Source organism: Ensifer sp. YR511 (assembly GCF_900103045.1).
Classification (GTDB): domain Bacteria; phylum Pseudomonadota; class Alphaproteobacteria; order Rhizobiales; family Rhizobiaceae; genus Ensifer; species Ensifer adhaerens.
This window is the reverse complement of sequence record NZ_FNGR01000001.1, coordinates 55,738-501,001: the sequence shown is the minus strand read 5'-3', so window position 1 is coordinate 501,001 and position 445,264 is coordinate 55,738. Positions and strand designations below refer to the sequence as shown.

Annotated in this window: 442 protein-coding genes, 2 tRNA genes, 4 pseudogenes and 3 riboswitches (2 of these 451 running past the window's edge); of the genes and pseudogenes, 256 read left to right on the top strand and 192 right to left on the bottom strand. The window is 63.2% G+C overall.

The genetic code is table 11. The features are described from left to right. Window positions 1–1,276, top strand: partial view of a DUF1254 domain-containing protein gene (locus tag BLU15_RS02470; RefSeq protein ID WP_090294165.1) — the 3' portion only. Its footprint begins 164 nt before the window's first position; 1,276 of the gene's 1,440 nt are visible here — the last part of the coding sequence; the start codon falls outside the window, past its left edge; it ends in the stop codon at window positions 1,274–1,276. A gap of 63 nt (window positions 1,277–1,339) precedes the next feature. Here BLU15_RS02470 and BLU15_RS02465 read toward each other — a convergent pair whose 3' ends face one another. Continuing rightward, window positions 1,340–1,684, bottom strand: coding sequence for an antibiotic biosynthesis monooxygenase (locus tag BLU15_RS02465; RefSeq protein ID WP_034793159.1), 345 nt, complete (start codon window positions 1,682–1,684; stop codon window positions 1,340–1,342). Window positions 1,685–1,809: 125 nt separating this feature from the next. Here BLU15_RS02465 and BLU15_RS02460 point away from each other — a divergent pair, with 125 nt between their 5' ends. Both BLU15_RS02460 and BLU15_RS02455 read left to right on the top strand, forming a co-directional pair. Beyond that, window positions 1,810–2,697 carry a LysR family transcriptional regulator gene (locus tag BLU15_RS02460; RefSeq protein ID WP_060583237.1) on the top strand — a complete coding sequence of 296 codons (888 nt, stop codon included), beginning with the start codon at window positions 1,810–1,812 and terminating at the stop codon, window positions 2,695–2,697. 116 nt (window positions 2,698–2,813) lie between these two features. Then, window positions 2,814–3,581 (top strand): adenylate/guanylate cyclase domain-containing protein, encoded by a 768-nt coding sequence (locus BLU15_RS02455; protein WP_090294443.1) that lies wholly within the window; start codon window positions 2,814–2,816, stop codon window positions 3,579–3,581. A gap of 56 nt (window positions 3,582–3,637) precedes the next feature. Here the strand turns inward: BLU15_RS02455 and BLU15_RS02450 are convergent, their stop codons facing one another. The 6 genes from BLU15_RS02450 to BLU15_RS39950 form a co-directional block, all read right to left on the bottom strand. Beyond that, window positions 3,638–4,504, bottom strand: coding sequence for a protein NO VEIN domain-containing protein (locus tag BLU15_RS02450; protein ID WP_244546697.1), 867 nt, complete (start codon window positions 4,502–4,504; stop codon window positions 3,638–3,640). 90 nt (window positions 4,505–4,594) lie between these two features. Beyond that, entirely contained in the window at window positions 4,595–4,996 is a 402-nt protein-coding gene (locus BLU15_RS02445) for a GFA family protein (protein ID WP_090294160.1), read from the bottom strand. Between the two features lie 72 nt (window positions 4,997–5,068). Beyond that, on the bottom strand, window positions 5,069–5,578 hold the full coding sequence (locus BLU15_RS02440; protein ID WP_090294159.1) for a GrpB family protein: 510 nt from the start codon (window positions 5,576–5,578) through the stop codon (window positions 5,069–5,071). Window positions 5,579–5,690: 112 nt separating this feature from the next. Next, the gene (locus BLU15_RS02435; RefSeq protein WP_060516081.1) at window positions 5,691–6,131 is read right to left on the bottom strand and encodes a GNAT family N-acetyltransferase; all 441 of its coding nucleotides are present in this window, start codon (window positions 6,129–6,131) and stop codon (window positions 5,691–5,693) included. Window positions 6,132–6,562: 431 nt separating this feature from the next. Beyond that, on the bottom strand, window positions 6,563–7,258 hold the full coding sequence (locus BLU15_RS02430; RefSeq protein ID WP_090294156.1) for an RES family NAD+ phosphorylase: 696 nt from the start codon (window positions 7,256–7,258) through the stop codon (window positions 6,563–6,565). Then, window positions 7,255–7,647, bottom strand: coding sequence for an antitoxin Xre-like helix-turn-helix domain-containing protein (locus tag BLU15_RS39950; RefSeq protein ID WP_034793180.1), 393 nt, complete (start codon window positions 7,645–7,647; stop codon window positions 7,255–7,257). Before BLU15_RS39950 ends, BLU15_RS02430 begins: the two co-directional genes overlap by 4 nt. 509 nt (window positions 7,648–8,156) lie before the next feature. On the opposite strand from BLU15_RS39950, the gene BLU15_RS02420 reads away from it, so the two are divergent. Then, window positions 8,157–8,780 carry a hypothetical protein gene (locus BLU15_RS02420; protein WP_090294155.1) on the top strand — a complete coding sequence of 208 codons (624 nt, stop codon included), beginning with the start codon at window positions 8,157–8,159 and terminating at the stop codon, window positions 8,778–8,780. A 48-nt stretch (window positions 8,781–8,828) separates the two neighbouring features. Here the strand turns inward: BLU15_RS02420 and BLU15_RS02415 are convergent, their stop codons facing one another. Further along, window positions 8,829–9,131 (bottom strand): tetratricopeptide repeat protein, encoded by a 303-nt coding sequence (locus BLU15_RS02415; RefSeq protein ID WP_244546696.1) that lies wholly within the window; start codon window positions 9,129–9,131, stop codon window positions 8,829–8,831. A 200-nt stretch (window positions 9,132–9,331) separates the two neighbouring features. Beyond that, a complete protein-coding gene (locus tag BLU15_RS02410; RefSeq protein ID WP_090294152.1) occupies window positions 9,332–10,381 on the bottom strand; it encodes an aldo/keto reductase in 1,050 nt (349 codons plus the stop codon). 239 nt (window positions 10,382–10,620) lie between these two features. Here BLU15_RS02410 and BLU15_RS02405 point away from each other — a divergent pair, with 239 nt between their 5' ends. Both BLU15_RS02405 and BLU15_RS02400 read left to right on the top strand, forming a co-directional pair. After that, window positions 10,621–11,598 (top strand): SphA family protein, encoded by a 978-nt coding sequence (locus tag BLU15_RS02405; protein ID WP_090294150.1) that lies wholly within the window; start codon window positions 10,621–10,623, stop codon window positions 11,596–11,598. A gap of 475 nt (window positions 11,599–12,073) precedes the next feature. Further along, window positions 12,074–12,319, top strand: coding sequence for a hypothetical protein (locus tag BLU15_RS02400; RefSeq protein WP_034793196.1), 246 nt, complete (start codon window positions 12,074–12,076; stop codon window positions 12,317–12,319). Window positions 12,320–12,401: 82 nt separating this feature from the next. Here BLU15_RS02400 and BLU15_RS02395 read toward each other — a convergent pair whose 3' ends face one another. Then, the gene (locus BLU15_RS02395; RefSeq protein WP_090294149.1) at window positions 12,402–13,082 is read right to left on the bottom strand and encodes a glutathione S-transferase family protein; all 681 of its coding nucleotides are present in this window, start codon (window positions 13,080–13,082) and stop codon (window positions 12,402–12,404) included. A 353-nt stretch (window positions 13,083–13,435) separates the two neighbouring features. Between BLU15_RS02395 and BLU15_RS02390 the strand changes: the two genes are divergently transcribed. The 3 genes from BLU15_RS02390 (at window position 13,436) to BLU15_RS02380 (ending at window position 17,573) form a co-directional block, all read left to right on the top strand. After that, entirely contained in the window at window positions 13,436–15,394 is a 1,959-nt protein-coding gene (locus BLU15_RS02390) for an elongation factor G (protein WP_090294147.1), read from the top strand. 502 nt (window positions 15,395–15,896) lie between these two features. After that, entirely contained in the window at window positions 15,897–16,475 is a 579-nt protein-coding gene (locus tag BLU15_RS02385; protein ID WP_034793213.1) for a TetR/AcrR family transcriptional regulator, read from the top strand. 27 nt (window positions 16,476–16,502) lie between these two features. Continuing rightward, window positions 16,503–17,573, top strand: a complete 1,071-nt coding sequence (locus BLU15_RS02380; protein WP_090294145.1) for an NAD-dependent epimerase/dehydratase family protein — start codon at window positions 16,503–16,505, stop codon at window positions 17,571–17,573. On the opposite strand, the gene BLU15_RS02375 is transcribed toward BLU15_RS02380, so the two are convergent. Continuing rightward, a complete protein-coding gene (locus tag BLU15_RS02375) occupies window positions 17,521–17,916 on the bottom strand; it encodes a MerR family transcriptional regulator (protein ID WP_090294143.1) in 396 nt (131 codons plus the stop codon). The two genes, BLU15_RS02380 and BLU15_RS02375, sit on opposite strands and share 53 nt — an antisense overlap. A 71-nt stretch (window positions 17,917–17,987) precedes the next feature. On the opposite strand from BLU15_RS02375, the gene BLU15_RS02370 reads away from it, so the two are divergent. Continuing rightward, window positions 17,988–18,971, top strand: a complete 984-nt coding sequence (locus BLU15_RS02370; RefSeq protein WP_089043644.1) for an aldo/keto reductase — start codon at window positions 17,988–17,990, stop codon at window positions 18,969–18,971. Window positions 18,972–19,056: 85 nt separating this feature from the next. Here BLU15_RS02370 and BLU15_RS02365 read toward each other — a convergent pair whose 3' ends face one another. Then, the gene (locus BLU15_RS02365) at window positions 19,057–19,968 is read right to left on the bottom strand and encodes a LysR substrate-binding domain-containing protein (protein ID WP_051659269.1); all 912 of its coding nucleotides are present in this window, start codon (window positions 19,966–19,968) and stop codon (window positions 19,057–19,059) included. A gap of 243 nt (window positions 19,969–20,211) precedes the next feature. On the opposite strand from BLU15_RS02365, the gene BLU15_RS02360 reads away from it, so the two are divergent. From BLU15_RS02360 to BLU15_RS02345, 4 genes are all read left to right on the top strand, one after another. Continuing rightward, entirely contained in the window at window positions 20,212–21,000 is a 789-nt protein-coding gene (locus BLU15_RS02360; RefSeq protein ID WP_244546695.1) for a transporter substrate-binding domain-containing protein, read from the top strand. 291 nt (window positions 21,001–21,291) lie between these two features. Beyond that, window positions 21,292–22,794: a M81 family metallopeptidase gene (locus BLU15_RS02355; protein WP_034793222.1), complete on the top strand. Its 1,503-nt coding sequence runs from the start codon at window positions 21,292–21,294 to the stop codon at window positions 22,792–22,794. Window positions 22,795–22,932: 138 nt separating this feature from the next. Further along, on the top strand, window positions 22,933–23,220 hold the full coding sequence (locus BLU15_RS02350) for a DUF3302 domain-containing protein (RefSeq protein ID WP_090294142.1): 288 nt from the start codon (window positions 22,933–22,935) through the stop codon (window positions 23,218–23,220). Beyond that, the gene (locus BLU15_RS02345) at window positions 23,217–24,158 is read left to right on the top strand and encodes an HlyD family secretion protein (RefSeq protein WP_089043567.1); all 942 of its coding nucleotides are present in this window, start codon (window positions 23,217–23,219) and stop codon (window positions 24,156–24,158) included. Before BLU15_RS02350 ends, BLU15_RS02345 begins: the two co-directional genes overlap by 4 nt. Window positions 24,159–24,443: 285 nt before the next feature. Here the strand turns inward: BLU15_RS02345 and BLU15_RS02340 are convergent, their stop codons facing one another. Then, window positions 24,444–25,457 carry an aldo/keto reductase gene (locus tag BLU15_RS02340; RefSeq protein ID WP_090294139.1) on the bottom strand — a complete coding sequence of 338 codons (1,014 nt, stop codon included), beginning with the start codon at window positions 25,455–25,457 and terminating at the stop codon, window positions 24,444–24,446. 309 nt (window positions 25,458–25,766) lie between these two features. Between BLU15_RS02340 and BLU15_RS02335 the strand changes: the two genes are divergently transcribed. Next, window positions 25,767–28,202, top strand: a complete 2,436-nt coding sequence (locus tag BLU15_RS02335) for an arylsulfatase (protein WP_090294138.1) — start codon at window positions 25,767–25,769, stop codon at window positions 28,200–28,202. 92 nt (window positions 28,203–28,294) lie between these two features. After that, window positions 28,295–28,642, top strand: coding sequence for a hypothetical protein (locus tag BLU15_RS02330; protein ID WP_090294137.1), 348 nt, complete (start codon window positions 28,295–28,297; stop codon window positions 28,640–28,642). A gap of 33 nt (window positions 28,643–28,675) precedes the next feature. Here the strand turns inward: BLU15_RS02330 and BLU15_RS02325 are convergent, their stop codons facing one another. Next, complete coding sequence (locus BLU15_RS02325) at window positions 28,676–29,527, bottom strand: hypothetical protein (RefSeq protein WP_060539187.1); 852 nt, start codon at window positions 29,525–29,527, stop codon at window positions 28,676–28,678. 266 nt (window positions 29,528–29,793) lie between these two features. Between BLU15_RS02325 and BLU15_RS02320 the strand changes: the two genes are divergently transcribed. The 5 genes from BLU15_RS02320 to BLU15_RS02300 all read left to right on the top strand — a co-directional run bounded on the left by BLU15_RS02320 (window position 29,794) and on the right by BLU15_RS02300 (window position 35,665). Then, the gene (locus tag BLU15_RS02320) at window positions 29,794–30,432 is read left to right on the top strand and encodes a glutathione S-transferase family protein (protein ID WP_060516098.1); all 639 of its coding nucleotides are present in this window, start codon (window positions 29,794–29,796) and stop codon (window positions 30,430–30,432) included. 159 nt (window positions 30,433–30,591) lie between these two features. Next, entirely contained in the window at window positions 30,592–30,930 is a 339-nt protein-coding gene (locus BLU15_RS02315) for a hypothetical protein (RefSeq protein WP_060516099.1), read from the top strand. 387 nt (window positions 30,931–31,317) lie between these two features. Next, on the top strand, window positions 31,318–32,817 hold the full coding sequence (locus tag BLU15_RS02310) for a nucleobase:cation symporter-2 family protein (RefSeq protein ID WP_370689558.1): 1,500 nt from the start codon (window positions 31,318–31,320) through the stop codon (window positions 32,815–32,817). Between the two features lie 191 nt (window positions 32,818–33,008). After that, the gene (locus BLU15_RS02305) at window positions 33,009–33,614 is read left to right on the top strand and encodes a deaminase (protein ID WP_034793244.1); all 606 of its coding nucleotides are present in this window, start codon (window positions 33,009–33,011) and stop codon (window positions 33,612–33,614) included. 146 nt (window positions 33,615–33,760) lie between these two features. Next, entirely contained in the window at window positions 33,761–35,665 is a 1,905-nt protein-coding gene (locus BLU15_RS02300; protein ID WP_089043572.1) for an adenylate/guanylate cyclase domain-containing protein, read from the top strand. A gap of 38 nt (window positions 35,666–35,703) precedes the next feature. Here BLU15_RS02300 and BLU15_RS02295 read toward each other — a convergent pair whose 3' ends face one another. Continuing rightward, complete coding sequence (locus BLU15_RS02295; RefSeq protein ID WP_176960261.1) at window positions 35,704–36,300, bottom strand: TetR/AcrR family transcriptional regulator; 597 nt, start codon at window positions 36,298–36,300, stop codon at window positions 35,704–35,706. Between the two features lie 170 nt (window positions 36,301–36,470). Here BLU15_RS02295 and BLU15_RS02290 point away from each other — a divergent pair, with 170 nt between their 5' ends. Next, on the top strand, window positions 36,471–36,878 hold the full coding sequence (locus tag BLU15_RS02290; RefSeq protein WP_090294133.1) for a RidA family protein: 408 nt from the start codon (window positions 36,471–36,473) through the stop codon (window positions 36,876–36,878). 27 nt (window positions 36,879–36,905) lie between these two features. Here the strand turns inward: BLU15_RS02290 and BLU15_RS02285 are convergent, their stop codons facing one another. Both BLU15_RS02285 and BLU15_RS02280 read right to left on the bottom strand, forming a co-directional pair. Next, the gene (locus BLU15_RS02285; protein ID WP_060603541.1) at window positions 36,906–37,763 is read right to left on the bottom strand and encodes a sigma-70 family RNA polymerase sigma factor; all 858 of its coding nucleotides are present in this window, start codon (window positions 37,761–37,763) and stop codon (window positions 36,906–36,908) included. After that, window positions 37,763–38,233, bottom strand: coding sequence for a carboxymuconolactone decarboxylase family protein (locus tag BLU15_RS02280; protein WP_034793267.1), 471 nt, complete (start codon window positions 38,231–38,233; stop codon window positions 37,763–37,765). The genes BLU15_RS02285 and BLU15_RS02280 overlap by 1 nt, the downstream gene beginning before the upstream one ends. Window positions 38,234–38,466: 233 nt before the next feature. Between BLU15_RS02280 and BLU15_RS02275 the strand changes: the two genes are divergently transcribed. From BLU15_RS02275 to BLU15_RS02260, 4 genes are all read left to right on the top strand, one after another. Continuing rightward, complete coding sequence (locus BLU15_RS02275; RefSeq protein WP_090294132.1) at window positions 38,467–39,393, top strand: peptidoglycan-binding domain-containing protein; 927 nt, start codon at window positions 38,467–38,469, stop codon at window positions 39,391–39,393. A 157-nt stretch (window positions 39,394–39,550) separates the two neighbouring features. Next, complete coding sequence (locus tag BLU15_RS02270; RefSeq protein ID WP_090294130.1) at window positions 39,551–40,531, top strand: ABC transporter substrate-binding protein; 981 nt, start codon at window positions 39,551–39,553, stop codon at window positions 40,529–40,531. A 74-nt stretch (window positions 40,532–40,605) separates the two neighbouring features. Further along, window positions 40,606–42,312 carry an ABC transporter permease gene (locus BLU15_RS02265; protein ID WP_090294441.1) on the top strand — a complete coding sequence of 569 codons (1,707 nt, stop codon included), beginning with the start codon at window positions 40,606–40,608 and terminating at the stop codon, window positions 42,310–42,312. Beyond that, on the top strand, window positions 42,300–43,340 hold the full coding sequence (locus BLU15_RS02260; protein WP_090294129.1) for an ABC transporter ATP-binding protein: 1,041 nt from the start codon (window positions 42,300–42,302) through the stop codon (window positions 43,338–43,340). The genes BLU15_RS02265 and BLU15_RS02260 overlap by 13 nt, the downstream gene beginning before the upstream one ends. Before the next feature lie 12 nt (window positions 43,341–43,352). Here BLU15_RS02260 and BLU15_RS02255 read toward each other — a convergent pair whose 3' ends face one another. Next, window positions 43,353–43,649, bottom strand: a complete 297-nt coding sequence (locus tag BLU15_RS02255) for a hypothetical protein (RefSeq protein ID WP_090294439.1) — start codon at window positions 43,647–43,649, stop codon at window positions 43,353–43,355. A gap of 151 nt (window positions 43,650–43,800) precedes the next feature. Between BLU15_RS02255 and BLU15_RS02250 the strand changes: the two genes are divergently transcribed. The 4 genes from BLU15_RS02250 (at window position 43,801) to BLU15_RS02235 (ending at window position 47,758) form a co-directional block, all read left to right on the top strand. Further along, the gene (locus BLU15_RS02250; protein WP_090294127.1) at window positions 43,801–44,598 is read left to right on the top strand and encodes an aminoglycoside phosphotransferase family protein; all 798 of its coding nucleotides are present in this window, start codon (window positions 43,801–43,803) and stop codon (window positions 44,596–44,598) included. A 167-nt stretch (window positions 44,599–44,765) separates the two neighbouring features. Continuing rightward, the gene (locus tag BLU15_RS02245; protein ID WP_034793282.1) at window positions 44,766–45,374 is read left to right on the top strand and encodes a glutathione S-transferase family protein; all 609 of its coding nucleotides are present in this window, start codon (window positions 44,766–44,768) and stop codon (window positions 45,372–45,374) included. Window positions 45,375–45,834: 460 nt separating this feature from the next. Then, complete coding sequence (gene ftsZ, locus BLU15_RS02240) at window positions 45,835–46,875, top strand: cell division protein FtsZ (RefSeq protein WP_034793296.1); 1,041 nt, start codon at window positions 45,835–45,837, stop codon at window positions 46,873–46,875. 82 nt (window positions 46,876–46,957) lie between these two features. Beyond that, the gene (locus BLU15_RS02235; protein WP_309139225.1) at window positions 46,958–47,758 is read left to right on the top strand and encodes a nucleotidyltransferase domain-containing protein; all 801 of its coding nucleotides are present in this window, start codon (window positions 46,958–46,960) and stop codon (window positions 47,756–47,758) included. 175 nt (window positions 47,759–47,933) lie between these two features. Here BLU15_RS02235 and BLU15_RS02230 read toward each other — a convergent pair whose 3' ends face one another. From BLU15_RS02230 to BLU15_RS02220, 5 genes are all read right to left on the bottom strand, one after another. Beyond that, entirely contained in the window at window positions 47,934–48,326 is a 393-nt protein-coding gene (locus BLU15_RS02230) for a hypothetical protein (RefSeq protein ID WP_089043580.1), read from the bottom strand. A 482-nt stretch (window positions 48,327–48,808) separates the two neighbouring features. Further along, the gene (locus tag BLU15_RS40610) at window positions 48,809–48,931 is read right to left on the bottom strand and encodes a hypothetical protein (protein ID WP_255380501.1); all 123 of its coding nucleotides are present in this window, start codon (window positions 48,929–48,931) and stop codon (window positions 48,809–48,811) included. 416 nt (window positions 48,932–49,347) lie between these two features. Further along, window positions 49,348–49,479, bottom strand: a complete 132-nt coding sequence (locus tag BLU15_RS40605) for a hypothetical protein (RefSeq protein WP_255380500.1) — start codon at window positions 49,477–49,479, stop codon at window positions 49,348–49,350. Between the two features lie 240 nt (window positions 49,480–49,719). Beyond that, window positions 49,720–52,017: a mechanosensitive ion channel family protein gene (locus tag BLU15_RS02225; RefSeq protein WP_143034193.1), complete on the bottom strand. Its 2,298-nt coding sequence runs from the start codon at window positions 52,015–52,017 to the stop codon at window positions 49,720–49,722. Between the two features lie 227 nt (window positions 52,018–52,244). Further along, entirely contained in the window at window positions 52,245–53,018 is a 774-nt protein-coding gene (locus BLU15_RS02220) for an SDR family oxidoreductase (RefSeq protein ID WP_034793314.1), read from the bottom strand. A 300-nt stretch (window positions 53,019–53,318) separates the two neighbouring features. Between BLU15_RS02220 and BLU15_RS02215 the strand changes: the two genes are divergently transcribed. Further along, window positions 53,319–54,221 carry a LysR family transcriptional regulator gene (locus BLU15_RS02215; RefSeq protein WP_060601308.1) on the top strand — a complete coding sequence of 301 codons (903 nt, stop codon included), beginning with the start codon at window positions 53,319–53,321 and terminating at the stop codon, window positions 54,219–54,221. Window positions 54,222–54,259: 38 nt separating this feature from the next. Here BLU15_RS02215 and BLU15_RS02210 read toward each other — a convergent pair whose 3' ends face one another. From BLU15_RS02210 to BLU15_RS02200, 3 genes are all read right to left on the bottom strand, one after another. Continuing rightward, a complete protein-coding gene (locus BLU15_RS02210; protein WP_034793318.1) occupies window positions 54,260–54,676 on the bottom strand; it encodes a hypothetical protein in 417 nt (138 codons plus the stop codon). 246 nt (window positions 54,677–54,922) lie between these two features. Beyond that, entirely contained in the window at window positions 54,923–55,420 is a 498-nt protein-coding gene (locus BLU15_RS02205; protein ID WP_090294435.1) for a GNAT family N-acetyltransferase, read from the bottom strand. Window positions 55,421–55,713: 293 nt separating this feature from the next. Continuing rightward, window positions 55,714–55,857 (bottom strand): hypothetical protein, encoded by a 144-nt coding sequence (locus BLU15_RS02200; RefSeq protein WP_034793319.1) that lies wholly within the window; start codon window positions 55,855–55,857, stop codon window positions 55,714–55,716. Between the two features lie 327 nt (window positions 55,858–56,184). On the opposite strand from BLU15_RS02200, the gene BLU15_RS02195 reads away from it, so the two are divergent. Then, complete coding sequence (locus tag BLU15_RS02195; protein ID WP_060583296.1) at window positions 56,185–57,309, top strand: sensor histidine kinase; 1,125 nt, start codon at window positions 56,185–56,187, stop codon at window positions 57,307–57,309. Window positions 57,310–57,379: 70 nt separating this feature from the next. Here the strand turns inward: BLU15_RS02195 and BLU15_RS02190 are convergent, their stop codons facing one another. Continuing rightward, the gene (locus tag BLU15_RS02190; RefSeq protein WP_090294121.1) at window positions 57,380–58,084 is read right to left on the bottom strand and encodes an SDR family oxidoreductase; all 705 of its coding nucleotides are present in this window, start codon (window positions 58,082–58,084) and stop codon (window positions 57,380–57,382) included. A gap of 124 nt (window positions 58,085–58,208) precedes the next feature. Between BLU15_RS02190 and gcvA the strand changes: the two genes are divergently transcribed. Then, entirely contained in the window at window positions 58,209–59,153 is a 945-nt protein-coding gene (gene gcvA / locus BLU15_RS02185; protein ID WP_090294120.1) for a transcriptional regulator GcvA, read from the top strand. Window positions 59,154–59,160: 7 nt separating this feature from the next. On the opposite strand, the gene BLU15_RS02180 is transcribed toward gcvA, so the two are convergent. Continuing rightward, window positions 59,161–59,694 carry a putative immunity protein gene (locus BLU15_RS02180; RefSeq protein ID WP_090294118.1) on the bottom strand — a complete coding sequence of 178 codons (534 nt, stop codon included), beginning with the start codon at window positions 59,692–59,694 and terminating at the stop codon, window positions 59,161–59,163. A 156-nt stretch (window positions 59,695–59,850) separates the two neighbouring features. On the opposite strand from BLU15_RS02180, the pseudogene BLU15_RS02175 reads away from it, so the two are divergent. Further along, window positions 59,851–61,007: pseudogene (locus BLU15_RS02175) on the top strand (amidohydrolase). Window positions 61,008–61,077: 70 nt separating this feature from the next. Here BLU15_RS02175 and BLU15_RS02170 read toward each other — a convergent pair. Next, on the bottom strand, window positions 61,078–61,731 hold the full coding sequence (locus BLU15_RS02170) for a glutathione S-transferase family protein (RefSeq protein WP_090294117.1): 654 nt from the start codon (window positions 61,729–61,731) through the stop codon (window positions 61,078–61,080). Between the two features lie 323 nt (window positions 61,732–62,054). Here BLU15_RS02170 and BLU15_RS02165 point away from each other — a divergent pair, with 323 nt between their 5' ends. The 3 genes from BLU15_RS02165 (at window position 62,055) to BLU15_RS02155 (ending at window position 65,310) form a co-directional block, all read left to right on the top strand. Then, on the top strand, window positions 62,055–63,431 hold the full coding sequence (locus tag BLU15_RS02165) for a phenylacetate--CoA ligase family protein (RefSeq protein ID WP_244546694.1): 1,377 nt from the start codon (window positions 62,055–62,057) through the stop codon (window positions 63,429–63,431). Between the two features lie 167 nt (window positions 63,432–63,598). After that, complete coding sequence (gene greA, locus BLU15_RS02160; RefSeq protein ID WP_090294115.1) at window positions 63,599–64,081, top strand: transcription elongation factor GreA; 483 nt, start codon at window positions 63,599–63,601, stop codon at window positions 64,079–64,081. Window positions 64,082–64,278: 197 nt separating this feature from the next. Continuing rightward, complete coding sequence (locus BLU15_RS02155; RefSeq protein ID WP_090294113.1) at window positions 64,279–65,310, top strand: DUF3095 family protein; 1,032 nt, start codon at window positions 64,279–64,281, stop codon at window positions 65,308–65,310. Window positions 65,311–65,437: 127 nt separating this feature from the next. On the opposite strand, the gene BLU15_RS02150 is transcribed toward BLU15_RS02155, so the two are convergent. Beyond that, window positions 65,438–65,923, bottom strand: coding sequence for a MarR family winged helix-turn-helix transcriptional regulator (locus BLU15_RS02150; protein WP_090294111.1), 486 nt, complete (start codon window positions 65,921–65,923; stop codon window positions 65,438–65,440). 150 nt (window positions 65,924–66,073) lie between these two features. Here BLU15_RS02150 and BLU15_RS02145 point away from each other — a divergent pair, with 150 nt between their 5' ends. The 6 genes from BLU15_RS02145 to BLU15_RS02120 all read left to right on the top strand — a co-directional run bounded on the left by BLU15_RS02145 (window position 66,074) and on the right by BLU15_RS02120 (window position 73,268). Further along, the gene (locus BLU15_RS02145; RefSeq protein WP_034793353.1) at window positions 66,074–66,469 is read left to right on the top strand and encodes an Ohr family peroxiredoxin; all 396 of its coding nucleotides are present in this window, start codon (window positions 66,074–66,076) and stop codon (window positions 66,467–66,469) included. A gap of 240 nt (window positions 66,470–66,709) precedes the next feature. Further along, the gene (locus BLU15_RS02140; RefSeq protein WP_090294110.1) at window positions 66,710–67,165 is read left to right on the top strand and encodes a (2Fe-2S)-binding protein; all 456 of its coding nucleotides are present in this window, start codon (window positions 66,710–66,712) and stop codon (window positions 67,163–67,165) included. A gap of 4 nt (window positions 67,166–67,169) precedes the next feature. Next, window positions 67,170–69,323 (top strand): xanthine dehydrogenase family protein molybdopterin-binding subunit, encoded by a 2,154-nt coding sequence (locus BLU15_RS02135; RefSeq protein ID WP_090294108.1) that lies wholly within the window; start codon window positions 67,170–67,172, stop codon window positions 69,321–69,323. Window positions 69,324–69,325: 2 nt separating this feature from the next. Then, complete coding sequence (locus BLU15_RS02130) at window positions 69,326–69,967, top strand: hypothetical protein (RefSeq protein WP_060583317.1); 642 nt, start codon at window positions 69,326–69,328, stop codon at window positions 69,965–69,967. A gap of 463 nt (window positions 69,968–70,430) precedes the next feature. Next, window positions 70,431–71,384: a 4-hydroxy-tetrahydrodipicolinate synthase gene (gene dapA / locus BLU15_RS02125; RefSeq protein ID WP_090294106.1), complete on the top strand. Its 954-nt coding sequence runs from the start codon at window positions 70,431–70,433 to the stop codon at window positions 71,382–71,384. A gap of 336 nt (window positions 71,385–71,720) precedes the next feature. Next, window positions 71,721–73,268 carry a DUF1254 domain-containing protein gene (locus tag BLU15_RS02120; RefSeq protein ID WP_090294105.1) on the top strand — a complete coding sequence of 516 codons (1,548 nt, stop codon included), beginning with the start codon at window positions 71,721–71,723 and terminating at the stop codon, window positions 73,266–73,268. Window positions 73,269–73,316: 48 nt separating this feature from the next. On the opposite strand, the gene BLU15_RS02115 is transcribed toward BLU15_RS02120, so the two are convergent. Together BLU15_RS02115 and BLU15_RS39430 are read right to left on the bottom strand one after the other, a co-directional pair. After that, window positions 73,317–74,774 (bottom strand): CYTH and CHAD domain-containing protein, encoded by a 1,458-nt coding sequence (locus tag BLU15_RS02115; RefSeq protein WP_244546693.1) that lies wholly within the window; start codon window positions 74,772–74,774, stop codon window positions 73,317–73,319. 143 nt (window positions 74,775–74,917) lie between these two features. After that, complete coding sequence (locus BLU15_RS39430) at window positions 74,918–75,313, bottom strand: hypothetical protein (RefSeq protein ID WP_176960260.1); 396 nt, start codon at window positions 75,311–75,313, stop codon at window positions 74,918–74,920. On the opposite strand from BLU15_RS39430, the gene BLU15_RS02105 reads away from it, so the two are divergent. From BLU15_RS02105 to BLU15_RS02095, 3 genes are all read left to right on the top strand, one after another. Continuing rightward, on the top strand, window positions 75,285–76,391 hold the full coding sequence (locus BLU15_RS02105; RefSeq protein ID WP_034793373.1) for an endonuclease/exonuclease/phosphatase family protein: 1,107 nt from the start codon (window positions 75,285–75,287) through the stop codon (window positions 76,389–76,391). The genes BLU15_RS39430 and BLU15_RS02105 overlap by 29 nt on opposite strands. A 2-nt stretch (window positions 76,392–76,393) precedes the next feature. After that, on the top strand, window positions 76,394–77,134 hold the full coding sequence (locus tag BLU15_RS02100; protein WP_090294099.1) for an NUDIX hydrolase: 741 nt from the start codon (window positions 76,394–76,396) through the stop codon (window positions 77,132–77,134). Window positions 77,135–77,385: 251 nt separating this feature from the next. Then, window positions 77,386–78,303, top strand: coding sequence for a PhzF family phenazine biosynthesis protein (locus BLU15_RS02095; protein WP_090294097.1), 918 nt, complete (start codon window positions 77,386–77,388; stop codon window positions 78,301–78,303). A gap of 55 nt (window positions 78,304–78,358) precedes the next feature. Here the strand turns inward: BLU15_RS02095 and BLU15_RS02090 are convergent. Continuing rightward, window positions 78,359–78,434: transfer RNA gene (locus tag BLU15_RS02090), tRNA-Lys, on the bottom strand. Between the two features lie 134 nt (window positions 78,435–78,568). Then, a complete protein-coding gene (locus BLU15_RS39820; protein ID WP_210187426.1) occupies window positions 78,569–79,138 on the bottom strand; it encodes a hypothetical protein in 570 nt (189 codons plus the stop codon). Window positions 79,139–79,434: 296 nt separating this feature from the next. Between BLU15_RS39820 and BLU15_RS02080 the strand changes: the two genes are divergently transcribed. Continuing rightward, window positions 79,435–79,510, top strand: a tRNA-Lys gene (locus BLU15_RS02080). Window positions 79,511–79,794: 284 nt separating this feature from the next. Here the strand turns inward: BLU15_RS02080 and BLU15_RS02075 are convergent. Continuing rightward, window positions 79,795–80,226: a GFA family protein gene (locus tag BLU15_RS02075; protein ID WP_060516128.1), complete on the bottom strand. Its 432-nt coding sequence runs from the start codon at window positions 80,224–80,226 to the stop codon at window positions 79,795–79,797. 614 nt (window positions 80,227–80,840) lie between these two features. Here BLU15_RS02075 and BLU15_RS02070 point away from each other — a divergent pair. Beyond that, entirely contained in the window at window positions 80,841–81,107 is a 267-nt protein-coding gene (locus BLU15_RS02070; protein WP_090294096.1) for a DUF1127 domain-containing protein, read from the top strand. Between the two features lie 73 nt (window positions 81,108–81,180). Here BLU15_RS02070 and BLU15_RS02065 read toward each other — a convergent pair whose 3' ends face one another. Further along, window positions 81,181–81,381, bottom strand: coding sequence for a hypothetical protein (locus BLU15_RS02065; protein WP_060516129.1), 201 nt, complete (start codon window positions 81,379–81,381; stop codon window positions 81,181–81,183). Window positions 81,382–81,450: 69 nt separating this feature from the next. On the opposite strand from BLU15_RS02065, the gene BLU15_RS38835 reads away from it, so the two are divergent. From BLU15_RS38835 to BLU15_RS02040, 5 genes are all read left to right on the top strand, one after another. Beyond that, window positions 81,451–81,990 (top strand): hypothetical protein, encoded by a 540-nt coding sequence (locus BLU15_RS38835; RefSeq protein WP_143034192.1) that lies wholly within the window; start codon window positions 81,451–81,453, stop codon window positions 81,988–81,990. Window positions 81,991–81,996: 6 nt separating this feature from the next. After that, complete coding sequence (locus tag BLU15_RS02055) at window positions 81,997–82,365, top strand: Imm8 family immunity protein (RefSeq protein ID WP_090294094.1); 369 nt, start codon at window positions 81,997–81,999, stop codon at window positions 82,363–82,365. A 174-nt stretch (window positions 82,366–82,539) separates the two neighbouring features. Then, window positions 82,540–84,111, top strand: coding sequence for a GMC oxidoreductase (locus BLU15_RS02050; protein WP_162731828.1), 1,572 nt, complete (start codon window positions 82,540–82,542; stop codon window positions 84,109–84,111). Continuing rightward, window positions 84,108–84,839: a class I SAM-dependent methyltransferase gene (locus BLU15_RS02045; RefSeq protein ID WP_051659275.1), complete on the top strand. Its 732-nt coding sequence runs from the start codon at window positions 84,108–84,110 to the stop codon at window positions 84,837–84,839. Before BLU15_RS02050 ends, BLU15_RS02045 begins: the two co-directional genes overlap by 4 nt. A 5-nt stretch (window positions 84,840–84,844) precedes the next feature. Beyond that, window positions 84,845–85,648, top strand: a complete 804-nt coding sequence (locus tag BLU15_RS02040; RefSeq protein ID WP_090294091.1) for an FkbM family methyltransferase — start codon at window positions 84,845–84,847, stop codon at window positions 85,646–85,648. A 111-nt stretch (window positions 85,649–85,759) separates the two neighbouring features. On the opposite strand, the gene BLU15_RS02035 is transcribed toward BLU15_RS02040, so the two are convergent. Together BLU15_RS02035 and BLU15_RS02030 are read right to left on the bottom strand one after the other, a co-directional pair. After that, window positions 85,760–86,002 (bottom strand): hypothetical protein, encoded by a 243-nt coding sequence (locus BLU15_RS02035; protein WP_090294089.1) that lies wholly within the window; start codon window positions 86,000–86,002, stop codon window positions 85,760–85,762. Between the two features lie 223 nt (window positions 86,003–86,225). After that, entirely contained in the window at window positions 86,226–87,212 is a 987-nt protein-coding gene (locus BLU15_RS02030; RefSeq protein WP_162731833.1) for a glycosyltransferase family 2 protein, read from the bottom strand. Between the two features lie 202 nt (window positions 87,213–87,414). On the opposite strand from BLU15_RS02030, the gene BLU15_RS02025 reads away from it, so the two are divergent. The 3 genes from BLU15_RS02025 to BLU15_RS02015 all read left to right on the top strand — a co-directional run bounded on the left by BLU15_RS02025 (window position 87,415) and on the right by BLU15_RS02015 (window position 88,972). Beyond that, entirely contained in the window at window positions 87,415–87,945 is a 531-nt protein-coding gene (locus tag BLU15_RS02025; protein WP_244546692.1) for a hypothetical protein, read from the top strand. A 137-nt stretch (window positions 87,946–88,082) separates the two neighbouring features. Continuing rightward, window positions 88,083–88,496 carry a hypothetical protein gene (locus BLU15_RS02020; protein WP_090294087.1) on the top strand — a complete coding sequence of 138 codons (414 nt, stop codon included), beginning with the start codon at window positions 88,083–88,085 and terminating at the stop codon, window positions 88,494–88,496. 323 nt (window positions 88,497–88,819) lie between these two features. Further along, window positions 88,820–88,972: an entericidin gene (locus BLU15_RS02015; RefSeq protein WP_090294085.1), complete on the top strand. Its 153-nt coding sequence runs from the start codon at window positions 88,820–88,822 to the stop codon at window positions 88,970–88,972. Window positions 88,973–89,007: 35 nt separating this feature from the next. Here the strand turns inward: BLU15_RS02015 and BLU15_RS02010 are convergent, their stop codons facing one another. From BLU15_RS02010 to BLU15_RS02000, 3 genes are all read right to left on the bottom strand, one after another. After that, entirely contained in the window at window positions 89,008–89,412 is a 405-nt protein-coding gene (locus BLU15_RS02010) for a heme-copper oxidase family protein (RefSeq protein WP_060601179.1), read from the bottom strand. 101 nt (window positions 89,413–89,513) lie between these two features. Beyond that, window positions 89,514–89,705: a hypothetical protein gene (locus tag BLU15_RS02005; RefSeq protein WP_060516135.1), complete on the bottom strand. Its 192-nt coding sequence runs from the start codon at window positions 89,703–89,705 to the stop codon at window positions 89,514–89,516. Continuing rightward, window positions 89,702–90,133 (bottom strand): hypothetical protein, encoded by a 432-nt coding sequence (locus tag BLU15_RS02000; protein WP_060516136.1) that lies wholly within the window; start codon window positions 90,131–90,133, stop codon window positions 89,702–89,704. Before BLU15_RS02000 ends, BLU15_RS02005 begins: the two co-directional genes overlap by 4 nt. A gap of 241 nt (window positions 90,134–90,374) precedes the next feature. Here BLU15_RS02000 and BLU15_RS01995 point away from each other — a divergent pair, with 241 nt between their 5' ends. Together BLU15_RS01995 and BLU15_RS01990 are read left to right on the top strand one after the other, a co-directional pair. Next, window positions 90,375–90,623 (top strand): hypothetical protein, encoded by a 249-nt coding sequence (locus tag BLU15_RS01995; protein ID WP_034793442.1) that lies wholly within the window; start codon window positions 90,375–90,377, stop codon window positions 90,621–90,623. Window positions 90,624–90,774: 151 nt separating this feature from the next. Next, entirely contained in the window at window positions 90,775–91,152 is a 378-nt protein-coding gene (locus BLU15_RS01990; protein WP_162744913.1) for a hypothetical protein, read from the top strand. A 177-nt stretch (window positions 91,153–91,329) separates the two neighbouring features. Here the strand turns inward: BLU15_RS01990 and BLU15_RS01985 are convergent, their stop codons facing one another. Beyond that, window positions 91,330–92,016, bottom strand: coding sequence for a S24 family peptidase (locus BLU15_RS01985; protein ID WP_244546691.1), 687 nt, complete (start codon window positions 92,014–92,016; stop codon window positions 91,330–91,332). A 778-nt stretch (window positions 92,017–92,794) separates the two neighbouring features. Here BLU15_RS01985 and BLU15_RS01980 point away from each other — a divergent pair. From BLU15_RS01980 to BLU15_RS01950, 8 genes are all read left to right on the top strand, one after another. Then, on the top strand, window positions 92,795–93,529 hold the full coding sequence (locus tag BLU15_RS01980; protein ID WP_090294083.1) for a hypothetical protein: 735 nt from the start codon (window positions 92,795–92,797) through the stop codon (window positions 93,527–93,529). 44 nt (window positions 93,530–93,573) lie between these two features. Beyond that, entirely contained in the window at window positions 93,574–94,086 is a 513-nt protein-coding gene (locus tag BLU15_RS39425; protein ID WP_176960259.1) for a hypothetical protein, read from the top strand. Further along, the gene (locus tag BLU15_RS01975; protein WP_176960258.1) at window positions 94,076–94,669 is read left to right on the top strand and encodes a helix-turn-helix domain-containing protein; all 594 of its coding nucleotides are present in this window, start codon (window positions 94,076–94,078) and stop codon (window positions 94,667–94,669) included. Before BLU15_RS39425 ends, BLU15_RS01975 begins: the two co-directional genes overlap by 11 nt. Window positions 94,670–94,755: 86 nt before the next feature. Beyond that, entirely contained in the window at window positions 94,756–95,361 is a 606-nt protein-coding gene (locus tag BLU15_RS01970) for a hypothetical protein (protein ID WP_060583349.1), read from the top strand. Then, on the top strand, window positions 95,358–95,531 hold the full coding sequence (locus BLU15_RS39420; RefSeq protein WP_176960257.1) for a hypothetical protein: 174 nt from the start codon (window positions 95,358–95,360) through the stop codon (window positions 95,529–95,531). The genes BLU15_RS01970 and BLU15_RS39420 overlap by 4 nt, the downstream gene beginning before the upstream one ends. Before the next feature lie 554 nt (window positions 95,532–96,085). Further along, a complete protein-coding gene (locus tag BLU15_RS01965) occupies window positions 96,086–96,367 on the top strand; it encodes a hypothetical protein (protein WP_034793452.1) in 282 nt (93 codons plus the stop codon). A gap of 10 nt (window positions 96,368–96,377) precedes the next feature. Next, the gene (locus tag BLU15_RS01960; protein WP_090294081.1) at window positions 96,378–96,596 is read left to right on the top strand and encodes a hypothetical protein; all 219 of its coding nucleotides are present in this window, start codon (window positions 96,378–96,380) and stop codon (window positions 96,594–96,596) included. A gap of 499 nt (window positions 96,597–97,095) precedes the next feature. Continuing rightward, window positions 97,096–97,302, top strand: coding sequence for a hypothetical protein (locus tag BLU15_RS01950; protein ID WP_034793461.1), 207 nt, complete (start codon window positions 97,096–97,098; stop codon window positions 97,300–97,302). A gap of 34 nt (window positions 97,303–97,336) precedes the next feature. On the opposite strand, the gene BLU15_RS01945 is transcribed toward BLU15_RS01950, so the two are convergent. Continuing rightward, complete coding sequence (locus BLU15_RS01945; RefSeq protein ID WP_090294080.1) at window positions 97,337–98,293, bottom strand: hypothetical protein; 957 nt, start codon at window positions 98,291–98,293, stop codon at window positions 97,337–97,339. A 512-nt stretch (window positions 98,294–98,805) separates the two neighbouring features. On the opposite strand from BLU15_RS01945, the gene BLU15_RS01940 reads away from it, so the two are divergent. After that, complete coding sequence (locus BLU15_RS01940; protein WP_090294079.1) at window positions 98,806–100,458, top strand: arylsulfatase; 1,653 nt, start codon at window positions 98,806–98,808, stop codon at window positions 100,456–100,458. A gap of 71 nt (window positions 100,459–100,529) precedes the next feature. Here BLU15_RS01940 and BLU15_RS01935 read toward each other — a convergent pair whose 3' ends face one another. Next, window positions 100,530–101,111 carry a dienelactone hydrolase family protein gene (locus tag BLU15_RS01935; protein WP_090294077.1) on the bottom strand — a complete coding sequence of 194 codons (582 nt, stop codon included), beginning with the start codon at window positions 101,109–101,111 and terminating at the stop codon, window positions 100,530–100,532. 186 nt (window positions 101,112–101,297) lie between these two features. Between BLU15_RS01935 and BLU15_RS01930 the strand changes: the two genes are divergently transcribed. Both BLU15_RS01930 and BLU15_RS01925 read left to right on the top strand, forming a co-directional pair. Then, window positions 101,298–102,380 (top strand): D-alanine--D-alanine ligase family protein, encoded by a 1,083-nt coding sequence (locus BLU15_RS01930; protein WP_034793469.1) that lies wholly within the window; start codon window positions 101,298–101,300, stop codon window positions 102,378–102,380. 191 nt (window positions 102,381–102,571) lie between these two features. After that, window positions 102,572–103,120 (top strand): BA14K family protein, encoded by a 549-nt coding sequence (locus tag BLU15_RS01925; protein WP_090294075.1) that lies wholly within the window; start codon window positions 102,572–102,574, stop codon window positions 103,118–103,120. 113 nt (window positions 103,121–103,233) lie between these two features. On the opposite strand, the gene BLU15_RS01920 is transcribed toward BLU15_RS01925, so the two are convergent. The 4 genes from BLU15_RS01920 to BLU15_RS01915 form a co-directional block, all read right to left on the bottom strand. Beyond that, window positions 103,234–103,533, bottom strand: a complete 300-nt coding sequence (locus tag BLU15_RS01920; RefSeq protein WP_090294073.1) for a hypothetical protein — start codon at window positions 103,531–103,533, stop codon at window positions 103,234–103,236. Window positions 103,534–103,909: 376 nt separating this feature from the next. Further along, the gene (locus BLU15_RS40600; RefSeq protein ID WP_255380915.1) at window positions 103,910–104,041 is read right to left on the bottom strand and encodes a hypothetical protein; all 132 of its coding nucleotides are present in this window, start codon (window positions 104,039–104,041) and stop codon (window positions 103,910–103,912) included. Between the two features lie 233 nt (window positions 104,042–104,274). Then, window positions 104,275–104,445 carry a hypothetical protein gene (locus BLU15_RS39415; protein ID WP_156400691.1) on the bottom strand — a complete coding sequence of 57 codons (171 nt, stop codon included), beginning with the start codon at window positions 104,443–104,445 and terminating at the stop codon, window positions 104,275–104,277. 617 nt (window positions 104,446–105,062) lie between these two features. Beyond that, entirely contained in the window at window positions 105,063–105,431 is a 369-nt protein-coding gene (locus tag BLU15_RS01915; RefSeq protein ID WP_051659282.1) for a tetratricopeptide repeat protein, read from the bottom strand. A 549-nt stretch (window positions 105,432–105,980) separates the two neighbouring features. On the opposite strand from BLU15_RS01915, the gene BLU15_RS01905 reads away from it, so the two are divergent. The 7 genes and pseudogenes from BLU15_RS01905 to BLU15_RS01875 all read left to right on the top strand — a co-directional run bounded on the left by BLU15_RS01905 (window position 105,981) and on the right by BLU15_RS01875 (window position 111,056). Then, on the top strand, window positions 105,981–106,370 hold the full coding sequence (locus BLU15_RS01905) for a hypothetical protein (protein WP_110818629.1): 390 nt from the start codon (window positions 105,981–105,983) through the stop codon (window positions 106,368–106,370). After that, window positions 106,255–106,866: pseudogene (locus BLU15_RS40805) on the top strand (terminase large subunit domain-containing protein); the annotation flags it as partial. The gene BLU15_RS01905 and the pseudogene BLU15_RS40805, both read left to right, overlap by 116 nt. Window positions 106,867–109,147: 2,281 nt before the next feature. Beyond that, window positions 109,148–109,273, top strand: coding sequence for a hypothetical protein (locus BLU15_RS40590; RefSeq protein ID WP_255380904.1), 126 nt, complete (start codon window positions 109,148–109,150; stop codon window positions 109,271–109,273). Between the two features lie 39 nt (window positions 109,274–109,312). Next, window positions 109,313–109,852, top strand: coding sequence for a hypothetical protein (locus tag BLU15_RS01890; RefSeq protein WP_244546690.1), 540 nt, complete (start codon window positions 109,313–109,315; stop codon window positions 109,850–109,852). 323 nt (window positions 109,853–110,175) lie between these two features. Beyond that, the gene (locus BLU15_RS39405) at window positions 110,176–110,343 is read left to right on the top strand and encodes a hypothetical protein (protein ID WP_176960256.1); all 168 of its coding nucleotides are present in this window, start codon (window positions 110,176–110,178) and stop codon (window positions 110,341–110,343) included. A gap of 3 nt (window positions 110,344–110,346) precedes the next feature. After that, window positions 110,347–110,670, top strand: a complete 324-nt coding sequence (locus tag BLU15_RS01880) for a hypothetical protein (RefSeq protein ID WP_090294067.1) — start codon at window positions 110,347–110,349, stop codon at window positions 110,668–110,670. Further along, window positions 110,667–111,056 (top strand): phage adaptor protein, encoded by a 390-nt coding sequence (locus BLU15_RS01875; RefSeq protein ID WP_090294065.1) that lies wholly within the window; start codon window positions 110,667–110,669, stop codon window positions 111,054–111,056. The genes BLU15_RS01880 and BLU15_RS01875 overlap by 4 nt, the downstream gene beginning before the upstream one ends. 20 nt (window positions 111,057–111,076) lie before the next feature. On the opposite strand, the gene BLU15_RS01870 is transcribed toward BLU15_RS01875, so the two are convergent. Then, window positions 111,077–112,105 carry a GlxA family transcriptional regulator gene (locus tag BLU15_RS01870; RefSeq protein ID WP_234824412.1) on the bottom strand — a complete coding sequence of 343 codons (1,029 nt, stop codon included), beginning with the start codon at window positions 112,103–112,105 and terminating at the stop codon, window positions 111,077–111,079. Between the two features lie 119 nt (window positions 112,106–112,224). Here BLU15_RS01870 and BLU15_RS01865 point away from each other — a divergent pair, with 119 nt between their 5' ends. Together BLU15_RS01865 and BLU15_RS01860 are read left to right on the top strand one after the other, a co-directional pair. Further along, the gene (locus BLU15_RS01865; RefSeq protein ID WP_090294061.1) at window positions 112,225–113,241 is read left to right on the top strand and encodes an alpha/beta fold hydrolase; all 1,017 of its coding nucleotides are present in this window, start codon (window positions 112,225–112,227) and stop codon (window positions 113,239–113,241) included. 74 nt (window positions 113,242–113,315) lie between these two features. Beyond that, window positions 113,316–114,281, top strand: a complete 966-nt coding sequence (locus BLU15_RS01860; RefSeq protein ID WP_090294060.1) for an MBL fold metallo-hydrolase — start codon at window positions 113,316–113,318, stop codon at window positions 114,279–114,281. Between the two features lie 72 nt (window positions 114,282–114,353). Here the strand turns inward: BLU15_RS01860 and BLU15_RS01855 are convergent, their stop codons facing one another. Continuing rightward, window positions 114,354–115,466 (bottom strand): NADH:flavin oxidoreductase, encoded by a 1,113-nt coding sequence (locus tag BLU15_RS01855; RefSeq protein ID WP_090294058.1) that lies wholly within the window; start codon window positions 115,464–115,466, stop codon window positions 114,354–114,356. Window position 115,467: 1 nt separating this feature from the next. Beyond that, on the bottom strand, window positions 115,468–115,860 hold the full coding sequence (locus BLU15_RS01850) for a RidA family protein (protein WP_060584830.1): 393 nt from the start codon (window positions 115,858–115,860) through the stop codon (window positions 115,468–115,470). Between the two features lie 142 nt (window positions 115,861–116,002). Between BLU15_RS01850 and BLU15_RS01845 the strand changes: the two genes are divergently transcribed. Beyond that, the gene (locus BLU15_RS01845; RefSeq protein ID WP_034788068.1) at window positions 116,003–116,896 is read left to right on the top strand and encodes a LysR substrate-binding domain-containing protein; all 894 of its coding nucleotides are present in this window, start codon (window positions 116,003–116,005) and stop codon (window positions 116,894–116,896) included. Window positions 116,897–116,914: 18 nt separating this feature from the next. On the opposite strand, the gene BLU15_RS01840 is transcribed toward BLU15_RS01845, so the two are convergent. After that, window positions 116,915–117,214, bottom strand: coding sequence for a putative periplasmic lipoprotein (locus BLU15_RS01840; RefSeq protein ID WP_034788071.1), 300 nt, complete (start codon window positions 117,212–117,214; stop codon window positions 116,915–116,917). 858 nt (window positions 117,215–118,072) lie between these two features. On the opposite strand from BLU15_RS01840, the gene BLU15_RS39400 reads away from it, so the two are divergent. From BLU15_RS39400 to BLU15_RS01825, 3 genes are all read left to right on the top strand, one after another. After that, window positions 118,073–118,228 (top strand): hypothetical protein, encoded by a 156-nt coding sequence (locus BLU15_RS39400; protein WP_156400733.1) that lies wholly within the window; start codon window positions 118,073–118,075, stop codon window positions 118,226–118,228. A 208-nt stretch (window positions 118,229–118,436) separates the two neighbouring features. Then, on the top strand, window positions 118,437–120,212 hold the full coding sequence (locus tag BLU15_RS01830; RefSeq protein ID WP_090294054.1) for an SLC13 family permease: 1,776 nt from the start codon (window positions 118,437–118,439) through the stop codon (window positions 120,210–120,212). Window positions 120,213–120,332: 120 nt separating this feature from the next. After that, a complete protein-coding gene (locus BLU15_RS01825; RefSeq protein ID WP_060584836.1) occupies window positions 120,333–120,812 on the top strand; it encodes an SRPBCC family protein in 480 nt (159 codons plus the stop codon). 177 nt (window positions 120,813–120,989) lie between these two features. On the opposite strand, the gene BLU15_RS01820 is transcribed toward BLU15_RS01825, so the two are convergent. From BLU15_RS01820 to aspT, 3 genes are all read right to left on the bottom strand, one after another. After that, complete coding sequence (locus BLU15_RS01820) at window positions 120,990–122,669, bottom strand: aspartate:alanine exchanger family transporter (protein ID WP_090294053.1); 1,680 nt, start codon at window positions 122,667–122,669, stop codon at window positions 120,990–120,992. 179 nt (window positions 122,670–122,848) lie between these two features. Next, window positions 122,849–124,501, bottom strand: coding sequence for a bifunctional aspartate transaminase/aspartate 4-decarboxylase (locus tag BLU15_RS01815; protein ID WP_051659121.1), 1,653 nt, complete (start codon window positions 124,499–124,501; stop codon window positions 122,849–122,851). Window positions 124,502–124,559: 58 nt separating this feature from the next. Further along, window positions 124,560–126,248 carry an aspartate-alanine antiporter gene (gene aspT, locus BLU15_RS01810; protein WP_226020693.1) on the bottom strand — a complete coding sequence of 563 codons (1,689 nt, stop codon included), beginning with the start codon at window positions 126,246–126,248 and terminating at the stop codon, window positions 124,560–124,562. Window positions 126,249–126,729: 481 nt separating this feature from the next. Between aspT and BLU15_RS01805 the strand changes: the two genes are divergently transcribed. From BLU15_RS01805 to BLU15_RS01755, 11 genes are all read left to right on the top strand, one after another. Beyond that, a complete protein-coding gene (locus BLU15_RS01805) occupies window positions 126,730–127,206 on the top strand; it encodes a RidA family protein (protein ID WP_200949942.1) in 477 nt (158 codons plus the stop codon). Window positions 127,207–127,389: 183 nt separating this feature from the next. Beyond that, a riboswitch (cobalamin riboswitch) is annotated at window positions 127,390–127,606 on the top strand. Window positions 127,607–127,710: 104 nt separating this feature from the next. Then, a complete protein-coding gene (locus BLU15_RS01800; protein WP_034788085.1) occupies window positions 127,711–128,124 on the top strand; it encodes a DUF1636 family protein in 414 nt (137 codons plus the stop codon). A gap of 22 nt (window positions 128,125–128,146) precedes the next feature. Next, window positions 128,147–128,950, top strand: a complete 804-nt coding sequence (locus BLU15_RS01795) for an ABC transporter ATP-binding protein (protein WP_090294051.1) — start codon at window positions 128,147–128,149, stop codon at window positions 128,948–128,950. Then, window positions 128,947–129,900, top strand: a complete 954-nt coding sequence (locus BLU15_RS01790) for an ABC transporter substrate-binding protein (protein ID WP_034788092.1) — start codon at window positions 128,947–128,949, stop codon at window positions 129,898–129,900. The genes BLU15_RS01795 and BLU15_RS01790 overlap by 4 nt, the downstream gene beginning before the upstream one ends. 87 nt (window positions 129,901–129,987) lie before the next feature. Then, a complete protein-coding gene (locus BLU15_RS01785) occupies window positions 129,988–130,971 on the top strand; it encodes a FecCD family ABC transporter permease (RefSeq protein ID WP_060520775.1) in 984 nt (327 codons plus the stop codon). A 93-nt stretch (window positions 130,972–131,064) separates the two neighbouring features. Continuing rightward, complete coding sequence (locus BLU15_RS01780) at window positions 131,065–131,625, top strand: DUF924 family protein (RefSeq protein ID WP_060601111.1); 561 nt, start codon at window positions 131,065–131,067, stop codon at window positions 131,623–131,625. A 126-nt stretch (window positions 131,626–131,751) separates the two neighbouring features. Further along, window positions 131,752–134,559 carry a mechanosensitive ion channel family protein gene (locus BLU15_RS01775; protein ID WP_176960255.1) on the top strand — a complete coding sequence of 936 codons (2,808 nt, stop codon included), beginning with the start codon at window positions 131,752–131,754 and terminating at the stop codon, window positions 134,557–134,559. Between the two features lie 168 nt (window positions 134,560–134,727). Next, window positions 134,728–135,006 (top strand): hypothetical protein, encoded by a 279-nt coding sequence (locus tag BLU15_RS01770; protein ID WP_034788099.1) that lies wholly within the window; start codon window positions 134,728–134,730, stop codon window positions 135,004–135,006. Between the two features lie 314 nt (window positions 135,007–135,320). Beyond that, window positions 135,321–136,877: a caspase family protein gene (locus tag BLU15_RS01765; RefSeq protein ID WP_090294049.1), complete on the top strand. Its 1,557-nt coding sequence runs from the start codon at window positions 135,321–135,323 to the stop codon at window positions 136,875–136,877. A 156-nt stretch (window positions 136,878–137,033) separates the two neighbouring features. Then, the gene (locus BLU15_RS01760) at window positions 137,034–137,795 is read left to right on the top strand and encodes an MBL fold metallo-hydrolase (RefSeq protein ID WP_034788518.1); all 762 of its coding nucleotides are present in this window, start codon (window positions 137,034–137,036) and stop codon (window positions 137,793–137,795) included. A 172-nt stretch (window positions 137,796–137,967) separates the two neighbouring features. Beyond that, complete coding sequence (locus tag BLU15_RS01755; RefSeq protein WP_090294048.1) at window positions 137,968–139,725, top strand: adenylate/guanylate cyclase domain-containing protein; 1,758 nt, start codon at window positions 137,968–137,970, stop codon at window positions 139,723–139,725. Between the two features lie 41 nt (window positions 139,726–139,766). Here the strand turns inward: BLU15_RS01755 and BLU15_RS01750 are convergent, their stop codons facing one another. Both BLU15_RS01750 and BLU15_RS01745 read right to left on the bottom strand, forming a co-directional pair. Continuing rightward, window positions 139,767–141,176 (bottom strand): adenylate/guanylate cyclase domain-containing protein, encoded by a 1,410-nt coding sequence (locus BLU15_RS01750; protein WP_034788105.1) that lies wholly within the window; start codon window positions 141,174–141,176, stop codon window positions 139,767–139,769. Window positions 141,177–141,296: 120 nt separating this feature from the next. After that, the gene (locus BLU15_RS01745; protein ID WP_034788108.1) at window positions 141,297–141,713 is read right to left on the bottom strand and encodes a nuclear transport factor 2 family protein; all 417 of its coding nucleotides are present in this window, start codon (window positions 141,711–141,713) and stop codon (window positions 141,297–141,299) included. Between the two features lie 180 nt (window positions 141,714–141,893). Here BLU15_RS01745 and BLU15_RS01740 point away from each other — a divergent pair, with 180 nt between their 5' ends. The 6 genes from BLU15_RS01740 (at window position 141,894) to BLU15_RS01715 (ending at window position 147,350) form a co-directional block, all read left to right on the top strand. Then, window positions 141,894–142,304 carry a GFA family protein gene (locus BLU15_RS01740; protein ID WP_090294046.1) on the top strand — a complete coding sequence of 137 codons (411 nt, stop codon included), beginning with the start codon at window positions 141,894–141,896 and terminating at the stop codon, window positions 142,302–142,304. A 121-nt stretch (window positions 142,305–142,425) separates the two neighbouring features. Continuing rightward, the gene (locus BLU15_RS01735) at window positions 142,426–143,499 is read left to right on the top strand and encodes a cyclic nucleotide-gated ion channel (protein WP_034788119.1); all 1,074 of its coding nucleotides are present in this window, start codon (window positions 142,426–142,428) and stop codon (window positions 143,497–143,499) included. Window positions 143,500–143,684: 185 nt separating this feature from the next. Then, complete coding sequence (locus tag BLU15_RS01730) at window positions 143,685–144,518, top strand: response regulator (protein WP_034788121.1); 834 nt, start codon at window positions 143,685–143,687, stop codon at window positions 144,516–144,518. A gap of 292 nt (window positions 144,519–144,810) precedes the next feature. Beyond that, entirely contained in the window at window positions 144,811–146,103 is a 1,293-nt protein-coding gene (locus tag BLU15_RS01725) for a GGDEF domain-containing protein (RefSeq protein WP_226020692.1), read from the top strand. A gap of 123 nt (window positions 146,104–146,226) precedes the next feature. After that, entirely contained in the window at window positions 146,227–146,703 is a 477-nt protein-coding gene (locus BLU15_RS01720) for a VOC family protein (protein WP_034788525.1), read from the top strand. Between the two features lie 200 nt (window positions 146,704–146,903). Beyond that, window positions 146,904–147,350, top strand: coding sequence for a DUF805 domain-containing protein (locus tag BLU15_RS01715; protein ID WP_143034191.1), 447 nt, complete (start codon window positions 146,904–146,906; stop codon window positions 147,348–147,350). Between the two features lie 275 nt (window positions 147,351–147,625). Here BLU15_RS01715 and BLU15_RS01710 read toward each other — a convergent pair whose 3' ends face one another. From BLU15_RS01710 to BLU15_RS01690, 4 genes are all read right to left on the bottom strand, one after another. Next, the gene (locus BLU15_RS01710; protein ID WP_090294043.1) at window positions 147,626–148,225 is read right to left on the bottom strand and encodes a YdeI/OmpD-associated family protein; all 600 of its coding nucleotides are present in this window, start codon (window positions 148,223–148,225) and stop codon (window positions 147,626–147,628) included. Between the two features lie 150 nt (window positions 148,226–148,375). Then, on the bottom strand, window positions 148,376–149,380 hold the full coding sequence (locus BLU15_RS01705; RefSeq protein WP_034788530.1) for a GlxA family transcriptional regulator: 1,005 nt from the start codon (window positions 149,378–149,380) through the stop codon (window positions 148,376–148,378). A 793-nt stretch (window positions 149,381–150,173) separates the two neighbouring features. Then, window positions 150,174–150,377 (bottom strand): DUF1127 domain-containing protein, encoded by a 204-nt coding sequence (locus tag BLU15_RS01695; RefSeq protein ID WP_034788135.1) that lies wholly within the window; start codon window positions 150,375–150,377, stop codon window positions 150,174–150,176. A gap of 99 nt (window positions 150,378–150,476) precedes the next feature. Beyond that, complete coding sequence (locus BLU15_RS01690; protein ID WP_051659126.1) at window positions 150,477–150,755, bottom strand: hypothetical protein; 279 nt, start codon at window positions 150,753–150,755, stop codon at window positions 150,477–150,479. 112 nt (window positions 150,756–150,867) lie between these two features. Between BLU15_RS01690 and BLU15_RS01685 the strand changes: the two genes are divergently transcribed. Together BLU15_RS01685 and BLU15_RS01680 are read left to right on the top strand one after the other, a co-directional pair. After that, entirely contained in the window at window positions 150,868–151,758 is an 891-nt protein-coding gene (locus BLU15_RS01685; RefSeq protein ID WP_034788138.1) for a LysR substrate-binding domain-containing protein, read from the top strand. Between the two features lie 83 nt (window positions 151,759–151,841). Continuing rightward, window positions 151,842–152,486 carry a VIT1/CCC1 transporter family protein gene (locus tag BLU15_RS01680; protein WP_060520584.1) on the top strand — a complete coding sequence of 215 codons (645 nt, stop codon included), beginning with the start codon at window positions 151,842–151,844 and terminating at the stop codon, window positions 152,484–152,486. 28 nt (window positions 152,487–152,514) lie between these two features. On the opposite strand, the gene BLU15_RS01675 is transcribed toward BLU15_RS01680, so the two are convergent. Then, window positions 152,515–153,171, bottom strand: a complete 657-nt coding sequence (locus BLU15_RS01675) for a GntR family transcriptional regulator (protein WP_060520585.1) — start codon at window positions 153,169–153,171, stop codon at window positions 152,515–152,517. A gap of 293 nt (window positions 153,172–153,464) precedes the next feature. Between BLU15_RS01675 and BLU15_RS01670 the strand changes: the two genes are divergently transcribed. The 5 genes from BLU15_RS01670 to BLU15_RS01650 all read left to right on the top strand — a co-directional run bounded on the left by BLU15_RS01670 (window position 153,465) and on the right by BLU15_RS01650 (window position 158,065). Further along, window positions 153,465–154,889, top strand: coding sequence for a M20 family metallopeptidase (locus BLU15_RS01670; protein ID WP_089044218.1), 1,425 nt, complete (start codon window positions 153,465–153,467; stop codon window positions 154,887–154,889). Window positions 154,890–154,922: 33 nt separating this feature from the next. Further along, window positions 154,923–155,642, top strand: coding sequence for an ABC transporter permease (locus tag BLU15_RS01665; RefSeq protein ID WP_089044217.1), 720 nt, complete (start codon window positions 154,923–154,925; stop codon window positions 155,640–155,642). After that, window positions 155,642–156,364 (top strand): ABC transporter permease, encoded by a 723-nt coding sequence (locus tag BLU15_RS01660; protein ID WP_060528781.1) that lies wholly within the window; start codon window positions 155,642–155,644, stop codon window positions 156,362–156,364. The genes BLU15_RS01665 and BLU15_RS01660 overlap by 1 nt, the downstream gene beginning before the upstream one ends. A gap of 2 nt (window positions 156,365–156,366) precedes the next feature. After that, a complete protein-coding gene (locus BLU15_RS01655) occupies window positions 156,367–157,143 on the top strand; it encodes an ABC transporter ATP-binding protein (RefSeq protein WP_090294039.1) in 777 nt (258 codons plus the stop codon). 64 nt (window positions 157,144–157,207) lie between these two features. Continuing rightward, window positions 157,208–158,065, top strand: a complete 858-nt coding sequence (locus BLU15_RS01650) for a transporter substrate-binding domain-containing protein (RefSeq protein WP_034788156.1) — start codon at window positions 157,208–157,210, stop codon at window positions 158,063–158,065. Between the two features lie 336 nt (window positions 158,066–158,401). Here BLU15_RS01650 and BLU15_RS01645 read toward each other — a convergent pair whose 3' ends face one another. Further along, window positions 158,402–158,656, bottom strand: coding sequence for an acyl carrier protein (locus tag BLU15_RS01645; RefSeq protein WP_034788158.1), 255 nt, complete (start codon window positions 158,654–158,656; stop codon window positions 158,402–158,404). A 127-nt stretch (window positions 158,657–158,783) separates the two neighbouring features. Between BLU15_RS01645 and BLU15_RS01640 the strand changes: the two genes are divergently transcribed. Beyond that, window positions 158,784–159,230, top strand: a complete 447-nt coding sequence (locus BLU15_RS01640) for a helix-turn-helix domain-containing protein (RefSeq protein WP_210187425.1) — start codon at window positions 158,784–158,786, stop codon at window positions 159,228–159,230. Window positions 159,231–159,266: 36 nt separating this feature from the next. Then, complete coding sequence (locus BLU15_RS40585) at window positions 159,267–159,392, top strand: hypothetical protein (RefSeq protein WP_255380900.1); 126 nt, start codon at window positions 159,267–159,269, stop codon at window positions 159,390–159,392. A gap of 74 nt (window positions 159,393–159,466) precedes the next feature. Here BLU15_RS40585 and BLU15_RS01635 read toward each other — a convergent pair whose 3' ends face one another. The 14 genes from BLU15_RS01635 to BLU15_RS40580 form a co-directional block, all read right to left on the bottom strand. Beyond that, window positions 159,467–159,784 (bottom strand): hypothetical protein, encoded by a 318-nt coding sequence (locus tag BLU15_RS01635; RefSeq protein ID WP_034788160.1) that lies wholly within the window; start codon window positions 159,782–159,784, stop codon window positions 159,467–159,469. 199 nt (window positions 159,785–159,983) lie between these two features. After that, window positions 159,984–160,187 (bottom strand): hypothetical protein, encoded by a 204-nt coding sequence (locus tag BLU15_RS01630; protein WP_060601072.1) that lies wholly within the window; start codon window positions 160,185–160,187, stop codon window positions 159,984–159,986. A 136-nt stretch (window positions 160,188–160,323) separates the two neighbouring features. Next, complete coding sequence (locus BLU15_RS01625) at window positions 160,324–162,396, bottom strand: ASKHA domain-containing protein (protein ID WP_051659127.1); 2,073 nt, start codon at window positions 162,394–162,396, stop codon at window positions 160,324–160,326. 157 nt (window positions 162,397–162,553) lie between these two features. Next, complete coding sequence (locus BLU15_RS01620) at window positions 162,554–162,886, bottom strand: hypothetical protein (RefSeq protein ID WP_090294037.1); 333 nt, start codon at window positions 162,884–162,886, stop codon at window positions 162,554–162,556. A 47-nt stretch (window positions 162,887–162,933) separates the two neighbouring features. After that, complete coding sequence (locus BLU15_RS01615) at window positions 162,934–163,236, bottom strand: hypothetical protein (protein WP_034788169.1); 303 nt, start codon at window positions 163,234–163,236, stop codon at window positions 162,934–162,936. A gap of 39 nt (window positions 163,237–163,275) precedes the next feature. Beyond that, window positions 163,276–164,241 carry a methyltetrahydrofolate cobalamin methyltransferase gene (locus tag BLU15_RS01610; protein ID WP_034788171.1) on the bottom strand — a complete coding sequence of 322 codons (966 nt, stop codon included), beginning with the start codon at window positions 164,239–164,241 and terminating at the stop codon, window positions 163,276–163,278. A gap of 89 nt (window positions 164,242–164,330) precedes the next feature. Continuing rightward, the gene (locus BLU15_RS01605; RefSeq protein ID WP_090294036.1) at window positions 164,331–165,422 is read right to left on the bottom strand and encodes a methylenetetrahydrofolate reductase; all 1,092 of its coding nucleotides are present in this window, start codon (window positions 165,420–165,422) and stop codon (window positions 164,331–164,333) included. After that, window positions 165,419–166,021 (bottom strand): methylenetetrahydrofolate reductase C-terminal domain-containing protein, encoded by a 603-nt coding sequence (locus BLU15_RS01600; protein WP_034788176.1) that lies wholly within the window; start codon window positions 166,019–166,021, stop codon window positions 165,419–165,421. Before BLU15_RS01600 ends, BLU15_RS01605 begins: the two co-directional genes overlap by 4 nt. Further along, window positions 166,014–166,316 (bottom strand): virulence factor, encoded by a 303-nt coding sequence (locus tag BLU15_RS01595; protein ID WP_060520592.1) that lies wholly within the window; start codon window positions 166,314–166,316, stop codon window positions 166,014–166,016. The genes BLU15_RS01600 and BLU15_RS01595 overlap by 8 nt, the downstream gene beginning before the upstream one ends. Window positions 166,317–166,553: 237 nt before the next feature. Continuing rightward, window positions 166,554–167,357 carry a formyl transferase gene (locus BLU15_RS01590; protein WP_090294034.1) on the bottom strand — a complete coding sequence of 268 codons (804 nt, stop codon included), beginning with the start codon at window positions 167,355–167,357 and terminating at the stop codon, window positions 166,554–166,556. Window positions 167,358–167,402: 45 nt separating this feature from the next. Continuing rightward, window positions 167,403–167,582, bottom strand: a complete 180-nt coding sequence (locus BLU15_RS01585) for a hypothetical protein (RefSeq protein ID WP_089044213.1) — start codon at window positions 167,580–167,582, stop codon at window positions 167,403–167,405. Between the two features lie 379 nt (window positions 167,583–167,961). Continuing rightward, window positions 167,962–168,735, bottom strand: coding sequence for a pyrroline-5-carboxylate reductase (locus BLU15_RS01580; RefSeq protein WP_090294032.1), 774 nt, complete (start codon window positions 168,733–168,735; stop codon window positions 167,962–167,964). Window positions 168,736–169,009: 274 nt separating this feature from the next. Continuing rightward, a complete protein-coding gene (locus BLU15_RS01575; protein WP_034788542.1) occupies window positions 169,010–169,273 on the bottom strand; it encodes a DUF1488 family protein in 264 nt (87 codons plus the stop codon). A gap of 47 nt (window positions 169,274–169,320) precedes the next feature. Then, window positions 169,321–169,443, bottom strand: a complete 123-nt coding sequence (locus BLU15_RS40580; RefSeq protein WP_034788190.1) for a hypothetical protein — start codon at window positions 169,441–169,443, stop codon at window positions 169,321–169,323. A 36-nt stretch (window positions 169,444–169,479) separates the two neighbouring features. Between BLU15_RS40580 and BLU15_RS39395 the strand changes: the two genes are divergently transcribed. The 4 genes from BLU15_RS39395 to BLU15_RS01560 all read left to right on the top strand — a co-directional run bounded on the left by BLU15_RS39395 (window position 169,480) and on the right by BLU15_RS01560 (window position 170,797). Then, window positions 169,480–169,782: a hypothetical protein gene (locus tag BLU15_RS39395; protein WP_162728832.1), complete on the top strand. Its 303-nt coding sequence runs from the start codon at window positions 169,480–169,482 to the stop codon at window positions 169,780–169,782. A gap of 423 nt (window positions 169,783–170,205) precedes the next feature. Next, entirely contained in the window at window positions 170,206–170,379 is a 174-nt protein-coding gene (locus tag BLU15_RS39390; RefSeq protein WP_156552966.1) for a hypothetical protein, read from the top strand. A 44-nt stretch (window positions 170,380–170,423) separates the two neighbouring features. Continuing rightward, on the top strand, window positions 170,424–170,582 hold the full coding sequence (locus BLU15_RS39385) for a hypothetical protein (protein WP_156400735.1): 159 nt from the start codon (window positions 170,424–170,426) through the stop codon (window positions 170,580–170,582). Next, entirely contained in the window at window positions 170,582–170,797 is a 216-nt protein-coding gene (locus BLU15_RS01560) for a hypothetical protein (protein ID WP_034788194.1), read from the top strand. The genes BLU15_RS39385 and BLU15_RS01560 overlap by 1 nt, the downstream gene beginning before the upstream one ends. A 30-nt stretch (window positions 170,798–170,827) precedes the next feature. Here BLU15_RS01560 and BLU15_RS01555 read toward each other — a convergent pair whose 3' ends face one another. The 5 genes from BLU15_RS01555 to BLU15_RS01535 all read right to left on the bottom strand — a co-directional run bounded on the left by BLU15_RS01555 (window position 170,828) and on the right by BLU15_RS01535 (window position 173,878). Then, window positions 170,828–171,130, bottom strand: a complete 303-nt coding sequence (locus BLU15_RS01555) for a hypothetical protein (RefSeq protein WP_090294030.1) — start codon at window positions 171,128–171,130, stop codon at window positions 170,828–170,830. 116 nt (window positions 171,131–171,246) lie between these two features. Next, window positions 171,247–171,480 (bottom strand): hypothetical protein, encoded by a 234-nt coding sequence (locus BLU15_RS01550; RefSeq protein WP_090294029.1) that lies wholly within the window; start codon window positions 171,478–171,480, stop codon window positions 171,247–171,249. 385 nt (window positions 171,481–171,865) lie between these two features. Beyond that, entirely contained in the window at window positions 171,866–172,141 is a 276-nt protein-coding gene (locus BLU15_RS01545; protein WP_034788200.1) for a metal/formaldehyde-sensitive transcriptional repressor, read from the bottom strand. A 27-nt stretch (window positions 172,142–172,168) separates the two neighbouring features. Beyond that, window positions 172,169–173,158, bottom strand: a complete 990-nt coding sequence (gene dmeF, locus BLU15_RS01540; protein ID WP_090294027.1) for a CDF family Co(II)/Ni(II) efflux transporter DmeF — start codon at window positions 173,156–173,158, stop codon at window positions 172,169–172,171. Window positions 173,159–173,257: 99 nt separating this feature from the next. Continuing rightward, window positions 173,258–173,878, bottom strand: a complete 621-nt coding sequence (locus BLU15_RS01535) for a DUF1638 domain-containing protein (RefSeq protein ID WP_090294026.1) — start codon at window positions 173,876–173,878, stop codon at window positions 173,258–173,260. Between the two features lie 39 nt (window positions 173,879–173,917). On the opposite strand from BLU15_RS01535, the gene BLU15_RS01530 reads away from it, so the two are divergent. Beyond that, window positions 173,918–174,076: an entericidin domain-containing protein gene (locus BLU15_RS01530; RefSeq protein WP_034788206.1), complete on the top strand. Its 159-nt coding sequence runs from the start codon at window positions 173,918–173,920 to the stop codon at window positions 174,074–174,076. A gap of 96 nt (window positions 174,077–174,172) precedes the next feature. Here BLU15_RS01530 and BLU15_RS01525 read toward each other — a convergent pair whose 3' ends face one another. Then, window positions 174,173–174,868 carry a corrinoid protein gene (locus BLU15_RS01525; RefSeq protein WP_034788208.1) on the bottom strand — a complete coding sequence of 232 codons (696 nt, stop codon included), beginning with the start codon at window positions 174,866–174,868 and terminating at the stop codon, window positions 174,173–174,175. A gap of 334 nt (window positions 174,869–175,202) precedes the next feature. On the opposite strand from BLU15_RS01525, the gene BLU15_RS01520 reads away from it, so the two are divergent. From BLU15_RS01520 to BLU15_RS01495, 6 genes are all read left to right on the top strand, one after another. Further along, entirely contained in the window at window positions 175,203–176,777 is a 1,575-nt protein-coding gene (locus BLU15_RS01520) for a trimethylamine methyltransferase family protein (protein ID WP_034788211.1), read from the top strand. A gap of 107 nt (window positions 176,778–176,884) precedes the next feature. Further along, a complete protein-coding gene (locus tag BLU15_RS01515) occupies window positions 176,885–177,589 on the top strand; it encodes a 4Fe-4S dicluster domain-containing protein (RefSeq protein WP_090294024.1) in 705 nt (234 codons plus the stop codon). Between the two features lie 129 nt (window positions 177,590–177,718). After that, window positions 177,719–178,270 carry a hypothetical protein gene (locus BLU15_RS01510; protein ID WP_134886575.1) on the top strand — a complete coding sequence of 184 codons (552 nt, stop codon included), beginning with the start codon at window positions 177,719–177,721 and terminating at the stop codon, window positions 178,268–178,270. A gap of 90 nt (window positions 178,271–178,360) precedes the next feature. Next, window positions 178,361–179,110 (top strand): phosphodiester glycosidase family protein, encoded by a 750-nt coding sequence (locus BLU15_RS01505; RefSeq protein WP_090294023.1) that lies wholly within the window; start codon window positions 178,361–178,363, stop codon window positions 179,108–179,110. Window positions 179,111–179,244: 134 nt separating this feature from the next. Then, window positions 179,245–179,772 carry an RNA polymerase sigma factor gene (locus BLU15_RS01500; protein WP_090294020.1) on the top strand — a complete coding sequence of 176 codons (528 nt, stop codon included), beginning with the start codon at window positions 179,245–179,247 and terminating at the stop codon, window positions 179,770–179,772. Window positions 179,773–179,774: 2 nt separating this feature from the next. After that, window positions 179,775–181,817 carry a vWA domain-containing protein gene (locus tag BLU15_RS01495; RefSeq protein ID WP_246807034.1) on the top strand — a complete coding sequence of 681 codons (2,043 nt, stop codon included), beginning with the start codon at window positions 179,775–179,777 and terminating at the stop codon, window positions 181,815–181,817. 257 nt (window positions 181,818–182,074) lie between these two features. Here the strand turns inward: BLU15_RS01495 and BLU15_RS01490 are convergent, their stop codons facing one another. Next, window positions 182,075–182,422 carry a hypothetical protein gene (locus BLU15_RS01490; RefSeq protein WP_090294017.1) on the bottom strand — a complete coding sequence of 116 codons (348 nt, stop codon included), beginning with the start codon at window positions 182,420–182,422 and terminating at the stop codon, window positions 182,075–182,077. A 205-nt stretch (window positions 182,423–182,627) separates the two neighbouring features. Between BLU15_RS01490 and BLU15_RS01485 the strand changes: the two genes are divergently transcribed. The 3 genes from BLU15_RS01485 to BLU15_RS01475 all read left to right on the top strand — a co-directional run bounded on the left by BLU15_RS01485 (window position 182,628) and on the right by BLU15_RS01475 (window position 186,634). Then, window positions 182,628–183,263, top strand: coding sequence for a helix-turn-helix transcriptional regulator (locus tag BLU15_RS01485; RefSeq protein WP_090294015.1), 636 nt, complete (start codon window positions 182,628–182,630; stop codon window positions 183,261–183,263). Window positions 183,264–183,367: 104 nt separating this feature from the next. Continuing rightward, window positions 183,368–184,498 (top strand): aminotransferase class I/II-fold pyridoxal phosphate-dependent enzyme, encoded by a 1,131-nt coding sequence (locus BLU15_RS01480; RefSeq protein ID WP_090294014.1) that lies wholly within the window; start codon window positions 183,368–183,370, stop codon window positions 184,496–184,498. A 168-nt stretch (window positions 184,499–184,666) separates the two neighbouring features. After that, on the top strand, window positions 184,667–186,634 hold the full coding sequence (locus BLU15_RS01475) for an acyltransferase family protein (RefSeq protein ID WP_090294011.1): 1,968 nt from the start codon (window positions 184,667–184,669) through the stop codon (window positions 186,632–186,634). An 88-nt stretch (window positions 186,635–186,722) separates the two neighbouring features. On the opposite strand, the gene bmt is transcribed toward BLU15_RS01475, so the two are convergent. Both bmt and BLU15_RS01465 read right to left on the bottom strand, forming a co-directional pair. Further along, window positions 186,723–187,739, bottom strand: coding sequence for a betaine--homocysteine S-methyltransferase (gene bmt, locus BLU15_RS01470; protein ID WP_090294010.1), 1,017 nt, complete (start codon window positions 187,737–187,739; stop codon window positions 186,723–186,725). Between the two features lie 65 nt (window positions 187,740–187,804). Beyond that, on the bottom strand, window positions 187,805–189,163 hold the full coding sequence (locus tag BLU15_RS01465; RefSeq protein ID WP_090294008.1) for an O-antigen ligase family protein: 1,359 nt from the start codon (window positions 189,161–189,163) through the stop codon (window positions 187,805–187,807). A 365-nt stretch (window positions 189,164–189,528) separates the two neighbouring features. Between BLU15_RS01465 and BLU15_RS01460 the strand changes: the two genes are divergently transcribed. Beyond that, window positions 189,529–190,395, top strand: a complete 867-nt coding sequence (locus BLU15_RS01460; RefSeq protein WP_089044198.1) for a D-alanyl-D-alanine carboxypeptidase family protein — start codon at window positions 189,529–189,531, stop codon at window positions 190,393–190,395. Window positions 190,396–190,687: 292 nt separating this feature from the next. Here BLU15_RS01460 and BLU15_RS01455 read toward each other — a convergent pair whose 3' ends face one another. The 4 genes from BLU15_RS01455 to BLU15_RS01440 form a co-directional block, all read right to left on the bottom strand. Continuing rightward, a complete protein-coding gene (locus BLU15_RS01455) occupies window positions 190,688–191,734 on the bottom strand; it encodes a quaternary amine ABC transporter ATP-binding protein (RefSeq protein ID WP_060520608.1) in 1,047 nt (348 codons plus the stop codon). Then, window positions 191,727–192,638 carry an ABC transporter permease gene (locus BLU15_RS01450; protein ID WP_034788251.1) on the bottom strand — a complete coding sequence of 304 codons (912 nt, stop codon included), beginning with the start codon at window positions 192,636–192,638 and terminating at the stop codon, window positions 191,727–191,729. The genes BLU15_RS01455 and BLU15_RS01450 overlap by 8 nt, the downstream gene beginning before the upstream one ends. 292 nt (window positions 192,639–192,930) lie before the next feature. After that, window positions 192,931–193,929, bottom strand: a complete 999-nt coding sequence (locus BLU15_RS01445; protein ID WP_034788254.1) for an ABC transporter substrate-binding protein — start codon at window positions 193,927–193,929, stop codon at window positions 192,931–192,933. Window positions 193,930–194,712: 783 nt separating this feature from the next. After that, the gene (locus tag BLU15_RS01440; RefSeq protein ID WP_089044242.1) at window positions 194,713–194,856 is read right to left on the bottom strand and encodes a hypothetical protein; all 144 of its coding nucleotides are present in this window, start codon (window positions 194,854–194,856) and stop codon (window positions 194,713–194,715) included. A 250-nt stretch (window positions 194,857–195,106) separates the two neighbouring features. Between BLU15_RS01440 and BLU15_RS01435 the strand changes: the two genes are divergently transcribed. Beyond that, window positions 195,107–196,564, top strand: a complete 1,458-nt coding sequence (locus BLU15_RS01435; RefSeq protein ID WP_090294426.1) for a cobyric acid synthase — start codon at window positions 195,107–195,109, stop codon at window positions 196,562–196,564. Between the two features lie 38 nt (window positions 196,565–196,602). Here BLU15_RS01435 and BLU15_RS01430 read toward each other — a convergent pair whose 3' ends face one another. After that, window positions 196,603–197,184 carry a cation efflux transmembrane domain-containing protein gene (locus tag BLU15_RS01430; protein ID WP_090294006.1) on the bottom strand — a complete coding sequence of 194 codons (582 nt, stop codon included), beginning with the start codon at window positions 197,182–197,184 and terminating at the stop codon, window positions 196,603–196,605. Between the two features lie 202 nt (window positions 197,185–197,386). Next, a riboswitch (cobalamin riboswitch) is annotated at window positions 197,387–197,845 on the top strand. A 134-nt stretch (window positions 197,846–197,979) separates the two neighbouring features. Between BLU15_RS01430 and cobU the strand changes: the two genes are divergently transcribed. From cobU to BLU15_RS01405, 5 genes are all read left to right on the top strand, one after another. Further along, window positions 197,980–198,504 carry a bifunctional adenosylcobinamide kinase/adenosylcobinamide-phosphate guanylyltransferase gene (gene cobU, locus BLU15_RS01425; protein ID WP_034788264.1) on the top strand — a complete coding sequence of 175 codons (525 nt, stop codon included), beginning with the start codon at window positions 197,980–197,982 and terminating at the stop codon, window positions 198,502–198,504. 3 nt (window positions 198,505–198,507) lie between these two features. After that, a complete protein-coding gene (gene cobW, locus BLU15_RS01420; RefSeq protein WP_034788267.1) occupies window positions 198,508–199,572 on the top strand; it encodes a cobalamin biosynthesis protein CobW in 1,065 nt (354 codons plus the stop codon). Between the two features lie 103 nt (window positions 199,573–199,675). Then, on the top strand, window positions 199,676–203,506 hold the full coding sequence (gene cobN / locus BLU15_RS01415) for a cobaltochelatase subunit CobN (RefSeq protein WP_090294005.1): 3,831 nt from the start codon (window positions 199,676–199,678) through the stop codon (window positions 203,504–203,506). A gap of 146 nt (window positions 203,507–203,652) precedes the next feature. After that, on the top strand, window positions 203,653–204,297 hold the full coding sequence (gene cobO, locus BLU15_RS01410) for a cob(I)yrinic acid a,c-diamide adenosyltransferase (RefSeq protein WP_043617391.1): 645 nt from the start codon (window positions 203,653–203,655) through the stop codon (window positions 204,295–204,297). Continuing rightward, window positions 204,297–204,722 carry an EamA family transporter gene (locus tag BLU15_RS01405; RefSeq protein WP_090294004.1) on the top strand — a complete coding sequence of 142 codons (426 nt, stop codon included), beginning with the start codon at window positions 204,297–204,299 and terminating at the stop codon, window positions 204,720–204,722. Before cobO ends, BLU15_RS01405 begins: the two co-directional genes overlap by 1 nt. Before the next feature lie 198 nt (window positions 204,723–204,920). Here the strand turns inward: BLU15_RS01405 and BLU15_RS01400 are convergent, their stop codons facing one another. Next, entirely contained in the window at window positions 204,921–205,514 is a 594-nt protein-coding gene (locus BLU15_RS01400) for a methyltransferase family protein (protein WP_090294002.1), read from the bottom strand. Window positions 205,515–205,927: 413 nt separating this feature from the next. Between BLU15_RS01400 and BLU15_RS01395 the strand changes: the two genes are divergently transcribed. Continuing rightward, window positions 205,928–207,400, top strand: a complete 1,473-nt coding sequence (locus BLU15_RS01395) for a hypothetical protein (RefSeq protein WP_090294000.1) — start codon at window positions 205,928–205,930, stop codon at window positions 207,398–207,400. A gap of 800 nt (window positions 207,401–208,200) precedes the next feature. Here BLU15_RS01395 and BLU15_RS01385 read toward each other — a convergent pair. Next, window positions 208,201–208,554: a hypothetical protein gene (locus tag BLU15_RS01385; RefSeq protein ID WP_090293998.1), complete on the bottom strand. Its 354-nt coding sequence runs from the start codon at window positions 208,552–208,554 to the stop codon at window positions 208,201–208,203. 779 nt (window positions 208,555–209,333) lie between these two features. Then, on the bottom strand, window positions 209,334–210,119 hold the full coding sequence (locus BLU15_RS01375; RefSeq protein WP_090294424.1) for a TSUP family transporter: 786 nt from the start codon (window positions 210,117–210,119) through the stop codon (window positions 209,334–209,336). Between the two features lie 454 nt (window positions 210,120–210,573). On the opposite strand from BLU15_RS01375, the gene BLU15_RS01370 reads away from it, so the two are divergent. The 6 genes from BLU15_RS01370 (at window position 210,574) to BLU15_RS01345 (ending at window position 215,838) form a co-directional block, all read left to right on the top strand. Then, window positions 210,574–211,038 carry a cobalamin biosynthesis protein gene (locus BLU15_RS01370; RefSeq protein WP_090293995.1) on the top strand — a complete coding sequence of 155 codons (465 nt, stop codon included), beginning with the start codon at window positions 210,574–210,576 and terminating at the stop codon, window positions 211,036–211,038. Between the two features lie 130 nt (window positions 211,039–211,168). Next, complete coding sequence (cobA, locus tag BLU15_RS01365; protein WP_176960267.1) at window positions 211,169–212,008, top strand: uroporphyrinogen-III C-methyltransferase; 840 nt, start codon at window positions 211,169–211,171, stop codon at window positions 212,006–212,008. Beyond that, window positions 212,005–213,309 (top strand): cobyrinate a,c-diamide synthase, encoded by a 1,305-nt coding sequence (locus tag BLU15_RS01360; protein ID WP_090293993.1) that lies wholly within the window; start codon window positions 212,005–212,007, stop codon window positions 213,307–213,309. Before cobA ends, BLU15_RS01360 begins: the two co-directional genes overlap by 4 nt. Next, window positions 213,306–214,307: a threonine-phosphate decarboxylase CobD gene (cobD, locus tag BLU15_RS01355; protein ID WP_090293991.1), complete on the top strand. Its 1,002-nt coding sequence runs from the start codon at window positions 213,306–213,308 to the stop codon at window positions 214,305–214,307. The genes BLU15_RS01360 and cobD overlap by 4 nt, the downstream gene beginning before the upstream one ends. A 1-nt stretch (window position 214,308) precedes the next feature. Beyond that, window positions 214,309–215,280 carry an adenosylcobinamide-phosphate synthase CbiB gene (gene cbiB, locus BLU15_RS01350; RefSeq protein WP_090293989.1) on the top strand — a complete coding sequence of 324 codons (972 nt, stop codon included), beginning with the start codon at window positions 214,309–214,311 and terminating at the stop codon, window positions 215,278–215,280. A gap of 129 nt (window positions 215,281–215,409) precedes the next feature. Then, window positions 215,410–215,838, top strand: a complete 429-nt coding sequence (locus tag BLU15_RS01345; protein WP_034788308.1) for a L,D-transpeptidase — start codon at window positions 215,410–215,412, stop codon at window positions 215,836–215,838. A 232-nt stretch (window positions 215,839–216,070) separates the two neighbouring features. Here BLU15_RS01345 and BLU15_RS01340 read toward each other — a convergent pair whose 3' ends face one another. Then, window positions 216,071–216,808, bottom strand: a complete 738-nt coding sequence (locus BLU15_RS01340) for a Crp/Fnr family transcriptional regulator (protein WP_051659129.1) — start codon at window positions 216,806–216,808, stop codon at window positions 216,071–216,073. Window positions 216,809–217,024: 216 nt separating this feature from the next. On the opposite strand from BLU15_RS01340, the gene hemN reads away from it, so the two are divergent. From hemN to BLU15_RS01300, 8 genes are all read left to right on the top strand, one after another. Further along, complete coding sequence (gene hemN, locus BLU15_RS01335) at window positions 217,025–218,374, top strand: oxygen-independent coproporphyrinogen III oxidase (RefSeq protein WP_090293987.1); 1,350 nt, start codon at window positions 217,025–217,027, stop codon at window positions 218,372–218,374. 118 nt (window positions 218,375–218,492) lie between these two features. Continuing rightward, the gene (locus tag BLU15_RS01330; protein ID WP_089044188.1) at window positions 218,493–218,777 is read left to right on the top strand and encodes an acyl carrier protein; all 285 of its coding nucleotides are present in this window, start codon (window positions 218,493–218,495) and stop codon (window positions 218,775–218,777) included. A gap of 115 nt (window positions 218,778–218,892) precedes the next feature. Further along, window positions 218,893–219,378: a 3-hydroxyacyl-ACP dehydratase FabZ family protein gene (locus tag BLU15_RS01325; RefSeq protein ID WP_034788315.1), complete on the top strand. Its 486-nt coding sequence runs from the start codon at window positions 218,893–218,895 to the stop codon at window positions 219,376–219,378. A gap of 1 nt (window position 219,379) precedes the next feature. Beyond that, window positions 219,380–220,582 carry a beta-ketoacyl-ACP synthase gene (locus BLU15_RS01320; RefSeq protein ID WP_034788318.1) on the top strand — a complete coding sequence of 401 codons (1,203 nt, stop codon included), beginning with the start codon at window positions 219,380–219,382 and terminating at the stop codon, window positions 220,580–220,582. 12 nt (window positions 220,583–220,594) lie between these two features. Beyond that, complete coding sequence (locus BLU15_RS01315) at window positions 220,595–221,878, top strand: beta-ketoacyl-ACP synthase (RefSeq protein ID WP_060520623.1); 1,284 nt, start codon at window positions 220,595–220,597, stop codon at window positions 221,876–221,878. 275 nt (window positions 221,879–222,153) lie between these two features. Continuing rightward, window positions 222,154–223,182, top strand: coding sequence for a zinc-binding dehydrogenase (locus tag BLU15_RS01310; protein ID WP_034788322.1), 1,029 nt, complete (start codon window positions 222,154–222,156; stop codon window positions 223,180–223,182). 11 nt (window positions 223,183–223,193) lie between these two features. After that, on the top strand, window positions 223,194–224,123 hold the full coding sequence (locus BLU15_RS01305; RefSeq protein ID WP_034788563.1) for a lipid A biosynthesis lauroyl acyltransferase: 930 nt from the start codon (window positions 223,194–223,196) through the stop codon (window positions 224,121–224,123). A gap of 371 nt (window positions 224,124–224,494) precedes the next feature. After that, entirely contained in the window at window positions 224,495–225,205 is a 711-nt protein-coding gene (locus tag BLU15_RS01300; protein ID WP_034788334.1) for a PAS domain-containing protein, read from the top strand. Window positions 225,206–225,311: 106 nt separating this feature from the next. Here BLU15_RS01300 and BLU15_RS01295 read toward each other — a convergent pair whose 3' ends face one another. Then, window positions 225,312–225,812, bottom strand: a complete 501-nt coding sequence (locus BLU15_RS01295) for a hemerythrin domain-containing protein (protein WP_051659130.1) — start codon at window positions 225,810–225,812, stop codon at window positions 225,312–225,314. A gap of 187 nt (window positions 225,813–225,999) precedes the next feature. On the opposite strand from BLU15_RS01295, the gene ccoN reads away from it, so the two are divergent. From ccoN to ccoP, 4 genes are read left to right on the top strand one after another with little or no spacing between them, the layout of a single operon-like run. Beyond that, the gene (gene ccoN / locus BLU15_RS01290) at window positions 226,000–227,628 is read left to right on the top strand and encodes a cytochrome-c oxidase, cbb3-type subunit I (RefSeq protein ID WP_034788365.1); all 1,629 of its coding nucleotides are present in this window, start codon (window positions 226,000–226,002) and stop codon (window positions 227,626–227,628) included. A gap of 13 nt (window positions 227,629–227,641) precedes the next feature. Continuing rightward, a complete protein-coding gene (gene ccoO / locus BLU15_RS01285) occupies window positions 227,642–228,373 on the top strand; it encodes a cytochrome-c oxidase, cbb3-type subunit II (RefSeq protein WP_034788367.1) in 732 nt (243 codons plus the stop codon). A 12-nt stretch (window positions 228,374–228,385) separates the two neighbouring features. Then, entirely contained in the window at window positions 228,386–228,538 is a 153-nt protein-coding gene (locus tag BLU15_RS01280) for a CcoQ/FixQ family Cbb3-type cytochrome c oxidase assembly chaperone (protein WP_034788377.1), read from the top strand. A gap of 4 nt (window positions 228,539–228,542) precedes the next feature. Further along, on the top strand, window positions 228,543–229,406 hold the full coding sequence (gene ccoP / locus BLU15_RS01275; RefSeq protein ID WP_034788383.1) for a cytochrome-c oxidase, cbb3-type subunit III: 864 nt from the start codon (window positions 228,543–228,545) through the stop codon (window positions 229,404–229,406). A gap of 379 nt (window positions 229,407–229,785) precedes the next feature. On the opposite strand, the gene BLU15_RS39945 is transcribed toward ccoP, so the two are convergent. After that, window positions 229,786–230,298, bottom strand: a complete 513-nt coding sequence (locus BLU15_RS39945; RefSeq protein ID WP_244546689.1) for an MFS transporter — start codon at window positions 230,296–230,298, stop codon at window positions 229,786–229,788. Then, window positions 230,295–231,338 (bottom strand): MFS transporter, encoded by a 1,044-nt coding sequence (locus BLU15_RS01270; protein ID WP_244546688.1) that lies wholly within the window; start codon window positions 231,336–231,338, stop codon window positions 230,295–230,297. The genes BLU15_RS39945 and BLU15_RS01270 overlap by 4 nt, the downstream gene beginning before the upstream one ends. A 104-nt stretch (window positions 231,339–231,442) precedes the next feature. Here BLU15_RS01270 and BLU15_RS01265 point away from each other — a divergent pair, with 104 nt between their 5' ends. Beyond that, window positions 231,443–232,246, top strand: a complete 804-nt coding sequence (locus BLU15_RS01265; RefSeq protein WP_090293984.1) for a helix-turn-helix transcriptional regulator — start codon at window positions 231,443–231,445, stop codon at window positions 232,244–232,246. Window positions 232,247–232,280: 34 nt separating this feature from the next. Here the strand turns inward: BLU15_RS01265 and BLU15_RS01260 are convergent, their stop codons facing one another. From BLU15_RS01260 to BLU15_RS01240, 5 genes are all read right to left on the bottom strand, one after another. Beyond that, a complete protein-coding gene (locus BLU15_RS01260) occupies window positions 232,281–233,177 on the bottom strand; it encodes a hypothetical protein (RefSeq protein WP_176960253.1) in 897 nt (298 codons plus the stop codon). A 138-nt stretch (window positions 233,178–233,315) separates the two neighbouring features. Then, window positions 233,316–233,669 (bottom strand): VOC family protein, encoded by a 354-nt coding sequence (locus tag BLU15_RS01255; RefSeq protein ID WP_090293982.1) that lies wholly within the window; start codon window positions 233,667–233,669, stop codon window positions 233,316–233,318. Between the two features lie 4 nt (window positions 233,670–233,673). Next, window positions 233,674–234,084 (bottom strand): SRPBCC family protein, encoded by a 411-nt coding sequence (locus BLU15_RS01250; protein ID WP_090293980.1) that lies wholly within the window; start codon window positions 234,082–234,084, stop codon window positions 233,674–233,676. Window positions 234,085–234,148: 64 nt separating this feature from the next. Then, entirely contained in the window at window positions 234,149–234,979 is an 831-nt protein-coding gene (locus BLU15_RS01245; protein ID WP_244546687.1) for a helix-turn-helix domain-containing protein, read from the bottom strand. Beyond that, a complete protein-coding gene (locus BLU15_RS01240; RefSeq protein WP_089044184.1) occupies window positions 234,955–236,433 on the bottom strand; it encodes an alanine/glycine:cation symporter family protein in 1,479 nt (492 codons plus the stop codon). Before BLU15_RS01240 ends, BLU15_RS01245 begins: the two co-directional genes overlap by 25 nt. 227 nt (window positions 236,434–236,660) lie before the next feature. On the opposite strand from BLU15_RS01240, the gene ccoG reads away from it, so the two are divergent. The 5 genes from ccoG (at window position 236,661) to gndA (ending at window position 242,795) form a co-directional block, all read left to right on the top strand. Next, on the top strand, window positions 236,661–238,235 hold the full coding sequence (ccoG, locus tag BLU15_RS01235; protein ID WP_034788396.1) for a cytochrome c oxidase accessory protein CcoG: 1,575 nt from the start codon (window positions 236,661–236,663) through the stop codon (window positions 238,233–238,235). Continuing rightward, window positions 238,232–238,744, top strand: coding sequence for a FixH family protein (locus BLU15_RS01230; protein ID WP_034788399.1), 513 nt, complete (start codon window positions 238,232–238,234; stop codon window positions 238,742–238,744). Before ccoG ends, BLU15_RS01230 begins: the two co-directional genes overlap by 4 nt. Next, window positions 238,741–241,029: a cation-translocating P-type ATPase gene (locus BLU15_RS01225; protein ID WP_090293978.1), complete on the top strand. Its 2,289-nt coding sequence runs from the start codon at window positions 238,741–238,743 to the stop codon at window positions 241,027–241,029. Before BLU15_RS01230 ends, BLU15_RS01225 begins: the two co-directional genes overlap by 4 nt. Continuing rightward, on the top strand, window positions 241,026–241,184 hold the full coding sequence (gene ccoS / locus BLU15_RS01220; protein WP_043615060.1) for a cbb3-type cytochrome oxidase assembly protein CcoS: 159 nt from the start codon (window positions 241,026–241,028) through the stop codon (window positions 241,182–241,184). Before BLU15_RS01225 ends, ccoS begins: the two co-directional genes overlap by 4 nt. Before the next feature lie 180 nt (window positions 241,185–241,364). Further along, window positions 241,365–242,795, top strand: a complete 1,431-nt coding sequence (gene gndA, locus BLU15_RS01215; protein WP_090293976.1) for an NADP-dependent phosphogluconate dehydrogenase — start codon at window positions 241,365–241,367, stop codon at window positions 242,793–242,795. 82 nt (window positions 242,796–242,877) lie between these two features. Here gndA and BLU15_RS01210 read toward each other — a convergent pair whose 3' ends face one another. From BLU15_RS01210 to BLU15_RS01195, 4 genes are all read right to left on the bottom strand, one after another. Further along, window positions 242,878–243,066, bottom strand: coding sequence for a hypothetical protein (locus tag BLU15_RS01210; protein ID WP_113079769.1), 189 nt, complete (start codon window positions 243,064–243,066; stop codon window positions 242,878–242,880). Between the two features lie 179 nt (window positions 243,067–243,245). Then, window positions 243,246–243,701, bottom strand: a complete 456-nt coding sequence (locus BLU15_RS01205) for a hypothetical protein (RefSeq protein WP_143034190.1) — start codon at window positions 243,699–243,701, stop codon at window positions 243,246–243,248. Window positions 243,702–243,935: 234 nt separating this feature from the next. Then, complete coding sequence (locus BLU15_RS01200) at window positions 243,936–245,558, bottom strand: ABC-F family ATP-binding cassette domain-containing protein (RefSeq protein WP_090293970.1); 1,623 nt, start codon at window positions 245,556–245,558, stop codon at window positions 243,936–243,938. Window positions 245,559–245,670: 112 nt separating this feature from the next. Next, on the bottom strand, window positions 245,671–246,726 hold the full coding sequence (locus BLU15_RS01195; RefSeq protein ID WP_060520634.1) for a LacI family transcriptional regulator: 1,056 nt from the start codon (window positions 246,724–246,726) through the stop codon (window positions 245,671–245,673). A gap of 520 nt (window positions 246,727–247,246) precedes the next feature. On the opposite strand from BLU15_RS01195, the gene BLU15_RS01185 reads away from it, so the two are divergent. The 11 genes from BLU15_RS01185 (at window position 247,247) to BLU15_RS01135 (ending at window position 260,020) form a co-directional block, all read left to right on the top strand. Continuing rightward, complete coding sequence (locus tag BLU15_RS01185) at window positions 247,247–248,482, top strand: ABC transporter substrate-binding protein (RefSeq protein WP_090293966.1); 1,236 nt, start codon at window positions 247,247–247,249, stop codon at window positions 248,480–248,482. 200 nt (window positions 248,483–248,682) lie between these two features. Beyond that, the gene (locus BLU15_RS01180; RefSeq protein WP_034788417.1) at window positions 248,683–249,591 is read left to right on the top strand and encodes a carbohydrate ABC transporter permease; all 909 of its coding nucleotides are present in this window, start codon (window positions 248,683–248,685) and stop codon (window positions 249,589–249,591) included. Window positions 249,592–249,706: 115 nt separating this feature from the next. Further along, complete coding sequence (locus BLU15_RS01175; RefSeq protein WP_370689664.1) at window positions 249,707–250,534, top strand: carbohydrate ABC transporter permease; 828 nt, start codon at window positions 249,707–249,709, stop codon at window positions 250,532–250,534. A 4-nt stretch (window positions 250,535–250,538) separates the two neighbouring features. After that, a complete protein-coding gene (locus BLU15_RS01170) occupies window positions 250,539–251,633 on the top strand; it encodes an ABC transporter ATP-binding protein (RefSeq protein WP_034788421.1) in 1,095 nt (364 codons plus the stop codon). Window positions 251,634–251,722: 89 nt separating this feature from the next. Further along, on the top strand, window positions 251,723–254,197 hold the full coding sequence (locus BLU15_RS01165) for a beta-mannosidase (RefSeq protein ID WP_090293964.1): 2,475 nt from the start codon (window positions 251,723–251,725) through the stop codon (window positions 254,195–254,197). A 5-nt stretch (window positions 254,198–254,202) separates the two neighbouring features. Beyond that, window positions 254,203–254,892 carry a D-lyxose/D-mannose family sugar isomerase gene (locus tag BLU15_RS01160; protein ID WP_090293962.1) on the top strand — a complete coding sequence of 230 codons (690 nt, stop codon included), beginning with the start codon at window positions 254,203–254,205 and terminating at the stop codon, window positions 254,890–254,892. Between the two features lie 69 nt (window positions 254,893–254,961). Then, a complete protein-coding gene (locus BLU15_RS01155) occupies window positions 254,962–255,723 on the top strand; it encodes a sugar phosphate isomerase/epimerase family protein (protein ID WP_090293960.1) in 762 nt (253 codons plus the stop codon). A 15-nt stretch (window positions 255,724–255,738) separates the two neighbouring features. Further along, complete coding sequence (locus tag BLU15_RS01150; RefSeq protein WP_090293959.1) at window positions 255,739–256,917, top strand: Gfo/Idh/MocA family protein; 1,179 nt, start codon at window positions 255,739–255,741, stop codon at window positions 256,915–256,917. A 129-nt stretch (window positions 256,918–257,046) separates the two neighbouring features. Then, window positions 257,047–258,075: an L-glyceraldehyde 3-phosphate reductase gene (gene mgrA / locus BLU15_RS01145; RefSeq protein WP_034788432.1), complete on the top strand. Its 1,029-nt coding sequence runs from the start codon at window positions 257,047–257,049 to the stop codon at window positions 258,073–258,075. Window positions 258,076–258,350: 275 nt separating this feature from the next. After that, a complete protein-coding gene (locus BLU15_RS01140) occupies window positions 258,351–259,457 on the top strand; it encodes a TRAP transporter substrate-binding protein (RefSeq protein WP_034788435.1) in 1,107 nt (368 codons plus the stop codon). Between the two features lie 149 nt (window positions 259,458–259,606). Beyond that, window positions 259,607–260,020, top strand: a complete 414-nt coding sequence (locus BLU15_RS01135) for a cupin domain-containing protein (protein ID WP_090293957.1) — start codon at window positions 259,607–259,609, stop codon at window positions 260,018–260,020. An 82-nt stretch (window positions 260,021–260,102) separates the two neighbouring features. Here BLU15_RS01135 and BLU15_RS01130 read toward each other — a convergent pair whose 3' ends face one another. Both BLU15_RS01130 and BLU15_RS01125 read right to left on the bottom strand, forming a co-directional pair. Further along, window positions 260,103–261,923 (bottom strand): TRAP transporter large permease, encoded by a 1,821-nt coding sequence (locus tag BLU15_RS01130; RefSeq protein ID WP_034788443.1) that lies wholly within the window; start codon window positions 261,921–261,923, stop codon window positions 260,103–260,105. Continuing rightward, on the bottom strand, window positions 261,920–262,495 hold the full coding sequence (locus BLU15_RS01125; protein WP_034788445.1) for a TRAP transporter small permease subunit: 576 nt from the start codon (window positions 262,493–262,495) through the stop codon (window positions 261,920–261,922). The genes BLU15_RS01130 and BLU15_RS01125 overlap by 4 nt, the downstream gene beginning before the upstream one ends. Window positions 262,496–262,840: 345 nt before the next feature. On the opposite strand from BLU15_RS01125, the gene BLU15_RS01120 reads away from it, so the two are divergent. Continuing rightward, window positions 262,841–264,469 (top strand): glycoside hydrolase family 43 protein, encoded by a 1,629-nt coding sequence (locus BLU15_RS01120; protein ID WP_060600947.1) that lies wholly within the window; start codon window positions 262,841–262,843, stop codon window positions 264,467–264,469. Between the two features lie 124 nt (window positions 264,470–264,593). After that, window positions 264,594–264,995, top strand: a complete 402-nt coding sequence (locus BLU15_RS01115) for an RcnB family protein (RefSeq protein ID WP_089044173.1) — start codon at window positions 264,594–264,596, stop codon at window positions 264,993–264,995. A 35-nt stretch (window positions 264,996–265,030) separates the two neighbouring features. Here the strand turns inward: BLU15_RS01115 and BLU15_RS01110 are convergent, their stop codons facing one another. From BLU15_RS01110 to znuA, 3 genes are all read right to left on the bottom strand, one after another. Continuing rightward, window positions 265,031–265,243, bottom strand: a complete 213-nt coding sequence (locus tag BLU15_RS01110; RefSeq protein ID WP_060600944.1) for a hypothetical protein — start codon at window positions 265,241–265,243, stop codon at window positions 265,031–265,033. Beyond that, a complete protein-coding gene (locus BLU15_RS01105; RefSeq protein WP_034788454.1) occupies window positions 265,243–266,445 on the bottom strand; it encodes a GTP-binding protein in 1,203 nt (400 codons plus the stop codon). The genes BLU15_RS01110 and BLU15_RS01105 overlap by 1 nt, the downstream gene beginning before the upstream one ends. Before the next feature lie 320 nt (window positions 266,446–266,765). Continuing rightward, window positions 266,766–267,767 (bottom strand): zinc ABC transporter substrate-binding protein ZnuA, encoded by a 1,002-nt coding sequence (gene znuA, locus BLU15_RS01100; protein WP_090293954.1) that lies wholly within the window; start codon window positions 267,765–267,767, stop codon window positions 266,766–266,768. A gap of 183 nt (window positions 267,768–267,950) precedes the next feature. On the opposite strand from znuA, the gene BLU15_RS01095 reads away from it, so the two are divergent. Genes BLU15_RS01095 through BLU15_RS01085 form a run of 3 tightly spaced genes read left to right on the top strand, consistent with a single transcriptional unit; the run spans window position 267,951 to window position 270,074 of the window. Then, a complete protein-coding gene (locus BLU15_RS01095; RefSeq protein WP_060584952.1) occupies window positions 267,951–268,856 on the top strand; it encodes an ATP-binding cassette domain-containing protein in 906 nt (301 codons plus the stop codon). Continuing rightward, window positions 268,849–269,679 (top strand): zinc ABC transporter permease subunit ZnuB, encoded by an 831-nt coding sequence (gene znuB / locus BLU15_RS01090; protein WP_034788464.1) that lies wholly within the window; start codon window positions 268,849–268,851, stop codon window positions 269,677–269,679. Before BLU15_RS01095 ends, znuB begins: the two co-directional genes overlap by 8 nt. Continuing rightward, a complete protein-coding gene (locus BLU15_RS01085; RefSeq protein ID WP_034788467.1) occupies window positions 269,679–270,074 on the top strand; it encodes a Fur family transcriptional regulator in 396 nt (131 codons plus the stop codon). The genes znuB and BLU15_RS01085 overlap by 1 nt, the downstream gene beginning before the upstream one ends. 50 nt (window positions 270,075–270,124) lie before the next feature. Here the strand turns inward: BLU15_RS01085 and BLU15_RS01080 are convergent, their stop codons facing one another. The 7 genes from BLU15_RS01080 to BLU15_RS40575 all read right to left on the bottom strand — a co-directional run bounded on the left by BLU15_RS01080 (window position 270,125) and on the right by BLU15_RS40575 (window position 273,685). Beyond that, window positions 270,125–270,655 (bottom strand): gamma carbonic anhydrase family protein, encoded by a 531-nt coding sequence (locus BLU15_RS01080; protein WP_060520643.1) that lies wholly within the window; start codon window positions 270,653–270,655, stop codon window positions 270,125–270,127. Window positions 270,656–270,730: 75 nt separating this feature from the next. Next, window positions 270,731–271,417 (bottom strand): fumarylacetoacetate hydrolase family protein, encoded by a 687-nt coding sequence (locus BLU15_RS01075; protein ID WP_060520644.1) that lies wholly within the window; start codon window positions 271,415–271,417, stop codon window positions 270,731–270,733. Between the two features lie 254 nt (window positions 271,418–271,671). Further along, the gene (locus BLU15_RS01070) at window positions 271,672–271,878 is read right to left on the bottom strand and encodes a hypothetical protein (protein ID WP_034788476.1); all 207 of its coding nucleotides are present in this window, start codon (window positions 271,876–271,878) and stop codon (window positions 271,672–271,674) included. Between the two features lie 327 nt (window positions 271,879–272,205). Beyond that, window positions 272,206–272,442 carry a DUF982 domain-containing protein gene (locus tag BLU15_RS01065; protein ID WP_082566472.1) on the bottom strand — a complete coding sequence of 79 codons (237 nt, stop codon included), beginning with the start codon at window positions 272,440–272,442 and terminating at the stop codon, window positions 272,206–272,208. 193 nt (window positions 272,443–272,635) lie between these two features. Further along, window positions 272,636–272,872: a hypothetical protein gene (locus BLU15_RS01060; RefSeq protein WP_234798742.1), complete on the bottom strand. Its 237-nt coding sequence runs from the start codon at window positions 272,870–272,872 to the stop codon at window positions 272,636–272,638. A 110-nt stretch (window positions 272,873–272,982) separates the two neighbouring features. Beyond that, entirely contained in the window at window positions 272,983–273,375 is a 393-nt protein-coding gene (locus tag BLU15_RS01055) for a hypothetical protein (protein WP_060584956.1), read from the bottom strand. A 187-nt stretch (window positions 273,376–273,562) separates the two neighbouring features. Then, the gene (locus BLU15_RS40575; protein WP_256386558.1) at window positions 273,563–273,685 is read right to left on the bottom strand and encodes a hypothetical protein; all 123 of its coding nucleotides are present in this window, start codon (window positions 273,683–273,685) and stop codon (window positions 273,563–273,565) included. Between BLU15_RS40575 and BLU15_RS01050 the strand changes: the two genes are divergently transcribed. Both BLU15_RS01050 and dusA read left to right on the top strand, forming a co-directional pair. After that, window positions 273,684–274,886, top strand: a complete 1,203-nt coding sequence (locus tag BLU15_RS01050; protein WP_090293953.1) for a glycosyltransferase family 25 protein — start codon at window positions 273,684–273,686, stop codon at window positions 274,884–274,886. The two genes, BLU15_RS40575 and BLU15_RS01050, sit on opposite strands and share 2 nt — an antisense overlap. A gap of 175 nt (window positions 274,887–275,061) precedes the next feature. Further along, window positions 275,062–276,153: a tRNA dihydrouridine(20/20a) synthase DusA gene (dusA, locus tag BLU15_RS01045; protein ID WP_090293951.1), complete on the top strand. Its 1,092-nt coding sequence runs from the start codon at window positions 275,062–275,064 to the stop codon at window positions 276,151–276,153. 327 nt (window positions 276,154–276,480) lie between these two features. Here the strand turns inward: dusA and BLU15_RS01040 are convergent, their stop codons facing one another. Then, window positions 276,481–276,693, bottom strand: a complete 213-nt coding sequence (locus BLU15_RS01040) for a cold-shock protein (protein WP_034788487.1) — start codon at window positions 276,691–276,693, stop codon at window positions 276,481–276,483. 677 nt (window positions 276,694–277,370) lie between these two features. Here BLU15_RS01040 and BLU15_RS01035 point away from each other — a divergent pair. Both BLU15_RS01035 and BLU15_RS01030 read left to right on the top strand, forming a co-directional pair. Then, window positions 277,371–277,958, top strand: coding sequence for a J domain-containing protein (locus BLU15_RS01035; RefSeq protein WP_034788490.1), 588 nt, complete (start codon window positions 277,371–277,373; stop codon window positions 277,956–277,958). A gap of 218 nt (window positions 277,959–278,176) precedes the next feature. Next, entirely contained in the window at window positions 278,177–278,908 is a 732-nt protein-coding gene (locus BLU15_RS01030; protein WP_090293949.1) for an LssY C-terminal domain-containing protein, read from the top strand. 135 nt (window positions 278,909–279,043) lie between these two features. Here BLU15_RS01030 and BLU15_RS01025 read toward each other — a convergent pair whose 3' ends face one another. Then, a complete protein-coding gene (locus tag BLU15_RS01025; protein ID WP_060600926.1) occupies window positions 279,044–279,925 on the bottom strand; it encodes an NAD(P)-dependent oxidoreductase in 882 nt (293 codons plus the stop codon). A gap of 166 nt (window positions 279,926–280,091) precedes the next feature. On the opposite strand from BLU15_RS01025, the gene BLU15_RS01020 reads away from it, so the two are divergent. Beyond that, on the top strand, window positions 280,092–280,442 hold the full coding sequence (locus BLU15_RS01020) for a winged helix-turn-helix transcriptional regulator (protein WP_226020687.1): 351 nt from the start codon (window positions 280,092–280,094) through the stop codon (window positions 280,440–280,442). A gap of 589 nt (window positions 280,443–281,031) precedes the next feature. Here the strand turns inward: BLU15_RS01020 and tyrS are convergent. The 3 genes from tyrS to uvrB all read right to left on the bottom strand — a co-directional run bounded on the left by tyrS (window position 281,032) and on the right by uvrB (window position 287,346). Continuing rightward, entirely contained in the window at window positions 281,032–282,294 is a 1,263-nt protein-coding gene (tyrS, locus tag BLU15_RS01015; protein ID WP_090293947.1) for a tyrosine--tRNA ligase, read from the bottom strand. A gap of 377 nt (window positions 282,295–282,671) precedes the next feature. Then, window positions 282,672–284,216, bottom strand: a complete 1,545-nt coding sequence (locus tag BLU15_RS01010) for a P-loop ATPase, Sll1717 family (RefSeq protein ID WP_143034189.1) — start codon at window positions 284,214–284,216, stop codon at window positions 282,672–282,674. Window positions 284,217–284,319: 103 nt separating this feature from the next. Further along, the gene (gene uvrB, locus BLU15_RS01005; protein ID WP_090293943.1) at window positions 284,320–287,346 is read right to left on the bottom strand and encodes an excinuclease ABC subunit UvrB; all 3,027 of its coding nucleotides are present in this window, start codon (window positions 287,344–287,346) and stop codon (window positions 284,320–284,322) included. A gap of 251 nt (window positions 287,347–287,597) precedes the next feature. Here uvrB and BLU15_RS01000 point away from each other — a divergent pair, with 251 nt between their 5' ends. After that, the gene (locus tag BLU15_RS01000) at window positions 287,598–288,602 is read left to right on the top strand and encodes a FecR domain-containing protein (RefSeq protein ID WP_090293942.1); all 1,005 of its coding nucleotides are present in this window, start codon (window positions 287,598–287,600) and stop codon (window positions 288,600–288,602) included. A gap of 168 nt (window positions 288,603–288,770) precedes the next feature. Here the strand turns inward: BLU15_RS01000 and BLU15_RS00995 are convergent, their stop codons facing one another. Then, window positions 288,771–290,942 (bottom strand): CHASE2 domain-containing protein, encoded by a 2,172-nt coding sequence (locus tag BLU15_RS00995; RefSeq protein WP_060584971.1) that lies wholly within the window; start codon window positions 290,940–290,942, stop codon window positions 288,771–288,773. Window positions 290,943–290,948: 6 nt separating this feature from the next. Continuing rightward, window positions 290,949–292,703, bottom strand: coding sequence for an adenylate/guanylate cyclase domain-containing protein (locus BLU15_RS00990; protein ID WP_090293940.1), 1,755 nt, complete (start codon window positions 292,701–292,703; stop codon window positions 290,949–290,951). Window positions 292,704–292,812: 109 nt separating this feature from the next. Here BLU15_RS00990 and BLU15_RS00985 point away from each other — a divergent pair, with 109 nt between their 5' ends. Both BLU15_RS00985 and BLU15_RS00980 read left to right on the top strand, forming a co-directional pair. Continuing rightward, a complete protein-coding gene (locus tag BLU15_RS00985) occupies window positions 292,813–293,337 on the top strand; it encodes a GNAT family N-acetyltransferase (RefSeq protein WP_090293938.1) in 525 nt (174 codons plus the stop codon). 73 nt (window positions 293,338–293,410) lie between these two features. Beyond that, the gene (locus tag BLU15_RS00980) at window positions 293,411–293,926 is read left to right on the top strand and encodes a GNAT family N-acetyltransferase (protein ID WP_090293937.1); all 516 of its coding nucleotides are present in this window, start codon (window positions 293,411–293,413) and stop codon (window positions 293,924–293,926) included. Between the two features lie 67 nt (window positions 293,927–293,993). Here the strand turns inward: BLU15_RS00980 and BLU15_RS00975 are convergent, their stop codons facing one another. Then, window positions 293,994–294,437 carry a TIGR02594 family protein gene (locus tag BLU15_RS00975; protein WP_034795245.1) on the bottom strand — a complete coding sequence of 148 codons (444 nt, stop codon included), beginning with the start codon at window positions 294,435–294,437 and terminating at the stop codon, window positions 293,994–293,996. Between the two features lie 483 nt (window positions 294,438–294,920). Between BLU15_RS00975 and BLU15_RS00970 the strand changes: the two genes are divergently transcribed. Further along, window positions 294,921–295,274 (top strand): DMT family protein, encoded by a 354-nt coding sequence (locus BLU15_RS00970; RefSeq protein ID WP_090294423.1) that lies wholly within the window; start codon window positions 294,921–294,923, stop codon window positions 295,272–295,274. Window positions 295,275–295,360: 86 nt separating this feature from the next. Here the strand turns inward: BLU15_RS00970 and BLU15_RS00965 are convergent, their stop codons facing one another. The 3 genes from BLU15_RS00965 to BLU15_RS00955 form a co-directional block, all read right to left on the bottom strand. Beyond that, on the bottom strand, window positions 295,361–295,996 hold the full coding sequence (locus BLU15_RS00965) for a TerC family protein (RefSeq protein WP_034795244.1): 636 nt from the start codon (window positions 295,994–295,996) through the stop codon (window positions 295,361–295,363). Between the two features lie 120 nt (window positions 295,997–296,116). Further along, a complete protein-coding gene (locus tag BLU15_RS00960; protein ID WP_162731911.1) occupies window positions 296,117–296,707 on the bottom strand; it encodes a hypothetical protein in 591 nt (196 codons plus the stop codon). Between the two features lie 11 nt (window positions 296,708–296,718). Beyond that, a complete protein-coding gene (locus BLU15_RS00955; RefSeq protein ID WP_043626011.1) occupies window positions 296,719–297,108 on the bottom strand; it encodes an acyl-CoA thioesterase in 390 nt (129 codons plus the stop codon). Between the two features lie 273 nt (window positions 297,109–297,381). Here BLU15_RS00955 and BLU15_RS00950 point away from each other — a divergent pair, with 273 nt between their 5' ends. The 8 genes from BLU15_RS00950 (at window position 297,382) to BLU15_RS00915 (ending at window position 305,171) form a co-directional block, all read left to right on the top strand. Next, window positions 297,382–299,196: a methyl-accepting chemotaxis protein gene (locus BLU15_RS00950; RefSeq protein WP_090293935.1), complete on the top strand. Its 1,815-nt coding sequence runs from the start codon at window positions 297,382–297,384 to the stop codon at window positions 299,194–299,196. A gap of 238 nt (window positions 299,197–299,434) precedes the next feature. Then, on the top strand, window positions 299,435–299,986 hold the full coding sequence (locus BLU15_RS00945) for a Kazal-type serine protease inhibitor family protein (protein ID WP_034795236.1): 552 nt from the start codon (window positions 299,435–299,437) through the stop codon (window positions 299,984–299,986). A gap of 325 nt (window positions 299,987–300,311) precedes the next feature. Continuing rightward, complete coding sequence (locus tag BLU15_RS00940) at window positions 300,312–301,547, top strand: extensin-like domain-containing protein (protein ID WP_090293933.1); 1,236 nt, start codon at window positions 300,312–300,314, stop codon at window positions 301,545–301,547. A gap of 614 nt (window positions 301,548–302,161) precedes the next feature. Continuing rightward, window positions 302,162–302,494, top strand: a complete 333-nt coding sequence (locus tag BLU15_RS00935; RefSeq protein WP_034795232.1) for an ArsR/SmtB family transcription factor — start codon at window positions 302,162–302,164, stop codon at window positions 302,492–302,494. Further along, window positions 302,491–302,898, top strand: coding sequence for a YeeE/YedE family protein (locus tag BLU15_RS00930; protein ID WP_089044156.1), 408 nt, complete (start codon window positions 302,491–302,493; stop codon window positions 302,896–302,898). The genes BLU15_RS00935 and BLU15_RS00930 overlap by 4 nt, the downstream gene beginning before the upstream one ends. Continuing rightward, window positions 302,895–303,380 carry a YeeE/YedE family protein gene (locus BLU15_RS00925; RefSeq protein WP_090293932.1) on the top strand — a complete coding sequence of 162 codons (486 nt, stop codon included), beginning with the start codon at window positions 302,895–302,897 and terminating at the stop codon, window positions 303,378–303,380. Before BLU15_RS00930 ends, BLU15_RS00925 begins: the two co-directional genes overlap by 4 nt. Before the next feature lie 106 nt (window positions 303,381–303,486). Then, window positions 303,487–304,413, top strand: coding sequence for an ABC transporter ATP-binding protein (locus BLU15_RS00920; protein WP_034795212.1), 927 nt, complete (start codon window positions 303,487–303,489; stop codon window positions 304,411–304,413). After that, window positions 304,410–305,171, top strand: a complete 762-nt coding sequence (locus BLU15_RS00915) for an ABC transporter permease (protein WP_034795209.1) — start codon at window positions 304,410–304,412, stop codon at window positions 305,169–305,171. Before BLU15_RS00920 ends, BLU15_RS00915 begins: the two co-directional genes overlap by 4 nt. 13 nt (window positions 305,172–305,184) lie before the next feature. On the opposite strand, the gene BLU15_RS00910 is transcribed toward BLU15_RS00915, so the two are convergent. From BLU15_RS00910 to BLU15_RS00895, 4 genes are read right to left on the bottom strand one after another with little or no spacing between them, the layout of a single operon-like run. Further along, window positions 305,185–305,874, bottom strand: a complete 690-nt coding sequence (locus BLU15_RS00910; protein WP_060584982.1) for a hypothetical protein — start codon at window positions 305,872–305,874, stop codon at window positions 305,185–305,187. Window positions 305,875–305,930: 56 nt separating this feature from the next. Continuing rightward, window positions 305,931–306,632, bottom strand: coding sequence for a retropepsin-like aspartic protease family protein (locus BLU15_RS00905; RefSeq protein WP_060520665.1), 702 nt, complete (start codon window positions 306,630–306,632; stop codon window positions 305,931–305,933). Next, window positions 306,629–306,850 carry a DUF1289 domain-containing protein gene (locus BLU15_RS00900; RefSeq protein ID WP_089044154.1) on the bottom strand — a complete coding sequence of 74 codons (222 nt, stop codon included), beginning with the start codon at window positions 306,848–306,850 and terminating at the stop codon, window positions 306,629–306,631. Before BLU15_RS00900 ends, BLU15_RS00905 begins: the two co-directional genes overlap by 4 nt. A gap of 35 nt (window positions 306,851–306,885) precedes the next feature. After that, window positions 306,886–307,674: an adenosylcobinamide-GDP ribazoletransferase gene (locus tag BLU15_RS00895; RefSeq protein ID WP_060600886.1), complete on the bottom strand. Its 789-nt coding sequence runs from the start codon at window positions 307,672–307,674 to the stop codon at window positions 306,886–306,888. A 247-nt stretch (window positions 307,675–307,921) separates the two neighbouring features. Here BLU15_RS00895 and cobT point away from each other — a divergent pair, with 247 nt between their 5' ends. Both cobT and BLU15_RS00885 read left to right on the top strand, forming a co-directional pair. Continuing rightward, window positions 307,922–308,938: a nicotinate-nucleotide--dimethylbenzimidazole phosphoribosyltransferase gene (gene cobT / locus BLU15_RS00890; RefSeq protein WP_034795180.1), complete on the top strand. Its 1,017-nt coding sequence runs from the start codon at window positions 307,922–307,924 to the stop codon at window positions 308,936–308,938. A gap of 228 nt (window positions 308,939–309,166) precedes the next feature. Further along, complete coding sequence (locus tag BLU15_RS00885; protein ID WP_034795175.1) at window positions 309,167–309,580, top strand: diacylglycerol kinase; 414 nt, start codon at window positions 309,167–309,169, stop codon at window positions 309,578–309,580. Window positions 309,581–309,584: 4 nt separating this feature from the next. On the opposite strand, the gene BLU15_RS00880 is transcribed toward BLU15_RS00885, so the two are convergent. Both BLU15_RS00880 and BLU15_RS00875 read right to left on the bottom strand, forming a co-directional pair. Next, on the bottom strand, window positions 309,585–310,127 hold the full coding sequence (locus BLU15_RS00880; protein WP_090293930.1) for a GNAT family N-acetyltransferase: 543 nt from the start codon (window positions 310,125–310,127) through the stop codon (window positions 309,585–309,587). 3 nt (window positions 310,128–310,130) lie between these two features. Continuing rightward, entirely contained in the window at window positions 310,131–311,666 is a 1,536-nt protein-coding gene (locus BLU15_RS00875; RefSeq protein WP_090294420.1) for a sensor histidine kinase, read from the bottom strand. 305 nt (window positions 311,667–311,971) lie between these two features. On the opposite strand from BLU15_RS00875, the gene BLU15_RS00870 reads away from it, so the two are divergent. From BLU15_RS00870 to BLU15_RS00860, 3 genes are all read left to right on the top strand, one after another. After that, window positions 311,972–312,559 carry a thermonuclease family protein gene (locus BLU15_RS00870; protein ID WP_090293928.1) on the top strand — a complete coding sequence of 196 codons (588 nt, stop codon included), beginning with the start codon at window positions 311,972–311,974 and terminating at the stop codon, window positions 312,557–312,559. Beyond that, window positions 312,552–313,187: a uracil-DNA glycosylase family protein gene (locus BLU15_RS00865; RefSeq protein WP_090293927.1), complete on the top strand. Its 636-nt coding sequence runs from the start codon at window positions 312,552–312,554 to the stop codon at window positions 313,185–313,187. Before BLU15_RS00870 ends, BLU15_RS00865 begins: the two co-directional genes overlap by 8 nt. 65 nt (window positions 313,188–313,252) lie before the next feature. Then, window positions 313,253–313,741 carry an Lrp/AsnC family transcriptional regulator gene (locus BLU15_RS00860; protein ID WP_034795162.1) on the top strand — a complete coding sequence of 163 codons (489 nt, stop codon included), beginning with the start codon at window positions 313,253–313,255 and terminating at the stop codon, window positions 313,739–313,741. A 15-nt stretch (window positions 313,742–313,756) separates the two neighbouring features. Here the strand turns inward: BLU15_RS00860 and BLU15_RS00855 are convergent, their stop codons facing one another. The 3 genes from BLU15_RS00855 to BLU15_RS00845 form a co-directional block, all read right to left on the bottom strand. Continuing rightward, complete coding sequence (locus BLU15_RS00855; RefSeq protein ID WP_162765912.1) at window positions 313,757–314,452, bottom strand: DNA alkylation repair protein; 696 nt, start codon at window positions 314,450–314,452, stop codon at window positions 313,757–313,759. Beyond that, window positions 314,449–315,318: an NAD(P)-dependent oxidoreductase gene (locus BLU15_RS00850; protein WP_090293925.1), complete on the bottom strand. Its 870-nt coding sequence runs from the start codon at window positions 315,316–315,318 to the stop codon at window positions 314,449–314,451. Before BLU15_RS00850 ends, BLU15_RS00855 begins: the two co-directional genes overlap by 4 nt. Window positions 315,319–315,430: 112 nt before the next feature. Further along, on the bottom strand, window positions 315,431–316,258 hold the full coding sequence (locus BLU15_RS00845; RefSeq protein WP_034795154.1) for a class I SAM-dependent DNA methyltransferase: 828 nt from the start codon (window positions 316,256–316,258) through the stop codon (window positions 315,431–315,433). A 204-nt stretch (window positions 316,259–316,462) separates the two neighbouring features. On the opposite strand from BLU15_RS00845, the gene BLU15_RS00840 reads away from it, so the two are divergent. Then, on the top strand, window positions 316,463–317,188 hold the full coding sequence (locus tag BLU15_RS00840; protein WP_034795151.1) for a DUF2270 domain-containing protein: 726 nt from the start codon (window positions 316,463–316,465) through the stop codon (window positions 317,186–317,188). A 69-nt stretch (window positions 317,189–317,257) separates the two neighbouring features. On the opposite strand, the gene BLU15_RS00835 is transcribed toward BLU15_RS00840, so the two are convergent. The 4 genes from BLU15_RS00835 to BLU15_RS00820 all read right to left on the bottom strand — a co-directional run bounded on the left by BLU15_RS00835 (window position 317,258) and on the right by BLU15_RS00820 (window position 320,273). Continuing rightward, entirely contained in the window at window positions 317,258–317,524 is a 267-nt protein-coding gene (locus tag BLU15_RS00835) for an usg protein (RefSeq protein ID WP_034795148.1), read from the bottom strand. Window positions 317,525–317,690: 166 nt separating this feature from the next. Beyond that, window positions 317,691–318,521: an ABC transporter permease gene (locus BLU15_RS00830; protein WP_060520672.1), complete on the bottom strand. Its 831-nt coding sequence runs from the start codon at window positions 318,519–318,521 to the stop codon at window positions 317,691–317,693. Beyond that, the gene (locus tag BLU15_RS00825; protein ID WP_034795142.1) at window positions 318,518–319,321 is read right to left on the bottom strand and encodes an ABC transporter permease; all 804 of its coding nucleotides are present in this window, start codon (window positions 319,319–319,321) and stop codon (window positions 318,518–318,520) included. The genes BLU15_RS00830 and BLU15_RS00825 overlap by 4 nt, the downstream gene beginning before the upstream one ends. 169 nt (window positions 319,322–319,490) lie before the next feature. Next, window positions 319,491–320,273, bottom strand: a complete 783-nt coding sequence (locus tag BLU15_RS00820) for an ABC transporter substrate-binding protein (protein WP_034795139.1) — start codon at window positions 320,271–320,273, stop codon at window positions 319,491–319,493. A 418-nt stretch (window positions 320,274–320,691) separates the two neighbouring features. On the opposite strand from BLU15_RS00820, the gene BLU15_RS00815 reads away from it, so the two are divergent. The 3 genes from BLU15_RS00815 to BLU15_RS00805 all read left to right on the top strand — a co-directional run bounded on the left by BLU15_RS00815 (window position 320,692) and on the right by BLU15_RS00805 (window position 325,773). After that, window positions 320,692–323,040: an OmpA family protein gene (locus BLU15_RS00815; RefSeq protein WP_090293924.1), complete on the top strand. Its 2,349-nt coding sequence runs from the start codon at window positions 320,692–320,694 to the stop codon at window positions 323,038–323,040. A gap of 167 nt (window positions 323,041–323,207) precedes the next feature. After that, on the top strand, window positions 323,208–323,951 hold the full coding sequence (locus tag BLU15_RS00810) for a polysaccharide deacetylase family protein (protein ID WP_090293922.1): 744 nt from the start codon (window positions 323,208–323,210) through the stop codon (window positions 323,949–323,951). Between the two features lie 223 nt (window positions 323,952–324,174). After that, window positions 324,175–325,773 carry a tetratricopeptide repeat protein gene (locus tag BLU15_RS00805; protein WP_090293921.1) on the top strand — a complete coding sequence of 533 codons (1,599 nt, stop codon included), beginning with the start codon at window positions 324,175–324,177 and terminating at the stop codon, window positions 325,771–325,773. A gap of 22 nt (window positions 325,774–325,795) precedes the next feature. On the opposite strand, the gene mobB is transcribed toward BLU15_RS00805, so the two are convergent. From mobB to BLU15_RS00790, 3 genes are read right to left on the bottom strand one after another with little or no spacing between them, the layout of a single operon-like run. Continuing rightward, window positions 325,796–326,317 (bottom strand): molybdopterin-guanine dinucleotide biosynthesis protein B, encoded by a 522-nt coding sequence (gene mobB / locus BLU15_RS00800; RefSeq protein WP_090293920.1) that lies wholly within the window; start codon window positions 326,315–326,317, stop codon window positions 325,796–325,798. Further along, window positions 326,314–326,979: a molybdenum cofactor guanylyltransferase MobA gene (gene mobA, locus BLU15_RS00795; RefSeq protein ID WP_090293918.1), complete on the bottom strand. Its 666-nt coding sequence runs from the start codon at window positions 326,977–326,979 to the stop codon at window positions 326,314–326,316. The genes mobB and mobA overlap by 4 nt, the downstream gene beginning before the upstream one ends. Before the next feature lie 9 nt (window positions 326,980–326,988). After that, a complete protein-coding gene (locus tag BLU15_RS00790; RefSeq protein WP_060528791.1) occupies window positions 326,989–327,897 on the bottom strand; it encodes a DMT family transporter in 909 nt (302 codons plus the stop codon). Window positions 327,898–328,351: 454 nt separating this feature from the next. Between BLU15_RS00790 and BLU15_RS00785 the strand changes: the two genes are divergently transcribed. Next, on the top strand, window positions 328,352–330,895 hold the full coding sequence (locus tag BLU15_RS00785; protein ID WP_090293917.1) for a methyl-accepting chemotaxis protein: 2,544 nt from the start codon (window positions 328,352–328,354) through the stop codon (window positions 330,893–330,895). 239 nt (window positions 330,896–331,134) lie between these two features. On the opposite strand, the gene moaA is transcribed toward BLU15_RS00785, so the two are convergent. Beyond that, on the bottom strand, window positions 331,135–332,184 hold the full coding sequence (gene moaA, locus BLU15_RS00780; RefSeq protein ID WP_082572764.1) for a GTP 3',8-cyclase MoaA: 1,050 nt from the start codon (window positions 332,182–332,184) through the stop codon (window positions 331,135–331,137). A gap of 215 nt (window positions 332,185–332,399) precedes the next feature. Here moaA and BLU15_RS00775 point away from each other — a divergent pair, with 215 nt between their 5' ends. After that, window positions 332,400–332,774, top strand: coding sequence for a gamma-butyrobetaine hydroxylase family protein (locus BLU15_RS00775; protein WP_090293915.1), 375 nt, complete (start codon window positions 332,400–332,402; stop codon window positions 332,772–332,774). A gap of 57 nt (window positions 332,775–332,831) precedes the next feature. On the opposite strand, the gene BLU15_RS00770 is transcribed toward BLU15_RS00775, so the two are convergent. Beyond that, window positions 332,832–333,314 carry a MarR family winged helix-turn-helix transcriptional regulator gene (locus BLU15_RS00770; protein WP_162731914.1) on the bottom strand — a complete coding sequence of 161 codons (483 nt, stop codon included), beginning with the start codon at window positions 333,312–333,314 and terminating at the stop codon, window positions 332,832–332,834. A gap of 47 nt (window positions 333,315–333,361) precedes the next feature. Between BLU15_RS00770 and BLU15_RS00765 the strand changes: the two genes are divergently transcribed. The 3 genes from BLU15_RS00765 (at window position 333,362) to BLU15_RS00755 (ending at window position 335,846) form a co-directional block, all read left to right on the top strand. After that, complete coding sequence (locus BLU15_RS00765) at window positions 333,362–334,270, top strand: alpha/beta fold hydrolase (protein ID WP_090293912.1); 909 nt, start codon at window positions 333,362–333,364, stop codon at window positions 334,268–334,270. 127 nt (window positions 334,271–334,397) lie between these two features. After that, complete coding sequence (locus BLU15_RS00760; RefSeq protein ID WP_090293910.1) at window positions 334,398–335,006, top strand: pyridoxamine 5'-phosphate oxidase family protein; 609 nt, start codon at window positions 334,398–334,400, stop codon at window positions 335,004–335,006. A 54-nt stretch (window positions 335,007–335,060) separates the two neighbouring features. Beyond that, window positions 335,061–335,846 carry a M15 family metallopeptidase gene (locus BLU15_RS00755; RefSeq protein WP_244546686.1) on the top strand — a complete coding sequence of 262 codons (786 nt, stop codon included), beginning with the start codon at window positions 335,061–335,063 and terminating at the stop codon, window positions 335,844–335,846. A gap of 97 nt (window positions 335,847–335,943) precedes the next feature. Here the strand turns inward: BLU15_RS00755 and BLU15_RS00750 are convergent, their stop codons facing one another. Both BLU15_RS00750 and fumC read right to left on the bottom strand, forming a co-directional pair. Next, entirely contained in the window at window positions 335,944–337,014 is a 1,071-nt protein-coding gene (locus tag BLU15_RS00750; RefSeq protein WP_060520683.1) for a GGDEF domain-containing protein, read from the bottom strand. Window positions 337,015–337,206: 192 nt separating this feature from the next. After that, window positions 337,207–338,598, bottom strand: coding sequence for a class II fumarate hydratase (gene fumC / locus BLU15_RS00745; RefSeq protein ID WP_034795294.1), 1,392 nt, complete (start codon window positions 338,596–338,598; stop codon window positions 337,207–337,209). Between the two features lie 509 nt (window positions 338,599–339,107). Here fumC and BLU15_RS00740 point away from each other — a divergent pair. After that, complete coding sequence (locus BLU15_RS00740) at window positions 339,108–340,997, top strand: L,D-transpeptidase family protein (protein WP_090293907.1); 1,890 nt, start codon at window positions 339,108–339,110, stop codon at window positions 340,995–340,997. Between the two features lie 40 nt (window positions 340,998–341,037). Here BLU15_RS00740 and BLU15_RS00735 read toward each other — a convergent pair whose 3' ends face one another. Next, a complete protein-coding gene (locus tag BLU15_RS00735; protein WP_034795292.1) occupies window positions 341,038–341,712 on the bottom strand; it encodes an HAD family hydrolase in 675 nt (224 codons plus the stop codon). A gap of 12 nt (window positions 341,713–341,724) precedes the next feature. Here BLU15_RS00735 and BLU15_RS39380 point away from each other — a divergent pair, with 12 nt between their 5' ends. The 4 genes from BLU15_RS39380 (at window position 341,725) to gor (ending at window position 344,880) form a co-directional block, all read left to right on the top strand. Then, window positions 341,725–341,892: a hypothetical protein gene (locus BLU15_RS39380; RefSeq protein WP_162733015.1), complete on the top strand. Its 168-nt coding sequence runs from the start codon at window positions 341,725–341,727 to the stop codon at window positions 341,890–341,892. A gap of 44 nt (window positions 341,893–341,936) precedes the next feature. After that, the gene (gene rpiA, locus BLU15_RS00730) at window positions 341,937–342,632 is read left to right on the top strand and encodes a ribose-5-phosphate isomerase RpiA (RefSeq protein ID WP_034795102.1); all 696 of its coding nucleotides are present in this window, start codon (window positions 341,937–341,939) and stop codon (window positions 342,630–342,632) included. Window positions 342,633–342,751: 119 nt separating this feature from the next. Then, window positions 342,752–343,300 (top strand): DUF2059 domain-containing protein, encoded by a 549-nt coding sequence (locus tag BLU15_RS00725; protein WP_034795099.1) that lies wholly within the window; start codon window positions 342,752–342,754, stop codon window positions 343,298–343,300. A 191-nt stretch (window positions 343,301–343,491) separates the two neighbouring features. Then, window positions 343,492–344,880 (top strand): glutathione-disulfide reductase, encoded by a 1,389-nt coding sequence (gene gor / locus BLU15_RS00720; protein ID WP_090293905.1) that lies wholly within the window; start codon window positions 343,492–343,494, stop codon window positions 344,878–344,880. Between the two features lie 6 nt (window positions 344,881–344,886). On the opposite strand, the gene BLU15_RS00715 is transcribed toward gor, so the two are convergent. Next, complete coding sequence (locus BLU15_RS00715) at window positions 344,887–345,750, bottom strand: LysR family transcriptional regulator (RefSeq protein WP_060600832.1); 864 nt, start codon at window positions 345,748–345,750, stop codon at window positions 344,887–344,889. Between the two features lie 153 nt (window positions 345,751–345,903). Between BLU15_RS00715 and BLU15_RS00710 the strand changes: the two genes are divergently transcribed. From BLU15_RS00710 to BLU15_RS00700, 3 genes are all read left to right on the top strand, one after another. Next, window positions 345,904–346,167 carry a hypothetical protein gene (locus tag BLU15_RS00710; protein WP_060585013.1) on the top strand — a complete coding sequence of 88 codons (264 nt, stop codon included), beginning with the start codon at window positions 345,904–345,906 and terminating at the stop codon, window positions 346,165–346,167. Between the two features lie 356 nt (window positions 346,168–346,523). Next, the gene (locus BLU15_RS00705; RefSeq protein ID WP_034795289.1) at window positions 346,524–347,897 is read left to right on the top strand and encodes a class II 3-deoxy-7-phosphoheptulonate synthase; all 1,374 of its coding nucleotides are present in this window, start codon (window positions 346,524–346,526) and stop codon (window positions 347,895–347,897) included. A 185-nt stretch (window positions 347,898–348,082) separates the two neighbouring features. Next, a complete protein-coding gene (locus BLU15_RS00700; RefSeq protein WP_060520690.1) occupies window positions 348,083–348,481 on the top strand; it encodes a GFA family protein in 399 nt (132 codons plus the stop codon). 3 nt (window positions 348,482–348,484) lie between these two features. Here BLU15_RS00700 and BLU15_RS00695 read toward each other — a convergent pair whose 3' ends face one another. The 5 genes from BLU15_RS00695 to BLU15_RS00675 all read right to left on the bottom strand — a co-directional run bounded on the left by BLU15_RS00695 (window position 348,485) and on the right by BLU15_RS00675 (window position 354,617). Next, the gene (locus BLU15_RS00695; protein WP_060585014.1) at window positions 348,485–349,402 is read right to left on the bottom strand and encodes a hypothetical protein; all 918 of its coding nucleotides are present in this window, start codon (window positions 349,400–349,402) and stop codon (window positions 348,485–348,487) included. A gap of 183 nt (window positions 349,403–349,585) precedes the next feature. Next, complete coding sequence (locus BLU15_RS00690) at window positions 349,586–351,319, bottom strand: TadG family pilus assembly protein (RefSeq protein WP_244546685.1); 1,734 nt, start codon at window positions 351,317–351,319, stop codon at window positions 349,586–349,588. Between the two features lies 1 nt (window position 351,320). Continuing rightward, window positions 351,321–351,743 (bottom strand): TadE/TadG family type IV pilus assembly protein, encoded by a 423-nt coding sequence (locus tag BLU15_RS00685; RefSeq protein ID WP_034795083.1) that lies wholly within the window; start codon window positions 351,741–351,743, stop codon window positions 351,321–351,323. A gap of 281 nt (window positions 351,744–352,024) precedes the next feature. Continuing rightward, on the bottom strand, window positions 352,025–352,573 hold the full coding sequence (locus BLU15_RS00680; RefSeq protein WP_034795080.1) for a DUF1003 domain-containing protein: 549 nt from the start codon (window positions 352,571–352,573) through the stop codon (window positions 352,025–352,027). A gap of 115 nt (window positions 352,574–352,688) precedes the next feature. Further along, complete coding sequence (locus BLU15_RS00675) at window positions 352,689–354,617, bottom strand: LTA synthase family protein (protein WP_176960251.1); 1,929 nt, start codon at window positions 354,615–354,617, stop codon at window positions 352,689–352,691. A 268-nt stretch (window positions 354,618–354,885) separates the two neighbouring features. On the opposite strand from BLU15_RS00675, the gene BLU15_RS00670 reads away from it, so the two are divergent. The 5 genes from BLU15_RS00670 to BLU15_RS00650 all read left to right on the top strand — a co-directional run bounded on the left by BLU15_RS00670 (window position 354,886) and on the right by BLU15_RS00650 (window position 361,400). After that, a complete protein-coding gene (locus BLU15_RS00670) occupies window positions 354,886–356,568 on the top strand; it encodes an NAD+ synthase (protein WP_090293901.1) in 1,683 nt (560 codons plus the stop codon). A gap of 3 nt (window positions 356,569–356,571) precedes the next feature. Then, a complete protein-coding gene (locus BLU15_RS00665) occupies window positions 356,572–356,907 on the top strand; it encodes a hypothetical protein (protein ID WP_090293900.1) in 336 nt (111 codons plus the stop codon). 24 nt (window positions 356,908–356,931) lie between these two features. Beyond that, window positions 356,932–357,759, top strand: coding sequence for a TolB family protein (locus BLU15_RS00660; protein WP_034795067.1), 828 nt, complete (start codon window positions 356,932–356,934; stop codon window positions 357,757–357,759). Between the two features lie 165 nt (window positions 357,760–357,924). Continuing rightward, on the top strand, window positions 357,925–359,661 hold the full coding sequence (locus BLU15_RS00655; protein ID WP_090293898.1) for an ankyrin repeat domain-containing protein: 1,737 nt from the start codon (window positions 357,925–357,927) through the stop codon (window positions 359,659–359,661). A gap of 236 nt (window positions 359,662–359,897) precedes the next feature. Beyond that, window positions 359,898–361,400 carry a diguanylate cyclase domain-containing protein gene (locus tag BLU15_RS00650; RefSeq protein ID WP_113080104.1) on the top strand — a complete coding sequence of 501 codons (1,503 nt, stop codon included), beginning with the start codon at window positions 359,898–359,900 and terminating at the stop codon, window positions 361,398–361,400. Between the two features lie 26 nt (window positions 361,401–361,426). Here BLU15_RS00650 and BLU15_RS00645 read toward each other — a convergent pair whose 3' ends face one another. Further along, window positions 361,427–362,446, bottom strand: a complete 1,020-nt coding sequence (locus tag BLU15_RS00645) for a LacI family DNA-binding transcriptional regulator (protein ID WP_090293896.1) — start codon at window positions 362,444–362,446, stop codon at window positions 361,427–361,429. A gap of 103 nt (window positions 362,447–362,549) precedes the next feature. Here BLU15_RS00645 and BLU15_RS00640 point away from each other — a divergent pair, with 103 nt between their 5' ends. From BLU15_RS00640 to bluB, 3 genes are all read left to right on the top strand, one after another. Continuing rightward, complete coding sequence (locus BLU15_RS00640) at window positions 362,550–363,743, top strand: phytanoyl-CoA dioxygenase family protein (protein WP_090293894.1); 1,194 nt, start codon at window positions 362,550–362,552, stop codon at window positions 363,741–363,743. A gap of 88 nt (window positions 363,744–363,831) precedes the next feature. After that, window positions 363,832–364,644, top strand: a complete 813-nt coding sequence (locus BLU15_RS00635; RefSeq protein WP_090293893.1) for an SDR family oxidoreductase — start codon at window positions 363,832–363,834, stop codon at window positions 364,642–364,644. A 96-nt stretch (window positions 364,645–364,740) separates the two neighbouring features. After that, window positions 364,741–364,953: riboswitch (cobalamin riboswitch) on the top strand. A gap of 45 nt (window positions 364,954–364,998) precedes the next feature. Beyond that, window positions 364,999–365,694 (top strand): 5,6-dimethylbenzimidazole synthase, encoded by a 696-nt coding sequence (gene bluB / locus BLU15_RS00630; RefSeq protein ID WP_060600813.1) that lies wholly within the window; start codon window positions 364,999–365,001, stop codon window positions 365,692–365,694. 12 nt (window positions 365,695–365,706) lie between these two features. Here the strand turns inward: bluB and BLU15_RS00625 are convergent, their stop codons facing one another. The 4 genes from BLU15_RS00625 to BLU15_RS00610 all read right to left on the bottom strand — a co-directional run bounded on the left by BLU15_RS00625 (window position 365,707) and on the right by BLU15_RS00610 (window position 371,047). Continuing rightward, window positions 365,707–366,777: a DUF2865 domain-containing protein gene (locus BLU15_RS00625; RefSeq protein ID WP_060520703.1), complete on the bottom strand. Its 1,071-nt coding sequence runs from the start codon at window positions 366,775–366,777 to the stop codon at window positions 365,707–365,709. Window positions 366,778–366,941: 164 nt separating this feature from the next. After that, entirely contained in the window at window positions 366,942–367,586 is a 645-nt protein-coding gene (locus tag BLU15_RS00620; protein ID WP_034795052.1) for an acyl-homoserine-lactone synthase, read from the bottom strand. Between the two features lie 140 nt (window positions 367,587–367,726). Continuing rightward, window positions 367,727–368,464, bottom strand: a complete 738-nt coding sequence (locus BLU15_RS00615) for a helix-turn-helix transcriptional regulator (RefSeq protein WP_034795050.1) — start codon at window positions 368,462–368,464, stop codon at window positions 367,727–367,729. Window positions 368,465–368,734: 270 nt separating this feature from the next. Next, window positions 368,735–371,047, bottom strand: a complete 2,313-nt coding sequence (locus BLU15_RS00610) for an NADP-dependent malic enzyme (RefSeq protein ID WP_034795048.1) — start codon at window positions 371,045–371,047, stop codon at window positions 368,735–368,737. Between the two features lie 173 nt (window positions 371,048–371,220). On the opposite strand from BLU15_RS00610, the gene BLU15_RS00605 reads away from it, so the two are divergent. Together BLU15_RS00605 and BLU15_RS00600 are read left to right on the top strand one after the other, a co-directional pair. Beyond that, window positions 371,221–372,060 carry a UDP-2,3-diacylglucosamine diphosphatase gene (locus tag BLU15_RS00605; RefSeq protein ID WP_090293892.1) on the top strand — a complete coding sequence of 280 codons (840 nt, stop codon included), beginning with the start codon at window positions 371,221–371,223 and terminating at the stop codon, window positions 372,058–372,060. 97 nt (window positions 372,061–372,157) lie between these two features. Then, window positions 372,158–373,378: an MFS transporter gene (locus BLU15_RS00600; RefSeq protein ID WP_090293891.1), complete on the top strand. Its 1,221-nt coding sequence runs from the start codon at window positions 372,158–372,160 to the stop codon at window positions 373,376–373,378. Here BLU15_RS00600 and dgcA read toward each other — a convergent pair. Next, window positions 373,330–374,313, bottom strand: coding sequence for an N-acetyl-D-Glu racemase DgcA (dgcA, locus tag BLU15_RS00595; protein WP_034795044.1), 984 nt, complete (start codon window positions 374,311–374,313; stop codon window positions 373,330–373,332). The two genes, BLU15_RS00600 and dgcA, sit on opposite strands and share 49 nt — an antisense overlap. A gap of 260 nt (window positions 374,314–374,573) precedes the next feature. On the opposite strand from dgcA, the gene BLU15_RS00590 reads away from it, so the two are divergent. From BLU15_RS00590 to BLU15_RS00575, 4 genes are all read left to right on the top strand, one after another. After that, complete coding sequence (locus BLU15_RS00590) at window positions 374,574–375,701, top strand: ABC transporter permease (RefSeq protein WP_051659332.1); 1,128 nt, start codon at window positions 374,574–374,576, stop codon at window positions 375,699–375,701. 22 nt (window positions 375,702–375,723) lie between these two features. Further along, entirely contained in the window at window positions 375,724–376,533 is an 810-nt protein-coding gene (locus BLU15_RS00585) for an ABC transporter ATP-binding protein (protein ID WP_060520788.1), read from the top strand. A gap of 82 nt (window positions 376,534–376,615) precedes the next feature. Next, the gene (locus BLU15_RS00580; protein WP_034795040.1) at window positions 376,616–377,986 is read left to right on the top strand and encodes an MlaD family protein; all 1,371 of its coding nucleotides are present in this window, start codon (window positions 376,616–376,618) and stop codon (window positions 377,984–377,986) included. Between the two features lie 86 nt (window positions 377,987–378,072). Then, the gene (locus BLU15_RS00575) at window positions 378,073–378,687 is read left to right on the top strand and encodes an ABC-type transport auxiliary lipoprotein family protein (protein ID WP_034795038.1); all 615 of its coding nucleotides are present in this window, start codon (window positions 378,073–378,075) and stop codon (window positions 378,685–378,687) included. A 16-nt stretch (window positions 378,688–378,703) separates the two neighbouring features. On the opposite strand, the pseudogene BLU15_RS00570 reads toward BLU15_RS00575, so the two are convergent. Continuing rightward, window positions 378,704–378,972, bottom strand: a pseudogene (locus tag BLU15_RS00570) (BON domain-containing protein). Between the two features lie 153 nt (window positions 378,973–379,125). On the opposite strand from BLU15_RS00570, the gene BLU15_RS39375 reads away from it, so the two are divergent. Continuing rightward, complete coding sequence (locus BLU15_RS39375) at window positions 379,126–379,302, top strand: hypothetical protein (RefSeq protein WP_156400740.1); 177 nt, start codon at window positions 379,126–379,128, stop codon at window positions 379,300–379,302. Between the two features lie 143 nt (window positions 379,303–379,445). On the opposite strand, the gene hemF is transcribed toward BLU15_RS39375, so the two are convergent. Continuing rightward, a complete protein-coding gene (gene hemF, locus BLU15_RS00565) occupies window positions 379,446–380,357 on the bottom strand; it encodes an oxygen-dependent coproporphyrinogen oxidase (RefSeq protein WP_060585032.1) in 912 nt (303 codons plus the stop codon). Between the two features lie 211 nt (window positions 380,358–380,568). Here hemF and BLU15_RS00560 point away from each other — a divergent pair, with 211 nt between their 5' ends. Continuing rightward, on the top strand, window positions 380,569–380,829 hold the full coding sequence (locus BLU15_RS00560; protein WP_089044125.1) for a hypothetical protein: 261 nt from the start codon (window positions 380,569–380,571) through the stop codon (window positions 380,827–380,829). 85 nt (window positions 380,830–380,914) lie between these two features. Here BLU15_RS00560 and BLU15_RS00555 read toward each other — a convergent pair whose 3' ends face one another. Together BLU15_RS00555 and soxR are read right to left on the bottom strand one after the other, a co-directional pair. Beyond that, entirely contained in the window at window positions 380,915–381,154 is a 240-nt protein-coding gene (locus BLU15_RS00555; protein ID WP_089044124.1) for a hypothetical protein, read from the bottom strand. Window positions 381,155–381,206: 52 nt separating this feature from the next. Continuing rightward, window positions 381,207–381,677: a redox-sensitive transcriptional activator SoxR gene (gene soxR / locus BLU15_RS00550; RefSeq protein WP_034795010.1), complete on the bottom strand. Its 471-nt coding sequence runs from the start codon at window positions 381,675–381,677 to the stop codon at window positions 381,207–381,209. Window positions 381,678–381,754: 77 nt separating this feature from the next. On the opposite strand from soxR, the gene BLU15_RS00545 reads away from it, so the two are divergent. Continuing rightward, window positions 381,755–382,330 (top strand): NADPH-dependent FMN reductase, encoded by a 576-nt coding sequence (locus tag BLU15_RS00545; RefSeq protein WP_034795007.1) that lies wholly within the window; start codon window positions 381,755–381,757, stop codon window positions 382,328–382,330. A gap of 75 nt (window positions 382,331–382,405) precedes the next feature. Here the strand turns inward: BLU15_RS00545 and BLU15_RS00540 are convergent, their stop codons facing one another. Both BLU15_RS00540 and BLU15_RS00535 read right to left on the bottom strand, forming a co-directional pair. After that, a complete protein-coding gene (locus BLU15_RS00540; protein WP_060600804.1) occupies window positions 382,406–382,867 on the bottom strand; it encodes a tRNA (cytidine(34)-2'-O)-methyltransferase in 462 nt (153 codons plus the stop codon). Between the two features lie 6 nt (window positions 382,868–382,873). Next, window positions 382,874–383,446, bottom strand: a complete 573-nt coding sequence (locus tag BLU15_RS00535; protein ID WP_090293889.1) for a GNAT family N-acetyltransferase — start codon at window positions 383,444–383,446, stop codon at window positions 382,874–382,876. A 412-nt stretch (window positions 383,447–383,858) separates the two neighbouring features. On the opposite strand from BLU15_RS00535, the gene BLU15_RS00530 reads away from it, so the two are divergent. The 5 genes from BLU15_RS00530 to BLU15_RS00510 all read left to right on the top strand — a co-directional run bounded on the left by BLU15_RS00530 (window position 383,859) and on the right by BLU15_RS00510 (window position 390,841). Beyond that, window positions 383,859–385,712, top strand: coding sequence for an ABC transporter ATP-binding protein (locus BLU15_RS00530; RefSeq protein WP_089044122.1), 1,854 nt, complete (start codon window positions 383,859–383,861; stop codon window positions 385,710–385,712). Between the two features lie 120 nt (window positions 385,713–385,832). Next, window positions 385,833–387,698, top strand: a complete 1,866-nt coding sequence (locus tag BLU15_RS00525; RefSeq protein ID WP_090293887.1) for an ABC transporter ATP-binding protein — start codon at window positions 385,833–385,835, stop codon at window positions 387,696–387,698. A gap of 367 nt (window positions 387,699–388,065) precedes the next feature. After that, window positions 388,066–388,644: a ubiquinol-cytochrome c reductase iron-sulfur subunit gene (petA, locus tag BLU15_RS00520; RefSeq protein WP_034794992.1), complete on the top strand. Its 579-nt coding sequence runs from the start codon at window positions 388,066–388,068 to the stop codon at window positions 388,642–388,644. Window positions 388,645–388,658: 14 nt separating this feature from the next. After that, the gene (locus tag BLU15_RS00515) at window positions 388,659–389,939 is read left to right on the top strand and encodes a cytochrome b (protein WP_034794990.1); all 1,281 of its coding nucleotides are present in this window, start codon (window positions 388,659–388,661) and stop codon (window positions 389,937–389,939) included. Between the two features lie 32 nt (window positions 389,940–389,971). Next, window positions 389,972–390,841, top strand: coding sequence for a cytochrome c1 (locus tag BLU15_RS00510; RefSeq protein WP_090293885.1), 870 nt, complete (start codon window positions 389,972–389,974; stop codon window positions 390,839–390,841). 296 nt (window positions 390,842–391,137) lie between these two features. Here BLU15_RS00510 and BLU15_RS00505 read toward each other — a convergent pair whose 3' ends face one another. Then, window positions 391,138–391,704, bottom strand: a complete 567-nt coding sequence (locus BLU15_RS00505; protein ID WP_090293884.1) for a GrpB family protein — start codon at window positions 391,702–391,704, stop codon at window positions 391,138–391,140. Window positions 391,705–391,886: 182 nt separating this feature from the next. Between BLU15_RS00505 and BLU15_RS00500 the strand changes: the two genes are divergently transcribed. Next, complete coding sequence (locus tag BLU15_RS00500; RefSeq protein WP_090293882.1) at window positions 391,887–392,270, top strand: hypothetical protein; 384 nt, start codon at window positions 391,887–391,889, stop codon at window positions 392,268–392,270. Between the two features lie 310 nt (window positions 392,271–392,580). Here the strand turns inward: BLU15_RS00500 and BLU15_RS00495 are convergent, their stop codons facing one another. Further along, window positions 392,581–399,252 carry an apolipoprotein A-IV repeat region-like domain-containing protein gene (locus BLU15_RS00495; RefSeq protein WP_090293880.1) on the bottom strand — a complete coding sequence of 2,224 codons (6,672 nt, stop codon included), beginning with the start codon at window positions 399,250–399,252 and terminating at the stop codon, window positions 392,581–392,583. Between the two features lie 537 nt (window positions 399,253–399,789). Between BLU15_RS00495 and BLU15_RS00490 the strand changes: the two genes are divergently transcribed. Next, complete coding sequence (locus BLU15_RS00490) at window positions 399,790–400,158, top strand: Hpt domain-containing protein (RefSeq protein ID WP_034794621.1); 369 nt, start codon at window positions 399,790–399,792, stop codon at window positions 400,156–400,158. A gap of 247 nt (window positions 400,159–400,405) precedes the next feature. After that, window positions 400,406–400,726, top strand: coding sequence for a 2Fe-2S iron-sulfur cluster-binding protein (locus tag BLU15_RS00485; protein ID WP_034794619.1), 321 nt, complete (start codon window positions 400,406–400,408; stop codon window positions 400,724–400,726). Between the two features lie 436 nt (window positions 400,727–401,162). On the opposite strand, the gene BLU15_RS00480 is transcribed toward BLU15_RS00485, so the two are convergent. Next, window positions 401,163–401,792 carry a DUF922 domain-containing Zn-dependent protease gene (locus BLU15_RS00480; RefSeq protein ID WP_034794616.1) on the bottom strand — a complete coding sequence of 210 codons (630 nt, stop codon included), beginning with the start codon at window positions 401,790–401,792 and terminating at the stop codon, window positions 401,163–401,165. A gap of 107 nt (window positions 401,793–401,899) precedes the next feature. On the opposite strand from BLU15_RS00480, the gene folP reads away from it, so the two are divergent. The 3 genes from folP (at window position 401,900) to folK (ending at window position 403,748) form a co-directional block, all read left to right on the top strand. Then, entirely contained in the window at window positions 401,900–402,751 is an 852-nt protein-coding gene (gene folP / locus BLU15_RS00475; RefSeq protein WP_090293879.1) for a dihydropteroate synthase, read from the top strand. A 114-nt stretch (window positions 402,752–402,865) separates the two neighbouring features. Then, window positions 402,866–403,234, top strand: a complete 369-nt coding sequence (folB, locus tag BLU15_RS00470; protein WP_034794609.1) for a dihydroneopterin aldolase — start codon at window positions 402,866–402,868, stop codon at window positions 403,232–403,234. After that, complete coding sequence (folK, locus tag BLU15_RS00465) at window positions 403,224–403,748, top strand: 2-amino-4-hydroxy-6-hydroxymethyldihydropteridine diphosphokinase (protein WP_090293878.1); 525 nt, start codon at window positions 403,224–403,226, stop codon at window positions 403,746–403,748. The genes folB and folK overlap by 11 nt, the downstream gene beginning before the upstream one ends. 78 nt (window positions 403,749–403,826) lie before the next feature. On the opposite strand, the gene BLU15_RS00460 is transcribed toward folK, so the two are convergent. Then, window positions 403,827–404,378: a hypothetical protein gene (locus tag BLU15_RS00460; protein ID WP_034794604.1), complete on the bottom strand. Its 552-nt coding sequence runs from the start codon at window positions 404,376–404,378 to the stop codon at window positions 403,827–403,829. A gap of 237 nt (window positions 404,379–404,615) precedes the next feature. Between BLU15_RS00460 and BLU15_RS00455 the strand changes: the two are divergent. Both BLU15_RS00455 and BLU15_RS00450 read left to right on the top strand, forming a co-directional pair. After that, window positions 404,616–405,480: pseudogene (locus BLU15_RS00455) on the top strand (cytochrome b/b6 domain-containing protein). After that, the gene (locus BLU15_RS00450; RefSeq protein ID WP_090293877.1) at window positions 405,477–406,268 is read left to right on the top strand and encodes a molybdopterin-binding protein; all 792 of its coding nucleotides are present in this window, start codon (window positions 405,477–405,479) and stop codon (window positions 406,266–406,268) included. Before BLU15_RS00455 ends, BLU15_RS00450 begins: the two are co-directional and overlap by 4 nt. A gap of 15 nt (window positions 406,269–406,283) precedes the next feature. Here the strand turns inward: BLU15_RS00450 and BLU15_RS00445 are convergent, their stop codons facing one another. The 3 genes from BLU15_RS00445 to BLU15_RS00435 form a co-directional block, all read right to left on the bottom strand. Continuing rightward, window positions 406,284–407,369: a YcjF family protein gene (locus BLU15_RS00445; protein WP_090293875.1), complete on the bottom strand. Its 1,086-nt coding sequence runs from the start codon at window positions 407,367–407,369 to the stop codon at window positions 406,284–406,286. Beyond that, entirely contained in the window at window positions 407,366–408,862 is a 1,497-nt protein-coding gene (locus tag BLU15_RS00440) for a YcjX family GTP-binding protein (RefSeq protein WP_090293873.1), read from the bottom strand. The genes BLU15_RS00445 and BLU15_RS00440 overlap by 4 nt, the downstream gene beginning before the upstream one ends. Window positions 408,863–409,009: 147 nt before the next feature. Further along, window positions 409,010–409,513: a SixA phosphatase family protein gene (locus BLU15_RS00435; RefSeq protein WP_060520725.1), complete on the bottom strand. Its 504-nt coding sequence runs from the start codon at window positions 409,511–409,513 to the stop codon at window positions 409,010–409,012. A 403-nt stretch (window positions 409,514–409,916) separates the two neighbouring features. Here BLU15_RS00435 and dksA point away from each other — a divergent pair, with 403 nt between their 5' ends. Beyond that, complete coding sequence (gene dksA / locus BLU15_RS00430) at window positions 409,917–410,336, top strand: RNA polymerase-binding protein DksA (protein ID WP_034794589.1); 420 nt, start codon at window positions 409,917–409,919, stop codon at window positions 410,334–410,336. A gap of 174 nt (window positions 410,337–410,510) precedes the next feature. On the opposite strand, the gene BLU15_RS00425 is transcribed toward dksA, so the two are convergent. Next, window positions 410,511–411,500: a flagellar biosynthetic protein FliO gene (locus BLU15_RS00425; protein ID WP_090293872.1), complete on the bottom strand. Its 990-nt coding sequence runs from the start codon at window positions 411,498–411,500 to the stop codon at window positions 410,511–410,513. Window positions 411,501–411,767: 267 nt separating this feature from the next. Here BLU15_RS00425 and cckA point away from each other — a divergent pair, with 267 nt between their 5' ends. After that, a complete protein-coding gene (gene cckA / locus BLU15_RS00420; protein WP_090293870.1) occupies window positions 411,768–414,386 on the top strand; it encodes a cell cycle histidine kinase CckA in 2,619 nt (872 codons plus the stop codon). A gap of 61 nt (window positions 414,387–414,447) precedes the next feature. Here the strand turns inward: cckA and BLU15_RS00415 are convergent, their stop codons facing one another. The 3 genes from BLU15_RS00415 to BLU15_RS00405 form a co-directional block, all read right to left on the bottom strand. Continuing rightward, window positions 414,448–414,726 carry a hypothetical protein gene (locus tag BLU15_RS00415; protein ID WP_090293868.1) on the bottom strand — a complete coding sequence of 93 codons (279 nt, stop codon included), beginning with the start codon at window positions 414,724–414,726 and terminating at the stop codon, window positions 414,448–414,450. A 75-nt stretch (window positions 414,727–414,801) separates the two neighbouring features. Continuing rightward, window positions 414,802–415,731, bottom strand: coding sequence for a pseudouridine-5'-phosphate glycosidase (locus BLU15_RS00410; protein WP_034794581.1), 930 nt, complete (start codon window positions 415,729–415,731; stop codon window positions 414,802–414,804). Between the two features lie 31 nt (window positions 415,732–415,762). Further along, window positions 415,763–416,710 carry a carbohydrate kinase family protein gene (locus tag BLU15_RS00405; RefSeq protein WP_090293867.1) on the bottom strand — a complete coding sequence of 316 codons (948 nt, stop codon included), beginning with the start codon at window positions 416,708–416,710 and terminating at the stop codon, window positions 415,763–415,765. A 319-nt stretch (window positions 416,711–417,029) separates the two neighbouring features. Between BLU15_RS00405 and recA the strand changes: the two genes are divergently transcribed. The 4 genes from recA (at window position 417,030) to BLU15_RS00385 (ending at window position 423,372) form a co-directional block, all read left to right on the top strand. Further along, window positions 417,030–418,118 (top strand): recombinase RecA, encoded by a 1,089-nt coding sequence (gene recA / locus BLU15_RS00400; RefSeq protein ID WP_043614579.1) that lies wholly within the window; start codon window positions 417,030–417,032, stop codon window positions 418,116–418,118. Between the two features lie 231 nt (window positions 418,119–418,349). Then, window positions 418,350–421,013 carry an alanine--tRNA ligase gene (alaS, locus tag BLU15_RS00395; RefSeq protein ID WP_090293865.1) on the top strand — a complete coding sequence of 888 codons (2,664 nt, stop codon included), beginning with the start codon at window positions 418,350–418,352 and terminating at the stop codon, window positions 421,011–421,013. A 302-nt stretch (window positions 421,014–421,315) separates the two neighbouring features. Then, entirely contained in the window at window positions 421,316–422,167 is an 852-nt protein-coding gene (locus tag BLU15_RS00390) for an AraC family transcriptional regulator (protein ID WP_060585072.1), read from the top strand. Window positions 422,168–422,376: 209 nt separating this feature from the next. Continuing rightward, complete coding sequence (locus BLU15_RS00385) at window positions 422,377–423,372, top strand: carbon-nitrogen hydrolase family protein (protein WP_090293864.1); 996 nt, start codon at window positions 422,377–422,379, stop codon at window positions 423,370–423,372. A gap of 151 nt (window positions 423,373–423,523) precedes the next feature. On the opposite strand, the gene BLU15_RS00380 is transcribed toward BLU15_RS00385, so the two are convergent. After that, window positions 423,524–424,738, bottom strand: a complete 1,215-nt coding sequence (locus BLU15_RS00380; protein ID WP_090293862.1) for an NADP-dependent isocitrate dehydrogenase — start codon at window positions 424,736–424,738, stop codon at window positions 423,524–423,526. A 278-nt stretch (window positions 424,739–425,016) separates the two neighbouring features. Here BLU15_RS00380 and BLU15_RS00375 point away from each other — a divergent pair, with 278 nt between their 5' ends. The 3 genes from BLU15_RS00375 (at window position 425,017) to murI (ending at window position 428,720) form a co-directional block, all read left to right on the top strand. After that, entirely contained in the window at window positions 425,017–426,993 is a 1,977-nt protein-coding gene (locus BLU15_RS00375) for an FUSC family protein (protein ID WP_060520789.1), read from the top strand. 64 nt (window positions 426,994–427,057) lie between these two features. Next, a complete protein-coding gene (locus BLU15_RS00370; protein ID WP_034794549.1) occupies window positions 427,058–427,888 on the top strand; it encodes an RNA methyltransferase in 831 nt (276 codons plus the stop codon). Next, the gene (gene murI, locus BLU15_RS00365) at window positions 427,875–428,720 is read left to right on the top strand and encodes a glutamate racemase (RefSeq protein WP_034794546.1); all 846 of its coding nucleotides are present in this window, start codon (window positions 427,875–427,877) and stop codon (window positions 428,718–428,720) included. The genes BLU15_RS00370 and murI overlap by 14 nt, the downstream gene beginning before the upstream one ends. Before the next feature lie 36 nt (window positions 428,721–428,756). Here the strand turns inward: murI and BLU15_RS00360 are convergent, their stop codons facing one another. Then, complete coding sequence (locus BLU15_RS00360; RefSeq protein WP_090293861.1) at window positions 428,757–428,969, bottom strand: hypothetical protein; 213 nt, start codon at window positions 428,967–428,969, stop codon at window positions 428,757–428,759. A gap of 276 nt (window positions 428,970–429,245) precedes the next feature. Between BLU15_RS00360 and BLU15_RS00350 the strand changes: the two genes are divergently transcribed. Further along, window positions 429,246–430,763: a helicase HerA domain-containing protein gene (locus BLU15_RS00350; RefSeq protein WP_090293858.1), complete on the top strand. Its 1,518-nt coding sequence runs from the start codon at window positions 429,246–429,248 to the stop codon at window positions 430,761–430,763. A gap of 77 nt (window positions 430,764–430,840) precedes the next feature. Here the strand turns inward: BLU15_RS00350 and BLU15_RS00345 are convergent, their stop codons facing one another. Continuing rightward, window positions 430,841–431,176, bottom strand: coding sequence for a cupin domain-containing protein (locus BLU15_RS00345; protein WP_034794649.1), 336 nt, complete (start codon window positions 431,174–431,176; stop codon window positions 430,841–430,843). A 117-nt stretch (window positions 431,177–431,293) separates the two neighbouring features. Here BLU15_RS00345 and BLU15_RS00340 point away from each other — a divergent pair, with 117 nt between their 5' ends. The 5 genes from BLU15_RS00340 (at window position 431,294) to BLU15_RS00320 (ending at window position 435,599) form a co-directional block, all read left to right on the top strand. After that, window positions 431,294–431,821, top strand: a complete 528-nt coding sequence (locus BLU15_RS00340) for a MarR family winged helix-turn-helix transcriptional regulator (protein WP_034794535.1) — start codon at window positions 431,294–431,296, stop codon at window positions 431,819–431,821. A gap of 227 nt (window positions 431,822–432,048) precedes the next feature. Continuing rightward, a complete protein-coding gene (gene rpsD / locus BLU15_RS00335; protein WP_034794529.1) occupies window positions 432,049–432,666 on the top strand; it encodes a 30S ribosomal protein S4 in 618 nt (205 codons plus the stop codon). Window positions 432,667–432,819: 153 nt separating this feature from the next. After that, the gene (locus BLU15_RS00330) at window positions 432,820–433,767 is read left to right on the top strand and encodes a glutaminase (protein WP_034794526.1); all 948 of its coding nucleotides are present in this window, start codon (window positions 432,820–432,822) and stop codon (window positions 433,765–433,767) included. A gap of 129 nt (window positions 433,768–433,896) precedes the next feature. Next, complete coding sequence (ttcA, locus tag BLU15_RS00325) at window positions 433,897–434,778, top strand: tRNA 2-thiocytidine(32) synthetase TtcA (RefSeq protein ID WP_034794511.1); 882 nt, start codon at window positions 433,897–433,899, stop codon at window positions 434,776–434,778. Continuing rightward, window positions 434,775–435,599, top strand: a complete 825-nt coding sequence (locus BLU15_RS00320) for an inositol monophosphatase family protein (protein ID WP_034794509.1) — start codon at window positions 434,775–434,777, stop codon at window positions 435,597–435,599. Before ttcA ends, BLU15_RS00320 begins: the two co-directional genes overlap by 4 nt. A 78-nt stretch (window positions 435,600–435,677) precedes the next feature. Here BLU15_RS00320 and BLU15_RS00315 read toward each other — a convergent pair whose 3' ends face one another. The 6 genes from BLU15_RS00315 to purL all read right to left on the bottom strand — a co-directional run bounded on the left by BLU15_RS00315 (window position 435,678) and on the right by purL (window position 442,178). Beyond that, window positions 435,678–436,970 (bottom strand): multidrug effflux MFS transporter, encoded by a 1,293-nt coding sequence (locus BLU15_RS00315; protein WP_034794494.1) that lies wholly within the window; start codon window positions 436,968–436,970, stop codon window positions 435,678–435,680. 81 nt (window positions 436,971–437,051) lie between these two features. After that, window positions 437,052–438,290, bottom strand: coding sequence for a multidrug effflux MFS transporter (locus BLU15_RS00310; RefSeq protein ID WP_090293856.1), 1,239 nt, complete (start codon window positions 438,288–438,290; stop codon window positions 437,052–437,054). Window positions 438,291–438,765: 475 nt separating this feature from the next. After that, window positions 438,766–439,104 (bottom strand): Grx4 family monothiol glutaredoxin, encoded by a 339-nt coding sequence (gene grxD / locus BLU15_RS00305; protein ID WP_034794485.1) that lies wholly within the window; start codon window positions 439,102–439,104, stop codon window positions 438,766–438,768. Between the two features lie 131 nt (window positions 439,105–439,235). Then, window positions 439,236–439,481: a hypothetical protein gene (locus BLU15_RS00300; RefSeq protein WP_060520740.1), complete on the bottom strand. Its 246-nt coding sequence runs from the start codon at window positions 439,479–439,481 to the stop codon at window positions 439,236–439,238. A 6-nt stretch (window positions 439,482–439,487) separates the two neighbouring features. Beyond that, entirely contained in the window at window positions 439,488–439,721 is a 234-nt protein-coding gene (locus BLU15_RS00295) for a BolA family protein (RefSeq protein ID WP_034794447.1), read from the bottom strand. A 225-nt stretch (window positions 439,722–439,946) separates the two neighbouring features. Further along, window positions 439,947–442,178, bottom strand: a complete 2,232-nt coding sequence (gene purL, locus BLU15_RS00290; RefSeq protein ID WP_090293854.1) for a phosphoribosylformylglycinamidine synthase subunit PurL — start codon at window positions 442,176–442,178, stop codon at window positions 439,947–439,949. On the opposite strand from purL, the gene BLU15_RS39370 reads away from it, so the two are divergent. Then, a complete protein-coding gene (locus BLU15_RS39370) occupies window positions 442,165–442,332 on the top strand; it encodes a hypothetical protein (RefSeq protein ID WP_156400741.1) in 168 nt (55 codons plus the stop codon). The two genes, purL and BLU15_RS39370, sit on opposite strands and share 14 nt — an antisense overlap. Window positions 442,333–442,375: 43 nt before the next feature. On the opposite strand, the gene BLU15_RS00285 is transcribed toward BLU15_RS39370, so the two are convergent. Together BLU15_RS00285 and BLU15_RS00280 are read right to left on the bottom strand one after the other, a co-directional pair. Next, window positions 442,376–442,957: an acyloxyacyl hydrolase gene (locus BLU15_RS00285; protein WP_034794442.1), complete on the bottom strand. Its 582-nt coding sequence runs from the start codon at window positions 442,955–442,957 to the stop codon at window positions 442,376–442,378. 92 nt (window positions 442,958–443,049) lie between these two features. Continuing rightward, window positions 443,050–444,468 carry an aminotransferase-like domain-containing protein gene (locus BLU15_RS00280; protein ID WP_060600737.1) on the bottom strand — a complete coding sequence of 473 codons (1,419 nt, stop codon included), beginning with the start codon at window positions 444,466–444,468 and terminating at the stop codon, window positions 443,050–443,052. Between the two features lie 130 nt (window positions 444,469–444,598). Between BLU15_RS00280 and BLU15_RS39365 the strand changes: the two genes are divergently transcribed. Continuing rightward, window positions 444,599–444,805, top strand: coding sequence for a DUF1127 domain-containing protein (locus BLU15_RS39365; protein ID WP_034794438.1), 207 nt, complete (start codon window positions 444,599–444,601; stop codon window positions 444,803–444,805). Window positions 444,806–444,899: 94 nt separating this feature from the next. On the opposite strand, the gene BLU15_RS00270 is transcribed toward BLU15_RS39365, so the two are convergent. Then, window positions 444,900–445,264, bottom strand: the 3' portion of a protein-coding gene (locus BLU15_RS00270) for a hypothetical protein (protein ID WP_090293853.1). It continues 43 nt past the right edge of the window; 365 of the gene's 408 nt are visible here — the last part of the coding sequence; its start codon lies beyond the right edge, outside the window; its stop codon occupies window positions 444,900–444,902.

Here is a 445,264-nt window from a genome sequence, read left to right as displayed (position 1 = left end):
GACGACGGAAATGACCCGCCGGGTGGTGACCAATGTGGCCAAGCCCGAAGGCAGCAAGGGGCCGATGGGCCACGTCATCAAGCTGCGTGAATATCCGAACGCATCCTTCAAGGATGTCACCGCGCCGAATGCCGATACGCTGTACACGACAGCCTTCGTCGATGTGGGCAAGGAGCCGTGGGTGCTGTCGATCCCCGACATGAAGGATCGCTTCTTCCTGTTTCCGATGCTCGACGGCTGGACGACGGTGTTTCAGGTGCCGGGCAAGCGCACGACCGGCGGCGGGGCGCAGGCCTATGCCATTACCGGGCCGGGCTGGCAGGGAAGCCTTCCCGACGGCGTGACCGAATACAAATCGTCAACCGGCATCGTCTGGATCCTCGGGCGCATCTATTGCGATGGCACGCCGGAGGACTATGCGGCGGTGCATGCACTTCAGGACGAGTGCAAGCTTTGTCCGCTCAGCGCCTATGGAAAGGACTGGACGCCGCCGGTCGGCAAGGTCGATCCGTCGATCGACATGAAGACGGCGGTGCGCGAGCAGGTCAATCGCATGGATGCGGTCGAATATTTCACGCTTCTTTGCGAGTTGATGAAGACCAATCCGCCGACGGCGGCGGATGGCGAGGCGATCGCCAAATTTGCCGAAATCGGCATCGTGCCGGGCCAGGACTTCGACAAGAGCAAGCTCGATGCCGCCTTCGTGTCGCGCATCCCCGTCATGGCGTTCCATCGCATCATGCTGCACTTCAAGTTCAGCGATGGTGACATCCAGAACGTCAACGGCTGGGGCTTCACCACCAAGACCGGCATCTACGGCACCAACTATCTGCAGCGGGCGCTGATCACGGCGATCGGGCTTGGCGCCAATCGTCCGCAGGATGCGATCTATCCGACGTCGCTGAAGTCCAGGGACGGTCTGGTTTCCCGCGCCTATCACGGCTCCAACAAATACGTCGTCACCTTCCCCAAGGGGCAATTGCCGCCGGTGCGGGGCTTCTGGTCGATCACCATGTACGACGAGAACTATTTCTTCGTCGACAATCCGCTCAACCGCTATTCGATCAGCGCGCGCGTCAGCCCCAAGGCCAATGCCGACGGTTCGACGGAGATCTACATCCAGAATGAATCACCCGGCAAGGACAAGGAAAACAACTGGTTGCCGGCGCCGAAGGGCAAGTTCATCCTGATGATGCGGCTCTATTGGCCCGACGACAGCCCGCCTTCCATTCTCGACGGGTCGTGGCTCATCCCGCCGGTGAAGAAGGCAGGATGACAGAGGCGAAAGAGTCCCTGCGTCTTCGCGTGAAGGCGCAGGGCGTGGCGATCAGGCGGCGGCTCAGCGCTTAGGCAGCACGAGATCGCCGACCGTATAGATGTGAAACTCGCTGCGGGAGACTTCGTCCAGCTTGCGGAACTTCTCCGCGAACACCGGATCGGAGAAGAACTCATCGACATTTCCGGTGCCCTGGATCGCCTCGACATTGACGACGGTCTCGCCGTCGGTGCTCTTCGACAGCGTGCTCCACAGAAAACCTTCCTTCCGTTCGGCAACGTAGTGCACGACGTCCTGGATGACGGCGAAGGCTTCTTCCTGCTTGCCCGGATGGGCGTGGATGACGTTGACGACGAAGGTCGTCGGAACGGGGGACGCCGAGAAAGTGGGGGTAGGGATCGTTGTCATGCTTCTCTCCATTTAAACGCCGCGGCGTATCGACCGCGACGGCATCTGGATATCGGGAGAGAAATAGCGGATAAACGAGCGCGTATTCTCATCACTTCGGAAAAACATTCCGTAATCGGTGCGCGATGGACAAGCTCGGAACGCTCAGCATTTTCATTCAGGTGGCAGAGGCGGGCAGCTTCGTGGCCGCCGGGCATCGCCTAGGGCTTTCAGGTTCGGCCGTCGGCAAGGCGATCGCGCGGCTCGAAGACGAGATGGGCGTGCGCCTCTTCAACCGGTCGACGAGAAGCATGGCGCTGACCGAGGACGGCAGCTTCTTTCTCGACACCTGCCGCCGCATCCAGTCCGAATTCGAAACGGCCCAGGCGCAACTGTCACGCTCGCATGCGACGCCGCGCGGGCAATTGCGCGTCAGCCTGCCGCTCGCCGGCATGCTGCTGATGCCGACCATATCGGACTTCATGCGCGCCTATCCGCTGATCAATCTTGATCTCGATTTCACCGATCGGCTGGTCGATGTGATCGAGGAGGGCTTCGATGCGGTCATCCGCACCGGCGACGTGAAGGATACACGCCTGATGAGCCGCAAGCTCGGGACGTTCCGGCACCGGATCGTCGCTTCGCCGGAATATCTCGCGGCTCATGGGCGGCCGGAGGTGCCGGAGGACCTGCTTGGGCACCGCTGCCTTCATCACCGCTACGCCAATTCCGGCCGCCTCGAACCCTGGCCGCTCGTTCGTGACGGGCGTGAGGTGAAGCTGGACCTGCCTGTGACCACGGTGGCGAGTACGCTCGACCCCTTGATCTTTCTTGCGGAGCGTTCCTTCGGCATCACCTGCCTGCCGCCCTTTGCCGTGTCGCCTGAACTGGCGGAAGGCAAGCTGGTCTCGCTGCTGGAAGATTACCTTCGCGAAACCGGCACGTTCCGCGTGCTTTGGCCGACCAATCGCTATCTTTCGCCAAAGGTGCGTGCCTTCGTCGATTTCATGGCGGAGAACCTGTTTGCCGCGTGACGGCCGGGCGGCACGGAACGTTCCCCCGGCGTCGATCCAGCCGTTGCTAAAGTGCTGCAAATGTCCGAAGCTTCGCTGACGCCATCGGGTCATGCGAGCCGGAGCAGATGCGCACCATGACAGACGCCTCTTCCATTCAGCCTGCCGCCAGCCATGACGCCCGCATCTGCCGGGGATGCTGGGACCAGATGCATGTGCCGATCCCGATCCGCGGGCCCTTGGCGCTGCCGTTCCGTGCCTTCGGTATTACCCGCAGCAAGATGAACCCGAACATCTGTACGATCTGCGAGCGCTCCTTCCGTTACGTGAAGAAGCAGAGTCACGTTGCGGCAAGCGCCACAATCCTGTTTGCCGACATCCGCGGATTCACGCATCTTTCGGAGCGGATCGAGCGGGTGCGCTTGAGCCAGATCGTCAGCCTGTTCCAGGATCGCTGCGCCCAGGCGATCTGGGCGCATGACGGCATCGTCAACAAGCAGATGGGCGACGGGCTGATGGCGATCTTCAACTTTCCGATCATCCGGAAAGACCATGCGCAAGCGGCGATCATGGCAGCACGCGATATCCAGCGTCTCTGCGCCGATGCACTCGGCCGCCTCGACCTCGACGACCTCGGCGAACGGCCGCTCGGCGTGGGCGTCGGCATTCATTCGGGCGAGGTCGAGATCGGCGAGTTCTCGACATTCCGCAGCGATTTCACCGCGATCGGCGGCACGGTCAACCTGGCCTCGAGGCTCGAATCCCAGGCCGAGGCGGGCGAGATTCTGCTTTCCCCGGAGACGGCCGCTCAGGCGGAAACGCTGACGGCGGGCGCCGGCACCCGGCTGCTGGTCCTGAAAGGCATCGACCAGCCGGTCGAGGCGAGGGTGCTCGCGACACATTGATCGACGTGAAGCGTTTGCTGATTTCCCTAGTGTCGAGGTGAGCCGCTTCAGCTTACTCAGTGGAAACTTGCCTGATAGCTGGTCGCGATGAGCGAGACATGAGCGTCAAGAGGCGGTCGCAGTTCGAAGGCCTGTGGATGGCGTGAGAAATCATAGAGACGGAGGAGGCACCACTCCTCGCGTCGCGTCTGGGCCACCTCAAGTTCGTTGCGCGAAATATGGAATGGCGTTCGTTCCCAACCGTTGGTGGTCTTTACCTCGATCAAACGCACGCGCCCATCCGGCGTGAAGCTTGCTATGTCATAGCCCGCGCCATCGCCATCTTCCTGCGCCACCCACCGAATCTGGCGGGCCAGATCCTGACGACCGCTCTGTAGTAGCTGCGCGCGTTCGTGCTGGAGTACGCGCTCTTCTCCAGCGCGGCCGAGTGCACGGTTGCGTTCGTCCCGCCCGGCCACATCGAAACGCCGTGCGACCGTCTGCATCTGTGTCAATTCGTCGGGGGGTGGGGCATTGTGGAGAGTGGGCGGGACACCGATGAAGAGCGCCAGTGGCTCGGCCATGCCGAATGCCGGACCGGAACCAAGGACACTGTCCCATTGCGGATGCTGCGCTAACCAACGGGATATTGCCTCGGCCAAGGACATCTGAAAATTGAACCGCGGCTGGTAACCGCTGAGGGTGGGAAGACCAAACCCTCTCGCAGCAGCCGAAATGTTGCAATGTTTGAATTCTATCGAGCCGCGACTTCTTCCGAGCGCTTCTTGCAGAACCCGGTTGTGCAAGGCCTTGTTGTAGGATTGACCAGAAAGTTCGTCGCGAAGCATGGAAAAATAGGCCGCGACGATCGCGTCATTTTCCGTATCTGTCCAATTCCCCAAGCCCATGCTCTCCAGGCTACGCAGCACACCGGAATAAGTCATCCGGAAAAGCAGCGCCTCGCCATGCTTCGTATACCCTCATCCCCGGATATTGAGTATCAGTTCGCCTCAACCGATGCTTGTGTTCACTGGTCACGCCCACAGATCGCGCACGCAGCGGCCGTCCGGTGCCAGGTCCTCGAAGGTATCGAAGCCGTCGAAATGGTCGATCGGGAGATGGGCGACCCGGTCCAGCGCGGCCAGTCTGACATTGACGGCGATGCGCCGGCGGCCCTGTGCGTCGAGGTTGAGGCTGCGCCAGGCGACGACGCCGGCGCAGGTCGGGCAGAAGAGGATTTCGAGCGTCGGGTCCTTCTCGTCGGCGCGGGTATAGGCGGTGAGTTCGCCGCTGACTGCGATGCGCTCGCCTTCGTAGTCATAGGCCCAGAGCGTGCCGTAGCGATGGCAGAGCGTGCAGTTGCAGGCGGTGATCGGGCCGGGGTCGCCTTTGAGCGTCCACTTCGCATTGCCGCAGTGACATGAGCCGTCAAGCATGAGCCGCTCCCGCTATTGTACCGAGGCGGCATAGTGCCCCGATGGCGGGATGTCCGCAATCGGGGCCGGATATCAATCTCGCTCGCGCTTGTGCGCCAAGACAGCGTCGATGAAGGGAGCCTTCGAGGCGAGGTACTCGCCGATGCCATGCTGGTTCGTGGCTTCGAGGTGCAGCTTCAGCGCCTGATAGCGGGCGCTGAGGTCCGGATCCTGCCGCAGAAGATCGCGAAACCGCAGCATTCTTTCAATCTGCCAATGTCCTGACCGGCACACATGGACCTTGTGGGTTCGAACGCCATTGACGTCGCGCCGATAGAAGTGGTGGTCCTGCGAAAGGTCCGTGCCGCGAACATATCCAAGCGATTTCATACGCTCCGTCACATCGCCCACGTCGCGATGCTCGGACACCTCGCCCAGAAGGTCGATTTCCGGCTTCGCGGCGAGACCGGGGACGGCGGTGCTGCCGACATGGTGGATCGTGACGAGCGCATTTGCGAATACGCTGCGGATGCGCTGCTGCTCGGAGAGAAACAGATCGGGCCATCGCGGATCATAGACTGAAATCTGGCTGGTCAGCGGCACGGCGGCTTGCTCCGGGTTCTTGACGGTGGTGTCATGGTAGCACCCGGAACGAATTCATGGACCTTCCCCCGCCTGGACGGAGGAAGGTTGTTTGGTCGGATCGTGCCACCGCCTAGTTGCGGTCGAGCCGCATGACCTTTTCATCGCCGAGGACCATGCCGGTCTCGCGGAAACCGAAGCGGTGGTAGAGGGCGTGGGCGCGGGTGTTTTCCGGGTAGACGCCGAGATAGATGTCGCCGCATTCAGGGATCTTGGCCATGTGGTCCAGGAGGGCTGCGAGCGCCTTGGCGCCATAGCCCTTGCCCTGGTGGCGGGCATCGATCATCAGTCGGTAGATCCAGTGGTTGCCGTCATCGGGGTCGAGCGCATACATGGCGAAACCCACCGGCGCCCCTTCGGCCATCACGGCAAAACCGACGCATTCGGGGCGTTCGCCGAGTTCTTCGAGAGATTCGTCGTTGCTGGCGATGAAATCCATCTGGTTTTCGTGAACGTCGAGCCTTCGGATGACATCGGCATCGACGGTATCGACGGGCAGGAGTGTAATCGTCATTCGGTCCTCGTGGTCGACGCTGTGGCCTGGGAGGCAGTCTCTGTCTAATCCCTTCTGCGGTCACCTTCTCCCCGCGGGGCGAGCGGGGAGAAGGGACCTTGCAGCGCTCTCGGCGTCCACATCCTGCGCCTGGGCGCGAGCGGTTCCCTCTGCGGGGCGGGCAGGGGAGCCGAAGGGTAGGCGGAGCCGGGCCGCTGCCGTTCCCTTTCCCGATCAGCGGGCGAGGGAGTTGGGGGCAAGGAACCGGAGGGACGGGGACACGCGTCCAGCCTGGCAAAGCGTCAATAACAATCTGATTTATACGTTTTCAGTTTCTGCCGTGCCGGCCGGGCCGCTCGAGGCGCCGAAATCCGGAAAGCGAGCCCTTCTCCAACGGGCGCATTACCGCAACATTGCGATGGCAAGAAAGAAACGGCCTTCGCGCCAGCCGCTCAGGTTTCCTCGACGATGCGTGGCTCTGCTTTGCCCGTCCATTCAAAGGTGATGGTGTGGCCCTGGCGGACGTTCTGGATGACCGAGGGGCGGAAGACGGCGAGGCACGTGCCCTCGGGATCACGGGCCGACGGATAGATCAGGCCGTTGCCGCCTTCTGCAAGAATGGTGGCGGCGAGCGCCTGACCGGCGGGGTAGGCGACGGCGGTGTCGGGGGAGAGATAGGCGGCGTCCACTTCGCCGCGCACGTCATGGAAGCGGCAGGTGAAGCCGGCGATCAGTTCGCGGTAGCGACCGATGTCGTGAAAGCTGCCGGCCTCGCGAAGCGCCCGGGTGCGGTGATAGACGATTTCCGCCTGGCAGGTCTGGAGTGCGCGCGGGCCGAAGGCACAGTACCAGGCGCCGCGCTCCTCGCCGTTGAAGCGGTTGCCTGGAGGCCGGGCATGGCAGAAGGCGGCATTGATCAGCGACCAGCCGTAGCCGAAGGTCTCGTTCAGGAGTTCGGCAGGATCGACGCCGATGGGCAGAGCGAGCGGGCTCAGCCGCGCCGAGGTCATCGCCTCCAGCCGGTTGAGGATCTCGATCTCGTCGTCATCGTCGGCGAGCGGCTTGACCGCGGGCTCGTCGATATAGGCGGTCGAGATCAGCCGGACGGTTGCCGGCTCGTTGAAGTCGATTTCCGGCAGCGCGATCATAGGCCGCCGCGCAACCCGTCGAGATAGCGCCTGACCTTCATCATCACGGGAATGCCGCCCTCGATCATCAGGTCGACCGGCGAGCGGCCGGAAAACAGCGGGCCGGTGTTGACCGCCTTCGGCCATTGATAGGTAAGCGGCCCGTTGAAGAACAGCCGCAGGCCCTTGAAGATGCCGACGATCAGGCTCGCGCGCATGCGCTTGTCCTGGTCGAGCCTGCCCTTGAAGTCGCCGGCCTTCATGCGGTTCCAGGTGGCGATCGGCACGTCGAAGAGCTGGGCCGCCTCCCTATTGGTGAGGTTCCAGAGGTCGCAGGCTTTCACCACCGCCTTTACGATCACAGCTTCTTCCTGCCGGGCGGGTGCGAAAGCCGGTTGCGCCAGCGCCATAAATGTCTCCTATGCGGTGACTGAGTGTATCATATGATATGAAATGGAGATGTTGGGCGGAAAGTCAAGGGGTGGCCGGCTGATGCCTGTTTGCACTGCCGAGCGAACGCGCCCGGCTCTGCCCCTCACCCTAACGCTCTGCCCGCCAGCGGGGAGAGGGGACATGGACGACGGGGGCACCGTCACTCGGCGGCTGATCTCACAAACCCAAGGTAGGCCAGGTTTTTGTGAGGGGGGAGCGGGTGACCACGTCTCCTTCTCGCCGTCGTGACGGGGAGAAGGTCCCGGCCGGGGGGTGAGGGGCAGCGCTTCTGCTGCAAAAGGGCCATCCTCAAACCTGTCGAGGCTCTCGGCGCTTGGATCGCCCTTCACCTGACGTGGCGCAGAGGTCGCCGCGCGCGTTGCGTCGCCATCCGTTGAGATGGCGCGGTCTCCATCACGGCAATTCGATTTTACTCGGTTGGCGGCGGCCGATAGGCTTTTCGGCACAGTTGATGGGAGAGAGAGCCATGAAGCGCGCATTAGCAGCAATCGCATTCGCCTTGGCCTGTTCCGGCGCGGCCTATGCGCAGGACACCAGCATGAGTTTCTTCGTCACCAGCGTGAACCCCGGAAAGGGCGGCGATCTGGGCGGCCTCACCGGGGCGGACGCCTATTGCGATACGCTCGCCAAGGCAGCGGGGGCGACGGGCAAGAGCTGGAAGGCCTATCTTTCCACCGACGCTGAGAACGCCAAGGACCGGATCGGCGCAGGCCCCTGGTACAACGCCAAGGGCGAGAAGATCGCCGATGATGTCGCATCGCTCCACAGCGACAAGAACAACCTGACGAAGCAGACGGCGCTCAATGAAAAGGGCGAGGTGATCAACGGGCGCGGCGATACGCCCAACCGCCACGACATTCTGACGGGCTCGAAAGCCGATGGCACGGCGGCACCGGACACCTGCGGCAACTGGACGATGGGCGGCGCCGACGGCGCGGCGATCGTCGGCCACAGCGACCGCACGGGATTGAACGATTCCGCCGAGGCCAAATCCTGGAACTCTTCGCACGCGACGCGGGGCGGCTGCACCGTCGAGGCCTTCAAGGGCACCGGCGGCGAGGGGCTGTTCTATTGCTTCGCTGAGAAATAGGTCGTGTTGACAAAGTAGTTTTCGGCACGTGGTCGCGCGGTTGGCGAGCTACGACTTCTTTTCTGCGTCCCCCAGAAAAGGATCGATGCCGATTTGGTGGAGCCTTTTACGCGCTTCCACAGAGGCCTGCCTGATGTCGGGATTTTCTTCTACCGCTCTTCCATACCAATATTTTGCGGCATGCAGGTCGCCAAGGTTCTCATAGCACTCCCCCAGTCGCTCTCCGAGATATCCGGCATCCAGCGACTGGTCGCCATCTGCCATGAAAAGATAAATCTTGATGGCATCCGCTGCATTCCCGCTTGCGATCAATTCTTTTGCTCGGCGCTCTAAATGATTGAAGTCATACACGACTTTGTCTCCAGCAACGCAACTTGGGTGCGGTTTTCCTAAAAAGCAGTGTTGAAACATGCCCGAGCCGGTTTGCGAAGCCACCCTGTCAACACGGCCTAGGGCGCTTTCAGCTTATCGTAACGCGCAAGGGACACGCCTTGGTTTCATCCTGACGGCCCGGACACTCGGCCCGGGTCGCAGGTCCGTTCCCACGTGCGTCAGACATGCGGCCCGAGCAGCGACAGGTCGGCCTCGCCGAGCCGGTCCTTGGCGGTCCAGAGCTGATGCCAGTAAGGGTAGATCACCGGCGGCAGGCTGACGGCGTCGAGCAGTTCCTTCTCCTCATCGGTGAGCTTCAGGTTTGCGGCAGCGAGATTGTCGCTGAACTGCGCCTCGGTGCGGCCGCCGATGATGACGGACGTGACGCCCTTGCGGCCGATCAGCCAGGCGAGCGCAACTTGCGCCGGCGACACGCCGCGCTCGGCGGCGATGGCAACGAGCATGTCGACGATCTTCCAGAGCCGCTCCTCGTCGCGGATCGGCGGCTCCTTCCAGCTGGCAAGCTGGCGGGTGCCTTCCGGTGTCTCGTTTCGCCGGTGCTTGCCGGAGAGAAGTCCGCCGGCAAGCGGGCTCCAGACGAGCACGCCGAGCCCCTGGTCGATGGCGATCGGCATCAGCTCATATTCAGCCTCGCGGGCCTCGAGCGTGTAGTGGATTTGCTGGCTGATGAAGCGCTGGCGGCCTTCGAGCGCGCTGACGCCGAGCGCCTTCATGATGTGCCAGCCGGAATAGTTGGAGCAGCCGATATAGCGGACCTTGCCGCTGCGAACGAGGCTGTCGAGCGCCTCCATCGTTTCTTCGAGCGGTGTTAGGCCGTCCCATTCATGCACCTGGTAGAGATCGATGACGTCGGTGTTCAGCCGCTTCAGGCTCGCCTCGCAGGCGGCAATCAGGTGCTGGCGCGAGAGCCCGCCGTCGTTCGGCCCCGGCCCCATCGAAAAGCGCGCCTTGGTGGCGACGAGCACACCGCCTTTGCGCTGGCCGCCGAGGACCTCGCCGATGATCTCCTCGCAATGGCCGGTCGAATAGATGTCGGCCGTGTCGATCAGGTTGACGCCGGCATCGAGGCAGAGGTCGACATAGCGGCGCGCCTCCTTCAGCCCGACATTGCCGACCTCGGCGAACTTGCCGCGGCCGCCGATCGTCATTGTGCCCATGGTGATGACAGAGATTTTCAGGCCGGAACGGCCGAGCAGCCGGTATTCCATGGTCTCTGGTCCTTTGCTGGTGGGGAAACGGGAACGCAAGCTTCACCGGATGAAAGCCGAAGGCGACAGCGGCGGTCAAGTGGCGCTCAAAGAGGCCGCGTCCGCGGCGCGGGCCCAGTGTGTAGGCCTGCAACACTCTGCAATCGGATGTTGCGGTGGTTGCAGCTCCGGTTTCTTAGGGCTGGCTTGAACACGGCAAAATGTTATCGTTTCGTCGAGAGATTAAGGGGAATCACTGGATGAGCGTTGTAAAGCGTCTGTTGTCCGCATCGGCGATCGCTGCCGGTCTGGGTTGCATTGTTGCGCCCTTGACGGCGAATGCGGCCGAAAACGGTGCCGGCTTCTATCTGCTCGGCGCACGTGGCCCGATGGCCGGCCTTTTGGCTCCGCCCGGGACCTATTTCCAGAACGACACCTACTTCTATGTGGGCGAGCTCAAGGGCAACAAGCAGCTTCCGCTCGGTGGCGAGATCGTCGGCGAGGTCGATGCGACGCTGATCGGCATCTTCGGCACCGGCCTCTGGGTGATGCCCGAAGAAGTGCTCGGCGGCAATCTCGGCTTCACCGCGATCGTGCCCTTCGGGGGGCCGGATATCGACGCTACGCTTTCGGCGCCAAGGGCCGGTCGCTCGGCCTCGGTCAGCGATTCTGTCTTCACTATCGGCGACCCCGTGTTGGGCGCGGTTCTCGGCTGGCACGAGGGCGATTTCCACTGGACGGCGAACGCCTCGGTCAACGTGCCGATCGGCGACTACCAGAAGGGGCAGCTCGCCAATCTCTCGTTCAACCGCTGGGCTGGCGACTTCACGCTCGCCGGCACTTGGTTCAATCTGGAAACGGGCTTCGACATCTCGGGCGCCGCGGGCTTCACCTTCAACGGCGAGAACCCGGCGACGGACTACCGCACGGGTACGGAATTCCACGCGGAATGGGCCGTTACCAAGCACTTCGGCCAGGAGTTCTCCGCCGGCGTTGCAGGCTACTTCTACCAGCAGGTGACCGGCGACAGTGGCGCCGGCGCAAGGCTCGGCCCGTTCAAGGGCCGTATTGCCGCGATCGGCGGCACCATGGGCTACAATTTCAAGATGGCCGAGACGCCGGTATCGCTGACGCTCAAGGTCTTCCAGGAATTTGGCGCCAAGAACCGGCCGGAAGGCACGGCCGGTTTCGTCACCATCGCCTTCCCGATCGGCACGCCGCCGGCCCAGGTGAAGTAGGCTTGAGCCAAGCCTCGCATGCCCCGCCGGTGCCGTCTTCGACCGGCGGAGGCATGGATGACGCGTGACCTTCGTGCCGGTCCGGAAACGACCGATCGCGGCAGGGTTCGCGTGCGGCGACGTTGCTTTATCTCCCGATCGGCGCATACTGCCGCCTTCGCTGGGCAGGATGCGGCTCCGGCGGCTGTAAGATCGTTCGCGTTTTCGACCCGATACGGGCGGTCGCGGAATGTCTCGGACGGCCAGGCCACAGGCGCTTCTCCTGCACGCCATGGACCGGATCGATCAGGCCTTCGCCGAGATCGGGTGTCCGTGCAACGGCGATTGGGCGGAAGCAAGTGCCACGCGTCACTTCCGTCGCAGCCGACGGGCATTCGTAAGAGCGTCCGCCCTGAAAGGCACAATTGGTTTCGACCCGCGGTTGGCGGCGTACGCGGATAGCGGCGCGCCGGCCCTTGGCAGCCAGGAGGTTTCAATGCAGGAGTTTGCACGCGAACCGGACGGCCCGATCGGCCCCGACGATCTTGATATGCTGCAACGCACCTTCGACCGGGTCTGCATCTGGTGCGACATCCCGCGCTACGGCAAACGTGCCGACCGGCTGGCCCGCCACATCACGGGCCAGTTCCGCAGGGGCATTGCCGACGAGCGCGTGCTTTTCGAAAACGCCATGTGGCTGGAGCAGCAGGGTGGTTCAACGCGGCATCGCGCCGACAATTGACGCCGGCGGCGCCTGAAGCACATCGCGATTTTCAGATTGAGTTGTCTATCGCAAACCGCTGCGCGCTTTTGCGCGACATTCTCTACATCTCGAAGAACCGCTCCGGCATCAGGTTCCGGTAGGGGAACATATGGAAATACGGACGGGCCTCGGTGAGCACGCGGCGGACGGACGCGCGTTCGAGCAGCCGTTCGAAATAGACCGCAAGATGCGGATGGGTCTCATCGAAGGGCTCGACGATGCCGCCATAAAAGAGAGCCGGAGTGGCGGCGCAATCGGCAAGGCTGAAGGTATCGCCCGCGGCAAATTCATGCGTGGCGAAGTGCGCGTCGGCCATGCCATAGGCCAAGCCAAGCGCGGCGCGGGCATCGGCAACGCCGCGGTGGTCGCTTTCACCTGGCGCCCGCAGCGTGTCAGTGACGATCTTCTGCATCGGCACGTGGATGTAGTTGTCGAAGAAGCGATCCCAGAGCCGGGCTTTCAGAGCCGTGTCGGGGGTATCGGGGATCAGCCGCCGGCGTCCCGGATAATGGCGGTCGAGATATTCGATGATGATCGACGTCTCCGGCATCACCACGTCGCGAGCGCTGTCCGTCAAAACCGGCATCTTGCCGACCGGCCACAGCGCCGCGAAGCGGGCCGCTTCTTCCGGGTCGAGCAGGTCGACCAGGCTGCTTTTGAACGGGGTCTCGTTTTCGTAAAGCGCGATGAGCACCTTGTGGCAGAAGGAAGCGAGTGGATGCTGGTAAAGCGTGAGGGACATGCGCGTATTCTCCAGTGCGGAAGGGACGCTTGCGGATCGGTCGTCAGGTCTTTACGTGCCCGTTTATCGCAAAACCGGTCCTGTTTCGCAATCGGTTTTCGGGGTTCAGGGCCAAAAGATCGGGGCCCGTGGCGCAGAACGGCGGCAGCCGCGCCGGATACGCGCCGATTTTTTGGGGACGCCATGCTGATCGATTCCAAGCGGTTAGCGCCGGAAAAGGACGCGCACGCGTAAAGACTTGCCGCCATCGTGCCCGGCTACCATTGAAAGCGCAAAAGCTGCCCTAGAATTAATAGAACAAGGGCGTCGCAACGCTCGGCGCCCGTCGTCATCGCGACAGGGGAGGATTGCCGATGCGCTGCTTCACGGTACTTGGGCCCTCGCAGACCGGAAAGACCACGCTGGCAGACAAGCTGGCCGGTCTGGAGGGGGCCTCCAGAAAAGCTGCTTCACCCTACGGATTGAACCTCACGGAATTCGAATTTGGCGGCGAAGCCTGGTGCGCGCTCGACGCACCCGGCGGCACCGAGGCGCTGGGCCACGCGCAGCACGCGCTGATCGCCAGCGACGCCTGCGTGCTCTGCGTTTCGCCGGTGCCGGAGGAGGCAGTGCTGGCCGCGCCCTATCTGAAGGCAATCGAGGCGTCGGGCACGCCCTGCATTCTCTTCATCAACCGCATGGACGAGCCGCAGGGGCGGCTGCGCGACGTGATCGCCGCGCTTCAGGACTATTCCGGCCACATGCTGCTCCTGCGCCAGGTGCCGATCCGCGAAGGCGACAAGATCGTCGGCACCTGCGACCTGATCTCCGAGCGCGCCTGGCGCTACCGCGAGGGACAGACCTCGGCGCTGATCGAAATCCCCGACACGGTGATGGATCGGGAAAAGGAGGCGCGGGCCGAGCTGCTCGAGCATTTCTCGGAATTCGACGACTGGCTGCTCGAAGAGCTGATAGAGGACCGGCCGCCGGCCAACGACACGATCTATGCGATCTCCACGCGGCTCTTGAAGGAAAACCGCATCATCCCGGTGCTGGTGGGCGCTGCAAGCCACGCCAACGGCATTTTGCGGCTGATGAAGGCGCTGCGCCACGAGGCGCCTCAGGTCGACGCGCTTCGAAAGAGACTGGCTGAGGCCGGACCGATCGCCGAGACGGCGCTTTCGGCCGTCAGCTTCCACGCCTATCACAAGGCGAATGTCGGCAAGACGGTGCTGGTCAGGGCGCTGACATCCGGTATCAAGCAGGGCGCGACACTCGGTGGCGGCAGCCTCGGCTCGCTGCAGGACCCGGCGACCGGCAAGCCGCTGCCGAACGCCACGCCGGAGGCGGGCGCGATCTTTGCCGCTGTCAAGGCCGACCATCTACCGGTGCCGGCGCTGCTCGCCGCCAGCAGCACCGCCGAGGCGCCGGACTGGACGCTGCCGCCGACGCCGATGCTGGTGCGCATATTGGTGCCCGACAGCGAGCGCGACGAGACCAAGCTCTCGGGCACGCTTGCCAAGCTCGCCGAGACCGACCGCGCGCTCGCGGTCATGCAGGAGGAAGGCAGCGGCGCGCAGCTCGTCTGCGTGCAGGGGCCGATGCACCTGCGCGATCTCTGCAAGACGCTGGCCGACGTCTTCCATGTCGGCGTCACCGACAGGCCGCCGAGCCCGACCTATCGCGAGACCGTGCTGAAACCCTCCGACGTGCACTACCGCCACCGCAAGCAGACGGGCGGTGCCGGGCAGTTCGCCGACGTCAAGCTCAGCGTGCACCCGAACGAGCGCGGCGCCGGCTTCTCTTTCGCCGAGACGGTGAAGGGCGGGGCGGTGCCGCGCAACTTCATCCCGGCGATCGAGGCCGGCGCGCGCGAAGCGATGGAGAAGGGGCCGCTCGGCTTTCAGGTGATCGATGTCGGCGTGACCCTGACGGACGGTCAGCACCATGCGGTCGACAGCAACGACTTCGCCTTCCGCGCGGCCGCCAAGATGGGCGTGCGCCAGGCGCTGTCGCAGGCCTCGGCGGTTCTGATGCAGCCGGTCATCCGCGTCGAGATCCACATCCCCTCGATCTATTCCGGCAGCCTGGTGCCGATCGTCTCCACCTACAAGGGCCAGGTGCTCGGCTTCGACCGTGACGAGACGGCCAAGGGCTGGGACATCTTTCGCGCCCTGGTGCCGGGATCGGCGCTCGACGATCTCGCCCGGACACTAAGGGCCGCGACGCAAGGCATCGGTTACTTCTCCAAGAGCTTCGACCATTTCGAGGAGCTCTACGGCAAGGAGGCGGATGCGGTAATCCACGCGCATGGGACGCAGCAGGCGGGGTGATCGTCTATGAGAGCAGCGGCTTGGCGCGATACACCATGACCGCGCCGAGCAATTTTAGTCGCGCATCAACGTCTCTTCGGTGGCGAATTCATTGCCGCGCAATCACGGAGAGTATTTGTTGTCGCGATAGGTCTCGCCGATTCCCCGGACCGCCGACGGGCAAGGTCAAGTGCGCGGGTCGCCTTCCGTGAGGTTGCTTTCAAGGCCCCAACCCGGCATCGCCGTTCTGCGGATACAGTCTCCGACATCACGCTCTCTCGACTTCGTGTAGAGGCGGATCGGCGCGGTAGTCCGCGAGCAACCAATGATCGGGCTGGGGTTCGGCTGCGTTTTCACAGCTTCGAGAATGATGTGCTGGTCATCGAAGATCAGGTCCTGGCGCTGCGCGCAAGGGCGGGGCCGGAGGAGGCGATCCAGAGCTTTCTAAGGGATCCGACGCGCTTGACAAAGGCGCCGATAGATTATTTATAACCATCCGGTCGGAAATAAATCGGATGGAGCCATGGGCCGGAAACGCGCAATTGATCAACAGCAGGTGCTGGATGCCGCCGAACGGGTCGTCGGTCGTGATGGCGCTGCCAACCTGACTGTCGATGCCGTCGCCAGGGAAGCCGGCGTCAGCAAGGCGAGTGTGCTTTATGACTATAAGTCCAAGCAGGCGCTGATCGAGGCCGTCGTCGACCGGGCGTTTGAGCGCGACAACGCACACCATGCGCAGGTCGAGCAGAAGATCGGAGACATTCAGGATCGAGCGGTCAGGGGGCGCATCGTTGCTGCGGCCGAACCGCCGCCCGAGGAATTCCGGGCGGTGGCACTGAACCTGAGCGCGGCGCTTACGCTCGATGCCGGTTTGCGCCGGAAGATGCAGGCAAGCCAGGATACGACGATCGCGAGAATTCTTCAGAACTCCCAGTCGCCGCGCGGGGCGTTGCTTGCCTATCTCGCGCTCGAGGGTCTCAAGTTCCTCGAATATCTCGACTTTCACCATTTTGCGCGTGCGGACCGCGACGAGGTGCTGCGCGAAATCAACTGGCTCGTGACTGCAACCCCGCAGGCAGCCGATCTTCCGGACGAGCGCTAAGCGTCCAAACCTCATAGGTGCAGTGAAATGAACCAAGCATGCGATGCCACATCCGCCGTGGCCACGGGCGAACGCGCCCCGTTCCGGCGCATCTTCATCACCGGTGGCAGCGGCTATGTCGGCCGCAACCTCATCCGCCATTTCGTCACGACGGGCGTTTCTGTTGTCGCTCTGGCGCGCAGCCAGAAGGCGGCCGACCGCGTCCGCCAACTCGGTGCGACGGCCTTTATGGGCGACCTGCTCAGTCCAGACATCGCCGCGGGAATGGCGGGCTGCGACGCGCTTGTCCATGCGGCGGCCGATACCGATCATGGACCAGGCACGCCGCAGCAGCGCCGGGTGAACGAGGATGGCACACGGATCGTCATGGAGGCGGCCCGCGCCGCCGGTATCCGCAAAGCGATCCATATCAGCACCGAATCCGTGCTTGCCGATGGGCACCCGCTGGTGCAGGTGGACGAGACGGCGCCGTTTCCGCGCCGCCCGGCCGGCAGCTATTCGCGCAGCAAGGCGGCGGCCGAGCGTGTAGCCCTTGCGGCCAGCAGTCCGGCTTTCCCGGTCGTTGCCCTTCGGCCGCGCTTCGTCTGGGGGCGTGACGATACCACGGCGTTGCCGGCACTGGTCGAGGCTGCCCGCTCCGGCAAGCTCGCCTGGATCGCGGGAGGCACCTACCTGACCTCGACCACGCATATCGCCAACCTGTGCCAGGCCGTGGCGCTTGCGCTTGCAAACGGGCGGGGCGGGGAGGTCTATTTCATCACCGATGGCGATGCCGTGCCGTTCAGGACGTTCGTCTCGCAGCTTCTGGAAACGCAAGGGATCGTCCCGCCGGAAAAATCCGTTCCCCGCGCCGTCGTCAGAGCCGTTGCCTGGGGCGGCGATGTGCTCGCTGCCCTCTCCAGGGGGAGGATCAGCGTTCCGCTGACATCACAGGCCTATGCGACGTCGGCCGTCGAGATCTCGCTTGATATCGGCAAGGCAAAGCGGGCGCTGGGCTATGTTCCTGTCATCTCGCGGGAGCAGGGGCTGGACGAGCTTCGGACCGTCAGCACCGGTAGTCCTCCAGTTGCGGCGCCGTGTCCGGCTTGCCTGCCTTGATCCAGTCCACCTTGCCGCGCAGGAACGAGAGAGCCGCGTCCAGCGCGGCCTTCCGCTCTTCTAGTCGCGCGATCTGCGTTTGCAGGATCTCGACCGTTCGTGCGGGCGAACTTTCGCCGGCGCGATAGGCCTCATTGAGGGCCTGAATCTCCCGCAGCGAGTAACCCAGCGTCTGTTGCAGCCGGATCATCCGCGCGGCGGTAACGTCTTCCTGGCTGAACAGCTGATAGGGATTAGAGCCGCCCTTGGCGCTGCGCTCCGGCTTCAGCAGCCCCTTGGAAATGTAAAAGCGGATCGTATCGACCGGCAGTTCCGTGGCCTTCGCAAATTCCGAAATCAGCATGCAGCAAACCCTTGACCATAGAGTATGGTCAATACTTATAAGAGCTGCTTGTCTGGAATTGGAGACCCATGATGACAAGCAAGGAAAAGATTCTACACCGCGTCCAACTCGGCTCGGATGGCCCGCTGATCGGAGCCCAGGGCCTCGGCTGCATGGGCATGAGCGAGTTCTACGGCACGACGGACGAGGCCGAATCTCGCGCCACTCTGGAACGGGCGCTCGAACTCGGCGTCACCCTGTTCGACACGGCGGACATGTACGGTATCGGCGCCAACGAGGCCTTTCTTGCGTCCTTCGTCAGGACGCATCGTGAAGCGGTCCTGATCGCCACCAAGTTCGGCTATGCGCGCACGCCGCAAAGCCCAGAGGACTGGAGCATAGACAACCGGCCCGAGTTCATTCGTGCTGCCGCTGACCGCTCTCTGAAGCGCCTGGGTGTCGATGTCATCGACCTCTATTACATGCATCGCCGCACCGATGCCGTACCACTCGAAGAATCCATTGGCGCGATGGCCGATCTGGTCGCGGCCGGAAAGGTCCGTTGGCTCGGCCTCTCGGCGGTGACCGCGGCGGAGCTGCGGGCCGCGCATGCCATCCATCCGATTGCAGCGCTGCAGTCGGAATGGTCTGTTTTCACGCGTGAGATCGAGGAAGATGTCGTTCCCGCTGCATTCGAACTCGGCGTGACGCTCGTGCCTTACTCTCCGCTCGGACGTGGCATGCTGACCGGCCAGGCCTTTGCCCAATCCCTGACGGAGGGAGATGCACGCAGGAATTTCCCGCGCTTTGCATCGCAGCACCACCAGGCGAACATGCAGGTGGTGGCAAAGGTCGAGGAAGCCGCGCGTGGCCTCGGCATTACCTCGGCCCAGCTGGCACTAGCCTGGCTGCACATGCAGGGCCGCAAGTTGAATGCGAAGGTGGTGCCAATCCCCGGAACACGCAGGCGCAGCCGCCTTGAGGAGAACGTCGCGGCGGCGTCCATCATCCTCCCCGATGATGTAACGGCCATGCTCGATCCGCTCGCCGGGGCTGTGCAAGGAGCTGCCGTCTAAGGGTGCGACCGCCGTGCGCGACGGGCGTGCGGCGGCCGGTTCTTGTGTTGGGTGGGGAGGAGGGACGCTCGCCGGCCGCCGACGGCTAGCTTGTGCCAGATGTTTGCACTGCCTCTGCGCTCTGCCGCTCGCGCTCCTCGATCTCGGCGATCAGCCAGTTGAGAAAGGCCTTTGTTACCGGCTTGGTGCGCAGGAGGTCTTCCTGGCAGACGAACTGGTAGGTTTCGGGCGGCTCGTAGAAATGGTCGTGGGCCAGGCGAATCTGACCGGATTTGAGTTCGTGTTCGACCATGGTGCGGTCGATCAACGCCACGCCCTGGCCTTCTCTCACCGCTTCGAGAATGATGTGCTGGTCGTCGAAGATCAGGTCCTGGCGGCTGCGCGGAAGGGCGAGGCCGGAGGAGGCGATCCAGCTTTGCCACTCCTGAAGGCCGCGATAGTGCAGCCGGTTGCCGGAAAGCAGTGCCTGCCTGTCGCCCTGCCAGAGGTCGCGGCCGCAGACGGGCACCAGGCGCTCGCGCAAGAGCTTGCGGGTGAAGCGTCCGGGTGGCGGCTGCAGGCAATAGGCGATCGTGACGTCGGCCGGGCCGGTGCCGGCGGTGATCGTTTCGAGGTGGGAGAGGTGGATCTGCACGCCGGGATTGGCGGCGAGAAACTCGGAGATGCGCGGCGCGATCACTTTCATCGAAAAGAACGGGCCGACCCGGACGCGCAGGATCTTGTCGCTCGTGCGTGGGCGGATGTGCTGGACCACGCCTTCGAGATCGTCGAAGGCGCGCTGGCAGGAGGCATAGAGCAGCCCGCCCTCCGGCGTCAGTTCGACACCGTGCTGTTTTCTGACGAAGACCCGAAGGCCGAGATTGAGTTCCAGATTCCGGATCTGGTGGCTGATCGCACCCTGGCCGATGCAGAGCTCGTCGGCGGCGGCCGTCAGGCTGCCGTTGCGCGCGGCCGCCTCGAAGGCGCGCAAGGATTTGAGGCTCGGCAGGTCACGCATCCGTTGCTCCGGGTCTGGATCGGTTGCAGCCTACATGAATTTTTTCGATAGCTGGAATGATTTCTTTCACATTGCGAAGGCTGGAGACCTCCCGCATTGTCGAAGCATAATAAAGCAAAACGAAAACTGAAATCGGCCGAAAATCCAGATAGTTTCAAGCAAGTTGCTCCTTTGGTCAGGCCAATGGTCACGCTTGCGACCGGAACTTCGTGGGTGGCCGACAGGAAGGACAGAGGGAACGAGATGAAAAGGAAGTTCATGACCGCATCGGTCATCGCCGCGCTGTTTGCGGCCGGCACCGCCAATGCCGAGACGCTGGCGATCGGCACCGAGGGCGATTACGCGCCATTCAACTATGTGACCGCAGCCGGCGAAATCAAAGGCTTCGACTACGATATCGGCCAGGCGGTCTGCGCCGAAATCAAGGTAGACTGTGTCTGGAGCACCAATGAGTGGGCGGGCATCATCCCGGCCCTGCAGGCCAAGAAGTTCGACGTGATGATCGCCTCGATGGCGATCAATCCGGATCGCAAGACGCAGGTCGACTTCACAACCCCTTACTATTTCAACGCCATGCGCTTCGTCGCCCGCAAGGATCTCGGCCTCAAGGACATCTCGCCCGAGGCGCTGAAGGGCAAGGTGATCGGCACGCAGTCCGGCTCAGTCGCGGTCGAGGCGCTGCAGGAGTTTTTTCCCGATAGCGAAGTGAAGCTCTATCCGACGATGAGCGAAGTGTTTCTCGACATGGAAAACGGCCGGCTGGACCTGATCCTCGAAGGGCAGATGGCCTTTACGGAGTGGCTGGCCAAGGAAGAAAGCGGCTGCTGCGCCTTTGTCGGCGAGAGCTTCGTGCTCGACACGGCCGAGGGCAACGCCATGGCGGTACGCAAGGGCGACGAGGCGCTGCTCTCCAAGCTCAATGCCGGCCTGAAGACGATCATGGAAAACGGCACCTACGACAAGATCCGCAAGCAGTATTTCGATTTCGACATCATGGCAAAGCCGAAGACCACGAGCGAGTATTTCCGCTGAGGTTTGTGGCTCTATCCCTCATCCGGCCCGCCGGCCACCTTCTCCCCGCCTGCGGGGAGAAGGTTAGGGTGAGGGGCAACTCCTCGGAAGATGCGCGAGGGCGTCTCTTCTAAGCTGCCGAGAGGGGCCGCCGCGGATCCAAGGTTCAACTCCAACCATCCAGAATTCGCCTGTCGCGCCCTGCGTTCAACGCATCGCGCGGCAGGAGAACAGGCGCGGCGTCGGGGTTTCGCGTTTTCCCCGGCGCCCGTCTTCTCGATTTTTCCAGTCAGCAAAATGAAAGTGCATAGGATGAGCTTCCGGGTCGCCGTTCTCGAATTCAACCAGGAAACCAACACGTTTTCGAAGCTCAAGACCGGGTTCAGGGACTTCGAGGCCTGCCACTATTTCGTTGGCGCCGAGATAGAAACCCATTGCCGCGGCACCAATTCGGAGATCGGCGGCTTCATCGATTGTTGCGACACTTACGGCTGGCAGCCGGTCTATACCGTGGCGGCGCGGGCCGAACCCGGCGGCAGGATCGAGGAAGCGATGCGGCAGCGCTTCGTCGCGGATCTCCAAAGCGCGCTCGACGGCGAAAGGCTCGACGGCGTGTTTATCGTCTTCCATGGGGCTATGTGCACGGAAACGGCTGACGATGCGCAGATCCAGCTTCTGGAGGTGGTGCGTGGCATCGTCGGTTCGGAACTTCCCATCGCCGCGACCTTCGACCTGCACGCCAATTCGGCGCCCGAAATGGCCGGCCTGCTCGATATTGCCGTCTCGTTCCGCACCTATCCGCATGTGGACATGGCCGAATGCGCCCACAAGGCGGGCGCGCTGCTCGAGCGCGCCATGCGCGGCGAAATCCGGCCGGCGCTCGCCATCCGCCAGCCGCCGATGCTGAACGGCTGCAACGACGGGCGCACGACCCATGCCTGCGCCATGACCGAGCTGCTCGAAATTGCCGACGGGATCGCGGCGCGCGACGGCATGCTGGCGACCTCGATCAATGCCGGCTTCTACGATGCCGATATCTTCAATACCGGCCCATCGGCGGTTATCTGCTACGACCGCAACCGGGTGGCGGCCGAAGACGCGGAAGCCGAGGCCGAGCGTCTCTGCCGCGAGATCTGGGACCGGCGCGAGCACCAGGATGTGCAGCTGCCGCTCGACGCGCTGCCCGGCATCGTCGCGGCGCATCTTGCGAAAGATGGGGCCGGGCCGCTGGTCATTGCCGACTTCTCCGACAATCCCGGCTGCGGTGCCTATAGCGATTCCACCTGCGTGCTCGCCAGGCTGCTCGATACCGGCGTCCGAAACGCGGCTTTCGGCGCGCTCTGCGATCCGGAAGTCGTGGCCGAGTTGATCGCTGCCGGCATCGGTGCGACACGCGAGGTTACGCTCGGCTGCAAGATCGACCCTGAAGTCGGCGGCGGGCCGATCACGATCAAGGGCAGGGTGGAGGCGATTTCGGACGGCAGGATCGTCTTCGAGGGGCCGATGTTTCAAGGGCTGCCGGCGACGATGGGGCCGAGCGTGCGCTTTCATGTCGAAGGCATCGACATCCTCATTTGCAGCGAACGCCAGCAGATGCTCGATCGCAACCTCTTCCGCGCCGTCGGCATCGAGCCGTCCGACTATCAGATCGTCGTCGTCAAGTCGCAGCAGCACTTCCGCGCCGCCTTCGGTCCGATCGCGTCCGAGATCGTCGAGATCGACGGCACGGGCCTCAGCAGTGCCAATATCGGCGCGCGCAAGTTCCAGCGGGTGCGGCGGCCGGTCTATCCGCTGGATCACGGCGAACTCGGCTGAGGCGGGCTGCCGTTCGCGGGCCAAGGTTCATGCCTGCGCCCTCTAAAGGGGCAGCCGTATGGCGCGGTAACCGTTACGTACTTCCGCAGTGCCCGGCTTTGGGTCTAGCGTCCCCGTCGTGAAGGGGAGCGCAACTTCATGAGTTTTATCGATCTCTTCGCCTGGATCGTGCTGATCGTGCTCGTGGTGAGCACGGTCGCCGTGCTGATCTTTCTCGCCATGCTGCCGGGGTCGATCGCAAAAAGGCGCAATCATCCCTGGAGCGAGGCGGTCAATGTGGCGGGCTGGGTGACGCTGTTCTTCGGCTTCGCGCTGTGGCCGATCGCGCTCATCTGGGCCTATGTCGACGTGCCGCGCCCGAGCGGCGCGCATCCGGCGGCGACCCCTGCAGGCGAGGTTCATCCGAGCGAGGCGGGCCAGCCATGATCGTCTTTCTCTTCAATGTCTATCTGGCGATCCTCTTCTGCCTGGTGAAATTCAGGATCGTGCCTTTCAACCTGTTCTGGAAGATTTCGCCGGCGATCGTGTTCCTGCTGCTTCTCGTCGGTCTGTTCATCCCGATGAACTGGGGCGCGCCGCAGGGCAAGGCGCTGGTGGTGCGCAATTCGGTGGCGATCGTGCCCGATGTCGCCGGCGAGGTCACGGAGGTGCCGGTCGCCTCCAACAGCCCGCTGAAAGCCGGCGACGTGCTCTTCCGCATCGACCCCGTGCCCTACCAGGCGAAGGTGGACGCGCTGCAGGCGCAGCTTTCGCTGCAGGAGCTGCGGCTTGCGCAGATGACGAAGCTGCAGTCGCGCGATGCGGCAACCGAATTCGACGTGCAGCAACGCCAGGCGGACGTCGACAATCTGAGAGCCCAGATCAGCAATGCCGAGTGGGAACTCGGCAAGACGACGGTGCGGGCGCCGGCCGATGGCTACGTGACCAACCTTGCGCTGCGCAAGGGCGCGCGCGTGACGACGCTGCCGCTGTCGCCGGCCATGGCCTTTATCGACACCTCCGAGACGATCATCGGGGTCGAGATCAACCAGATCGATGCGCGCTATATAGAGCCCGGCCAGATGGTGGAGGCGACCTTCAAGTTTGCGCCCGGCGAGACCTATACCGGTGAGGTCGAGGGCGTGCTGCAGGCGATCGCCTCCGGGCAAGCCCGGGTGTCCGGCACGGCGGTGACCCCGGAGGCAGTCTCCGCCGCGCCCTTCATCGTGCGGGTGAAACTCGACGACCAGGCTTTCGCCGCACGGCTGCCGGCCGGCGCCACGGGGGACGCGGCCATCTTCACCGACCGGGTGAAGGTGGCGCATGTGATCCGCCGGGTGCTTTTGCGCCAGATCGCGATCACCAACTACGTCAATCCGTTCTGATCGGCTGCGCGGCGGGGTGCCACCGGCTGCCCCGCCCGCTGGAAGACGGGCGAGGATAGGACGGTTTCTCGCAATTCCGGACGGAAAACCGCTGCGCACTTGTCCTGGAATTGCTTGGCCAAATGTCGCAAGTCCTAGCGGAAAACCGTTTCACACTTTTCCTGGGATTGCTTGGCCAAACGACGCAATTCCGGACGAAAAACCGCTGCGCACTTTTCCTGGAATTGCTTGGCCAAACGACGCAATTCCGGACGGAAAACCGCCGCACACTTTTCCTGGAATTGCTTAGCCGGCAATCGGTAGCGGCGCCTCCGGGTTGACGAGACCGGCTGCCCTCAAGTCCCGCCAGAAGTCGGCCGGCACGGCCTCGTTCAGGGCGGCACGGTCTTCGGCGATGCGGCTCGGCTGGCTGGCGCCGGGGATGACGGCGGCAACCGCGGGGTTGGCGAGCGAGAACTGCAGGCCGGCCGCCTTCATCGAGATGCCGTGACGGTCGGCGATCGCCTTGATACGCGCGACCTTGTCGAGAATTGCCGGCGTGGCCGGGGCATACTCGAAGTTCGGGCCACCGACGAGCGCGCCGGAGCTATAGGGGCCGCCGACGACAATGCCGAGGCCGCGCTTGGTGACCTCGGGCATGACGCGCTGGAGTGCGCGGTCATGGTCAAGCAGGGTATAGCGGCCGGCAAGCAGGAAGCCATCGGGACGCGGACCCTCGAGCGCGAGCAGCAGTTCGATCGGCTCCACCCGGTTGACGCCGAGCCCCCAGGCCTTGATCACGCCTTCGTCGCGCAGCCGGTCGAGCGCGCTGAAGGCGCCCTTGCGCGCCGTCTCGAAAACGTCGAGCCATTCGTCGCCGTAGAAATCCTGGGCAACGTCGTGAACGAAGGCGATCTCGATCCGGTCGGTCTTCAGGCGCTTGAGGCTGTCCTCGATCGACCGCAGGGTGGCGTCATGGGAGTAGTCGTTGACGATCTTGTTGGGGCGGCCATAGCGGAAGACGTCGCCCTTTTCCCCAAGGTCGCGGGCGCTGACGTCCTCGATCTCGTCGAGGATGACCCGGCCGACCTTGGTGCTGATGACGTATTCGTCACGCGGGCGACCGCCGAGCGCTTCGCCCATGCGGATCTCGGCAAGGCCGGCGCCGTAGAACGGGGCGTTGTCGAAATAGCGGATGCCGTCGTTCCAGGCGGCCTCGACGGTGGCAAGCGCTTCTTTTTCGGGTATTTCGCGGAACATGTTGCCGAGCGGGGCCGCGCCGAAACCGAGCTTGCCGGGCAGAATATCCTTGAGTGTCATGTGTCCTGTCCTTTGCTGATCGATGGGGCAGGTGATGCGGTGCATCGCCGTTGTTTGGAAAAATAGGTCAGGGAGCGGAGTCCCGGTAGCGGGGTACGCTTCGCAGGATATGGGAAACGAATTCACAGATGCGATGTTCGGAGCCGGATAACTGGTGAAGTGTTCCGGGGAAGCCATCGGGCAGACCGTCTGCGACGGATCGGATGGAGAACACCGGTCGTAAACTTCTCGCGTCTCGGGTCTGGTTTGCGTATATTAGACTAGCCTAAATCGGTGGAGATTCAACGATCTGCAATAGGGGTGTTCGCCATGACCATTGGCCAGAGCATGCTTGCGGGTGCAGCCTTCTTCGCGCTTGGTTTTACGTCCGCATGGGCACAGCAGGTTTCAGGGACGCTCGGCGCCCCGGGAGCGACGACAACAATTACGGGTAAGCAGCTTCCGTCACCAAGTCCGGCTTTTGGCGGTGTAATCAAGGAAAAGGCCTCGGAATCGACGCCCTGGTGGGCTCCGCGGGTCGTGCCGCCGAAAGGCGCGCCCAATGTGCTGCTGATCATGACGGACGATCAAGGCTTCGGTGCGCCCAGCACCTTTGGCGGCGTCATTCCGACACCGGCCATGGACCGCATCGCCAAGGAGGGGTTGCGCTTCACGAACTTCCACTCGACATCGCTCTGCTCGCCGTCTCGTGCGGCGCTGATCACCGGGCGCAATCACCATTCGGTTGGCTACGGGGTCGTCGGGGAGATCGCGACCGGATATCCGGGCTACGATTCGATCATCCCGATCGAGAAAGGAACGATCGGCACGATCCTCAAGGAAAATGGCTACGCCACCGCGTGGTTCGGCAAGAACCACAACACGCCGTCCTATCAATCGAGCCAGGCGGGCCCCTTCAACCAGTGGCCGACGGGCATGGGCTTCGATTATTTCTATGGCTTCGTCGGCGGCGATGCGAGCCAGTGGCAGCCGAACCTGTTCCGCAACACCACGGCCATCTATCCGTTTGAAGGCAATCCCAAGTGGAACCTGGAAACGGCCATGGCCGACGAGGCGATCCAGCACATCAGGCAGTTGAGCGAGATCGCCCCGGGCAAGCCCTGGCTCGTCTACTACGTGCCCGGTGCCACCCATGCACCACACCACCCGACGCCCGAATGGATCAAGAAGATCAGCGACATGCACCTCTTCGACGAGGGCTGGAACAAGGTGCGCGAGACGATCTTCGCCAATCAGAAGCGGCTCGGCATCATGCCTGAGAACGCGAAGCTCACGCCGTGGCCGGAGGGGTTGCCGCAATGGGATTCCCTCAGTTTGGAGGCGAAGAAACTGTTCATCAGGCAGGCCGATGTGTACGCCGCCTACCTTGCCTATGCCGACAACGAGATCGGGCGCGTCATCCAGGCGGTGGAAGATATCGGCGAGCTCGACAACACCCTGATCATCTACATCGGCGGCGACAACGGCGCGAGCGCCGAGGGCATGCTCAACGGCACGCCGAATGAGTTCACCACATTCAACGGCGTCGACGTTCCGGTGAAGGACCAGTTTCTCTGGTATCCGTTCTGGGGTTCGGAGCGGACATTCCCGCATTTCGCAGCCGGCTGGGCCTGGGCGATGGGGACACCGTTCAAGTGGGTCAAGCAGGTGCCATCGCACTTTGGCGGGACGGCGCAGGGCATGGTCATGTCGTGGCCCGGCCATATCAACGACGCTGGCGGTGTCCGCGCGCAGTTTCACCACTTCATCGACATCGTGCCGACGATCCTGGAGGCGACAGGCATCCCGCAACCGGAGACGATCAACGGCATCAAACAGGAGCCGATCGAAGGCGTCAGCATGGCCTACACATGGGACAAGGCGAATGCCGCTGCGCCGACTGAACACAAGACCCAGTACTTCGAGATGCTGGGAAACCGCGCGATCTACCACGACGGATGGGTCGCCGCGACGACGCCCGCGACATTGCCGTGGGAACTCAGCACCAAGACGCCGCCCGACGTGATCACCGGCTACAACTGGGAACTTTACAACGTCGATGAAGACCCGACGCAATTCACCGATCTTGCCGCCAAAATGCCTGACAAACTCAAGGAATTGCAGGACCTCTTCTATGCCGAGGCGAAGAAGTACAACGTGCTGCCGCTCGACAATTCGACGCTCGCACGCTGGAATGCCCCGCGGCCGAACCTGACGGCCGGCCGTACGGAATTCACCTACCGCGGCGAACTGAGTGGTGTGCCGGCCAGCGCTGCGCCGAGCACCTTGAACAAGTCCTATACGATTACGGCCGATGTCGAGATACCCGACGACGGTGCGCAAGGCATGATCGTCACCGAGGGTGGCCGCTTTGGCGGTTACGGCCTCTTCCTCAGCCAGGGCGACTTCGGTGTCGGCAGTGGGAAGGTCGTGTTCCTCTACAATCTCCTCGACCTCAAGCGCACCCTGTGGGAAGGACCGGAACTCGAACCCGGCAAACACAGGATCGTCTTCGACTTCAAGTCGGATGGAAAGGGACTTGGCGCCGGGGGCACCGGCGTTCTGTCGGTGGACGGCAAGGAGGTCGCCAGGAACAGCATCGATCATGGCATCCCGGTCACTTTCCCCGAGGATGAGACCTTCGACGTCGGTCTCGACACGCGCACCGGCGTCGCCCTTCTGGAACACCGCTACGACACGCCCTTCCGCTTTACGGGCAAGATCGACAAACTGACTTTCGAATTGAAGCCAAACGCAACGCCCTAGAGCGCCGTGCGTTCACGTGAACGCACATGGGACGCTCTGGCGACCTTGCATCGCAAGGCCCGGACACAAACGACTGGCAGAGGTGCGTTCCGATGATACGCGTGCTTGATCTCGCCGCCTTCGGGGAGATGGCAACAGGGCTCGCACTGGTGGTGGCGCCTTCGCTCGTGGGGCAGGTGCTGCTTGGCGAGCTACTCACCGGGCCGGCGGTCCCGACGGCCCGGGTGGCGGGAATTGCCCTGATCGCCCTCGGCGTTGCCTGCTGGAAGAACTCAGGCCTCATCGGCATGCTGATCTACAGTGCGGCCGTCACGCTCTATCTGGCCTGGTTCGGACTGACGGATGGCTCCACCGGCGTCCTTCTGTGGCCTGCGATCGCAGTTCATGCGGTGCTGTCGGTCTTGCTCTGGCGCGGACGTCACACGCCCGGCGCCGGCTAGTTTTCGGATAGGGACGGGGACATTGTGGGGGCGTTATCCGCCCGCAAGTGCAGCTATGGCAAGCAGGATATGAAGGGCCGCCACAGAAGCGACAAGGAAAAGCGCCATTCGCCGCATGAGTTCCAAGGTTTCGGAAGACTCATTGGGCCGACTTTCCGAAAAAAGGGTGTCAATAGGCTGCTCCCGAACGTCGTGCCAGCCGAGCCGCTTGAGATGACGGCGCATCAGATGGTCTTCGCCGCCGTCGTAACCTAGCCAGCCGGCATTTGTCAGATCGTAGTGTCTCTCGCCGAGACCACGTATCGTTGCAAGCGTTCTTGCGGCATCATCCTGCATATATGTACAGGGTTCATCGTCGGGATCCCGCTGCCAAAATCCGTACACGAGCAGACGGTAGAGCGCATTGCATCCTTCCATCGTTACCACTAGGTCTTTTATCTCCCGGCTTTGATAGAGATCGCGGTCGAGGCGCTCGTTGTCGTCGGTGAAGTAGACCTCCGGCAGCGATTGATCGTCCTCAAAAATCACATCGCCTGGCGTGATGATCAGCTTCCCCCAACGCCAGTCGATCGGAATTGCCACGGCCGCGCTGGACCAAGCGCGCTCACGGTCATTGAGCGGCCGCCGCCAATGTTGTCGGCCGATATCCGCGGAGCGAGCCCGGCCGCGTGTTCCGTCTGGTAGGCGGACGCGGTCGGCGGCAAAAGCTATTCCGAAGCGATAGTGGAGAACGGCAACGCCATGCCGCCGACCATAATCGCTCCGTGGTTCATTCGGCCCGCTCTGATCCGTAGACAGCAAATACCCTTCGGGATATTCGTCGTTCTCGAATGGCCACATGACTATCCAACCTTCCGCGCGCAGCCGCAGGCGGCGGCTGCTCATCCAGGCGATCTCCGGCAACCAGGATGTGGATTGTTCCCGTCTTGATCCCACCGGTTGCGCAACGAGTTACCGGAAAACGGTCAAGCGTTTGCGCATTTGGTTTGGGCAATTTTATCCAATATCGTTTTGCTCGCGTTCAGCCGGACGACATGATGCGCGGGCGGGTGGTGCTACCGGTCGAAGGGAACGGTCGATTTTCTCTCGCGCCTGTCGGCAAGCGTCGCCTCGGTTCGTCTTCACGACGTGCATCAACGGAGAGCCACCGCATGAAGCTCTATTTCAGCCGCAACCCCAATCCGCGCCTGGCGGTCGCCACGGCCCGATTTCTGAAGGCAGAGGTCGCGTTCGAATATGCCGAGCCGCTGGCGTCGGGGCAGGCGGACCGCTATCGGCCGCTCAATCCCAACCTGCTTTTGCCGATCCTGGAGCGTCCCGGCCGGGCGCTGTGGGAGGCGGATGCGATCGCCTGCTTTCTCTCTCGCCAGGTCGGCTCCAACCTCTGGCGAAGGGATGACGACGAGCCGGAGATGATCCGCTGGATCAGCTGGGGCAAGGAGAACTTCGTGAAGGCCTGTGACATGGTGCATTGGGAGCGCGGCACCAAGCTGCGCTACGGCATCGGCACTTGTGACGAGGCCATGGTGGAGGAGGGGATGATGGCGTTCCACAAGGCGGCCCGGCTGCTCGATGCCGAACTCTCCGGTCACGCCTGGCTGGTCGGCGAGGCGGTCTCCTACGCCGATTTTCGCATGGCGACATTCCTGCCCTACAATGATGTGGCAAGGCTGCCGCTCGCGGACTATCCGGCACTTGCGCGCTGGGCCGGGCAGCTCGAGGCGATCGACGCCTGGCGCGATCCGTTCCGCGGGCTTGATGCGCCCGCGTTGCCTCCGATATCAGGCTGAGCGGCGGCCTTTGCCTGCCGTCGAGCGGCGGCGACGGCCGGTGGTTGTCGCCGCGCATTCGCAGGTTGCGTGATTGTTCTCGCCATCCATTTTCTCCTCTGCTAATACAGTCGCGCTAGCATGCGAACAGCCTCTTCTTGCTCAGAAGGAATTCGTCCGATGCGTTTCACAGTCGCAATCGCAGCAGCAGCATTGATGTCCCTTCCGACAGCAACCCTTGCCAAATCGCCGGCCGATATCGCCGATCTCGTCGGCGCACGCGCGCCTGGCGCCGAGAGCGAGATGCAGTCCAGGGGCTATGTCGACGTCGGCGGCAACAATACCTGGTGGAATGCCGGCACCAAGACCTGCGTCCGGGTGCATGTCTCCCAGGGACACTACTCGGCGATCTCGCAGATCAAGCCCTCGGCTTGCGGCCAAGGGAGCGGCAAGAGCACGCCATGCCCGCCGGATCTGTCGCAGGCCGATCTCTACAAGCATCCGGGCTGCAGCCTCTAGGGGCAGTCGCGTCCAACTGGTGCTGGGCTGGAACTTTCGCAGTGAAGGCAACGGTGACACGGGCGGTGCCGGCGGCCGCCTCGGCTTCATTGTGCCCTTCGATCGGCGGGGAAAGCGGTACGAGAGCGCCGCGACCATTGCGCAATGCGATGATCTTTGCTCTCCTTTGAATGGCCTATCGGTGGAGCAGATTGCCCCTGGCGATCGGATTTTGCGGTTGAAAGCGTCGGAAACCGCCAAAAAAAGGCCGATTGCGGCAGATATTCCCGCCCCAACCATTCCCGCCCAAAACCCGAAAGGTGTTTCGCCTTTTTTAGGAAAGCGAGATTTGCCTACCTTCAGTACCCTTTTGGTTGTCCCGCTGGAGACGGGACGTATCGCGAAGGTATGGAGGAGATACCCTTGGCAAGCATTTCAGAGGACACTACGCATACCCAGAATCCGGCGCAAAATCCGGAGGACGAACGGCTGAGCATTGGTGCCAATCTGGCCTATGGCCTGCAGCACGTCTTGACCATGTATGGCGGCATCGTCGCCGTTCCGCTGATCCTTGGCCAGGCGGCGGGCTTGAATTCCAGCGATGTCGGCCTGCTCGTCACCGCCTCGCTTTTCGCCGGTGGCCTCGCCACCATCCTGCAGACGATCGGCGTGCCATTCTTCGGCAGCCGCCTGCCGCTGGTGCAGGGCGTCTCGTTCTCGGGTGTCGCCACGATGATCGCCATTTCCGGCAATGGCGGCATTCCGGCGATCCTTGGCGCGGTCATCGCGGCCTCATTGATCGGCCTTCTGATCACGCCGGTGTTTTCGCGCATCACCCGCTTCTTCCCGCCGCTCGTCACCGGCATCGTCATTACCACCATCGGCCTGACGCTGATGCCGGTTGCGGCATTCTGGGCGATGGGCGGCAACAAGGCGGCGCCGGACTTCGGCAGCACCGCCAACATCCAGCTTGCGGCGGTCACGCTCATCATCGTGCTGCTCTTGAGCAAACTCGGCAATGCTTCGATCTCCAGGCTTTCGATCCTGCTGTCGATCGTGATCGGTACCGGCATTGCCTATGTCGCCGGCATGACCGATTTCTCGCAAGTTGCAAACGGCCCGGTCTTCGCATTGCCGAGGATCTTCCATTTCGGCTATCCGACCTTCGAGCTTGCGGCTGTTATCTCGATGCTGATCGTCATCATGGTGACGCTGGTCGAGACCTCGGCCGACATTCTCGCCGTCGGTGAGATCGTCGAAACCAAGGTGGATTCGCGCCGGCTTGGTGACGGCCTTCGTGCCGACATGCTGTCGAGCATTCTCGCGCCGGTCGTCGGCTCCTTCACCCAGAGCGCCTTTGCCCAGAATGTCGGCCTCGTGGCGGTGACGGGCGTGAAGAGCCGTTACGTGGTGGCAACGGGCGGCCTGTTCCTGGTAACGCTCGGCCTCTTGCCGATCATGGGTCGCGTCGTCGCCTCGGTGCCGACCTCGGTGCTTGGTGGCGCCGGCATCGTGCTCTTCGGCACGGTTGCGGCAAGCGGCATCCGCACGCTGTCCAAGGTCGAGTACAACAACAACATGAACCTGGTGATCGTCGCGACCTCGATCGGCTTCGGCATGATCCCGATTGCGGCGCCCGGCTTCTACGAGCATTTCCCGGCCTGGGTCGCCACGATCTTCCATTCGGGCATCTCGTCGGCGGCTGTCATGGCGATCCTGCTCAACCTCCTGTTCAATCACTTCACCGCAGGCAATTCCGACCAGCAGTCGGTCTTCGTGGCTGCAACCGAACGCACGATCCGCTACCAGGACATCGCAAGGCTGCACGACGGCGACTACTTCCTCAACGGCAAGCTCTACGATGCCAAGGGCACCGAGGTGCCGCTGATTGCGGCGGAGGCGCACTGAACCGGCAAGCTCCCTGAAATGATGCAATCCCAGACTGCTTTCCCTGGGGTTGCTTTGAATTACGCAACTCCGGACGAAAAACCGCTTCGCACTTTTTCTGGAGTTGCTTGTGAAACCCGCCATTCCGGGCAGGAAACCGCTTCCTGTTTTTCCTGGCGTTGATTGAAAAACCCAACAAAAGGACATTGGGAATGACACGTGAGACCGACAATTACGCGCTGCTCGATGCGCTCCTTCACACGATGGAGAAGGGCATCATTCCGGCCACGGAAGCGGGCGTTGCCGCCGGCAACAAGATCTTCGGCGCGGCGCTGATGCGCAAATCCGATCTTTCGACCGTGCTTGTCGAAACCAACAACGAGACGGAAAACCCGCTCTGGCACGGCGAAGTGCACACGCTGAAGCGGTTCTACGAGATCGAGGGCGAGAAGCGGCCGGACAGCCGCGACCTCATCTTCCTCTCGACGCATGAGCCGTGCTCGATGTGCCTTTCGGCGATCACCTGGGCGGGTTTCGATAATTTCTTCTACTTCTTCAGCCACGAGGATTCCCGCGACAGTTTCTCCATTCCGCATGACCTGAAGATCCTGAAGGAGGTCTTCACGCTGGAGCCGGGCGGCTACAACCGCACCAATGCCTTCTGGAAGGGCCAGTCGATCCACGCGCTGATCGACGCTCTGCCCGAGCCGCAACGCCAGGAACTCAAGGCCCGCGCCGAGGCGATCCGGGCGAAATACGACGATCTCTCCTCCGTCTATCAGGACAGCAAGGACGGCAACGCCATTCCGCTGAACTGACGCTCGAAAAGCCGTCACCTGTACCGGGCCGTTTCATTCTCTCATCAGAGATTGAAATGGCCTATTTCTTTGAAAGAATATGCATTCCTCCTCGCCAGGGCAGGTGCTAGGGTCGCCTCCATACAGTCGCGTTTCGGGGGAATTGCGTGAACTGGTCCAGGCCTCTCAGGGTGCATCTCAGCGTGCTCGTCGTGGCGCTGCTCATCTTAACGGCGACGCCGATCATCTGGATGGCGTTCAGCCAGGGGCGGCAGGCGGCGATCCTTGCCGGCGAAAAGCACATGCGCGAGATGAGCCTGAGGCTGATCGAGGGCTACAGGAATGCGCTCGAGGGCGGCCACGAGGCGGTCGCGCTTGCGTCCACCGTGCCGCAGCTGGCCGTCGCGCCGCCGGGCGACCTGCAGCCGAAGGAGCAGTTCTTCCTGGAGGTGCTCAGAAGCGTTTCCAACGCGACGAGCGTCTATGCCGGCTATCCTGATGGATCCTACCTGCAGGTGATCAACACGGGGCGGGACTATGTTCGCCAAAGTCTGGCGGCACCGGCAGGCACCGCCTTTGCCGTTCGGTTGCTTGCGCATGCCAAGGACGCGGGCACCGTCTCGACCCTTCGGTTCCTCGACGCTGCGGCGCAGACGATCGGGGAGCGTCCGTTCGAGCGCACCAATTTCGACCCGCGGCAGAGCCCCTGGTATCAGACGGCGTTGCGAGCCGGCGGTCCGGTTTCCGTCGGGCCCTATGTCACGGGAACGCTGAAGGTTCCGACGCTGGCGCTCGCCGTTCCGCTGAAGGGCAAGGAGGGGATCGTGGTCGGCACCAACATCCACCTTCAGACCATCAGCCGCCTTCTCGATGCGCGCGAGATCTCACCGCGGGCCCGGTCCTATGTCATCGGCAGCGACAACAACCTCGTCGCCCATTCCGATCCCGCGGTCATGAGCACAATCCTCGGCGCCTGGTCGGGTGGTGGCGGCGCCGGCATGCGCAGCCTGGATCCCAGCCTCGACGTCGTCGCCGGGCTGCGCAAGGATCCCGCCTATGCGGGCGGTGGTCTTGCCGAAGCCGATTTTGCCGGCGAGCGCTATCTGGTCCAGATGGCACCCGTCAGCGTATCCGGCCTCTTCAAGGGCAGCTCGGTCGCGATCGTCGTGCCGCTGCAGGATCTGGTGGTGCAGGCAAACCGGCTCCTGGTGCGCAACCTCATGATTGCCGCAGCCGTGCTGGTGGCCGGCGTGGTCGGCTCGCTCATGTTGTCACGCGTGATCAGCCGCAAGCTCTATCACCTCGCCGACGAGGCGCGGCGGATCGGTGACCTGAACTTTGCCGGCACGGACGCCCCGCATTCCTGGATCACCGAGATCAATACGCTTGGCGGCGCGCTTTCCGCCAGCCGGCGCGCTATCGTCCAGTTTGCGCTCTATGTTCCGCGCGAGGTGGTACGCCGGATCATCGACCCCGAAGGTGGGGCGGCGGTCCGGGGCAGGCGGCAGGAGGTGACGGCGCTTTTCACCGACGTGCGCGACTTCACCACCATCTCCGAACAGCATTCGCCGGAAGAAGTCGTCGATATCCTCTCGGCCTATTTCGAGATGCTGAACACGGTGGCCGAGCAGTACCACGGGACCGTGATCCAGTATCTCGGCGACAGCATCTTCGTCATCTGGAACGCGCCGGTTGCCGATCCGCAGCACGTCGAGAATGGCTGTCATTGCGCGCTGGCGATGAAGGCGGCGGTCGATCGCCTGAACGAGACCAACCGCAAAGGCGGCCGGCCGGAGCTGTTCACGCGCTTTGGCGTGCATACGGGGCCGGCGGTCGTCGGCAGCTTCGGCGCGATCGCGCGGCAGCAATACACGGCCATGGGCGACACGATCAACGTCGCCTCGCGGCTCGAAGGGCTGAACAAGGAGTTCAACACGTCGATCCTGGTGAGCGGGGCGGTGCAGTCTGCGGTTGCCGACCTCTTCGACTTCCGCGCGATGGGGATGGTGCACGTGAAGGGGCGCTCGGGAGGCATCGACCTCTGGGAGCTGGTGAGCGCGAACGCCCGTTAGTCCTTGCCGCCGCGACGACCACCGCCCAACGGGGCGGATCAGCGCTCCGCCAGCAGGCCGGTGGCCATGGCGCGGAAGGCCTCGATCGCCTTCGGCAAGACCGCTTTCGGCTCGTCGCTGGCGGCGACCCAGAGGGCAGCGTTGAGGGCGGCACCGCTCAAGAGCCGCGCGGCCGCTTCCGGATCGACCGGGTTCAGAACGCCCTTGTCCAGCAGTTCTTCCACCGACCGCTTCGTCGCCAGCAGGCAACTGTTCTGGCTCGGCCATTTCGAGGGGTCGCCGAGCACGGCCGGGCCATCGAGCAGAACGATGCGCTGGACTTCGGGATCGAGCGCCATCTCGATATAGGCCGCTCCTTCGGCAAGCATCGCCTGCCAGTGGTCACCGGCTGCCGCATCTGCGCCGATCTGCTTGGCGCGGGCGGCCATCTCGCCGTCGATCTGGGTTACGACCGCGGCCAGGAGCCCGCGCTTGTCGCCGAAATTGTGGTAGAGCGCGCCGCGCGTCAGCCCGACATCGGCGGTCAACTCATCCATCGAGGCCGCCGCATAGCCCTTTTCGGCAAAGGCCTTTCGGCCGGCCGAAATCAGCTTCGCGCGGTTTTCCTCCATCGTTTCCTGGCGGCTTCTGGCCATCATTGACCTCAAATTCAGATACGGCGCGTATATGGATTTGACATGCGCGTCGTATTTCGCTATTTCAGATACGTTCCGTATATCAAATGAAGCGGGTTTTGTGAAGTTCTGCCTGAAACGGCAGCGCGCGCCCGTTTGCGCGCCCTCAATTTACGAGAAGGATCAGACCGATGACCAAACGCAACGCAATCTTTCCGGCAAATCGTCATGCGCTCTACGAGGCGCACGGCTACTCCGCGGCCATCCGGTCGCAGGACCTGCTGTTCGCCTCGGGGCAGGTGGGGAGCCGTGAGGATGGCACCCCGGAGCCGGATTTCGAACGCCAGGTCGAACGCGCCTTCGACAATCTCGAAGCGACGCTCGCGGCAGCCGGCTGCAGCTTCGACGACATCGTCGATGTGACGACCTTCCACACCGATCCCGAACACCAGTTCGAGACGATCATGGCCGTCAAGAACCGGATCTTCAGCGAAAAGCCCTATCCCAACTGGACCGCCATCGGCGTCAACTGGCTCGCCGGTTTCGATTTCGAGATCAAGGTGATCGCGCGGATTCCGGCCGGCCAACTGGCCGCGTAGGTCATTGGGAACGTGGCGACCCGGGTTCTAGTGCAAATGCACCAGCTTGTCCGGGTTGCGCACGACGTAGATCGCCACGACCTTGCCGTTCTCGATCTCTAGCGCAGTCGTCTGCAGTTCGCCATCGGCCTCCCGGGTGACAAAGCCGGGCAGGCCGTTGATGAAGCCGGCGCGCACGAGCGTCGAGCCGTGCTTGGCAAAGAGGGCGGCCAGTTGCGCGTGCACCTTCATCACGGCGTCGAAGCCGAGGATCGGCTGCAGGGCGGCCGGGCGCTTGCCGCCGCCGTCGGAATGTACGCTGACATCGGCTGCGAGCATGGAGCCGAGCGTTTTCATATCGCCGTGGCGGGAGGCGGCAAAGAAGGCGTTGGCGAGTTCCAGGCCGCGCTGCTGCTCGATCTGGAAGCGGGGGCGTTCCTCGCGCACATGGGTGCGGGCCCGGGCCGCAAGCTGGCGGCAAGCGGCGGCGTCGCGCTCGATCGTTGCCGCTACCTCATCGAAGCTCTGGCCGAAGACGTCGTGCAGCAGGAAGGCGGCGCGCTCCAGCGGCGAGAGCCGTTCGAGTGCCAGCATCAGGGGCAGGGTGACGTCGTCCTCCGGCTCCTCCTCGACGACTGGATCGGGAAGCCAGGGGCCGACATAGGTCTCGCGCTTCAGCCGCGCGGATTTCAATTGGTCGAGGCAGAGCCGCGTGACGGTGCGGCGCAGAAACGCCTCCGGCTCGCGCACGGATGTGCGGTCGGCCCCCATCCAGCGGATGAAGGCCTCCTGCACCATGTCCTCCGCATCGGCGACCGAGCCGAGCATGCGGTAGGCGACGCGGACGAGCTTCGGACGCAGCGGGTCGAAAACCGCCGCTGCGTCCTCATGGGCGCTGTCCACCATCAGGCGGCAGCCTGGGCGGCGGCCTTGGCGGCTGCCGGATCGACCCAGAGGCCGAAGCCGACGGCCAGACGGTTCCAGCCGTTGATGACGTTGATCATCAGCGTGAGCTTCACCTGTTCCTCCTCGGTGAAATGGTCCTTCAGCGCCTGATAGGCCGCTTCATGGCCGTGGCCTTCCGAAAGCCGCGTCAGCGATTCTGTCCAGCCTAGCGCGGCGCGCTCGCGATCGGAATAGCAGGGCGCTTCGCGCCAGGCGGAAAGCAGGTAGATGCGCTGTTCCGTCTCGCCCTTTTCGCGGGCTTCCTGGGTGTGCATGTTGATGCAGTTGGCGCAGCCGTTGATCTGCGAGGCGCGGATTTTCACGAGTTCGATAATAGTGGCGTCAAGGCTCGCGGCAACGGCCATCGAGACACTGGTCCAGCTCTTCATCAGTTGCGGGGCAGCGGCGAAAAGGTCGATCTTGGCAGTCATGGTTCCGTTTCCTTTCGTTGGTTCCGATACCATGACGAGCGAGCGACGGCCGGTGTGACATGGCCGCGAATTTTTTTTGAAAACTCCAGTGTGGATTGTTTTGTGCGGAGCCGGCGCATGCCGCGCCGCACTAACCCGTTTGGATGACTATGCCGCATTCGGCCGATATGTGAGTGTAGCCTGGGGGATCCTTTATTGCAGGTGGTGGTGCCGAGTGCTTCGGGAGTTACTCAATGGCAGACGAATTCAATGCCGCACTCGATATTCCGTATGTCTTCGAGATCAGCATTAACGACTTTGCGGCGCTGTGGCGGAAGCTGGAGAGGCGAAGCTTTGCGCTGAAGGCGCTTTTGCCTAACTGGTATGGCCAGCTCCAGGGAGAATTCGCAGCAAGCTTCGGCGCGCTCGATGCCTATGTTGGCCACGGCAGTGCGGTCATTCCCCGAAACGGCATGGAAAAGGCCGCTGTGGAGGCGGTAATCGCGACAATGCTGATGGGCCGACTCGGCATGGCCATTCGCGAGCTGGCCGTCGAGGCGGGCCAGGCCGCGACCCAAGAGGGCGCTCCCATCAAGGGCCGGCTTCACTATGGCAAGGACAACCGGATTATCGGTGTGGACAACGAGTATCTGCGCCGGGTGCTCGATCCGGCCGAGGACTATCAGGCCGCTGGCTGCGTCTTCGAGGTGCTCGGCTATTCGCCGAGCAGTCCCTTTTCCATGACGTCGAGGATCGCCTCGATGATGCTGCTCTTCAACCGTGGCATGGCTCCCTTGAACGGCCGGCCGGTCGAGTACAACGTCATCCTGAAGACGATGCACGCCTTCATCGCTGCGGAGAACCTCGGCTATGTCATGACCTTCGAGCACCGCAACACCAATGACGACCTGTCGATCTTCACCACCAACGAATTCAACAAGCTGACCATCCAGTCGGCGGAGGGCGACCTTCGCCTCATTCAGAAATACCTGAAGGCCATCGGCTACTATTTTGGCGATGTCGACAATGCGCTCGGACCGGAGTTCGAGGTCGCTGCCCGAAATTTCGCGCGCGTCTACAGGCTGGACCACTATGCGCACTACAGTGACCGCGATTTCCTGTACACACTGGCCAATGCCTATGTGCTCCACCGCAGCCAGATGTCGACGGGCGCGCGCTAAAGCTCATCGCGTGAAGCACGTCGTCGCCGCAAAACCGTTGCACACATTTGCGCGACCTGCATCGGGACCCACAGATCGCGCGTCCCCCGGTTTTGTCATACCCCTGTAAAAGGGTGGCCCTATCCCTCGGCGCCAGTTTCAACACGAGGGTGTATCCATGAAATCGTTTGTCTCCGTCCTTGCCGGCGCTGTTGTCGCAGGCCTGCTTTCGACCGCGGCCAATGCCGAGAGCCTGGTGCTCTATACCAGCCAGCCGAACGAGGATGCGCAGGCGACGGTCGACGCGTTCCAGGCCGCCAATCCCGGCATCGAGGTGGAATGGGTGCGCGAGGGCACGACCAAGATCATGGCCAAGTTGATGGCAGAGATCGAGGCCGGCAATCCGGTGGCCGACGTGCTGCTCATCGCCGACACCGTGACCATGCAGCGGCTGAAGGAAGCAGGCCATCTCGCCGACTACAAGTCGCCGGAAGCGGCAAACTACGACGCGGCACTCTATGATGCGGATGGCGCCTATTACTCCACCAAGATGATCACGACCGGCATCGTCTATAACACCTCCGCCGCCATGAAGCCTGAAGGCTGGCAGGATCTCAGCAAGCCGGAGGCCAAGGGCCTCGTCACCATGCCGAGCCCGCTGACCTCGGGTGCGGCTCTCATTCACGCTCAGACCCTGACCGGCATCGATGGCCTCGGCTGGGACTATTACAAGGCACTCGCCGCAAACGGTGCTACGGCTGCCGGCGGCAATGGCGGCGTCTTGAAGGCGGTTGCGACCGGCGAGAAGGCCTATGGCATGCTCGTCGATTTCATGGCGATCCGCGAGAAGGCCAAGGGCGCGCCGGTGGAATTCGTCTTCCCGGCCGAGGGCGTGTCTGCCGTGACCGAGCCCGTCGGCATCCTGAAGACCGCCAAGAACCTCGAGGCGGCGAAGAAGTTCGTCGACTTCCTGCTGTCCGAGGAAGGCCAAAAGACGGCGGTGAAGATGGGCTATATCCCGGCCCGCAACGGCGTGGCGCTGCCTGCGGGCTATCCGGCCCGCGAGACGATCAAGGTGCTGCCGGTCAATGCGGCCGAGGCCGTGAAGAACTCCGCCGCGGATCTCAAAACCTTCTCCGGCATCTTCGGTACGAACTGATCCCGGGAATGCTTGAACGCAACGATGCGCGCAGCCGGCCCCGCTGGCTGCGCCTTTCCTTTCACGGCCGGACGATGGGCGCGCCCAAGGTGCGGGCAGGGGCGAGCCCCGCCGCCGAGCCGCGCTGGCTGGTGCCCTTCGTTCTCGGCTGCCTGTTTCTCCTCTGCCTGCTGCCGCTCTTCAGCCTGGCGAAGGCCGGCTTTGCCGGGCTTATTTCGGGCCGGTCGATTGGCGTGCTCACGGAACCTGCAACCTTTGCCGCCATCCGCAACACGCTGATAACCGCGACCGGCGGCATGGTCGTCTCCGTTGTCATCGGCGCGCTCTTCGCCTTCTCGGTGGCGCTGACGGATGTGCGCGGCAAGCTTGCGCTCAGCTTTGCCTTCATGCTGCCGATGATGATCCCGCCGCAGGTGACGGCGCTTGCCTGGGTGGAGATGACCGGGCCGGCGAGCCCGCTGTTAAAGACGCTCGGGATTGCGCCGCCGCTCGGCAGCCCGCAGCCGCTCTATTCGCTGGCAGGCATTTCGCTGCTTCTCGGCGTCCAGCATGCGCCGCTGGTTTTCCTGGCGCTGAAAGCCGGGCTTTCCGCCACGCCGCGCGACGGGGTGGAGGCGGCACGGCTTGCCGGGGCCACGCCATTCCGTGTCTTTCGCGACATCGTCGCGCCGCTGTCGCTGCCGGGACTGATTGCCGGTGCGGCGATCGCCTTCGTCTCCGGCGTCGGCAATTTTGGCATTCCGGCGATCCTCGGCATTCCCGCGGGCATCGAGGTGCTGCCGACCCTGATCTATACGCGGCTCGCCAGCTTCGGCGCCGGCACCTTCGGCGAGATCGCGCTGCTCTCCAGCCTCATCGCCATGATCGCGGCTGCCGGGCTGATCCTGCAGCAGAAGGCGCTTGTCGGCAGGGATTACCGCATCATCGGCCTTTCCGGGTCGAATGCCGCCTTTTCGCTCGGCCGCTTCCGCCCGGTCGTCGAGCTGGTCCTCGTGGCGATCCTGCTTCTCGTGCTGGTCGCACCGCTCGCCGCTCTTGTCGCGAGCTCGCTGGTGCCGGCCTATGGCGTGCCGCTCAACCTTCAGACGGTGTCGCTGCGCGCTTACGAAGAAATTCTCTTCCGCCAGTCGATGACGCTGAAGGCGCTTGGCAATTCGATGTTCCTTGCAGCAACGGCCGCATTCGGCCTGCTCGCCGTCTCGGTGCCCGCGGCCTATCTCATGACGCGGCGCAAGGGGTGGCTTGCCAATACGCTCGGCATCCTCATCGAGATCCCCTATGCGCTGCCGGGCATCGTGTTGGCCGTCGCCTTCATCCTTACCTTTGCCGCACCTCTGCCGATCCTCAAGGTCTCGCTCTATGGCACCATCTGGATCATCCTGGTTGCCTACTTCTCCTCGTTCCTCGCCGTCAGCCTCAAGCCGGTGATGAGTGCTTTCCTGCAGATGGACCCATCGCTGGAAGAGGCGGCGCGTCTCGCCGGTGCTGGCTTCTTCAGGCGGATGTCCGACGTGATCCTGCCCTTGGTAGCGCCGGCCGCGGGTGCGGCGATCATCCTCGTCTTCCTGATTGCCGCCAATGAGCTGACGGTCTCGGCGCTGCTCTGGTCGGCCGGCACCCAGACACTCGGTGTCGCCATCTTCAATCTCGACGACAGCGGCTCGTCGGACCTGGCCGCAGCCCTTTCCGTGCTCGTGGTCGTCATGGTCGTCATGCTGATGGCCGCGCTCGAGGCTCTCGCAAACTATCTCCCGGAAGGCGTGCTGCCGTGGCGCAACTGATCCTCAATCACGTCACCAAGCATTTCGGCGGCGGCCGGCCGGCGGTTTCCGATGTGTCGCTGACCGTGCGGGAAGGCGGCTTCCTGGCGCTGCTCGGGCCTTCCGGCTGCGGCAAGACGACGGTGCTGCGCATGATCGCCGGCTTCGAGCAGCCCAGCGATGGATCGATCGATTTTGGCGAAAGACGGCTTTCGGATGCTGCACGGGCGCTGCCGCCGGAGCGACGCAACATGGCGATGGTGTTCCAGTCCTATGCGCTCTGGCCGCATATGACGGTGGCCGAAAATGTCGGCTATCCGCTGAAGGTCCGCGGCATTTCAGGCTCGGCGTGGCAAAGGAGCGTCGCCGATGCTCTGGCGTTGGTAAAGCTCACCGACTATGCCGACCGCCGGCCGGCAGCCCTTTCCGGCGGCCAGCGCCAGCGCGTGGCGCTCGCCCGCTGCCTGGTGACCTCACCGGATGTCGTGCTGCTCGACGAGCCGCTCGCCAATCTCGACCAGCACTTACGCAAGTCGATGGAGGAGACCTTCCGCATCTTCCACGAGCGCTCGGGCGCGACGATGATCTATGTGACGCACGACCAGGCGGAAGCCATGGCGCTCGCAACCGATGTCGCCGTCATGCACGAGGGGCGGCTGATGCAGATGGCGCAGCCGGCCGAGATCTACGCAAGACCCGAAGGCGCCGTCGTCGGCGGCCTGATCGGCCGTGGCTCGGTGCTCAAGCTCGCCGTGCCGGAGGGCATGCCGCGGGCGACGGATTGGCCAACGCTGCGGTCAGCGCTTGCCGGCGTCGGCATGGAAGGCGCAGGCGATGGCGCCGTGCGCGACGTCCTCGTGCGCCCGGAACATGTGCGCCACGACGGCGAGGGCATGGCGCTCCGCGTCGTCTCCTGCGTGTTCGAAGGCGAGCGTTTTGCCCTGACCTTGGCTTTGCCGGACGGTCAGTCATTGAAGGCCTATGGCGACAGGGCGATCATGCCGGGAGACACGGCGCGCTTCGTGATGAGCCAGGGGTGGCGGCTCTAGGCCGGGTTGGCGTCAGTCGCAATCGGGTTTGTCGAGTTCGACCTCGAACTGGCGCGGGCCGACAACGCCAGGCTTTGCCGACAGACCGACGATCCTTGCGATCACCGTGCATTTGCCGGCGACGACGGCATAACGGTCGCGGCCCTGGCTGATGACCTTGTCGATCGGGTGTTTGGGAACGGCGACGGCGACCGCGTTGATGACCGCGTTCAGTTCGCGGGCACGCTGAAAATTCGGCGCAAGGGCGGCATTGGCCTGACCAGTGGCAAGGACGAGGACGAGGCAGGCGACGGCGGATCGGGCGAACATGGCAAGCTCCTGTTTGGAAGAGGCAAGCATGATCGCCCGGCAGATTCAAGGACAGCGATCGGCCGGGCCGTCGATGGGAACGGTTCGTTGACAGGGGGTGATCCGAAGACGATCCTCGGCCAGCTTCGCCTCCAGCCTCTCGAACGGTCCGATGACATCCGAAACGCCGATACAGGAAACGCCGCTTGCGGGCGGGAACGTCAATGCCGGCGTCGTGCGCGTGGGCGATACGGTGCGCCGCGCCACGCGCCCTGAGAGCGCGACCGTTCACCGGCTGCTCCTCCGTCTCGAGGCAAAGGGCTTTGCGGGATCGCCTCGGTTCCTGGGCCTCGACGGCCAGGGGCGAGAGATGCTGAGCTTTATTGAAGGCGATGCCGGTGTCTCTTCCGACATCTGGCTTTGCGAGGATGCGCTGATTGCCGCAGGGCGGCTGCTTCGCGCCTATCATGACGCGACGGCCGAATTCGGCTTCGGCGCGGCGGATCGCTGGGCCTTTAGATATCCGGATCGGCGTCGATGGGAGGTCATTTGCCACAATGATTTTGCGCCGTACAATCTCGTTTTTCGGGCCGGCGAACCGGTGGGGATCATCGACTTCGATCTCGCCGGTCCCGGGCCGCGGCTGCGAGACCTTGCCTATCTCGCCTATTGGACCGTGCCGCTTTCCTTCCATTCCGATGACTTGAAGGCCGCGGCGCTGGCGGATCTCGATGATGGCAGCCGGCGGCTGAAACGGCTGTGCGCGACCTACGGTCTTGCCTCGGACGATGCGTTGCTTGGGATGGTCGCCGATGTGCTCGGGCATATGGGCGACGAGGCGGCGATGCTGGCAATGATCGGCGCGGCCGCGACCGAGCGGCTGAAACGGGACGGGCATCTCGATCACTGGCGGCGAGAGCGGGACGCCTTCGAGCGCTATAGGACACTATTGTCCCGAAACCTTGTCTGACGACCGGCGAAGCGGCAGGGCAAGCCGATAGCGCTCGCGAAAAAGAATTCTTGCCTACCGAAATAAACCATTGAGTTAAATGAAACTGGTTGTTATAAACAACCGGTGTTCCGCTTTTATGCGGTTGAGGAGGAACGGGGCGGTCGCCTCATCGACAGGAGGATAAGATGAAGCTTTATCAGGGCATGGGACCGAATTCGTATCGCGTGCGCATCTTCATGGCGGAGAAGGGGATCTCGCTGCCGATGGTGGATGTCGATTTCGCCAAGGGCGAGCACAAGGCGCCGGAGTTTCTCGCGGTCAATTCGCTCGGTCAGATCCCGGTGCTGGAACTCGACGACGGCACTGTTATCACCGAGAGCGTCGCGATCTGCCGCTATCTCGAGGAGACCACGCGCGAGCCGCAGCTCTTCGGCCATGACGCCGTCAGCCGCGCCAAGGTGGAGATGTGGAACCGGCGCGCCGAACTGGTGATCCTCGGCACCGTCGGCAATGTGGCGCTGCATTCGGACGCGTTCTTTGCCGAGCGGCTGACGCAGTTTCCGGCCTTTGCCGAGACCGAGCGGGCGGCGGTGCCGCAGAAATGGGGCTGGCTCGACGATGAGCTCTCGGATGGAAGGCCGTTCCTGGCAGGCGACGAATTCTCGATCGCCGACATCACCGCAGGGGTCACCGCCTGGCTCTGCGAGGTCTTCGGCATGGAAATCCCGGCTTCCGCAAAAAACGTCCAGCGCTGGCTGGAGCGGGTACGTTCGCGGCCGAGTTTTGAGGCCTAAGGGACAGCCTGTGGCAGGGGCGGTTTCGCGCAGTCTTAGGGTGGCGAGATCGGCCCCTCATGCGGCCTGCCGGCCACCTTCTCCCCGTTGTCGCGGGGAGAAGGTGGGACGTGGCGCCCGCTCGTTCCTTCGGCCAATGTGGCAGCCGCGTTGAGCGTCGGCAGGTCTCGACGTGGGGGCCAGCCGTCATCCGCGTTCCCTCTCCCCGCAGGCGGGGAGAGGGTCAGGGTGAGGGGATGGCATGCGCTATAGCATTGATTATTTTGTAGATTTCTCCATTCTGCCGACGAAACCCAACGGCCGGATTCTCGCCTCTGCGCCCCCGCTAAAATTCATATGTGGATAGGCGCGTCGCCCTTTTTGCTTGCCTTCTCCATGGCTTTTTTCAATTCCTAAAATACAAGCTGCCCGATTCGCCGCTGCCGGGCGCCTGCAAGGCGCTGGCTCTAGGAGACAAGCCATGACCGATTTCAAGAAGCCCACGATCACCGAAATGCGCCCGAAGATCACCGTGATCGGGGTCGGCGGCGGTGGCGGCAACGCCATCAACAACATGATCAACGAAGGGCTTCAGGGCGTCGATTTCGTGGTCGCCAACACCGACGCGCAGGCGCTCGCCATGTCGAAGTCGTCGCGCATCATCCAGCTCGGCGCCGCCGTGACCGAAGGCCTCGGCGCGGGCTCCCTGCCGGATGTCGGCCGGGCGGCGGCGGAAGAATCGATCGACGAGATCATGGATCACCTCGGCGGCACGCATATGTGCTTCGTCACCGCCGGCATGGGCGGCGGTACCGGCACGGGCGCGGCCCCAGTAATTGCGGCGGCGGCACGCAAGGCCGGCATCCTTACGGTCGGCGTCGTCACCAAGCCCTTCAGCTTCGAAGGCAAGCGCCGCATGGAAACGGCCGAGCAGGGCATCGAGCGGCTGCGCGAGGCGGCCGATACCGTCATTGTCATCCCCAACCAGAACCTCTTCCGCATCGCTGACGCCAAGACCACCTTTGCCGATGCCTTCGTGATCGCCGACCGGGTGCTCTATTCGGGCGTTGGCTGCATCACCGACCTGATCGTCAAGGAAGGCCTGATCAACCTCGACTTCGCCGACGTGAAATCTGTCATGAAGGGCATGGGCCGGGCGATGATGGGCACCGGCGAGGCGACCGGCGAGGGCCGCGCGCTGAAGGCGGCCGAAGCTGCGATCGCCAACCCGCTGCTCGACGAAGTGTCGATGCGCGGCGCCCGCGGCGTGCTGATCTCGATCTCCGGCGGCATGGACATGACGCTGTTCGAGGTGGACGAAGCCGCGACCCGCATCCGCGAAGAGGTCTATGACGAAGCCGACATCGTCGTCGGTTCGATCTTCGACCGTACGCTCGACGGTACCTTCCGCGTGTCCGTCGTTGCGACCGGCCTCGACGGCGCGCGCTCATCCGCCAACCCGGCCGGTGCCGCCGTCGGCCAGCCGGCGGCAGAACCTGCACCGACCCGCACGCTGCAATAGCATACGCATCCATCGCCTGCTTCAAGGACCCTCCCGATGTGATGACGCCATATCGGGAGGGTCCTTGCGTTTGGAGGCTCGAATGAGCGACGAGGGTGTGCCCGCCGATGAGGCGGCAAAGCACGCGCCAGCGGCACCAGGCCGTGCGGCGAGAGCGGTGATGGCGGCTGAGGCGGTGCTCGCGGAACGCTTTCCGCAGGCGATCTTTGCGATCGTCGCGGGCTCGATCCTGCGCGGCGAGGGTACGCAGACCTCGGATATCGACCTGGTGGTGCTGCACGAGGCCCTGCCGGCCGCCTGGCGGGAAAGCTTCCATTTCGACGATTTTCCGATCGAGGCCTTCGTGCACGACTTCGAGACGCTCAACTGGTTTGTCGACCAGGATATGGCGGGCGGTTGCCCGGTGCTTGCGGACATGGTGGCGGGCGGCGTTGCTATCGGGCCTGAGCGGGCGCGTGCCGAAGCGCTTCAGGCCGGGGCGCAACAGCGCCTGGAACGAGGGCCGGCGCCGCTGACGCCTGAGATACGCGACGGACTACGCTACCAGATCACCGATCTGGTGGATGATCTGCGCGATGCACGCCCGGCCGCCGAGATCCGCGCCATTGCCGCCGAACTGACGAAGCCGCTCGCCGATCTGATGCTGCTTGGCCGCGGGCGATGGTCTGGGCGCGGCAAATGGCTGCCGCGGTTGCTCGTCCGGGCGGACGCGTCGCTTGCCGAACGCTTCGACACGGCATTGCGCCACGCGGGCGCAGGACAGGCAGCAGAGCTGATCCGGCTTGCCGAACTGGAACTGGCGCCGCATGGCGGGCCGTTGTTTGCCGGCGACCGCCGAACCGCGCCGCCGGATGCCCGGCGTTCGGGTCTTCTCGCGCAGTGAATGCGCCGGCTCGTGGGATGGCCGCCTCCGATGCCTTGGGCGCGGATGGGGACATGATCTGTTTGCGAGGAACCGCCGGGACGCTTCAACACGAGCGCCGGCGCCCGCAGGGCTGACGGCCAAGTTCTGGGTGAGCCAACAGCTACGGCGAGTGCAGAGGCGAGGCCTTTGGCCTTCACTTGCTGCGCGGAGGGCGTGGCTCCCGGCGCTCAGCCTCCTCGACCACGGAGAATGGAAGCTCCTCGTACATCGAGCGGTTGAATTCGGCGAAGGTTAGCCTGCCATCGATGAACACTTTGAAGTAGCGCCGGCAGACGTCCTCCGCCATTTCTTTCCGGCTGGAATAGGGCGTTCCCTCAAGCGCATTGTCCTTCAGGTCGGGCAGGTACTCCGATACGCATGCCTCTACATATTGCCGCTGCGCGCCCGGGCGCTTGCGCAACGCGGAGATCGTCCACTCATATTTGGAATAGCTCATATATTGCTCGGTTCGCGGCGCGAACAGGACGATGGCGATTGCGCACAGCAGAGCGACAAACATGCCGCCGGCGACGAGACGAAAGTCCATCTATTCAATCGTATAAATTGTTGCCCATGCCTATGTAAGACAACTTTAGCGGTTAGCAAGAGGCGCGCTTACGCGTCGAGTGGTTTCACGAAATGTTCCTCCCCCATTTGGGGGAGGAGGCTACGGGAAAACCACTTTCGTGCTTGGACCGTTCTCCCATCGTTCGGTGTCTATTAGAGGTTGCGAAATTGGGCGCTCCCAATTGCGCCCTCGGCCGGAGCGGGGACGGGCGGGCAGGGCACGATCGGTGGCGGGGCTATGTCGCTGCGCCTGCGGGGCAGCTGCCAGAGACGCCTGGGATGGAAACGGTAACGGTCGGCGGGTCACGACCGATGTCCTTCGCGCCGACTGGACAAAGGCAATCCCTGTGGTGGCGCTTCGAGCGCGAGTGCCGTCTTCAGCCAGAGATGGGGAGAATGGAGAGGTGTCGCGCCGGGCCGGAGCATCGTTCTGCTACCGGCAGCGCGATCAGCGGGAGGTTCTTAAAGGGCGGCCAGCTGTTCGGCTGTTGCAACGATCTGCGTGTTGCCAAGCGAATGATCGGCATATTTGAACACCAGGATGCTCATGACTGAGGCGACAAGGGCTACCAGGATGATGCGCATGGCGTTGCTCCGACTTCCTTCTTGCCTGGCCTTGATCCTTCGTTGCGCCGGGCGGTGATCGATCCGGAAGCCCTGTGCTTTCCGGTCAAAGGCCTTCCGGCCTTTTGTTGAACCTGTTCTAGCAAATGGGCGGGGCCGACTATTGTTCCCGTGGGGACAGCGGGAAATCGCGGAGGCATGCAGCTTTTCGGTGTGCTCCAGCCCGTCCTGGGCCGGAGATTTCCCCGGGGAGCTACACGCCGTGTTGAAGCGGTAGCGCGAGAACGACGGATCGGAGTTGCGGCCGGCCACCGAGAAGTTCAACGGGCGGCTGAAGCGGCGCAGCCGTGTGAATTCGGACGCGTGAGGAGCGCTTCGCATCTCCTCGGGCTTCTGGACCTTCGATGTCGATTTGAAGAGATGGCCGCCGAACGGCTCTACAGGCCGAGGATCCAGAAGACGACGCCGAACAGCACGATGAATGCGCCGACGGCCAGCAGGAAGCGGGCCATGCCGGTGTTGGTATCCTTCGTGCCGACGAGACAGTACCAGAGGTGATCGTTATCCATTCCTGACGCTCCATCGAAAGGCGCTGCTGCCGCGCCCGCGCGACCCACCATACACGCAAAGGTCGTCGCGGCGCGTGGAATGATTGCGTGTCTTCGCCGCCGGACCGAGATCGGTGGAGGACGCGTGCCGTTGGCGGACGTTGTCACGTCCCAGCTCGGTTGCTCAAAGACAGGGTGGGGCAGGTTGCGTCTCGCGGCAGCTACGGCATGTCCATGCCGCTGTCGCCATCGACTGCCTGCTTATCCCTCCGCCTCCGCCGTTTCGGCCGCTGCCGGCTTTTTCGCCAGCGCCAGGTTGGCGGCGGCCGCTTCCGCCTCGGCTGCACCGGCAGCGCCGGAGCGCACGGTGACGGCGTTGGAGGCGAGGTCGAGGCCGGCTTCGCGCAGCGCCGGCAGCAGGCGCTTCATCGACTCGCGCTGCAGGATGCTGGGGTTGCCGGGGCGGGCGGTGAACTTGAGGCGCACGACGAGCGAGTTTTCGGTGACGTCCTGGATGCCTTGCATCTTCAAGGGCACCAGGAATTCGCCGCCGATCTCGGGATCCTCCAGCATGGCAAGGCCGACCTTCTTGATGGTCTTGCGGATTTTCTCGGGGTCGGCATCGCGCTCGAATTTCAACTCGAACTTCACCGTGCTCCAGTCGCGGCTGAAATTGGTGACCGCCTGAAGCTGGCCATAGGGGATCGTGTGGATCTGGCCGTTCTGGTGGCGCAGCCGGAGCGAGCGCAGCGAGATGCGCTCGACCGTGCCCTTGAGCTTGCCGGTATCGACATATTCGCCGACGCGGAAGGCATCGTCGGCGATGAAGAAGATGCCGGAGACGACGTCCTTCACCAGCGTCTGCGAGCCGAAGGAAAGGGCGAGACCCAGCACGCCGAAGCCGGCGATCAGCGGCGCAATATTGATGCCGAGTGCGGAAAGGATGACAAGGCTGGTGACGGCGAAGATACCGCCGAAGATGAGGTTGCGGACGAGCGGCAGGATGGTCGAAATCCGGCTTTGCTGGTGGACCACCGTATCGTCCTCGCTGTCGCCGGGCAAAGCGAGGCGGGCGGTGGGCGCGAAGGCCTCGAAGCTCTTCCAGAGGAAACTGCAGATCACCCAGCTCGCGACCACCGCAAGGCTGATGCGCTCGAGGATGACGATCCAGCCGATGGCACCGGCCGTATCATGCTGGACGAGCACCGGGCGCCAGAGCGTGATGATCAGATGCAGGCCGATCAGCCAGATGGCGCCGGCAAGCGCCGTCTGGACGCTGCCCGAAATCGCCGCGTGCAGCGCGTGGGAGGCCGGCGTGCGCCGGCGCTCGGCGGCAGCCCCCGCCAGCGAATGGATGCCGAAGGCAAGGATCGGAAGCGCGAGCAGAATGATCTGTGTCGTGCCGCCGGCAAAGCTCCAGGCGGCGCTGTTCGGGCTGCCGGCAACGATGACGCTCATCAGCCAGAGCACGATGGCGCTTGCCGCATAGAATTCGGGCACGCCGAAGGCGATGGCGCGGCGCACCGGGCCTGGGTTTTCACCGGCAAACACCGTGCGGATATCGCCGGCGCCGGCGATGAACCAATAGAGTTTCAACAGCGTCAACAGGGTCACGCCGATCAACAGCCAGCCATCGGTCGCAGCGTTCTCCAGTCCGCGCTGGTGGGCAAAGCGCAGGCTGGCGCCGAGGATGGCGCCGATCGCCCCATAGGCGGTCAGCATGTTGGCGTGGAAGCGCGGGTGGGCGATATCGAGCAGGCGGATCTCGGGCCGCGTCGGCGCAAACAGGAAGCGGGCGCCGACCGCATACACCACGGAGGCGAGGGCGATGGTGATGAGGGCGTGGGCGAGTTCGGCAGAGGCAGTGGCCGGCGTCAGGAACAGGCGGGCAACGGCATGAGCGGCCACGGCGAAGATCGCCAGATAGGCGATGTCGAAGCCAAGCCGGATCAGCGAGGCGCGCATGCGGTGGAGCAGATCGACCACTTCGAACGAGGCGCCGAACAGCCGGTGGATGAGGAGCCGGCTGGCAAAGGCGGCGGCAAGGCCGGCTGCGACGGCGAGCAGGGCCACGGCTGTTACCGAAACCACCGACCAGCCCTCGGCGCGGATGCCTGCCGCAACGTCAGCCATCACCCCGGCGATGCCGGACATACCGGCAACGCCCATCTGCAAGCCATTGACAAAACGAGCGGAAAGCGTGTCGAGCGTGTCCGGCTGATCGGGCGAGGACGTTGGTTCAGGCGTCGTGGTTGCGGGTGCAGCCTGATGCGTGGCCGCACCCCCCGACGCGGGCGCCGGTGCCGCGACGCCAGCGCCAGCGGGCGTCGGCGTTTCGCCCGAGGCCTGCGCCGCAGCGTCGCGCCACTCGACGGTCACCGACCCGCCGGCCTTGGCGGCGGCGCGCAAGGTCTCCTCGATCTCGGCAGCACTCTGGCCGGGTGTGAGGATCACGGTGACCGGCGGAGGCGTCGTCTCGGCGAGTGCAGGCAGGGCGAGGGTCAGGACGAGAACGAGGCCCGCCAGCAGATGGCGGCAGAGGAGGTGGAAACGCAGCATGAAATTCATCCATCAAAATCGGTTGTCCGCCCTGCGGCCTTGCCCATCACATTACATAACGTTCTAAAATTCCAATCGAATTTTGTGGGGCGGGATGGGGACAGGGCCGCCGCTCACCAAGGGTTGCCCTGCGCCGAAGCTGCCCCCTCACTGTCTTGCCGGACATCTCTCCCCGCCAAGCGGGGAGAGAGACGCTGGGCGGACGCTCCGGTGCCAGGTCCTCCGGCCTACTTCGTCGTGTAGCCGCCATTCACCAGGATCGTCTGGCCGGTCATCCACCAGCCGTCGGAGACGAGGAAGCGGATGTAGGGGACGATGTCCTCGATGTCGGTGAGGCCGGTCCTGGAGAAGGCCGAAAGGGCCGATGCGGTTTTGTGATAGGCGACGGCGTCGGCGCCTTCGGCCGGGTAGAAGAAGGGCGTATCCATCGGGCCGGGTCCAATCGCGGTCACGGAGATGCCGCGCGCGCCGAACTCCTTGGCTGCTGCCCGGGTGAAGTGCTCCACCGGCGCCTTGGTGCCGGCATAGGCCGCATAGAAGGGCGTGAAGGCGCCGAGCAGCGAGGTGACCAGCGTGCAGACCTTGCCGTTGTCGCTGACGTGCCTGCCGGCCTCGCGCAGGAAGAAGAATGCGGACTTCGAATTGACCGCGCTCATCTCGTCGTATTCGGCCTCGGTGATCTCGACGAAGGGCTTTTTCAGCACCTTGCCGACGGTGTTGACGGCGATGTCGATGCTGCCGAGCGCCGCCTTGGCGTCGGCAAAGAGCTTTTCGACATTGGCGGCGCTGGTGAGATCGCCGGAGAAGGCGTGGGCCGCGGCACCGGTCGCCTTGATCGCCGCCACGGTTTCATCGGCTGCCGCCTTCGTCGCCGCGCTGTTGTAATGGATCGCGACGCCACGGGCGCCGTGTGCGGCAAGATCGCGTGCGAGCAGGCCGCCGAGGTTCTTCGCGCCGCCGGCGATGAGGGCGGTTTTGCCGTTGATGCTGTGGTCTGCCATGGGTTTCTCCTGTTGTGGCCGCCTGGTTGCGGATGCTTTCGTTCGGCGGGCGGGGCTACGCATTTGCCCGAGATCGCCCCGCTCTCCGGTACGGGCCGCCTGTGCGACCGCCGCTCGTTGCGGACGTCGTGCCTCTTGCTTCATGGGGTGCGGGCCTTATCGCCGCCGACGCGAGAGGTCGGTGATGCGACCGGCATCGCGACCAGGAGAATATCGTCGGCGCTGCTGGCATAAAGCCCCCGAACGTGACATTACTTGTCAGGAATGACGAACAATGGGAGTGAGGCGTCGCGCGCCGGCATGGACAGGATCGAGCTTTTCCGCATCTTCACCCGTGTCGTCGAAAGCGCGAGTTTTACCCGCGCGGCCGACACGCTGGGCCTGCCGCGCTCCTCGGTTTCGGCGGCGGTGCAGACGCTCGAAACACGGCTCGGCACGCGACTTCTCCATCGTACCACGCGCAAGGTTGCGCCGACGCAGGATGGGGCAGCCTTCTACGAGCGCTGCCTGCGGCTGATTTCCGATATGGACGAGGCGGAGAACCTGTTTCGCCGCGACACCTCCGGCCCGACCGGACGGCTGCGGGTCGACCTGCCGAGCCGCATCGGCCGGCTGATCGTGGCGCCGGCGCTGCCGGAGTTCCTGGCGCGGTACCCCGGCATCGACATCGATCTCGGCATGACCGACCGGGCGGTGCACCTGATCGAGGAAAGCGTCGACTGCGCGCTGCGTGTCGGACCGCGCGAGGATTCGAGCCTGATTGCCCGGCCGTTCGGCACACTCAGGCTGATCAATGTCGCAAGCCCCGACTATCTCGAGCGCCACGGCACGCCGGAGACGCCCAACGATCTCAGCGCCCACGTCGCGGTCAACTACGCTTCACCCTCGAGCGGCCGGGTGGAGGACTGGGAATGGATGGAGAACGGCGAGGCGCGCACGGTTTCGGTTGCCGGCCGGGTCAGCGTCAACAGCGCCGAAGGCAGCATCGCCTGCTGCCTCGCCGGCCTCGGCCTTATCCAGATCCCGGCCTATGACGTGATCGATCACATCAGAGCGGGCCAGCTGGTCGAGGTGATGCCGCATCACGTCGCCGCGCCGATGCCGATGGCTTTGCTCTACCCGCACCGCCAGCATCTGTCGCGCCGGCTCAAGGTGTTTGCCGACTGGCTGGAGGGGCTGATGCGGGCGGTGATTGCGGCGTGAGGCGGCGATGCGGTTTGGGCTCGCTTTGTTGGCGCGCTTTAGCTGATCGTCTGATGACACCGCCGGCCGTTCCACGGCAGGAACTCGGATCCGCCGGCATTCCACTTGCCGTCGAATTCGGAGAAATCCGGCGTGAAGGTGACGATCAGCTGGCCGTAGCCGTATTTGTCGCGCCACATGAAGCTTCGGGTGAGATCGCTGCCGTCGCCATCGTCGCCGGTTTCGGCGAGTTCACCGTCGACGGACTGGCCCTGATCGGAAAACACGTATTTGCCGACGACCGTACCATCGGCAGCGGTTTCGAAATGCGTCTCGGCGTCCGAGAGCACGCCGGCGGAGGAAAGCTGGCCGCAATAGGTGCCCGAGGGCGCGGTGCTCGTCTCGCCTGCCATCGCCGCAGAGGCGGATGCGGCCACAAGCAGCAGCGCGGCGGTGAAGGAAAGGCTTGCAGGCAACGCGGCACCTTTGGCGTTTCGGGATGTCGCGGTCTCTCGTGATCGCCTGGCAGCAGCGAGTCGCGACGGTTGTCGTCATGGACAGTCATTCGGGATGCAAAATCAAGATGCTCATGCGTCCAGCGCCGGCGCGGTTCTGACGCTGGCGTCGCCGAACAGGCGTCCCTTCTCGGCGACGAGGAAGCAGGCGAGTATCGGAGCGCGATGTGCTTCCACATCGCGCTCCGAGGCATGTCGTCAGGTCAATCAGCTTGCATCAAAGCCCGCGTGAAAGCTGACGCGCCCTGACGGTACCGGACCTTCGAACGCCTTTGCCATGAAGTATTCGGCCGGAACGCCTTCAAGGCGCAGGGCGGCGTGGTTCTCGAAGCCGAAGCGTTTGTAGTAGCCGGGCTCGCCGAGAACGACGCAGCCCTTGGCGCCGGTCTTTGCAAGGCGCGCAAGGCCTTCGCGGATCAGCCTGCCGCCGGTGCCGCTCTTCTGATGGTCGGGCCTGACGGAGACGGGGCCGAGACCGAACCAGCCCTTGTCCTCCCCGTCGATCGTGACCGGGGAGAAGGCGGCGTGACCGATGATTTCGCCCTGGTCGAGGGCGACCAGCGAGATCGTCAAGGCGCCGGCTTTGCGCAGCGCGTCGATGATTTCGGCCTCCGTCTGGCTGCTATAGGCCATCGGCGCAAAAGCGGCCTTGGTGATCTGCCGGATGGTTGCGATGTCAGTCGCTCGTTCGGAGCGTATGTCGATGGTGGTCATTGTCAAAAACCTGTTCTTGAAACCCTTCAGTCGCGCGCTGTCGACCGCGAACGACGGGTATCGTTCGCCGGTGGCGCGGTTTCGCGTCTCGACCGATCGAGACGCTCAGTGGGTGAGAACAAGCTCCAGCATCGACAATTCCTCTGCTCAGTTCAGGCGAGCAGGTTCGGTATAGGGCCAGGCCTTTGCCATGGTCAACAGGCGGCTCTGGTAGCGCAACGCGTTCACGCGGCGGCCGGTTGAGGTCCGTTCCCGCTTCGTCGTTCGCGCCTGTTGCCTGCGTCCTAGTTTTCCTGAACCGAAACGCCGTCCTGGCCGATCTTGATCTCGACGCCCGGCTTCGTCTCTTCCTGGTAGACATAGATGCCGAGGCCGACGACGGCGACGGCAAGCAGGGCGATGACGAGATAGAGGCCGTTTCGGTTCATGCGGAACTCCTTTTTCGCGGTTTCGTCAGGGAAATAGGAGCTTCTCAAGGAAAGACAACGGGATAGCGACGAACATGCGCACGGAGGGTGGCCCGGCCAAGCGACTGAGGGGGCCGATTTGACCACTATGCTGGCGTCTGTGTGGCCGCGCAGGGGAACCTCAGCGCGCCCGCAGCGCCTTCTATTCCTGTGGCGTACAAAGGTTGATTTGCCTGCATTGGTTGATTTTCGCTAATTGAGGCAAATAGATTGAACGATGCGAATGACCGAATGCGGATGGTGGCCGGAATAATGGTGCCTGGAAGTTTCTACCGAAAAACCTTCGACATGGACCATTCGGACACGAGCGCCGCGGCGTTCTTCTCGCGCGTGATCAAGCTCGTGCTCTCCTTCTGGGCGGCCGAGTTCTTCATGACCGGCGGGCTCTGGGTGGTGCTGGGCGTCAATCCGGTCGACTACGCGCCGATCAAGCTCGTCGTGTCGCTGGTTTGCGTGCTGATCACGCTGATGATTTCGCACATCGTGGCGATGATGCGCGCGCGCAACATCGCAGCCCAGGTTTTCGTGTCGGCCGTCCTGTCCATTCTGGCGTCGACGGTTGCAACCACCATCGACTATCACCTGTTCACCTATGTGAAGCCCGCAGTCGGTGTCGACTATACGATCGAGAACTTCTGCTACACGCTGTTTTACGGCGTCTCGCTGTTCTTCGGCTGGTCCTGCTTCTTCATCGCCTACATGTACAATCTGAAGGTCCGCGCGCAGGAGCGCCGGCTGGCGATCTCGCGCGAAGAGGCGCTGACCGCGAAGATGCAGGCGCTCTACTACCAGATCAATCCGCACTTCCTGTTCAACACGCTGAACTCGATCGTCGGCCTGATCGAGGAGGGCTCCTCCTCTCAGGCGAGCCGCGTGGTGCTTTCGCTGTCGTCGTTTCTGCGAAAGACGCTGGAGATGGATCCTCTGCGGGATCTGGCGCTTTCGGAGGAACTGGCGCTGCAATCGGAATATCTGGCGATCGAGAAAGAGCGGTTCTCCGATCGCATCAGCGTCACGCTCGACATTCCGCAGGAGCTGAGAACGGCGCTGGTGCCGAGCCTGATCCTGCAGCCGCTCGTCGAGAATGCCGTGAAGCATGGGCTCGGGCACTCGTCCGGCGATCTGAAGATCACGATCAGCGCGTCGCAGGAGGAAGACCGGCTGCAGCTTTCGGTCGACAACGTGTCCGATGCCGGCGAAGTCCTGCCGATGGTCAAGCGATCCGGGCTCGGTGTGGGGCTTGCGAATGTCGAAGAGCGTGTCAAGGCGCGCTTCCCCGAGGGAGGTTCGCTCATCGCCGGACCGGTCTCCCCGGCCCATTTCCGCGTGACCCTGACCATGCCGTTGAGGGCACCCGCCGGCGATCGGCTTGCCGATGCTGCCATCAACGCCGCGCCGGCGGTGACGGCCTGAGCGGGGTGCGACAATGGCTGGCGCGCGCCCCTGAGAGGCGCGCGACGGGAGTAGCAGGGGTGGCTCGCGTTCAGACCGAACGCGTCAGGCCGCCATCCACCTTCAGGTTCTGGCCGGTGATGTAGGCGGCACCATCAGAGGCGAGGAAGGCGACGGTGGCGGCGATCTCGGCGCTGGTGCCGTAGCGCTTCATCGGCACTGCATCGCGGCGCTCTTCGGTCGCCGGCAGGCTGTCGATCCAGCCGGGCAAAACATTGTTCATGCGCACATTGTCGGCCGCATAGGTGTCGGCGAAGATCTTGGTGTAGGAGGCAAGACCGGCGCGGAAGACGGCGGAGGTCGGGAACATCGGCGAGGGCTCGAAGGCCCAGGCGGTGGAGATGTTGATGATCGCGCCCGCCTTCTGCTTCTGCATGATCGGCGTGACGAGGCGGACCGGGCGGATGACGTTCATCAGGTAGACGTCGAGGCCGGTGTGCCACTGCTCGTCGGTGATTTCGAGGATCTGGGCGCGCGGGCCATGGCCGGCGCTGTTGACCAGCACGTCGATCCGGCCCCATTTTTCCATGGCCGCATCGACAAGACGCTTCAGGTCGTCGTTCGACTGGTTGGAGCCGGTGATACCGAGGCCGCCGAGCTCGGCGGCGAGCGCCTCGCCCTTGCCGGAGGAGGAGAGGATCGCGACCTTGTAGCCGTCGGCTGCCAGACGCCTGGCGCTCTCGGCACCCATGCCTGAGCCGCCGGCGGTGACTACGGCCACTTTTTCTACTGCCATTTTACCAATCTCCTCATCCATATTCGTGGAATGCCGCTTTCGCGGGTGCTGCCATTGAAATACCATCTCCTCCATGCGACGACGAAGCAATTTCGCTTTCATGTGGCAGTAGAAAAACTATCCGATGAGTGATGCACCGGGAAAGCTCCCTTCGCTGAATGGGGTGAAAGTGTTCGAGGTGGCCGCGCGCCACCTGAACTTTCGCCTTGCAGCCGAGGAACTGGGCGTGACGCAAGGGGCCGTCGCCCAGCAGATCCGCGGGCTCGAGGCCGAGCTTGGGGTCAAGCTCTTCGAGCGGTTGCCGCGCGCGCTGGCGCTGACCGGCGAGGGACGCGCCTATATCGCCGATGTCAGGCGGGCGCTGGAGATCATCGCGCGGGCGACCGACGGGCTGAAGCCCCAGCCGGTGCGGCTGACGATCAGCACCACCCCGTCCTTCGCGTCGCGCTGGCTGATCCCGCGCCTGCCGGATTTCACCGCGCGGCATCCGGATCTCGACCTGCATATTCTGGCGACCGACCGCATGTCGAGCTTCCAGGCCGATGGCGTTGATCTCGCCGTGCGCTATGGGCGGCCACCCTTCGGGCCGGGGCTTGCGGTGGAACTGCTGTTCGAGCAGGAGATCGTCGCGGTCTGCAGCCCGATGCTGCTTGCCGGGCGGCCGGCGCCGAAAACCGCCGAGGAACTTGCCGGCTACACGCTGCTGCACGACGCCCATAATTTCTGGCCGGAGTTCATCGAGCGGCATTTCGGCGGCAGCCGGCAGGCCTCGTTCAAGGGCATCAGCTTCAACCAGACCTCGCACGCGATCGAGGCGGCGACGGCAGGCCAGGGGATCGTTCTTGCCAACCGCGATTTCGTCGCGCGCGATCTCGCCGAAGGGCGGCTCATCCGGCTGTTCGAGCGCTCGATGACCGGCCCCTCGGATTTCTATCTGGTCTGGCCGCGCTACCGAAAGTCGCTCAGCCTTCAAACCGTGATCGCCTGGCTCAGTGACGAGGCGAAAAAGGAGCGGGGAGACCCGACGGATCGGGATCCTGCAAATGGGTGGCGGAGCGAGCGGTCTTGATCACCGATCAGCGACGCAAGGCCGTGTCGAGCCGGTAGAGCAGGGCGTGAAAGGCGCCTTTGCTGGGCTTTCGTCCCGGCAGCCTGCCGACGATGCGATGGATCTCCGGCGACGCGGCGGCGATCAGTTGCCGAAGGTCGGCTTCGATGGTGGCGGCCTCGTCCGCCGCCCCGATCGAGAGCGCCTGGATGGCGTAGGCAGCAGGGCCGAGCACATGGTTGATCTGGTGCGGCGTTTCGATCGGATGGGTATAGGGCGCACCGGCCGCAGCAATGGCCGCGCGGGCGGCAGCCTTGGCGGCGGGATCGTCAACCGCGCGCGCCGCTGCCTGGGCGCCCCAGGCGGCTTTGCGCAAGACGGCCGTGCGCGGACCGCCCTCGGAAAAGGCGACAGCCGCGGCGATCGCCTCGCGCGGTCGGGTATCGCCCGGCACCGCCGCCTCGAAGACCGGCAGCGCGCGCGCAGCGCAGAGGATCGCCCAGCGGGTGATGTGGCGCAGGTCGTCTTCGGTCAGGAGCGGTGGTGGGGATTCGTCGGTCATGGGTGCTCATGGTGAACAGGCCGAATGCATATCATGCGGTCGCCACGTGACAAGCCGACCGGTTGTATAAAGGACGCAGGTTGCATCCCTTCACAAACGCCATATCTTTCACCGCCGAGCCATTTGTAGCCGCAAGCTCAGGAAAAGGGAGGCTCCATGCCGGCCGTCGGTTCCGATTATGGCGATGTCGTTGCCTGGCGGCGCGACATTCATGCCCATCCGGAGTTGCAGTTCGACGTCCACAGGACGGCGGAGCTCGTGCGTTCCAAACTCGCCGCGTTCGGATGCGACGAGGTCGTGACCGGCATCGGTCGGACGGGCGTCGTGGGCGTATCCACGGCCAGAAGCGGTCGAGCGGCAGGGTGATTGGCCTGCGGGCGGATATGGATGCCTTGCCAATCGAGGAGGCGACAGGGGCCGCCTGGTCGTCAAGGACAACGGGCGTCATGCACGCCTGCGGTCATGACGGCCACACGGCGATGTTGCTGGGGGCCGCGCGGGAATTGGCCGAGGCGCGAGCATTTGACGGCACGGCCGTGGTCGTCTTTCAGCCGGCCGAAGAGGGCGGCGGCGGTGGCAAGGCCATGGTCGACGATGGCCTTATGGAGCGTTTCGGAATCAACGAGATCTATGCCATGCACACGGAGCCCGGTTTGCCGATCGGGCAGTTTGCCACCGCTTGTGGACCTCTGGCCGCTTCCGCCGATGGCTTCAGGATCAGGATCGACGGCAAGGGCGCACATGGCGCTTCCCCGCACGTCAGCGTCGATCCGCTGGTGGTCGGCGCCAATGTACTTCTGGCCTTGCAGACGATCGTCTCCCGCAACGTCCATCCGCGTCAGTGCGCCGTGGTCACGGTCGGCTGGATGGCAGGAGGCAAGGCCGGCAACGTCATCCCCCAATCGGCCGAGATGGGCGGGACGGCCAGGACCTACGATCCCGGCACGAGAGACCTGATAGAGGGGCGCGTTACCTCCATCGCGCAACGGATTGCCGAGGCCTACGGAGCCAGAGCCACGGTCACCTACAAACGCATGTTTCCGCCGACCGTGAACCATGGAAGAGAGACCGCCTTTGCCGTCAGCGTGGCGCGATCCCTGGTCGGAGACGCGCACGTCAACGACGCCCTGGAGCCGCTGATGGGCTCGGAGGACTTCGCCTTCATGCTCGAAGCGCGCCCCGGCAACATCATGCTGATCGGTAATGGCGACAGCGCGTCGGTGCATGACGCGCGGTTCGATTTCAATGACGATGCCATTCCTTTCGGCGTGGCCTATTTCAGGGCCATCGTGGAGGGCAGAATGCCGCTCTGAGCGGTCGGCCGGACGTGGGCCGGTTGTAGATTGTCTTGACGTCGCAGCTATGAGACCCGGTTTCCTGCCCTCAACGCTCCCAGCCCTCGGTAAACGGAAAGCGCTCCGCCCAGAGCGTCGCGAGCTTCGGATCGGTATCGACGCGGCGGACAATGTCGGCAAGGGTCGGGGCGACCTCGTAGAAGCGGCGGCGGCCGGGTGACCAGCGCGAGGCGGTGGCGACGTAGAGGTCGAGGACCGACAGTTCATCGCCGAGAAGATATTTGCCCGGTTGCAGTTCCGCGCCCATTCGCTGCCAGCAATGGGCGACGCGGTCGAACACGCGGGCCTTGACGGTCGCGTGGTCCTCTTCCCGTTCGGCGATGCGGGAGGGATCGTCGGCAATCCAGTAGAGCGCGTAGATGGCGGCGGATACGAAGGTCATCCATCGGAGAAACGCCGGTCGTCTTGCGTCGGTCACCGCCGGTGCCAGCCGGGCCTCGGGATAGGCATCGGCAAGCCAGATCAGGATCGCGGCACTTTCGGTCATCAGTTCGCCGGTCGGGAGTGCGAGGGCCGGAACCTGGCGCAGGGGATTGATGCGCGCCAGCCTGTCCGCCTCCTGCTTTCCTTCCCAGGGGGCGTGTTCCTCGACGCGGTAGGGCACGCCGATGAGGCTCAAAACGGCCTCGATCGGAACCGATCCTGAGCCTGAGGCTCCGTAGACGACAAACGGCTCGGCCAACTGCTTTTCTCCTCCTGATCGCGCCGCGACGAATCCGGCCGAAGCTTGGTCGCCCTGCGTCGAGACTGGGGGCGGGGCGGGTATTCCGCGTTGCAGTCGCATAGATCCCCGCTTTCGCGATACAATCAAGGCCCTGAGGTGCAATTGGACGTTTCGCCGCAAATCCCGGTTGCAGCGGGCAGGCGGGCCGTTTCCGCTTTCCGCGGCAAGGGGCTCCGGTTCCATCTGCCGTAGCGACGGCTCGTCCGCATGCCGACATTTTGACCGTGCCCGGTTGCAGTTGGCGCGGTTCCAGGCTGAAGCAGGACACGAGGATTGATCCGATGTCGCCAGTCACCGCCGCGTCTCCGACGCTCGATCGCGACCTTCTGCTGAAGACGGCACGGGAGCGTCTGCTGCGCTCGGAATGGTCGCGGGAGCTGTTGCGATCGTTTCAAGGCGGCGCGCTGCAATCCGCCCTGAAGCATGCGGTCAATGCGTCACCCTACTATCGCGAAACCATTGGCGACCGCTTGGCGCAGGGGGCCGCACTCAAGGACCTGCCCGTGCTGACGAAGCGGGCGCTTATGGAGAATTTCGACCGGATCGTTACCGACCCGAGGCTGAGCCGGCAACTGGTCGAGGGGCATCTCGGCGGACAGTCTTCCGGCTCGCTTCTGCTTGGTGAATACAGAGCCGTTGCCACGGGCGGCACGACCGGCGAGCGTGGGGTCGCGGTCTTCGATCCCGCAGCCTGGCTATCGGCCATCGCCAACATGGTGCGTTTCCAGGCGATCGTCGGCATCGACGAGACGACGCGCAGTGTTGCCATATTCGCCTCGTCGCCGGTCCATATTTCCTACCATATCGGCGTGGAACTTCGGGCGTTGAGGCCGCCGGCGCCCCGGTTCAACGTGCTGATGCCGATCGAGGAGATCGTGGAGGGCCTCAACCTGAACCAGCCCGAGGTGATCTCGACCTATCCGTCCTTCGTGCGTGTCCTGGTGGGCGAGCAGCAGGCGGGGCGGCTGAGGATCAGGCCGCGGCTTTTCCGAACCAGCGCCGAAACGCTGACGGAGGAGGTGCGCGAGCTTGCGGCCGAGACCTGGCAGGCGGCCATCGCCGACAGCTATGTCTGCACCGAGGCGGGACCCATGGGCCACGAATGCTTGCTTGGCGACGGGCTGCATCTCGCCGAGGACAGCTTCGTCTTCGAGGTGGTGGACGGAGACGACCGCCCGGTACCCGACGGCGTGGAGGGCGCGAAGCTGCTGGTGACGACCCTTGCCAATCGCGCGCTGCCGCTGGTGCGCTACGAGATCTCCGACATCGTGGCGATGGCGACCGAGCCGTGCCGCTGCGGCCTGCCGTTCTGGCGGATCGGGTCGATTGCCGGACGAAGAGAAGAGACGCTGCGGCTGCCCAGGCGCGGTGGCGGAACGGTCAATGTGCACGCCCACCGGCTTCGCTCGCCGCTGACGGGTGCGGCCGGGGTGCGGCAATTCCAGTTCGTGCAACTGCCGGATGGTCTGGAAATCGCGATCGCCGTGTTTGAAGGCGCCGATGCGGCCGCCGTCCACGCTGCCGTCGAACTGGGCGTGCGTGCGGCACTCGAGGCGGTGGAAGCCGAACCCGCGGAGTTCCGTGTGCGGGTGGTGGATGCGATCGCGCGTTCGGGCGGCGGCGCGAAGCAAAAGCTGGTGGTCTCCGGCGGCGACTAGGAGAGGGCAGGATGCACGCGTGGTGCAATCGCGGCCCGGCTTCGGCCACGCGGCAGGAGATGGACATTCCGGTGGCCGGCGGGCGGGCAAGCGGCTTATAGTGTTGATAGGCCGGTCCGGGGCCGATATGAAGCCGGCCTCTTGCCCGCGATACGGAGTTTTGAAGATTGAGCGTTGCCTTCACCAAGGAAGAAAGTGCCGAAACCGCCGCCGAAACGTTGCTGCCGGACCGGGCGGTTTCGCCGCATCCGAACCTGGTGACAAAGGCGGGGCTGACGGCGCTGGAGGCCCAGATGCAGGAGGCGCGAGTCGCCTATGAAGCGGCAGCCACGATCGACGACGTGAACGAAAAGCGGCGGCAGCAGGCGGGACCCTTGCGGGACGTGCGCTATCTCTCCGAACGGCTGCGCACCGCACAGCTGATGCCCGAACCTGCCTCCAACGAGATCGTCGCCTTTGGCAGCACGGTGACCTTCAGCCGGGACGACGGGCGGGTACAAAAATACCGGATCGTCGGCGAGGACGAGGCAGACCCCAAGACGGGATCGATCTCCTATGTCTCGCCGGTGGCACGCATCCTCATGGGCAAGGCAGTGGGCGACCTCGTCACGGTCGGCGACCAGGAACTCGAGGTCGTGGCGATTTCCTGACCTTTAGCGTATCGGCTTGATCGCTTGGATTAGTAGCTATTATTATCGTATCCGATTTAATAGCGTCATCTTGACATTCTGCTGTTGCTCGGTATTTATATCGCGTCCGATCTAATTGGCGGTGCCGGATGATCGGAGGCGCTTGCCGGAGCAGGCGGCCAAGAGGTTTGCTCGGTTCGTCGGTACGGAGAATGGACATGCACAACACTGGTGACGCTACGCCCGTTCGCGCCTATCGCGAGTTTTCCCGCGTGCTCGATCCCGATGTCTACGAGCCGCTGCCGGACGACTGGCTGATCGGCATCACCGACGTCGTGAATTCCACCGGCGCGATCCGGGCCGGGCGCTACGAGGACGTCAACTATGTCGGCGCTTCGGTGATTGCCGCCATCGGCAATGCGCGCGGCGATTTCGATTTTCCCTTCGTGTTTCGCGGCGATGGCGCGGCCTTTGCGCTGGCGCCCGGCGGGGCGACAATGGCAGCTTCGGCGCTGCGGCAGCTCGCCGCCTTCGCAAGGGACCGGTTTGGTCTCGATTTGCGCGTCGGCCTGCTGACGGTCCGGGATATCAGGGACCATGGCCAGGATGTGCGCATCGCCCGCTATGCCGCATCGGAAAACGCGACCTATGCGATGTTTGCCGGCGGTGGGCTTAAATGGGCGGAGCGGCAGCTGAAGCAGGGGCGCTACCTGCTTTCGCCGGAAAGCCATGGAGCCGAACCGGATCTGACCGGCCTTGCCTGCGAATGGCGGCCGTTTCCAAGCCGGCAGGGGCAGATCCTGTCGCTGCTGGCCGAACCCGCCGACGACGTGACGCCCGAGCGCTTTGCCGCCGTGGCGCGCGCGGTGATCGCTGTCTTCGATCAAGGGCCGCGGCAGTCGCATCCTCTGCCGGAGGAAATGGGTGTGCCGAAGGACGCGCGGGTGCGGGTTGCGCCCGAGCGCTGGGCGGGAGTGGCCGCCAGTTCCGATTTTCGCAAATATGACGACGGCCTGCGCCTGACGGTGGATTGCACGACGGAGCAGATCGACCGCATCGAGGCGATCCTTGCGGCCGCCAAGGCGCGGGGCGAGGTGATCTTCGGGCTGCATCGGCAGAGCCACGCGCTGATGACCTGCCTTGTGCCGTCGGCGCGACCGGATGCGCACTTACATTTTCTTGACGGCATGGACGGCGGTTACGCCAAAGCGGCGGAAATGATGGTGCCGCGTGAGCGCTTGAGTGCCTGATCCGGCCAAGCGGCAAGGACGGCGGAGAGCCGCCCTTGCGCGTGATGCTGGCCGCTCCAATCGCCGTGCCGGCCTTTGCGCGAGCGATAATCGCGGCAGCGGCAGGCGGGCGTTTCAGCGACCTTCACTATTTCCGGTTTCCGGGCTGACCAGCGCCTAGCAGGTTGTCGCGCAGCTTTGCCACTGATTGCTGCACCGTCTCAAAGTCGTCACCGAGGCCGATCACGTCGGTCAGCGCCGCACCCGGCTCGGCATCCACCACCGCCTGGCCGGCCGGCGTCAGCGTCAGCCGCACCTGGCGTTCGTCTGCGGGATCGCGGCGCCGCTGAAGGTAACCGTCAGCCTCGAGCTTCTTCAGGATCGGCGTCAGCGTGTTCGATTCCAGAAAGAGCTTTTCACCAAGCGTGCTCACCGTCTGGTCGTCCTCTTCCGACAGCGCCACGAGGGTCACGTATTGGGTATAGGTGAGGCCCAGCTTGTCGAGCAGGGGCTTATAGGCGCGGCCGAAGGCAAGATTTGCCGAGTAGATCGCAAAGCACAGGAAGTTCGAAAGCTTCCTGGCGCCCTTGGCCGATGCAGTGCCAGGGTCCTTGGCAGTCTTGGACGTGGACATGGGAATCTTTTTTCCTTTTCGTTGTCTGCACTTAATATAAATCGCATCCGATTAAATCGCAATGGTGTTGACGGTGTCTCACGCTTCATTTATAAACATCGCATCCGATTAAAGCGGATCCGATAAAAAATCAAACAGAGAGGAAATGACATGACCGAGAAGCTTCTTTTCACCGGCAAGACCCACAACACCAGCGGCCGCGACGGCGGCACCATCAGCCAAGACGGCACTTTGGAACTCAAGCTCACCCAGCCGCATCCGGCCGCGGAAAACCTGTTCGGTGCCGCCTGGTCGGCCTGTTACCTGGGCGCGATCGAGCTCGCAGCGCTGCAGCGCAAGGTGAAGCTCCCGGCCGGGCCGCAGGTCGATACCGAGATCGATCTCAACGTCAACGACGGCTCCTATTTCCTGCGTGCCCGCCTGAACGTTCGCCTGGATGGTCTCGACCGCGACGTTGCGCACGACATCATCCACGCCGCCCATGATATCTGCCCTTACTCCAAGGCAGTGCGCGGCAACATCGACGTCGAGACCAATCTCCTCTGATTTCGGCTTAAAAAAAACTATTGATATCATCGGGATGTGCCTGAGCTGGTCACCAGCCGCGGCGCATCCCGATTTCGTTTCAGCAGCGCTCGTTCCTCTACGCATGGCGTCCGGCGGCGGCGGCGGAGGGATTTTCCCGACGGGACCTCACAAGAATGTAATTTGGCCGATCGTCGCCCTTGTTGGTATTTTCGCGCCTTCGCATGTACAGGGGAGCGGCCCTGAGGGGCCGATGGTCGCATGCCTTACAACCTCACGGTCAATGGAAAGAGCTATGCCGTCGATGTGGACGGCGATATCCCTCTGCTCTGGGTCCTGCGCGACACGATAGGGCTTACCGGAACCAAATTCGGCTGCGGCATCGCCATGTGCGGCGCCTGCACGGTGCATGTCGACGGGCAGGCGGCGCGCTCCTGCGTGATGCCGGTGTCAGAGGCGGCGGAGAAACCGATCACCACGATCGAGGCGATCGGCGACACGCCCGAGGGCAAACGGGTGCAGCAGGCCTGGCTCGACATCGACGTGGTGCAGTGCGGCTACTGTCAATCCGGGCAGATCATGTCGGCGACCGCGCTCATTGCCGCCAATCCCACGCCGACCGACGAGGACATCGATGCCGTCATGGCCGGAAACATCTGTCGTTGCGGCACCTATCCGCGCATTCGTGCAGCCATCAAGCTTGCGGCGCGGGGGTGATGCCATGTCCATCTTCGACAGAACGAACCTTTCCTTATCGCGCCGCCAGCTTCTGATCGGCGCATCGCTGACCGGCGCGGGGCTGGTGATCGGCTTCAGGCCGCAGGCGGCCGTCGCGGCGGGCGAGCCCTTTTCGCCGAACGCCTTCATCCGCATTCCCCAGGAAGGCAAGATCACCTTTGTCATGCCCTCGGTGGAAATGGGGCAGGGCATCTATACGGCGGTCGCGATGATGCTTGCCGAAGAGCTGGAGGTCGGGCTCCACCAGGTGGTGCTGGAACATGCGCCGGCCGACCCCAAGCAATATGCCAATCCGCTGCTGGGCGACCAGATCACCGGCGGTTCCTTTGCGATCCGCGGTGTCTACGAGCAGATGCGCAAGGCGGGTGCTGCGGCCCGCATCATGCTCATCGGCGCTGCGGCGCGCGACTGGGGCGTTTCGCCGGACGCCTGCAAGGCCGAGGCGGGACATGTGGTCGAGACCGCCGGCAGCCGGCGCGCCGCCTATGGCAGCCTGATTGCGGCTGCGGCCTCTGAAGTCGTGCCGCAGGAGGTCCCGCTGAAGCCGGCGTCCAGCTACCGGGTGATCGGCAAGCCGGTGCATCGTCTCGACAGCCCGGAGAAGGTGAACGGCACGGCGAAATTCGGCATCGATGCCCGCCCGGATGGCGTCTCCTATGCGGCGATCGCGATCTGTCCGCACTTCAACGGCAAGCTGCGCTCAGTCGACGAGGCCCCGGCCATGGCGATCAAGGGCGTCAGCCAGGTGGTCCGCATCGAGGAGGCCGTCGCGGTCGTCGCCAACAATACCGGCGCTGCGCGGAAGGGGCTCGCGGCCCTTTCGATCGAATGGGATCCGGGGCCGAGCGCCTCGGTTTCGCAAGCCGAACTCGAGCACCTCATGGATGCGGCGATCGACGGCAAGGCCCTGCCGCATGTCAGCGAAGGCGATGTCGCCAAGGCCGAGGCCGAGCATGGGCCGGTGCACGAATTCGTCTACCGCATGCCGATCCTGACCCATTCCGCCATGGAGCCGATGAATTGCACCGTGCATGTGCGCCCCGATGGCTGCGAGGTCTGGGTGGGGACGCAGATCATGAGCCGGGCACGGCAGGCGGCGGCCGACGTGACCGGCCTGCCGGTCGAAAAGGTGGTCGTGCACAACCACTTGCTCGGCGGCGGCTTTGGCCGCAGGCTCGATGTCGACGGCGTGATCCTCGCGACGAAGATCGCCAAGCAGGTGAAGGGCCCGGTGAAAGTGACCTGGAGCCGGGAGGAGGACATCCGTCACGACTGCTATCGTTACCTCAACTACAGCAAGGTGACGGCGACGCTCGGGGCCGACGGCATGCCGGTCTCCTGGCGGCACCGGGTCATCGGCCCGTCGGTCATGGCGCGCTGGTTCCCGGGCTTTACCAAGGACGGTGTCGACCTCGACCAGATGGCAGGGGCCGAAACGCCCTATGCGATCGAAAACAGGCAGACCGATTTTGCCCGCCAGGAGGCGCCGGATGGCATGCTCACCGGTAACTGGCGTGGTGTCGGCGCCACCCGCAACATTCCCCCGGTCGAATGCGGAATCGACGAACTGGCGGAACTGGCGGGCATCGATCCGCTCGAATACCGGCGGCGGCTGCTGCAGCACAAGCCGCGGCTGCTCGGCGCGCTCGACCTTGCAGCCGAGAAGGCCGGCTGGTCGACCCCGCTTGCCAAGGGCAGGGGGCGGGGTATCGCGGTTGCCGAGGATTTCGGCAGCTTCGCGGCGATGGTCGCCGAAGTCAGCCTCGACGGGAGCGGCAGGTTCAAGACCGAGCGTATCGTCTGCGCGGTCGATTGCGGCCAGGTGATCAACCCGGACACGGTCGAAGCGCAGATCCAGAGCGGCGTCGTCTACGGCCTGAGTGCGGCACTTTACGGGCGCATCACCGTCGAAAACGGCGCGGTGGTCGAAGGTAATTTCGACGATGCGCCTGTCCTGCGCATTCACGAGACGCCGCCGATCGAGGTGCATATCGTGCCGAGCGCCGAGGCGCCCGGCGGCATCGGCGAGGTGGGCACGCCCGGCGTGGCGCCGGCGCTTCTGAACGCGATCTTCATGGCGACCGGCAAGCGGCTCAGAACCCTGCCGATCGACCAGGGCGACCTGAGGAGGGTGTGACCATGAACAGGCCCGCTCTTGCTCTCTCGCTTGCATCCGCGCTCGTGGCCGCAGGTCTCATCGCCACTTTCGAGCCGGTCAGCGGTTTTGCCGAAACCGCCAGCGGCGGCGCCTTGAAAGGCGCGGCCGACTTTGCCTCGATCACCGACGCGCGCCAGCGCTCGAAGGCGATCTTTGCCGAGGCGAGCCGGGTGCTCACCCATCCGCGCTGCATCAACTGTCACCCGGCAACGCGCAGCCCGACGCAGGGCGAGGACATGCACCCGCATGTGCCACTGATGATCGCCGCCGACAGTTCGATGGGGCCGGCCGGCCTTGCCTGCAGCACCTGCCACGGCGCGGAGAACCGGGCGATCGTCGGCAGCCGGCTGAAATCCATCCCCGGCAACGCCCATTGGCAGCTGGCGCCCGAAAGCATGGCCTGGCAGGGCCTCACCGTTCGCGAGATCTGCGAACAGGTGAAGGACACCGAGCGTAACGGCAACCGCTCCCATGCCGATCTCATCAAGCACATGGGCGAGGATCACCTGGTCGGCTGGGCCTGGCATCCGGGTGAGGGCCGCAGCGCGCCGCCCGGTTCGCAACCGGAGTTCGCCGCGCTGATCACGGCCTGGGTGGATACCGGCGCGGAATGTCCGGACTGAGCGGAAGCTCATGTCCGGACTGAGCGGAAGCTCAAGTTTGGGCTAAGCGGATTGGATTGCCGGCGAGCGCTGTATCAGCCTGTCGAAGCGCGTGCCGCGCACGGCGTCATGCAATCTTCAGCAGCCTTCGCCAGGCCTGCTGCAAGATTGGATTTGATGCGGCCAAGTAACTGTAAACAACTGAAAATTGCAAGATCGAGGCGTTGCTGCGACGATCGGGGAGCGCAGGCACGTCGTCGCTAGGAGCGGGTCCTCTTTGACAATGCAGCCGGACTGTTCGACCTTCGCGCTCATGACCTGCCGCCTCGCCAAACTGACGACTGCGAAAAAAGCCCCGCACCCGGGGCTGTCGGTCGTTGCGCGCAGAGCATAGCAAGCACAAGGACCAGATCGACCCCGCCGGTTCGGACGGGGTTTTCGCTTGCGCTCTCCGTCTCCGGTTTTTTCAAGGAGATGGAATTTCATGGAAAGCACAGCTTCAACGCAATCGCCGGGCCTTGGCGGCCTCTGGCTGCCGCTGATCACGCCCTTTCGCCATGGTGAACTGGACGAGCGCTCACTCCGCCGGCTGGTCGTCCACTATGCGGCCGAGCCGATCGATGGCTTCATTCTCGGCGCGACCACGGGCGAGGGCATGGCGCTCGACGAGGCGGAGTGCGAGCGGGTGGTTGCGATCACCAATCAGGCCCTGGCTGGATCCGGCCGGCGCATTCCGGTCTATTTCGGGCTTTCCGGCAGCGATACGCGGAAGTCGGTGAAGGCGCTGGAGCGGATGGCCGCTTGGGGCGTCGATGGCTATCTGATTGCCTGCCCCTATTACACGCGGCCGTCGCAGCGGGGGCTGTTTGCGCATTTCTCGGCCCTTGCTGATGCCACGGACCGGCCGATCCTGATCTACAACATTCCCTACCGGACGGGCGTCAACCTCGGCAACGAGACGATGCTGCAACTGGCGGAACGGAGAAACATCGTCGGCGTCAAGGATTGTTCGGCGGATGCGACGCAATCCTTCGATCTGCTGCGCCACAAGCCGCGCGATTTCGCCGTACTGACCGGCGAGGACCCGTTGTTCTACACGGCGCTGACGCAAGGGGCCGAAGGCGGGATCACGGCGTCCGCCCATGTGCAGACGGCAGCCTTCGCCGATGTTCGCAACAGGCTGCTTGCCGGCGACCAGGCGGGGGCGCTTTCCGCATGGCAGCGCCTTGCCGACCTGCCGCGGCTGCTCTTTGCCGAGCCGAGCCCCGGACCGATCAAGCACTGGCTGTGGCGCGCGGGGCTGATCGACAGCCCGGAGATGCGCCTACCGATGGTGCCGGTGAGTGATGACCTGGCGCTGAGGATCGAAAGAGCGATAGCGGCGCAGGACGGCCGCCGCAGAGCCTGCGACGGTTCCTCAAGGCGGGGCGATCGGTGAAAGGAAGATCGCCCTGCTTTGCGTGGTCGTTTGCATCGTATTTTAACAGTTACGTACTTTCGCCGAACGGCTTGTTTCGGCAGGATAGCGGTCCTCACGCGCGGTGTCCGACGGCCCTGTGCGGACCCGTGCTGCTGGGCATTGAAATGCCGCAGTTGAGGAAAAAAAACAGAGAACCATTCTTGCGAGCGATCCGTGTCCTGAACCGTCACGGGTGAGGGCGGCCGGTTTCCCGGCGCGATGACGAAGCCGGGCGAGATGGACGGTGTGCCAAAAACGGGGCGCCTGTGCGGGTGCCTTTCGAAAGCTGATTGATCAGGACGCCTGGAGACGATGATGAAAACATCCGGCAGCAATCTTGAAATCACTCGACGCGACATGATGAAAGGCGGGATCGGAGCAGCCTCGCTTGCCGCGATCGGTGCCGGCGCGGCCGTTCCGGCGGCTTTGACCGCCGCCTCGGTCGTTACCTCGGCCACGCCCGCCGAGGCGCAGCAAGCGCTCGGGCCGGGAGCGCCGACGCTGCCGGTGACCGGCGTTGCCATGCATCCAGGCTATGCCCGTACGATCGGGCAGATGGCCTATATCTGGGGCTGGCCGATCGTCAACATGCTGAACCGCAGGGCCAAGGTCACCCAGGCGCCCTATGCGGGTCTGCTCGGTGGCCTTTCGCCGGTGGCCCCGCGCGGCCAGGTGGGCATGCTGCACGACTATATCGAGCCGTCGGAAACCTTCGTCACATGCCCCAACCAGGACGTCGTCTATGGCCTCGGTTTCTTCGAGCTCGACGATGAGCCGGTCGTCGCGCAGGTGCCCGACTTCGGCGACCGCTTCTGGCTCTATTCGCTCTACGATGCCCGCACCGATCAGTTCGGCCAGCTCGGCAAGCCCTATGGCACGCGGCCCGGCTTCTATCTTCTTGTCGGCCCCGACTGGGACCGGCTGAAGCCCGCCGGCATCACCGACATCATCCGCTCCCCGACATCGCTTGCGAGCGCCATTCCCCGCATCTTCCAGACCGACGTGAGCGACGACAACCAGGCGGTCCAGCCGCTGATCAACCAGGTGGTTTTCTATCCGCTGAAAGAGTTTACCGGCGAGGCGAAGACGATCGAATGGGCAAAGCTGACCGACATTCCGGCTCCGCCCTTAAACGGCGGCGCGACCGACGCCGAAACCAAATGGGTGACGCCGGAGACGTTCTTCGACCAGTTCGGCGACGCCATCGCCTCGGTCGATCCGCTGCCGGGGGAGGAGGCGCTTTTTGCCCAGTTCCGCCTGTTGCTCGACGCGGCCGAGCGGGATCCCGAGCTTCGGGGCATGCTCGTCGACACCGCGATCGAGACCGAGAACAAGGTCATCCACCCCTTCTTGGAATGGCAGCGCAACGGGCTGCCGGCCGGCAATGGCTGGAACCGCTCGGTAAACAATGCGCAATGGGGGATCGACTACTTCAACCGGACCGGCACCGCCAAGTCGAACATGTTCAACAACCGGCCGAGCGAGACGCAGTATTTCTATACCGACTTCGACGGCGCCGGCGACCAGCTGACCGGCGTGAAACTCTACGAGATCACCTTTGCGCCCGGCCAGGAACCGCCGGTCAACGGCTTCTGGTCGCTGACCCTTTATGACGACAAGCACCTCTTCCACACCAACGACTTCAAGCGCTATTCGCTGGGCACCAAGAGCGACAGGCTGAAGCGCAATGCCGACGGCTCGCTGACGCTTTATGTGAGCGCCGAGCGCCCCGGCGGGGAGAAGGACAGCAACTGGCTGCCGGCGCCGCACGGAATCTTCTCGCTCTACATTCGCGCCTATTGGGGCAAGGACGCGATCCTCGACGGCACCTGGCAGCCGCCGAAGATCACGGTTGCGGCATGAGGGGGGCCAAGGTGCCGGGATAAACCGACGTCGGTTTGCCCGGCGTGCTCAACGCCAGAAGCGCTTGACGTCGATCACGTCGTCGAGCGCAGCCTGCGCGCGGTCGATGAGCTTGTTCTTGTTGGCCTGAACGACGAGCGTTCCGGCGTCCGGGTGATCTTCGAGGCCGATCTCGCCGAGCACATGCGGCGCCGAAACCAGATCGTTGAGCGTGCCGAGTTCATCCTGCAGTGCGGCCATTGCGGCCGTGAAGCGCTTGTGGCGCCTGGCGCCACGCTTGTCGTCGAACAGTGTCGCAAAGAATTCGGCGGCATAGCGCAGTTTCTTGGCGTCCTTGCGGGCCTCGTGCCGCTCCTCGTCGTTGATCTTGGCGAGCGCGCGGCCGTGCTTCTTCAGCTTCCGGCGCTCGCGGTCGAGCACGGCCTCGGCGAAATCGGTCACGGGCCGATCGTGAAGTTCGGCGGGCGGCGATGAAAGATAGGCGCCGCAGTGCAGCCACTGGTGGAGATCGAGCATGAGGGCGCGGCCGCGACCGTCATCGAGCGCCGCGAACACCTCCCGATAGCGGGCGGCGCGGGCCGTCTTCAGCCACTCGACAAGTTCCGGCTGGGATGCGCGGGCCAGGAGAACGTCGACGTCGCGGGCCTTGCCGAAGACGCCCGCCAGCCACTTCAGCTCGCCTTTCAGGCGCGTACTTTCGTCGTCCTGAAGCAAATCCCTGTAGAGCGAGAAGGCCGATCGCAGGCGCCGAAGGGCAACGCGAGCCTGGTGCAGGGCCTCCGGGTTCTGGCGCACGCGCAGCACGTCTTCGTTCAGGCGGTGGTGGCGAAGACAGGCAAGGGCGACCGTGCGGAAGCTCTTTGCCACCCGCATCTCGCGGTCGAGTTCGACCGGCTCGGCCTTGAAGACCATCTGCTCGGCATCGATGAGACGGAAGCCGCGCTCGGCCTTGGACATGACGCCGAAGCGGATGGGAACGATCGCCTCGATACGGCGGGCGAGCGTGAAGAGCGCCTCGGGCGCGCCGTCCTTGAGCTCAAGTTCGATCTCGCCGATCGCGGTCTGGCGGGTGCCCGCGGTGATCAGGCCGCGGTCGAGCACGACCTCGACGTCGGCGCCATCCTGTTTCACTTTCCAGGTGGTGCGCTCGACATCGACGGCAAAATGCGCCTGCAGATCGCCTGGCTCGAGGTCGAACTGGGCGGCAAGCGGCGTGGTGTGGTCGACCACCGGCTCGTCGCTGTCCAGCGGCTGCTCCCATTCCGGCCGGGCGAAAACCGAGGCGCTCGCTCCCGTCGCCTTGATCGTCTGGGTGCGGGCAGAACCGACCGTGCGGATGCGCAGCGTGAAACCCGACTGGAACAGGTCGCGGGCGCGCGTATCGAAATAGACGGACCGCTGGCTTTCGACGCGCGCCGGCTCACCCAGAAGCCCGGATGCGGCGAAGCGATCGAGATCTTCAGGGAGAAGCTCGAGCTTGATTTCGATTTCCGTGTTCAACCCCATCCTCCAACAAGTGCAAGAGACAACGCGATAATGCCATATGAGCACATTGGTTCGTGTTCTGGATGACATGGATCATATTTGCGGCGGCGGTCCCACGCGATAGGTCGCGCTCGAAGCTGAAGGCCGCCGGGGTGTACGGGTTTTCAATGGATTCCGGACGGAAAACCGCTTCGCACTTTTCCTCGAATTGCTTTTGAGGCGACGCAATTCCGAACGGACAAGCGCTTCACACTTTTCCTGGAATTGCTTTTGAGGCGACGCAATTCCGAACGGACAAGCGCTTCACACTTTTCCTGGAATTGCTTTTTGAGATGGCGCGATTCCGGACGGAAAACCGCTTCGCACTTTTCCTGGAATTGCTTTTTGAGATGGCGCGATTCCGGACGGAAAACCGCTTCGCACTTTTCCTGGAATTGCTTTTTGAGATGACGCAATTCCGAACGGAAAACCGTTTCACACTTTTCCTGGAATTGCTTAAGCTCCCCGCATTTCATGCCACGGAATTGATAAATGTCGCTTCGCCTTGCCACCTTCAACATCGAAAACCTTTTGAGCCGCTTCGATTTTTCCGGCTTTCGCAACCAGCTGAAACAGGACCGCGTGCTCCGGCTCTTCGACGTGAAGACGGAAGCCGAGTACCAGCGGCTGGAGGAGGCGCGCACGATTGCGCATACGGACGATACGCGGCAGATGTCGGCGCTCGCGATTGCCGATTGCGATGCCGATATCCTCTGCCTGCAGGAAGCCGACAACATGGCCTCGCTGCAGGCCTTCGAATACAACTACCTTTTTCGCATGGTCGGCAACGGCTATCGCCAGAAGTACCTGATAGAGGGCAATGATTCGCGCGGGATCGACGTCGCCGTGCTGATGCGCGAGGAGACGCGCGACGGCCAGCCGATCGAATGCCTCGACGTGAAGAGCCATGCGGGGCTGACCTATGAGGACCTCGACCTCTTCAACGACAGAATAGCGCTTACCAACCGTCCGGCCGACCGGATCTTCAAGCGCGACTGCCTGGAGCTGGACTTAAGGATCGGCGGGCGGCCGCTGACGCTCTACGTGGTGCATTTCAAGTCGATGGGGCCGGCGCGCGAAGGGCTCGACGGCCGGCAGGCGACGATGCCGCTGCGCGTGGCCGAAGCCTCGGCCGTGCGCCACATCATCGAAAGCCGCTTCGGCCGCGGGAAGACGGCCGACAAGATGTTCGCGATCTGCGGCGACATGAACGATTACCAGGAGAAGGTGAACATCCTCGGCGACCGGCGCACCGGCTACCAGTTCGTGCCGCATGAGGAGGAGACGAGTTCGCTCGACGTCTTTACCCGCGACGGCTTTGTCGAGAACCCGATGCTGCGCCGTCCGGTGATGGATCGCTGGACGCTGTTCCACAGCCGCGGGCCGCAGGAGCGGCATCTCTGCCAGCTCGACTATATCTGGCTTTCGCCGGCGCTTGCCAAGCGCAACGCGCACCAGGTGCCCGAGGTCATTCGCGGCGGCCAGCCGTTCCGCACGATCTTTCCGCCTGATCTGGAGGTGGAGCGCTATCCGCGCACCGGCTGGGACCGGCCGAAGGCGTCCGACCATTGCCCCGTGGCCATCACCCTGGATGTGTGAGCATGAGCGCGCTTGAAAGTAACACGGACGCCTGGCCGGATGAAGGCGTCATCATCCCGATCGATGCGGTGGATGTCCGCGTTACCGGCGCGGCGCATCCGTTTCACCAGGAGGAGGTGGAGCGCGCGCAGGAAAACTGGCAACGGGAGATTGCCGCCAACCCGCACCTCTTCGACGGGCGGATGGTGTTGCTCAGGGCGCTTCGCATCGCGGACGGCCGGCTGCGAGGCGAGGGGCATGTGGTGCCCTATTCGACCTTTCTCTGGTGGCGGAAGACGCGGGCAAAGAGTGCCTTTCATCTCTTTGCCATGCCGGCGATCCTTTCTTCCGATGGTGCGCTGATCCTCGTGCGCATGGGCGGGCACACCGCCAATCCGGGCCGGGTCTACAGCCCCTCCGGTTCGCTCGAGCCCGAGGATATCGTCGATGGCGGCTGCGACATCGACGGCAATATCCGCCGCGAGGCGATGGAAGAAACCGGCATCGACCTTTCGCTCGCGACCGTGGAGCCCGGCTATCACCTGCTGCATATGGGCCGCGCCGTGACGCTCATCCGCGTCTATCGCTATCCGGAGACGGCGGCAGCGCTGGTTGCGCGCGTGGCGGAGCACATTGCCGCGGACCCGGAGCCGGAGATTGACGAGGCGATCGCGGTTTTCGGCCCGGATCCCGTGGCGCACAACTATCCGCCCTTCATACCGCCGATCCTCGACTGGCTGTTTCGGCGCGAGAAGCCGCTCTGATTTCGAATCAACGGGACGTCGCATCTCCTTGTATTTGTGCGTTTTAGCGGGGGTCGCCACGCGGCCGCGCGGCGGCGGATGCGCGCCGGTTGCGGCCGGGAGGGTTTTTGGCCGCGTGAGCGGCGTAGCGTGCTGCCGGAGCCGGAGCTAAAGAAAACGTGATCCGCGCCGAGCTGTGTACCGGCGCTTTTAAGCCTTGCCGCCCGCGTCCCGACGCTGCAAAGTTCGCGCATATTCGCAAGGGGACATGAATGGCGCTCAGCTACGCGATCTACGACGTCTTCACCGACAGGCGACTGGAAGGCAATCCGCTGGCCGTGGTCTTCGGTGCCGACTGGCTCGACGATGAAGCGATGCAGGCGATCGCGCAGGAATTCAACCTGTCGGAGACGGTGTTTATCCGCAGGCCCGGCGGTGCGGCGCACACGGCGAAGCTCCGGATCTTCACGCCTGCCCAGGAACTGCCCTTTGCCGGCCATCCGACCGTCGGTGCGGCAATTGCGATCGCCGAGGCCCAGCGTGGCGCGATCGAGGAAGGTTTCGACCTCGTGCAGGTGCTGGAGGAGAAGGTAGGGCCGGTGCGCTGCGCCGTGCGGCTCAAGCCCGGGCAGGCGAGCTTTGCCGAATTCGACCTGCCGCGAAAATCGGTCAGGCTCGACGCACGCTTCGACCGGCAGGCGATCGCCGATGCGCTAAGCCTGAAACTCTCGCAGATCGGTTTCGAGAATCACGTTCCGTCGTTCTGGAGCGCGGGCGCACCCTTCGTCATGGTGCCGGTGCATGATGTGGCGGCGGCTTCGTCGATCGAGTTCGATTCGCTGCGCTGGGAGCAACTGACGCCGATGGCCGAGGGACGGCTGGCCGCGGCTTACGTCTATTGTCGCGGCGGCGTGAACCACACGGCGCGCTTTCACGCCCGCAAGTTCGGCCCTGGTGCCGGCAATCTGGAGGATCCGGCAACCGGCTCGGCCGTTGCCGCCCTTTCCGGCGCGATCCACTATTTCGACCAGTTCGTCGACGGCCATCATCCGGTGCTGGTCGAGCAGGGCGTGGAAATGGGACGGCCGTCCTTCATTCACCTGCATCTCGACATCTCGGGCGGCGAGATCAGCAACGCCCGCATCGGCGGCCATGCGGTGAAGATTGCGGCCGGCGAACTCTACGTCTGAGGCGTCGGCATAAGACTTGGAAAATTCAGCTTAATCAGCGTCTTAAGAGAAGTTTTGGTGGGTGATCACGGGCTCGAACCGTGGACCCGCTGATTAAGAGTCAGCTGCTCTACCAACTGAGCTAATCACCCATCCGTGGCGTCGCTTTAGCGCACGACCTCATCACACTCAAGAGGGTATTTGCATCTCGCAATGATAAACTCACAGCCGTTTCCGCCGGAGCGGTCGGAGACGGCTAGATTCTTGCCTTCAATCATCCCCGTCGTCAGCGCACGTCGATGAAGTTGCCCCTGAGGTCGAAGCGGCAGTTGAAGAAGGTGACGCCGCGGCCGCCATCGTAGTTGCCCTGCACCCAATAGTAGCGGCCGCTTCGGAAGGCCATATTGACGGTGATCCGGTTGGGACGCACGCCGAAGGCGGCAGACGCTTCGCCCTGGCAGAAGCGCGGCATCATCCTTGCGTCGACACGATCCGGCTGCTGCGTGTCGTCGTATTGCGGCGGGCGTTCCGGGCGTGGCCGTGTGTTGCCGCCGGCAGACGTGACACGGCAGACGCCGTTGCCGACGCCCCGGCGCGTATAGCTGATTGAAGGCGAACCATCGCGGTTGACGCTGATCGAGATCGTGGTTCGTCCTTGGCTCGCCTCGTAATAATCGCTGCTGAACCGCTTCAGACGGGCCTGGCTGCCATTGATGAAGACGGGACCGCCCTGATCGGCGTGGACCTCGATACGGCCGGGGCAGGTGGCGTTGAAGAACGGCACTTCGGCCTTCGCCTCGGTGGCGAAGCCGGCAAGGATACCGACGAGCATTCCTGCGGCGATCGTGCTGCGCATGGGGATACCTCTCCAATCATCGCTCGTTTCGTGTGCCCGGCTCGCTGCAGTATGCCGACCATGCGCCTCGCGTCAAACGGGTCTTTTGTCGCGTTTCCCCTGTGGCCTGTATCCGCAGGGATGCGCGAGGGGTGGCCGGAACGCGCCCGGTTGATAGCGGGCGAGTTCTCCACAGGGGTTGCTCTAGCCTCACGAGATTTTTCAAAAGATTTTCACAAAGGCGCTGGACAACCAAACCGAACGCCTTTATACGCCCCCTCACGACAGCAGCGGGACACACCGCAGCGGTCGCGGATGGGTGATTAGCTCAGTTGGTAGAGCAGCTGACTCTTAATCAGCGGGTCCACGGTTCGAGCCCGTGATCACCCACCAAAACTTCTTCTAAAGCGCTGATTAGATTACAATTCCTATACTTAGGCCGATCGCATGTGTCCGGGCTTCTGGGCAAAAGTCACGGCCCGTTTCCGTTGCAAAATATACCGATTCGATGTTGCGCCCCCAGTGGGCGGCGCGCATTCCGCTGACCCGTGGGACGGGCGGCGGATGAGGATCGCAAAGACAGAGCTGGGCCAGCGTAATTGGTCTTCCGGCAATCAGTCGCCAAGCACGCGCGACGGCCGGGCCGCCGTCGCGCCGTGTCTTGCAGGGCTCGTGAATCACTTGGCCGGAAAATATCGCAGGGTTCCGGCGAGCCGGGGGCCGGTTGAGCCCTTGGTGTCCATCGGATGATTGATGCCGTCGTTGACCGGCAATTCTTCAAAATCAAAGGGGCTCACGCCCTCCAGGCAGGCTGCGTTAACGCCGTAGAAATCGGGGTTGGAGCGCGGCTTGTGAAAGGTGTAGATGCCGCATTTCGAGCAAAAGAAGTGCTCTGCTGCATTTGTGTTGAACTGATACTTGGTCAGCGCCTCGCCGCCCGAAAGCACAGTCACGCCGTCTTTGGCCGCCGAGACGGCAACCGCGCCCTTCAGCTGGCAGTATGAGCAGGTGCAGCGGCGGGCCGTATGAAGACCATTCTTCAGCCGAACATTGAAGCGAACCGTTTTGCAGTGGCAGGCGCCGTTTAGGTCCTGAACGTCGAAATTCATGGAAACATCCGTCTGGTCTGAGCCGAATTGATGTCTGTTCCATAAGGGCTGGATCACGGATCCTCAAGTGCGGGCCACCGGCGTCGCGGCCGGCGCGACCGACCCTCGGCCAGTTGTGCCGCCGGCACCGTTCGGCGTCGGTCGCCCCTATGTTTTCGAGATCAGCAGGCTCCGTTCAATTGGCGGTGCAATTGGGATCGTTTCCGTTGATGACGGTCACGCCCGAACCAGGGGCGGTCGAAAGGCTCACAAAGCCCGCAGCATTGCTGGTGTTGCAGTCATGCAACAGGCGCATCTTCAATCCTGCGTCTGCAGATTGTCCTCTTGCCGACAAAGTAATCCTGTGTAATTTTCGCCAAATCGGAGCTCAAACTAGAGGAGGCATACGATGAATATCAATTTTGTTCAGATGCGCGCCTCTGGTGGAATGGTTCACCCGTCACGACGAGTGTGCCGTAATCCTGTGTATTACTTCGGCGCATAACTGCGTCCTGAGTTCCGCCTTTTCGTATCTTCCATTTTGACTTGATGTGACCGGCTTCCGGAACGTAGTTCCGTGTCCGCGCGCATCCATAATCTAGAGGACCCGACCGCTTTGCGCGGCGGGAAAAATCATGCGCGAATTGCAACTGACCACCGCTGGCGCCTTGCCGGCGATCATGGACGACCTTTTTCGAACGTTCGGCTTCCGCCGCACGGTCGGCGCTTTCCTGCTTGCTGCCTGGAGGCGTCAGCGGACGCTCAACCAGCTCAGCCACCTCTCCGACCGTATGCTGCGCGATATCGGCGCAGAGACGGGACAGGGCGTGAAGAAGCCGGAGATCGCCGACATCTCGCTCTGGCAGATGCCGGTCGGCTATCCGGTGACGAGACACAACTGAGGCCCGCGTCAAGCGGGCCTCTTTTCCCGCAGCAACCGGTGGCCGATGAACAACGGCTCAGAGGGCAATCGGCTCACTGGGGGACTGGCGCGGCGAGCTTGGCCGCGCAGTCATGCTTGATCATCGCCGCGGCAAGGTTTTCCCGCCCCTTGCCGGTCGCCTTCGCCCTTGCCGCCGCCATCTCCCTGCACCAGCCGGCGTCGAGAACGTCCTCCGGGATGTGCGGTATGCAGGAGGACAGAAGCAGCAGCGAAGAGAGGAAGACGACGCGCATTCAGGGGCTCCGTGGGTGGGTTCCGAATTGATAGCATTGGCGGGCGATAGGGGAACAGACGGCAATGGCTTGGCCGAAAAGGTCGAGCGGCTTTGGAATTGTCGATCGGTGCGCCGCGTCCCCCGGCGTTTCCGAGCTCGGTGGGACATCGAAGTAGAACCTTGCGGCTGCGATGTGTATATCGCCGGCATTCAATTAGTGCGGGCGTGGCGGATGCGATTTGCAAGGGTCAGAAGAATATTGCTCTCCACGGTCCCGCTTGCTCGATTGGACTATCTGCTTGGCATCGCGCTGTGCGCCTTGCTCGTGGCAGCCCTGTTTCCGTTCGCGGCGGCTGACGAAGTAGGGTGGCCAGCGAAATCGGCGTTGATTTTCGGCTGCGGCTATGCGGTTTTCCTGACGTTGCGACGACTGGTCGATCTCGGCGTTGCCAATTCAGGGCTCGCCTTCCTGTTTCTCTATGCATATTCGGTCGCAGCCGGCGGACTTGGCAGGGCACTTGGCGCCTGGGGAGCAGTCGCCCCTGTGGCGCTGGCGTTGTTTTTGTTTCTAAGCCCGACGACTGCTGGTCGCGTGCCTGCGCAAGATCAGCCAGATTCGGTGGGCTGACTTCCGATGTTTCGCGCGATCGACCTGAAGTCGGCCATCGCCTTCGGCCTGCTACCGGGCGCCTGGACGGAGTTCGACTTCGATTGCGATGAAGGACCCGAGGCGACTTCGCCAGACGACGTGAAGTTCACGCTGGAGCTGGAGATCGGCACGAAGGAGGAAAGCTGGGCGGAGAGTTTTTCCGTTCTGGTGGTCACCCCCAACACCAGGCCCGGCCGGACCCCGCACACGCGATTTCTGGCGTTGCCACGCTACAGCCACGCGGTTCTCAAGGGGCACTTGGTCAAGGCGCTCGCCGCCAGTCAGCGCGACAGTTGGGAAGAAAGCCTCTTGGAACTGCGCAAGCGGTTTTTCTGGGAGTGGGAAAGTACCTGATCTCGCCCGGACTTCTGGGTGGTCGACTGGTGAACGCCGCCTCTCGCCGGCCGCACGGGCCGGTTTTCCCTGATTATATCGACGAGCGCGCTTGCCCGGTTTGCTCAATTAGCTATGACGGTGACGAGGTCGGGACATCCGGCATTTGAAACCGCGGGTGGAAGTGCAGTAGCGATGACGGACACCAGGAATATTATTGACGCGCGTGCGTGCAGCGACGAGGCCCTGCAGGCGATCGGTTCCGATGTGCTGATTGTTGGGTCGGGGGCTGCGGCCTGCGCCATGGCGACGCGGCTCTTGGCGGAGGGCTTGAAGGTCACGTTGCTTGAAACCGGCGACAACCTCGTCAACTCCGACAGCTCGCCCTTCTTCGAGATCGCCAACCAGGAGCCGTTCGGGCTTTCGTTCCAGATCGGCGGCGCGACCAATCTTTGGTCCGGGCGTGTCGCGCCGCTGGAAGATGTCGACCTGACGTCCGGCAACGACTGGCCGCTGGAGCGCGCTGAACTCGATGGATATTACCAGCAGGCGATCGAACTCCTGCAGCTGAAGCCGATCGGCGCTATCGACCAGGTGCCAGCCTATGACGGCGGCTCGGCGCCTTGGCGGGATTTCGTCTCCGACCCGGCCGTCTCGGTCAAGCGGTTCCAGTGGAGCCGTCCGGCCTTCAACGGTCAGGATTATCTGAAGGCGCTTGCGGGCAAGAACCCTGATCTCACCATCGTCTATAATTGCCGCGTGCTGCAGGTGATCCCGACCGCCGCCAGCGATCGCGTCGGCGCGGTGCGGGCGGCGATCGGCGAGGGGCGAACCGTGGAGCTTTCCGCCCCGGAATTCGTGCTTTGCGCCGGCGGGCTCGAAAACCCGCGCATCATGCTGAACAGCCGCCAAGGCGGGTTTTTGGCAAACGACAATATCGGCCGCTTCTTTTCCACCCATCCGAAGGCGAATGTCGGGCGCATTCACCTGTTCAAGACGGTGAAGACGGCAGGGCCGCTGTTCAGCGATCACAAGAGCGGCAGCAGCTCGCTGCGCTTCGGTGTCGGCGTGCGCAAGGGTCAGAAGAGAGACCAGCTGAACCATTATGTTCAGTTTTCGCCGCGCTTTGAATCGATCGGGCTCAAGCTTCTCGAACATGCGCAGCACGTGGTGGCTGCCGGCGAGGGCGGCGATCGCCCGCAATCGACCTTGCGTCGTCGCCTGACCTCGGCTCTGGCGGTTGTCGGCCAGGTCGCCTTCAACGTCATCGGCAAGATGGGGTTGCTCGGGCCGGGCGGCTCGATCCTCGTGGTGCGCGGCTTCTTCGACCAACATCCCAATGCCGAGCACAGGGTCGAGTTGAGCGAGGCGCGCGATCCCCATGGGCTGCCGAAGGGCGTCGTGCGCTGGTCGCTGACAGAAGATGACCAGGCGTCGATCCGCGAATTTCTGGACGAGCTTTCCGGGCTGCTGCTGCGCCACAATATCGGCAAGCTGATCTCGACGCTGCCGCCGGCAGGCAAGCCCTGGGACATCACCGGCATCCATTCCCATTTCATGGGCACGACGCGTATGGGCCGCTCGGCCGACATGTCCGTCATCGATCGCGATGGCCGGGTGCACGGGGTCGACAATCTCTATGCGGCAGGCGCGTCGGTCTTCACCTCCTACGGCTACGCCAATCCAGTACTGACAGTCATGGCGCTTGCAATGCTTACCGCCGATAAGATATGCCAGCGCCACAAAACAAAGGCGGGTAATCCATGACGGAAATGACTTCCCCGGAACTTAGCGGCAAGGAACAGCGGGCGAAACGCACGCGCTGGCAAAAGCTCTCGCGAAAGAACTACTTCGGGGGCAAGCTTTCGACGAAGAACCTGGTCCGGCTATGCCAGGAAAATGCTTCCAACAAGCGCACGATCATCGTTCACACCGAAGACGTTGACTATACTGAGTTTTTCCCGAACTCGTTCCTGGTCTCGAAGTCCGATCGCAAGAAGGCCGATCTCGTCGTCGACACGCATTACCATCTCGATGCCATCGAAAGCGAAAGCTACGACATCGTGCTCTGCACCGGCCTGCTCGAACATGTTCCCGATCCGCAGCGGCTGATCGACGACATGCGCCGCATCCTGAAGCCGAACGGCAAGCTGATCATCTCCGCCTCGGCGGTGTTCTCCTTCCACGAGGGGCCCGAGAACTATTTCCACTTCACGCCCTTCTCCTTCAAGATGCTGTTCAAGGACTGGAGCGAGATCGAGGACCTGCGCGGCTCGAGCATGCCGTTCGAAACGATCGGCATTCTGATGCAGCGCATTCTGCTGCAGTGCGACGTGTTTCCGCTGGCGCGCCCGTTCATCGAACTCATGGCGCGCTCGGCCCGGTTCTTCGACGTCTTCATTACCCAGCAGTACGATACGACGTGGAAATACACCGACGATCACAAGATCGATTCGATGATGCCTTCCAACATTCAAGCCGTGGTGAGGAAATAGCACCGATGTCTCTGGATTCGCTTTCAATACAAGAGTTTGACGGCTGCCGTTTCTTTTGTGGGGACAACAACAAGATCGAGCGCGAGTTGAAGAAGGGACGCAATTTCTTCGGCGAGTACCACTACGACTTTACCAATTTCGCCGTCGTTAAACGCTTGGTTGCGTTCGGCCATATCTGTCTCGACGTCGGAGCCAATATTGGCGTCTATTCGAACGTGTTTGCGCATCTTTCCGGCGATGCAAGCAATGTGCATGCGTTCGAGCCGGTCAGGCATATCCGCCACAAGTTGCTCGCCAACGCCAAGCTCAACGGTCATTCGGGCCTCAACGTCAACGACTTCGCCCTCGGTGACGCCGAAACCAATATGACAATGTTTCAGATTAAGCAGGGCCACATCCGCGGCGGGGTGAGTTCGCTGTTGCAGAACGACACCTACAAGCAGCTAGGCGCCGAAAACTACGATGAGGTCGAGGTCGTGGTCACGTTGCTCGACAGCTACGTGGAAAATCGCAATCTGCGCTCGGTCGACTTCATGAAGATTGACGTCGAAGGCTTTGAAATGAATGTGCTTCGCGGCGGCCGCAAGACTGTCGAGCGCCACCGACCCTTTGTGCTTCTGGAGCTGGATTTCGAGCGCCACGGCGCGGCCGTTGGCAAGGAGATGAAGGACTACTTCTTCTCGCTCGGCTACCAGGCCTTCGAGCCGGAGACGACAAAGACGAGCCCCTTCACTCACCGCAAGCTGTCCTTTGTCCCCTATGATTTCAGCGACAGCCCACGCCGGCGCAATATCCTCCTAGTACCCTGAGCACTTGCCGCGACCGTTACACGTTCGGCAGGACAAAAAGCGCTATAAAACAATCACCCACGGGCGACGCCCGTGGGTGATTGCGTTTTTGGCGCCGGGTGCTCGCGGGCTTTACGGGGTCGTCGCGGGCTGCGTGGTGGTCGGCTGCGTGGTTGTTGCTGGCGGCGTAGCCGACTGGTCTGTCGTTGCGGGCTGCTGGGTCGTCGCTGGCTGCTCGGTCGTTGCCGGCTGTGTCGTCGTCGTTGTCGGCGCTGTCTCGGTTGCCTGCTGGTTCGCCCCCGGTTTCAGGAACATCACAGCAAGTACAATGAGCACGACCACAACCACGATACCGATGATGGTGTTTCGATTCATCAAGGCTTCTCCTCAGGTTAAGTGCCTTGAAGCTGTAAATGGAGCGGTTGGTCGAATTATCAACGGGCCGGTTCGCGGGTCGGTTGAAAAACACATGCCAAACGTGGCGTGGGGCGGCTGCGACCGCCCGACGTGTGCGGCTGTCCCTGAAGTATAAACATGAGCCGGGTGGTTTTCCCCATCGACAGCCGGCTAAGCGAAAGCGCGAACCGACAAACCCGCCTTAGCGGGTGCCTTCGTCGGCAGCCTTCGGGACCGCGGTAATGAAGCCGAGCCGCAGCAGTTGCTTCGATCCGTCGAACTTCATCGAAGACTCGGAAAAGAGTTGCAGGGCGCCAGTGCTGGAGAGTGCATCCGTCATCTTCGCGTAGGCCGCCGAGCCGTCGAAATATTGCCCATCGGCCACCGCGTCGTTGATGACCTTCTGGTAGTCGGCAAAGAACTTGAAGTGCAGCAGCGTGCCAAGAATAGACGAGAAGTTGCGCTGATAGGGGAGCGGCTGGTGGATGCTAGGGCCGAAGCGACAGTCTTCGTCCCAATAGATCAGCGGGTACTTGATCATTTCCAGGTCCGAGTCGAACTCGCGGTGGCGAGCGCCGCCCTTGATGGTGATCGCCCGCTTCGTCGTCGTCAGCGTGTAGCCGCGGCTGTCGAAATGATCGGCGACTTCCCAGGGGGCACTTGTCTGCAACTGGTCGATGTCGGCGGCCCCGAGATCGACCGGATACATGTCCAGCATCGGTGCCGGGAGGCGCGAGATCTTCAGGCCCTCGAGCGCGTGGATGACCGACCAGAGCGTGCGGTTTTCGCAATCGTCATAGATCAGGAATTCGTCGGAATCGACGTTCACGTACCAGCGTTCGCCACCATACAGTGCGAACAGCGACTCTCTCCAGGCGCGTCCGCGCCGCGCATCCTTGTAGCGGACCGAGGATGCCCACAGGTCGACATCCGGCTGACAGAGCAGATATTCGCGGGTGCCGTCGGTCGAGGCATCGTCGACGCAGATGAAGCGGGTGATCCCGAGTGACCGGTAATGGGCGAGGAAGCCCGGCATGAGCTTGGCGTCGTTGCGGGTCAGGAAGATCAGCGGCAGGTCATCGGGATAGAGCGACGTCTGCCCCTGGGGGCTGACGCAGCGCAGATCGACCGCGTGGTTCATCCTGCGCTCGCGCCGCTCGACCTTGGTGGTCTCGTACCAGGTCGCGATGCGATCAAACAAGCTTCGATCCGTGATCGACTCGGCATCGGATCGATTCTTGAAGGGATACGCGATATCCGTCATGCTCATTCCGACATTTGTCATAACAATATGAACCCGGACTAAATCAAAAGCACAGGCGTGGCAATCCATACGATCGCACGGATATGGGGAGCGAAAATCGCTGTGTCGAGTGGCTCGCACACGTGGAGTGCGCCCGGCTGCTACAGTTTCTGCGGGTATCCTTCAATCGCAAAAGGCGGCATTCAAGCGGGCCGGCACTGGTGCGCAGCCTGACGTCAAAGCGTTTTCTGCGAAACTTTTTGGCCGCTATCCTGTTTCTCCTTCATCCACGTTCGCGCTGATGCGCCAAGAAGTGGAGGAGGCAGACATGACAAGCGTGATGAGCAAGCTATTGATGGCGGCCCTGGTGGCCGCGGGATCGGTCACCGCAATGCCGGCCGTCTCGCCGGCGCAATCACTCGACCTCTATATCGGCCGGGACCGGGATTATTACGGCGACGACTTCCGTCGCGAGCGGCGCTATGACGACGAAGATTACGTTCGCCCGCGCGGCTGCAGCACCGGTCAGGCGTTGCGCCGGGCCTATCGCGCCGGGCTGCGCGATCCAGAAATTGCCGCCATGAGCCGCAACCGGATCGTCGTTGAAGGCGAAACCCGGCGCGGCCAATATGCCCGGATCTATCTGGCGAACCGCAGCGGCTGTCCGCGCATCGGATAACGGCTGGGCGGTCGCATGACGATCGCGATCGTTCTCTCACATAGGCCGGCGCCGGCAATCGTTCGGCGTCGGCGGTCAGGTAACGTCGAAGTTTTGCGGGTTTCCTTGCGGCCGGGCACGGTGATAGACCTCGCCGCATGACCGCACTTTCCGATTTCAGCGCCACCCCGCTCGCCGAGCGCGCCTGCGGCACCTGTACGCTCTGCTGCCGCCTGCCGGATATCGATGCGCTGGAGAAGCCGGCCAATGCCTGGTGTCGGCATTGCACGGGTGCGGGATGCCGGATCTATGAGGACCGGCCGCAGCTTTGCCGTGACTTTCTCTGTCTCTGGCGTACGGACGAAACCTTGGGCGAGGCGTGGGATCCGGCGCGTTCGCATATGATGATCTATCGCCAGGGACCGCAGGTCACGGTTCTCGTCGATCCGGACCATCCGGACGCATGGAAGCGCGCACCCTATGCAGCGGTGCTGCAGGGCTGGGCGCGCGAGGGTGAGGGCGGGCAATATGTCATCGTCTTCGTCGGCGACGCAGTGTTCAAGGTTGATTGAGACCGGTTGGTAACGACCCGGCAGGCCCCCAGAAAGAAAGAGCCCCGCACGAGGGCGGGGCAAGCAGGCACCCAAAATGGCTCGGGGTGCGGGGAAGCGCAGTCCAGAAAGAACGTACTGCGCGGTACGGAAGCTAACGTGCATCCGCCGAAGCGGGAAAGGCCGGATTCGCTGATTCTGGTACGGTTGCCAAAATAAAGTGGCCCGCGCACGGGCGGGCAGGCGCGCCCCTGTGGTCGCTTCACTGGTCGCTTTTCAAGGCTATCGATTGACTTTGTCGGTCGGCGCTTCATTTCCGATTGGAGGAAAAGACGGAGACGATCATGTCAAAGGCGATGCTGACGTTCCTGTGCCTGGCGGTGCTTATGCTTTCGGCTTGCGCCAACACGACGCGCGGCTTTCGGCAGGACGGTGTCGAAACCGGCCACGCGCTGGACGATGCGACCCATCGCGTGCTGAAATCGACATCGAAGTGACGCGAGACGAGGTGCCCCGGGCTGCAGCGGCCCACCTACCGCGATGGGGCGGTGCTGGCGCGCGCGGGACTTTCAGCGCTGCTGAAGATCACCGCGGCAAACAGCAGCACGCCGAGGAAGGCGACGATAGACGCGGCGGCAACGATGGGCTCGATCTCGGGCCTGCCTGTCGTCATCAGATAGAGCGAGGGCACGAGCACCGCGACGCCTGACGTGTAGACATAATACTGGATCAGTGCGAGCCGCCGCTCGGCCTTGGCCGGGTTGAGCGCGTAATAGATGCCGAAGATCGCCATCGTCACCCAGCCGAGCAGGTTCGTATGGGCATGGGCCGGCGTTGCTGCATGGTCCTGGCTGATCGCCATGTGCAGGCCCATGCAGAGGCCGATGATCAGGAAGATGATTGCGGTCTTGAAATAGAGTTGCGCAAGCCTTGGCATGGACTGTCTCCTCCGCGATGCCTTTGCTGTCTATTAGCATGTTCGCAAATGATTGGAGATTGCCAATATTGGGCGTGTGGGGGCGTCCGGGCAGGCGAAGGTCAGGCGGGCCGGGCGGTGGCGGCGGCGAGCGCGGCGCGTTTGCGCGTCGCCATGCCGTCGAAGGTGGTGAGCCCCTGGTGCTGCAGGTAAGCCGAAATCGCCGCCTCGATGCCGCGATCGTTGCCGCCTTCGGTTTCCCAGAAGGCTTCGATGGCTGCAAAGAGGGCGGATCTGTCGAGCGTGACGGTCATCGCAAGCTGGTTCCGAACTGCTGGCGGTGGTTGAGGGTGCCGTGGGCGGTTTGGCCGAAAGGCGCGCACTGCGCGCTGAAATCGGCGCACCAGCGTTCCCATGCCTGCGACGTTCGCACGAAAGCGGGCAGTCTGTGTTCCTGCTCGGGGCTCTGGTCGAAACCGTTCAGCCAGGCATCGGCGACGGTCTCGGTAACATCTTCGCCGTGAAGCGCGTCGAGATCGAAGCGGATTAGCCGCTCCACATGCTCGCCGTCATGCACATCGAGCCAGTCGGCTGCGGTTCGGTAGGTGGTGCCCGTCGTGTCGGTCTCGTCGCAGAAGGTGCCGGCACCGAGCGTCATCATGGCGAGAATGATTTCTCGGCGCTTTAGAAAGGGTGCTGCGCTCATCGCCGTTGCGGCGCCCACGGAGATCGCATCCGACATCGTTCACCTCGTCTGTTCGAGGTGCGCACTGGAACACCCTTCGCGGGTTTCCTGTCGGCCCCTCCGGCTGTGTTTCTGATGTAGATATAGGAAAAATCCTATCATTCAGTCAATAGGAAAAACACTGCCGGCAGGAATTGCCTTGTTCAAGTTGTCGATGACGCACTGTTTGTTCTTGTTTTGTTCGGGTGATTGCGCCACTGTGGGGCCGCCATTCCAGGTGGCGGAAAAGGAGCATGGGATGATCACCTACTTCGTCGTTCAGAGCTTCACACTGGGGAGCCGCGGCGCATTTCTCGCCGACGATCCGGTGCAGGCGACCGGACCCGAGCATGCCCAGCGGCTGGCCGAAAGGCTCGCGGCGACCAAGGTGGGGGTGATCGCCTTCAGCCGCTCGGGCGACCTGGCGACCGGTGAGTTCGAGGATGCCAGGGTGCTCTTTACGATCGGCGACCTGCCCACGGAGATCGAGGAGGCGATGGCGGCGTGACGGCTGTCGCCGGGCAGGGGTGGCCCGTAACGGTCACATCCGTGAGCGGTCGAAGAAGGCGCTCACCGCTTGGGAGCCACTCAATGTTCATTGGTTACGAGCCGGGCGCGCCGTGGTAATGTCGTCGCGCAATGTTGGGAGGCGTGAAATGATGTCCGTCGACAGTCGTGCAAGCGGCGAGCCGTCTACCGGTCAATATTGGTCTTCGCCCATTCCGGTTGACGAGGCCGAGTTGAGCCCCGTTCTCCTGCGACAGATCAATTTTTGCGACGACAGGCGCGGATTTCGGGCCTATGTCGTGCAGGTGTTTGCCGATCCTGCCGGGCCTCCAGAGGCCATGTTCGAGCTTGCGTACAATCGCAGGAGCAAGCGCGCCTGCGCCATTTTCGAGGCGGTTCGGGCGGCTGACCTTGGTGGTTCCGGTGATAGGGTCGTCGCTGCGGCCGATCCGATCTGGGTGGTCGCAAACAGCCCTCGGACAGCGGTTGACGCTGCTTTTCAGGCCTTGGTCGATCGGTGTTCCGACTAAGGCAACTCGCTTATTTGTGCTGTTTGCGGCGGCGATGGGCGAGAAATCAAAGACTTAAAGCGCGACGAGCGGGCTGAAAAATTGCGGCGTACCTAAGCGGCGGCTGCTCGGCGATCCCGACCGGATTGCCGCTCAATCTCTTTAAAATCCTGTGATTGTTTGTGGTGCTCGCCCCGTTTACCGCGCGCTGTATTTGCCGACGACCCGGTGGCAGAAGGACCATTCGACCCGGCTTTCGGTGAACTCCAGGGAGGGGTTGTATTGCCTCAGCGTCCATTCGCGGTCGTTGAACGAGACGAGCCGCTTGATGATTGCCTCGGCATCGTTGGCGGGGGGGACGTGGTAGAGCACCACGTCCTTGTCGCGCGTGGGTGGCAGGTGCGGGTGGACGAGCGCCATGTCGCCCGGCTCATAGGCCGGGATCATCGAGCTGCCGGTGAGGTAGATGCCGTAGGCGCCCTTGACGCCCTCGAGCACGGACGGGCGCTTGACATATTCGACCGCATCGAAGGTGACGATCACATGGCCGTCGCCGCCTTGCGCGGCCGCAAAGATCGGCAGGTCGCGATGGCCGACGAGTTGCTCGCCGGGCACGATCTGCGGCGCAAAACCCGGCGCGCGTCTGGGCGCGGCTTCGCCGGCGGCGGCAGCGCCCTGGATCAGCTCGACGATCGCGCGGGCGTCGCGCTCGCGCAGTTCCCGCGGCGTCTCCCGCTCCACGAACTGCTGGATATAGGCATGGTTCTTCCCGATCGCGATCGACAGATCCTTGTAGGTCGTCTTCTTCGCGTCGACTGCTTCCCGGATGAGGTGGCGCAATTCGTCCATGGCACTGGCATCCCAGATTTCGTTTCCGTCGTCCAATAGGATTTTTCCTCTTGATGGCAATAAGAAATCCTACTATGAATAGGATGTCAACGGAAATGAGCGGCAGAAACCGCTGCAGCAACCGTCACGGCGCCCAGTGGGCCAGCAAGCGGACTGGATGCGGATGATCGATCCGTTTCAGCCGATGCCAACCAGGGGGCGCATTCAGCATCGATCGCCGCATCTTGTGCGGTGGTCCAGGTGAGAGGCCGTCGTTTCCTCCCCGGCGACCTCTCGCTTTTCCAATCGATGCCGGCGCGCCGGCGCATGGTTGCCACGCGGGCCGATGACGGTCCGTGGTCGGTGACGTGCGCCACGTCGGTGGAGAGCAGCCGGCGCGCAGCCAGTGCGTGCCGGCGGCGCCAAGGTCACGGGTTTCGGCCGTTGCAGTGCCTCCTTCGGCGGAGGCGTGGCCCCCCTGACACCGGGAGGGGACAGCGAAGGCGATCGGCTGCTTGCCTGACGGTGGGCGGCAAGGCGACCGGCCGGTGACGGGAAGAACAATCGGAAGCGGGCGCGCGGCAGGCGCGACGAATGGCCGTGCCAATGGGCACGGCCAAAGGGGAAAGCATGGGAAGCGGCATGGCTGACAATGATTTGACAGGGAAGGCGCCGGGAGGGCGCGGGGTTTTGCCGACGTGTGAAACTCCGGGGCGGCTGGCGACCGGGGACGTCGGTTCCAAGGCCGGGCTTCGTCGTCCAAGCCGGGTGGCGGGCGTCTTCTCCCGCCAGGTGGTGCGCCCTCCTTTCCGCCGGCCGGCGAGGGCTTGAGCGCATGCGCATTACCGCAATCGTCGAAGCCCTGGTTCAATCGGGCGCGTCGCCCGAGATGATCCTTTCTGCCGTGCGCGCTGCCGAGGCGGGGCACGTATCCGAGATCGAGCGCCGCCGGGCGGGCGACCGCGAAAGGCAGCAGCGCCGTCGGGCCCGCGTGACGTCACGCGATGTCACGGTGACGGCCGACGGTGCCCTCTCTGATAAAGAAAGCTCCCCCACACCCCCTAAAGAAACTAACTCTCCCGACCCGAATCCGGGTGGGGACGCCGACCGGCCGGTTCCGGCTGCAGCCGTTCCGGATGCGGCAGGCTCGCGGCGCAACGGGAGCGGCCGGGCGATGCGGCTGCCTGAAGATTTCGAGCCCGACTGGGGCTTCGCCGCCGGCCTCGGCTTCGGCCGGGCCGAGGCCGGCGTCGAGTTCGACAAGTTCCGCGACTACTGGCGCGCCAAATCCGGACGCGATGCGACCAAGCTCGACTGGGCCGCCGCCTGGCGAAACTGGATGCGCAATGCCGGCGGCCGCGGGTTGCGCGGTGGCGGACAGGCCCGTCGCGGCCATCACCCCCAGGCGCCGCCACACGAGACCGCCTTTGCCCGCCATCAGCGGGAATGCAGGCAGACAATCGAAAACCAACTGAACGGAAACGAGAACAATGACCTATTCAGAGATGATGATTTCGCCGGCGGAGGCCCGGCTTTCGACCTTGGGCCGGGAGATTACCGCGCTCACTGAGCGGCTGGCCTGCGTCAACGAGGCGGCGGTGCTGCGCAGCCTCGATGCGATGCAGACGGCCGGACTACGCGCTTTCGGGCGTGCCGGCCTCGGGGCTTTCGGCGGCGACGCAGAAACTGATCCGCGGCGACTATGCCGCCAATCCCAACGTGCTTCTCGGCACGATACCCAAGCCGCCGGTGCTGGCAGCGCTCGCCAAGGCGGAGGCGCTGGGTCTAAGGGCGGATCTTGCCCGCAAACGCGAGATGGTTGCGGCGCTGACGCCGCGCCCGGCCGACGATCGGCGATCGCCGGCAAGCCGCAGCCGGGTGCGGGCGATGGTCGAAAGCTTCCGTCAGGCGCATGCGGCAGCGAAGGCCGGGCGGGATGCAGTTTCCTCCGACGGGCGGGCGCAAGGCGCGAACGTCCCGACCGAAAGCGCAGCTGATAGGCAGCCGGATGATACGGCCCCGCAAAATCCGGCGGCGCGGAATGCGTTTCGCGACTGGCTCGTGTCCGGCGTCGAGCGTGCAAATCTCAATCCAGCCGTTTCGAGGGAGGCTTTCCATGCGGTCTGAAGGCACTGAATTGACGACAGGACAGGCACCGGGCCACGCAGCGGCAGGGTCGGCGGAAAGGATGCTCTCGGGGGACGAAGCGGGGAGCGCCGCTGCAAAACCGGCGACGCTCGACGATCTCGTCGGCATCGTCGCCGTTCAGGTGCGGGCGCAGGCGAGCCGGATCCAGGAGTTGGAACTGGCGCTCGCCGATGCCGAGGCGCGCATCCTCTCGCAGGCGCGGCTGATCTGCGGTGCCACGGCCGCGGCAAACAGCGATTTGTTCAACCGCCGGCCGGTGCGGGCGATCATCGAGGAGGCGCTTGGCGCCTATCCTGGGATCAGCTTCGAGGACATCATCGGGGTTGGCCGCGAGCGACGGCTGGTCGAGCCGCGGCACCGCTGCATGACCGCCGTTTACGACGAGCGCCCGGATCTATCGCTGCCGGCGCTCGGGCGGATCTTTCGGCGCGACCACACCTCGGTGCTGCACGCCGTCAACAAGCGCGAGCCCGGCAATGCGCGGCGGCGCGGACGGACCCAGCAGCCGGGCCGCTTGCCCGCGAATGCCGGTGCCGACGGGATCGGCGCGCCGGCATTTTGATTTTCCGACGAATTTCAGTCCCGCCCGCGGCCGCAGACACATGCAGCGGGCGAGGGCACATGCAGATTGCAAAAGGAGAAGAGACCATGACATCCAAGGCAGAGCGCATCCGCATCAAGCGCGCCAGCCGGGCGGGCCGGCCGCGCAAGGCCAATGTGGCGCGCTATCCGGGCGGGCAGATCAAGCATGGCGAAAGCGAGCGCGAGGTCTGCTCCGTGGCGCTGGACGCGCGCCGGCGCATGCATTTTTCCGGCAGGCGCGATGCCGATGTTGCCAGCCCCTTTGCCGGCTACACGCTCGGTCGCATGTTCCTCGACGGCAAGCTGACGGCGCATGAGCGCGAGGCGGGCGACGAATACAGCCGGCAGATGGCGCGCTACTACAGCCTCACCGGCATTCCTTTCCCGAGCGTGCGGGCCCAATCGCTGTTCGACGTGAAGGGTTTTGCCGGCGAGACGAGCGCCGAGCGCGCCCGCGGCGCCCGCCAGGCGGCGAACCGGATGATGGAGCTGGAAGGCGTGCTCTTGAAACTGCCGGACGGGCCGCAGGTGAAGACCACTGTCTTCAACGTCTGCATCATGGACTACGAGATGCTGCGCACCATGCCGGAACCGCAGCTCGCCTGGCTGAAGCGCGGACTGATGGAGCTGCACTGGCAGCTGGGGCTTTCGCGGGAGAAGGAAGGGGCGTGAAAGCGAGCGCGAGGATCGGCCGCTGCCAGTGGCGCGGTTTCAAGCCCGGCTCGCGCTTCGCCGCGCCGCTTGCCGCGATGGCGGGTTCGAATTCCCTCGCGTCAGCGCGGCTGCGCACCGCGACGAGCGTCGCATGTTCGGCTGAACACGCGACGCTCGAACCGGCCTGAGGGGGCGGCGGACGCGACCGGAACCGTGTGGATGGGGCGCGCGCCGGTCTCTCAGGCACGGTAACGATTATCCCCGGAAGGCTCTTCCCTCGGTCGTGGTGGCCACCTCCGGTTCGTCGGAAAACATCATGCAGGTGAGCGCTGAACGTTTCGCCGTTCGCAATTGCCGTGTCGCGTTACACTTTTGACCACGAATGTACTGGCACTGGTGTAAGAGCGATGATGAGGAAGCTCGGTGCGATTTCGCCCCGGGCTTTTTTGTTGACCGCATGCGAGACTTTCGCGTCATTGATGCGGCCGATTGCTTTGTCAGCGGTCGCCAGCCGCCTGCGCCCGGGTATCCAGGCCACGAAGGGTCTGCCTCATCTTGGCCTTGAATAGACCTCAATTGACGCGCACCCTGATTAAATCGATTTAAGCCTGCTTGGCTTCTCGCGGCGTCAGAACCTCGACCCGCCATTTCCCCCTTAGATCGCCGCGTCGTAGCGCTGCCGCACGCAGCGGTATCAAACGAGATCGCGTGCCGGCGGCTGCCGGTATCGGGAGGAGATGTCATGTTCGACCGAACGATTCACCGGACAATCCATTTCGACCGACCGTTCAGATTGCCGGGCGTCGATGAGACGATCGTCGCCGGCGCCTACGAAATCGATGACGACGAGGTGCCGATCGAAGGGCTTTCCTGGCTCGCCTACCGCCGTGTTGCCACCTTCATCAAGTTGCCCGCGACAGTCGAGAACCACTACCGCATGCGGTTGATACAAATCGAACCCGACGAGTTGGCGCGTTTGGTCGCGCTCAGCGGCGCCGAGATATCAGATGCGCCCGGACAGTGAGGATAAAACCATGTCCCAACATCGCTATCCCGTCGGACTGTCCGTTCGCCTGCGAGACCGTCATCATCTCTCACCGAGAACCGCCGAAACCTATCGCATCACCGCAAAGATGCCGCCACGCGACAACGCCCCTCAATATCGAATTCGCAACGATGAACTCGGACAGGAGCGGGTCAGCGCTGAAAGCAATCTGGAACCGATCGACTGGGGAATGACCCGCAGCCACTGAGGAATGCCATGCGCTATGTCGAAACATTGAAGCGACTATTCCGGGTTAAACCTGAAATCCGTCACCGTGGTCTTGTACTGACAGTCGCAAAGCCGGCCAGTCAAAAGGCACGCGACAGGCCACAGGAGCGTCATGACAGCTCCGGCATATTGAAGCGCAGCCGGGATACGCAGGAGCGCCACCGGCTTTTGTAGAGCAACTGATCTGCGTCAAGACAAGGAGATAGACGCCAATGAAACCGCTCCATCGCACACATCAGATTGGCCTTACGCTTTGGCTGCGAAACGGTGGGGCAACCGGCAACACGGGCGAACTCGATCAATATGGCAGGCGTGTGGAACGTGACGGGTCCTGGACGGGAGCGCGGTTGTATATCGGCTCCTGGACTATGGCCGGCCTCGACCAGCAATTTGGCCTCCGCTGTGCTTCTCAACGCACCACAGCGGGCCTGAAGAAGACGAGGTAAACGCCCGTGTCTGACGCGAATGGAAATGTCTTGATGAGCGTCGCGGAAATCGAGCTGCTGCGGTGTGTGTTCGAGGCGACCTGCGCGGAGCACCAGATACCGCGGGAGGGAAGCTGCGCCGAACATCTTGCCCGGTTTCTTATGTTCGAGTTCAATTTGTCTACCTCAACCGAAAGCTCTCTCCTGGCAGCCGTCGATGAGGTCTATCTCCGACGCGCTCCGCCCCACGAGGAAAGCTAAGCAACGCGCAGCCGGCCGAATAACATCGCCTATCCTACCCTACGAGGCTCCTCGCAACCTTCCGTTCGCGCAGGATGCGAGCGTCGAGTTCCTTCAGCCGGTGCGTGAGGGCGGGATCGCCGGGCAGGAGGGCGAGAGCCTTCGCCAGCATATTGCGTGCGGTGACGAGATCGCCGTCGCCGATGTGGCGATTGGCGCGGTGATAAAGGAAGTTGACCCGCTCCGTTGGCGCAAAACGGTCGCCGAAGCGGGCGTCGAGCGCGTCGGACCAGGCGGGATGCCGGGCCATGGCGGCGACGGCGACCTGATAGGGACGCATGGGCGCATCGACCCGGGCGGCGCGGGCAAGACCCCGTAGGCGCGAAACGTCATGGGTTCTGCAGGCGGCGATCAGCGAAAGGGCACGCTCGGTGCCGGTAAAGACACGGACGGTGCCGTGGCCGGTCATGTGAACGCGCACGAGATGCGTTTCGGCCTGAAGTGCTGCGATGCGCTCGGCGTGGCGGCGATCTATCGCGTGGAAGGGATCATAAAAAATGAAGGCGCGGCCGGCGGCCTGATCGGCCGAAATGCCCATATTGGCGTGCAGATCGGGCGAAAAATGCCGGAGGAAGCGATTGTCGTAGGGGACGGATTTCGGGTCGATCGAGACCTGCGGGCAAAAGGCGATGGCCGCGGTGGCATTGAAGCGCCGGCGATAGCGAAGCGCCGCATAACCACCCTGCGAATGGCCGTACAGAATGCGCTCGGGAGCTGCATTCAGAATGGGTGCTGCGGCTTCGACCGCCTTGACCACGCTTGCCGCCGGAAACCAGTTGGGCCGCCTACTGATGAAGCCGAGGGCTGAGATGTCGGCCTTCTCGCAAAAGCGCTGGCCCCAGTAGCGGCTGCCGTTTGCCTGGATCTCCATCTCGTTGAAGGTCACCAGCAGATAGGGGGATGAACCCGGTCGATGGATGACTTCAAGATTTTCGTCCGAGTAGATCAGCACGGTTACTCCAAAACAATTTCAATTCTTGCAGCAATATTATTTGAAAGTTCGAGAATGATTTGCGGTCACCTCGGATTTCTTCAGTATTGCGTATTTGTATCAGATTTCCAGTGCCTGGATCTTTCTGCAAGGCAAATCCAAGAATGAGGTCCATTCGCGGCTCAAGGGAGGCTCGTTTCCGGTCGATTTCGGCCCGATGCGGTCACTGCGCCACCGGTTGAGCGCCCACGTTTATGGCGTTCGTTACAGTTACGTACTTGATTGCCCGCGCGAAAGGAGCAGCATGCCCGCGCAGACGGCAACGGCCTTTCGCAATCGGTCGTGAGTTGCCGTTTTGGCAGCCGAAATTTGTTTGAAAATTCAGGCATGGCTTTGCGCGTCGAACCTCAATGGAGACGTGCTTCTTCCCAGATCAGTTTTTCGCGCGATGGCTCATCGCAGGAAGGAACCTGACAATGATAAAGGCATCTGATCATTCAAATTCGTCCCGCTGCGTGTCGAGGACTTTTCCGATGAAACTTCTGGCGTCGTGCGTGGCAGGGCTGAGCATTGTCGCTGGCCTGTCAACCCCGGCGCGTGCGCAGCAAGCAACACCAAAACCCAACATCCTTCTGATCGTTTCCGATGACACCGGCTACGGAGACCTCGGCCCCTATGGCGGCGGTGAAGGACGAGGCATGCCGACACCCAACATCGACAAGCTGGCCGAACAGGGCATGCTGTTTTATGATTTCTATGCCCAGCCGAGCTGCACGCCGGGTCGCGCCGCCATGATCACCGGGCGTATTCCCAACCGCAGCGGCATGACGACGGTTGCATTCCAGGGGGAAGGCGGCGGTCTTCCGGCGGCCGAATGGACGCTCGCCTCCGTGTTGAAGCTCGGCGGGTACCAGACCTATTTCACCGGCAAATGGCATTTGGGCGAGGCGGACTATGCCTTGCCGAACGCCCATGGCTTCGACGTCATGAAGTATTGCGGCCTTTACCACCTCAACGCCTACACCTACGCCGACCCGACCTGGTTCCCGGATATGGACCCCAAGCTCAGGGCCATGTTCCAGAAGGTCACCAAGGGCGCGCTCTCCGGTAAGGCCGGCGAAACGGCGGTCGAGGACTTCAAGATCAACGGCCAGTATATCGACACGCCCACGGTCAATGGCGCGGCAGGGGTCGTCGGCATCCCCTATTTCGACAGCTACGTCGAAAAGGCGGCCATCGAGTTTCTCGACGACGCGGCGAAATCTGACAAGCCGTTCTTCATCGACGTCAACTTCATGAAGGTGCACCAGCCGAACATGCCGGCGCCCGAGTTCGAGCATAAATCGCTGTCGAAGTCGAAATATGCCGACAGCATCGTCGAGCTGGACACCCGCATCGGCCGCATCATGGACAAGCTGCGCGAGACCGGCCTCGACAAGAATACGCTGGTCTTCTACACGACCGACAATGGCGCCTGGCAGGATGTCTATCCCGACGCCGGCTATACGCCGTTTCGTGGCACCAAGGGCACGGTGCGCGAGGGTGGCAACCGCGTTCCCGCCATCGCCGTCTGGCCGGGCAAGATCAAGGCCGGCTCCAAGAACCATGACATCGTCGGCGGCCTCGACCTGATGGCGACATTTGCTTCGGTTGCCGGTGTCGCTCTGCCGGACAAGAACCGCGAGGGCCAGCCGATCATCTTCGACAGCTTCGACATGTCGCCGGTCCTGCTTGGAACCGGCAAGTCGGAACGGAACTCATGGTTCTATTTCACCGAGAACGAACTGTCTCCCGGCGCTGCCCGCGTCGGCAACTACAAGGCGGTGTTCAACCTGCGTGGCGACAATGGACAGGCGACCGGCGGCCTTGCCGTCGACAGCAATCAGGGCTGGAAGGGTCCGAACAAATATGTGGCGACGGTGCCGCAGATCTTCGACCTCTGGCAGGACCCGCAGGAGCGCTACGACATCTTCATGAACAACTACACCGAGCGCACCTGGACGATGGTGACCATCAGCGACTCCATCAAGCAATTGATGATGACCTACGTGAAATATCCACCGCGCAAGCTTCAAAGCGGGACCTATACCGGTCCGATCGAAATCTCGAAGTATCAGCAGTTCCAGTGGCTGCGCGATGAGCTCGGCAAGGAAGGCTTCAGTCTGCCGATGCCGACCGGCAACTGAACCGGAGAATGAGAAGCGGCGCTGTCTGATCATGGCAGCGCCGCTCGATCGTCGGGCTTTCGAGGCGCCGGTCAGATCCGCTCGAGGAAGGCAAGTACCCGTTTCATCGCCAGCGCAGTTGCCGCCGCGTCATAGGAGGGCAGCGAGCTGTCGGCGAAGTAGTGCTGGTCGCCCGGATAGAGGAACAGTTCGGCGTCCTCTGCCTTCTCGACGATCTCGCGGGCGGCGTCGACATCGCCTTCGCCGACGAAGATCGGGTCGTTGTCCATGCCGTGGATTTGAACGGGTACGCCGGCCGGCCAGGGCCCGAAGGACCACTGGCCACTGATCGGGATGCAGGAGTAAAAGAGCAGGGCGCCGCGGGCGCCGGGGCGGGTCTGGGCGAGTTTCTGAGCCGGCAGGACACCGAAGGAGAAGCCGGCATAGACGAGGTTTTCGGGGAGGGCATCGGCGAGGCGCACGCCGCGCTCGCGCATCTCTTCAAAGCCGACCGCCTCGATATGGGCAACGCCCTCCTCGATGCTCGCGAATGTACGTCCTTCGAAGAGATCGGGCAGGTGGACGACGTGCCCGGCCGCGCGCAGGTCGTCGGCAAAGGCGTGCATGCCGGGTGTCAGCCCCTGGGCATGGTGGAATACGAGGACCTCGGCCATCGGCAGCTTCTCCTTCAAACCAGTGTTCGCGCATCAATTGTATTTCGTTCGGTGGAATTCAAGCGGCAAGGCTGCCCTTAAGGAAAATATTCCTCCCGCGCTGATGCCGCGTCTCTCGACCTTTTCTTGCCATCTTCGCTCGCTTGGTTGCGCACGATGCACCACGATTCTGGAGGGAAAAGGATCATGACAGGTAAGTTGCGCATTGCCGTGCTGTTCGGTGGCCGGTCGGCGGAGCATGAGGTTTCGCTGATGTCGGCGCGCAACGCCGTCGCGGCGCTCGATCGGACGCGCTACGAGATCGTGCCGATCGGGATCGCCAGGGATGGCCGCTGGATGCTGGTCGATCTCGAAGACGGGGAACTGCCGAAGGCGATCCCCGTGTCGGGAACGCAGGTGGCGCTAATCCCCGGCGGACGGGGGCGGGCGGTCACCATCGCGGCCGACGGCCGCCAAGGGTTGCTGCCGGCGATCGACCTGATCTTTCCGGTTTTGCATGGTCCCTTCGGCGAAGACGGGACGGTGCAAGGCTATGCGGAAACTGCCGATGTCGCCTATGTCGGCTGCGGTGTCGCGGCTTCGGCAGTCGCCATGGACAAGGCGCTCGCCAAGCGCCTGCTGGTGGCCGAAGGCATTGCCGTTGCGCGGGCGATCGGCCTTCATGCGGGCGACGCCTATTCAAGCGAGACCATCCTCGAAAGCCTGGGACTGCCGGTTTTCGTCAAGCCGGCGCGGCAGGGATCTTCCGTCGGCGTCAGCCGCGTCGACAGTCTGGACGCGCTTCAGGCGGCGCTTAACGAGGCGTTCCGGCACGACGACAAGGTGCTGATCGAGGAGTTCGTCCAGGCCCGCGAGATCGAGTGCTCGGTGCTGGAGGATGCGAAGGGACAGCTCACCGTCTCGCGACCGGGCGAAATCATTCCGGCTGCGAGCCACGGTTTCTACAGCTACGACGCCAAATATGTCGATGCCGGCGGCGCAGTCGTCGAGGCGCCCGCCAAACTCTCCGAAGAGGTGATCGCCGAGGCCAAGGACATGGCCGCGCGGGCATTCCGGGCGCTTGACTGCGCGGGGATGGCGCGGGTGGACTTCTTCCTGCGCGCCGATGGAAGCCTCATGATCAACGAAATCAACACCATTCCCGGCTTCACCAATATCAGCATGTATGCCAAGGCGCTGGCAGCCGACGGCATCGCCTACGGCCAGGTGGTGGAGACGCTGATCGCCCATGCGCTGAAGCTGCGCGGCAAGGCGGGCGCGCGCACCTGAGGGGATGACAGGGGCAACCCGGGTATGGCAGGCCATCGCCGGGGATGGCGGGCTTGCCGGGCGGCAGTGTCACCCTGGAGTATTGCGATGCTAGCTATGAGTTGCGGTCCATATTAGGATTGTCGCATTCATTGTGGGTTCACGTCGCCCCGGCCAAAACTCGCACCTGTTACAAACGGACAGGTGATGAAATGAAGAAGATTGGCATCGTCGTGCTTGCGGCGATAACGGCTCTTTCGGGCATCACGCCGGCAAACGCCCTGCCGGCTGTTGCCATCGAGCGGGTGCAGAAGAGCGACGTTCAACTGGTGCAGCACCGGGAATGGAACGGCGGTCACCATCGCCGGCGTCCGCCGGGCTGGCACGGCGACTATCGCCCGCGCCCCGGCTGGGATGGCGGTTACCGCCCGCGGCCAGGCTGGCATGGCGGCTATCGTCCGCGTCCGGGTTGGGACGGCGGCTACCGCTATGGCTACTATAACGGCCACCGCGGCTATCGTTACGAGCGCTACGGCTATCGCCGCCACAATGACGGCTGGTGGTATCCGCTGGCGGCCTTCGGCACCGGAGTCATCATCGGCGGCGCGATTGCCGCTCCGCCGGCGCGTCGCTACGAGACTGGCGTCAACCCGCGCCATGCCGACTGGTGCTATGCGCGCTATCGCTCCTACCGTGCCTGGGACAACTCGTTCCAGCCCTATGGTGGCCCGCGCCAGCAGTGCTATTCGCCCTACTTCTGAGGCGAGCGTGTTTTAAGGAGGCCCGCCGGTCGCTGACCGGCGGGCCTCTTTTTGTTTTCTGGCATTCACATGCGCTGAGGGAAAGCGGCCCGGCATGGGTGGGAACGCAGCCTCTATCGACTGCTGCGCGGCATCTCCTCGTCGAAGCGGATTTTCTCGCGCCCCGGATCATCCTCGAGGATCTTCTCTTCGCGGTCGTCAGGCAGTGCATCGTCCGGATCGACATTGGCTTCGTCGCGGCTCGGAACGGGCGGCACGCGACCCTGGTCGACCGGCGTCGGATCGTCTCCCGCGGGAAGCTGATCGACGGGGAGCGGCGGGATCTTACCGATCGGCACTGCGCGTGTTTCGCCAGATGGGGGCACGTCTTCCGATGTCTCTCGGTCGCGGGATTTCGGGTTTGCCTTGTTCATCGTCGCATCTCCTTGCTGGCGGTTTGCCAGGAATAAGCCGAGGCGAGCGGAAAAGGTTCTGGTCTGGGCGTTCAAGATCTCAAGATTGAAGGTGGATCAATGAGGGGGCGTGGCCGTGCGGATTGGGGGACATCGCATCCGGCTCTTGTCGTTTTCCAAGTCTTGGTCCGCGATGCAATCGGCATCCCAAGCACGCGCTATCGAGCCAGACATCCTGTCGATGATATCGGGGCGAACTCTGCCGCGTCGCGCGTTTGCAGGGGAGGCGTCTGCTAGGAATCGCTCATTGCGGCAACCCCGCGAAGAGGCAGACAAGCGGAGCGGCCGCGGACCGGCGAGGTCGGAAAAGCCCGGTCTTCTAGAACTTCAACGTCTTCTAGAACTTCAACCGGGCGTCGTCATGTTCGGGAGGGCGGTGCGCGTCCTTGCGACGAAACCCGTAGGCGAGCGCGAGCCCCAGAATTGCGGAGCCGACGACGATGGCGGCGAGTGCGAAGAAATTCTCCATGGCATTTTCCTCCCGAGGGGAAGCTTAACACAGAATGCGCGCAAACAAATGGCGCGGCAGCGAGAATGCGCGTCATGGTTACTCAACGCATGTCGGCCCAAGATGTTCAATCCGATTGGCTTCGGTGCGCGGTGCGTTCGGCCGAGGCTTTGCACGGGAGCGACACTGCGGGCGGGCGATCTGGACCAACGTCGAGCCCCGCCAGCTTCGCCGTCTACGAAGCATCAGCGACCTCAATAACCGCCAGCACCGCCGCCGCCCTGACTCATGCCCTGGACGCCTTGCATGCCCTGGTAACTGGGGCTCGGAGCAGGAGTGCTGGTGCGGCTCGCCTGGTCGGTGGTGCAGCCGGCAGCCGCAAGAAGCGCCGCGCAAAGAGCGGCGATCAGGTATTGTCGTGTCATGGGTACCTCCCGTGGTCGTGGGAGCGGCATCAACCGCTTCCGCATCGAAACGGATCAACCATGCCGCCGCCGGCCCCGGATCCGTTGAGGAAGGAGACATGGCGCCAGCGGCCTTGCATGACGCACGCGATTGTACCACCGATCGCGCAAATGGGCTGGCAAAGAGGCGGGGCGGGGGGTAAAGGAAAAAAACGAACAAAACGGAAACAAATTTTGGCAAAGGGGCTTGCCAAGTGACCGGAAGCGGGCTAAGGATATTACAAGCTGGCCGTTTCGTCATTGAAGCGGCCTTTTTGATTCCGGCGGATTGGCGCGGCCTTGCCTGGGCGCTGATGCCGATATCCAAAAAACTCAAATCCGCGCCGGCGCCGGCTGCGACCGCTGAGAAGCGGGTGACGACGGCCGCTACGGCGTCACGGCGCTTCGCGATTTTTCGGATCCGCACTTGGGCTTCACGTCCTCGGCGCCCGCATGCTGCTGTCGCAAGATCGCTGCATGTTCTGGTGCGAAAGCCCTAAAGCTGGTCGCGTGGAAAGGGCTCACGCGACAGGCTTTAAGATCTTGTTTTTATGCATGTCGTTGCGGCAATACCGCTGCCCACTTTTACGCGAAAAGCCTTAGGCTTCCTGCTTGGCGATCTTGCCGGTGACAGAGGCGCCGGTCTCATGTCGCGGGCGGGGCTGCCCGATGCTGCGCAGCCAGCGCGAGGCTTCCTTCGGATCGCGCTCGACGCCGAGGCCTCTCTGATAGATGGTCACGAGGCGGGCCTGGGCAGCCGGATGACCCTGGCGGGCGGCCTGGCGGTTCCAATGAAGCGAGGCGGCATAGTGTTCTGCGCCGCCATCGTTGAAATAGATTTCGGCGAGTTTCGCCTGGGCATCGACATTTCCTGACGTCGCCAGTTCAAGCAACCTGGGCGAGATATTCGTTGCGGACGGCCGCGGGGTGAAAATGGTCTTCAACTTGCTGAACGTGTTGCGGATCATCTGGCACCTGTTGCATTCATTGCATGGTTCCCGCGGCTGGACTGCTAGGCTGAAAAACTGCTTAAAATCTTGAACTAATTTGACTTTTCCCTGGCCACTGCCGGTAGAGCAGGAGCGCTTGCGATGCATTGCGCCAGAAGCACCCGATGTGGGGCAACCCGGTGAGCGGTATTGATGACCGAATGCAACCTGAAGTCAAGGTTGCAAGCGTGACATCCGGCGTGACACACGCATTTTTCTGTGACCGGCTGTCACGCTTGCTAGCTTGAACAGCCGCGGCGACACGATGGTGTCTCCCGCAGGCATTGGCGTTCCCAGCTTGGGCGCCGAGACCTTCGGAGATGTCGGCTCGTCGACTTCGGCCAGGGCCGGAGCCGGCCTCGCGAACATGCCAAGCAGTTTCGTCCACAAACGCCGGATCACCTGCGATCGCCTCCAAATCCCGCCGCTATCGGTCGGTTTTGATGGCAGAATGCAACTTTTGGTCAAGCGGCGGCCGATCCTACGTGCGCAGGAGGAGCAATCGCCTCGTGCCCCGGAGCAAATCCCATGACAGTGAAACCCGAAAAGGACCCGAAGACCGGGCGCTTTCTGTCGCGCGCCGGAGGGGGTGGGGCCGCCCCCCGGGCGCGCACGCGCAAGGCGGTCCGCACCAAGCTCGGCGAACTCTTTCTCGAAGACATGCTTTCGGCCTGGGAGAGCCGAGGGGCGGCCGCGATCCACGCGCTGATCGAGAAGAACCCAAACGACTTCCTGAAGACGATAGCGGCGCTGATGCCGAAGGACGTGACCATCAATCCAAACCAGATGGGCGAGATGACGGATGAACAACTCCTCGAGCGGATCCGCAAGCTCGACCAGACCATCAGGCCTTTCCTTGCTGCTTCGGGAGCGGATGGAACTGACGATGGAGATCGGGCGCAGGCAGAACACGAATAGGCTGCGCTATTACCAGCCCTACACGAAGCAGACGGCATTTCATGAGGCAGGCGCTACCTTTCGCGAGCGGCTGTTCATGGCCGGCAACCAGCTCGGCAAGACGCTTGCCGGCGCCGCGGAAGCGGCAATGCATCTGACAGGCGACTATCCCTCTTGGTGGGCGGGCCGACGGTTCGACCGGCCGATCACGATGATCGGCGGTTCGGAATCGCACGAGCTGACACGCGATGGCGTGCAGCGGCTGCTCGTCGGCCCGCCGATGAGCGAGGAGGACTGGGGCACGGGCTATCTGCCGAAGGCGGCGATCTCAGGCTGGACCCGGCGCTCCAGCGCTTCCGGCGCGCTCGACAGCGTGACCGTGCGGCACACTTCGGGCGGCACCTCGACGCTGCTCTTGAAGGCTTACGAGCAGGGCCGGGCGAAATGGCAGGCGAACACCGTCGACTATCTCTGGTTCGACGAGGAGCCGCCGGAAGACGTCTATTTCGAGGGCATCATCGCCAATCGCGGGCGGGCGCTGGAAGGCATGGCAAACCGGGTGGCGCAATCGGCCAACGCCTTTGCCAATCTTCTCGCCAGCCAGATCCCACCGGAGCCGCCGGAACATATGGCGGCGCTCGACCCGGACGGATATCGGCGACAATGGGCGCTGCACCAGGCGGGGCTTCAAAGGATCGACGAGATCCTTTCGATCGCCGAGGGGCCGGCAACGGTGGTGGAGGCGTTTTCCGAGGCGGCGAGCGACGAGCAGCTGGAAGAGGAAAACCTGAAGCTGATCGAAGCCTTTGCTGTTCCGCACTTCGCATGGGGTTTTGAGGTCGAAGGGCGCGTATCTGACGTGGCCAAGGCGATCGAGGGAATGCTTCCCGGTGCCAGGTTCGTGGCCCAGGATGGCGGTGCGCTCGAGCTGAAGCTCGACGCGCAATCGGTTCCACAGGGCGACGCATCGGTTGCGCCGGAGGACAGTTACAGAAAAATCGTTGTTCGGGAGGCGAGCAGCCCTTCACGATCCCTCGTAATGTGTGACGCGTCAAAGGATCGAATGGCGGAATTGACGACCGATGAGGAGACTGGCAGGAAGCGCCTCCCGGCTGCAGAGGATCTGTTTCCGTCGGTGAGGCGGCCAGCCGCCAAGACCAACCACGTTCTTGACGCGTTCGTCGCCTGCAAACCCTCTTTCTTCGAGGTGTTGAAGGCTGAAAGACGCATCTTTCCGCGGGTTCGGATTGAGCCTTGGGAGAGCCCGGACAACGCGCCTCACATTCCCGAAGCGGAGAACACCTACAACGAAACCGTGACATTCGAACAGCCGGTCGAGATTGGTGGCCTCCGCATCGTCCGGTTCTTTCAACGAAAGACGGTTCAGTCTGGTGAACCGACGCGCTTTGCCTGGGCCTTTCAGGTCGCTGAGACGCCCGATGGAGCCGCTCGTGCTATCGCGGCCCAGTACGGTGTGCGATTTACGTATTACTGGAGTTTGGTTGAGAAGGATGTCGATGCCACACCGGTTTCGCAGCACCTTACGCTCGGTTCCTACTTTGACCCCGATGAGCAAGCGATGGTGACTTGCGCACCCGACGAAGCCGAGACGAGGGACTTTCGCCTGCCGGAAGGAGCCGAGACTTTCGGCTGGGCCCAACTTGGGCCGCCACCGGTGGGCCGTGGCAACCGGTTGATCAATGCCTTGCTGCAATGCCGGCAGGATTTCTTCGAGGCCCTGGGCGAGGAAAAAAATGCCTTCGGCAAGGTGGCGTTCAGGGAGTCCGCCGGCCCATACCGCAAGGATGGAGACGCAGAGCGCGCGCCAATGCGTGTGGCGTTCGAAAAGCCGGTCTATGCCTCGGGCTTCACGCTGACCGGATACATTCAGCGGCGAGTCAATGTTGCAGGCGACATCAAACTGAGATGGGGTTTTCAAACACCGGTCAATGCGAGCAGGATCGAAAGCACTGCCGAGGGGCGCACAGGAAGCGTTCGTGTGTCCGGCAAAGGGTGGTTACTCGACTTGGAGACCGACGAAACCGGCTACACACCATCTCCGGATCTCGAGTTTGATGAGGGATTCTTGGGCTGCACGACGCTGCTCGCATCAGGCGTGGAACCGCCGAAATCCGGTGACCTCTTTTTGAAATAAGACACGGGGGCCGAAGAACGGCAATAGGCTCTTCGGCCAACGCATTGCGCGTCTCGCGCGGGTCAGGTAGCGCCAATGGCGGCTACAATCCGACGACGGGCCTGACCGTGGCGCCGACCGACGGCACACAGCGCCCCTTCACCAAGCAAGGACCACCTGCGTGATGAGTGGAACAATGACGTCGGACGGCAGATAGGACGCTACGCCAAGGAGCGCGATCTTGGCGAAGCGGATGTTATGGGGCTGGTGGATTATGCCCGGCGGAACGGGGACTTGATCCGTTCGATCAGCGACAAAGTGCCTGACCCACGTCTCCAGAGCTATTCGGAGTCGTCCGAGCGTCCGTCCTGGTCCGGACCACCCCCGCGCGACTTGCCAGCTTTGGAGGCACTGCACGAAAAGCGGGACCTGCAAAGAATGCAGACCAATGCAGACAACTGGCAGTCGAAGCCCCCGCTACAGGAAGAAGGGTTCTGGAACGGGCTGTTTCCCGGTCGCGGTACGCTCAAGCAAATGTTGAGGTCGTGGAGTGAATAACCTTCCGCATAAGCTGTAGAATGAGTGCGATCTCAACCTTGCGCGTGTTCATGAAATGTTCTAACTGGACTGACGTCGAAGTAATCTCTGCAAGTGAGGAGGCGGTATGAAGAAGTGGCTAAAGGTAATGGTCTACACTGTTGTCACTCTCTTCGGGCTGTTCGTCGTGCTGGTCGGGCTGGTGTTGGCGACAATCGATCCATATTCGTTTGAAGACATGAGCCGCGGCTGAATCTGCGAGAGGAGCGGTGATGTAGCGCCGGAATGCGCAATGCCGCCGGAGAGCGCCGAGAAGGTGCTGGCTGCGTTGTTCGCTTGCGACGCCCAATTCTTCAAAACCCTCGACGAGGAGAAGGCTGTTTTCAAGAGGGCGAACATCGTGGCGCACCCATATAACCTTCTCGATACGGGCGAGCCGCGGACTTCCGTCGTCCCGTTCTCTGAGCCCGTCGAGGCGTACGGACTTCACCTCACCGGTTACGCGCAACAGGCCGTGCCGGGAAAGAGCGACTACGCTTGGGGGTTTTATGCGTCGGAACAGCCTGACGAAGTCGGGCGCGCGCTGGAAACGGCCCGCAGCGACACGTTGGGAGCGAACCCACGTGACGGCGCGTTCGCGATAACGGCGTCCGACAGCCCCGATTTCCCCGGAACACGGCTTGGTTGCCGTGTTGCAGGCGCTTCCGGCGTTGAGGACTTGCCTTCGATTTACGACCTGTTCCTGTCTCGAGACATCAGTACGGCACTCTCCGACAAGTTCGATCTCTTCGTTGCGTCTGCGATGAAGACCGTCTCGGATTTTGGGCGATAGAAGGCGCCTGTCGACGATCGTCGAGGCATGCGTGGTCATGTCGTCACCTTAGCCGTAGTTGTTTAGATCAGTTTTGGCGACCTGCTGCGCGGGGCGGCGGCAATGTTGCGTCGGCACTGGGAGCAGGACCTCCCAGCTGAACGGCGGTATCTGGTTGCTGCCCGTGCACCTGAGCACGTCAGGGCCCGGCGGGGGCGCTGCCAATATTGATGGATGACACCAGACCCCCGATGCGGGCGCCTGACCCGCGCCCGATCCTCTTCCTGAAGAACAACCCTTGCCAAGGCGGCTCTCCGGAGCCGCCTTTTTTCATGGAGATTTTTATGTCCGAAGCAAAGAAACCCGTTCCGGTCCGTCTCGTCTACGACGTCTGGTTCCAGGAAGGGGAACGCACGGCCGCCGGTGCGATCGTATGCGTGAGCCTGGAGGAAGCCAAGGCGTTGATCGCCGCTGGCAAGGCCGAGCGGGCCGACCCGCTGCCGGGGGAGTGAGCCATGGTGATCCGCGACGGCGCCTGGACGCTCTACGATCATGACCGGATGACGGGTCGCTCGGTCTGGCACCATTTCGACGGGGAGAAGGACGTCTACCGCGTCGATTATCCCGTCGACAATCTCTTGAGCGAGAACCGGGATGTGCGCAACAGCGCCGAAAGGGCCTGGCGGGGCGACTGGCATCGCGTCGCCTCGGTTCCGCTTAACGTCGCGCATGCCTCGGGCCTGGTGAAGGCCCATTCGGAAGGCGACGACCGCTTCGTCAAACGCTTCCTCAACGATGGCGACAACCGCGCCTGGCGCACCAAGGAGGGCTGGCTATGAGCAGCATTGCCGACTACGCCGCATTGCTGATCGACGCGGGTGAGTACAGCGGGCGCAACGATATCGCCCATCTGTTTCCACGGTTTGTCGGCCTTGCGGAACTGAAGCTCAACCGGATGCTGCGCGTCAGCGACATGGAGGCGACGACGGCGATCTCTGCCGTCGAGGGCGATGCGCCGCTGCCTGCGGATTTCCTTGAGGCGCGGCAGGTTTTGACCGCAAGCGGCCGGCCGATCCGCGCCATGGCATTGCAGCAGCTCGCTGCGAGCGTCCCCGCCGGCGCCAGCGCGCCGCTCGGTTACGCGGTTGTTGGCAACCGGATCAGAGCGTTTCCGCCCGGCAGCTACGGCTTGACGCTGACCTATTACACCCGAATTGTGCTCTAAAGGGTTTCGCCCGTCGATGATCACACGGCCGGTATCGGATTTGCCGGAGCGCCCAAAGTGCGGACGCTCTCCGAAACCGAGAAGCGAAGACGATACTCCTTCGGTGAGAGACCCAGGATCTTGCGGAAGATCTTGCGATAGGCGTTGGTGTCGTCATAGCCGCTTTGCCAGGCAACCTGCTCGATCGAGAGATGTGAGCGCTCCAGCAGATCGCGGGATTTGGCGATCCGTAGCCGCTGGCAATATTCGGTCGGATTGAAGCCGGTCGCCTTCTGGAAACGGCGCAGGAAGGTGCGGTCGCCGAGACCGGCGCGGTCGGCCATCATCTGCAGCGTCACGCCCTTGGTGTTGGCGCCGTGCAGCCAGTGCTGGATCTTCAGGATGATCGTGTCGCCGTGATCGAGCTTCGGGGCGAAGACGCTGTAATAGCTCTGCTCGCGCGCGCCGGGGTCGATGATCATGTAGCGTGCGGTTGCCAGCATGACGTCGGTTCCGAGGAACCGGTCGACGAGTTTCAGGCCGAGGTCGATCCAGGCCATCATGCCGCCGGCGGTGATGATGTCGCCTTCGTCGATCAGCAGCCTGTCGGTGTCGACGCGGATGTCGCTGTAGCGGTTGGAGATCAGGTCCTGATGCGACCAGTGGGTGGTGATGGTGCGGCCGGCGGCGAGGCCGGACTCTGCCAGCAGATAGGCGCCGCCGCAGACGGAGCAGATCGTCGCGCCGCGTTGATGCTGTTCGCGCACGAAGGCGGGCAGGGCACCGATGCGATCGCCGACCGGCAGATCGGAGAGCGTCGGCGGCAGGATCAGGGCCACAAGGCCCGAGGAGGGGCCTTCGTGGGTGTCGCGCGATTTCGATACCGAGCCATCTTCCTGAAGTTTCCAGTGGCTGATGCGGATTTGCGGCGCGTCTCTGCCGCTTTGCTCGACCGACTGCATGCTCGCCACCTGGAACATGTCGGTCAGCCCATGGATCGCCGACATCAGGGCGCGGGGATAGACGACGATGCCGATCTCCGCCGGCTCGTTTTCGGGTCGTTTTGTCACTTCTGCCCCCATCGTTGTCAGCTTTGCCGGTCGAGAGGTTAGGCCCACCGATTTATCAATTCAACCATCGCTTCCGCCGAATGGAAGCCCGAGCAACAGAGATCAAAGAGGTGAGGACAATGACACAGGCAAAAGCAGTTTCCGCAAGCGTTTCCAACGGCATCTCCCGCCGCAGCATTCTCTCGGCCGCCTTTGGCGCTGCCGCGACGGCAGCCGCGGTCAATGCCATGAACACGTCGGCCAAGGCCGCATCCACCACCGCAACAACCGCCGGCGCGTCCGGCACTAAGGGAGCAAACACCATGGGCAGCCGCATCATCACCCGCGATGGCGTCGAGATCTATTACAAGGACTGGGGTCCGAAGGATGGCCCGGTCGTCGTGCTCAGCCACGGCTGGCCGCTGTCGTCCGACAGCTGGGAGGCGCAGGCCTTCCACCTTGCCGCCAACGGCTTCCGCGTCGTCACCCATGACCGCCGCGGCCACGGCCGCTCGTCGCAGCCCTGGGACGGCAACGACATGGACCACTATGCCGACGACCTCGCGGATCTGATCAACGCGCTCGATCTCAAGGGTGTCTTCCTTGCCGGGTTTTCGACCGGCGGCGGCGAAATCAGCCGCTATATCGGCCGCCACGGCACCAGCCGGATCGCCAGGGCCGGTTTGATCTCGGCCGTGCCGCCGCTGATGGTCAAGACCGACAGGAACCCCGGCGGCCTGCCGAAGGAAGTCTTCGACGGCCTGCAGGCGGCAAGCCTGAAGGATCGCTCGAAGCTCTACCGCGACATCGCGTCCGGTCCGTTCTTCGGCTTCAACCGCCCGGGCGCGGTCGCCTCTCAGGGCATGATCGACAGCTTCTGGCTGCAGGGCATGATGGGGGGACACAAGAACACCTATGACTCGATCGTCGCCTTCTCGCAGACCGACTTTACCGAGGACCTGAAGAAGTTCGACGTGCCGACGCTGATCATCCATGGCGACGACGACCAGATCGTGCCGATCGATGCGGCGGCACGGGCCTCGAAGACGCTGGTGCCGCATGCGGACCTCAAGGTCTATGTCGGCGCACCGCACGGCATCACCGACACCCACAAGGACCAGCTCAACGTCGACCTGCTCGCCTTCGCCAAGGCCTGATGGTTGTTCGCCGGCGCCGCCTCGCAGGTGGCGCCGGCACCCTATGTCAAACGCTTCAGCCAAGGATCAGAGCCATGACCTCTTCCCACAATCCCACCGACGTCTCCGGCCCCGGCCGTCGTGAATTCCTTGCAGGCACCGGTGCGCTTGCAGCCTCCGCCCTGCTGCTGAAAGGTGCCCATGCCGCAGATATCAAACGTTTCCGGCATGGCGGCTTCGATATTTCCGTCGTCAGCGACGGCTTCATCATGCTGCCGGTCAGCATCGTGCTGCCGGATGCAACGGCGGAAGAGCGGCCGGAGATCATGCGCCGGCTTGGCGGCACTCCCGAAAAGGCGCCGTTTCACACCAATATTCCGGTCATTCGCACTGGCGACGATCTGATCGTGGTCGACGACGGCTCGGGCACACGTTTCCAGGAGAGCGCCGGCAAGCTTCACGCCAATCTGCTTGCGGCCGGCATCGACCCGAGTGCGGTGACGAAGGTGGTGCTGACGCATGCCCATCCTGACCATGCGGGCGGCACCGTTGGCGCCGACGGCACGCTCGCCTTTCCGAATGCGCAGTACTTCGTTTCGGAGGGGGAATGGCGGTTCTGGACCGATCCCAACTTCGAAAAGACCATGCCGCAGGTGCTTCATGGCTTTGCCAAGGGTGCGCAGCGCGATCTCTTTGCGGTCAAGGACCGGCTGACCCTGGTGAAGCCCGGCGACGAAATCGTCAGCGGCATGCAGGTGCTCGACACGCGGGGCCACACACCCGGTCATATCTCGCTTCAGCTTTCCGGCGGTGACGGCGCCGGACATGAGGGCTTGGTGATCACGGGCGATGCGGTCACCAGCAACATCGTCTTCTTTGAGCACCCCGACTGGCATTTCGGCTTCGACACAGATGCGGAGCTGGCCTTGAAGAATCGCAAGGCCCTGATCGACCGGGCCGCGTCGGAGCGGCTGGCGCTGCTTGGCTATCATTGGGCCTATCCGGGGATCGGGCGGGCGGAGCGCAACGGGGCGGCCTATCGCTTCGTGGCGGCGGGGTGACCGCCTGGAGCCGGCAATCACTAGGACAGTTGACGGGCGCGCCTCCTGCGGGGCGCGCCCGTTTCTCTACATTCAGAGAGCCAGTTCGCTGTCCTTGATATCGCTGATCGGCGCAAGGAACGGCAGGTCGAACGGACGCAGAGCGGTGCGTTTCGCGGTGAGCTGTGGCCAGTCGGGATTGACGAGCGCGCCGCGGCCAAGCGCGATCATGTCGGCACCGGCTTCCATCACCTCCTCGGCGCGGGCGAGATCGTGCAGGCTGCCGTTGGCGATGATGAACAGGCGCGGCGCGTGGCGGCGGGCGAGGGAAACGAGCGAGGCGTCGCCGCCCTCGAAGGCCGGCTTCCAGGCTTCGAACTCGGTCACGTGCACGAAGTCTGCCGGGCTTTCGGCGAGCGCCTCGAACACGCGGGCTGCACCTTGTTCGCGTTCTGCCCATTTGTGCCTGAAGTCGTTGACCTTACCCTGGGAGAGCCGCAGCCCCAGCGGGACGTCGGGGCCGATCGCCACGCGCACTGCCTTCAGCACTTCGAGCGACAGGCCCAGCCGCTCAACGATATCTCCACCCCAACGATCCGCCCGCCGGTTCGAAAAGTCGGTGAAGAACTGATCGAGCAGATAGCCGTTGGCGCCGTGGATCTCGATGCCGTCGAAACCGGCAACCTCGATTGCAAACCGGGCGGCACTGGCGAAGCCTTCGATCGCCTCGGCGATTTCGGAATCGCTGATCTCGCGCGGCAGGGCATAGGGGCCGTCGCCGTGATAACCGGTCAACTGGCTGCCCTTCGGCCGGACGGCGGAGGGGCCTACCGTCTCGGGCCTGTGCGGGTTGCCCTGCGCCAGCGCGCCGCCGTGCATCAGTTGTGCGAAGATTCGCCCGCCCTCCGCATGGACCGTCTCGACGATCGGCCGCCAGGCGAGAGCCTGTTCCCGGTCGGTCAGGCCTGGCTGGTCCTTGTAGGTTTGGGAATAGGCCTTGTCGGTGTAGATGCCCTCGGTCGTGATCAGGCTGAAGCCGCCGCGGGCGAAGCGCTGGTAATAGTGCTGCATGCGCTCGCTGGGCGCGCCGGCTGCCGTGGCGCTGATGCGGGTCATCGGCGCCACGGACAGGCGATTGGCGAAATCAAGCCGCTTGAGACGGGTGCCGGTGAAGGCGGGGGACGCGATGCCAAACGGTGCGTTCATGTCACTTGCCTCCATCGAGCGCGATCGCTTCGATCTCGATCAGCGCGTCCGGTGAATAGAGCGAGGAGACCTCGATGATGCTGTCGGCGGGATAGGGGGCGGAAAACCACGTGCGGCGCAGCTCGATGATCTTGGCGAAATTCTCCATGGAGCGCAGGAAGATCGTGACCTTGACGATCTTGTCTAACCCAGAGTCCGCCGCCTTGAGCGCCCGGTCGAGATTGCGGAACGCCTGTTCGGCCTGGCGGTCGAAGTCGCCGACGCCGACGAGCTTGCCGTCGTCGCCGATTGCCGCCTGACCGGAGACGAAGACGAAGCCATTGGCCTTGATCGCCTGGGAAAGCAGGAAGGGCGCGTAGGGATCCGGCTGGGTGACGACCTGTTCGAGAGACATAAGATGTCCTTTCATGCTTGAGATTTTCTCATCTTGGCGCTGTTGCCTTGGCTGTTGATCCTAATATGCTGGGGCATTCGGCGGCTGACAAAGATTGATTTCTCAGCCGACAGATGAGCTGAGTTCATCCATTGAGGAAATCATGAGGAAGTTGCCGCCGCTCGGCGCACTCAGGGTCTTTGAAGCGGCCGCCCGGCGGATGAGCTTCAAGCTGGCGGCCGAGGAACTGAACGTCTCGGCCACTGCCGTCAGCCACCAGATCCGCCAGCTGGAGGAGATGCTGGAGACCAAGCTCTTCGAACGAGGGACGCGGCAGGTCCGGCTGACCACTGCGGGACAGGTGCTCTTTCCGGTGCTGCGTGATGGCCTCGACCGTTTCGAGCAGGCGATCGCCGACATGCGCCGGCAGGAGGCGAGCAAGGTGGCGCGGTTGACGTCCACCGTCGCCTTCGTCGCCAAGCGCCTGGCGCCGCTTGCCGGTTCCTTCCGCGAAGCCTATCCCGAGTGGACGCTGAGGCTGGACGCCTCCCACCGGATGGTCGATCTGGAGGTGGATGCGGATGCAGCGATCCGCCTTGGCGGCGGTGATTATCCGGGCCTCGTCACCGAACCGCTGTTCGCCGATCGTTTCGCCCCGGTTTGCGTGCCGCGACTGGCGCCGGCCAGTGCCGCGGACCTCAAGCACGCGACGCTCATCCACTACGATTGGGGCACGCTGCGCCGCCACGATGCGCGCGCGCCGGTCTGGCGGCAATGGCTGGAACGGGCTGGCGCCACCGATGTCGAGGCCGGCGCGGGGCTTTCCTTTACCGACGAGATCCATGCCGTGCAGTCGGCCATCGCCGGGCAGGGCATTGCCCTCTTGAGCCTCACGCTGGTCGCCGAGGAGCTTGCCTCCGGCATTCTCGTCCAGCCGTTCGACCTGACGCTGGAAAGCGACCGATACGACTTGGTCTACAGTCCGCGCATGGCGGACCGGCCAGCGACCCGCGTGCTTCGCGATTGGGTGCACGCGCAGTTCAGCGGCGATGCCTGATCCGTGAGATGATCTCGTTCAGTCGTCGAAGCCGAGGAAGTCCGGCGCCCAACGGCGACTGGTGAGGCGCAACGAACGGTCGGGCTCGATGATATAGGTCTCGTAGACCTTGCGGCCGTAGGAATCGATGAACTGGTGCGGGACGATGCTGCCGACGGGTGCCTTCTTCAGCTTGGTACGCGGTTGCCCGCCATAGGTGATGCTGCCAGGAATCGGTTGCATGTTCGGCGAGTAACCGTAGCTGATGTCGGGGCCGGTGGTCGCCGTGCAGCCACTGAGAAGCAGCACGACGGAGAGGGCGGCAAAAGCGTGTTTCATGTCGGCGATCCTCAGAATGGCTGAGCCTGGCCCACACGGCGTCAAGCGTCAGGCGGAAACGCCTTGGACGATCGTTGCCGGTGCGGTCCAGCACTCTCTTCTAAAGTGTAGCGCTTAAACGGAAATTTCCAAGTTCTGTCATGCGAATTCCAGCAAGCAATGCTTGCAAATGTTCACGGCTTGTCCCAGTTGTGGAGTGCCTGATCGCGACAGCTGCGGCGGGCTTGCGCGCAACCTAGCGTTCGGGTGCGTTCCGAGCTTTTTTGGACGCGCCTTTGGGGGCGAAATGGCAGCGTGGCACTATGTGATCGGGTCGAGCGACACGGGCCCGTGAGCGACAACATTTTGCTGGTGATGATCGCGCGGGACGAGCTTTCACCTGCTGGTTTGGCGGCAGGGACACGGGGAGCGGATCCCGGCCTGCGACATGGCCTAAATCAAAGCGGCCTCCGCCGCGCGACGCCAGGACCCGGACCGTCCGCCGACGTGCCGCCGCCAGTGCCCGGATATCCGCTTGCCCGGCCATGGCCCCGTTTTCTGGCGCGCATTTTCGACATGCTGCTGCTTTACATACCGGCTGCCTTGGTGGCCCGCCGCCCCCGATGCAGACCTTCGTCAAACCGGTGATAAGCTGGCAGACGACGTTCGAGGCCGCCTGGCACGTCGAGGATCCCGGGCGCGACAACATGCTCTTCGCGATCAGCGCGGACCAAGCAAGCGGCGGGCACGAGCAGGTCCCGGCAACGATGAACGAACGGCCATATGCCGAGGTGCTCGCCGAACTGCAGGCGAGGGCGAGATACGAGGCGAGCGCGGACTGGACGCCGGTTATGATCAACGGCCAAGGGGCGCCTGGCGATGAAGTCGCTCAAGGAACCGGACGCCACCGCCGAGATAACCATTGCGCTGCGCGGGCGAGACGCCTGGCGGATGGTTAGATTTCTGATGAAGGGCAAGAAGCGGGACGAGGCGATCGATACGCTGGAGACGGCCGTATTCGGGACCATCGAGTAGCGGGCGGCAGGGGCTGTCGCCTCGCCGCCGGGCGCGGCCGGCGGTCCATGCGCTTCGCACTCATGCCCAGATTTGTCGCTGAGATGAATTCCGATTTGCCGAAACATGGGTTACGTCTTGTGTGAACTTCTGCGCGGATTGCGCGTTTCGGCTTGTGTCGGCCGCACGTTCCGTCCCGCCCAGTCTCTTCGCTGAACCCGGATATTGCATGACCGCCGAACAGTCTCTCGCGTTTCTCGTCATCGGCGCCATGATGGTCTTCTTTATCTGGGGGCGGTTTCGATACGACGTGATCGCCTGTTCGGCGCTGATGCTGGCGGTCGCCGTCGGCATCGTGCCTTACGATCATGCCTTCGATGGTTTCAGCGACGACATCGTCATCATCGTCGGCAGCGCCCTGATCGTCAGCGCCGGGGTGGCGCGCTCGGGGATCGTCGACGCCGCCATCCAGCGGTTCCTGCCGAACATCTCATCGGTCCGGGCCCAGCTCGCACTGCTGGTCATCACGGTGACAGTGCTTTCCGCCTTCATCAAGAACATCGGGGCGCTGGCAATCATGCTGCCGGTCGCCTTCCAGTTTGCCCGGCGGTCGAATGTCCAGCCTTCGGTTTTCCTGATGCCGATGGCCTTCGGCTCGCTGATCGGTGGGCTGATGACCCAGGTCGGCACGTCGCCGAACATCGTCGTCTCACGCGTGCGCCAGGAGCTGACCGGCGAGAGCTTCACGATGTTCGACTTCACGCCCGTCGGCGCGACGCTGGCGCTGGTCGGCTGCATCTTCCTGCTCTTTGCCTACAAGCTGGTGCCGCAGCGCTCCAGCAGCCATGTCTCCGTCCATTCGGCGATCGAGATCACCGATTATACGTCCGAGGCGGTTGTTGCCGCCGGTTCGCCGGCGATCGGCAAGGCGCTCAGCAATCTGGTGAAACTGGGCGACGGCGGCGCTGTCGTCATCGCCATCTTTCGCCGCGGCCTGCATCTGGCGCCGCTTCCCGACGTTACCCTCGAAGCCGAGGACATCCTGATTTTTGAAGGCGGTCCGGGAGCGCTCGATCGCATCGTCTCGCAAGGCAAGCTGAAGATTGCCGGCGACCGCGCGCCGCATGGGCGGGAAAAGGCCGGGGACGAGATCGAGGCGATCGAAGCTGTCGTCGGCAGCGGTTCGCCGCTCGAGGGCATGTCGGCACAGCGCCTGGCGCTGTTCAACACCCACAACATCAACCTGCTCGCCGTCAGCCGCCAGGGCGAGAGGCTGAAGCAGCGACTCGGCAGCATTCGCTTGAGGGCAGGCGACATCATCGTGCTGCAGGGCGCGCGGCGCGAACTGACGCTCTTCCTGCAGGAGTTCGGCTGCCTGCCGCTGGCGCAGCGCGAGATCCTGCTTGGCACGACGCGAAAGGCACCGCTGCCGCTTCTGGTTCTGGCGGCCGCGATGGGCTCAACGGCAGTTGGACTTGTGCCGGTGCCGATCGCCTTTTTCGCGGCAGCCCTCGCCATGGTCGTCTTCCGCATCATCCCCTTGCGCGATTTTTATCGCTCGGTCGATGGGCCGATCCTGGTGATGCTGGCGGCGCTGATCCCGGTGAGCGATTCCTTGCGCACGACCGGGGGCACCGATGTCATTGCGGCCTGGCTCGGCACGGTTGCCGCAGGCCTGCCGCCGGCCGGCGCGCTGACGATCATCCTGCTCGCCGCCATGGCGGTGACGCCTTTCCTCAACAATGCCGCCACCGTGCTCGTTATGGCGCCAATCGCCGCGAGTTTCGCCGGCGCGCTCGGCTACAAGCCGGAAGCCTTCCTGATGGCAGTTGCCATCGGCGCCGGCTGCGATTTCCTCACCCCCATCGGCCACCAGTGCAACACGCTGGTCATGGGGCCGGGCGGCTACAAGTTCAGCGACTATCCGCGCCTCGGCCTTCCGCTGTCGGTGGTGATCGTGATCGTCAGCATCCCGACACTGATGCTGGTGTGGCCGCTGCGCTAGGTGTGGTGCGACTGGCGCCTCGCCGGCAGGGATGCTCGCATAAATAGCCGCTACCGTGTACAGGTAGACGCGCGGTAGCGCCCGCCGCAGATTTGCCTATCCGTGCAGGGAGAAGATGGCATGAGCCCCAAGCCCACCGGCCACGTCAGTGGCAATGACCTGATCCTGACGCGCACGTTTCATGCACCCATCGCCGACGTTTGGACGAGCGTGACAAAGTCCGAGAGCACCGCGCTCTGGTTCGGCCGCTGGGAAGGCGAAGCGGGGCCCGGCAAGACCGTGCGGCTGCAACTGCTCCATGAGAAAAGCCAGCCATGGACGGATGTCCTGATCGAGGAGTGCGCCGCGCCGCACCGCCTGGTCGTGGTGATGAAGGATGACGCCGGCGAGTGGCGCATCGCGTTGACGTTTACGCAGACGGGGGGCACGACGGAGCTGCGCCTGGTTCAACATTTGAGCGACCCGAAACTCGCAGGCGACGTCGGGCCGGGCTGGGAATATTACCTCGATATGCTGGTCGCCGCGCGCGCCGGCAAGGCTTTGCCGTCATTTTCGGACTATTATCCGGCGCAGAAAGCGCACTTTCTGGAAGGCGTCTAGCCCCTGGAGGTCGGCAGTCGGACGGGCGCGTTCGACACAATTTGCGGGCGCTGCAGCTTTGGGCCCCGCGTTCTTGTGTCGTAACGAGAGGGCGCGCCGCGGCGGGGTTGTCCGGTCGGCTGGCCCCCTCGCAACCGCACCTTCTCGCAGTTCGACACCGAGCGGAGCCTCGCTGCGCTACGCCAGAACGGTGACGAGAACCGCGCCCCAGAGCGCCAGCAGCACGTTGCCGATCGCGTAGCCGAGACCGTAGCCGAGTGTCGGGACCTTGCTTCCGGCCGCCTCCTGCACGGCGGCAAGCGCCGGGGCTGAGGTTCCGGCGCCACAGCAGGTGCCGGCGAGCACGCCTTCGTTCATGCCGAAGACCCAGCGGCCGAGCGCAAGTGCGGCCAGATGCGAGATCAGGCAGATCAGCAGGCTGGCGATGACCAGCGCCGGGCCGGACTGGACGAGGCCGGCGACAAAGCTCGGGCCGGCCGAGATTCCGACGCAGGCGATGAAGGCGCACAGCCCGACGCTGTCGAAGAACCAGAGGGTTGCCTCCGGCACGAAACCGAAGGTGCGCCGGACCGAGCGCAGCCAGCCGGCGCAAAGGCCCGCGATCAGCACGCCGACGGCGACGCCGAGGCCGATTTCGAGCGCGCCGAGTTTCAGGGCAGGGATGCCGATGAGGCCGCCGAGGAAGATGAAGACGCCGACAAAGACCATGTCGGTTGCGGTGGTCTCACGGTCGGCATAGCCGAGCAGCTTCGCCACCTCCTCGACATGGCGTCTGGCGCCGGCAATCGACATCACGTCGCCACGGCGGACGGTGAGGCCAGGAAAGATCGGGATCGGCTGGCCGGCGCGCAGGATGCCGCGCAGGAACACCGAGCGCGCTTCCGGCTGCTGCCTCAGCTGCCACAGGCGTTTTCCCGCAACCTCCTTGTTCGTCACCACGATATCGAGCACTTCAACCGGGATATCGAGCAGCGTGCGGTCGTCCATCTCGGTGCCGATCCGACTGGAATATTCGACGAGGAAGCCGCGAAGACCGGCAACGGCGATGATGTCTCCAGCCTGCAGGCGCTCCTTGGGCGTTGGGGTGATGATCTCCTCGCCCCGGCGGATCTGCTCGATATAGGCCTTCTGGTTTTCGGGAACGCGCGCTTCGGCTTCCGCGACCGTCAGCCCCACGAGGGCGTCGGCGATGACGAAGGCGCGCGCCTCGATTTCGCGCCGTGCGGTGTCGCCGCTCGTCTGCGGCGCGATCTTCAGTTCGGCTTCTAGCTCGGCGCAGGCCTCCTTGAGGCTGCGGCCAAACATCCGCGGCGCCAGTTGCGACTGGACGAGGATGGCGGTCACGACACCGACGAGATAGGCGACGGCAAAGCCGGTCGCCACGGCGGATTCGAACTGGCTCGCCGCTTCCGGCGTCGGTGCCGTCTTGCGGAAGGCGTCGATCGCCACGCCGACGGTCGCCGATTCCGTCGCGCCGCCGGCGAGCACCCCGGCTGCCGTTCCAAGATCGAAGCCGAAGAGCATCGACAGCACGATCGCAACGGCAAGCGCGACGACGCAGAGCGTGACGGTGACGGCGATCTGCGGCAGCGCGTCGGCGTTGAGGCTCTGGAAGAATTGCGGGCCGGTGCGGTAGCCGATGGCAAAGAGGAAGAGCAGGAAGAACGCCTGCTTGACGTCGTTGGAGAGCACAGCACCGGTCTGGCCGATCAGCACGCCCGCCAGCAGGCAGCCGGTGACGGCGCCGATGGTGACGCCGAAGATGGTGATCTTGCCGACCGCGTAGCCGATGCCGAGCGCGAGGAACAGGGCAAGCTCCGGATGCGCCCGCAGGATGCTGAACAGGTGGTCGATCACGCGGCGGTTCCTCCCGGTGCCAAGCCGAAGAAAGCCGCTTCAGCTGGATGATGCGCTGGTCGCTGAGCCGGCGGAAAGAAAGTCGCCAGCCGGAGATGCGGGGATGCTTGTCGGCCGAGGGAAACACTGGCCAGGCGTTGGGGAAGGGCGGCCGGCATGGCTGCCGGCCGCCCGATCGGCTAGCTGATCTTCAGGCCTTTGGCGGCCTGGTAGGTCTGGACGTAACCGCGCGCCACCGAGCGCACGGCGCGGCCGATCTGCGAATAGGCTTCGTCATTGAGGTTGGCGAAGGAGACGCGTGCCGACCAGCTCGGCGCATCGAAACCCGAGCCGTTGAGCAGCACGATGCCGTGGTCCTCGGCAAGCCGGAAGGGAATGTCGAGCGGGTGGATGTTGTCCTTCACCCAGGTGACGACATCCTCGCCGACATATTTGCGCAGCCAGAACTCGAAGTCGATGATACCGTAATAGTGGTCGAAATAGATGCCCGGATTGGACTCGACCCCCATGCCCTCGATCAGGTTCCAGAAGCGCTTGGTGCAGATGGCGATGCAGGCCTTCTGGTAAGCCTTCTCGACGTCCATCAGCTCGACCAGGCCGAAGAGCGTCATCATCACCTGCTGGGGCAGCGACAGGCCGGCGGTGTGGTTCAGGGCCACGTCGCGGCTGTCGGCGACGATGCGGTCGATGAACTTCACCTCGCGCGGCTTCGGCGTCATCGCCTTGTAGCGTTTTTCAAGGAGCTTCTGGATCGGTTCGCCATGGGCCTTGATCTTCTCGTCGAAGATGTTGTCCTCGGCGACGGCAATGACGCCGAGGCGCCAGCCGGTGCAGCCGAAGTACTTCGAATAGGAGTAGACGCCGATCGTGTTGCGCGGCAGATGCCCAAGCAGCGACTGGAAGCCCGGAACGAAGGTGCCGTAGACGTCGTCCGTCAGCACGATCAGGTCGGGGCGCTTCTTGTTGACGAGATCGACAAGGCGCTTGATCGAATCCGGATCCATCGCCACGGCGGACGGGTTGCCGGGGTTGACCAGGAACAACGCCTTCACCTTGGGGTTCTCCAGCGCCTTGATGTCTTCGTCGGTGAACTGGAACCGGTCCTCCTGCTCGGCGCTGACGTTGATGGTCTTGAGATCGTAGTCCTCCAGCTCCGGCATTTCGAGATAGGGCGTGAAGATCGGCGTTCCGAGCGCGATCGTGTCGCCGGCGTTAAGCAGGCGGGCGTTCTTCAGTGCCTTGAAGATGTAGCACATGGCGGCGGTGCCGCCTTCGACCGGGTAAAGGTCGAACTTTGCCTTCGGTCGGTGGCCGGCGCACATTGCCCACATCAGGTATTCGTGGGTGATGATCTCGTTGTGGTGCAGCGCCCGATCGGGAACCGGATAGTTGTCGCCGATGATCGAGTCCGTGAGCTCGTGCACGAAGGCGTCCGCATCGAAGCGGAAGGTGGTGATGGCGTAGTTGACGGCGTCGGAAAGCGTCTTTGCCGGCGGGATGCCTTCATCCTCTTCGTCCCAGTCGGCCGTGTTCTGCAGCAGCTTCTTCGTCCACTTTTCGAACCGCGCGTGGGCGCCGTCCTTCGGCGGCATGCCGGCCACACCGGCCTTCGGGTCGTAATAGGCGCGCTTGGCTTCCGTCAGCGCAAACTGGCCGAGCAGGAAGAAGGCTTCGCGAGCGCGTGTCGCCGTCCAGTTCGGGTTGCCGCGGCCGGCATTGAGGAAAGCCTTGGCGGATTTCTGTGAGCTCGACTTGGCGAGCTTGATCAGTTCGTCCTTGATTTCGAACGGGCTGAGATCGGAAAGGCTGTCGTAGAAATTTCTGTCCAACATGGTCCACACTCCCTGTGATCTATGCATTTTGAACGATGGTCGGCTTCGCCCGTTCGCCTCAGGCGAGCATGATGACGATGACGAGGCCGAAGATGGTCAGCAGCGTGTTTCCGATGGCGTAGGGCATGCCGTAGCCGAGCGCCGGCACCTTGCTCTTGGCCGCCTCCTGGATCATGCCGAGCGCTGCCGTCGTCGTTCGCACACCGGCGCAGGCGCCAAACAGGATCGCCGGGTGGAACTTGAAGACATAGTGGCCGAGGAGCACCGAGGCGATCATCGGGATCGATGTGGCGACCACGCCCCAGATGAACAGCGAAATGCCGACCTCCTGCAGGCCTGCGACAAAGCCCGGGCCGGCGCCGATCCCGACGACGGCGATGAAGATGTTGAGGCCGAGCGTGTTCATCAGCCACAGCGCCGGTGACGGGATGCGGCCGAAGGCGGGGTAGGTGGTGCGCAGCCAGCCGAGCACGAGGCCCGCCAGAAGCGCGCCGCCGGAGGTCGAAAGGCCGATCGGGATGCCGCCGATCGTGATCGTCAGCGCACCGATCATCGCGCCGATGAAAAGCCCCCAGCCGAGAAAGGCGATGTCGGTCGTCTCGACAGGCCGGTCGGCAAAGCCGAGCGCCTTGATCGCCGCTTCGACATGGCGTTTCGCGCCACCGATGGTGACGATGTCGCCGCGCTCGACCGTCGTCCCGGGCAGCACCGGGATCTCGACCAGCGAGCGGATGATCTTGCGGGCATAGACGCCGCGCGCCCAATCCATGGTGCTGACTTCCGCCAGCGTCTTGCCGGCGAGCGCCTTGCTGGTCACGTAGACATCGAGGACTTCGGCTTCCGCGTTGAGCAGCTCCTTGTCCTCGACCTCGAGCAGCTTGTTGTCCAGGTTTTCGACGAGCAGCGAACGCCGGCCCGAAAAGGCGACGACGTCGCCCGGCTGCAGCACGGTGTTGCCATCGGCCTCGATGATCTGGTCGCCGCGCCGCAGGCGCTCGACGAAGACGCGGATCCCGGGAAGGATGTCCTTGACCGGTTTCCCGGTGAGCCCGCTTGCCGCGTCGACGCGATAGGCCCGGAGGCCGAAGTCGTGATAGGCGCGGGTAATGCCGGGCTCACTGCTTTCGCTGCCACCGCCGAGCTTGGCCTCGTATTCGCGGCAGGCCGCCGGAAGGTCGATGCCAAGAAGCTTGGGACCGAGCTGGGCGAGGATGATCGCCGAGCCGATCGTGCCCCAGATATAGGTCACCGCATAGGCGATCGGGATCTGGTCGGCAAAGGTCTTGGCCTGCTCCGGCGTCAGCCCGAGCGAATTGATCTGGTCGGTCGCAACCCCGATTGCAGCCGAGATCGTCTGCGAGCCGGCATACATGCCGGCGCCATAGCCGAGCGGCAGCCCGGCAATCAGCGCGCAGAGATAGGGAACGACGAGGCACAGCACCAGCACGGAGAGCGCAAAGGCGATCTGTTTCGGTCCATCGGTGCTCAAGCCCCGCACGAATTGCGGCCCGACGCCGTAGCCGACGGCGAAGAGGAAAATCAAAAACAGGGTGGATTTCAGGTCGCCGGAAACCTGGATACCCAGCTGTCCGATGAGAACGCCCGCAAGCAGCGTGGCGGTGACATTTCCAAGGTTGAACCCCGCGACCTTGATCGGACCGATGAGGAAGCCGATGCCGAGGGCGAGGAAGACGGCGACAGGCGGATAGGTCCGAAGCGTGTCGACGAAGAAATCAATGGGATTCACTGATGCTATTCCCCTCTGAAAGTTGAGTTGCCGTCACTTCATTTCGGGATCTGCGCGGCTAAGTTGAGCTTGTTTCCGAGGCTTGTCGATGCCCAATCTTAATCCCGGCAATTGTCGCTTCGGTCGTCGAAATTCTCAACGGGCATAGGGTTACGTGAGCGTAACGTATGTTACATTTCAGCGTTTTTGCTTGGGGTTGGGGATCGAGGCCGCCGCGATGTGTCGGTCGCATTCGATCGCAAGACCGCGGCACTGGCCCGGATCGCGATGGCACTTCAACTCTGGTGTTGTAATTCGTAACGTTATCTCCCAACGTGAAGCATGAGGCGTTTTCTCTTGGTTATGCTTGGAAAAGTTGCTGGGCACGGAACGGCGCGTCTTGCTGCTTGCGATAGGGGCGGCAGAACTTCGAGGGCTTGAGAAAAAAGCGGTGTCGTCTCCGCAAGGCGGCCGGTTCGTAAGGTGACGAGGAGGGGAAGCAATGATGGACGAGGTTATCCGAAGGCTCGGCGCACTTGGCGTTCAGCTCCCGACGCCGCCGAGGCCGCTCGGCGCCTACCGCGCGGTGATCGAGGCGGGTGAGATGCTTCATGTTTCGATGCAGGGGCCATTGCTGGACGGGCGCTTCGTGCATACGGGGCTGCTCGGGCGCGATGTGACCATCGACGAGGGGCGCAAGGCCGCAGAGTTGGCAGTGCTCAACGCGCTGGCGCAGATCCATGAGCATCTCGGCCGTTTCGAGCGTATTCGCCAGATCGTCCGGCTGGAGGGACATGTCGCCTGCACTGAGGATTTCCTGGAGCACCCGAAGGTCCTCGACGGTGCTTCCGAGCTTCTGGCGGCCGCCTTTGGCGAAAGGGCTGGCCATGTTCGCTCCGTCTGCGGCGTGCGCAACCTGCCGGGCAACGCCTCTGTCGCGGTGACGCTGACGGCCGAACTCTTGCCGCCGGAGTTCTGAGGTAGCACGGCACGTCTTTTAGCGGAAAGGTGGTCGCTATCGCGGGCGTCGGATTGTGTCCGGCGCCCAATTTTCGGCTTGCGCTACGTAATGTTATTTTATAACAAATCTCGCATGACGAAACGCCGCATGTTGATAGATCCCTCCCGCCTGTGTCGTGCGGTTGTCTCATCCGCCGATTCATGCGAGGAAGGCGTTGATGGTGCTGCGTCCGCGACAATGCGGAAGCGGCTGAAAAGGGAACACGGAACGGACGACCCTGATGGGGCCGAGACCGTGGCTGCCCCCGCAACTGTGAGCGGAAAGCGCATTCACACCATGTCACTGGTCGAAGACCGGGAAGACGTGGATGCGCCACGACCCGCGAGCCAGGAGACCTGCCATCGAACCGATCAACCACAACGGACGGGGTGTTCCGATGGAAAAGAACTGGCTTTCATACGACGGTTTTCCGTCCTCTTGCCGTTTCGCCATCTCTTGCCGTCAGTCCGGCGGAGGGCAGGAATGGCTGAGCCGAATTTCCGACAGCACAAGATAACGGTCTGCACCGATTGCCGCTTCACCGGCGGCCCATGCGTGCCCGGTGCCGAGCTGATCAAGCGGCTCAACCTGAGCATCGCAGCGCTCGGCGCACCGCTCGATCGCGACTTCTCGATCGCCGGAACGGTCTGCATGGCGGCCTGCACGCGGCCCTGCACCATCGCCTTCCAGGCAACGGGGAAGGCGACCTATCTCTTCGGCGACGTCTCGCCGGAAGAGGACATCGACGATCTCGTGCGCTTTGCCACAACCTATGCCGAGCGTGGCGATGGCATGACGCGGGCGGCGGAACGGCCGCGCGGGCTGAAAGGCAAGACGCTTGCCCGCATTCCCGCGGCGATGCTCGTCTCCGAAGATCTTGGCGGGCACTTCCAATGAGGTCGCGCAGAGGAACGAACCCATGAGCTGCAACGCGACGGGTGCAGCCCTCACGGTCGAGGGCCTTCGCTGGGGGCCGCGTTCGGGCCTGACGCTGGTCAACGACATCGGCTTTGCGATCGCGGCCGGCAGCCGGCTTGCGATCCTCGGGCCGAATGGCGCCGGCAAAACCTCGCTTCTGCGCTGCCTCTACCGGGCGGTGCAGCCGAATGCCGGCCGTGTTTCGGTCGATGGCGTCGATCTCTGGTCGATCTCGGCCCGCGAGGCGGCAAGGACAATCGCCGTCGTCTTGCAGGAGATGCCCGGCGATTTTCCCTTCAGCGTGCGCGACGTCGTGATGATGGGACGCATTCCGCGGCGGGAGGGCTTGAGCGGCTGGAACGATTTCGACCGCGAGCGGGTGCAGCATGCGCTCGCGCATCTCGATCTTGCCCATCTTGCCGGTCGCCAGTTCTCGACGCTTTCGGGCGGTGAGAAGCAGCGGGTGCTGATCGCCCGCGCGCTGGCACAGGAACCGCGCATCATCATCCTCGACGAGCCGACGAACCATCTCGACATCCGCCACCAGCTCGAAATCCTCGAGCTCTTGCAGACGCTGAAACTGACAATCGTCTCGACGCTGCACGACATCAATCTCGCCGCCGAGTTTGCGACAGATGTCGCGATCTTGACCACCGGGCGGCTGACGGCCTTCGGCCCGCCCGAAGAGGTGCTCAGCCCCGGCGAGCTTTCGGCCGCCTTCGGCGTCACCGCCACCGTTCACAATGCCGCTGCCGGCGGCGCCCGCTTTTCCTTTTCACTTCCTCGACAGGGATCGATTTCATGAAGATCAATATTGCCCCATTTTCCCTTCTTTTCGTGCTTGCCGCCGCCACGCCGGCGCTGGCCTATCCGGTCACCGTCAAGAGCTGCAACCGCGAGGTGACCTTCGACGCGGCGCCGAAGCGCGCGATCGCCAACGACGTCAACCTGGTGGAGATGATGCTGGCGCTGAGGCTCCAGGACCGCATGGTCGGCTATACCGGCGTCTCCGGCTGGAAGACGCTGGACGAGAAGCTGCGCGAAGGCGTCAAGGAACTGCCGGAGCTTTCGGAGAAATATCCGACCAAGGAAGTGCTGCTCAACGCCGATGCCGATTTCCTCTTTGCCGGCTGGAACTACGGCATGAAGGTCGGCGGCGAGGTCACGCCCGAGACATTGGCGCCCTTCAAGATCGGCGTCTACGAGCTGACCGAATCCTGCATCCACGTGATGGCCAAGCAGAAGCCTGATATGAACGACATGTTCGTCGATCTTCTCAATCTCGGCCGCATCTTCGGCGTCGAGGATCGCGCCGAGACGCTGGTTGACGGCTATCGCCGCCAGCTTGCCGAGATCACCAAGGCGAACGCCGGCAAGGCTAACCCGACGCGGGTCTTCGTCTATGATTCCGGCGAAGAGAAGCCGTTTACTTCCGGCCGCTTCGGCATTCCGACGGCGATGATCGAGGCCGCCGGCGGCGCCAACATCATGGACGACGTGGAAAAGAGCTGGGTGGAAATCTCCTGGGAACCGGTGATCGAGCGCAACCCGGAAGTGGTGGTCATCGTCAACTACGGCGAGGTGAAGGCCGAGGACAAGATCGCCTTCATGAAGAACAATGCAGCCTTCAAGAATGTCGATGCCGTCAAGAACGATCGCTTCGTCGTGCTCGATTATGTCGAAGCGACGCCAGGCCCGCGCAACATCGACGCCATTGCCAGGCTTGCCAAGGCCTTTCAGGGCGAGGGCCTGTAAGCGATGCTGGCTGAGGATGCGTCGCCTGGTCCCGTCGCCGTTTCACGCCTAGCGCCGGCACGGGCGCTGAAGGCGGGTGCCGGTCTCATGACGGCGCTTTTGCTGCTGGCCTTGACCGTCACGGCCGGCGTATCGCTCGGCTCGGCGCCGATCCCGGTTGCGACCGTCTGGTCGATCATCGCCAGCAAGATTTCTCCGGGCAGCGTCGAGGCTTTCTGGTCGGCGGGGCGCGAGAGCATCGTCTGGGACGTGCGCCTGCCGCGCGTCATGCTGGCGGGCCTCGTCGGCGCCGGGCTGGGGCTGACTGGCGCCGTGCTGCAGGCGGTCACGCGCAATCCACTTGCCGATCCGCATCTGCTCGGCGTTTCCTCCGGCGGCGCGCTCGGCGCGATCGTGGCGCTGCTGCACACCGGCATGATCCTCGGTCTTGCCACGGTGCCGCTCTTTGCCTTTGCCGGCGCGCTGCTCGCAACCGTGCTCGTCGCCTTCGTCTCCCGCGTGCTCGGGAGCAGCGCCGACCGTCTCGTGCTGGCCGGCGTCGCGGTCGCCTTCGTCTTGACATCCGTCGGCAACCTCATGATTTTCCTTGGGGACCCGAGGGCGACCCATACGGTCATCTTCTGGATGCTCGGCGGTCTTGGCCTGGCGCAATGGTCGCAGCTCGTCTATCCCGGCGTGGTGCTTTTCGCCTCCCTCGGCTGGCTGATGATCCGGGCGCGCGAAATCAATGCGCTCGCCATGGGCGACGAAACCGCGATGACGCTCGGCATTCCCGTGCGCCGCTTCCGGCTGACGCTGTTCGTCGTCACCGCACTTCTGACCGGGGTGATGGTCGCCTTTTCCGGCGCGATCGGTTTCGTCGGGCTGATGGTGCCGCATTTCGTGCGGCTTCTGGCCGGCAGCGACAACGTGCGGGTCATTCCGCTCTCGGCCTTCTTCGGGGCGCTGACGCTCATCCTTGCGGATCTGGCGGCCCGCGTCATCATGGCGCCGGAGGACATGCCGATCGGCGTCGTCACCGGGCTCGTCGGCGGCATCGCCTTCATTGCCATCCTGAAGCGACGCGCGTAAGGCGGGTAGGAACACGTTATGGACAAGGGCCGGTTCCGGCCTATGTGTTAGCGCAGCCGAGGGATCGGCGATTGGCCCGCATGTGAGGAGCATATGGCGAACGAAGCTGACATCTGCACGCCGCAGGACGTTCTGAATTTCTGGTTTGGCGAACTCACCTATGACGACTGGTTCGGGACGAGCCACGAACTCGACCAGGCCTGTATCAGCCGCTTCCAGGCGTCGCACCTGGCGCTGGCCCGTGGTGTCGACGAGATCTGGCGCGCGAGCCCGGAAAACCGGCTGGCGGCGATCGTGCTTTTGGACCAGATGCCGCGCAACATGTTTCGCGGCACGCCGCTCGCCTTTGCCACCGATTGCCTGGCACTGCACGAGGCCAAGCTCGCCGTTGGCGCCGGTGCCGACATGGCGATCAAGCCGGAATGGCGCGCCTTCGTCTATCTGCCCTTCGAGCATTCGGAAAACCTTACCGACCAGACCATGTCGGTGAAGCTCTTTACCGAGCTCGGCGATGCCGATTATCTCGACTATGCCATCCGGCACCGCGAGGTGATCGAGCAGTTCGGTCGTTTCCCGCATCGCAACGCCTTCCTGGCGCGGCCCTCGACGGAGGCCGAACTTGCCTATCTGGCGCAGCCCGGCGCCGGTTTTTAACGGGAAAGCGGGCGCTGACGGGGATTTATCGCCGTTCTTTGCATCTTTCCGCCGTCTTTCGTATTCACATCGAAACGTGAAGACGGCCGGAGCGATTCCGGACCACGGTCTCAATCTGCAAGGATCATGAAATTGCGTTCTGTCGGAAAACTGCCCGCCATTCTCGTCTGCCTGCTGGCGCTTGCCGTGGGCGGCCCGGTCATGGCCCAGAAGGCGGCGCAGCCGACAGCGCAACAAACCGCACAGGCAAACGGGCAGGCGGGCCAGAAATCGACACAGCCGGCGCAATCGCCGCAAGGGGCACAATCGTCCCAGACCGCCGCCCAGCCTGCTGCCGGCAAGCCGGCGCAGGAGGCGCAGCCAGCGGAGAACGGGGCGACCCCCGGTGCCACGGAACCTGCGGCGACAACCACACAGCCTGCCCAGAATGCCCAGCCGGCGGCCGATGCCTTGCCGGCGGATGCGACGCCGCCGGCCCAGAGCCAGGCGGCCGAGCAGCTGACCAAGGCCGACGAGGAACTGAAGGGACTGACCGAACGGGTCGAGAAAGCCAAGGACGACGACATCGTGCTTGCCGACCTCAAGGTTCAGGTCGACGCGCTCGCCAAACAGATCATCGGCGTTTCGGTTTCGACCCGCCCGCGCCTCGACGAAATCAAGGCGCGGCTGACCGAACTTGGCGATCCGCCGGCCGAGGGGCAACCGCCCGAAGCCGACATTGTGACGGCCGAGCGCAAGCGGCTGATGGCCGAACGTGGTGCCATCAATGCGCTGACCGGCGAGGCGGAAGGCCTGTCGGTGCAGGCGACGAAGCTGTCCAACGCCATTACCGCGACAAGGCGCGCGCTGTTTTCCAATACGCTCCTGAAGAACACCGAAGTGTCGACCGGAATGTTCGACGACGCGCTGACGGCGACGGCGGACGAGACCCGGGTGCTGTCGCGCAGCGTCGGGAGCTGGCTGAGCTTTGCCTGGAACTACAAGCGCGTGCCGCTCCTGACGGCGCTGTTCCTGTCGCTGCTGGCGGCGCTCGTGTTCCTTTCCGGCAGCCGCAGGCTCTTTCGCCCGCTGATCGAGCATGACATTACCGATGAGGAGCCGAGCTACTTCCGGCGGCTCTCCGTCGCATTCTGGTCGACACTGATCCCGACCATCGCGTCGGCAGCCTTCGCGGTCTCGAGCTTCCTGTTCCTGCGCGGCTTCAACGTGCTGCGTTCCGATATCGCACCGATCATTGCAATCACGCTCGGGGTCGCCGTCGTCGTCTTCTTCGTGACGAGGCTCGCTCAGGCCGTGTTGTCGCCGCGCGATTCGCGCTGGCGGCTCGTCCGGGTTTCCGATCGCGGCGCGCGGATGCTGATGATCGCGATCTTCGCCATGGCGCTGGTCAACGGCCTCGACTACCTCTTCGGCGGCGTCAGCGAGGCGCTCGGTTCGCCTGTCGTCCTGACCGTCGTCAAGAGCTACATTGCCTCCATCGTCATCGGCCTGATCATCATGGCTTCGGCCTGGATCAAGCCGACGCTCAGGAAGGATGAATCCTTCGACGCCCATGGCCGCGCCTGGCCGCGGGTGGTGTCTTTCGCGCTGCTCGCGACCGGCGCCTTGCTCATCATTGCCGCTGTGTCGGGCTATGTCGGTCTTGCCCGCTTCATCGCCACGCAGATCATCATTACGGGCGCGATCCTCGTCACGATGTATATCGGCATCCTCACCGGCCGGGCGGTTGCCAAGCAGGGCGCCTTTGCCGAGACCGCCGCCGGGCGTTATCTCGAGCGGCGCTATAATCTCGAACAGGTGGCGCTCGACCAGATCGGCCTTGCCGCGGGCCTCAGCATCTACGCGCTGGTCGTGATGTTCTTCATCCCGCTGATCCTCTTGCAGTGGGGCTTCCAGGTCGCCGACATCGAGTCCTGGGCCTACCGGATGGTGACCGAGATCAAGATCGGCTCGATCACGATTTCGCTGGTTGGCATCCTCGCCGGCATCCTGTTCTTCGCGCTCGGCTACGCCGTCACCCGTTTCGTGCAGCGCTGGATCGACGGCAACATCATGGCACGCAGCCGGGTCGATGCGGGCGTGCGCAATTCGATCCGCACCGGCATCGGCTATACCGGCGTCGGGCTTGCGGGGCTGATCGGCCTGTCGGCGGCCGGCATCGACCTCTCCAACCTCGCGCTCGTTGCCGGTGCTCTCTCGCTCGGTGTCGGTTTCGGCCTGCAGAACATTGTCTCGAACTTCGTTTCGGGGCTCATCCTGCTCGTCGAGCGCCCGTTCAAGGTGGGGGACTGGATCGTCAGCGGCACGACGGAAGGTTTCGTCAAGCGCATCTCTGTCCGCGCGACCGAGATCGAGACCTTCCAGCACCAGTCGATCATGATGCCGAACTCGCTGCTCATCAACGCCTCGGTCGGCAACTGGACGCACCGCAACAAGCTCGGCCGCTCCGAAATCGCCATCACCGTCACCTATGCCAGCGAGCCGCGCCGGATCATGGAGCTGCTCGCCGAGATCGCGGCCGCCCATCCCATGGTCTTGAAGAACCCGTCGCCGAGCGTTGGCTTCACCGCCTTTGGCGATGACCGCATGACCTTCGAATTGCGCATCTACGTGGCCGACGTCCTGACCGGCGGCGGCGTGCGCAACGACCTGCGCGTCTCGATCTACGAACGCTTCCGCGACGAGGGCATCGGCGCGCCGTTCCCGGTCAAGATCGAGGACGTGCCGGTCGAGGACCAGACCGGCATCGAAAGCCACCACCCGGAAGAGGTCGGCGAGCCGAAGGGCGCCACCTCCGCCGAGGAAAGGGCCGCAGCCAAGTCTGCCGCTTCGGACAAGAAAACTGCCGCTGCGGCGCCGCTCGACGAGGAGCGCGAAGTGGAGGGGGCAAGCAGCCGCCGGAGCGCCAGCCGCCGGGCAAACCCAAACCGCTGATAAACGGACCGTTCAGCCACTATTCAGCCGGCCTGCCATAAAAAGCATGCAATTCTTCTGGTGACCGACTACGCTGGTCATCGGCTGAAGAGGTGGCCGGCGCAGCGTCGCGTAACCGACGGGGCGGCCGGCTCGGCAAGAGGGCGGCGCGTCTGGCGTCGATGGGCGATGAAGAAATTTGTGATTGCTTTGCTTTCCGGTTTGCTGATGGCCGGCGCGCCGATGGCCGGTGCTGCCAGTGCCGCGACTGTCACGAACAAGGACAGCGAGACCGCCGTTCTGATCGTCGTCGAGGGTGAAAGCCGTGTGGAAGTGGCGATCGCATCCGGAGCGACCGAAATGATCTGCCCCAGCGGCTGTTTCGTCACCGCGCCGAGCGGTGACCGCATCGGCCTGCAGGGCGATGAGAACGTCGAGATCGTCAACGGCAACGTCGTCGTCAAGTAACCTTTCATTCCGCGACAGCGGTGCGGCAGGCGCGCCGCTGTCGGGCGGCACTCCATTCGCTCGATAGGTCGGCAGGTGCCGTCGCTGATGGCGCCGGCAGCCCCTTTAGTAGCGGTCGCGGTGCTCTCTTCGCTCGAAGCCTAATCCCAAGGGATGGGCGAGGGCGCCGAAGCTCTCATTCGTTCGGGCGGGCAAGCCCGCGTCGGGCCTGCCGGACACTCTCCTTGCATTGACAGGCTGCATTGCCGGTAGCACGCTTGGGCGTTGGGGTGACGCGCGTGGTCGCGATCATCCGCGCATTGCCGGGGGGAGCCATGCCATTCCTTCGCATCGCCTTGTCCGTTCTGCTGGTGCTTTTCGCATCGGAGGCGCTGGCCGAAAAGCGGGTGGCGCTGGTCATCGGCAATTCCGCCTATCAGCATGTGGCCACCTTGCCCAATCCCGGCAATGACGCGCACGACATGGCGGCAAAGCTCGAAGGGCTGGGCTTCGAGGTGGTGACGGGCGCTGATCTCGACCTTTCGGGTGTGCGCCGTGCGGTGCGGGACTTCGTCGGCCGGCTCGACGGCGCCGACCTCGCGTTGTTCTTCTATGCCGGCCACGGCCTGCAGGTGAACGGCGAAAACTATCTCGCCCCCGTCGATGCCACGCTCGCTTCCTCTGTCGATCTCGAATTCGAGGCGGTGCCGATGAACCTGATCCTGTCGGCGATGGAGCGCAGTACACGGGTCAATATCATCCTGCTCGACGCCTGCCGCGACAATCCGCTAGCGGTCAATCTCGCCCGCTCGATGGGCACGCGCTCCGCCTCGGTCGGCCGCGGCCTTGCCAAGGTCGGCACCGGCATCGGCACGCTGATCGCTTTCTCCACCCAGCCCGGCAATGTTGCCCTCGACGGATCGGGGCGCAATTCGCCGTTCACATCGGCGCTCTTGAAACATCTCGGCCGGCCGGGGCGCGACATTACCCGCGAACTGATCGACGTGCGCCGCGACGTGCTGGCGGCAACCGGCGGCAAGCAGGTGCCCTGGGACAATTCCTCGCTGACCGGCGAAGTGGTGCTGAAGCCCGCCGTTGACGGCAAGCCGGCGCCGGCCGAGGCGCCTGCGACGGGTCAGGCCGCCGAGCTTGCCTATTGGGAAACGATCAAGGATGCGACCGACCGCGACCTCTTCGACGCCTATCTGCAGCAATATCCCGACGGTGCGTTCGCATCGCTCGCCAAGGCAAAGATCAAGATCATCGAGCGGGCTTCAGTGCCTACATCCGAAGGCGTGCCCGGCGGATCGGGTGGCCAGGCCGTGGCGGCCATCGATCCGGCGCTGGCCGCGCCCAATGCCGACGACACGACATTGGCCCGTTCCGTACAGGTGGAGCTCAACCGGCTGGGCTGTCGCGCCGGCAGCGAGGATGGCGTCTGGGGTGCCGGCAGCCGCAAGGCGCTCGAAGCCTTCGGCAAGTTCGCAAAGGTCGACCTTGCGACGCTCGAACCCTCCAGCGACGTGCTCGGTCGCCTGAAGTCGGAGAAGGTGCGGATCTGCCCGCTTGCTTGCGGCCGTAACGAAGAGGCGAAGGATGGGCGCTGCGTCACAATCCGGCGCGAGGCGAAGCTGCCGCAACCAGGCGAGACGCAAGGCACGATCAAGGCACCGCAGAAAAACACCGGCACCCGTGCGATCAGCCCACCGGCCGAACTGCAGAAAAAGAGCTTTGCCAATTGCCCCGCAAATGCCGATGTCGCGTTCCGGCAGATGTTTGCCCGCGGCTCGGGCCGGGGCCGCATGACGATTTCCGCCACCCATTCCTGCGGCCGGGCCTTTGCCTGTCATCGCACCGCAAGGGGCCAGCCGTGGGATTGCGGCTGGCGGTGAAGCGGACAGCGCATGCTGGCGCCATCGAACGGGGTTGGCGTGAAGGGCGGCGGCGTTTCTCAACCCTCGCGCGTCATTTCAGGGCTTGATTTCGCTGCCGCATGCGCAAGGATCGCCGCGATGGTCAAGGCCGGTTCCGGCAAGGGAGGACACCCCATGAAGCTCCAGCTTATCCGCAATGCGACACTCAAGCTCGACTATGCCGGTCACACGGTGCTGATCGATCCCTTTCTAGGGCCGAAGGACAGCCTGCCGTCCTTTGCGGGGCGGGCGCCCAATCCGCTGGTCGGGCTGCCGTTCGACACCGATACCATTCTTGCCGGGGTCGAACTCGTCATTATCTCGCATCTGCACGAGGACCACTTCGACGACACCGCCAAGCATCGCTTGCCGAAGGGGCTGCCGATCTTCTGCCAGCCGGGCGACGAGGAGGCGATCCGTGGCGCTGGTTTTCGCGACGTCACGCCCCTTCTCGGCAAGGCGCAGTGGCAGGGCCTGAAGCTCACCCGACGTGACGGCAGCCACGGCCTTGGTCCTGTCGTTCAGGACATGGGGCCGGTCATGGGTTTCAGCCTTGAGGCCAAGGGCGAGCCGACGGTTTACTGGGCCGGCGACACGGTGCTCTATCCGGCCATCGAAAAGACCATCCACGATACGAAGCCGGATGTGATCGTCACCCATTCCTGCGGCGCACGCTGGGACGGCGCCCTGATCGTGATGGATGCGGCGCAGACGATCGCGGTCTGCGAGGCCTCCAAGAAGAGCATCGTGGTTGCAACGCACATGGAGGCGCTCGACCATGCGACGGTCAGCCGAGGTGATCTCCGCGCCGCTGCCAGCGCCCACGGCATCGCCTTGCCCAGGCTGCTCATTCCGGATGATGGCGACGTGTTGACCCTGATACCGCCCGTGGTCTAGGCGGCCGACAGGTCGCAGCAGGCAAGCTGTTGTGCGGCACGGCTGCCGGGGGCGCCTTCTTGACCGGCTGCGGTCTTGATCCGCTCTCGCTTGCCACAGGTATCTGTGAATATTCGAAAATTCGCGCATATTAAACACAACGAAATCCTCCGCCGCAGGAGCGGTCACCGTTGTGGATCGAAAGCTCGCAGCCATCCTGGCGGCCGATGTCGCCGGCTTCAGTCGCCTCGCAGCGCTCGACGAAGAGAACACGCTTCGCGCGCTCGACCTTTGCCGGGGGCGGATTGCCGAATTGGTGGATGACCATGGCGGCCGCATCTTCGGCAGTGCCGGCGATGGTCTCGTCGCCGAGTTTCCAAGCGCTGTTCAGGCCGTCCGCTGCGCGGTGGAAATCCAGCGCGGTCTTCTCGATGCGCAGGAACAGCCCCCCGAACGCCACCTGCAGTTTCGCATCGGTGTCAATCTCGGCGACATCGTCGTGTCGGGAGACGATCTGCTTGGCGACGGAGTCAATATCGCCGCGCGCCTGCAGGAGATCGCCGTCCCGTCGGGCATCTGTATTTCCGGGGCGGTGCGCGAACATCTCGACGGCAAGGTGCCCTTCGCGCTGACCAGCCTCGGCGAGCGGACCTTGAAGAACATCCCCCGGCCCATCCTGGTTTTCCGGGTCGACTGGCAAGACGAGATCGCTGTCGGAGGTGGCGTCCTCGACGGGGCGCCGCTGGCCGGTCGCAGCAAGGACCAGCCGTCGCTCGTCGTCATGCCCTTCGACAATCTGAGCGGTCCAGGCGACGAGTACTTCGTCGACGGTGTCGTGGAGGAGATCACTGCGGCGCTCTCGCGCGTCCGGGATTTCTTCGTCATCGCGCGCCAGTCCGCCTTCACCTACAAGGGGCGCTTCGTCGACGTGCGTGACGTCGGCAGGGAGCTCCGTGTCACCTATGTGGTTGAAGGCACCGTGCGCCGCGGTGGCGACCGGCTGCGCATTTCCGTGCAACTGGTCGACGCCGAGACGCGGACCCAATCCTGGTCGGATCGCTACGAGGGCGCAATCGAGGATATTTTCGAGTTCCAGGATCGGATCGCCGCGCAGGTGGCAGGCGCCATTCATCCGGCCATCCGCGATGCCGAGATCGAGCTTGCCAAGCGCAAGCCGCCGGCCAGTCTGCGCGCCTATGATTTCGTCATGCGCGCCTTCCCCAATCTCTGGGGGCGCCGCAGGGATAGCAACAACCAGGCGATCGAACTGCTTCGGCAGGCGATCCTGGTCGATCCCGGCTACGGCCGCGCGCATGCGCTTCTGGCGTGGTGCCATGCCTCGAGCGCCTCCTACCTATGGACCGACCGGCCGGAGCAGGAACTGGATCATGCGCGTTCCGCGATCGAAGGTGCAGGCTCGATCAGCGACGATCCGACCGCTTTGACTGCGGCTGGCGCGGCAATGAGCATCTGCGGCGATCAGGATCGCGCCGCCACCTTTATCGAAAAGGCGCTGGCGCTTGATCCGAACAATGCCTGGGCATGGGCTCGGCTCGGCTGGATCGCGATCTTCACGGACGATCCCGCACGCGCAACGGAGCGGTTCCGGCGTGGGATGACGCTGAGCCCGAGAGACCCGCTCGCATTCAACATGAAACTGGGGATGGCTTTTTCCATGGCCATGCAAGGGGCTCTCTCCGAAGCCATCGCGATCGCCCAGGACGTCGTCAACAACTATCCTGACGTGACCTGGTCCTATCGCCACCTCGCGGCCTGGTCGGCGATGACCGGGGACATGGAGACCGCCCGATGGGCGGCGCAGAAGCTGCTGGCAGCAGAGCCGGGGTTCACGATCGAGCGGTATCGGGCACTGCCCTGGTTTCAGAGGATACCGCAGTGGCAGCATCAGATGGCCGAGGCGCTACGGCAAGCCGGCTTGCCCGAACGTTGATCGCCGCTCGAGGGATATGGGCGTTCCGTTCCCGGCCAGCCTCACGGGATCGAGAAAATGCTGATCTCGTTCGTGATGCCTCTGAGCGCGACATTGTGCGATTGCGGGTTGAGGCCGCGATCGCTGAGCAGGCTCGAGGCGCGCGGATCGTCGAGCACCGAACCGGTCGCAAAGATTTCGCGCGAGCTGGCGAGGTGCTGGACCCGAGAGGCGATGTTGACCGTCTGGCCGAAATAGTCCTGCCGCTCGTTGAGGCTGACGGCGATGCACGGTCCCTCGTGGATGCCGATCTTCAGCAGCAGGTCTTCCGAGCCGCGGTCCTCGTTCAGCTGTCGCATGGCATCGCGCATGCGCATGGCGGCCGCAACCGCCCGGTCCGGCGTCGGGAAGGTGGCCATGACGGCGTCGCCGATCGTCTTGACGACCGCGCCGGCTTCCGCCGCGACGATCTCGTTGACGACACTAAAATGGGTCTTCACCAGATCGAAGGCGGCGAGGTCGCCGACCCGCTCGTAAAGCTCGGTCGAGCCGCGCAGGTCGGAGAAGAGAAAGGTGAGGCTGGTGATCTTCAGCCGCTGGTCTACGTCGATCGTGTCGGTGCGGTAGATGTCGCGGAAGGTCTGGTTGGAGAGCAGCCGCTTGGCGGTCAGGAACGGCCGGCGGCGGCCGAGGATATCGTGCAGCGCGTCGTTGGCGATGCAGACGGAGGGCAGGGTGCGGACATCCGTGTGGTTTTCCACCTGAATGCGCAAGGGACCGGGTTGCATGGTCAGCGCTTCGTCGTGGCGATGGCCGCGGTCGAAGACGAGCGACAGCGTGCGCCGCTCCTTGGTCGGCTCGCCCTTAACGTCGATGAACTGCGCGGCATGGGTCACCGGCTCGAAGATGATGATGAATTCCGCCGGCATCTGCAGCGAGATCACCGCCTTTTCGCCGGGCGGCAATTCCAGCGCCTCGATCATGAAATCGTCGACCTGGGCCTCGTAGCCCTCCTCGGGCAACTCGATGCCGGAGCCCCAGTAGATCTGCCGGAAATATTCGAGCGGCGTCAGTTCGTGCGGGCTGTGGGCCTCGATATGGCGTATGCGCGGGTTCACGGTGAAGGTCACTTCCACCATCTCGTCCAGCGTCGGCTCATAGCCGGCGGCGCAGAGCGAGCAGGTATAGGTGTCGCTCTGCACGGTTTTCAGCGAGGTGTTGGCATCGAGCACGCCGCCGCAGCCGGGGCAAAGCACATTCCAGGAAAGCTCGAAAAGGCCGAGGCGGGAAGCATGCAGGAAGGCGGCGATCGCCTTCTCCTCGTCGAGCCCGTGCTCGGCGGCAAAGGCGAGTGCGTTGATGCGGCCGAGTTTGCGGTCCGGCGCTTCCCGGACAAATCGCTCCAATACGCCGGCGATTTCAGGCTGCACGGTCTGGCGCAGCATATCGAACAGAGGCTGGGCTTCACTCATGCCGGCATCCTACACCGAAAACGGGCGCCGGGGCAGACGGTTTATCGGTGAGGATTGGTCGAGGGGAAAGCGGCCGACCGCCTTCCCGTCATTCGCTACGCTCCACCTCGCCAGCACTCCTCAGGCTACCTTGCGGTCGCGACCGAAGGGATCGCCAAGCACGGACTCCGTGTGCAGACAGGCCTGCCAACCGCTGTTCTCGCGTATCCAAGTGGTGGCGTCGGCGGCTTTCAGTGTCAAAGGCTGCCCGTCCACATCCATCTCTTCCGTCACCGTATAGGCGATGACGGCGACGTCCTCGCGCGGAAAGACCACGCTGACGTCGTCGAGGCGGAACGACTTGAGCTTCCAGGAACGCTCGGCCTGTTCTGCCATTCTGCGATAGTCGTCCGGCGTGAGCACCGCTGCGCCTTGCGCGCCGACGACAATCGAGCGTTCGGGCAGCATGGCCACGGATGCCTCGGTGTCCTTCTCCAGAATGGTTCGCCAGAATTCCTGTTCGAGGTCGATAATCTCCTGTTCGTCGGCATGTGCCATGGTTCGTACCTCCGTTTGGCATACCGGCAGAAGGCGTCAAACCGCGAAAGGTTCCGCCAAGACAGTCGGGTTCAGGCGATCTCAGAGCGCATCTTGATGCCGGCAACAAGCGTGGGAACCGAACAACCGACCACGTCGTTTCCCTGGTCTGGCATCACGGTTGGGACAGGGGGTAGGAACATGACGGCGCTATCGGGAAAATGCCTTTGCGGTCGGGTCGCGCTCTCGGTGCGCGGCGAACCGATCCGGGTCGGCATCTGCCATTGCATGGACTGCCGCAAGGAGAGCGGATCCGCCTTCACCTTCTATGGCATCTGGCCCGCGGAACAGTTTGAATATTCGGGCGAAATTTCGGATTTCCAGGGCCGGTGCTTCTGTTCGCATTGCGGCTCGCGTGTCTTTTCGGTCGACGCGCGCGAGGCGGAGGTCAAGCTCGGCATCCTGTCCCAGGCGCCGACGCCGCTGAAGCCGAGCTACGAACTCTGGGTCAAGCGCCGGGAGCCTTGGCTGCGGCCAGTGGAGGGTGCCGCGCAGTACCAGGAAGATCGCGAACGCACAGGCGACGAGGAGCGGTCCGACACCCGCTACTAGGCCTGTTTCGCTACAAATTCGAATCCCCTTAAATGAGCATCGATTCATGCAGTGAATTGTGCTTTAGATGCCGCCCCCGTCCGGCCGAGGCGTCGTCGGCGAGCGGACGCTGGGGGAGTGAATGTCGGCACGGCCTTCCTTACGAATTTCCACGCCGCTCAACGGACTGCTGGCAGCGCTCGGCCTTGCCGCCGTCGCGGCGCTGACCACGCGCAATATCGGCGCGACGGCGCGGCTCTCGCTGGAGCTGGTGCTTGGCGGCCTCTGGCTTTTCTATGTGCTGCAGCTGGCCGATACGCTCGCCGCCTGGCCCACGGCGGATCGTCGCGCGCTGATGCCGCATCTCGTCATCGATATGGTGGCCGTCGTCGTTCCGCTGGCCGCCTTCCTGTTCGCCGATCCGCGCGACCAGAGCCTTTATTGCGGAGTCTGGCTCTTGAAGCCCTTGCGCCATTCCACCTTCTTCCGGCTGCTCGGCCGGGTGGTGGCGCGCGCCGCGCCCAATCTCGTCGGCGTCACCTCGCTCTTCGGCATCGTGCTCTTCGGCGCATCGCTGGTCGCCTATCTGATCGAGCGCGACATCCAGCCGGACAAGTTTGGCAGCATTCCGCAGGCCATGTGGTGGGCGGTGGTGACGCTGTCGACCACCGGCTATGGCGACGAGATCCCGCAGACGCTGGCCGGCCGGGTGCTTGCCGGTCTGGTGATGATGAGCGGTATCGGCATCTTTGCGCTCTGGGCGGGCATTCTCGCCACCGGGTTTTTCGAAGAAGTGCGCCGCCAGGATTTCGTGCGCAACTGGCAGCTGGTCGCGGCGGTGCCGCTGTTCGAAAAGCTCGGCTCGGCCGCCTTCGTCGAGATCGTCAGAGCATTGCGGCCGCGGGCGGTGCCGGCAGGTAGCATCATCTGCCGCAAGGGCGAGCCGGGCGACCAGATGTACTTCATCGTCGAGGGGCGCGTGACGATTGCAACGCCGTCACCGACGCCGGTCGAGCTCGGCCCCGGCAGTTTCTTCGGCGAGATGGCGCTGATATCGGGTGAGCCGCGCTCTGCGACCGTCACGGCTGCCACAGAAGTCTCTTTGCTGTCGCTCTATTCGGAGGATTTCCAGATGCTGTCGAGCAGCAATCCGGAGATCGCCGAGGTCATCCGCCGGACCGCCGAGACGCGGCGTGGCCGAGCCCCGGAGGCATGAGAAAAGCCGGCGTCACGGCGGCCGGACGTCTCAAGCCGGCACGCCGGTCTCGTTAATTCGCCGGCCGCTTATTAACACCGAAGAAAGCCTTTCTCCTCTAGCATGGCGCCTGCAAGTTACAGCGACTAGGCGGGCATGAAGAACGCGCGGAGCTGTAGGGGGACACTCTTTCACATAGGCGTTCAATGTCATTTTTTGGCGTTTCCGGAATGTATTATTCCGGCGAATCCCTTGCCGAGCACCGCATCGTGCTTGCCGAGGACTCCAACCTCTTTTCCTCGATGGTCTCGAAGCGGCTGAAAGAGCTGTTCGACATCGATGTCATCGTCTGCCGTGACTATGACGATCTGCAGTTCGCCGTCGAAAACGCGACATTCCCGGCCTCGCTCGCCATCTCCAACATCAACCTGCCGGGGGCGGAAAACGGCGAGGCGCTCAACTACCTGATCGAAATGAGCGTGCCGACGGTCGTCTTCACCGGCTCGTTCCAGGAATCGACGCGCGAGAAGATCCTGGCCAAGGAGATCGTCGACTACGTCATCAAGGACAGCGTCTTTGCCGTCGACATGCTGGCAGAATCGGTCTGCCGGTTCCTCACCAACCACAAGCACCATGTGCTGATCGTCGACGACAGTCCGACCGCACGCGCGCTGCTGACGACGCAGCTCAAGCGCTACAACTTCCGCACCAGCTCGGCCGAAAACGGCGCGATGGCGCTGGAGCTCCTCAAGAACAATCCGGACATCGGCCTCGTCATCACCGACTACAACATGCCTGATATCGACGGCTTCGAGCTGACGCGGCGCATTCGCAGTTCCTACGGGCCGCACCAGCTGCGCATCATCGGTGTTTCGTCGTCGACCAACCGCCTTCTGTCGGCGCGCTTCCTCAAGGCCGGCGGCAACGACTTCGTCGTTCGTCCCTTCGTCAACGAGGAATTCTACTGCCGCGTCAACCAGAACCTGGATACGCTGACCAAGATCCGCACACTCAGTGAAAAAGTTAGGGTTCCTGCTTAACCATCAAAGCAGGATGGGTAAAAACCCCTAAGAATTATTGGGTGGGTGCACCAAAAACGCCGCGCACAGGTTGCCGTATTAACGAAATTGCAATCCGAACGGTCTTCAATCCGCCGCAGCAGGAGCGGGGAACCCGGTCACACGGATCACGCCGGCCGAAAGGCCAGGCGCGGCAAGTGGCCGGGTTGAAGATTTCGGGAGCCAGCGTCACCCCTTGAGGGAAGCACGCCTGTGGCTCGAGAGGGGTTGCAGGGACGTGAGATTGCGCCGCACGCCAGGCCGGGTGAATTCTGTGCAGAAGCACAGTGACAAGCGCATGCTGCTTGTCGAAGATTCCCGGATGTTTGCGACGGCGCTGAAGTACGGGCTTGAGTCCGTCCACGGCATTCGCGTTACCCATTGCAACTCGCTGGCGGCGCTGAAGGAAGCGCTGGAGCAGGCGCCGGAGAGCTTCTCGCTCGCCGTTCTCGATCTCAACCTGCCGGATGCGCCCAATTGCGAGGCGCTCGAATTCATCCTCGACAACCAGGTGCCGGCCGTCGTCTTCACCGCGGCCTTCAACGACCATACGCGCGAGGAGATCCTCAGGCGCGGCGCGCTCGATTGTGTCATCAAGCACCAGCCGGAATCGATCAATCTCTTGATTGGCGCCGTCGATCGGGCGCTGACCAACGGCAAGACGACAGTGTTGCTTGCTGATTCCGATGCCGCCTCGCGCAGCGAACTGGCCGGCATCTTGAGGCGCAAGCGGATTTCCGTCTGCGAGGTCGCATCTGCCGCCGATGCGCTGCAGGTGCTTGACAGCGGCGAGGCCGTCGATCTCGTCGTCACCGACCTTGATCTCTCCGACATGTCCGGCGCAGCGCTGCTTGCCGAGGTGGAACGGCGGCGGGGCGACGGCGCGGTGCCGGTCATCGGTCTCTCCGACAGCGGCGACCGGCGTGCCGGCGCCCGCTTCCTCGAAGCGGGCGGTACGGATTTCATTCAGAAGCCCTTCCTCGAAGCGGAGTTCAATGGGCGCATTGCGCAGGCGGCCGGTGTGCAGAAGCGGCTGCAGACGCTGCAGCGGCAGGCGGCCAGCGACTACCTCACCGACCTCTACAACCGCCGTCACTTCTTCGTGGCGGGGCCGCGGCTGGTCGAGCAGTGCCTCAGGCGCGGCGAGCCGACGGCGATCGCCGTGCTTGATATCGATCATTTCAAGCGCCTCAACGACACCTATGGCCACGAGATCGGCGACATCGTGCTGAAGCATGTGGCCAAGCGCCTCTCCGTGCTCGTTGGCGAGGACCATCTGCTCGCCCGCCTCGGCGGCGAGGAGTTCGGCATCCTCTTCAACGGCTGCGACGTGCGGCGCGCCTTCGCCTTTTGCGACGCGCTGCGCCTGGAATTAGCAAAATCCCGCATCGTCGCCGACGACGAGGAGCTGACGATTACCGTGTCGATCGGGCTTGCCACGATCGAGACCTCGGAGGCCTTCGAGAACTACCTGCACGCCGCCGACCAGTTTCTCTACATGGCCAAGCATGCCGGCCGGAACCGGGTGATTTCCGAGTTGGCGCTGCTCGACGCGCTGGCCTCGTAAACTGCCGGGCCAGACCGGCAGGCCCACCCTCGGAAATAATGATCCGTCACCTGTCGGCTTGGAACGAAGTCGATCGTCCTTCGGTTACCGCACATGATCAGGCGGCACGAGGAGGACCAAATCATGACCAATGTCGTTTCAAATCTCTGGTTTGCGAAGGAGGCGCGCCAGGCCGTCGACTTCTATGTTTCGCTCGTTCCCAATTCGGCAATCATCCGCGTCACCACCTTGCCGGCGGAAAGCCCGAGCGGACCGCCCGGCAGCGTGACGACCATCGAGTTCACGCTCGGCAACCAGGAATTCCTGGCGCTCGAAGCCGGGCCCCTCGATCCGTTCAACCATTCCTTCTCGATCATGATCCAGTGCGATACCCAGGAGGAGATCGACCGGATTTGGAACGCGATCAGCGAAAACGGTGGACAGATCGAACAATGCGGCTGGATCCGCGACCGCTGGGGGTTGTGCTGGCAGATCGTGCCAAGGGTGCTCGGCGACATGGTCGCCCATTCCGACCGTGCGCGCGCCAAGCGCGTCACGGAGGCGATGCTCGGTATGATCAAGCTCGATATCGCCGAACTGGAGCGGGCGTTTCACGGCTAGAAGCCGGTTGTCTCGTGGGTGCAGGACCCGCAAGTTATGGAAGCGGCAGGCGGGCCATGCCCCGCCTCCAGCGACGCTCGAGATGCCAGGCACAAGGCCGCCTGCCTGTGCAACCATGGGGCGCTTTTTGGCGCGAAGACATCTACCCGTTTATGAGGGAACCTTTTATAGGATGACAAGGCTGGCCGGCGCGGGGGCACTTGGAAGCGCACTGGCTGTTGGGGGGAGACGACGTGAATTTACAGATGTTTACGAGTGTTGATGGCCGTATCGGACGTCAGGCCTGGTGGTTGACGCAGATCGTTATTTGCATTGCGGCGATAGCCGCGATGTTCGCCGGCGGGGCGTTGTTGGCGCTTTCGGGCGTGGAAAATTATGCCGCGGGCTTCAGCCTTATGCATATGCTTGTCATCTTCATCATCACCGCGAGTTTCTATTTCGGCTTCACGGTCAACACCAAGCGCTGGCACGACCATGGCCGTTCCGGGTGGTGGAACCTTGCGCTGTTCGTCCCGGTCGTCGGGCCGCTCTTGGGCCTCGTCATGTTGGGCTTCCTCGCGGGCGAGGAGGGTGACAACCGCTTTGGTCCGCCGGTCCTACGCTTCGTCGGAGGCGGTGCCGCGTGCTTCGGCCGCGCCGGTCAGTGACGCCGGGCTGTAAGTCAAAGGGCTACGGCGACGTTTGTGTGCGTCCGACAGAACGCGTGTCGCCTTCGGCGTTCATTTTTCGCCCCTGCACGTGCCAAGCGCGTGCCGGTGGCGATGCCGGGCATGATCAAGCCGAATATTGCCAAGATTGAGCGTGCAAACAGCTTTGGGCCCCCGACCGTCGGGCGTCGAGCCTTGCCGGTGCCGGATCGGTCTCGGGCTATGCCGGTCCGCCAGGACGAAGGCCGACCTTTCGGTCGTGCCCCGCAATCGCTTTACTTGCTCTTCTGCGGATAGATCGTTTCGCCGCGCTTCAGCATCTCGACGAAGGTCTCGATCTTCTTTTTGCGCCCGGCTTCGGTCTTCATGTTGTGGGTGCGGAAGGCGAGCGCGAAGCGGTTCTGTGCGCTGAGCTTGCCAAGCATTTCGCGGGCTTCGGGCTCAGCGTCGATCGCCGCCTGCAGGTCGTCGGGGATCTGCATGTCCTTGCCGCTGGCATAGGCGCGGTCCCAGCGGCCGTCGGCCTTGGCGGCATCGACCTGTTTGAGCCCGTGCTCGGTCATACGGCCCTCGGCAATCAGGCGCGCGACATTGTCGACATTGATCTGGCTCCAGATGCTCTTCTTGCCGCGCGGCGAATAGCGCTGGAGGAAACTCCTGTCGTCGTGCCCCTTGCGCACGCCGTCGATCCAACCCCAGCAGAGCACGGCGTCGATCGCCTCCTTGGGCGTGACCGAGGCGAGGCCGGAGCTGACCTTGTGGGTCTTGATCCACACTTCGGTTTCGCTCTGGTGGTGAGCGGCGAGCCAGTCGTAGAAGCTCTGGAAGTCCTTGAATTCGTGAACCTTGGCGGGATCGATCTCCACGGGGGCCATCGTTCGTTGTGCTCCTCGCTCTCCTGAAACGCCGACCATTCAATCCAAAAAAGCGGCGCGTGCAAGCGCCATGACGGCACAAGCGGAAAGTGTCACCAACGAAAAAGGGCGGAGAAGCTCCGCCCTTGTCTGGTCCGTCTGATCTGCCGCTTATCGCGCCATCTGCAGCGTCAGCTTGCGGTCGGCGCGCTCCTGCTGCGGCGAGCGGTTGTAGAGTTCGCGATAACACTTGGAGAAGTGCGAGGCGGAGACGAAGCCGCAGGCTACGGCCACTTCGACCACCGGCATCGACGACTGGATCAAGAGGTGCCTTGCGCGATCGAGGCGGATTTCGAGATAGTAGCGCGCAGGCGAGCGGCCCATTTCCTGGCGGAAGAGACGCTCGATCTGGCGGCGGGAGAGATCGGCGCCCTCAGCGATTTCGAGCAGCGAAAGCGGCTCGGCGAGGTTTGCCTCCATCAGTTCGATGATGGACAGCACCTTGGCGTTCTGCACGCCGAGACGGGCGCGCAGCGGCAGGCGCTGGCGGTCATGGGGCCCGCGCACGCGATCGGTCAGCGCCTGTTCGCAGACGCGGTTGACGAGGCTCTCGCCGAAATCCTGGTCGATCAGGTTCAGCATCATGTCGAGCGAGGCGGTGCCGCCGGCGCAGGTGTAGATGTTGCTGTCGATTTCGTAGAGGTCGGCATAGACGTCGACCTGCGGGAAGCTTTCGGAAAAGCCCGGCAGGTTTTCCCAGTGGATGGCGCAGCGCTTGCCGGTCAGAAGACCGGCCGACGCCAGCACATGGGCGCCGGTACAGAGGCTGCCGACGGCGACGCCGCGGTTATAGACCTCGCGCAGCCAGGCATTGACCGACTTGTTGTTGAAGTCCTCGACATAGATGCCGGAACAGACCAGCACCATCGAGGGGCGGTTTTCGCCGCCGAGAAACTTGCGCTCGTCTGCAAGCGACGAGTTGACCTCGAGCGCGATACCGCTCGACGACAGGACCTTTTCGCCGTCGGACGATGCGAGGCGCCAGGAATAGGCCTCGTAGCCGAGCATGCGGTTGGCGATGCGGAGCGTTTCGATCGCCGCCGAAAAGGGCAGCATGGAAAAGTTCGGCACCAGGAAGAAGACGAGAGAACGCTTTTTGGTCAGTGGCTTGTTCATGAGGCTTCCCATGCTTGGCGATGCGGTATATTCGTCGCTTGGAAGATACTCTTCGGCTTGTCTGTTTGCGACATTCGCATGGATAGCAGCGACCGCAAAGAGATTTCGCATTGCGACATCGCGCGGTGAAAGGCGGCTCGGCCCCGCTTTCAGGCTTTTGTAAGGAAAGCGACAGTTTTTACAGCGCTGTTGACGCTATCGGACAAGAACTGCTAGAGATACGCAACATTCGCAAAGCGCTCTCCAAGGTTGTGTTTGCCGATTGCGACGCTTCACACGGCTGGCGCGGGTGTCGGTAAAAGACAAGTGGACCTCGTGCGATCGCTCGCTAGCCTGATTAACGGCACCGCGAGTAGCGGTACGAGCCAAATCGGCCGATGATCACACGCCATTGGCGGCGCGTGCTTTCGACACTACCTGCGATGCGGCGGTCTCTTTGGAAGGGTACGTTGCGTGGGGCGGAATCAGCCGACAACTCTGAGGCGCGCCGTTTCGCTGCTGAAGGCCCTTTGGACTGTTTCGGTCATCGTCGCGACAACCGCCATCGGTGCCCACGCCGGATGGTTGGGCCACGGCATCGTGGGGTCGTTGGCGCTCGGGTTCGTGGGGCTTGTCGCCGGCTGTTTCCTCAGTCGGCCGTCGCTTCTCGCAGATTGCTGACCTAGGCCGCATTGCGTTTCGGATTGCGCGACGACACGTTCGAACGCAAAGGAAAAGGGCACCGCCTTGTCGGCGATGCCCTTCGATTGATCCGGATTGTGACGCCCTCAGAAGGGACAGATCACGCCGTCATTCATTGTTCGGTCTTATGCACCGCATCGTCCACCGACGGGAAGCCGATGTCCTTCAGCGTGTCATAGGACAGGTTCTCGAGGGCCCGTTCCTGGCGATAACGCTTCCATACTGCCCAGGCACGAACCTGCAGATTGAAGAGACCCGGAAGGGACGAGTGGGAGGATGCCCGTTCCGAGGCCGATGAAAACTGAGTGTTGGACATTTCATGGCTCCTTCTGAGTGTCTCAGCCGGTCGCGACCATGATGGTATTTATGGCCTAACCTGACTTATCATTCCAACGAATATGTTTGATGCCTTTCATCAAACATGGTGATTGATTAGCGGGTCCGCAAACATCACGTCGTCACGGACTCTCTGTGGCAGTTTGGCGAGTTCGCGCCGGGCTTCCACCCGATTCCGCGCGATCTGTTTTTCGCGTCGTTGCCTTGCAACACCGTCGAGGACGGCAATCATTTGATTGAGGGCGTTGAGGACCATGTCGTTGCTCCTGCTATGCTCTTTTTTTACCACTGCCTGCGGCAGGCGGCTGTTACGGAGGGAACTCTTCGAAGCGGCGATAACAAGGGCTGCGGTGGACATGCGTTTCTCCTTCCTTCGTCGTCCTTGAGCTTGACTATCGGCCATTGCTGATGTTCAATCAAACGAAATGAAGTGAAGCTATCTTTCAGTTTTTTTGAATGAGGTTGACGCCATGAACATGCTGATGCGCCATGCGCTTCCGCTTCTCGAAATGGACGTGCTGAAGACTTTCATCGCGATTGCCGAGACCGGCAACTTCACCACCGCCGCCGAAACCGTGTACCGCACGCCGTCGGCTGTCTCGATGCAGATCAAGAAGCTCGAGGAGATGCTCGGCTGTACGCTGTTCCTGCGAGACGCCCGCTCGGTCACCTTGACGCCGAAGGGCGAGTTGCTGCTCGGCTTTGCCCGCCGCCTGCTGTCGCTCAACAACGAAACGGTTTCCCGCTTTCTCTTGCCGGATATGAACGGCGTAGTGCGCGTCGGCGCGCCTGAGGACGTTGGCGAGCGCATCCTGCCTGAGGTGCTGAAGCGTTTCGCCGAATCCTATCCGAACGTCACGGTCGATGTGTCGATCGGCATGAGCAACGCCATGCGCAAGAAGGTGGACGAGCACCGGCTCGATATCGCCATCTTCAACAGCCTGACCGAGGGAACGCCCCGCAATGGCGAAATTCTGATGCAGGAAAAGCTGGTCTGGGCCGGCGCAAAGTGCGGCAGCGCGCATCTGAAGGATCCGCTGCCGGTGTCGATGTGGGAGGACGGCTGCGTCTGGCGGGCGGATGCGGTAGAAAAACTCGCGCGCGCCGGCCGCAAGTTCCGCATTGCGTTCCTCAGCGCCTATACCACCGGGCAGCGCGCCGCCGTGCTTGCCGGTCTCGCGATCGCGCCGCTGCCGCGTTACCTCGTCCAGGGGGAAATGGTGCAACTCGGCGAGCGCGACGGCCTGCCGGATCTCGGCCACTACAATATCGGCCTGCAGGTGATCAGCGATGCGCCGGCGCCTGTACTGGCGGTCGCCGACCATGTGCGCGACGCCTTCGCCGATCTGCAGGTCCAGTAAGGGGAGATATCGCGGTTGCGCTCTTCCCGGTCGCTGCCCGCCGCCTTCCTGTCGTCCTGGCCACTTTCGTCGGGTGCCCGGCCATGAGTGAACGGTCGCGCGTTCTCGATCCGATCGACCGCCTGTCGGAGATCATCTTCGGCCTCTTGATGGCGCTGTCCTTCACGGGAACCATGAGCACGGTCACGGCCGGCGAGGGCGGTGTCAATGCCGTGCTCGTCGCCGCCCTCGGCTGCAACATCGCCTGGGGCATCGTCGACGGCGTCATGTATGTGCTGACGACGGTGGTGGAGCGCGTGCGACGGCGCGGTTTTCTCGACAGGCTCAGGTCTGAGCGGCTCGATCGCGCCCGCGAACTGTTTCTCGAAAGCCTGCCGGACGATGTGCGCCGCGTCTCTTCGCCCAAGGAAACGGAAGCGCTGCTTGTCCGGGTGAGGGCCCTTTCCGCCGACCCCAGGCACCGGGTGGTGACCGCACACGACCTTAAGGCAGCCGTCGCGATCTTCCTGCTGGTCGTCGCCTCGACGTTGCCGCCAAGCATTCCCTTCCTGCTGACGGACAATGTCGCGCTCGCCATGCGCGCCTCCAACGCCATTGCGCTCGTCATGCTCTTCGTCATCGGCGCGCGCCTCGGCCGCTACATGGGCCGAAGCCCCTGGCCGATGGCCTTTGCGATGGCTGCGATCGGCGCGGTTCTGGTGGCGGTGACGATCCTCTTTGGCGGATAACTTTCGCCCTTGAGCGACGAGGGTTCGCTCACACCTTGATCGGTGCCTGGCGGATGTGGATTTCGATCAGCCGTTTCAGTTCGGGCAGATCCCGGGCTTCCAGCGCGTCGACCATCAGGTGGTGCTCGCGGGCCGATTGCTCGATGCGGGCGCGGGTGCGCCATTGCGAAACCGGGGCCGATACGGTGCGCTGGCGGATTTCGGCAACGACGTCGACGAGTTCGGAATTGCCCGAGAGCATGAGAAGCGCGCGGTGGAAGGCGAGGTTGGCGTCATAGTGCTCCATGATGGAGCCGCGAAACGACATCTCGTCGAACTGCCGGGCGAGTTGCCGCAGTTCGGCGATGGTGGCGGGCGTTGCATTGGCAACCATGCGGTCGGCGACGCCGGTTTCGAGAATCACGCGGATATCGCTGATTTCCTGCGTGCGCTGGTCGTCGAGTTCATAGACCTGGTAGCCGCGGTTGGGATTGTGCTGCACCAGCCTGCGCTGCGACAGCCGGTCGAGCGCCCGGCGCACCTCCGGCCGCGTGCAGTCGTAGCGGCGCTCCAGGTCGATCTGCTTCAGCCAGGCGCCGGCCGGCAGGGTCCCGGTCAGGATGTCGTGCAGCAGGAGGTCGGTAACGTCCTTCTTGTCCTCGGGCTTTTCCTCGGTCGCCAGCATTTCCGTCAGATCGTCGCTCATTCCTGCCTTACACTCTCTTTCCGCCTGTCACCGGCCTCTGACGCACGTTGCTGGTGCATGTCCCAGGTCCCCGGCGCGTGCCTCGCGTCGCCCGCCGCAGCGGAATTGGCTCCATTTTTGGAGAAACTATGATGCTGTCCTGAACAATTCAATGCGGGAGAGCGGCGTTGCCTGCCTGCCTCTCGCCGTTGTGCACATCGCTTGAAATGTTTCAGGACCCTCTTGTGTATCCAAAAATGTTATCATAAATTGGCGCCAATTCTGGTTACTATTGTTGCGGAAGTCAAGAAACGATGAAAAATGCCGATGCCGTCTGGGACCTCCTCGAAGCCAAGCGCGAACGGTTCTTCGTGCTCAGCGACCGGGTCTGGGATACGCCGGAAACCAATTACGAGGAGTTTTCCTCGTCGGCCGAACACGCCGCGCTGCTGGAGGCCGAAGGTTTCCGTGTGTCGCGCGGCATCGCCGGCATGCCGACGGCGGTCATGGGCGAGGCGGGCGAGGGCGGACCGGTTATCGCCATTCTCGGCGAGTTCGATGCGCTGCCGGGCCTCAGCCAGGAGGCCGGCATTGCCGAGGAGCGGCCTCTGGTCGACGGCGGCAATGGCCATGGCTGCGGCCACAATCTGCTCGGCGCCGGCGCGATGATGGCGGCGACCGCCGTCAAGGATTACCTCGCGGCGAGCGGCATCAAGGGGCGGGTGCGCTATTACGGGTGCCCGGCGGAAGAGGGCGGCTCGTCCAAGGGCTTCATGGTGCGCGCTGGCGTGTTCGACGATGTCGATATCGCGATTTCCTGGCACCCCGCACCCTTTGCCGGCGTCAACAACCCCATTTCGCTTGCCTGCAACGAGCTCGACTTCCGCTTCAGCGGCCGGGCGTCGCATGCGTCGGCTGCCCCCCATCTCGGCCGCAGCGCGCTCGATGCGCTCGAACTGATGAATGTCGGCGTCAACTATCTTCGCGAACACATGCCATCGTCGGCGCGCATCCACTATGCGGTGACGGACACCGGCGGCAACGCGCCGAACGTGGTGCAGGCCCGCGCCAAGGCGCGCTATCTCGTGCGCGCCCGCAGCCTGCCGGAACTGCTCGATCTCGTGGAACGTGTCCGCAGCGTTGCCAAGGGCGCGGCGCTGATGACGGGCACCACGGTCACGGACGAGATCGTCAGCGGCGACGCCAACCTCGTCGGAAACACCCCGCTCGAAGCGCTGATGCACCGCCAGCTTGAGCATCTGGGACCGCCGCAGTTCGACGAGGATGATCGGCGGACGGCGGCAAAGTTCCAGGAGACCTTTACCGGCGAGGATATCGCCTCTGCCTTCGAGCGTTTCGGGCTCAAGCTGCGACGGGGCGTTTCGCTCTGCGACACGATCTTTCCGCCGGAAAACGGCGCCGGCACGCTTGTCGGCTCCACCGATGTCGGAACGGTGAGCTGGGTGGTGCCGACTGTGCAGATGCGCGGCGCGACCTACGCGATCGGCACGCCCGGCCATTCCTGGCAGCTGGTCGCGCAAGGCAAGCTGCCGGCTGCCCACAAGGGCATGGAGCACGCGGCCAAGGTGATGGCGAGCACGGCGGTGGAGCTCATCCTCGATCCCGCGCTCATTGCCGCCGCCAAGGCCGACCATGCCTCGCGGCTCGAGGGCACGCCCTTCGTCAATCCCATTCCTGACGATGTCGACCCGCCGATCCCCGGGGTGAGCCATGGTTAAGTCATCGATCGACAAGCGAAGGGAGGCGCTGCGATGACTGAGCCCGGTTTCCTCGACATCATCAGCTTCGGGCCGGACGGCTGGGGGCCGGCGCTTGCCGCCGGCGCCTGGATGACGATCCTGATCGCGATTGCCGGTTTTGCGATCGGCGGCCTCATCGGCACCTTCGGCGCCTGGGCGAAGATCTCCGGCGGCCCGGTCGTCCGTGGATGCGCCGAGGCCTACACGACGGTCCTTCGCGGCATTCCCGACCTCCTGGTCATCTATCTCTTTTATTTCGGCGGCAGCGCCGTGGTGACGGCCGTCGGCCAATTGTTCGGTGCGGAGGGTTTCGTCAGCTTCCCCGGTTTCATCGCCGGTGCACTTGCGGTCGGCATCACCTCAGGCGCCCAGCAGACCGAGGTCTATCGCGGCGCCTTCCGCGCCGTGCATCCGGGCGAGTTGGAGGCGGCAACCGCCTGCGGCATGGGCCGGCTCCTCAAGTTTCGCCGCATCATTGCACCCTTGACGCTGCGTTATGCGCTGCCCGGTCTCGGCAATGTCTGGCAGGTGGTGTTGAAGGAGTCCGCACTGGTGTCGGTCACGGGTGTAGTCGAACTCTTGCGTCAGGCGCAGATCGGCGCCGGATCGACCAGCCGTCCCTTCGACTTCTTCTTCATCGCAGCCATGATCTATCTCGCGATTTCGACCGTGTCGGGCCTCGTTCTTCAGGTTACCGAGCGCCGGTTCTCGCGCGGCGTCAGGAGGGGCTGATGGATATCAAATTTGCCCTCGAAACCTTCTGGAGCTTGGCGACGGCGCTGCCGCTGACGCTGGAGCTTGCCGCGACATCGATCGCGCTTGGTTCGGTGCTGGCTCTTGGGCTGGCGCTCTCCCGTCTGTCGGGCATTCTTGCGCTCGATCTCTTTGCCCGCACTTACGTGTTCCTGTTTCGCGGAACGCCGCTGCTCGTGCAGATCTTCCTGATCTATTACGGCCTCAGCCAGTTTCCCGCCGTCCGCCACAGCATCTTCTGGCCGCTTCTGCGCGAACCCTACTGGTGCGCCGTGCTGGCGCTGATGCTGAACACGGCCGCCTATGCGAGCGAAATCATCCGCGGCGGCCTCCTTTCGGTTCCGCACGGCCAGGTCGAGGCAGCGCGGGCCTGCGGCATGGGGCGCGTCATGATCTTTCGCCGCATCGTCATGCCGCAGGCGCTGCGCCAGGCGCTACCCGGTTACGGCAACGAGATGATCTCCATGGTCAAGGCGACCTCGCTCGCCTCGATCATCACGCTGATGGAAATCACCGGCGTCGCCGCCAAGCTGATCTCGGAGAGCTACCGGGTGATCGAGGTCTTCGTCGTCGCCGGTCTCATCTATCTCGCCATAAACTTCGCGCTGACCCGGCTCGTTGCGTTTGCCGAACACCGGTTTAACCCGCAGCTGCGCGCGCCATTGCCGATCTCCGCCGAACTCAAGGGAGAAGCCCATTGAACATGTCCGCCGCCGTCACCGCACCGGTCGCGATCCGCGTGCACGACCTTCACAAGAGTTTCGGCCCGGTCGAGGTGCTGAAAGGCGTCTCGCTCGACGCGCGCGAGGGTGAGGTGATTTCCATCCTCGGATCCTCCGGCTCCGGCAAGTCGACGCTGCTTCGCTGCATCAACATGCTGGAGGTTCCGAATTCGGGCACGATCGAGGTCGCCGGCGAGGCGATCCGGCTGAAGACATCGAACGATGGGCGCAGCCGCCCGGCCGACCCGAAACAGGTGGACCGCATCCGCTCCGAACTCGGCATGGTGTTTCAGAGCTTCAATCTCTGGTCCCACAAGACCGTGCTTGAAAACGTCATCGAGGCGCCGGTGCATGTGCTGAAGCGCCCGCGCGTCGAGGCGATCGAGGAGGCCGAAGCCCTGCTTGCCAAGGTCGGCATCGCCGACAAGCGCAACCATTATCCCTCGCATCTCTCCGGCGGCCAGCAGCAGCGCGCCGCGATCGCCCGTGCGCTTGCCATGCGCCCGAAGGCGATGCTCTTCGACGAACCGACCTCGGCGCTCGACCCGGAACTGGTCGGCGAGGTGCTGCGCGTCATGCGCGGCCTGGCGGAGGAGGGGCGCACCATGCTGGTCGTCACCCACGAGATGGGCTTTGCCCGCGACGTCTCGAGCCGCGTCGTCTTCGTGCACAAGGGCACGATCGAGGAGGAGGGGCCGCCGCACGAGGTCTTCACCCATTCGAAGTCCGAACGCTTCCGCCAGTTCATCAAGAGTTGACGCCTGTCGTGATCGGCGGGCCGAAAAACAAGGCAATCAACATCCACAAAAGGGGAATGCTGCAATGAAAAAGACCACCGCAATCATGGCATCGGCGCTTGCCGTTGCCGCGGGGCTGATGTCCATGCCGGCGCAGGCCGAAGACAAGAAGTGGACGAAGGTGACGATCGCCACCGAAGGTGCCTTTCCGCCCTATAACCTGACCAAGGCGGACGGCACGCTCGACGGCTACGAGATCGAGCTCAGCAAGATCCTCTGCGACCACATGAAGGTCGAATGCACCGTCATCGCGCAGTCCTTCGATGGCATGATCCCAGCGCTCAACGCCGGCAAGTTCGACGCGATCATGGCCGGCATGTCGGCCACCGAGAAGCGCAAGGAAGTCATCGACTTCTCGATGTCCTACGGTAGCACCGGCCAGGCCTTCGCGACGCTGAAGGGCGGTGATCTCGAAACCCTGCCGATGAAGGGCGAGCTCTTCTCGCTTGCCTCCAACGAGGCCGGCGCGCGCAAGGCGGTCGACGAGCTGAAGCCGCTGATCGAAGGCAAGACCATCGGCGTCCAGACCGCCTCGATCGCGGCGCGCTTCATCGACGAATATCTGAAGGACGTCGTCGAGGTGCGCGAATACAAGACGACCGAGCAGCACGATCTCGATCTCGTCGCCGGCCGCGTCGATTTCGTCATGGCGTCCATGGGCTACCTGAAGACGACCGTCGAAAAGCCCGCCAACAGCGACATGGTCATCACCGGCCCCCGCTTCCAGGGCGGCTTCCTCGGCGCCGGCAGCTCCGTCGGCCTGCGCAAGAGCGACCCCGAATTGAAGGCGCTGTTCGACGACGCAATTGCCGCTGCCAAGGCCGATGGTACCATCAAGCGCCTGTCGGAGAAGTGGTTCGGCTTCGACCTGACGCCGCAGTAATCCGGGTCGGTTCGCCCTCTCAACCAAAGCACCGCGCGTTCCGTCGAACGCGCGGTGTTTTCTGTGACTGGAATGCCCGGCGCTTCCTCGCGCGCTTGCAAGGCGCCAGGGCTGTTTATTTAATAGCGACGCGCAGCGCGTGTGGACATCTTTCGAACACAATCGCTTCGTATAAGCCCATCTGTCGACATTTGCTTATGAGCGCTGAATGTGTTCGCCGCTCGCAACTGTCGCGTCGCTTTAGACTTTTGACCACGGATGTACTGGCACTGGTGTAAGAGCGATGATGAGGAAGGTCGGTGCGGTTTCGCCCCGGCCTTTTTTATTGCCGGATGATCACTTCAGCGTTTTCGACGCGAGCACAAAGTCGATCAGGTCGCCGACCGTGACGAGCTTTTCGACAGAGTCGTCGGTCAGATAGATCTCGAACTCTTCCTCCACCAACATCGCCAATTGAGACACTTCGAGCGAGTCGGCGCCCAGATCCTCTTCGATCTCGGCATCGTCTTTCACTTCGGAAGCCTTCACGCCGAGCAGCTCGACGAGGATCGCCTTTACGCGTTCGGAAACATCGGATCGTGTGGGTGCCATGGATCTACTCCCTCCCTTAAAGCATAACACAAAGGGCGGTGAACGGCCGTCTAGGCCTATAGGATCATTCGCTGATTTCGTCATGATCCAAATGGGTTAGGCCATTTCGGTGAGGGAGAGCCCCTGGGTGTTTGCCAGTGCCAGACCTCGGCACCTCGGCGAACTCCTGCGATATATCGGCGAACGCGTCGATCAGGGTGCCGCCGAGCGATATGAAACCCTGAAGATCGACTACAGGCCGCGCTATACGCCCCTGTTGCGCGCGCTTGCCGCCGGCGCCGAGACCGTCACCGAGATCACCAGCAACAGCAGTCTCACCCAGGGCGCGATCAGCCAGACGGTCAGCCTGATGCTGAAGGGCGGGCTCCTTGCCCGGCGCGGCCTCGACGACGGCAGAAAGACCGGCCTGCGGTTGACGAAAAAGGGCGTCGCCCTCCTGACAACTCTGGAGCCGCACCGGCAGATGACATTCCTGGCGATTCGGTGCCTCGAGCTGGAATCGGATATCCGGTTCTTGAGGTGCTACAGGCGCTCGGGGCGGCGCTGGAGCGGGAAGGGTTCGCGAGCCGCCTGAAGGCCGCCCCCCATCGTCAGGAGAAGGAGGCTTCCGGTGGCCGCTGAAGTCGGGACCAGAAACTGGTTCGATGCCGCAGCCACCGCCTATGCCCTGTTCCGGCCGGACTATGGTCGGTTCATGGAACGGCTTAAGGAAAAGCCTTCCTCGATCCAGCCTTGAGGGAGGCGCGGCAGCCACCGCGCCAAGCCCAATCCGGCGCGGCAAAGCCGCCCCGGTCACCTTCCAACGATGCCCTATTTCGTCGGAGCAGGCGTCGGCCGCACCAGCGAGACGACGCGCGGCTTCGAGGGGGCGTCCAGCCACTCGATCCACTTGTCCCGTTCCTCGGTCGTGTCGAAGAACCGCCAGAGCTTGTAGTCTTCTTCGGTGGTCTGCAGCATTTCGCCGATCGAAACGAGCTCCATCGGCAATTCCACCTCGTTGCCGTCGTAGCGAATGAAGTAGATCCCCTCGGCGGCAAGCCGGATGATCTGACCGGTGCCATAGGTGCCATCGGGATCGTCGACTGTGAAGTACATGCCGGTCAGGGTATCGAGAATTTTGTCGTTCATGGGTTCTGGATGCCAGTTTAAGGAATAGGTTTCATCAGACCGTCGCCCGCCGCCGGAATTAAGGCAAGCTGAAATCTCCAGTGTCCACATTCACCAAACAGCATAATAGCCCGATGCGCGACCAAACGAGGACTTTCGCTTGTGCGGTCGGCCGCCACGTTCATGGCGAGAGGGCGGCTGGTGCCGCCCTTCGTTTGCGTCAACCAAAGTACGATGTTTTGCCGCGCGTGAGGTTGGACCTGCCCGTGCCCGGCGTCGTGTTGGGTTTCCCGCTACCGCCCGCCAACTCGATTGCTTCAATGGCTTTGGCAGCCGGCTGATTTTCAGAGGCCCCCAGCGAACTCGCTGCGAAGGCGGAGCCGGCAAATGCAAGCGATGCCGCGACTGCGATGATGATTTTCATTGGTCTCTCCTTGGTTCAAAAGCACGCGCAAAAGCGCGCCAACCTCGGCGTAGACCTGCTGTGAGAACGAAGACATACGGCGGTTGTCGTATTTCGACACGGCAGAGACTTGCGAAAACTCGGAATGGTTACCGGACTACTCCCGGCTCCTCCTCCGCCGCCTTCCGCCGCCTTCACCGTCATCGCTACTCACCTTGCGCTCCGGCAAGGTGACCACGGTCGAAAGCTTCGGGAAGCTGTCGACCTTGTTCGGCATCGCCATGGCGTTGACGAAATGCTCCTGAAATTTTGATTCAAGCGCCGTCTCTATCTTCTCGATTTTGCTGACAGTTTGCTCGATCTCGCGGCGGTGGCCGCGGTTCAAGAGCGCCATCAGCGCGCCGGTACCGGCGGCGTTGCCGACGGCCTTTACGTCGTCGAGATCGCAGTCCGGGATGAGGCCCAGCACCATCGCATATTTGGGATCGATGAAGGAGCCGAAGGCGCCGGCAAAGCGGATGGTGTCGACGTGGTCGACGCCCTGCTTTTCCATGAGCAGCTTGATGCCGGCATAGAGCGCTGCCTTGGCGAGCTGGATGGCGCGGATGTCGTTCTGCGTCACGGTGATGCGCTGCTCACCCTCGTGCAGGAGGTAGGAGAAGGTGCGGCCGTTCGGGATGATGCGCGGGCTTTTTGCCGCCATGGCACCATCGACGACACCGTCCTCGGAGATGATGCCGGAAAGATACATCTCGGCGACGATCTCGATGATCGCCGAGCCGCAGATGCCGGTGACGCCGACTGATGCGGCCGCCTCGGCAAAGCCTTCCTCGTCCGACCACTTTTCGACGCCGATGACGCGGAAGCGCGGCTCCAGCGTTACGGGATCGATGCGCACGCGCTCGATCGCGCCGGGGGCGGCGCGCTGGCCCGACGAAATTTCCGCACCTTCGAAGGCCGGGCCCGTGGGCGAGGAAGCGGCGACGACGCGGTCCTTGTTGCCGAGCACGATTTCGGCATTGGTGCCGACATCGACGAGCAGCATCATCTTGTCCTGGCGATAGGGCCCTTCGGCGAGGGTTGCGCCCGCCGCATCGGCGCCCACATGGCCGGCGATGCAGGGCAGCATGTAGAGGCGCGCGCCGCGATTGACGTCGATATCGATCTCATGCGCCCAATATTGCAGCGCGCCTGACACGGCGAGCGCGAACGGCGCCTGGCCGAGTTCCGTCGGGTCGATGCCGAGGAAGAGGTGGTGCATGATCGGGTTCGCGACGAAGACCATGTCGAGAATGTCGTGGCGGTCGACTTCACCCTCGGCGCAGACCTTGCCGATGAGACCATTGACCGCCTCGCGCACGGCCTTGGTCATCGCCTCGCGGCCATCAGGATTCATCATCACATAGGAGACGCGGCTCATCAGGTCTTCGCCGAAGCGGATCTGCGGGTTGGAGGCGCCGGACGAGGCGGCGATGCGACCCGAGAGCAGTGACACGAGATGCATGGCGATCGTCGTCGAGCCGATGTCGCAGGCAACGCCATATGCCTCGTTCTTGAGGCCCGGCCACAGGCCGACGATGAAGGGGCGCGAACTATCCATGTCGCGGTGGATGGCGGCGGTGACGGCCCAGTTGCCTTTGCGCAGAATGCCTTGAACCTGCGGGATCAGGTGCGGCGCAATCAGCAGATCCTTCCAGCCCCAGTCCTTCTCCAGCATCACCTTCAGCCGGTCGAGATCGCCGAGCGGCTTGTGCATGTCGGGCTCGTCCACCTCGACATAGCAGAGCTGAACGGCGGCGTTGCGCTCGATCACCCGGTCGGTTGCGGCCTTGCGCACGACCTGGGCGTTGATAACGGTATCCTGCGGCACGTCGATGACGAGATCGCCGAGGATCTGGGCGGAACAGGAGAGGCGGCGGCCGTCGGGCAGGCCGCGGATCTTCTCGTAGCGATCTTCCTTGGCGCCCTTTTCAGAAATGTGGTCGTTGGACGAGACGATCTTGTGCTTGGCGAAGTTGCCTTCCTGCACCACGATCTGACAGCGTCCGCAGGTGGCGCGCCCGCCGCACACGCTTTCGACATAGACGCCGAGCTTGCGCGCCGCATCGAGAACCGGCGTGCCGACCGGGAAGCGGCCGCGCTTGCCCGAAGGCATGAACAGCACGAGAGGGTCCTTTTGCGCGGCTTCGGTCATGTTGGTCTCGATCTCGGAGGTACCTTCAATGCGCATGCTCTGTGGTCTTTCGTCAGGTCCGCTTCAATGGGTCAAGCGAAGCACGGGTAAACGGCTTCAGACTGCACCGGAACAATGCCCGACAGTTGTCCAATCCCGACATGGAAGCTTCTGTTTCAAACAGTTAGGCGTGGGGCACGGCGGCGCGTCAGGCTTACTTGCGCGACAGCCGCCGGGCGTTGTTGCGCACGCGCTTGCCATAGGGCCTGAGGGCTGCGGACGCAATCGCCGTTCCGTGGCCAGACGCCGTGCCGCCGGTCATCAGGCGCAAGGTGTTGTCGAAGGCGGCCTTCCAAAGGGCCATGTTCACGGCCATGACGCTTTCGGCCGTGGCGGCGATCTTCTCGGAGACCATGCGATGAAGCTCGGTCACGTCCTGGGTCTTGCCGGTGAGCGCCGCCATCTGCATCTCCTGCAGTCGGACGGCGATGACGAAGGGGGCCTCGAACCAGAGGGTGGCGGCATCCAGGCGTAGGCTGCGTGTCATGGTGATCTCCACTTTGCGTTGGCGGATGGATGAACCGACGTGCGTTGCTACGGCGCCCCGGCAAGTTTTACGACTGCGAATGTATAGGCAAGAGTCGCGGCCAGCACGGCCGAACTGCCCCAGAGGCAAGCCTTGATCACCTGCTCCTGCGGACCGAGATAGACCTTCCTGGTGACGGTGGCGATCATTATTGTTCCAAGTACGGCAGCCGTCACGATGATCACGGGTGCACCATAGGTGCGGAGCGCGGCGTAGAACCGCTGAAACTCGGCCGCATCGTCAAACAGTGTGTACCTGGCGATAACGACCAGAGGGAGAACGACGGCAAGGAGGCGCAACTGGCTTCTCATCGTCCTTCTCCCTCGAGCGCATCAGCGCCGATCCAGGAACTACTCGCTGGCAGCCGCACCACCCGTGCGGGCCGCGCGGCCACCGCGACGTCCGCCACCGGCGGCTGCCACTGGTGCTGCCGCAACCACGTGGCCACCTTCGGCCGGCTTGTGGTCGCGGTAGGTCTTGATCCAGTGGGTGCAGTTCGGGTCGGTGCCGTTCAGAACGTTTGCCGCACGCACGGCTTCCATTTCCTGCGGGCGGCAGGGGTTCATGATTGCCGACGTCATGCCGGCGCCGATGACCATCGGAATGAAGCCGGCATTGATGCCGTGGCGGTGCGGCAGGCCGAAGGAGATGTTGGACAGGCCGCAGGTGGTGTTGACCTTCAACTCTTCGCGCAGACGCCGCAGAAGTGCGAAGACCTGCTGGCCGGCGGTGCCCATGGCGCCGATCGGCATGACCAGCGGGTCGACGACGATGTCGTGCGGCTTGATGCCGAAGTCGGCGGCGCGCTCGACGATCTTCTTGGCGACGGCAAAACGCACATCCGGATCTTCGGAAATGCCGGTTTCGTCGTTGGAGATGGCAACGACCGGAACGTCATACTTCTTGCAGAGCGGCAGGATCGCTTCGAGCTTTTCCTCTTCGCCGGTCACGGAGTTGACCAGCGGGCGGCCCTTGGCGACGCGCAGTGCCGCCTCGATCGCGGCCGTCACCGAACTGTCGATCGACAGCGGCACGTCGACGAGGCCCTGGACGATTTCGAGTGTCTTGACCAAGAGCGGCGGCTCGGTCTCGTTCGGGTTGACGGCGGTCACGCCGGCGTTGACGTCGAGCATCGTCGCCCCGGCGGCAACCTGCTCCAGCGCGTCCTTGATGACGGTATCGAAGTTGCCCTCGATCATTTCGGCGGCCAGCTTCTTGCGGCCGGTCGGGTTGATGCGTTCGCCGATGACGCAGAACGGCTGGTCGAAGCCGATGATGATCTCGCGGGTGGCGGAAGCGACGATGGTCCGGGTCATGCAGGGTCCTTTGTCATTTGGCGTCTATGTAATCACGCCCGTGAAGTCGATGATAGGCGCCTTGTGGCCGGCGCCAGTTTTGTCTGCGGTCAGTGCGGGTGATGGGCCGCGGCTTCGGCCATCTGTTGCTGGTTTTCTTCCTTGCCCTCGCGAATGTGCTCCAGGCGCTCGGCAACCATCGCATCCTCCGGCAGCGTCTCGTGCTTCCAGGGGCGGCGGCCCTTCAGTACCCCCGATTCATGCACGATTTCTGCGACATATTCTTCCTGGCGGTAGGCCATGACGTGAATGCCGGAGACGCCTTCGATCTCCTTCACCTCGTTGATGATGTCGATGCAGAGCTGCTTGCCTTCCTTCTTCTGGTCCTGCGCGCCCTCAAGGCGGGTAATCACGCTGTCCGGAATATGGATGCCCGGCACGTTGGAGCGGATCCAGCGGGCGGTCTTGGCCGATGCCATCGGCCCGACGCCGACGAGGATAAAGCACTTCTCGTGCAGACCGAGGTCGCGCACCTTCTTCATGTATTCGCGGAACATCGGCACGTCGAAGCAGTACTGGCTCTGGACGAACTGCGCGCCGGCCTCGATCTTCTTGGCGAGACGATAGGGGCGGAAATCATAGGGCGGCGCAAAGGGGTTGATCGCAGCGCCGAGGAATACCTGCGGCGGTGTCGTCAGCTTGCGGCCCGAGAGGAACTTCGAGTTGTCGCGCATGATGCGGACGGTTTCGAGCAGCGACATGCAGTCGAGGTCGAAGACGGGCTTGGCGCCTGGCTGGTCGCCGGCCTGCACGCCGTCGCCGGTCAGGCACATGATGTTCTGAACGCCCATGGCAGAGGCGCCGAGCACGTCGCCCTGGATGGCGATGCGGTTCTTGTCGCGGCAGGCGATCTGCATAATCGGGGCGTAGCCCATGCGGGTCAAAAGCGCGCAGATGCCGACCGAGGACATGTGGCAGTTGGCGCCGGAGGCATCGACCGCGTTGATGCCGTCGACCCAGCCGTCGAAGATCGCGGCGCGCTCGTAGACATCCTGCGGGTTTGCGCTGTCAGGCGGGTTGAGTTCGGCGGTGACGGCGAACTCGCCGCGGCGCAAAACCCGCTCAAGACGGCCGCGGGAGGAATGGCCGGGCAGGGGCTCGAGCGGCGCGCCGGGATCGAAGGGATTGATGTCGGGGCTCATGCCTGGCCTTCCTTGGATGCCGCTTCACGGCGCGCTGCGGCTTCCGCCGTCACGCGCAGCCAGGACGAGGTTTCGCGCAGCGACTGGTTGACCGGCTTCTGCACGTTCATGATGGCGTTGCCCTTCTCCATGTTCTGCGAGCCCTTCCAGGCCTGCACCCAGACGCAGGGCATGTCCGGCTCGACCTCGCAATTGCCGTTGGCGCGCACGCCGCCGCAGGGGCCGTTGCGTAGCTGCTTCGGACAGTTCATCGGGCAGGACATGCCCGTCGACGACAGCGCGCACTGGCCGCACATGCGACAGTCGAAGAGGAAGCCTTTCACGTGGCGCTCGACGAAGGTCACCGGACGCTCGACCCGGCCATAACCGATGGCGTTCCACAGCGGGTGAAGCAGCAGGAACAGATCGGCGAAGCGGTGGTAGAACCATTCGAGGAAGCGGGAGTTGCGGACCGCCCAGAGGCGGACCGTATATTTGTGGCGCGAGCGGCGGCTCGGCGAAACGCCAGACGGCGTAAACGCGCCGGTTGCGGCCTTGGCGGCCGGGGCGGCGTTGCCCTTCATGACCTTCGGCTCGCTCGGCGGTTTGGCGTCAGCCATTGTCGCGGCCTCCGGCTTTGACGAGGGCGACGAGGCGTTCGCGGTCATAGGCGGCTTCGAGCTCGGCGGCGGCCTGGTCGGCTTCCGTTTCCAGATCGTCGGAGACCGGCACCGGATCGGCCTTGCGCCATTCGGCGAGGTAGTCGTCGGTTTCAGCCGCACCGGTGCGCATGGCGCACATGTCGATCGCTTCGGTGAAGCGCAGAGACAGCTCGCGCTTCGCCGTCGTGCGGCCCTTCTTGATGATGACCTGGGCCGGAATGTCGCGCCAGTAGACGATTATGCGATCTGCCATGGGGTGTTGTTCTCCTCGTTCTGCGACAATGCGCATGTACCGGCGTCCGGGCTCATCTCGCCACGACGTCGGATATGTCCAAAAACGACGCTGGCGCGGATGCCATATCAGACGTCTTGGCGGTGATGCGCAAGTCGCAGTTGAGGCGCTTCTTGCAGCCAGGAACCATCGGCAAGGATTACCCGCAGTTTCAGGCTTTTAGCCGATGTCGGAAGGAGGTAAGGGCGGCTTGTCAGCCTACCAGATGCCGCGCTTCAGGCCGTTCCATATCCAGGTCCAGATCGGCGGATGATACCATTGCCGTGACGGGCCTGCGACATCGATGACCTGCAGCTTTCCGGCGAGCGCATCGCCGACGGCGGCAATCGCAATATCCGTGGAAGCGGCCGTCTGCAGCAGCGGATAGGTGTGCATCGTATCTTGAGGGGCAGGCTTCTGGCGCGACTGGTAGAGCACGCCGCCGGTATCGACGCCCGCATCGACCAGATGCACGGTCGCTCCGAAGTTTTCGAGGTCGTTGTTGACCCGCGCCCAGTAACCGCCCATCAGGCCGCGATAGGCCGGGTTGATGCCGGCGTGGAAGTTGAGGACCGGGCAGGGGATGGCGGCCAGCGTTTCGGCCTTCAGCATGCGGCAGCTGATGAGGAAGACGACATCGGGTTTGAGCGCGCGCACTTGGGCGGTGGCGTCCGTGTCGTTGATGGAGGCGATGGATTTTACCGGGATCGACGGATCGGGTTTTCCCGAGACTTTGTAGGTCGCGAAGATCTCGTCCGCGCGCTTGCGGGTAAAACGCTTGCCGAAGCGCGAGGCGATCATGGTCGCAAGCTGCCCCAGCGCCGTCAGCCAGCCGAGCTTGCGTGCGCGGCGGCGCAGGAACAGGCCCTTCGATTCCGGCTGCTCCTCGACGACTGCAACGTCGGCGAAATGCGCGGAGAACGCGTTGATCATGATCCAGGGGTTCTCGCCGCCCGCGGTCACCACGACGACGCGGCCGGGGCGTCCGCCTGCGGCTTGATTTTGGCTGGCGATGTCGGTCATGGCGGCCCCGCGGATGAACAGGGCCGAGTTATGAAGGCTTGCCCGTTACCGCCGGCTTAACTGGTTCCAGTACCATTCGGCGACACCGCCACCGAGCACGACGAGGGCGACGGATTCGACCATCTTCACGTCATCCGAGAGGCTGCAGACCGCGCCGACGGCCAGCGACAGCAGCAGCCCGGCGGCGCAGCCGATGGCGTAGGGCAGGTATTCGAGGAATTTCACTGGTGTGCCTCCCGTCCCAAGACGCAGCCGTCGCGCACTGAGATGTAACGCAGGGTAGCGCAGATATAGGGATTAGGAAGAGCTTATTTTTCGTTGCAGGAGCGAGCGCTCACGTAAGCCGCTGCGCTTCGGTCAGCATCGGTGGACGAGGCTAGCCGGAGTCCTTGCAAACCGGATTGCTCCTCACCCTAACCCTCTCCACGCAGGCGGGGAGAGGGGACGTGGCCCGATCTTAGTTTCGCCGAGCGGAGCCGCAGCGAGGCGGAAATCGTGGTGTTTATTGTTGGCGGAGTGGGTGCCGCGAATTTCCTCCGCCCCGCTTGCGGGGAGAAAGGTGGCCGGCAGGCCGGATGAGGGGCTTTTCCGTTGCGCCAGTGGCTCACGACGCTGCGGTAATCCGCCGGTGGATGCCGCCGAGACTTTCCCTGAATTTTTCGAAGGTGCCGTGCTCCGTCAACTCCCGCAGCACCTGCTCATTGATGCCGCCGCGTGTCGCGTAGTCCTGCGCCAGATGCGCGAAGCTCGCGTCCGGGGTCGTTTCCGGCGCCTGGCCGAGCGCGCCAAACAGGCTGGCGATATAGGCGCGGCCCTTGGCTTCGTCGACGCCGTTGTCCTTTAGCCAGCTATGGATCGTTTCCAGGTACTTGAAGTAACTGGCATAGGTGGCGGTCGCCACACTTAGCGCATCGAACTCGCTCTCGCTTGTTACTTCGATCGCCGTGCCGAGCCGGCCGAAAAACGCCGCCATATCCGGATCCGGCGGGAAGATGATCGTCGGGCCCTGGCGGAGCGCGATCATCGGCATCGGCAAGGCCTTGGTCACGCGCTTCACTTGGCCGACCATGGCGGCGATCTCGGCGCAGGAGAAGGTCGCAATCAGGCTGACGACGTGGTGATCCGGGCGAAAGCGCAGGGTCGGCAGCACGTCGCGGGCGATCTGCGGGCGGACGCCGAGCATGACCGTGTCTGAGGCGTCGAGCACCGCCTGATTGTCGGCAGCGACAGTCACGTCAGGAAAGCGGGCGGCAAGGCCCGCAGCGATCTCTTCGTTGCGCGGCGAAAGGACGACGGTGGTGATCTCGCCGGGAAGCGTCTTGAGGCCGGTGACGATCGCCGAGGAGAGTGCGCCGGTGCCGATGAATCCAAGTTTCATGAAAGTTCTGTCGCCTGGTGATTTCAGAAGGTCCGTGAAACTGCCGGGTGTGGCATGCACGGGTACGGGTTTGGAATTGGCGGAATAGTAATAGCAAAGGCGCCGGCGACAAGCGCTCGCCATGGCGTCGCCCACAGGAGAGCAGGACGCATTTCAACAGTGCGGTTGAGATTGCCACGCCCTTTCGGCCGCTGCGGGGCGTTGCGCATAAGGCGGAGACCCCTGCTAGGCCAAGGGGTGTTGGTCGAAAGGCTGCTGCGTTTTGGCCCGGGACCTAGCGAAAGTCATCGGCGGTGAGGACATAGATCGTCCGGCGCCCTTTGGCATAGGCTGCCGTCGCGGCCTCGTGGATTGCGTTGCGCGCGGCATCGAAGGCCAGCAAGCAGGCTGCTTCGGTCGTCCGGGTGGGCGCGCCACGGGAGAGGGCGGCCGCCTCAACATAGAAGGGCACTTCGAACATGCCATCGTGGCCAAGGAAACGTACGGCCTTGCGCGCTTCATCGAAGCTTCGGCATGGGTTCGGAAAGGTCAGCGGCATGGTCGTAATCCTTTTGGCGGCAAGCCAGGCCGGCCAGAGACGGGCCGTCACAGGATCCGCCCGAAAAGGATCGTGGTCACGACGACGGCGACCGCCAGCGAAAGGGCGATCCAGGCAAGCAGGCCGCGGTAGTCGAATAGATAGATCTGAGCCGGTATGTGGTACTTCATGATCGCCTCCTGCAGCTGATCTGTTAGGAAGATGGTTTGGATCTAAAGGGCGTGTCTGGACTTGAAGGCCCGTTCGGCCAGGGCCATTCGCTCATCGGCGGGACGAATCAGTTCGAGATTGCCTTCATCGGTCACGCGCTCATGGCATTCGTCGCTGCTGCGTATGCGGTACTGGAGCGCATTGTCGCGGATGGGGAGCGTGGCGGTTATGCGGTAGGTGTCCCCGATGATCGACTCTCTGGTCAGCGCTCCCTTCGAGCGAACAAGCTGGCCGACCTGGAATCGGTGAACCGGCGACTGGTCGCGGGGGCCGCGGATGATGCGTTTCGTAAAAGATAAAGCGTTCATAGTGGTCTCAGTCCTTTTAGGTGTGGGCAGGCACGGTCGGTCGGCTGCGATGAGCCGGTTATCGACCGATCAACCAAGGTTCGGGGAACGAACAGACGTTACAATGCGCGATGTGCTTCGAGGCGAAGCATGGACCAAGCACTGGATCCGAAGCTTGCGTGTCGTTCGAAAATTTAGGAGAATAGGTGCGGTTGGAAATTCTGATACCGCGAAAGCCACATCGGCCAAATTTACTTGGATATACTATTGCGCGTCGATTGAGTTTCAATTGAGGCGCGTGTGTCGGCCGGCGCAGATTTAAAGTGTTTTTGGCGCGACGCCGGTGTTTCTCCCGAGTTTCTCGCTGCTCGCGTGATAAAAGCCACGTGCCGATCGAGGATGTGTTAAGCTCGTCGCTTGGAACTGGAGACTGTCATGTCCGAGCCGAACAAACTCTACCAGAGCGAAATCATCACCCTGCACAAGGCGCCGCTGATCGGCACTCTCTGCCTGGAATGCGACGACGGCCAGATCGAGGTCGCCCTGAACCGAGCGGCTGCCGAGACCCTGCAGAAGGTTATTGCGCGCTTTCTTTCCCCAGCCGCGTGACACCCCCCAGCCGCGATGGCCTCATTCGATGAAGGAGAGGCGCGATGTCCTCCCGTTTGGTCTTCTCACTGTTTCTGGTCGCCCTGTCGGTTTTTCTTGTCTGGGCCTTCAGGCCACCTCAGGGCAATGCGAGCGATCGCCCCGCCATGCCGCATGTGGCTGAGCAAGGGCAGGCGGTAAACCCCGATTACGGACTGGGCTGATGACAACACTAAGGTACGGTCTCAAGGTCGAAGCCAACAATGTCTGGGCGGTTGTCGATGTCTTCACCGGGCAACCGGTTGTTGTTGACGGTTACCTGATGTCCAACTTGCCGCGCGACGAAGCGGATGATCTTCTCGATATTCTCAATCTCAAAGACCGCATACGCAGGGGCACGATCCAGCTTCCGCCCCGGCCGCCGGAAGATAGGGGTTAGATGGGTGGGCTGGAAACCAACGATGGTGGCTCAGCGGGGCACGCTGCCGGTCTTTCGATCAACAGCAGCCTGTCTGAATTCCTCATAAGGCGCCGGACGGGAAGGGGGCCTCGGAAACTCCGCGGCAGTGCCCGGCTCGGCCAGCGCCGCCTCCGGAGTGGCGTGGCTGTCGACGCCGCTTTCAAGTGCCGCAATCAGGAAGCGCGTGGCGGCAAGCCGTCCGCCCGGGTCTGCCGTCGCGGTCGTTCCGTAGTAGCCGGCAGCGGCGAGTACCTCGACCAGAAGGCTGAGGTCGTCGGAGTGAAGACAATGTTCTGGATTGCTGGAAGACATTGCGTCCTCCTTTGGTTGGGGCCCAGGCACGAAGGCCCGTAGGCGACGGCGCCCGCTTCAATCGCCGTCGATGAAGCACCCTGCACGCGTTGTCGCGCCAGCGCAACGAACTTCACTCAAGCACCGGGAGGTATGTTTTGGCCGAGCGCGCGTTTCGCTTCGTCGCCCGTCGCTGTGCTGCGCGCATCCATCGCATTCGCCAGATCGAGCCTGCGCGGGCCGACTTTCGCGAAGATGTCACGCGCCGCCAACGGTGCCAATTGATAGGCCAGAATGAACTCTTCGAGATCGTAGACCGCATCCCCGCCAAGAAGCAGTCTCTTTTTGTCGTTCGTGAAATTCTTGGTCATGGGAACGCTCCCGCGTTCTGGCTCGGTGCTTGGCGCGAAGACGGCCAATTGTCAGGTGGCTGAGGAAGCGTCAGGGATGAGTTACGCCAGCTAAACGGGCTGGCGCGAACATGGTTTCAAATCAAGAGTTCAGACGGCGAAGGAGGGGACCTGGCAAGGGGCCTGGCAATGAGGGGGCCCGGGCGGAAACCGGATCGTCGGCCTCTGACGGAACGCGATCACCGGCGATCAGGCGGACGACGTGCTGTTGCGGCCGGAAGCGTGCGGCCGGCAGGACTTTGCGGTCAATCTGTGAGTTGGCAGAAAGCATGACCGGTCGCCATCGCCGAGCACAGCATGGTTCTCGGCGGCAACGGTGACCTTGGCAAAGTGCGCGGCAGCGACGCTATTTCAGGTAGGCGCGCACCACATCCACCAGTTCGGCCGCCGCTTCCTCCCGGTCCTTCTGCGACAGCTCGGCTGCGGCGACATGCATGTGGATATGGTCTTCGACCACTTCCGCCATCAGCCCGTTGACCGCGCCGCGGATGCCGGCGATCACCTGCATGACCTCGGCGCAGCCCTTCTCCTCCTCCAGCATCCGCTCGACCGCCTCCATCTGGCCGCGCAGGCGCCGGACCCTGTTGATGAGCTTCTGTTTCTCGCGGATGGTATGGGTCATCGCAAACTCCGGTTTCGGGCGCCGCCGCTATGCGGCCCGTGGTTCCACCTCCACGGTCACATGCGACAAATCGTGAATGGCGGCAAGCTTTTCGCGATAATAGGACGGTGCCCGCGGGTTGTCGGCGACGAGCGAGACGATTGCACCGTGGTGGCCGGGCCCGAGTTGCCAGACGTGCAGATCGACGATCTCGGCGTCTTCCCTGGCGACGATCTCGCCGATCTCGTCCGGCAGGTCTTCGCCATCGGGGATATAGTCGAGCAATGTCGCGCCGGTATCGCGAATGAGGGCGAAGGACCAGCGCGCAATGACAAGTGCGCCGACGATGCCCATGGCGGGATCGAGCCACAGCCAGCCATAGATTGCGCCGAGACCAAGGGCGACGATGGCGAGCACCGAGGTCAGCGCGTCGGCAAGGACGTGCAGATAGGCGGCGCGCAGGTTGCGATCCTGCCCACCATGGTGCCCATGGTGGTGGCCGTGATGATCGTGGTGATGATGGTCGTGATCGTCCTTCAAGAGCCAGGCGCAGACGAGATTGACGATGAGGCCGGCAACAGCGACGAGGATCGCCTCGCTGAAATCGATCGTCACCGGAGCGTGGAGGCGGCGCAGGCTTTCCCAGCCGATCAGAAGCGCGATCAGGGCCAACACGATGGCGCTCGAAAAGCCGGCGAGGTCCCCGAGCTTTCCCGTGCCGAAGGTAAAGCGGCGATTGTTCGAATGCTTGCGTGCATAGAGATAGGCAAGCGCTGCGATCAGCATCGCGGCCGCATGGGTCGACATATGCCAGCCATCGGCAACCAGCGCCATCGAGCCGAAGATCTGACCTGCCGCGATCTCGATCACCATCATCGTTGCGGTCACCGCGATGACAATCCAGGTTCGCCGCTCGTTGCGCTCGTGATTGCCGCCGAGGAAGACGTGATCATGGCTGGCCGCGAGCACGCGCGCGTCGTCATGCGAATGCCCGTGGTGTCCGTGGTGGTGATGATGGTCGCGGTCGTGATTGCCCATGTCGATGCCTCCAATATTATATAGGGGGGTACCCTATATTGGATTCGACGTAAAGTCTCTGTTTCGGGTCTGCGATTTCAGCTTGATGATGTCGCTAATTCACGCCGTCAGCAGCGACGTCGTTAGATCGCCGTAACCGGTAAACCGATATTCGTATTCGAGCCCGAGCCGCTCGGCGGCCTTCCTCGCCTTCTCCTGCAAGCCTGCATCCTCCTGCTGCGAGAGATAGACGAGCTTGCGGTAGTGGCCGAAATACATGTCCCGGAGCTCCGGGTGCCGGTTGAGGCCGAGCGGTTCGATGACGAAGGCCTCGAACTGGCGGGCGAGAAAGTCGGTGAGGAAGAAGGCGGTGAGGTCGTCGTCCCAACGGCGGGCGAAATCATCGTTGCCGGCAAAGAAGGAGTAACAGTGCGGACCGGGGATACGCTCGACCTTTTCCTCCTCCAGAAGTCGGTCGAGCTGGCCGCCGGTGCCGCAGTCGGCATAGGCGACGAAGATGCGCTCGAAGCCTTCGGCGCGGGCCTTGGCAATGGCGTCGCGAATGCCCGGGGTGATCTTGTCGGGCGTGTTGTGCCAGATGGCGGGCAGACAGTTGAGGTCGATATGGCCAAGCCCGTTCGCCTCGCAGATCGCCAGGATTTCGCGGGCGATGGCGCCGCAACCGATCACGTGAACTTTTTCCGGTTGTGCACGTTCTATTGCGGGCGATACTTTTTCCATCTTGATTCCATGTGGCTATCAGCGGGAAGGACCCTGACCATGACAGTAAAGACCCTTGCAACCGTCGGCGCCGTTCTCGTCGCCCTTTCGACGCTTACCGCCTGCGGCAACACCATCCGCGGCATCGGACAGGATACCGCAAACACGGTCAACGCGACACAGTCAGCCGGCAAGAAGGTGGCAAACTCCGTCAACTAACCCGGCAAACCTGCCAGGCACGCTCGCCAGACATAGGAAAGCCGGCCGCGGATTTCACCCACGCGGCCGGCTTTGTCATTTCGGATTGTCCGAAGCTCAGCCGGCCAGGCGGTTGTGCTTGCGCTTCATGAAGTCCTTGGCGGTTTCGACCGCAATCGCCGCATCGCGGCAATAGGCATCGGCACCGACGGCCTTGCCGAATTCCTCGTTCAGCGGCGCACCGCCGACGAGAACGACGTAGTCGTCGCGCAGGCCCTTTTCCTTGAGCGTGTCGATGACGACCTTCATGTAGGGCATGGTGGTGGTCAGAAGCGCCGACATGCCGAGAATATCCGGCTGCTCGCGCTCGATCGCTTCGAGATAGTTTTCGACCGGGTTGTTGATGCCGAGGTCGACGACGTCGAAGCCGGCACCTTCCATCATCATGCCGACGAGGTTCTTGCCGATGTCGTGAATGTCGCCCTTGACGGTGCCAATCACCATCTTGCCGAGCTTCGGCGCGCCGGTTTCGGCGAGAAGCGGGCGCAGGATGGTCATGCCGGCCTTCATGGCGTTGGCCGAGAGCAGCACTTCCGGCACGAACAGGATGCCATCGCGGAAGTCGATGCCGACGATGCGCATGCCTTCGACCAGCGCCTGGGTCAGGACGTCGTAAGGCGTCCAGCCGCGCTTGAGCAGGATGTTGGTCCCGTCCTCGATTTCCTCTTTCAGGCCGTCATAGAGGTCGTCGTGCATCTGCTGCACGAGTTCTTCGTCGGAAAGGTCCTCGAGAATGATTTCATCGTCTGCCATATTGGGGTTCCTCGGTTCCTGGCACGGTCGCGCGAAATTTTCGGACGCGTCCATCAATCCATAGCGGTCGATGTCTAAAAATCTGTTTTCGAAAGCGACGTCGCATATGACAAAAAGCGACGGGAGGGCGGCTTCTTTTGCCGCCTGTATATTCTTAACAAAAACAATATATTCGCGCCACGCGGTTTTTGCGCCCCCTTGTCGCCGCTCGGCAGTGTTCGAGTTGCGCCATGCCTTGGCGCATTGAGACCCGCAAGGCCCCCGATGCTTGGTAGCATTAAGGTCAAATGATGCTTGAAGGCGCAAAAAGTGATGCGCGGGAGAGGAAAAGCGAATGAGCGACGTGACAGATCAGGGCGCGGTTGAAGGCGGCGGTCGCCGCGCACGCGGCGAGGGACGGGGAGCAGCAGCAAGGCGCGCATCGCGCACCGGCGGCGGCCCGGGGCCGTCTTTGCCCTATATCCAGCGCAAGATTCGCGAATACGAGGTGCTCGACGAGGAAGGCCTGCAGCTGATCGAGCGCAATGCCGATACGATCCTCGAGGAAATCGGCATCGAGTTCCGTGACGACGCCGAGGCGCTCGAACTCTGGAAGCAGGCCGGCGCCGACGTGCGCGGCCAGCGCGTGCATTTCCCCAAGGGTCTCTGCCGCGAGCTTCTGAAAACGGCACCGTCCGAATTCACCTGGCATGCCCGCAATCCGGAGCGCAGCGCCCAGGTCGGCGGCAAGGCGACGATCTTCGCGCCGGTCTACGGCCCGCCCTTCGTGCGCGATCTGGAAGGCAATCGCCGCTATGCGACGATCGAGGATTTCCGCAACTTCGTGAAGCTCGCCTATATGGCGCCGTCGATGCACTCGTCCGGCGGCACGGTCTGCGAGCCGGTCGACATCCCCGTCAACAAGCGCCACCTCGATATGGTCTACAGCCATATCAAATATTCCGACAAACCCTTCATGGGCTCGGTGACGGCGCCGGAGCGGGCGGAAGACACGATTGCCATGGCGAAGATCGTCTTCGGCGACGACTTCGTCGAAAACAACTGCGTTACGCTGAACCTTATCAACGCCAACTCGCCGATGGTCTTCGACGAGACCATGGTGGGCGCGCTCAAGGTTTACGCCCGCCATAACCAGGCCTGCGTGCTGTCGCCGTTCATCCTGTCGGGCGCCATGAGTCCGGTGACGGTTGCCGGCACGCTGACGCAGATCCTTGCAGAGGTTCTCGCTGGCGCCTCCTTCACCCAGCTCATCCGCAAGGGCGCGCCGGTGCTCTTCGGCACGTTTGCCGCCTCGATCTCGATGCAGTCGGGCGCGCCGACCTTCGGCACGCCGGAGCCGTCGCTCGTCTCCTATGGCGCAGCCCAGCTCGCGCGTCGCCTGAAGCTTCCGTTCCGTACCGGTGGTTCGCTCTGCGGCTCCAAGGTTCCGGACGCGCAGGCAGCGCACGAATCGGCCAACACGCTGAACATGACGCTTCTTGCCGGCACCAACTTCGTGCTGCACGCTGCCGGCTGGCTCGAAGGCGGTCTGATCTCGTCCTACGAGAAGTTCATGATCGACCAGGACCAGCTCGGCATGATGCAGAAGATGGCCGAAGGCGTGGACCTCTCGGAAAACGCCCAGGCGCTGGACGCGATCCGCGAAGTCGGTCCGGGCAGCCACTATCTCGGCTGCGCGCATACCCAGGCCAACTTCCAGACGGCGTTCTACCGTTCGCCGCTCGCCGACAACAATTCCTTCGAACAGTGGGAAGTGGAAGGCGAAAAGCGCATCGAGCAACGCGCCAATGCCCTTTGCCGCAGTTGGCTGGAGCATTACGAGGCGCCTTACCTCGATCCCGAGATCGACGAAAAGCTGAAGGCGTTCATCGCCAGCCGCAAGGACTCGATGCCGGACGCTTTCACCTGAAAGGGTCCCGAGCGAGCCAGGGAGCAAGGCGGCGCGGCGCAGGTGGCCGACATGATCCAGAAGGAGGTCTGGCGCCCGCATTACGAACACCAGGGGCCGAAACCGAAATGACGGCGCCTTCCGCGACAGCGGACAAGACAATCGAAACGATCCGTGCGGCGCTGGCGCCGCACGGTCTTTTTTTGCGCGGAACCGTGAATTTCGCCTCCGGTGAGGCCGCACCGCTGCTCGTCGATGGCCGCCTGGCGGCAAGCGTGGTGCTGATTGGCAATATCGGCGGTTCGCTGTGGCAACCGTTCAGCGCGTGGCGGCAAGCCCGGTCGGATGGCGGCGGCGCCGATCCGCTCGACAATTGGGCGAAGGCCGTCATCAATCCGGTCGCCGGCGAGCAGGGGGCGACCCCCTTCTTTCCGTCGGATCCCCCGTGGCAGCCGTTCCAGCAGTGGGCGATGAGGGCCGAAGGCCTGAAACCGTCTCCGCTGGGCATTCTCATCCATTCGCGTTTCGGCCTGTGGCACGGCTACCGCGGCGCACTTGCTTTCGGTATCCCGCTTGGCGAGACGGGTGAAGCGAGCGCCAGCCACCCTTGCGACCACTGTCTCGAAAAGCCGTGCATCTCAGGCTGTCCGGCGTCGGCGCTTGCAGGGGAACGCTTCGATGTCGGGCGTTGTCGTGGCCATCTGCGCACGGACGCGGGCAGGGCCGGCTGCCTTCCGAATGGCTGTCTGTCGCGCGCTGCCTGTCCCATCGGGAGCCAATATCGCTACCCGCCCGAGCAGTTGCGCTTCCATATGTCTGCGCTTGAAGTGTGAGCGCCGGTCTCCACTCTGGCGCGCAAAGATGGTGCAAATCTCCAAAATGACTAAAATTGGAGGTGTCGTGGAAAGGTAATATTATCGAATTTATAACGATCTGGACGGCGTGGCGTTGGAGTCCATCGTATGAGAGGTAGCCCAGTCGTATCCGTGAGCAACTATCCTCCGCACCTGTCGCGCGAGGACGTGCAAGCGCAGATATCTCGGCTTGACAGTATTCACGCGGCCAACAGCCAGGTTTTGGGGGACGCTTTCAAGCGCCTGCTGGCGATCGGCGCCGGCCATGCGGCCGTCATCACCGCCTGCATTGCCGGCTTCGATGCGCTGGTGGACCGCTCGGTTCTCACCGGTGATCTTCTGCCTGACGCCATCGATATCCTCAGGAAATTTGCGCTCACCGTCAGCGCGCTCGGCCTGTTCCTCACGTTCTGGGCGATCGGCAACAATTACGGCGAGGTCCAGAAAGAAGCGAGGCGTCATGCGGTGAAGGTGGCAACGACGCTCAGAGAGAAGCGGCTGCTTTTGTCGCTGTCGCAGGATGTGCTGAACCGCGATCCCAAATCCTATCTGCTTGCAGGCGTCGGCGGCTTTGCCTGCCTTTGCGCGATCTTCGGCCTTGCAAGTCTCGCCGGCATCGCCGGTCTCGTCACCACGATGGCGGCGATCGTCGGCGGCTAGTCGCCAAGCGTATGATTTCGCCTGTGCCCGCGCCAGAATAAGCCGCAATCTCAGGCATGCTTGGCGGCTGATTCGATTGGACCTTTCGCCATGCCGCTTTTTCCAAAACCGTTTCTCGTCGGTGCCGTTCTTTCGGCCGGTCTTGCCGGGCCTGCGCTCGGCGCCTGCCGCGATGTCAGCCATCTTGGCCAGGACTATGTCGCCTGCAGCTTCGATCCGGCGACAACCGATATCCGCCTCTACAACAAGGATCAGGCGGGCGTGCCCTTCCGCTCCTTCCGGGCGCTGTCGCTCGAACTGCGCCATCGCGAAGAATATATGAGCTTCGCCATGAACGGCGGCATGTATCACGACGATCTGTCGCCGGTCGGCCTGCATATCGAGGAGGGGCGCGAGCAGGCGCCGCTCAACACCAATTCCGGCTGGGGCAATTTCCACCTTTTGCCGAACGGGGTGTTTTATGTCGACGACGGCAAAGCGGGGGTAATGGCGGCGGACGCCTATCGCGACGCCAGGCTCACGCCGCGATTTGCGACGCAATCCGGGCCGATGCTGGTCATCGACGGCAAGCTGCATCCGCGCTTTCTGCCCGACAGCACCAGTTACAAGACCCGCAACGGCGTCGGCGTGACGGCCGAGGGCGAGGTGGTTTTCGTCGTCTCGAAGCGCCCGGTGCGATTCCACGATTTCGCGACGCTGTTTCGCGATACATTGGATTGCCCCAATGCGCTCTTCCTCGACGGCACGATTTCGAGCGTCTATGCGCCTGATATCAACCGCCACGATCGGCTGTTTCCGATGGGGCCGATCATCGCCGTCGTCGGAAAATTTCCACGCTGACTTTCCTTGGGCGCGGGATGCGGGCAGAAAACCACACACTTTTCCTCCTCCCGCGAAAAAAAATGTGCCGCCCACCCAAGGAACGGGCAGCCTGCAACGTCTAAGGTTCAAATGAGGTGAGGGCGGGCACGGATTTGGACGCTGAACTCGTCGAAAAGGCGGTGGATGGAGACCGACAGGCTTTCGGCCAGCTGGTCGAGCGACACTATGATTTTGTCCATGCGGTCGCCTGGCGATGGTCCGGAAACATCTCTGACGCAGAGGACATCGCCCAGGATGTCTGCCTGCGGCTGGGTGCCGCCATTCGCGGCTTTCGCGGCACCAGCCGGTTTCGCACCTGGCTCTATACGCTGACGCTGAACGCCGCGCGCGACCATAGGCGGCGGCAGGTGCGCGATATCAGCCGCATGCAGGCCTATGCCAGCGAACAGGCGACGGCAGCGCCCCCTCAGGATCCCGACGAAGAGCAGCGCGAGGCGCTCTGGGCCGCGGTCCGGGAACTGCCGGAAAAGCAGTGCGATGCGGTGCTGCTCGTTTATGCCGAAGGCTTGAGCCATGCGGCGGCCGCCGACGTGCTTGGCTGTTCGGAGGCAACCATATCCTGGCATGTGCATGAAGCGCGCAAGCGTCTGAAGACATTGCTCGGCAAGGAGGCAGTGTGACCATGAGCGACGATTTCGAAAAGCTTGGCCGGATGAACCCGCCGAAGGCTTCTGCGGAAGCGCGCGCCCGTGCGCTCGCCTCGGCCATGCAGGCCTTCGACGAGCAGCAAGAAAATTCGAATGCCACCCAAGGATCGGTTCGGCCGGTTCGTCAAAGCTCCATCTTCAACCGGATATGGAGCCCCATCATGAACCGGAAACTGCTCGCCGGATCGGCACTGGCAACCCTTCTCGTCGTGCCCGCCGCCGCTTTCCTGACGTTTGAACTCACGCGCGACGGTGCGCCCTTCGGCGAGCCTGCGCAGGAGATCGCGCTGAAGGGTGAACTCACCAAGGAAGAGGCGCGGCAAAAGCCGGAGCCCCAGGTCGCCGCCAGGAAGGCGGCCGCCGACGAACGCGCGCGCCAGCAGGAAGCGAAAACCGTGGAGGCGCTCGCGACCGTCGAGGCCGAGAGCGAGGTTGCGGCCCCTGCTGCGCAGGCCGATGCGATGGCCAACAGTGTTGCGCGCGACAGCGTTGCTCCGCTCTCGGCCGTCGGCGGTGCGCAGCCGCAGATGACATACCTGCCGGCGCCCACGATTCAGGATGAGATGCAGCCGGCACCCGTGGAAAACCGCGAGCGCTTCGGCAAGGCCGACGCCAATCCGGTGAAGAGCGTTGCGACCGATCCGGTCTCGACCTTCTCGGTCGACGTCGACACGGCATCCTATGCTTTCGTGCGCCGTTCGTTGATGGAAGGGCAGATGCCCGAGCGCGACGCCGTGCGGGTCGAGGAGATGGTCAACTACTTTCCCTATGACTGGCCGAGGCCGGCAAGCGCTGCCGAACCCTTCAAGGCGACGGTGACGCTGACGCCGACGCCGTGGAATGGCGGCACGCGGCTGATGCATGTGGCGATCAAGGGTTACGACGTCGTGCCGGCGGAAGCGCCGAAGGCGAACCTCGTCTTCCTGATCGACGTATCGGGCTCGATGGACGAGCCCGACAAGCTGCCGCTCTTGAAAGGCGCTTTCCGGCTGCTGGTCGAGAAGCTGAAGCCCGAGGATACGGTATCGATCGTCACCTACGCAGGCAACGCCGGAACCGTGCTGGAGCCGACGGCGGTCAAGGACAAGGCAAAGATCCTCGCTGCGATCGATACCTTGCAGCCCGGCGGCTCGACCGCCGGTGCGGAAGGCATCGACGCGGCCTACGGGCTTGCCGAGAAGGCCTTCGTCAAGGGCGGGGTCAACCGCATCATGCTGGCGACGGATGGTGACTTCAATGTCGGCCCGTCGAGCGACGAGGACCTGAAGCGGCTGATCGAGGAGAAGCGCAAAAGCGGCATCTTCCTCTCCGTGCTCGGCTTCGGCCGCGGCAATTATAACGACGCGCTGATGCAGACGATCGCCCAGAACGGCAACGGCACGGCCGCCTATATCGATACGCTGGCCGAGGCGCAGAAGATGCTGGTGGAGGAGGCGGGGTCCTCGCTCTTCCCGATCGCCAAGGACGTCAAGCTGCAGGTGGAGTTCAATCCGGCCGCGATCGCCGAATACCGGCTGATCGGCTACGAGACACGCGCCTTGAAGCGCGAGGACTTCAACAACGACAAGGTGGACGCCGGCGACATCGGTTCCGGTCACAGCGTGACGGCGATCTACGAGGTGACGCCGAAGGGCAGCCCAGCGGTGCTCAACGACGACCTGCGCTATGCAGAGGCGGAAAAGTCGGTGGCAGAGGTAAGCCCGAACAGCGGCGAACTTGCTTTCCTGAAAATCCGCTACAAGAATCCGGACGGCGACAAGAGCGAGCTGATCACCACGCCGGTGACCGAGGCGAATGCGGTGCCGTCGCTCGCCGAGGCGTCCAATGACGTGCGCTTCTCGGTGGCAGTGGCGGCCTTCGGGCAGAAGCTTGCAGGCGTGACGGCGCTCGCTGACTATTCCTATGACGCAGTCATCGATCTCGCCGCAGCCGCCAAGGGCGCCGATCCGTTCGGCTATCGCAGCGAATTCGTCAATCTGGTGCGGCTCTCCAAGGGGCTCGGCGGTTCCGGCAAGTGATGTCGGGTGGGGGCAGCCCTCAACCGCGTGGTCAGGGTTTGCCCCTCATCCGCCTGCCGGCACCTTCTCTCCGTTATGACGGGGAGAGGGGAACAAGTGGCAACCGTTTCGCCCATCGTGAAGGCTGAGATTGTCGCTGACGTTGAGGCCTGGCACCGGAGGGTGCGCCTAGCGGCTCTCTCCCCGCCTGCGGGGAGAGATGTCCGGCAGGACAGTGAGGGGCACCCGTCACGCGCGAGCGTCGATCCCCTGTCGCCTCAAGCCTTCGGAAAGGCGCGTTCCAGCCCACCGGCTTTCGACAGGCCCGCCTTGAACGCCTGGTAGGCCGCATGCTGGCTGGAGCGTCCGGCTTCCATCAGGCGCATCTGCAGCCGCGCCGGTGCATGGCTGCCGAGCCACTGGCCGAGCTTTTCGAGTTTCAGCGAATTCAGGAACTTCGCCTCCGAGGCGATGTCGAGGTGGCGGTAGAGGCCGTCCATTAGGCGCTCGTCCTGCTCGGGGTTTTCCATCAGCAGGCGCAGGAAGGACTGGTCGGCTTCGCTGAAACTCCCGAACTTTTCGGCGACGGTGTCCCGGCTGGGAATGGAGGCTGGGCCGGCGTTCATGTCACTGTCTCCCGTCTGCGGCCGCGCGGTGCGTTCTGCGGGACGCAAGGGCGCGGTGTGGCACGTTGAACCGCTGCAAGCAGCGAATCTCTCTTTCATTGGGGATAGGCCAGCGGTCACGGGTGCGCAAGCGGTGGCGAATATGCAGGTGTTGAACATATAGTCTAATATTGACAAATGGTCCAAGTGTGGGCATATGCGAGCCATGACCATAGCACCCGCCTTCAACTCGATCCTTGCAACGCACGCGCCGACGGCGGCTGCGATCAGCGCGCTTCTTTATCCGCATGGGGAGGTTGTGCTGCACGATCTCCGAACCGGTACGATCGCGGGGATCTGGAACTGTTTCTCCGGTCGCGCGGTCGGCGAAGACTCGCTGATCGAAGAGGAATTTTCAGCCCTCGGCAGCACTGACGCAGTGCTTGGTCCCTATGAGAAGACCGGCGGGGATGGCCGGCGCTTCAAGTCGATCTCAGCCGTTCTGCGCGACGGGACGGGCGACGCGGTCGGCCTGCTTTGCATCAATCTCGACATGTCGATGATCGATCAGGCGGTGAAGCTGCTCTCGGCTTTCGCCGGCGCCGAGCAGCCGAAGCCGCAGGCGCTGTTTTCGCGCGACTGGCGCGAGGAGATCAACGCGACCCTGCATGGCTGGCTGAAGGAGCGGGGGCTGGCGCTCTCGGCGCTCAAGCGCGGCGATCGCGTGGCGCTGGTGGCAGCGCTCGACGAACGCGGCCTCTTCCAGACGCGCAACGCGGTCGATCACCTTGCCAGCCTCATCGGCGCCTCGCGCGCGTCGATCTACAACTATCTCGCTGCGGCCCGCGGCGAGGCGCCCTGATTGCTGCGCGCAATATTTCGGACAGAGACCGCTTCGCGGCTCTTCGGATTTGCCTGACCCATAACCGTTCGCGTGCTCCTCAGCCGCGAGAGGAGGAAATATCCATGACGACCTTGCCCGATTTCCGGCTCGAAACCCATTTCTCCCGCTGGGAGTTCAGCGCCCGCCACCATATGACCGCGAGCGACAGCCAGACGACCAGCATGAGCGATCTTCTGGCGCTTGCCGACGCGGAGGACCGCGCCGCCTGGGACAACATCACGCTCGGCTATACCGAGACCTATGGCGCACCGGCGCTGAGGGCAGCGATCGCTGCGACCTATGAAGGGCTGACGGCTGCCGATATCCTCTGCTTTGCCGGCGCGGAGGAGGGGCTTTATTGCGCCATGCTGGCGCTGCTCGGGCCGGCCGACCACGCGATCGTGACGGTGCCGAACTACCAGTCGATGGAGACCCTTCCGGTGACGATCGCCGGCGCGGTGACCGGCGTGCCGCTTCGCCCAGAGAACAATTGGCGGCTCGATATCGCCGACGTGCGTGCGGCGTTGAAACCCAACACGAAGCTGATCTGTGTGAATTTCCCCAACAATCCGACCGGCGCCATTGCCGACCAGGAAACCTTCGCGGCGCTCGCCAAGCTCTGCGCGGAGCGCGGCATTCATCTCTTCAGCGACGAGGTCTATCGCGGGCTGGAGCGTGACGCCTCGCTGCGCCTGCCGCAGGCGGCCGAACTTTTTGACCGTGGAATCTCGCTGAATGTCATGTCCAAGGCCTATGGCCTGCCGGGGCTGAGGATCGGCTGGATCGCCTGCCGCGACCATGCGCTTCTCGAACGCATGGAGAAGATGAAGCACTATCTGTCGATCTGCAATTCGCGGCCGTCGGAAGTGCTGGCGACAATCGCGCTCAAGGGGCGTGCCGTTATCCTCGATCGCAACCGGGCGCTCGTTGCCGCCAATCTCGAGAGGCTCGGCGCCTTCTTTGCGGAATTCCCGCATCTCTATGAGTGGCGGGCACCTGACGGGGGCTGCGTCGGCTTTGCCCGCTATCTCGGCGCCGATGGCGTCGAGAGCCATTGCCGGGGGCTGGTGGAGGAGGCTGGCGTGCTGCTCTTGCCGTCGAGCCTCTTCGTATCCGATCTGCTGCCGGTCGCCGCCGATCGCTTCCGCGTCGGTTTCGGCCGCAAGGATATCGAGGTCGGGCTCGATGCCTGGCGCCGGCATATTCGGCGATAGCCCCAGTGTCGCCATCTTCGGCCTGCTAGTTACCCGCAGGTCCCGCTCCCGGGCGTATGCCCCGGGAGCCTTGGAACGCACGCATGTGGATACGGACCGCGCGACAATGGTTCCATTGTCAAGATTGTGTTAACGAGCGGCCCCCGCCACCGAGTGTTTCCTCTGCTGATGCAATACAGACCCGAAATCGATGGACTGCGCGCGCTTGCCGTCGTCCCGGTCCTCCTGTTCCATGCCGATTTCGGCCTTGTCTCTGGCGGCTTTGCCGGCGTCGATGTCTTCTTCGTCATCAGCGGCTATCTCATTACCGCGATCATCCGCCGCGAGATCAGCGACGGGAACTTCAGCATCGCGCGCTTCTACGAGCGGCGTGCCCGTCGCCTTGCACCGGCGCTGCTCCTGGTCTGCGCCGTCTCTATTCCCTTCGCGCTGATGTGGATGCTGCCGGAGGAACTCAACAGCTTCGGCAAGAGCCTCTATGCGGTGAACCTGTTCGCCTCGAATTTCTTCTTCTGGGACCAGACCGGCTATTTCGCGCCGAGCACGGCGCTGCTGCCGCTGCTGCACACCTGGTCGCTGGCGGTCGAAGAACAGTTCTATCTGGTCTTCCCGCTTCTGCTTTTGCTGCTTCACCGCTTCTCGCGGGCAACGCTGTTGAAGGTGGTGGCGGCACTCGTGCTCCTGAGTTTTGCGGCGACCCAGGTCTTTGCGAACCTGGACCCGGCTGCGAATTTCTACCTGCTGCCAAGCCGGTTCTGGGAACTCGGCGTCGGTGCGCTGCTTGCGCTCGTCGGCGTCGAAAAGCTCGATCTTTCGAAAGGCAGCCGCGAGCTTCTGTCAGCCCTCGGTCTGCTGGCGATCGTCGCGAGTTATTTGTTCGTGGTGGAATCGGCCTTCTATCCCGGCTGGACGACCGTGCCGGTGGTGCTGGGGACCGCGCTGGTTCTCGCCTTCGGCCGCAGCGATACCGTCGTCGGCCGGCTGCTGTCGCTGAAGCCGCTGGTCGCGATCGGGCTCATCAGCTACAGCCTCTATCTCTGGCATCAGCCGGTCTTTGCCTTCGCGCGCTTGCGGTCGATCGAGGACATTCCGGCCGAAGGCTACGCGCTCCTGATCGCGCTCTGCTTCGTACTTGCCTATCTCAGCTGGCGTCTCGTCGAGCAGCCCTTCCGCAAGCCGGGCCGCTTCAGCCGTCGCGCGGTTTTTGGCGCCACGCTTGCGGCCGGATCGGCGGCGATCGCCTTCGGCTTCACGCTCGACGGTTCGGACGGTCTCGCCGCCCGGAACCGCGAACTTGCGCAGCTTTCGGAGCCGAGCGTCGGCCTCGGCAAGAAATGCGATGCCGTCGCCGACCTGCGCTGCGCCTCTAACCCGAAACCCGAGGTCGCGGTCTGGGGGGATTCCTTCGCCCGGCACCTCGTCGACGGCATTATCGCGTCGAAGCCGGACGTGCGACTAGTGCAGCTTGCCAAGAATAATTGCGGGCCGTTTTTGAACCTGTCGCCGATCATGCCGCGGCTCGGTCGCGACTGGTCCGACGATTGCGCCCGCTACAACGAAGAGGTCCGCCGTTTCCTGCTTGCCAACCGGTCGATCCGCTACGTCGTTCTGTCCTCGCAGCTCAGCCAGTACCTGAAGGAGGAGAAGGTGCTGGTCGATGGCCGCAGCGAGGTGACGACCGAGACGAAGCTTCTCATCGACGGCCTGCGGGCAACCTTTGCCTGGCTGCGCTCGAACGGCTTCGAACCCGTCTTCGTCGCGCCGACGCCGCATGACGGCCGCGATACCGGGCTCTGCGTTGCAAGAGCGCGTCTGCTCGGCCTGTCGGACCGGCACTGCGAGCCGGTGCTAAAGACCGTTCGCGAATATGACCGCGATGTCCTGAACGTGGTTGCGGATATCGCCGACGAGTATCCCGTCGTCAGCTTCATGGACTATCTCTGCGACGACGACAGCTGCAAAATCGAGGACAAGGGCGTCGCGCTCTTCGAGGACTTCGGGCACTTCTCCAAGGAAGGGTCCCGCCAGATGGGACGCGCCTTCGATTTCTACCGAGCTTTCATCGAGGCGGCGAAGGGCAGGCCCGTGGCTGAGCGGGCAACGGACGCCAAGGCCTTCGACAACGCCGCGCTTTAAGACAGCCGCCACATCGACGCATAAACAAAACGCCCCGGATCTTTCGATGCCGGGGCGTTTGCTTGTCGATTTGCCTTGCCTGGCTTGATCAGGCGCGGCGGCTGCGGCGCTCGCGGGCAGGCGCGGCCGCCGTTTCGTTGGCGGTCTTGTTGCGCAGCGGGCCGATCTTTTCGATGATCAGGTCGAGCGTCGGGCGTTCGCGGCGCACGTGTTCGTCGAGTGCGACGCGCATGGCGGCGAGGTGGCCGCAGGTGGTGCCGCAGCAGCCGCCGATGATCTTGGCGCCGGCATCGGCCGCAAGGCGCACATATTCGGCCATCAGCGGCGGCGTGCCGGAATAGTGGATCTCGGAGCCGCGGAATTCCGGAATGCCGCAATTGCCCTTGACGATCACGGTCGCCTCGGGTGCTGCCTCCGTCATGTCGAGCAGCGAGGAGAGAATGTCGGAAGCACCGACGCCGCAATTGGCGCCAACGGCGACCGGGCCGTCGCCGAACTCGGTGGCAACGCCATGGATGTCCTTCGGATGCAGCCCCATCATCGTCTTGCCGGCGGTATCGAACGAGCCGGTATAGACGTGGGGAAGGCCGACCTTGGCGGCCGCTTCGGCGGCCGCACGGATCTCGTCCGGCGAGGACATGGTCTCGATCCAGGCGACTTCGGCGCCGCCAGCCTTCAGGCCTTCGATCTGCTCGACGAAGGCGGCAACCGCATCTTCATAGGAAAGCGCGCCGAGCGGGATCAAGAGTTCGCCGGTCGGGCCGACGGAGCCGGCGGTGATGACCTTGCGCGATGCCTTGTCGGCAACCGCACGGGCGATCTCGGCGGCGCGCTTGTTCAGCGCATGCACGCGGTCGTCGGCCTGGTGCAGTTTCAGCCGGTGACGGGTGCCGCCAAAGGTGTTGGTGAGGATGATGTCGGCGCCGGCGTCGACGAAATCCTGGTGCAGCTTGGTGATGTTCTCCGGCTTCGTTTCGTTCCAGAGTTCCGGCGCTTCGCCTGCTTCGAGGCCCATGGCAAAGAGCGATGTGCCGGTGGCGCCGTCGGCGAGAAGAACGCCTTTTTCGGCGATGAGAGCGGAGAGGGCATTGGAGGCTGCGGTCATCGGTTTTTCCCGGCTAGAATAGATTGCAACAAGATATAAAGATATCTTTATGTCTTGGCAAGCGTTCAGCGACGGGAGGCTTCCGGTTCGGCGCGCATGCTCATGCGGCCGGCGAGCCCAAGGCCGAAGACGGCAAGTGCCGTCAGCAGCCACATCGGATCGGCGCGATTGAGGAAGAAGCTTTCGAGCATGGCGTTGTAGGTCATGAAGATCACCACCATGACGCAGAAATCGGCGAAGATGCGGCCCTGCGGTCGGCGATAGGCCCGTGCGTAGTCGAAGAGCGGTTTGACGAAAAGCAGGGTGGTCATGAGGATGCCGCCGGGCAGGCCGAACATCAGCACCGCGTCGAGATAGCTGTTGTGGCCGGTGACGATGCCGCGCACGTCCCAGCTCGCCTCGAAATTCGCCTCCATGCCAATGATCACGGGCGACAGCCAGAAACTCGCATAACCCTGGCCGAGCCAGGGGCGCTCGGCGATGCTGGCGCTCGCGAATTTCCAGATGTCGTCGCGGCCGGTGAAGGTCGCATCGTCGATCAGCCCCTTGGTGATCGAAAGCAGCGTGTCGGAATAGATGGTACCGAGCGTCAGGCCGAAGACCAGCACTGACATGGCGAGATGGGCAAGGATCATCAGCCCGGGGCTGCGCACCGCGCGGCCGGCAAAGACGAGGCCGATCGCGATCGGCAGGAATCCGATCGTCGTCTTCGATCCGGTGTGCAGCACGAAATTGGCCGCCAGCAGCGTGATCGCCCAGCCGCGAAGCGGCGCGCCGGCGCGCAGGCAATAAATGCCGAACATGCAGAGGATGGAAAAGACCGGCGCCGAGACGTTCTTGTGCAGGAGGTGGCCGCGCCAGAAACCGGCATGCCAGGGCTCGTCGCCGAAGACCGAATGGATGGCGCGGTCGGGTGCCACGAAGAGAGCGGCGTAGTCGATCAGGATCAGAAGCAGGATCGCATTGGCGCCGGCGTTGACGAAATCGCGCTCGCTCTTCGGCAGCACCAGCACGCCCGCCACCATGATCATGGCGACGAGGCTCAGCGTCAGGCCGCGGGCGGAGGCGGCCGGGTCATAGGACTGCAGGCAGGAGAGGTAGGCGATGGCGAAGATCGCGATCCAGGCCGGAGAGACGAGGCGGGCGAGCACCCGGCGGTCGACGGTGAGCAGCATGGCGAAGAGATAGACCGCGCCGAGCACCAGGTAGCCGACCTGGTTGATGATGTTGCCTTCGTTCGCCGCGTTCGGATCCGTCGTCACCGCGCCCTGAAACGGGATCAGCGTGAAGACGATGAGGAACAGACCAAGGCCCGAAAGCAGCGCGGCAAGGCCGTTGACGAGTTCCGCCAGCCCGGCATCGAACGCCTCCGGCACGCGCTGGCGCGCGGTGGAGGTGTCTGCCGTGGCTGTGTTCGGGTGCATGGCGGCTTAAAAAACGAATGACTGGGACGCGGTTCGGCATCGGTGATCATGACCCCGGGCGGTCCTGTCGTTCGGACAGGGCCGGCCTTGGGAGATCCGCACCTTGGCGCAATCAGGTTAAACCTCGGTGAAACGGTGGACGAGCCGCCCGGGCGGGATCGGCAGGCGCGGCATTACCGGTCCCGATATTTGCGCGCCGATTGCCGCAGGTGCTTGCCGCCCGGTCGCCATGCCCTTAAAAGGCTAGGGTATATTGGCCGTGTGGAAAACGCGGCCCTTGCCGTATTTCGCGGTCCGTCTTCCATAATTCGATCTCGATTTTCGTTCCGAGGTCGTTCGATAGCGTCGAAACGAGAAAACACGATATGCAGTCCCTTATCCGTATGGTCGCGTCCGCGGCGGTCTCCGTAAGCCTGCTGCTTGGCAGCGCATCCTTTGCCGCCGCCGGGCAGGCCCATTTTGTCGTCAACGCCGACACTGGCTCGATCCTTGAGGCCGACAATGCCGACGAGCTGAACTTCCCGGCGTCGCTGACGAAGATGATGACGATCTATCTCGCCTTCGAAGCGCTGCGCAGCGGCACCCTGCAATGGGACCAGAAGCTGACGGTTTCCGAGCACGCAAACAGCCTGGAGCCGTTCAAGCTTGCCGTCGGCGCCGGTCGCCAGATCACCGTGCGCGAAGCGGTCATGGGCATGGTCGTGCTTTCGGCCAATGACGCAGCCGTCGTTATCGGTGAGACGCTCGCCGGCAACGAGACCGCCTTTGGCCAGATGATGACCCGCAAGGCCAAGACGCTCGGCATGACCAGCACCGTCTTCAAGAACGCCAACGGCCTGCCGGACCCGGCCCAGGTGACGACGGCGCGCGACATGGCGACGCTCGGCCTCGCGCTGATGCGCGACTTTCCGCAGGAATTCCAGCTCTTCGCCAACAAGACGATCGAGTTTCGTGGCATGAAGCTGCGCGGTCACAACGGCGTGATGAAGCGCTACGAAGGCGTCGACGGCATCAAGACCGGCTACACCGACGCCTCCGGCTACAATCTCGTGACCTCGGCCAAGCGCGGCGACACCCGCCTCGTCGCCGTCGTCATGGGCGGCAAGACGGCGCAGTCGCGCGACGACGACATGATCGCGCTGCTCGACAAGTTCCTGCCGCCGAAGGAAGACGCAAGCGCTGCCAGCGTCACTGAACCGGCTGCTGCAGCGGCGACGACCACCACGAACTGATCTCTCCGACCACTTTCTGAGGTTTGCCCCTCACCCTAACCCTCTCCCCGCAGGCGGGGCGAGGGGACGAGGGCTGACGTTCGCCGTCCGTCGCTTGGCCGCCGCCAGAGGCGGCCATGATGAGGTCGGGAAAACGATAGGATGTCGTCGGGCACTGACCGCCGGGCAGCCTGTCAGAGATTGGGAGCGCGGCATCGCCGCAAATCCCTTCTCTCCGTCATGACGGGGAGGGAGAAGGTGCCGGCTGGCGGATGAGGGGCCGCGTCGGTCGCTGCCCCAATCATCGCTTGTCTCAAGCCGCAGCGCGATCCTCGTGGCTGACCGGCGTGACCATCGCGGCGATGACCGTCGAAAGGTCGAGGGCGCCGATCGGGCGGCCGTTTTCATCGACCACGTGGGCGGTTCCCACACGGGCAGCGGTCATCGTGCGCGCCGCCGATTCCAGTACCGTGCCGGTTGCAAGCGGCACGCCTTCGGCATTGCCGGAGATCGGCCGCATGATCGTCTCGACATTGATCACCCGGCCGCGGTTCACTTCCTTGACGAAGGCGGTGATGTAGTCGTCGGCCGGCGACAGCACGATTTCCTGGCCGGTGCCCTGCTGCACCACGCGGCCATCGCGCAGGATCGCGATCTTGTCGCCGAGGCGCAGCGCCTCGTCGAGGTCGTGGGTGATGAAGACGACGGTCTTCTTCAGTTCCTTCTGCAGGTCGAGCAGCACCGTCTGCATGTCGACGCGGATCAGCGGGTCGAGCGCCGAATAGGCTTCGTCCATCAAGAGAATGTCGGCATCGTTGGTCAGCGCGCGGGCGAGACCGACGCGCTGCTGCATGCCGCCCGACAGCTGGTTCGGGTAATGGTTCTCGAAGCCCTTGAGACCGACGCGCTCGATCCAGCCGCGGGCGCGCTTCTCGCTCTCCTTGCGTTCCACACCCTGGATTTCGAGACCGTAGACCGTGTTGTCGAGCACGGTGCGGTGCGGCAGCAGCGCGAACTTCTGGAACACCATCGCCGTCTTGTGGCGGCGGAATTCGCGCAGATCGTTGTCGTTCATCTTGCAGACGTCGACGCCGTCATAGAGCACTTCGCCGGCGGTCGGGTCGATCAGCCGGTTGATGTGGCGGATCAGCGTCGACTTGCCGGAGCCCGAGAGACCCATGACCACCATGACGCTGCCGGCGGGCATGGAAATGTTGATGTCCTGCAGGCCGAGCACGTGGCCGTGCTGCTCGTTGAGCTCGGCCTTGCCCATGCCTTTCTTGACGGCATCGACGAAGTCGACGCCGCGGGGGCCGAAGATCTTGTAGAGGTTCTTCACCTCGATCGCGTGACTAGCCATGGATAACCTCCGAGTGCTTTTGCAGCCGCTTGCCGAAGGCCTGGCTGGTACGGTCGAAAATGATGGCGATACCGACAAGGGCAAAGCCGTTGAGGAAGCCGACGGTGAAGAACTGGTTGGCGATCGCCTGCAGCACGTTCTTGCCGAGGCCGCCGACGCCGATCATCGATGCGACGACGACCATCGCCAGCGACATCATGATCGTCTGGTTGATGCCGGCCATGATGGTCGGCAACGCCAGCGGCATCTGCACGTTTTTCAGCTTCTGCCAGGTCGAGGAGCCGAAGGCGTCGGCCGCTTCCAGCACTTCCTTGTCGACGAGGCGGATGCCGAGATTGGTGAGCCTGATCATCGGCGGCACCGCGTAGATGACGACGGCGATCAGCCCCGGCACCTTGCCGATGCCGAAGATCATGACGACCGGGATCAGGTAGACGAAGCTCGGCATCGTCTGCATGACGTCGAGGATCGGATTGACGAAGGACTGCACCCGGTCCGAGCGCGCCATCAGGATACCGATCGGAATGCCGATGAGGATGGAGATCAGTGTGCAGACGGTGACCATGGCGAGCGTGACCATGGTGTCATTCCAAAGCCCGACAAGACCGATGGCGATCATCGACAGCGCGGTGCCGATGGTGACGTTGATGTTGCGGCTGCCGAAATAGACGATCGCGGTCATCGCCGCCAGGATCACAATCCAGGGGGAGCCGACGAACAGGCTTTCGAGGTAGTTCAGGAACCATTGAAGCGGCTGGACCACCGTGTCGATGGCGTTACCATAGGATCGCACGAAGCCCTTGAAGCTATCATCGACAGCCTTGCGGGCGAGCCGGATCGTGCTCTCGTCAATGGCAGGGAACTTGCAGAGCAACGCTGGCAAGACACTGCAGATGGAGGCCATTTGTTTCCCCTTCTTGGCCGGAAGTTTTTTTTAAGCCGGCCGCGTCTCGGCATCGAAAGGCTCGATGACGGCGCACACTTGGGTGACCTCTTTGGGTCCCGGCACTTAAACTGTGGCAGCGAAATGTGTCATCCGCTTACCTGATAGCGACGCGAAGGCTCCCGGTTCGCCGCCTCTGAGACGATGAACGTTCAAACGAAACCCGCAAGGACGCCCCATCGTTCCCTGTCCCGGCATCAAAACCGGAACGGGCAGGCGGCCGATTCCACGGTCCGCCTGCCGTCATTTTCGGTCAGAGCGCTGCCTTGACCTTTTCGGCCACTTCCGGGCTCACCCACTGTGTCCACATATCCGGGAACTCGGCGAGGAAGTGCTTGGCGCCGTCCTCGTTGGTGCCCTGGTTCTGGTCCATCCAGGCGAGAACCTTGTTGACGGTGCCATTGTCCCACTTGCGCGCCTTGACGTAGTCCATGGCGACGCTCGCCTTGTCGGCGAAGGACTTGGTCACGACGGTGTAAACGTCGGAAACCGGGTAGGAATTGACTTTCGGGCTCGGGCAATCCGGCACGGCGGTGCAGGCGTCCCAATCGGCCTTGTCGTGATCGACGCCGAAGGAGAGGCGGGTCATCTCGTATTTGCCGAGGATGGCGGTCGGTGCCCAGTAGTAGCCGAGCCAGCCGGTCTTCTTTTCGAACGCGTTGGCGATCGAGCCGTCGAGGCCGGCAGCCGAGCCGGTATCAACCAGCAGGAAGCCGTCCTTCTCCGCGTTCAGCGCGCGATAGAGATTGGCGGTCGAGACCTGGCAGTTCCAGCCGGACGGGCAATTGTGAACGGCGGCCTTCGACGAGTCTTCCGGTGCCGGGAAGAGTTCCGGGTGCTTCAGCGCGTCCTGCACCGTCTTGATGTCCGGGTGCGCGTCGGCGAGGAATTTCGGGATCCACCATCCTTCGACGCCGCCTTCGCTCAGGATCTTGGCGGCTTCGATGAGACGGCCTTCCTTGATCGCAGCGTCGAGCGGCGTGCGCACGGCGTTGACCCAGAGTTCCGGCGCCATGTCGGGCTGCGCCTTTTCGTTCATGGAAGCGAAGGTCGGCATGGTGTCGCCGGTGACCAGCGTCACCGTGCAGCCGTAGCCGTTCTCCAGAATGAACTTGTCCACCTGGGCGGCGACGCCGGCAGAAGCCCAGTTCATTTCGGCAATGCTGACTTCACCGCATTCCGCGGCCTGCGCGGAACCCGCCATGGCATAGAGGCCAGCGGCGAGAATGGTGGAAGCGAGGAGTTTCTTCATGTTGCAAGACCTCCCAGTCTTATTTTGCAGCCAAGATCCAAACGGGAATCCACGGCGGACGCGACATCCTCCGTCACCCGAAACAACGATGCAGCCGGGGGTTCGGCATCAAACAAGCCAAGGTTCACCCTTGCTGCGGACGGTGCGGGAGTTCGTATTCAGCCCTGGCCGCGGAACCCTGTCGCCAGCCAATCTCCTCTTATACCGCAAACCAAGCCTAAGGTTTCTCGCTGAGAAATCAACCTCTTCAATCGGTTGACCGGGAAGGACGGGGTCTCGTGCGTTCTGTCTGCGACATCGCCGAAGCGCGTATTTTGTGCGTGAGAGACCCCGAATTTAAGCAATAGCGACAATTCTTGCCGCAAAAAATGGCGCTGGGCGCCACGGACCTCAGAACCCTGTCGAGATCCTGACGTTTCCTGTCGTGATTGCGTCACGCCAAATGGCGCGCATGTCGCGAAAAATTTACAAAAAAGTCCGGAATTCATCTTTGGTTAAATCCTCACTAACCATCCGGTAACGATGTCCAGCTAATTGTTCTTCTCGCGGCGGGGGACTGCCGCCGGTCCGGATCAGGTTTGTGCGTCCCGGACTTTGAGCGAACCTTCGGTGTGTTTTTCCGAAGTGACCAGGCGTTTTTTGGCGGCCGCATCCCTCTTGAAGAGGTTGATGCGGCCTTCGCATTTCAGGGCCAATGCCGGACATAAAAAAACCGCCCCGGAGGGGCGGTGGAGGAGGCTCTGGGAGGAGAGCTCGAAGGGGCTTCCGCCCCGATCGCTGGCGTTAGCCGACGTTCGACGTGCGGATGACGCCGAGCGGGCCGAAGGGCGCGTCGACGACGAGGTTGCGTACGCGCGACTGGCTGGACGGAACCTTCGAGTTCCAGGCGATCTGAACGAAATTGGGCTTGCTGAAAATATACAGCATGGACATGAACCTTGAGAGGCCGGAGGCCTATCCTCCGGGGCGTGTTGCTATGCCGCTGATATAGGAGTGCGCTGCAAAAAATTGAATGCCAAACTCGCCACGCCATGTCGCATTCTGGCTATCGGCCGCGACATTTTCGACAAGCCTTGCGAAAGCGCGAAACAATGCGTGAAAGGGCTTTGTCAATTGCGGCGAAATCGTGTCGAAACAGACCTTTGCCGCTGCCCGTTTCAGTGTTACCGATGGCCGCATGACACGCAGGATCATGTTGCAGGGAACCGGCTCGGATGTCGGAAAATCGGTATTGGTGGCGGGGCTCTGCCGGCTTGCCGCCAATCAGGGCCTGAAGGTCCGGCCGTTCAAGCCGCAGAACATGTCGAACAACGCCGCCGTTTCCGACGACGGCGGCGAGATCGGCCGCGCGCAATGGCTGCAGGCGCTGGCCGCGCGCGTGTCGTCGTCGGTGCACATGAACCCGGTGCTCCTGAAGCCGCAGTCGGACGTGGGCAGCCAGATCGTCGTTCAGGGCAAGGTCGCCGGGCAGGCTAGGGGGCGGGAATATCAGGCGCTCAAGCCCAAGCTGCTGGGCGCCGTCATGGAGAGTTTCGAACAAATATCGGCCGGTGCCGATCTCGTGGTGGTCGAAGGCGCCGGCTCGCCGGCCGAAATCAACCTCAGGCCCGGCGACATCGCCAATATGGGCTTTGCGACACGGGCCGACGTGCCGGTCGTGCTGGTCGGCGACATCGACCGCGGCGGGGTGATCGCCTCGCTGGTCGGCACGCATGCGATCCTGCCCGAGGAAGACCGGCGCATGGTGACCGGCTATCTCATCAACAAGTTCCGCGGCGACGTCACGCTGTTCGACGACGGCATTGCCGCCATCGGCGGCTACACCGGCTGGCCCTGCTTCGGCGTCGTGCCGTGGTTGAAGGCGGCGGCACGCCTGCCTGCCGAAGATTCCGTCGTACTGGAGAAGCTGACGCGCGGCGAGGGGCGGGCGCTGAAGGTTGCCGTCCCGGTGCTGTCGCGCATCGCCAATTTCGACGACCTCGATCCGCTCGCCGCCGAACCGGAGATTGATCTCGTCTTCGTGCGGCCTGGCAGTCCCATTCCGGCAGACGCTGGCCTCGTCGTCATTCCCGGGTCGAAGTCGACCATCGGCGACCTCATCGATTTCCGTGCGCAAGGGTGGGACCGTGACCTCGAACGTCATGTGCGCCGGGGCGGCCGGGTCATCGGCATCTGCGGCGGCTACCAGATGCTCGGCCGGCGCGTCACCGATCCGCTCGGCATCGAGGGCGGCGAACGTGCGGTCGAGGGTCTCGGGCTGCTCGAGGTCGAGACCGAGATGGCGCCGGAAAAGACGGTGCGCAACAGCCGCGCCTGGTCGCTGGAGCATGATGTGGCGCTCGAAGGCTACGAAATCCATCTTGGCAAGACGCAAGGTGCGGACTGTGGCCGGCCGTCGGTGCGCATCGACAATCGCGCCGACGGCGCCCTTTCGGCCGATGGCCGCGTGATGGGCACCTACCTGCATGGGCTCTTCACCAGCGACGCCTATCGCGGCGCGCTGCTCAAGAGTTTCGGCATCGAAGGCGGCGCCAACAACTACCGCCAATCGGTCGATGCGGCGCTCGACGATGTCGCGAACGAGCTGGAGGCTGTGCTCGATCGTCGCTGGCTGGACGAGTTGCTCAGGCACTAGGGACGCGGCAAGGGTCAGCCAGCAGGTCCCCGGGGGAACTACGCTGCGACATCGTGCTCCTCGCTTGCGGCTTCCCAGACTTCCCGCGCGGCATCCAGGTTCATCAGGGCAATCCCCAAGCCGACAATCAGGTCCGGCCAGGCCGACTGCCACAGGTAGGCTGTCGCCAGACCCGCGGCGATGATGGCCACATTGGCGAAGGCATCGTTGCGGGCCGAGAGAAATGCTGCCAGCGTGAGGCTGCCGCTCGTGTGACGGTAGGCGACGAGCAGATAGGCGCAGAAGAGGTTGACCACCAGCGCCCCAAGTCCGGTCAGGGACAGGGCAAAGGGCTCTGGCGGGACCGGATCCATGAACTTCGCCCAGGCCGTCCAAAGGAAGGCCAGCGCCGGTACCAGCAGAATGAACGCCATCGCCAGGCCGACTCGCGCGCGGGTTCGCGTCGTCCAGGCCAGAGCAAAGAAAATCAGCATGTTGACGGAGGCGTCTTCGAGCAAGTCGACGCTGTCGGCCATGAGGGACGCCGAGCCGATGGAAAGCGCGACAAGGAGTTCGACCCCGAAATAGCCGAGGTTCAACAGGGAGACGATGAGGACGACGCGGCGCAGGTCGGTATCCACTCGAAAAGTTCCTTTTCTGGCGAGATTCGCCCCCGGCACTTTGACACACGTGTTAGCAGCAGGTTGCTATCCATAGCATTAGGTTTCGACATCGGTCCCGCTCACACCGCCGTCGTGCCTGACGCCCGACAAATCGTCGCGTGGCGCAACTCGGCCGGGGAGGCGTCGCATGCGTCGATTGACTTTGGGCTGCCCGCTTCCTAATCATCAGGTGTTGGATGGTTCCCCCTTGTCGTGGCGATCTGGGGGAATAATTGGGAATGTGACGGATGGACCCAAATCGGGCATCCTTATCGCAGCCGACCCCGCGACTGTAGAACGGTCAGGGTTCGCCATCGGGTTTGGTGCCGGGCTGTCGGCCGGTTGCACGGGCAATCGGGGCAGGTCGGGGATCAAGCCGGAAAAGCCACTGGCGTGGCATCGTGATCAGCCGGGTTTGGACGCCTCTTCTTCTACGAATCGTCCGCCTTTCACGATGTCCCTCACAGCACCCATGCGTCGGAGACGACGCGCAAAGGTTCGCTGTGGCACCGGAAAGACGCCGGGAAGGTGAGGCGGGCCGCTCGGGCCCTGACATCGGAACCTTGCCCTTTAAGGGCGAGGCGATGTTCGGCCCGTGACGCCGTGAGCCAGGAGACCTGCCATCCGGCACGGGCATTCCGCCCGAGGGGACTTTTGTCTCCAACGCCATCACGGAGGTTGTTTTGGCTCGCAGATGTTTTCAAGAACGCGCCCGTGGCGCGTCCGATGGCTTTTGCCACCGACGGCTGATTTGGGAATGTTGAGGCAGCCACGATGAGCAGTCTCAGCGCCGGGCCCGTGCTGGTCCTTGGCGGCGCCCGTTCCGGCAAGTCCAGCTTTTCCGAGAGGCTCGTCGAAGCGTCCGGCTTCACCATGCATTATGTCGCCACGGGCCGCGCCTGGGACGACGAAATGCGCGAGCGCATCGACCATCACCGGACGCGCCGCGGCGAGGGCTGGACGACGCATGAGGAGCCGCTCGATCTCGTCGGCATCCTCAGACGCATCGATGATCCCAGCCATGTGGTCCTGATCGACTGCCTGACGCTATGGGTAACCAATCTCATGCTGGAAGAGCGCGACATGACGGCGGAGTTCGCCGCCCTTGTTGCGTATCTGCCTGAGGCGCGGGCGCGCCTCGTCTTTGTTTCCAATGAGGTCGGCCTCGGCATCGTGCCCGAGAACCGCATGGCCCGCGAGTTTCGCGACCATGCCGGCCGGCTTCACCAGATCGTTGCGGAGAAATCCGCTGAAGTTTACTTTGTCGCGGCCGGTTTGCCGCTGAAAATGAAGGGTTGATCCATGACCACTGCGAGAGCCAACCAGGGCAAGATCCCGGCGACCGTCATCACCGGCTTCCTCGGCGCCGGCAAGACGACGATGATCCGCAACCTGCTGCAGAACGCCGACGGCAAGCGCATCGCGCTGATCATCAACGAGTTCGGCGATCTCGGCGTCGACGGCGATGTCTTGAAGGGCTGCGGTGCCGAGGCCTGCACCGAGGACGACATCATCGAGCTTACCAATGGCTGCATCTGCTGCACCGTGGCTGACGATTTCATCCCGACCATGACGAAGCTGCTCGAGCGTGAAAACCGCCCTGACCACATCATCATCGAAACCTCGGGCCTTGCCCTGCCGCAGCCGCTGATCGCCGCTTTCAACTGGCCGGATATCCGCAGCGAAGTGACCGTCGATGGCGTCGTCACCGTGGTCGACAGCGCCGCCGTTGCCGCTGGCCGCTTTGCCGACGACCACGACAAGGTCGATGCGCTGCGCGTCGAGGACGACAATCTCGATCACGAAAGCCCGATCGAGGAGCTGTTCGAGGATCAACTGACGGCTGCCGATCTCATCGTTCTCAACAAGACCGATCTGATCGATGCCTCCGGCCTCAAGGCCGTGCGCGACGAGGTGTCTTCGCGCACCAGCCGCAAGCCGACGATGATCGAGGCGAAGAACGGCGAAGTCGCCGCTGCCATCCTGCTTGGCCTCGGTGTCGGCACGGAAAGCGATATCGCCAACCGCAAGTCGCATCACGAGATGGAGCACGAGGCAGGTGAGGAGCACGATCACGACGAGTTCGACAGCTTCGTCGTCGAGCTCGGTTCGATCGCCGATCCGGCCGCCTTCATCGATCGCCTGAAGGGCGTAATCGCGGAGCACGACGTTCTGCGCCTCAAGGGTTTTGCAGACGTGCCCGGCAAGCCGATGCGCCTCCTGATCCAGGCGGTCGGCGCCCGCATCGACCAATATTACGACCGCGCCTGGGGCGCTGGCGAAAAGCGCGGTACGCGCCTCGTCGTCATCGGCCTGCACGACATGGACGAGGCGGCGGTGCGCGCTGCGATCACCGCGCTCGTGTAGATCGTTCTTTGAATGAAATGATCTAACGCATTGAAATGATGCAGTTCCGGATGGAGAACGCTTTTAGCGTTTTCGTTCGGAATTGCCCCAACGGACAAGACGAATGCATCTGCTTCTCGCCCAGAAAGGAACGATCGCCGACGGCAACGAGGCGATCGACCTTGGGCAAACGCCGGCCGATATCCTTTTCCTATCGGCCGCCGACACCGAGCTCTCCTCGATCGCCGCGGCTCACGGCCGACGCGACGGAGGCTTGAGCCTGCGCATCGCCAGCCTGATGAGCCTGATGCACCCGATGTCGGTCGACACTTACGTCGAGCGCACGGCGCGTCACGCCAAGCTGATCGTCGTCCGGCCGCTCGGTGGCGCCAGCTATTTCCGTTATCTGCTGGAAGCCCTGCATGCGGCTGCCGTCACCCATCGTTTCGAGATCGCGGTTCTGCCGGGTGACGACAAGCCGGATCCGGGGCTGGAGCCTTTCTCCACCGTCGCAGCCGACGACCGCCAGCGCCTTTGGGCTTACTTCACCGAAGGCGGCTCGGACAATGCCGGGCTGTTTCTCGACTATGCGGCCGCACTGGTCACGGGTGCGGAGAAGCCGCAGCCGGCAAAGCCCCTGTTGAAGGCCGGCATCTGGTGGCCGGGTGCTGGCGTGATCGGCGTCAGCGAATGGCAGTCCCTTGTTCAGGGACGGATGGTAGCGAGGGAGGGATTCGAACCCCCGACGGTTGGGATCTGCTTTTACCGCGCGCTCGTGCAGAGTGGCGAGACACGGCCGGTGGAGGCGCTGATCGATGCGCTGGAGGCTGAAGGTGTGCGGGCACTGCCGGTGTTCGTCTCAAGCCTCAAGGATGCCGTTTCCGTCGGCACGCTGCAGGCGATTTTTTCCGAGGCCGCACCCGACGTGGTGATGAACGCCACTGGCTTTGCGGTCTCGTCGCCCGGTGCCGACCGTCAGCCGACGGTGCTGGAATCGACCGGTGCGCCGGTGCTGCAGGTGATTTTCTCCGGCTCGTCGCGGGCGCAATGGGAAACGTCGCCGCAGGGGCTGATGGCGCGCGACCTCGCCATGAACGTGGCACTACCCGAAGTCGATGGCCGCATCCTTGCGCGCGCCGTCTCCTTCAAGGCGGCGTCGATCTATGACGCCAAGGTGGAGGCCAATATCGTCGGCCATGAGCCGCTCGAAGACCGGGTGCGCTTTGCCGCTGATCTTGCCGTCAACTGGGCGAAGCTGCGCTGGGCAGAGCCCGCCGAGCGCCGCATTGCCATCGTCATGGCCAACTATCCGAACCGCGACGGTCGCCTCGGCAACGGTGTTGGGCTCGACACGCCGGCCGGTACCGTCGAGGTGCTTAGCGCCATGGCGCGGAAAGGCTATGTGGTCGGTGAGGTTCCCGCCGATGGCGACGCGCTGATCCGCTATCTGATGGCCGGGCCGACCAATGCGGCGAGCCATGACCGCGAAATTCGCGAGCGTATTTCGCTGAACGATTACAAGACGTTCTTCGATTCGCTTCCGAAACAGATAAAGGATGAAGTTGCCGGTCGCTGGGGCGTGCCGGAGGCCGATCCCTTCTTCCTCGATGGCGCCTTCGCGCTGCCGCTCGCCCGCTTCGGCGAGGTGATCGTCGGCATCCAACCGGCGCGCGGCTACAACATCGATCCGAAGGAAAGCTACCATTCGCCGGACCTCGTGCCGCCGCATGGCTATCTCGCCTTCTACGCCTTCCTGCGCCAGCAGTTCGGCGCGCAGGCGATCGTGCACATGGGCAAGCATGGCAACCTCGAATGGCTGCCGGGCAAGGCCCTGGCGCTGTCGGAAACCTGCTATCCCGAAGCGATCTTCGGGCCGCTGCCGCACATCTATCCCTTCATCGTCAACGATCCGGGCGAAGGTACGCAGGCCAAGCGCCGCACCAGCGCCGTCATCATCGACCACCTGACCCCGCCCTTGACGCGCGCCGAATCCTACGGCCCGCTCAAGGATCTGGAAGCGCTCGTCGACGAATATTACGACGCCGCCGGCGGTGATCCGCGCCGCCTCAGGCTGCTCAGCCGCCAGATCCTCGATCTCGTGCGCGACATCGGCCTCGACAGCGACGCAGGCATCGACAGGGGCGACAGCGACGACAAGGCGCTGGAAAAGCTCGACGCCTATCTCTGCGACCTCAAGGAAATGCAGATCCGCGACGGCCTGCACATCTTCGGCGTCGCGCCGGAAGGGCGGTTGTTGACGGACCTCACCGTAGCGCTGGCGCGCGTGCCCCGCGGTCTCGGCGAGGGCGGCGACCAGAGCCTGCAGCGGGCGATCGCAGCGGATGCGGGGCTGCGTGGGTTCGCTATTCCCACCTCCGCGGGGGGTAGCCCCGCACGCGACGCCCAACCCTTCGACCCGCTCGACTGCGTCATGTCCGACACCTGGACAGGCCCGAAACCGTCCATCCTCGCTGACCTCTCGGACGCCCCCTGGCGCACCGCCGGCGATACGGTCGAGCGCATCGAGTTGCTTGCCGCAAATCTCGTGTCGGGTGAACTGGCTTGCCCGGACCACTGGGCCAACACCCGCGCCGTGCTCGGCGAAATCGAAACGCGCCTGAAGCCGTCGATTTCAAACTCGGGTGCCGCCGAGATGACCGGCTTCCTCACCGGTCTCAGCGGCCGCTTCGTCGCCCCCGGTCCATCGGGCGCGCCGACGCGCGGCCGGCCGGATGTGTTGCCGACGGGGCGCAATTTCTACTCCGTGGATAGCCGCGCGGTGCCGACGCCGGCTGCCTATGAGCTCGGCAAGAAATCGGCCGAGCTTCTGATCCGCCGCTACCTGCAGGACCACGGCGAATGGCCGTCCTCCTTTGGCCTGACCGCCTGGGGTACGGCGAACATGCGCACCGGCGGCGACGACATCGCCCAGGCCCTGGCGCTGATCGGCGCCAAGCCCACCTGGGACATGGTCTCTCGCCGGGTGATGGGCTACGAGATCGTGCCGCTCGCAGTCCTCGGCCGCCCACGCGTCGACGTGACCTTGCGCATTTCCGGCTTCTTCCGCGATGCCTTCCCGGACCAGATCGCGCTGTTCGACAAGGCGATCCGCGCCGTCGGCGCGCTGGAGGAAGACGATGCCGACAACATGATCGCCGCACGCATGCGGGCGGAAAGCCGACGGTTGGAAGCGGAAGGTGTCGAGGCTGCCGAGGCCGCGCGTCGCGCCTCCTACCGCGTCTTCGGCGCAAAGCCCGGTGCCTATGGCGCCGGCCTGCAGGCGCTGATCGACGAGAAGGGCTGGGAAACCAAAGCCGATCTCGCCGAGGCCTATCTTACCTGGGGCGCCTATGCCTATGGCGCCGGCGAGGAGGGCAAGGCCGAGCGCGATCTTTTCGAGGAGCGCCTGCGCACGATAGAGGCGGTGGTGCAGAACCAGGACAACCGCGAGCACGATCTGCTCGACAGCGACGACTACTACCAGTTCGAAGGCGGCATGAGCGCTGCCGCCGAACAGCTCGGCGGTCACCGTCCGGCGATCTACCACAACGACCATTCCCGTCCGGAAAAACCTGTGATCCGGTCGCTCGAAGAAGAGATCGGCCGCGTGGTCCGGGCCCGCGTCGTCAATCCCAAGTGGATCGATGGCGTCATGCGCCACGGATACAAGGGCGCCTTCGAGATCGCTGCCACGGTCGACTACATGTTCGCCTTTGCCGCGACCACGGGTGCGGTGCGCGACCATCATTTCGAGGCCGCCTATCAGGCGTTCATCGTCGACGAGCGCGTGGCTGACTTCATGCGCGACAAGAACCCGGCCGCCTTTGCCGAGCTTGCCGAACGCCTGCTTGAAGCAATCGACCGCAATCTCTGGACGCCGCGCTCGAATTCGGCGCGGTTTGAACTTGCCGGCATCGGCACGGCAGCAACCCGGCTTCGTGCCGGCAATGAATAGAGCGGTTCCGGGCTGGCGGTAATCCGTCCGGAATTGCTTGCAAACAAGGACCTGGTTCCGTTTCGCTGCTCAGTGAAGTGCGAAAAGGAACCGAAGCGGGACGAGGGCGTCTGCCCATCCCGAACTTGAGAACTGAGGGAGTGATCATGAGCGACGAGACGACAGTAGGCGGCGAAGCCCCGGCCGAGAAGGACGATGCCCGCCACGCCATGAAGATGGCGAAGAAGAAGGCAGCGCGCGAAAAGATCATGGCGACGAAGACCGACGAGAAGGGTCTGATCATCGTCAACACCGGCAAGGGCAAGGGCAAGTCGACCGCCGGCTTCGGCATGATCTTCCGCCATATCGCCCACGGCATGCCCTGCGCCGTCGTGCAGTTCATCAAGGGTGCGATGGCAACCGGCGAGCGCGAGTTGATCGAGAAGCATTTCGGCGATGTCTGCCAGTTCTATACGCTCGGCGAGGGCTTCACCTGGGAAACGCAGGATCGCGCCCGCGATGTTGCGATGGCTGAAAAGGCCTGGGAGAAGGCGAAGGAACTGATCCGTGACGAGCGCAACTCGATGGTGCTGCTCGACGAGATCAACATTGCTCTGCGCTACGACTACATCGACGTCGCCGAAGTGGTGCGCTTCCTGAAGGAAGAAAAGCCGCACATGACGCATGTGGTGCTCACCGGCCGCAACGCGAAAGAAGACCTGATCGAAATCGCCGATCTCGTCACTGAGATGGAGCTGATCAAGCATCCGTTCCGTTCCGGCATCAAGGCGCAGCAGGGCGTGGAGTTTTGATGAGCCAGAGCTGGCAGTTCTGGGCGCTGCTTTCGGCCGCCTTCGCTGCGCTCACGGCGGTGTTTGCCAAGGTCGGGGTTGCGCAGATCAACTCCGACTTCGCAACGCTGATCCGCACCGTCGTCATCCTCTGCGTGATCGCCGCCATCGTGGCGGCGACAGGGCAGTGGCAGAAGCCATCGGAAATCTCCGGACGCACCTGGCTGTTTCTCGCGCTGTCCGGTCTTGCCACCGGCGCCTCCTGGCTTGCCTATTTCCGCGCGCTCAAGCTCGGCGACGCCGCCCGCGTGGCGCCGATCGACAAGCTTTCGATCATCATGGTCGCAATCTTCGGCGTGCTCTTCCTCGGTGAAAAGCTCAACCTGATGAACTGGCTCGGCGTCGGCTTCATTGCCGCCGGGGCGCTGTTGCTGGCGGTGTTTTGAGCGCGCCTGCTCTGGTGCCTGTTCACTGAATGCTCGCCTCAATCAATCCGTAATCCCGACACATGCAGTGGTTGTGACGAGCGGGAGGACGGCATGCAGGTCGACGGCAATTGGCGCGAGCGCCTTCCTGATCCGTCGGGCCAAGTCGCGCAGTTCGGCAGACGCTGGAAGCGTCGCAGCCTGAGGGGGAGCCCTGCATCAGACCCACCGGCGGACACGCCTGCAATAGGCGCCGTAGGCGTCGCCGAAGACCTTGGCGAGGTGGGTTTCCTCCATGCGGATCTGGTAGGAAATCGAGATCCAGGCGGAGAGCGCCAGCGCCACCGCGATGACGTTGGGCACCGCCAGCACCGTGCCGATCAGCGCGGTCACCATGCCGACATAGATCGGGTTGCGCGAGAAGGCATAGAGGCCTGAGGTCACAAGCGGCGCGTCCTGCTTTTCAGGGATGCCGATCTTCCAGGAATGACGCATCGCCCATTGCGACAGCATCGTCAGCCCGCCGCCGAGCGTCATCAGCGCCAGGCCGACGGCGTGAAGGATGGGCGTGTCGAGCGCCGGGATCCGGCCGAGGGCAGCATCGACGGAGGCCGGGAGCATGGCGACCGCCAGCAGGTGGATCACCAGCGCTGCGACGATCAGGCGGAAAAGCCTGCCCGCAAACCCCTCCGCGTCGTCGCCATAGGTTAGCACGACCGGCGAGCGGCCGGATTGCACACGGCGGAGGATCGCCAGCGCGAGCGTGGACAATCCCACGACGAGCATCAGGATGGCGGGAAGGGTGGTGGACATCTAAACCTCTGGAAACGAGCGGGAAAGCGGAATACGAGCGACCGAAAAGGGGCAGCGGATATGACTGTAAATCCCCTCTGGTTGCACGCCTGCAAATGTGAAATCTCTAGTTACTAGAGGTGCAAGGGGGTGACCGAATATTTTTCGATGCCCTGAGCCCTGAGCTCGGTGCCCAAAGCCTCGGGGCCCGTGCCGGCGATCGCTGTGTCCGGTGACCGCCGTGAGCCCGTGCGATGTTCATGGTTGCAGCGTCGTTGCCGCCGCCGCGCGATCGGTCCGCAGGCGTACGCCCAAGCAGAAGGCCGCGCCAAAGTGAGTTTGCGATATTTTGCCCGTTGACGTTCTTGAAATGTTCGTCTCAATGAAACCTTAATCAGGATACACTAGGTGGTTGTGTGTGGGCGGAGGGCGACATGCAGGCAAAAGACGAATGGCGCGGTCGCCTTGAAAGCACGTTTTTTCCCTTTGCGACCTGGGTCTCGATGGCGCTGGTCGCGGCAGGCACCGTTGTTTTTAGCGTTGCCATGTCTGAAACGGGCGCGTTGCAGGTTCTCCTGGTCCTGGTTCCTTTCGCCTGCGCCCTGCCAGCGATGATCAGCGCTCGGCTGACGGTCGCTTTCAGGCGCTTTGCCAGCAATGCGTGGCAGCTTCTTCCGCTTTCGGCGGCCTGTGGTTTCGTAACGGTCGCCGGGTTTGCCATGCTTTACGCGCTGTCCCTGGCGGTGGCGCACTGGAATCCGAGCGCCTACGAGCCTGCCTTTTCCTGGCCGCTCCACGAGCGTGCGGCCGTCATCGCGCTTTTGCACAAGGCGGCTACCCACGTGCTGCTGCCTGCGGCAGGTGGCGCATTGATGGCCGGCATCAGCGGGGCGCTCTGGCTTTATCGCGAACACCAGGAGCACGGCGCCGGAGAGACGTCGAGCCTCGAAGAATCGCATTCTGCCTCTCCGTCCGTACCGGCCGGCGCCAGCGCGCTGGCTGCAGATACCAATGCCGACGCGCGCTACTTCTGGTCTACGACCGTGTTCGGTCCTGTGATCGTCGCGGCGACGGTGGCGGTGATCCTCAGTGCCTTTATTCCGGGTTCCAATGGCAGAGGGTCTCTTGAATTCCTGTGGTTCGTGCTCAGGCTCTATTCTGGCGGCACGTTCGCGGCCGCCGTCGCCGCAGCCTTGATGCTTGTGCTGATGTCCGGCCGGTCCCGGGCGGCGGCATGGCCGGTGGCTCTTTGCGTCGGCCTTCATGCCGGCGCGATCTTCCTGTTGCTGTTTGCACCGGCAGAGGGGCACGCCGAAAGCCAGCAGGATCTGCTGGCTGTTGGCGGCATCCTCGGCGCGTTGTCTGCAGCCGCATGCGCGGCGATCTGGTTTCCAGCTCGGCCGGCACCGCTCCTTGGAAACGGCAGCAGCGTTTCGACGCTGAGCGGATGGTGGATGGTGCGCACCTTCTCGATTGCCGGGCTCGTCGCGCCGCTCACCGCTGCCCTTGCCTACGCTCTTTTCGTCACCGTCGCGCAAGAAGCCGCGGCGTCGGCGGATGACACCCTCATTGGCCGATTGCGAAGCTTCGATCCCGAGATGTGGGCGATTGCCTACCGGATCTGGGCGGTCGTCGCCCTGCAGACGCTGGCACTTGACCATTTCCTGCCGTCCAGCGGCGTCCGGCGCGCCGTTGCTTTCGTTGTCATTCCCGCGTTTGCGTTTCTGTTTGCCGGCAGCATGGGCCATTGTCTCGACGACTACGTCATGTCGAGACCGATGCCGATCTCGATCGCGTCCTTCATCGAGTTTGGCCTGCCGGGGCTTTTTGCCGGGCTTTCCGCCGTCTACCTGAGCCGTCGCGGCTCATCGCGCGGCCCGGCTGCCACCGCATTCGCTGCCCAGTAAAATCGGAACTGGCGAAATCGGATCTGGTGTAATCGGAACTGGCGATGGAATCCGGCGTCAAGCGGACAGGAACGATCGGCCGCGACCGCCGGGTGCTGCAGTTTGCAACCGGCGCGCCGGATCGCCAGCGCGCGACATGATCGGGCGACACGTGCCGGTCCAGATGGTGGTCTGCCGAACGCGCGACTTAGGTCGTGGTGACCGGACGTTCAGCGGCGAGGTGATGGCGCGTCGTGCGGGGTAAGACGGCAGCGTTGCCTTGTTCTTCGGCAAATCTTGTTTGAACCTTGACCGAACATCCTTGATGGACGTCGTAAAAGCCTCCATTTAACGTTTCATCATGGTCGAGATAGCGGGTGAGCCTTGAAGATCGCTTTCAGAGTTGCGGTTGCTGCCGCGTCGGTTTTGCTGTTTGCGGCGTCCGGTGACGTGGGTTTTTCACAGACAACGAAAACGGCCGTGTCCAAGGCCCACGTTTCCACGGCGAAGGCCAAGCCGAAGCCCAAGCCCAGTCGGAAGCAGAAGGCGGCGGATGAAGCCAAGGCAAAGGCTCTCGCCGAGGCTCGCCGCCCGCGGATCTGCGAGACCCGCAACGCACAGTGCAGCTATGGCGCGGGCCCCGTGGGGGAGCCGTGTTCGTGCTGGTCGAAGTCCGGTGCGCCTGATGCTGGCCTGACTGCGAGACCCTGACTGCGTTGTGGTGCCAGAGGAACGCGTCTGGCCCCGAATCTGAACGTCGACAACCCTGAGACTGCCATCGATGTTCGCGGCATCCGCGGGCGAGGGTGCGCGTCGCCGCTTCAACTGCTGTCGGGCGGGGCAAAGAAGCAGTTCACATGATCTTCCGTCGGGTGGAGGCAGAGATGATATTGCCCGTCGCCCGACGGGATCTCATCTCCATATGGGATCCAGAACAGGTGTGGTCTTGTCGCGAGGTGGTGATCGCCCGCGCGCAAGCGGACGGAAAAGCCTTGGCCCCCGCGGGTTACGTCCGGAGTGGGGATGGCTTCACAATCTCCACCGACGTGACGCGCCTTGCAGCACGCCGGAGGATAGGTCCAGCCGGTGGTCGCCTGGTGCGCGGCAGACCCCACCACGCCGAGCGAGATGGAGGCAAGCGTGATCAGGGGCAAGATTGACAGGGCGAACGTCATTGCGCACCTCCTTGGAGGCAGCCTTCGAGAAACGCCGACAGGTTGCTTGCGAACGGGCGAAACCAGTTGTCACTCCCCGATGACCGGGCCGTGCCCTGGACCAGGGAACCGCAGTGTTTCGCCTGGGCGATGATACTACGCCCCGGCCGGCATAAAAACGCTTCGGGGATGTTGTTCGATCTACGTGACGTGCGTTTGCCCGGACAGCGAACCGGCCGTGGGGCTTGATATCGAGGGGCAAGTCGACCGGCCGCTGCTTGCGCCAGCGTCATCGATACCCGCGCAACGGACAATGCTGCGAGCCGCAAGCCGGAGGTCGACAGATCTCCCTAACCGACCTCGTTCATCTCGAAGAGCGGGAGGGCGAGGCAGACCGACAGGACGTGCCATGGCTCGCCTTCGATCGTGGCGCCGTCTCCTTTATCGCGGAGCGTGAGATGGGGTGCAATGTCCGCGCATGTCCGCGCCAGCAGAGCAATCGCTTCTTCGGCAGTCAGGCCGCTCGGATAGCGGACGGCGTATTTCCTGTGGGCTGCTGTGTTTTCTGAGGTCATTTGGCCGGGTTTGGAGAGAGCTATGGCGAGGTTCTGAAACCTACATCGGGCGGTCCCGGCCAAGTTTCGATAGCTCTTCGGAGGTAGCGGCAGCAGTCAAAAAGGAATAGGCGGCAAGGGGGTACGCCGACGTCGCTCGCCGGAAGGCGCGCCAGCCGGCATCGTTCCTCGCCGCGCGGACGATGTCGCTACTGTGCGATCACCTGGTTAAAGGCGCGCCTTGCTTCAAAGCTCGAGCCAAATCCGGAGCGGATGCGTTGGATCCGCCAAGAGCTTGATGGCAAGGGCGATCGAGACGACGACGAGCAGTAGCTTGATGATCTTGGCGCCCTTGGCCATGGCGTAGCGCGAGCCGAGTTGGGCGCCGAGGAACTGGCCGACGCCCATCAGCAGGCCGACCTTCCACAAGATGGCGCCAAAGAACAGGAAGACGCCGAAGGCGCCGATGTTGGAGCCGAAGTTCAGGAACTTGGTGTGCGCCGTCGCCTTCAGGACGCCGAAACCGGCGAGCGTCACGAAGCCGAGCATGAAGAAGGAGCCGGTGCCAGGGCCGAAGACACCGTCGTAAAAACCGATCAGCGGCACCAGCGTCAGTGTGAAGACGAAGGGCGTGATACGGCGGTGCTGGTCGACATCGCCCATGTTCGGCTTCAGGCCGAAATAGAGCGCGATCGCGATCAGCAGGAACGGCAGGATCGCTTTCAGCACGTCACCGGGCACGATCGTCGCGAGCAGCGCGCCGAGCACGGCGCCGGCCGCCGACATCAGCGCCATCGGCAATTGCTCTTTCAGGTTCACATGGCCCTTGCGGGCGTAGGAAAGCGTCGCCGAGCCGGAGCCGAAGAGCCCCTGCAGCTTGTTGGTGCCAAGCGTCTGCAGCGGCGGGATACCGGCAATCAGCATCGCCGGAATGGTGATCATGCCGCCGCCGCCGGCGATCGAATCGATAAAGCCGGCGATGAAGGCGGCAACGAACAGAAAGGCGAGCAGGTGGAAGGCAAGATCTTGCAAGACGAGACTCGTGAGAGGGAGACCTGAGGGAGTTCTGCGCCTTGTGTCAGAGCCCGCGACGAAAAGCAAAGCCTTCCGTAAGGGCGTGGCGACCGCCACCAGCGCCATGGCCGCAATCGTAAGCAAGATCAGTCGGTTGCGCCGACTCGCTGGAATTTCGGATGGGAGGCTCGCCTCGCGCAAACGGTCGCCGTCGCCGTCCTGCTCGACCGTTCGCGGTGACGACAATCTTCCCCAATCGCGACATCGGGATGACGCAATCCGGTTTGACCGGTTGTCGCCGCTTGGCTAAAATTGACAGACATGCGACGGCGTCCGCTTCGGCGGACTGAAAGAGCGTCCGGTGCGGCCGACCCAGCCAGGGGGCCATCAGCCGGTGCTGTCCAGATCGGCCGGGACGGATCGTCCCAGCCGGCGCTTCGTTAAGGAGAACAACGAAGGGAGCCGGCCGCCGATGCCATCGGGCCAACACTCTGCACAGACGACGAAAGCAGGAGCCGGGCTGGTGCTCGGGCTCGGCTGCGAGCGTTGCACGCCGGCCGAAGAGGTGATCGCCCTTGCCGAGCGTGCGCTTGCCGATGCCGGTGCTGCGCCCGGCGATCTGCGGCTGGTCGCCTCGCTCGATGCTCGCGCCGAGGAGCCGGCGATCCTGGCGGCCGCTCAGCATTTCTCGGTTCCGGCCGCGTTCTACGATGCCGCCACGCTCGAAGCCGAAGCTTCCCGGCTCGCCAACCCCTCCGAGGTCGTCTTTGCCTACACGGGTTGTCATGGCGTTGCCGAGGGCGCAGCGCTGGTCGGTGCCGGTCGCGAAGCCGTGCTGATTGTGCAGAAGATCGTCTCCGCCCATGCGACGGCCGCACTTGCCGGGCCGGCGACCTTGCGCGCCGAAAAGCGCATCCAGGCGGCGGAGGCTGTCTGATGCGTTCTTGTGTTGTTGAATTGAATCAATCTTTTGCCCGGGGTTTCTCTCAAGTGGAATCCGGTTCTTTAGAGAGCGCGTCAGGCGTGCCTTTGGGTGGCGCCGAAATACAGGTGGGACAGCACGCATGATCGACGACCTCTTTGCCGGATTGCCGGCGCTCGAAAAAGGTTCGGTCTGGCTGGTCGGCGCCGGCCCCGGCGATCCCGGCCTGTTGACGCTGCATGCGGCCAATGCGCTGCGCCAGGCGGATGTGATCGTGCATGATGCGCTGGTCAACGAGGATTGCCTGAAGCTGGCGCGGCCGGGCGCCGTGCTGGAGTTTGCGGGCAAGCGTGGCGGCAAGCCGTCGCCGAAGCAGCGCGACATCTCGCTTCGCCTCGTCGAACTCGCGCGCGCCGGCAACCGGGTGCTGCGCCTCAAAGGCGGCGATCCCTTCGTCTTCGGTCGCGGTGGCGAGGAGGCGCTGACGCTGGTCGAGCACCAGGTGCCGTTCCGAATCGTGCCCGGCATCACCGCCGGTATCGGCGGGCTTGCCTATGCCGGCATTCCCGTGACCCATCGCGAGGTCAACCACGCGGTCACTTTCCTGACTGGCCATGATTCCTCCGGCCTGGTGCCGGATCGCATCAACTGGCAGGGCATCGCCAGCGGCTCGCCTGTCATCGTCATGTACATGGCGATGAAACATATCGGCGCGATCACCGCCAACCTCATTGCCGGCGGCCGCTCGCCGGACGAACCGGTCGCCTTCGTCTGCAACGCCGCGACGCCGCAGCAGGCGGTGCTGGAAACGACGCTTGCGCGTGCAGAGGCCGATGTTGCGGCGGCAGGGCTGGAGCCGCCGGCGATCGTCGTCGTCGGCGAGGTGGTGAGGCTGCGCGCAGCGCTCGACTGGATCGGCGCGCTGGACGGGCGCAAGCTTGCCGCCGACCCGTTCGCCAATCGAATTCTCAGGAACCCGGCATGAGCGGATTGCTGATTGCCGCACCCGCGTCCGGCTCCGGCAAGACGACGGTGACGCTCGGGCTGATGCGCGCCCTGAAGAGGCGCGGCGTGGCGATCGCGCCCGGCAAGGCGGGGCCGGACTATATCGATCCCGCTTTCCACGCGGCAGCGACCGGCGAGCCCTGCTTCAACTACGACCCCTGGGCGATGCGCCCGGAACTGCTGCTTGCCAATGCGTCGCATGCCGCCTCCGGCGGGCGCACATTGATCGTCGAGGCGATGATGGGACTGCATGACGGTGCTGCCGACGGCTCGGGAACGCCAGCGGACCTCGCCGCGACGCTGAACCTTGCGGTCATTCTGGTGGTCGATTGCGCCCGCATGTCCCAGTCGGTTGCCGCCCTCGTGCGCGGCTATGCGGATCATCGCGACGATATCCGGGTGGTCGGCGTCATCCTCAACAAGGTCGGCAGCGACCGGCATGAAATGATGTTGCGCGATGCGCTCGGCAAGGTGCGCATGCCTGTCTTCGGCGTGCTCCGGCAGGACAGCGCATTGCAACTGCCGGAGCGCCATCTCGGGCTCGTGCAGGCGGGCGAACACTCAGCGCTTGAGGGCTTCATCGGGGCGGCGGCCGCGCGGGTCGAGGCTGCCTGCGATCTCGACGCCATCCGCCTGATCGCGACGATTTTCCCGCAGGTGCCCGCGGCGGCCGATGCCGAGCGTTTGCGGCCGCTCGGTCAGCGCATCGCGGTCGCGCGCGATATCGCCTTTGCCTTCTGCTACGAGCACCTGCTTTACGGCTGGCGGCAAGGCGGCGCGGAGATTTCCTTCTTCTCGCCGCTCGCCGACGAGGCGCCGAATGCGGCAGCGGATGCCGTCTATCTTCCGGGGGGCTATCCGGAGCTGCATGCGGGGCAGCTGAGCGCCGCCGCCCGATTCCGTTCCGGCATGCATTTCGCGGCGGAACGCGGCGCCCGCATCTTCGGCGAATGCGGCGGCTATATGGTGCTCGGTGAAGGGCTTGTCGCTGCCGATGGCGCACGCTACGACATGCTCGGCCTGCTGCCGCTCGTAACCAGTTTTGCCGAGCGCAGGCGGCACCTCGGCTATCGCCGCGTCGTGCCTGTCGACAACGCCTTCTTCGATGGACCCATGACGGCGCACGAATTCCACTATGCGACTATCGTCGCCGAAGGGGCGGCCGATCGGCTGTTTGCGGTCAGCGACGCCGCCGGCGAGGATCTCGGCCAGGCGGGCCTCCGGCGCGGCCCTGTCGCCGGTTCCTTCATGCATCTGATCGACGTCGCAGGTGCTGCATGAGCGCACCGATCGTTCATGGTGGCGGCATCACCGAGGCCGCAACGCGCTATGGCGGCCGGCTCGAAGACTGGCTCGATCTGTCGACCGGCATCAATCCATGCCCCGTGGCCTTGCCCGCGGTCCCTGAGCGCGCCTGGCACCGGCTGCCGGATCGGCAGACGGTGGATGATGCGCGGAGCGCCGCTGCCGACTACTACCGCACCAACGGCGTGCTGCCTTTGCCGGTGCCGGGCACCCAGTCGGTGATCCAGCTCCTGCCACGTCTTGCTCCGGCCAACAGGCAAGTCGCGATCTTCGGGCCGACCTATGGCGAGTATGCCCGCGTGCTTGAAGCGGCCGGCTTTGCTGTCGATCGCGTCGCGGATGCCGACGCGCTCACGGCCGAACATGGGCTTGTCATCGTCGTCAACCCCAACAACCCGACCGGCCGCGCCTTGGCGCCGGCGGAGCTTCTGGCGATCGCCGCAAGGCAGAAAGCGAGCGGCGGACTGCTGCTGGTCGATGAGGCCTTCGGCGATCTTGAGCCGCAACTGAGTGTCGCTGGTCACGTGCCAGGGCAGGGCAACCTCATCGTCTTCCGCTCCTTCGGCAAGTTCTTCGGCCTTGCGGGCCTGCGCCTCGGCTTCGTCGTTGCGACCGAGCCAGTGCTTGCGTCCTTTGCCGATTGGCTCGGTCCCTGGGCTGTCTCCGGCCCGGCGTTGACGATCTCGAAAGCGCTGATGCAGGGCGATACGAAGGCGATCGCGGCGGGCATCCTCGAGCGTCGCGCCGGCCTCGACGCGGCTCTCGATGGGGCAGGGCTCAACCGTATCGGCGGCACGGGGCTATTTGTGCTGGTCGAGCATCCCAGGGCGGCTCTGCTGCAGGAACGGCTCTGCGAGGCCCATATTCTCACGCGCAAGTTCGACTATGCCCCGACCTGGCTCAGGATCGGTCTTGCGCCTGACGCGGCCGGTGACCGACGGCTGGCGGACGCGCTTGCCCGCATGGAGCTCTGAGGTGTCGGAGACGATCCTGCTCATTCTCGCGCTGGCGCTGGTGATCGACCGCGTTGTCGGCGATCCGGACTGGCTCTGGGCGCGCATGCCGCATCCGGTCGTGTTTTTCGGCAAGGCCATCGGCTTCTTCGACGCCCGGCTGAACCGGGAGGACCTCGAGGATGGTGCCCGCAAGTTTCGTGGCGTCGTCGCGATCCTGCTGTTGCTTGGCATCAGCGCCTGGTTCGGCCATCTGCTGCATCGCCTGTTCGCCGTCTTCGGACCGCTCGGCTTTCTGCTCGAGGCGGTTGTGGTCGCGGTCTTCCTGGCACAGAAGAGCCTCGCCGATCACGTGCGTCGCGTGGCCGGGGGCTTGCGACAGAACGGGCTGGAAGGCGGACGTGCCGCCGTGTCGATGATCGTTGGTCGCGATCCAAAGACGCTCGACGAGCCGGCGGTCTGCCGTGCCGCGATCGAAAGCCTTGCCGAGAATTTCTCCGACGGCGTCGTGGCGCCGGCCTTCTGGTACGCGGTTGCCGGCCTGCCGGGGCTTCTTGCCTACAAGATGCTGAACACCGCCGATTCGATGATCGGCCACAAGTCGCCGAAATATCTGCACTTCGGCTGGGCCTCGGCCCGACTCGACGATCTCGCCAACCTGCCGGCAGCGAGGCTCTCGATCCTTTTGATCTCAGCCGGTGCGCTGATCCATCGTGGCGTAAGCGCCGCCAAGGATGCGCTGACCGTGGCCCTTCGCGACCATGGCCTGCACCGCTCGCCGAACTCCGGCTGGCCGGAAGCGGCCATGGCCGGCGCGCTCGATCTGCAGCTTGCCGGTCCGCGGATCTATGGCGGGGTCAAGGTCAGCGAACCGATGATCAACGGTCCGGGCCGAGCGGTTGCAACAAGCGAAGACATCGACGCCGGTATTGCTGTATTTTATGGCGCCTGCACGGTCATGGCCGGGTTTGTTCTTGCAATCGCAATGATTTGATCGCGGAAGTTGACCTTCGCATTAAGACTCTGCTTTCCATATGTATTAAGATCGTATCATATTCGATCAGTTATTCTCCTGGAACGTTTGGTTCCACCGGTACGTGTTCGTCTTCCCGGAGAGAGAAGCATGCGCAAAAGCTTTCTGACTGCGCTGATTGCCGCTCTGCTGCAGTTTGCCGTTCAACCCGCGAACGCCGCCAATCTCATTGCCGATATCAGCCTGTCGTCGCAGACGATGACCGTGCGACAATACGGCGTCGTCATGTATCGCTGGAAGGTGTCGACGGCGCGCAAGGGCTATGTGACGCCACGCGGCAGCTGGAGCGCCAAATGGCTCTCTCGCAATCACCGTTCACGCAAATACGACGACGCGCCGATGCCATATGCCGTGTTCTTCAACGGCGGCTACGCCATCCACGCCACCTATGACATCAAACGCCTCGGCCGCCCGGCATCGCACGGCTGCGTGCGGCTGCATCCAAACAACGCGGCGGAGTTTTTTGCGCTGACGCGGGAACATGGGCTGAAGAACACGCGGATCGTAATTACGCGGTGACGCCTGCCTAGCCAGCCCCTCATCCCCCTGCCGGGACCTTCTCTCTGTTTTGAAGAGGAGAAGGGATCCGAGGCACCGTTTCCGCTTCATCTTCGACCGTTTCGTAAGAAGTGAACGGTAGAATGCGCGTCCCCATCTTTAACGTGACTGCTTGGCTTTCCTCGGGGTAAACCCGAGGAGAGGGCAATTCTGTCGGGCACTTGATGAGGCCGCTAAGAGCCGCTGGCGACCGTCAGTCGATGCCTGCCACATGCATCAGCCGGTCGAGGCTCGGCACGGTGACGTGGCGGCTGTTTTCGATGCGGATGACGTTCTCCTTGCGGAGCTTGGTGATCTGGCGGCTGACGGTCTCGATGGTGAGGCCGAGATAGTCGGCGATGTCGGCGCGCGACAGCGGCAGGTCGAACACGTTCGAGGTGCCGTTTTCCGGGTCGATGTGAGTCGCGATGATGTAGAGGAAGCTTGCGACCTTCTCCTGCGCGGTCTTGCGGCCAAGGGTGAGCATCCAGTCGCGCGCTTCGTCCAGTTCCTTCAGCGCCTGCTCGTGCAGCCGGTGTTCCAGCCCGGGAGCCTCGGAGACCAGCCGCTCGATGACGTTGCGCGGGAAACAACAGATGTCGGTGTCGACCGCCGCTTCCGCCGTCAGCGCGCTTTCGCGGGTGAAGGGCCGGCCCATGAAATCAGGGGCGAACTGCAGGCCGACGATCTGCTGGCGGCCATCGGCCAGCACCTTGCTGAGCTTGACGACGCCGGAGATGATATTTGCGTAGCTGTCGGTGGTTTCTCCCTGGCCGATGACCTCGCGGCCGGGCTCGATGCTGCGGCGGGTGGAGTGACGGCTGAGGTCGAGAAGCTGATCCGGAGAGAGCGTACCGCAAACGCCGCCATGGCGCGCCTCGCAGGCGGAGCAGACGGCTGGAACGTCCGAATTATGGATATCCTTGCGGCGATGTTCGTTCACGATCTGCAATTCTTTCTACCTGCATTCCATTGCTCCCTGGATGACCAAAGAGGATGCGGGTCGTTAAATCAAGAGTTGACAGGTGCTAATTCCGAAAGCGCGAAACAATGTCTCATGCTGGCTTGCGCATTGTCAATTTTAACGTGTTAATTCGCCGACTTGATCAAAATCAAAGGCCTCATTGCCGATCCGTCCTAAGCCGTTTTCACGACAGCGGAGAGACTGATGGACGACGCGCTAATCCTCAAGCATGCGAACCCCGTGCCACGCTACACCAGCTACCCGACCGCGCCGCATTTTTCCGAAGCGGTGGGGCCGGTTGACTATCAAAGCTGGCTCGGGGCGATCGGTCCGGATGAGGCGATCTCGCTCTATGCTCACGTGCCCTATTGCGACCGGCTCTGTTGGTTCTGTGCTTGCCATACCAAGCAGACGCTGCGGTATGATCCGGTGGCAACCTACCTCACGGGCCTGCATCGGGAGATTGCAGAGATTGGCGGGCGGGTGAGCCGCGAAGCCAAGGTAACGGCCCTGCATTTCGGCGGCGGCTCGCCGACGCTCGTCAGGCCCGACGACCTGATCGCGCTGAAGCGCGCCTTTACCGATCACTTCACCTTCGCGGCTGATTGCGAGATCAGCGTCGAGATGGATCCGAACGATCTCGACGAAGCGCGCCATGATGCGTTGGCCGAGATCGGTATGACGCGGGCGAGCTTCGGCATCCAGGATTTCGACCCCGTCGTGCAGAAGGCGATCAACCGCATCCAGACCTTCGAGCAGACGCGAGACGCGATCGAGGCGTCACGGGTAAGGGGCGTGCATTCGGTCAATTGCGACGTGCTCTATGGTTTGCCCTATCAAAGCCTCCAGTCGCTTGAGCGCACCATGGAGGCAGTGCTTTCGCTCGACCCCGATCGCGTCGCACTCTTCGGCTACGCCCATGTGCCGTGGATGAAGACGCATCAGAAGATGATCCCGGACGAAAGCCTGCCCGGCATCGTCGAGCGCTTCGCGCAGATGAGCCGCGCGGCCGAAATGCTGGCTGCCGCCGGCTACGAGGCCATCGGTATCGATCATTTTGCGAAGCCCGACGACAGCCTGGCGCGGGCCAGCCGGGAAGGGCGTCTCCGTCGCAGTTTCCAGGGCTATACCGACGATGCCGCCGAAACGCTCGTTGGGCTTGGCGCCTCCGCGATCGGCCAGTTTCGTCAAGGTTATGTCCAGAACATGCTGGCGACCGGTGAGTATCTGCGCCATGTGGAAAACACGGGGCTCGCTGCGGTCCGCGGTTATCGCTTCACACCGGACGACACTTTGAGAGCAAAAGTGATTGCCGACGTCATGTGCCGTTTTGCCTTCTCCTTTGCTGAGGTTGAGGAAGCGTTTCCCGGGCTGGCAGGGGCTGTGATCGAGGAGGCACGGCTGTTTCGGGCGCGCGACGTGGATGGGCTGACGACGATCGAAAACGGGGTTTTCCGCCTGACTGAACGCGGCAGGCCCTTTGCCCGCTCGGTTGCAGCCACCTTCGACGCCTATCTCGGCAACGGCCGGGGCCGGCATTCGGTGGCCGTCTGACCCCATGCTCTGTCGCAACACCGTTTTCCAATTCGAAAGCCTTTGCCATCAAGGCCATTGGCTTTTGCGGCGCATTTACCTATAGGATCGCCGAGACTCGACTTAAAATATTAGAGGTATGCGCGTGACAGCTACATTCGACAAGGTTGCCGACATTATCGCGGAAACGAGCGAGATCGATCGCGAGACGATTACGCCGGAAAGCCACACGATCGACGATCTCGGCATCGACAGCCTGGACTTCCTCGACATCGTGTTTGCGATCGACAAGGAATTCGGCATCAAGATTCCGCTCGAGCAGTGGACGCAGGAAGTCAACGAAGGCAAGGTTTCGACCGAAGAATACTTCGTTCTGAAGAACCTCTGCGCCAAGATCGACGAACTGCGGGCTGCCAAGGGCTGATCGGGCTTTCGCCCGAGCCTTGCCACTCGATTTCCAATGCCGCCCGTCGCGCCCCGCGCTTGACAGGCGGCATTGGCGTTTTTACTTGAGCCCGAAACCAACAGGGTGAGCCTCAATGCTCCTTGAATACTTCCAGATGATCGACCGTGTCGAAACGGTCGATCTTTCGGCTGGCCGGCTGACGGCGCGGTCCGTCGTGCCGGAGAAGAGCCCGGTGTTCGAAGGCCATTTCCCAGGCTACCCGCTGGTGCCCGGCGTGCTTCTGATCGAGACCATGGCGCAGGCCTCCGGTTTCCTGGTGCTCGCCGCCACCAATTTCGCCGCCATGCCCTTCCTGATGTCGGTCGACGGCGCCAAGATGCGGACCTTCGTCGAGCCCTCGGCCGAACTCGAGATCGAGGCTTTCCTCGAGCATGAAGGTTCGGGCTTCGCCGTCACCAAGGCGAAGATCACCTCTGGCGGCAAGAAGGTCTGCGATGCCCAGCTGAAACTGAGAACGATGCCGTTCGATCAGGTTCCGCTCGGCGATATCGTGCGCAAGCGGGCTGGAGAAGTGGGTCTGATGGCGGCGCTTTCGGCGGCAGCCGGTTCGGAGAAGTAAGATGAGCAAATCTGCAAACGACGTTGTCATTACCGGCGTCGGTATCGTCACCAGTCAGGGCGTCGGCGTCGAGCCGCATCTGGCGCTGCTTACCGCCGGCACGTCGCCGGCCGTGCGCGTCGAGACCGAAAAGTTCAGCCCCTATCCGGTGCACCCGCTGCCGGAGATCGACTGGTCGCAGCAGATCGCCAAGCGTGGCGACCAGCGGCAGATGGAAAACTGGCAGCGTCTCGGCGTTTTTTCCGCGGGCCTGGCTCTCGATGACGCCGGTCTCAAGGACAATCTCGAAGCCTGCGGCAGCATGGACATGATCGTCGCTGCCGGCGGCGGCGAGCGTGACATCAACGTCGATTCGCTGATCGTCGACGAGGCGCTGAAGCGCAACGACCGCGAACAGCTCCTCAATGAAAAGCTGACGACCGAACTGCGGCCGACGCTGTTCCTGGCCCAGCTTTCGAACCTGCTCGCCGGCAACATCTCGATCGTGCACAAGGTCACCGGTTCGTCGCGCACCTTCATGGGCGAGGAAGCGGCCGGCATCTCGGCGATCGAAACCGCCTTTGCCCGGATCAAGGCCGGCCAGTCGACCCATACGCTCGTCGGCGGCGCGTTTTCGGCCGAGCGCCTGGACATCATGCTGATGATCGAGGCGATCCAGGGCCAGGCGACCGGTGACTGGCACCCGATCTGGTCGCGCAGCCGCGACAACGGCGGCGGCATGATCCCCGGGTCGGTCGGAGCCTTCCTGGTGCTGGAATCACGCGAGTACGCCGAAGCCCGTGGTGCCCGCATCTATGCGACGATCGACGCGATCGGCAGCGACCGCGGCAGCCGCGCTGACGGCAAGCTCGAAGCACGCCTTGCGGACCTGGCGAAACCGGCCGAAAAGCTCGACCCGGCAGGCACCGTGGTCTTTTCCGGCACGTCAGGCTTTCATGATCTCGTCGCCAGCGAAAAGGCGTTCCTGCAGGCCAATCTGGCCGGCGCGCCGGTGCGTGCCTATGGCGGCATCGTCGGGCACAGCATCGAGGCGCAGTTTCCGGCGGGCCTCGCGCTTGCTGCACTCACGCTCGGCCACGGCGCCAAGGTACCGGCCTTCGACGGCAGCTTCGAAAAGCCGATGACGGCGGCTGCCCGGTCGGCGGTCGTGACCACCGTCGGTCATTCACGCGGCGAAGGCGTCGCGGTCCTTTCGGCCGAATAAGAGGAACGATTGATGAGCAACGCTTACAAGGATCATCTCGGTCGTCCGATCGTCGCCGTCACTGGCATGGGCGTCATCACCTCGCTCGGGCAGGGCCTGGAAGACAACTGGTCAGCGCTGACCGGCGGCGTCTCCGGCATCCGCAAGATCACCCGTTTCCCGACGGAGGGTCTCAACACCCGCATCTCCGGCATGGTCGATTTCATCGAGGTGCCGGCGGCCAACTCCGTCGAGCGCTCCTACGCCATGGCGCGCGAGACGACGCTGGAAGCGCTGGCGCAGGCCGGGCTTTCCGGCGACTTCAACGGTCCGCTGTTTCTGGCCGCCCCGCCGATCGAGCCGGAATGGAGCGCGCGCTTCGAGCTTGCCGACCGCTCGCCGCCTTCCGAACAGCCGGGCGATGCGTACAACCGTTTCCTCGCCGCGATGCGCCAGAAGGCCGATCCGGTGTTCCATGAGGCCGTGCTCTTCGGCTCGATCTCCGAGCGCCTTGCCGATCGCTTCGGCACGCGCGGCCTGCCGGTGACGCTCTCGACGGCCTGTGCCTCGGGCGCGACCGCGATCCAGCTCGGCGTCGAGGCGATCCGCCAGGGCCGCACCGATCGTGCGCTGACGGTAGCGACCGATGGTTCGGTCAGCGCCGAAGCACTCATCCGCTTTGCGCTGCTTTCCGCGCTCTCCACCCAGAACGATCCGCCGGAGAAGGCCTCCAAGCCCTTCACAAAGGATCGGGACGGCTTCGTCATCGCCGAAGGCGCTGCGACCCTGGTGCTCGAATCGCTGGAAGCTGCCGTTGCCCGCGGCGCCCGCGTCTACGGCATCCTGAAGGGCTGCGGCGAGAAGGCCGATCTCTTCCATCGCACGCGCTCGTCGCCCGACGGCGGCCCGGCGATTGCGACGATCCGCGCGGCCCTTGCCGACGCCGGCATCGACGAAGGCGGCATCGGCTACATCAACGCGCACGGCACCTCGACGCCCGAGAATGACAAGATGGAATATCTGTCGATGTCTGCCGTCTTCGGTGAGCATCTGCCGTCGATCCCGGTCTCGTCGAACAAGTCGATGATCGGCCACACCCTGACGGCCGCCGGTGCAGTCGAGGCGGTGTTCTCGATCCAGACGATGCTGACGGGCACGCTGCCGCCGACGATCAACTACCAGAACCCCGATCCGGCGATCGTGCTCGACGTGGTGCCGAACGTGAAACGCAGCCAGCAGGTGTCTGCGGTGCTGTCGAACTCCTTCGGTTTCGGCGGCCAGAACGCCAGCCTGGTGATGACGGCCGAGCCGGCTTGAGCCGGACCTGGTGAAACGAAATACCCCCTCTGGCCTGCCGGCCATCTCCCCCAACAAGGGGGAGATCGACGCGCGGCCGGCCGATCGCTCCAATAACAAGGCCCGATTTCGGTGCTTTTCGTGAAGGGCAAAGGGGTGCCACATCCAATCTCCCCCCTTGTGGAGGAGATGCCCGACAGGGCAGAGGGGGGCACGCGCCGCTCTCTGTAGAATGGCGACATGCCCACAAGACGTGTATATGCCGCCTGTCGATCTGAACATTTAAAGGAAGAACCATGCGCGCCCTGCAACTGCTCGATGACCGCAAGCTCGAAATCACCGACATTCCGGAACCGGAAGCACCCGGCCCGGGCGAGGTGACGTTGCGCGTCAAGGCGGTTGCGCTCAACCATATCGACGTCTGGGGCTGGCGCGGCATGGCATTCGCCAAGCGCAAGATGCCGCTCGTCATCGGCGCCGAGGCAGCAGGCGTCGTCGACAGCATCGGTCCCGGTGTTTCAAGCGTGCTTCCGGGCCAGCTCGTCTCGATCTACGGCGCGCGCACCTGCGGCCTCTGCCGTCCGTGCAAGGAAGGCCGCGACAACCTCTGCGAACATGTCGGCGGCGTTCACGGCTTCCACCTCGACGGCTTCGCACAGGAGAAGATCAACCTGCCGGCGCGCCTGCTGGTTCCGGCACCTCCGGGCGTCGACGCGGTTGCCGCAGCCCTTGCTCCGGTCACCTTCGGTACCGTCGAGCACATGCTGTTCGATAACGCCAAGCTTGAGCCCGGCGAAACCATCCTCGTGCATGCTGGCGGTTCCGGCATCGGCTCGGCGGCAATCCAGCTTGCCAAGAAGATCGGCTGCACCGTGATCACCACCGTCGGCTCCGACGACAAGATCGAGAAGGCCAAGGCGCTCGGCGCCGATCACGTCATCAACTATCGCACCGACCGCTTCGAGGGCGTGGTGCGCAAGCTTACCAAGAAGAAGGGCGTCGACGTCGTGTTCGAACACGTCGGCAAGGACACCTGGGCGGGCTCGATGCTCTGCATGAAGCGCGGCGGCCGTCTCGTTACCTGCGGCTCCACCTCGGGCGTGTCCACCGACATGAACCTGATGATGCTGTTCCAGCAGCAGCTGAAGCTGCTCGGCTCCTTCGGCTGCCGCATGGAAAACATGGCGAACGCCATGCAGAAGATGGCGCGCGGCCTCGTACATCCGGTCATCGACACCGAAATCGGCCTCGACGAGATCGACCGCGCGCTGGAGCGCATGGAATCGCGCCAGATCTTCGGCAAGATCATCCTGAAGATGGATTGATCGACGTGCGCATGCTGATCACACGGCTGGTGCTGGCGGCGGATCGTTTCCGCCAGTGGCTGATTGCGCAGTTCGTGTTTCTGCTTCTGACGATCCTGAAGATGTTTCCCGCTGACGGCGCGATCAACTTCATGGATCGCGCCCTGCGGTTCATCGGCCCGAAGACCAGCCGTCAGAAGCTGACGCTGACGAACCTGCGCAACGCATTCCCGGAAAAGAGCGAAGCGGAAATCGAGCAGATCGCGCTCGAAAGTTGGGGCAACATGGGCCGCATGGCGGCCGAATACGTGTTCCTCGACCGTCTCTTCGATTTCGACCCGGAGCGCACGACGCCCGGGCGCATCGAAGTCTCGGGCATTCCCTTGTTCCTCGAGCTTCGCGACAATCCGCGCCCCTTCATCGTCTTTACCGCGCATAGCGGCAATTTCGAAATGCTGCCGGTCGCCGGCTCAGCCTTCGGGCTCGACGTGACGGTGCTGTTCCGGCCGCCGAACAACCCATACGTGGCCGAAAAGGTCTTCAACTTCCGCGCAGAACGCATGGGCAAGCTCGTGCCGTCGCATGCGGGCTCGTCCTTTGCGCTCGCCCGCCAGCTGGAGCGCGGCCAGGGCGTCGGGGTTCTCGTCGACCAGAAGTTCCGCAAGGGTCTAAAGACCAAGTTCTTCGGCCAGGACGTGCAGACCAACCCGCTGCTCGCCAAGCTCGTCCGCCAGTTCAACTGCGAGGTCTATCCAGCCCGCTGCATCCGCTTGCCGGGTGGCCGTTTCCGCCTGGAGATCGAACCGGCGATCGCCATCCCACGCAAGGCCGACGGCAGCGTCGACGTGACCGCTACGGCGCAGGTTCTGAACGACAAGGTGGAAAGCTGGGTGAGGGAATATCCCGGCCAATGGCTCTGGTATCACGACCGCTGGCACATCAAGCGCTACCTGAAAGACTGATTCTCCTTCGCCCGCGACCCCAGCCAGATTGCGTCTTGCGCAAGCAGGCTTGATCTTCCTGCAAGCCCGGCAACCCATGTGCCGGGCTTTGCGTTTTGCCAAGTACGCGGGAGTATCGGCACCGATCTTCCCTCGAAAACGTGCGTAAACGTTAAGTTTTTCTTTCTGCTGTTGAACGCTATCGCAATGAGTGTAAACTTATGCCTGTCGCGTGAGAAAATGCCTGCAAGCGCTTTGGATGACCCGAGCAGTGCGGTTTTACGCGGAAGTGGTGGGGGAAACGTCAAGAACCAGATCAGTGTCCTGAGCATCTACGCCTGTTTTGTAAGTGCATCGAAGCGGTTTTGCCGTGGGGGAATTGGGGTTTCGAATTGAACGCACTGATTGAGCTGTTCTGGTTCAAATATTCGCAGCTGCAGTATGCCGTTCGTACGGCAGACGAGCATTTGATCAGCATTCTGGATCGCGAATTGGATCCGATCTTGAGATCCGTCTACGACGAGAAGGCGGTGAGCGTCGAAGATGCCCGGCTTCAGTTCCAGTTCCTGATCGACATTCTGCGCGTCGAAGCCGACGACATTTCCTGCGTGTTGCGCCATTCGCAGTTGTTGCAATCGCTGATCAATCGCTACTTCGCGGCGACCGGTGCGGAGAACCTCGCCGACCTGCAACTGGAGCGCCTGCCGGCGCAGCCGAACAAGGGCAGGGCGGACGAAGGATTGCTCAACGAGGCGATCCTCGACAGCTTCCCGGACCGGCTTGCGGTGATCACGCCCGACTACCGCTATCTTTACACCAATCCGCGCAATGCCGAGCATCTGGAAAGCCGCCCGATGGACCTGATCGGCCGGCATATCGTCGAGTTCATCGGCATCCAGCGGTTCGAGCTTCGGGTGAAATCCTATCTCGACCGGTGTTTCGCCGGCGAGGTGGTGGACTACACCTTCGCCAAGACGGTCGACGCGCGCACGGTCGTCGTGCGCTGCCGGCTGACGCCGTGCATGTCGAGCACCGGCAAGCTCATCGGCGCTATTCTAGTGATCCAGGAACATGCCGACCGCCGCCGCGCGATCGCGGCCTGAGGCGCCAGTTCCGGCGGTATCAATCGAAAATGCATGAGGGGATGCGCGGCCGGATAACGGCCGCCTGACGTGTCCGTTTTGCGGCGCGCTGCCCCCAAAGGCCGGTTTATCCGACCGGCGCGGTGATGCTGCGCAGACATTCCTGCTCGAAGCCGACGTGCCGCCTGAGGCTCGTGAAGAAGCCGCGCAGCATGTAGCCGGCGGTCTCGGCATTGACCGTCTGGTCGGCAGCGCCGAGGCGCTCCAGCATTTCGGTCAGCTCCTCGGCGAAGCACTCGTCCTCGCAGTGTTCGTATTTCAGCCGCTCCAGCGTCGCGCCGAGCGTCGGATCGCCGCGGTAGGTGCGTTCGATCCAGGAGAAGACGAGGTTTTCTTCGCCCGAATGCATCTCGCGGATCAGCGGCTCCAGCACCTTTGCGGCATAGAGGCATTTCTGCCGGTCGATTTCCGCAGGCAGGCTGTCGGCGATTTCCTCCAGGCAATTGCAGAGCGCAAGCTGCTCTTCGTGGGCGCGGGCAAGCCAGGCAAACGGCTCGGCCACGGACTCCCGCCGGGGGGCCGGGTCCAGCCGGCTGCGGATTCGTCCGTCTTCAAAAGTCTTTTTCATCGGCTTCAGACGCCAGCTCCCACGGCGCTCCCTATTGTTTGCCGAGGATGATCCAAACGAGGTGACAAAGCCTTGATCTGAATCAAGGCCGGGCTGCCCCGATTCTGACACTTTCGGGCAAGCTGCGGTGACACCCCTCGTTTCGGGGTGTTGTCGCGTGCGTTCGGATAAAGTTGGGGACCCAACCATGAAATACACATTCGAGATGATCCTGCTCGGGGTCGGTGCATTCCTGGCGCTTGTCGGCGCCGGGTTTGCCCAGGACCGGCACTTCGAAGCCCATATGTGGGTGCTGTTCTTCACGCTTCTTGCCGGCACCATCCTCCTGATGCGCCGCATCGAGTTCAGCCCGGCTTCCGCGGGCAGGGCGTCACCGCCGCCACCCCAGTCGGAGTATTTTGACGAGGTGGTCAAGTATGGCGTGATCGCCACCGTCTTTTGGGGCGTCGTCGGCTTTCTCGTCGGTGTCGTGGTTGCACTCCAGCTTGCCTTCCCGGACCTCAACATCGAGCCCTGGTTCAACTTCGGCCGCATGCGGCCGTTGCACACCTCGGCGGTCATCTTCGCCTTCGGCGGCAACGCGCTGATCGCAACGTCCTTCTACATCGTCCAGCGCACCAGCCGTGCCCGCCTCTTCGGCGGCAATCTCGGCTGGTTCGTGTTCTGGGGCTACCAGCTCTTCATCATCATGGCCGCCACCGGCTATCTGCTGGGCATCACCCAGTCGAAGGAATATGCGGAGCCGGAATGGTATGTGGACCTGTGGCTGACGATCGTCTGGGTCGCCTATCTCGCCGTCTTTCTCGGCACGCTGCTGACGCGCAAGGAGCCGCATATCTATGTGGCCAACTGGTTCTACCTCGCCTTCATCGTCACGATCGCGATGCTGCACATCGTCAACAACCTGGCGGTTCCGGTCTCCTTCCTCGGCTCCAAGAGCTACTCGGCCTTTGCCGGGGTGCAGGATGCGCTGACGCAATGGTGGTACGGGCATAATGCCGTCGGCTTCTTCCTGACGGCCGGCTTCCTCGGCATGATGTATTACTTCATCCCGAAGCAGGCCAATCGCCCTGTTTACTCCTACCGCCTGTCGATCATCCACTTCTGGTCGCTGATCTTCATGTACATCTGGGCGGGTCCGCACCACCTTCACTACACCGCGCTGCCCGACTGGGCGCAGACGCTCGGCATGGTGTTCTCGGTCATGCTCTGGATGCCCTCCTGGGGCGGCATGATCAACGGCCTGATGACGCTTTCGGGCGCCTGGGACAAGATCCGTACCGACCCGATCATCCGCATGATGGTCATGGCCGTTGCCTTCTACGGCATGGCGACCTTCGAAGGTCCGATGATGTCGATCAAGACGGTCAACTCGCTCAGCCACTACACCGACTGGACCATCGGCCACGTGCATTCCGGCGCGCTCGGCTGGAACGGCCTCATCACCTTCGGCGCGATCTACTATCTCGTTCCGAAGCTGTGGAACCGCGAGCGCCTCTACAGCGTGCGCATGGTCAACTGGCACTTCTGGCTCGCCACGCTCGGCATCGTCGTCTACGCGGCGGTCATGTGGGTTGCCGGCATCCAGCAGGGCCTGATGTGGCGCGAGTACGACGACCAGGGCTTCCTCGTCTATTCCTTCGCGGAATCGGTCGCGGCCATGGTTCCCTACTACGTGCTGCGTGCCCTTGGCGGCGCACTCTTCCTCGCCGGAGCTCTGCTCATGGCCTTCAACGTAACCATGACCATCCTCGGCCGCGTGCGCGATGAAGCCCCGATCTTCGGTGCGACGCCCGCGCTCAAGGCTGCGGAATAGGAGGGCATAGAGAATGTCCATTCTCGACAAACACGCGACGCTCGAACGCAACGCGACCCTGCTGCTCGTCGGCTCGCTGCTCGTCGTCTCCGTCGGCGGCATCGTGGAAATCGCGCCGCTCTTCTACCTCGAAAACACCATCGAGAAGGTGGAGGGCATGCGTCCCTATTCGCCGCTGGAGCTTGCCGGCCGCGACATCTATGTGCGTGAAGGCTGCTATGTCTGTCACAGCCAGATGATCCGCCCGTTCCGCGACGAAGTGGAGCGCTACGGTCACTACTCGCTGGCGGCGGAATCCATGTACGACCATCCGTTCCAGTGGGGCTCCAAGCGCACTGGACCGGACCTGGCGCGCGTCGGCGACCGCTACTCCAACGAGTGGCACGTGCAGCACATGATCGAGCCGCGCTCGGTGGTGCCGGAATCGGTGATGCCGAGCTACGCCTTCCTCAAGGCGACGCCGCTCGATGTGAACAACATCGCCGCGAACCTCAAGGCCAACAAGGCGGTCGGCGTGCCCTACACGGACGAGATGATCGACAACGCGCTTGCCGACATCAAGGCGCAGGCAGATCCGAACGCCGACACGTCCGGCGTCGAGGGCCGCTATCCGAAGGCCAAGCTCGGCGACTTCGACGGCGATCCGCAGAAGCTGACGGAGATGGACGCGCTCATCGCTTATCTTCAGATGCTCGGCACGCTGGTCGACTTCTCCACCTACGATGACACCACCGGCTATCGCTAAGGAGACCGCACCATGGAAACCTACACGGCCATGCGCCAGTTTGCCGATAGCTGGGCGCTCCTTGCCATGACGCTCTTTTTCCTGGGCGTCGTCGCCTTCATCTTCCGGCCCGGCGCCAAGAAGGCCGCCGATGATGCCGCAGCCATCCCCCTGAAGGAGGATTAATAGAATGGCGGACAAACACGTCGACGAAATCAGCGGCGTCGAGACCACCGGCCACGAATGGGACGGTATCCGCGAGCTTAACAACCCGATGCCGCGCTGGTGGGTCTATACCTTCTACGCGACCATCGTCTGGGCGGTCGGCTACATGATCGTCTATCCCGCGGTGCCGCTTCTGACCGACGCCACCAAGGGCGTGCTCGGCTATTCGAGCCGCGCCGAGGTGAGTGCGGAGCTTGCCAGCGCCAAGGCGGCGCAGGCCGGCAATATCGAGAAGATCGCGTCGAGCTCGCTCGCCGACATCATGGCCGATCCGCAGCTGCAGCACTTCGCCGTTTCCGGCGGTGCCTCGGCCTTCAAGGTCAACTGCGCCCAGTGCCACGGCTCGGGTGCGGCCGGTTCTGCCGGCTTCCCGAACCTGAACGACGACGACTGGCTCTGGGGCGGCAAGCCCGAAGAGATTTACCAGACGATCGCCCACGGCATCCGCTATAACGGCGACGACGACACCCGTGTCTCGGAAATGCCGTCCTTCGCGGAAATCCTGCAGCCGGAAGAGATCAAGCAGACGGCGGCCTATGTCGTCAGCCTCACCGGCACGCCGTCGGATGCCTCCATGGTAGAGCCGGGCAAGGCGCTGTTTGAGGCAAACTGCGCCTCCTGCCACGGTGCCGACGCCAAGGGCAACCGTGAGTTCGGCGCGCCCAACCTTGCCGATGCGCTGTGGCTCAACGGCTCGAGCGAACAGGCGATCGTCGCCCAGATGAAGGCGCCCAAGCACGGCGTCATGCCCGCCTGGCTGCCGCGCCTCGGCGACACCACCGTCAAGCAGCTCGCCATCTTCGTGCATTCGCTGGGTGGCGGCGAGTAAGAGGAACGAGGGGCTTGCGGACCTGCCACGCATCCGTAGGTGATGGTGGCGCCCCTCATTCGCCTGCCGGCACCTTCTCCCCGCCAGGCGGGGAGAAGGGCGCAAGCCGCGCTAGCCTCGCCAGGTTAAAAGTAAGGTTGGCGATGGAGCCGCCCATCACGTTCTTGAGTGGGCTACCGCTCAGACTTTTCAGGCTTGATGCCGGGCGGGTGACCCCAGCGTTCCTCTCCCCGCCAGGCGGGGAGAGATGTCCGGCAGGACAGTGAGGGGCAGCTCTCATCCATCCAGTCGAGAAGGCCGCGCCAAATGGCGCGGCCTTTTTCATCTGGAGCGTTTCGTCATTGAGGGGAGATGTCAATGAATTGGCCGACGTGTCCTCTCAAGATCTCGCCTTTTCGCCGACACGCCTTCGCAACGAAACTACGGCAAGCGTCGCCATGATCGCGATGGCGACGGCGCAAACGGCGGCGGCTGCGTTGAAGCCGGTCATGAAGGCGGCCTGGGCTTGCTCCAGCATGCCCGCCGGTAGCTCGGTCGCGACGGATACGGCGCCGGCGAGGCTGTCCGACAGCCTGTCGCCGATCTCGCCGGGGATCAGCGTCTGGCCGGCCATTTCGATGCGGTAGACGGCGGTGGTCAGGCTGCCGAGCGTGGCGATGCCGACGGCAAGGCCGAGTTCCTGCACCACTTCGGAGAGGGCCGAGGCCGTTCCGGCCTTTTCGGCGGGCGCTGCACTGACGACGAGATCGGTGCCAAGCGCGGCAATGGTTCCAAGGCCGAGATAGACGAGCGCAAATGCGGCGGTTACCAGCCCGACCCCGTATGGCGTATGGCCGAGCTGGGCGAGCAGGAGGTAGCCGACCACCGAGAGCGCCAGCGCCGCTGCGATCACGGGGCCGGGGCCGAAGCGCCTGGCGATGAGCGGTGCGGTGATGCCGCCAAAAGCATGGCGAGCGCCGGGGGGCCCATTCTCAGGCCCGCCGACAGCGGAGAAAGCCCGACGACAAGCTGCAGATACTGGGTGACGAGCAGCATCGTGCCGCCGACAGCCGTCAGGCCGATCAGGAGGATCAACAGCGCGGTGCGGAAGGCGCGGTCGGAGAAGAGCTCGAGGTCGATCAGCGGGCTTCGAAGCCGGCGTTGTCGCCGGATGAAGAGGAGCGTGGCGACGAGGCCGACGGTCAGGCCGAGCGTGGCGCCGAGCCCAAGGCCATCCTTGGCGATCTGCTTGATGCCGTAGACGATGGGCAGCAGCCCCGCCAGCGACAGCGCCACACTGGCCATGTCCAGGCGGTCCGATTGCGGGGCACGATATTCCGGCAGCAGAAACGGCGCGACGATGAGCAGCAGCCCGACGATCGGCAGTGCGACGAGGAAGGCAGCCCCCCACCAGTAACGTTCGAGCAGGATGCCGCCGACGATCGGCCCCGCGGCCATGCCGAGCGCGAACATGGTCGCCCAGACGCCGATCGCAAGCGCGCGCTGGTGCGGGTTCAGGAACATGTTGCTGATCAGCGCCAGGGTCGGCGGCATCAGCGTTGCGCCGGCAACGCCGAGTGCCGCGCGTGCAGTGATCAGCATGGTGGCGCTGGTGGAATAGGCCGAAAGCACCGAGGCGACTGCGAAGGCGGCCGCGCCCAGCATCAGGAGCTTGCGGCGACCGATGCGGTCGCCGAGCGTTCCCATCGTGATCAGAAAGCCGGCGATCATGAAGCCGTAGGCATCGACGATCCAGAGCGCCTGGGTGCTGGTGGGCTTCAGATCCGCCGCGAGCGCCGGCAAAGCGAGATGCAGCAGCGTCAGGTCGAGCCCGAGCAGGATGGTGGGGAGCGCGAGCAGGGCGAGCCCGGCCCATTCTCGCAGGCCCGCGCGCGTTTCACCGGGATCGGCATGGTCGGTGAGGTGGGATGGTCGGTCGCCGAGAATTGTCAAAAGTGGCCTCCGTCTTCGCTTGGGCTGGTTGCGGAGACCACATCTTCAGGGCACAATCATCCTGTTACAATTTAAGTAGTTATCCTATTACTGAGAGCAATAGCGTGAACGAACGAAGTCTTGAGCGAAGCAAGAACGAGCTGTCGGAGTTCTTGACGAGACACAGGGCGAAGCTGACGCCGGCCGATGCCGGCCTTGCCTTCACCGGGCGGCGGCGCACCCCGGGCCTCAGGCGGGAGGAGGTGGCAGCGCTCGCCGGTGTCGGGCTCACCTGGTACACGTGGTTCGAGCAAGGGCGCGACATCAAAGTGTCGGAGGCGTTCCTGCTGAATGTGGCGCGAGCGCTGAAGCTCGACGACGCCGAATGCAGCCATCTGTTCCTGCTTGCCCACAAGCGGCCGCCACCGCCGGAGGCACATCATCGCGTTACCGTTTCGCCGCTGATCCAGACGTTGCTGGACGAGCTCACGGTCCGGCCGGCCCATGTGATCAACCTGCGCTGGGATGTCGTTGCCTGGAACGCTGCGGCAGACGCTCTGTTCGGCTTTAGCGCCCGGCAGCCGGAGCTTGGCAATATCCTGCAAATGGTGTTTGCCGATCCCGAGATACGAAGGCGCATGCCCGCCTGGCGCGAGGATGCGCCGAAGCTGCTTGCCCAGTTCCGATACGATTTTGCCGTGGCGCCGGATGATCCGTCGATGCTGGCCCTGGTCGAAAGCCTGAAGGACCTGTCGGCCGATTTCAGGCGCTGGTGGGCAGCGCCTGGCGTTGACGAGGTCCGTCGCGGGATCGGGTCCCTGATCGATGCCGGGGGCGGGCGCCTGCGTTTCCGGCACGAGACGTTGGTTGTGGACGAGCACCGGCATCTGCGGATGGTGGTTTACTTCGCCGAACCGGCGCTTGCCTGACGGCGACGCCCGAAGCGGCAGGCGCCGGGCCTTCTTATTCGAGGGCTGCGGCTATGGTAGCGCCGACCACGACGCTCGATAGCGCAGTGCCGAGCAGCAGCGAGGTGTTGACCGGCTTTCTCACGACCGTGCCGAAGTTGAAAAGGTTCATCGGCAGGAGGTGAAAACCGCCGCTTTCCGGCTTGCTCGACGGCGCTTCCATGAAGCACTCGTCGTCGAACCAGATCCAGTCGTCGCGCCAGGTCCAGCAGCCGTGCTGGCGGTAGATGTTTGCCACCTGCTCGGCGAAGCCCTTGTCGGCGGGCAGACGGATATAGTCTTGCGGCCTGCGGCTGAAATACTGCATGGCGAGCGGCATGGAGCGCTCGGTGCAATAGTTCGACATCCAGAGCTTGAAGCCGATCTCGTCGCGCAGCCGGTCCAGCACCCGGAAGACCTGGACGTGATCCTCATGGCCGTATTCGCCCCAGGGATTGTGGGTGAAGACGTTCATGTCGGGCTTCAGGAGCGGCAGCAGCGTACGATAGAGCGTTTCGTAATTGTCCCGGTAAGCCTGGGCGATCGGCCGGGTGGAGTGGCGGAAGCTGCCGGGCATGATCTGCGACAGCGATTTCTTGACGATGCGCTTGGCTTCGCGGCGTGTGCCTTCGGTGCCGAACTCCATGCCGAAGGGACCGGGCTTCGGGTTCGTCCAGTCGGCGCAATCGAAGGAGCCGGTTTCTTCCATTTCCAGAAAGCGCACTTTGCCGCGTGGGTAGGCCTTGATCGCAGCGGCGCGTGCGTCGCCCATCTGCGGCTCCGACCAGATATCGCGGTAAAGGATGATCACCTCGTCGACTTTTCGGAGGATCGAGGTGAACCACAGCAACTCGTCATCGGGATGGGCGCCGATGATGACGGAGTTCTTCAGAAAATCATGCGTGTCGGCCATGCTCTTGCGCGCCCTCGTGTTCGTCGCGCGCAATTCTGACGTGTAGAGATTAAACCGGCGTAAAGCGGGAGGGCGTGTCCACAGGGAAGCGGTGCGGTCGTAGGGCCACCGCCCTCTTGGCCTGACCCTCCCGGCAATTTACTGCGCAGACCAGACCGCCAGTTCGTAACCATCCGGGTCGGCGAAATGAAAGCGCCTTCCGCCAGGGAAGGTGAAGATCAGCTTGACGATCCTGCCTCCGGCCTTTTCGACGCGGGCGAGCATATCCTCGAGCTTGTCGGCATAGAGGATGATCAGCGGTCCGCCGCTGCCGACCGGGCCGGTGGTGGTAAAGCCGCCGGTCAGTCGGCCGTCCTGGAATTCGCAATATTCCGGGCCGTAGTCGGTGAAGGTCCAGCCGAAGGCGCTGCCGTAGAAGGCCTTGGTGGCGGCGATGTCGGAGACATTGAACTCGACATAGTCGATGCGGCTGTCGTTGCCCTTGTTACCCATTTTTCTACCTGTCTTCTCCGGATTCCATGATCGATTTCAAAGTGGCGAGATCCTTCGCCACCCAGCCGGCATCGCCGGCAAATTGTTCTGCGCTCATGCCCGGCTGCCGCAGCAGCGTGAACATCACCTCCGCGCCGTCGCCGTTCGGCACGACGCGCAGCGCATTGTGGACCTCTGTGCCGCCTTCCAGCGTGACGAGATGATCGGTGACGCCGAAGGCGTTGTCAGGCGCAAAGCGCACGCGGGCATTACCGAGCGGACCCGGCGCCAGCCAGTGATCACCCTCGCGGGTCAAGCCCGACGACAGGCCGGACGCCCAGCGCGGCATGTTCTCGGGCTTTGCCATGAAGGCATAGACGTCGCGCCAGTCGCGGTCGATGGTGGTGTGAACGATCTTTGCTTCAAGTGTTGCCATGCTTTGTTCTCCTGCATGACGGAGTAGCACGGGTCGCCCGACCGGTCTTGAACGAAACGGCCAGTCAGGCCGCCCGCCGGTCACCGACGAGCTGGCGGCGGATTTCGGCGGGTGAGAGCGAGGTCAGCTGCCTGGCCTCGCGCGACAGATGCGCCTGGTCGGCATAGCCGGCATCGAGCGCAAGCAGGCCGAGCGTGGCGGAGGGGTCCCTTTGGCAAGCCCCGAGGAAGCGCTGCAGGCGCAGGATGCGGTCGAGCGTCTTGGCGCCGTAGCCGAAATGCTCGTGGCAGCGGCGCCTCAGCGTCCTTTCACTGGTGCCGGTGACGGCAGCGAGGGCGCGGATGGGGTTGTCGGACGAGCCATGGCTCTGCCGCAGATGGGCGAGGGTGGCGGCGATATCGCCTGATGGCGGCGAGACGGCCGGCAGGCGCTCAAGCACCGCTTCCGTGAGCATCTCGGCGCGGTGGACCGCATCGGGCGCGTCCTCAATCCTGGTTTCGAGTTTGCGCGCGGCTGGACCCCAGAAGGCGTCGAGCGGAACGACCGCGCCGATGATCTGCGAAAGCGATGTGTGCAGGAAGGACGCCGCGATGCCCGGGCGGAAGCGCAGGCCGATGATGTCGGTGCCCGGCGCGAAGACGGGGAAGGCGGCCACCCGGTCGGGCCCGGCAACCGCCAGGCCGTGCCTGGACCAGAGGATATCGACACAGCCGTCGGGTACGACCGCGATGGGTGCGGCCGTCCCCTCCGGCAATTGGTGGCGCCAGAGGCATTCGACATGGCCGCCGAGTGCGCCGGGCGCGGCATACTCTCGATAGATACCGCGCCGCTTGGCCAGTGTCGGCTCTGTCGGAGCCGGCTCCGTCTGACTCAGCGGCCCGTGGGCGCCGTCCATGCCTTGTCCTCCACGCTTCGGACCGTGCCGGCCGCCTCTTGGCGCGACCAGATCTCGCCGTCGATCTGGCCCTGCAGCTCCGGATAGTCGGCCGCATGGAACACCGGGTCGAGACCCTGCCGGCGCTGGGCGAAATAGTCCTTCGTCAGTTTGGCAATGGTACCGGAGAGGAGCACGATGGCAATGAGGTTGATCGTCGCCATCAGCCCCATCGAGGCGTCTGCCGCGTCGAACACGGTGGTGATGCTTTCGGACGCACCCCAGACGACCATGACGAGCACGGCGCAGCGCATGACCAGAACGCCGACGCGATTGGCGCCGCCGAGATAGGTGAGCGCATTCTCCGCATAGGAATAGTTGCCGATGATCGAGGTGAAGGCGAAGAAGAAGATCGCGATGGCAATGAAGTAGCTGCCGGCCCAGCCGATATGCACGTTCATGGCCGCTTGCGTCAGTTGCGTTCCGGTGACGCCGGAACCGGGTTCCAAAGTGCCCGACAGCAGGATCATGACCGAGGTCGCGGTGCAGATCAGGATCGTATCGATGAAGACGCCGAGCGACTGCACAAAGCCCTGCGATGCCGGGTGATGCGGCACGGGCGTGGCGACGGCCGCGATATTCGGGGCCGAGCCCATCCCGGCTTCGTTGGAAAACAGGCCACGCTTGACGCCGTTCATCATCGCAGCCGTGACGCCGCCGGCGACACCGCCTGCCGCTTCCTGCAGGCCAAAGGCGCTGGAGATGATCGTCCACAGCACGCTCGGCACGATCGACGCGTTGACGACGAGCACGTAGATCGCGGTCAGGAGATAGGCGATCGCCATGAAGGGCACGACGATTTCGGCGACGCGGGCGATCTGGCGGATGCCGCCGAAGATGACGATGCCGGAGATGGTCGCAACCGCGATACCGACGGCGATCTTAGGCACACCGAACGCACCCTGGACGGCGTCCGCGATGGAATTGGCCTGCACGGCGTTGAAGACGAGGCCGAAGGAGAGGATCAGGCAGACGGAGAAGATCGTCGCCGCCCAGGGCGCGTTGAGGCCGCGGGCGATGTAGAAGGCGGGACCGCCGCGATATTGACCGTTTTCGTTGCGCACCTTGTAGAGCTGCGCCAGCGCGCTTTCCGCATAGGCCGTCGCCATGCCGACGAGCGCCACCATCCACATCCAGAAGGTGGCACCGGGACCACCGAGATAGAGCGCAACGGCAACGCCGGCGAGGTTGCCGGTGCCGACGCGCGAGGCGAGGCTGACGGTCAGCGCCTGGAACGGGCTGATACCGGCCGCATCCTTCGAGCCGCCGCTGCTTAAGACCCGGAACATCTCGCCGAAATGCACGATCTGCGGAAAGCCGAGGCGCAGGGTGAAGTAGATGCCGACGGCGAGCAGGCCGTAGATCAGCACGTAGCCCCAAAAGATCGTGTTCAGAAAGCCGATGATCGTGTCCATGCGGTTCCTCATTGGTATTGCAAGGTGTGGTGATGTGGCGAACCGCGGTACGGATCGAATGGGAAAGGCCGTTTACTACTTTTGAGCCTGGCATCTCTTTCGAGCGCCTGGACCTTTCGCCGCATGCTGGCGCTTTAGCCCGCAAACTTGACACAGATCAACGTTTTCGGCCGCCAAATCAGGCAAAACGTGGTGCAATACATGACATATCCGGGGATTTCCCACAAATGAGCCCACAATCCGCCGCAAATCCTGCCTCCGTCGAACGTCACGAGGCCGAACCGGTCAATGCGGCGCATGTGCGCAAGCCGCTCTACGAAAAGCGCAAGAAGATCTTCCCGAAGCGTGCCGAAGGCAGCTTCCGTCGCTTCAAGTGGCTGGTGATGCTGGTGACGCTCGGCATCTATTATCTGACGCCCTGGATCCGTTGGGATCGTGGCGAGCATGCGCCGGACCAGGCTGTGCTCGTCGATATCGCCGCCCGGCGCTTCTATTTCTTCTTCATCGAGATCTGGCCGCAGGAGTTCTTCTTCGTCGCAGGCCTGCTCGTCATGGCCGGCTTCGGCCTGTTCCTGGTGACGTCTGCCGTCGGCCGCGCCTGGTGCGGCTATACCTGTCCGCAGACGGTATGGGTCGATCTCTTCCTGGTGGTCGAACGCTATATCGAAGGCGACCGCAATGCCCGCATGAAGCTCGATGCCGGTCCCTGGACGTTCGACAAGATCGTCAAGCGGGTGTCGAAGCACTCGATCTGGATCATGATCGGCATCGCCACGGGCGGCGCCTGGATCTTCTATTTCGCCGATGCGCCGACGCTTTTGAAAAGCTTCGTTTCGCTGGAAGCGCCCATGGTCGCCTACATGACCGTCGCGATTCTCACGGCGACGACCTATGTCTTCGGTGGACTGATGCGCGAGCAGGTCTGCACCTATATGTGCCCGTGGCCGCGCATCCAGGCGGCAATGCTCGACGAAAACTCGCTGGTCGTGACCTATAACGACTGGCGCGGCGAGCCGCGCTCGCGCCACCAGAAAAAGGCCGTCGCTGCCGGGGAGGCCGTCGGCGATTGCGTCGATTGCAACGCCTGCGTCGTCGTCTGTCCGATGGGCATCGACATTCGCGACGGCCAGCAACTCGAATGCATCACCTGCGCGCTCTGCATCGATGCCTGCGACGGTGTCATGGACAAGCTCGGCCGTGAACGCGGGCTGATTTCCTATGCGACGCTCAACGACTATGCCGCCAACATGGCGCTGGCCACCAATGGCGGTACGGCGGCGATCGATCCGGGTCGGGTGCGCAACGCCGACGGCGCATTTTCGGACAAGGTTCGCCACTTCAACTGGAAGATCGTCTTCCGGCCCCGTGTGCTCGTCTATCTCGGCGTCTGGACGCTGGTCGGTATCGGTCTGCTCTATGCGCTCCTGTCGCGCGACCGGCTGGAACTCAACGTGCTGCACGACCGCAACCCGCAGTTCGTCGTCGAATCCGATGGTTCGGTGCGCAACGGCTACATGGTCAAGCTCTTGAACATGATCCCCGAACAACGCACGATCACGCTCGCAATCGACGGGATGCCCTCTGCGACCATGCGCATCGCCGGCCAGGCAGCGGGCGACGGCCGGACCTTCGCCCTCGGTGTCGATCCGGACAAGGTGACGGCAGTCAAGGTGTTCGTGACGCTGCCAAAGGACAAGCTCGGCGAGGCGGACGACGGTTTCAGCCTGATCGTCGAGGATCCGTCGAGCCATGAGCGCGACGTCTACAAGGCCAACTTCAACAGCCCGGGAGCCGCAAAATGACGATAAACCAGGCAGGGGCGAAACAGGCAAAGGCACCGCGACCCTTCACCGGCTGGCACATGCTCGGCGTCATGGTGCTGTTCTTCGGCACGATCATCACCGTCAATCTGATCATGGCCTGGAACGCCAGCCATAGCTGGAGCGGATTGGTGGTGCAGAACACCTATGTCGCGAGCCAGCAGTTCAACGGCAAGGTGAAGGAAGCGAAGGCCTTTGTCGCCGATGGCCTCGACGGCAAGCTCAGCGTCGAAAACGAGGCGCTGCGCTACACGCTGACGCGCCGGGGCAACCCGGAGATGACTGCCGACAAGGTGGTGGCTGTGCTGAAACGCCCGGTCGAGGAGCATGAGGACGTCACGGTCGAGATGGCGCATCAGGGCGAGGGCGTCTTCGTTGCCGCAACCGCGCTGAAGCGCGGCCAGTGGATCGCCGACATCACCGCGACATCAGGCGAGACCGTCGTCTACCGCCAGGCCATCCGCTTCATGGTGCCGGGAGCTGCGAAATGAGCTGCTGTGCTCCCGGAACCGAAATGGCTCTGGAGGTCGACAGGGCCGGGCAGGGACTGCCGACAACGGAAGAGCTGTGGTTGATGAGCCGGTCGCTCGGCGGCGGTCTGCGCCAGACGGATTTGAGCGTGCCCGGCGTGCATTGCGGCGCCTGCATCAGCACGATCGAGGGCGCCTTGAAGACACGGCCGGAGGTTGACCGGGCCCGCGTGAACCTTTCGTCCCGGCGCGTGTCGATCGTCTGGAAGGAAGAGGTAAATGGCGCCCGTACCGATCCGCGGGAACTGGCGCGGGCCATCCGTTCGCGCGGCTACGAGACCCATCTTTTCGCGCCGGGCGAGGAAGACGGCGATCAGACACTGAAGAAGCTGGTGCGCGCCGTTGCCGTCTCGGGTTTTGCCTCGGCCAACATCATGCTGCTTTCGGTCTCGGTGTGGTCGGGGGCGGAGGCGGCGACCCGCGATCTCTTTCACTGGATCTCGGCGCTGATTGCCGCCCCTACGCTGATCTATGCCGGACGCTTCTTCTATGCGTCCGCCTGGAACGCGCTGAAGCACGGCCGTACCAACATGGACGTGCCGATTGCGCTGGCGATAACGCTCTCCTATTCGATCTCGCTCTACGAGACGATCACTCACGGCACCCATGCCTGGTTCGACGGCACGGTGATGCTGCTCTTCTTCCTGCTGATCGGCCGCACGCTCGACCACATGATGCGCGGGCGCGCCCGCTCGGCGATCAGCAGCCTGGCGAGGCTTTCGCCGCGCGGCGCCATGGTGGTGGATGCTGACGGCGGACGCGAGTATCGCCCTGTCGACGAGATCAAGCCAGGCGAGAAACTGGCGATCGCTGCCGGCGAGCGCATCCCCGTTGATGGCCGCATCCTCATTGGCACCAGCGATCTCGATCGCTCGATCGTCAATGGCGAGAGCGCGCCGGCGCCGGTCAAGGTCGGCGACGCCGTCGAGGCGGGTACGCTGAACCTCACAGGACCGCTGACGATCGAGGCGACGGCGGCGGCACGCGACTCGCTGCTTGCCGAGATCATGGGGCTGATGGAAGCCGCCGAAGGGGGCAGGGCGCGCTACCGCCGCATCGCCGACCGCGCGGCACAGTATTATTCGCCGGCGGTGCATCTGCTGGCTCTGCTCAGCTTCATCGGCTGGATGTTCGTCAACGGCGATTTCCATCATGCGATGCTGGTCGCCGTCGCCGTGCTGATCATCACCTGCCCCTGCGCACTCGGGCTTGCGGTACCTGTCGTGCAGGTGATTGCCGCCGGACGGCTCTTCCAGAACGGCGTCATGGTCAAGGACGGCTCGGCGATGGAGCGGCTTGCCGAGATCGATACGGTGCTGCTCGACAAGACCGGAACACTCACGGTTGGCGAGCCGCGGCTCGTCAATGGCGGGGACATTCAGCCATCGATCCTCGCGACGGCGGCGGGGCTCGCCGTGCATTCGCGCCATCCGCTGGCGATGGCCATTCATGATGCGGCGGCGATCGCGCCCGTCGTCAATGGCGACATCCGCGAAATCCCCGGTGCCGGCATTGAAGCGCAGACGCAAGCCGGTCTCTACCGGCTTGGCAGCCGCGCCTTTGCCTGCGGCGATGCCGGCGAGGCGACCGGCCAGTCGGAAGTGATCCTGTCGCTCGATGGCCGCGAACTCGCCTGCTTCCGCTTCGAGGACCGGCTCAGGCCGTTCGCCCGCGAGAGCATCGAGGAGCTTGGACGGCTCGGCCTTTCGACGGGCATTCTTTCGGGCGACCGCGCGCCGGTCGTCTCCGCCCTCGCCAAGCGGGCCGGCATCGAGCGCTTCAAGGCGGAACTGACGCCGCGCGGCAAGGTCGATGAATGTGCGGCCGCCGCTGAGGGCGGTCACCGGGTGCTGATGGTCGGCGACGGCATCAACGACGCGCCGGCGCTGCGCGCCGCGCACGTCTCGATGGCGCCGGCAACGGCCGCCGATGTTGGCCGCCAGGCGGCAGACTTCGTCTTCCTGCACCAGGGGCTGAACGCCGTGCCGATGGCGATCGATACGTCGCGCCGGGCCGGGCGGCTGATCCGCCAGAACTTTGCCCTGGCGATCGGCTACAACGTCATCGCCGTCCCGATCGCGATCCTCGGCTATGCCACACCGCTGATCGCGGCCGTCGCCATGTCGACCTCGTCGGTGATCGTCGTTGCCAACGCCTTGCGCCTGCGCGCGGCGACCGGCAATGTCACGGAGGTTGCCGAACAGAAGGCACCTGTCACGCTGCGGCCGGTCGGGAGCGCCTCATGAACACGCTGATCTATCTCATTCCCATCGCGCTGTTTCTCGGTGGGATTGGCCTCGTCGCCTTCCTTTGGGCACTGAAGAGCGGCCAATACGAAGACCTCGAAGGCGCCTCCTGGCGGGTGCTCGACGATGGCGATGGCAAGCCTGAAAAGAAGTGATTTCGTCAGTAATCACTTGTCCTTAATCGATTTGAATGCCAAAACAACCTCCGCCGTCGCTTCTCGCGCCTGGGCCTTCGACAGAGCCCCGCGCGAGGGGGCGAAGTTCAATTCGAAGGGCCGGCACAGACGCGTTTATCCCGATCGCGCCCGGCACTTCTGTCCAATGGAGGCAATCACGTGTCACAGGCGGAAATCGGCCTAATCGGTCTCGGCGTCATGGGCTCGAACCTGGCGCTCAACATCGCTGAAAAAGGCAACAAGATCGCGGTGTTCAACCGCACCGTCGAAGCGACGCACAAATTCTACGCGGAGGCCGGCGACCTCCAGGGCCAGATCGTGCCCTGCGACACCATTGAAGAGTTTGTCGCCGCCATCCGCCCGCCGCGTCCGATCATCATCATGATCAAGGCCGGCGAGCCGGTCGACCAGCAGATGGAAATCCTGAAGCCGTATCTCGCCAAGGGCGACATCATGATCGATGCCGGCAACGCCAACTTCCGCGACACGATGCGCCGCTTCGAGACGCTGAAGGATTCGGGTCTTACCTTCATCGGCATGGGCGTTTCCGGCGGTGAGGAAGGCGCGCGCCACGGCCCGTCGATCATGGTCGGCGGCAAGGAAGAGTCCTGGAAGCGCGTCGAGAGCGTGCTGACCTCGATCGCCGCCAAGTATGACAACGTGCCTTGCGTCGCCTGGCTCGGCGAAAACGGCGCCGGCCACTTCGTCAAGACCATCCACAACGGCATCGAATATGCCGACATGCAGATGATCGCCGAAATCTACGGCATCCTGCGCGACGGCCTGAAGATGTCGGCGAGCGAGATCGGCGAAGTCTTCGGCACCTGGAACAAGGGCCGCCTCAATTCCTACCTGATCGAGATCACCGAGAAGGTGCTGAAGGCCGCCGATCCTTTGACCGGCAAGCCGATCGTCGACCTGATCCTCGACAAGGCCGGTCAGAAGGGCACCGGCAAGTGGTCGGTGATCGAGGCGCAGAACATGGGCGTGCCGGCAACCGGCATAGAGGCGGCGGTTGCAGCCCGCAGCATCTCCTCGATGAAGGACGAGCGCGAAGCGGCCGAAAAGATCCTCGGGCTTCCCCAAGTTGGCGAGTTCAAGGTCGCCGACAGGGCAGCCTTCATCAAGGATCTCGAAAGCGCGCTGCTTGCCGCCAAGATCGGCGCCTATGCGCAAGGCTTCGCCGTGATGTCGGCGGCGTCCAAGGAGTTCAACTGGAACCTGCCGATGCCGACGATCGCCAAGATCTGGCGCGCCGGCTGCATCATCCGTTCGCAGTTCCTGGACGAGATCACCACCGCCTTCACCAAGGCGCCGGATGCCGCCAACCTGATCGTCACGCCGGCCTTTGCCGCCATGGTCAAGGACACCGACGGGGCGCTGCGCCGCGTCGTCTCGGCCGCCGTTCTCGGCGGCCTGCCGGTTCCGGCACTCGCCTCCGCACTCGGCTACTTCGACAGCTACCGCCGCGGCCGCGGCACGGCCAACGTCATCCAGGCGCAGCGCGACTTCTTCGGCGCCCATGGCTTTGACCGCGTCGACGGTGCCGACAGCCATCATGGCCCGTGGGGCAGCGGCCTGAACGCCTGAGCGTTCGAGTAAACAGATGAATGCGGGGCGGCCTTCGGGTCGCCCCGTTTTCGGTTGGGAATCGTGCTGACTGGACTGGATGCTAGCCCGTCATCGAGACAGGTGCCGATCGTTCCGCGGTTCCCCCGCCGCCTGACGCGCTGGGATTGGAACAGGACTTGATCGGCAGGACGGCGAAAAGCGAGGCAATCATCAGCACAACGATGATCAACAGCAGCCTGTCGGTGAAGGCAGCGCGAAAAATCTGAAAGACATAATGTTTGGTCTTCATCGTGCCCACGCGCTTTCTTCGCCATCCCTTCCGGGAGGGCCTTCGTGCATCGTGGACGTCATGCGTCCGTTCCTGTGAATGTACGTCAGACGGGAAACGGCCGAAAGTGCCGATTGTTGCCGGCCTGGGCTTGTGCACCGCGTGACGCCAGTTGTCCCAAAGACCCCTGGCGGGCGCGGCTAACGCCGAGAAGCGCGGCGATCGTCGCGGGTTCGGCTGCGTTCGCCCGGGTGCTGCGAGCCGCGCATCGTTTCGCGCTCATCCGTTCGACGCGGAAATGGCGTAACCGTGTTTGGCGGTGACGAGCGGCGGCGCCGTTGCCGCAGCCTACCCAGTCTCTTTGGCGGATCGACAAAGATCACCAGCAGAAAGCCGATGGCCATGAGCAGGTAGGCCGGAATGCCGGTCGTTGTGCTGCCGACGAAAGCGCAAAGCATGGCGAGCGCCAGATAGATGCCGATGGTCAAGGGATTGGACAGGAAGGCCCACGCGCGGTCAGTCAGCCTGTCTTTCCATGCAATTCTCGATGTCATGCCGAACATCACCTGTCTGAAGTGATTGGCAGCTTTTTTGTTTGCTGCGATGGCGCCCCAGCCCGTGCAATATGTGACCGGTGCATGGCGCGGCAATGACACTCAGACCTTTGGCAGCAAGAGTCGGACCAAAGTCCCATCGATTTCACGGCGCGATAAGTTAGGATCGGTGGGCGTTGCCACGGCAGCGCCACAAGAACCTAGTTTTTTCAGTACCGATTTAGAGCAGGGTCGCGTTATGCGTTTGGGTTCTGCTTGCAGGTCCTCGGTCCCGCCGAGGAAGGCGGTGACTGCGAAATGCTGGGCGCCGGCGCGCGACGCCCAGCTTGCTTTGCTTCAGCTGCGAAGACCCGGCGCTTCCTGGCCGGTCCGCTCGACATATTCCGTGTAACCGCCGCCATACTGATGGATGCCCTCGGGCGTCAGCTCCAGCACACGGTTGGAAAGGGCTGCGAGGAAGTGGCGGTCGTGCGAAACGAACAGCATGGTGCCTTCGTAGTCCGCGAGCGCCTTGATCAGCATTTCCTTGGTGTCGAGGTCGAGGTGGTTGGTGGGTTCGTCGAGAACAAGCAGATTCGGCGGGTCAAAGAGCATGATCGCCATCACCAGGCGCGCCTTCTCGCCGCCCGAAAGCACCCGGCACTTCTTCTCGACATCGTCCCCGGAAAAGCCGAAGCAGCCGGCAAGCGCGCGCAGCGGCGCCTGGCCGGCCTGCGGGAAGGTGTCTTCGAGCTGCTGCAGCACCGTGCGGTCGCCATCGAGCACGTCCATCGCATGCTGGGCGAAGTAGCCCATCTTGACGCTGGCGCCGAGCGCGACATTGCCTTCGTCCGGTTCGGTCGAGCCGGCGACGAGCTTCAACAGCGTCGACTTGCCGGCACCATTGATGCCCATGATGCACCAGCGCTCCCGGCGGCGCACCATGAAGTCGAGCCCTTCATAGATGCTGCGGCTGCCATATTTCTTGTGCACGCCCTTGATGTTGATGACGTCTTCGCCGGAGCGCGGCGCCGGACGGAATTCGAAGTTGACCGTCTGGCGGCGCTTCGGCGGCTCGACCCGGTCGATCTTCTCGAGCTTCTTTACGCGGCTCTGGACCTGCGAGGCGTGCGAGGCGCGCGCCTTGAAGCGCTCGATGAACTTGATCTCCTTTGCGAGCATCGCCTGCTGGCGCTCGAACTGCGCTTGCTGCTGCTTCTCGTTCTGGGCGCGCTGCTGCTCGTAGAAGCCGTAGTCGCCCGAATACGCGTTGAGCTGGCCTGCGTCGATCTCGATGATCTTGGTGATGATGCGGTTCATGAACTCGCGGTCGTGCGAGGTCATCATCAGTGCGCCGTCGTAGTTCTTGAGGAAGTCTTCGAGCCAGATCAGGCTTTCGAGATCGAGATGGTTGCTCGGTTCGTCGAGCAGCATCACGTCGGGCCGCATCAGCAGGATACGGGCAAGCGCCACGCGCATCTTCCAGCCGCCCGAGAGCTTGCCGACGTCGCCGTCCATCATCTCCTGGGAGAAGCTGAGGCCCGCCAGCACTTCGCGGGCGCGGCCCTCGAGCGCGTAGCCGTCGAGTTCTTCGTAGCGCGCCTGCACCTCGCCGTAGCGCTCGATAATCGCGTCCATTTCATCGAGGCGATCCGGATCGACCATGGCGGCCTCGAGCTCGCGCAGCTCGGCGGCAACTTCGCTGACAGGGCCAGCGCCGTTCATCACTTCGGCAACGGCGCTGTTGCCGGACATCTCGCCGACGTCCTGGTTGAAGTAGCCGATGGTGACGCCCTTATCGACGGCGACCTGGCCTTCGTCGGGGATTTCCTCGCCGGTGATCATGCGGAAGAGCGAGGACTTTCCGGCGCCGTTCGGGCCGACGAGGCCGACCTTTTCGCCGCGGTTGAGCGCGGCGGAGGCTTCGATGAAAAGAATGCGGTGGCTGAGCTGCTTGCTGATGTTTTCGATACGGATCATGTCTGCGGTAGCCTGAAGGGAGGAGCGGGGCGCAGTCGCGCCCAATTGTTGCCCCGGCCTGTCGCAGGTTTCTGCGTCACAAGCAAGACTTGAGGGCTGTTTTCAGCCTTTCCTAGGCGCGCAAGCCACGCGTGATCGGCGGCTGGAACTCGGGCTGGCTAAGGCTCTGCAGCGTTTCTGGCGGCTGGCCGTCGATGTGGCCGATGACTGCCTTGGCCAGTTCCCGACCGGCCACGCGGATGTCCTCGTACATGGTCATGACTTCCGGGCGCAGCCAGCGCAGGAAGTCGCTCGGTGACTTCGAGACCATGTCGCAGTCTTCGCCGAGCTTCTTCTTGGCCATTTCCAGGCCGGCAATCAAAGCGATCGCACCGGAGCCGCTGCCCGAAACGATGCCGTCGGGCGCGTCCGCCGAGCGCATCAGGGGTTCGAAGGCGTCGCGGATCTCGACCAGTGAATGGTCAATGTTGGTCTGGTGGAAGCCGACTGCATCCGCCTGGAAATCGCGAAGCCCACGCTCGAAACCGGCGCGCATGTGTGAATAGAAGGTGAGGTGCGGCGGCGGCTCGAGCAGCACCAGCTTCCGCCGGCCGCGCGCCACCAGTTTGCGTACCGCCTCGTAGGCGAAACGCTCGTTGTCGAAGTCGTGATAGGGGTGAACGATCCCCATTTCGGTGCGGCCGTGCGTGACGAAGGGCAGGCCGCGCTCGGTCAAAAGCGCCACACGCGGATCGTGCGGCTCGGTTCGCGAGATGATCACGCCGTCTGCGGCACCCGTGTCGAGGATATAGCGGATCGGCGCCAGCGCGTCCTTGACGGCGCTATAGGGGGTGACGACCAGGTGGTAGGGCGTGCCGGCAAGGATCTCGGTGATGCCGACGACCATCGGGCTGGTGATGCCCATGATCTCTTCTTCCAGCGTCAATACGAGACTGATGACATTGGTCTTGCCGGTTCTCAGGCGCACGCCGGCGCGGTTCGGCTGGTAGCCGATCTGTTTGGCGACGAGCCGCACACGCTCCTTGGTTTCCGCACCGATATCGGGCGCATCCTTCAACGCCCGCGAAACCGTAGTGATGCCGAGCCCGGTCATGAAGGCGATCGTCTTCAGTGTCGGACGGGCTCCATCCGGCAGTGTCTGCGGCCTGTTTTTCGTCTTGTTGTCCATTGCCGTCACCCGCCCACTCTCTTGCCGCACGCCGCCAGATTGCCCGTCCGGCAGCGAAACGCGTCGGTTCAGTTCCATCCGCCGCGCCGTCGCCCTGTCACGTCATCGCGTTATATACGAAAAGTCGGTGGCGGCTATGCTGCTTTGGATGGATCAAATTGCTTCAAATCTGTAACGATACAGTTGCGATGTCGAGCGTTTTCGTTGCTGCGCTGCGAAAGATGGAGCGGACTGGTTGAATCGGAAGTTTTGGCGCATGCTTTTTGCACTTGCGAGATGGCGCCTCCGATGCCGGTACGCCATTTTTGCGGAAAATATATGTATTTCAGCGCGATGTAAGGGATTCCTGCTGGCCGCGTGGGTGCCGCCATTGCGCGCAAAGCGCTTTGGAACGCGGCTGCCGTATGCACGCAATGGGTGTTTTTTAAAATTCTGTTTAAATCGATTGTGGTGGGTGTTGCGTCCTGTAATCGATTGCACTAAGTTTTTTACGGTAACGTTACAGTGAGGGAGGAGACTCATGAATTTACGTTCTTTCGCCGCCGTGCTTTCAGCCGCCGTGGCCCTGCCGCTCAGCACAGCCAACGCTGTCGATCTTGAAGTGACCCATTGGTGGACCTCGGGCGGCGAAGCTGCCGCGGTCGCGGAACTCGCCAAGGCCTTCGATGCGACGGGCAATCACTGGGTCGACGGCGCGATCGCCGGTTCTGGCGGCACCGCCCGTCCGATCATGATCAGCCGCATCACCGGTGGCGACCCGATGGGCGCCACGCAGTTCAACCATGGTCGCCAGGCCGAGGAACTGGTTCAGGCCGGGCTGATGCGTGATCTCACCGATGTCGCAACCCGCGAGAAGTGGAAGGACATCATCAAGCCGGCGAGCCTGCTTGATTCCTGCACGATCGACGGCAAGATCTATTGCGCCCCGGTCAACATCCACTCCTGGCAGTGGCTGTGGCTGTCGAATGCGGCCTTCAAGACGGCCGGCGTCGAGGTTCCGAAGAACTGGGATGAATTCGTGGCCGCGGCGCCCGCGCTCGAAAAGGCAGGCATCGTGCCGCTCGCCGTCGGCGGTCAGCCGTGGCAGGCAGCCGGCGCCTTCGACGTGCTGATGGTGGCGATCGCCGGCAAGGACACCTTCCAGAAGGTCTTCGGCGACAAGGACGAGGAAGTGGCAGCGGGTCCTGAGATCGCCAAGGTCTTCAAGGCTGCCGACGATGCCCGCCGCATGTCGAAAGGCTCCAACGTCCAGGACTGGAACCAGGCGACCAACATGGTCATCACCGGCAAGGCCGGCGGCCAGATCATGGGCGACTGGGCGCAGGGTGAATTCGCGCTGGCCGGCCAGAAGGCCGGAACCGACTACACCTGCCTGCCGGGCCTCGGCGTCAACGAGATCATCTCGACCGGTGGCGACGCCTTCTACTTCCCGCTTCTGAAGGACGAGGAAAAGTCGAAGGCGCAGGAAGCGCTGGCCTCGACGCTGCTCGATCCGAAGACGCAGGTCGCCTTCAACCTCAAGAAGGGTTCGCTGCCGGTGCGCGGCGACGTCGATCTGGCGGCTGCCAACGACTGCATGAAGAAGGGGCTGGACATTCTTGCCAAGGGCAACGTGATCCAGGGTACCGACCAGCTGCTTTCGGCCGACAGCCAGAAGCAGAAGGAAGACCTGTTCTCCGAATTCTTCGCCAACCCGTCGATCACGCCGGAAGACGCGCAGAAGCGCTTCGCCGACATCATCGCGAACGCGGAGTAACCGCAATTGCCTTGGCCGGCCTCTTTGAAAACGAGGCCGGTCAAAGCCTCCCATTCGGCAGGATGTGCCGGTCGTCCGCGCGTGATGCGTTTGCGGGCCCCATGGGAGTGGTTGTCGCCCTGATGTGGCAGAGCGCTGCGCGCTGAGTGCGCGGGGCTGCCCATCGTCCGAAACCCAATGCAGTTCCGGAGGAACGAAACATGGCGGGTTACACACAAGGTTCGGGCCGACCGAACCAGTGGCTGCGGAACCTGAACGCGAAGATTGCCTCCGTCCCGATGATCTTGACGGCCGTGGTGATCTTCCTCGGCGGCACGATCTGGACGGTCGTCTATTCCTTCACCAATTCCAAGCTGTTGCCGCGGCTCTCATTCGTCGGCCTCGATCAGTACGAGCGCCTCTGGGCGGCGCCGCGCTGGCTGATCTCGGTGCAGAATCTGGCAATCTACGGCATCTTCTCGCTGATCTTCAGCCTGCTGATCGGCTTCGTGCTGGCCGCATTGATGGACCAGAAGATCCGCTTCGAAAATACCTTCCGCACCATCATGCTCTATCCCTTCGCCCTGTCCTTCATCGTGACGGGCCTGGTCTGGCAATGGCTGCTCAATCCGGAATTCGGCATCCAGTCGGTGGTGCGCTCGCTCGGCTGGGAAAGCTTCACCTTCGACCCGCTCTATAATGCCGACATCGTCATCTACGGCATCCTGATCGCAGCCCTCTGGCAGGGCACCGGGCTCGTCATGTGCCTGATGCTCGCAGGTCTTCGCGGCATCGACGAGGACATCTGGAAGGCCGCGCGCGTCGACGGCATACCCATGTGGAAGACCTACATCTTCGTCGTCATTCCGATGATGCGCGGCGTCTTCATCACCACGCTGGTGATCATCGCCAGCGGCATCGTCAAGGTTTACGACCTGGTGGTGGCGCAGACGAGCGGCGGTCCCGGCATCGCGTCGGAAGTGCCTGCAAAATATGTCTACGACTACATGTTCCAGGCGCAGAACCTCGGTCAGGGCTTTGCCGCCTCGACGATGATGCTCATCACCGTCGCCATCATCATCGTGCCTTGGGCCTATCTGGAATTCGGGGGAGGGCGCAAGCGTGTCTGATATCGTTGCTTTCAATTCGGTGACTGAAGAGGCCGCACTGCAGGCGCAGACAAACCGGGTCGTCGCTGGCCCCCGCGGCGCCAAGCCCCGCCGGGCGTTGTCTGGCCGCAACATCATGATCTACGGCACGCTGATTGTCGTGGCGCTGTACTACCTGCTGCCGCTCTACGTGATGGTCATGACTTCGCTCAAGGGCATGCCGGAAATCCGGCTCGGCAACATCTTTGCCCCGCCGGTTGAAATCACCTTCGAGCCTTGGGCAAAGGCCTGGGCGAGCGCTTGCACGGGGCTCAACTGCGACGGCCTTTCGCGCGGCTTCTGGAACTCGGTGCGCATCACCGTTCCTTCGACGATCGTCTCGATCGCGATCGCCTCGGTCAACGGTTATGCGCTCGCCAACTGGCGCTTCAAGGGGGCGGAGCTGTTCTTCACCATCCTCATCGTCGGCGCCTTCATTCCCTATCAGGTGATGATCTATCCGATCGTCATCGTACTGCGGGAAATGGGCATCTACGGCACGCTCACCGGCCTCATCCTCGTGCACACCATCTTCGGCATGCCGATCCTGACGCTGCTCTTCCGCAACTATTTCGCCGGCCTGCCGGAGGAACTGTTCAAGGCCGCGCGCGTCGATGGCGCCGGCTTCTGGACGATCTACTTCAAGATCATGCTGCCGATGTCACTGCCGATCTTCGTGGTAGCGATGATCCTGCAGGTCACCGGGATCTGGAACGACTTCCTGTTCGGCGTCGTGTTCACCCGGCCGGAATACTACCCGATGACGGTTCAGCTCAACAACATCGTCAACTCGGTCCAGGGCGTGAAGGAATACAACGTCAACATGGCGGCGACGATCCTGACCGGGGCGGTTCCGCTCTTCGTCTACTTCGTCTCCGGACGGCTTTTTGTCCGCGGCATCGCCGCCGGCGCAGTGAAAGGGTAACAACATGCAAAACGTCAGCGTATCGGTCAAAGACCTGTCGTTGAGCTTCGGTGCCGTCACTGTGCTCGACACGCTCAACCTCGACATCAAGGACGGCGAGTTCCTGGTGCTGCTCGGCTCGTCCGGCTGCGGCAAGTCGACCCTGCTGAACTGCATCGCCGGGCTGCTCGATGTCAGCGACGGGCAGATCTTCATCAAGAACAAGAACGTCACCTGGGAGGAGCCCAAGGACCGCGGCATCGGCATGGTGTTCCAGTCCTACGCGCTCTATCCGCAGATGTCGGTGGAGAAGAACCTCTCCTTCGGCCTGCAGGTCGCCAAGGTGCCGAAGGAAGAGATCGACAAGCGCGTCAGCCGCGCCGCCGAGATCCTGCAGATCCAGCCGCTCTTGAAGCGCAAGCCTTCGGAACTCTCGGGCGGCCAGCGCCAGCGTGTGGCGATCGGCCGGGCGCTGGTGCGCGATGTCGACGTGTTCCTGTTCGACGAGCCGCTCTCCAACCTCGACGCCAAGCTGCGCTCGGAACTGCGCGTCGAGATCAAGCGGCTGCACCAGTCGCTGAAGAACACGATGATCTACGTCACCCATGACCAGATCGAGGCCTTGACGCTTGCCGACCGCATCGCGGTCATGAAGAGCGGCGTGATCCAGCAGCTTGCCGATCCGATGACGATCTACAACGCGCCGGAAAACCTGTTCGTCGCCGGCTTCATCGGTTCGCCGTCGATGAACTTCTTTCGCGGCGAACTGCAGCTGCGCGACCAGCGCGCCTACGTCCACGCCAACGGCGTCGATTTCGACGTGTCGGCCTATCCGTCGCGCGCGCCCTTCGTGCATGGCCAGAAGGTGGTGCTGGGCTTGAGGCCCGAGCATGTGCGCGTCGACGAAGCGGCAAGTGGCGCGCCGGCCTCGCACCGGGCGGTCGTCGATATCGAGGAGCCGATGGGCGCCGACAATCTGCTGTGGCTGAAGCTTGCCGGACAGTCGATGTCGGTTCGTATCGCCGGCCAGCGGCGCTATGCGCCGGGCACGGCGGTCACGCTTTCCTTCGACATGGGCGTCGCCTCGATCTTCGATGCGACAAGCGAGAACCGACTCTGAAATAAGGAGATGCCGGGCGGCCACCGCTGCCCGGCACCTCCCAGCAATGACTGTGCCGGCGTGGCCGGTCGATCTATGGAACCATGCGCATGCTCTCTGAGGATTTCACCCGCACCGCCATTCGTCTCGATCTCGCAGGGGATTGGCAACTTTCTTCCGTCGACAATAGCCATGCGCTGGCAATGGAGTTGCCGGGCGATGTGCATTCGGCGCTGCTGAAGGCCGGCGTGATCGACGACCCGTATGTGGGGCGCAACGAAAACGACGTGCAGTGGGCGGCGCACAAGGACTGGGTGATCGAGCGCACGGTCACGGTCGGTGCCGACGACATTGCCGGCTACTGGTATCTCGACCTTGAATACCTCGACACGGTTGCCTCGGTGTTCGTCAATGACAAGCTGGTGCTTGAAGCGGAGAATTGCTTCCGACGCTATCGCCCGGATGTCTCGAAGACGCTGGTTGGAGGCGAGAACCGCATCCGCATCGTGTTGCATTCCTCGATTGCCGAAGGCGCGCGGCGGCAGGCGGAGCAGCCCTTCTACGTGCCCTATCACCCTGGCAATTCACCGATCGCCAACGGCAATATGCTGCGCAAACCCCAGTGCCATTTCGGCTGGGACTGGAACCTCGCGATCGCGCCGCTCGGCGTCTACGGAGAGATCGCCCTTTGCCGGCTGGAGATCGCCCGCATCGAGCATGTGACGAGCAAGCAGGTCTGGCTGGAGGATGGCAGCGTCGATCTGGTGGTGACGCTGACGCTCTTTGCCGATGGGCCGGGTATTGTGCCGGTGCACTTCTCGCTCGACGAGGACCGCGAACGGCTCGATTGCGCCGTCGGCAAGGGCGAGACCCGCATCACCCATGTCTTCACCGTGAGCGAGCCCAAGCGCTGGTGGCCGGCTGGAAGCGGCGAGCAGGACCTGTCGCGGCTGACCGTCGAGGTGCCGCAGGAGCAGGTGACGCGTCAGATCGGTTTCCGCACCGCCGAGCTTCTGACCGACAAGGACGAGGCCGGCAGCCGCTTCGCCTTCCGCGTCAACGGGCGCGAGATCTTCTGCAAGGGCGCCAACTGGATCCCGGCCGATGCGCTGGCGTCGCGGGTGACCCGCGAAGGCGTCGAAGACCTTTTGACCTCGGCTGTCGATGCCAACATGAACATGATCCGCGTCTGGGGCGGCGGCTTCTACGAGCCGGACTGGTTCTACGATCTGTGCGACCGGCTGGGCCTCATGGTCTGGCAGGACTTCATGTTCGCCTGCAACCTCTATCCTTCGACGCCGGATTTCCTGGAGAATGTCGCAGCCGAGGTGGACTACCAGGCCAAGCGCCTGTCGTCGCATCCGTCGATCGCGGTCTGGTGTGGCGACAACGAGCTCGTCGGCGCGCTCACCTGGTTCGATGAGCCGCGCAAGGATCGCGACCGTTATCTCGTCTCATATGACCGGCTGAACCGCACCATCGAGGTGGCGCTGAAGGCGGCGCTGCCCGAAGCGATCTGGTGGCCGTCGAGCCCGGCGTCGGGATATCTCGACTTCGGCGACGCCTGGCATGCCGATGGTTCCGGCGACATGCACTATTGGTCGGTCTGGCACGAAAACAAGTCCTTCGACAATTACCGCACCGTGCGGCCGCGCTTCTGCTCGGAGTTCGGCTTCCAGTCCTATACGTCGATGCCGGTCATCCGGCAGTTTGCGGCCGAGAAGGACCTCAATATCGCGTCGCCCGTGATCGAGAGCCACCAGAAGAATGTCGGCGGCAACGAGCGCATCGCCGGCACGATGTTCCGCTACTTCCGTTTCCCCAAGGATTTTCCGGCTTTCGTCTATCTCAGCCAGGTGCAGCAGGGGCTGGCGATCCGCACGGCCGTTGACTACTGGCGCTCGTTGAAGCCCCATTGCATGGGCACGCTCTACTGGCAGCTCAACGACACCTGGCCGGTCGCCTCCTGGTCGAGCCTCGACTATGGCGGCAGCTGGAAGGCGATGCACTACATGGTCCGTCGCTTCTTCCAGCCGGTCTCGGTCGCAGCGATCCCATCGGCAGATGGAAAGGAAATCGCGTTCTCGATGGTCAACGATACGGCAGAGCCGGTGACCGTCGCGCTGCAGACCTTCCTGGTTTCGCTCGATGGCCAGCGCACGCCGCTCGCGGCGGTCGCCGGTACCTGCAGCCCGGACCGGGCGGCAACGCTGGCGACGATCGCGGCCTTCGACATTCCGGAAGGCGACCTGCTGTTCTGGTCGTTCGAGGCATCGAACGGCATGCGCGGTGAGGGGCACCACGTCAACGGCACCTACAAGGCGCTCGACCTCAAGCCGTCCGGCCTGACACTCGATGTCGCGCCCGCAGGCGAAGGCGCCTTCGACGTCACGGTCAAGGCGAGCGGCTTGGCGCTGCATGTGATGATCGAGGCGGATGTCGCCGGGCGCTATTCCGACAACGCCTTCGACCTCTTGGCCGGCGAGACGAAGGTCATCCGTTTTACCCCGAAGGTGCTGTTTGACGCAGGTGAGCTGCCGCGCTTTTCCGCCTTCGATCTCGAATCCTGCCAGGGAAAGGGTTGACCGCCATGAAACGCAGCCACCTCAACGACATCATCGCTGAGAGCGATGCCTTCATGAAGAGCTTCGGCTTCACCCTGCCACCCTTTGCCTACTGGTCGCCGGAGCAACTGAAGGCGCGCGTCGCTTCCGACAGTCCGACGATCTTTGATGCCCGGCTCGGCTGGGACATTACCGACTATGGCAAGGGCCGCTTCGACGAGTTCGGGCTGGTGCTCTTCACGCTGCGCAACGGCAATGCCGCCAATCTGAAGACCGGGCAGGGCATGGTTTACGCCGAGAAGCTGATGATCACCGCCAAGGACCAGGTCAACCCGCTGCACCGTCACGCGGTCAAGACCGAGGACATCATCAACCGTGGCGGCGGTTCGCTGGTGCTGCAGATGTACAATTCCAGACCGGACGGCTCGGTTGACGAGGAGAGCGACGTCGTTGTCGCGACCGATGCACGGCTGCGCACGCTGAAAGCTGGCGACCTGCTGAAGCTCAAGGCCGGTGAAAGCGTCACACTTCTCCCTGGCAACTGGCACGCCTTCTGGGCCGAGGGCGCCGACGTGCTGATGGGCGAAGTATCGACCGTCAACGACGATCTCACCGACAACTATTTCCGCGAGCCGGTCGGTCGCTTCTCGGCGATCGAGGAGGACGCAGGCCCCGCCCACCTCTTGGTGTCGGACTACGATACCTGGCTCAGGTGATACCGAGACCCCAACAACCCCAAGATCCCACTATCCCAAGACCCCCAGGACGAAATCGAGGAGGATTTCATGAAGGACGTCAGTTTCCAGCTTTATAGCGCTCGCAATTTCCCGCCTTTCGCCAATGTGCTGAAAGCACTCGGCGACGCCGGCTACAGCCAGGTCGAAGGTTACGGCGCGCTTTACGCAGCGCTCAGCGACGCCGAGATCGCCGCCTTCAAGGAAGGTCTCGACGACAATGGTCTCGCCATGCCGACCGCGCACTTTGGCCTGGACATGCTCGAAAGCGATCCAGCCCGCGTGCTCGAAATCGCCAAGGCGCTCGGCATCAAGGCGATCTATTGCCCCTACCTGATGCCCGACCAGCGCCCGACCGATGCCGCCGGCTGGCGCGCCTTCGGCGAGCGGCTGCAGAAGGCCGGCAAGCCCTATCGTGATGCCGGCCTGATCTTCGGCTGGCACAACCACGACTTCGAGTTCGCGGCCCTTCCGGATGGCAGTATTCCGCAGGACCTGATCTTTGCGGGCGGACCGGATCTCTCCTGGGAGGCCGATATCGCCTGGATCATCCGCGGCGGCGCCGATCCGATCGCCTGGATCAAGAAGTATGGCGACCGCATCACCGCCGTGCATGTGAAGGACATCGCGCCGACAGGCGAGAAGAAGGACGAGGACGGCTGGGCCGATGTCGGCGAGGGCACGGTCGACTGGAAAGGCCTGTTTGCGGCACTTTCCGGCACGAAGGCCCGCTACTTCATCGCCGAGCACGACAACCCGAGCGATTTCAAGCGCTTCGCCAAGCGTTCGCTCGCCTCCATCCAATCTTATTGAGAAGCAGGTTTATCCATGACCAAGGAACTTGGCGTCGGCATCATCGGATGCGGCAACATCTCCACCACCTACTTCAAGCTTGCCCCGCTTTTCCGGGGCATCAAGGTTGTCGCCTGCGCCGACATCAACCCGGCGGCAGCCGAGGCGCGGGCGGCCGAATACGGCGTTCAAGCTGAGAGCATCGAGGCGCTGCTCGTCAATCCCGATGTCGACATCGTCGTCAACCTGACCATTCCGGACGCGCACTATCCGGTCTCCAAGGCAATCCTCGAAGCCGGCAAACACGTCTATTCGGAAAAGCCGCTGGTGCTCTCCCTGGAGCAGGGCGAGGAGTTGAGGGCGATCGTCAAGGCGAAGGGCCTTTCCGTCGGCTGCGCGCCGGACACCTTCCTCGGCGGCGCGCATCAGCTTGCCCGTAGCTATGTTGACGCGGGCAAGATCGGCCGGGTGACCTCGGGCACCTGCCACGTCATGAGCCCGGGCATGGAGATGTGGCATCCGAACCCGGACTTCTTCTTCCTGCCCGGCGGCGGCCCGATCCTCGATCTCGGTCCCTACTACATCGCCAACCTGATCAACCTGATCGGCCCGGTGAAGCGCGTGGCGGCGCTCGCCACCATGGCCAACCCGACCCGCACGATCACCAGCGAACCGCGCAAGGGCGAGGTGATCCCGGTCAAGACGCCGACCAACATCCACGCGCTGCTCGAATTTGAGAACGGCGCGACGATCACGCTGTCGGCCAGCTGGGATGTCTGGTCGCACCGCCATGCCAACATGGAGCTTTACGGCACCGAAGGCTCGCTCTACGTGCCCGACCCGAACTTCTTCGGCGGCACGGTGGAAGCAAGCGGCTGCGACAAGAAAATCGAGCCGCTGGAGCCCTGGGATCATCCTTTCGGTGTTGCCAACCAGGAGCATCCGCAGGGGCCGATGGCGAATTACCGCACCGCCGGCCTTGCCGACATGGCGCTCGCCATCCTCGAGGGCCGCGATGCCCGCTGCTCGCTCGACCGCGCGCTGCACGGCGTCGACGTCATGGTGTCGATCCTGAAATCTGGCGAGGAGGGACGTTTCGTCGAACTCTCCACCACTTGCACCCAGCCGGCCGCCCTCGGCATCGAGGAAGCTCGGGCACTCTTGCGCGAGACCGAAGAAGAAATGTCGGGAAATCGCGTCGCTGCCGCTTCATAGCGACACCGGAGAGGTTTAGACCTTTGTGAACTGAGGTTTCCGTAGCGGCCAACCGCTACGGAAACCGTTTCATTTTTGAGGGTGGCGGACGAGTTCGCCATCCGGAGATCGATCGCGGAGGATTGTGCGATGACCTGGCTACCGGCGGAAAACCGCTACGACACCATGAAATATAACCGTCTCGGCCGTTCCGGCCTGAAGCTGCCGGCGATCTCGCTGGGGCTTTGGCACAATTTCGGTGGCGACACACCGCATGACCGCAAGGTCGACATGTGCCGCACGGCGTTCGATCTGGGCATCACCCATTTCGACCTCGCCAACAATTACGGCCCGCCTCCGGGCTCGGCCGAGACTGCCTTCGGCGAAATCATGCGCACGGACTTCGCGCACTTGCGCGACGAACTGATCATCTCGTCCAAGGCCGGCTACGACATGTGGGCCGGCCCCTACGGCGAATGGGGCAGCCGCAAGTACATGATCGCATCCTGCGACCAGAGCCTGAAGCGCATGGGCCTCGACTATGTCGACATCTTCTATTCGCACCGTTTCGACCCGGAGACGCCGCTCGAAGAAACCTGCGGTGCGCTCGACCATATCGTGCGCTCGGGCCGGGCGCTCTATGTGGGGATTTCCTCCTACAACTCGCAGCGCACCCGCGAAGCCGCCGCGATCCTTAAGGATCTCGGCACGCCTTGCCTCATCCACCAGCCGAGCTACTCCATGCTCAACCGCTGGATCGAGGACGATGGGCTGATCCATACGCTCGAAGATCTCGGCATCGGCTCGATCGTTTTCTCGCCGCTCGCCCAGGGCATGCTGACGACGAAGTATCTTGGCGGCATCCCGTCTGATAGCCGCGCGGCGCAGAACCACTTCCTGAAGAAGGACTTCATCCGCCCCGAGATCATCGACAACATCCGCAAGCTGAACGGTATCGCCGAAAAGCGCGGCCAGACGCTGGCGCAGATGGCGCTTGCCTGGGTGCTGCGCAACGGCCGGATCACCTCGGCACTGATCGGCGCCAGCCGCTCCGAGCAGATCGTCGATTGCGTCAAGGCGCTCGAAAACGACACGTTCACGGCCGACGAACTGGCCGAGATCGATCTCTATGCGCGCGAGGCGGACATCAACCTCTGGGCCAAGTCGGCCGAGCTCTGATTTCGACCGAAAATATTGATTTGCCTGCATTTTAGGCAAAGCACATCGCTTTCCGGCGTATTAGACAAAAGTCGAATAAACGCCGGAAGGCGGCTTCTGGACATGGTCCGGTGTTTCTGTAAGGTGCGACAATGCCTGCCGGTTGCGGTGCTGATCTCAGTCGCTTTCGGCGGGTAACGAGGAGGAGAGCCACCGTTTGTCCGGGAAGGGGCAGGGTGGATTGATGGGTAGAGGCGCGCTGCGCCCGCCCTTTGGCGAGAACTAGGGGAGGAACCATGGATCGCCGTTCATTCATTAAAAACGCAAGCCTCGGCGGCTTGGCGGCCGCAGGTGCAGCCGCGCTTGCGACGCCGGCCATCGCGCAGGCAAACCCGAAGGTGAACTGGCGCCTGGCGTCGTCGTTCCCGAAGTCGCTCGACACGATCTATGGCGGCGGCGAAGTGCTGTCGAAATACGTCTCGGAGGCAACCGACGGTGCTTTCCAGATCCAGGTCTTCGCTGCCGGCGAAATCGTTCCAGGCCTGCAGGCCGCTGACGCGGCTGCTGCCGGTACGGTCGAAGCCTGCCACACGGTCGCATACTATTACTGGGGCAAGGACCCAACCTGGGCGCTCGGTGCAGCCGTTCCCTTCGCGCTCAACGCGCGCGGGATGAACGCCTGGCACTACCATGGCGGCGGTATCGACCTCTTCAACGAGTTCCTCGGCACCCAAGGCCTCGTCGGCTTCCCCGGCGGCAACACCGGCGTGCAGATGGGCGGCTGGTTCCGCAAGGAAATCAAGACGGTTGCCGACATGCAGGGCCTGAAGATGCGCATCGGTGGTTTCGCCGGCAAGGTCGTCGAGAAGCTCGGCGTCGTGCCGCAGCAGATCGCCGGCGGCGACATCTACCCGGCGCTGGAAAAGGGCACCATCGACGCTGCCGAATGGGTCGGCCCCTATGACGACGAGAAGCTTGGCTTCTACAAGGTTGCGCCCTACTACTACTATCCCGGCTGGTGGGAAGGTGGTCCGACGGTTCACGCCATGTTCAACAAGGCGGCCTTCGAAGGCTTGCCGAAGAACTACCAGTCGCTGCTGCGCACCGCCTGCCACGCCACTGACGCGAACATGCTGCAGAAGTACGATTACCTGAACCCCTCGGCGATCAAGCGCCTGGTGGCTTCGGGTGCCAAGCTCAGCCCGTTCAGCGCCGAAATCCTGTCAGCCTGCTTCGACAAGGCCAACGAGGTCTATGCGGAGATGGAAGCCTCGAACCCGACCTTCAAGAAGATCTGGGACTCGATCAAGGCCTTCCGCGGCGAGTACTACCTCAACGCCCAGATCGCCGAATACAATTACGACACCTTCATGATGATCCAGCAGCGCGGCGGCAAGCTCTAAGCTTTCCCCTCATTGCCGATTGAAACGAGCCGTTCGCGATATCCGTTGCGGGCGGCTTTTTCGTTGCCGCGCGCACGGCGTATTGCTGCGCGCCGTACTGAGCGCATTTCGTGGTAAGGTTGCTGCCTCAACAGGACGGAGGAAGAGCCATGCCAAGCGAAGGCCAATCGGTCGTGCTCGGCCCCGACGAGGGTCGCCGCTACGACATGGGCGCCATCCAGGCGGTCTTCAAAGCCGATGGCGCTGAAACCGCTGGTCGATTTTCGGTCTCGGAATGGTGGCTCGATGCCAGGCACGAGGGACCGGGCGCCCACAAGCACGACGACAACGACGAGATCTTCTACGTGATCGAGGGCACGGCGAGCGTGCTCGTCGGCGACATCTGGCACCAGAAGCCGAAGGGCTCGCTGTTCGTCATCCCGCGCGGGACGATGCATGACTTCAAGAACGAGAGCGAAGCGCGCATGGGGCTGCTCAACGTTTATGTCGGCGGTCCATTCGAGGAGGCGATGCCGATGATCGTCGACTGGTACCGCGACAATCCGGCCAAGCGGCTGGATTGAACGAGTTCGGTCGTCTCAGCGATTGTAGAAATGGAAAGGGCGGCTTATCGGCCGCCCTTTGCTTTTCTGTCTGCCAGCGGTCCTACTTGAACGACGGCGGCTGGCTGAGGTCGTTTGAGGGGGCCGGCTGTGGCTGGGCACCCGGGCTGCCAAACGACGGAGGCTGGCTGAGGTCGTTCGACGGAGCGGTCTGCGGCTGGGCTCCACCCTGATCGGCCGGCTTCTGGTCGAGCGGGCTGCCGCCTGGAAGCTGCAGGCCGCCGGGCAGGCCGAGACCGCCACCGCCGGCGCCGAAGCCGGGCACCTCGATCTTGATGGTGTTCGGATCGACGCCCGTTCCGGTTCCCTTGTAGTGCATGACCATCTGCGGGAACATGATCGTCAGGCCCACCATCACGATCTGGATACCGACGAAGGGTACGGCACCCCAGTAGATCTGGCCGGTCGTAACGGGCTGGATCGACTTGCCGGTGATCTTGTCGAGATAGGGCACCTTGGCCGCGACCGAGCGCAGGTAAAAGAGCGCGAAGCCGAAGGGCGGGTGCATGAAGCTCGTCTGCATGTTGATGCCGAGGAGCACGCCGAACCAGATGAGGTCGATGCCAAGCTTGTCGGCAGCGGGCGCAAGCAGCGGCACGATGATGAAGGCGAGCTCGAAGAAATCGAGGAAGAACGCCAGGAAGAAGACGAGCAGGTTGACGGCAATCAGGAAGCCGGTCTCGCCGCCCGGCATCGCCGTCAGCAGGTGCTCGACCCAGATATGGCCGTTGACGCCATAGAAGGTGAGCGAGAAGACGCGTGCACCGATCAGGATGAACAGCACGAAGGCGGAAAGCCTTGTCGTTGCCGTCAGTGCGCCGCGCACGACGTCCAGATTGAGACGACCCTTGGCGGCCGCCATGATCAGCGCGCCGACTGCACCCATGGCGCCGCCTTCGGTCGGCGTTGCGATGCCGAGGAAGATGGTGCCGAGGACGAGGAAGATCAGCGCCAGCGGCGGGATCAGCACGATGATGACCTGCTGGGCAAGCCTCGACATCGCATTGATCTTCAGGCCGCGGTCGAGCAGGGCGACGATATAGATGAAGGCAACGCCCACTGTGCCGCCGAGGATATCGGCGTTCTCGCCCTGGGTCGGGTAGAGATAGACGTGGGCGGCATAGGCAATGCCGGCTGCGACCGCGAGCGCGATGAACAGCGAGGTAACGCCGGAGCCCAGCGTGCGGGCTTCCAGCGGCAGGGCCGGCATGGAGTCACGCTTCAGGATCGTCATGATCAGGATGTAGACCATGTACAGTCCGGTCAGCACCAGGCCCGGGATCAGCGCGCCGGCATACATGTCGCCGACCGAACGGCCGAGCTGGTCGGCAAGAACGATGAGCACGAGTGACGGCGGGATGATCTGGGCGAGCGTGCCGGAAGCCGCGATAACGCCCGAGGCGACCTTCCGGTCATAGCCGTAGCGCAACATGATCGGCAGCGAGATCAGGCCCATGGCGATGACCGAGGCGGCAACGACGCCTGTCGTGGCTGCAAGCAGCGCGCCGACGAAGATGACCGCATAGGCAAGACCGCCGCGGATCGGGCCGAAGAGCTGGCCGATCGTGTCGAGCAGGTCTTCCGCCATGCCCGATTTCTCGAGCACGATCCCCATGAAGGTAAAGAAGGGGATGGCAAGCAATGTGTCGTTCGACATCACCCCCCAGAACCGGTCAGGCAGCGCGTTGAGCAGCGGCCAGGAGAGGTTGATCGAATCCGACAGCGGCGCGAGTTCGACGCCGATGATGAAGAAAAGCAGGCCGTTGGCGGCGAGCGAGAAGGCGACCGGGTATCCCAAAAGCAGGAACACGATCAGTGACGCGAACATGATCGGCGCCAGGTTTTCAGCAATGAATTCGATCATGGACGGGTCTCCGGAGACACGACATCGTCAAGCGGCGCATGGGTCGGCACATAGGGTGTCGGGTCTTCCATGTTTCCGGTCATGATCGCGATTTTCTTGATGATCTCCGACACGCCCTGGAAGGCCAGCAGCAGGAAGCCGAAGAGCAGGATGGCCTTGGCCGGCCAGATGATCAGGCCGCCGGCGGATGATGAGACCTCGCCCGAGACGTAGGACATCTTCACATAGGGGAAGAGGTAATAGAGCACGAGCAGCACGAAGGGCATCAGGAAGAGGAGGTGCCCAAGAAGGTCGATCCAATGCTGCACGCGGCGCGAGAACTGACCGTAGACCACGTCGATGCGGATGTGCTCGTTCTGGCTCAGGGTATAGGCGGCCGCAAACATGAAGGCGGCGCCGAACAGATACCATTGCGCCTCGAGCCAGGCATTCGACGACATGTTGAAGATCTTGCGGATCACTGCGTTGCCGGCGCTGACGAGAACAGCGGCCAGGATCAGCCATGAAACGCTCTTTCCGATAAATTCCGTGATCGTGTCTATAAGTCGGCTAAAGCCGAGCAAAGCTCTCATCGATTTCCTCCCCGCGATGGCTTTTATGGTTCTTGTGCCAAGCATAGCCAGAGTGCCGATTTCAAGCGCACGTTCAAGTCTGAGGTGCGATTTTCCCGTGTAGTTCGGCCGCCTCCGACTAAAGTAGAATAGGGTGATCCAGCGCTTTGCCCATTGTTTGTGCAATCCGGTTGCAGACGGCGAGGCACGGCGATCGTCAGCCGCCTTAAGGTGCACATCGCCGAGCGAATCGATGTGGAAAGCCGGTCACAGGCGATACGACGCGCGAATTACTGCAACGTTGCAGGCTTGAATTTGTATGATTTTTGAGGTCGGATGGCGCCGCCAAGGGAGGACGCCTGAACCATGACTGCCATGATCCGAAACCCCATTCTGCCGGGCTTCAACCCGGACCCTTCGATCTGCCGTGTCGGCGACGACTATTACATCGCGACCTCCACCTTCGAATGGTACCCGGGTGTGCAGATCCACCATTCGCGGGATCTGGTGAACTGGCGACTCGTCCGCCGGCCGCTGGAGCGGGCAAGCCAGCTCGACATGCGCGGCAACCCGGATAGCTGCGGCGTCTGGGCGCCGTGTCTTTCCTATGACGATGGCCTGTTCTGGCTGGTCTACACCGACGTCAAGCGCTTCGACGGCAACTTCAAGGACGCGCACAACTACATCGTCACGGCTGAGGCGATCGAGGCGACCTGGTCGGATCCGGTCTACGTCAATTCCTCCGGCTTCGACCCGTCGCTCTTCCATGATGACGACGGCCGCAAGTGGTTCCTCAACATGCAGTGGAACCACCGCACCGAAAGCTTCGGTGGCTCGCCGAAACATCCGGCCTTTGACGGCATCCTGCTGCAGGAATGGGACGAACGGACACGCAGGCTCGTCGGCCCCGTGAAGAACATCTTTGCCGGCTCACCACTCGGCCTCGTCGAGGGGCCGCATCTGTTCAAGCGAAACGGCTGGTATTATCTGACGACGGCGGAAGGCGGGACCGGCTACGACCACGCCGTCACCATGGCCCGCTCACGCGCGATCGACGGCCCCTATGAGATGCATCCGGATATCTTTCTGATCACGTCGAAGGACCACCCCGAAGCGCCGTTGCAGCGCGCGGGCCACGGCCAATATGTCGAGACGCCAGATGGGCAGGCCTATCATACGCATCTGACCGGCCGACCGCTGCCTCCCGGACGGCGCTGCACGCTCGGTCGCGAGACGGCCCTGCAAAAATGTGTCTGGCGCGATGATGGCTGGCTCTATCTCGAAAACGGCGGCCCGGTGCCGGAGGTGCTCGTGCCGGCGCCGGGACCGACGGGGCAGGTGCCGACACCGGTGATCGCGGAAACGCATTTCGACGGCCAGGCATTGCCCGTCGAGTTCCAATGGCTGCGTACGCCGGAACCGGAGCGGATCTTCTCGCTCGAATGGCGGCCGGGCCACCTCAGGCTGTTCGGCAGAGAGAGCATCGGCAGCTGGTTCGAGCAGGCGCTGGTCGCGCGGCGGCAGGAGCATCATTCCTTCCGCGCCGAGACGACGGTCGATTTCACGGCCGTAACCTACCAACAGGTTGCAGGTTTGACGCATTACTACAATCGCCACAAGTTCCATGCGCTCGGCATCACCTGGCACGAAACGTTGGGCCGGGCGCTGACGATCCTCTCATGCCCCGGCGATTTTCCGCACGGCCGGCTGCAGTTCCCCGTCGGCAGCGGCATCGCCATTCCCGATGGTCCGATCGACCTCGCCATGGACGTTCGCGACAATGACCTGCAGTTCTTCTGGCGGGCGACCGCAGCGGTGGATTGGCAGCCGATCGGCCCGGTTCTCGATGCGGGCGTGGTCTCCGACGAGGGCGGCCGCGGCGAGCATGGATCCTTCACCGGGGCCTTCGCCGGCATGTTCGCCTTCGATACCTCAGGCGCGGGCAAGGCTGCCGATTTCGACCGCTTCCGCTACGTCAGCCTTACGGCAAGTTGATCTGTAAACATTAGAATTATGGAATAAGTGATGGATATCATTACGCATTTGTAATGTAGAGTTTCATATTCGGTTCAGGAAGCGGGGTCTAATTTTCGGGTGCAGACAAAGAAAGGACACCCGAATGAAACGTCTCCTGATCGCGCTCGTCGCCAGCTCCGTTCTGATTACGCCGGTCGCAGCCCTTGCCCAGCCGGCAGGATCCTTCGAGGTGGCGCAGAACTATGATCGTTCGCGTCGATCCGTCGATCGCGATTACGATCGTCACATGGACCGCCGCGTGGATCGTCACGTCGACAAGCACGTCACGATCGAAAAGCGGGTGATCGTCAAGAAGAAGGAGCGCTGGGCGCGCGGCCATCGCCTGTCGCCGGCCGAGCGCCGCCACATGGCGCAGGTGCGCGACTACCGTTACTACAAGCTTCGCCAGCCGCCGCGCGGCCAGCAATGGGTACGGTCCGGCAACGACTTCCTGCTGATCAGCCTTGCCACCGGCGTCATTGTCGGCCTGGCGGCAGCACGCTGATAAGGCACTCTGGGTTCAGCGAAGGGGCGGCGTTTTCACGCCGCCCCTTCGCCTTTTCGGTAACCGGCGCGTGGGTTTTGCCGGTCGCCAAAAAGCAGGAGTTCGATAGCGCCTGCCGCTTCCGGCGCGTCCCCATCTGCGGGTTCATCTCCCAGAAACGGATCGAACATCGGCACCGGCCGCCCGGCGGCGTTGAGCGCCATGCAGGTGAAGCGCGGTCGGCGCGGTACGCGCGCGGCGTCTGCCATCAGGCGGCCCGTGGCGACCAGCTGGCGAAGGGGTCGGCAAGATCGCGCCAACGTTCCGGACGAAAGCGCTCGTCGGCGATCAGGCAGGCATCGAGTTCGGCACGAAGCTCCGCCTCGTCCATCGGGTCGGCGCCGATGAAGACGATCTCCTGGCGACGATCACCCCAGACCGGGTCCAGGTAGGGACCGACCGCCTTCAGGAAACCTGGTTCGCGCGGCCATTGCTCCTGAGGCACGGCCGACCACCAGAGCCCCATCTTGCCGGTCCGCACAAGCGGGCCGGCCTGGCTGATCTCGCCGACATAATGCGGTCGGGTGGCGAGCCAGAAGAAGCCCTTGGCGCGAAGCACGCCCGGCCAGGAACGGTTGAGGAAGGCCTGGAAGCGCATGGGATCGAGCGGACGTCGAGCGCGATAGACGAAGGAGCGGATGCCGTATTCCTCGGTCTCCGGGATATGATCCTTGAAGCCGTGCAGTTCCTTGTACCAGAGCGGATGTTCTTCGGCCTTGGCGAGATCGAAGCGGCCGGTTCCAAGCACCTCGCGCAGGTTCACCTTGCCGAAATCGGTTTCGATCAACCGCGCATCGGGATTGAGCCCGACGATGATCTTGCGCGCGGCATCCACCTGCTCGGGCGTCGCAGTGCCGACCTTGTTCAAGACCACCACATCGGCGAACTCGATCTGCTCGACCAGGAGGTCTACGAGGGTGCGTGTATCGCCTTCGCCCGCCGTTTCGCCACGGTCGGCGAGGAAATCGAGCGAGGAATAGTCGGCCAGCAGGTTCGCGGCATCGACCACCGTCACCATCGTGTCGAGCCGCGCGACATCGGCCAGGCTTTCACCGTCCTCGTCGCGAAAATCGAAGGTGGTGGCGACGGGCAGGGGCTCGGAAATGCCGCTCGATTCGATCAGCAGATAGTCGAAGCGGTTCTGTTCGGCGAGGTTGCGGACTTCCTTCAGGAGATCGTCGCGCAGCGTGCAACAGATGCAGCCATTGGTCATTTCCACCAGTTGCTCTTCCGTGCGCGACAGACCGGCACCACCATCACGCACCAGCGCCGCATCGATGTTGACCTCACTCATGTCGTTGACGATGACGGCGACGCGCAGCCCGTCGCGGTTGGAAAGCACGTGGTTGAGCAGTGTCGTCTTGCCGGCGCCAAGAAAGCCGGAGAGAACGGTGACAGGGAGCTTTTCCATCGATTGGTTCCTGTATGTTATATCGTTACGAATACCGTCGGTTAAAAAGGCGAGCGCGTTTGCTCGCCTGATACGAGTGCGAAGTTTGGCACCGGACCTCTGGGCTGAACCCAACTTGCCGGCAGGTCGCCGTTCCAATCTCTCGGTCGCCTGTGGCTAGTCTTTCCGTCAATCCTCCTTGACCCGAGGTTCCAGCAGGCGGCCCGGTTCTGCACCCATCTCGCCGAGGATGGCCAATCCCGAGAATGATAGAGAGAGGGGCGGGCGCCCGTATAGCCGAGCCAAGCGAGCGCCCACCGAGACCGCCTTGGGAGGTCGGGTCAGCTTGCCGAGGCGAGGCAGGTCTTCAGCGAGGTGCCGATCCCTTCCATCATCTGGAAATAGAGATCCGGGCCGGCCTCCAGCGTGCCGGCTTCCGGGTCGAGCGTACCGGATTTCGCCGGCGTTCCCTCGATCACCACATTGATCAGCTTCGGCTCGAACTGCGGCTCGGCAAAGACGCAGGTGGCACCGAGTTCCTTGATCTTGGCATGGATCTGCGACACCCGATCCGCGCCGGGCAGGACCTCAGGGCTGACGGTGATCGAGCCGGCGACGCGAACCTTATAGCGGTGCTCGAAATACTGGTAGGCGTCGTGGAAGACGACGAAGGGCTTGTCCTTCACCGGTGCCACGGTTTCCGTGAGCTTGGCGTCGAGCGCATCCAGGCGCTTGTTCAGGGCGTCCAGATTGGCCTTGTAGCCGCCCGCATTGGCAGGATCGGCCTCAGTGAGCGTCTTTTCGATCTCGGCGGCCATCGCCTTGGCATTCATGGGATCGAGCCACATGTGCAGATCGGCATCGCCGTGGCCGTGATCGTGGTCATGGCCGTGATCGTGCCCCGCTTCGCCCTCGGCATGCTTGTGGCCTTCCTCGCTATGGCCTTCTTCACTGTGGCCTTCGTCGCCGTGGTCATGCGCCTCGAATGCACCGCCTTCGCGGAATTTCAGCTTCTCGATGCCGGGCGCTTCGCTGAGCTCCACCACCTTTGCGCCGCTGCTCAAGGCGTCGAGCGGCTTGTCGAGGAAGGCTTCGAGGCCGGGACCGACCCAGAAGACCACCTTTGCCGCCTGCAGGGCCGAGGCGTTCGAAGGCTTCATGTTGTAGGTGTGCGGCGAGGCGGCGCCCTCGACGATTAGCGACGGCTCGCCCACACCCTGCATGATCGAGGCGACAAGGGAGTGGATCGGCTTGATCGAAACCACCACATTGGGACTGTCCGCTGCGGCGGGTGCCGCAAGAAGCATGGTAGAGGCAAAAAGCAGGGCGGATGTCGATTTCATCGGGTTCTCCGGGCTTGATTGGCGTGCCTGCCACATCGGCCAGGCGCGCTTCGGGCATGCAAAACTGTTACTCCAACGGGCCGTTGCCAGCCTTGAAGTCGCCATGTAATGTTATTACATCAATTGCGTTATGCTATAACGTGTGCGATAGCCAGTGGCAACCATGCAATCCGGAATTTTTTCATGCTGAATTTCCGTTCCCCAGAAGCGCTGCCGCTGGTCAATCTCAGCAATGCCGGCGTGCGCCGCAACGGTCGCTGGCTGGTGCGTGGCGTCGAATTCTCGATCAGCCCGGGCGAGATCGTCACGCTGATCGGCCCGAACGGCTCGGGCAAATCGACGACCGCGAAGGCGGCGATCGGCGTTTTGAAGCCGGATGAGGGCTATGTCGAGCGCAAGCCGGGCCTGAAAGTAGGCTACGTGCCGCAGAAGCTTGCCGTCGACTGGACGCTGCCTTTGACGGTCGAACGACTGATGACGCTGACCGGCCCCTTGAAGGGGCGGGAGATCGAGGAGGCGCTGTCGGCGACCGGCGTGCTGCATCTGGCGAAATCCGAGGTGCAGCATCTCTCCGGCGGCGAGTTCCAGCGCGCGCTGCTCGCCCGCGCGATTGCCCGCAAGCCGGACCTGCTGGTGCTCGACGAGCCGGTGCAGGGCGTCGATTTCAGCGGCGAGATTGCGCTCTACGAACTGATCAAGCAGATCCGCAACCGCACAGGCTGCGGCATTCTCCTGATCTCGCACGACCTGCATATCGTCATGGCCGAGACCGATACGGTCGTTTGTCTCAACGGCCATGTCTGCTGCCGCGGCACGCCGCAGGCGGTCAGCCAGAGCCCGGAATATCAGAAGCTTTTCGGCAGGCGGGCCGCCAATACGCTTGCGGTCTACAGCCACCACCACGACCACACCCATTTGCCCGACGGCCGGGTGCTGCATGCGGACGGTTCGATCACCGAACATTGCTATCCCGGTGACGGCCATCACCACGACGATGAGGAAAACGTGCACGACCACGGCGAGGATTGCGGCTGCGGCCACCATTCGCGGCTGCACGGCTATGACGTGAAGGAGAAGCGCGATGCTTGACGATTTCTTCGTGCGCGCGCTGATCGCCGGCATCGGCATTGCCGTCATGGCCGGGCCGCTCGGCTGCTTCGTCATCTGGCGGCGCATGGCCTATTTCGGCGACACCATGGCCCATTCGGCGCTGCTCGGCGTGGCGCTATCGCTGCTGCTCGAGCTCAACCTGATGCTCAGCGTCTTCATCGTCGCGGCCGTGGTCTCGGTACTGCTTCTCTTCCTGCAGCGGCGCGGGGCGCTGTCGACCGATGCGCTGCTCGGCATCCTCTCCCATTCAGCACTTTCCTTCGGCCTCGTCATCGTTGCCTTCATGACCTGGGTGCGCATCGATCTCGTCGGCTTCCTCTTCGGCGACATTCTGGCGGTCTCCGAGTCCGACATCGACATCATCTGGGGCGGCGGCATCCTCGTCATATTCGCGATTGTCTATCTCTGGCGGCCGCTCCTGGCCTCCACCGTCAATCCGGAACTGGCGGAAGCCGAGGGTCTGAAGCCAGAACGCACGCGGCTCTTTTTCATGCTCTTGATGGCGCTGGTGATTGCGATCGCCATGAAGATCGTCGGCATTCTGCTCATCACCTCGCTGCTGATCATCCCGGCGGCAACGGCACGGCGCTTCTCGACCTCGCCGGAAGTGATGGCGGTACTCGCATCGGTCATCGGCGCGCTCGCCGTCACCGGCGGACTTTTCGGCTCGCTTCACTGGGATACCCCGTCGGGACCGTCTATCGTTGTTGCCGCGGTTGGGCTTTTCGTTCTGAGTCTGCTACCGATCGGCCGCCGCCCGCTCGAGGCGGCGCATCATTCCACGCCTGGAGGGCACCACTAATGGCTACGCCGCAACTGACCAAGAACCAGACGTTGGTGATGGATGCGCTCAGCCACTCCGAAGGGCCGATGAGCGCCTACACCATTCTCGACAAGCTGCGCGATCACGGCTTCCGCGCCCCGCTGCAGGTTTACCGCGCACTCGACAAACTGCTCGAATATGGCCTCGTGCATCGGCTGGAAAGCCTGAATGCCTTCGTCGCCTGTTCCTGCCCGCATGACCACGAACACGATCACGGCGTCACCGCCTTCACCATCTGCGAAGGCTGTGGCCAGGTGACCGAGTTTCATGACGAGGCGATCGAGCAGCGGCTTTCGACGCTGACGCGGGCGCAGAACTTCAAGACCGAGAAGACGACGATCGAGATCCGCGGCCATTGCCAGAGCTGCGCATAAGGGCAACTCCTTCAGAGCCCGTGGAAAGCCTACCTTGAGGTGTTTGGCGCTCAGTCCAGCCGGGTGAGGTCGGCGGCGTAACGCCGCCAGTTCTTGACGTAATGCGCTGCCGAGCGTTTCAAGCCTTCGACCGCCGCATCATCCAGCGTGCGGATCGCCTTGGCCGGCGCGCCGACGATCAACGAATTATCCGGAAATTCCTTGCCTTCGGTGACGAGCGCATTGGCGCCGACCAGGCAGTTGCGGCCGATCTTGGCGCCGTTAAGCACGGTCGCGCCCATGCCGATCAGCGAGTTTTCGCCGATGGTGCAGCCATGGATGATGGCGCCGTGCCCGATGGTGCAGCCTTCGCCGATCGTCACCGGGAAACCGGGATCGACATGGATGACGACGTTTTCCTGGATGTTGGTGCGCGCCCCGAGCCGGATGGGCTCGTTGTCGCCGCGCAGGGTTACGCCGAACCAGATGCCGACCTCTTCGCCGATCTCGACCTGGCCGATGACATTGGCGTCCGGGGCCACCCAATAGCTGCCCTTCGGCGGCGTCTGTGGGCGAAGTGATCCAAGGGCGTAAAGCGGCATCCATTCTGTCCTTTCGCAACATGCCCGATCGGGGCCGGCCGGCAGGCGGCGGGCCGCCTGCCGGAAGTGAGCCGGTTAGACGACGCTGACGGCGAGCGCCGCAACCCCATCGACGCCGCAGGTGACCTCGTCACCGCGCGCGACCGGTCCGACGCCCGAGGGCGTGCCGGTCATGATGACGTCGCCGGGGGCCAGCGTGAAGAGTTTGGAGAGTTCGGCGATGATTTCCGGCACTTTCCAGATCATCTGGTCGAGATCGCCCTGCTGGCGGAGTTCGCCGTTGACCTTCAGCCAGATATTGCCGTTGAGCGGATGGCCGATCGTTTCGGCCGATGCGATCGCCGAGAGCGGGGCGGAATGCTCGAACGCCTTGGCTGCAGCCCAGGGCTTGCCAGCCTTCTTCGCCTCCGCCTGCAGGTCGCGGCGGGTGAAATCGATGCCGACGGCATAGCCGTAGACGCAATCGAGCGCGTCCTCGACGGCGATGTTGCTGCCGCCACGTTTCAGGGCGACGACCAGTTCGACCTCGTGATGAACGTCGGTGGTCAAGGGCGGGTAGGGGAAGGCGCTACCGGCTGCAAGCAGGTTGTCCGGGTTCTTCTGGAAGAAGAACGGCGGCTCGCGGTCCGGGTCGTGGCCCATTTCGATCGCGTGGGCTGCATAGTTGCGGCCGACGCAATAGACCCGGCGAACCGGAAAGCCGACGAGGCTGCCGGAAATCGGCAGCAGCACGGGAAGCGGTGGGGGGATGATTGTTTCCATGATCGTCCGGTCTTGGGCGTCCGCCTGTCGCAACCGACAGGAAGAGCACCGCGCGTTTGTTGGGCGTTCGCCGTTGGCCGATTTCGGTTGAGGCGAGGCAAGAGAGAATCCGGACGTTACTGCATAAATCCGCGAATCGGAATCGATCCGCAGAAAAATTAAGAACAAGGATTGGGGACGAAGATTTTGATTAAGGCGCGCCCGCCTGGGCGCGCGCGATCACGGCATCCGAAAGGATGCCATCGTCGGCAAAGTCAGGCGCAATGAGCGTAGGCCTGAAGCTGGTCTCGGGTCAGGAACCGACCGTCCGAACGCGAGTTGAGTTCAGGATGGCTGTATTCGAGGCTGGGGACCTGGGGAAGCTCAAGGGCCTGGCGCACGGTCATGATGCCGAGATCACGACGGCCACCTTCACGCTTCACGGTGACTTCAACGATGCGATAGAGATTGCTCTCGCTCATATGTTCTCTCCCGTATATCGTTTTTCTTGAATTCCCTTAATGGGACTAAGGCGCTCCGAAATTGGTTTTTGTGAGGCACCTCAGAATATAGTAGAAAGAAATGAATGCTTCACGACAGAAATCGGGCCATTTCTGGAAAAATCACCCGAGATTGGGCAGTAATGTGCTGAAATGATGCGTTTGCTGGGCGAATGCCCGGAGCCTGAATAATCGTACGCGGCCGTCAAAGGCCGAAGGTTTCAATCAAAAAAGTCATCGTGTCGCTTGCCCGATGGCAAACGCTCGCCGCCTTCCAGCGGCACCTTTCGTTCAGCGCCGGTAGGCGCGTTAGTGCGTAGGCAACTCGGCTTCTTCGGCGGCCGAGATGAACAGCGATCGGGCCTCTTCTGCGGTGCGACGGCCGTCGATGGCGGCGCGGCAGGCACTGCGGGCGGCCACATAGAATGGTCCGCGGCGAGGCCAGTGGTCTGCAAGGCAGGCGAGGGCGTCTGAGGGGCCTTTGACGGTGCGGCAATCGCCGCTAACGAAGTCGAGTTCGATCGGCTGTTTCCAGACTAATTGCATGCGTCTCCTCCTCGAGATCATCTCAATGAACATCGGCATTTGCGACCGCCGGCCTCTGGCTCCTCTCGAGAAGGTCGGCAGTCGATCTTGCTAATGTAGCGCAGGAGTTCGGTTTTGTAAGCAGCTTTTCGGTTATGGCAGGACAGGCTGCCGCCGGCGGCCGCTCCGCCTGGCGCGAGTGCCGCGATTGGCGTTATCTGGGGATGCCACGCTGCAAGCTTTCGGCGAAGGCGCGACCGGCAATAAGCAGGCGTCCTTCGCTGGTATTGCCTGCGAGATAGTCGTCGATCAGCATCCTGGCATGCCGCCGCGCAGGCTCCCCGTCTCGCGCCCAGCCCTGTTCGATGCAAAGCGCGTCAAAGACGCGCTGCAACCGCTCCATGTCGGCCTTCGACAGCGCCAGGCATTGTGTCGCTCGCAATGGGGCCACCCGTCCCTCCCACAAGGCCGCATTCCCGCGCGCACTATGGCAGAAGGCCGGCGAATTGAACCCCTCGGGAATGAGGGGTTATACGGGCACGCCCGTTGCCGTCGGAATTGTCAGGCCGCCGGGACGACGCGGTCCACCTTGGTTCGGCGACCGCCTTCCTCGATCCGGTAATAGTCGGAGCCGATCTGCGCATACTGGTCGCAGCGCCGGCCGCCATCCTCGAAGGTGATGCAGACCTCGTCGCCGGTGATCGTGTAGCTGCCGCCATCGCGCACCTCGTAGTCACGATAACCGTAGCGGCCGTCGGGGAAGAAGGTGGAGTTGACGCCGTTGAGATTATACCGCAGCGTCTTGCCGACGAGGAAGGCCTGGAGCGCATCGCCCGAAAGCGTCGGAACGGACGGGGCGGTCGGCCGGGGTTTTGCGACCTCAGGCGCCTCCAACTCCATCGATTGGCACCCGGCCAAGAGAAGCGTGAGAAGTGCCGCGATCGCGCGTTTCATGCCGTCTGTCCTTATTCCTGTGACCGGTAACGATACAGGAACGCTGCCCTAGTCCTGTCCGCGGTCGCCGTCAACCCCGTGCTGTGCGTAGCGGCGGGGCTGAGGCGAGCCGATCATCTGCCTTCTTTCCGTTGGCAATTGCGAGTTTCGTCCTTTGTGAAACGAATGCGCAAAAAGCGCTTGTCGCTCAAAAAAGGCTTGTGCCAACCGCGGCAGCGACCGTGGCCGCCAGCGCCAGCAGCAGAAATGCGGCGCCGATGACGGTCGCTATTGTCCGTCGGCGCCCTGCGCCGCTCCAATCGTAGCTCATGTTTCGCTCCGATGACGATCCAGTCGAGGCGGCAAGATGTGCGATTCTTCTTAACAAAGTGGAAACCATGCCCGGCGCGGAGCCGCCGTCGGCAGGAGGCTATCGGCGGCGGCCGTGTTGCCGGCACCTTGCTGGTGGCCCCGTCAGTGCCGTATCGCGAGGAGCTCAGGGGAGTTGTCGCAACGCAGGCGCTTGTCGCTGCAGCGCTGATCGTTGTGACGCCGTGCGATCCGTGGTAGCTCGTCGCGCAGTTGTACGAATCCCGACGATGGGTTCGGTTACCCTGCCGTTGATTTCGGAGCGTTTTTTCGCAGTTCCGAGGATCGGGCGCGATCGGCTGACCAAGCGGCGTGCGCCTTCGGCCCACACACGTCAAGATGGAAGGAAGCAGGGGGTATCCATGCGCTGCCTGGTGATCAATCTCGACCGTTCTCCTGAGCGACTGATCCACATCGGAAGCCAGTTTTCCACCTTCGGCCTGAATTTTGAGCGCGTGGCTGCCGTTGACGGGCGAGAGCTCGATGACGCCGTGTTCGCGATGCAGCCGGTGTCGAAGCAGTGGAAGAGGATGAACAAGGCTGAAATCGCCTGCTTCATGAGCCATCGGAAGTGCTGGGCCATCATCGCGGAAGGGAGCGATGCCTATGGCGCGGTGATCGAGGACGATGTCTTCTTTTCGCCGAGCGCAACCCAGGCGCTGTCGTCATCGGATTGGATCCCGGCCGAGGTGGGCCTGCTGAAGATCGAAACTTTCCGGCAGAAGGTGTTTCTCAGCCGTGCCCGTGTGCTCGCCGATGCCGGGCGCACGATCCATGCATTGCGGGGATGCCATGTCGGCACGGGCGGCTATGTCATCTCTCGGGACTATGCAAAAAGACTGCTTGAGCTTTCGGAAGGGGCGTTTCCATGCCCTGTCGATCATTTCATGTTCGACGATGAGGTGCCGCGGCCGGACGACTGCCGCATTCATCAGCTCTATCCGGCCGTCTGCATCCAGGGCATGCTTCTCGACAGCGCCGACCCGGCGCATGGAAGCACGATCCGCAAGCCGGCCGGAGCAGCGGCTCGCGTGAAGTTGAGGCTCAAGATACATCAGAAGCTCTGGCGCGAGTGCAAGCGACTGTCACTGCAGGTGGCGGCGTTGCCGCCGTTCCTCTTGCGCAGCATTCGCTACCGCTGGACGACCGTTCCCTTTGGCTGACGGGTCGCGTTGCTGAGGCCTCCTCGTTGCCTCTCATTGCCGTAGGTGTCTAAAGCTCGCTTTCTTCGGCGTCGCGTTATATAAGCCCGGCAACACTAGATAATGCCTGCTGGCGGCATGCGCGAATATTCGGCGCTGCCCTTGCCGCGGCCATTGAACAAGAGACGCACGAAAGATGACTGAGACCGCAGGAAAAGCTGCGCGCACAAAGGCGTATTTCAACGCACCGGTCTTCGCCGTTGCGCCCATGATCGACTGGACGGACAGGCACTATCGGTTTTTCGCGCGGCAGCTATCGAAGCATGCGCTGCTCTATACGGAAATGATCGTCGCCGAGGCGATCCTGCGGGGGGACAGGCAGAGGCTGCTCGGTTTTGACGTATCCGAGCATCCGGTGGCGCTGCAGCTCGGTGGTAACGATCCGGCGAAGATGGCGGAGGCGGCACGGATCGCCGAAGGCTTCGGTTATGACGAGATCAACATGAATGTCGGCTGCCCGTCGGACCGGGTGCAATCCGGAACGTTTGGCGCCTGTCTGATGCAGGAGCCGCAAACGGTGGCCGCCTGCGTGGCGGCGATGAAGGCGGCGGTTAAAATCCCGGTTACGGTCAAGTGCCGTATCGGTGTGGACGACCAGGATCCGGAAGTGGCGTTGCGCACGCTCGTCGCGCAGGTGATCGATGCCGGCGCAGACGCCGTCTGGGTGCATGCCCGCAAAGCCTGGCTACAGGGCCTGAGCCCCAAGGAGAACCGCGAGGTCCCGCCGCTCGACTATGGCCTTGTGTATCGGCTGAAGCAGGAAAATCCCAATCTTTTCATTGGTATCAACGGCGGTCTTCAGACCCTGAATCAGGCGCTTGAGCAGCTTCCGCATCTGGACGGCGTCATGCTCGGCCGTGCTGCCTATCACGACAGCGCCATGCTGACAGCGGCCGATCGCCATTTCCCGCATCCGCTGACTGGCGCCAAGCCAATCGTCGAAGACGGCGCCACCTTCTCAGAGCGCGGCCATCGTCTCGATCTTGATTTCTGGGCGGAGGTCCGCGACGCCATGGCCGATTACGCCGCTGCGCATATCGCCAATGGCGGCCGGCTGATCCACGTGACCCGCCACATGGTCGGCCTGTTCCAGGGCTGGGCGGGTGCGCGACGCTATCGCCAGATCCTGTCCTCCGATGCGACCCGCCAGGGCGCGGGGCCGGACGTTATCTACGCGGCCTTCGACGCGGTCTTCGAGGCGACGGCGGCCAAGCAGGCGGCGGAGTAGGCGGTCGCCGAGTGTGCGGGCGCCGCGGGGCGTTCGAGGGTAAGTGCCGCAGACCTCTCCGTTTGTCGTCCTCGAGTTCGCCCGAGCGCTCATTGGGCCGCGCGTCCGGCGCAGGCTTTGCTGCGTCGAGAGAAGATGGCGCCTCTGGTTCTGGATGCTCGGGTCGAGCGCAAGCATGGCGGAGGGGCTGGAGCTGCTTCTGGAGACCCGCTGCCTATAAGGCCGGGTTTAGGAACGGATCCGTGGGGGCTGAGGCGCCCCCCAAACGAAAACGGCGCCCCTTGCGGAGCGCCGTTTCCAAATGAATGTCCGACTGGACGATCCGGCTTAGGCAGCCTGGATGTTGACGGCCTTCGGGCCCTTGCCCATGCGATCCGGCTCGGTGTCGAAGGTGACCTGCTGGCCGTCCTTGAGCGTAGCGAGGCCAGCGGCCTGAACGGCGGAGATGTGTACGAACACGTCCTTCGCGCCGCCATCCGGCGTGATGAAGCCGAAGCCCTTGTCCTGGTTGAAGAATTTTACGATGCCCTTGGTGGCCATGGAAGAAGTCCTTTTCCTTCAGTCAATTTGCGTTGCCCGCGCCCCCTGGGGGATGTGGGCATCTCGTCTTCCGCTTGCAAGCGGAAAGGCGTCGAGTGGTCACGATATCGGGGAAAAGACGTCTACGGTGCCGCTGCCGGCGGTCCCGACACAAGGCCGGGCGCAGTTGAAAGTCCAGTCTCCGGGATAGAAATCGCCCGAACGGGGCAAGAAGTGACAGGATTTGCAGAAAAAGGCAAGCGCCTTGTGCGCCGCGGGAAGCCGTCCAGCCTCTGTCTTTGCAGGGCTTTGGCCCGTTCTCGACCGTCGCTTTCCGGGCAGGGAGAAAAATCGGGGACGGCCGGTTTCCGGACACAATTTCGTCCCGACCGCGACCGAACGTGCGCGCCGCCAACGGGCGTTTGCGTTTTGGGGGCGGACTGCCGGGGGGAAGGCTTGCGCCTCTCCATAACACTTGCGCATCCCCGGGATAACGCGCAGGTTTTACCGAAGGTTGGTTCCGTCTTGGCCGCCGATGGCGTAGCCAGTGGCGCAGACGGGCGGCCGCGAGGACGGACGAAGTATCGCCGTGCGGACGAGGTGTCGCCGTGCGGACGAAGTATCGCCGGGGCTGAATTGGTGAGAGTGCGCCGGCCAGGTCTTGCTGGTGGCGAGAGTGACATACGGAGAGGGACAGCGTGATCGACCCTTACGAACTGCTTGGACTGGAACGCGACGCCGACAATCAGGCGATCCGCAACGCCTATCGCAAGGCGGCGAAATCCGCGCATCCGGATTCCGGCGGCGATCCCGAACAGTTCGCGCGACTGCAGGTGGCCTATGAGCTGCTCAAGGATCCGGTGCGCCGCAAGGTCTATGACGACACCGGTTACGATCCGCAGTTGGCCGACGCGCGCGATCTCAAGGGCCTGATGATGCTGGAAACGCTGGTCAACGAGTTCATCCTCGACGAGCGCGAGCCCGGCAGCTTCGATCCTGTCGCCGCCATGCGCCGCAAGCTTTCGGACGATATCGTCAAGAGCCGCTTCCATATCCTCGAACTCGAGCGCCACCGGGCCCGCGTGCGCAAGCACCTCGACCGCCTCGGCCGCCGGCCGGAGACCGACGTGCTCGGCTCGATGCTGCGCGCCCGCTCGCGCTCGATCGCCGAGGCGATCAAGAGCACCGACGAGCAGATCAAGACGATCGAGCAGGCCTATGAAATGCTGGAGGGGTATTCCTACGAGCTTGAGGCGCTGGAGGTGAAGGCGCACGCGGCGGAGTAGGCGGCGCCGTCTCGACTTTGCCTGTGGTAAGTACGCCGGGACGACGACGACACCCGCGATCCGGACACCTGGCTTTCGGCCGGCGCGATCGGCGGCGTTGATATCACCGGCGTTCGCCTTTGTGGCACCGCTGTGCAGTCGCCTCCATCGGTGCCATAGTCTTCGTCTGTGTCCGATAGCCGGGACCTCTGCCATCGTCTGGAGCGAAGGAGAGTGGCATGAGCCGCTCACACATGCGTGCAGCCGTTTTCCTGCTGGCGACCATGCTCGCCGCCTATCTCGCGGTCAGCTATTTTCTCGTCCCGGAACTCTGGGTCTTCCATGATTCCAGGCGCAGGGCTCCGCTCAATCCCATGGTAACGTCCACGGAGCAGGGCATTCCCGGCGACCCGATCAATGTCGGGCTGGTCGGCTCCAAGGAGCAGATCATCCGCGCCTTCGCCGCGGCCGGATGGGACGCCGCCGACAAGGTGACGCTCAGGTCCTCGGTCGATATCGGCCTCAGCGTCGTGCTCGACCGGCCGGATCTCGACGCGCCCGTCAGCCCGCTGTTCTATGAGGGGCGCAAGCAGGACCTGGCCTTCGAGAAGCCGGTCGGCCACAGCGCCGACCAGCGCAACCATGTGCGCTTTTGGCAGACGACCAAGCCTGTGGAGGGCAGCGGCCCGCTCTGGCTCGGTTCGGCCAGCTTCGACCGCGGCGTCGGCCTCAGCCACGATACCGGCCAGATCACCCACCACATCGGCCCCGATCTCGATGCCGAACGCAATCTGGTCATCGACGACCTCGACAAGGCCGGGCAGGTGGCATCGACCTATGAGATCCCCGGCGTCGGCGCTACCACATCGGGCCGCAACGGCGGCGGCGATCCTTACTTCACCGACGGCAAGACCTTGGTCGGAGTACTCAAGCCGGCAGGCGAAGGGGGCGGTGCGGAGGCCGCGAAGTGAGTGCCCACCGCTGTACTCGGCGCAAGGGCGCGGCAGGCGCAGCACGCGGCGATGGATCAAAGGCTTAAAGCGCAAATCTGAAAGATCGTGGTGCGGGGCGGCACAGCGGACGGCGCGCGCCCCGTCACCTACGCGTTACGGACGCCCCATGAACAGCGACAACGATGCAAAATCGTCGTGCAGGTGGCCGGCGTCGATGGCACGGCGGAAGATCGCCTCGTAGCCGTCGGTGATCGTCCGGTCGATGCCGCGGGCGGCCATCAGCTCGACCAGATGGTGGAAGGCGCCATAGTGCGGCGAGACCGAGGAAAGCGTCTCGTCGTCGGCCGTATAGCGCCCGGCGGCGCTACGCTTGATCAGGTCGGCGACGAGGCCATCGATGACAGGCGCCGTCGCCGACCATTGTTTGCCAAGCGTTTCGAGATCGATCGCCTCGGCGCGGCAGACGGCGATCGATTGCAGCGCGCCGAACAGCGCGCCCCACATCAGGGCGAGCACCGCGCTGTCGAGCGCGTTGGCAAGGCCCGGATCAGCGCCGATATGCTGCACATTGCCGCCGAGCGCGCCGAGCACTGCGCGGCTTTCCTCAAACGCCGCGGCCGGGCCGGAGATGAGCAGCGTACCCGCTTCGGTGCCGATGAAATCGGGAGTCGCCAGGATTGCACCGTCGAGGTAGCGGATGCCATGCCGCCCGGCCCAAGCCTGCACCTCGCGGGCGCCGTCGGGCGTGCCGGAGGTCAGCTCGATGATCAGCTTGCCCTTGAGGGTGCCAGTGACGTCAGGGTCGCGCAGCAGGCTCTGCGTCGCCTGGTAGTCGCTGACATTGACGATGACGATGTCGGAGGCTGTGACGGCGTTGCGTACGCTGGCCGCCACTTCGGCTCCGGCTGCGGCGAGCGGCGCGGCCTTTGCCGGCGTACGGTTCCACACCGTCGTCGGGTGCCCGGCCTTCAGCAGCGCATGCGCCAATGCCGACCCCATCCGCCCCATTCCCAAAACGCTGATTGCAGGTTGCATATCCAGTCTCCATATCCTTGGTGCGGGATCGGCGCTCGCTACGCGCATCCCGCTTCGATTGTTCGAGGCGACGCATTTGTCGTCGCGGCTGAGACGTAAGACGGGACAATCGGGTCGCAATACGCACCCGCGGGTAAGTGGTTACCCCGGCGTAAGGGAGGATGACGTGACGGATGCCATGGAAAACTGCGGTTTCATGACCGCGCTGCGGGCGATCGAGGGCAAGTGGAAGGTCGATATCCTCTGCGAACTCGGCAAGGCCGCGCGCCGCTTCGGCCGCCTGCGTCAGGCGATGCCCGCCATCAGCGAGAAGATGCTGGCGCAGCAACTGCGCGAACTGGAAGCCGATGGCCTCGTCAGCCGCACCACCTATCCGGAAACGCCGCCAAAGGTGGTCTATTCGCTGACCAAACGCGGTGCCGCGCTGAACGTGGCGGCGGATGCGCTCTGCAAGTGGGGCGAGGAGTTTGGCGACGACGCAGGGCAGGTCGAGGCGAGGGCGGTTGCGGTGGGCTGATCGCCGCGACGTCGGCGTGGCCGTGGGCGGGCTCACTTTCGAGCGGCGTTGGTGCCACGATGTCGCCCGCCACAGCCCCGATGTGTTGTCCGGGCCGTCGGAGCCGCGATCTTGGCGGCTGCAGCCCCGTCCATCTCTGCTCGTCACAGGGATCCCGTACCAATGCGGCCGCACGGCGGAAAACTGCGGCGGCTCGTTCCGGCAAACTTTTTGGCAGTAGGCCTTTCGCGCCGCAGATGCGGCGCTGCTGGACTCCTGTGACAGGCACAGGAATGAGGGCGGTAGGGTAATCCCGGCACGTCTTCGGCAACGGTGGTGACGCGTGACCCGCTTCCATGAGAGCGCCGCCGGTTACCGTCGTCACGCCCATGCAGCCACGATCTCTGCGGCTGCGTCCCCTACACCCTCATCTCTGTGCCTGTCACAGAGACCCAGCCGCCGCGCGTCGGCGCGGCAGGAGATGCCGAGCCAGCGCACACAGGCGCTTTGGTTTGCCGACGCATCCCCCGCGCCGCAGATGTGGCGCGAGGAGGGTCCAAAACAAGCGCCGGGTTGAGGGCGGTGAGGCTGTGGTCGTCGCGGAGAACCGCTACTTCACCACCACATGGCGCTTCTTGCCGAGCGAGAGCCGCCGCGGGCGCCCGTCGACGGTCAGCAGTCCGTCGCCATCCTCGGCGACCTCACCGTCGATGCGGACGCCGCGGCCTGAGATCGCCCGCCGCGCTTCGCTCTTCGATGCCGCCAGCCCGGCCCGGACGAGCAGGTCGATCAGCATCACGCCGGCAGTGCGCTCGGCGTCGTCGAGTTCGACGGTCGGCAAGCCCGCGGCGGCTTCGCCTCGCCCGAAAGCCTGCCGCGCCGTTTGCTGTGCATGATCGGCCGCTTGCCGCCCATGCACCAGTGCCGTCGCCTCGTTGGCAAGCCGCTCCTTCACCGCATTCAGTTCCGCACCCTCGGCGCGACCGAGCCTTTCGATCTCGTCGATCGGCAGTTCGGTGAAGAGTTTGAGGAAGCGCACCACGTCGGCATCCTCGGCGTTGCGCCAGAACTGCCAGTAGTCGTAGGGCGACAGGCGGTCTTCGTTGACCCAGACCGCGCCGGCCGCCGTCTTGCCCATCTTGACGCCCGAGGCGGTGGTCAGGAGCGGCGTGGTCATGCCGAAGACTTCCGCGCCCTCGATCCGGCGCAAGAGATCGACGCCGCCGACGATATTGCCCCACTGGTCGCCCCCGCCGAGCTGCAGCCGGCAGCCGGTGCGGCGGAACAGTTCGAGGAAATCGACCGCCTGCAGGATCATGTAGTTGAACTCAAGGAAGCTCAGGTTCTCCTGCTGCTCCAGCCGCGTTTTCACGCTGTCGAAGGAGAGCATGCGGTTGACGGAGAAATGCTTGCCGACATCCCGGAGCATGTCGATCCAGGCCATCCGGTCCAGCCAGTCGGCATTGTTGACCATGACAGCATCGGTCGGGCCGTCGCCGAAGGTCAGCAGCCGCTCGAACACTTTCCTTATGCCGGCGACATTGGCCGCGATTTCCTCCTCCGACAGCATCGGCCTTGCTGCCGAGCGAAAACTCGGATCACCGATGCGCGTGGTGCCGCCGCCGATCAGCACGATCGGCTTGTGACCGGCCTGCTGCATCCGCCGCAGCGCCATGATCGGCATGAGATGGCCGACATGCAAACTGTCCGCCGTCGCATCGAAACCGGCATAGACCGGCACGACGCCGGCCGCAAAGGCGCCGTCGACGCCCGCAAGATCGGTCACCTGGTTGATATAACCGCGCTCGACCAGCGTCCGTGTGATCGCGGAGCGTGGCTCAAAGGCATCGGTGGGAATGTCGGAATGGGTCATCGGTACTCTCCATGGCTATGCCGCCAGGGAGCACTGAACAAAACAAAGCCGCCTGACGGCGGCTTGTTTCAAGACATGATCGAAACGCGCCGCTCCCTATGGAGACGTCGCATAATAGTTGGCAGCGATGAGCGCGGTCTTGATCATGCGGGAGGTTGTAGCGGGGAATGGGGGAGGCGGCAAGGGCGTGTCGCCGTTGGAAGTTCTTCAGCGGCAAACCCGACTCGGGCAAGTACAATCACTCCAGATCGAACCAAGCTTGCCAGCCGGCACCGCCAACTGCCGCCCCTCGCCTCGGGATGTCTATATTCGCTCGCGTGCTCTCGTATTGGTGAGAATACGGCCAACCTAAGCTAGGCAGCAGCTAGTCAGGGACCTCAAGTTGCACTTCCAGGCACCATCGACAAATGTTTCCAAAGTGACTTGTGTATTGTCATTCTTTCCGCATCGTTTAGCGTCGTGTTTCCCCTAAATACCCAACGATTTCTATGGTTTACTTTTCCCATATTGTTCTTGACGACGAAGTCATTTCCAAGAACACCGATACGATAAAGATCGGAAAGTGTCCTACTTATATCTCTCTTGTTGAATAATTCATTTATCTCTATATCATTCTTGTACTTTATGGTTGCTCTCTGTTCAATGTCGTTTCTTCTAAAATGAGTACTGAAACCCAGGAAGAACCTTTGGAGGGCGGCAATTTGTTCTGGCCGGTAAGAGGCTAACAGCTCCTCTGTAATTTCAAGCCATGTTTGCCTAGAATACTCCAAGGACGTTTGGTCAAAGTGGGCTGTTGTAAATGAATCGGATTCATTGTTGTAGTCCCGCGCAACTCGGAGCAATCTAACGATGTCCCGTGGTCTGTAGTAGGATGAATTGAGTATAAATTTAAAATAGTCTTGGTTGTTGATTTTTTCTGGGAAGAATTTATTCCAGACATCGTCTACCTCCGTTTCTGACGAAACGGCTATCTTCCGAGCTACAATCTTCAAAAGAGGATGCTCTGGGCCGTCGGTTGAGGACGACCAGTCTAATCGATCGCCGTAGTCATCAACGTCACGACCGATTTCATGCCCAAGCTCCAAAACTGAATGAAGAACCTCAGTTCTGAGGGATGAAATGAGGAATATACGCCTGCCATATTCTGCAGATTCGGCGTTTATGTGAGAGATTGCATATATTAAGTCTCTAATGATTCTTCGGTCTCGATTGAATTGTTCTTGAGTTTGATAAAATAGCTCAAGTTCATCAAAGAATACATATAAATTCTGGCGTTGTTCTAGGTTCTTCAGTATCTCAGAACATGCCCTGTTTATATCAGAAAGTGACGCCTTTCCTGTGTCTCCCGAACTTGATACTATCTCCACGCCGAGTTCAAGTGCTATTCCAAGCGCGTCTCCCGAGAATTTAAGCGTTCCTGACGAAAGTTTGGAGAACATTGCTCCGATTGCGCCACCAATTTTGTTCTCAGTTAATCCGGTTAATTTGTATAATTTTATAGAAAGCGCGTCATTATAACCAGTATCTCTTAATTTTGCTGCTATCTTTTGATACAAGAACCATTTCCAAGGTTCCTTGAAGTCTTGAATGAATGCAGACACATAATTCACGCTTACTATTTGATACCCTGCGCTTGCAGAAAGTTTTTGCCTGTCTTCCTCGGTTACGTGTGTCTTGAACAGTATTAGCTCGGAATGATCTCCTTCTCTGGTTACTTTGTCATGTAAATACCTTAGAAGAGCAGTCTTCCTTGTGCCTTTCAGCCCAAGTATAAAATACCTCTCTCCATTTAAGTACTTTTCAATATCTATTCTTTCAGGAATTGAGTATGAATCGAAGAACGTTCTGTCTCCGGTTCTGGAGTTCTTAAGGATTTCGTTCTTGGCGTCTACGTCGCCAAAATTGATGCTTTTTAGAGTCAACTGATTCCCCACCAAATTCTGTTTCGTGAGATGCAATTTAAGATGCATCTCAGATTTGGCAATCCCCTTCTGATTGCGATGTTGGCCCTTAATGTTCCGTTCTCTACCGCCCCGGGCGCCCGGTCTTCCCCTTCGTCCGACCCTTCTGCCGCTTTTGGTCTGCCGAGTCCTCATACGACCCGACACCCGGTTTCGCCCGCGTCAGGATCGGTTTTTCCGGCACATGGCCGATGACCGGCTTCTCGGTGCGGCCGACGGTCATTTCGTCGAGGGTGTTCCGGCGGAACAGCGATTTGTCCGCACCGGCGGGAGTGGCGACGTCGCGGCCCATTTCGTCGAGGTCGGGTTTGCGGAACAGTGGGGTTTCCGTGTCGGTGCCCGGACCCATGTCGTCGAGGGAGGGTTTCTGGAAGTAGGTTTCGGATGAGGAGGGCTTACCCCCCTCTGTTCTGCCGGACATCTCCCCCACAGGGGGGGAGATTGCGCTGGGCTCGCCCTTGCCGGAGCGCTTGCCGCCCTGGGTGCCGCGTCCACCCTCCTGCGACCGTGCCTCTTCCCGCGCCATCGGGTCGTCCATCGCGGCGAGTTCGGCGGCCTTGAGGCGTTTGATCTCGTCGCGCAGGCGCGCGGCCTTTTCGAAATCGAGATCGGCGGCGGCGTCGCGCATCTGTTTTTCAAGCGCGTTGAGGTGTGCCTGCAGGTTGTTGCCGACGAGGTGGCCGCCGTCGGCGAAACCCTTGCCGGCGACGCCTGATATGTCGGCGCGGACGTGGTCCTTCTCGTAAACCGAGTCGAGGATGTCGGAGATCTTTGCCTTCACCGATTCCGGCGTGATGCCGTTGGCCTCGTTATAAGCCATCTGCTTTTCGCGGCGGCGGCTGGTTTCGTCCATGGCGCGCTGCATGGAGCCGGTGATCTGGTCGGCATAGAGGATGACCTTGCCGTCGACGTTACGGGCGGCGCGGCCGATGGTCTGGACCAGCGAGGTCTCGGAGCGCAGGAAGCCTTCCTTGTCGGCGTCGAGAATGGCGACGAAGCCGCATTCGGGGATGTCGAGGCCTTCGCGCAGAAGATTGATGCCGACGAGCACGTCGAAAGCACCCAGACGCAGGTCGCGGATGATCTCGATGCGCTCCAGCGTGTCGATGTCGGAGTGCATGTAGCGCACGCGAATGCCCTGTTCGTGCAGGTATTCGGTGAGGTCCTCGGCCATGCGCTTGGTGAGCACGGTGACGAGCGTGCGGTAGCCGGCGGCGGCCGTCTCGCGGATTTCGCCGAGCACGTCGTCGACCTGGGTTTTCGCCGAGCGCACTTCCACCGGCGGGTCGATCAGGCCGGTCGGGCGGATGACCTGTTCGGCAAAGACGCCGCCGGACTGTTCCAGTTCCCAGGAACCGGGCGTCGCCGAGACGGCGATCGTGTCCGGGCGCATCGCGTCCCATTCCTCGAAGCGCAAGGGACGGTTGTCCATGCAGGAGGGCAGGCGGAATCCGTATTCGGCCAGCGTCGCCTTGCGGCGGAAGTCGCCGCGATACATGCCGCCGATCTGGCTGACGGAGACGTGGCTCTCGTCGATGAACAGCAGCGCGTTGTCGGGGATGTATTCGAACAGCGTCGGCGGCGGCTCGCCGGGATTGCGGCCGGTCAAGTAGCGCGAATAGTTCTCGATGCCGGCACAGGAGCCGGTCGCCTCCAGCATCTCGATGTCGTAGCGGGTGCGCTGCTCCAGCCGCTGGGCTTCGAGCAGGCGGCCGCCTTTTTCCAGCTCGGCGAGGCGGTGCACCAGCTCTTCCTTGATCGCCTTGATGGCGCCGTTCAGCGTCGGGCGCGGCGTCACATAGTGCGAGTTGGCGTAGATTTTTACCGACTTCAGGTCGCCGGTCTTCTGGCCGGTCAAGGGGTCGAATTCGGTGATGGCGTCGATCTCGTCGCCGAACATGGAGATGCGCCATGCCGCATCTTCCAGGTGGGCCGGGAAGATCTCGATGGTATCCCCGCGCACGCGAAAAGAGCCGCGCTGGAAGTCCATGTCGCGGCGCTTGTACTGCTGCGCCACCAGGTCGGCGAGCAGCTGGCGCTGGTCGAGCCGGTCGCCGACGCTCATCTGGAAGGTCATGGCGGTATAGGTCTCGACCGAGCCGATACCGTAGATGCACGAGACCGAGGCGACGATGATGCAGTCGTCGCGCTCGAGCAGCGAGCGGGTGGCCGAGTGGCGCATACGGTCGATCTGCTCGTTGATCGAGGATTCCTTCTCGATGAAGGTATCCGAGCGCGGCACATAGGCTTCCGGCTGGTAGTAGTCGTAGTAGGAGACGAAGTACTCGACCGCGTTGTCCGGGAAGAAGTTCTTGAACTCGGAATAGAGCTGGGCGGCGAGCGTCTTGTTCGGCGCGAGGATGACGGCGGGGCGCTGCGTCGCCTCGATCACCTTGGCCATGGTGAAGGTCTTGCCCGAGCCGGTGACGCCGAGCAGCACCTGGCTGCGCTCGCCGGAGTTCAGGCCCTCGACCAGATCGGCGATCGCCGTTGGCTGGTCGCCGGCCGGCTGGTAGTCCGACGCCATGCGGATTTCGACGCCGCCCTCGGATTTCGGCGGCCGGGCAGGGCGATGCGGCGTCCAGAGCTTGCCGTCCTTGAACAGCGGGTTGCCGCTCTCGATCAGCGCCGAAAGCGCCTCGACGGTGGCGGTGACGCCCGAGGTGGAGGTCAGCTTGGCGGCGTCTTCCAGCGAGACGTCGAGGCCGGCCACCGGATTGAGGCCGGCGGCGGCGCGGGTCTTCGGGTCGGTCGAACCGCCCATGGAGGTGCCGCGCGCCGACTTGCTGCCGACGATCTCGACCTTGCCCTTTTTGCCCGCCTTCTTCGGCTGCGCCTCATCATCGGCGCCCGCTGCCTTGCGCGCCGCCTTGGAGGCGGCGATCTCCACCGTCTTGCGGTGCTTGCCGGCCTTGGAGGCGATCTGGCGCTGGGTTTCGAAGGCCGAGGCTTCCGCGTCCGCCTCAAGCTGCTTCACCCAGTCGGAAACATTGCCGGATAGAGGCGTGCCTGACAAAGGCGCCTGCGGCGCTTCTTCGAAACCGGACGGGGTGGAGGGCTTCGGCGGGGCATTCTTCGGAGCTTTGGTCATGGCGGGGAATATGGAGAGAGTCCGGCCGAAAGTGAAGAGGCGAGGGAGTACAAAAGGGCAACATTTCGCCCCGGTTGCCGAAGTCGATTCCGGCGCCGTTTGCGCCTTGAATCGCGGGCTTCAACCGAGACGGGTCGGATTGCTGTCGCATTGTAACCCTTACGGTTGCGGGCCTGACGCAGCGTTACCCCGATTGGGCGAGAAGACAGCCAAGCCTGCCGCGTGATAACAATAGTTCTTTGGAGGGTGCCATGTTCTGCTTGCGTGGTGCCGCACTTGGGCTTTGTGCCGTGGTCCTTGGTCCGATGTCCCTGTTTGCCACCGAACCGGTCGGCAAGGCAGTGGAGATCCGGACAGCGGTCAACGGTGCGCGGGGTGCGATTGCGGTCAGAGACCCTGTCTACAAGAACGAACGGATATCGACATCGAAGTCCGGGCTCGGGCAGTTCGTCTTTGAGGACGGCACCAAGCTTGCCGTCGGCTGGGGGTCTTCCGTCGTCATCGACAAGTTCGTCTATGACGACAAGAAGTCGGTGAAGAAGCTGACCATCATGGCCGCCAAGGGCACGTTCCGCTGGATCAGCGGCAAATCCGGCCATTCCGCCTATGAAATCGTTACGCCGGCCGGCACCATCGGGGTGCGCGGCACCGCCTTCGACTTCTTTGTCGGCCCGGATGGCACCACCGCTGTGGTGCTGCTCAGCGGCGCGGCGGATTTCTGCGGTCCAGGCGGCTGCCGGCAGCTGACGCAGCGCTGCGATTGCGTTGTCGCCAAGCCTGGCCGGAGGGCCACCGAACCGAAACGGGTAAGCCGCACGACGTTGAAATCCCTGGGCAATGCCCAGGCGCTGCCGTTCCTCTCCGGAGGTCAACGCCTGTCCGGAGCGATCGGCTGGGTGGGCGGCGGTTGCGGGCTGCGCGCGGCGCAGTTCGAGGGCACCACCCGTACCATCCCAGAGCAACCGGCTCGCGTTGAAGAAAAGCCGCGTGAAGAGAAGCCGCCGCCGGAAGAAAAGCCCCGGGATCCGGGCCCGCAGCCGGAGAACCCCGGCGATCCCGGACCGCAGCCCCAGAACCCGGGCGATCCCGGCCCGCAGCCGCAAAACCCGGGTGATCCCGGGCCGCAGCCGCAAAACCCGGGTGATCCCGGGCCGCAGCCGAACAACCCCGGCGACCCAGGGCCGCAAGACGGCGGTGGCGGCGATCAACCGAGCCAGGATCAGGGGACGCAGGATCAGGCCCCAAGCCACGATTGAAGGGGCGGCGAAGGCTTTGCTGGCGCGCGCCTGATCTCAAAGCCGAGCCGGTGCGCCTTGCCGCCTTCCTCTGGCGAGCTGTGTTTCTTGAAAACTGCACTGAATCAGTAGGCTGCGGTCGCTTCCGCATGTGCTCTGTGAGGTGGCTTTCGGCTGCCGTGGGCAAGATCATTCGGCAGGACGCTTGGTATTCTCGTCGGTGGTCTGCGCGAAATGGTCGGCGCGGCGGCCGATCCGGGCGTAGAAACCGGCGAGTGCCGGCGTCAGCGCCGCTGCCTTCAGCTTGGCGGCGTTGACGATGCTGCGGCTGGTCTGCGTCCGAGCGCCGAGTGCGGCGACCAGCCGATCGTGCAGGCCGCGCAGATCCGCGAAGGCGGGCGAGGCAGCGAGGTTTTCGTCGCCGGCGACGGCATAGACCCGCGTTCGCGTCGTCTTGCCCTTGAGCCCGAGGGAGCCGGCGTCGAGCATGGCATGGTCCGGCAGAGCCTGGGCGGTCGCCTCGGACACCAGAATGTCGATGTTGACGTCCTTGCAGGCCGCTTCGATGCGCGCGGCGATGTTCACGGTGTCGCCGACGGCGGAATAGTTGAACCGCGTCTCGGCGCCCATGTTGCCGACGCAGGCAAGCCCGGTATGGATGCCGATGCCGATGCGCACTTCCTGATCGGCGCCGAAGCCGAAGGCATTGTCGGCGTTCAGCCGCGCTAGCGTCTCGCGCATGCCAAGCGCTGCACGCACTGCCTTTTGCGGATGGTTGGCGACGTCGACCGGCGCATTCCAGAAGGCCATGATCGAATCGCCGATGAACTTGTCGAGCGTGCCCTCGTTGGCCAGCACATGCCGGCTCAGCGCATCGAGCAGCGTGTTGAGAAAGGCGACGACCTCGGTCGGCGTCATGCGCTCGCTCATTTCGGTGAAGCTGCGCACGTCGACGAACATCACGGTGAGCTCGCGATCGTCGCCGCCGAGGCTGAGGGCATTGCGGGTATGCTCGATGCGGTAGAGCAGCGACGGCGAGAGATAGCGGCCGAAGGCCTGCCGCACCTCGCGGCGTTCGCGATCGGTCACCAGGAAGCGGTAGGCAGTGGCCGCGAAATGGGTGATCGAGGCCGCGAGGATCGGCGCCAGCGGATCGAAAAGCCGTCCGCCATAGTAGAAGGCGATCCAGGAGGCGACGAGCGCCAGCGCCGTCACTGCCATGCCGCAGACGAGTGCGACCACGGGGCTGACGAAGGTGGTGAGCAGCACCAGCAGCGTTCCGGCGAGCGCGATCGAGAGGATTTCGAGCCCGTTCGCCCAATCCGGGCGCGAAAGATAGCGACCCGACAGGATCTGCTCGACGATCTGCGCGTGGATCGAAACACCGGGCACGTTCTGGCCGAGCGCGGTGGTGCGCACATCCTGCAGTCCGGCCGCCGAAGTGCCGATAAAGACGATGCTGCCTTCGATGCCGGCGCGGATATCCGGCGAAGGCTCGCCGTCAGCGAGAATGCGGCGCGCCGAGATATAGCGTTCCGTCGTGTCCGGTGTGACATAGAGCCAGACCTCGCCGGTCGACATCAGCGGTACGACGAAGTCGCCGATCTTGACGGCGGTCAGCGTGTTGGCGACGTCTGGTGCGGCCGCCAGGACATAAGTCGAAGCACCCTGGGCCACCCGCAGGGCCTCCATGGCCAGGCTCGGATAGAACTGCTGGCCGTCGCTCAGGAACAGCGGGGCGGTGCGCACCACCGCCGAGGACGAGCCGGGATTGAGGCTGATGTGGCCGAGGCCGGCGGCATTGGCCTCGAGCTGCGGCCTGAGCGGCGTCGCGGCCCGCAGGCGCGGCGGCGCTTCGTTGGCGCTTTCGCCGGTCAGGGCAAAGCCGGCCTTGACCGGCGGCAGGTAGCTGCCCTCGTTGGTCAGGCCGAAGCCGAGAACCACGGGCTTGTCGCGGATCGCCTCGGCGAAGATCTCGTCATTGTCCGGCAGGGCGGCAAGGAAGGAGGGATCGACGCCGCCGACATCGCGCACGACCGTGCGCGGCGACAATCTGTCCGGCTCGGCAAAGAGCACGTCGAAGGCGATCGCGGCCGCACCCATCTCGCTCAAGCGGTCGGTCAGCTTCGCCAGCCGATCGCGCGGCCAGGGCCATTGGCCGAGCTCGCGCAGCGACGCCTCGTCGATGTCGATAATCTTGACCGGCATGGGCTCGAAGCGGCGCGGCGCAATGCGCTGGTATTCGTCGAAGGTGACGTCGCGCGCCTGGCGCAGCAACTGCGGATCCTGGGCGCGCAGAATGGTGAAGAACGCCACCACCGTCATGCCGATCAGAACCCCGAACAGTTGCGATCGTGTCATGGCGGCCTACGGAACCATGGGCAGGCCCGCCTTGACGAGCCCGTCGTTGAAATGCGCGTGGTCGGCAGGATCGACATAGGCGGTAAAGAAGCGCCAGTAGCGCGGCACGTCGTTCGGTGCGTTGGCGATCGCTTCCGGAAGAAGCTTGCGCGCCTCATCGATGCGGTCGAGCTGGCCGAGACAGGTGATCAGCATCACCAGGTTGAAATAGGTGCGGCGCAAGAGCAGCGCCCGTTCGGCGCAGCGCAGGGCTTCGTCGTAGTTGCCGAGATGGTAGTGGGCGAGCGCCATGCGGTTGAGGAAGAGATAGGTAAGCGGATCGTGCGGGCTCAGCCGCAGCGCCTTGTGCAGCGGGTCCAGCGCCTCGGCGAAGCGGCCGATATAGATGCGCGCCCAGCCGAGCGCCATGTGGGCGAGCGCGAAGTTGGAGTTGATGTCGATCGCCTGTTGCGCTTCCTCGACCGCGGCGTGCGGCCGCTGGGCCGCGAAGTTGGCGAGACACATGACATAGTGACAATAGGGGTCGTGATCGTCGATCACCACCGCGCGCGCGGCCTCCGCCTGCAGCTCGGCGCTGTCGCGGTCGATGTCCTTGCTGAAGCCGAAGAAGCAGCGGGCAAAGAGCGAGCGGGCGAGCATCATGTGCGCGCGGCCGAATTCCGGATCGAGGGCGATGGCGCGGCGCTGCCATTCGATCGCCTCGTCGAAATGCGCGGCGGAATCCTGCGCATTGTGCAGCAGGGTGCCGCGCATGTGGCATTCATAGGCGCCGAGATTGTCGGTTCCCCGCAATTGCGCGCGCCGGTTTTCGCCGATCAGGATCTCCGGCTCGATTGCCGCGACCACATGCTGGGTGATTTCGTCCTGAATGGCGAAGAGGTCGGCGAATTCACGCTCGTAGCGCTGTGCCCAGAGGTGGTTGCCGGTCTCGGCCTCGATCAGCTGGCCGGTAACGCGCACGCGGGAGCCGGACCGGCGCACGCTGCCTTCGACGATGTAGCGCACGCCGAGATCCCGGCCGATCTGTTTGACGTCGACGGCGCGGCCCTTGTAGGCGAAGGAGGAGTTGCGCGCGATGACGAAGAACCAGCGGTAAAGCGACAGTGCGGTGATGATGTCCTCAGTCAGTCCGTCGGCGAAGAAATCCTGCTCGGGATCGCCGGACATGTTGACGAAGGGCAGCACCGCAATCGATGGCTTGTCGGGCAGGGAAAGCGGCATGCCGGGCAAGTCGCCGCCCGCGGGGTTCTCGCGCCACTCGACGCGGTGGACCAGGACCGGACGCGGTATGTTCTTCAGCGCGCGCTCGCCGAGGCGCTGCATCGGAAACTCGAGCTTGCCTTCGATCTGGTCGTGGAGCGCGCCGGAAATGCAGATGTCGTTCGGCTGCGCCACCTGCTGGAGCCGGGCGGCGACATTGACCCCGTCGCCGAGCAAATTGCCGCCGTCGACAACCACGTCGCCGAGATTGAGGCCGATGCGGAACTCCATGCGCCTTTCTGGCGGTAGGTCGGCATTGCGGCGCTGAAGGGTTCGCTGGATGGCGACCGCCGCCCGCACGGCCTGCACGGCGCTCTGGAATTCCGCGACCAGGCTGTCGCCGGCCGCGCCGAAGACGCGGCCCCCGTGCTCCGCAGCAAGGCCGGAAATCGTCTCGCAGTAGGTGGCCAGGGTCGCAAGCGTGCCTTCCTCGTCGGTCGCGACAAGGCGACTGTAACCAGCGACATCGGCAGCAAGGATCACGGCGAGCTTCCGTTCCAAGGCGGCGGGCCCCTCCTGCGGCATCTGGTCAGAAGGAAATTAAGCGTAACTTAAATTAGAAAGTCCGAGAAGCGTAAATCGCCCTGATCGGGCCTGAAGACGCTGCACAATGCGTAAAAATGCTCCGCGCGGCTTCTACGCGAGATTGTACTCGCCGGTGCTTCCGCGGAGTGATGCCGAGGCCTATCGGGCAATTCGGCTAGACGGCCTGCTGAAGCATCCTGAAGCCTTCGGTTCATCCTACGAGGATGAGGCCAGCCGGCCGATCGAGGTCACAGCGGAACGGCTTGATAGCGGCTTCGTCCTCGGCGCCTTCGATAGCGATGAAAAGCTCATGGGTGTTGCTGGCCTCGCGATCCAGACGGCGACAAAGGCAAAGCACAAGGGGACCCTCTGGGGCATGTACGTCTTGCCGGAGGCACGAGGAACCGGGCTATCGCGTTTGCTCGTCGGCGGGATTATCGCCGAAGCGCGGGGCAAGGTGGAGCGGCTGTTGCTGACAGTCGTCTCGTCGAACGCCGCTGCCCTCAGCCTCTACCGGAAGGCGGGATTTGTCGAATACGGCCTGGAACAGCGCGCGCTGCGGGTCGACGATGCCTATTTCGACGAGATGTTGATGGCGTTGTCGCTTTAAGCGGCGTGGCGGTCAGCCAGGGAACACGCAGCGGGGTCGACGCGGCGCTGTGCAGCGGTAGGATGGCGCCACCATGCCGCTGATTCGACCCACACGCGAAAGCGACCTTTCTCTTCTGCCCGCCATCGAGCGCTCCTCCGGCGAGGTGTTCCGCACCGTCCCCGAGCTTGCCTGGATTGCCGATGACGACGTGCAATCGGCAGAAGCTCATCGCGAATTCCTGCGCACCGGACTATCGGTGGTAATGGTCGACGCCTCCGATCGGCCGATCGCTTTTCTTTGCGCTACGGTTGCTGACGATGCCATGCACATCTGGCAGCTTGCCGTCGAGGCGGAACGTCAGGGGCAGGGGCTTGGGCGCACGCTGATGCTGGCGGCAATCGCGCATGCGCGCGTGACGTCATGCGCCGCCGTCACGCTGACGACGTTCCGCGATCTTGCCTGGAACGAGCACTTCTATCGCAAGCTCGGCTTTGTGACGCTCGATGCGGGCGAACTCGATCCGCGTCTTGCCGAAATCCTTGCCAACGAGGCTGCGCACGGGCTGCCGGCAGAGCGGCGCTGTGCCATGCGGCTGAAGCTCGCTTGAGGGCGCAAGCCAGCATTCCGGAAAGCCGGCGCTGAAAGAAGCTCGCTCGGGCGCGGTTGTGGCCGCGCTACCGTCTGATGGCGACCACCTGGCCGCGTGCGAACTGCGATACCCTGACGCCGCCGGACTGGTTGCCGCCGATCAGCTGGGCCGTCGATTTCGACAGCATGGACAGGATGCCGACGTGATAGCCGCGGCCGGTGCGCACGACGACGACGTCGCCGGGACGGGCATAGGAGAGCTTCACGGGCGCGCCAAAACGCAGCCAGGAACGGGCGATGCCGAAGCTCTGCGGCGGACTGCGCCCGGCCTTGCGGGCGACCATGCCCATGAAATGGCCGCACCAGGGGGTGCGGGCCGGGTTGATGCCGAGCGCTGCACGAAGGGTCTTGTTGTTCTTGACCTCGTGCAGGCCCTTGTATTGCTGCGCCTGGGCAAGCATGCCCGCATTGGCGAAATCAGGTGTCAGTAGCGCGACATAGGCAGCCGCAAGAAACGCCAGGACCTTCATGGTCAGGTCTCCTTGACAAGTTGCTTGGTGCGAACGGTCGGGGCGGCCTGGCAATCGCCGGCATGGCACCCGGTTGCTCAACGGTTTCCAATGTTGGGCGGGGAGATATCAGCGGACGCGCGCGTGCAGGCGTTGAAAAACGCCGCATCGGGCACGTCGGCGAACCGCGGCAAAACGCGGAGCCAGCTTCACGGCAACTGCCGTTTCGAAGTGTGGTATTCCCCTGTCTGCCCCGTCGGGCAGCAAAGCTTCATTCACCATGCGCCGGTGCAAAATTGTGGCAAAACCCGTAAAATATTAGGGCAGGGATTGCTAATCGCCGAAATAGCTGATGCGAAACGGCGATTCGCCGCGTCAGACATCAAAAAAATAGTGGGTCGGTGCCTTCCAAGGCAGGTCTTTACGCCGGAGAAGCGGCGGCACTTGCGCGCCTACGGGGCGGCGGCGCATCGTCTCAGCGTGATTCGCACGCCGAGGTTCTTCATGTCGTTCACCCTTTCTCCGGTCTATCTCTGGCCCGTTCTTCTGCTCCTGATCTCCAACGTCTTCATGACCTTTGCCTGGTACGGGCACCTGAAGTACACGTCGTCGCCGCTTTACATGGCGATCGTCGCCAGCTGGGGCATTGCCTTCTTCGAATATTGCCTGGCGGTGCCGGCAAACCGCATCGGCCACCAGGTCTATTCGGCGGCCCAGTTGAAGACGATGCAGGAGGTGATCACGCTGATCGTCTTTGCAGCCTTCTCCGTCTTCTGGCTGAAGGAGTCGATCGGCTGGAACCATCTGGTCGGCTTCGCGCTGATCGCGGCCGGTGCTTCCTTCATCTTCAAGGGCTGACGCACCCCCAACGGACGCAAAGAAAAAGGCAGGGCGTAAACCCTGCCTTTTCAGCGAAAAGCGGTTTGTCGTCGGCGTTGCGGTAACTACATCACCGCCGCCACGGCCGGGGCCAGATGCGGCCAGACCTCGACTGCGCCGCGATAGATCATGTCGAGCGCGACATAGAGGATGATCACGAGACCGATATAGGCGATCCAGTGATAGCGGTTGAGCAGCCGGGCGATAAAGCCGGCGGCGATGCCCATCATGGCGATCGAAAGCGCAAGGCCGATTACCAGGATCGTCGGATGTTCGCGGGCAGCGCCGGCAACAGCGAGCACGTTGTCGAGCGACATCGAGACGTCGGCGACGACGATCTGGATGGCCGCCTGCATGAAGGTTTTCCTGGGCGCCTCGGAGCCTTGGCCGCTTTCGCCCGCAGCGTTTGCTGCCTGCTGTTCGCGAATTTCGCGCCACATCTTCCAGCAGACCCAAAGCAGCAGGATGCCGCCGGCGAGCAGCAGGCCGATGATTTCGAGCAGTTGCACCGTGACGCTGGCGAGCGCGATGCGCAGAACCGTGGCGGCGATGATGCCGACGAGAATGACCTTCTTGCGTTGGTCCGTCGGCAGGCCAGCGGCGGCAAGACCAATCACGACGGCGTTGTCGCCGGCGAGAACGAGGTCAATGACGATGACTTGAAGAAGCGCCGCCAGGCCGGCAGCGGTAAAGATTTCCATGATGCAACAGTCCCCCGACCTGCATATGCGAGATATAGATATGACTAACGGATAAAGCACTGCCGTGCCGCTGGATCAAGACCACTGGACGGAAATCCTCAACGACGGCCCTGCCGCGTCTCAATCGAGAAGATCGAAAGCCCGGTACATCCAGACGAGCTGGTAGGCGACGGCTGCGACGACGAAGACCGCGTGAAAGCGGCGGTTCGGGGTCCAGGCGGCGGCAATGCAGAGCAGGATGTAGGCGGCGTTGCGCGCCGGGTACTCAAAGCCGTAGGACGCGAAATAGGCCTTTCCCTTCAACGCGGTGTCGACGAGATCGACGGCAAAGGCAAGCGCCAGGGCACCAAAGAACCAGACCCGGCGCGACATGAAATAGTGTTCGTAGTCGCTGTAGTCGTCGAGCGTCGTTGGAAACAGCATGACGCAGAGAAAGAAGAAGACGCAGCAATAGAGGACGACGAAGAGGTAGACGCTGACATCGATCACCGCCAGCGAATGCAGGTGGAACTCCCACCACCAGAAGTGCACGAGGAAGACGAACATGAACAGGACCCAGCCGAGGTGGATCCAGTAGACGCGCGTCTTGCCGGGATGCTGGACGAAGAGTGCAATGCCGCTCAAGAGCCGAGCGAGGCTCAGGCTGACGATCATGCCCATGACGACGCGGATATGCGAGAAGATCTCCGGGTCGGTATGGGCAGGCTCCATGCGCCGCGCTCCTATTCTTCCGCCGGCACCGGCTTCGGTTTGCCGTTCTCGTCGAGCGCGACCATCACGAAGATCGCGTCCGTCACCTTTTCCATCAGATGCGAGAGATAACGCTGCGCCCAGGCTTCGACCTTGAGCGTCATCGAGGTGCGGCCAACCTTGACCACGTCCGTATAGATGCAGAGCGTGTCGCCGATCTTGACGGGCAGCGCGAAGGCCATTTCCTTGACAGCCGCCGTCACGACGCGGCCGCGGGCGCGTTCTGCCGCGCGGATGCCGCAGGACAGGTCCATCTGCGCCATCACCCAGCCGCCGAAGATGTCGCCCGCCGCATTGGCATCGCCCGGCATGGCGAGCGTGCGCAAGGTGAGTTCGCCGGTCGGTCTCGTCTGTTCGGTCATGCAGCCTGTCTCCCTGTTGGAGACAAGATGTAACCCGAGCGCACTTGTGGAGGGAAGACCCCGCTGCCGCACAAATGCCGGCAACGTCCTTGAGGTGCCGGCTCGTTATACTTTCGCAGGGGGTGAATGAGGAATGCCAAATTTAGGGGTTCCTCGTTAGGAGCTTTGCAAAGACCTCATCCTAACCTGCAGGCTCTGGGAGTGCCTGCCGGCTATGCCGCGGCGCCAGGATTTGGGGCGGCGCGGGGAGCGCCGAGGGGCAAGGGATTGGCAATGAAGAAATTCAGGATTTCGGCGCGTCTCTACGCGCTGGTGGCATTCGCGCTTTTGACCATGGCGGCGGCGCTGACCTTCGGTCTGTTCCAGGCGCAGGAAAAGCTCGTCGGCGAACGAAAGGCGATGCTTGCGGCGATGGACGAGAACGCGATCGCCGTGTTCGACGGCTATCACAAGCTGGAAGTGGCCGGCACGCTGCCGCGCGAGGAGGCGCAGAAGCGCGCGCTCGAAGCGATCAAGGCGATGCGCTACCAGGGCAGCGGCTATTTCTGGGTCAACGACATGCATCCGACCATGATCATGCATCCGATCAAGCCGGAGCTCGACGGCAAGGACCTCACCGAAAACAAGGATCCCAACGGCAAGCAGCTCTTCGTCGAGTTCGTAAAGACCGTCGAAAAGAGCGGCCAGGGTTTCGTCGACTACTACTGGCCGAAGCCCGGTGCCGACGCGCCGGTGCTGAAGTATTCGCACGTTGCCGGCTTCAAGCCCTGGGGCTGGGTGGTCGGGACCGGCGTCTATGCCGACGACCTGGCGGCGATGTTCCGCGACCGCGCCTGGCAGGTTGCCGGCATTCTTGCCGCCGCCGCTCTTGCCATCCTGATGGCGGCACTGGCGATCGTGCGCAGCGTCGTCAAGCCGGTCGAAAAGCTGAAGGCCTCGATGCGGGCGATCGCCGACGAAGATCTGTCTTCGGAGGTGCCGGAAACCGACCGTGGCGACGAGATCGGCCAGATGGCCAAGGTCCTCGTTGTCCTGCGTGACTCGGTGCGCGAACGGCTGGAGTTGCGCTCGCGTGAGGCAGAACAGCAGGAGCGACTGAGTTCCGAGCGGCGCGGCAACGAGCAGCGCCAGCGGGCGACGGCTGAGGCGCAGGCCGAGACGATGGAAACCGTTGGTGCGGCGCTCGAACTCCTGGCGAGTGGCGACCTCACCGCCGAGATCGGCCATATCGCGCCGGAATACGGCAAGCTGCGGGACGACTTCAACACCGCCGTCGCAGCCCTTCGCGATGTCATCGGCTCGATCTCGCATTCGACCGAGATCGTCACCGCCAGCGCCGGCGATATTTCCGAAGCGGCAAACAATCTCTCCCGCCGGACGGAGCAGCAGGCAGCCGCCCTTGAAGAGACGGCCGCGGCACTGGACGAAATCACCTCGACGGTTCGCCATGCCTCCGAACGGGCAAACGAAGCGCGTGAGATGGTCGACCGGACCAGGACCAGCGCCGCAAAGTCCGGCGGCATCGTGCGCAATGCCATCGACGCCATGGGGCGGATCGAAAGCTCGTCCGGCCGCATCGGCCAGATCATCGGCGTCATCGACGAGATCGCCTTCCAGACGAATCTGCTGGCGCTCAACGCCGGGGTCGAGGCAGCGCGCGCCGGCGAGGCGGGCCGCGGCTTTGCCGTCGTCGCACAGGAAGTGCGCGAGTTGGCGCAGCGTTCGGCCGGAGCCGCCAAGGAGATCAAGGAACTGATCGGCGCCTCGGTGCGCGAGGTCGGCGCCGGCGTCGATCTGGTTCGCTCCACAGGCGAGGCGCTCTCGGAGATCGAGGCGCAGGTCAACCGGGTCAACGAGCAGGTGGCGTCGATCGCCACGGCCGCGCGGGAGCAGGCGACCGGGCTGCAGGAGGTCAATGTCGCCGTCAACAGCATGGACCAGATGACCCAGCAGAACGCGGCGATGGTGGAGGAAACCACGGCGGCGAGCCAGACGCTGGCGGCCGAAAGCCGCGAGCTGAAGTCGCTGCTGACGAAGTTCCGGCTGCAGCCTTCAGGCTCGCACGCGGGTTACGGCCGCGCCGCCTGACGCCACAGGTTTGTCGATTGCGACCCGCGCGCTACGCCGCGCGGGTTTTTCATTCGGGGTCGGCCGCAATGCTGTCGCAAGGATACGCGTTTAGGCGCCGCCGTTGTCACACCGGTTGTCGTGCACGGAGACATTCTCTGTCTTGACCTCAGCACCGCCGGGGATAGATACGCGAGAAGCGGGAGGTGTTCGACGGGGCGTCGCTCCGGTTGCCGGCCGCTGCACCAGAGGGGACACCATGGCACTTCTCAAACTACTTCTGACCCGGCCGATCGCGCTCATGATGCTGGCGCTCGGGTTTCTTTCCGCCTGTACCGTCGTCGTCGACGAGCCGCGGCCGGGGCCGAGGCCCACGCGCCCGCAGGCCTGCACGATGGAATATGCGCCGGTTTGTGGCGAGCGCGGCAATCGTATGCGCAGCTTCCCGAACTCCTGCCAGGCGCGCGCTGACGGCTTCAACGTCATCCACCGCGGCGAGTGCCGTCCGGACTATCGCCCGCCGGATCGCGAGCCGCAGGCCTGCACGATGGAATACAATCCGGTGTGTGGCCAGCGCGGCCGCCGCACGCAGACCTTCTCGAACGCCTGCCAGGCGCGTTCCGAGGGCTTCCAGGTGATCGGCCGCGGCGAATGCCGCAGGGAGGACGACCGTCCATCCGAGGGCCAGTTCTGCACCCGCGAATATGCCCCGGTCTGCGGCCAGCGTGGCAGCCGCATCGAAACCTTCTCCAACGCCTGCGAGGCGGGTGGTGCCGGTTTCCAGATCGTCCATCGCGGCGAGTGCCGCTAGGGCCCAAGCGATCAAGCCTTTAGCATGCGAGCCCGTGTCCGACGAGGACGCGGGCTCTTTTTTGTCGGTATGGATGGACCATTCGCAGCGCGGACACCCCATTTCCAGCGGTTGGCGCGCAAGCCTTCGTTTACCGTATTTGAATAAAATGCCAGGCAAATCAGGCTTTTTGTCCGCTGTGCCCGGTTTGCGACACAGGCAAAAGGCAGCAATTGCAGGTGCTGTAGCAACCATTGCGTGCCAATTGAACGCGGTGGCGGCGGCAGGGCAGCGGGGCGATGACGGTGGTCTTTTTCGGACCGCCTGGAGGAAGGCGCAGTTCGGTATGGCCTATGTTACTCGTCTCCATCGCCCGCTGACGGCGCTCGTTCTTTCGTTTTCGCTCGTCACCTGCGCCACCGATGACGCGCTTTCGCCGCCCGGCCGCATCGATGGCGGGGCGCGGGTCGGGTCGATCGGGCCGGTTCCTGTCGATGCCGTGCCGGCAGAGGAGGTGGCCGCCTATCCGGCCGCCACGCAGCCCTCGACCTTCCAGACCAATCCGCAGCACGCGGCGCCTCAGCAGACGCGCCGCGCGCTTCCGATGCTCGATAGCGACGAGGCGGTGGCGACGGGCGCGCAGCCGGCAAGCGCCGGCTCGAGCGCTATTCCCCAAGAGGGCGTCAACATGGATGCGATGCTCGGCGTGGAGCAGCCGGTGGTGGGGCTTGCGGAGGAGCAGAGCAACGACATTGCCGAGGGCAATGCCAGCCAGCCGGTGGTCGGCGGTATTGGTGACGAGAATGTGCGCCAGCTCGGCGGCGCAAACAGCGCCGCGCCGGCCGAAGCGAACCTTGGCTATGACCCGGATCTGCCGCCGCTGTCGCCGGACAAGATGGCCGCCGAACAGGCGCAGCGCGCCCGCGCCATGGAACAGCAGCGCCTTCACCGCACGCAGGAGCCGCAGCAGGTCGCCTTCCTGCCGCGCGCCAACAATCCGATGTCGACGCCCGAATATACCGGCGCGATGCCCGGTTCCGAGATTGCTTGCCGCCAGCGCCTGAAAAAGCTCGGCGTCACCTTCCGCGACATTCCGCGCATCAGCAACGGTCCGTCCTGCGGCATCGACTATCCGATCGAACTCAACGGGCTGTCCGGCGGCATCGGTGTGAAGCCGGCGGTCAAGCTCAATTGCGAGGTGACCGAGGCTTTCGCGAAGTGGGTGAAGTACGAACTCGCCCCGTCGTCACGCTACCGCTACTGGTCCGGCATCAAGACGATCAAGCCGCTTGGCGGCTACTCCTGCCGCACGATGAATTCGCGTCGCGGCAATCCGATGTCGGAACACGCGCGCGGCAACGCCATCGATGTCGGCAAGTTCGTGCTGAAGAACGGCAAGGAAATCGACGTGCGCAAGAAGGGCTTCTTCGCCTTCCGCGAGAAGGCGTTGCTGAAGGCCGTGCGTTCCGACAGCTGCAAGTACTTCAACACCGTGCTCGGCCCGGGCAGCGACCCCTTCCACAAGGACCATTTCCACTTCGACCTGAGGACGCGCAAGACCGGTTATCGGCACTGCGATTAGGTGTTCAGCCGGTTGGCACCAGTGGTTTCCAGCTGCCGGCTATCGAAGCTCGGGAGCCGGCAAAAAAAAGAGGCCGGCGGGGAGGCCGGCCCAACGACCGGAGCAAAAGGGGGAGGCTCCGGCCTGCAAATCACGAGCGCAAATCAAAGGGCGATGTTGCGGCCCGCGCGATGCAAACTGATCGAAGAGCGTCACGGTTTCGTGACAGCTGGGCGTAATTGCTGTGGTCGGCCGAGCAAATCCTGCGCCGGCTTTCGTTCGAGTGCGTTCCTGGCCGGCTGTCGGCGAAGATCTGCGAATCGACCTGATTCCCTAAATAAGTAGTATTATACTTTAGGTTTTACTCGTCCGGGTCGCGTTCCGAACGGTTGCCCCAAATATGGCGATTCCCGGCATTTTCGGATCCAATTGTAACAGACTGAATTTTCTATATGTTTTTCTGCGTATGAGAAAACCTTGGGTTGGCGAGGCCGTGCCGATCTCTCCGTTTCGTCTGGTTTTGTAATAAGTAATACGATATTATATTATTTCGTATAACAATCTTGGATAGTGTCTGGTTGGCCGCTACAAGCATTGGGGGCCCTACTCACTCCTTGACGCCACAGGAGGACGAAATGGGAACGGTCATGCAATTTCCGGGGATGCGCAGCGATATGGCTGTGCATGCCGCCGAAGTTTCTAAAATCCTCAGGACACTTGCCAACCGCAACAGGTTGCTGATCGTGAGCGCGCTGCTCGAAGGCGAGCATTCTGTCGCGGCGCTCGAGGAAATGCTGGGCATTCGCCAGCCCACGCTTTCACAGCAATTGACGGTCTTGCGGGATGCCGGCATTGTCGCGACCCGTCGGCAGGCCAAGCAGGTTTTCTATCGGCTCAGCCACGACAAGGTGGCGCGCCTCGTCGGCTCGCTCTATCAGATCTTCTGTCGAGATGGTTCAAAAGCATGAATGAATACGGGAATGCGCTGGTAGGCGGGCTGTTGATTGGCCTGTCGGCGGCGATCCTGATGGTGGCCACTGGCCGGGTGGCCGGCATCAGTGGCATCGCAGGGCGCCTGCTGCAGGGCGTACAGGCTTCGTCGGGCGCATTGTTCGTACTGGGGCTGATTGCCGGACCGGTGTTGTACCGCCTCATTTTCGATGCCTGGCCGTCGGTGACTGTGACGGCCTCCTGGCCGCTTCTCGTGGTTGGGGGCCTGCTGGTGGGCTTCGGCTCGCGCATGGGCTCGGGCTGCACCAGCGGTCATGGCGTTGTCGGGCTTGCAAGGCTGTCGCGCCGCTCGATCGCCGCGGTCGCCACCTTCATGGGAGCGGCGATCGTCACGGTCTTCGTTGCGGGTTTCTTCGGATGAACAGCGCCTTGCTCCGCCTTGCCGCGACGCTCGTCTCCGGCGTCGTATTCGGTTTCGGTCTTTCGCTGTCGGGAATGCTCGATCCGGCCCGCGTGCGGGCTTTTCTTGACATAACCGGCAACTGGAACCCAAGCCTTGCCTTCGTGCTCGGCGGCGCTGTCTTCGTTTCGGCGCTCGGAGTTCTGGTGACGCGCCGGTTGAAACATCCGCTGTTCGACGGGACCTTTCATCTGCCCAACAATCAGGTCATCGACCGGCGACTGATCGTCGGCTCGGCGATCTTCGGCGTCGGCTGGGGGCTGGTCGGGCTTTGCCCGGGCCCGGCGCTCGCCTCGCTGTCGCTTGGCTTGCCGGCAACGGTCCTCTTCGTGGTGGCAATGCTGGCCGGGATGCTTGTCCATGACCGGCTGGTTGACCGCAAGCTCCCGAGGCAGACATCGGCCGGAGCGGGCGCCGATACGGGACTGTCTCAGCCGCGTTGACGCACAGTCATCTTGTTTTTTCATTCCAGCCGGCTGCAAATCGGAATGAATTGTCCCATATAGGGCGGGACCTCAAGACTCTGCCCCTCCTTCCGGATCAGTTTTCATGGCGCCAATCGTTTCCGTTTCCAATCTGTCGAAGACTTATGCCTCCGGCTTCAAGGCGCTGAAGGGCGTCAGCCTCGATATCGAGGAAGGCGAAATCCTGGCGTTGCTCGGGCCGAACGGCGCCGGCAAGACGACGCTGATCTCGATCATCTGCGGTATCGTCAATCCGAGCGGCGGAACGGTGATGGTCGGGGGGCACGACGTGGTGCGCGATTTCCGCGAGACCCGCGCGATGATCGGGCTCGTGCCGCAGGAGCTGACCACCGACGCTTTCGAAACCGTCTGGAACACGGTCACCTTCTCCCGCGGGCTGCACGGCAAGAAACCGAACCCCGCCCATATCGAAAAGGTGCTGAAGGACCTGTCGCTCTGGGACAAGAAGGACAACATGCTGCGCGAGCTTTCGGGCGGCATGAAGCGGCGCGTGCTGATCGCCAAGGCGCTGTCGCATGAGCCGCGGGTCCTCTTCCTCGACGAGCCGACGGCCGGCGTCGACGTCAACCTGCGCAAGAGCATGTGGGACGTGGTCGAGCGGCTGCGCGCCTCGGGCGTGACGATCATCCTGACGACACACTACATCGAAGAGGCGGAAGAAATCGCCGACCGCATCGGCGTCATCAACGGCGGCGAGATCCTGCTGGTCGAGGACAAGGCGGCGCTGATGTCGAAGCTCGGGCGCAAGCAGTTGCGCGTCGATCTCGCCCATCCGCTGGATGGCGTGCCTGACGTGCTCTCGGGTTACAACCTGACGCTCGAAGGCGACGGCCATTGTCTGATCTACGATTATGACACTAGCGCCGAGCGGACCGGGATCACCACCTTGCTCGCCGCCTTGGCGGAGGCCGGCATCAGGCTCAAGGACATTTCCACGCGACAGAGCTCGCTGGAAGACATTTTCGTCGAAATCGTGGGGGCAGGGCGATGAACATCGAAGCGATCAAATCGATCTATTTCTTCGAGATGGCCCGCACACGCCGCACACTTCTGCAGAGCGTGGTGTCGCCCGTTATCTCCACGTCGCTCTATTTCATCGTCTTCGGCGCGGCGATCGGCGGCCGCATCCAGGAGATCGACGGCGTTTCCTATGGCGCCTTCATCACGCCCGGCCTGATGATGCTGACGCTTCTGACCCAGTGCATCGGTAACGGGTCCTTCGGCATCTATTTCCCGAAATTCACCGGCACGATCTACGAGGTGCTTTCCTCGCCGGTCTCGATGGTGGAGATCGTGCTCGGCTATGTCGGCGCCGCGGCGACCAAGGGGATGATGATCGGCACGATCATTCTCCTGACGGCATCGCTCTTCGTCGACCTGACGATCGCTCATCCCTTCGTCATGGTCTTCTTCTTCGTGCTGACGGCGATTTCCTTCAGCCTGTTCGGCTTCATCATCGGCATCTGGGCCAAGGATTTCGAGCAACTGAACCTGATCCCCATGCTGGTGATCCCGCCGCTCGTCTTCCTCGGCGGCAGCTTCTATTCGGTGAAGATGCTGCCGCCCTTCTGGCAGGCCGTCAGCCATTTCAACCCGGTGCTGTACCTCATCAGCGGTTTCCGCTGGAGCTTCTTCGAGGTGTCGGACGTCAACCCGATCTTCAGCGCGGTGATCATCATTGCCTTCCTGACTGTCTGCATGTCGGTGCTCGCCTGGATCTTCCGCACCGGCTACCGCCTGCGTAACTGACTTCCATCGGTCGTCAGGGTGCTAGCGCCGGCACGGCTCCACTGGCATAGGCGATGATCGTGCTGGCGACGGCCATCGCGAGCAGCGCCTGAAGAATCGTGACCACGACGTGGAGGAGCGACCGCACGGCGGAGAGCCCGAGGTCGGCCATGAACCAGCGCGTTTCGGCAACGATGTACCAGACGATCGAAGCGACCACGAAGGCGGCGCCGACAGTGGTGAAGGCGTTGTGCCCGGCCAAGAGCAATTGGCCACCGAGGCTGATGGCAAAAGCGAAGGGTGCCGTGACGTAGCACTGGCTGAAGAAGGGCGGACGCAGCGTCTCGCGTGTCAGCTTGGCACCCTTGTTGCGCAGGAGCTTCACGGCCATCAGCAGAGGCAGAATACTGAAGGCGACAGCCCGAAACATCAGCAGGTTGGAGTCGGAGGCAAGCAGCGACGTCGGCGCCCAGGGAACTGCGCGGCTGACGAGGCCGAGCTCCAGCCCATGCGCCAAGAGCAGCGTGATCAGCAGAAAAAGCGGCGGGCTCAGCGCATCCGAGTACTGCTCCGGCAGGTCGTCGCCGAGCTCGACGTCGGCATAGCGCATCATCGCCTGCGGGTGGCGCAGCGTGCGCCACAGGGTGAGCGGATAAAACAGCAGCCAGCAGACGAGCTCATAGAGCAGTTCCTCGATCGACTTCAGCAGTCGCATGAAATCCATGCCGTGCTCCCCTTGCTTCTATGCGTGGCACGACCGCGCGCCGGGGCCGATGCCGGTCAGTCGCGCAGACGCAGCTCGTCGGTACGCATCTGCAGCATCTCCAGCGTCGACAGGAAGCTCATGCCGAGCAGGCTCTGATCGAGCTTGCCCTTGGCTGCGACCGTTGCGCCGATGTTGCGGCGGGTGATCGGGCCGATCGAGATCTCCTGAAGCATCACGGGGGCTGCCTGGGCCCGGCCATTGGCTGTCATGACCGTAACGATATAGTTGAGGTTGGCCGGGTCGAGGCCGATCTTTTCCGCATCTTCATAGGTGAGCGCGATGTTGCTGGCGCCGGTATCGACCAGCATGCTGATGTCCTTGCCGTCGACCGTCGCAGTGGTCTCGAAATGACCGTTCAACATCTTCTGCAGCACCACTTCCTGCTGTCCCTCGCTGTCGGTGATGATGGTGGCGCGGCCGGGGATGAGGCCGGCGAGCAGGCGGTTGCCGAAGCCCTCCAACTCGAAACGGTAGACATAGGCCGAGACCAGCGCCAGAACGACGAAGAGCCAGATGGCGATCTGACGCAGGCCTTCGCCGAAGCGGTGGCGGCTCTGCAGGATGCCGGCGCCGATCAGCGTGGCGATGGCCCCGAGCGAGACCAGTTGCCCGAACTGGTCATTGGCGAGCCCCATGGTGCGGCCGGTGTCGTGGTTGATGATCAGCAGGATGAGGCCGATGGCCAGGATCGAGAGCAGGATGGCAAGACGGGTCATGCTTCGCCGCGTTCCCTCGCCATGCGCGTGCGTCGGGTTTCGCGCCGCGGCTTGCGTTCGACGGTCTCAAGCCGCGCAGGCAACACGCTCATGATCGCGCGGCGTTCGGCATCGGTATAGAGCGTCCAGCGTCCGACTTCGTCGCGGGTACGGCCGCAGCCGAAACAGTAGCCGGTCTTGTCATCGATCGAACAGACGAGAATGCAGGGAGATTCCATGGGCGTGCTCAGTTTTCCCTTGATATATCGATGTTTCAAACCGTCAGCGCAAGGGCACCGAGCACGGCGATTTCGGTCAGTTGCTGCGTCGCCCCGATCGTGTCGCCCGTTTGTCCGCCGATCTTGCGCATCGCCAGCCGAGCGAAGCCCTTGACCGTGGCAAGGAATGCGACGAGCGCCGCGATGACGCCGAGCGCCGGGACCTGCGCGAGATAGAAGAGCAGCATTGCGACAAGAAGTCCGAAGGCAAGCGCGAAGCGCGTGGCCGCCGGTTCCGGCTCGCCAGCCGAGGCCGCGACGCCGCCGCTGCGCGCCGGCGGAAGCGACGACCAGTGCCAAACCATGGCGGCGCGGCTGAGGCACGCTGCGCCAAGGATCGCCATGGCGGCGCCCAGCGGCGAAAAGAGCGGCAGGATCGAGGCGAGCGCCGAGACGCGCAGGCCGAAGGAGAGGATGAGGGCGACGGCCGCATAGGTGCCGATGCGGCTGTCCTTCATGATCGCAAGCGCCGCTTCGCGGTCGCGACCGCCGCCAAAGCCATCGGCCGTGTCGCCAAGCCCGTCTTCGTGCAGTGCGCCGGTGACAAGCGCCTGGATGGCGACGACGACAAAGGCGGCAAAGAGCGAGCTCACCTGCAGCGCCATGAGGGCCATGGCGACGGCCGCCGATGGCAGTGCGATCGCCAGGCCGGCTAGCGGGAAGGCGCGCACGGCACGGCTCAAGCGCCCGTCATAACCTTCGAAATGGCGCGCAGGCATCGGGATGCGGCTGAGAAAGCCGATCGACCGCGCCACATCGTCACAGAAATCGCCAACGAAGCCCATGGCTCCTCCAAGGTTGCGGCCATTGACCCGGCCGCTGCCAAACTCGCCGACTGCGGCGAGTCTCGCAAGCCGGGCGGGCGCACCCGCGAGGGCCGCGCACACTTTTCCCAGACCTTTCATAGGCCGTCTGCGACCGCTCGCGGATCGAGACGGCGACGCCGATTGGCGCAAATGTCGTTGCCCGAATTTTCGGCGCCCTCTATGAGGGGCGTAGTTAGAGCTTCACGATGATGCAAGGATTCCTCCCATGAGTGCCAGCGGCCTGCCGTTTGATGATTTTCGCGAATTGTTGCGCAACCTGCCGGGCCCGGATGCGGCAGCCCTTGTTGCCGCGCGGGAGCGGGACGCCCAGCTGACGAAGCCGCCGGGCGCGCTCGGCCGCCTCGAGGAAATCGCCTTCTGGCTCGCCGCCTGGACGGGCAAGGCGCCGGTGGTCAACCGGCCGCTAGTGGCGATCTTTGCCGGCAACCACGGCGTCACCCGCCAGGGCGTGACCCCGTTCCCGTCATCCGTCACCGCACAGATGGTCGAGAATTTTGCCGCCGGTGGCGCTGCGATCAACCAGATCTGCGTCAGCCACGACCTCGGGCTGAAGGTCTTCGACCTCGCACTCGAATACCCGACCGGTGATATCACCGAGGAAGCCGCGCTGTCCGAGCGCGATTGCGCCGCGACCATGGCCTTTGGCATGGAGGCGATTGCTGGCGGCACGGATCTTCTGTGCATCGGCGAAATGGGCATCGGCAACACCACGATCGCGGCCGCGATCAATCTCGGCCTTTATGGTGGCACGGCCGAAGAATGGGTCGGTCCGGGTACCGGCTCCGAAGGCGAGGTGCTGAAGCGCAAGATCGCCGCGGTCGAAAAGGCCGTGGCGTTGCATCGCGATCACCTGTCCGATCCGCTCGAACTGATGCGTCGCCTCGGCGGTCGTGAGATCGCGGCCATGGCTGGCGCCATCCTGGCCGCCCGCGTCCAGAAGGTACCTGTCATCATTGACGGCTACGTGGCGACCGCTGCGGCTTCGATCCTGAAGGCGGCCAACCCGTCGGCCCTCGACCATTGCCTGATCGGCCATGTTTCGGGCGAACCGGGGCATCTGCGCGCGATCGAGAAGCTCGGCAAGACGCCGCTGCTGGCACTCGGCATGCGGCTTGGCGAAGGCACGGGCGCGGCCCTTGCCGCCGGTATCGTCAAGGCGGCGGCCGCTTGCCACAGCGGCATGGCGACCTTTGCCCAGGCCGGCGTCAGCAACAAGGAATAGTGAAGTTCCGGCCGGGCTTTGCAGGAAGGCCGGCCGGTTTCTGTCCAAGGCCTGTCACGGGCGCGAAGCTGTCGCGTGCCGGGCCTTGATGGATGCGTCCTTCTCGCCTATCCAAAGCGCAAATGCGCGCCCTAGCTATAGTCTTGGGTGCCTGCAACCGAGACCGCCTTGCATTCGCCTCAATCACGATGTCGAAGCAAGCACAGTTTCAAGCCCTGTCGAGACGAAATGGACGCCAAGAACACCACGCACCGCATTGGACAGACGGGTCCTGTCGAGAAGCAGACCGGCATTCGGCATCTCTTTGCCGCTGCGAGCTATTCGCTCGGCGGCGCCAAGCGGCTGATCGGCGAGGCTGCCTTTCGCCACGAGTTGATCGCCTTTGCGGCCGCGATGATCGCTTTCATCATTGTCGGCGCAACCTTCTTCCAATATGTGGCGATGGCGATCCTGTTCCTACTGATGATGGCCTTCGAGGCGATCAACACGGCAATCGAGGAAATTGTCGATCGCGTTTCTCCCGAAATCTCGGAAATGGGTAAGAACGCCAAGGATCTCGGCTCCTTCGCCTGCCTCTGCCTGATTGTCGCCAACGGTGTCTATGCCGCCTATGTCGTGATCTTCGACGGCTTCATGAACTGACCGGCTAGCGGGCCGGCGCCTTCACCCGATAAAGCACATGCGGACGCAGCGGGTTGCCCCCGGGCACCGTGACGTCGTCGAAATCATCGGCCGGATCCGAGCGCATGCCCAATCTTTCCATCAGTGCCCGCGAAGGCTGGTTGATGCGCGAGGTATAGCCGATTACCTCGGCAAGGCCGAGTGTGCGCCATGCATGGTACAGGTAGGCGCTCGCCGCTTCCAGCGCGTATCCTTGCCGCCAGTAGGGGCGGGCAAGGATCCAGCCGATTTCGACATGCGGTCCGTCGGGGATTTCGTCTCCAGCCTCAGAAAGGCCGAGACCGCCGATCAGCGCGCCATCGGATTTGCGTTCAACGGCGAGGAAGCCGAAGCCGCGGTCGGCGAGATGGCGGACGCAGTCGGCAATCATCGTTGCCGTTTCGTCGCGCGTCAGAATGGCCGGATAGTAGTAGCGCCGGACTTCGGGATCGGCATTGGCAAGCGCGAAAGGCGCGATATCGCGTTCTTCCCAGGGCCGAAGCCTGAGGCGCTGCGTTTCGATGTGCATGGATCAGGCGAAGCTCTTGCGGCGGCGAACCGGGGCTGCGACATCCTCGATCGCCGGCAGGCTTTCGAGCACGCGGCGCGCCGGCAGGATGGCGATCGCCTCTGTACCTTCGCGCAGCTTCGAGCGCAGGATGAATTCGCCATTGTGCTTGGCGAGGATGGCCTGGACGATCGGCAGGCCGAGACCCGTGCCCTGTTCGGCACTCTTGATGGCGATCGAGCCCTGGCCGAAGGCCGAGAGCACGATCGGGATTTCTTCCTCGGGAATGCCGGGGCCGTTGTCCTTGATCGAGAGATACTGGCCGCCGCCCGCGGTCCAGCCGACCTTGAAGGTGACTTCGCCGCCGGTATTGGTGAACTTCACGGCATTCGACAGCAGATTGAGAATGACCTGGCGCATCGACTTTTCGTCGATCCAGACCGAGGGCATGCCGTGTTCGAACTGCTGGTGGATGGTGATGTTCTTGGCGCGGGCCTTCAGTTGCACCATGCCGATGCAATCCTCGGCGATATCGACCAGGCTGACCGAATCCTCGTTGAGGTCGTAGCGGCCGGCCTCGATGCGCGACAGGTCGAGGATCTCGTTGATGAGGTTCAGCAGGTGCTCGCCAGAGCGGTGGATGTCGTTGGTGTATTCCTTGTAGGTCGGGTTGCTGAGCGGGCCCAGAACCTCTGTCGACATCACCTCGGAGAAGCCGAGAATGGCGTTCAGCGGCGTGCGCAGCTCGTGCGACATGGATGCGAGGAAGCGCGACTTGGCGAGGTTTGCCTCTTCGGCACGCCGGCGGGCTTCGTCGGACATCGACTTTGCAACTTCGAGTTCCGCGATCAGGTCGTCCTTTTCCGATTGAACGGAGAGGATGTGCACGCTTGCGCGGTTCATGCGGTCCGTCATCAGCACCAGAAAGAGCAGCGACAGCGAGATGACGCCGGTGAGCCCCATATAGATCACGTCGCCGGTCGTGAGCGATGCAAACGCGAGGGCTGCCACGACCGGGGCGAAAGTGTAAAGGAGCGCATTGCGCAGCAGGAACGTGCCCATAGCGGTCGCAGCAAGCGCGACCAGCAGTACCGTGCCCTCGAAGAAGCCGAAGCGCACGTTGCCGCAGCTCGCGCAATCCTGTGCGACGAAGGTCGCCCAGCAGAGGCCCATCAGCACCTGGCCGAGCAGGAAGCGGCGGCGCCAGACCGGAACCTTCTCGGCGCTGATGTCTTCCCGGCGTGCCTTGCGCGCAAAGAAGAGCGTGACGGCATGGGCCGAGAGCGTCATGACCGCCCAGAGGACGAAACCGAGATTGCCGGAGAGATAGATGCCGACCGCCGCAATCAGCGTAACGAGCACCGGAATGGCGATCGCGCCATGCAGAGCACTGTCGATGTAGAGATTGAGCATCTCGCGCTCGAAGCCCGAGGGCACCGACGAGCCTGTCTGCAGCCGCTCACGCGTCGCGCGGACCGTCCTCGAAACGGCCTTGTTTCGATGGCTACGCGATTTGTCGACGATAATCTTATCGGTCGATGTGCTGGCAGCGATACTCATGCTCATATGCGACGGTTGCGATTGCGTTGCAGTCTAGTGAGCAATCCTTAAGAAGTTGCTGCGGTGCGTGAAGGATTCGACAACCATTGTGGCGCAGCCGTGCTCAGGTCGTGATGGATCGCGCTGCATGTGAGGTTCCTTCTCTAATCTTTTGGAATCGACCATGTTTATGACGCGCTGGTCTGCGAGGCAGTCCCGCGGCAATCGAGGTTAGGGCAGGCGTGAAATTCGGACGGACGACATATCGGTTTCCCAAGGGCCGCGGCAGGTCCCGCGGTCATGCGCCGTCCGGCGGACGTGGCGGCATGGCCGGCGGATGGATCATTCTCATCCTCTTGGCGATCGGCGCCTTTGTCGCCGACAGGCTGCCCGTCGGAGAGCGATCTGCGACCGGTTCGGCACGGGGCGCGGCGATCGCGAGCGACGGCGACAGCCTGCGGATCGACGGTAAACGCGTCCGCATCGAGGGCATCGACGCGCCGGAGCTCGACCAGACCTGCAGGCGCGATGGCGTCGCCTGGGACTGCGGCCGCGAGGCGCGCGGCCGATTGCGGGCGCTCGTCTCGGCGGGTGATGTGCGCTGTCGGTTTCACGGCCGCGACAAATACGGCCGCGAGCTCGGTGTTTGCGATGCGGCCAACCGCGATGTCGGGCGCGAGATGGTGCTTTCGGGCTATGCGGTGAGCTACGGGCGCTATGAGGCTGAGGAGGCAAGGGCAGAACGGGAGCAGCGCGGGCTCTGGGCCGGCGAGTTCGTGAAACCGCAGGAGTGGCGCCGGACGAACGGTCATCCCGACGAGGGGCCGCACCTCATCGATGGCTGGCTTGCGGCGATCCGCAGCTGGCTGCTCGAACGCCTGACCGCACTTTTTTCCGGTATCGCCGATGCCTGACGACCGCATTGCTCAACTCGATCGGTTGCGGGCGGAAATTTCGGCCTGTCGCATCTGTCGCGACAGCCCGCTGCGCGGCGAGGCCGACCGGCTGCCGCACGAGCCGCGGCCGGTGGCGGTGATCTCCACTGCGGCGCGCATCCTGATCGCCGGGCAGGCGCCCGGACTGCGCGTGCATGACAGCGGTCTGCCGTTCAACGATGCGTCCGGCGATCGGCTGCGGCAATGGCTGGCTGTCGATCGCGAGAGCTTCTACGATCCGGAGAAATTCGCGATCGTGCCGATGGGTTTTTGCTTTCCGGGCTATGACGCCCATGGCAGCGACTTGCCTCCGCGGCGCGAATGCGCGCCGCTTTGGCGCCACCGGGTGATGGAGCAGATGCCGCAGGTGGAGCTGGTGCTGGCGATCGGCCACTATGCGCAACGCTGGCATATCGGCCCGGACTGTCCGAAATCGATGACCGAGACGGTGAAGAACTGGCGGCGCTACGCGATGCGCAACGCCGTGCCGGCGATCCTGCCGTTGCCGCATCCGAGCTGGCGCAACACCGGCTGGCTGAAGCGAAATCCCTGGTTCGAAGCGGTGCTGCCCTTCTTGCGCGAACGTGTTTTCGTTCTCACGAACTGAAAAAATTTTCTTTATCTTCATCAATTTCGCGCTATAGAGGGAAAAATAATTCGAGAGGGACTTTTATGGATCGCCTAGACCGCAAAATCCTGCGCCTGCTGCAGGAGGATTCCACGCTGGCCGTTGCCGACCTCGCCAAGAAGGTCGGGCTTTCGACCACGCCGTGCTGGCGGCGTATCCAGAAGATGGAAGAGGACGGCGTCATCCGCCGCCGCGTCGCGCTGCTCGATCCGGTGAAGATCAACACCAAGGTCACGGTCTTCGTGTCGATCCGTACGAACTCCCATTCGATGGAGTGGTTGCGCCGCTTCTCCGAGGTCGTGTCCGAATTTCCGGAAGTCGTCGAGTTCTACCGCATGAGTGGCGACGTGGACTATCTGCTGCGTGTCGTCGTGCCTGACATCGCAGCCTATGACGCCTTCTACAAGCGCATGATCGCCAAGATCGAGATCCGCGACGTTTCCTCCGTCTTCGCCATGGAGCAGATCAAGTATACGACCGAGCTGCCGCTCGACTACATGATGATCGACCAGGCGAAGTCCAGCGAGGACTGACCTCAGCTAGCAGACTCAGGCGAGGCCAAGCCTTGCCAGGGTCTTGTCGTTCGACAGTTCGCGAACCGCGTCCTTGCCCGTCCAGCGGGCGGCGCGGTTCGAGCTTTCCGCCAGTCGCTTTGCAAGCGCGAGGGCCGGGCCGTGGCAGGCGGCGTTGCGCTTGCCGATCTGCCGGAGCGCCCAGTTGACCGCTTTCTTCACGAAGTTGCGCTCGTCGCCGGAATGCTGCTCGATCAACGGCAGCCAGGCGAGAAGCGCTGCGTCCGGTTCTTTCTTCAGGTGAACTGCAGCCGTCGCGATCATCGCAAAGGCGATGCGGCGGACGAATTCCCGTTCGTCGGCTGAAAATTCCGGGATCAGTTCGCGCTCGAAGCGCGCGGCAATAAAAAGGTCGGCGACGGTATCGACCACTTCCCAGGAATTGCAATCTTCCGCCCAACGGCGCGCCTCGGCGAGCGTCAGTACTCTCGGATCGGCGGTGAAGGCGGCCAGGATGCGCGCCTCGCGAATGCCGGATTGCCAGAGCTCCAGCGCCCGGCGGTGATCGGTCTTCACCAGCCGGGTGATCTTGTGCAGCTCGATATTGGAAAGCCCGATGGCAGTGTCGGTGACGATACCGAAACGCGCCATGCCGGCGAGATTGTCTTCAGAGCCGAGAGACCGCAGGTGAGCGATGATCTCGCCCGCGGTCGAGGACGGGCTAAGGCTCACTTTTCGAGGCGGGCGAGCAGCGAGGACGTATCCCAACGGTTGCCGCCCATTTCCTGCACATCGCCGTAGAACTGGTCGACCAGCGCGGTCACCGGCAGCTTGGCGCCGTTGCGGCGGGCTTCGGCGAGCACGATGTCGAGGTCCTTGCGCATCCAGTCGACGGCGAAGCCGAAGTCGTACTTGCCGGCATTCATCGTCTTGTGACGGTTTTCCATCTGCCAGGAGCCGGCTGCCCCCTTGGAGATGACGTCGACGACCTTCTCGATGTCGAGACCCGCCTTTTTGCCGAAGTGGATGCCTTCGGCGAGCCCCTGGACGAGGCCGGCAATGCAGATCTGGTTGATCATCTTGGTGATCTGGCCGGCACCGGCCGGACCCATCAGGCCGACCATGCGGGCGAAGGCTTCGATGACCGGCTTGGCGCGATCGAAGGCGGCTTCGTCGCCGCCGCACATCACCGTCAGAACGCCGTTTTCGGCGCCTGCCTGGCCGCCGGAAACCGGGGCGTCGACGAAGTGGGCATTGCGGGCCTTGGCCGCTTCGTAGAGTTCGCGGGCGACCTCAGCGGAGGCCGTGGTGTTGTCGATGAAGATGGCGTTGGCCTTCAGCTTTTCGAAGGCGCCGTCCTTGGCCGTCGTTACAGAGCGCAGGTCGTCGTCGTTGCCGACGCAGCAGAAGACGAAATCGGCGCCATCGGCGGCTTCTGCCGGGGTGCGCGCCGCGCGACCACCGAACTCGGCCGCCCACTTTTCGGCCTTGGCGAAGGTGCGGTTATAGACCGTCAGCTCGTGACCGCCGCGGACCTTGAGGTGACCGGCCATGGGGTAGCCCATGACGCCGAGACCGATGAATGCAACCTTTGCCATTTTCCGAATACTCCCATTGCTTTCGCCTTGGTGTAGCCGATGGCGCGGGTGCGGAAAAGAGAGAAGGGAGCATCGTGCGATGCTCCCTTCTCATGATGCTGTCATGGCCCGATCAGGGCTTGAAGCGTGCGACCACCAGATGTCCGGCGATCGGCTCACCTTCTTCCAGGCGCACCGTGATGTCGCCGACTTCGACGATCTCGAAGCCGGTGGCGGCGAGACGGTCGCGCAGGTAGCTCTCGGCATGGGCAAAGCGCTGGTGCGGGCCGACCATGAAATTGCGGCCGGCGAAGGTCTCTGCGGGCAGGGTTTCGCTGGAGAAGATCAGCAGGCCGCCCGGGACGAGGTTGTCGACCGCGCCGAAAAACAGCGCTTCGAGCGCGCCCATATAGGGAAGCACGTCGGTGGCGACGATCAGGTCGAAGGGCTCGTCGTCATTGTCGTCGAGAAAGTCGACCGCCTCTGCAACGTAAAGCGTCTCGTAGAGGTCTTTTTCGTGGGCGATCTCGACCATGTTTTCGGAGAGGTCGACGCCGGTGATGTCTTCGGCCATGTCGCGGAGCGCGCCGCCGGTCAGGCCCGTGCCACAGCCGAGATCCAGCACCCGGTCGAAGGGCCCGAGTTCAAGCGCCTGCAGGCGCTGGCGGACGAGGAGCGGCACGCAGTAGCCGAGCTGGTCGACGAGCACGTTGTCGAAGACTTCGGCATGCTGGTCGAAGAGCGTGGCGACATAGGCATCGGGCGCCTTCACCGGCGTTTCGCCGCGTCCCATCGAAGCCAGTCGCACGGCAGCGCCGCCGTGGTCTTCCGGATCGAGCGCCAGCACTTCGGCATAGGCTTGCGCCGCGGCATCGAACTTGCCGGACTTTTCCAGGGAGAGGGCGCGGTTATAGGCCTCGGCCAGCGCTTCCTCGTCGATTTTCGTGCTTTTCTGGGTCATGGGCGCTTCTTACGTCCGCAGCCGGTTTTTGGCAATCGCCGTCGGCGAAAGGTTTGCGGGCGTGGATCTGGCGTTTTGGCGGTCAGTGGCAGGATTTCCTTGGCCTTCCGGACGAAAAACGTCGCCATGCGGCGCCATCGGGATTTATCGGCGACAGGAAAGGAGTCATCATCGCAAGCATAAGAAAAGACGGGAGGAATGCCGATGTCCGCCGAGCTTGGGCCGCTGATCTTGAGCGCCGAAACGAAGGAGCCGAAAGGCCCGCCCTTGCCGCAGACGTCGCAGGAGCAGATCAACGCGGTGGTACACTATTATCGCGGCGAAATGGGGCGCATGGCCGGCTGGCGCGACCGCATCGACCGGACCTCCAACTGGGCAATCACCGTCGTTGCGGCGCTGCTCTCGGTCTCGCTGTCGACACCGTCGTCGCATCATGGCGTGCTGCTCTTCGCCATGCTGCTGATTACGCTCTTGCTCCTGATCGAAGCCCGGCGCTATCGCTTCTTCGACGTCTATCGCGCCCGGGTACGGCAATTGGAGCGCGGCTACTTCGCCCAGATCCTGGCGCCCGATGGCACGCCGAACCTCAATTGGGCGGCGTCGATCGCCAAGAGCCTGCGCAAGCCCGCTTTCCTGATGAGCTACCGCGAGGCGCTTTGCCGCCGGCTGCAGCGCAATTATTGCTGGATGTATCTGATCCTGCTGCTCGCGTGGGCGCTGAAGATTTCCTCGCCGAAGATCTCCACCAATGGCGAGCCCTTCGGCCACGTGCGCTCCTGGATGGACGTCGCCCAGAATGCGGCCCTCGGTCCCTTGCCCGGCTGGCCGGTGATTGTTGGTGTCATCGTGTTTTACGGGCTGGTGCTCTACGGCTCGCTGCACAAGGAGCCGCGCGAAGGCGAACTCGCGCATGGGGAGGTGCATGTCTGAGGGCGCCGGGCGTCACGCCTCGCCGATCCAGGGTTCCTGGTGACAGAGAGCGGTCGCCGTCGGCGGCTCTCAGTGCAGAATGAGCTCGCCCTTCAGTGCGCGCCATTCGGTGGCCGAGATCAGCTTGCGGTGCACGTAGCGCACCGAATGCAGCGGCCCGTCCAGTTTCTCTTCCCAGAATTTCAGGAAGCTGCGCATTTCGGGGAAGTCCGGCGCAATGTCGTAGTGCTGCCAGATATAGGTTTGCAGGAAGGCCGGATGGTCGGGCAGGTGGTAGAGGATCTGCGCCGTCGTCAGTCCGTAGCCCTTGAGCTGAAGTTCCATCTCGTTCGTCATGTGGACCTCACTTCTCGCAAAGGTTGGTCCCTATGATGAAACGCCTGATTTGTTAATCAAGGGCTAATATTTGTCCCGAAGTGAAACTTTCTCGTGAAATAACAAAAGCTTGGCAGCCTCTCTTAGGGAGTGCTGCCAAGCTTTGTTCGAAACCGACGTAGAAAGCCTATCGCTTCAGATGGCGGGTCAGCCGCGCTTCCAGCAGGCTCCAGATGTTGCGCAGGATCTCGACCATGATGAGGTAGAGAATGGCTGCCCAGATATACATCTGGAAGTCGAAGGTACGCGAGAAGGCATAGCGGGTTTCGCCCATGAGATCGAAGACGGTGACGATCGCGACGATCGCCGAGCCCTTGATCATCAGGATGATCTCGTTGCCGTAGGGGCGCAGCGCCACGATCATTGCCTGCGGCAGGATGATCTTCCAGAAGGCGACGCGCTGGGGAAGGCCAAGCGCGTCAGCGCCTTCGCGCTGGCCGCGCGGCACGCTCTCGATCGCGCCGCGCAGGATTTCCGCCTGGTAGGCCGCAGTGTTGAGCGTGAAAGCGAAGATCGCGCAGTTCCACGCGTCGCGGAAGAACCACCACAGGCCGACCGCTTCCAGCTGCGGGCGAAAGCTGCCGAGGCCGTAGTAGATGAGGAAGAGCTGTGCCAGCAGCGGCGTGCCGCGGAAGAAGTAGACGTATCCGTAGGCGAACCACGACAGGACCTTGTTCTTCGACATGCGGGCAAAGGCGATCGGCAGCGACAGGATGGCGCCCATGACGATCGAAAGGCCGACCAGCATCAACGTGACGCCGAGGCCGTTGATGAAGCGCGGGCCGTATTTGGCAAACTTGTCCGGATCCCAGCCGCCGACCACGGTCAGGAAGATACCGACGCCGAGTGCCAGCCAGATGCCGAGCGCAACGCTGCCGACGAAGCGGGTGAGCGTGTAGGGCTTCGGCGGAACCGGCGGCGGCGCCTGCGGCGGGATCATCGTTGCAACGACACTCATCGGCCCATCTCCGCACGTTTGGTTCGCCGTTCAATGTAGGAGAAGACGATCGAGGAAATCATCGCGAGGATCAGGAAGAGCACGCAGGCAACACCGTAGAACTCGAAGGCCTGCTTGGTCACGCGGGCGGCAATGCCGGTCTGACGCAGGATGTCGGTCAGGCCGACGACCGAAACGAGGGCGGTGTCCTTGAGCAGCGCCATCCAGAGATTGCCGAGACCGGGCAGGGCGATGCGCACGAGCTGCGGCAGGATGATGAGGCGCATGGTGCGGCCGCGATGCAAGCCAAGGGCGTCACCGGCTTCGTATTGTCCATGCGGGATGGCCTTGAAAGCCGACAGCAGCACCTCCGAGCAATAGGCGGAGAAGACGACGCCGAGTGCGATCATGCCGGCGAAGAAGGCATTGATCTCGACCGGACCGTCGTAGCCGAGCGATGCCAGCAGTTGTTGAACGAGGATCTGCAAGCCGTAATAGACGATGAAGAGCGTCAGCAGTTCGGGCAGGCCGCGGAAGATCGTCGTGTAAATGTTCGACGCGAGCCGAACCGTGCGCTCTTCGGACTGCTTGCCCAGCGCGATGAAGAAGCCGATCAACAGGCCGACGGGCAGCGTTGCGATGGCAAGGCTCGCGGTAATGACGAAGCCGTGGGCGATATCGTCGCCCCATCCGGTGTCACCGCAGGCGAGAAGCGTGCCAGGTGCGAGCCAGGTAAAGACCCCGACCGGGCCGCAGAATGGATCGACGATCGATCCGATCCAGGAGAGGATGGAATAGAAGCCGGCAAACAACCCGCTCATGTCAGAGATTTCCCCTTTTGCGCTGTTTTTATGCGTATCGATCGCGCTTTGTTTTAGGCACTTGTCAAACAAAAACGGCGGAAGGGCAAGCCATCCGCCGTTGCAATTTTCGCATCAACCGACGTTTTTCCGGCATGATTCACTAGGAAATCGCACCGGAAACCGTCAATCAGCTGCCATAAACGTCGAATGGGAAGTACTTTTCGTTGATTTCCTTGTACTTGCCGTTGGCGCGGATCGCTTCGATCGCCTTGTTGAACTTCTCGCGCAGCGCATCGTCGCCCTTGCGGACCGCGATACCGGCGCCGTCGCCGTTGATAACGGGGTCGATCGGCAGGGTGCCGAGCAGCTTGCAGCAGGCGCCGTCAGCGGTCTTCAGCCATTCCGAGAGCACGACGACGTCGTCGATGACCGCATCGATACGGCCGTTGGCGATGTCGAGCTTGTACTCATCAGCCGTCGGATAGAGCTTGATTTCGGCACCCTTCATATGCGCTTCGGCATAGTTGGAATGGGTGGTCGAGCCTTGCGCGCCGAGCGCCTTGCCCTGAAGGGCGGCTGCGGTTGCCTCGGTGATCGGCGAATCCTTCGGCACGACGATTGCCGGCGGGGTGTTGTAGTACTTGTTGGTGAAGTCGACCTTTTCCTTGCGCTCGGCGGTGATCGACATGGACGCGATGATGGCGTCGAACTTCTTGGCGATGAGCGCCGGAATGATGCCGTCCCAGTCCTGCGTCACGAAAGTGCACTCGGCCTTCATTTCCACGCACAGCGCCTTGGCGATGTCGATGTCGAAGCCCGTCAGCGTGCCGTCCGCTTCCAGGTTGTTGAAGGGCGGGTAGGCGCCTTCCGTGCCGATCACGACCTTTTCGCCGTCGGCCATGGCCGAGCCTGCCATGAGCACGAAAACGGCAGCCGATGCGGCGGCTGCCAGCCGCTTGGAAATACGCATGATAGTCCTCTCTGTTGGTCGACATCCGGCATTGTTGTTTTTCGCGGATGCCAATTTCAGCCGGGGCGTCTGCCGCCGGTTGTGGCGATATTCGTACTCTTTTCCACTAAAAATCAACAGGAAAGCGAAGGCGCTCAACGGGAATCAAGTTTCGACCGATGATTGTGGTTTTCCGTGCGGGAGAAACATGAACGGGGCGTTCAGCGGCGGTTAATCTTGCCTCCGCTAGCCCTTGTCAAGGAACCGGTTCGCGGTTTGGGCGTTGCATTGGACCGCGCGTCTCGCGGCCAACACAAAAAAGCCGAAACCTTGGGTCAAGGCCCCGTAAGTATTCGTGTTCGCATTCTCTTCTTCAGCGTGTCACAGGTTGACGAGAGGATGCGGGCCAGGACCTCCCAGGAAGAGGAAGGAAGACAAAATGTCGATTCGATCCAAGCTGTTCGCGACCGTCGCGCTGCCGGTGCTGTCGGTGTCCGTGGCGGTTCCGCCCGCGGTGGCCGACAGCCTGATGAAGCCATTCGAGGTTGCACAGGAGGGCGGTGGCCAATCCGACGAGGAACTGCTGCTGCAGAAGCAGCGCCAGGCGGAAGAAGAAGCCGCGCGCCAGGCTGCCGAACAGCAGCGCGCCGCTGAAGAAGAAGCCGCACGCCAGGCCGCCGAGCAGCAGCGTGCTGCTGAGGAAGAGGCTGCCCGTCAGGCCGCCGAGCAGCAGCGTGCCGCTGAAGAAGAGGCAGCGCGCCAGGCCGCCGAGCAGCAGAAGGCCGCTGAGGAAGAAGCTGCGCGCCAGGCTGCCGAACAGCAGAAGGCTGCTGAAGAAGAAGCTGCACGTCAGGCTGCCGAACAGCAGAAGGCTGCTGAAGAAGAAGCCGCACGTCAGGCTGCCGAACAGCAGAAGGCTGCCGAAGAAGAAGCGGCACGTCAGGCTGCCGAGCAGCAGAAGGCTGCTGAGGAAGAGGCTGCCCGCAAGGCTGCTGAAGAGCAGAAGGCAGCCGAAGAGCAGAAGGCTGCTGAGGAACAGAAGGCCGCCGACGAGCAGAAGGCCGCTGACGAACAGAAGGCTGCTGACGAACAGAAGGCCGCCGAAGAGCAGAAGGCCGCCGAAGAGCAGAAGGCCGCTGACGAACAGAAGGCTGCTGAAGAGCAGAAGGCTGCTGAAGAGCAGAAGGCTGCCGAAGAGCAGAAGGCTGCCGAAGAGCAGAAGGCTGCCGAAGAGCAGAAGGCTGCCGAAGAGCCGAAGGCCGGTGGCGAAACCGCTCCCGCCGTCGAGCCGCAGCCGCAGACTGGCGAGGGCCAGCCTGTGCCTGGCGCGGAACAACCGCAGACCGGCGAAGGCCAGCCGGTGCCTGGTGCAGAACAGCCGCAGACGGGCGAGGGACAGCCAGTCCCGGGTACCGAGCAGCCGCAGACCGGCGAAGGTCAGCCCGTGCCCGGCACGGAGCAGCCGGTAACAGCCGAGCAGCCGCAGGTGCAGCAGCCGGCTCCGGAAGTGGTCGACACCCGCACCGAAGAAGAGAAGGTGAAGATCGCCGATGATCCGGCCGCGACCGACGAAACCGTCGTGCTGCCGGTCGAAAACGGTGCTGCCGTGCTCGACAGCGACAAGGACGCCGACAATGCCGGCGGCAACCAGGCGCGCGAAGAGCGCCAGAAGCTGCGTGAAGAACTGCGCGCCAAGGAAGAGGACGCCCCGCCGCCGGCCGACGATGCCGCAGCGCAGGCTGCGATCGCTGCCGAGATGCCGGCCGACCTACCGCAGAAGATCGAAGCGAACCTCAACGAAAAGGGTACGCGCGTCGATGAGGCTCCGGTCTTCGTGGTTCCGGAGACGACCAACATCGTCAACAACACTGTTATCAACAACACGGTGATCAACAACAATACGACGGTCAACAACATCACCAACAACATCACTGAGGTAAAGATCGTCGAGCAGGTCGACAACCGGGTGATCCTCGGTGTCGGCGACCAGATCTTCGTGCGTGGCGACGACCGTCCGCGCCTGCGTTACGATGCGGAAGAGACTTACTACGATCAGCTTCCGCGCGGTCGCACCCGCGAAACCATCGTGCGTCCGGGCGGCTACCGGATCGTCACCGTCTACAACCGTTACGGCGACATCCTGCAGCGCTCGCGTGTCGACCGCGACGGCAACGAATACCTGATGATCTATGCGCCCGAGCGTGACGAGGGTCCGCGTCCGGCGATCATCGACGTCGGCTACGAACTGCCGCCGATGCGCCTGCGCATCCCGGTTCGTGACTACATCGCCGACGTTTCCGACGATCCGGATCGCGACTACTACGAGTTCCTGGCCGAGCCGCCGGTCGAGCGTGTCGAGCGCGTCTACACCATGGACGAAGTCCGCCACTCCGCCCGCCTGCGCGACAAGGTGCGCCGCGTCGACCTCGACACGATCACCTTCCCGACGGGCAGCGCCGAAGTGTCGATGTCGCAGGCCAAGACCATGCGCAAGGTCGCAGCCGCGATGGAGAAAATCCTCGCCAAGGACCCGGGTGAAACCTTCTTCATCGAAGGCCACACCGATGCCGTTGGCTCGGACCGCTCAAACCTGGTGCTCTCCGACAAGCGCGCCGAATCGGTTGCCTCGCTGCTGACCGAGGTCTACGGCATTCCGCCGGAAAACCTGGCGACCCAGGGCTATGGCGAGCGCTTCCTGAAGGTTCGCACCCAGGACGCCGAACAGCAGAACCGTCGCGTCACCATTCGCCGTGTGACCCCGCTGGTTCGCCCGGTCGCACAGCGCTAACAGGGCTTCGCGCAGCGCTAACAAGGCGCGCGCAGCGCCAAAATGATTGGCGCTGGGCGGATCAAGCTTCGGGCAGGACTGCCCGGATAAGAGCAGGAAACCCGCCTCGCAAAAGGCGGGTTTCCGTCGTTTGACATTCCTTCCCAGACTCTTCTTCCCGGATTGCCATGAAAGCCTTTGCCCTCGCGCTTGTTGCCGCCACCACGCTCGCCCATTCTGCCATCGCCGCGCCCGGGCTCGTCGAGCCGGATCTGCGTCTGCCCGCCAATCCCGAGGGAAAGGGCGGAGCGCCGCGGGTGGCGCTGACGCTTGATGCCTGCAGCGGCGCCACCGACATGCGCATCCTCGGCACACTGATCGAAAACCGCATCCCCGCCACGATCTTCGTCACCGCGCGCTGGCTGAAGCGCAACGGCCTCGTCGTCGAGGTGATGAAGGCGCATCCGGATTTGTTCGAGATCGAGGACCACGGCGCCATGCACGTGCCGCCGATCGACGTGAAGATTTCCGTCTATGGCATCGCGGCAGCCGGCTCCGAGGCGGCAGTCACCGCCGAAGTCGATGGCGGTGCTGTCGCAATCAAGGCGCATGGCCTGCCGGCGCCGAAGTGGTTTCGCGGCGCGACGGCCAAATACACCCATTCGTCGATGAGCCAGATCCGCGCCATGGGCTATCGCATAGCCGGCTACTCGGTGAACGGTGACGGTGGCTCGCTGCTGGGTGCGGCGATGGCGGAGAAGCGCATTCGCGCCGCCAAGGACGGTGACGTCATCATCGCCCATATCAACCAACCGACCCATTCCGCCGGCGCCGGCGTTGCCCGCGGCATCCTCGACCTCAAGGCGAAGGGCTACAGCTTCGTGCGACTGAACGACATTCCGGACGAAATGACCGTCGGCGCGACGAACTGACCGCCAGCAACGGCTGATACCGGAAAATATCCGCACGCCGAGGGCGTTGGCGTAAGCCGCAAGTGTGGGCCGTGAATGCGGCGCGCCCTCCGCGGCGGTTCATGTCTCGTCGGCCACGAGGCCGCTGCTCGACGCAAAGTAGCGGTCCGTCGAAATCCGTTTTCCGTTGCCGGTTCCTCCCCGTAGGCTTCTCTCCCTATGCGACTGGTTCTGGAGGGGTGGGATGAAACGTGTCGTCTTCGGGCTCGTTATCGCACTGCTCGTGGAGGCTTCCTTGCCTACGCGTGCCTATGGCGCAGGCACGGCTCTGCCACCATTCGAGCAGGTGCTGGAGCGCGCCGAGGCCGGTGACGTTGAGGCCGAGGTCGATCTCGGCATGCGCTACCAGACCGGCGAAGGTGTTGCCCACGATGTCATGAAAGCCATCGGCTGGTACGGGAGGGCTGCAGCGAAGGGCAACGCGAAAGCCCAGTTCCTGCTCGGCTCGATCTACTTCAACGGTGCCGAAGGTGTGAAGCAGAACTATGTCGAGGCGCTTCGCTGGTTTCGGCTTTCAGCCGATCAGAAGACGCCGGCCGCCCAGTACAATATCGGCGTTCACTACGAACAGGGATTGGGTGTCGCCAAGGATGACGCGCAGGCCGTTGCCTACTACCGGCTGGCAGCGGAGCAGGGCTATGCCGCGGCCCAATACAATCTCGGCTACATGCTTCAGGAGGGGCGCGGAACGGCGCGCGATCCGGCCGCGGCCTTCGAATGGTATCGGAAGGCTGCGGACCAGGGGCTGGTTGCGGCCATGCACAATCTTGCCGTCGCCTACTTGCAGGGCAACGGTACGCTGAGGAATGACGCGGAGGCCTATCGCTGGGAGTCGCGCGCCGCGATCGGCGGGGAACCCCGCGCCCAGTACAATCTCGGCGTTATGTATGAGAGAGGCACCGGTGTCGAACGCAGCGTTCCCGAGGCGCTCAACTGGTATGTGCGAGCAGCCGAGCAGGGAAACATCGAAGGGCAGGTGAATGCCGGCAGGCTCTATTTCAATAGCGAGGCGGGGCGGGTCGATACCAAGGAGGGTGATCGCTGGCTGCGGCTTGCTGCGAATGCCGGAAACGGGCAGGCACAGAATCTCCTCTGCACGATCTACGCGCGCGCCTTCGGCGTCGGGCGTGACGATCGGGAGGCGGTGAAGTGGTGCCGCATGGCGGCGGGCCGGGGCATGGTCTCGGCGCAGGTGGATCTGGCAATCTTCTACATGCTGGGTCGCGGGGTCGAGAAGGACGAGGCTCAGGCATTCGAGTTGTTCCTGAAGGCGGCAGAACAGGGAAACCCGCAAGCGCAGATGAATGTCGGCGCCATGTACCTGACGGGTGCCGGCGTCGATGAAAACTACGCCGAGGCGCACCGCTGGTTCCTGATGCTTGCCGATCGCGGAGATCCCAAAGGGCAATTCAACCTGGCGGTCATGTATGCGAATGGCCAAGGTATCGAGAAGAACGCGAAGGAGGCGGCGCGGCTCTACAAGCTTTCTGCTGACCAGGGTTATGCCTTGGCGCAGTTCAATCTCGCCATCGCCTATCTCAATGGCATCGGCGTGGAGATTGACGCTCCGGCTGCCGTCAGGTGGTTCCGCAAGGCGGCGGAGCAAGGAAATGCCGACGCCCAATTCTTTCTCGGTATCGCCTATGCGAGAGGCGATGGGGTGGAGCAGGATCTTTCAGCCGCGGCCGAGTGGTATGCCAAGGCGGCCGCGCAAGGGATGCAGAAAGCGCAGGAGTTGCTGGCGAAGCTGCCTGAAGAGTATCGCCGTGCCTCACAGCGTTGAGCCTGCCGCGCCTTCGCGCATTTCAGACGCCTTTGCGCTGTAACCCTGTGACCTTCTCGACGAAATCGGCAATTGCCGCCGTGTCGTCGAGCTCGAACACCGGCAGATCGGAGCCTTCTACCGGATGATCGGCAGCGATTGCGCAGATGTGGGGGTCGGTGGGCGCCAGCGGCTCGCGGTTCGCTGACTCCAGACGGCGAGCCTCGACTTTCGGAATCGGTTCGCGCTTGTAGCCTTCGATGAGGACGAGATCGCAAGGCGCGAGCCGCGCCAGGATCTCCTTGAAGCCTGGCTCCGGGGCGCCGCGCAATTCGTGCATGATGGCAAATCGCGTGCCGGAGACGATCGTCACCTCATGGGCGCCGGCCTCGCGGTGACGGTAGCTGTCGGCCCCGACCTTGTCGATATCGAAGTCGTGGTGGGCGTGCTTGACGGTGGAGACGATGTAGCCGCGCCGCGTTAGCTCGGTGACGAGCCGTACCATCAGGCCAGTCTTGCCCGAATTCTTCCAGCCGGCGATGCCGAAGATCTTCATGGCGCTCATGTTTTGTCATCCTCGAAGAAACGCAACCATTGCTCCGCGTCGGTCAGATCCTCGGGCGTGTTGACGTTGAAGAACGGATCGAATGCGCCTTCTGCCGTCGCGATAAGCGGAAAATCGACCGTTACCGAAGGGTGGCGTTCGATGAAGGCGCGGACGCGGCGCTTCGGGTCACTTGTCAGAAAGGTCTCAAGCTCGTCCGCAAGGGCGACCGGCCAGAGCCCGAACAACGGATGCATCTGCGCGTTGGATGCCGCAACGGCAATCTGCTGGTGCTCTGTCAGGCCGGCAACCATTCGGGTGACGAGATCATCCGGAAAGAACGGCGTATCGGTCGGAACAACGACGACGTGGCTTGCTGCCGGATTGGTCGCCGCGACATGGCGCATGGCTGTCAGCACGCCAGCAAGCGGGCCGAGAAAACCGGGGACTGTGTCGGCGATGACGAGCACGCCTCTGTCGATGGCGCCAGCCGGATCGACGTTGAGGTTGACGGCGACGCTCGTCACCTGAGGCCGGAGCCGGGCGACGATGCGCGTCAACATCGTCTGACCGCCCAGCTGAAGGCCGAACTTCGGGCTGCCCATACGGCGCGACAATCCGCCGCCAAGGACGACGGCGGGCAGGGATGCGCTGATCAGGGGCGAGGGACGGCTTTCGGGCATTGTCGACTCCTATTCCAGTGGGCCGGTCAGCGAGCGCTGGGCGACGGCTTTGCGACCGCGCAGCGTCTCGCGATAGAAGGTGTAGAGACCCGAACCGATGATGATCGCGACGCCGACCAGCATCCAGTGATCCGGCACCTCGGCAAAGAAGAAGATGCCGATCGCAATCGACCAGATCAGGCTGGTGTAGCGGAAGGGGGCGATCACCGAAATGTCGCCGGCCCGCATCGCCAGCACGATCGTCTGGTAGCCGAGCATCAGCAGAACGCTTGCCGCAGCGATATGGCTGATGGTCGTCGTCGACATCGGCTGCCAGCCGCCCATCGGCTGGATGAGCAAGGCGCCGACGAGGGTGGTGACGAGCGAAGTCGACACGGTGATGTAGAGCGCCGGCACGTCGTGGCCGATGCGGCGGGTACAGAGGTCGCGGGTGGCGGTGACGAAGACGCACCCAACCACGGTCAGCGCCGCCGGCGTGAAGCCCTCGGGGCCCGGCCGGAGCACGATGAGCACGCCGATGAAGCCGGCGATGATCGCGGTCCAGCGGCGCCAGCCGACCGGTTCGCCGAGGAAGAGTGCGGCGCCGAGCGTGACGGCCAGGGGAAGCGCCTGCATGATTGCCGAGGCGTTGGCGAGCGGGATCTGGCCGAGGGCCGAAATATAGGTGACCGAGGCCAACGCCTCCATGGCGATGCGCAAGAGGATCACCGGCCGCATCAGCGTTCCGATCGGCCGGAAGGCGCGAAAATGCCAGGCCGCGAGCACGACCATCAGCGTCGTCAGCAAACCGCGCACGAAGATGATCTGCCCCACATTCATTGCGCCGGTGACGGATTTGACGAGCGCGTCGTTGCACGAGAACGTGACCATCGCCAGGCACATGAAAAGAATGCCGCGGAAATTGGTGGAGGCTTGCATGCTGGCTGTCCTGCGACGCCGGGCAAGCGGCCTGCGCTGCCGGCGGATGGGGAGGCGAATCCGTGAATGGATCGCCTAATGTTTAAGCATTGGCTGCCGGGTTGTGCAAACGGGATCGCATGCCGCCCCGACTTTTCTTGTCCGGCAAGTAGAAGAGATGCCTTCGAGGGAGAACCTTTGCCGGAAAGACTGTCGCATGCCGGTAAAGCCGGTGTGTTCGAACATAAGCTCATTCGCGGAATCTTAAGTTTCGCTGCCTATCGTCGCCACAATTCCGCATCCATTCGCATGACGCGATCGGCGGGGTGGCGCCGCAATAAACCTTGCAGGGTGGCCATTCCAGGGACGTTTGCTTGAGGCTTGGGAGAGCCTCCGGCCGATGGCCCATCGGTGTTTCCGCCAAGAAAAACCGCCGCGCGGGCCTGCTTCCCATAAGAATAATCAGGGGTGCGCAATGTCTTTCATCGATCGCTTGCTGCAACGGCTGCGTATCGTCACCAAGGTGCTGCTTTTCGTGGTTCCGCTCGTGGCGCTTATCGCCGGCATTGGTCTCATCGGCTTCTTCACTGCCCGCACGCTCAACGGCCATATGACCGTGACGCGGGAAACCATCAACAATCTCTCGGATTTCCAGGCGCTGCGCGGCGCGCTGCAGGCTTTTGCCGATGCGCCGAGCGAGGAAACGCGCACGGCACTGTCGGCCCAGATCGACGAACAGGAAAGCGGCGTGAAGACGCTCGACGGCCTGTTGACCCGTGCCGAGGACAAGGCGGAAATCGCTTCGGTGCTTACGCTTGGTCAAGCCATGCGCAGCCAGACGGACAAGCTCTGGGCGACCAAGCTCGAGCGCGACCAGGTGACGGCGTCGCTCGACAAGGCTCTTGCCGACATGACCGAACAGGGCAATGGCGCCTACAAGCAGATCGACATCATCCGCAAGGAATCGGGTGAAAAGGAGGCCTTTGCCAAGGCGTTGCTGTTCGATGCCGCCGCCTATCAGGGCCTTGCGGAGCGCATCAAGAAATTCCGCCTGCCGGTAACCATGGCCGTCAACCCCGACGCCAAGATCGACCAGGCGAACAAGCTTCTGCCGCATCTCATGAAGCAGATCGAAGAGGCGGAAAAGATCGCCTCGGAAAAGGTGCAGGCGCCGATTGCCGAACTGAAGGATCAGGCAACGAAGGTGCAGGCGACCCTTGCCGGCGGCGATGACAACGAGGCGAAGAAGAACGCGCTGGTGCCGATCCTCAGCAAGTTCTCGAAATACGAAGCGGACTTTGCCAAGGAGGCCGCGAAGAATTCCGACACGGCCGCCAAGCGCTTCGTCGGCATGGATGCCGAGATCTCGCAGCTGAAGACCCTGATCGCGCTGATGGGCGACACCTTCAAGGGCCTCGACAGCACGCGGCTGCACATCAGCGAACTGCATCGCAAGCTCGATGCCGCCGGCCGCGAGCCGGTCATGGCCGACATCCTGGCGGTTCGCGAAACCTCAGCCAAGCTCGGCGAACTCGGCGGCAAGAACGCTGCCCTTCGCGACCTTCCGGGTAAGCTCGGCCCGTCGCTCGACAACATCGACAAGGACACCGCTGCATTGATCGACGTCGGCGGCCGCTGGCAAACGGCAAAGAGCGAAGCGGCGACGATGGTCGCAGCCGCCAGCACGACGCTCGAAAGCTTCGTCAGCAGCGCCCAGGAGGCCGGCAAGGTCGACAGCCAGCGTTCGGCCGACGTTTCGATCGTGGCGATGATCGCCGGCACGCTGCTCGCCATCATCGGTGGCCTGATGCTGGTCGAGACGCTGCGCGGTCCGCTGAAGCGCGTGACCGAAACGATGACGCGGCTTGCCAATGGTGACCTCGACGTTGCCATCGAAGGCCGCAACCGCGGCGACGAGATCGGCGACATGGTGCGCTCGGTTGCCGTCTTCCGCGACAATGCGGTCGAGAATGTCCGGCTTGGTCGTGAGGCCGAGGCCGCGCGCGCGCTTTCTGCAGAAGAGGAAACGCGCCGGGCTGCTGAGCGCGCCCGCATCGAGGCCGAGCAGATGCAGGCGCTGAACGCGCTCTCCGACGTGCTCGCAGCACTTGCCGATGGCGATCTCGAAGAGGGCATGTCCGAGGATCTGCCCGCCGATTACGTGATCATGGCCCGCACCTACAACAATGCGGTCGAGGCGCTGCGGGCGACGCTTGCCGACGTGCGCGTTGTCACCGGCGAGATCACCGGCGGCACCGGCAATCTCGCCGCGTCGGCTGACGATCTGGCGCGCCGGACCGAGCAGCAGGCGGCAGCCCTCGAGGAAAGCTCGCGGGCGCTGCGTCAATTGACCGATATCGTCCGCGCGACGGCCGAAAGCGCCCGCAAGACGACGGTTTCGGTCGGCGAGACCAACTCCTACGCCAAGCATTCCGGCCAGGTGGTCGCCAAGGCGATCGATGCCATGGCCGAGATCAACCGCTCCTCGGAGAAGATCAGCACCATCATCGGCGTCATCGACGAGATCGCCTTCCAAACGAACCTGCTTGCGCTCAACGCCGGCGTCGAGGCGGCGCGGGCAGGCGAGGCGGGCCGGGGTTTTGCCGTCGTCGCGCAGGAGGTGCGTGAACTCGCCCAGCGCTGTGCCGGGGCTGCCCGCGAGATCAAGGGGCTGATTTCCGAAAGCTCGGCACAGGTGAGAAGCGGCGTCGCTCTCGTCCAGGAAACCGGCGACGCGCTGACAGTGATCAACAGCCACATAGGCACGATCCACGACCTCGTCAGCAACATCGAGGCTTCGGCCGCCGACCAGTACACCGGTCTCAACGAGGTGAACTCGGCGGTGCATCAGGTCGAGATGATCACCCAGCAGAACGCCGCGATGGTCGAGGAAAACACCGCCGAGATCCATGGCCTGCGCCGGCAGGTGGAAGCGCTCAACGACAAGATCGAACGCTTCCGTACCGGGACGGACGGTATCGGCGCCCGCGGACAGGGGCATCGAAGCTACGCGGCTTAAGTGTCCGGGCGGGCGGCTTGGGCACCCGCTGACCAACCCTCTCCCCGCAGGCGGGGCGAGGGAACGTGCCGGAGGGGCAAGTGCGCCCATACAGGCGCTATCCACTTACACGCGGAATACGTGGGGACACGAAGGTGTGCCCCACATTCCCTTCTCCCCACCTGCGCGGAGAAGGTGCCGGCAGGCGGTTGAGGGGCCGCCTGCCGGTTGTTCTTCCAAATTGGTATCCTGATGAAAGATCAGCCGCCGGTGACGCTCATGTGGCGGGCAACCGCCGGGCGGTTGTGCTCGCGGTCGATGATGAAGTCGTGGCCCTTCGGCTTGCGGCCGATCGCCTCGTCGATCACCTGGCTGAGATAGGCATCGTCTTCGGAAGCGCGCAGCGCTGTACGCAGGTCGGCCGCGTCGTTCTGGCCGAGGCACATATAGAGCGTGCCGGTGCAGGTGAGACGGACGCGGTTGCAGCTCTCGCAGAAATTATGCGTCATCGGCGTGATCAGGCCGAGCCTTCCGCCGGTTTCCGCCACCTCGAGGTAACGGGCAGGGCCGCCGGTGCGATAGGGAATCTCCGAGAAGGTGAACTGCTCTTCCAGTTGCCGGCGCATTTCCGACAGCGGCATGTAGTGGTCGGTCCGATCTTCTTCGATCTCGCCCATCGGCATGGTCTCGATCAAGGTCAGGTCCATGCCGCGGCCATGGGCCCAGCGCATGAGATCGGGAATCTCTGCGTCGTTGAAGCCTTTCAACGCAACGGCATTGATCTTGATCTTCAGGCCGGCCGCCTGGGCTGCGTCGATGCCTTCCAGGACCTTGGAGAGATCGCCCCAGCGGGTGATCTGATGAAACTTTGCCGGGTCGAGCGTGTCGAGCGAGACGTTGATGCGCTTGACGCCGCAGTCTGCAAGCTCGGCGGCATATTTCGCAAGCTGCGAGCCGTTGGTCGTCAGCGTCAGTTCGTCGAGCCGGCCGGCCTCGATCTCGCGACCGAGTTCGCGCACCAAAAACATGATGTTCTTGCGCACCAGCGGCTCGCCGCCGGTGAGCCTGAGCTTGCGGACACCCTTCTCGATGAAGGCGGAACAGAGACGCTGCAATTCTTCAAGCGTCAGCAGATCCTTCTTCGGCAGGAAGGTCATGTGCTCGGCCATGCAATAGGTGCAGCGGAAATCGCAGCGGTCGGTAACGGACACGCGCAGATAGGTGATCGCCCGGCCGAATGGGTCGATCATCGGGGCTGTCTTCTGCTCCAGCGGCAGAGCGCCAGATCTGTCTATCGTTGCTGTGTTCAAGCGTCTTTCTCCCAGCCCCTTCAATGTCGTCGTCGAAGATCGTCGCGTCAAGGCGCATACTGTCGCAAAGTGTTGATCGGAAGAGACGGGTAATTCTCGCGCGCCGATTTCTGCGCTAGTGCATTGTTGTCCTTCAGAGCAATGCCGCATCGGGGGACGCAGATTACGGCGAATGGCCGGCATCCGGTTTGTCGTACGCGAAAGGAAGCAGCAAAATGAGCGAATTCTGGCCGACGGAATTGCGGGTGTCGAAGGATCGCCACCGGCTTGTGGTGACGTTCAACGACGGAGCCTCCTTCGATCTCTCGGCCGAGATGCTGCGGGTGCTTTCGCCGTCGGCCGAAGTGCAGGGCCATGGTCCCGGTCAGCGGGTGACCGTGCCCGGCAAGCGCAACGTGCAGATCATTTCGGTGCAGCCGACCGGCAACTATGCGGTGCGCATCGGTTTTGACGACTTCCACGACACCGGCATCTTCACCTGGAACTACCTGCGCGAACTCGGCGAAAAGGGTGCGGAACTGTTTGCCGGCTACGAGCAGGAGCTCGTGGAGAAGGGCATGTCACGGGACAAGGCCGAGAAGCCGCGCTGACGACGACCGTGCGCCCGCGTGTGGTTTCAGGGGCGCTACGGCCGCGTGGCGCCCACCTCAGGCCAATTCGCCTTCCTCCCGCAAGAGCAGGCCGATCAGCCGCTCCATGGAGCGGGTTACCACCAGGCAGTCATCGATCGACTCATCGTCGAGCAATCTTTCGATCAGCGCCGTGTGGATCTCCATCGCGGTCTCCGTCAGCGTGCGGCCCTCGGGCGTCAGCGATAGCCTGAGCACCCGTTTGTCCTTCTCGTCACCGCGACGCAGGATCAGGCCGCGTTTTTCCAGATGCGGCAGCAGCATGCTCATGTTGGAGCGGCCGACCAGGAGCTTGCGCGCCAGTTCCTGCTGCGAGATGCCGTCGAACCGGTAGAGATTGATCAGGATGTCGAGATGCGGGGGCTTGATATCGAGATGGGCGATCTCGCGGGTTACCGTCTGCTGCATCAATTGGCAGGCACGGGCAACCGCGATCCAGCTGCGGAAGCGAGGGTGGTCCCAGGGAAAATGATGTTCTGTGGTCACTTGATTTTTGTTCATCGTTGTACAATTATGTTCAGCATTGAACATTTTTAGAGATTCTCACTATGGCATCCTTTGCGATCAAGGTCATCCGTAACGCGCTGAAAGGCGTCGACGCGTTTTCACCCGAGGCGGCCGGGCGGCTCGCTTTCAGGCTGTTCACCCTCACGCCCGGCAGAAGGCCGAAGAATGCCAAGGAAAGGGCGGCGCTTGCGGCTGCGGCCCCGGTGATCGCCAGGGGGCAGCCGGTGACGCTCTCCTATGCCGGCGGCTGGGTGCTGGCGCGCAAGTTCGCCGCACCGCGCGAGGCCGCCAACACCAAGCGCATTCTCCTCGTGCACGGCTGGGGATCGCGCAGCGACTATCTGTCGGCGATGATCGACGGCCTGGTCAAGGGCGGCGCCGAGGTGGTGACGCTCGATTGGCCAGGGCACGGCGCTTCGCCGGGGCGCACGCTGACGATGCCGGCGGCGGTTCGAGCGATCGACGCGGCCTGGCGGCATTTCGGCAATTTCGACGTCTGTGTCGGCCATTCCTTCGGCGGCGGCAGCCTGGCCTGTGCGGCCGGCGGCATCGTCTGCGACGTGCACAGCCATATGCCGAGAAAGCTGGTGCTGATCGGCGCGCCGAGCGAGATGACCTGGCTTTTCAAAGGGTTCGGAAAAATCCTTCGCCTGTCGCCAAAGGCGCAGGCGGCTTTCGAAGGCGTGGTCGAGCGTCTGTCCGGACGGCGCCTTGATGATTTCGATGCCGCGCGGGTGATCCAGGCGCGTGCCGTGCCGACGCTCATCATCCATGCGGAAGACGACAAGGAAGTCTCCGCCGACCATGCGCGCCGTTATGCGGCGGCCGGGCCGAATGTCGAGATGCACTGGGCAAACGGTTTTGGCCACAGGCGCATTGTTTCGGCCGCACCCGTGATTGCGCGGATCAACGCCTTCATACACGCGGAAGATCAAAAAGCCGCCGCCTGACTATTTTTCGTTGACCTCGTCATCAGTCTGTCATGCTATCGGCCGAAGGGTCACTGGCCCGGGATTCGGCGCGCAGATCAGCGCCCTGATCGTTCCCCGGGAAAATTTGGCAGCATTGGAGGACGGTATGTCGATCATCGCCTCGGTCGAGGAACTCAACGCGCTCTATGGCGGCGTCAGCGAAGCATCGGTGGCCAAGGTCACCAAGACGTTGACGGCTGAATACCGGCTGATGATCGAGGCATCGCCTTTCTGCGCGCTCGCGACCGTCGGTCCGGAGGGCCTGGATTGCTCGCCGCGCGGGGACGATGATTGCGTCGTGCGGATCGCCGACGACAGGACGGTGCTGATTCCGGACTGGCGCGGCAACAACCGCGTCGATTCGCTCGCCAATATCGTGCGCGATCCGCGCGTGGCGCTGATGTTCCTGATCCCCGGCTCGAACACGACGATGCGAATCAACGGCACGGCGGTCCTCAGTGTCGATCCTGGCTTGACGGAAAGCTTCGAGGTCGACGGCAAACATCCGCGCAGCGTTATCGTCGTGACGATCGGTGAGGTCTATTTCCAATGCGCCCGCGCCGTCATGCGCGCCCAGCTCTGGAACCCAGACCGCTTCCTCGATCCGGCATCGCTGCCGACGCCTGGCACGCTTCTGAAGGCCGCCAAGGCGGATTTCGACCGCGAAACCTATGACCGCGAATGGCCGGGACGCGCCGCCAAGACCATGTGGTAGGCTGCGTCCCGGCTGATCGGCGCGATTAGGCAAGCACAGAAACTGGAGGCGAGGGTGCTGCGGCAAGCTATGACAGGTGCCCTCCTGCTCGCCTTTCTAGCCGGCAAGGCGTCGGCCACCGAGCCGTTGCTATCCGAGAAGCTCAGGCTGCTGGCAGCCAGCTACCCTGATACCATCGAGCGCATCGAGAGTAATGCCCTGGTCCTCAGGGATGGCGGACCGCCGATCGTCATCGACGACGGCCGAGCGAAAAGCCATGCCGAGAAACTCGCCGCAGGAGACGTCGAGGACAGCCTGTCGCTGATCTATCCGCTTGGTGCCTGTGCGACGCCACCGGCGGTCGATTTCGACCCGGGGCGCATCCGCAGCGAAGCGCTGCTGAAACGGCTCTATGGCGGCAGCGCTGCAGCCGTCCGGCGGGATCTCGTGAGCGTGGACTGGTTCGGCGAACGGCTGCAAGTGACGGGGAAGTACGGGATGGCGGCGGCGCTGAAGGCTGTTGCTGCCGACCTTTCGCGGCAAGCCGAACTCAAGCGCTATCTCAGCCCGAGTGCCGGTACCTTCAACTGGCGGCCAATTGCCGGCGCTGCGACGTTGTCGGTCCACAGCTTCGGTGCGGCCATCGATATCAACACGCGCTTTGCCGACTATTGGCGTTGGGCGGGAAAAGCCAGGGGCGGCTACCGCAACCGCTATCCGCTGGACATCGTCCAAGCCTTCGAGAAACACGGCTTCATCTGGGGCGGCCGCTGGTATCACTTCGACACGATGCACTTCGAGTACCGGCCGGAGATCATCGCAATCGCTCGCGCCGCAGGCGCCGATTCCTGCCGCCGGTAACGCATTTGAGCGGAAAGCGGGCTCGTTGCCCATGAAACGCAAAAGGCGCCCGTGAAGGCGCCTGTTGTCGGTTTCATTTCAGATAGGCACTGCTGTCTCAGCGGCGGTAGATCAGCCAGTTGCGGCCGGATTCCTTGCGCATGCCGTCTTCGAAGAGAACCGTCTTGTTGCGGCCGGCGTTCTTGGCCGAGTAGAGCGCGATGTCGGCCTTGTTGTAGAGGTCGACCGGGTCTTCGGCGGCCGTCGCCATGCAAACGCCGACGGACAGCGTGATCGGGCCGTAATTGACGCCGGTCTTGGAGTTGCGGAAGGGCGTTGCGGCCAGCACGGTGCGGATGCGGTCGGCGATCTGGAGGCATTCTTCCTGGCTGCTGTCGCCGAGGATGATGGCGAACTCCTCGCCGCCGGTGCGAGCGACGAAGGCTTCGCGGCGCAGGTTGGCGCGCAGCACGCCGCCGACGGTCGCAAGGATCTTGTCGCCGACCGGATGGCCGAAGGTGTCGTTGACCTTCTTGAAATGGTCGATGTCGGCAACGAGCAGGCCGGTGAAGTTTCGCAGGTGCTCGTTGTTGTAGACGGCCGCCAGATTGTCGTCGAAGGCACGGCGGTTGGCGAGCCGCGTCAGCGAGTCGGTGTTGGCGATACGCTTGTACTCGTCGAGCTCCTGCCGAATGACCTCCATCTCGAAGGACTTCTGCACGACAGTCTCGACGCGTTCCTTGCCCTGGCTCATCGTCTCGGCCGTGGCGTCGGTCAGGATGCCGATTGCGTTGCGCAGGATATCGGCGCTCGACGCGCTCTTGCTGACGATGTTGACATAGGCTTCGTCGAGAACCTTGTTGTAGTTCTCGAGCGCGTACTGCTCGTCGCGCAACAGGGTGACGAGTTCGGCAAGCTTGGCCGCGAGCGTGGTGTGGGCGCGCTCGATGCCGTTGGAGCGATGGATGTGGCTGAAATACTGCGCGCCGATTGCATCCAGTTCTTCCTGGGTCGCGCGGCTGCCGAGCGCTGCCAGCTCCTTCGACAATTGCGGGTTGGAGCCGAGATAGGCTTCGTAATAGAGCTCGTAGTTGCGGGGGATGGGCGCCACGCCCATCATGCGCATCGCATGGGTTACCTGCGCTGCGATATCGGGCGTCTGAGCCTTGCCCGAGCTTGCCGTTTGCATCTGCAAACCCCCTAATATGAAACGCTGCTTATCGGTCATTATTTTTAGGGGCAAATGATTTGCGAAGTCTTAATATTTGCCGCCGTCGCGCCGCCGCATCATGACCGATCACGGCAGATTTTGCCGATGGACAGTGCGTTCGAGATATCAAAGCCACGGCGCCTTGGAGGCGCCGTGGTGTATCAAAATGGATCAGGCCGGGCTGATCATTGTTTCCGGACGAACGACCGCGTCGAACTCTTCGTTCGTCACATAGCCGCCGCCGACTGCTTCTTCACGCAGCGTCGTGCCGTTCTTGTGGGCGGTCTTGGCGATCTTGGCGGCGTTGTCGTAGCCGATCTTCGGAGCAAGCGCCGTCACCAGCATCAGCGAGCGGTCGAGTGCCGCCTTGATGTTGTCTTCGCGTGCCTCGATGCCGACGACGCAATTGTCGGTGAAGGATACGGCCGCATCGGCCAGCAGCTGCACCGACTGCAGGAAGTTGTATGCCATCAGCGGGTTGAAGACGTTGAGCTCGAAATGGCCCTGGCTGCCGGCGAAGGTGAGTGCGGCGTGGTTGCCGAACACCTGGACGCAGACCTGGGTCAGGGCTTCGCACTGGGTCGGGTTGACCTTGCCGGGCATGATCGACGAGCCAGGCTCGTTTTCGGGCAGCGACAGTTCGCCAAGACCCGAGCGCGGGCCGGAGCCGAGGAAGCGGATGTCGTTGGCGATCTTGAAGAGGGCGGCGGCTGTCGCATTGATCGCGCCATGGCTGAAGACCATGGAATCATGGGCGGCGAGCGCTTCGAACTTGTTCGGCGCCGAGGTAAACGCGATCCCGGTGATCTTGGCGATCTCTTCAGCGACCTTTTCGGCAAAGCCGACAGGCGCGTTGAGGCCGGTACCGACGGCCGTGCCGCCCTGGGCGAGTTCGCAAAGGCCCGGCAGCGTCATTTCGATGCGCTTGATCGAGGAGGCGACCTGCGCCGCGTAGCCGGAGAACTCCTGGCCGAGCGTCAGCGGCGTTGCGTCCTGGGTGTGGGTGCGGCCGATCTTGATGATGTGGTCGAACGCCTTGACCTTGGCTTCGAGCGCCTTGTGCAGGTGCTTCAGCGCCGGCAGCAGGTCATGGATGACGCGCTCGGCGCAGGCGATATGCATGGCCGTCGGATAGGTGTCGTTCGACGACTGGCTCATGTTGACGTGGTCGTTCGGATGCACCGGCTTCTTCGAGCCCATGACGCCGCCGAGCAGTTCGATGGCGCGGTTCGAGATCACCTCGTTGGCGTTCATGTTCGACTGCGTGCCGGAGCCGGTCTGCCAGACGACGAGCGGGAAATGGTCGTTGAGCTTACCGTCGATCACTTCCTGGGAAGCCTTGACGATGGCATCGGCGACGGTCGAATCCAGCCGGCCGAGCGCCTGGTTGGTGCGGGCGGCCGCCTGCTTGACGATGCCGAGCGCCCGGACGATCGAGGCCGGCTGTTTTTCCCAGCCGATCTTGAAGTTGCCGAGCGAACGCTGGGCCTGGGCGCCCCAATAGCGGTCGTTTGCCACTTCGATGGGGCCGAACGTATCTGTTTCCGTGCGCGTCGATGTCATCGTGATACCTGCCTTGATCATGCGGTTCATCAAGCCTGGCGAGGGGCCGTGTGGCCGATCTCTCCAGGGTGCCGGGCCTCTCTCTGCCCCGACGGCTGGAGCTTGTAAAGGGGCGGTCCATGGCTGGCCATGCTACAATCGTTTGAAACCCCTTGGGCGTGGCGGGTGCATGCCGCGTCACCGTGATTCGGTCCTTGCCGGGCGTTTGGCGGCGTTGTGATGTTTCGGTCACAGACGCCATCTTCTTTTCCAGCGCCGATCGCCGGCCGCCGCCCGTGCCAACGCGCGCACCGAAATAAAATCCAGTGGGATCAAATTTTTATCGCTCGCTGAACGTCCTGCAAATGAGGCGTTGGGGAGATTCTAGACGGAGGTTCGAGGACGATCGTTATCGGCGCGTTTCCTTTTCATTCACCATCCTTTTCTATAACTTTTAGCGCACGAGGGCGTGGCGAGAATCTGGCTTCAGCCGAATTCGGCGACAACGCGATACGGGGACGTAGTTTCATATGAGAGTTCTTAAGACGGCAGCGATCGTGGCGCTCATGAGCGGCTGTGCGATCGCGACCATGGACGCGCGGCCGGCTTCGGCCTTCACGTTCGGCGATTTCATTCGGGCAGGCAGAAAGAAGCCCGAGGCGCAGCAGGTGCAGCCGACCCAGCCGCTCCCGGGTGTGGGCACGATGGCTGACCCGCAGCAGGCGGCCAAGCCGCTGCCGAAGATCACCGGCCCGAAATACTATACCTACAAGGCGGAGCCGCTACGTCGGATCGCAACCGACAAGCTGCTCGATCCCTTGGTCACCGGCTCCGTGCGCAACGACGCGCTGCCGCCGGTGCTGCGCATGCCGCTGGCTGACGCGCGGCAGTTCCTTCCCGGCATCAATGTGCGCGCCTCGGGTGACGTCGCAAAGGCGGTCGAAGCCCATTACGGCGCCCGTATGGATTACATCTGGATTGGCGCCGAAGGCGTCGACGCCAAGGCGAAGGCGGCGGTTGCCGTTCTTGCCGACGCCGCCAAGGTCGGCCTCGATCCGCAGGATTATGCCGTCAGCGTGCCCTCCGATACGTTCGATCGCGGCGACATGATCGCCCGCGAGAAAGAGCTTGTGCAGTTCGAGATCGCGCTTTCGGCAGCGACGCTCAGCTACGTGCAGGACACGGTGCGCGGTCGCATCGACCCGAACAAGATCTCCGGCTACCACGACTTCAAGCGCAAGACGGTGGATCTGCTGCCGCTTCTCGACAAGATGTCGGCAAGCAGCGACATGACCGCGCTTCTCAATGAGCAGAACCCGAAGAGCGCGCAATTTGCCGCTCTTTCTGCCGAACTGGTGAAGCTGCGCTCCGAGCAGAGCGTCGAGCAGCGCGTCGAAATCGCGCCCGGCACGCTGCTGAAGCCGGGTCAGAGCAATCCCGAGCTCGCCAACGTCATCGCAGGTATCCGCCTCAAGGGCTCGGAGAAGCTGAAGGCCGATCATGCCACGGTTCTTGCCGCCTACCAGGGCACGCCGGAATACACGCCGGAGCTGGTTGCTGTGGTGGAGGCCTTCCAGCAGGAGCACGGGCTCAAGGCCGACGGTGTCGTCGGCCAGGCGTCGCTTCGCATCCTGACGGGCGGCGACACGGTCGCCTCCAAGATCAACAAGCTCGAAATCGCCATGGAGCAGGCGCGCTGGCTGCCGGATGGTCTCGGCGACCGCTACGTCTTCATCAACCAGCCGGCCTTTACCGCCACCTACGCCGACAAGGGCGCCGAGCAGTTCTCCATGCGCGTCGTCGTCGGGTCCAAGGCGAACCAGACCTACTTCTTCCAGGACGAGATCCAGACGGTCGAGGTCAACCCCTACTGGGGCGTGCCGCAGTCGATCATCGTTAACGAGATGCTGCCGAAGCTCAGGAGCGACCCGAACTATCTCGACCGGATGGGCTACCAGGTCGAGGTCGGTGGTCGCCCGGTCCCGTCCGCATCGGTCAACTGGAACGGCTCGACCGCATCGGTTGCCGTGCGTCAGCCGCCGAGCAGCGACAATGCGCTTGGCGAGTTGAAGATCCTGTTCCCCAACAGTCACGCGATCTACATGCACGACACGCCGTCGAAGAGCTTCTTCAAGCGTGACAATCGCGCGCTCAGCCATGGCTGCGTGCGGCTTGCCGATCCGCGCCTGATGGCGGCGGCCGTGCTCGGCACCAGCGTCGACGATGTCGGCAAGGAGATCGCCGGCGGCCGCAACAAGGCGCTGCAGGTTCCGGTGAAGGTTCCCGTCTACGTCGCCTACTTCACGGCTTGGCCGAACAAGGACGGCGTGGTCGAGTACTTCAACGACGTCTATGAGCGCGACATGTATATGAACCGGGCCTTCGAGGCGACGCGCGGCGCACGCCGGGCAGAAGGATAAGCAAGAAAAAGGCCGCTTCGAGCGGCCTTTTTCCTGTCTGCTATTTGGAAAACAGGCCCGAGACCAGATCCGGGGTCAGTTCGTCGAAGTGGCTGATGACAACGGTGGGGTCGAGGCTTTCGACCGGAACATCGGAATAGCCGAAGGGAACGGCGATCGAGGGTACCTGAGCATTGCGGGCGACGAGGAAGTCGTTGAGGCTGTCGCCGACCATCACGGCGCGGGTCGCCAGGCCCCCGGCATTGGACACCGTGCGCAGCAGGTGGGCAGCATCCGGTTTGCGCACTTCGAAGGTATCGCCGCCCGATATCGCGGCGAAGCGCTCGATCAGGCCGAGCCGTTCGAGCAGACGCGTGGCGAGCTTTTCCGGCTTGTTGGTGCAGACCGCGAGCTTGAAGCCGGCGCCGGATAGGCGGTCGAGCGCGTCGACCAGGCCCGGATAGGGCAGCGAATCGCCCGGCATCGAGCCGTGGTAGAAATCGACGAATTCCTTCAGCTGCCATTCCAGCATGTCTTCGGCCAGCGGCTTTTGCCGCATCGCAAAGGTGCGCTCGATCATGGCGCGGGCACCGTGGCCGACGAGATGGGTGAGGTCGCCGTAGGTGACCGGCTCGACGCCGGCCTGGGTAACCGCATGGTTGAGGCTGGCGACCAGGTCTGGCGCCGTGTCGACGAGCGTTCCGTCGAGATCGAAGACGACAATGGGAGAAGACAAGGAGAAAACCTCTTGGCGCTGAAAACCGTTGTTGATCGGGTAGGCGAACTCATCGGCGATTGCAATGGCAAGCGGCGCCGGCAAGCACACGGAATCCTGAGTGCCGATTTCATTTTGACTTTTGTTTGCGTCGTCGGGCGTGTAAGTGTCACAGCGGAAAAACGGGCGGCCGTTCGCTGATTGCGGCCTATTGCCCGTGCGAATCACAAGGGAGCGACCGGCGCATGGACGCCCGCGAAATGAAGATCAAAGCCGCGGCCGCGGCGCTGGAATATGTCGAAGACGGCATGCGTCTCGGCATCGGCACGGGTTCCACGGCCGAGGAGTTTGTGCGGCTCCTGGCCGAGAAGGTTGCAGCGGGCTTTCGCATCGAAGGCGTTCCCACCTCGGAGCGCACGGCGCGGCTCTGCCTCGAACTCGGCGTTTCGCTGAAGTCGCTCGACGAGCTGCCCGAACTGGACCTGACGATCGACGGCGCCGACGAGGTCGATGGTCAGCTGCGTCTGATTAAGGGCGGCGGCGGCGCGCTACTGCGCGAGAAGATCGTTGCGGCTGCGTCCAAGCGCATGATCGTAATTGCCGACGAGACGAAAGTGGTCGACGTTCTCGGCGCCTTCAAGCTTCCGATCGAGGTCAATCCTTTCGGTCAGGTGGCAACCCGGATCGCGATCGAAAAGGTTGCCTCGCGCCTCGGACTTTCCGGCGACATCACGGTCCGCCAGTCCCATGACGGCGCCTTTCTGACGGACGGCGGGCACCTCATTCTCGATGCATCTTTTGGCCGTATTCCTGATGCAGATGCGCTCGCCGGGGAGCTGAATGCCATTCCCGGCGTCGTCGAGCACGGGCTTTTCATCGGCATCGCTTCGCTGGCAATCATTGCCGGGCCGCAAGGGGCACGCACGCTGACTGCGTCCTGAGCCGGCTTCGCTGCCCCGTCAGGGGCAGGAGCGGTGAAGACAACAGGTTTCCATACATGCGGGCCTGGCGGCGGCAATCGCCCGGGCAGCATGCGACAAACACAGGAGCAAGGGTAAAAATGAACAAACTCGCAGGTCTTGTCCGCACTTTCGCTGCCACCGCGGTTCTGCTGTCCGCGTCCGTTCCGGCGGTTAAGGCCCAGGACGTCTCCGAAGACCAGATCAAGGCGGCGCGCGCGACGATCGCTGCTCTCGGCGTAACCAACAGCTTCGACAACATTCTGCCGAACCTTGCCGAGCGTCTGAAGAACACGCTGATCCAGGCATCGCCGAACCATCAGGAACTGATCACTGCGACCGTCGACGACAAGGCGCTGAGCCTTGCCGCCCGCCGCGCCGATCTCGAGAACGAAGCCGCGACGATCTACGCCAAGACCTTTTCGCTCGAAGAGCTGAACGCGATCACCGAGTTCTACAACTCGGCCGCCGGCAAGAAGCTCCTGAACGACGGCCCGATCGCATCCCGCGAACTCCTGAAGGCCGCAGACATCTGGGCATCGGGCGTATCGCGCGACCTGACCCAGGAAGCCACCAAGTCGCTCGACGAGAAGGTCGGCTCCACCCAGCCGGCAGCAGCCGAAGGTGCAGTTCAGGCGCCGGCACAATAAGCCGCGGCGCCGAGCGCCTTCATCACGTTTCGAGGAGCCCGGAGCGATCCGGGCTTTTCTTTTGCCCGGAGGCTCCACTATATGTGCCTGCGACGCGGCCATCGGCTGCGCCCGGTTGCGTGTCGGCCCAGGATCGTTCGGCGCGCTTTTCAGATCGCCATTTCGGCCCGCTTGCTTTCAGGAGACTGCCCATGCCCGCTTTCGACTATGACCTTTTCGTAATCGGCGGCGGTTCGGGCGGCGTGCGCAGCGGGCGTCTTGCAGCAAGCCTCGGCAAGAAGGTCGCGATCGCGGAAGAGTTTCGCTATGGCGGCACCTGCGTTATCCGCGGCTGCGTTCCGAAGAAGCTTTATGTCTACGCGTCGCAGTTTTCCGAGCACTTCGAAGATGCAGCGGGCTTCGGCTGGACGGTCGGCGAAAGCACGTTCGACTGGAAGAAGCTGGTCGCCGCCAAGGAGCAGGAAATTACCCGGCTCGAAGGGCTCTACCAGAAGGGCCTCAACAATGCGGGCGCCGAAATCCTGCATACGCGCGCCGAGCTCGTCGGCCCGAACACGGTTCGCCTGCTCGACAGCGGCAAGACGGTAACGGCCGAACGCATCGTCATTGCCGTCGGAGGTCATCCGACCCCGCATGACGCGCTGCCCGGCCACGAGCACTGCATTTCCTCCAACGAAGCCTTCGACCTTGCGGAACTGCCGAAGTCGATCCTGATCGCCGGCGGCGGCTACATCGCCGTCGAGTTCGCCAATGTCTTCCACGGCCTCGGCGTCGAGACGACGCTGATCTATCGCGGCAAGGAAATTCTCTCGCGGTTCGACCATGACCTGCGCCGCGGGCTGCACGTCGCTATGGAGGAGAAGGGCATCCGCATCCTTTGCGAGGACATTATCCAGTCCGTCACGCTCGACGCCGACGGCAAGCGCGTCGCGCACACGATGAAGCACGGCGACATCGTCGCCGACCAGGTCATGCTGGCGCTCGGGCGTGTGCCGAACACCAGAGGTCTCGGCCTGGAGGCCGCCGGCGTCAAGACGGACGAGCGCGGCGCCATCATCGTCGACGCCTTCTCGCGCACCAGCGCGCCCGGCATCTATGCGCTTGGCGATGTGACGGACCGCGTTCAGCTGACGCCGGTCGCGATCCATGAGGCGATGTGCTTCATCGAGACCGAGTACAAGAACAATCCGGTGTCGCCGGACCACGATCTGATCGCGACTGCCGTCTTCTCGCAGCCGGAAATCGGTACTGTCGGTCTGACCGAAGAGGAAGCGGCGCGCCGGTTCGACGAACTCGAAGTCTACCGCGCCGAGTTCAGGCCGATGAAGGCGACCCTTTCGGGCCGCAAGGAAAAGATGATCATGAAGCTGATCGTCAATGCCGCCGACCGCAAGGTGCTCGGCGCTCACATCCTTGGCCATGACGCTGGCGAAATGGCGCAGCTGCTCGGTATTTCGCTGAAGGCCGGCTGCACCAAGGACGATTTCGACCGGACGATGGCGGTGCACCCGACGGCGGCGGAAGAGCTGGTAACGATGTATTCGCCGTCCTATCGCATCCGCAAGGGCGAGCGGGTCTGAGCCGCCTCAGGCGGAAGCTCCTGCAAACCGCGCCTCCTCGCGTTTGAAAAGATCGGCGAGGCGATCGATGACCGTCCGGACTTCCGGACGGCGCCGGTCGTCGTCGTTTGCCGCGATCCACAACGGATGCGTCAGGCCCTCAATCAATTCGCCTTCGCGCTTCAGGAATGGATCACCTTCGCCGACGAAGGCGGGCAGGACGCCGCGGCCGGCGCCATTGCGGATCAGCCGCACGAGAAGGGCGGCACTGTCGGTCCACGTATGGATCTGCTGCTCGCGGTTTTCAAAGACCCATTTTTCAGCCGGCGAGCTGGCAACTTCGGTGCCAATCGATATCCAGGGAAAGTCCTCGCGCTCCGGCATGTTGCCGGCGCGATAGACGGCATAGGCGATGTTCACCGAGCGGCGCACGGCCACGTTGCCGGAGCGGGGCTGTTCGTACAGGACGGCCACATCGGCCTCTCTGAAGGTCAAGTCGAGGCCGCGATGCGCATGCTTGCAGCAGAAGCGAAAACTGTCGCCAGCGGCGCGGATATCGGTTGAATGATCGGCGACGAAACCTGCGACCCAGGCGTCGCTTGCGACTGACACGATCGGCAGGGCGAAGGCGTCGCGGTGCCAGTCGGAGATATTTGCGGCGGCATTCCGCATGGCACGGACATGTTCGAGGAGGATCTGGCCATCGTGGGCGAGGCGATAGCCTTGCTGACTGCGGATGAAGAGTGCCCTGCCGGTCGCTCGCTCGAGCGCGAGCATGCGGCGGCCGATGGTCGGCGCGCTCAACCCCGTTCGCGTGGCAGCCCCGCTCAAGCCACCCTCGGTCGCAACGTGATAAAACAGTTTCAAATCGTCCCAGGCTGCCTCGGCCATAAGCACTCCATGGCGGTCATTGTCTCGTAGTAGCGCGGGTCGTCCGCCCTGACTTCCGTTCGCGGATGAAAGACGTCTTTCAACGGTGCGCCTACAACGCTGCCGGCGAAGACATTAGGTCTCCCATTGTCTCAAGGCAAAGGAGGCGAGACCATGTTTGAACATTGGGCGGTCATGTGGACGGTTCTGCAGCGTGAACGTCGCCGCGGGTCACGCAACGGCTTGGATGATCCGCTCGACGGACCGGAGTGGCGTGGCCTGCACTGGGTGCTGCCGGCCTTCTCTTTTCTGCTTAACCGGCGCAGATCGGACGCGCGCTTGACGCGTTCCGATGCGCCACTCACCGAACGCACAGGCGCGCGCTGGGACGTGAGGGCCAGCCATTGCCGGCCGCAAGCCGCCGGGCACGATCGCTGAACAATCTGTCGCCTATCTTGGCGGCGGCTGTAGCATCAGGGATGCCACTATCCCATTGAAACTGCGTATCGTTCTTTCGATATAGGGAGTAAGACTTTCGGGATCGTGCGCTCCGCGGAAATATCGTTGCGCCCCGGGCGCCCTGCAAAGCAATGAATTCTGGTAGGATGGCTTTCCAAGCGTTTCCTTAACGTCTATAAGCCCGCATTCCGCGGCGTTTCCGGCTGGGCGGGCACGAGGCTTGGCTAAGTGACCGGGGCAGGGCGAGCGGATGTTGAGTGAAATTTCAGAATACCGGGCGGCCGTCAGGGCGTGACCCGCGCGGTTGGATCCGCGGCAGACAACAGGTGATCGAAATGGCACAGACTTGGACTCCAAACAGCTGGCGGCAGAAACCCATCCAGCAGGTGCCGGAATATCCGGACCTGGCAGCGCTTGAGGCGACCGAAGCGCGCCTCGCGAAGTATCCGCCGCTGGTGTTTGCGGGCGAAGCCCGTCGTCTGAAGAGTGCCCTCGCCAATGTCGCCGAAGGCCGCGGCTTCCTGCTGCAGGGCGGCGACTGCGCCGAGAGCTTTGCCGAGCACGGCGCTGACACGATCCGCGACTTTTTCCGCGCCTTCCTGCAGATGGCCGTCGTTCTGACGTTCGGCGCGCAGCAGCCGGTGGTCAAGGTCGGCCGTATCGCCGGCCAGTTCGCCAAGCCCCGTTCCTCGGGTATCGAGAAGCAGGGTGACGTGACGCTTCCGTCCTACCGCGGTGACATCATCAACGGCATCGAGTTCACCGAGGAAGCGCGCATTCCGAACCCGGAACGCCAGATCATGGCTTACCGCCAGTCGGCTGCGACGCTGAACCTTCTGCGCGCGTTTGCGATGGGCGGCTATGCCAACCTCGACAACGTGCACCAGTGGATGCTCGGCTTCGTCAAGGACAGCCCGCAGGCGGAACGCTACCGCAAGCTTGCGGACCGCATCTCCGAGACCATGGACTTCATGAAGGCGATCGGCATCACCTCGGAAAACCACCCGAGCCTGCGCGAGACCGATTTCTTCACCAGCCATGAGGCGCTGCTGCTCGGCTACGAGCAGGCGTTGACGCGCGTCGACTCGACCTCGGGCGACTGGTACGCCACGTCCGGCCACATGATCTGGATCGGCGACCGTACCCGCCAGCCCGACCATGCGCATATCGAATACTGCCGCGGCATCAAGAACCCGCTCGGCCTCAAGTGCGGCCCGTCGCTGACGGCCGATGGCCTGCTGGAGCTGATCGACCTTCTGAACCCGGCCAACGAAGCCGGCCGCCTGACGCTCATCTGCCGTTTCGGCCATGACAAGGTGGCCGAGCATCTGCCGCGCCTCATCCGTGCGGTCGAGCGCGAAGGCAAGAAGGTGGTCTGGTCCTGCGACCCGATGCACGGCAACACGATTACGCTCAACAACTACAAGACCCGTCCGTTCGAGCGGATCCTGTCGGAAGTGGAGAGCTTCTTCCAGATCCACCGCGCCGAGGGTTCGCACCCGGGCGGCATCCATATCGAGATGACCGGCAACGACGTGACGGAATGCACCGGCGGTGCGCGTGCGCTTTCGGGCGACGATCTCGCCGACCGTTACCACACCCATTGCGATCCGCGCCTCAACGCGGACCAGGCGCTGGAACTCGCCTTCCTGCTCGCCGAACGCATGAAGGGCGGCCGCGACGAGAAGAAGATGGTCGTCAACGGCTGATCTAAATCTCTGGCATTGTTCAGGTTTTCTGAACGTCGCTTGGATGCTTTGAATTTGACAATGCCGGGCCGGCTCTGGAAGCTGGCCCGGCATTTTCGTGTCTGGAGCAGGGCGCGGCGCGGGCTGTGGCTTGCGTCGGCACGCTCCATGGCAGGATCGAGGGGTCATGAACTTGGGGAGGGGCAATGCAGGACATTCATCACGGGGGCTGCCTTTGTGGCACCATTCGCTTCAAAGCGCGCGGCGAGTTGCGCGAGCTGATCTTCTGCCACTGCAGCCAATGCCGGAAGCAGACCGGGCTCTATTACGCCGCCACCAACGTGCAGGACCAGGACTTCGAGCTGAAGGGCGCGGAAAACGTAACCTGGTACAGGGCCAGTGACAGCGCCAGCCGGGGCTTTTGCCGTCAATGCGGGTCAGCGCTGTTCTGGAAGGCGGACGGTTCGGATTACACCTCGATCCTCGCGGGCGCCTTTGACAAGCCGACGGTGCTGAAGCCGGGCTACCATATCTTCTGCGAAGATCAGGGCGATTTCTACGAGATCAAGGACGACCTGCCGAAATTCGCAGCCGGCCGCGTCTGAGGTTCAGGCCGGCGGGTTTGCCGCCTGTCGCTCGGCCTGCTCGAAGCCATTGGCAAGGCCGGCAAGCTTAACTGCCTGCCATTGGCAATATTCCTCGATCAGCCGCTCACTCAACCAGAACAGGCCGCGCTGCCCCTCATCGGCTCTTCCAAGCAAGCCCAGGTCCTGGGCCCGCGTGAAGATGCGCCGGATATGGGTGTTCGAGATCATGTAATGCGTGGCGAGATCCGAGAGGTTCGCCTCCAGCCAGACTTTGCCGTCCACAGGCTCAAGGCTCTTCGGCCGCGCCATGAGATCGTCGAGCAGGAGGCCACCGCACTCGGTCCAGACGAAAGCCGCGACACCTTCCGGCGGCTGGGTCCACCGGCGATCCGAAAGCAGCAGGCGGGCGGCGATTGGCTGAGCCCGTTCGAAAACGGTGCGGTCGGCTTCGACGCGTGCGACACGGCCTTGGCCGTCGAAGCGATCGAGCGTTCCCATCTGGCTCATGAACCAGCGCAGCATGGCGCCTTCGCTGATTTCGGTCGGCTCTAGCGGACGGATCTTCTTGCGACCCCGGCCGCCCTCCGCGTCGCGCAAAAGCTTGTAGGTCAGCAGTTCGGCGATGAAGGCAGCGGCGGTATTGCGGCTGGCGCCGCCGGTCTCATGGATGAACTTGAGAAGGCGGGCGGTCGTAACCCCCGTTTCGGGATTGCCGGGCTCACGCTCGAGGTGCAGGGCGTAGACGGCCTGGCTGAGCGTCCATTTCTGGTGGGAGGCGACAAGGCGAGCGATGCGGGGGAACATGTCGTAGGCCGCCATCAGATCGCGCGCGCTCGCCTGGAGCACGTTGCGTAACTCCGGATGACAAAGAAAACCTTCCGCGGTGAAGGCGAGCGAGCCATCCCGCGCTGCGCCTTCCTGCTCTGCCATCACATGCATCTGCTGCGCACACCCCCAATGCTTGCGCGGCCCGCCAAGTGAAGGGCACACTCGGTGCCCCGCCGGCCAGCCGCGCTCAGCTGCATTCCTTTTACTAGGGCTACCTTGTGCATAACGTGTCAGCAACCGAATTTGTTCAACGGGGCGTTGACGGTGGCCGTCGAACGCCCCGTTTGAACGGGTCTACTGCACGAGGACCGGCGACTGGCACTTGACGCCGGTGACGCGGACATCGGCCTCGCCGACCCGTACGCCGACGAGCAGCAGAAGGTTGTAGAGCAGATCGTCGACCGGCTTGGTAACGGCTCCGAGCGTTTGGGCCAATGCCTGCTGCACGATGGTCGGGCTGCCGAGCGTCAGGAACAGGACCTGTATGTTCAGGTCGAGATTGTTGAGGAGCGTTTGCGTCGTCGAGGTCAGGATGTCCTTGGTCGAGACCGTCTTGATCGACCGGGCCGCGACCTCGGACGGGCTGAAGCTCAGGCGCGTCGGCTTGAGGTTTTGCGCCTCGACATGGGCTAGCGCATCGATCTTGACCACCAGGGCGTCCACGAGCTTGGCTCTTTGTACCCGCGCGTCTGACGAGAAGTTGGACAGGACCGCCTGATCGACGTCGCCGATGGCGATTTCGGCAATGCCGGGCACCGCATCGACGCTGACCGAAGCATTTTCGGGCGTGCCGCCATAGCACCTGATGTCGGCGAGCTTGGCTTCCGCATAGGCGAGTTCGACATAGATCGGCAGGCGGATGCGAATGCCGGCAAGGGCGGCCAGGCCATCGACGTTGACTTCGACGGCAAGGCGGGTCTGGGCGGTGCGTATTGCTGCGCCGGGCGTGCCGAGGCGGTGGCTTGGCGTTTCGACGGGCGGCTCGCCGATCGCAAGCTTGACCTTGGCAGATGCGATGCCCGGAAGGCCGGCCACGGCATTGAGGGCGATCTGGTTTTCGCCATTGGCGATGGCTGCAGCCGCCGACACGATCTGCAGCGCGCTTACGCGCATCGCCCAATCGGAGCCGGCGTCGACCTGCAGGCTCTTCTTCGGATCGAGGTTGAGGATCTGCGCCAAGGTGAAAGTGCGCTTGTCGTTCGAGGTCGAAAGTTCGATGCTCTTGAGTGCGGCCGTGACCGTTCCGGACAGGCCCTGGACGAGCCGCATGGAGGCAAGCAACTGCGGCATCGTCAGGTTTGCCTTGAGCACGTCTTCATAGGACGCAGCCGTCAGGTTGAGCCTGGTCGCAATGACCTTCAGGAAGGGCTGGATATCGATATCGGCGTCGATGAGCGCCTGGTAATCCATGACCTTGAGCGAGATCGTCGTTCCGAGCATCTGCCCGAGGATGGAGTTGAGCAGCCCATCATTGAGGCTTGCAAGACGGGAGCCTACGGAGAAGGCCGCGATCTTCGAGCTCGCCGCCGTGCCGTAGACGCTGAGGTCCGGCGGGGCGCTGAAGATCGAGGCGAGGAAGATGTCGCCCTTCCTTTCGAGCATCACCTGCACGGCGTCCGTGGGCATGGCGTCCTTGATAAAGCGCTGGCCGGCATCGACCGACGGATCGGGGACGTAGCGCCCGCGCGCTACGGTCGCGACGCCATCAAGCTTGGCGGTGCTGATGTCACCGGGCGGCAGGGTCTTGCCGTCGATGGTCAACAAACCGTTCGGCGTCGATACGCCGTAGTTCAGGCCATTGTTGGCGAAGTGGTTGAGCACGGCCTTCTCGGCGGCGGAGACGTTGGCCGCTGCCGCGATCGCAGCGAGATCGACCGAAGACTGCATTTCACGCTTCTGGACGGTCAGGTAGCCGTAGTCGATCGCAAGGGCCATGGACGTGATCACCAACGGCATGGCCAGGGCGGCCGAGATACCGATATTGCCGCTACGGGCTCGGGCGAGGGAGCGCATGGGTTTCCACAGCATATCAGACCCCTCCGATGCGGATGGTTGCGAAGCGCTCGATCTGTTCGCTCGGCATGGCGAATGTGAACAGGTTGAAGATCGGCAGGTCGCCGGCGTCGTATTTGATCCGGACGGTGAACTGGTTTGCGTTGTTGGCGTCGTCCCTGACGGTGACGGTCATGCGCGACGACTTGATGAAGGCCTGATCCATCGTCGTGCGACGGATATAGTCGGTCGCGAGCCGTTCACGCTCGGTTTGGGAGAGGCCGGCGATGGCTGTGCGGGCGGCATCGGCAGCAATCTGCTGAATGGAATGGGCGGCACTGAGATAGACGCCATAGGCGATCAGGGTCAGCACGCACATGAAGAAGAGTGGTGCTATTATTGCAAATTCGATCGCAGCGGCCCCGTCCCGGCCGCCTAACAGGCGCTTGAAGTTGGACATTGCAGCATCTCCGCGTACCCACGTTGCTGTATTTCTCGAATGTCCCTGCACCCATAACGTGATCCTCAAATATTAATTTTTTCATACTCCGATAAGTTGTTGAATCCCAATGCATTTCGCAAATGTTGCAAAATGTGTATTCACAGTTGAATTAGTATTTATGAAAATTAGCTAGTTTTCGCCCTGTCGCGGCGGCTGCGCGCCCGCGTCCGGGCGCCGAATCCGCGCGAGGGCAGGCTTGCGTATCGCCAGCGCATCGTCCCGGTTCGGCCGGGGGCCGGTCACTCCTGTCCGGGGGGCGTGCGATAGCGTTCGAGCTGCCGGTTGAGCGTCGCCAGGTCCGCGCGCAATTCGGAGATCTCGCGCAGCAACACGTCGTCGACCTTGTGATGCAGTGCGATCAGTTCGACTTCCGACTTGAGATTGACTTCGTAATCCTTCGAGGCAGCGAAGCGGTCGCGCTCCGCCTGGCGGTTCTGCGACATCATGATGACCGGAGCCTGCAGCGCGGCGAGCATCGAAAGCATCAGGTTGAGGAAGATATAAGGGTAGGGATCGAAGGCGCCGGTGGCGAGCAGAATGGTGTTCAGCAAAACCCAGAAGACGAGAAAGCCGCAGAAGCCAATGATGAAGCTCCAGGAGCCGCCGACGCGGGCGATGTTGTCTGCGAGCCTGTCGCCGAAGGAGAGCCGTGCCGTGAAGGCGGCATGTGAATCGGTGGCGAGCGTGCGTCGGTCCCGGGCATGGGTAAGAATGCGGCGCTCGATCTCTCCGAGCTCGCTGAGCGGCTTGCCGAAAAGCTGTTTCGATATGTCATTGAAGTGCGGCATGGCGATCTCCGGAGTTGGCCGGAGACAATCTAGCGCGTCAGCGCCGCAAGGAAATCACGCGGTACGCGAAAATGCCGCAAGGACCGGAGCGGTTGCTGGCCGCTCCGGTCTTCGATCAGTGGGTTTCGACGCTGGCGAAGAGATCAGCGTGTGACTTGAAGAACCGGTCGGTCGAGAAGCGGTCGCCGAACATCATGTCGTGTTGCAGGAAGCGGTAGTCACGCAGGAGTGCCGGCACCTTCGGCTGGCGCGACCACTCGGCGACTTCCTTGCCATTCTTGCGGATCAGCATGTAGCGGTCGACGACGCGGTACTGGTCATACACCTTGCCGAGGAAGCCGGTGTAGTAGGGATGCTCGTAACCGGACTGCTTGAGGATCTGGTAGGAGAGGAAGGCCGGGCTGATGGTGCCGACGTTCTTCTTCGGGCCAGTCTTGTTCGACCAGACGACGAGCGGCGTTTCATGCTGCGCCTTCATCTGCTCCTTCGAACCTTTGCGCTCCGCCGTCACACCCTTCATGAAACCGGTGCTGGTATAGACGGTGTTAAGCGGCGGCAGATGGTCGCCAAAGAGCACGATAACCGTTTCGCGATCGCGGTTCTTGGCCCAGTCCATCAGCTTCTTCAGGCTGTCGTCAGCCTCCTTGATGCCCTGCGCGTAGGTGGCAAGAACCTGGCGGTCGGCCTCGGGCAGATCGCCTTCGACCTTGATGGTGTTGTTGGCGTAGCGGTTGGCCTCATAGGGGCCATGGCCCTGGAGTGTGACGGCGAAGAAGAAGAACGGGTCGTCCATCGCGTCGGCTTGGCGGATGATCTCGTTGGTCAGCGAGTCGTCCGAGGCGAAGATGCCGCGCTTCTGCATCGGTGGCATGTTCTCTTCCGACTTGAACATGTCGAAACCGAAGGCCTTGTAGACGGCGGTGCGGTTCCAGAACCAGCTCTGGAACGGATGGATGGCGCGCGAGACGTAGCCTTCGCCACGGAAGAAAGTGGCAAGCGACGGGATCGGATTGCGGATGTACTGCTGGTACGGGATGCTGCCATAGGGCAGGAACGCGTTGGAGAAGCCGGTCAGCGCCTCGAACTCGACGTTGGCGGTCATGCCGCCGAACTCCGGCGAGAAGACGTTGCCCGACTGCATTTCACGGATCGTCGGCATCGGGTCGGGCGACAGCTTGACGTTCGGCAGGCGGGTCGGATCCCAGAAGGATTCGCTCATCAGCACGATGACGTCGGGCTTGCCGCGGTGCGAGGTGCCGGCGGGAAGCGGCTTCACCGGAATGCGGTCGATCGCGTCGGCCATGTAGCCGGCGGGCGCGCTGACATTGGCCATCGGCAGGTTGATCGCAAAGGCGAGCGCAAAGCCGTTGTGCTTATAGTTCTCGGTCTGGTCCCACATGATCGGGATGACCTTCAGGCGATCACGGATCCAGGAAAACTGGTTGTAATCCATGATGTTCCAGAAGGCGACGAGCAGCGGCAGCGCGAAGGCGAGGCGGGCGACACGCTCGCGGGTCGTCAGCTTCGGGAAGGTCCGCCAGGCAAAGCGCAACAGGAGGGCGATGGCGACGACGGTGGCAACCAGGCCGACGGCGATGCCGAGCGCCGTCCACGGACGGTCCTTTACCAGCACGGGCATCAGCTCCATGATCTGGCGGCCGAACAGGAAGTCGGTCGGATAGAGCGGATCGGACAGGAACACCTGCTTCTGCTGGCAGATGACGGCCGGCAGAAGTGCCAGCGGCGCGATCACCACGGCGGACTTGTGCTCGCGGCCGAAAATACCGTCGACAGCGAGCAGAATGAGAAAGAATATGCCGATGGTCGTCAGCGCCGGGCGCGTCGGGTCGAGGACGTAGGAAAGGGTGTCGGTCAGCGACTGACGGACGATCAGTTCAACGGCGAAGACAAGGGCAGTTGCAACGAACAGGGAGAACAGGGCGCTGCGCGTGGAAGCGAGCGTCTTGGCGTGCCGTGCGGCGAAGCCGGGTCGGTCGGCATAGACACGTGAGCCTCGCGCGACAGCGGAATCGATACTGGCCAACATATTCTCCAATTTCATAAATGCGTCGTGTAACTGTCATACGCCCGTCATTTTGAACAGGGGATGAATGGTTTCTTAACGGGAATGGAGGGTGGCTTTTCGTGGCGTGAAGCCGCACGAACGGCCCAGTATAAGGACCGGGAAAAACAGAAGTTTTCGGTTTTTTTCGCGTGGCTGCGATTGGCTGTGGGTATTTTTCCGCAGATTGCGCTAAAGAACATTGCGAAAGTCAGATGCAATCGTTCAGGACAGACCGACAGGCCCGCTCATGACCGCCCATAAAAACGCCCCCTCGCTCCTTCGTATCGCCGTTGCCCAGCTCAATCCGACCGTGGGCGACATCGCCGGAAACCTGGCCAAGGCGCGTGAGGCGCGCGCCGATGCGGCGCGACAGGGCGCCGATCTCCTGCTTTTGACGGAGCTGTTCATTTCGGGCTATCCGCCGGAAGACCTTGTTCTGAAGCCGGCCTTTCTCAAGGCCTGCCTCCAGGCCGTCGAAAAGCTGGCCGCCGAGACGGCCGATGGCGGCCCGGGCGTCATCATCGGCTTCCCGCGCCTGTCGAAGACCGGCCGACATAACGCCGTGGCAGTACTCGACGATGGCAAGGTGATCGCGATCCGCGACAAGGTCGATCTGCCGAACTACGGCGAGTTCGACGAGAAGCGCGTCTTCGATCCGGGCGAGATGCCGGGACCGGTCAATTTCCGCGGTGTGCGCATCGGCATTCCGATCTGCGAGGACATCTGGGGCGATCTCGGCGTCTGCGAGACGCTGGCCGAAAGCGGTGCTGAAATCCTGCTGTCGCCGAATGGTTCGCCCTATTATCGCGGCAAGGTCGACGTGCGCCATCAGGTCGTGCTGAAGCAGGTGATCGAGACGGGCCTACCGATGATCTATGCCAACCAGCTCGGCGGCCAGGACGAACTGGTCTTCGACGGCGCCAGCTTCGCCTTCAACACCGACAAGTCGCTCGCCTTCCAGATGAGCCAGTTCGAAGAGGCGGTCTCGATCGTGGAGTGGAAGAAGGGCGAGAGCGGCTGGCATTGCGAGCACGGCCTGAAGTCGCGCCTGCCGGAGCGGGAGGAGGCGGATTACCGCGCATGCATGCTCGGCTTCCGCGACTATGTGAACAAGAACGGCTTCAAGAATGTCGTGCTTGGCCTCTCCGGCGGTATCGATTCCGCCATTTGCGCAGCGCTCGCCGTCGATGCGCTCGGCGAGGAGCGGGTGCGCACGGTCATGCTGCCCTACCGCTACACCTCGCACGAATCGCTGAAGGACGCCAAGGAATGCGCCGAGGCCCTCGGCTGCCGTTACGACATCGTGCCGATCTCCGAGCCGGTCGAAGGGTTCCTCAGCGCACTCTCCGATACGTTCGAAGGCACGGAATCCGGCATCACCGAGGAGAACCTGCAGAGCCGCACCCGCGGCACGATCCTGATGGCGATCTCCAACAAGTTCGGCTCGATGGTGGTGACGACGGGCAACAAGTCGGAGATGTCGGTCGGCTATGCCACGCTCTATGGCGACATGAACGGCGGCTTCAACCCGATCAAGGACCTCTACAAGATGCAGGTCTATGCCATCTCGAGCTGGCGCAATACCACGGTTCCTCCGGGCGCGCTTGGTCCTTCCGGCATCGTCATTCCGCAGAACATTATCGACAAGGCGCCTTCGGCCGAGCTTCGTCCCAACCAGACGGACCAGGATTCGCTGCCGCCCTATCCGGTGCTCGACGACATTCTCGAATGCCTGGTGGAAAAGGAAATGGGGACGGACGAGATCGTCGCCCGCGGCCATGACGAGGTGACCGTTCACCGGGTCGAGCATCTGCTCTACATCGCCGAATACAAGCGCCGGCAATCGGCGCCGGGCGTCAAGATCACCAAGAAGAACTTCGGACGCGACCGCCGCTACCCGATCACCAACCGCTTCCGCGACCGGGGCTAGGCGATGGATATCCTCTCCGAAGAGACGGACGGCCGACAGGGCCGTGCAGATTTTACGGACGAGGAAATCCGGCTCCTGCGACTGTGGTCGGCAAGCGACGTTTCCGCCGGCCGGCAGCTTTCGGCGCAGATCGGCTATTTCGCGACGCCTGCGGTCTTTGGGGTCTATGGCCTTGCGACCGGAAGCCTCACCGTCGTCGGCGTTGCCTTCATCTGCATCCTGCTCCTGCTGGCCTGGGGTCTGGTCACCACCTGGCGGGACCGACGCGATTCCGTTCTGATGCAATCGGTCTGTTCCAAGGTTCTGGCGACTCTGCCGGCGGGTGAAGACAAGAAATAGCGGCCTCGTCCGGGAGAGAAGAGCATGCGCAGTTCCGTCGAAATCCATGACATCGCAACAGGTGAAACGCGGGTTGTCTGGCAGACGGACCGGCTGGTCGAGGCACCGAACTGGTCGCGGGACGGCTCACATCTGATCATCAACGGTGACGGCAGGCTCTATCGGCTTGGCCTTGATGGTTCCGAACCGGTGGAGATCGATACCGGTTTTGCGACGCTCTGCAACAACGACCACGGCCTCTCCCCGGATGGCACGACGATCGCGATCAGCGACAAGACCGAGTTCGGGAAATCGGCGATCTACCTGCTGCCGGCCGAAGGCGGCACGCCGCGGCTCGTCACCCGCAACCTGCCTTCCTATTGGCACGGCTGGTCGCCCGACGGGAACACGGTGACCTATTGCGGCATCCGCGACCAGGTCTTCGACATCTATACGATCTCCGTCGACGGCGGCGAGGAGCGGCGGCTCACCCATGGGGAGGGCCGCAACGACGGGCCCGATTGGTCGGCAGACGGCGAATGGATCTATTTCAACTCGAGCCGTACCGGCCAGATGCAGATCTGGCGGATCCGCCCGGACGGTAGCGACGTCACGCGCATCACCGACAGCCCCTATGGCGACTGGTTTCCGCATCCGTCGCCTGACGGTAAGCATCTGCTCGTGCTTTCCTATGACGGCGACGTCTTCGATCATCCGAGGGATCTCGATGTCCGGTTGAGGCTGATGGACCTGGACGGCGGCAATGCCCGCATCCTGTTCGAGCTCTTCGGCGGGCAGGGAACGATCAACGTTCCCAACTGGGCGCCTACGGGCGATCGTTTCGCCTTCGTCCGCTACGAACGGGAAAGCTGACCGCGCTGGACAAGTATATCGAGGCCATGCTAGCGATGAGGTCGTTCGCAGGGCGCATCCGATCCGCGGGAAGGGCAAGGCCCACCTGTTTCACTGAACTTGGTTGCCACACCTCTTTTCAGTCTGTGGGCGCGGATACCGGACGTGAATGAAAGGAGGTCTTTCATGATCACGCGCGATCTTTCCGCGAACATTACCCTCGATACGATCCGCAAGCAGGCCAAGGCCTTTTTGAAGGCCGTCAAGGCTGGCGATGCCAGCGCAAGACAGCGGGCGCTTCCCTATTTCTCCGAACCGACCGCAATGGGCCTTCAGGATGCCCAGCTGGTGCTTGCCCGCGAATTCGGCTTTGCCAGCTGGACACGGCTGAAGCGGCATCTGGAGAAAGCCGAGACCGGCACGCCGTCGACCGAACAGGTCGCAAACCGCTTTCTCGCTCTGGCGACAGTCTCCTATTTCGGCGACGTCGCTGCCGATCCCGAGCGGTTCGCTCAGGCACTCGACCTTCTCAAGGACCATCCTGAGATTGCCGGGGACAACATTCACGTGGCCGCTGCGCTCGGCGACGCCGCGGCGATCGACCGCTTTCTCGATCGCGACCCGAAACTCGCAGAGAAGCGCGGCGGTCCGTTCGACTGGGAGCCGTTGCTCTACGCCGCATATGCCCGCGTTCCCGGCAGCTCGTCGCTGCCGGCGGGCGCCCGCCTGATTGCGCGCGGGGCCGATCCGAACGTCTACTGGCTCGACGACGGCCAGTATCGTTTCACGGCTTTGACCGGCGTCTTCGGCGAGGGCGAGGCGGGACCGGAGCGGCAGCCACCGCACCCGGATTGCCTTGCCTTTGCGCGGCTCCTGCTTAATGCCGGTGCCCGAGCCAATGACAGCCAGGCGCTCTACAACCGGATGTTCGAACCGGACAATTCCTGCCTCCAGCTGCTTCTCGACCATGGCCTTAATGCCGACGACCGCAACAACTGGCTGGTGCGCAACGATGGCGGCCTGGTCGAAAATGGCGAACGCGTCTTCGACTATCAGCTTGCCTGGGCACTGGAAAAACGCATCTCCGATCGCGTCCGGCTGCTTGTTGCGCACGGCGCCGACGTCAATCGCCCGATCAAGGGGCGCACGCCCTATCAATGGGCGGAGCTCGGCGGCGATCCGGCACTGGCACAATACCTCGTGTCGCGCGGCGCGACCGAAGCGCCGCTGGAGGATGTCGACCGGCTGGCCCGTGCCGTTGGGGAAGTGAAGGCCGACGAGGCGAGGGAACTTGTCGATAGGGATCCGACACTTGTCGCTCGAACCCAGGCTGCACACCCCGCCATTCTGCACGAGGCGGCGGGTGAGGACCGGCATGACGCCGTGGCGCTGATGCTCTCACTCGGCTTCGACGTCAACCGCATGACCTCGCGCACGCCGTTGCACGAGGCGGCGTTGCATGGACATGTCGCGATGGCGAGGCGCCTGCTCGATCACGGCGCCGATGCCTTAGCCCGCGACCCCTACCATCATGCACCGCCGATCGGCTGGGCCAAATACAACGGCAAGGACGCGATGGTCACTTTCCTGAAGGATCAGCCGCTCGACATCTTCGCAGCTGCGTCCTTTGGCGTGGCCGCGCGCCTCGCCGACATCCTCGACCGGCAGCCGGATCTGATCGAAACGCCGTTCGGCACGTTCCGCGGGCGCGGCAGGCCGGAGCCACAGTACGACTGGATGACGCCGCTTGCCTTTGCCGTGATCAACGGGCAGGCAGGAACGGTGCGGCTGCTTCTCGAAAGGGGCGCGAATGCACGCGTGCGCGATGGCGCCGCCGGCCCGTCGATACGCGATCTTGCCCTGGAGCAAGGCAATGCGGAGATCGTCGCCTTGCTGCGCGCTTCGGCGGCCGCGCCGCAATAGGATGCGCAGAGGGAGGCGCGGGCAGTCGCCCGCGTTCTCCTGATCCCCGCTGCGACCGCTGATTGTCGGGCGATTCAGCCGGTTGAAATCGTTAAGTATTTTATCACCAGCTTATTTAAGCCAAACTTCGATTTTGGTCGCTAGGGTGCCGGCAGTATCGGCTGCCATCGTTGCGCATCGCACCTCCACAAGTGCTAGTATGCCCGGCAGGGCCGGTACGGACGAGGGGGACTGGCGTGGTGGAAAAGGCGTTGCGGCAGGCAAAGCGGGACAAGACGGTCTGGGCGATCCATGCCGCCTGTACCTTGGTCGCGGTCCTGATCATTGCAAGCCTCATCTATGTCCTCGACCGGTCCGTCACCGAGGCCGATCGCTTCGGCCTTTCGGCCGAGCGTCGGCTTGTCGCAAACGAGCTGCGCCACCAGATGGATGCGGTCGTTCAGTTCCAGGCGCAGGTGTCCTTCTGGGACAAGACCTACGAGGAGCTGGCGACGGGGCATGTCAGCGAGAGTTTCGTCGCCGACGAGCTTTCGGGCTGGCTTTGGGAAGACTACGGCTTCTCCTGGATCATCTTCACGGATCCGGCCCGCACCGTTTCGACGGCGCTCAAGGACGGCGCATCGGTTCCGGCAGAGGTGGCCCGCGTGCCGCTCGACGAGGTCGATGATCTCGTAGACGAAGCCAAGCGCCGCTACGACAATGCGCTCAGGAACAACGACGGCACCTACAATCTCGATGTCACGACGCCAGATGCGCAGTCCGTGATGCCGGCCGTGCCCGGCATCCACGCGGTGGACCTGCGCGAGATCGGTGGGCGCATGAGTGTTGCCGTGGTGCAGGCGGTCATCCCCGAGACATTGGTGGTTCCGGCGGAACGGCGCGATCCGGTGCTCATGGTCGCCGTTCGGCCGGTCACGCCGAAAATGACGCGCGAGATCGCGGCACGGCTGGGTATTCGCGGGCTGGCCTTTGTTCCGCTCAACGAGCGGCCTGCAGGCAGTGCCTATGCGTCTGTCGGGCGCTGCTCCGATTCGTCCTGTCTCGTGGCCGCCTGGGTGCCGAAATCGCCCGGTGGGTTCGTCCGCGCGGAGCTGTTGCCGAGCGTCATTATCATGGCGATCGTCGCAGCACTGCTGATGGCCTTCGTGGCGCTGCGGTTCTCGACGCTCTTTGCCGCCCTGCAGCAGAGCGAGGCGCTGAACCGGCACCTTGCCAAGCACGATCGCCTGACGGGGCTGATGAACCGCAGCGGCTTCGACGATATGCTGGCGGCAGCCCTGTTGCGGGCATCGACGCATCCGTTCACGCTCGTCTATGCCGACCTCGATGAATTCAAGGAGGTCAACGACCGCCACGGCCACGCCGCCGGCGATGCCGTGCTGGTGGCCATGGCCGAACGCTTTCGCAACCGGGCTGGCCCGAAGGGCACGGTCGCGCGGCTTGGCGGTGACGAATTCGCGGTCATTCTCGGCGATTGCAGCGAGGCCGACGCCCGCAGCCTGACGGCCGGCCTGATCGCCGACGCGCAGACGCCGGTCGCTTTCGAGGGCCAAATGCTCGTTGTCGGCGGCAGCGCCGGCATCGCCTTTGCGCCGCGGCATGGCCTGACGGCACGCCAGTTGCTGCTGGCTGCGGACGAAGCGCTCTATCTGGCCAAGCGGCGCGGCCGCAACCGCTTCGAAACGGCGGACGACATGGTGTTACCGGCCGAAAAGAACGACGGCCAGTCGGCGGCCTGAACGTTACCCGCGGATCGGCAGCAGCGTTACTCCGGGACATTGTAGGGCGTGATCACCACCACGGCGGAGAGCTGCGGGCCGATTGCCGGCGCCTGGGCGCCGGGCCGCAGCATCATCGTGCGAAAGGCGGTGCGCGCATCGGTCCTGAGGTCGTGATGCAGCACGAAGTGAATGCGCCGTTCCCGCAACAGCGCCAGATTGTCCTCGTCGAGATCATGGGCGATGTAGCGCGCGCAGTGACGTTCGAGGCGCTCGAAGGCTGCAAGGACGGAGCGGTTGCCGCCACCGATCGAATAGGCCGCGTTGATATCGGGATTGGCCGAGAGCGCCGCGTGAGCCAGGCGGCCGGTTTCGCTGTCGCGGCCGTGGCCTTCGCTGATCTCGACGATCCGGATTGCCGGATAGCGCTCGCGCAACACCCGGCGAAAGCCGATCTCGCGTTCCTCCTCACCACGAAAGCGGCCGCTCGAAAGGGTCACCAGCACAGTTGCCGGCGCGCCGGAAAAGCGCTCCCCGAGGAGGTAGGCGGCCGTTTCGCCCGCCGCCCGGTTGTCGGCGCCGGCATAGGCCGTCCGCTGGGAATGGGGCAGGTCGGTTACCAGCGTCACGACGGGCGTGCCGCCCATCTCGAAACGGGCGACTGCGGCGACGATCTCGGGCACGTCCGGCGCCTTCAACACCAGGCCGTCGGTCCCGCGCAGCCGGATTCGGTCGAGCAGTTGCACGATCTCCTGTGGGCGCATCGTCTCGGCGAAGTGGAACCGGCAGCGAAAGACGGTGGGCGCGAAGGTCATCGCCTCGCTCTCGAAGGCGCGACGCACCGCATCGGTGAAGCGTTGTGGCGACTCCATGACGATATCGATCGCAAACTTGCGCCCCTGGATGTCGAGGCCGGCCTGCTGCTTCTCCAATTCCTCGATGGCTGCGCGAACCCGGGCCTCCGTCTGGCGGCGCACGCCCGGCCGCTCGTTGAGCACGCGATCGACGGTCGCGGTGCTGAGCCCGGCCTGAAAGGCGATGTCCTTGACCAGAAACGGATGGGCCATCGCCTTGCTCTCCTGATGGATTTTTGATGGATTCTTGCTCTATATCATGTTTTGCCGCCGCCTATAGTCGTGTTCATCAGGATGTTCCAGAGGAGGAAACGCGATGAAGACCGACAACAAAGCGCGCCAGCGGATCGACCGCGTCTGGCTCACCGAAGAGGCTTGCGATCTCGAATCGTTCCGGGCGGAAGTCGAACGCCAAACCAGCCTGTCCGACTACCCCCATGCTTCCGGCTGCGAAAAGAATATCCTGATCTATGACAGCGCCGCGCTGATTGCGGCGTGCGGCGATGCCGAGGCGCGGCGTTCTGTTCTGGCGGAGATCTGCGAGGTACTGGCGACCGGGCCTGGCGTGGCGGTTTTCAAGCGCGCCTTTGCCGATACGACAGCAATCGACGTCGCAAGCGGGGTCTTTGACGCTATCATCGAAGAGCAACATCGCAGCAACAGCGGCGGCGGCGATCACTTCGCCAAACCCGGCGCCAATGACCGCATCTGGAACTCGCTGGAAAAGCACTGCCTGAACGCGCCGGAGAATTTCGCCTCCTATTACGGCAATGCCGTCATAGCGCTCGTCAGCGAGGCTTGGCTCGGGCCGAACTACCAGATGACGGCGCAGGTCAATCGCGTCAATCCTGGCGGTGCGGCGCAATCGGCGCACCGGGATTATCACCTCGGCTTCCAGACCGCGGCCGTGATCGAGCAGTATCCGGCGCATGTGCACAAGCTTTCACCGGTGCTGACGCTGCAGGGGGCGGTTGCCCATTGCGACATGCCGCTCGAAAGCGGACCGACGCTGTTCTTGCCCTATAGCCAAACCTATGTGCCGGGCTATCTGGCGCTCAACCGGCCGGAATTCCGCGCCTATTTCGACGCACACCACGTGCAGCTTCCCCTTGAAAAGGGCGACGTTGTCTTCTTCAACCCGGCGCTCTTCCATGCCGCCGGCACCAACCACTCCCGGGATATCCGCCGCGTGGCCAACCTGCTGCAGGTGTCTTCGGCCTTCGGTCGCGCAATGGAAACCGTTGACCGACTGACCATGAGCGCGACGCTCTATCCGGCCTTGCGGGCCTTGCTGGCGGGCGGGACGCTGACGCAGGCGGAAGCGGCCAACGCGATCTCCTCCTGTGCCGAGGGCTATTCGTTCCCCACCAATCTCGACCGGGATCCGCCACTCGGCGGGTTGGCGCCGAAGACGCAGGCGCAGTTGATGCGCGAGGCTCTCACTGCGGGGACGGGCGAACAAGAGTTTCTCTCGGTGCTGGAGGCGCAGGCGAAGCGCAAGCTGAGCTGACGAGCGAGTTACAATTTGACAGGCTCCCGGTGTGTTTCAGCCGGGAGCCGCAGCCGTTTCAAACGATCATTTCCGAGGGAGGAATTCGATGAGTGGACAATTGCAAGGCAAGATCGCCATCGTCACCGGTGGTACGCAGGGACTGGGCGCGACGATTGCTGGCCTTTTCGCCGAGCGCGGCGCTGAAGGCATCGTCATCTGCGGCCGCAACGCCGCCAAGGGGCGGGCGAAGGCCGAGCAGATCGGCAAGGCAAGCGGCGCGAAAGTCGTCTATGTCGAGGCCGATCTGGAAAAAGTAGAGGACGCCCGCAAGGTGGTCGCCGCTTGCGACGCGGAATTCGGACGGGTCGATGCGCTGGTCAACGCCGCAGCTATCACCGACCGTGGCACGATCCTCGACACCACGCCCGAACTCTTCGACCGCATGTTCGCGACCAATGTGCGCGCGCCGTTCTTCCTGATGCAGGAGGCGGTGAAGATCATGCGGCGGGAGAAGACCGAGGGCACGATCGTCAACATCGGCTCGATGTCGGCGATGGCCGGCCAGCCGTTCATTGCCGCCTATTGTTCGTCGAAAGGCGCGCTCGAAACGCTGACCAAAAACACGGCCTATGCGCTTCTTCGCAACCGCATTCGCGTCAACGGGCTGAATATCGGCTGGATGGCGTCCGAAGGCGAAGACCGCATCCAGCGCGAGTTTCATGGCGCGGCTGCCGATTGGCTCGAAAAGGTGGCGGCCGACCAGCCTTTCGGTCGGCTCGTCGATCCGGCTGAAGTGGCGCGGGCCTGCGCCTATCTGTCGTCGGCCGAGTCCGGGCTGATAACCGGATCGGTGATTTGCTTCGATCAGTCGGTCTGGGGCGCCTATGACGACTCGCCGCATCCGGTCGCTCCGCTTTGAGGCGGAGGCAAACGACTAAGCTCGACAGTAGCCGGCGGAAAGTGGCGCGCCATGTCTCGACCGGGTTGGCGCGCTTGTCTTTCTCAAACGGCTGTGCACTTAGTGCCGTCGTCAGGTGCCCGCGAAAGCGGGAGAATCGGGAATCCGGTGTCATTCCGGAACGTGCCCAACGCTGTGACGGGGACGATCGCCTCTAAGAGAGCCTTGAGTTGATTCAAGGTTTTGCCACTGGATCTTCAATCGATCTGGGAAGGCGAGGTGATCGGTTGAACCGAAGTCAGAAGACCGGCCTGGCGAGATAGACCGAACCCCGCGTGGACGGCGGGAGGTTTTCGCATTGTTGGGGATCGAACGATGCTGACTGAACCGAAGGGCGGCCTTGCGGCTGCCGGCGCCTTTTCGCTGCCAGAGCGGGAGGCCGTCTACCGTGCCATCGAGACACGTCGCGACGTGCGCGATGAATTCCTGCCCGCGCCATTGCCGGATGATCTGATCGGGCGCCTGCTGGCCGCTGCGCACAGCGCCCCGTCCGTGGGCTTCATGCAGCCGTGGAACTTCGTGCTGGTGCGGGCGGAAGAAACGCGTGAGCGCGTCTGGCAGGCGTTTCGCCGCGCCAATGACGAGGCCGCGCTGATGTTCGAGGCGGAACAACAGGCCAAGTACCGTGCGCTGAAGCTGGAAGGCATCCGCAAGGCGCCGCTCAGCATCTGTGTCACCTGCGACCGCACGCGCGGCGGTGCCGTCGTACTCGGGCGCACCCACAATCCGCAGATGGACGTCTATTCCACCGTCTGCGCCGTGCAAAACCTCTGGCTTGCGGCGCGGGCCGAAGGGGTGGGCGTCGGCTGGGTGAGCATTTTCCACGAGGCCGAGATCAAGGCGATTCTCGGCATCCCAGATCATATCGAGATCGTTGCCTGGCTCTGCCTCGGCTATGTCGATCGCCTCTATCAGCAGCCGGAACTCGCCGTGAAGGGCTGGCGCCAGCGCCTGCCGCTCGACGAGCTGGTTTTCGAAGACGGATGGGGACGCAGCAAGGAGAAGGCGTAAGGCCTCGTCCGATCAATTCTGGACCGGCTGATAGGCCGGTCCCTTCGGATGCTTGAGGTCGATGGCGGTTTCTTCCTGCGGCAGGTAGGTCGGGCCGACGACGCGAACCTTGTTCTTCGACGGATCGTAAGGCCGCTCTTCGGCCGGCGCCTTGGCGGTATTGCTCGCCGCTTCCGGCTTCTTGGTCTCGATGACGATGATCGACGACTGGTCGTCACCGATCTTCGTTCCGTTTGCCTTCGGTGTGGTCGAGGCGGTCTGGGGTATCTGGCAGCCGCACTGGCCGGGTTTTCCGACGGCGCGGGTGCGATAGGCAAAGGCGTTGGGCATTTCGGTATAGGGACGGCCGGTCACGGCCGAGACCATCTTGTCGCTCTCTTCCGTGTTGAGGTCGTGAAAATAGAGCTCGGTCTCAGCCCCCGGGCAGCGCGCCCGACAGGCCTGCTCGTCGCGCGGGAAATCGGCCGGCGTCGCATCCGAAGAAACCGGGAAAAAGGCGCCGTCGCAGGTGCGCACGCACATGGTTCTGAGCGTGCCGCTATAGTAGCGCTCCTGCGGCGCGTAGCCGTCTTCGCCTCGGCCGAGCATCGGGCCGTAGGCGTCTTCCGGCGGCAGGTCGGCAACGATGTTGCGGTGGCTTTCCGGCACGTCCGGTTCCACGCTTGCGAACTCCTCGCGGTCGCCATAGCAACCGTTGATCTCCAGCGCGGCGAGGATGCGTCGCCGGCTGTCGTCGCTGCCGCCGGCGACGATCTGCTCGCGCTCGGACTTCAGCATGCGCAGATTGTCTTCCATCTCGGCGATCAGGCTGTTGAGGCCGTAGCAAGTGTCGGGGTCGCCGCCGTCGAAGCCAATGGCGTTGCCGCCACTGCAACCCGCGCGGCGGCGGTCGTTCTTTGCCCGCCGCAGCTCGATATTCTGCCGCGAGATCGCGCTTGCGTAGTCGCGCGCATCGGCATTGCTGGCGACGTAGTCAGGCAGTTGCGCGAGCCGCGCGTTCAGTCGGTCGCAGGCCGTCGATGCCAGTGACGGACCGGCACCGATCAGAACCAGAGGCACAAGGGCCGCAGCGACGTGTTTCATGCGCGTGAACACGGGCGAAAGTCTCTTCCTGTTGCCAGGTCGGCGCCGACCTTCTGCGGGTGGCTGCCAGCGGCATTCCTGTTTCGCCTCCATCATAGAGCTTGTCGGTGATCGTGCAACGACAAGCGACGGTTTGCGTTAACAGCGCAGATCGACTGATGCGCTTAGGCGGCGCGGGCGGTTTCCAGCGACATCGGACGTTCGAGCACGGTACCTTCGATGGCAGCGACCGCCTTCATCCGCGTGAGCAGATCCGGCGTTACTTCCCAGGCGACGGCAACCGCGAAAACGGAGCCGATGCGATGCGGTTCGGCGATACGCTCGCCCGGGCATCCCATGCGCCGGAACATGCGCTCCAGGAACACATCCGTCACCGTGACGATGTGGCTGATGCCGGAAGCAAGGCCCAGCTCGCCGACGCCGCACATCAGTTCGGCGGCCGCGACCGTCACCTGGTTCGAGGCGCGGTCCTGCGAGATCTCGGGCTCGATGCAGAAGCGGCTGGATTCCCAGACCGAAGCGCTGCGGATTTCCGGATTATCGCCGAGCAGGATCGGGAAGGTATCGTCCAGCATGTTTGGGCCGAGTGTCGGCAGGAGGCGAAGCGCGCCGCGCAGCCGGCCGGTATCGGGCGCATAGGACAGGACGTAGAGCGGGTTTGCCTGGTCGTAGTTGTCGATTTCCCAGTCGCCTTCGGTCTGCACGTCCCATTTCAGGAAGTCGTGGAAGACGCGCTTGCGCAACCGGAACATGTCGTCGACGGCCGCCGGGTGTTGTGCGCGGGTCTTTCCGTTCAGGATCCTGATCATCGTTTTCTCCATCCGAGTTTGGGGATGGGGCGATGCTGTCAGGCTCGCGGCGGTTGCGTAACTGTCGCTAGCGACAGTTCAAATGCGCGATATTTGCCACTAGATTTCGAGGGGTTTCGGTGGAGGCGTATTGTCGGGTGTCAAACGGAGGGTATCAGAGCGTGTCGTACGGCCTGTGCCACAGCCTGAGTGTTGGAAACGACATTCAGCTTGCGTCGCGCATTGGTCATGAAGAAGCGCACGGTGCGCTCGGAAATGCCGAGGATCGTGGCGATTTCCCAATAGCTCTTGCCGGCGGCGGCCCAGGTCAGGACCTCGGTCTCGCGGCCGGTCAACCGCATCTCTCGGGTCGAAATGCTGCCGGCCATGGCGCCGTGCTCCAGCATGGCGGCATGGAAGAGATTGGCGGCCAGCTGGAAATCGCGCAGGTGATGGCGGCGATAGGTCGTCCATTCGCCGGCTGTCATGTTGACGTTGATTGCGAGCAACGCCATGCGCCCGGCGGGCGAGGGCAATGGCAAGGCGACGCCCTCAGTGGATATGCCGATTTCCTGGGCTGCCTGGAACAACGGTTCGCATTCCGGGAAGCGATGCCGCGCCATCGTCCATTCCACCGGCCGCACGCCGCCAAGCGCCAGCTTCAGGATCGGATCGATCCGGTGAAGGCTGCGGGCATGGTAGATCTCGGCAGCGTAGGCGCCGAAGGTGTGATGCAGCCGGCAAACCTTGAGCTCGTCCGCATAGGGCTCCGCTTCGAGATAGAGAAGATGGGCAATGCGGAAGGTTCGACGCATCAATGTGAAGAAATGAGCGGGCTCGACGCAGCCGCCACATTCCAGGATTTCCAGCATGTCGAGGACAGCCTGCTGCTCAGTCATGCCACAACACCGAATCTCGTCCGAGGCCCCAGCATGGTTAGAGGTTCACCTTTTGTCCAGCGCAAACTTTCCCGATTGGTGTATAAGACCAATTGCGCACGCCTTGATTGTGGTCGTCGATCGGCCGCGTGACAGGGGCTGATTCGCGGGTGATCTGCAAAACCAGCGATGCCGCGCCTGAAGCAGGCGCGACATCCGGATACGGTTTTGCCGGCGCCGGCATGGCGCCCGAATGCAGCGAAGACCGGTGGCGATCTCCGCGTTGCCATCTCAACCCGGATGGCTGGCTTCGACCACCGCCAGAGCCGCCATGTTGACGACGCCGCGTGAGGTGACGGACGGCGACAGGATATGGGCCGGAAGCGCCGAGCCGAGCAGGATCGGGCCGACATGCAGGCTGTCGGTCATGGTCTTGACGACACCGAGCGTGATGTTGGCGGCATCGAGATTGGGGAAAACCAGCAGATTGGCTTCGCTCGACAGGCTGCTGTCCGGCATGACGCGCTGGCGCAACGCTTCCGAGATCGCCGCATCGCCGTGCATTTCGCCGTCGACCTCGAGATCGGGCGCGAGTTCCCGCACGAGCTGCAGCGCCGTGCGCATCTTGGTGGCGCTCTCCGAATCGCGCGAACCGAAGTTCGAATGCGAGACGAGGGCGGCGCGTGGAGTGATGCCGAAGCGGCGGATTTCCTGTGCCGCCATGACCGTCGTCTGGGCGATCTCTTCGGCGCTCGGGCAGTAGCTCACATAGGTGTCGGTGAAGAAAGTTGCGCCGCGCTGCGAGATCAGCAGGCTCAAGGCCGAGAAATCGAGCACGCCGTCGCGCTTGCCGATGATCTGCGATACGTCGCGCAGGTGCTTGCTGTAGCGCCCTTCGACGCCGCAGATCAACGCATCGGCTTCGCCGCGCTTGACCGAGAGCGCGCCGATGACGGTCGTGTTGGTGCGCACGATCGTGCGGGCGGCTTCCGGGATGACGCCGAGACGGCCGACGAGGGCAAAATAGTCCTCGACATAGTCGCGGTAGCGCGGATCGCCTTCGGGGTTGACGACCTCGAAATCGACATCCGGACGGATGCGCAGGCCATAGCGACGCAGGCGCGTCTCGATGATCTGCGGACGGCCGATCAGGATCGGTCGGGCCGTGCCTTCTTCGAGCAACACCTGGGCGGCGCGCAGCACGCGTTCGTCTTCGCCTTCGGCAAAGATAACCCGGTTCTTCTGGGCGTTCTTGGCGGCGGCAAAGACGGGCTTCATGATGAAGCCCGAGCGGAAGACGAAGCGGTTCAGCTTGTCGAGATAGGCGTCATAGTCCTGGATCGGACGGGTGGCGACGCCGCTTTCCTCGGCTGCCTTCGCAACCGCCGGCGCGATACGCAGGATAAGGCGCTGATCGAACGGCGAGGGGATCAGGTAGTCCGGGCCGAAGACCGGGGTCTCGCCGGAATAGGCGCGGGCGGCAACATCGGAAGGCTCTTCGCGGGCAAGACCGGCGATGGCGCGTACGGCCGCCATCTTCATTTCTTCGTTGATCGTGCTTGCGCCGCAGTCGAGCGCGCCGCGGAAGATATGCGGGAAGCAGAGAACGTTGTTGACCTGGTTCGGGAAGTCCGAGCGGCCGGTGCAGATCATCGCGTCCGGACGGGCTTGGCGGGCGGCTTCCGGCATGATTTCCGGCGTCGGATTGGCGAGCGCCATGATCAGCGGCTTTTCGGCCATCTGCGCCAGCAGTTCCGGCTTCAGGACGCCGGCGGCGGAAAGGCCGAGGAAGACGTCAGCGCCGCCGATGCTGTCGGCAAGCACGCGGTTGCTGCTATCCTGCTCGTAGACGGACTTCCATTCGTCCATCAGTACCTCGCGGCCCTTGTAGACGAGGCCTTCGAGGTCATGGACCCAGATGTTTTCGCGCTTGGCGCCGAGCGTCACGAGAAGGTTGAGACAGGCGAGTGCGGCGGCACCTGCGCCCGAGGTGACGATCTTGGCGGTCGCGATGTCCTTGCCGGCGAGTTCGAGGCCGTTGAGGATGGCGGCGGCGACGATGATCGCAGTTCCGTGCTGGTCGTCGTGGAAGACCGGGATCTGCATCTTTTCACGCAGGCGCCGCTCCACCTCGAAACATTCGGGCGCCTTGATGTCTTCAAGGTTGATGCCGCCGAAGGTCGGCTCGAGCGCCGAGATTACGTCGACCATGCGCTCGATGCTCGACGCGTCGATTTCGATGTCGAAGACGTCGATGCCGGCAAATTTCTTGAAGAGGACGGCCTTGCCCTCCATGACGGGCTTGGAAGCCAGCGGACCGATATTGCCGAGACCGAGGACGGCCGTGCCGTTGGAGATGACCGCGACCAGGTTGGCGCGCGCTGTGTAATCGGCGGCTGTTTCCGGATTGTCACGAATGGCGATGCAGGGGGCTGCAACCCCTGGCGAATAGGCAAGCGCCAGGTCGCGCTGGTTGCCGAGCGGCTTGGTGGGCTGGATTTCGAGCTTTCCCGGGCGTGGGTAACGGTGGAAGAAAAGGGCCTGCTGGTCGATGTCGCCGCTGGCCGGACCGGTATGGGATTTCGTCTTGTCGCCCGTATTCATGCTCTCACATTCCTCATTCGTGGTCGTGCCTTTTGGCATGAATTCGAAGCGAGGTACAGTTTTGCAGTGCTGATTTCAGCGGGGGGACCGGTGACGCAATGTTGATGTCATCTTCCTGAAACACGAGTCTGGTTTCACGAAGGCAGAAAGCATAACCTGAAGACGAGGCTCGCATGATGGCGGCGCAGCAAGACAACTCCGTACGAAAGCTCAGGACGTTGTTCATCTCGGACATCCATCTCGGCTCGAAGGCCGCCAAGACCGACTACCTGCTCGACTTCCTGCGGCATCATGAAGCGGAGACGATCGTTCTGGTCGGCGACATCGTCGACGGCTGGCGGCTGAAGCGCAGCTGGTACTGGCCGCAGAACTGCAACGACGTGGTGCAAAAGCTCCTGCGCAAGGCGCGCAAGGGCGCCCGCATCGTTTACATCCCCGGCAATCACGATGAATTCCTGCGCGACTTTCCGGGCGTGCATTTCGGCGGCATCGAGGTGGCGCAACGCTACATGCACGAGGGGGCCGACGGCCGTAAATATCTCGTGCTGCACGGCGACGAATTCGACGTCGTCGTGCGCAACGCCCGCGTGCTCGCCTATCTCGGCGATTGGGCCTACGACACGGCGATCGCCATCAATATCGGGCTTGCTGCGGTCCGCCGACGTCTCGGCATGCCCTATTGGTCGTTCTCGTCCTGGGCGAAGCTCCAGGTCAAGCACGCCGTCAACTTCATCGGCGAGTTCCAGAAGGTGGTCGCCGAGGAGGCGCGCCGTCACGATGCGCAGGGCGTGATCTGTGGTCATATCCACCATGCTGTCATCGAGGAGATCGGCGACATCCGCTACATCAACACCGGCGACTGGGTGGAAAGCTGCACGGCGATTGCCGAGCACCACGACGGCACGATGGAACTGATCACCTGGCACCAGATGCGCGGTGGCGCCAGCGAAGGCGAAGCGTCTGGCGAAGCGGACAAACTGCTCGCCCAACTGCTGACCCAGCGCGCGGCCTGACCTTCGCGGCGCAGCGATATTCCTGTCGCGAAAACTAGGTTATGGCGAGGGGCGCCCGGCTCGTGCTAGAGATCGGGCACAGCCATCAGGTCAGACGATGATTCCCTTCCAAGCGCCCGCCTATGTGGGCCCTCCGCCGCGCCATTTTGCGCTTCGCATTGCTTTGCTCTTCTGTGCGCCGCTGATCGTCAACGGCTTCGCGATGCCATATTTCCCGATGTGGCTGAGCACGCTGTCGATGAGCGACTTCGAGATCGGCGTCGTTCTGGCGTTGCCGATGTTCGTGCGCGTCATCACGGCGCCGATCGCCGGCGTCATTGCCGATAGGCTCGGCGAGCGGGCGATCGTCCTGATCTGGTCCGGTTTCCTGTCGCTCGCAACGGCCGTGGTTCTGTTCTATTTCCGCGAATTCTGGCCGGTGCTGCTGATCTATACGCTGCAGTCGGCCGTCTATTCTCCCTATGTGCCGATCGTCGAGGCGATCGCGCTTTCAGGCGTGCGGCGCTGGGGCTTCGACTACGCCCATATGCGGCTCTGGGGCTCGGTCGCCTTCATCGGCGCGACGATGCTCGGCGGCTGGATGGTGGGCATCTTCGGCAGCGACATGGTACTGCCGGCGATGGCGATCGGCTTCGGCCTGACGATCATCATGGCCTATGCCGCGCCACGGGTCGGCAAGCCGCGGCGGCCGTCACCGATCACGGCATTGACGGAGCCGCCGCCGAAGTCGCTGCGGCAGCTCGACCTGCAGCTGCTGCTGATCGGGGTGACGCTGGTCAACGCCAGCCACGCGATGCTCTTTGCCTTCTCGGCGATCTATTGGCAGCACATCGGCTACAGCGGTACCGAGATCGGCCTGCTCTGGAGCGCGGGCGTCGCGGCGGAAGTGACGATGTTCATCTTCGCCAAGGCGATCAGCCGCCGTTTCAGCGTCTGGGTGATGATCCTGTCCGGCTGCTTTCTCGCCGTGGTGCGCTGGATCATCTTCCCGATGGATCTCGGCTTCAGCGGCTATTTCATCCTGCAGTGCTTCCACGCCTTCACCTATGCGATCATGCACACCGGCATGCAGCACAAGCTGGTCGAGCGGGTGGTGGAATCACAGGAAGCGTCGGCGCAGGGGCTCTACTTCTTCTATACCGGTATCTTCACCGCGATCTTCACGTTCCTGTCCGGCTATTTCTATGCCTGGTACGGGGTGAACGGCTTCTATTCGATGTCGGTCGTCGCCTTTGCCGGCTGCTGCTTTGCCGTCGCTGCCTGGTATCTTCAACCCCAGAGGCGCGGCTCCGGCGGGAAGACAAGCGAGGCCTCGTAGCGCAGGCCGGGCTCGCGATCCTGCGCCAGCAGCAGCGGCCCGTCGAGATCGACGAAATCCGCGCCTTGAGCCACCAGGATCGCCGGCGCCATCGCGAGCGAACTGCCGACCATGCAGCCGACCATGACCTTGAGCCCGAGCGAGACCGCCTCATCGCGCATGCGCAGTGCCTCGGTCAGGCCGCCGGTCTTGTCGAGCTTGATGTTGACGGCGTCGTAACGCCCGACGAGAGCAGCGAGGTCGCCGGTCGCGTGCACGCTTTCATCAGCGCAGATCGGAACGGGACGGGCGATCGTTGCCAACGCCTCGTCGCGGCCGGCGGGAAGCGGCTGCTCGATCAGGTCGATCCGTTCCTCGGCGCAGATCGCAAAGTGATAGGCAAGCGTTTCGGGCGTCCAGCCCTCGTTGGCGTCGAGGATGATGCGGCTTTCCGGTGCGCCGGCGCGCACCGCACGGATGCGGGCAGCATCATCCGACGTGCCCACCTTGACCTTGAGGAGCGCGCGGTGGGCATATTTGGCGGCCTGCTCGCGCATCGCGTCGGGCTCGGCAAGCGAAAGCGTATAGGCCGTGGTCAATGCTTCCGGTGAAGAAATGCCGGCAAGAACATGGGCCGACTTGTTTTTCTGCTTTGCTTCCAGATCCCACAGCGCGCAATCGACGGCGTTGCGGGCAGCACCCGGCTTCATCGCGCGCTGCAGATCGGCGCGGCTGAGCCCGGCCTCGATGTGGTGGCGGATGGCGGCGATTTCGGCGAGCACCGTGTCGATCGTCTCGCCGTAGCGGCCGTAGGGAACGCATTCGCCGGAGCCCGTATGGACACCGTCTCCGATGCGGCAAGTGACGACGCTTGCCGTCGTCTTGGAGCCGCGCGAGATCGTAAACGTGCCCGCAATCGGGAAATGTTCCACGGTGGCATCGAGGGAAAGTGACATGAAAGCGTCTCCGGCAGGTAATCTGTTGGCCCGGCGTCATAGCGCCGCAACGTTCGGGTGACAGCAAAGGTGCGAGCCGTTATGACGGTGGAAGGATTTACGAATCTTTACACAGTCGTTGCCTCCGGTCGGACGCGCAACAGTCGTGGTAACACTTTAGGTCTGCTGCACAATCTTGTCCTCAAATCTATCGAGATTGGACGAGTTTTGCAGAGGCAAATCGGGATAACAGAAGACACGTGTCGCAAGCCGCCCGCAAGATGACCGCCGATGTCGCGCTGTCCGAGAGTGGCGGCGGGCGAAGCTATGTCTTCACCGGCACCTGGCGGCACGAGACGGCCGAAGCGATGGCAGCAAAGCTCGACGGCCTTGCGCGCAAGGGCGACGGAGCCGCGCAGTTCGATCTGTCCGGCGTGACGGCGATGGATACCGCAGGCGCCTGGATCATCCGCCGCTTCATGACCCGTGTCGTCGGCCCGTCGCGCGACAACGTTCATTTCGCCGAAGGCGGACAGCGCTATGTCGAGCTGATCGACGCCCTGCCGGCTGAACTGCGTTCGCCGGAAAAGAACGGCGAACGGCTGCCGCTGTTTCAGCGAATCTTCGCCCCGGTCGGCGAGGTCATGGCGGCGACGTGGGAAGATATCGTCGCTGCGATGTACATCCTGGGGTCCGCGGTGCGCGGCGCCCAGCTTAAGCTTGGACGGCACAGCGGCGTCTCGCCGGCGGCGATCGTTCACCAGATCGACCGCATGGGCGTGAAGGCTGTGCCGATCATCACGCTGATGTCGTTCCTGATCGGCGCCATCATCGCTCAGCAGGGCGCGTTCCAGCTGCGCTATTTCGGCGCCGAGGTCTTCGTCGTCGATCTCGTCGGCATCCTGCAGCTCCGTGAAATCGGGGTGCTGCTGACCGCGATCATGATCGCTGGCCGCTCCGGCAGCGCGATCACCGCCGAAATCGGCTCGATGAAGATGCGTGAAGAGGTGGATGCGCTGAAGGTGATGGGGCTGAGCCCGGTCGGCGTACTCGTATTTCCGCGCCTCGTGGCGCTGACCGTCGCGCTGCCGCTCTTGACGATCATCGCAAACTTCGCGGCGCTCGTCGGTGCGGCGCTCGTTGCCTGGGGCTATTCCGGCATCACGATCCCAACCTTCCTTGCCCGATTGCAGGAAGCCATCGATTTTTCGTCGATCGCCGCCGGCATGATCAAGGCGCCGTTCATGGCGCTCATCATCGGGGTCGTGGCAGCCGTCGAGGGCTTGAAGGTTGGCGGTAGCGCGGAGTCGCTCGGCCGCCACGTGACGTCTTCGGTGGTCAAGTCGATCTTCGTCGTGATCCTGATCGACGGGCTCTTCGCCATGTTCTACGCGGCCATTGATTTCTGATGCGGAGAACAGCGTGAACCCAATCGAAAAGAGTCACGAGGGGTACCAACCGACCGAGGCGAACGGGCGCGAGGCCGTGCTTTCCGTTCGCGACCTGACGGTCGGTTTCGGCTCCAACATCGTGCTCGACAAGCTGAACCTCGAGATCTACCGCGGCGAAATCCTCGGCTTCGTCGGAGCGTCGGGCACCGGCAAGTCGGTGCTGATGCGCACGGTTCTGAGGTTGCTTGCGAAGCGGTCCGGCAAGATCGAAATCCTCGGCGCGGACTACGATAACATCACCGAGGGCGAACGCATCGCGCTCGACATGCGTCTTGGCGTTCTCTTCCAGCACGGAGCGCTGTTTTCGGCGCTGACGGTGCGCGAGAACATCCAGGTGCCCATGCGCGAATATCTCGACCTGCCGCAGAGCCTCATGGACGAGCTGGCGCGGGTGAAGATCGAGCTGGTCGGCCTTGCGCCGGAGGCGGCGGAAAAGTACCCGTCGGAGCTTTCGGGCGGCATGATCAAGCGCGCCGCACTTGCGCGCGCGCTGGCGCTCGATCCGGACCTGGTCTTCCTCGACGAGCCGACCTCGGGGCTCGATCCGATCGGGGCGGCGGAGTTCGACGAGTTGATCGCCAAGCTGCGCGACACGCTGGGATTGACCGTGTATATGGTGACTCACGACCTCGACAGCCTCTTTTCGGTCTGCGACCGCATCGCGGTTCTCGGCAAGAAGAAGGTCCTGGTCGAAGGCACGGTGGAAGACATGCTGGCCTGCGACGATCCGTGGGTGCAGTCCTATTTCCGTGGCAAGCGGGCACGATCGATCGTGCGGAACGATCAATGAATCTTGAGAAGCCGATTTTGATGCCCAGGCGTCGAGATCGGAGGTAGAGCCGGTGAAGCGGCCACGAAGGTAGTCGGTACGAATGGAAACGAAAGCGAACTACGCCATTGTCGGTTTCTTCACGGTGTTCGTGGTCGCAGCCGCATTCGGCTTCGTCTACTGGATGTCGCAGTATGGCCGTAGCGGCGAGATGATCGAGCTGGTGGTCAACATTCCGGGGTCGGCCAACGGCCTTTCGGTCGGCTCTCCGGTGCGCTTCAACGGCATTCCCGTCGGCACGGTTCGCAACCTCGCGATCGATGCCAACGATCCGCGTTATTCGATCGCGCTGACCGAGGTTTCGGTCGACGCGCCGGTGCTCAAGTCGACCAAGGCGACGCTGGAAGTGCAAGGCCTGACCGGTGCGGCCTATATCGAACTCAGCGGTGGCCACAAGGGCGACGAAAACATCCTGAAGACTGCGATCGAGAAGGGTACGCAGGCGCGTATCCTTGCGGACCAGTCGAGCGTCACCAGCCTGCTCGCGACGGCCGACCAGATTATGGACCGCGCCAACAGCGCCATCACCGACATCCAGGGCTTCGTCACTGACGTGCGCGGTCCGCTGACCAAGACGATCGGCAATGCCGAGACGTTTTCGAATGCGCTCGCGAACAATTCCGGCGCGATCGATGACTTCCTGAAGAGCGTGACGGAACTCTCCGGTTCGGTGAGTGCTGCGTCCAAGAAGCTCGATTCGACTCTGGAATCTGCCGAAACTCTGGTGAAATCGGTGGATCCGAAGAAGATCGATCAGATCGTCTCGAACGTCGAGCAGATCAGCACCGACCTGAAGGCTGCCTCGGGCGGCGTTTCCGAAACCATCGCTGCCTTCCGGCGCACGGTCGAAACCTACGAGCAATTCGGCAAGAACGCCCAGAAGACGCTGGAGCGGGTCGATACGCTGGTCGCCTCGGTCGACAAGCAGAAGGTGGAGCTCGTCGTCAACGACATCACAGCGGCGACGGCGGACGCCCGCAAGACGGTGGCCAACATCTCGCAGTTCGCCGACAAGATCACGGCGCGCCAGCAGGACATCGACCGCACGATCACCGACGTCACGCAGCTGGCAAGCAAGTTGAACGCTTCGGCCAACCGGGTCGACAGCATTCTCGTGAAGGTCGACGGTTTCCTCGGCGATGCGGACGCGCCGTCGCTTTCGGCTGACGCCCGCGCGACGCTCGCCTCGTTCCGCAAGATGGCGGACAATCTGAACGCCCAGATCGGCCCGATTGCGGAGAACCTCAAGCGCTTCTCGAATTCGGGGCTGCGCGACGTCGAGGCGCTCGTCACAGATACGCGCCGCACGGTGCAGAGCCTCGAGAACACGATCTCGACGTTCGACAAGGATCCGCAACGCCTTCTCTTTGGCGGCGAGACGGTAAAGCAATATGATGGCCGCACCCGACGCTGAGTCGGTGGGCACAGCCGGCGTGGGGCCGGGTGGTGTGTTTCGATCGGGAATGCACCGAAGTTGTGTGGGACAAAGGTAACGGCAGTATGAGTTTTCCAGGGCTGGTGGGCGTGCGAGTAGCGGGAGCGTGGCGCTCCGCCCTGATGATCATGCTGGCAGCAGGACTTGCTGGCTGCGGTACCAAAGCGGTCAACGACACCTACAGTCTTTCGGCAAGGCCGGCCGTCGAAGGTCGCGCATCGACCGGCAAGCAGATCCTCGTGCCGGAGCCGACGGCTCTGAAGGCACTCGACAGCGATCAGGTCGTCATCCGCCTCTCCGGCGCGGAACTGCAATATCTCGCCAAGGCTCAGTGGAGCGACCGCCTGCCGAAGCTGGTACAGGCGAAGCTCGTGCAGGCCTTCGAGGACACGGGCAAGATCGGCGGCGTCGGCAAACCCGGCCAGGGCCTGGCGATCGACTACCAGGTCATCACCGAAATCCGCGCCTTCGAGATTTCGACCGAGGGCGCCGACACGGCCAATGTCGAAATCTTCGCCAAGATCCTCAACGATCGCAACGGCACGGTGCTGGCGCAAAAGGCGTTTCGCGCCACGGCCGCGGTCAGGGGCACGGGCAACACGGCCTTCATCAAGGCCATGGATCAGGCCTTCGCCAATGTTTCGGCAGAAATCGTCAGCTGGACGCTCGGCTCCATCTGAGGAGCCGAGGACGCTTCTATCTTGCGGTGACCGTCTCGATCCGGTTGATCACTTCCGCGACGCCTTGCACCTGTTTTGCCGCCTCTTCGGCGCGGAAAACTTCGCCTTCGGTCGCCACGCGGCAAGCACAATGGTGTTGCCTTTGGCGGTAACAGTGACATCGGCTGCATCGAGGCCGGGCGTGACCGCCAGGAGATGGGCGACGCGGCGCTCCAGTTCGGCCGGGTGATCGGCCACCTGCCGCTCCGGTTCATCTCCGTAAAATGTCCGTTTCTTGAAGATCATTGTTTTCACCTCGCTCGACGAAGGTGAAACGCCTGATAGCGGGCTTTGTTCGCCTGTTTCATTCGAAACAGCGGGGTGGGACTGATCCGTGCGATGGCTCGTTTCAGGCGACGGGCGGCTCCGTCGCGGTCGGATTACACGGGGATATACAAAATGCGCAGTTCTTGCTTCGCCATGGCTCTGGCGACGACGATGGCACTTGCCTTGGCCATGCCGGCGAAGGCCGCGAACTATAGCTACGGCTGCAAACCGAGCTGCGTCGTCAAAACCGAACGGGCTTATGGCGCCGACGGTAAGGTCTTCTGGAAGAAGGTGCGGATCTGCAAGTGACGTCAGGGAAGGTCCAAAGATCTTCGTTCGGAACGACCGTGGTCAGTGAGCCACTCATAGGTTCGGACACGCTGTGAATGGTCCGGAGAGAAGCGCGTCTGCGCGGTGGAGCGCTTCTCTCATTTTGTGGACTGCCGGCGAGATTACGGCCAGCGGACCACCGGGGGCAGGGACGACAGGATCGACTCGACATTGCCGCCGGTCTTCAGGCCGAAGATGGTGCCGCGATCGTAGAGCAGGTTGAACTCGACATAGCGGCCGCGGCGCACCAGCTGTTCGTCGCGGTCGTTTTCGGTCCAGGGCGCATTGAAATTGGTGCGCACGATCTTCGGATAGACGATGGCGAACGCCTTGCCGACATCACGGGTGAAGGCGAAATCGGCGTCCCAGCCGCCTTGCTCTTCCGAGGAATGCAGCCAGTCGTAGAAGATGCCACCGGTTCCGCGCGCCTCATTGCGATGGGGCAGGAAGAAGTAGTCGTCACACCACTTCTTGAACTTGGCATGGTCGGCGACCGCATGGCGCCCGCAAGTGATCTCCATCGCGCGGTGGAAGAGCTGCGTGTCGGGATCCGTCATGACGCGACGGCGATCGAGCACCGGAGTGAGGTCGGCGCCGCCGCCGAACCAGTTGCTGGTCGTCACCACCATGCGGGTGTTCATGTGAACGGCCGGCACGTTGGGATTGACCGGATGGGCGATCAGCGAAATGCCCGAAGCCCAGAAACGGGGATCTTCGGCTGCACCCGGGATCTGGCTGCGGAATTCGGGCGAGAACTCGCCGTAGACGGTCGAGGTGTGCACGCCGACCTTTTCGAAGACGCGGCCTTCCATCATCGACATGCGGCCACCGCCGCCCTTGCCATCCTCACGGCTCCAGTCCTTGGCAACGAAGCGGCCGGGGGCGCGGTCAGATAGCGGCCCGGTCAGCTCATCCTCCACCGCCTCGAAGGCGGCGCAGATGGTGTCGCGCAGCCCTTCGAACCATGCACGCGCCTCCGCCTTCTTATCTTCGATGTCTGCGGGGAGCCCCTGGGGTAGCTGCGGTCGTTCCATGAAATTACGTCCTGTTGGCGGGATTTCCCGATGAGATGCCGCCGATTCGATTGAAGTCGACACAGTTCACACTTTGGCGCTGATGGCAACGGCGGTCCAGCGCTTCGGCCACTCGGTCGCGGCGTGTCCTTGGCCCCGGCGAAACCCGCCTACACAAAGCTCTGGCAAAGGCAGGCTTGCCTCACTATCTTACAATCCAGAGGTATAGCCCATGGCAAGAATACCTGCAGGCCCGCCGCTCGATGGATTGCGGCGGCAGATCGCCCGGCATCGCCGGGAAAATCCGACACGAGGCGACGGCCTTTTCGTGCGGGAAACCTTTCGGCTCAATCGCAGTGCTGCCCGTGCAAAAGCGCGGGAATGGTTCGACACCTGGCCGAAGGCCGCCTACTGGACCGAGGTGGAAAGCTGGCGCCAGCTCGAGGGCGACGAGATCGAGTTTACGATGCGCCGCCTGCCGACCGCGGATTGATCCATCGCCCCTGCCGCTTTTTCAGAGATCACCGGTCACGTCAACAAACGCGCCAGATTCCCTGCGAGCCAAGGTAGCACAGCGCTCAACCTCGATTTCGATCCTGAATATAAATCAGAGTTTTTCCGAGAAGAATCAATAGATTAATGATGGCTACAAGCCCGAGTATCACGGTCCCCAGGGCAAGCGCCAGGAATGTATTGACGACGCATTGCTGATCCCCTGCGGCGCATGCGCGATCGTCAAGATAATAGAACCATGAGAACAGGATGAGAGCGAGAAGAGGAAGGACTATCGCAACTCGACCTCTTAGTTCTGACTTCATCTTCTTTTCCGCACAATGACCATGTGTAGGCACCTTTGGTCGTGGCGGCCGCTCAAGGGTGGCTGTCTTCATCCATGAGCCTTGGGCCGGCGCCTTCCATCGACAGCACGTCGTGCGGATTGCGCAGAGGACATTCGCGCAGCGACAGGCAGCCGCAGCCGATGCAGCTCGTCAGATGGTCGCGCAACGCCATCAGGCTGGCGATGCGTTCGTTCAGCTGTTCGCGCCAGTTTTCGGACAATCTGCCCCAATCCTCGACCGTCAGCGGACGATCGTCCGGCAAAACCGACAAAGCGTCCTGGATCTCCGACAATGGAATGCCGGTGCGCTGCGCCACCTTGATGACGGCGACGCGCCTGAGCACGCCGCGCGGATAGCGGCGCTGGTTGCCGCGGGTGCGATTGCTGCGGATCAGGCCCTTGGCCTCGTAGAAATGCAGGGTGGAGACGGCGACGCCGCTGCGCTCCGCCACTTCGCCCACGGTCAGTTCGCGGCGCAATTCGCTTTGTTTCACAATCGTCATAACGGCTATTGACCTCAACTAATCTTGAGGTTTTATAGCATTGGCTCCATGACTGAGACAACAGGAGCTTGATCCCCATGACTGAGAAAATGACCCTCGCCGTGATCTATGGCAGCGCGCGGCAGGGTCGCTTCTGCGACACGGTCGCCAATTGGCTGATCCGGGAACTATCGGCTTCCGACACCTTCTCGCTGACGATCATCGACCCGGCGCGGCTCAGAACGTCGCGCGGCCTTGGCGCGGCGGTCAATCCCGGCGAATGGCTGGAGCGCAAGATCGCCGAGGCGGATGCCTTCATCGTCGTTACGCCCGAATACAACCACGGCTACCCGGCGGCGCTGAAGGAACTGATCGACTCTGTCTACGAGCCCTGGCACGCAAAGCCGGTCGCCTTCGTCTCTTACGGCGGCGCCTCGGGCGGCATTCGCGCGGTCGAGCAATTGCGCCAGGTGTTTGGAGAGTTGCACACGGTGACACTGCGCGACGGCGTGGCCTTCCCGAAGGCGTGGTCGAAGTTCGATGCTGCCGGCAACCTCTATAAACCGGAGGAGCTCCGCGCGCCGCTGTTTTTGATGATGGATCGCCTGACCTGGTGGGCGCGGGTGCTGAAGCAGGCGCGCAAGAGCAAACCTTACAACGAAGTCGCGGCGTAACGTTGGAGACGAGGGCTCTCGGCCGGGCCCTCAAAGGCTCGGCCTGCCGCCAAGGAGACGGCTATGGAGACGGTATCAAATCGGCGAAACCTGCCGGATCGCTTCGCCCGCAATCATCGCGGCGGAGATCGCGATGTTCAGCGAGCGCTGGCCGTCGGCCATCGGAATGAGGATGCGGCCATTGGCGCGCTCGTGCACGTGATCGGGCACGCCGGCGCTTTCCCGCCCGAAAAGCAGGATGTCGTCTGGGCGGAAATCATAGCGCGTATAGGGCAGGGCAGCCTTGGTGGAGGCGAGCACCAGCCGACGTCCGCTCGCCGAGCGCCACTCTTCGAAGCGCTCCCAGTTGACGTGACGAGTGAGCGCCACCGACGCGATGTAGTCCATGCCGGCGCGCTTCAGGTTTCGGTCGGAGAGGTCGAAGCCGGCCGGCTCGATCACATCGACCGAAAGCCCGAGACAGGCGGCCATGCGCAGGATCGTGCCGGTATTGCCGGGAATATCGGGCTGGTAGAGGGCGATGCGCAGATTGCTCACGTCAGGTTACTCGTTTCCGGGGGCGTTGCGCCGCGTATCGAAATCCGCAGCCAGGATGCCCATCATGATGTCGTCGTGCCACTCACCGTCGATCAACGCCGATTCGCGTTCGCGGCCCTCGATCGAGAAACCGGACTTGAGATAGGCCGTAATCGCCCGCTCGTTGAAGGCGAGGACCCTCAGCGAGACCCGATGAAGGGCAAGTTCGTCGAAGGCATAGGCCAATACCCGCTTGATGACCGCCGTGCCAAGACCCTTGCCAAGGCGACACGGATCGAAAATGCCGATGGCGAAGTTCGCGCGGCGATCGGCGCGGTTGATGTTGTCGAGCCGCACTTCGCCGACGAGGCCGTCCTGATCGATGATCCAGGCGGCCGGATGTTCGGCGATGCGCGTTACCCAGGCGGCCGCTTCACCGTGGCCGAAGAGGCCGGGAAACGACCTGCCCGCACCGAACATCCGGTAGATATCCGGATGGCGGCCGAGCCTCGGGCGCGCGTCTGCGTCACCCTCGCGGGGGCGCCGCAGGAGAAAGCCGACACTTTGAAGGTCAGGAGGCGTGTCCGATGAAGCGATCATCCTTGTTCTCCGCCGCGAAACGTCCGGCGCTGCTTGCTTTTGAGGTCGCTCATATTGCCTGCGCTAATCTGTGCCGAAACGGCAACAGCGGTCGGAGCGATGAAAAATTGGGCAAGAAAGTGCCTGCGACAATCTGGCATGCGAGCGCGAATAAGGGTAGAGATCGGACCTCTTCAACGCGAACCGACGGAGGCAAACATGAATGTATTGATGTTGACACGCCTTCCTGGAGTAGTGGGCCACCGTTTGGCCTGACCGGTTCCGCGACCTATCTTTTAACCGAGATCGACGCGCTTCCGGGACTCCGGAAGACGAAGCCCTTTGCGGGCTGCATTTCCGGACTGACTTTTTCATCATAAGAATGCGGGGCGAAATCCCGCTTTCCTTCAAAATACTCTGAAGGAGCAATGTTATGTTTGGCTGGTTTGAATCCCGCCTCAATCCCTATCCGCCGGAGGAGCCGACGGTTCCGCCGAAGACTCTGTTCGGCTTCTGCTGGCACTACTCCAAGCCGGCTGCGCCGTGGCTCATCATCATGTCCGTCTGTACGGCGCTGATCGCCATTGGCGAAGTGGCGCTGTTCCAGTTCCTCGGCAACATGGTGGACTGGCTGTCGAGCGCCGACCGCGAGAGCTTCCTCGCCGCCGAAGGCGGACGGCTGTTCTGGATGGGTGCGCTCGTCCTCATCGGCCTGCCGGGCCTCGTGGCGATCGATTCGCTGATCATGCATCAGGTGCTGCTCGGCAACTATCCGATGATCGCCCGCTGGCAGATGCACCGCTACCTGCTGCGCCAGAGCATGACCTTCTTTGCCAACGAGTTCGCCGGACGCGTGGCAACGAAAGTCATGCAGACGTCGCTAGCCGTGCGCGAAACCGTGATGAAGATCCTCGACGTCTTCGTCTATGTCGTCAGCTACTTCGTCACGATGCTCGCCGTCGTCGCCACCGCCGACTGGCGGCTGGTGATCCCGCTCGGCATCTGGCTGGCGATCTACATCTGCATCGTCAGCTATTTTGTGCCGCGGCTGCAGAAGATCTCCAAGGAGCAGGCGGACGCGCGCTCGATGATGACCGGCCGGATCGTCGACAGCTACACCAATATCGGTACGGTCAAGCTGTTCTCGCATGCCGGCCGCGAGGAAGGCTATGCGCGCGACGGCATGGACGGCTTCCTCGACACCGTGCATCGCCAGATGCGCAAGGTGACGCTGTTCCACGTGCTGGTCTATGCCAACAACAGTATCGCGCTCTTTGCGATCGCAGCGCTTGGCATCCATCTGTGGCTGACGAGTGCGATCTCCGTCGGCGCGATCGCGATCGCCGTCGGCCTTGCGATGCGCATCAACGGCATGTCGCAGTGGATCATGTGGGAAGTCTCGGCGCTGTTCGAGAATATCGGCACGGTCTATGACGGCATCGGCATGATGACCAAGGCGCACGACATCGTCGACGAGCCGGACGCCAAGGCGCTGACAGCGGACAAGGGGGCGATTGCCTTCGACAACATCCGCTTCCACTACGGCAAGGCCAAGGGCGTCATCGATCACCTGTCGCTCGACATCAAGCCGGGTGAGAAGATCGGCCTCGTCGGTCGCTCGGGTGCGGGCAAGACGACGCTGATGAACCTGCTGTTGCGCTTCTACGACCTGGAGGACGGTGCGATCCGGATCGACGGCAAGGATATTTCCACCGTCACACAGGACAGCCTGCGCTCGCAGATCGGCGTCGTGACGCAAGACACCTCGCTCTTGCACCGCTCCATTCGCGACAACATCGCCTATGGCCATCCGGAAGCGGACGACGAGGCGATCATTGCGGCGGCCAAGAAGGCGAACGCCTGGGACTTCGTCCAGGGGCTCGAGGACAACCAGGGCCGCAAGGGCCTGGACGCCCAGGTCGGCGAACGCGGCGTCAAGCTCTCCGGCGGCCAGCGCCAGCGTATCGCGATCGCGCGCGTGTTCTTGAAGGACGCGCCGATCCTGATCCTCGACGAGGCGACCTCGGCGCTCGATTCCGAAGTCGAACAGGCGATCCAGGAGAACCTGTTCGCGCTGATGGCCGGCAAGACGGTGATCGCGATCGCCCACCGCCTGTCGACGCTGACGGAGATGGACCGGCTGGTGATCCTCGAGGCCGGCCGCATCGTCGAGACCGGCTCGCATGCCGAGCTCGTTGCCCATGGCGGTCTCTACGCCGACCTCTGGTCTCGCCAATCGGGTGGCTTCATCGCCGACGACGTCGAGAAGGAAGAGGCCGCAGAGTAAGCAACCTGAGGCCCGCCGTTCGAAAGAGCGGCGGGCCTCTTTGTTAGACGTTACGCATTTGTAATCTGCAATTGTGTCGAAACCGATTGCTGTTCCTGCCGAACCGCCTATATCGGAACCATGCTCAGCGCCATCGTCAGCCTCTTCGAGAACTGGATCAAGCCCTTCGCACCGCGCGAGCGCCTGCAGCCGCCGAAATCGCTCTGGGGGTTTGCCTGGTTCTACGCCAGACAGGCCAAGGGACCGTTCATCGCTATGGCCGTCTTGGGTGGCCTCGTCGCCATGCTGGAGGCGGGTCTTTTCTACTTCGTCGGGCGGCTCGTCGATCTGCTCGACACCGTGAAGCCGGAAGCTGGCTGGAGCGGGTTGATCGCCGCCAATGGCCCGGAGCTTCTGTTCATGCTCCTGACGGTCATGGTCTTCCGTTTCATCGCGGTGTCGTTGGCGGCGCTCGTCGAAGAACAGGCGATCACGACAGGCTTTTTGAACCTGGTGCGTTGGCAATCCTACGTGCACGTCGCCAGGCAGTCGCTGACCTTCTTTCAGAATGACTTTTCCGGCCGCATCGTCACCAAGGTCTGGGCCGGCGCGCAGGCAACGAGCGACCTGCTCGTCTCGCTGCTGCAGGTCGTCTGGTTCATCGTCATCTACACGGCGTCCACCATGGCGCTGGTGGCGCAGCTCGACTGGCGTCTGGCCGCGATGGTCGGCTTCTGGATCGTCGTCTTCCTGGTGCTGGCGCGCTTTTTCGTTCCACGCATCCGCAAGCACGCCCGCGATACCGCCGAAATGGCGTCGATGCTGAACGGTCGCATGGTCGATGCCTATTCCAACATCCAGACATTGAAGCTCTTCGGGCGCGACGAGGAGAACGACCGCTATATCCGCGGCGGCTTCGACCGGTTCCAGCGCGCGGTCATCCCGTTCACGCGGCTCTTGACGGCCGTGCGCGCCTCACTGGCACTGCTTTCCGGCTTAATGATCACGGCGATCGCGGTCTACGCCATCCATCTCTGGCTCGCAGGCTCGATCAGTTCCGGCGCGGTCGCCTTCACGCTGGCACTGGTGCTCCGGCTAAACATGCTGCTTGGCCGCATGATGACGCAGTTCAACTCGATCATGCGCAACATCGGCACGATCCAGAACTCGGCCGAACTGGTCTCTCTGCCGATCGGTCTCGTCGATCGGCCCGACGCGACGGAACTGGCCGTGAGCAAGCCGGAAATCCGCTTCGAGCACGTCCGCTTCCACTACGGCAAGGGCGACCGCGTCATCGACGATTTCTCGCTCGTGGTGCGCCCGGGCGAGAAGGTGGGCATCGTCGGTCGCTCGGGCGCCGGCAAGTCGACGCTCGTCAATCTCCTGTTGCGCTTCTACGATCTTGAGAGCGGGCGCATCCTGATCGACGGCCAGGATATCGCGTCCGTCAGGCAAGAGTCGCTGCGCGCCCAGGTCGGCATGGTCAGCCAGGATACTTCGCTTCTGCATCGCTCGATCCGCGACAACATCCTCTTCGGCCGTCCCGACGCGAACGAGGAGCAACTGATCGCTGCGGCTCGGAAAGCCGAAGCCTACGACTTCATCGCCGACCTTCAGGACCAGCGCGGCCACAAGGGGCTCGACGCCCATGTGGGCGAGCGCGGCGTCAAGCTTTCGGGCGGACAGCGGCAGCGCATCGCGATCGCCCGGGTGATGCTGAAGGATGCGCCGATCCTCGTGCTCGACGAGGCGACCTCGGCGCTCGATTCCGAAGTCGAAGCGGCGATCCAGTCCAATCTCGACCGCCTGATGCAGGGCAAGACGGTGCTCGCGATCGCGCACCGGCTGTCGACGATCGCCGCGCTCGACCGGCTGGTGGTGATGGACAAGGGGCGGATCGTCGAACAGGGAACGCACGCCGAACTTGTTGCCCGCGGCGGACTGTACGCCGGGCTCTGGTCACGACAGTCCGGCGGATTTCTCGCCCGGGAAGAGGCGGCGGAGTAGGGCGCTTTACGGACGCCTTCAAGCACATCCGGCGGGCGCAAATTCCGCCCAACTGATGGCCGTCAAGTCCTTGTGCCAATTGGCCGCGCTTTTCCCCGCGACAATCTGCCCACATGCCCTTGTCAAGGCTGGACATAATTTGCGATCAAGCATAGAACGCGCCGGATTGACGGGGATTCTGCGTGCTGTGCGCGCGCCGATTCTTTTCGGATTCTGTGCCGATGTCGCATTTGCAACCGCAAGGCGATGGGGCGACAGCACTATGAATAGGGCGTGGTTCCTTGACCTGGATCAAACCGCAAGGGGCAGGAATTTCGCCGGGGGCGGATGCGGTTTCCGCAATATTGCGTGAGAGGATGGTTTAGCCGTGAGCGAACACGACACTTCAAGCGAGGCCTTGGGCGAGCCCACTCGCCGCGACTTCCTTTATCTGGCTACCGGTATGGCAGGCGTCGTCGGCGCTGGTGCCGTCGCCTGGCCGTTCATCGACCAGATGCGTCCGGACGCATCGACGCTCGCGCTCGCCTCGATCGAGGTCGACGTATCGAGCCTTCAGCCCGGTATGTCGCTGACGGCGAAATGGCGCGGCAAGCCGATCTTCATCCGCAACCGTACGGAGAAGGAAGTCGAGGAGGCAAAGGCCGTCAAGCTGGACGAGCTTAAGGACCAGGTTGCGCGCAACGCCAACCTTCCGGCCGACGCTTCCGCGAGCGACCTCGATCGTTCCGCCGGCGAAGGCAAGGAAAACTGGATCGTCATGATCGGTTCCTGCACCCATCTCGGTTGCGTGCCGCTTGGCCAGGCCGGTGATTTCGGTGGCTGGTTCTGTCCCTGCCACGGTTCGCACTACGATACGGCCGGCCGCATCCGTAAGGGTCCGGCGCCGGAGAACCTTCACGTGCCGACCTTCTCGTTCGTATCCGACACAGTTATCAAGATCGGTTGAGGGGACTACTGATAATGAGTGCTGAACATTCAACCTACACGCCGACGACTGGCATTGAGAAATGGGTTGATTCCCGTCTGCCGTTGCCGCGTCTCGTTCACGATAGCTTCATCAGCTACCCGGTTCCCCGGAACCTGAACTACGCCTACACCTTCGGTGCCATGCTCTCGGTCATGCTGATCGTCCAGATCCTGACCGGTATCGTGCTGGCCATGCACTACGCCGCTGAAACGACCGTCGCCTTCAACTCGGTCGAGAAGATCATGCGCGACGTCAATCACGGCTGGCTGCTGCGCTACATGCACGCCAACGGCGCATCCTTCTTCTTCATCGCCGTCTACCTGCACATCGCCCGTGGTCTCTACTACGGCTCGTACAAGGCTCCGCGCGAAATCCTCTGGATCCTCGGCGTGGTCATCTACCTGCTGATGATGGCGACCGGCTTCATGGGCTACGTTCTGCCCTGGGGTCAGATGTCCTTCTGGGGCGCGACCGTTATCACCGGCTTCTTCACCGCCTTCCCGCTGGTGGGTGAGTGGATCCAGCAGTTCCTGCTCGGCGGCTTCGCCGTTGATCAGCCGACGCTGAACCGCTTCTTCTCGCTGCACTACCTGCTGCCCTTCATGATCGCCGGCGTCGTCGTCCTGCACATCTGGGCCCTGCACGTAACGGGTCAGACCAACCCGACCGGCGTTGAAGTCAAGTCCAAGACCGACACCGTGCCCTTCACGCCCTATGCGACGCTGAAGGATGCACTCGGCGTTTCCGTCTTCCTGATCATCTATGCCTGGTTCGTCTTCTACCAGCCGAACTTCCTCGGCCACCCGGACAACTACATTCCGGCTGACGCGCTGAAGACGCCCGCTCACATCGTTCCGGAATGGTACTACCTGCCGTTCTACGCGATGCTGCGCGCGATCACCTTCAATGTCGGCCCGATCGACTCCAAGCTCGGTGGCGTTCTGGTGATGTTCGGCTCGATCATCATCCTGTTCTTCCTGCCCTGGCTCGACACGTCCAAGGTCCGCTCGGCCGTCTACCGTCCGTGGTACAAGCTGTTCTTCTGGGTCTTCGTGGCCAACGCCATCCTGCTCGGCTGGCTCGGCTCGCGTCCGGCGGAAGGCCTGTACGTCGTGATGTCGCAGATCGGCACGCTGTACTACTTCGGCTTCTTCCTCGTCATCTTGCCGGTCCTCGGTCTGATCGAGACGCCGAAGCGCATTCCGAACTCCATCACCGAAGCGGTGCTGGAAAAGCAGAATGCCAAGGCGCAGCCGGCTGCCGCGCGCGCCTGATCAGAACAGCGATTGATAAGGAACCCACAACAATGAAAAAGCTTGTTACAGGCATTCTGTCACTCGCTGTCGTCGCTGGTCTCGGTCTCGGTGCGGCTGTTGCCGAAGAGGCGAAGGGCGGCGAGGAGCATGGCGGCGGTACGCCCCACTATCCGATCCACAAGCCGGAACAGCAGGACTGGAGCTTTGCCGGTCCCTTCGGTCACTACGACAAGGGTCAGCTTCAGCGCGGCCTGAAGGTCTACGCCGAAGTCTGTTCTGCCTGCCACTCGATGAACCTGGTGTCCTTCCGCACGCTGGAAGGCCTGGGCTATTCGGAAGGCCAGGTAAAGGCCTTTGCGGCGAACTACGAAGTTCAGGACGGCCCGAACGCCGACGGCGAGATGTTCACCCGCAAGGCTGTCGCCTCCGACCACTTCCCGTCGCCTTACGCGAACAAGGAAGCGGCTGCCGCATCGAACAACGGTGCAGCTCCGCCGGACTTCTCGCTGATCGCCAAGGCTCGCGGCATCGAGCGCGGCTTCCCGCAGTTCATCTTCGACATGTTCTGGCCCTACCAGGAAGGCGGCCCGGACTACATCCACGCGCTGCTGACCGGCTACCAGGATCCGCCGCAGGGCGTCGAAGTGGCTGAAGGCACGCACTACAACCCGTACTTCGCCAACGCTGCCGCGCTGGCGATGGCTCAGCCGATCTCCGCCGACCAGGTCACCTATGACGATGGCACGCCGCAGACGGTCGACCAGTACGCAAAGGACGTTTCGGCGTTCCTGATGTGGGCCGCCGAGCCGCACCTCGAAGAGCGCAAGCGCACCGGCTTCATGGTCATGGTGTTCCTGCTGATCTTCACCGGCCTGGTGTACCTCACCAAGAAGTCGGTCTACGCCAACAAGGAACATTGATCGGCTCCGGCTCAGGCCGGTACGACCAAGACCCAACGAAAAAGGCCCCGGTTCGTCCGGGGCCTTTTTCGTTTACCACCGTGCGTCCCGACACCGTTGACCTTGGGCGAGGAATTTGGCCGACATGCAGCAAGTTCGTGATGCTTCACGCATTCCTTTGGCGAAGGGCAGGCGGCTAAACACCAGTCGCTCGCAGGACAGGCTTGCGATGCAGACAGCAGCTACCGTATTCGGCCGATCATTGGCCACCGCACCGATCTCGGATTAAGGCTGTGCCGGGGCAGCGGAAGACCGGCCTACGCATCGGAAGGACCTGGTCTCCAGCCGCTTGCCGCAGCCCACCGATCCGCGCGTCGAATGACCTGCCACAAGTGTTCCGACTTGCCCTCGGTATAGGCTGCCCGGTCGTGGCGATGTCGGCTTGCCAATGCCCGCTTCAGCTCGACGTATGGGCCGTGTTCCGCGGCATGGGCACGCATGTAGTCGCGAAACAGCAGCGACCATCGTTCCTGCCAGCTTCCCGCTCGGCGCACATGGATGTGCGTGCGTTCGTCGCCAGGGCGCTCACGAAAGTAGCGTTTCGTCAGATCGGTATTCTGCGGCCGCCACAGGTAGCCGATCGCCGCCATTTTTTCCGCCAGGACGTCGAGGGGCTCCAGATCGGCAACGGAAATCTGAACATCGATGATCGGCTTGGCAGCCAGACCACGGATTGCGGTGGAGCCGATATGGTCGATACGCAAGGCATGATCGCCCAAAACCTGGCGGATCGTCTTCGCCTTGGTGGCAAACCGCTCCGCCCAATCGGAGGACCAATCGCAGATTTCAATCGGCTGTGTCGTGCAAGGCAGCTCCCTATCCATCGGACGAACTTCAGATGCAGAGCGCGATGATGTCAACATTCATTCCTGCGTTCCACCTGTCTGGCTGGCTGAGTGTCTGGCCGTCCGGATGCCGTTAAGGACGACTGCATGTTATGGCTGCATCGACCGTTGGCGCCCGCCTAGAAGGCTGCGTTATTGTTTCTTCAGAGGGGTGAATCTCGATGTCTATTTCTTTCAAGCGCCTGGCGGCGGTCGCCGTGGTAGCTCTTGCCTTTGTTCCCGGCATTGCACAGGCCGAGAGTTACGCGACGCTCACCAAGCAAGGCTACGCCACCGGCAAGCTCTCCAGGGGCAAGTCCGGCGCCTGGGGCTGGGTGGTCGGCAACGGCGAGAAGACGTTCTTTTGCCGGCTGAACGTCGCTTCTGCCTATGTCAACAAGAAGGAGATGGTGAGCTTCACCGCAACCGGCCGCATGCTCAAGATCGACCGTGCGACCTACGACGACGCGCTCGGCGGACCGGACCCGAACAAGCCTTACCTGAAGGATCTGCAGGCGGGCCGGGTCAAGCCCGCCAATGTCGGCGGCTGTTCGCCACTGCGTTGAGCCGGTCCAGTCAGCACGCGTCGCCAGGCGCGGCTAAAGCATGTCGACAGCCCGTTGTTCACGACACCCGCCTACGAACCCAAATCCCGTTCGCGCAGCCGTGATTAGCGGGTAGTGGCCCGAACTTGCGAGAAGGGGCAGAGTCCGGTCGTACGCGTGCCGGGAGCGCCTTAAGGAGCGCACTGCATCATAAGGGATCGCTAGTATCTTAGCGGAAGTGATCCGTCGCTTTTCTTCTCTGATATCCCTGCAAACGAAAACGGCCCCTTCGCAAGACGGGGCCGTTTTGATTGTTTCTATCCGGGCTCGCTTAGCTGAAGCGACCGGCGGCGTGGGCGAGCATCGTATAGACCTTGCCGGTATCCGACGTCAGGTAGGTCTGGGTGATGCGCTTGTCCGGGTCGTTGCGGGCGACATCGGCGAGCAGCTTTTCGAAATCTGCGATGTAGCGGTCGACAGCGGTGCGGAATTCCGGCTCGCGGTCGTACTTGCGCTTGATCTCGTCGAAGGTCTGCTGGCCCTTCAGCGTGTAGAGGCGACGCGTAAAGACGTCGCGCTCGCCGCGCTGGTAGCGGCGCCACAGATCGACCGACGCATCATGATCGATGGCGCGGGCGATATCGACCGAAAGCGAGTTCAGCGATTCAACCACGTGGCGCGGGTTGCGGCTGTCGCCGGCCCGTGCCGTTGGCTGAGCCTCGGCCGGACGCTGCGGCGCGGACGAGGGTGCCTCTTCGCGCGACGCCGCACGGAGCAGGTCACGCATCCAGCCACCACCTTCGGCGACCTCGTTGCTCACAGCCTGCGTCGGCGCCGGCTGGCGAACGGCGGGCTGCTCGATACCGAGGCTGCCGCGCAGCGCCGGCGCCGGTTCCTGACGGCGCGGCTGCTCGATGACGGGCTGCTGCGCTACCGGCTGCTGTGCCACTGGCTGCTGTGCCACTGGCTGGGGCTGCGGCTGTGCGACCGGTTGCGGCTGCGGGGCTGCCTGCTGCTGCACGGGACGGGCGACCGGAGCGGAGGCCGGCTGCTGGCGCAGCGGCTGGGCCACTTCGAGCTGCGTCGAGGACTTGCCGATGATGTCGGACAGTTCCTGCAGCGCCTTGATCTGCTCGCCGACGGCACGGCGCATGACGGCCGCATTTTCCTTGGCTTCTTCCGGCAGGTCGAAGGCGCCGCGCTTCAGCTCTTCGCGGGTCATGTCGAGTTCCTTGCGGATCTCGCCAGCCGAGCGACGGATCTCGTCAGTCGCGCCGCTGAAGCGGCCGATCGCCTCGTCGATTGCGACGCGAACGGCGTCACGCAGCTGGTCTGCGACGCCATCGGACTTCTTGCCGCTTTCGGCAAGCATGCGCTCGATGTCGGACACCGAGGCCGCAACGCTGCCGCGCAGACGCGAGGCGACTTCCTTGGAGCGCTCCTCGGCATTGGCAAAGGCACCCTCGATCGAGGCACCGGCATCTTCACCGACCTTGGCGATCGCCTGGCGAAGGGCTTCCGATGCGCCGAGCGCACGGCCCTCGACGGAGGAGAGCGTCTTGTTGACGTCGGCAAACGAGGTCTCGACGCCCGAGCGAAGCGTGTTGGCAATCTGGCGCGAACGCTCTTCGGCACGGCTGAAGACCTGCTCGACCGAGGCGCCGGCTTCGTCACCGGCCTGGGCGAGCGTGTTGCGCATCGATTCAGCAGCTTCCGCCGCGCGCTGTTCGGCGCTCGTCAGCAGGCGACCGACATCGGCGAAGGACTGCTGGATGCCGCTGCGCAGGTTTCCGGCAACGTGGCCCGAGCGTTCTTCGGCCCGCTGGAAGGCGCCGTCGACGAAGCCTTCGAGCGCACGCATCGTGCGTTCGATCTCTTCCGAGCGCTGGACGAGGCCGACCGACAGGGTGCGAAGCGCATCCTGGCGTTCCTCGAGCGTGCTGACGAGGTTCGACTGGGCCGCGCCGAGCAGGTCGGAGGCCTGGCCGAGAACGCGCGAGTGGTCTTCGAACCGGCCGACAATGCCGCCGATCTGCGACAGGGTCGAGGCGGAGATATCGGAGAGCTTGTCGACCTTGCCTTCGATGAGGCGGGTGGAGGTCGACAGCATGTCGGAGGCCTGACGGGTCGATTCCGACACGCGGGCGATCGTCGATTCCAGACGCTGGTCCATTTCGCCGAGGTTGCTGCTCGCCTGGTCGATGACCGTGGCAATGGCCGCATTGTTGTTGGCGAGCTGGTCGATCAGGCCAAGGGCGGTCGACTGCAGACGGTTTTCGACCATCTTCATCGCCTTTGCCGTCTCTTCGGCGCGGTAGGAGATCGCGTTCAGCGTCTCGCCCGTGCGCTCGGCGATGGCGTTGACGAGGGCGGCGTTTTCCGCACGCAGGCGGTCGGCGCTTTCCTGTGTCACGGCAGCGATGCGCTCGGCTGCCTCGCGGCCGGTGGCGGCATACTGGTCGATGACAGGGCGTGCCTGCTCGTCGATCAGGCGCGACAGCTCCATCGAGCGGCCGGCGAGCATCGAGTTGAGTTCGCGGGTGCGCTCGTCGAGCGTGGTGCGGATTGCTTCGCCACGGGCTTCCAGCGCCTTCTCCGTATTGCTGAGGCCCTGGTGGATGTTGTCGGCGTGGTTGGCGATCTGGCTGTGCGTTGCGGCCAGCCGTGCGCTTGCGGTGTCGGCCGCGTCGGCGATCGAGCGGGCAAGCTCGGCATGACGTGCAGCGGTCGCTGCCGCCTTCTGCTCGATCGAGTTGGCAAGCTCGGCGTGGCGCGCGGCGGTGGCGGCTGCCGTCTGGTCGATCGTGTTGGCGAAGTCTGCCTGGCGAGCAGCAAGTGCGGAGGCGAAATCGTCGCCTGCCTTCGACAGCAGCCCGGCCGAGCGGACAGCTTCCGCGTCGATTTCCTGAGCTGCACCGCTAATGGCGCCGCGCAGGCTGTTCACAAGGCCGGCGGCCTTGTCTTCCATGCGCAGTGCCTCTGCGTCGAGTTCCTGGGCGACGTCGCCAACGGCGCTACGAAGCGTGTTGACGAGGCCGGCAGCCTTGTCTTCCATGCGCAGCGTTTCTGCGTCGAGTTCCTGCGCGACATCGCCAACGGCGCTGCGGAGCGTGTTTGCGAGACCGGCTGCCTTGTCTTCCAGGCGCACGGCTTCGGCATCGAAGTCCTCAGCCACGCCGCCGACTGCGCTGCGCAGATTGGCGACGATGTCGGACGTCTTGCCTTCCAGGCGATTGGCTTCAGCGTCGATATCCTGCGTTGCCTCGTGAACGGCGCCGCGCAGGCTGGTGACCAGAACGGCCGCCTTGCCCTCGATCGTGCGGTTGACGTTATCTAGGCCGATGTTGAGGGCACGATCCATGGTGCCGAGGCGTTCGGCGATGCGTTCCGCACCGGACTCGATGGCGCCGGTGATCCGGGTTGCCGCAACTTCGCTCATGCGGTCGATGTCGCCAGCGCGGTCACCAAGGCTGTCGGCGATCCGCTGTCCGGCGCCGTCGACGATCTGGTTGACGCTGCCGACGCTGTCGCGGACCCGATCTTCCAGCGAGCTGAGGCTGACTTCCAGGCGCAGGCCGGTATCGTCGACCAGGGTGTTGACGTCGTTGACGCTGCCGCGGATGCGGTCCTGAAGGACGCCGAGGCTGTTTTCGATCAGTGCACCGGTCTCGCCGACGATCGCGTTGACGCCGCTGACGCTGCCACGGATACGGTCTTCGAGCGCGCTGAGGCCACCTTCGACACGGGCCGCCGCATCATCAACGACGGAGCCGACATTGGTGACGCTGCCGCGAATGCGGTTTTCGAGGGCACCGAGATTGCTCTCGATCCGTGCGCCGGTGTCGTCGACCACGGCGCCGACATTGCCGACGGTGCCACGAATACGGTCTTCGAGGACGCCAACGCGGGTCTCGAGATGCATGCCGGTTTCGTCGACGATCGAGCTGATGTTGCCGGCGCTCTCGCGCATGCGCTCTTCGAGTGCGCCGAGGCTGGTTTCAACGCGCATGCCGGTATCGTCAAGGCGATCGTTGAGGCCGTTGATCGACAGGTCAACGCGGTTGGTGAGGCTGTCGGCCGCCAGGCTGATCTGGTTGGCGGTTTCGGCCAGGCGCTCGGCAATATGGCCCGTGGTCGAGCGCATACGGCTGTCGAGCACTTCGCCGCTGCGGTCGATGGCGCTGGCGAGTGCCGACTGACGCTCTTCGAGCGACATTTCCAGCATGCCGGCGCTGGTGGCGAGCGTCGTGGCGATCGCGGTCGACTGATCGGCAAGCATGCCTTCGAGCTGCTCGCGGCCCTGGCCGACGGCAAGGTTGATGGCGTTGATGCGGTCGTCGAGCGTGACGCGGATCTGTTCGTGCGTGGACGAGAGCGTATCGCGCAAGTGCTCGGCGCGGCCGCTCAGCGTCTCCTCGATTTCCGCTGCCTTGCCGGCAAGCGACGCGGTCGCTTCGGTGGTGCGCGCGGTCAGCGCATCGGCGATGTGCGCGCTGGTCTCGGTCAGCGTATCGGAGATCTTGCTGACACGGCCGCTCAGATCTTCGGCGATGCGGGCACTCGTCTGGGTGAGCGTATCGGAGATCAGGCTGACGCGGCCGCCCAGGTTTTCGGCGATCGTGTTGACGCTCTCGGAGAGCTTCTGCTCGATATCACCGACGCGATCGGTCATGGTTTCGGCGACGGCGGTTGCCCGGAAGGTCAGGCTGTCGGCCACGTCTTCGGCGTGACGGCTCAGCGTATTGGCCATCTCGTTGGCACGCGACGACATCGTCGAGGTGATGGCGGCGGCGCGCTCGGCGAGTACGCCGTCAAGCGCCGTCGTCTGGTTGGTGAGCGCGTCGGAGATCGCTTCGCCGCGTTCGGAAAGGACGCGCTCCAGCCGGTCGGCCGTGCCGCTGACGGCGGTGTCGATCGAGTCCGCGCCCATGGAGAGGATCGTCGAAAGCGCGAGCGTGCGTTCCGACAGGGTGTTGTCGAGGCGGTGCTGGCTGGCAGCGATGGCGCTGGTGATCTCGTCGGTCGAGCCGTGCAGGGTCTGCTCGATGCGGGCGTGCGCGGCCTGCAGGCCGTCGACGAAGGCAGCGGTACGGCTGTCGAGACCTTCGGTCAGGCGCTGTTCGCTCGTCGTCAGTGCGCTCGAAAGTGCGTCCGCACGCTGGCCGAAGCCGTTTTCGATGCGGTCCTGTGCCTGGGTGAGGGCACCCATGAGGCCGCTGGTCTTTTCGGAGAGCACGCTGTCGATGCGGGTGTGCGCATCGCCGATCATGTTGCCGAGTTCGGTGGTACGGCTCGCAATCGTCTCTTCGATGAAGTCCTGGGTCGCGCCGAGCGTGGTCGCAAGCGTCAGCGACTGGTCGGAAAGGGCCGAGCCGATCTTCTCGATGCTGCTGTCGAGCGCGCCGCCGATCGCCTCCGAGCCGCCGGAGACGGTCTCGTTGATGCGGTGCAGGCTTTCCATGAGCTTGGTGTCGAGCAGGCTCGCACGCTTGTCGAAGGCGGAGGCAAACTCGTGGAACCGCTCGTCGAAGGCGGTTGCGAGCTGGCCGACGGTCGTCTGCAGCTTCTCTTCAAAGAAGCCGCCGCGAAGGTCGAGGTCCATGATCGCGTCGTCGGCGCTGGAGCGCAGGCTCTGGCGGAAGCTCGCGCCCTTTTCGTCGAGCGTGGCGTTGAGCGAGGCGAGCACGTGGTCGAGGCCACCGGTGATGGCGTGCTGGCCGACGCTCAGGCTTTCGTTGAGGTCGCGGGTGCGGGCGATCAGTGTTTCGTTGAGCTGGCGGGCGCGTTCGTTGAGCGCCGCATTCAGCTTCTCGGTGCTGGCGTCAAGCGAGGAGGCGCGCGTTTCGAACTGGCTGAGCAGGTCTTCGCCGCGCTTCGTCAGCGTGTCGCTGAGCTGGTCAAGCCGGGTGTCAAATTCGGTGCTGAGACCGAGGCCGGCAGCGGTCAGGCCCGAAAGCAGCGCATCGGTGCGGGTCGTCAGCATGCTGCCGATCGACTGCAAGGCGCCGTCCGATTTCTCGCTAAGGGCAGCCGCGCGGGTGTCGATAAGCGAGGCAAAGGCTTCGCCCGAGATTGCAATGCGCGAAGCAATGTCTTCGCTCGCTTGTTCCAGGTCGTCCTTCAGCTTGCCATGCGCACCGGAGATGGCCGAACGGATACGCTCCGAATGCCCGATGATGGCTTCGCGCTCAAGCCCGAGTTCCTGCACCAGCGTGCGCACGCGCAGTTCGTTTTCGCTGTAGCTGCGTTCGAGCGCGTTGACCTCGGAATGAACCAGCGTTTCGAGTTCGGTGGCGCGGGCAATCGTGCGTTCGATGCCTTCGTTCATCGCCGAGACTTCGCGACGGACGGCCTGGCCGACCGTCATGACGCGATCGGCAGCAGCCGTTTCCGGCTCGGCAAGGCGCAGGGCGACTTCCGCCATCGAGCGCGCGGCGTTGCGCAGTTCCTGCGCGCGGGCGATCATGATGGCAAAGGAGAAGAAGAGCATGATCGGCAGCACGATGCCGATCGCGACGCCGACGGCGCCAGGGGTGGCGGCAAGGTCGCTCAGCGAACGGATCTGCCAGATCTGCGGCCCGTAAAGAAGGTTGGCGACACCGAGGCCGGCAACCGCCCAGATGACGGACACCAGCGCAGCAACGCGGATCGCGGCGCGATTGGAGCGCACGTCGAGCGCACGCAGCATCGCAGCCGGCGAACGGCGACCATCGTCGTTGGCGGCGGAAAGGGACGGGGACTTGGGCGCAGGTTCCGGAGCGAGCGTCTTGGCCGCTTCTGCAGCACGTGCCCCGCGGGACTGTTCCGGCTGAGGCCGTGCTTTCTTATTCTGATCGGGCGTCGCCGCCTGATTGGTGGGCTGAGACACATTTTCCTCCGGATCATCCAAGGAAGTCTTGTCATTCGGGCTCGATGCAAGCTCGTCGAAATCAATCTTCAGGGCAGCTTCCAGAGCCTGGAACGCCTTTTCGTCGATCGACTCATTGCTCTTTTTCGTCGCCATAGGGATACGCCTCATTACCTTTTGCCCAGAACGGAAAGCGCCTCTGGCCCGTTAGCGGGCAGGGTCTCTTCCTCATGGGCGGTGACGGCAAGATACGCGCATCGGATCTACGCAATACCCTACTGATCACCCACTGCATTGCCTCGACGGATAGTCGCATTTGTGGCCGAATGGGACCACGCGTCGAGCTTATCCACCGGAACGGTTGCCATTTTCGTACGCGGGTCCGTTCCTAAGCGTATCGTAGTGACACATTAGCTGGGTTCTTACAATTAAGAGCGCTTGGGGTTGATTAAAATCCTAATGAAATCTTAATGCGGTGCAGGTCTAAAAGCCGGAAAAGATAAGGAAATCAGAGAGTTTAACGGACGTTAACCATTTTCCCAAAATACTGCCTATATTGCGCCCGGATTTGAGCCAATAGGTGCCGGAGCCCGCCGAAGATGGAAGTCTGAACAGTGCGGGCGGCGGCACCGCTCCCGATGAAGCGATGCCGGAAACAGGCCAACATCAAACAAACAATAGGGAAATTGGCTCATGGCGGCCCTCAGGATTGCCTTTGAAGCCCCGGATAGTCCGGGAAACTCTTCTGCGTCAGGCAAAAAGCCGATCGACTTTGCTCACCTCGCCGTCCAGACGATGGGTGACAAGGCGCTCGAAATCGAAGTGCTGCAACTCTTTGCGCGCCAGGCGCGCCAGGTCTTGAAGGAAATCGCCGAAGGCGAGGGCACGCCCCGTGCCCAGGCAGCCCACCGGCTAAAGGGCGCAGCCCTTGCGGTTGGTGCCGTCGACGTTGCAAGCGTTGCCGGCGCGATCGAACACAATCCGGCCGAAGCTTCGCTCTGCGACCAGCTCGCATCGGCCGTGCTCGAAGCCGAGCTCTTCATTCTGAAGCTCTGCCGCTAGCGGCTACCGAGCAGACAGGGGGCCTAACCGACCCCTGTCTGTCGCACGATGCCCGCGCCTCGCATAGAGGGCGCCGTGCCGGCAGCCATTGCTACCGGCACGATCTGCGGCGACGCACAGAATGACGGCCGTTGTTGACTGGCCGGCCGATTTGTTGGAAGAACTTTCCCTGAATTTGCGCCCGCGGGGTTCTTTTCTCAACAGGCCTTGCGCCCGGCCAATCCACCAGTTCATTCCGGAAAGAGACATGACAAAACTTACGATCGTTGCCTTTGATGGCGCGCGCCACGAACTTGATGTCGAGAACGGCTCGACGGTCATGGAAAACGCCGTTCGCAATTCGGTTCCCGGCATCGAAGCGGAATGCGGCGGAGCCTGCGCCTGTGCGACCTGTCATGTCTATGTCGACGATGCCTGGGCTCAAACCGTCGGCGCTCCTGAAGCCATGGAAGAAGACATGCTGGACTTTGCCTACGACGTCCGCCCGACGTCGCGGCTTTCCTGTCAGATCAAGATGAGCGATGCGCTCGACGGTCTCGTCGTGCACGTGCCGGAGCGCCAGGCCTAACGCCTGCGTCCCACGCCCCTTCTTTCAGACCTCCGCACAAAAAAAAGCGCCTCGCCGGTCGTTGGACAAGCGAGGCGAGGAGGGCGCATCGCATACAGATGAGGGAGGGAACATCTGCTGCACCAAGACACGCCAGGAGAACCCGTTCCGGCTCCGCTGTTCGATTCTTCTTTTTCTTTTCAAGTGAACAACGTTGCGCAATTCAAAGTAAAGGCAACATCTAAGCTTTTCGCGCCGCAATCGCGTCGCGCATAACCTACTCTATTTGTGGGGCTAGTCTTTGTCCCGGCCCCTCTCTCATTGGTTTGAATATAGATGAGTCGCCGGCCGGCAGCCATCGTTATATTTCACCAATAAAATACTGTGGGTATTGCCGCTGAAATGGCCCTATCCGTGACTATAGTCAGGCTCTTCTTCGGGGTTCCGGCTTTGCTATCTACTGTTGCGCTTTCTTCAGCGTCTCCAGCCTGTATTGCAGAAGACGGATCATGCGCTTGTCGAAGTTGGCGGCTTCGGTGCGGTCGAAGCGAGCCTGATCCTTGTCATGCGCCTCTATCGCGGTTGCGCTGACGCGGGCAACGCTTTCCTGCATCTCTTCGCACGTGTCCTGCGGCTTCAACGCCAGGAACATCTTCTCCATCCGCCGCGCGTGATTGCGGGCGATTTCCGCGTGGCGCTCCTCGTGGCGTTTGATGTCGCTTGACAGCGTGTCCCACACGAGGGCGAGGTCACGTCCGGCCTGGCGGCGATACTTCCATTTGGGCAGAATGATGCGCGTGTTGAGCGTGACGCGGGCCGAGCCGACGGCGCAGCGTCCGTTGCGGCTGACATAGGTGATCGAGCCGCCGAACTTGATGCGGGTCGCGCCCGGATGCCGTGCGCCGGTCGATTTCATCATCGGGCCGCTGGCCGAGAGTGCCTTGTCCAGTTCTTCCGCAGTCCGGCCGCCGATCGAAAAATAGGAGAAGCTCTTGTTCACCACGGTTTCGCCCGAGGCCGTGCCAAGCGGGGCGGCAACCAGGAGAGCAAGAAGGGCGACTTTGAACGGGACGCGTACTCGGGACATCAATGCGTGGTTCTCTTCGGTTGAACTTCAATCAAGCTTGGGGCATAGCCAGCGCCGGCGCAACAGCAAAACGATGGCTCCCGGCCGTATGCGGATGGTGAGGGAAAATGACTTACAATCCATTTCAGAAATTTAGCTGGAAGCTGGCGCATGGACGCAGCCTCGAACTGGGGCCGCGTGGCGTTTTGATGGCGATCGTCAATGTTACCCCGGATTCTTTTTCCGATGGCGGCCGTTTTATCGATGCCGTTGCCGCGGTGGCGCAAGGGATGCGCTGCCTGGAGGAGGGCGCCTTGATCCTCGATATCGGCGGTGAATCCACACGCCCCGATGCGGCGCCCGTCAGCGCCGAGGAAGAACAGGCGCGGATCCTGCCTGTCATCGCAGCGCTTGCCCGTGATACCGATGCGCTGATTTCCGTCGACACTTACAGAGCCTCGACCGCCCAGCTTGCGGTCGACGCCGGCGCGCATATCGTCAACGATGTGCACGGCCTTCAGCGCGAACCCGACATTGCCACTGTCGCCGCCAAGAGCGGCGCTGGCATCTGCGTCATGCATACGGGCCGGGGCCGTGAAAAACTCGCAGACGTGATCGCCGATCAGTTTCATTTTCTCGACCGGTCGCTCGAGATCGCGGCAGCTGCCGGCGTGGAGCGGGATCGCATCATTCTCGATCCGGGCTTCGGCTTCGCCAAGGACACGGATGAGAACCTGGAATTGATGGCGCGCTTCGCAGAGTTGCACCGTTTCGAGCTGCCATTCCTGGTCGGAACGTCGCGCAAGCGCTTCGTCGGCGCGGTCAGCGGCCGAGAGGCGGCCGATCGCGACATGGCGACGGCCGCGACAACGGCGCTTTTGCGCGTTGCCGGCGCCTCAATTTTCCGCGTACACGATGTCGCAAACAGCAAGGATGCACTGGTGATGGCGGATGCTATGCTGCACGCCAGAGCGAGGTGAGATTTTCTCGTCCGCATTCCGCCTGAACCTGTGACTACCAATCACGCGCATGACTGCTGAGCGGCTCGACCGCGCAATCATGGCGATCCAAGAAAGCCGATGGGACTGAGAAGCATGAGCGCGACCTATATCATCACCCTCAAGAACTGCGCCTTCTTCGCGCGCCACGGCGTCTTCGACGAGGAGGAGCTTCTTGGTCAGCGCTTCTTCGTCGATGCCGAGCTCGAAGTCGAACAGGGAACGGCGCTGGTCGACGACTCGATCGAAGACACCGTGCATTACGGCATCGCCTTCCAGGAGATCGAGCGCATCGTCACCGGCCGCCGTCGCTATCTGATCGAGGCGCTGGCGCTGGAAGTGGCCAAGACGCTCTGCGTGCGCTTCCCGCAGATCAAGCGCGCCAAGGTGTCGATCCGTAAGCCGAATGCGCCGGTTCCGGGTGTGCTCGATTATGTCGAAGTGACGGTCGAGCATGTCGTCTGAGGTGAACTGGCGGGCAGCGACACTCGGGCTTGGCGGCAATCTCGGCGATCCCCGCAAGGCGATGGCCGAAGCGCTTCGCCTGCTCGATGCCCGCGACGACTGCGTGGTCAAGGCCGTCTCGCGCCTTTATCGCACGCCGCCCTGGGGCAAGACGGACCAGGCCTGGTTCTACAATGCCTGCGCCAAGGTCGACACGACGCTCGAGCCCGAAGCCCTGCTCGACGCCTGCCTTGATATCGAACGGTCGATGAAGAGGGTTCGCGACGAGCGCTGGGGGCCGCGCACGCTCGACATCGATGTGCTGACCTTCGAGGGCATGGCGCAAGCGGGCGGGCGACTGGAGTTGCCGCATCCGAGGATGACCGAGCGCGGTTTCGTACTGATGCCGCTTGCCGATTTCGCCGCCGACATGGCTGTTGGCGGCCGTCCGGTCGGCGACTGGCTGCAGCAGGCTGACGTCGCAGGCATCGAGGTTGCGGATGGTGACATGAGCTGGTGGCGCGCAGGCGCCTGAACAGGACCGCAACATAATCCACAAACGACAAAGCCCCGGTCGATGCCGGGGCTTCGTCGTTTATTCGGGTGTTGAACGTTACTTGATCGAACCGACAGCGATCGCGTCGATCTGGCGGTTGAGGCTGACGCCGATGACCGGCACCATCGTTTCTTCGACCTTGACCGAAATGGTGATGTTCATCGTCTGGTCGTCCTGCAGACGGGCGATCATGGCGCCATTCAGCTTCTTGCGATTGATGCCGACGACGACCTTGTCCTTGGCGACGTTGCCGGAAATGATATCCAGGCCCTTGCCCTCGGCGCCGTCGAGAAACTTGCCGGTATAGGTGTTGCCCTTCTGTGTGATCAGCGCCGACATCGGCTGCTTGAACACGCCGACGCGGCAGAAGCCGTCGAGCTTGATGCCGGTGTCATCGCCCGCAACCGGTTCGCCCGAGAGATCGCAGGTGAACTTGGTGCCCTTGTACTTGCCCGCGACGATCTCGCCCGGGCCCTTCCACTGGCCCGCGACCTTCTCGAAAAAGACCTTGTCCTTGGCGCCGGAAAAAGCCGGTGTCGCAAGGCCGACGGTGGCTGCAAGCGCGAAGGCGGCAGCGCCGCGAGCGATCAAAGAAGGGCGCGAGAACATAAACGATCCTTGATGGGTCAACGTCCGAAACTGAAAGCCACATTTGCGCGCAAATGGTTAACGGACGGTTTCTGCGCGGTGCGCGGCGCGGCTTCTTTGTGGCCGAAAAGCGGATTGACCACAGCATTTTTGGCTTAGGAAATACAGTGGGTTGGCGGATTTCGGCGAGCATTGTGCGGGGACATGAAACTTGCCCCAATCGCGCTACGTATAACCATGGGAAACGGGAGATTTCCCATGGCTATAGCAGGACATGATTCCGAATCGACCGCGTCAGACGCACAGCAGAGCCTGGTGATATCGCTGCACCGGCTGACAACCCGGCTTACCCATTGGGGATGGGCCGGCGCGCTGTTCTTTTCTGTTTCTCAGCGGCCTGCAGATCTTCAACGCGCACCCGGCACTCTATGTCGGGCAGCAGTCGGGTTTTGCCTTCGACAACAGCATCCTGTCGATTGGGCCTGTGCATGAACGAAGCGGCGAGGTTCGCGGCCTGACGACAGTCTTGGGGCTGAGCGTTGACACCACCGGTGTCCTGGGCGTCAGCGGGCCGGAACAGGAGAGGGCCTACCGGGCTTTTCCGGCCTGGTTGACCGTGCCGTCCTACCAGGACCTCGCCACCGGCCGCGTCGTGCACTTCTTCTTCGCCTGGATGTTTGCCGTCGTCTATTCCATCTGGCTGGTCGCAAGCGCGATCAACGGTCACCTGCGGCGGGACATTCTTCCCGCTTTGGCCGACATCCGCGCCTTGCCCGCGACCTTCATCGCGCATCTGCGGTTGCGCTTCGAACATGACGGGCGTTACAACAGCTTGCAGAAACTCTCCTACGGCATTGTTCTCCTGGTCTTTTTTCCTCTCATGATCGCGACAGGGCTGACGATGTCGCCGGGCATGGACGCCGGCTGGCCCTGGCTGGTTCAACTCTTTGGCGGCAGGCAGACGGCCCGCACGATCCATTTCGTCGTGATGCTGCTGCTCGTCGGCTTCTTCACTGTGCACATCGCCATGGTTTTTGCCGCCGGTCCGATCAACGAGATGCGGTCGATGATTACTGGGCGTTATCGCATCAGGCGTTCGGTGGACCGGGGAGGAAGGACATGAGCGCGTTCCTCCTCAGTCGCCGGCGCTTCCTGGCGGCGGCAGGGGCGACGGCCTCGTCGTTGCCGCTTGCCGGGTGCGACGCACTCGACGGCCTCGTTGGCAGTGGCAGTCGCGTGCGCGACTTTCTCGCATCCGCCAACAGCCTTACTTACCGAGCACAGCGGCTGCTGGTGCCGGCTGATCGGCTGGCGCCGGAATTTGCCGAGAGCGAGATCCGGCAGGGGCAACGACCGAACGGCTCCACCGACCCGGGTGATGCGACCTATCTCGCGCTGAAGCAGGACGGCTTTTCCGGATACCAGTTTCGCGTTTCCGGCCTGGTCGAGCGACCGCTTCACCTGACGCTTGCAGAGCTGCGAAACATGCCGTCGCGCACCCAGATCACTCGACACGACTGTGTCGAGGGCTGGAGCTGCATCGCCAAGTGGAGCGGCGTTGCCCTTACTCGCGTCCTCGATGAAGCCCGGGTGAAGCCCGAGGCGCGTTACGTGGTCTTTCATTGCTTCGACAGCATGCCGCTCGGCCTTGGCGGCTCGGTCGCCTATTACGAATCGATCGATATGCTCGATGCGCATCACCCGCAAACGATCCTCGCTTATGGCCTGAACGGCGCGGCTTTGCCGGTCGCCAACGGTGCTCCACTGCGCGTCCGGGTCGAGCGCCAGCTGGGTTACAAGATGGCGAAGTACATCAAGGCGATCGAAGTCGTTGCCGATCTCGCGCCCTTCGGTCGAGGGCGCGGCGGCTATTGGGAAGATCTCGGCTACGACTGGTATGCGGGGATCTAGTTTCGCGTGACCGCGCTATTTCTCGCCGCTTTCGCCAATCACGCGTCCGGCGCCGGGGCTGAGGTCGGCGAGAAAATCACCGATCCCGGGACGCTTCAGCGCGCGAAACGGCATCGGGCGGCAAAGGTCCATCGCGGCGATGCCGATGCGTGCGGTCATCAGGCCATTGATGACGCCTTCGCCCAGGCGCGCCGAGAGCTTCGAAGCCAGCCCGTGGCCGAGCACCTGCTGGATCAGGCTGTCGCCGGCGGCGATCGAGCCGGTGACGGCCAGATGAGCGATCACGTCGCGCATCAGCCGCAAGAGGCCGAGCGTGCCGGGGCGACCGCCGTAAAGTTCGGCCATGGCGCGGATCAGGCGGGCAGATTCGTAGAGGACGTAGCCGAGGTCGACGAGCGCCCGCGGGCTGACCGCCGTGACGATCGACACGCGCTTGGAAGCCGCGAGAATGAGGCGCCGCGCCTCGCGGTCGAGTGGGCTGAGCAGCTCGCGCTCGGTGAGTTCGATCACGTGCGGACCGTCGATGATCTCGCCTTCGCTTTCCTTCAGCCGTGTGCGCCCGCGCGCCGTCCGCGGATTGCTGGCCAGCAGGTGGACGAGCTTTGCCTGCGCCGCGCGCGCGGGTTTCGCACTGGCCGAAGCGGCCGCCGCTTCCGTTTCCGCTTTCAGCTTCTGGATCGCCGTGAGCTGCATTAGCCCCGAAAATTCGCGGCCGACGACGATCAGCAGCGCCAGCAGACCGATCGCGACGACAACAAGCGCGGCGTAGCCGAGCCAATCGGCACGCGCGAAGAGATCGCGAAGCAGGCGGTCGACCCAGAGGCCGGCAGCCAGTGACAGGATGATGCCGAGTGCGCCGGTCGCGATCTTGCCAACTGACAGGCGGCGCTTGCGAGGACTTGCTTCGGGCAAGGCGAGGGCCTCCACCGCAAGCGTGGTCTCACGGAAAGGGTCTTCCGCATCGGGTGTCAGCACCACATTGTCGTCGAAACTTGCGGGCGCGCGCCGCGCGCGCAGCTGCGGACGGGCCTCGGCGGGCTTGTCTTCGCCAACTGAAAAGGCGCCGGGACGGCGGCTGCGACCGTTGCTGTCGTCACTCATGCGAGCCGGTCTCCGAACAGGAATTGCATGGCCCGGTCGAGGCGGATATGCGGCACCGACAGTTTCAAGCCGCCGCCGGTTTCCTCAAGATGTGGCGGGCGGAAGCGAACAAAGCTGAGTTCCGGCAGCGGATGAGCGCTTTCGATATAGGTCGTCGCGCCGGACCGGGTCTCCAACGTCTTGAAAAGAACTTCAGGATCTTCCGGCAAGTCACCGGGAAATATCGCTGTTTTCCTTTCTCCGTCGAAGATTTCGCCGTTGATCTTCTCGCCGGCAATCGGGGTGCCGACGATGACCGGCAGCGCATGGCCGTCGTGGTTGACGGTCGCTTCGCGGGTGGCCCGGACCGATGCAAGCGCCGTGACCTCGAGGCCGGCGCCGCTCAATCCGATGCTTTCGGCGGCGCGATCGACGAGGCGCGCGGCGATGCGCTCCAGCCGGTCGTGGCTTTCGTGATGCAGGTGATCCGCCTTGGTTGCTGCGATCAGCACCTTGTCGATCCGTCGCGTCAGCAAGGACGAAAGCCAGCTGTTGGTCCCCGGACGGAAGCAGGCAAGCACGTCGGCCAGCGCCTGCTCGAGATCGAGCAGCGCCTCAGGGCCGTTGTTGATCGCCTGCAGGGCATCGACGAGCACGATCTGCCGGTCCAGGCGCGCAAAATGCTCGCGAAAGAACGGGCTGACTACATGTTTCTTATAGGCTTCGTAGCGCCGCTCCATCATCGCCCAGAGCGAACCCTTTGGTGCACGGCCCTCGGGTAGGTCCGGAAGCGGCGAGAAGGTGAGCGCCGGCGAACCTTCGAGGTCGCCCGGCATCAGGAAACGTCCAGGCGGCAGAGTTGAGGGCGAGCGTTCGTCCGCCTTGCAGGCCCTGAGATAGCCGGTGAAGCTCTCGGCGAGCCGGCGGGCGCTGCTTTCGTCGGCTGTCGCCGTCGAGCCAGCCGACGACGCAAGCGTCAGCCATTCGGCCGACAACTTCGCACGGCCAGGTGCACGGGCGCGCGCCACCGAATTGTTGCTGAACTCGCGGAAGTCCTGCGCGAGCAGGGGCAGGTCGAGCAGCCATTCGCCGGGATAGTCGACGATGTCGAGCGACAGCCGGCCCGGCGAGAACAGCCGGTTCCAGCCGCTGGCGCTCTCATATTCAAGGGTTATGCGCAGCTGCGAGATAGCGCGCGTGGAGTCTGGCCAGATGCGATCGCGCACCAGGGCTGCGATATGATCCTCATACTGGAAACGCGGCACGGCATCGTCGGGCTGCGGCTCGAGCCTGACCTTCGAGACCCGGCCCGAACGCACCGCCTCGAACACCGGCAGGCGCCCGCCGTTCAGCAGATTGTGCACCAGAGACGAGATGAAGACGGTCTTTCCCGAACGGGACAGGCCGGTAACGCCGAGCCGGATCGAGGGATTGACGAGGCCGGAGGCGCGGTCGGTGAGGTTGTCGAGCGCGATCAGCGCGTCGTCTTTGAAGCTGGTCAGGTTAGGCGCCAAGTCTTGGTCTTTCTTGCGGCGTGTTTCCCGGGGTCGTTCGCATCGTCAAGCCCGCCGAACGACGATCGGCTGCGGGCTGCCTCCGCGATATAGGCACTAATTGCGGCGCCGCAACGCGCACGTGTCAATTCTTCTTACGGTGCGCCTTCATGGCGTCGGCAACAGCAGCGATATCAGGCGGGCGGAGGCAGCGTCAGACGGCAGATCCAGAATGGCCAGGCCAGCCGGCGGATATCCATCGGGAAGCGCTTCGCGGGCGGCCTCGTCGCCCACCAGGCTGCAGAGCAATTGTTCGATCATCGGATTGTGGCCGACGAGCATCAGCGCGTTTACATGCCGGTGCGCATCGATGAGGTCGAGATAGATGCTCGTCGGACCGGAGTAGAGCGCATCGATGTAGCGGATATCCAGCTCTTCGCTGACCGTGCGGAAGAACGGCTCGGCCGTTTCGCGGCAGCGCACCGCCGTCGAACAGAGGATGCGGTCGGGGCGGATGCCCTGGTCTGCGGCCGTCTGGGCAAGCCGCTCCGCATCGATGTAGCCGACCTCGTCCAGCGACCGATCGAAATCGCGCTGGCCCGGCAGGGCCCAGCCGGAACGGGCGTGCCGCAGGAGGTAGAGGCGGAGAGCCTTGGGGGCGCTGTCTTGCATCGATCGGTTCCGGCGTTGCCTGCCGGTTGCAGCGACAGGGTAGAATTTTGCCGGCTTTCATGTCGGCCGGCAGACCGTCACCTTTCCCCGCACGCACCATAAAGATCAAGCTGGCCGCCGTGATTTTTTCGGGGACTGCCGGTGCTGCGCTTTGCCGCGGTCGTGAATGGACGGTAAAATGGCGCAAACACGTCATTGTCACTTTTCAGCGAGCAGAGGCGGCGGCTTCGGTGGGCGCAAGTTGGAAATCAAGATCCGATGTGTAATTTTGATGAAATATTCGTCAGTTAGCCTGAAACGCTAGCAACATTAAAATACGGTTGAGTGTCTGTTGCGAGGCTTGAATCACAGCTTCCATAGGTCTATACACCGCCGCAATGAGATGTTCTTCAGGAGAATCGCGTTGAGTGAGAAGATCGATCTTAGTACCTTCGTCCTTTCCGAGGACGATGAATTCATGAATGCCAACCACCGGGCGTACTTCCGGGCCAAGTTGAACGCTTGGAAAAACGACATCCTTCGCGAGGCACGCGAGACACTGGATCACTTGGCAGAGGAGAGCGCCAATCATCCGGATCTCGCAGACAGGGCTTCTTCCGAAACTGATCGGGCAATCGAGCTCAGAGCCAGGGACCGCCAGCGCAAGCTGATCTCCAAGATCGATGCGGCGTTGCAGCGTCTCGACGAAGGTACCTACGGCTACTGCGAAGAAACAGGCGAGCCGATCGGCCTGAAGCGACTGGACGCCCGTCCGATCGCGACCCTCTCGATCGAGGCGCAGGAGCGCCACGAGCGGCGGGAAAAGGTCTACCGGGACGAATAAGCTTTCGGGCTTTCGTAACAATCTGAAAAAAGGCGCGGGTCAAACCGCGCCTTTTTCCGTTGTCCCGAATTTCTTCCGAAGCAACGAAGCGGCTCTTCGCTTCGATGCCTGGGCTCAGACAAGTATCTCGCTGCCGTCGCGATGCCTGACGTCGCCGTCAGGCCAATGCGGCAATCAGGGCTTCCGCCCGGCGGAGATGTCGGCCAGCATGCGGTTCATCTCTTCTTCGATTGTCGGCTCTTTATGACCGCCGTCGGCGACAGGCGCGCCAAGCGTCGGCTCCTGACGGCCGGAATGGGCCGGCGCACGGTTTTCCGGAGTGACCGATGTTGCCGGACCCAGGCGCTGCAGGTCGCCGGTGATCTCCGCGTCGAGAAGGCGCTCGAAATCAGAAAGGGCGGTCGCAGGAGCCGGCTGCGGCTGTAGCTGAGGCTGCGACTGGATGATCGCTGCGGGGCGCTGAAGCTGCTGGGCCGGCTGCATCTGAATGGGTTGCGGCTGTACAGCCTGCGCCATTTCCACAGGGCGGTTCATGGCTGCATCGACGTTGACCGCGGGTGCTGCGACGGAGGTGATAGACGGGCTCTCGGGTGCGGGCTGGGCGACAGGGCGAGCGAGAGGGCGCTGCTCTGCAGCAAGGGCAGGTGCTGCCACCGGGCGCTGTTCGGCCGTAACGCGCATGGGCGCCACCGGCTCGACGCGAGCGACCGGCTGTTCCTCTGTCCGGGTGATGGGGCGAACCGGCGTCGCGACGACGGGTTCGGCCTGCATCGTCGGCGCGGGCTGCTGAACGGGTTCCCTGGCTGCCGGACGGCTTTCAGCCACCTTGCGTTCGATGACAGCTGAGCGTTCGCTGACGGCCGGGCGCTCGTCGCCGCCGGCGACGATCCGGCTTTCGATGACGATATCCGTCGGCCCGCCAATCATGATCAGGTGCTCGACATCGTCGCGGCGCACGAGCACGAGACGGCGCCGGGTGTCCACAGCGGCAGCATCGAGCACGGCCAGGCGCGGCTGGCGGTTCTTGCCGCCACGGATGAATGGCGAGGAAGGACGGTTGCGCATGATCCAGAGCACAGCCACGAGGCACAAAAGTCCAATCGCGACCGCTGCAGCGGCGACGACGAACCGGCTGCCGTTGTCGGCGATGATCGTTTCCATCATAGGGTGAACTCCTTCTGCCTTTCGAGTGGCAGTATTTGACGGCTTTTTTCGGGCTCGGACAAGCACTTCGCCGACATTCCCTGTGAATTGGCTCGAATGCTTCCGCACAGGTGCTTTTTGCTGTTATCTCTGATTGTTAAAGATGATTCTTGTCCGAATGATCGAGGGCGTGTCGGCTATGGCCGATTTTGCCCGGCGGTTTGAGCGGATGCCGGCCGGAAGGGCTGGGCCGCGCCGCGCGCGGCGCCGGCCGCGTAAGAGGACCCGATGACGAAATTGCGGCAGTCAGGCGACTACCAGATGCCGGTTGTTGACCGTGGCGTCAGGCCCGGAACCGTGCTGCGGATCGTGCTGCTCGCGATCGTCCTCACCGTCTCGGCCATCGCCTTCGTGATCTTCCGGAACCAGATGGAAAACGAGATCGTGCTCGGCATCCTCGGCGTTCTCGCCATGGTCGGCATCTTCTTTCTCGTGTCCTCGGTCATCGGCTTCATCGAGGTGATGCCGCAATCGCGCCCGGACGAGCTGGCGCGCGCCTTTCTCGATGCGCATGAGGACGGCACGATCGTCACGGACCGGAAGGGCCGGATCATCTACGCCAACGCCGCCTATGGCGCGCTCACGGGCGCGAGGAACGCTGCCGGCATCCAATCGCTCGAAACGATCCTGTCGCGCAATCGCGAGGCGACGGAAGCAATCTACCGGCTGACCAACGGCCTGCACGAGGGCAAGCAGGGGCATGAGGAATTCCGCCTGCTGAAGCCGCTTGCGACCGGTGCGGCCACCGGCTCCGGCGCCCATTGGTTCCGGCTGAAGGCACGCGTGCTGCCGCTCGAAGACAGCGAGCGCAATCCGCTCTATCTCTGGCAGATCGCCGACATCACCGCCGAACGCGACGACCAGGAGCGCTTCTTCAAGGAATTGCAGAACGCGATTGATTATCTTGATCACGCACCCGCCGGCTTCTTCTCCGCCGGCCGCAAGGGCGAGATCTTCTATATCAACGCCACGCTTGCCGACTGGCTCGGCATCGATCTCACCAAGTTCCAGCCGGGCTCGATAAGTATTGGCGATCTGGTGGCAGGCGAGGGGCTGACGCTCGTCCAGGCGGTGCAGGCCGAACCGGGTCTGAAGAAGACCAAGATGCTCGACCTCGACCTGCGCAAGTTGAACGGCCAGAGCCTGCCGGTGCGCATGATCCACCGTGTCTCCTCGACCCGCGACGGCGCGCCCGGCGAAAGCCGCACCATCGTCATGTCGCGCGAGGGCGGCGAGGACAGCGACCAGTCGGCGTCGAGCGCAGCGATGCGTTTTACCCGCTTCTTCAACAATACGCCGATGGCGATCGCCTCGGTCGATGGCAATGGCCGGATCCTGCGCACCAACGCGCCGTTCCTGAAGCTGTTTTCCGGTCTCGTCTCGCAGGACGACGTCGAGCGCGGCGCGCTGATCGATGCAGTGGTGCACGAAACCGAGAAGCTTCGCCTGCACGACGCGCTGGCGGCCGCCAAGGACCGGCAGGGCGACATCGCGCCGATCGACGCGCTGCACCCGACCGATGGCGAGCGCCATTTCCGCTTCTACGTCAATGCCGTGATCGACCAGACCGATCAGGCGCCGGAGGAAGCGGCGATCATCTATGCGCTGGAGATTACCGAGCAGAAAGCGCTCGAAAACCAGATGGCGCAGACGCAGAAGATGAACGCCGTGGGCACGCTTGCCGGCGGCATCGCGCACGACTTCAACAACGTGCTGACGGCGATCCTGCTGTCGTCCGACCACCTGCTTCTGTCTGCCCGGCCGGCCGACCCGAGCTTCGCCGACCTGATGGAGATCAAGCGCAACGCCAACCGTGCCGCTGTTCTCGTGCGGCAGCTGCTTGCTTTCTCGCGCAAGCAGACGATGCGGCCGACGGTGCTCAACATGACCGACGTGATCGGCGACCTGCGCATGCTGGTCGACCGCATGACCGGAACGAACGTCAAGGTCGAGGTCGACTATGGTCGCGATCTCTGGCCGGTCCGGACCGATCTCGGCCAGTTCGAACAGGTGCTTTTGAACCTCGCGGTCAACGCCCGCGACGCCATGCCCCAAGGCGGCATCATTACACTTCGCACCCGCAATCTGCCGGCGGCGGAGGTTTCGGCCTTCGGACGCCGTGAGCTGCCGGACGAAGACTTCGTGATGGTGGAAGTTTCCGACCAGGGAACAGGTATTGCGCCCGAAATCCTCGACAAAATCTTCGAGCCGTTTTTCACGACCAAGGAAGTGGGCAAGGGCACCGGTCTCGGCCTGTCGATGGTCTATGGCATCGTCAAGCAGTCGGGCGGCTACATCTATCCGGAATCGGAAGTGGGCAAGGGCACGACCTTCCGCATCCTCTTGCCGCGCCATATCGAGGTGCCGGTTGCGCCCGAGGAGCCCGCGCAGGCAGGCACCGGAACCGTTGCTGCGCCGGTGGTGCAGACGATAGCGGCTCCCGTGGTCAAGACCGAGGAGCCGACCGATCTCACCGGAGATTCGGCAGTCGTGCTGCTCGTCGAGGACGAGGAGGCTGTTCGCCGCGGCGGCAAGCGCATGCTGGAAACGCGCGGCTACACCGTCTACGAAGCGGGCTCCGGCGTCGAGGCGCTCGACATCATGGACGAGCTCAACGGCGCCGTCGATATCGTCGTATCCGACGTGGTGATGCCGGAAATGGACGGACCGACGCTCCTGACCGAACTGCGCAAGAAGTACCCGGACCTGAAGTTCATCTTCGTCTCGGGCTATGCCGAAGACGCCTTTGCCCGCAACCTGCCGGCGGATGCCAAGTTCGGCTTCCTGCCGAAACCGTTCTCGCTGAAGCAGCTGGCGGTATCCGTGCGCGAAATGCTCGATTCCTAGAGCCGTTGAACGCCAGGGGATATCGACCGGGGTCGGCGCTGGGTACGTTAGGCTTCCGCCCCTAGTCGTTCTGCTGCCTTGACCAAGGCCCATTGGCCGAGCCGCGCGTTGCCGACCAGCCGGGAGGAAGATCGGCGATCTCGTCAAGGTCGGTGTGGCGCTCGACGACCTCCGCCATCGCGACCACGAGCACTTTCGGCATGTCGATCGGTGCGCCATCTGTAAACGCCCATGAATGATCGTCTTCATGATGTGTTGCGACGAGAACCGGGTGCCCCGCGAGCACCGAGCGGCAGGTAACGCAGGCAACATCAGGTGCTTGATCAAACTTCCAACGCATCGTCAGCCTTCGCCAATGTAAAAAGCCCGGCGCTTGCGGGCCGGGCTTCTCTATTTCTCGCCGTTTCTTACCGGATTACTTCACGTTCAACGCGACGGCGATCTCGCCGGCAAGCCGGGCATTGTTCTCGACCAGCGCGATGTTGGTCTCGAGGCTGCGGCCCTCGGTCATTTCAAAGAGGTTGCTGAGCAGATAGGGCGTGACCGCCTTGCCGGTGATCTCGTCGTTCTCGGCATTGTCGAGCGCGCGGGCGATATAGATTTCCATCTCTTCGCGCGGGATCTCGGCAGCTTCCGGAACCGGATTGGCAACCAGCATGCCGCCTTCGACGCCGAGCAGCTCGCGCATGGTCTGGAAGTTGGCGATCGCGGCCGGGCTGTTCAGCATCAGCGGGCTCTTGAGGCCGCTGTCGCGTGACCAGAAGGCCGGGAAGATTTCGCTGTCATAGGTGACGACCGGAACGCCGCGGGTCTCGAGCACTTCGAGCGTCTTCGGAATGTCGAGGATCGCCTTCGCGCCGGCGCAGACGACGATGACACCGGTGCGGGCGAGTTCATCGAGGTCGGCGGAGATGTCAAAGGAGAGCTCGGCGCCACGGTGCACGCCGCCGATGCCGCCGGTCGCAAAGACGCGGATGCCGGCGCGGGCAGCAGCGATCATCGTCGCGGCGACGGTGGTCGCGCCGGTGCGGCGCTCGGCGATCGCGAAGGCGAGATCGGCGCGCGAGACCTTCATCGCGCCCTGGGTCTTGGCCAGTTCTTCGAGTTTGGCATCGTCAAGGCCGATATGCAGTACGCCATGAATGACGGCGATGGTCGCCGGCACGGCACCCTGTTCGCGGATGATCGCTTCAACGCTGCGGGCCATGTTCAGGTTGCCCGGGTAGGGCATGCCATGGGTGATGATGGTCGATTCCAGCGCCACGATCGGCGCGCCACGCGCCTTGGCGGCTGCGACCTCGTCGGAATATTCCATCGGCAGGAAGGGGGAAGCGGGTTTGGTCATGGTCTTTCCTTGGGAGTTCTGCTGGCAAATGTCATGACAGCATTTGGGGCGTGGGCACAAGGGCCAGCGCCTGTTCGAGATTGGCCGCGGACATCTCTTCGGATGCGGCCAAGGGAGAACGCAACGTCAAACCGGCGGCTGCGATGCCGTGCCGCAGGCAATCGGCGATATCGCGGCCGGCAAGGCGGGCGGAAAGGAAGCCGGAGGCGAGCGCGTCGCCGGCGCCGGTGACGTCGGCAAGGGCGGGCAGGGCCGGCGGCACGACGACACAGGCGCTATCGCCCTCGAAGGCAACGACCGCACGGCCGCCCCGGGTCACGACGCCTCCGTTGATGCCGAGACCGCGCAACAGGGCCGGCCATTCTTCCGCCTCGGCCGCCTCCTTGCCGGTCAGCGCCCGCGCCTCGGATTCGTTCATGAACAGGAACGAGAGATGCGAGAGGCACGGCCGGTAGCGGATGACCTTGGCCGGCGAAACAGCGATGCCGGCGACGAGGCGGCCGTTGCCGGCAGCCGACTGGGCAAGTGCGGCGATCGTTTCTTCCGGCAGGTTGGCGTCGGTCAGCACCAGCTTGCTCGCGGCGATGACCTCGCGGAGCGCCCGCCGCTGCAACTGCCGTGGCGAGAACAGCCGGTAGAGTTCCATGTCGGCGAGCGCAATCACCAGATTGCCGTCGTTTTCGAGGATCGCCGTATAGCTCGGCGTCTGGCGGTCAAGAAAGGTGAGGGGACTGTCGATGACGCCAGCGGCGGCCGCGGCTGCGGTCACCATCTCGCCGGCCGCATCACCGCCGCGGGTGCTGATCATGCGCACGCTGTGGCCAAGCCGCGCCAGGTTGCGCGCGGCATTGAAACCACCGCCGCCCGCTTCTTCGAACCAGCTTCCCGGATTGCTCGACCCGGGCGCTGTCGTTCCCGATATACGGCCGCGCCTGTCGATATGCGCGCCACCGAAAACGGCGATGTCAGCTTGCGTCATGAATGTTCCTCTGCTTGGCCGATCGGCCGAATATCTGTTGGCATCCTGCAATGCCGCGTCGCGAAGCGCCACGCGCCCGACCTGCTCAAAGTCTCATGCGCAGGCGAATCGGCCGAGCCTTGCCGGGCAGGTTCGAAGGGCTTGCGCCAACATTCGAAAACTCTGGTTTCGTTCCGTGAACAAGAATCGAACGTATCGTTGAAAGCTATTGTTTTTCAATGTGTTGTCGCGCTCTTGCAAATACGGAACAAAACATGTACAAAAACTCCTGCGGCGGCTTCATTGCCTCGGTAGCTTCAATAACCTAAAGGTGGACCAAATGGCACAAAACTCTTTGCGGCTCGTAGAGGACAAATCGGTGGATAAAAGCAAGGCGCTTGAAGCGGCACTTTCCCAGATCGAACGTTCGTTCGGTAAGGGATCGATCATGAAGCTCGGTGGGAAGGACAGCATCATTGAGATCGAGACGGTTTCGACCGGCTCTCTCAGCCTCGACATCGCGCTCGGCATTGGCGGCCTGCCGAAGGGCCGCATCGTTGAAATTTACGGCCCGGAAAGCTCGGGTAAGACGACGCTGGCGCTGCAGACCGTCGCCGAAGCACAGAAGAAGGGCGGCATCTGCGCCTTCGTCGATGCTGAACACGCGCTTGACCCGGTTTATGCCCGCAAGCTCGGCGTCGATCTCGAAAACCTCTTGATCTCGCAGCCCGACACCGGCGAACAGGCGCTTGAGATCACCGACACGCTGGTGCGCTCCGGCGCGATCGACGTTCTCGTCGTTGACTCGGTTGCAGCGCTCGTGCCGCGCGCCGAAATCGAGGGCGAAATGGGCGACAGCCTGCCGGGCATGCAGGCCCGCCTGATGAGCCAGGCGCTGCGCAAGCTGACGGCGTCGATCTCCAAGTCGAACTGCATGGTCATCTTCATCAACCAGATCCGCATGAAGATCGGCGTCATGTTCGGTTCGCCGGAAACCACCACCGGCGGCAACGCGCTGAAGTTCTACGCCTCGGTTCGCCTCGACATCCGCCGCATCGGCTCGGTCAAGGAGCGCGAAGAGGTCGTCGGCAACCAGACCCGCGTCAAGGTCGTCAAGAACAAGATGGCCCCTCCCTTCAAGCAGGTCGAATTCGACATCATGTATGGCGAGGGCGTATCGAAGACCGGCGAACTGGTCGACCTCGGCGTCAAGGCCGGCATCGTCGAAAAGTCTGGCGCCTGGTTCTCCTACAACAGCCAGCGTCTCGGCCAGGGCCGCGAGAACGCCAAGACGTTCCTGCGCGACAATCCGGATCTCGCGCGCGAAATCGAGACGGCGCTGCGCCAGAACGCCGGCCTGATCGCTGATCGGTTCCTCGAGAATGGCGGTCCGGAAGCGGACGACGGTGACGAGCCGCCGGAAGCATAAGCCGCTCGGTCCACTGAGGTTACCAGAAAACCGGTCGTCCCGTGGGCGGCCGGTTTTTTGCTGGCGTCTGGACAGTCGGATATGTGAGCGATAAAAGCCTTTGGTTCCGGCGACCCAGCGCGTTGGAGGGTGCGGTCACCACGGGTGGCCGCAGGGTTTAGGGACAATGGCTTAGTGGCGCGGCGTGGGCCGGACCCGGGCCGGAATCGGTGCTTAAGAATAGGACGCAAGATGAGCGGCGTGAATGAAATCCGGTCGACCTTTCTCGACTATTTCCGCAGGAACGGTCACGAGGTCCTGTCGTCGAGCCCGTTGGTGCCGCGCAATGACCCGACATTGATGTTCACCAATGCCGGCATGGTGCAGTTCAAGAACGTCTTCACCGGCCTGGAGCAGCGTCCCTATTCGACGGCCGTTACGGCACAGAAGTGCGTTCGCGCCGGCGGCAAGCACAACGACCTCGACAATGTCGGCTACACCGCGCGTCACCACACCTTCTTCGAAATGCTCGGCAACTTCTCCTTCGGCGATTACTTCAAGGAGAACGCGATCGAGCTCGCCTGGAACCTGATCACCAAGGAGTATGGCCTCGACGCCAAGCGCCTGCTGGTCACGGTCTACCACACCGACGACGAGGCCTTCGATCTCTGGAAGAAGATCGCCGGTTTCTCCGACGACCGCATCATCCGCATCCCGACCAGTGACAACTTCTGGGCCATGGGCGATACCGGCCCCTGCGGCCCGTGCTCGGAAATCTTCTACGACCACGGCGACCATATCTGGGGCGGACCTCCGGGCTCGGCCGACGAAGACGGTGACCGCTTCATCGAGATCTGGAACCTCGTCTTCATGCAGTACGAGCAGATCACCAAGGAAGAGCGGGTCAACCTGCCGCGTCCGTCGATCGATACCGGCATGGGCCTCGAGCGTCTCGCAGCCGTTCTCCAGGGCGAACACGACAACTACGACATCGACCTCTTCCGCGCGCTGATCGCGGCTTCGGAAGAAGCGACCGGCGTCAAGGCTGAGGGCGACCGTCGCGCCAGCCATCGCGTCATTGCCGACCACCTGCGTTCGTCCGCCTTCCTGATCGCCGACGGCGTGCTGCCGTCGAACGAAGGCCGCGGCTACGTGCTTCGCCGCATCATGCGTCGTGCGATGCGTCACGCGCAGCTGCTGGGCGCCCAGGATCCGTTGATGTGGAAGCTCTTGCCGGCACTCGTCGGCCAGATGGGCCGCGCCTATCCGGAACTGGTGCGCGCCGAAGCGCTGATCTCCGAGACGCTGAAGCTTGAGGAAACCCGTTTCCGCAAGACGCTGGAGCGCGGTCTCAATCTGCTGTCCGACGCATCTGCCGATCTGTCTGAAGGCGACCAGTTCAACGGTGAAACCGCCTTCAAGCTCTACGACACCTACGGCTTCCCGCTCGACCTGACCCAGGACGCGCTGCGCGCCAAGGGCATCACCGTCGACACCGACGCCTTCTCGGTTGCCATGGAGCGCCAGAAGGCCGAAGCCCGCGCCAACTGGGCCGGTTCCGGTGAAGCTGCGACCGAGACCATCTGGTTCGAGCTCAAGGAAAAGCACGGCGCGACCGATTTCCTCGGCTATGACACCGAGACCGCCGAGGGCGTGATCCAGGCGATCGTGCGCGATGGCGCTGTCGTAGCAACCGCCGCCAAGGGCGACACGGTCCAGGTGGTGCTCAACCAGACGCCGTTCTACGGCGAATCGGGCGGCCAGATGGGCGATACCGGCACGATCACGACGGAAAGCGGCAAGCTCACCGTCACCGACACGCAGAAGCGCGGCGAGGGGCTCTTCGTCCACTTCGCGACCGTGGCCGAAGGCACGGTCAAGACCGGCGACGCCGCCCAGCTCGACGTCGATCACGCCCGCCGCTCGCGCCTGCGCGCCAACCATTCGGCCACGCACCTCCTGCATGAGGCGCTTCGCGAAGTGCTTGGCACCCACGTGGCCCAGAAGGGCTCGCTGGTAGCGCCGGAACGCCTGCGCTTCGACGTTTCTCATCCGAAGCCGATGACGGCGGAGGAGTTGAAGGTCGTTGAAGAGATGGCCAACGAGATCATCGTCCAGAACACGCCGGTGACCACGCGTCTGATGAGCGTCGATGATGCGATTGCCGAAGGTGCGATGGCGCTCTTCGGCGAGAAGTACGGCGATGAGGTTCGCGTCGTCTCGATGGGTCGCGGCATCCACGGCTCCAAGGCCAACCGCGCTTATTCCGTCGAACTCTGCGGCGGCACGCACGTGTCTGCCACCGGTGACATCGGCCTGGTGCGCGTCGTCTCGGAAAGCGCCGTCGGCGCCGGCGTTCGTCGCCTCGAGGCGCTGACCGGTGAAGCGGCACGCGCTTATCTGAACGAGCAGGACGAGCGCGTGAAGACGCTCGCCAACACGCTGAAGGTTCAGCCGGGCGACGTGCTCGGCCGCGTCGAGGCGCTGCTCGACGAGCGCCGCAAGCTGGAACGCGAGCTGACTGAGGCCAAGAAGAAGCTGGCACTCGGTGGTGGCGGCGAAGCGGGTTCGGCCGATGCCGCCCGCGAAATCGCCGGCGTTCGCTTCCTCGGCAAGGTCGTTTCGGGCGTCGAGCCCAAGGATCTGAAGAGCCTGGCCGATGACGGCAAGAAGAGCCTCGGCTCCGGCGTCGTTGCCTTCGTCGGCGTTTCCGGCGATGGCAAGGCAAGCGCGGTCGTTGCCGTGACCGACGACTTGACCTCGAAGCTCAGCGCCGTTGACCTCGTTCGCGTCGCATCCGCCGCTCTCGGCGGAAAGGGCGGCGGCGGCCGTCCCGACATGGCCCAGGCCGGCGGTCCGGATGGCGACAAGGCGGCCGAAGCGATCGAAGCGGTGGCCGTCGCACTCGCCGGCTGATTGGTACCCGCAGCAGAATAGGAAAAGGGGCGTCCGTTGCGGCGCCCTTTTTGTTTGCATCGGGCAGGGCTTGTGTAGCTTCACGCTCGCGGTCCCGCGAGCCCCCTCCGGTCGTGCGTGTCATACCCCGCCGGATCACCAGCCCACACGAACAGAGCCTCGGCGCCTCGGACGGTCAAACCGGGGTCCTATATCGCGGAAGGCTCGTACAAATCTCAGTCGAAGCACGCCCGCAACTCCGCAGGATTTGTCAAATTGATCTATGGTCTACCCATCCGTGAGCAAAGCGCGAAAGGTTGGACATGGAAGAGCGGGTAGCGTGGGCGACCTATGAACGGCGTCTGCACCGGGTCAGCGACTACATCTACGGTCATCTCGACGGCGATCTCGACCTTGATCGCCTTTCCGAGATTGCCTGTCTGTCGCCGCACCATTGGCACCGGATCTACCGGGCCGTTCACCGCGAGACGCTGGCAGGAACGGTGAAGCGGCTGCGGCTGCAGCGGGCAGCGGCCGATCTCGCCCAGACCGATCTTCCTGTCGAAACGATCGCGCAGCGCTCTGGCTATCCCAATCTGCAATCCTTCAACCGCACCTTCAAGGCCGCCTATGGGCTGCCGCCGGCGCGATACCGCAAGGAGGGGAGCCATGTCGCCTTTGAAACCGCTTCAACGGAAGGAATTCCAGACATGTATGAAGTCACCCTGAAGGACGTCGAAGCCTTCGACCTCGTCGGCGTCGCCCACACCGGCTCCTATATGGAGATCGGCAAGGCGTTCGAGACGCTTTATGGCACCCTCTTTTCACGGCAATTGTTCCGGCCGGACATGGAGATGATCGGCATCTACCTCGACGATCCGGAACTGGTGCCCGCGGAAAAACTGCGCTCCTTTGCCTGCGTCAGCGCGCGCGGACCGATGCCGGCGGAGGCGCCGTTGACCCCGCAGCATCTCGACGGCGGCCGCTATGCGGTGCTTCGCCACAAAGGCCCTTACGCGGATATGCCGAAGGCCTACCAATGGCTCTACGGCACATGGCTGCCGCAGTCCGGCCGCGATATCCGCGACAGCCTGATGTTCGAGAAATATCTCAACAATCCCCGCGAAGTTGCGCCGACCGAACTCTTGAGCGAGATCTATCTGCCTTTGAAGTGACAGACACCCGAGCACACACCCGCAATTGACGAATCAGTGTCCGAGCGGCACCTTTTGGTTCGGCGTGGCCTGCGCCGAACCTCCAAAGATCGTCCCCAGCACGATCCTTTCACGGAGGCAAAGGGACTTCAGTCTCGGGTCGCAATCTCGGTCCCACCGTTTCGGGTCCGGTTGTTGGGGAACTTGCCCGAGACGCGAAAGGCCCTGTGATGACTGAAAACCGAAATTTCAAACGGCGCGTTCGCGCCCGTGCCGCCAAGACCGGCGAATCCTATACAACTGCACTCATGCATCTTCGCCAGGCGTCGGCGGAAGACTTGGTGGCGCAACCAAGATTGCTGCGCCTGGCCGTGGCGCAATCCGGCTATTTCGACGATCCCCGCGATGCGGCGGCCCTTCACCATGCCGGCGAAGGGATCCGACACCTGATGCGGGAGGCGCATCGGGCCGGGGCGCGGGTGCTGCATTTCCCCGAGGGCGCGACGTGCTTTCCGAACAAGCGCATCATGTCGACGATCGGTCCGCGCGAAATAGGCCAGTCCGATTGGCGCCGTTTCGAGTGGACGGTTCTGCGCAAAGAGCTTGATACCATACGGACGTTGGCGCGGGACCTCGGCCTATGGACGGTCCTTGGATCCGTTCACAAGCTCACCGAACCGCATCGCCCGCACAACAGCCTCTATGTGATCTCGGACAAGGGGGCGGTCGCGACACGCTACGACGAGCGCATGCTGTCGAACACCAAGGTCTCGTTCATGTACACGCCCGGAACGATCCCTTTGGCGTTCGAGATCGACGGCGTCCGCTTCGGCTGCGCGCTCGGCATCGAGTGCCACTTTCCCGAGCTTTTCATCGAATACGAACAGCTGAACGTCGATTGCGTGCTGTTTTCGACCTCCGGCGGCGCTCTGGCGAACGACATTGCCTTTGCCGCCGAGGTGCAGGGGCATGCTTCAATCAATCGCTATTGGGCGAGTTTTGCGGTTCTCGCGCAGCCCGGCCTGACGGCTCCTTCAGGGATTGTTTCGCCCGACGGGCAATGGGCGGTCCGATGCAGCGGGGATGGACCATCGATCGTCGTGGCGGATATCGGCAGGGACCCCGTCGATCCGGCCCGGCCATGGCGCCGGAGCGCGAGAGGCGGGATCTACGACCCGCATATCGTCAGCGACGATCCGCGCAGCAGCAGCCGCGACATGTTCTAGCAGTCGCTGCCGGTAGCATGGCCGCGCTCGCCTTGAAGTCGTGCGAGTACCGGCTGCAGTCCGGCGCCGATCCGCGTTCCGGAATTTTCATTGGTCCAAAAAAGAAACCCGGCGCGAGGCCGGGTTTCGTTGTCTCTGGGACTGGAGCCTATCAGGCAGCCATGGCCTTCTGCAGGTTCTCGTCGATCTTGTCGAGGAAGCCGGTGGTCGAGAGCCACGGCTGATCGGGACCGATGAGGAGCGCCAGGTCCTTGGTCATGAAGCCGGCTTCGACGGTGTCGACGCAGACCTTCTCAAGCGTTTCGGAGAACTTTGCGAGTTCGGAATTGCCGTCGAGCTTCGCGCGATGAGCGAGACCACGGGTCCAGGCAAAGATCGAGGCGATCGAGTTGGTCGAGGTTTCTTCGCCCTTCTGGTGCTGGCGGTAGTGGCGGGTAACCGTGCCGTGCGCGGCTTCGGCTTCAACCGTCTTGCCATCCGGCGTCATCAGGACCGAGGTCATCAGGCCGAGCGAGCCGAAGCCCTGGGCGACGATGTCCGACTGCACGTCGCCGTCGTAGTTCTTGCATGCCCAGACGTAGCCGCCGGACCACTTCAGGGCCGAGGCGACCATGTCGTCGATCAGGCGGTGTTCGTACCAGATCTTCAGTTCCTTGAACTTCTCGGCGAATTCGGCGTCGAAGACCTGCTGGAAGATGTCCTTGAAGCGACCGTCATAGACCTTGAGGATGGTGTTCTTGGTCGACAGGTACACCGGAACCTTGCGCTGGATACCGTAGTTGAACGAAGCGCGCGCGAATTCGGTGATCGAATCGTCCAGGTTGTACATACCCATGGCAACGCCGGCCGACGGTGCGTCGAAGACGTCGTATTCGATTTCCTTGCCGTCTTCGCCGACGAACTTCATCGTCAGCTTGCCCTTGCCCGGGAACTTGAAGTCGGTGGCGCGGTACTGGTCGCCGAAGGCGTGACGGCCGACGATGATCGGCTTGGTCCAGCCCGGAACCAGGCGCGGAACGTTCTTGCAGATGATCGGCTCGCGGAAGATGACGCCGCCGAGGATGTTGCGGATCGTGCCGTTCGGCGACTTCCACATCTTCTTCAGCTTGAACTCCTCGACGCGGGCTTCATCCGGCGTGATCGTGGCGCACTTGACGCCGACGCCGTGCTTCTTGATCGCGTTGGCAGCGTCGATCGTTACCTGGTCTTCAGTAGCATCGCGGTTTTCGACGCTGAGGTCGTAATATTCCAGATCGACGTCGAGGTAGGGATGGATCAGCTTGTCCTTGATGAACTGCCAGATGATGCGGGTCATCTCATCGCCGTCGAGTTCGACGACCGGATTGGCGACCTTGATCTTTGCCATGAATATGCCTCGTAGCTTATGCGGGACAGCGGGAGCGATGTCCCTTCCTCTCTGAAAAATCCTGTGCCCTATAGCACTCAGAACCGACAAGGCAAAGCATGCTTGGCTGAAACTTTGGATGGAGGTGGAGACGGACCTCGGACGGCTCTTCGCCACCGCTTTTCGACGCCTGCTTTCGTCGCGCCGGCCTTGCAAAGATCGCATCTGCCGCTATGCAGGAAGAACCGGCGAAGGCGGCGCGCGTCCACAGGCGGCCGCGGGACAAGCAAAGGCTTCCGATGGCACTTCGTTCCCGTATGCGCGATTGGCTTCTTGCCAACGATCCGGCCTTCTCCCGCCTGCGGCAGGCCTCGCGCATCACCGCGACCATCGTCGTTTCCATCCTGCTGCTGATGGCGTTTCATTACCTCGTCGCACCGCTGCCGCCGGCCGCCTTCGGGCTTGCGGCGTCGCTGTCGATCGAAGGGGGACTGGCGGTGCGCGATCGCACCATTGCCGGCCAGCGGCTCACCCGCATCATCGCCGTCCTCGTCGGCGTTTCGATGGTGGGGCTTGCGTCGGTTCTCGAGAATCACCGCTACGTTTCCGACGTCGTCTTCCTGCTGATCATCTTTCTCGCGGTCTATGGCCGCTCCTTCGGCCCCCGCGGTTTTGCCGTCGGCATGTTCGCCTTCATGTCCTATTTCACCGGCGCCTATCTGAGGCCCACGCTCGACCAGTTGCCAGCCCTGTTCTTCGGAGCGGCCGTCTCGGCCACCGTCGCGCATCTCGTCCGCACGCGGCTGTTGCCGGATGATCGCTATCGCGACCTCCTGCGCGCCACCGCAAGCGTGCAGCGTCGCGTAGACCAGATGCTGCTGCAACTGGCGGAGATCGCCCGCAAGCCCGTTCTGTCACCGGCCGATCGTCGTCAGCTGCATGCGGCCGAAGAGCGTCTGAAGGAAGCGGTGCTGATGGCGGAAAGCTTCATTCCGACGGAAAACCGGCGGCCGGAACCGCAGCCCGGCCTTACGACCTCCGACCTCGTCATCAACCTCTTCGACCTGCATCTTGCGGCCGAAAGCGTGATGGTCGTCAGCTTCCAATCGATGCCGCCGCCGGCACTGGTGGAGGCGATGGTGGCGCGCGACGGCGGACGGATCGACGCGGAGATCGCGCGGCTCGGCGATGCCGCTCCGCGCCGCGAAGAAACGGTGAAGGCGCTGCTGTGGCTGCGCAACGTCCGGCAAAGGCTCGCCCGAAGCCTTGCAAAGCTGACGCCGGCCGATCTGGAAGAGCCGCCACTGCACTTGAGCGGCGTTGCCGCCCGCTGGAGGCCGTCGCTGAACGATCCCGCCTTGAAGGCGGCGATCCAGATCACGCTCGCTTCGGGCATCGCCATGGTGTTCGGGTTGATGCTGTCGCGGGAGCGTTGGTTCTGGGCGGTGCTTGCTGCGTTTCTCGTCTTCACCAACACGCGCTCGCGTGGCGATACGGCGGTCAAGGCGCTGCAGCGCTCGGCCGGCACACTGTTTGGCATTGTGGTCGGCATCATCGTCGGCACGCTGGTAGCCGGCAATATCTACCTGGTGCTGCCGCTCAGCGCACTTTGCGTCTTTCTCGCCTTCTATTTCCTCGCCGTCTCCTATGCGACGATGACCTTCTTCATCTCCGTCGTTCTGTCGCTGGTCTATAGCCTGATGGGCGTGCTGAGCCCGCATCTGCTGCAACTGCGCCTGGAGGAAACCATGATCGGCTCGATCGCCGGTGCGGCGGTCGCCTTCGTCGTGTTTCCGACGCGCACCCGCACGACGCTCGATGCCGCCGTCGCAACCTGGTGCGACGAACTCAAGGGCCTGCTGCAGGCGGCGCGGGACGGGGCATCGGGTCTGGTGCTCATTACCCGCTCGCAGGCGCTCGACCGCGCCTATCGTGACCTGGCCGCCGCCGCAAAGCCGCTCGGGCTTCCCTGGCAGTTGGTGACGCGTCCCGGTCATGTGCGCCAGGCGCTGGCGATCTTCATGGCCTGCACCTACTGGGCACGGGTTTTCGCGCGGCGTGTCGGCACGGATGCGGCGCTGGAAGGAACCGATTTCAAGGCGGACATCGACGCCAATCTCGCGCTCGTCCAGACGGTGCGCGACAAGGCCTCGGCCTATTTCTACCAGGTCGGCCGGATCGGTGCGCCGGTCGATCGCCACCTGCCGATTTCGAAGGACGATGCGGAGCTTGGTCTGGAAATGATCGGGGTGTCTCTCAACCGGCTTCATTTGTAGTGGACTTTAATTTCGCCCGCATTTGTGCAAGGGAAACGCCGAACGAAAGGCGAAGGCTAAGGAAATGGCAGGAACGAACAGCGAGCGCGAACTTCTGGCGGAAGGACCGGCGATCATTCTCGCCTATCCGCAGCTCGGCGAAAACATCGGTATGGTCGCCCGCGCGATGGCGAATTTCGGCCTGGCGGAGCTTCGGCTCGTCAATCCGCGCGACGGCTGGCCGAGCGAAAAGGCACGATCAGCCGCAAGCCGTGCCGACCACGTGATCGACGCTGCCAAGCTCTATGGTTCGGTCGAAGAGGCGATCGCCGATCTCAACTTCGTCTATGCGACGACCGCCCGCGACCGCGATGGCTACAAGCCGGTGCGTTCGCCGATCGTCGCGGCGCGCACACTCCGCCAGCGCTTCCAGACCGGAGAGAAAACCGGCATCCTGTTCGGACGCGAGCGCACGGGCCTCACCAACGAAGAGGTGGCTCTGGCCGACGAGATCGTGACCTTTCCGGTCAATCCCGCTTTCGCCTCGCTCAATCTCGCCCAGGCCGTGCTTCTGATGTCCTATGAATGGCTGAAGACCGGCATGGAGTCTGAGGACCAGACCTCGTTCCAGGCGATCTCGCAGCGGCCGGCGACCAAGGAACACCTGCAGGGTCTGTTCGAGCATGTCGAGGAAGCGCTTGAGGCGCGCAACTACTTCCGTTCCGCCGACAAAAAGCCGAAATTGGTCGAGAACCTGCGCGCGGTTCTGACCAGGCCGTCCTTTACCGAATCCGAAATCCAGGTGCTGCGCGGCGTCATTTCTTCGCTCGACCGGTTCACGCGGGAAAACCCGCGCGGCTCCGGCGCTCCGGGCGAACACAGCAGGAAAGCGCGAGACAAAGGTGACAGCGAGTGAACTGAAACCCATCCTCGTCTTCGACAGCGGCATTGGTGGCTTGACCGTGCTGCGAGAGGCGAGGGTGCTGATGCCCGAGCGGCATTTCATCTATGTCGCCGACGATGCCGGCTTTCCCTATGGCGGCTGGGAAGAGGCGGCGCTGAAAGAGCGCGTGATCGCGCTCTTCGGCCGGCTGCTTTCCGAGCATGATCCGGAAATTTGCGTGATCGCCTGCAACACCGCCTTCACGCTGGTGGGCGCCGATCTGCGCGCGGCCTTTCCTCAAATGACCTTTGTGGGCACGGTGCCCGCGATCAAGCCGGCGGCAGAGCGCACACGCTCCGGCCTCGTTTCGGTGCTGGCGACCCCGGGTACCGTCAAGCGGGCCTATACGCGCGATCTCATCCAGTCCTTCGCCAGCCAATGCCATGTGCGGCTCGTCGGCTCCGAAAACCTCGCCAAGATGGCGGAGGCCTATATCCGCGGCGAGAAACTGGACGACGAAACGGTACTAGCCGAGATCGCACCGTGTTTCGTCGAGATGGACGGCAGGAAGACCGATATCGTCGTGCTTGCCTGCACCCACTATCCCTTCATGGCGAACGTCTTCCGCAGGCTGGCACCCTGGCCGGTCGACTGGCTGGATCCGGCCGAAGCGATTGCCAGACGGGCGCGTTCGCTCGTGCCGCAACCGAACGGCTTCGAACCGCTCAACGGCCAGGACCCGGCGATCTTCACCTCCGGCAAACCGGATTTCGCCACGCGGCGGCTGATGCAGGGCTTTGGCCTGACGGTGGCACTTGATGCCATCGGGGAAAAGCGAGCAGGGCATGCCGAAGCGATCGGGTAGTGCCCGTTCATGCGTTCCTATGGCCGGCACGGCACTTTAAAAGAAGATCGCCAGCAACAGGCCGATCAGAACAGCTAGCACGCAGGCGGCGCGAAAGCGCATGCGGCTGGCGCGTTCGGCGTCGTCTTTCGAGGCGACCCGTTGCGTGTCCTTGTAAGCATCGCGCATACGGCGATCGAGATTGTTCAGTTCCATCTGCTGCGCTGTTTCGTGGTGCTGCATTCTGCCCCGGCAAATCGCTTCGACCAAATCGCATATGGGCGTCCGTGCCTTCTCGCAAAAGTACGATATTCAACTTTTTATTGTGACCGCCAGATTCTACATCCGGTTCTTTTCCGAGGAGACTTTCCTAAGCGTATTCCCTGTGGGTTATGTGCGCCGACGGCAGGATTTCCGGGAAATCCGTGCTAGGTGTCGCCCGATAGGCGGTCTCCGCGTGATCGCGAATAAATCAAGAGTATTCAGGCACAGTGCGCAACGGTATCGCATCCGGACCTGCGTAAGATTTAACATGACGAGGTGGAAATGAAGGTCGGCATCGACATGGGAGCGACGTCCGAAGGGACATCGGCCTCGCTCGATATCGAGGAGCTTCTGGCCACCCGTCTCTTGGTGCAGGGCAATTCCGGTTCGGGCAAGTCGCATCTGTTGCGCCGGCTGCTGGAACAATCCGCACCCTGGGTGCAGCAATGCATCATCGATCCCGAGGGCGATTTCGTCACGCTCGCCGACAAGTTCGGCCATGTGGTTGTCGAGGGTGAGCGCACCGACGCCGAGCTGATCGGCATTGCCAACCGCATCCGCCAGCATCGTGTTTCCTGCGTGCTCTCGCTTGAAGGTCTCGATATCGAGCAGCAGATGCGCAATGCCGGCGTGTTCCTGAACGCCATGTTCGATGCGGATCGCGAGTTCTGGTATCCGGTGCTGGTCGTCGTCGACGAGGCGCAGATGTTTGCGCCGTCGGTTGCCGGCGACGTCACCGAAGAGGTGCGCAAGATTTCGCTCGGCGCCATGACCAACCTGATGTGCCGCGGCCGTAAACGCGGCCTTGCCGGAGTGATCGCCACGCAGCGCCTGGCGAAGCTCGCCAAGAACGTGGCGGCGGAAGCCTCGAACTTCCTGATGGGCCGCACCTTCCTCGACATCGACATGCTGCGCGCAGCCGATCTGCTCGGTATGGACCGGCGCACGGCGGAAATGTTCCGCGACCTCAAGCGCGGTTCCTTCGTCGCGCTTGGCCCGGCGCTGTCGCGCCGGCCGCTCAAGGTGACGATCGGCGCGGTCGAGACATCGGCGCGCTCGACGAGCCCGAAGCTGATGCCGCTGCCGGAGGCGCCGCAGGACGTCGAGGATCTGATCTTCACGCCGGATCCGGAGGAGCTGACGCGGCCGATCGTGCGCCGCGCGGTTGCGCCGCCGCGCCCGACGACCGACATCCTGGCCGAGCTCTCCCGCCCGCGGCCCGAGCCTGCCGCGCCGGTCGAGGCAAGGCAGGCACAGCCGGAACTTTCCGCCGAGGAAAAAGAGAGCCTGCTCGACAGCGTCTTTGTCGAAATCCTCAGCAATCCGGAAGCAGCCTTCCGCCCCGATGCAGAACTGTTCCAGGATTTTCTGGTGCGATGCCGTATTCGCCGGCTGCCATCCGGTGCAGCCCTGTCGCTGAGCGCCTTCCGCCGCAAGATGGCCGTCGCGCGCTCCGGCATCGACGCGGAGACGGCGGCAACGGAAACCTGGGCGCAGGCCTTGCAGCTTGCCGATCGCGTTACCGAGGACTTGCAAGCCGTGTTCCTGATGATGGCGCAGGCGGCCGTCCGCGGCCTGCCGTGCCCTTCCGACGCGATGATCGCGCGCGCCTATGGCACGCACTCCGCAAGGCGGGCCCGCCGTCTGCTCGGCTACTTCGAGGAGCATGGGTTGATCGTCATCCATGCGGATTTTGCCGGAAAGCGCATCGTCGCGTTCCCGGACCTTGGCAGCGAGACCGCTCCAGGCGACGCCAACGGGCCGGATGTGACGGCTGCGGCTGCCGCTGCGGCGGAGTGAACCTCGACCTTTCGCGTAAAGGCATCAGCTATTCCGACCACGCTCAGACGGCGCTGGCGCGTTACGGTATCGTGGCGTCAGACCCATTCCTGGATGACGTGATCGGACGCGTGGATGCAGGTCATCTGCAGGCGGCCGGTGCCGGTATTGACGAAGCGGTGCGGCGTCTCCGGATCGACGACGATGATATCGCCGGCCTTACCCATGATCTTCTGCTCTCCGACGGTGAACTCCGCTTCGCCCGAGTGCACGATCCATGTTTCCGGATAGGGATGAACGTGAAGGGCAGGCCCCTGGCCAGGCTCGGCATCCATCAGGAACAGCGAGATCGGCGTGCCGAATTGCCCACCTTCAAACAGGATCGTGCGGTTTGGGCTCTGCTTCTGTTCTGTAAGGGGAATGACATGAAACATGCTGGCCTCCATCGTCGTCCGGGTTGGCTTCCCAATGGGAATGTTTTATCTTCACGAGAAGATATTACTCGAAACTATCTTCTCGTCAAGATATATTGACCGATGCCGAGGTGAACGATGCAGAATGAGAATGAGGGAAGGGACCATGTGGACCGTCTGCAAGCGCAGTGGGCGGCCGAACTGCCCGACCTGAATACCGAGCCTATGGCCATCCTCGGGCGCGCCTACCGGCTTTCCAATCTGGTGCGCCCCTCGATCGAGGAGACCTTCGCCTCTTTCGGCATCGACCGCGGCGAGTTCGACGTGATCTCGACGCTGCGGCGATCCGGCCCGCCTTACCGGCTGACGCCGACGGATCTCTATACGCTGCTGATGATTTCGTCCGGTGGACTGACGCACCGCCTCGATCGGCTGCAGAAGGCAGGATTGATCCAGCGGGAACGCTCGGCGTCCGACGGCCGCAGCAGCGTCGTCGGGCTGACGGAAAAGGGAATAGCCCTTGCGGAAACCGCCTTTCGCGCCGACATGGCGAGCGAGTCGCGCTACCTCGAGGTGCTGAGCAAGCAAGACCGCACGGCGCTGGCGGCGCTCCTCAGGAAACTGCTGATTTCGTTGGAGCAAGCGCCACCGAGTGATCCGGCCTGATCAACGGCTGTTTGTCACGATTTCGTTTGACAACAGCAGCCGGACCCACTAAAGCCGCCCCAACGCCGGGCAGAAATGTCCGGTGTTTCATTTGACATGTCCCGTGGCTTCTCCGTCTGCGTGATCGTGAGAAACCTGTCAGAGCCCCGAAAATGGGTTCAGAGGAGGGCGTGTTTCCTTGATCCGGTTTGGAAACAGGCCGGTGTAACTGTTTGAAAGGAAATGCGATGAGCAAGCGCGAATCGTCCAAGTACAAAATTGACCGCCGTATGGGCGAAAACATCTGGGGCCGTCCGAAGTCCCCGGTAAACCGCCGCGAATACGGCCCGGGCCAGCACGGCCAGCGCCGCAAGTCCAAGCTCTCGGACTTCGGTGTACAGCTGCGCGCCAAGCAGAAGCTCAAGGGCTACTACGGCGACATCCGCGAGAAGCAGTTCCGCGCGATCTTCGCCGAAGCTGACCGCCGCAAGGGTGACACCCCGGAAAACCTGATCGGCCTGCTCGAATCGCGCCTCGACGCGATCGTCTACCGCGCCAAGTTCGTTCCGACGGTCTTTGCTGCCCGTCAGTTCGTCAACCACGGCCACGTCAAGGTCAACGGCGTCCGCGTCAACATCGGTTCCTACCGTTGCAAGCCGGGCGACGTCATCGAAGTCAAGGAAAAGTCCAAGCAGCTCGTAACCGTTCTCGAATCGGTTTCGCTCGCTGAACGCGACGTTCCGGACTACATCGAAGCCGATCACAACAAGATGGTCGCGACCTTCGTCCGCGTACCGGTTCTCTCCGACGTGCCTTACGCCGTCGTCATGGAACCGCACCTGGTCGTCGAATTCTATTCGCGTTAATCCGAGGCTCTCGCCTTGTGACGTTTCGAAAGCCGCCCGGAAACGGGCGGCTTTTTTGTCAGTGCCGAGCAGCATCCGCGCTACCGCGGATCCCAGCGAATAAGCGCCTTATCGTCGCCTCGATCCGAAGGCGATGACCAAGAGGGAAGCCCGATGCCCGAAGAGCAGAAGCCGCAGGATCTGCAGGCGATCATCGACGACATTCATCGGGAGCTGAGCCCGCGGTTCGGCCAGGGCAAGGTCGCCGACTACATTCCACAGCTCGCGCGCGTGGACGCCAAGCATTTCGGCATGGCGATCGTGACCACAGGCGGCCAGATCTATCGCGTCGGCGATGCCGAGGTGCCGTTCTCGATCCAGAGCGTCTCCAAGGTCTTCACGCTGACGCTGGCGCTCGGCAAACACGGCGAGAACATCTGGCACCGTGTCGGCCGCGAGCCCTCAGGCTCCGCCTTCAACTCGATCGTCCAGCTCGAGCAAGAGGGCGGAAAGCCGCGCAACCCCTTCATCAATGCCGGCGCCATCACCATCAGCGACCTGATCCTTGCCGGCCATACGCCGCGGGAACTGATCGGCGAGATCGTGCAGTTCGTCCGCTATCTCGCCGACGACGACCAGATCGTCATCGACCATGAGGTCGCGCGTTCGGAGACGGCCACCGGTTACCGGAACTTCGCGCTTGCCAATTTCATGCGCTCCTTCGGCAAGCTCGACCACCCCGTCGACCACGTGCTCGGCGTCTATTTCCATCACTGCGCGCTTTCCATGACCTGCAGCCAGCTTGCGAAAGCCGGGCTGTTTCTGGCCGCCGGCGGCAGCAATCCGCTGACCGGCCATAACGTCGTCTCGCGCCAGCGGGCGCGGCGCATCAACGCACTGATGCTGACCTGCGGCCACTATGACGGCTCAGGCGATTTTGCCTATCGCGTCGGCCTGCCGGGAAAGAGCGGCGTCGGCGGCGGCATTCTGGCGGTGGCGCCTGGCAAGGCGTCGGTTGCCGTCTGGTCGCCTGGCCTCAACGAAAACGGCAATTCGCTGCTCGGATCGCTGGCGCTCGAAATGCTCGCGGCGCGCACTGGCTGGTCGGTCTTCGGTCCCTGAACTCCTCCGACAAGGGCGATCTGCACTGTGCGGCCGATTTCCCTTGATCTTGACGGCTGGAGCGGGCAAGTGCTGGCCCAAGATTAGCCGGGCGCCGGTTGCGCCTGCCTGCCGCACAGGATCCCCGCCATGGACCTTTCGCTCAACGCGTCGCAAGACCAGGCCGAAACCATTTTTGAGACCGAAATCGACGCCGGCGCGCATCCGCTGTTCAGCCGCATGCCGTCCTCCGTCTCGTTTAACAAGCTGCGCAAGCGCCTTCTTCGCCAGACCCGCCAGGCGCTCGACGACTTCGGCATGCTGAAGGGCGCCAAGCGCTGGCTGATCGGCCTTTCCGGCGGCAAGGACAGCTACAGCCTGCTGGCGCTGCTCATGGACCTGCAATGGCGCGGGCTGCTGCCGGTGGAGCTCATTGCCTGCAACCTCGACCAGGGCCAACCGAACTTCCCCAAGCACATCCTGCCGGAATACCTGGCATCGATCGGCGTCAAGCATCGCATCGAGTATCGCGACACCTACTCGATCGTGAAAGAGAAGGTGCCGACGGGGGCGACCTACTGTTCGCTCTGTTCGCGGCTGCGCCGCGGCAACCTCTATCGCATCGCCCGTGAAGAGGGCTGCGACGCGCTGGTGCTCGGCCACCACCGCGAGGACATTCTCGAAACCTTCTTCATGAACTTCTTCCACGGCGGCCGGCTGGCTTCGATGCCGGCAAAGCTCTTGAACGACGAGGGCGACCTGATGCTGCTTCGGCCACTCGCCTATGCGGCCGAGGACGATCTCGCCAAGTTCGCGGCGGCAATGGAGTTTCCGATCATCCCGTGCGACCTCTGCGGCTCGCAGGACGGCCTCGAGCGCAATGCGATGAAGGCGATGCTGGCCGATATTGAGCGACGCATGCCGGGCCGCAAGGACACGATGCTGCGGGCGCTTGGCCACGTGAACCCGTCGCACCTGCTCGATCCCAAGCTGTTCGATTTCCAGTCCCTCACACCGGAGCCCAAAGAATGAGCCATTCCGTCGACATTGCCGGCCTTGCCAATCTGCTGCAGGAAGCGGCGGTCAAAGAGATCCTGCCGCGGTTCCGCAATCTTGAAGCCGGCGACGTCAGGGTGAAATCGGAAGCGATCGACCTCGTGACCGAGGGCGACGAGGCGGCCGAACGGCTGATCAAGGCACGCATCGAAGACGTCGCGCCGGGCGCACTTTTCGTCGGCGAAGAATCGGTTGCGGCCGACCCGGCGCTGCTCGACAAGCTCGCCGATGCCGATCTCGCCGTCGTCGTCGACCCGATCGACGGCACCTTCAATTTCGCCGCCGGCGTGCCGCTCTTCGGCGTTATGGCAAGCGTCGTCGCCAAGGGCGAGACGGTTGCCGGCATCATCTACGATCCGCTCGGCAACGACTGGGTGATCGCCGAGAAGGGCTCCGGCGCCTGGATGTGCCGCGCCAATGGATCGCAGGAGCGCCTGTCGGTCACCGCAGGCGTGCCGCTCGAGGCCATGGTCGGCGGTGCCTCGACCGGTTTTTACAAGCAGGAAGCACGCCGCGAAGTCATGGCCAACATGGCCAAGGTTCGCATCGCCACCAGCTACCGCTGCGCCGCGCATGAATATCGCATGCTTGCCGGCGGTCACATCCACTTCCTGATGTACCAGAAGCTGATGCCGTGGGATCACCTGGCCGGCACGCTGATTTCGCAGGAAGCCGGCGCCTATGCCGCCCGCTTCGACGGCTCGCCCTATCTGCCGTCGCATCTCAATGGCGGCCTGCTGCTTGCCACCGACAAGGAGAGCTGGGAGACGCTGCGCCGCGAGGTCTTCACGGTCTGAGCCGTTCGAAGCAGCCCAAAATACAAAGCCCGCCCGGATTGCTCCGGGCGGGCTTTTTGTTTGCCTTACGGCGGCCGGTTACATATGGCCGCCACCGTGATCCATGCTGACGTCCTTGTCGCCGGGATGGGTGAAGAGCTTGCCCTTCTCGGCCCAGAGCGTTGCCAGGATCGTCAGGGCCCCGAAGAGGGCGAAGCCACCGAACAGCGGCTGCAGCGTGCCGTTGAAGAGCTGGCCGACTGCGCCGCCGATGAGCGCGCCACCGGTCGTCGAGACGAAGCCGGTGATCGCCGTAGCGGTGCCGGCAAGGTGGCCCATCGGCTCCAGGCTGATCGCGGTGAAGTTCGTCGCGATGACGGCGAAGAACATCAGGAGCACCGAGAACATCAGATAGCTGACGACGAAGGCCGGCGTGCCGGAGAGCGACATCACGAAGCCCGCGACCGAGATCAGCGTAAACAGGATCATCGAGACGTGCGAGATACGGCGCATGCCGAAACTGCGGACGAAGAAGCCGTTGGCGAAGTTGGCGACAGCAATCCCGCCGGCCGTACCTGCAAAGGCGATCGGCAGCCAGTCACCGAGGCCGTAGACCTCGCCGAAGATCTGCTGGACCGTGACGATGTAGGCGCAGATGACGGCGGTAAACATCGTCATGCCGATCATGTAGCCGCAAGTGATGCGGTTGGTGAGAACGGTCTTGAAACCCGACGCGACGGCACCGACGGAGAGCGGCATGCGCTCTTCGCGCGGCAGGGACTCCTTCATGCGGGAGAAGGCCCAGACGAAGAGGATCGCGCCGATGACGCCGATCAGGATGAAGATCCAGTGCCAGTTGGCATAGAGGATGACGAGCTGGCCGATCGAGGGGGCGACGATCGGCACGATCATGAAGACGATCATCACATAGGACATGACGCGCGCCATTTCGCGGCCGCCGAAGCAGTCGCGCACGATCGCCATGGTGGTGATGCGGATGGCCGCAGCACCGATGCCCTGGATGAAGCGCAGGATCAGCAGCGTCTCGAAGCTCTGGGTGAGGGCGGCGGCAAACATCGACACGGTGAAGAAGGCGAGGCCGCCGAGCAGCACCTTGCGGCGGCCGAAGGCATCAGACAGGCTGCCGAAGAAGATCTGCGAGATGCCGAAGCCGAGGAAGAAGACGCCGATCACCAGCTGGCTGTCGTTGGTGTTGGCGACGTTCAGCGACTGGCCGATTGCCGGCAGAGCCGGCAGCATGCTGTCGATGGCGATGGCGACGCTCGCCGTCATGACGGCGATGGTGATGATGAATTCGACGATGCCCATGTTGAGGCGCTCGGCCCCCGAGACCCCGTCGACATGTTCGGATTGATTGGTGATGGTGGACATTGGGAAAACCCGTAAATTCAATCTTTGGAAAAGGCTGGCCGGCGGTTTAGAACGCGACAGCGACAGTTGGCGCTTTAGAGATCAGCCGGCCGGCTGATGGTGCGGTTTGAACAGCTTGCCGCGTTCGGCGATGAGCACGAAGACGAGGCCGATGGCCGCGACGGTGAAGTAGCCGGTGGCAAGCGGGGTGGCCGTTCCGTCGAAGGACTGGCCGATGAAGGCTCCGATCACGCTCCCGCCGATCGTCTGCATGAAGCCGAGAACCGAGGACGCCGTGCCGGCGACATGGCCGAGCGGCTCCATGGCCATGGCGTTGAAGTTTGGCGCGATCAGCCCGAACTGGAACATCGTGGCGCAATAGAGGACCACGAAGGCCGGGAAGGGCAGCGGCGCATAGAGCGAGGCCGACATCCAGATGAAGCTTGCGAGCGTAAAGCCGCAGAGGGCCGCATGGGACAACGGCCGCATGCCGAAGCGGCGGACGAGGCGGGAGTTGGTAAAGGAAGCGACCGCCATCATACTCGCGAAAGCCGCAAAGACAAGCGGAAACCACACGCCCAGATCGTAGACGCCGACCAGCACCTGCTGCGCCGAGTTGATGAAGCCGAAGAGCGCGCCAAGGATAACCGAGGTCGCGAGCGTATACAGCAGCGACAACCGGTTGGTCAGCACGATGCGGAAACCGCTGAGGATTACCGACGGCGTGAAGGCGCGGCGGTGGGCCGGATCAAGCGTTTCGCCGAGCTTCGACAGCACGATCGCGATGTTCATAACCGCATAAAGCGCGACGATGATAAAGATCATATGCCATTCGGCAAAGCTGATGATGAGCTGGCCGATCGACGGGGCGATCACAGGCACGATCATGAACACCATCATGACCAGCGACATCACCTCGGCCATCTGCCGGCCGCCATAGACGTCGCGGACGATCGAGATGGTGATGACGCGCGTGGCAGCCGCACCCGCGCCCTGCATGAAGCGAAGGGCGAGCATGAGGCCGAAGGTCGGCACCATGGCAATTGCCACCGCACAGACGGCATAAAGGGCAAGGCCCGCCAGAAGCGGCGGCTTGCGCCCGAACCGGTCCGACAGTGGGCCGAAGAACAGTTGCGCCACGCCCATGCCGAGCAGGTAGGCGGTGATGATGTATTGCCGCTCGTTTTCCGACGCCACGCCCAGGCTGGCCCCGATTTCCTGGAGGCCCGGCAGCATGATGTCGATCGAAATCGCGTTCGTCGCCATCAGTGTGGCCATCAGCGCGATGAACTGGAATTTCGTGAGGCCGGGCAGGGCATCGTCGTTGGTCGTGCTTGTCATTTCAAAAGTCCTAGCGGCGCGGTGGGCGCCAAGCGAAACAGGTCTGGGTCCGGACCGCTCCGGAAAAAGAAGGATGTCGGCTGGCTAAATGCCGGTCGGCACAGGGATGTCAGGCGGGAGCGACCGGGAAGCCGCACCACATGGACCGGGCCTGCAGGAAGCGGCGGGAGCATCGATCGGCAGCGACGGGGTCATTTCCGTGCCGGGAGGCCGGAGCGGGAACCGCTGCTGCTTATGCCGAACGATCGCGACTGCTTCATGACAGGCCGAAAATGCGGCCCCAGGCCTCGCTGCAGAACGCCGGAAACGTTTCAGGAAGGAAGCCTGCTTTCACAAACATTCAAACGGTCATTGCGCGAACCAAGCGCGCAAAGCCTTTGGGAAGACAACGAAAATCGAGATCCGGACGAGACGTCCGAATCAAAAAAGGCGGTTGCCCGCCTTCTCCGATGGATCGGGACAAGGCGTCCTTGAGTTAGGCGACAGCGCCCTTCACGGCGATACCCTGCTCCGAAAGGTGGGACTGAAGTTCGCCGGCCTGGAACATCTCACGCACGATGTCGCAACCGCCGACGAATTCGCCCTTGACGTAGAGCTGCGGGATCGTCGGCCAGTTGGAATAGTCCTTGATGCCCTGGCGCAGGTCCGCGTCGGCGAGCACGTTGATGCCCTTGTAGTCGACGCCGATGTAGTCGAGAATCTGGACCACCTGACCGGAGAAGCCACACTGCGGGAACTGCGGCGTACCCTTCATGAAGAGCACCACATCGTTCGTCTTGACTTCGTTGTCGATGAATTCGTGAATTCCGCTCATCCTGTCTTCCTTCCTGCGCCGGCTTCAAGGGCCGGATATCGATTGGGTCTTAGATAGCATGCATATTGGTGACTTTCACCACCCAATCGCAACAAATATTGATGGGCCTCAAGATGTGGTTTTAATACCACTCAAGCCGTGCGGCGCCGCGTCTTGCTGCGCGCCGCCGAGGTTTTCCGCCGGCTGACCTGTTTCTTCGCCGGCTTGCGGATGGCGGCTTCAAGGATATCCGCGAGGATGCCGCCGCCAGAGGCCGCCGGCCGCGTCCGGCGCTTCGTCCGCTTGGTGGTCGTGCGCTTGACGCCGGTCTTCCTCAGAATTTCCTTGAGCGCGCTGTCAACGACGCCGCTGACGAGTTCCTTGATCAGGTCAGCCACGCCAGCTTACTCCGGCGCGCTCGTCTGAAGTGCCAGGGCATGTAGCACGCCGCCCATATTGCCCTTCAGTGCGTTGTAGACCATCTGGTGCTGCTGCACGCGGCTCTTGCCACGAAACGCCTCGGCCACGACTTCGGCGGCATAGTGGTCGCCGTCACCGGCCAGATCGCGGATCGTGACCTTGGCTCCGGGAATCCCCGCCTTGATCATGTCTTCGATGTCGCCTGGTGTCATGGGCATGATACGCCAACTCCCTTTTTATTCTGCAACGTCAGCAGCCTGCCGACGTTGTCCATGAAACAAGGGAACCACGATTCAGGGGCGGAACGCAATTGCTGAATTGGGTGAGGGAGGGTAGTTGCCAGCGCCGACACGATCAAATGATCGCCGTCGGCAGCGCCTGCAAGCAGGCACGCAATAGGGGTGACGGGAGCCGCAGAAAGTGCGGCTCCCGTCATCGATCTCTCAGTTTTCAGGCGCGAGGTCGCCCTGCATGAAATCCGGGAACCAGCCTTCATGGGCGGCGCGGAGATCCGCAACCGAGACGGCCTTGGCGTCGCCAAGCTTGACGGCGTCGCCGCCGGTCTTGCCGATGACGGGGAGCGAGACGCCGGCAGCCTTGGCACGAGCGGCAACCGCGTCGAGCGCGCCGGCGGCAACCGTCACGACGTAGCGACCCTGGTCTTCGCCGTAGAAGGTAGCGATCGGATCATGGCCGGCAACAGCGTCGACCGAGGCGCCGATGCCCGAAGCCATCGCCATTTCGGCAACGGCAAGTGCCAGGCCGCCCGACGAGCAATCGTGCACGGCGGTTACAAGACCATCGACGATCAGGCCGCGGACGAAGTCGCCAACCTTGCGCTCATGCGCCAGATCGACATGGGGCGCCGGGCCATCGGTGCGGCCGTGAACGTCGCGCATATAGACCGACTGGGCGATGTGCGAGCCGAGACCGGCCGGCGCGCCGGCGACGAGGATCGTTTCGCCTTCAGCGGCAAAGCGGATGCGCGCCATCTTTGACCAGTCCTTGATCAGGCCGACACCGCCGATGGTCGGGGTCGGCAGGATCGCCTGGCCGTTGGTCTCGTTGTAGAGCGAGACGTTGCCCGACACGATCGGGAAGTCGAGTGCGGTGCAGGCTTCTCCGATGCCCTTGATGGCATGAACCAGCTGGCTCATGATCTCAGGGCGTTCCGGGTTGCCGAAGTTGAGGTTGTCGGTGGCTGCCAGCGGCAGCGATCCGGTTGCCGTCAGGTTGCGCCAGCATTCGGCGACCGCCTGCTTGCCGCCTTCGTAAGGATCGGCTTCGACGTAGCGCGGCGTCACGTCGGAGGAGAAGGCAAGCGCCTTGGAGGCATGACCTTCGACGCGCACGACACCGGCGTCGCCGCCCGGCAGCTGCAGCGAGTTGCCCTGGATCAGCGTGTCGTACTGCTCGTAGACCCAGCGGCGCGACGAATTGTTGGCCGAACCGACGAGCTTGACGAGCGAGTCGGCGACGTCGGCTGCCGGAATGTCGTTGGTTGCGAGCGGTGCCGCGGTCTTGGCCGGGGTCCAGGGACGATCATATTCCGGAGCTTCGTCGCCCAGTTCCTTGATCGGCAGGTTCGCGACCTCTTCGCCCTGGTGCAGGATACGGAAGCGCAGGTCGTCAGTCGTCTTGCCGACGATTGCGAAATCGAGGCCCCACTTGACGAAGATCGCTTTGGCGACCTCTTCCTTGGCGGGCTCGAGCACCATGAGCATGCGCTCCTGGCTTTCCGACAGCATCATTTCATAGGCGGTCATGCGCTCTTCGCGCACCGGAACGGTGTCGAGGTCGAGCTCGATACCGAGGTCGCCCTTGGCGCCCATTTCGACGGCCGAGCAGGTGAGGCCGGCTGCACCCATGTCCTGGATGGCGATGACGGCGCCGGTCGTCATCAGCTCGAGGCAGGCTTCGAGCAGGCATTTTTCGGTGAAGGGGTCGCCGACCTGAACGGTCGGGCGCTTTTCTTCGATCGACTCGTCGAACTCGGCAGACGCCATGGTCGCGCCACCGACGCCGTCGCGGCCGGTCTTGGCACCGAGATAAACGACGGGAAGGCCGACGCCTTCGGCCTTGGAGTAGAAGATGGCATCGCTCTTGGCGAGGCCGGCGGCAAAGGCGTTGACGAGGATGTTGCCGTTGTAGCGGGAATCAAACTCGACTTCTCCGCCGACGGTCGGAACGCCGAAGGAATTGCCGTAGCCGCCGACACCGGCAACGACGCCGGAAACGAGGTGGCGGGTCTTCGGGTGGTCGGGCGAACCGAAGCGCAGCGCGTTCATCGCTGCGACGGGACGGGCGCCCATGGTGAAGACGTCGCGCAGGATGCCGCCGACGCCCGTTGCCGCGCCCTGGTAGGGCTCGATATAGGACGGGTGGTTGTGGCTTTCCATCTTGAAGACGACGCAGTCGCCGTCATCGATATCGACCACGCCGGCGTTTTCGCCCGGGCCCTGAATGACGCGCGGCCCCTTGGTCGGCAGCGTGCGCAGCCACTTCTTGGAAGACTTGTAGGAGCAGTGCTCGTTCCACATGGCCGAGAAGATGCCGAGCTCGGTGAAGGTCGGCTCGCGCCCGATCAGGCCGAGGATGCGCTCGTATTCGTCAGGCTTCAGCCCGTGCGATGCGATGAGGTCCGGGGTGATGGGGCGGGTGTTGGAAATCGTCATCGTCGACCGTCAAATCCTTCGGGCGGCGCGCAATCCACTAATGAGGAATATGGCGCGTGCGAACCGCAACAGAAACAGGGGGCGCTTTGCGGCTTCTTTAACCTATGCTGCGGCGCGGCGCGACAGAAAAATACGGGCGATCAACAGCGGTTGATGCCCGTATGAAGCTTTGTTGAGCGCGACTGCGCAGGCCTGCGTCAGAACTTGTAGCCGAGGGCGAGGCCTGCGCGTGTCAGGCCGTTGTTGGGACCGTCGCAGAGATTGGCATGCGACGCATGTTCAACGGTCGCCGAGACGTTCCAGTGTTCGTCGAGGCGCACGCCCGCGGCGGCGTATTCGCGGAAGAGGACGCGGCAGCCGAGTTGCGGACCGGAACCGTTGGGATCGTCGAGATCGCCGTCGTGAACCGTGCCGCCCGCGCCGAACTCCACGAAGAGGCGTTGCGTCATGTCGAAGGTCCAGCTCAGGCCGGCATAGGCCTGGTTGACGCCGTTCGACGACGTGGCCACGGCAGCACCGGTATAGACGCGTGGACGCAGCAGCTTTTCGCCGAGATCCGCGGCGCCGTCCGCATTGAACGGATCGAAGTAGAGCGTGAACGACGGAAACACGCCGTCTTCCTGCTTGCCGCCGCTGGCGATCGATGTCGTCACGCCGAAGCGCATTTCGTCAAAGACACCATCTTGAGCCGCCGCCGGCGCGGCGATGACGGAGGTGGTCGTGACGAAAAGAAGGGATGCAATCAGGCGGGACGGAACCGGGCGAAGCGATAGCGGCATGCGAAATCCTTGAGGGCGAATCATCTACGCAAGACTGCTAAAACAGTATGATGCGGAAGCTTGCGCGAAAGTCACCCCGTCGATTTCGATCGTCACTCGAAACTGTCGTAGCCGGCTCGGCCGCTGTCGAGCAGCCGCTTCAGCGTCTGGAATCCGGCTCTCACCTCGGCGCGCTGCGGTGGCGAGGAAAAGCCGATGCGGATCCGATGGAAGACGCGATCGGTACGGCCGGCCTTGAACTCGTCCTCGTCGTCGACGAGCACGCCTTCCTGAAGAGCCGCCTGCTTGAAGGTTCCTGACAGCCAGGGGTCAGGCAACTTCATCCAGAGGAACGGAATGCAGGGATGGGACGCGAACTCGATACCCTCAAAGACCTCGCGCGCCATTGCTTCGCGGGCGCGAACCTCCTCGATGCCCTGGCTGCGCAAGGCTGCAGCCGAGCCGGAGAGCACCAGCCGGGCGCAGAGTTCCGCCAGGATGAACGGCAGGCCGCCGCTGACCATCTTGTGGGCGATGCGGATGCGCTGGCCGAAATGCGGAGGGCAGGCGACCCAGCCACCGCGAACGCCTGCGGCAACCGACTTCGAAAGACCGCCGACGAGGAAGGTGCGTTCGGGCGCAAGCTCGGCGAGCAGCGGCGTTTGATCGCCGGTCATGGCGCCGTAAAGATCATCCTCCACCAGCCAGACGCCGTATTTGCGGGCGATATCGGCGATCGCCTGGCGGCGGGCGAGCGGCATGACGGCCACTGTCGGGTTCTGCGCGCTCGGCATCAGGAAGGCGAGCTTCGGATGCTGCTGCGCGCAGACGCGCTCGAAGTCGTCGGGGATCATGCCGAAGGCGTCGGATTCGACCAGCGTCGTGCGGCGACCAATCAGGCCGGCGCTGCGGCTGACCTGCGAATAGGTGAGCGTCTCGAAGGCGATGCGGTCGCCTGGGGCGGTCACCGCCGCGATCACGGCCACGACGGCCGCATGCGCGCCGAGCGTCGGCACGATGTTTTCGGGCTTAGGACGAAACCCTCCGCGCGCCAGCCATTGGCAGCCTGCCTCGAACCAATGATCCGGGAAGTTCCGCGCGTAGCTGGCAATATCGGCGTGATGCTCGTGACTGATTTCGCTCAACACTTCGCTCAACACCGTTCCCTGGCCGATATCCGGCGCGGCGGTGCTGTCGAACCTGAGCTTGCCAACGGGCGCGACCAGGGGCCGGGTGCCGGCAAGGGACGTCGTCAGCGGGTCCGACTGCTCCGGCGGCCGGCTTTCCGGATGGTCGAGCACATAGGTGCCGCGCCCGACTTCGCCGCTCACAAGCCCGCGCTCGCGGACAATATTGTAGGCGCGCCCGATCGTGCCGATTGTCACCCCGATATCGTAGGCGAGGTTGCGTTGCGGTGGCAATTTGGCGCCGACGGGCAAGGCCCCGTTGCCAATTGCCAGTTCGATTTGATCGGCGATCCGTGCGTAGAGCGGACCGTGACCCTGCTGAATGTCGGGGAGCCAATTTGTCATAGTGACAATTCTTTAGATTACAGCGGAAAATATGTCAATTATCACCAAGACAACGATAGCAATCGCTGCATTGGGGTTGTCAATGAGTACAATGGATACAATTTGTTTGTCCCGCTTGGAAGCGACGTCCGTGGGCTGCACCGGCACATTACTGGGCGGCGACTATTCGGACGAACGCGAGGGTCTGCTGAAGCGGCTTTGGACCCGCTATTGCGAGCTGGCGGCGAAGCGACGCGGCCGGTTGGCGCTCGAGGAGATGAGCGAGTGGCAGCTCAAGGATATCGGCGTTTCGGAAAAGGACGCGCGTCAGGAATCGACTGTCCCGTTCTGGCGTTAACGGATCGGATCGGAACGACTGTCCGAAATGCAAAAGGGCCGGCAACCTTGAGGTCAACCGGCCCTTTAATCAATTCGACAAGTTCAGCTTGGGGCTATTTGCAGCCCTGTCCGCCAGCGGCCCAGCGCTTGATGTCTGCGGCCATGCGCGTTCCCGTCGGCTCGCTCATCAGCGGCCCGAAGGCCTGCAGGCGGGCCGGATTGCCCTCGGCCTGAACGACGGCGAGGGGGCGTGCCTCCGGCGACTTGCGCGGCACGATCAAGATGCGCGGACGGCCGGAGAAGGAATTGAGCTCGGGCGCCAGGCGATAAGACTTGAATTCCGCATCGCCCGACTTGAACCAGCAGCTGTTGGCGCCGAGCGCCACGCGCTCCATGGTCGGCAGCGCCGCCGTGTTCGGGCTCGGGGCCGGCGGCTTCGGCGATTGGCACGAGGCCAGAAGCGTTAGGCCGAAGGCCG

Excerpts from the sequence above, each read along its gene's own strand:
- BLU15_RS02465 (WP_034793159.1), bottom strand. The coding sequence starts at position 1,684 with ATGACAACGATCCCTACCCCCACTTTCTCGGCGTCCCCCGTTCCGACG.
- BLU15_RS02460 (WP_060583237.1), top strand. The coding sequence starts at position 1,810 with ATGGACAAGCTCGGAACGCTCAGCATTTTCATTCAGGTGGCAGAGGCG.
- BLU15_RS02455 (WP_090294443.1), top strand. The coding sequence starts at position 2,814 with ATGACAGACGCCTCTTCCATTCAGCCTGCCGCCAGCCATGACGCCCGC.
- BLU15_RS02450 (WP_244546697.1), bottom strand. The coding sequence starts at position 4,504 with ATGACTTATTCCGGTGTGCTGCGTAGCCTGGAGAGCATGGGCTTGGGG.
- BLU15_RS02445 (WP_090294160.1), bottom strand. The coding sequence starts at position 4,996 with ATGCTTGACGGCTCATGTCACTGCGGCAATGCGAAGTGGACGCTCAAA.
- BLU15_RS02435 (WP_060516081.1), bottom strand. The coding sequence starts at position 6,131 with ATGACGATTACACTCCTGCCCGTCGATACCGTCGATGCCGATGTCATC.
- BLU15_RS02430 (WP_090294156.1), bottom strand. The coding sequence starts at position 7,258 with ATGATCGCGCTGCCGGAAATCGACTTCAACGAGCCGGCAACCGTCCGG.
- BLU15_RS39950 (WP_034793180.1), bottom strand. The coding sequence starts at position 7,647 with ATGGCGCTGGCGCAACCGGCTTTCGCACCCGCCCGGCAGGAAGAAGCT.
- BLU15_RS02420 (WP_090294155.1), top strand. The coding sequence starts at position 8,157 with ATGAAGCGCGCATTAGCAGCAATCGCATTCGCCTTGGCCTGTTCCGGC.
- BLU15_RS02410 (WP_090294152.1), bottom strand. The coding sequence starts at position 10,381 with ATGGAATACCGGCTGCTCGGCCGTTCCGGCCTGAAAATCTCTGTCATC.
- BLU15_RS02405 (WP_090294150.1), top strand. The coding sequence starts at position 10,621 with ATGAGCGTTGTAAAGCGTCTGTTGTCCGCATCGGCGATCGCTGCCGGT.
- BLU15_RS02400 (WP_034793196.1), top strand. The coding sequence starts at position 12,074 with ATGCAGGAGTTTGCACGCGAACCGGACGGCCCGATCGGCCCCGACGAT.
- BLU15_RS02395 (WP_090294149.1), bottom strand. The coding sequence starts at position 13,082 with ATGTCCCTCACGCTTTACCAGCATCCACTCGCTTCCTTCTGCCACAAG.
- BLU15_RS02390 (WP_090294147.1), top strand. The coding sequence starts at position 13,436 with ATGCGCTGCTTCACGGTACTTGGGCCCTCGCAGACCGGAAAGACCACG.
- BLU15_RS02385 (WP_034793213.1), top strand. The coding sequence starts at position 15,897 with ATGGGCCGGAAACGCGCAATTGATCAACAGCAGGTGCTGGATGCCGCC.
- BLU15_RS02380 (WP_090294145.1), top strand. The coding sequence starts at position 16,503 with ATGAACCAAGCATGCGATGCCACATCCGCCGTGGCCACGGGCGAACGC.
- BLU15_RS02375 (WP_090294143.1), bottom strand. The coding sequence starts at position 17,916 with ATGCTGATTTCGGAATTTGCGAAGGCCACGGAACTGCCGGTCGATACG.
- BLU15_RS02370 (WP_089043644.1), top strand. The coding sequence starts at position 17,988 with ATGACAAGCAAGGAAAAGATTCTACACCGCGTCCAACTCGGCTCGGAT.
- BLU15_RS02365 (WP_051659269.1), bottom strand. The coding sequence starts at position 19,968 with ATGCGTGACCTGCCGAGCCTCAAATCCTTGCGCGCCTTCGAGGCGGCC.
- BLU15_RS02360 (WP_244546695.1), top strand. The coding sequence starts at position 20,212 with ATGAAAAGGAAGTTCATGACCGCATCGGTCATCGCCGCGCTGTTTGCG.
- BLU15_RS02355 (WP_034793222.1), top strand. The coding sequence starts at position 21,292 with ATGAGCTTCCGGGTCGCCGTTCTCGAATTCAACCAGGAAACCAACACG.
- BLU15_RS02350 (WP_090294142.1), top strand. The coding sequence starts at position 22,933 with ATGAGTTTTATCGATCTCTTCGCCTGGATCGTGCTGATCGTGCTCGTG.
- BLU15_RS02345 (WP_089043567.1), top strand. The coding sequence starts at position 23,217 with ATGATCGTCTTTCTCTTCAATGTCTATCTGGCGATCCTCTTCTGCCTG.
- BLU15_RS02340 (WP_090294139.1), bottom strand. The coding sequence starts at position 25,457 with ATGACACTCAAGGATATTCTGCCCGGCAAGCTCGGTTTCGGCGCGGCC.
- BLU15_RS02335 (WP_090294138.1), top strand. The coding sequence starts at position 25,767 with ATGACCATTGGCCAGAGCATGCTTGCGGGTGCAGCCTTCTTCGCGCTT.
- BLU15_RS02330 (WP_090294137.1), top strand. The coding sequence starts at position 28,295 with ATGATACGCGTGCTTGATCTCGCCGCCTTCGGGGAGATGGCAACAGGG.
- BLU15_RS02325 (WP_060539187.1), bottom strand. The coding sequence starts at position 29,527 with ATGAGCAGCCGCCGCCTGCGGCTGCGCGCGGAAGGTTGGATAGTCATG.
- BLU15_RS02320 (WP_060516098.1), top strand. The coding sequence starts at position 29,794 with ATGAAGCTCTATTTCAGCCGCAACCCCAATCCGCGCCTGGCGGTCGCC.
- BLU15_RS02315 (WP_060516099.1), top strand. The coding sequence starts at position 30,592 with ATGCGTTTCACAGTCGCAATCGCAGCAGCAGCATTGATGTCCCTTCCG.
- BLU15_RS02310 (WP_370689558.1), top strand. The coding sequence starts at position 31,318 with ATGGAGGAGATACCCTTGGCAAGCATTTCAGAGGACACTACGCATACC.
- BLU15_RS02305 (WP_034793244.1), top strand. The coding sequence starts at position 33,009 with ATGACACGTGAGACCGACAATTACGCGCTGCTCGATGCGCTCCTTCAC.
- BLU15_RS02295 (WP_176960261.1), bottom strand. The coding sequence starts at position 36,300 with ATGGCCAGAAGCCGCCAGGAAACGATGGAGGAAAACCGCGCGAAGCTG.
- BLU15_RS02290 (WP_090294133.1), top strand. The coding sequence starts at position 36,471 with ATGACCAAACGCAACGCAATCTTTCCGGCAAATCGTCATGCGCTCTAC.
- BLU15_RS02285 (WP_060603541.1), bottom strand. The coding sequence starts at position 37,763 with ATGGTGGACAGCGCCCATGAGGACGCAGCGGCGGTTTTCGACCCGCTG.
- BLU15_RS02280 (WP_034793267.1), bottom strand. The coding sequence starts at position 38,233 with ATGACTGCCAAGATCGACCTTTTCGCCGCTGCCCCGCAACTGATGAAG.
- BLU15_RS02275 (WP_090294132.1), top strand. The coding sequence starts at position 38,467 with ATGGCAGACGAATTCAATGCCGCACTCGATATTCCGTATGTCTTCGAG.
- BLU15_RS02270 (WP_090294130.1), top strand. The coding sequence starts at position 39,551 with ATGAAATCGTTTGTCTCCGTCCTTGCCGGCGCTGTTGTCGCAGGCCTG.
- BLU15_RS02265 (WP_090294441.1), top strand. The coding sequence starts at position 40,606 with ATGGGCGCGCCCAAGGTGCGGGCAGGGGCGAGCCCCGCCGCCGAGCCG.
- BLU15_RS02255 (WP_090294439.1), bottom strand. The coding sequence starts at position 43,649 with ATGTTCGCCCGATCCGCCGTCGCCTGCCTCGTCCTCGTCCTTGCCACT.
- BLU15_RS02250 (WP_090294127.1), top strand. The coding sequence starts at position 43,801 with ATGACATCCGAAACGCCGATACAGGAAACGCCGCTTGCGGGCGGGAAC.
- BLU15_RS02245 (WP_034793282.1), top strand. The coding sequence starts at position 44,766 with ATGAAGCTTTATCAGGGCATGGGACCGAATTCGTATCGCGTGCGCATC.
- ftsZ (WP_034793296.1), top strand. The coding sequence starts at position 45,835 with ATGACCGATTTCAAGAAGCCCACGATCACCGAAATGCGCCCGAAGATC.
- BLU15_RS02235 (WP_309139225.1), top strand. The coding sequence starts at position 46,958 with ATGAGCGACGAGGGTGTGCCCGCCGATGAGGCGGCAAAGCACGCGCCA.
- BLU15_RS02230 (WP_089043580.1), bottom strand. The coding sequence starts at position 48,326 with ATGGACTTTCGTCTCGTCGCCGGCGGCATGTTTGTCGCTCTGCTGTGC.
- BLU15_RS40610 (WP_255380501.1), bottom strand. The coding sequence starts at position 48,931 with ATGCGCATCATCCTGGTAGCCCTTGTCGCCTCAGTCATGAGCATCCTG.
- BLU15_RS40605 (WP_255380500.1), bottom strand. The coding sequence starts at position 49,479 with ATGGATAACGATCACCTCTGGTACTGTCTCGTCGGCACGAAGGATACC.
- BLU15_RS02225 (WP_143034193.1), bottom strand. The coding sequence starts at position 52,017 with ATGCTGCGTTTCCACCTCCTCTGCCGCCATCTGCTGGCGGGCCTCGTT.
- BLU15_RS02220 (WP_034793314.1), bottom strand. The coding sequence starts at position 53,018 with ATGGCAGACCACAGCATCAACGGCAAAACCGCCCTCATCGCCGGCGGC.
- BLU15_RS02215 (WP_060601308.1), top strand. The coding sequence starts at position 53,319 with ATGGACAGGATCGAGCTTTTCCGCATCTTCACCCGTGTCGTCGAAAGC.
- BLU15_RS02200 (WP_034793319.1), bottom strand. The coding sequence starts at position 55,857 with ATGAACCGAAACGGCCTCTATCTCGTCATCGCCCTGCTTGCCGTCGCC.
- BLU15_RS02195 (WP_060583296.1), top strand. The coding sequence starts at position 56,185 with ATGGACCATTCGGACACGAGCGCCGCGGCGTTCTTCTCGCGCGTGATC.
- BLU15_RS02190 (WP_090294121.1), bottom strand. The coding sequence starts at position 58,084 with ATGGCAGTAGAAAAAGTGGCCGTAGTCACCGCCGGCGGCTCAGGCATG.
- gcvA (WP_090294120.1), top strand. The coding sequence starts at position 58,209 with ATGAGTGATGCACCGGGAAAGCTCCCTTCGCTGAATGGGGTGAAAGTG.
- BLU15_RS02180 (WP_090294118.1), bottom strand. The coding sequence starts at position 59,694 with ATGACCGACGAATCCCCACCACCGCTCCTGACCGAAGACGACCTGCGC.
- BLU15_RS02165 (WP_244546694.1), top strand. The coding sequence starts at position 62,055 with ATGTCGCCAGTCACCGCCGCGTCTCCGACGCTCGATCGCGACCTTCTG.
- BLU15_RS02155 (WP_090294113.1), top strand. The coding sequence starts at position 64,279 with ATGCACAACACTGGTGACGCTACGCCCGTTCGCGCCTATCGCGAGTTT.
- BLU15_RS02150 (WP_090294111.1), bottom strand. The coding sequence starts at position 65,923 with ATGTCCACGTCCAAGACTGCCAAGGACCCTGGCACTGCATCGGCCAAG.
- BLU15_RS02145 (WP_034793353.1), top strand. The coding sequence starts at position 66,074 with ATGACCGAGAAGCTTCTTTTCACCGGCAAGACCCACAACACCAGCGGC.
- BLU15_RS02140 (WP_090294110.1), top strand. The coding sequence starts at position 66,710 with ATGCCTTACAACCTCACGGTCAATGGAAAGAGCTATGCCGTCGATGTG.
- BLU15_RS02135 (WP_090294108.1), top strand. The coding sequence starts at position 67,170 with ATGTCCATCTTCGACAGAACGAACCTTTCCTTATCGCGCCGCCAGCTT.
- BLU15_RS02130 (WP_060583317.1), top strand. The coding sequence starts at position 69,326 with ATGAACAGGCCCGCTCTTGCTCTCTCGCTTGCATCCGCGCTCGTGGCC.
- dapA (WP_090294106.1), top strand. The coding sequence starts at position 70,431 with ATGGAAAGCACAGCTTCAACGCAATCGCCGGGCCTTGGCGGCCTCTGG.
- BLU15_RS02120 (WP_090294105.1), top strand. The coding sequence starts at position 71,721 with ATGAAAACATCCGGCAGCAATCTTGAAATCACTCGACGCGACATGATG.
- BLU15_RS02115 (WP_244546693.1), bottom strand. The coding sequence starts at position 74,774 with ATGGGGTTGAACACGGAAATCGAAATCAAGCTCGAGCTTCTCCCTGAA.
- BLU15_RS02105 (WP_034793373.1), top strand. The coding sequence starts at position 75,285 with ATGTCGCTTCGCCTTGCCACCTTCAACATCGAAAACCTTTTGAGCCGC.
- BLU15_RS39430 (WP_176960260.1), bottom strand. The coding sequence starts at position 75,313 with ATGTTGAAGGTGGCAAGGCGAAGCGACATTTATCAATTCCGTGGCATG.
- BLU15_RS02100 (WP_090294099.1), top strand. The coding sequence starts at position 76,394 with ATGAGCGCGCTTGAAAGTAACACGGACGCCTGGCCGGATGAAGGCGTC.
- BLU15_RS02095 (WP_090294097.1), top strand. The coding sequence starts at position 77,386 with ATGGCGCTCAGCTACGCGATCTACGACGTCTTCACCGACAGGCGACTG.
- BLU15_RS39820 (WP_210187426.1), bottom strand. The coding sequence starts at position 79,138 with ATGCGCAGCACGATCGCCGCAGGAATGCTCGTCGGTATCCTTGCCGGC.
- BLU15_RS02075 (WP_060516128.1), bottom strand. The coding sequence starts at position 80,226 with ATGAATTTCGACGTTCAGGACCTAAACGGCGCCTGCCACTGCAAAACG.
- BLU15_RS02070 (WP_090294096.1), top strand. The coding sequence starts at position 80,841 with ATGCGCGAATTGCAACTGACCACCGCTGGCGCCTTGCCGGCGATCATG.
- BLU15_RS02065 (WP_060516129.1), bottom strand. The coding sequence starts at position 81,381 with ATGCGCGTCGTCTTCCTCTCTTCGCTGCTGCTTCTGTCCTCCTGCATA.
- BLU15_RS02055 (WP_090294094.1), top strand. The coding sequence starts at position 81,997 with ATGTTTCGCGCGATCGACCTGAAGTCGGCCATCGCCTTCGGCCTGCTA.
- BLU15_RS02050 (WP_162731828.1), top strand. The coding sequence starts at position 82,540 with ATGACGGACACCAGGAATATTATTGACGCGCGTGCGTGCAGCGACGAG.
- BLU15_RS02045 (WP_051659275.1), top strand. The coding sequence starts at position 84,108 with ATGACGGAAATGACTTCCCCGGAACTTAGCGGCAAGGAACAGCGGGCG.
- BLU15_RS02040 (WP_090294091.1), top strand. The coding sequence starts at position 84,845 with ATGTCTCTGGATTCGCTTTCAATACAAGAGTTTGACGGCTGCCGTTTC.
- BLU15_RS02035 (WP_090294089.1), bottom strand. The coding sequence starts at position 86,002 with ATGAATCGAAACACCATCATCGGTATCGTGGTTGTGGTCGTGCTCATT.
- BLU15_RS02020 (WP_090294087.1), top strand. The coding sequence starts at position 88,083 with ATGACCGCACTTTCCGATTTCAGCGCCACCCCGCTCGCCGAGCGCGCC.
- BLU15_RS02015 (WP_090294085.1), top strand. The coding sequence starts at position 88,820 with ATGTCAAAGGCGATGCTGACGTTCCTGTGCCTGGCGGTGCTTATGCTT.
- BLU15_RS02010 (WP_060601179.1), bottom strand. The coding sequence starts at position 89,412 with ATGCCAAGGCTTGCGCAACTCTATTTCAAGACCGCAATCATCTTCCTG.
- BLU15_RS02005 (WP_060516135.1), bottom strand. The coding sequence starts at position 89,705 with ATGACCGTCACGCTCGACAGATCCGCCCTCTTTGCAGCCATCGAAGCC.
- BLU15_RS02000 (WP_060516136.1), bottom strand. The coding sequence starts at position 90,133 with ATGTCGGATGCGATCTCCGTGGGCGCCGCAACGGCGATGAGCGCAGCA.
- BLU15_RS01995 (WP_034793442.1), top strand. The coding sequence starts at position 90,375 with ATGATCACCTACTTCGTCGTTCAGAGCTTCACACTGGGGAGCCGCGGC.
- BLU15_RS01990 (WP_162744913.1), top strand. The coding sequence starts at position 90,775 with ATGTCCGTCGACAGTCGTGCAAGCGGCGAGCCGTCTACCGGTCAATAT.
- BLU15_RS01980 (WP_090294083.1), top strand. The coding sequence starts at position 92,795 with ATGCGCATTACCGCAATCGTCGAAGCCCTGGTTCAATCGGGCGCGTCG.
- BLU15_RS39425 (WP_176960259.1), top strand. The coding sequence starts at position 93,574 with ATGCGATGCAGACGGCCGGACTACGCGCTTTCGGGCGTGCCGGCCTCG.
- BLU15_RS01975 (WP_176960258.1), top strand. The coding sequence starts at position 94,076 with ATGCGGTCTGAAGGCACTGAATTGACGACAGGACAGGCACCGGGCCAC.
- BLU15_RS01970 (WP_060583349.1), top strand. The coding sequence starts at position 94,756 with ATGACATCCAAGGCAGAGCGCATCCGCATCAAGCGCGCCAGCCGGGCG.
- BLU15_RS01965 (WP_034793452.1), top strand. The coding sequence starts at position 96,086 with ATGTTCGACCGAACGATTCACCGGACAATCCATTTCGACCGACCGTTC.
- BLU15_RS01960 (WP_090294081.1), top strand. The coding sequence starts at position 96,378 with ATGTCCCAACATCGCTATCCCGTCGGACTGTCCGTTCGCCTGCGAGAC.
- BLU15_RS01950 (WP_034793461.1), top strand. The coding sequence starts at position 97,096 with ATGAGCGTCGCGGAAATCGAGCTGCTGCGGTGTGTGTTCGAGGCGACC.
- BLU15_RS01940 (WP_090294079.1), top strand. The coding sequence starts at position 98,806 with ATGAAACTTCTGGCGTCGTGCGTGGCAGGGCTGAGCATTGTCGCTGGC.
- BLU15_RS01935 (WP_090294077.1), bottom strand. The coding sequence starts at position 101,111 with ATGGCCGAGGTCCTCGTATTCCACCATGCCCAGGGGCTGACACCCGGC.
- BLU15_RS01930 (WP_034793469.1), top strand. The coding sequence starts at position 101,298 with ATGACAGGTAAGTTGCGCATTGCCGTGCTGTTCGGTGGCCGGTCGGCG.
- BLU15_RS01925 (WP_090294075.1), top strand. The coding sequence starts at position 102,572 with ATGAAGAAGATTGGCATCGTCGTGCTTGCGGCGATAACGGCTCTTTCG.
- BLU15_RS01920 (WP_090294073.1), bottom strand. The coding sequence starts at position 103,533 with ATGAACAAGGCAAACCCGAAATCCCGCGACCGAGAGACATCGGAAGAC.
- BLU15_RS40600 (WP_255380915.1), bottom strand. The coding sequence starts at position 104,041 with ATGGAGAATTTCTTCGCACTCGCCGCCATCGTCGTCGGCTCCGCAATT.
- BLU15_RS39415 (WP_156400691.1), bottom strand. The coding sequence starts at position 104,445 with ATGACACGACAATACCTGATCGCCGCTCTTTGCGCGGCGCTTCTTGCG.
- BLU15_RS01915 (WP_051659282.1), bottom strand. The coding sequence starts at position 105,431 with ATGATCCGCAACACGTTCAGCAAGTTGAAGACCATTTTCACCCCGCGG.
- BLU15_RS01905 (WP_110818629.1), top strand. The coding sequence starts at position 105,981 with ATGACAGTGAAACCCGAAAAGGACCCGAAGACCGGGCGCTTTCTGTCG.
- BLU15_RS40590 (WP_255380904.1), top strand. The coding sequence starts at position 109,148 with ATGAAGAAGTGGCTAAAGGTAATGGTCTACACTGTTGTCACTCTCTTC.
- BLU15_RS01890 (WP_244546690.1), top strand. The coding sequence starts at position 109,313 with ATGCCGCCGGAGAGCGCCGAGAAGGTGCTGGCTGCGTTGTTCGCTTGC.
- BLU15_RS39405 (WP_176960256.1), top strand. The coding sequence starts at position 110,176 with ATGTCCGAAGCAAAGAAACCCGTTCCGGTCCGTCTCGTCTACGACGTC.
- BLU15_RS01880 (WP_090294067.1), top strand. The coding sequence starts at position 110,347 with ATGGTGATCCGCGACGGCGCCTGGACGCTCTACGATCATGACCGGATG.
- BLU15_RS01875 (WP_090294065.1), top strand. The coding sequence starts at position 110,667 with ATGAGCAGCATTGCCGACTACGCCGCATTGCTGATCGACGCGGGTGAG.
- BLU15_RS01865 (WP_090294061.1), top strand. The coding sequence starts at position 112,225 with ATGACACAGGCAAAAGCAGTTTCCGCAAGCGTTTCCAACGGCATCTCC.
- BLU15_RS01860 (WP_090294060.1), top strand. The coding sequence starts at position 113,316 with ATGACCTCTTCCCACAATCCCACCGACGTCTCCGGCCCCGGCCGTCGT.
- BLU15_RS01855 (WP_090294058.1), bottom strand. The coding sequence starts at position 115,466 with ATGAACGCACCGTTTGGCATCGCGTCCCCCGCCTTCACCGGCACCCGT.
- BLU15_RS01850 (WP_060584830.1), bottom strand. The coding sequence starts at position 115,860 with ATGTCTCTCGAACAGGTCGTCACCCAGCCGGATCCCTACGCGCCCTTC.
- BLU15_RS01845 (WP_034788068.1), top strand. The coding sequence starts at position 116,003 with ATGAGGAAGTTGCCGCCGCTCGGCGCACTCAGGGTCTTTGAAGCGGCC.
- BLU15_RS01840 (WP_034788071.1), bottom strand. The coding sequence starts at position 117,214 with ATGAAACACGCTTTTGCCGCCCTCTCCGTCGTGCTGCTTCTCAGTGGC.
- BLU15_RS39400 (WP_156400733.1), top strand. The coding sequence starts at position 118,073 with ATGAAGTCGCTCAAGGAACCGGACGCCACCGCCGAGATAACCATTGCG.
- BLU15_RS01830 (WP_090294054.1), top strand. The coding sequence starts at position 118,437 with ATGACCGCCGAACAGTCTCTCGCGTTTCTCGTCATCGGCGCCATGATG.
- BLU15_RS01825 (WP_060584836.1), top strand. The coding sequence starts at position 120,333 with ATGAGCCCCAAGCCCACCGGCCACGTCAGTGGCAATGACCTGATCCTG.
- BLU15_RS01815 (WP_051659121.1), bottom strand. The coding sequence starts at position 124,501 with ATGTTGGACAGAAATTTCTACGACAGCCTTTCCGATCTCAGCCCGTTC.
- BLU15_RS01805 (WP_200949942.1), top strand. The coding sequence starts at position 126,730 with ATGATGGACGAGGTTATCCGAAGGCTCGGCGCACTTGGCGTTCAGCTC.
- BLU15_RS01800 (WP_034788085.1), top strand. The coding sequence starts at position 127,711 with ATGGCTGAGCCGAATTTCCGACAGCACAAGATAACGGTCTGCACCGAT.
- BLU15_RS01795 (WP_090294051.1), top strand. The coding sequence starts at position 128,147 with ATGAGCTGCAACGCGACGGGTGCAGCCCTCACGGTCGAGGGCCTTCGC.
- BLU15_RS01790 (WP_034788092.1), top strand. The coding sequence starts at position 128,947 with ATGAAGATCAATATTGCCCCATTTTCCCTTCTTTTCGTGCTTGCCGCC.
- BLU15_RS01785 (WP_060520775.1), top strand. The coding sequence starts at position 129,988 with ATGACGGCGCTTTTGCTGCTGGCCTTGACCGTCACGGCCGGCGTATCG.
- BLU15_RS01780 (WP_060601111.1), top strand. The coding sequence starts at position 131,065 with ATGGCGAACGAAGCTGACATCTGCACGCCGCAGGACGTTCTGAATTTC.
- BLU15_RS01775 (WP_176960255.1), top strand. The coding sequence starts at position 131,752 with ATGAAATTGCGTTCTGTCGGAAAACTGCCCGCCATTCTCGTCTGCCTG.
- BLU15_RS01770 (WP_034788099.1), top strand. The coding sequence starts at position 134,728 with ATGAAGAAATTTGTGATTGCTTTGCTTTCCGGTTTGCTGATGGCCGGC.
- BLU15_RS01765 (WP_090294049.1), top strand. The coding sequence starts at position 135,321 with ATGCCATTCCTTCGCATCGCCTTGTCCGTTCTGCTGGTGCTTTTCGCA.
- BLU15_RS01760 (WP_034788518.1), top strand. The coding sequence starts at position 137,034 with ATGAAGCTCCAGCTTATCCGCAATGCGACACTCAAGCTCGACTATGCC.
- BLU15_RS01750 (WP_034788105.1), bottom strand. The coding sequence starts at position 141,176 with ATGAGTGAAGCCCAGCCTCTGTTCGATATGCTGCGCCAGACCGTGCAG.
- BLU15_RS01745 (WP_034788108.1), bottom strand. The coding sequence starts at position 141,713 with ATGGCACATGCCGACGAACAGGAGATTATCGACCTCGAACAGGAATTC.
- BLU15_RS01740 (WP_090294046.1), top strand. The coding sequence starts at position 141,894 with ATGACGGCGCTATCGGGAAAATGCCTTTGCGGTCGGGTCGCGCTCTCG.
- BLU15_RS01735 (WP_034788119.1), top strand. The coding sequence starts at position 142,426 with ATGTCGGCACGGCCTTCCTTACGAATTTCCACGCCGCTCAACGGACTG.
- BLU15_RS01730 (WP_034788121.1), top strand. The coding sequence starts at position 143,685 with ATGTCATTTTTTGGCGTTTCCGGAATGTATTATTCCGGCGAATCCCTT.
- BLU15_RS01720 (WP_034788525.1), top strand. The coding sequence starts at position 146,227 with ATGACCAATGTCGTTTCAAATCTCTGGTTTGCGAAGGAGGCGCGCCAG.
- BLU15_RS01710 (WP_090294043.1), bottom strand. The coding sequence starts at position 148,225 with ATGGCCCCCGTGGAGATCGATCCCGCCAAGGTTCACGAATTCAAGGAC.
- BLU15_RS01705 (WP_034788530.1), bottom strand. The coding sequence starts at position 149,380 with ATGAACAAGCCACTGACCAAAAAGCGTTCTCTCGTCTTCTTCCTGGTG.
- BLU15_RS01695 (WP_034788135.1), bottom strand. The coding sequence starts at position 150,377 with ATGTCCAACACTCAGTTTTCATCGGCCTCGGAACGGGCATCCTCCCAC.
- BLU15_RS01690 (WP_051659126.1), bottom strand. The coding sequence starts at position 150,755 with ATGTCCACCGCAGCCCTTGTTATCGCCGCTTCGAAGAGTTCCCTCCGT.
- BLU15_RS01685 (WP_034788138.1), top strand. The coding sequence starts at position 150,868 with ATGAACATGCTGATGCGCCATGCGCTTCCGCTTCTCGAAATGGACGTG.
- BLU15_RS01680 (WP_060520584.1), top strand. The coding sequence starts at position 151,842 with ATGAGTGAACGGTCGCGCGTTCTCGATCCGATCGACCGCCTGTCGGAG.
- BLU15_RS01675 (WP_060520585.1), bottom strand. The coding sequence starts at position 153,171 with ATGAGCGACGATCTGACGGAAATGCTGGCGACCGAGGAAAAGCCCGAG.
- BLU15_RS01670 (WP_089044218.1), top strand. The coding sequence starts at position 153,465 with ATGAAAAATGCCGATGCCGTCTGGGACCTCCTCGAAGCCAAGCGCGAA.
- BLU15_RS01665 (WP_089044217.1), top strand. The coding sequence starts at position 154,923 with ATGACTGAGCCCGGTTTCCTCGACATCATCAGCTTCGGGCCGGACGGC.
- BLU15_RS01660 (WP_060528781.1), top strand. The coding sequence starts at position 155,642 with ATGGATATCAAATTTGCCCTCGAAACCTTCTGGAGCTTGGCGACGGCG.
- BLU15_RS01655 (WP_090294039.1), top strand. The coding sequence starts at position 156,367 with ATGTCCGCCGCCGTCACCGCACCGGTCGCGATCCGCGTGCACGACCTT.
- BLU15_RS01650 (WP_034788156.1), top strand. The coding sequence starts at position 157,208 with ATGAAAAAGACCACCGCAATCATGGCATCGGCGCTTGCCGTTGCCGCG.
- BLU15_RS01645 (WP_034788158.1), bottom strand. The coding sequence starts at position 158,656 with ATGGCACCCACACGATCCGATGTTTCCGAACGCGTAAAGGCGATCCTC.
- BLU15_RS01635 (WP_034788160.1), bottom strand. The coding sequence starts at position 159,784 with ATGAACGACAAAATTCTCGATACCCTGACCGGCATGTACTTCACAGTC.
- BLU15_RS01630 (WP_060601072.1), bottom strand. The coding sequence starts at position 160,187 with ATGAAAATCATCATCGCAGTCGCGGCATCGCTTGCATTTGCCGGCTCC.
- BLU15_RS01625 (WP_051659127.1), bottom strand. The coding sequence starts at position 162,396 with ATGCGCATTGAAGGTACCTCCGAGATCGAGACCAACATGACCGAAGCC.
- BLU15_RS01620 (WP_090294037.1), bottom strand. The coding sequence starts at position 162,886 with ATGACACGCAGCCTACGCCTGGATGCCGCCACCCTCTGGTTCGAGGCC.
- BLU15_RS01615 (WP_034788169.1), bottom strand. The coding sequence starts at position 163,236 with ATGAGAAGCCAGTTGCGCCTCCTTGCCGTCGTTCTCCCTCTGGTCGTT.
- BLU15_RS01610 (WP_034788171.1), bottom strand. The coding sequence starts at position 164,241 with ATGACCCGGACCATCGTCGCTTCCGCCACCCGCGAGATCATCATCGGC.
- BLU15_RS01605 (WP_090294036.1), bottom strand. The coding sequence starts at position 165,422 with ATGAGCCCCGACATCAATCCCTTCGATCCCGGCGCGCCGCTCGAGCCC.
- BLU15_RS01600 (WP_034788176.1), bottom strand. The coding sequence starts at position 166,021 with ATGGCTGACGCCAAACCGCCGAGCGAGCCGAAGGTCATGAAGGGCAAC.
- BLU15_RS01595 (WP_060520592.1), bottom strand. The coding sequence starts at position 166,316 with ATGGCAGATCGCATAATCGTCTACTGGCGCGACATTCCGGCCCAGGTC.
- BLU15_RS01590 (WP_090294034.1), bottom strand. The coding sequence starts at position 167,357 with ATGACCGACATCGCCAGCCAAAATCAAGCCGCAGGCGGACGCCCCGGC.
- BLU15_RS01580 (WP_090294032.1), bottom strand. The coding sequence starts at position 168,735 with ATGAAACTTGGATTCATCGGCACCGGCGCACTCTCCTCGGCGATCGTC.
- BLU15_RS01575 (WP_034788542.1), bottom strand. The coding sequence starts at position 169,273 with ATGCCGCTGACCTTTCCGAACCCATGCCGAAGCTTCGATGAAGCGCGC.
- BLU15_RS40580 (WP_034788190.1), bottom strand. The coding sequence starts at position 169,443 with ATGAAGTACCACATACCGGCTCAGATCTATCTATTCGACTACCGCGGC.
- BLU15_RS39390 (WP_156552966.1), top strand. The coding sequence starts at position 170,206 with ATGTCCGAGCCGAACAAACTCTACCAGAGCGAAATCATCACCCTGCAC.
- BLU15_RS39385 (WP_156400735.1), top strand. The coding sequence starts at position 170,424 with ATGTCCTCCCGTTTGGTCTTCTCACTGTTTCTGGTCGCCCTGTCGGTT.
- BLU15_RS01560 (WP_034788194.1), top strand. The coding sequence starts at position 170,582 with ATGACAACACTAAGGTACGGTCTCAAGGTCGAAGCCAACAATGTCTGG.
- BLU15_RS01555 (WP_090294030.1), bottom strand. The coding sequence starts at position 171,130 with ATGTCTTCCAGCAATCCAGAACATTGTCTTCACTCCGACGACCTCAGC.
- BLU15_RS01550 (WP_090294029.1), bottom strand. The coding sequence starts at position 171,480 with ATGACCAAGAATTTCACGAACGACAAAAAGAGACTGCTTCTTGGCGGG.
- BLU15_RS01545 (WP_034788200.1), bottom strand. The coding sequence starts at position 172,141 with ATGACCCATACCATCCGCGAGAAACAGAAGCTCATCAACAGGGTCCGG.
- dmeF (WP_090294027.1), bottom strand. The coding sequence starts at position 173,158 with ATGGGCAATCACGACCGCGACCATCATCACCACCACGGACACCACGGG.
- BLU15_RS01535 (WP_090294026.1), bottom strand. The coding sequence starts at position 173,878 with ATGGAAAAAGTATCGCCCGCAATAGAACGTGCACAACCGGAAAAAGTT.
- BLU15_RS01530 (WP_034788206.1), top strand. The coding sequence starts at position 173,918 with ATGACAGTAAAGACCCTTGCAACCGTCGGCGCCGTTCTCGTCGCCCTT.
- BLU15_RS01525 (WP_034788208.1), bottom strand. The coding sequence starts at position 174,868 with ATGGCAGACGATGAAATCATTCTCGAGGACCTTTCCGACGAAGAACTC.
- BLU15_RS01520 (WP_034788211.1), top strand. The coding sequence starts at position 175,203 with ATGAGCGACGTGACAGATCAGGGCGCGGTTGAAGGCGGCGGTCGCCGC.
- BLU15_RS01515 (WP_090294024.1), top strand. The coding sequence starts at position 176,885 with ATGACGGCGCCTTCCGCGACAGCGGACAAGACAATCGAAACGATCCGT.
- BLU15_RS01510 (WP_134886575.1), top strand. The coding sequence starts at position 177,719 with ATGAGAGGTAGCCCAGTCGTATCCGTGAGCAACTATCCTCCGCACCTG.
- BLU15_RS01505 (WP_090294023.1), top strand. The coding sequence starts at position 178,361 with ATGCCGCTTTTTCCAAAACCGTTTCTCGTCGGTGCCGTTCTTTCGGCC.
- BLU15_RS01495 (WP_246807034.1), top strand. The coding sequence starts at position 179,775 with ATGAGCGACGATTTCGAAAAGCTTGGCCGGATGAACCCGCCGAAGGCT.
- BLU15_RS01490 (WP_090294017.1), bottom strand. The coding sequence starts at position 182,422 with ATGAACGCCGGCCCAGCCTCCATTCCCAGCCGGGACACCGTCGCCGAA.
- BLU15_RS01485 (WP_090294015.1), top strand. The coding sequence starts at position 182,628 with ATGACCATAGCACCCGCCTTCAACTCGATCCTTGCAACGCACGCGCCG.
- BLU15_RS01480 (WP_090294014.1), top strand. The coding sequence starts at position 183,368 with ATGACGACCTTGCCCGATTTCCGGCTCGAAACCCATTTCTCCCGCTGG.
- BLU15_RS01475 (WP_090294011.1), top strand. The coding sequence starts at position 184,667 with ATGCAATACAGACCCGAAATCGATGGACTGCGCGCGCTTGCCGTCGTC.
- bmt (WP_090294010.1), bottom strand. The coding sequence starts at position 187,739 with ATGACCGCAGCCTCCAATGCCCTCTCCGCTCTCATCGCCGAAAAAGGC.
- BLU15_RS01465 (WP_090294008.1), bottom strand. The coding sequence starts at position 189,163 with ATGCACCCGAACACAGCCACGGCAGACACCTCCACCGCGCGCCAGCGC.
- BLU15_RS01460 (WP_089044198.1), top strand. The coding sequence starts at position 189,529 with ATGCAGTCCCTTATCCGTATGGTCGCGTCCGCGGCGGTCTCCGTAAGC.
- BLU15_RS01455 (WP_060520608.1), bottom strand. The coding sequence starts at position 191,734 with ATGGCTAGTCACGCGATCGAGGTGAAGAACCTCTACAAGATCTTCGGC.
- BLU15_RS01450 (WP_034788251.1), bottom strand. The coding sequence starts at position 192,638 with ATGGCCTCCATCTGCAGTGTCTTGCCAGCGTTGCTCTGCAAGTTCCCT.
- BLU15_RS01445 (WP_034788254.1), bottom strand. The coding sequence starts at position 193,929 with ATGAAGAAACTCCTCGCTTCCACCATTCTCGCCGCTGGCCTCTATGCC.
- BLU15_RS01440 (WP_089044242.1), bottom strand. The coding sequence starts at position 194,856 with ATGCTGTATATTTTCAGCAAGCCCAATTTCGTTCAGATCGCCTGGAAC.
- BLU15_RS01435 (WP_090294426.1), top strand. The coding sequence starts at position 195,107 with ATGACACGCAGGATCATGTTGCAGGGAACCGGCTCGGATGTCGGAAAA.
- cobU (WP_034788264.1), top strand. The coding sequence starts at position 197,980 with ATGAGCAGTCTCAGCGCCGGGCCCGTGCTGGTCCTTGGCGGCGCCCGT.
- cobW (WP_034788267.1), top strand. The coding sequence starts at position 198,508 with ATGACCACTGCGAGAGCCAACCAGGGCAAGATCCCGGCGACCGTCATC.
- cobN (WP_090294005.1), top strand. The coding sequence starts at position 199,676 with ATGCATCTGCTTCTCGCCCAGAAAGGAACGATCGCCGACGGCAACGAG.
- cobO (WP_043617391.1), top strand. The coding sequence starts at position 203,653 with ATGAGCGACGAGACGACAGTAGGCGGCGAAGCCCCGGCCGAGAAGGAC.
- BLU15_RS01405 (WP_090294004.1), top strand. The coding sequence starts at position 204,297 with ATGAGCCAGAGCTGGCAGTTCTGGGCGCTGCTTTCGGCCGCCTTCGCT.
- BLU15_RS01400 (WP_090294002.1), bottom strand. The coding sequence starts at position 205,514 with ATGTCCACCACCCTTCCCGCCATCCTGATGCTCGTCGTGGGATTGTCC.
- BLU15_RS01395 (WP_090294000.1), top strand. The coding sequence starts at position 205,928 with ATGCAGGCAAAAGACGAATGGCGCGGTCGCCTTGAAAGCACGTTTTTT.
- BLU15_RS01385 (WP_090293998.1), bottom strand. The coding sequence starts at position 208,554 with ATGACGTTCGCCCTGTCAATCTTGCCCCTGATCACGCTTGCCTCCATC.
- BLU15_RS01370 (WP_090293995.1), top strand. The coding sequence starts at position 210,574 with ATGCCATCGGGCCAACACTCTGCACAGACGACGAAAGCAGGAGCCGGG.
- BLU15_RS01360 (WP_090293993.1), top strand. The coding sequence starts at position 212,005 with ATGAGCGGATTGCTGATTGCCGCACCCGCGTCCGGCTCCGGCAAGACG.
- cobD (WP_090293991.1), top strand. The coding sequence starts at position 213,306 with ATGAGCGCACCGATCGTTCATGGTGGCGGCATCACCGAGGCCGCAACG.
- BLU15_RS01345 (WP_034788308.1), top strand. The coding sequence starts at position 215,410 with ATGCGCAAAAGCTTTCTGACTGCGCTGATTGCCGCTCTGCTGCAGTTT.
- hemN (WP_090293987.1), top strand. The coding sequence starts at position 217,025 with ATGGACGACGCGCTAATCCTCAAGCATGCGAACCCCGTGCCACGCTAC.
- BLU15_RS01330 (WP_089044188.1), top strand. The coding sequence starts at position 218,493 with ATGCGCGTGACAGCTACATTCGACAAGGTTGCCGACATTATCGCGGAA.
- BLU15_RS01325 (WP_034788315.1), top strand. The coding sequence starts at position 218,893 with ATGCTCCTTGAATACTTCCAGATGATCGACCGTGTCGAAACGGTCGAT.
- BLU15_RS01320 (WP_034788318.1), top strand. The coding sequence starts at position 219,380 with ATGAGCAAATCTGCAAACGACGTTGTCATTACCGGCGTCGGTATCGTC.
- BLU15_RS01315 (WP_060520623.1), top strand. The coding sequence starts at position 220,595 with ATGAGCAACGCTTACAAGGATCATCTCGGTCGTCCGATCGTCGCCGTC.
- BLU15_RS01310 (WP_034788322.1), top strand. The coding sequence starts at position 222,154 with ATGCGCGCCCTGCAACTGCTCGATGACCGCAAGCTCGAAATCACCGAC.
- BLU15_RS01305 (WP_034788563.1), top strand. The coding sequence starts at position 223,194 with ATGCTGATCACACGGCTGGTGCTGGCGGCGGATCGTTTCCGCCAGTGG.
- BLU15_RS01295 (WP_051659130.1), bottom strand. The coding sequence starts at position 225,812 with ATGAAAAAGACTTTTGAAGACGGACGAATCCGCAGCCGGCTGGACCCG.
- ccoN (WP_034788365.1), top strand. The coding sequence starts at position 226,000 with ATGAAATACACATTCGAGATGATCCTGCTCGGGGTCGGTGCATTCCTG.
- ccoO (WP_034788367.1), top strand. The coding sequence starts at position 227,642 with ATGTCCATTCTCGACAAACACGCGACGCTCGAACGCAACGCGACCCTG.
- BLU15_RS01280 (WP_034788377.1), top strand. The coding sequence starts at position 228,386 with ATGGAAACCTACACGGCCATGCGCCAGTTTGCCGATAGCTGGGCGCTC.
- ccoP (WP_034788383.1), top strand. The coding sequence starts at position 228,543 with ATGGCGGACAAACACGTCGACGAAATCAGCGGCGTCGAGACCACCGGC.
- BLU15_RS01260 (WP_176960253.1), bottom strand. The coding sequence starts at position 233,177 with ATGGCCGACACGCATGATTTTCTGAAGAACTCCGTCATCATCGGCGCC.
- BLU15_RS01255 (WP_090293982.1), bottom strand. The coding sequence starts at position 233,669 with ATGGGTAACAAGGGCAACGACAGCCGCATCGACTATGTCGAGTTCAAT.
- BLU15_RS01250 (WP_090293980.1), bottom strand. The coding sequence starts at position 234,084 with ATGGCAACACTTGAAGCAAAGATCGTTCACACCACCATCGACCGCGAC.
- BLU15_RS01245 (WP_244546687.1), bottom strand. The coding sequence starts at position 234,979 with ATGGACGGCGCCCACGGGCCGCTGAGTCAGACGGAGCCGGCTCCGACA.
- BLU15_RS01240 (WP_089044184.1), bottom strand. The coding sequence starts at position 236,433 with ATGGACACGATCATCGGCTTTCTGAACACGATCTTTTGGGGCTACGTG.
- ccoG (WP_034788396.1), top strand. The coding sequence starts at position 236,661 with ATGAGCCCACAATCCGCCGCAAATCCTGCCTCCGTCGAACGTCACGAG.
- BLU15_RS01230 (WP_034788399.1), top strand. The coding sequence starts at position 238,232 with ATGACGATAAACCAGGCAGGGGCGAAACAGGCAAAGGCACCGCGACCC.
- BLU15_RS01225 (WP_090293978.1), top strand. The coding sequence starts at position 238,741 with ATGAGCTGCTGTGCTCCCGGAACCGAAATGGCTCTGGAGGTCGACAGG.
- ccoS (WP_043615060.1), top strand. The coding sequence starts at position 241,026 with ATGAACACGCTGATCTATCTCATTCCCATCGCGCTGTTTCTCGGTGGG.
- BLU15_RS01210 (WP_113079769.1), bottom strand. The coding sequence starts at position 243,066 with ATGAAGACCAAACATTATGTCTTTCAGATTTTTCGCGCTGCCTTCACC.
- BLU15_RS01200 (WP_090293970.1), bottom strand. The coding sequence starts at position 245,558 with ATGATCCGTATCGAAAACATCAGCAAGCAGCTCAGCCACCGCATTCTT.
- BLU15_RS01195 (WP_060520634.1), bottom strand. The coding sequence starts at position 246,726 with ATGGACAACAAGACGAAAAACAGGCCGCAGACACTGCCGGATGGAGCC.
- BLU15_RS01185 (WP_090293966.1), top strand. The coding sequence starts at position 247,247 with ATGAATTTACGTTCTTTCGCCGCCGTGCTTTCAGCCGCCGTGGCCCTG.
- BLU15_RS01180 (WP_034788417.1), top strand. The coding sequence starts at position 248,683 with ATGGCGGGTTACACACAAGGTTCGGGCCGACCGAACCAGTGGCTGCGG.
- BLU15_RS01175 (WP_370689664.1), top strand. The coding sequence starts at position 249,707 with ATGATCTACGGCACGCTGATTGTCGTGGCGCTGTACTACCTGCTGCCG.
- BLU15_RS01170 (WP_034788421.1), top strand. The coding sequence starts at position 250,539 with ATGCAAAACGTCAGCGTATCGGTCAAAGACCTGTCGTTGAGCTTCGGT.
- BLU15_RS01165 (WP_090293964.1), top strand. The coding sequence starts at position 251,723 with ATGCTCTCTGAGGATTTCACCCGCACCGCCATTCGTCTCGATCTCGCA.
- BLU15_RS01160 (WP_090293962.1), top strand. The coding sequence starts at position 254,203 with ATGAAACGCAGCCACCTCAACGACATCATCGCTGAGAGCGATGCCTTC.
- BLU15_RS01155 (WP_090293960.1), top strand. The coding sequence starts at position 254,962 with ATGAAGGACGTCAGTTTCCAGCTTTATAGCGCTCGCAATTTCCCGCCT.
- BLU15_RS01150 (WP_090293959.1), top strand. The coding sequence starts at position 255,739 with ATGACCAAGGAACTTGGCGTCGGCATCATCGGATGCGGCAACATCTCC.
- mgrA (WP_034788432.1), top strand. The coding sequence starts at position 257,047 with ATGACCTGGCTACCGGCGGAAAACCGCTACGACACCATGAAATATAAC.
- BLU15_RS01140 (WP_034788435.1), top strand. The coding sequence starts at position 258,351 with ATGGATCGCCGTTCATTCATTAAAAACGCAAGCCTCGGCGGCTTGGCG.
- BLU15_RS01135 (WP_090293957.1), top strand. The coding sequence starts at position 259,607 with ATGCCAAGCGAAGGCCAATCGGTCGTGCTCGGCCCCGACGAGGGTCGC.
- BLU15_RS01130 (WP_034788443.1), bottom strand. The coding sequence starts at position 261,923 with ATGATCGAATTCATTGCTGAAAACCTGGCGCCGATCATGTTCGCGTCA.
- BLU15_RS01125 (WP_034788445.1), bottom strand. The coding sequence starts at position 262,495 with ATGAGAGCTTTGCTCGGCTTTAGCCGACTTATAGACACGATCACGGAA.
- BLU15_RS01120 (WP_060600947.1), top strand. The coding sequence starts at position 262,841 with ATGACTGCCATGATCCGAAACCCCATTCTGCCGGGCTTCAACCCGGAC.
- BLU15_RS01115 (WP_089044173.1), top strand. The coding sequence starts at position 264,594 with ATGAAACGTCTCCTGATCGCGCTCGTCGCCAGCTCCGTTCTGATTACG.
- BLU15_RS01110 (WP_060600944.1), bottom strand. The coding sequence starts at position 265,243 with ATGGCAGACGCCGCGCGCGTACCGCGCCGACCGCGCTTCACCTGCATG.
- BLU15_RS01105 (WP_034788454.1), bottom strand. The coding sequence starts at position 266,445 with ATGGAAAAGCTCCCTGTCACCGTTCTCTCCGGCTTTCTTGGCGCCGGC.
- znuA (WP_090293954.1), bottom strand. The coding sequence starts at position 267,767 with ATGAAATCGACATCCGCCCTGCTTTTTGCCTCTACCATGCTTCTTGCG.
- BLU15_RS01095 (WP_060584952.1), top strand. The coding sequence starts at position 267,951 with ATGCTGAATTTCCGTTCCCCAGAAGCGCTGCCGCTGGTCAATCTCAGC.
- znuB (WP_034788464.1), top strand. The coding sequence starts at position 268,849 with ATGCTTGACGATTTCTTCGTGCGCGCGCTGATCGCCGGCATCGGCATT.
- BLU15_RS01085 (WP_034788467.1), top strand. The coding sequence starts at position 269,679 with ATGGCTACGCCGCAACTGACCAAGAACCAGACGTTGGTGATGGATGCG.
- BLU15_RS01080 (WP_060520643.1), bottom strand. The coding sequence starts at position 270,655 with ATGCCGCTTTACGCCCTTGGATCACTTCGCCCACAGACGCCGCCGAAG.
- BLU15_RS01075 (WP_060520644.1), bottom strand. The coding sequence starts at position 271,417 with ATGGAAACAATCATCCCCCCACCGCTTCCCGTGCTGCTGCCGATTTCC.
- BLU15_RS01070 (WP_034788476.1), bottom strand. The coding sequence starts at position 271,878 with ATGAGCGAGAGCAATCTCTATCGCATCGTTGAAGTCACCGTGAAGCGT.
- BLU15_RS01065 (WP_082566472.1), bottom strand. The coding sequence starts at position 272,442 with ATGCAATTAGTCTGGAAACAGCCGATCGAACTCGACTTCGTTAGCGGC.
- BLU15_RS01055 (WP_060584956.1), bottom strand. The coding sequence starts at position 273,375 with ATGAAACGCGCGATCGCGGCACTTCTCACGCTTCTCTTGGCCGGGTGC.
- BLU15_RS01050 (WP_090293953.1), top strand. The coding sequence starts at position 273,684 with ATGTTTCGCTCCGATGACGATCCAGTCGAGGCGGCAAGATGTGCGATT.
- BLU15_RS40575 (WP_256386558.1), bottom strand. The coding sequence starts at position 273,685 with ATGAGCTACGATTGGAGCGGCGCAGGGCGCCGACGGACAATAGCGACC.
- dusA (WP_090293951.1), top strand. The coding sequence starts at position 275,062 with ATGACTGAGACCGCAGGAAAAGCTGCGCGCACAAAGGCGTATTTCAAC.
- BLU15_RS01040 (WP_034788487.1), bottom strand. The coding sequence starts at position 276,693 with ATGGCCACCAAGGGCATCGTAAAATTCTTCAACCAGGACAAGGGCTTC.
- BLU15_RS01030 (WP_090293949.1), top strand. The coding sequence starts at position 278,177 with ATGAGCCGCTCACACATGCGTGCAGCCGTTTTCCTGCTGGCGACCATG.
- BLU15_RS01025 (WP_060600926.1), bottom strand. The coding sequence starts at position 279,925 with ATGCAACCTGCAATCAGCGTTTTGGGAATGGGGCGGATGGGGTCGGCA.
- tyrS (WP_090293947.1), bottom strand. The coding sequence starts at position 282,294 with ATGACCCATTCCGACATTCCCACCGATGCCTTTGAGCCACGCTCCGCG.
- uvrB (WP_090293943.1), bottom strand. The coding sequence starts at position 287,346 with ATGACCAAAGCTCCGAAGAATGCCCCGCCGAAGCCCTCCACCCCGTCC.
- BLU15_RS01000 (WP_090293942.1), top strand. The coding sequence starts at position 287,598 with ATGTTCTGCTTGCGTGGTGCCGCACTTGGGCTTTGTGCCGTGGTCCTT.
- BLU15_RS00995 (WP_060584971.1), bottom strand. The coding sequence starts at position 290,942 with ATGACACGATCGCAACTGTTCGGGGTTCTGATCGGCATGACGGTGGTG.
- BLU15_RS00985 (WP_090293938.1), top strand. The coding sequence starts at position 292,813 with ATGCGTAAAAATGCTCCGCGCGGCTTCTACGCGAGATTGTACTCGCCG.
- BLU15_RS00980 (WP_090293937.1), top strand. The coding sequence starts at position 293,411 with ATGCCGCTGATTCGACCCACACGCGAAAGCGACCTTTCTCTTCTGCCC.
- BLU15_RS00975 (WP_034795245.1), bottom strand. The coding sequence starts at position 294,437 with ATGAAGGTCCTGGCGTTTCTTGCGGCTGCCTATGTCGCGCTACTGACA.
- BLU15_RS00970 (WP_090294423.1), top strand. The coding sequence starts at position 294,921 with ATGTCGTTCACCCTTTCTCCGGTCTATCTCTGGCCCGTTCTTCTGCTC.
- BLU15_RS00965 (WP_034795244.1), bottom strand. The coding sequence starts at position 295,996 with ATGGAAATCTTTACCGCTGCCGGCCTGGCGGCGCTTCTTCAAGTCATC.
- BLU15_RS00960 (WP_162731911.1), bottom strand. The coding sequence starts at position 296,707 with ATGGAGCCTGCCCATACCGACCCGGAGATCTTCTCGCATATCCGCGTC.
- BLU15_RS00955 (WP_043626011.1), bottom strand. The coding sequence starts at position 297,108 with ATGACCGAACAGACGAGACCGACCGGCGAACTCACCTTGCGCACGCTC.
- BLU15_RS00950 (WP_090293935.1), top strand. The coding sequence starts at position 297,382 with ATGAAGAAATTCAGGATTTCGGCGCGTCTCTACGCGCTGGTGGCATTC.
- BLU15_RS00945 (WP_034795236.1), top strand. The coding sequence starts at position 299,435 with ATGGCACTTCTCAAACTACTTCTGACCCGGCCGATCGCGCTCATGATG.
- BLU15_RS00940 (WP_090293933.1), top strand. The coding sequence starts at position 300,312 with ATGGCCTATGTTACTCGTCTCCATCGCCCGCTGACGGCGCTCGTTCTT.
- BLU15_RS00935 (WP_034795232.1), top strand. The coding sequence starts at position 302,162 with ATGGGAACGGTCATGCAATTTCCGGGGATGCGCAGCGATATGGCTGTG.
- BLU15_RS00930 (WP_089044156.1), top strand. The coding sequence starts at position 302,491 with ATGAATGAATACGGGAATGCGCTGGTAGGCGGGCTGTTGATTGGCCTG.
- BLU15_RS00925 (WP_090293932.1), top strand. The coding sequence starts at position 302,895 with ATGAACAGCGCCTTGCTCCGCCTTGCCGCGACGCTCGTCTCCGGCGTC.
- BLU15_RS00920 (WP_034795212.1), top strand. The coding sequence starts at position 303,487 with ATGGCGCCAATCGTTTCCGTTTCCAATCTGTCGAAGACTTATGCCTCC.
- BLU15_RS00915 (WP_034795209.1), top strand. The coding sequence starts at position 304,410 with ATGAACATCGAAGCGATCAAATCGATCTATTTCTTCGAGATGGCCCGC.
- BLU15_RS00910 (WP_060584982.1), bottom strand. The coding sequence starts at position 305,874 with ATGGATTTCATGCGACTGCTGAAGTCGATCGAGGAACTGCTCTATGAG.
- BLU15_RS00905 (WP_060520665.1), bottom strand. The coding sequence starts at position 306,632 with ATGACCCGTCTTGCCATCCTGCTCTCGATCCTGGCCATCGGCCTCATC.
- BLU15_RS00900 (WP_089044154.1), bottom strand. The coding sequence starts at position 306,850 with ATGGAATCTCCCTGCATTCTCGTCTGTTCGATCGATGACAAGACCGGC.
- BLU15_RS00895 (WP_060600886.1), bottom strand. The coding sequence starts at position 307,674 with ATGGGCTTCGTTGGCGATTTCTGTGACGATGTGGCGCGGTCGATCGGC.
- cobT (WP_034795180.1), top strand. The coding sequence starts at position 307,922 with ATGAGTGCCAGCGGCCTGCCGTTTGATGATTTTCGCGAATTGTTGCGC.
- BLU15_RS00885 (WP_034795175.1), top strand. The coding sequence starts at position 309,167 with ATGGACGCCAAGAACACCACGCACCGCATTGGACAGACGGGTCCTGTC.
- BLU15_RS00880 (WP_090293930.1), bottom strand. The coding sequence starts at position 310,127 with ATGCACATCGAAACGCAGCGCCTCAGGCTTCGGCCCTGGGAAGAACGC.
- BLU15_RS00875 (WP_090294420.1), bottom strand. The coding sequence starts at position 311,666 with ATGAGTATCGCTGCCAGCACATCGACCGATAAGATTATCGTCGACAAA.
- BLU15_RS00870 (WP_090293928.1), top strand. The coding sequence starts at position 311,972 with ATGGCCGGCGGATGGATCATTCTCATCCTCTTGGCGATCGGCGCCTTT.
- BLU15_RS00865 (WP_090293927.1), top strand. The coding sequence starts at position 312,552 with ATGCCTGACGACCGCATTGCTCAACTCGATCGGTTGCGGGCGGAAATT.
- BLU15_RS00860 (WP_034795162.1), top strand. The coding sequence starts at position 313,253 with ATGGATCGCCTAGACCGCAAAATCCTGCGCCTGCTGCAGGAGGATTCC.
- BLU15_RS00850 (WP_090293925.1), bottom strand. The coding sequence starts at position 315,318 with ATGGCAAAGGTTGCATTCATCGGTCTCGGCGTCATGGGCTACCCCATG.
- BLU15_RS00845 (WP_034795154.1), bottom strand. The coding sequence starts at position 316,258 with ATGACCCAGAAAAGCACGAAAATCGACGAGGAAGCGCTGGCCGAGGCC.
- BLU15_RS00840 (WP_034795151.1), top strand. The coding sequence starts at position 316,463 with ATGTCCGCCGAGCTTGGGCCGCTGATCTTGAGCGCCGAAACGAAGGAG.
- BLU15_RS00835 (WP_034795148.1), bottom strand. The coding sequence starts at position 317,524 with ATGACGAACGAGATGGAACTTCAGCTCAAGGGCTACGGACTGACGACG.
- BLU15_RS00830 (WP_060520672.1), bottom strand. The coding sequence starts at position 318,521 with ATGAGTGTCGTTGCAACGATGATCCCGCCGCAGGCGCCGCCGCCGGTT.
- BLU15_RS00825 (WP_034795142.1), bottom strand. The coding sequence starts at position 319,321 with ATGAGCGGGTTGTTTGCCGGCTTCTATTCCATCCTCTCCTGGATCGGA.
- BLU15_RS00820 (WP_034795139.1), bottom strand. The coding sequence starts at position 320,273 with ATGCGTATTTCCAAGCGGCTGGCAGCCGCCGCATCGGCTGCCGTTTTC.
- BLU15_RS00815 (WP_090293924.1), top strand. The coding sequence starts at position 320,692 with ATGTCGATTCGATCCAAGCTGTTCGCGACCGTCGCGCTGCCGGTGCTG.
- BLU15_RS00810 (WP_090293922.1), top strand. The coding sequence starts at position 323,208 with ATGAAAGCCTTTGCCCTCGCGCTTGTTGCCGCCACCACGCTCGCCCAT.
- BLU15_RS00805 (WP_090293921.1), top strand. The coding sequence starts at position 324,175 with ATGAAACGTGTCGTCTTCGGGCTCGTTATCGCACTGCTCGTGGAGGCT.
- mobB (WP_090293920.1), bottom strand. The coding sequence starts at position 326,317 with ATGAGCGCCATGAAGATCTTCGGCATCGCCGGCTGGAAGAATTCGGGC.
- mobA (WP_090293918.1), bottom strand. The coding sequence starts at position 326,979 with ATGCCCGAAAGCCGTCCCTCGCCCCTGATCAGCGCATCCCTGCCCGCC.
- BLU15_RS00790 (WP_060528791.1), bottom strand. The coding sequence starts at position 327,897 with ATGCAAGCCTCCACCAATTTCCGCGGCATTCTTTTCATGTGCCTGGCG.
- BLU15_RS00785 (WP_090293917.1), top strand. The coding sequence starts at position 328,352 with ATGTCTTTCATCGATCGCTTGCTGCAACGGCTGCGTATCGTCACCAAG.
- BLU15_RS00775 (WP_090293915.1), top strand. The coding sequence starts at position 332,400 with ATGAGCGAATTCTGGCCGACGGAATTGCGGGTGTCGAAGGATCGCCAC.
- BLU15_RS00770 (WP_162731914.1), bottom strand. The coding sequence starts at position 333,314 with ATGAACAAAAATCAAGTGACCACAGAACATCATTTTCCCTGGGACCAC.
- BLU15_RS00765 (WP_090293912.1), top strand. The coding sequence starts at position 333,362 with ATGGCATCCTTTGCGATCAAGGTCATCCGTAACGCGCTGAAAGGCGTC.
- BLU15_RS00760 (WP_090293910.1), top strand. The coding sequence starts at position 334,398 with ATGTCGATCATCGCCTCGGTCGAGGAACTCAACGCGCTCTATGGCGGC.
- BLU15_RS00750 (WP_060520683.1), bottom strand. The coding sequence starts at position 337,014 with ATGCAAACGGCAAGCTCGGGCAAGGCTCAGACGCCCGATATCGCAGCG.
- fumC (WP_034795294.1), bottom strand. The coding sequence starts at position 338,598 with ATGACATCGACGCGCACGGAAACAGATACGTTCGGCCCCATCGAAGTG.
- BLU15_RS00740 (WP_090293907.1), top strand. The coding sequence starts at position 339,108 with ATGAGAGTTCTTAAGACGGCAGCGATCGTGGCGCTCATGAGCGGCTGT.
- rpiA (WP_034795102.1), top strand. The coding sequence starts at position 341,937 with ATGGACGCCCGCGAAATGAAGATCAAAGCCGCGGCCGCGGCGCTGGAA.
- BLU15_RS00725 (WP_034795099.1), top strand. The coding sequence starts at position 342,752 with ATGAACAAACTCGCAGGTCTTGTCCGCACTTTCGCTGCCACCGCGGTT.
- gor (WP_090293905.1), top strand. The coding sequence starts at position 343,492 with ATGCCCGCTTTCGACTATGACCTTTTCGTAATCGGCGGCGGTTCGGGC.
- BLU15_RS00715 (WP_060600832.1), bottom strand. The coding sequence starts at position 345,750 with ATGGCCGAGGCAGCCTGGGACGATTTGAAACTGTTTTATCACGTTGCG.
- BLU15_RS00710 (WP_060585013.1), top strand. The coding sequence starts at position 345,904 with ATGTTTGAACATTGGGCGGTCATGTGGACGGTTCTGCAGCGTGAACGT.
- BLU15_RS00705 (WP_034795289.1), top strand. The coding sequence starts at position 346,524 with ATGGCACAGACTTGGACTCCAAACAGCTGGCGGCAGAAACCCATCCAG.
- BLU15_RS00700 (WP_060520690.1), top strand. The coding sequence starts at position 348,083 with ATGCAGGACATTCATCACGGGGGCTGCCTTTGTGGCACCATTCGCTTC.
- BLU15_RS00695 (WP_060585014.1), bottom strand. The coding sequence starts at position 349,402 with ATGCATGTGATGGCAGAGCAGGAAGGCGCAGCGCGGGATGGCTCGCTC.
- BLU15_RS00690 (WP_244546685.1), bottom strand. The coding sequence starts at position 351,319 with ATGCTGTGGAAACCCATGCGCTCCCTCGCCCGAGCCCGTAGCGGCAAT.
- BLU15_RS00685 (WP_034795083.1), bottom strand. The coding sequence starts at position 351,743 with ATGTCCAACTTCAAGCGCCTGTTAGGCGGCCGGGACGGGGCCGCTGCG.
- BLU15_RS00680 (WP_034795080.1), bottom strand. The coding sequence starts at position 352,573 with ATGCCGCACTTCAATGACATATCGAAACAGCTTTTCGGCAAGCCGCTC.
- BLU15_RS00670 (WP_090293901.1), top strand. The coding sequence starts at position 354,886 with ATGACCGCCCATAAAAACGCCCCCTCGCTCCTTCGTATCGCCGTTGCC.
- BLU15_RS00665 (WP_090293900.1), top strand. The coding sequence starts at position 356,572 with ATGGATATCCTCTCCGAAGAGACGGACGGCCGACAGGGCCGTGCAGAT.
- BLU15_RS00660 (WP_034795067.1), top strand. The coding sequence starts at position 356,932 with ATGCGCAGTTCCGTCGAAATCCATGACATCGCAACAGGTGAAACGCGG.
- BLU15_RS00655 (WP_090293898.1), top strand. The coding sequence starts at position 357,925 with ATGATCACGCGCGATCTTTCCGCGAACATTACCCTCGATACGATCCGC.
- BLU15_RS00645 (WP_090293896.1), bottom strand. The coding sequence starts at position 362,446 with ATGGCCCATCCGTTTCTGGTCAAGGACATCGCCTTTCAGGCCGGGCTC.
- BLU15_RS00640 (WP_090293894.1), top strand. The coding sequence starts at position 362,550 with ATGAAGACCGACAACAAAGCGCGCCAGCGGATCGACCGCGTCTGGCTC.
- BLU15_RS00635 (WP_090293893.1), top strand. The coding sequence starts at position 363,832 with ATGAGTGGACAATTGCAAGGCAAGATCGCCATCGTCACCGGTGGTACG.
- bluB (WP_060600813.1), top strand. The coding sequence starts at position 364,999 with ATGCTGACTGAACCGAAGGGCGGCCTTGCGGCTGCCGGCGCCTTTTCG.
- BLU15_RS00625 (WP_060520703.1), bottom strand. The coding sequence starts at position 366,777 with ATGAAACACGTCGCTGCGGCCCTTGTGCCTCTGGTTCTGATCGGTGCC.
- BLU15_RS00620 (WP_034795052.1), bottom strand. The coding sequence starts at position 367,586 with ATGATCAGGATCCTGAACGGAAAGACCCGCGCACAACACCCGGCGGCC.
- BLU15_RS00615 (WP_034795050.1), bottom strand. The coding sequence starts at position 368,464 with ATGACTGAGCAGCAGGCTGTCCTCGACATGCTGGAAATCCTGGAATGT.
- BLU15_RS00610 (WP_034795048.1), bottom strand. The coding sequence starts at position 371,047 with ATGAATACGGGCGACAAGACGAAATCCCATACCGGTCCGGCCAGCGGC.
- BLU15_RS00605 (WP_090293892.1), top strand. The coding sequence starts at position 371,221 with ATGATGGCGGCGCAGCAAGACAACTCCGTACGAAAGCTCAGGACGTTG.
- BLU15_RS00600 (WP_090293891.1), top strand. The coding sequence starts at position 372,158 with ATGATTCCCTTCCAAGCGCCCGCCTATGTGGGCCCTCCGCCGCGCCAT.
- dgcA (WP_034795044.1), bottom strand. The coding sequence starts at position 374,313 with ATGTCACTTTCCCTCGATGCCACCGTGGAACATTTCCCGATTGCGGGC.
- BLU15_RS00590 (WP_051659332.1), top strand. The coding sequence starts at position 374,574 with ATGACCGCCGATGTCGCGCTGTCCGAGAGTGGCGGCGGGCGAAGCTAT.
- BLU15_RS00580 (WP_034795040.1), top strand. The coding sequence starts at position 376,616 with ATGGAAACGAAAGCGAACTACGCCATTGTCGGTTTCTTCACGGTGTTC.
- BLU15_RS00575 (WP_034795038.1), top strand. The coding sequence starts at position 378,073 with ATGAGTTTTCCAGGGCTGGTGGGCGTGCGAGTAGCGGGAGCGTGGCGC.
- BLU15_RS39375 (WP_156400740.1), top strand. The coding sequence starts at position 379,126 with ATGCGCAGTTCTTGCTTCGCCATGGCTCTGGCGACGACGATGGCACTT.
- hemF (WP_060585032.1), bottom strand. The coding sequence starts at position 380,357 with ATGGAACGACCGCAGCTACCCCAGGGGCTCCCCGCAGACATCGAAGAT.
- BLU15_RS00560 (WP_089044125.1), top strand. The coding sequence starts at position 380,569 with ATGGCAAGAATACCTGCAGGCCCGCCGCTCGATGGATTGCGGCGGCAG.
- BLU15_RS00555 (WP_089044124.1), bottom strand. The coding sequence starts at position 381,154 with ATGAAGTCAGAACTAAGAGGTCGAGTTGCGATAGTCCTTCCTCTTCTC.
- soxR (WP_034795010.1), bottom strand. The coding sequence starts at position 381,677 with ATGACGATTGTGAAACAAAGCGAATTGCGCCGCGAACTGACCGTGGGC.
- BLU15_RS00545 (WP_034795007.1), top strand. The coding sequence starts at position 381,755 with ATGACTGAGAAAATGACCCTCGCCGTGATCTATGGCAGCGCGCGGCAG.
- BLU15_RS00535 (WP_090293889.1), bottom strand. The coding sequence starts at position 383,446 with ATGATCGCTTCATCGGACACGCCTCCTGACCTTCAAAGTGTCGGCTTT.
- BLU15_RS00530 (WP_089044122.1), top strand. The coding sequence starts at position 383,859 with ATGTTTGGCTGGTTTGAATCCCGCCTCAATCCCTATCCGCCGGAGGAG.
- BLU15_RS00525 (WP_090293887.1), top strand. The coding sequence starts at position 385,833 with ATGCTCAGCGCCATCGTCAGCCTCTTCGAGAACTGGATCAAGCCCTTC.
- BLU15_RS00515 (WP_034794990.1), top strand. The coding sequence starts at position 388,659 with ATGAGTGCTGAACATTCAACCTACACGCCGACGACTGGCATTGAGAAA.
- BLU15_RS00510 (WP_090293885.1), top strand. The coding sequence starts at position 389,972 with ATGAAAAAGCTTGTTACAGGCATTCTGTCACTCGCTGTCGTCGCTGGT.
- BLU15_RS00505 (WP_090293884.1), bottom strand. The coding sequence starts at position 391,704 with ATGGATAGGGAGCTGCCTTGCACGACACAGCCGATTGAAATCTGCGAT.
- BLU15_RS00500 (WP_090293882.1), top strand. The coding sequence starts at position 391,887 with ATGTCTATTTCTTTCAAGCGCCTGGCGGCGGTCGCCGTGGTAGCTCTT.
- BLU15_RS00495 (WP_090293880.1), bottom strand. The coding sequence starts at position 399,252 with ATGGCGACGAAAAAGAGCAATGAGTCGATCGACGAAAAGGCGTTCCAG.
- BLU15_RS00490 (WP_034794621.1), top strand. The coding sequence starts at position 399,790 with ATGGCGGCCCTCAGGATTGCCTTTGAAGCCCCGGATAGTCCGGGAAAC.
- BLU15_RS00485 (WP_034794619.1), top strand. The coding sequence starts at position 400,406 with ATGACAAAACTTACGATCGTTGCCTTTGATGGCGCGCGCCACGAACTT.
- BLU15_RS00480 (WP_034794616.1), bottom strand. The coding sequence starts at position 401,792 with ATGTCCCGAGTACGCGTCCCGTTCAAAGTCGCCCTTCTTGCTCTCCTG.
- folP (WP_090293879.1), top strand. The coding sequence starts at position 401,900 with ATGACTTACAATCCATTTCAGAAATTTAGCTGGAAGCTGGCGCATGGA.
- folB (WP_034794609.1), top strand. The coding sequence starts at position 402,866 with ATGAGCGCGACCTATATCATCACCCTCAAGAACTGCGCCTTCTTCGCG.
- folK (WP_090293878.1), top strand. The coding sequence starts at position 403,224 with ATGTCGTCTGAGGTGAACTGGCGGGCAGCGACACTCGGGCTTGGCGGC.
- BLU15_RS00460 (WP_034794604.1), bottom strand. The coding sequence starts at position 404,378 with ATGTTCTCGCGCCCTTCTTTGATCGCTCGCGGCGCTGCCGCCTTCGCG.
- BLU15_RS00450 (WP_090293877.1), top strand. The coding sequence starts at position 405,477 with ATGAGCGCGTTCCTCCTCAGTCGCCGGCGCTTCCTGGCGGCGGCAGGG.
- BLU15_RS00445 (WP_090293875.1), bottom strand. The coding sequence starts at position 407,369 with ATGAGTGACGACAGCAACGGTCGCAGCCGCCGTCCCGGCGCCTTTTCA.
- BLU15_RS00435 (WP_060520725.1), bottom strand. The coding sequence starts at position 409,513 with ATGCAAGACAGCGCCCCCAAGGCTCTCCGCCTCTACCTCCTGCGGCAC.
- BLU15_RS00425 (WP_090293872.1), bottom strand. The coding sequence starts at position 411,500 with ATGATGGAAACGATCATCGCCGACAACGGCAGCCGGTTCGTCGTCGCC.
- cckA (WP_090293870.1), top strand. The coding sequence starts at position 411,768 with ATGACGAAATTGCGGCAGTCAGGCGACTACCAGATGCCGGTTGTTGAC.
- BLU15_RS00415 (WP_090293868.1), bottom strand. The coding sequence starts at position 414,726 with ATGCGTTGGAAGTTTGATCAAGCACCTGATGTTGCCTGCGTTACCTGC.
- BLU15_RS00410 (WP_034794581.1), bottom strand. The coding sequence starts at position 415,731 with ATGACCAAACCCGCTTCCCCCTTCCTGCCGATGGAATATTCCGACGAG.
- BLU15_RS00405 (WP_090293867.1), bottom strand. The coding sequence starts at position 416,710 with ATGACGCAAGCTGACATCGCCGTTTTCGGTGGCGCGCATATCGACAGG.
- recA (WP_043614579.1), top strand. The coding sequence starts at position 417,030 with ATGGCACAAAACTCTTTGCGGCTCGTAGAGGACAAATCGGTGGATAAA.
- alaS (WP_090293865.1), top strand. The coding sequence starts at position 418,350 with ATGAGCGGCGTGAATGAAATCCGGTCGACCTTTCTCGACTATTTCCGC.
- BLU15_RS00390 (WP_060585072.1), top strand. The coding sequence starts at position 421,316 with ATGGAAGAGCGGGTAGCGTGGGCGACCTATGAACGGCGTCTGCACCGG.
- BLU15_RS00385 (WP_090293864.1), top strand. The coding sequence starts at position 422,377 with ATGACTGAAAACCGAAATTTCAAACGGCGCGTTCGCGCCCGTGCCGCC.
- BLU15_RS00380 (WP_090293862.1), bottom strand. The coding sequence starts at position 424,738 with ATGGCAAAGATCAAGGTCGCCAATCCGGTCGTCGAACTCGACGGCGAT.
- BLU15_RS00375 (WP_060520789.1), top strand. The coding sequence starts at position 425,017 with ATGGCACTTCGTTCCCGTATGCGCGATTGGCTTCTTGCCAACGATCCG.
- BLU15_RS00370 (WP_034794549.1), top strand. The coding sequence starts at position 427,058 with ATGGCAGGAACGAACAGCGAGCGCGAACTTCTGGCGGAAGGACCGGCG.
- BLU15_RS00350 (WP_090293858.1), top strand. The coding sequence starts at position 429,246 with ATGAAGGTCGGCATCGACATGGGAGCGACGTCCGAAGGGACATCGGCC.
- BLU15_RS00345 (WP_034794649.1), bottom strand. The coding sequence starts at position 431,176 with ATGTTTCATGTCATTCCCCTTACAGAACAGAAGCAGAGCCCAAACCGC.
- BLU15_RS00340 (WP_034794535.1), top strand. The coding sequence starts at position 431,294 with ATGCAGAATGAGAATGAGGGAAGGGACCATGTGGACCGTCTGCAAGCG.
- rpsD (WP_034794529.1), top strand. The coding sequence starts at position 432,049 with ATGAGCAAGCGCGAATCGTCCAAGTACAAAATTGACCGCCGTATGGGC.
- BLU15_RS00330 (WP_034794526.1), top strand. The coding sequence starts at position 432,820 with ATGCCCGAAGAGCAGAAGCCGCAGGATCTGCAGGCGATCATCGACGAC.
- ttcA (WP_034794511.1), top strand. The coding sequence starts at position 433,897 with ATGGACCTTTCGCTCAACGCGTCGCAAGACCAGGCCGAAACCATTTTT.
- BLU15_RS00320 (WP_034794509.1), top strand. The coding sequence starts at position 434,775 with ATGAGCCATTCCGTCGACATTGCCGGCCTTGCCAATCTGCTGCAGGAA.
- BLU15_RS00315 (WP_034794494.1), bottom strand. The coding sequence starts at position 436,970 with ATGTCCACCATCACCAATCAATCCGAACATGTCGACGGGGTCTCGGGG.
- BLU15_RS00310 (WP_090293856.1), bottom strand. The coding sequence starts at position 438,290 with ATGACAAGCACGACCAACGACGATGCCCTGCCCGGCCTCACGAAATTC.
- grxD (WP_034794485.1), bottom strand. The coding sequence starts at position 439,104 with ATGAGCGGAATTCACGAATTCATCGACAACGAAGTCAAGACGAACGAT.
- BLU15_RS00295 (WP_034794447.1), bottom strand. The coding sequence starts at position 439,721 with ATGCCCATGACACCAGGCGACATCGAAGACATGATCAAGGCGGGGATT.
- purL (WP_090293854.1), bottom strand. The coding sequence starts at position 442,178 with ATGACGATTTCCAACACCCGCCCCATCACCCCGGACCTCATCGCATCG.
- BLU15_RS00285 (WP_034794442.1), bottom strand. The coding sequence starts at position 442,957 with ATGCCGCTATCGCTTCGCCCGGTTCCGTCCCGCCTGATTGCATCCCTT.
- BLU15_RS00280 (WP_060600737.1), bottom strand. The coding sequence starts at position 444,468 with ATGACAAATTGGCTCCCCGACATTCAGCAGGGTCACGGTCCGCTCTAC.